The 461,373-nt window shown below is 61.1% G+C and carries 375 protein-coding genes and 11 pseudogenes (2 of these 386 cut by a window edge); 158 read left to right on the top strand and 228 right to left on the bottom strand.

The window, feature by feature from the left end; genetic code table 11:
* The 7 genes from PSAKL28_RS12445 to PSAKL28_RS12415 all read right to left on the bottom strand — a co-directional run.
* Positions 1-589, bottom strand: partial view of a hypothetical protein gene (locus PSAKL28_RS12445; RefSeq protein WP_038610678.1) — the 5' portion only. The gene continues 227 nt to the left of window position 1, outside the view; only the first 589 of its 816 coding nucleotides appear in the window; its start codon is at positions 587-589; the stop codon falls past the left edge of the window.
* A gap of 153 nt (positions 590-742) precedes the next feature.
* On the bottom strand, positions 743-2,047 hold the full coding sequence (locus PSAKL28_RS12440; protein ID WP_038610675.1) for a BatD family protein: 1,305 nt from the start codon (positions 2,045-2,047) through the stop codon (positions 743-745).
* Entirely contained in the window at positions 2,044-3,639 is a 1,596-nt protein-coding gene (locus PSAKL28_RS12435; RefSeq protein ID WP_038610674.1) for a VWA domain-containing protein, read from the bottom strand. The genes PSAKL28_RS12440 and PSAKL28_RS12435 overlap by 4 nt, the downstream gene beginning before the upstream one ends.
* A 1-nt stretch (position 3,640) precedes the next feature.
* Positions 3,641-4,642 (bottom strand): vWA domain-containing protein, encoded by a 1,002-nt coding sequence (locus tag PSAKL28_RS12430; RefSeq protein WP_038610673.1) that lies wholly within the window; start codon positions 4,640-4,642, stop codon positions 3,641-3,643.
* The gene (locus PSAKL28_RS12425) at positions 4,629-5,135 is read right to left on the bottom strand and encodes a DUF4381 domain-containing protein (protein ID WP_038610671.1); all 507 of its coding nucleotides are present in this window, start codon (positions 5,133-5,135) and stop codon (positions 4,629-4,631) included. Before PSAKL28_RS12425 ends, PSAKL28_RS12430 begins: the two co-directional genes overlap by 14 nt.
* Entirely contained in the window at positions 5,132-6,076 is a 945-nt protein-coding gene (locus tag PSAKL28_RS12420; RefSeq protein ID WP_038610669.1) for a DUF58 domain-containing protein, read from the bottom strand. Before PSAKL28_RS12420 ends, PSAKL28_RS12425 begins: the two co-directional genes overlap by 4 nt.
* 4 nt (positions 6,077-6,080) lie before the next feature.
* Positions 6,081-7,055 carry an AAA family ATPase gene (locus PSAKL28_RS12415; protein WP_038610667.1) on the bottom strand — a complete coding sequence of 325 codons (975 nt, stop codon included), beginning with the start codon at positions 7,053-7,055 and terminating at the stop codon, positions 6,081-6,083.
* Between the two features lie 150 nt (positions 7,056-7,205).
* On the opposite strand from PSAKL28_RS12415, the gene PSAKL28_RS12410 reads away from it, so the two are divergent.
* Positions 7,206-8,507 (top strand): OmpP1/FadL family transporter, encoded by a 1,302-nt coding sequence (locus PSAKL28_RS12410; protein WP_038610665.1) that lies wholly within the window; start codon positions 7,206-7,208, stop codon positions 8,505-8,507.
* A gap of 60 nt (positions 8,508-8,567) precedes the next feature.
* Here PSAKL28_RS12410 and PSAKL28_RS12405 read toward each other — a convergent pair whose 3' ends face one another.
* Positions 8,568-10,832 (bottom strand): tetratricopeptide repeat protein, encoded by a 2,265-nt coding sequence (locus PSAKL28_RS12405; protein ID WP_257011885.1) that lies wholly within the window; start codon positions 10,830-10,832, stop codon positions 8,568-8,570.
* A gap of 454 nt (positions 10,833-11,286) precedes the next feature.
* On the opposite strand from PSAKL28_RS12405, the gene PSAKL28_RS12400 reads away from it, so the two are divergent.
* Positions 11,287-11,595 carry a hypothetical protein gene (locus PSAKL28_RS12400; protein ID WP_038610659.1) on the top strand — a complete coding sequence of 103 codons (309 nt, stop codon included), beginning with the start codon at positions 11,287-11,289 and terminating at the stop codon, positions 11,593-11,595.
* 89 nt (positions 11,596-11,684) lie between these two features.
* On the opposite strand, the gene PSAKL28_RS12395 is transcribed toward PSAKL28_RS12400, so the two are convergent.
* Positions 11,685-13,310, bottom strand: a complete 1,626-nt coding sequence (locus PSAKL28_RS12395) for a mechanosensitive ion channel family protein (RefSeq protein ID WP_038610656.1) — start codon at positions 13,308-13,310, stop codon at positions 11,685-11,687.
* A gap of 160 nt (positions 13,311-13,470) precedes the next feature.
* Positions 13,471-15,153 (bottom strand): LuxR C-terminal-related transcriptional regulator, encoded by a 1,683-nt coding sequence (locus PSAKL28_RS26490; RefSeq protein WP_084589103.1) that lies wholly within the window; start codon positions 15,151-15,153, stop codon positions 13,471-13,473.
* Between the two features lie 151 nt (positions 15,154-15,304).
* Between PSAKL28_RS26490 and PSAKL28_RS12385 the strand changes: the two genes are divergently transcribed.
* The 7 genes from PSAKL28_RS12385 to PSAKL28_RS12355 all read left to right on the top strand — a co-directional run bounded on the left by PSAKL28_RS12385 (position 15,305) and on the right by PSAKL28_RS12355 (position 25,263).
* Entirely contained in the window at positions 15,305-19,387 is a 4,083-nt protein-coding gene (locus PSAKL28_RS12385; protein WP_051939330.1) for an autotransporter outer membrane beta-barrel domain-containing protein, read from the top strand.
* Between the two features lie 440 nt (positions 19,388-19,827).
* Positions 19,828-21,018: a glycosyltransferase family 4 protein gene (locus tag PSAKL28_RS12380; protein ID WP_038610653.1), complete on the top strand. Its 1,191-nt coding sequence runs from the start codon at positions 19,828-19,830 to the stop codon at positions 21,016-21,018.
* A gap of 179 nt (positions 21,019-21,197) precedes the next feature.
* Positions 21,198-21,365 carry a periplasmic nitrate reductase, NapE protein gene (gene napE / locus PSAKL28_RS12375; RefSeq protein ID WP_038610650.1) on the top strand — a complete coding sequence of 56 codons (168 nt, stop codon included), beginning with the start codon at positions 21,198-21,200 and terminating at the stop codon, positions 21,363-21,365.
* Positions 21,366-21,398: 33 nt separating this feature from the next.
* The gene (locus PSAKL28_RS12370) at positions 21,399-21,659 is read left to right on the top strand and encodes a chaperone NapD (protein ID WP_038610647.1); all 261 of its coding nucleotides are present in this window, start codon (positions 21,399-21,401) and stop codon (positions 21,657-21,659) included.
* Positions 21,656-24,160, top strand: coding sequence for a nitrate reductase catalytic subunit NapA (gene napA, locus PSAKL28_RS12365; RefSeq protein ID WP_038610645.1), 2,505 nt, complete (start codon positions 21,656-21,658; stop codon positions 24,158-24,160). The genes PSAKL28_RS12370 and napA overlap by 4 nt, the downstream gene beginning before the upstream one ends.
* 11 nt (positions 24,161-24,171) lie before the next feature.
* Complete coding sequence (locus tag PSAKL28_RS12360) at positions 24,172-24,657, top strand: nitrate reductase cytochrome c-type subunit (protein WP_038610644.1); 486 nt, start codon at positions 24,172-24,174, stop codon at positions 24,655-24,657.
* Between the two features lie 9 nt (positions 24,658-24,666).
* Positions 24,667-25,263 carry a cytochrome c3 family protein gene (locus PSAKL28_RS12355; RefSeq protein ID WP_038610642.1) on the top strand — a complete coding sequence of 199 codons (597 nt, stop codon included), beginning with the start codon at positions 24,667-24,669 and terminating at the stop codon, positions 25,261-25,263.
* A gap of 101 nt (positions 25,264-25,364) precedes the next feature.
* On the opposite strand, the gene PSAKL28_RS12350 is transcribed toward PSAKL28_RS12355, so the two are convergent.
* Both PSAKL28_RS12350 and PSAKL28_RS12345 read right to left on the bottom strand, forming a co-directional pair.
* A complete protein-coding gene (locus tag PSAKL28_RS12350; RefSeq protein WP_038610640.1) occupies positions 25,365-25,814 on the bottom strand; it encodes a YMGG-like glycine zipper-containing protein in 450 nt (149 codons plus the stop codon).
* 89 nt (positions 25,815-25,903) lie between these two features.
* Positions 25,904-26,221 (bottom strand): DUF2388 domain-containing protein, encoded by a 318-nt coding sequence (locus tag PSAKL28_RS12345; protein ID WP_038610638.1) that lies wholly within the window; start codon positions 26,219-26,221, stop codon positions 25,904-25,906.
* Between the two features lie 201 nt (positions 26,222-26,422).
* Here PSAKL28_RS12345 and potE point away from each other — a divergent pair, with 201 nt between their 5' ends.
* Both potE and PSAKL28_RS12335 read left to right on the top strand, forming a co-directional pair.
* Positions 26,423-27,766 (top strand): putrescine-ornithine antiporter, encoded by a 1,344-nt coding sequence (gene potE / locus PSAKL28_RS12340; RefSeq protein ID WP_038610636.1) that lies wholly within the window; start codon positions 26,423-26,425, stop codon positions 27,764-27,766.
* Positions 27,756-28,649 (top strand): amino acid ABC transporter substrate-binding protein, encoded by an 894-nt coding sequence (locus PSAKL28_RS12335; RefSeq protein WP_038610634.1) that lies wholly within the window; start codon positions 27,756-27,758, stop codon positions 28,647-28,649. Before potE ends, PSAKL28_RS12335 begins: the two co-directional genes overlap by 11 nt.
* Before the next feature lie 64 nt (positions 28,650-28,713).
* Here the strand turns inward: PSAKL28_RS12335 and PSAKL28_RS12330 are convergent, their stop codons facing one another.
* Positions 28,714-29,997 carry an NTP/NDP exchange transporter gene (locus PSAKL28_RS12330; RefSeq protein ID WP_038610631.1) on the bottom strand — a complete coding sequence of 428 codons (1,284 nt, stop codon included), beginning with the start codon at positions 29,995-29,997 and terminating at the stop codon, positions 28,714-28,716.
* A gap of 6 nt (positions 29,998-30,003) precedes the next feature.
* Positions 30,004-30,921 carry an aldo/keto reductase gene (locus tag PSAKL28_RS12325; RefSeq protein ID WP_038610628.1) on the bottom strand — a complete coding sequence of 306 codons (918 nt, stop codon included), beginning with the start codon at positions 30,919-30,921 and terminating at the stop codon, positions 30,004-30,006.
* Positions 30,922-31,104: 183 nt separating this feature from the next.
* On the opposite strand from PSAKL28_RS12325, the gene PSAKL28_RS12320 reads away from it, so the two are divergent.
* The 5 genes from PSAKL28_RS12320 to PSAKL28_RS12300 are packed head-to-tail and all read left to right on the top strand — an operon-like array spanning position 31,105 to position 35,697.
* Positions 31,105-31,704 carry a paraquat-inducible protein A gene (locus PSAKL28_RS12320; protein ID WP_038610625.1) on the top strand — a complete coding sequence of 200 codons (600 nt, stop codon included), beginning with the start codon at positions 31,105-31,107 and terminating at the stop codon, positions 31,702-31,704.
* Entirely contained in the window at positions 31,701-32,345 is a 645-nt protein-coding gene (locus tag PSAKL28_RS12315) for a paraquat-inducible protein A (RefSeq protein ID WP_038610622.1), read from the top strand. Before PSAKL28_RS12320 ends, PSAKL28_RS12315 begins: the two co-directional genes overlap by 4 nt.
* The gene (locus PSAKL28_RS12310; protein ID WP_038610621.1) at positions 32,326-33,981 is read left to right on the top strand and encodes a PqiB family protein; all 1,656 of its coding nucleotides are present in this window, start codon (positions 32,326-32,328) and stop codon (positions 33,979-33,981) included. Before PSAKL28_RS12315 ends, PSAKL28_RS12310 begins: the two co-directional genes overlap by 20 nt.
* A gap of 17 nt (positions 33,982-33,998) precedes the next feature.
* A complete protein-coding gene (locus PSAKL28_RS12305) occupies positions 33,999-34,562 on the top strand; it encodes a PqiC family protein (protein ID WP_038610618.1) in 564 nt (187 codons plus the stop codon).
* A 25-nt stretch (positions 34,563-34,587) separates the two neighbouring features.
* Complete coding sequence (locus PSAKL28_RS12300) at positions 34,588-35,697, top strand: AI-2E family transporter (protein WP_038610615.1); 1,110 nt, start codon at positions 34,588-34,590, stop codon at positions 35,695-35,697.
* Between the two features lie 82 nt (positions 35,698-35,779).
* On the opposite strand, the gene PSAKL28_RS12295 is transcribed toward PSAKL28_RS12300, so the two are convergent.
* From PSAKL28_RS12295 to ptrR, 3 genes are all read right to left on the bottom strand, one after another.
* The gene (locus tag PSAKL28_RS12295; RefSeq protein WP_038610614.1) at positions 35,780-36,739 is read right to left on the bottom strand and encodes an HlyD family secretion protein; all 960 of its coding nucleotides are present in this window, start codon (positions 36,737-36,739) and stop codon (positions 35,780-35,782) included.
* 3 nt (positions 36,740-36,742) lie between these two features.
* Positions 36,743-37,105: a DUF3302 domain-containing protein gene (locus PSAKL28_RS12290; protein ID WP_038610611.1), complete on the bottom strand. Its 363-nt coding sequence runs from the start codon at positions 37,103-37,105 to the stop codon at positions 36,743-36,745.
* Positions 37,106-37,178: 73 nt separating this feature from the next.
* Entirely contained in the window at positions 37,179-38,063 is an 885-nt protein-coding gene (gene ptrR / locus PSAKL28_RS12285) for a putrescine utilization regulator PtrR (RefSeq protein ID WP_038610608.1), read from the bottom strand.
* A 103-nt stretch (positions 38,064-38,166) separates the two neighbouring features.
* Here ptrR and PSAKL28_RS12280 point away from each other — a divergent pair, with 103 nt between their 5' ends.
* The gene (locus PSAKL28_RS12280) at positions 38,167-39,561 is read left to right on the top strand and encodes an aldehyde dehydrogenase family protein (protein WP_038610605.1); all 1,395 of its coding nucleotides are present in this window, start codon (positions 38,167-38,169) and stop codon (positions 39,559-39,561) included.
* 105 nt (positions 39,562-39,666) lie between these two features.
* The gene (locus PSAKL28_RS12275) at positions 39,667-40,563 is read left to right on the top strand and encodes a universal stress protein (protein WP_038610602.1); all 897 of its coding nucleotides are present in this window, start codon (positions 39,667-39,669) and stop codon (positions 40,561-40,563) included.
* A 3-nt stretch (positions 40,564-40,566) separates the two neighbouring features.
* Here the strand turns inward: PSAKL28_RS12275 and PSAKL28_RS12270 are convergent, their stop codons facing one another.
* From PSAKL28_RS12270 to PSAKL28_RS12255, 4 genes are all read right to left on the bottom strand, one after another.
* Entirely contained in the window at positions 40,567-41,325 is a 759-nt protein-coding gene (locus PSAKL28_RS12270; protein ID WP_038610600.1) for a phytanoyl-CoA dioxygenase family protein, read from the bottom strand.
* Positions 41,326-41,397: 72 nt separating this feature from the next.
* Positions 41,398-42,219, bottom strand: coding sequence for a helix-turn-helix transcriptional regulator (locus tag PSAKL28_RS12265; RefSeq protein ID WP_038610597.1), 822 nt, complete (start codon positions 42,217-42,219; stop codon positions 41,398-41,400).
* Positions 42,220-42,371: 152 nt separating this feature from the next.
* Positions 42,372-43,790, bottom strand: coding sequence for an aminotransferase (locus tag PSAKL28_RS12260; RefSeq protein ID WP_038610594.1), 1,419 nt, complete (start codon positions 43,788-43,790; stop codon positions 42,372-42,374).
* A 33-nt stretch (positions 43,791-43,823) separates the two neighbouring features.
* Positions 43,824-44,927: a polyamine ABC transporter substrate-binding protein gene (locus PSAKL28_RS12255; protein ID WP_038610591.1), complete on the bottom strand. Its 1,104-nt coding sequence runs from the start codon at positions 44,925-44,927 to the stop codon at positions 43,824-43,826.
* A gap of 258 nt (positions 44,928-45,185) precedes the next feature.
* Here PSAKL28_RS12255 and PSAKL28_RS12250 point away from each other — a divergent pair, with 258 nt between their 5' ends.
* Positions 45,186-46,580, top strand: coding sequence for an aminotransferase class I/II-fold pyridoxal phosphate-dependent enzyme (locus PSAKL28_RS12250; RefSeq protein ID WP_084589102.1), 1,395 nt, complete (start codon positions 45,186-45,188; stop codon positions 46,578-46,580).
* A 61-nt stretch (positions 46,581-46,641) separates the two neighbouring features.
* On the opposite strand, the gene PSAKL28_RS12245 is transcribed toward PSAKL28_RS12250, so the two are convergent.
* Genes PSAKL28_RS12245 through PSAKL28_RS12225 form a run of 5 tightly spaced genes read right to left on the bottom strand, consistent with a single transcriptional unit; the run spans position 46,642 to position 52,448 of the window.
* Positions 46,642-47,343: an NAD(P)H-dependent oxidoreductase gene (locus PSAKL28_RS12245; protein WP_038610585.1), complete on the bottom strand. Its 702-nt coding sequence runs from the start codon at positions 47,341-47,343 to the stop codon at positions 46,642-46,644.
* An 11-nt stretch (positions 47,344-47,354) separates the two neighbouring features.
* The gene (locus tag PSAKL28_RS12240) at positions 47,355-49,001 is read right to left on the bottom strand and encodes an ABC transporter ATP-binding protein (protein ID WP_038610582.1); all 1,647 of its coding nucleotides are present in this window, start codon (positions 48,999-49,001) and stop codon (positions 47,355-47,357) included.
* Positions 49,002-49,003: 2 nt separating this feature from the next.
* Positions 49,004-49,831 carry an ABC transporter permease gene (locus tag PSAKL28_RS12235; RefSeq protein WP_038610579.1) on the bottom strand — a complete coding sequence of 276 codons (828 nt, stop codon included), beginning with the start codon at positions 49,829-49,831 and terminating at the stop codon, positions 49,004-49,006.
* A gap of 3 nt (positions 49,832-49,834) precedes the next feature.
* A complete protein-coding gene (locus PSAKL28_RS12230) occupies positions 49,835-50,794 on the bottom strand; it encodes an ABC transporter permease (RefSeq protein WP_038610577.1) in 960 nt (319 codons plus the stop codon).
* A gap of 52 nt (positions 50,795-50,846) precedes the next feature.
* Entirely contained in the window at positions 50,847-52,448 is a 1,602-nt protein-coding gene (locus PSAKL28_RS12225; protein ID WP_038610574.1) for an ABC transporter substrate-binding protein, read from the bottom strand.
* Positions 52,449-52,733: 285 nt separating this feature from the next.
* Here PSAKL28_RS12225 and PSAKL28_RS12220 point away from each other — a divergent pair, with 285 nt between their 5' ends.
* Together PSAKL28_RS12220 and PSAKL28_RS12215 are read left to right on the top strand one after the other, a co-directional pair.
* Positions 52,734-53,171: an Rrf2 family transcriptional regulator gene (locus PSAKL28_RS12220; protein ID WP_038610571.1), complete on the top strand. Its 438-nt coding sequence runs from the start codon at positions 52,734-52,736 to the stop codon at positions 53,169-53,171.
* Positions 53,172-53,286: 115 nt separating this feature from the next.
* Complete coding sequence (locus tag PSAKL28_RS12215) at positions 53,287-53,742, top strand: REP-associated tyrosine transposase (protein WP_038610569.1); 456 nt, start codon at positions 53,287-53,289, stop codon at positions 53,740-53,742.
* Positions 53,743-53,966: 224 nt separating this feature from the next.
* On the opposite strand, the gene PSAKL28_RS12210 is transcribed toward PSAKL28_RS12215, so the two are convergent.
* The 15 genes from PSAKL28_RS12210 to PSAKL28_RS12140 form a co-directional block, all read right to left on the bottom strand.
* Positions 53,967-55,382: an aldehyde dehydrogenase family protein gene (locus PSAKL28_RS12210; RefSeq protein ID WP_038610566.1), complete on the bottom strand. Its 1,416-nt coding sequence runs from the start codon at positions 55,380-55,382 to the stop codon at positions 53,967-53,969.
* The gene (locus PSAKL28_RS12205; protein WP_038610563.1) at positions 55,375-56,565 is read right to left on the bottom strand and encodes a pyridoxal phosphate-dependent aminotransferase; all 1,191 of its coding nucleotides are present in this window, start codon (positions 56,563-56,565) and stop codon (positions 55,375-55,377) included. Before PSAKL28_RS12205 ends, PSAKL28_RS12210 begins: the two co-directional genes overlap by 8 nt.
* Before the next feature lie 27 nt (positions 56,566-56,592).
* A complete protein-coding gene (locus PSAKL28_RS12200) occupies positions 56,593-58,200 on the bottom strand; it encodes a 5-guanidino-2-oxopentanoate decarboxylase (RefSeq protein ID WP_038610560.1) in 1,608 nt (535 codons plus the stop codon).
* Positions 58,201-58,210: 10 nt separating this feature from the next.
* On the bottom strand, positions 58,211-60,310 hold the full coding sequence (locus PSAKL28_RS12195; RefSeq protein ID WP_038610558.1) for an acetate--CoA ligase family protein: 2,100 nt from the start codon (positions 60,308-60,310) through the stop codon (positions 58,211-58,213).
* An 18-nt stretch (positions 60,311-60,328) separates the two neighbouring features.
* Entirely contained in the window at positions 60,329-61,489 is a 1,161-nt protein-coding gene (locus PSAKL28_RS12190) for an acyl-CoA dehydrogenase family protein (protein WP_038610556.1), read from the bottom strand.
* Positions 61,490-61,520: 31 nt separating this feature from the next.
* On the bottom strand, positions 61,521-62,312 hold the full coding sequence (locus PSAKL28_RS12185) for an enoyl-CoA hydratase/isomerase family protein (protein ID WP_038610553.1): 792 nt from the start codon (positions 62,310-62,312) through the stop codon (positions 61,521-61,523).
* Between the two features lie 513 nt (positions 62,313-62,825).
* Complete coding sequence (locus PSAKL28_RS12180) at positions 62,826-63,686, bottom strand: IS3 family transposase (RefSeq protein WP_038609159.1); 861 nt, start codon at positions 63,684-63,686, stop codon at positions 62,826-62,828.
* Positions 63,683-63,976 (bottom strand): transposase, encoded by a 294-nt coding sequence (locus tag PSAKL28_RS12175; RefSeq protein ID WP_038608001.1) that lies wholly within the window; start codon positions 63,974-63,976, stop codon positions 63,683-63,685. The genes PSAKL28_RS12180 and PSAKL28_RS12175 overlap by 4 nt, the downstream gene beginning before the upstream one ends.
* Before the next feature lie 208 nt (positions 63,977-64,184).
* Complete coding sequence (locus tag PSAKL28_RS12170; RefSeq protein WP_038610552.1) at positions 64,185-65,588, bottom strand: amino acid permease; 1,404 nt, start codon at positions 65,586-65,588, stop codon at positions 64,185-64,187.
* Positions 65,589-65,792: 204 nt separating this feature from the next.
* Entirely contained in the window at positions 65,793-68,048 is a 2,256-nt protein-coding gene (locus PSAKL28_RS12165) for a hybrid sensor histidine kinase/response regulator (RefSeq protein ID WP_038610550.1), read from the bottom strand.
* A complete protein-coding gene (locus PSAKL28_RS12160) occupies positions 68,045-68,818 on the bottom strand; it encodes a substrate-binding periplasmic protein (protein ID WP_051939328.1) in 774 nt (257 codons plus the stop codon). Before PSAKL28_RS12160 ends, PSAKL28_RS12165 begins: the two co-directional genes overlap by 4 nt.
* A gap of 5 nt (positions 68,819-68,823) precedes the next feature.
* On the bottom strand, positions 68,824-69,540 hold the full coding sequence (locus PSAKL28_RS12155) for a response regulator (protein ID WP_038610548.1): 717 nt from the start codon (positions 69,538-69,540) through the stop codon (positions 68,824-68,826).
* A gap of 69 nt (positions 69,541-69,609) precedes the next feature.
* Positions 69,610-70,254 (bottom strand): TetR family transcriptional regulator C-terminal domain-containing protein, encoded by a 645-nt coding sequence (locus tag PSAKL28_RS12150; RefSeq protein ID WP_038610546.1) that lies wholly within the window; start codon positions 70,252-70,254, stop codon positions 69,610-69,612.
* A 114-nt stretch (positions 70,255-70,368) separates the two neighbouring features.
* A complete protein-coding gene (locus tag PSAKL28_RS12145) occupies positions 70,369-71,130 on the bottom strand; it encodes a class II aldolase/adducin family protein (RefSeq protein WP_038610544.1) in 762 nt (253 codons plus the stop codon).
* A gap of 72 nt (positions 71,131-71,202) precedes the next feature.
* On the bottom strand, positions 71,203-72,240 hold the full coding sequence (locus tag PSAKL28_RS12140) for an ABC transporter substrate-binding protein (protein ID WP_038610542.1): 1,038 nt from the start codon (positions 72,238-72,240) through the stop codon (positions 71,203-71,205).
* Positions 72,241-72,424: 184 nt separating this feature from the next.
* On the opposite strand from PSAKL28_RS12140, the gene PSAKL28_RS12135 reads away from it, so the two are divergent.
* The 4 genes from PSAKL28_RS12135 to PSAKL28_RS12120 all read left to right on the top strand — a co-directional run bounded on the left by PSAKL28_RS12135 (position 72,425) and on the right by PSAKL28_RS12120 (position 76,668).
* Positions 72,425-74,374: an oxidoreductase gene (locus PSAKL28_RS12135; protein ID WP_038610539.1), complete on the top strand. Its 1,950-nt coding sequence runs from the start codon at positions 72,425-72,427 to the stop codon at positions 74,372-74,374.
* Between the two features lie 65 nt (positions 74,375-74,439).
* Positions 74,440-75,036 carry a cupin domain-containing protein gene (locus PSAKL28_RS12130; protein WP_167335144.1) on the top strand — a complete coding sequence of 199 codons (597 nt, stop codon included), beginning with the start codon at positions 74,440-74,442 and terminating at the stop codon, positions 75,034-75,036.
* Between the two features lie 30 nt (positions 75,037-75,066).
* Positions 75,067-75,813: an enoyl-CoA hydratase gene (locus PSAKL28_RS12125; protein WP_038610532.1), complete on the top strand. Its 747-nt coding sequence runs from the start codon at positions 75,067-75,069 to the stop codon at positions 75,811-75,813.
* 177 nt (positions 75,814-75,990) lie between these two features.
* Positions 75,991-76,668, top strand: coding sequence for a DUF3313 domain-containing protein (locus PSAKL28_RS12120; RefSeq protein ID WP_038610530.1), 678 nt, complete (start codon positions 75,991-75,993; stop codon positions 76,666-76,668).
* On the opposite strand, the gene PSAKL28_RS12115 is transcribed toward PSAKL28_RS12120, so the two are convergent.
* From PSAKL28_RS12115 to PSAKL28_RS12105, 3 genes are all read right to left on the bottom strand, one after another.
* Positions 76,665-77,072 carry an OsmC family protein gene (locus tag PSAKL28_RS12115; RefSeq protein WP_038610527.1) on the bottom strand — a complete coding sequence of 136 codons (408 nt, stop codon included), beginning with the start codon at positions 77,070-77,072 and terminating at the stop codon, positions 76,665-76,667. The genes PSAKL28_RS12120 and PSAKL28_RS12115 overlap by 4 nt on opposite strands.
* Positions 77,073-77,199: 127 nt before the next feature.
* Positions 77,200-78,498: a serine/threonine transporter gene (locus PSAKL28_RS12110; protein WP_038610524.1), complete on the bottom strand. Its 1,299-nt coding sequence runs from the start codon at positions 78,496-78,498 to the stop codon at positions 77,200-77,202.
* A gap of 108 nt (positions 78,499-78,606) precedes the next feature.
* Positions 78,607-79,983 (bottom strand): L-serine ammonia-lyase, encoded by a 1,377-nt coding sequence (locus PSAKL28_RS12105; RefSeq protein WP_038610523.1) that lies wholly within the window; start codon positions 79,981-79,983, stop codon positions 78,607-78,609.
* 146 nt (positions 79,984-80,129) lie between these two features.
* Here PSAKL28_RS12105 and PSAKL28_RS12100 point away from each other — a divergent pair, with 146 nt between their 5' ends.
* Positions 80,130-81,068, top strand: coding sequence for a LysR substrate-binding domain-containing protein (locus PSAKL28_RS12100; RefSeq protein ID WP_038610520.1), 939 nt, complete (start codon positions 80,130-80,132; stop codon positions 81,066-81,068).
* Positions 81,069-81,072: 4 nt separating this feature from the next.
* On the opposite strand, the gene PSAKL28_RS12095 is transcribed toward PSAKL28_RS12100, so the two are convergent.
* The 12 genes and pseudogenes from PSAKL28_RS12095 to PSAKL28_RS12045 form a co-directional block, all read right to left on the bottom strand.
* A complete protein-coding gene (locus tag PSAKL28_RS12095; RefSeq protein ID WP_038610518.1) occupies positions 81,073-82,491 on the bottom strand; it encodes an undecaprenyl-phosphate glucose phosphotransferase in 1,419 nt (472 codons plus the stop codon).
* Between the two features lie 162 nt (positions 82,492-82,653).
* Positions 82,654-83,424 (bottom strand): WecB/TagA/CpsF family glycosyltransferase, encoded by a 771-nt coding sequence (locus PSAKL28_RS12090; protein ID WP_038610516.1) that lies wholly within the window; start codon positions 83,422-83,424, stop codon positions 82,654-82,656.
* Positions 83,424-84,611 (bottom strand): glycosyltransferase family 2 protein, encoded by a 1,188-nt coding sequence (locus tag PSAKL28_RS12085; RefSeq protein ID WP_038610515.1) that lies wholly within the window; start codon positions 84,609-84,611, stop codon positions 83,424-83,426. The genes PSAKL28_RS12090 and PSAKL28_RS12085 overlap by 1 nt, the downstream gene beginning before the upstream one ends.
* Positions 84,608-85,810, bottom strand: a complete 1,203-nt coding sequence (locus tag PSAKL28_RS12080) for a glycosyltransferase (protein ID WP_038610513.1) — start codon at positions 85,808-85,810, stop codon at positions 84,608-84,610. The genes PSAKL28_RS12085 and PSAKL28_RS12080 overlap by 4 nt, the downstream gene beginning before the upstream one ends.
* A 55-nt stretch (positions 85,811-85,865) precedes the next feature.
* Positions 85,866-87,245, bottom strand: coding sequence for a glycosyltransferase family 4 protein (locus tag PSAKL28_RS28395; protein ID WP_306452929.1), 1,380 nt, complete (start codon positions 87,243-87,245; stop codon positions 85,866-85,868).
* Between the two features lie 749 nt (positions 87,246-87,994).
* Positions 87,995-88,877: pseudogene (locus tag PSAKL28_RS28390) on the bottom strand (DUF535 family protein); the annotation flags it as partial.
* Between the two features lie 7 nt (positions 88,878-88,884).
* The gene (locus tag PSAKL28_RS12070) at positions 88,885-89,862 is read right to left on the bottom strand and encodes a glycosyltransferase (RefSeq protein WP_038610509.1); all 978 of its coding nucleotides are present in this window, start codon (positions 89,860-89,862) and stop codon (positions 88,885-88,887) included.
* A gap of 31 nt (positions 89,863-89,893) precedes the next feature.
* Positions 89,894-90,418: a serine O-acetyltransferase gene (locus tag PSAKL28_RS12065; protein WP_038610507.1), complete on the bottom strand. Its 525-nt coding sequence runs from the start codon at positions 90,416-90,418 to the stop codon at positions 89,894-89,896.
* An 8-nt stretch (positions 90,419-90,426) separates the two neighbouring features.
* Positions 90,427-91,383, bottom strand: a complete 957-nt coding sequence (locus tag PSAKL28_RS12060; RefSeq protein ID WP_038610505.1) for a glycosyltransferase family 2 protein — start codon at positions 91,381-91,383, stop codon at positions 90,427-90,429.
* Entirely contained in the window at positions 91,376-91,993 is a 618-nt protein-coding gene (locus PSAKL28_RS12055) for an acyltransferase (protein WP_038616570.1), read from the bottom strand. Before PSAKL28_RS12055 ends, PSAKL28_RS12060 begins: the two co-directional genes overlap by 8 nt.
* Positions 91,994-92,138: 145 nt before the next feature.
* The gene (locus PSAKL28_RS12050) at positions 92,139-93,605 is read right to left on the bottom strand and encodes an FAD-dependent oxidoreductase (protein ID WP_038610503.1); all 1,467 of its coding nucleotides are present in this window, start codon (positions 93,603-93,605) and stop codon (positions 92,139-92,141) included.
* 243 nt (positions 93,606-93,848) lie between these two features.
* Positions 93,849-95,225, bottom strand: coding sequence for an oligosaccharide flippase family protein (locus PSAKL28_RS12045; protein WP_038610501.1), 1,377 nt, complete (start codon positions 95,223-95,225; stop codon positions 93,849-93,851).
* 95 nt (positions 95,226-95,320) lie between these two features.
* Between PSAKL28_RS12045 and PSAKL28_RS12040 the strand changes: the two genes are divergently transcribed.
* The 3 genes and pseudogenes from PSAKL28_RS12040 (at position 95,321) to galE (ending at position 100,471) form a co-directional block, all read left to right on the top strand.
* The gene (locus PSAKL28_RS12040) at positions 95,321-96,847 is read left to right on the top strand and encodes an O-antigen ligase family protein (RefSeq protein WP_038610500.1); all 1,527 of its coding nucleotides are present in this window, start codon (positions 95,321-95,323) and stop codon (positions 96,845-96,847) included.
* Between the two features lie 5 nt (positions 96,848-96,852).
* The gene (locus PSAKL28_RS12035; protein WP_038610497.1) at positions 96,853-99,450 is read left to right on the top strand and encodes a glycoside hydrolase 5 family protein; all 2,598 of its coding nucleotides are present in this window, start codon (positions 96,853-96,855) and stop codon (positions 99,448-99,450) included.
* Between the two features lie 68 nt (positions 99,451-99,518).
* A pseudogene (gene galE / locus PSAKL28_RS12030) lies at positions 99,519-100,471 on the top strand (UDP-glucose 4-epimerase GalE).
* Between the two features lie 115 nt (positions 100,472-100,586).
* Here the strand turns inward: galE and PSAKL28_RS12025 are convergent.
* The 9 genes from PSAKL28_RS12025 to PSAKL28_RS11990 all read right to left on the bottom strand — a co-directional run bounded on the left by PSAKL28_RS12025 (position 100,587) and on the right by PSAKL28_RS11990 (position 108,781).
* A complete protein-coding gene (locus PSAKL28_RS12025) occupies positions 100,587-101,393 on the bottom strand; it encodes a CpsD/CapB family tyrosine-protein kinase (protein WP_038610494.1) in 807 nt (268 codons plus the stop codon).
* A gap of 11 nt (positions 101,394-101,404) precedes the next feature.
* The gene (locus PSAKL28_RS12020) at positions 101,405-102,967 is read right to left on the bottom strand and encodes a GumC family protein (protein ID WP_038610492.1); all 1,563 of its coding nucleotides are present in this window, start codon (positions 102,965-102,967) and stop codon (positions 101,405-101,407) included.
* A gap of 20 nt (positions 102,968-102,987) precedes the next feature.
* Positions 102,988-104,106, bottom strand: coding sequence for a hypothetical protein (locus PSAKL28_RS12015; protein ID WP_038610490.1), 1,119 nt, complete (start codon positions 104,104-104,106; stop codon positions 102,988-102,990).
* 25 nt (positions 104,107-104,131) lie between these two features.
* Positions 104,132-104,677, bottom strand: coding sequence for a polysaccharide biosynthesis/export family protein (locus tag PSAKL28_RS12010; RefSeq protein ID WP_038610487.1), 546 nt, complete (start codon positions 104,675-104,677; stop codon positions 104,132-104,134).
* 256 nt (positions 104,678-104,933) lie between these two features.
* Positions 104,934-105,110, bottom strand: a complete 177-nt coding sequence (gene eppA, locus PSAKL28_RS27860) for an EPS-associated small membrane protein EppA (RefSeq protein ID WP_167335122.1) — start codon at positions 105,108-105,110, stop codon at positions 104,934-104,936.
* Positions 105,111-105,543: 433 nt separating this feature from the next.
* Positions 105,544-106,659: a glycosyltransferase family 61 protein gene (locus PSAKL28_RS12005; RefSeq protein ID WP_038616568.1), complete on the bottom strand. Its 1,116-nt coding sequence runs from the start codon at positions 106,657-106,659 to the stop codon at positions 105,544-105,546.
* Between the two features lie 75 nt (positions 106,660-106,734).
* Positions 106,735-107,892 (bottom strand): GNAT family N-acetyltransferase, encoded by a 1,158-nt coding sequence (locus PSAKL28_RS12000; protein ID WP_038610485.1) that lies wholly within the window; start codon positions 107,890-107,892, stop codon positions 106,735-106,737.
* 182 nt (positions 107,893-108,074) lie between these two features.
* Complete coding sequence (locus tag PSAKL28_RS11995; protein WP_051939326.1) at positions 108,075-108,398, bottom strand: DUF3077 domain-containing protein; 324 nt, start codon at positions 108,396-108,398, stop codon at positions 108,075-108,077.
* A gap of 152 nt (positions 108,399-108,550) precedes the next feature.
* Positions 108,551-108,781 (bottom strand): hypothetical protein, encoded by a 231-nt coding sequence (locus PSAKL28_RS11990; protein ID WP_038610482.1) that lies wholly within the window; start codon positions 108,779-108,781, stop codon positions 108,551-108,553.
* 428 nt (positions 108,782-109,209) lie between these two features.
* Here PSAKL28_RS11990 and PSAKL28_RS11985 point away from each other — a divergent pair, with 428 nt between their 5' ends.
* Positions 109,210-112,812, top strand: a complete 3,603-nt coding sequence (locus PSAKL28_RS11985) for a dermonecrotic toxin domain-containing protein (RefSeq protein ID WP_038610479.1) — start codon at positions 109,210-109,212, stop codon at positions 112,810-112,812.
* Between the two features lies 1 nt (position 112,813).
* On the opposite strand, the gene PSAKL28_RS11980 is transcribed toward PSAKL28_RS11985, so the two are convergent.
* The gene (locus PSAKL28_RS11980) at positions 112,814-115,054 is read right to left on the bottom strand and encodes a putative bifunctional diguanylate cyclase/phosphodiesterase (protein WP_038610476.1); all 2,241 of its coding nucleotides are present in this window, start codon (positions 115,052-115,054) and stop codon (positions 112,814-112,816) included.
* A gap of 139 nt (positions 115,055-115,193) precedes the next feature.
* Here PSAKL28_RS11980 and PSAKL28_RS11975 point away from each other — a divergent pair, with 139 nt between their 5' ends.
* From PSAKL28_RS11975 to PSAKL28_RS11965, 3 genes are all read left to right on the top strand, one after another.
* Positions 115,194-116,813, top strand: a complete 1,620-nt coding sequence (locus PSAKL28_RS11975) for an NADP-dependent glyceraldehyde-3-phosphate dehydrogenase (RefSeq protein ID WP_038610473.1) — start codon at positions 115,194-115,196, stop codon at positions 116,811-116,813.
* Between the two features lie 108 nt (positions 116,814-116,921).
* Positions 116,922-117,389: a VOC family protein gene (locus PSAKL28_RS11970; protein ID WP_038610470.1), complete on the top strand. Its 468-nt coding sequence runs from the start codon at positions 116,922-116,924 to the stop codon at positions 117,387-117,389.
* An 88-nt stretch (positions 117,390-117,477) separates the two neighbouring features.
* The gene (locus tag PSAKL28_RS11965; RefSeq protein ID WP_038610467.1) at positions 117,478-118,671 is read left to right on the top strand and encodes a DUF8534 domain-containing protein; all 1,194 of its coding nucleotides are present in this window, start codon (positions 117,478-117,480) and stop codon (positions 118,669-118,671) included.
* Between the two features lie 156 nt (positions 118,672-118,827).
* Here the strand turns inward: PSAKL28_RS11965 and PSAKL28_RS11960 are convergent, their stop codons facing one another.
* The 5 genes from PSAKL28_RS11960 to PSAKL28_RS11940 form a co-directional block, all read right to left on the bottom strand.
* Positions 118,828-120,258 carry a sigma-54-dependent transcriptional regulator gene (locus PSAKL28_RS11960; RefSeq protein WP_038610466.1) on the bottom strand — a complete coding sequence of 477 codons (1,431 nt, stop codon included), beginning with the start codon at positions 120,256-120,258 and terminating at the stop codon, positions 118,828-118,830.
* The gene (locus tag PSAKL28_RS11955; protein WP_038610463.1) at positions 120,227-121,723 is read right to left on the bottom strand and encodes a sensor histidine kinase; all 1,497 of its coding nucleotides are present in this window, start codon (positions 121,721-121,723) and stop codon (positions 120,227-120,229) included. The genes PSAKL28_RS11960 and PSAKL28_RS11955 overlap by 32 nt, the downstream gene beginning before the upstream one ends.
* A 107-nt stretch (positions 121,724-121,830) precedes the next feature.
* The gene (locus PSAKL28_RS11950) at positions 121,831-122,811 is read right to left on the bottom strand and encodes an SCO family protein (protein ID WP_051939323.1); all 981 of its coding nucleotides are present in this window, start codon (positions 122,809-122,811) and stop codon (positions 121,831-121,833) included.
* A gap of 17 nt (positions 122,812-122,828) precedes the next feature.
* A complete protein-coding gene (locus PSAKL28_RS11945; protein WP_038610460.1) occupies positions 122,829-125,612 on the bottom strand; it encodes a multicopper oxidase domain-containing protein in 2,784 nt (927 codons plus the stop codon).
* Positions 125,613-125,799: 187 nt separating this feature from the next.
* Positions 125,800-127,257 carry a sensor histidine kinase gene (locus PSAKL28_RS11940; RefSeq protein ID WP_038610457.1) on the bottom strand — a complete coding sequence of 486 codons (1,458 nt, stop codon included), beginning with the start codon at positions 127,255-127,257 and terminating at the stop codon, positions 125,800-125,802.
* 238 nt (positions 127,258-127,495) lie between these two features.
* On the opposite strand from PSAKL28_RS11940, the gene PSAKL28_RS11935 reads away from it, so the two are divergent.
* The 7 genes from PSAKL28_RS11935 (at position 127,496) to PSAKL28_RS11905 (ending at position 139,757) form a co-directional block, all read left to right on the top strand.
* Positions 127,496-128,842 (top strand): hypothetical protein, encoded by a 1,347-nt coding sequence (locus PSAKL28_RS11935; RefSeq protein WP_038610454.1) that lies wholly within the window; start codon positions 127,496-127,498, stop codon positions 128,840-128,842.
* A gap of 35 nt (positions 128,843-128,877) precedes the next feature.
* Positions 128,878-131,109: an Ig-like domain-containing protein gene (locus PSAKL28_RS11930; RefSeq protein ID WP_038610451.1), complete on the top strand. Its 2,232-nt coding sequence runs from the start codon at positions 128,878-128,880 to the stop codon at positions 131,107-131,109.
* Between the two features lie 18 nt (positions 131,110-131,127).
* On the top strand, positions 131,128-131,601 hold the full coding sequence (locus tag PSAKL28_RS11925) for a curlin (RefSeq protein ID WP_038610449.1): 474 nt from the start codon (positions 131,128-131,130) through the stop codon (positions 131,599-131,601).
* A gap of 17 nt (positions 131,602-131,618) precedes the next feature.
* The gene (locus PSAKL28_RS11920) at positions 131,619-133,064 is read left to right on the top strand and encodes a curlin (RefSeq protein WP_038610447.1); all 1,446 of its coding nucleotides are present in this window, start codon (positions 131,619-131,621) and stop codon (positions 133,062-133,064) included.
* A gap of 304 nt (positions 133,065-133,368) precedes the next feature.
* Positions 133,369-135,615 (top strand): FepA family TonB-dependent siderophore receptor, encoded by a 2,247-nt coding sequence (locus PSAKL28_RS11915; protein ID WP_038610445.1) that lies wholly within the window; start codon positions 133,369-133,371, stop codon positions 135,613-135,615.
* A 232-nt stretch (positions 135,616-135,847) separates the two neighbouring features.
* Positions 135,848-136,459 carry a response regulator transcription factor gene (locus tag PSAKL28_RS11910; protein WP_038610443.1) on the top strand — a complete coding sequence of 204 codons (612 nt, stop codon included), beginning with the start codon at positions 135,848-135,850 and terminating at the stop codon, positions 136,457-136,459.
* A gap of 7 nt (positions 136,460-136,466) precedes the next feature.
* Positions 136,467-139,757: a transporter substrate-binding domain-containing protein gene (locus PSAKL28_RS11905; RefSeq protein WP_038610441.1), complete on the top strand. Its 3,291-nt coding sequence runs from the start codon at positions 136,467-136,469 to the stop codon at positions 139,755-139,757.
* 87 nt (positions 139,758-139,844) lie between these two features.
* Here PSAKL28_RS11905 and gntR read toward each other — a convergent pair whose 3' ends face one another.
* Positions 139,845-140,864, bottom strand: a complete 1,020-nt coding sequence (gene gntR, locus PSAKL28_RS11900) for an HTH-type transcriptional regulator GntR (protein WP_038610438.1) — start codon at positions 140,862-140,864, stop codon at positions 139,845-139,847.
* 207 nt (positions 140,865-141,071) lie between these two features.
* Between gntR and PSAKL28_RS11895 the strand changes: the two genes are divergently transcribed.
* Positions 141,072-141,611, top strand: coding sequence for a gluconokinase (locus PSAKL28_RS11895; protein ID WP_038610435.1), 540 nt, complete (start codon positions 141,072-141,074; stop codon positions 141,609-141,611).
* A 97-nt stretch (positions 141,612-141,708) separates the two neighbouring features.
* Entirely contained in the window at positions 141,709-143,061 is a 1,353-nt protein-coding gene (locus PSAKL28_RS11890; RefSeq protein ID WP_038610434.1) for a GntP family permease, read from the top strand.
* A gap of 76 nt (positions 143,062-143,137) precedes the next feature.
* On the opposite strand, the gene yiaY is transcribed toward PSAKL28_RS11890, so the two are convergent.
* The 3 genes and pseudogenes from yiaY to PSAKL28_RS11875 form a co-directional block, all read right to left on the bottom strand.
* A complete protein-coding gene (yiaY, locus tag PSAKL28_RS11885) occupies positions 143,138-144,286 on the bottom strand; it encodes an L-threonine dehydrogenase (protein ID WP_038610432.1) in 1,149 nt (382 codons plus the stop codon).
* 82 nt (positions 144,287-144,368) lie between these two features.
* Complete coding sequence (ilvA, locus tag PSAKL28_RS11880) at positions 144,369-145,931, bottom strand: threonine ammonia-lyase, biosynthetic (RefSeq protein WP_038610430.1); 1,563 nt, start codon at positions 145,929-145,931, stop codon at positions 144,369-144,371.
* Positions 145,932-146,109: 178 nt separating this feature from the next.
* Positions 146,110-146,343: pseudogene (locus PSAKL28_RS11875) on the bottom strand (PACE efflux transporter); the annotation flags it as partial.
* Positions 146,344-146,358: 15 nt separating this feature from the next.
* Here PSAKL28_RS11875 and PSAKL28_RS11870 point away from each other — a divergent pair.
* The 3 genes from PSAKL28_RS11870 (at position 146,359) to PSAKL28_RS11860 (ending at position 149,226) form a co-directional block, all read left to right on the top strand.
* Positions 146,359-146,787: a LysR substrate-binding domain-containing protein gene (locus tag PSAKL28_RS11870; RefSeq protein WP_257011884.1), complete on the top strand. Its 429-nt coding sequence runs from the start codon at positions 146,359-146,361 to the stop codon at positions 146,785-146,787.
* 71 nt (positions 146,788-146,858) lie between these two features.
* Positions 146,859-148,013: a non-hydrolyzing UDP-N-acetylglucosamine 2-epimerase gene (wecB, locus tag PSAKL28_RS11865; protein WP_038610428.1), complete on the top strand. Its 1,155-nt coding sequence runs from the start codon at positions 146,859-146,861 to the stop codon at positions 148,011-148,013.
* A 97-nt stretch (positions 148,014-148,110) separates the two neighbouring features.
* A complete protein-coding gene (locus tag PSAKL28_RS11860) occupies positions 148,111-149,226 on the top strand; it encodes a GGDEF domain-containing protein (protein WP_038610426.1) in 1,116 nt (371 codons plus the stop codon).
* Here the strand turns inward: PSAKL28_RS11860 and PSAKL28_RS11855 are convergent.
* Complete coding sequence (locus PSAKL28_RS11855) at positions 149,201-150,499, bottom strand: ATP-binding protein (protein ID WP_038610424.1); 1,299 nt, start codon at positions 150,497-150,499, stop codon at positions 149,201-149,203. The two genes, PSAKL28_RS11860 and PSAKL28_RS11855, sit on opposite strands and share 26 nt — an antisense overlap.
* 7 nt (positions 150,500-150,506) lie before the next feature.
* Positions 150,507-151,208 (bottom strand): response regulator, encoded by a 702-nt coding sequence (locus PSAKL28_RS11850; RefSeq protein WP_038610422.1) that lies wholly within the window; start codon positions 151,206-151,208, stop codon positions 150,507-150,509.
* Between the two features lie 157 nt (positions 151,209-151,365).
* Between PSAKL28_RS11850 and PSAKL28_RS11845 the strand changes: the two genes are divergently transcribed.
* The 3 genes from PSAKL28_RS11845 (at position 151,366) to mobA (ending at position 156,321) form a co-directional block, all read left to right on the top strand.
* A complete protein-coding gene (locus PSAKL28_RS11845; RefSeq protein WP_051939321.1) occupies positions 151,366-152,544 on the top strand; it encodes an efflux RND transporter periplasmic adaptor subunit in 1,179 nt (392 codons plus the stop codon).
* A gap of 11 nt (positions 152,545-152,555) precedes the next feature.
* Positions 152,556-155,684 carry a multidrug efflux RND transporter permease subunit gene (locus tag PSAKL28_RS11840; protein ID WP_038610420.1) on the top strand — a complete coding sequence of 1,043 codons (3,129 nt, stop codon included), beginning with the start codon at positions 152,556-152,558 and terminating at the stop codon, positions 155,682-155,684.
* Positions 155,685-155,745: 61 nt separating this feature from the next.
* Positions 155,746-156,321, top strand: a complete 576-nt coding sequence (mobA, locus tag PSAKL28_RS11835; RefSeq protein WP_038610418.1) for a molybdenum cofactor guanylyltransferase MobA — start codon at positions 155,746-155,748, stop codon at positions 156,319-156,321.
* 97 nt (positions 156,322-156,418) lie between these two features.
* Here the strand turns inward: mobA and PSAKL28_RS11830 are convergent, their stop codons facing one another.
* The 5 genes from PSAKL28_RS11830 to PSAKL28_RS11810 form a co-directional block, all read right to left on the bottom strand.
* Positions 156,419-156,847 carry a MarR family winged helix-turn-helix transcriptional regulator gene (locus tag PSAKL28_RS11830; protein WP_038610416.1) on the bottom strand — a complete coding sequence of 143 codons (429 nt, stop codon included), beginning with the start codon at positions 156,845-156,847 and terminating at the stop codon, positions 156,419-156,421.
* Positions 156,848-156,958: 111 nt separating this feature from the next.
* Positions 156,959-157,642, bottom strand: a complete 684-nt coding sequence (gene rpe / locus PSAKL28_RS11825) for a ribulose-phosphate 3-epimerase (protein ID WP_038610413.1) — start codon at positions 157,640-157,642, stop codon at positions 156,959-156,961.
* A 12-nt stretch (positions 157,643-157,654) separates the two neighbouring features.
* The gene (locus PSAKL28_RS11820; RefSeq protein ID WP_038610410.1) at positions 157,655-158,581 is read right to left on the bottom strand and encodes an alpha/beta fold hydrolase; all 927 of its coding nucleotides are present in this window, start codon (positions 158,579-158,581) and stop codon (positions 157,655-157,657) included.
* A gap of 37 nt (positions 158,582-158,618) precedes the next feature.
* On the bottom strand, positions 158,619-160,196 hold the full coding sequence (locus PSAKL28_RS11815) for a class I adenylate-forming enzyme family protein (RefSeq protein ID WP_051939319.1): 1,578 nt from the start codon (positions 160,194-160,196) through the stop codon (positions 158,619-158,621).
* Positions 160,183-161,784: a phosphopantetheine-binding protein gene (locus PSAKL28_RS11810; RefSeq protein ID WP_038610408.1), complete on the bottom strand. Its 1,602-nt coding sequence runs from the start codon at positions 161,782-161,784 to the stop codon at positions 160,183-160,185. The genes PSAKL28_RS11815 and PSAKL28_RS11810 overlap by 14 nt, the downstream gene beginning before the upstream one ends.
* A 449-nt stretch (positions 161,785-162,233) precedes the next feature.
* Between PSAKL28_RS11810 and ccoN the strand changes: the two genes are divergently transcribed.
* Positions 162,234-163,661, top strand: coding sequence for a cytochrome-c oxidase, cbb3-type subunit I (gene ccoN, locus PSAKL28_RS11805; protein WP_038610405.1), 1,428 nt, complete (start codon positions 162,234-162,236; stop codon positions 163,659-163,661).
* A gap of 11 nt (positions 163,662-163,672) precedes the next feature.
* The gene (locus PSAKL28_RS11800) at positions 163,673-163,885 is read left to right on the top strand and encodes a hypothetical protein (protein ID WP_038610403.1); all 213 of its coding nucleotides are present in this window, start codon (positions 163,673-163,675) and stop codon (positions 163,883-163,885) included.
* A gap of 68 nt (positions 163,886-163,953) precedes the next feature.
* On the opposite strand, the gene PSAKL28_RS11795 is transcribed toward PSAKL28_RS11800, so the two are convergent.
* A complete protein-coding gene (locus PSAKL28_RS11795) occupies positions 163,954-166,419 on the bottom strand; it encodes a UvrD-helicase domain-containing protein (protein WP_038610401.1) in 2,466 nt (821 codons plus the stop codon).
* 221 nt (positions 166,420-166,640) lie between these two features.
* Between PSAKL28_RS11795 and PSAKL28_RS11790 the strand changes: the two genes are divergently transcribed.
* A complete protein-coding gene (locus tag PSAKL28_RS11790) occupies positions 166,641-167,339 on the top strand; it encodes a pirin family protein (protein ID WP_038610399.1) in 699 nt (232 codons plus the stop codon).
* 90 nt (positions 167,340-167,429) lie between these two features.
* On the opposite strand, the gene pgm is transcribed toward PSAKL28_RS11790, so the two are convergent.
* The 6 genes from pgm to PSAKL28_RS11760 all read right to left on the bottom strand — a co-directional run bounded on the left by pgm (position 167,430) and on the right by PSAKL28_RS11760 (position 176,218).
* Complete coding sequence (gene pgm / locus PSAKL28_RS11785) at positions 167,430-169,067, bottom strand: phosphoglucomutase (alpha-D-glucose-1,6-bisphosphate-dependent) (protein WP_038610397.1); 1,638 nt, start codon at positions 169,065-169,067, stop codon at positions 167,430-167,432.
* A 95-nt stretch (positions 169,068-169,162) separates the two neighbouring features.
* Positions 169,163-171,424 carry an ATP-dependent DNA helicase gene (locus PSAKL28_RS11780; protein WP_038610396.1) on the bottom strand — a complete coding sequence of 754 codons (2,262 nt, stop codon included), beginning with the start codon at positions 171,422-171,424 and terminating at the stop codon, positions 169,163-169,165.
* Complete coding sequence (locus PSAKL28_RS11775; protein WP_038616554.1) at positions 171,421-173,076, bottom strand: VRR-NUC domain-containing protein; 1,656 nt, start codon at positions 173,074-173,076, stop codon at positions 171,421-171,423. The genes PSAKL28_RS11780 and PSAKL28_RS11775 overlap by 4 nt, the downstream gene beginning before the upstream one ends.
* Before the next feature lie 137 nt (positions 173,077-173,213).
* Positions 173,214-173,816 (bottom strand): TetR/AcrR family transcriptional regulator, encoded by a 603-nt coding sequence (locus PSAKL28_RS11770; protein ID WP_038610395.1) that lies wholly within the window; start codon positions 173,814-173,816, stop codon positions 173,214-173,216.
* A 151-nt stretch (positions 173,817-173,967) separates the two neighbouring features.
* Entirely contained in the window at positions 173,968-175,176 is a 1,209-nt protein-coding gene (locus PSAKL28_RS11765) for an MFS transporter (RefSeq protein WP_038610394.1), read from the bottom strand.
* Positions 175,177-175,312: 136 nt separating this feature from the next.
* Positions 175,313-176,218, bottom strand: a complete 906-nt coding sequence (locus PSAKL28_RS11760; protein ID WP_038610393.1) for a LysR substrate-binding domain-containing protein — start codon at positions 176,216-176,218, stop codon at positions 175,313-175,315.
* Between the two features lie 178 nt (positions 176,219-176,396).
* On the opposite strand from PSAKL28_RS11760, the gene PSAKL28_RS11755 reads away from it, so the two are divergent.
* Together PSAKL28_RS11755 and PSAKL28_RS11750 are read left to right on the top strand one after the other, a co-directional pair.
* Complete coding sequence (locus PSAKL28_RS11755) at positions 176,397-177,815, top strand: OprD family porin (RefSeq protein WP_038610391.1); 1,419 nt, start codon at positions 176,397-176,399, stop codon at positions 177,813-177,815.
* Between the two features lie 24 nt (positions 177,816-177,839).
* Positions 177,840-178,760, top strand: a complete 921-nt coding sequence (locus PSAKL28_RS11750; protein ID WP_038610388.1) for a SphA family protein — start codon at positions 177,840-177,842, stop codon at positions 178,758-178,760.
* On the opposite strand, the gene PSAKL28_RS11745 is transcribed toward PSAKL28_RS11750, so the two are convergent.
* From PSAKL28_RS11745 to PSAKL28_RS11735, 3 genes are all read right to left on the bottom strand, one after another.
* The gene (locus PSAKL28_RS11745; RefSeq protein ID WP_038610386.1) at positions 178,757-180,145 is read right to left on the bottom strand and encodes an aminotransferase-like domain-containing protein; all 1,389 of its coding nucleotides are present in this window, start codon (positions 180,143-180,145) and stop codon (positions 178,757-178,759) included. The two genes, PSAKL28_RS11750 and PSAKL28_RS11745, sit on opposite strands and share 4 nt — an antisense overlap.
* A complete protein-coding gene (locus PSAKL28_RS11740) occupies positions 180,145-181,617 on the bottom strand; it encodes a hypothetical protein (RefSeq protein WP_157687023.1) in 1,473 nt (490 codons plus the stop codon). The genes PSAKL28_RS11745 and PSAKL28_RS11740 overlap by 1 nt, the downstream gene beginning before the upstream one ends.
* Before the next feature lie 498 nt (positions 181,618-182,115).
* Positions 182,116-183,138: a zinc-dependent alcohol dehydrogenase family protein gene (locus PSAKL28_RS11735; RefSeq protein WP_038610384.1), complete on the bottom strand. Its 1,023-nt coding sequence runs from the start codon at positions 183,136-183,138 to the stop codon at positions 182,116-182,118.
* A 199-nt stretch (positions 183,139-183,337) separates the two neighbouring features.
* Here PSAKL28_RS11735 and PSAKL28_RS11730 point away from each other — a divergent pair, with 199 nt between their 5' ends.
* On the top strand, positions 183,338-184,252 hold the full coding sequence (locus tag PSAKL28_RS11730; RefSeq protein ID WP_038610382.1) for a LysR family transcriptional regulator: 915 nt from the start codon (positions 183,338-183,340) through the stop codon (positions 184,250-184,252).
* 409 nt (positions 184,253-184,661) lie between these two features.
* Entirely contained in the window at positions 184,662-185,324 is a 663-nt protein-coding gene (locus PSAKL28_RS11725; RefSeq protein ID WP_038610380.1) for a hypothetical protein, read from the top strand.
* Between the two features lie 344 nt (positions 185,325-185,668).
* Here PSAKL28_RS11725 and PSAKL28_RS11720 read toward each other — a convergent pair whose 3' ends face one another.
* On the bottom strand, positions 185,669-186,529 hold the full coding sequence (locus tag PSAKL28_RS11720; RefSeq protein ID WP_038610378.1) for a restriction endonuclease: 861 nt from the start codon (positions 186,527-186,529) through the stop codon (positions 185,669-185,671).
* A gap of 128 nt (positions 186,530-186,657) precedes the next feature.
* The gene (locus PSAKL28_RS11715) at positions 186,658-187,200 is read right to left on the bottom strand and encodes a hypothetical protein (RefSeq protein ID WP_038610375.1); all 543 of its coding nucleotides are present in this window, start codon (positions 187,198-187,200) and stop codon (positions 186,658-186,660) included.
* 610 nt (positions 187,201-187,810) lie between these two features.
* Between PSAKL28_RS11715 and PSAKL28_RS11710 the strand changes: the two genes are divergently transcribed.
* Both PSAKL28_RS11710 and PSAKL28_RS11705 read left to right on the top strand, forming a co-directional pair.
* Positions 187,811-188,152 carry a DUF6124 family protein gene (locus PSAKL28_RS11710; protein WP_051939315.1) on the top strand — a complete coding sequence of 114 codons (342 nt, stop codon included), beginning with the start codon at positions 187,811-187,813 and terminating at the stop codon, positions 188,150-188,152.
* A 294-nt stretch (positions 188,153-188,446) separates the two neighbouring features.
* Positions 188,447-190,240, top strand: a complete 1,794-nt coding sequence (locus PSAKL28_RS11705) for an alpha/beta fold hydrolase (RefSeq protein ID WP_038610372.1) — start codon at positions 188,447-188,449, stop codon at positions 190,238-190,240.
* Positions 190,241-190,255: 15 nt separating this feature from the next.
* Here the strand turns inward: PSAKL28_RS11705 and PSAKL28_RS11700 are convergent, their stop codons facing one another.
* Both PSAKL28_RS11700 and PSAKL28_RS11695 read right to left on the bottom strand, forming a co-directional pair.
* Positions 190,256-190,480, bottom strand: coding sequence for a YMGG-like glycine zipper-containing protein (locus PSAKL28_RS11700; RefSeq protein WP_038610370.1), 225 nt, complete (start codon positions 190,478-190,480; stop codon positions 190,256-190,258).
* Between the two features lie 11 nt (positions 190,481-190,491).
* On the bottom strand, positions 190,492-190,872 hold the full coding sequence (locus tag PSAKL28_RS11695; RefSeq protein WP_084589100.1) for a hypothetical protein: 381 nt from the start codon (positions 190,870-190,872) through the stop codon (positions 190,492-190,494).
* Between the two features lie 228 nt (positions 190,873-191,100).
* Here PSAKL28_RS11695 and PSAKL28_RS11690 point away from each other — a divergent pair, with 228 nt between their 5' ends.
* Positions 191,101-191,391 (top strand): hypothetical protein, encoded by a 291-nt coding sequence (locus PSAKL28_RS11690; RefSeq protein ID WP_038610368.1) that lies wholly within the window; start codon positions 191,101-191,103, stop codon positions 191,389-191,391.
* Between the two features lie 96 nt (positions 191,392-191,487).
* Here PSAKL28_RS11690 and PSAKL28_RS11685 read toward each other — a convergent pair whose 3' ends face one another.
* The 11 genes from PSAKL28_RS11685 to PSAKL28_RS11635 all read right to left on the bottom strand — a co-directional run bounded on the left by PSAKL28_RS11685 (position 191,488) and on the right by PSAKL28_RS11635 (position 205,189).
* Complete coding sequence (locus PSAKL28_RS11685) at positions 191,488-192,813, bottom strand: tetratricopeptide repeat protein (RefSeq protein WP_038610366.1); 1,326 nt, start codon at positions 192,811-192,813, stop codon at positions 191,488-191,490.
* A gap of 110 nt (positions 192,814-192,923) precedes the next feature.
* Entirely contained in the window at positions 192,924-194,474 is a 1,551-nt protein-coding gene (locus PSAKL28_RS11680) for a sensor histidine kinase (protein WP_257011882.1), read from the bottom strand.
* 264 nt (positions 194,475-194,738) lie between these two features.
* Positions 194,739-195,746: an acyltransferase family protein gene (locus PSAKL28_RS11675; RefSeq protein WP_038610364.1), complete on the bottom strand. Its 1,008-nt coding sequence runs from the start codon at positions 195,744-195,746 to the stop codon at positions 194,739-194,741.
* Between the two features lie 101 nt (positions 195,747-195,847).
* Positions 195,848-198,715: an HD domain-containing phosphohydrolase gene (locus tag PSAKL28_RS11670; RefSeq protein WP_038610362.1), complete on the bottom strand. Its 2,868-nt coding sequence runs from the start codon at positions 198,713-198,715 to the stop codon at positions 195,848-195,850.
* 199 nt (positions 198,716-198,914) lie between these two features.
* A complete protein-coding gene (locus PSAKL28_RS11665; RefSeq protein ID WP_084589099.1) occupies positions 198,915-199,979 on the bottom strand; it encodes a YeiH family protein in 1,065 nt (354 codons plus the stop codon).
* 185 nt (positions 199,980-200,164) lie between these two features.
* Complete coding sequence (locus PSAKL28_RS11660) at positions 200,165-201,568, bottom strand: DUF1254 domain-containing protein (protein ID WP_038610360.1); 1,404 nt, start codon at positions 201,566-201,568, stop codon at positions 200,165-200,167.
* 20 nt (positions 201,569-201,588) lie between these two features.
* Complete coding sequence (locus tag PSAKL28_RS11655; protein WP_038610356.1) at positions 201,589-202,170, bottom strand: DUF2889 domain-containing protein; 582 nt, start codon at positions 202,168-202,170, stop codon at positions 201,589-201,591.
* A 49-nt stretch (positions 202,171-202,219) separates the two neighbouring features.
* Entirely contained in the window at positions 202,220-203,047 is an 828-nt protein-coding gene (locus PSAKL28_RS11650; RefSeq protein WP_038610353.1) for an SDR family NAD(P)-dependent oxidoreductase, read from the bottom strand.
* Positions 203,048-203,073: 26 nt separating this feature from the next.
* Positions 203,074-203,493 carry a MaoC family dehydratase gene (locus tag PSAKL28_RS11645; RefSeq protein WP_038610350.1) on the bottom strand — a complete coding sequence of 140 codons (420 nt, stop codon included), beginning with the start codon at positions 203,491-203,493 and terminating at the stop codon, positions 203,074-203,076.
* A gap of 10 nt (positions 203,494-203,503) precedes the next feature.
* Positions 203,504-203,944: a MaoC family dehydratase N-terminal domain-containing protein gene (locus PSAKL28_RS11640; protein WP_038610349.1), complete on the bottom strand. Its 441-nt coding sequence runs from the start codon at positions 203,942-203,944 to the stop codon at positions 203,504-203,506.
* A 57-nt stretch (positions 203,945-204,001) separates the two neighbouring features.
* Positions 204,002-205,189 carry a lipid-transfer protein gene (locus PSAKL28_RS11635; protein ID WP_038610348.1) on the bottom strand — a complete coding sequence of 396 codons (1,188 nt, stop codon included), beginning with the start codon at positions 205,187-205,189 and terminating at the stop codon, positions 204,002-204,004.
* A 310-nt stretch (positions 205,190-205,499) separates the two neighbouring features.
* On the opposite strand from PSAKL28_RS11635, the gene PSAKL28_RS11630 reads away from it, so the two are divergent.
* The 7 genes from PSAKL28_RS11630 to PSAKL28_RS11610 all read left to right on the top strand — a co-directional run bounded on the left by PSAKL28_RS11630 (position 205,500) and on the right by PSAKL28_RS11610 (position 213,307).
* Entirely contained in the window at positions 205,500-207,374 is a 1,875-nt protein-coding gene (locus tag PSAKL28_RS11630; protein ID WP_038616542.1) for a DUF1302 domain-containing protein, read from the top strand.
* Between the two features lie 25 nt (positions 207,375-207,399).
* Positions 207,400-208,770 carry a DUF1329 domain-containing protein gene (locus PSAKL28_RS11625; protein WP_038610347.1) on the top strand — a complete coding sequence of 457 codons (1,371 nt, stop codon included), beginning with the start codon at positions 207,400-207,402 and terminating at the stop codon, positions 208,768-208,770.
* 361 nt (positions 208,771-209,131) lie between these two features.
* Positions 209,132-209,542: a cyclic GMP-AMP synthase DncV-like nucleotidyltransferase gene (locus tag PSAKL28_RS27345; RefSeq protein ID WP_051939310.1), complete on the top strand. Its 411-nt coding sequence runs from the start codon at positions 209,132-209,134 to the stop codon at positions 209,540-209,542.
* Between the two features lie 381 nt (positions 209,543-209,923).
* Positions 209,924-210,112 carry a hypothetical protein gene (locus tag PSAKL28_RS27655; protein ID WP_157687022.1) on the top strand — a complete coding sequence of 63 codons (189 nt, stop codon included), beginning with the start codon at positions 209,924-209,926 and terminating at the stop codon, positions 210,110-210,112.
* Positions 210,109-211,734, top strand: coding sequence for a ThiF family adenylyltransferase (locus PSAKL28_RS11615; RefSeq protein ID WP_038610345.1), 1,626 nt, complete (start codon positions 210,109-210,111; stop codon positions 211,732-211,734). Before PSAKL28_RS27655 ends, PSAKL28_RS11615 begins: the two co-directional genes overlap by 4 nt.
* Positions 211,719-212,216, top strand: a complete 498-nt coding sequence (locus PSAKL28_RS26870) for a Mov34/MPN/PAD-1 family protein (RefSeq protein ID WP_084589097.1) — start codon at positions 211,719-211,721, stop codon at positions 212,214-212,216. Before PSAKL28_RS11615 ends, PSAKL28_RS26870 begins: the two co-directional genes overlap by 16 nt.
* The gene (locus tag PSAKL28_RS11610; RefSeq protein WP_306452924.1) at positions 212,213-213,307 is read left to right on the top strand and encodes an SAVED domain-containing protein; all 1,095 of its coding nucleotides are present in this window, start codon (positions 212,213-212,215) and stop codon (positions 213,305-213,307) included. The genes PSAKL28_RS26870 and PSAKL28_RS11610 overlap by 4 nt, the downstream gene beginning before the upstream one ends.
* A gap of 252 nt (positions 213,308-213,559) precedes the next feature.
* On the opposite strand, the gene PSAKL28_RS11605 is transcribed toward PSAKL28_RS11610, so the two are convergent.
* A complete protein-coding gene (locus PSAKL28_RS11605; protein ID WP_038610341.1) occupies positions 213,560-214,537 on the bottom strand; it encodes a phage exclusion protein Lit family protein in 978 nt (325 codons plus the stop codon).
* Positions 214,538-214,971: 434 nt separating this feature from the next.
* Positions 214,972-215,328, bottom strand: a complete 357-nt coding sequence (locus tag PSAKL28_RS11600; protein WP_038610339.1) for a DEAD/DEAH box helicase family protein — start codon at positions 215,326-215,328, stop codon at positions 214,972-214,974.
* Positions 215,329-215,879: 551 nt separating this feature from the next.
* On the opposite strand from PSAKL28_RS11600, the gene PSAKL28_RS11595 reads away from it, so the two are divergent.
* Positions 215,880-216,221: a DUF6124 family protein gene (locus PSAKL28_RS11595; protein WP_038610337.1), complete on the top strand. Its 342-nt coding sequence runs from the start codon at positions 215,880-215,882 to the stop codon at positions 216,219-216,221.
* A gap of 268 nt (positions 216,222-216,489) precedes the next feature.
* Here PSAKL28_RS11595 and PSAKL28_RS11590 read toward each other — a convergent pair whose 3' ends face one another.
* The 3 genes from PSAKL28_RS11590 to PSAKL28_RS11580 are packed head-to-tail and all read right to left on the bottom strand — an operon-like array spanning position 216,490 to position 217,689.
* Positions 216,490-216,855 (bottom strand): hypothetical protein, encoded by a 366-nt coding sequence (locus PSAKL28_RS11590; protein WP_038610335.1) that lies wholly within the window; start codon positions 216,853-216,855, stop codon positions 216,490-216,492.
* A gap of 14 nt (positions 216,856-216,869) precedes the next feature.
* On the bottom strand, positions 216,870-217,295 hold the full coding sequence (locus PSAKL28_RS11585; RefSeq protein ID WP_038610334.1) for a hypothetical protein: 426 nt from the start codon (positions 217,293-217,295) through the stop codon (positions 216,870-216,872).
* A complete protein-coding gene (locus tag PSAKL28_RS11580; RefSeq protein WP_157687021.1) occupies positions 217,288-217,689 on the bottom strand; it encodes a hypothetical protein in 402 nt (133 codons plus the stop codon). Before PSAKL28_RS11580 ends, PSAKL28_RS11585 begins: the two co-directional genes overlap by 8 nt.
* A 567-nt stretch (positions 217,690-218,256) precedes the next feature.
* On the opposite strand from PSAKL28_RS11580, the gene PSAKL28_RS11575 reads away from it, so the two are divergent.
* The gene (locus tag PSAKL28_RS11575) at positions 218,257-218,598 is read left to right on the top strand and encodes a DUF6124 family protein (protein ID WP_038610330.1); all 342 of its coding nucleotides are present in this window, start codon (positions 218,257-218,259) and stop codon (positions 218,596-218,598) included.
* A gap of 213 nt (positions 218,599-218,811) precedes the next feature.
* Here the strand turns inward: PSAKL28_RS11575 and PSAKL28_RS11570 are convergent, their stop codons facing one another.
* Positions 218,812-219,828 (bottom strand): AraC family transcriptional regulator, encoded by a 1,017-nt coding sequence (locus tag PSAKL28_RS11570; RefSeq protein ID WP_038610328.1) that lies wholly within the window; start codon positions 219,826-219,828, stop codon positions 218,812-218,814.
* Between the two features lie 185 nt (positions 219,829-220,013).
* Here PSAKL28_RS11570 and PSAKL28_RS11565 point away from each other — a divergent pair, with 185 nt between their 5' ends.
* The gene (locus tag PSAKL28_RS11565) at positions 220,014-221,030 is read left to right on the top strand and encodes a PNPOx family protein (RefSeq protein WP_038610326.1); all 1,017 of its coding nucleotides are present in this window, start codon (positions 220,014-220,016) and stop codon (positions 221,028-221,030) included.
* A gap of 349 nt (positions 221,031-221,379) precedes the next feature.
* On the opposite strand, the gene PSAKL28_RS11560 is transcribed toward PSAKL28_RS11565, so the two are convergent.
* Together PSAKL28_RS11560 and PSAKL28_RS11555 are read right to left on the bottom strand one after the other, a co-directional pair.
* On the bottom strand, positions 221,380-222,309 hold the full coding sequence (locus tag PSAKL28_RS11560; RefSeq protein ID WP_038610324.1) for a malate dehydrogenase: 930 nt from the start codon (positions 222,307-222,309) through the stop codon (positions 221,380-221,382).
* Positions 222,310-222,427: 118 nt separating this feature from the next.
* Positions 222,428-223,066, bottom strand: coding sequence for a DUF2459 domain-containing protein (locus tag PSAKL28_RS11555; RefSeq protein WP_038610321.1), 639 nt, complete (start codon positions 223,064-223,066; stop codon positions 222,428-222,430).
* A gap of 460 nt (positions 223,067-223,526) precedes the next feature.
* On the opposite strand from PSAKL28_RS11555, the gene PSAKL28_RS11550 reads away from it, so the two are divergent.
* Together PSAKL28_RS11550 and PSAKL28_RS11545 are read left to right on the top strand one after the other, a co-directional pair.
* Positions 223,527-224,105 carry a hypothetical protein gene (locus PSAKL28_RS11550; protein WP_038610319.1) on the top strand — a complete coding sequence of 193 codons (579 nt, stop codon included), beginning with the start codon at positions 223,527-223,529 and terminating at the stop codon, positions 224,103-224,105.
* Complete coding sequence (locus PSAKL28_RS11545; protein ID WP_157687019.1) at positions 224,098-225,858, top strand: hypothetical protein; 1,761 nt, start codon at positions 224,098-224,100, stop codon at positions 225,856-225,858. Before PSAKL28_RS11550 ends, PSAKL28_RS11545 begins: the two co-directional genes overlap by 8 nt.
* 183 nt (positions 225,859-226,041) lie before the next feature.
* Here the strand turns inward: PSAKL28_RS11545 and PSAKL28_RS11540 are convergent, their stop codons facing one another.
* Both PSAKL28_RS11540 and PSAKL28_RS11535 read right to left on the bottom strand, forming a co-directional pair.
* Positions 226,042-226,770 (bottom strand): lytic transglycosylase domain-containing protein, encoded by a 729-nt coding sequence (locus PSAKL28_RS11540; protein ID WP_038610315.1) that lies wholly within the window; start codon positions 226,768-226,770, stop codon positions 226,042-226,044.
* A 175-nt stretch (positions 226,771-226,945) separates the two neighbouring features.
* Positions 226,946-227,806 carry a CAP domain-containing protein gene (locus PSAKL28_RS11535; protein WP_038610313.1) on the bottom strand — a complete coding sequence of 287 codons (861 nt, stop codon included), beginning with the start codon at positions 227,804-227,806 and terminating at the stop codon, positions 226,946-226,948.
* A 221-nt stretch (positions 227,807-228,027) separates the two neighbouring features.
* Here PSAKL28_RS11535 and PSAKL28_RS11530 point away from each other — a divergent pair, with 221 nt between their 5' ends.
* Together PSAKL28_RS11530 and PSAKL28_RS11525 are read left to right on the top strand one after the other, a co-directional pair.
* Positions 228,028-228,900: a GNAT family N-acetyltransferase gene (locus PSAKL28_RS11530; RefSeq protein ID WP_038610311.1), complete on the top strand. Its 873-nt coding sequence runs from the start codon at positions 228,028-228,030 to the stop codon at positions 228,898-228,900.
* Complete coding sequence (locus PSAKL28_RS11525; RefSeq protein ID WP_038610309.1) at positions 228,900-229,793, top strand: polysaccharide deacetylase family protein; 894 nt, start codon at positions 228,900-228,902, stop codon at positions 229,791-229,793. The genes PSAKL28_RS11530 and PSAKL28_RS11525 overlap by 1 nt, the downstream gene beginning before the upstream one ends.
* Positions 229,794-229,860: 67 nt before the next feature.
* Here the strand turns inward: PSAKL28_RS11525 and PSAKL28_RS11520 are convergent, their stop codons facing one another.
* Together PSAKL28_RS11520 and PSAKL28_RS11515 are read right to left on the bottom strand one after the other, a co-directional pair.
* Positions 229,861-230,517 (bottom strand): Bax inhibitor-1 family protein, encoded by a 657-nt coding sequence (locus tag PSAKL28_RS11520; RefSeq protein ID WP_084589094.1) that lies wholly within the window; start codon positions 230,515-230,517, stop codon positions 229,861-229,863.
* A gap of 656 nt (positions 230,518-231,173) precedes the next feature.
* The gene (locus PSAKL28_RS11515) at positions 231,174-231,899 is read right to left on the bottom strand and encodes a tellurite resistance TerB family protein (RefSeq protein WP_038610308.1); all 726 of its coding nucleotides are present in this window, start codon (positions 231,897-231,899) and stop codon (positions 231,174-231,176) included.
* A 164-nt stretch (positions 231,900-232,063) separates the two neighbouring features.
* Here PSAKL28_RS11515 and PSAKL28_RS11510 point away from each other — a divergent pair, with 164 nt between their 5' ends.
* Positions 232,064-232,684 carry a DcrB/PsbP domain-containing protein gene (locus PSAKL28_RS11510; RefSeq protein ID WP_038610305.1) on the top strand — a complete coding sequence of 207 codons (621 nt, stop codon included), beginning with the start codon at positions 232,064-232,066 and terminating at the stop codon, positions 232,682-232,684.
* A 75-nt stretch (positions 232,685-232,759) separates the two neighbouring features.
* On the opposite strand, the gene PSAKL28_RS11505 is transcribed toward PSAKL28_RS11510, so the two are convergent.
* Entirely contained in the window at positions 232,760-233,194 is a 435-nt protein-coding gene (locus PSAKL28_RS11505; protein WP_038610302.1) for a GFA family protein, read from the bottom strand.
* A gap of 71 nt (positions 233,195-233,265) precedes the next feature.
* Entirely contained in the window at positions 233,266-234,207 is a 942-nt protein-coding gene (locus PSAKL28_RS11500; protein ID WP_038610298.1) for a carbon-nitrogen hydrolase family protein, read from the bottom strand.
* Between the two features lie 103 nt (positions 234,208-234,310).
* Here PSAKL28_RS11500 and PSAKL28_RS11495 point away from each other — a divergent pair, with 103 nt between their 5' ends.
* The gene (locus tag PSAKL28_RS11495) at positions 234,311-235,006 is read left to right on the top strand and encodes a winged helix-turn-helix transcriptional regulator (RefSeq protein WP_038610295.1); all 696 of its coding nucleotides are present in this window, start codon (positions 234,311-234,313) and stop codon (positions 235,004-235,006) included.
* A 200-nt stretch (positions 235,007-235,206) separates the two neighbouring features.
* On the opposite strand, the gene PSAKL28_RS11490 is transcribed toward PSAKL28_RS11495, so the two are convergent.
* From PSAKL28_RS11490 to PSAKL28_RS11460, 8 genes and pseudogenes are all read right to left on the bottom strand, one after another.
* Positions 235,207-236,904 (bottom strand): AMP-binding protein, encoded by a 1,698-nt coding sequence (locus PSAKL28_RS11490; protein ID WP_038610292.1) that lies wholly within the window; start codon positions 236,902-236,904, stop codon positions 235,207-235,209.
* Positions 236,905-236,990: 86 nt separating this feature from the next.
* The gene (locus tag PSAKL28_RS11485; RefSeq protein ID WP_038610289.1) at positions 236,991-238,088 is read right to left on the bottom strand and encodes a thiolase C-terminal domain-containing protein; all 1,098 of its coding nucleotides are present in this window, start codon (positions 238,086-238,088) and stop codon (positions 236,991-236,993) included.
* Between the two features lie 62 nt (positions 238,089-238,150).
* The gene (locus tag PSAKL28_RS28720; protein ID WP_425356131.1) at positions 238,151-239,032 is read right to left on the bottom strand and encodes a MaoC/PaaZ C-terminal domain-containing protein; all 882 of its coding nucleotides are present in this window, start codon (positions 239,030-239,032) and stop codon (positions 238,151-238,153) included.
* 24 nt (positions 239,033-239,056) lie between these two features.
* A pseudogene (locus PSAKL28_RS28715) lies at positions 239,057-239,968 on the bottom strand (SDR family oxidoreductase); the annotation flags it as partial.
* 25 nt (positions 239,969-239,993) lie between these two features.
* Positions 239,994-241,133 carry an acyl-CoA dehydrogenase family protein gene (locus PSAKL28_RS11475; protein ID WP_257011901.1) on the bottom strand — a complete coding sequence of 380 codons (1,140 nt, stop codon included), beginning with the start codon at positions 241,131-241,133 and terminating at the stop codon, positions 239,994-239,996.
* A gap of 32 nt (positions 241,134-241,165) precedes the next feature.
* Complete coding sequence (locus PSAKL28_RS11470; RefSeq protein ID WP_038610281.1) at positions 241,166-242,311, bottom strand: acyl-CoA dehydrogenase family protein; 1,146 nt, start codon at positions 242,309-242,311, stop codon at positions 241,166-241,168.
* 260 nt (positions 242,312-242,571) lie between these two features.
* Positions 242,572-245,253 (bottom strand): winged helix-turn-helix domain-containing protein, encoded by a 2,682-nt coding sequence (locus PSAKL28_RS11465; protein WP_038610279.1) that lies wholly within the window; start codon positions 245,251-245,253, stop codon positions 242,572-242,574.
* A 248-nt stretch (positions 245,254-245,501) separates the two neighbouring features.
* Positions 245,502-246,644: an acyl-CoA dehydrogenase family protein gene (locus PSAKL28_RS11460; protein ID WP_038610276.1), complete on the bottom strand. Its 1,143-nt coding sequence runs from the start codon at positions 246,642-246,644 to the stop codon at positions 245,502-245,504.
* Positions 246,645-246,820: 176 nt separating this feature from the next.
* Between PSAKL28_RS11460 and PSAKL28_RS11455 the strand changes: the two genes are divergently transcribed.
* Entirely contained in the window at positions 246,821-248,398 is a 1,578-nt protein-coding gene (locus PSAKL28_RS11455) for an AMP-binding protein (RefSeq protein WP_038610274.1), read from the top strand.
* A 75-nt stretch (positions 248,399-248,473) separates the two neighbouring features.
* Here the strand turns inward: PSAKL28_RS11455 and PSAKL28_RS11450 are convergent, their stop codons facing one another.
* The 8 genes from PSAKL28_RS11450 to PSAKL28_RS11415 form a co-directional block, all read right to left on the bottom strand.
* Entirely contained in the window at positions 248,474-249,826 is a 1,353-nt protein-coding gene (locus tag PSAKL28_RS11450; RefSeq protein WP_038616538.1) for a DUF1329 domain-containing protein, read from the bottom strand.
* A 427-nt stretch (positions 249,827-250,253) separates the two neighbouring features.
* Positions 250,254-250,709 carry a MaoC family dehydratase gene (locus tag PSAKL28_RS11445; RefSeq protein WP_038610271.1) on the bottom strand — a complete coding sequence of 152 codons (456 nt, stop codon included), beginning with the start codon at positions 250,707-250,709 and terminating at the stop codon, positions 250,254-250,256.
* Between the two features lie 36 nt (positions 250,710-250,745).
* On the bottom strand, positions 250,746-251,885 hold the full coding sequence (locus tag PSAKL28_RS11440; RefSeq protein ID WP_038610268.1) for an acyl-CoA dehydrogenase family protein: 1,140 nt from the start codon (positions 251,883-251,885) through the stop codon (positions 250,746-250,748).
* 15 nt (positions 251,886-251,900) lie between these two features.
* Complete coding sequence (locus PSAKL28_RS11435; RefSeq protein WP_038610265.1) at positions 251,901-253,097, bottom strand: acyl-CoA dehydrogenase family protein; 1,197 nt, start codon at positions 253,095-253,097, stop codon at positions 251,901-251,903.
* 13 nt (positions 253,098-253,110) lie between these two features.
* A complete protein-coding gene (locus tag PSAKL28_RS11430) occupies positions 253,111-254,298 on the bottom strand; it encodes a lipid-transfer protein (protein ID WP_038610262.1) in 1,188 nt (395 codons plus the stop codon).
* 130 nt (positions 254,299-254,428) lie between these two features.
* Positions 254,429-255,229, bottom strand: coding sequence for an enoyl-CoA hydratase/isomerase family protein (locus PSAKL28_RS11425; RefSeq protein ID WP_038610260.1), 801 nt, complete (start codon positions 255,227-255,229; stop codon positions 254,429-254,431).
* Between the two features lie 17 nt (positions 255,230-255,246).
* Entirely contained in the window at positions 255,247-256,392 is a 1,146-nt protein-coding gene (locus tag PSAKL28_RS11420) for an acyl-CoA dehydrogenase family protein (RefSeq protein ID WP_038616536.1), read from the bottom strand.
* Positions 256,393-256,506: 114 nt separating this feature from the next.
* Positions 256,507-259,218, bottom strand: coding sequence for a winged helix-turn-helix domain-containing protein (locus tag PSAKL28_RS11415; protein WP_038610257.1), 2,712 nt, complete (start codon positions 259,216-259,218; stop codon positions 256,507-256,509).
* 167 nt (positions 259,219-259,385) lie between these two features.
* Between PSAKL28_RS11415 and PSAKL28_RS11410 the strand changes: the two genes are divergently transcribed.
* From PSAKL28_RS11410 to PSAKL28_RS11395, 4 genes are all read left to right on the top strand, one after another.
* Complete coding sequence (locus tag PSAKL28_RS11410) at positions 259,386-260,159, top strand: enoyl-CoA hydratase/isomerase family protein (protein ID WP_038610254.1); 774 nt, start codon at positions 259,386-259,388, stop codon at positions 260,157-260,159.
* A gap of 48 nt (positions 260,160-260,207) precedes the next feature.
* The gene (locus PSAKL28_RS11405; protein WP_038610251.1) at positions 260,208-261,452 is read left to right on the top strand and encodes a thiolase family protein; all 1,245 of its coding nucleotides are present in this window, start codon (positions 260,208-260,210) and stop codon (positions 261,450-261,452) included.
* A gap of 85 nt (positions 261,453-261,537) precedes the next feature.
* Positions 261,538-262,458 (top strand): SDR family NAD(P)-dependent oxidoreductase, encoded by a 921-nt coding sequence (locus PSAKL28_RS11400; protein WP_038610249.1) that lies wholly within the window; start codon positions 261,538-261,540, stop codon positions 262,456-262,458.
* Between the two features lie 83 nt (positions 262,459-262,541).
* Complete coding sequence (locus PSAKL28_RS11395; protein WP_257011881.1) at positions 262,542-264,113, top strand: AMP-binding protein; 1,572 nt, start codon at positions 262,542-262,544, stop codon at positions 264,111-264,113.
* Positions 264,114-264,351: 238 nt separating this feature from the next.
* On the opposite strand, the gene PSAKL28_RS11390 is transcribed toward PSAKL28_RS11395, so the two are convergent.
* The 9 genes from PSAKL28_RS11390 to PSAKL28_RS11350 form a co-directional block, all read right to left on the bottom strand.
* A complete protein-coding gene (locus tag PSAKL28_RS11390) occupies positions 264,352-266,547 on the bottom strand; it encodes an RHS repeat-associated core domain-containing protein (protein WP_038610243.1) in 2,196 nt (731 codons plus the stop codon).
* On the bottom strand, positions 266,531-268,411 hold the full coding sequence (locus tag PSAKL28_RS11385) for a hypothetical protein (RefSeq protein ID WP_038610241.1): 1,881 nt from the start codon (positions 268,409-268,411) through the stop codon (positions 266,531-266,533). Before PSAKL28_RS11385 ends, PSAKL28_RS11390 begins: the two co-directional genes overlap by 17 nt.
* A 200-nt stretch (positions 268,412-268,611) precedes the next feature.
* Positions 268,612-269,325: a TetR/AcrR family transcriptional regulator gene (locus PSAKL28_RS11380; protein ID WP_038610238.1), complete on the bottom strand. Its 714-nt coding sequence runs from the start codon at positions 269,323-269,325 to the stop codon at positions 268,612-268,614.
* Positions 269,326-269,328: 3 nt separating this feature from the next.
* A complete protein-coding gene (locus PSAKL28_RS11375) occupies positions 269,329-271,302 on the bottom strand; it encodes an alkyl/aryl-sulfatase (protein WP_038610235.1) in 1,974 nt (657 codons plus the stop codon).
* Positions 271,303-271,387: 85 nt separating this feature from the next.
* Positions 271,388-272,074: an acyl-CoA dehydrogenase family protein gene (locus PSAKL28_RS11370; protein WP_051939306.1), complete on the bottom strand. Its 687-nt coding sequence runs from the start codon at positions 272,072-272,074 to the stop codon at positions 271,388-271,390.
* A 230-nt stretch (positions 272,075-272,304) separates the two neighbouring features.
* Positions 272,305-273,453 carry an acyl-CoA dehydrogenase family protein gene (locus tag PSAKL28_RS11365; protein ID WP_038610233.1) on the bottom strand — a complete coding sequence of 383 codons (1,149 nt, stop codon included), beginning with the start codon at positions 273,451-273,453 and terminating at the stop codon, positions 272,305-272,307.
* 46 nt (positions 273,454-273,499) lie between these two features.
* Positions 273,500-275,971: an efflux RND transporter permease subunit gene (locus PSAKL28_RS11360; protein WP_038610231.1), complete on the bottom strand. Its 2,472-nt coding sequence runs from the start codon at positions 275,969-275,971 to the stop codon at positions 273,500-273,502.
* Positions 275,971-277,053: a WD40/YVTN/BNR-like repeat-containing protein gene (locus PSAKL28_RS11355; RefSeq protein WP_038616532.1), complete on the bottom strand. Its 1,083-nt coding sequence runs from the start codon at positions 277,051-277,053 to the stop codon at positions 275,971-275,973. The genes PSAKL28_RS11360 and PSAKL28_RS11355 overlap by 1 nt, the downstream gene beginning before the upstream one ends.
* 102 nt (positions 277,054-277,155) lie before the next feature.
* Positions 277,156-278,850, bottom strand: coding sequence for a DUF1302 domain-containing protein (locus PSAKL28_RS11350; protein ID WP_038610228.1), 1,695 nt, complete (start codon positions 278,848-278,850; stop codon positions 277,156-277,158).
* A gap of 181 nt (positions 278,851-279,031) precedes the next feature.
* Between PSAKL28_RS11350 and PSAKL28_RS11345 the strand changes: the two genes are divergently transcribed.
* Complete coding sequence (locus tag PSAKL28_RS11345) at positions 279,032-280,090, top strand: MBL fold metallo-hydrolase (RefSeq protein ID WP_038610224.1); 1,059 nt, start codon at positions 279,032-279,034, stop codon at positions 280,088-280,090.
* A gap of 100 nt (positions 280,091-280,190) precedes the next feature.
* On the opposite strand, the gene PSAKL28_RS11340 is transcribed toward PSAKL28_RS11345, so the two are convergent.
* Positions 280,191-280,934 carry an SDR family NAD(P)-dependent oxidoreductase gene (locus PSAKL28_RS11340; RefSeq protein WP_038610220.1) on the bottom strand — a complete coding sequence of 248 codons (744 nt, stop codon included), beginning with the start codon at positions 280,932-280,934 and terminating at the stop codon, positions 280,191-280,193.
* A 169-nt stretch (positions 280,935-281,103) separates the two neighbouring features.
* Here PSAKL28_RS11340 and PSAKL28_RS11335 point away from each other — a divergent pair, with 169 nt between their 5' ends.
* From PSAKL28_RS11335 to PSAKL28_RS11285, 10 genes are all read left to right on the top strand, one after another.
* Entirely contained in the window at positions 281,104-283,800 is a 2,697-nt protein-coding gene (locus PSAKL28_RS11335; RefSeq protein ID WP_038610217.1) for a winged helix-turn-helix domain-containing protein, read from the top strand.
* Positions 283,801-283,960: 160 nt separating this feature from the next.
* Complete coding sequence (locus PSAKL28_RS11330) at positions 283,961-285,004, top strand: LacI family DNA-binding transcriptional regulator (protein ID WP_051939305.1); 1,044 nt, start codon at positions 283,961-283,963, stop codon at positions 285,002-285,004.
* Between the two features lie 49 nt (positions 285,005-285,053).
* Positions 285,054-286,358, top strand: a complete 1,305-nt coding sequence (locus tag PSAKL28_RS11325; RefSeq protein ID WP_038610214.1) for an MFS transporter — start codon at positions 285,054-285,056, stop codon at positions 286,356-286,358.
* Between the two features lie 33 nt (positions 286,359-286,391).
* Positions 286,392-287,675: a histidinol dehydrogenase gene (gene hisD, locus PSAKL28_RS11320; RefSeq protein WP_038610211.1), complete on the top strand. Its 1,284-nt coding sequence runs from the start codon at positions 286,392-286,394 to the stop codon at positions 287,673-287,675.
* Between the two features lie 4 nt (positions 287,676-287,679).
* The gene (locus PSAKL28_RS11315; RefSeq protein WP_038610209.1) at positions 287,680-288,141 is read left to right on the top strand and encodes an acyl-CoA thioesterase; all 462 of its coding nucleotides are present in this window, start codon (positions 287,680-287,682) and stop codon (positions 288,139-288,141) included.
* On the top strand, positions 288,138-289,736 hold the full coding sequence (locus PSAKL28_RS11310; protein WP_084589091.1) for an arylsulfatase: 1,599 nt from the start codon (positions 288,138-288,140) through the stop codon (positions 289,734-289,736). The genes PSAKL28_RS11315 and PSAKL28_RS11310 overlap by 4 nt, the downstream gene beginning before the upstream one ends.
* Positions 289,737-289,876: 140 nt before the next feature.
* Complete coding sequence (locus tag PSAKL28_RS11305; RefSeq protein WP_038610206.1) at positions 289,877-291,673, top strand: acyl-CoA dehydrogenase C-terminal domain-containing protein; 1,797 nt, start codon at positions 289,877-289,879, stop codon at positions 291,671-291,673.
* An 800-nt stretch (positions 291,674-292,473) separates the two neighbouring features.
* A complete protein-coding gene (locus PSAKL28_RS11295; protein ID WP_038610202.1) occupies positions 292,474-294,276 on the top strand; it encodes an acyl-CoA dehydrogenase in 1,803 nt (600 codons plus the stop codon).
* A 36-nt stretch (positions 294,277-294,312) separates the two neighbouring features.
* Positions 294,313-296,424, top strand: a complete 2,112-nt coding sequence (locus PSAKL28_RS11290; protein WP_038610199.1) for a 3-hydroxyacyl-CoA dehydrogenase NAD-binding domain-containing protein — start codon at positions 294,313-294,315, stop codon at positions 296,422-296,424.
* Between the two features lie 55 nt (positions 296,425-296,479).
* Positions 296,480-297,262: an SDR family NAD(P)-dependent oxidoreductase gene (locus tag PSAKL28_RS11285; protein WP_038610196.1), complete on the top strand. Its 783-nt coding sequence runs from the start codon at positions 296,480-296,482 to the stop codon at positions 297,260-297,262.
* A gap of 98 nt (positions 297,263-297,360) precedes the next feature.
* Here PSAKL28_RS11285 and PSAKL28_RS11280 read toward each other — a convergent pair whose 3' ends face one another.
* Together PSAKL28_RS11280 and PSAKL28_RS11275 are read right to left on the bottom strand one after the other, a co-directional pair.
* A complete protein-coding gene (locus PSAKL28_RS11280; protein ID WP_084589090.1) occupies positions 297,361-298,398 on the bottom strand; it encodes a DUF1254 domain-containing protein in 1,038 nt (345 codons plus the stop codon).
* A gap of 58 nt (positions 298,399-298,456) precedes the next feature.
* The gene (locus PSAKL28_RS11275; protein ID WP_038610193.1) at positions 298,457-299,812 is read right to left on the bottom strand and encodes a DUF1214 domain-containing protein; all 1,356 of its coding nucleotides are present in this window, start codon (positions 299,810-299,812) and stop codon (positions 298,457-298,459) included.
* A 220-nt stretch (positions 299,813-300,032) separates the two neighbouring features.
* On the opposite strand from PSAKL28_RS11275, the gene PSAKL28_RS11270 reads away from it, so the two are divergent.
* Positions 300,033-301,193, top strand: a complete 1,161-nt coding sequence (locus PSAKL28_RS11270) for a GGDEF domain-containing protein (protein ID WP_038610190.1) — start codon at positions 300,033-300,035, stop codon at positions 301,191-301,193.
* A gap of 65 nt (positions 301,194-301,258) precedes the next feature.
* Here PSAKL28_RS11270 and PSAKL28_RS11265 read toward each other — a convergent pair.
* A pseudogene (locus PSAKL28_RS11265) lies at positions 301,259-302,029 on the bottom strand (phytanoyl-CoA dioxygenase family protein); the annotation flags it as partial.
* 194 nt (positions 302,030-302,223) lie between these two features.
* On the opposite strand from PSAKL28_RS11265, the gene PSAKL28_RS11260 reads away from it, so the two are divergent.
* Together PSAKL28_RS11260 and PSAKL28_RS11255 are read left to right on the top strand one after the other, a co-directional pair.
* A complete protein-coding gene (locus PSAKL28_RS11260; RefSeq protein WP_038610187.1) occupies positions 302,224-303,090 on the top strand; it encodes a sensor domain-containing diguanylate cyclase in 867 nt (288 codons plus the stop codon).
* Positions 303,091-303,184: 94 nt separating this feature from the next.
* Positions 303,185-303,858, top strand: a pseudogene (locus PSAKL28_RS11255) (oxidoreductase); the annotation flags it as partial.
* A 129-nt stretch (positions 303,859-303,987) separates the two neighbouring features.
* Here PSAKL28_RS11255 and PSAKL28_RS11250 read toward each other — a convergent pair.
* From PSAKL28_RS11250 to PSAKL28_RS11230, 4 genes and pseudogenes are all read right to left on the bottom strand, one after another.
* Positions 303,988-304,902, bottom strand: coding sequence for an FAD:protein FMN transferase (locus PSAKL28_RS11250; RefSeq protein WP_038610184.1), 915 nt, complete (start codon positions 304,900-304,902; stop codon positions 303,988-303,990).
* Positions 304,892-307,102 carry a PepSY domain-containing protein gene (locus tag PSAKL28_RS11245; RefSeq protein ID WP_038610181.1) on the bottom strand — a complete coding sequence of 737 codons (2,211 nt, stop codon included), beginning with the start codon at positions 307,100-307,102 and terminating at the stop codon, positions 304,892-304,894. The genes PSAKL28_RS11250 and PSAKL28_RS11245 overlap by 11 nt, the downstream gene beginning before the upstream one ends.
* Before the next feature lie 11 nt (positions 307,103-307,113).
* The gene (locus PSAKL28_RS11240; protein WP_038610179.1) at positions 307,114-307,581 is read right to left on the bottom strand and encodes a DUF2271 domain-containing protein; all 468 of its coding nucleotides are present in this window, start codon (positions 307,579-307,581) and stop codon (positions 307,114-307,116) included.
* Positions 307,582-308,307: 726 nt separating this feature from the next.
* A pseudogene (locus tag PSAKL28_RS11230) lies at positions 308,308-309,407 on the bottom strand (DUF3616 domain-containing protein).
* A 310-nt stretch (positions 309,408-309,717) separates the two neighbouring features.
* Between PSAKL28_RS11230 and PSAKL28_RS11225 the strand changes: the two are divergent.
* From PSAKL28_RS11225 to PSAKL28_RS11210, 5 genes and pseudogenes are all read left to right on the top strand, one after another.
* Entirely contained in the window at positions 309,718-310,650 is a 933-nt protein-coding gene (locus PSAKL28_RS11225; RefSeq protein WP_038610173.1) for a peptidoglycan-binding protein, read from the top strand.
* 222 nt (positions 310,651-310,872) lie between these two features.
* Positions 310,873-311,331 carry a hypothetical protein gene (locus tag PSAKL28_RS26475; RefSeq protein ID WP_051939302.1) on the top strand — a complete coding sequence of 153 codons (459 nt, stop codon included), beginning with the start codon at positions 310,873-310,875 and terminating at the stop codon, positions 311,329-311,331.
* Between the two features lie 202 nt (positions 311,332-311,533).
* Positions 311,534-311,939 (top strand): annotated as a pseudogene (locus PSAKL28_RS26860) (helix-turn-helix domain-containing protein).
* A gap of 86 nt (positions 311,940-312,025) precedes the next feature.
* Positions 312,026-312,595, top strand: coding sequence for an HD domain-containing protein (locus tag PSAKL28_RS11215; RefSeq protein ID WP_038610171.1), 570 nt, complete (start codon positions 312,026-312,028; stop codon positions 312,593-312,595).
* Positions 312,596-312,749: 154 nt separating this feature from the next.
* Positions 312,750-313,151 carry a hypothetical protein gene (locus PSAKL28_RS11210; RefSeq protein WP_038610168.1) on the top strand — a complete coding sequence of 134 codons (402 nt, stop codon included), beginning with the start codon at positions 312,750-312,752 and terminating at the stop codon, positions 313,149-313,151.
* Positions 313,152-313,157: 6 nt separating this feature from the next.
* Here PSAKL28_RS11210 and PSAKL28_RS11205 read toward each other — a convergent pair whose 3' ends face one another.
* The 3 genes from PSAKL28_RS11205 to PSAKL28_RS11195 form a co-directional block, all read right to left on the bottom strand.
* On the bottom strand, positions 313,158-314,258 hold the full coding sequence (locus tag PSAKL28_RS11205) for a DUF3616 domain-containing protein (protein ID WP_038610165.1): 1,101 nt from the start codon (positions 314,256-314,258) through the stop codon (positions 313,158-313,160).
* 134 nt (positions 314,259-314,392) lie between these two features.
* Complete coding sequence (locus PSAKL28_RS11200; protein ID WP_038610162.1) at positions 314,393-315,088, bottom strand: tRNA (adenine(22)-N(1))-methyltransferase; 696 nt, start codon at positions 315,086-315,088, stop codon at positions 314,393-314,395.
* A gap of 180 nt (positions 315,089-315,268) precedes the next feature.
* Complete coding sequence (locus PSAKL28_RS11195; protein ID WP_038610160.1) at positions 315,269-315,679, bottom strand: MerR family transcriptional regulator; 411 nt, start codon at positions 315,677-315,679, stop codon at positions 315,269-315,271.
* A gap of 90 nt (positions 315,680-315,769) precedes the next feature.
* On the opposite strand from PSAKL28_RS11195, the gene PSAKL28_RS11190 reads away from it, so the two are divergent.
* The 7 genes from PSAKL28_RS11190 to PSAKL28_RS11160 all read left to right on the top strand — a co-directional run bounded on the left by PSAKL28_RS11190 (position 315,770) and on the right by PSAKL28_RS11160 (position 326,335).
* Positions 315,770-316,600: an alpha/beta fold hydrolase gene (locus PSAKL28_RS11190; protein ID WP_038610157.1), complete on the top strand. Its 831-nt coding sequence runs from the start codon at positions 315,770-315,772 to the stop codon at positions 316,598-316,600.
* A 117-nt stretch (positions 316,601-316,717) separates the two neighbouring features.
* Positions 316,718-317,956: an NADH:flavin oxidoreductase/NADH oxidase family protein gene (locus PSAKL28_RS11185; protein WP_038610154.1), complete on the top strand. Its 1,239-nt coding sequence runs from the start codon at positions 316,718-316,720 to the stop codon at positions 317,954-317,956.
* Between the two features lie 107 nt (positions 317,957-318,063).
* Entirely contained in the window at positions 318,064-318,360 is a 297-nt protein-coding gene (locus tag PSAKL28_RS11180; RefSeq protein ID WP_038610151.1) for a DUF4189 domain-containing protein, read from the top strand.
* Positions 318,361-318,542: 182 nt separating this feature from the next.
* A complete protein-coding gene (gene mexE / locus PSAKL28_RS11175) occupies positions 318,543-319,784 on the top strand; it encodes a multidrug efflux RND transporter periplasmic adaptor subunit MexE (protein WP_038610148.1) in 1,242 nt (413 codons plus the stop codon).
* A 12-nt stretch (positions 319,785-319,796) separates the two neighbouring features.
* A complete protein-coding gene (locus PSAKL28_RS11170) occupies positions 319,797-322,976 on the top strand; it encodes an efflux RND transporter permease subunit (RefSeq protein ID WP_038610145.1) in 3,180 nt (1,059 codons plus the stop codon).
* Positions 322,973-324,400, top strand: a complete 1,428-nt coding sequence (locus PSAKL28_RS11165) for an efflux transporter outer membrane subunit (protein ID WP_038610142.1) — start codon at positions 322,973-322,975, stop codon at positions 324,398-324,400. Before PSAKL28_RS11170 ends, PSAKL28_RS11165 begins: the two co-directional genes overlap by 4 nt.
* 879 nt (positions 324,401-325,279) lie before the next feature.
* Entirely contained in the window at positions 325,280-326,335 is a 1,056-nt protein-coding gene (locus PSAKL28_RS11160) for a tetratricopeptide repeat protein (RefSeq protein WP_038610139.1), read from the top strand.
* 54 nt (positions 326,336-326,389) lie between these two features.
* Here the strand turns inward: PSAKL28_RS11160 and PSAKL28_RS11155 are convergent, their stop codons facing one another.
* Positions 326,390-326,848, bottom strand: coding sequence for a nucleoside deaminase (locus PSAKL28_RS11155; protein WP_038610136.1), 459 nt, complete (start codon positions 326,846-326,848; stop codon positions 326,390-326,392).
* Positions 326,849-327,001: 153 nt separating this feature from the next.
* On the opposite strand from PSAKL28_RS11155, the gene PSAKL28_RS11150 reads away from it, so the two are divergent.
* Entirely contained in the window at positions 327,002-327,706 is a 705-nt protein-coding gene (locus tag PSAKL28_RS11150) for a type 1 glutamine amidotransferase domain-containing protein (RefSeq protein WP_038610133.1), read from the top strand.
* Positions 327,707-327,814: 108 nt separating this feature from the next.
* Entirely contained in the window at positions 327,815-328,618 is an 804-nt protein-coding gene (locus PSAKL28_RS26470; protein ID WP_051939300.1) for a CSS-motif domain-containing protein, read from the top strand.
* A 61-nt stretch (positions 328,619-328,679) separates the two neighbouring features.
* On the opposite strand, the gene hppD is transcribed toward PSAKL28_RS26470, so the two are convergent.
* Positions 328,680-329,756: a 4-hydroxyphenylpyruvate dioxygenase gene (gene hppD / locus PSAKL28_RS11140; RefSeq protein ID WP_038616518.1), complete on the bottom strand. Its 1,077-nt coding sequence runs from the start codon at positions 329,754-329,756 to the stop codon at positions 328,680-328,682.
* A gap of 310 nt (positions 329,757-330,066) precedes the next feature.
* On the opposite strand from hppD, the gene PSAKL28_RS11135 reads away from it, so the two are divergent.
* Together PSAKL28_RS11135 and rarD are read left to right on the top strand one after the other, a co-directional pair.
* Complete coding sequence (locus tag PSAKL28_RS11135) at positions 330,067-331,647, top strand: EAL domain-containing protein (protein ID WP_051939298.1); 1,581 nt, start codon at positions 330,067-330,069, stop codon at positions 331,645-331,647.
* Positions 331,648-331,679: 32 nt separating this feature from the next.
* Entirely contained in the window at positions 331,680-332,567 is an 888-nt protein-coding gene (gene rarD / locus PSAKL28_RS11130) for an EamA family transporter RarD (protein ID WP_038610130.1), read from the top strand.
* On the opposite strand, the gene PSAKL28_RS11125 is transcribed toward rarD, so the two are convergent.
* Positions 332,530-334,101, bottom strand: a complete 1,572-nt coding sequence (locus PSAKL28_RS11125) for a TerC family protein (RefSeq protein WP_038610127.1) — start codon at positions 334,099-334,101, stop codon at positions 332,530-332,532. The genes rarD and PSAKL28_RS11125 overlap by 38 nt on opposite strands.
* Positions 334,102-334,440: 339 nt before the next feature.
* Between PSAKL28_RS11125 and PSAKL28_RS11120 the strand changes: the two genes are divergently transcribed.
* Positions 334,441-335,028, top strand: a complete 588-nt coding sequence (locus tag PSAKL28_RS11120) for a LysE family translocator (protein WP_038610124.1) — start codon at positions 334,441-334,443, stop codon at positions 335,026-335,028.
* On the opposite strand, the gene PSAKL28_RS11115 is transcribed toward PSAKL28_RS11120, so the two are convergent.
* The gene (locus PSAKL28_RS11115) at positions 335,017-335,802 is read right to left on the bottom strand and encodes an AraC family transcriptional regulator (protein WP_038610121.1); all 786 of its coding nucleotides are present in this window, start codon (positions 335,800-335,802) and stop codon (positions 335,017-335,019) included. The two genes, PSAKL28_RS11120 and PSAKL28_RS11115, sit on opposite strands and share 12 nt — an antisense overlap.
* Positions 335,803-335,807: 5 nt before the next feature.
* Entirely contained in the window at positions 335,808-336,350 is a 543-nt protein-coding gene (locus PSAKL28_RS11110; RefSeq protein WP_038610119.1) for a helix-turn-helix domain-containing protein, read from the bottom strand.
* Positions 336,351-336,509: 159 nt separating this feature from the next.
* On the opposite strand from PSAKL28_RS11110, the gene PSAKL28_RS11105 reads away from it, so the two are divergent.
* Together PSAKL28_RS11105 and PSAKL28_RS11100 are read left to right on the top strand one after the other, a co-directional pair.
* The gene (locus PSAKL28_RS11105; protein WP_038610116.1) at positions 336,510-337,292 is read left to right on the top strand and encodes an aldolase; all 783 of its coding nucleotides are present in this window, start codon (positions 336,510-336,512) and stop codon (positions 337,290-337,292) included.
* Positions 337,293-337,329: 37 nt separating this feature from the next.
* Positions 337,330-338,232 (top strand): dihydrodipicolinate synthase family protein, encoded by a 903-nt coding sequence (locus PSAKL28_RS11100; protein ID WP_038610113.1) that lies wholly within the window; start codon positions 337,330-337,332, stop codon positions 338,230-338,232.
* On the opposite strand, the gene PSAKL28_RS11095 is transcribed toward PSAKL28_RS11100, so the two are convergent.
* Positions 338,209-339,222, bottom strand: a complete 1,014-nt coding sequence (locus PSAKL28_RS11095; protein WP_038610110.1) for an AraC family transcriptional regulator — start codon at positions 339,220-339,222, stop codon at positions 338,209-338,211. The two genes, PSAKL28_RS11100 and PSAKL28_RS11095, sit on opposite strands and share 24 nt — an antisense overlap.
* A gap of 167 nt (positions 339,223-339,389) precedes the next feature.
* Between PSAKL28_RS11095 and PSAKL28_RS11090 the strand changes: the two genes are divergently transcribed.
* Genes PSAKL28_RS11090 through PSAKL28_RS11080 form a run of 3 tightly spaced genes read left to right on the top strand, consistent with a single transcriptional unit; the run spans position 339,390 to position 342,045 of the window.
* On the top strand, positions 339,390-340,574 hold the full coding sequence (locus PSAKL28_RS11090) for an acetyl-CoA C-acyltransferase family protein (RefSeq protein ID WP_038610107.1): 1,185 nt from the start codon (positions 339,390-339,392) through the stop codon (positions 340,572-340,574).
* Between the two features lie 17 nt (positions 340,575-340,591).
* The gene (locus PSAKL28_RS11085; protein ID WP_038610104.1) at positions 340,592-341,440 is read left to right on the top strand and encodes a 3-hydroxybutyryl-CoA dehydrogenase; all 849 of its coding nucleotides are present in this window, start codon (positions 340,592-340,594) and stop codon (positions 341,438-341,440) included.
* An 11-nt stretch (positions 341,441-341,451) separates the two neighbouring features.
* Positions 341,452-342,045 carry a TetR/AcrR family transcriptional regulator gene (locus tag PSAKL28_RS11080; protein WP_038610101.1) on the top strand — a complete coding sequence of 198 codons (594 nt, stop codon included), beginning with the start codon at positions 341,452-341,454 and terminating at the stop codon, positions 342,043-342,045.
* Positions 342,046-342,151: 106 nt separating this feature from the next.
* Here PSAKL28_RS11080 and PSAKL28_RS11075 read toward each other — a convergent pair whose 3' ends face one another.
* Genes PSAKL28_RS11075 through PSAKL28_RS11060 form a run of 4 tightly spaced genes read right to left on the bottom strand, consistent with a single transcriptional unit; the run spans position 342,152 to position 348,211 of the window.
* The gene (locus PSAKL28_RS11075; RefSeq protein ID WP_038610098.1) at positions 342,152-343,333 is read right to left on the bottom strand and encodes a hybrid sensor histidine kinase/response regulator; all 1,182 of its coding nucleotides are present in this window, start codon (positions 343,331-343,333) and stop codon (positions 342,152-342,154) included.
* Positions 343,327-343,902 (bottom strand): chemotaxis protein CheB, encoded by a 576-nt coding sequence (locus PSAKL28_RS11070; protein ID WP_038610096.1) that lies wholly within the window; start codon positions 343,900-343,902, stop codon positions 343,327-343,329. Before PSAKL28_RS11070 ends, PSAKL28_RS11075 begins: the two co-directional genes overlap by 7 nt.
* On the bottom strand, positions 343,899-344,720 hold the full coding sequence (locus tag PSAKL28_RS11065) for a CheR family methyltransferase (protein ID WP_038610093.1): 822 nt from the start codon (positions 344,718-344,720) through the stop codon (positions 343,899-343,901). The genes PSAKL28_RS11070 and PSAKL28_RS11065 overlap by 4 nt, the downstream gene beginning before the upstream one ends.
* Entirely contained in the window at positions 344,717-348,211 is a 3,495-nt protein-coding gene (locus PSAKL28_RS11060) for a response regulator (protein ID WP_038610091.1), read from the bottom strand. The genes PSAKL28_RS11065 and PSAKL28_RS11060 overlap by 4 nt, the downstream gene beginning before the upstream one ends.
* A 276-nt stretch (positions 348,212-348,487) precedes the next feature.
* On the opposite strand from PSAKL28_RS11060, the gene PSAKL28_RS11055 reads away from it, so the two are divergent.
* Complete coding sequence (locus tag PSAKL28_RS11055; protein WP_051939296.1) at positions 348,488-348,892, top strand: response regulator; 405 nt, start codon at positions 348,488-348,490, stop codon at positions 348,890-348,892.
* A gap of 77 nt (positions 348,893-348,969) precedes the next feature.
* The gene (locus PSAKL28_RS11050) at positions 348,970-350,289 is read left to right on the top strand and encodes a glycosyltransferase (protein WP_038610089.1); all 1,320 of its coding nucleotides are present in this window, start codon (positions 348,970-348,972) and stop codon (positions 350,287-350,289) included.
* Here the strand turns inward: PSAKL28_RS11050 and cobF are convergent.
* A complete protein-coding gene (gene cobF, locus PSAKL28_RS11045) occupies positions 350,255-351,004 on the bottom strand; it encodes a precorrin-6A synthase (deacetylating) (RefSeq protein WP_038610086.1) in 750 nt (249 codons plus the stop codon). The genes PSAKL28_RS11050 and cobF overlap by 35 nt on opposite strands.
* Before the next feature lie 68 nt (positions 351,005-351,072).
* Complete coding sequence (locus PSAKL28_RS11040) at positions 351,073-352,362, bottom strand: OprD family porin (protein ID WP_038610084.1); 1,290 nt, start codon at positions 352,360-352,362, stop codon at positions 351,073-351,075.
* A 364-nt stretch (positions 352,363-352,726) separates the two neighbouring features.
* Here PSAKL28_RS11040 and PSAKL28_RS11035 point away from each other — a divergent pair, with 364 nt between their 5' ends.
* The 3 genes from PSAKL28_RS11035 (at position 352,727) to PSAKL28_RS11025 (ending at position 354,259) form a co-directional block, all read left to right on the top strand.
* The gene (locus PSAKL28_RS11035; RefSeq protein ID WP_038610081.1) at positions 352,727-353,086 is read left to right on the top strand and encodes a histone-like nucleoid-structuring protein, MvaT/MvaU family; all 360 of its coding nucleotides are present in this window, start codon (positions 352,727-352,729) and stop codon (positions 353,084-353,086) included.
* Between the two features lie 217 nt (positions 353,087-353,303).
* Positions 353,304-353,825 (top strand): lactoylglutathione lyase, encoded by a 522-nt coding sequence (gloA, locus tag PSAKL28_RS11030; RefSeq protein WP_038610078.1) that lies wholly within the window; start codon positions 353,304-353,306, stop codon positions 353,823-353,825.
* Between the two features lie 185 nt (positions 353,826-354,010).
* Positions 354,011-354,259, top strand: coding sequence for a hypothetical protein (locus PSAKL28_RS11025; protein ID WP_038610076.1), 249 nt, complete (start codon positions 354,011-354,013; stop codon positions 354,257-354,259).
* A 10-nt stretch (positions 354,260-354,269) separates the two neighbouring features.
* Here the strand turns inward: PSAKL28_RS11025 and PSAKL28_RS26855 are convergent, their stop codons facing one another.
* Positions 354,270-354,524 (bottom strand): DUF3079 domain-containing protein, encoded by a 255-nt coding sequence (locus PSAKL28_RS26855; protein ID WP_075226491.1) that lies wholly within the window; start codon positions 354,522-354,524, stop codon positions 354,270-354,272.
* Between the two features lie 176 nt (positions 354,525-354,700).
* Here PSAKL28_RS26855 and PSAKL28_RS11020 point away from each other — a divergent pair, with 176 nt between their 5' ends.
* Genes PSAKL28_RS11020 through PSAKL28_RS11005 form a run of 4 tightly spaced genes read left to right on the top strand, consistent with a single transcriptional unit; the run spans position 354,701 to position 357,815 of the window.
* Positions 354,701-355,231 (top strand): iron transporter, encoded by a 531-nt coding sequence (locus tag PSAKL28_RS11020; protein WP_038610073.1) that lies wholly within the window; start codon positions 354,701-354,703, stop codon positions 355,229-355,231.
* On the top strand, positions 355,232-355,570 hold the full coding sequence (locus PSAKL28_RS11015) for a cupredoxin domain-containing protein (RefSeq protein ID WP_038610070.1): 339 nt from the start codon (positions 355,232-355,234) through the stop codon (positions 355,568-355,570).
* A 23-nt stretch (positions 355,571-355,593) separates the two neighbouring features.
* The gene (locus tag PSAKL28_RS11010; protein WP_038610067.1) at positions 355,594-356,448 is read left to right on the top strand and encodes an FTR1 family iron permease; all 855 of its coding nucleotides are present in this window, start codon (positions 355,594-355,596) and stop codon (positions 356,446-356,448) included.
* On the top strand, positions 356,436-357,815 hold the full coding sequence (locus PSAKL28_RS11005) for a 4Fe-4S binding protein (RefSeq protein WP_038610064.1): 1,380 nt from the start codon (positions 356,436-356,438) through the stop codon (positions 357,813-357,815). Before PSAKL28_RS11010 ends, PSAKL28_RS11005 begins: the two co-directional genes overlap by 13 nt.
* Before the next feature lie 20 nt (positions 357,816-357,835).
* On the opposite strand, the gene PSAKL28_RS11000 is transcribed toward PSAKL28_RS11005, so the two are convergent.
* The 11 genes from PSAKL28_RS11000 to PSAKL28_RS10950 form a co-directional block, all read right to left on the bottom strand.
* On the bottom strand, positions 357,836-358,531 hold the full coding sequence (locus tag PSAKL28_RS11000; protein ID WP_038610062.1) for an anaerobic ribonucleoside-triphosphate reductase activating protein: 696 nt from the start codon (positions 358,529-358,531) through the stop codon (positions 357,836-357,838).
* Positions 358,528-358,695: an anaerobic ribonucleoside-triphosphate reductase gene (nrdD, locus tag PSAKL28_RS10995; RefSeq protein WP_038610059.1), complete on the bottom strand. Its 168-nt coding sequence runs from the start codon at positions 358,693-358,695 to the stop codon at positions 358,528-358,530. The genes PSAKL28_RS11000 and nrdD overlap by 4 nt, the downstream gene beginning before the upstream one ends.
* 32 nt (positions 358,696-358,727) lie before the next feature.
* Positions 358,728-360,740 (bottom strand): ribonucleoside triphosphate reductase, encoded by a 2,013-nt coding sequence (locus tag PSAKL28_RS10990; RefSeq protein ID WP_038610056.1) that lies wholly within the window; start codon positions 360,738-360,740, stop codon positions 358,728-358,730.
* 204 nt (positions 360,741-360,944) lie between these two features.
* Positions 360,945-361,937: a GTP 3',8-cyclase MoaA gene (gene moaA / locus PSAKL28_RS10985; RefSeq protein ID WP_038610053.1), complete on the bottom strand. Its 993-nt coding sequence runs from the start codon at positions 361,935-361,937 to the stop codon at positions 360,945-360,947.
* Between the two features lie 22 nt (positions 361,938-361,959).
* Positions 361,960-362,874, bottom strand: a complete 915-nt coding sequence (locus PSAKL28_RS10980) for a peptidylprolyl isomerase (protein ID WP_038610050.1) — start codon at positions 362,872-362,874, stop codon at positions 361,960-361,962.
* Between the two features lie 10 nt (positions 362,875-362,884).
* Complete coding sequence (gene narI, locus PSAKL28_RS10975) at positions 362,885-363,565, bottom strand: respiratory nitrate reductase subunit gamma (RefSeq protein ID WP_038610047.1); 681 nt, start codon at positions 363,563-363,565, stop codon at positions 362,885-362,887.
* Complete coding sequence (narJ, locus tag PSAKL28_RS10970) at positions 363,558-364,313, bottom strand: nitrate reductase molybdenum cofactor assembly chaperone (protein WP_038610044.1); 756 nt, start codon at positions 364,311-364,313, stop codon at positions 363,558-363,560. Before narJ ends, narI begins: the two co-directional genes overlap by 8 nt.
* A gap of 2 nt (positions 364,314-364,315) precedes the next feature.
* Entirely contained in the window at positions 364,316-365,854 is a 1,539-nt protein-coding gene (gene narH, locus PSAKL28_RS10965) for a nitrate reductase subunit beta (protein ID WP_038610041.1), read from the bottom strand.
* Between the two features lie 11 nt (positions 365,855-365,865).
* Positions 365,866-369,633, bottom strand: coding sequence for a nitrate reductase subunit alpha (locus PSAKL28_RS10960; RefSeq protein ID WP_038610038.1), 3,768 nt, complete (start codon positions 369,631-369,633; stop codon positions 365,866-365,868).
* Positions 369,634-369,702: 69 nt separating this feature from the next.
* Positions 369,703-371,193 (bottom strand): NarK family nitrate/nitrite MFS transporter, encoded by a 1,491-nt coding sequence (locus PSAKL28_RS10955; protein ID WP_084589087.1) that lies wholly within the window; start codon positions 371,191-371,193, stop codon positions 369,703-369,705.
* Positions 371,180-372,475 (bottom strand): MFS transporter, encoded by a 1,296-nt coding sequence (locus tag PSAKL28_RS10950; RefSeq protein ID WP_038610035.1) that lies wholly within the window; start codon positions 372,473-372,475, stop codon positions 371,180-371,182. The genes PSAKL28_RS10955 and PSAKL28_RS10950 overlap by 14 nt, the downstream gene beginning before the upstream one ends.
* Positions 372,476-372,790: 315 nt before the next feature.
* Between PSAKL28_RS10950 and PSAKL28_RS10945 the strand changes: the two genes are divergently transcribed.
* The 11 genes from PSAKL28_RS10945 to PSAKL28_RS10895 all read left to right on the top strand — a co-directional run bounded on the left by PSAKL28_RS10945 (position 372,791) and on the right by PSAKL28_RS10895 (position 386,924).
* Complete coding sequence (locus PSAKL28_RS10945; protein ID WP_038610032.1) at positions 372,791-374,593, top strand: HAMP domain-containing protein; 1,803 nt, start codon at positions 372,791-372,793, stop codon at positions 374,591-374,593.
* Entirely contained in the window at positions 374,590-375,237 is a 648-nt protein-coding gene (narL, locus tag PSAKL28_RS10940) for a two-component system response regulator NarL (RefSeq protein WP_038610029.1), read from the top strand. The genes PSAKL28_RS10945 and narL overlap by 4 nt, the downstream gene beginning before the upstream one ends.
* Positions 375,238-375,316: 79 nt before the next feature.
* Positions 375,317-375,994, top strand: coding sequence for a Crp/Fnr family transcriptional regulator (locus tag PSAKL28_RS10935; RefSeq protein ID WP_038610026.1), 678 nt, complete (start codon positions 375,317-375,319; stop codon positions 375,992-375,994).
* Between the two features lie 24 nt (positions 375,995-376,018).
* Positions 376,019-376,408, top strand: a complete 390-nt coding sequence (locus tag PSAKL28_RS10930) for a putative zinc-binding protein (RefSeq protein ID WP_038610023.1) — start codon at positions 376,019-376,021, stop codon at positions 376,406-376,408.
* 240 nt (positions 376,409-376,648) lie between these two features.
* Positions 376,649-378,688: a type VI secretion system Vgr family protein gene (locus tag PSAKL28_RS10925; protein ID WP_084589086.1), complete on the top strand. Its 2,040-nt coding sequence runs from the start codon at positions 376,649-376,651 to the stop codon at positions 378,686-378,688.
* On the top strand, positions 378,673-379,542 hold the full coding sequence (locus PSAKL28_RS10920) for a DUF4123 domain-containing protein (RefSeq protein WP_051939294.1): 870 nt from the start codon (positions 378,673-378,675) through the stop codon (positions 379,540-379,542). Before PSAKL28_RS10925 ends, PSAKL28_RS10920 begins: the two co-directional genes overlap by 16 nt.
* Positions 379,533-382,925 (top strand): LysM peptidoglycan-binding domain-containing protein, encoded by a 3,393-nt coding sequence (locus PSAKL28_RS10915; protein ID WP_038610021.1) that lies wholly within the window; start codon positions 379,533-379,535, stop codon positions 382,923-382,925. Before PSAKL28_RS10920 ends, PSAKL28_RS10915 begins: the two co-directional genes overlap by 10 nt.
* Complete coding sequence (locus tag PSAKL28_RS10910) at positions 382,925-383,941, top strand: tetratricopeptide repeat protein (protein WP_075226489.1); 1,017 nt, start codon at positions 382,925-382,927, stop codon at positions 383,939-383,941. The genes PSAKL28_RS10915 and PSAKL28_RS10910 overlap by 1 nt, the downstream gene beginning before the upstream one ends.
* A complete protein-coding gene (locus PSAKL28_RS10905) occupies positions 383,942-385,294 on the top strand; it encodes a hypothetical protein (RefSeq protein ID WP_157687018.1) in 1,353 nt (450 codons plus the stop codon).
* Complete coding sequence (locus tag PSAKL28_RS10900; protein WP_051939288.1) at positions 385,291-386,292, top strand: tetratricopeptide repeat protein; 1,002 nt, start codon at positions 385,291-385,293, stop codon at positions 386,290-386,292. Before PSAKL28_RS10905 ends, PSAKL28_RS10900 begins: the two co-directional genes overlap by 4 nt.
* 41 nt (positions 386,293-386,333) lie before the next feature.
* Positions 386,334-386,924 (top strand): hypothetical protein, encoded by a 591-nt coding sequence (locus PSAKL28_RS10895; protein ID WP_038610018.1) that lies wholly within the window; start codon positions 386,334-386,336, stop codon positions 386,922-386,924.
* A gap of 29 nt (positions 386,925-386,953) precedes the next feature.
* Here PSAKL28_RS10895 and ubiT read toward each other — a convergent pair whose 3' ends face one another.
* The 7 genes from ubiT to norR all read right to left on the bottom strand — a co-directional run bounded on the left by ubiT (position 386,954) and on the right by norR (position 393,588).
* Entirely contained in the window at positions 386,954-387,424 is a 471-nt protein-coding gene (ubiT, locus tag PSAKL28_RS10890; protein WP_038610015.1) for a ubiquinone anaerobic biosynthesis accessory factor UbiT, read from the bottom strand.
* Entirely contained in the window at positions 387,418-388,308 is an 891-nt protein-coding gene (locus PSAKL28_RS10885) for a U32 family peptidase (protein ID WP_038610013.1), read from the bottom strand. Before PSAKL28_RS10885 ends, ubiT begins: the two co-directional genes overlap by 7 nt.
* A gap of 10 nt (positions 388,309-388,318) precedes the next feature.
* A complete protein-coding gene (gene ubiU / locus PSAKL28_RS10880; protein WP_038610010.1) occupies positions 388,319-389,314 on the bottom strand; it encodes a ubiquinone anaerobic biosynthesis protein UbiU in 996 nt (331 codons plus the stop codon).
* Between the two features lie 132 nt (positions 389,315-389,446).
* Entirely contained in the window at positions 389,447-390,682 is a 1,236-nt protein-coding gene (locus tag PSAKL28_RS10875) for a molybdopterin molybdotransferase MoeA (RefSeq protein WP_038610007.1), read from the bottom strand.
* Positions 390,679-391,233, bottom strand: a complete 555-nt coding sequence (gene moaB, locus PSAKL28_RS10870) for a molybdenum cofactor biosynthesis protein B (protein ID WP_038610005.1) — start codon at positions 391,231-391,233, stop codon at positions 390,679-390,681. The genes PSAKL28_RS10875 and moaB overlap by 4 nt, the downstream gene beginning before the upstream one ends.
* 96 nt (positions 391,234-391,329) lie before the next feature.
* Entirely contained in the window at positions 391,330-391,977 is a 648-nt protein-coding gene (gene pdxH / locus PSAKL28_RS10865; RefSeq protein ID WP_038610002.1) for a pyridoxamine 5'-phosphate oxidase, read from the bottom strand.
* Between the two features lie 81 nt (positions 391,978-392,058).
* Positions 392,059-393,588: a nitric oxide reductase transcriptional regulator NorR gene (norR, locus tag PSAKL28_RS10860; protein ID WP_038609999.1), complete on the bottom strand. Its 1,530-nt coding sequence runs from the start codon at positions 393,586-393,588 to the stop codon at positions 392,059-392,061.
* A gap of 186 nt (positions 393,589-393,774) precedes the next feature.
* Between norR and PSAKL28_RS10855 the strand changes: the two are divergent.
* Positions 393,775-394,233: pseudogene (locus PSAKL28_RS10855) on the top strand (hemerythrin domain-containing protein); the annotation flags it as partial.
* Positions 394,234-394,314: 81 nt separating this feature from the next.
* Here the strand turns inward: PSAKL28_RS10855 and PSAKL28_RS10850 are convergent.
* Together PSAKL28_RS10850 and PSAKL28_RS10845 are read right to left on the bottom strand one after the other, a co-directional pair.
* A complete protein-coding gene (locus PSAKL28_RS10850) occupies positions 394,315-394,752 on the bottom strand; it encodes a CopD family copper resistance protein (protein ID WP_038609996.1) in 438 nt (145 codons plus the stop codon).
* Between the two features lie 25 nt (positions 394,753-394,777).
* Positions 394,778-395,968 carry an NnrS family protein gene (locus PSAKL28_RS10845; protein WP_038609993.1) on the bottom strand — a complete coding sequence of 397 codons (1,191 nt, stop codon included), beginning with the start codon at positions 395,966-395,968 and terminating at the stop codon, positions 394,778-394,780.
* A gap of 479 nt (positions 395,969-396,447) precedes the next feature.
* Between PSAKL28_RS10845 and PSAKL28_RS10840 the strand changes: the two genes are divergently transcribed.
* The gene (locus PSAKL28_RS10840; protein WP_038609990.1) at positions 396,448-397,131 is read left to right on the top strand and encodes a Crp/Fnr family transcriptional regulator; all 684 of its coding nucleotides are present in this window, start codon (positions 396,448-396,450) and stop codon (positions 397,129-397,131) included.
* Complete coding sequence (locus tag PSAKL28_RS10835; protein ID WP_038609987.1) at positions 397,128-397,319, top strand: hypothetical protein; 192 nt, start codon at positions 397,128-397,130, stop codon at positions 397,317-397,319. Before PSAKL28_RS10840 ends, PSAKL28_RS10835 begins: the two co-directional genes overlap by 4 nt.
* Before the next feature lie 7 nt (positions 397,320-397,326).
* Here the strand turns inward: PSAKL28_RS10835 and PSAKL28_RS10830 are convergent, their stop codons facing one another.
* The 24 genes and pseudogenes from PSAKL28_RS10830 to PSAKL28_RS10720 all read right to left on the bottom strand — a co-directional run bounded on the left by PSAKL28_RS10830 (position 397,327) and on the right by PSAKL28_RS10720 (position 426,019).
* Positions 397,327-399,165, bottom strand: coding sequence for a nitric oxide reductase activation protein NorD (locus PSAKL28_RS10830; protein ID WP_038609984.1), 1,839 nt, complete (start codon positions 399,163-399,165; stop codon positions 397,327-397,329).
* 18 nt (positions 399,166-399,183) lie between these two features.
* Positions 399,184-400,611, bottom strand: a complete 1,428-nt coding sequence (locus PSAKL28_RS10825; protein WP_038609981.1) for a cbb3-type cytochrome c oxidase subunit I — start codon at positions 400,609-400,611, stop codon at positions 399,184-399,186.
* A 3-nt stretch (positions 400,612-400,614) separates the two neighbouring features.
* Positions 400,615-401,055, bottom strand: coding sequence for a c-type cytochrome (locus tag PSAKL28_RS10820; protein WP_038609979.1), 441 nt, complete (start codon positions 401,053-401,055; stop codon positions 400,615-400,617).
* Positions 401,056-401,152: 97 nt separating this feature from the next.
* Positions 401,153-401,401: a cytochrome C oxidase subunit IV family protein gene (locus tag PSAKL28_RS10815; RefSeq protein ID WP_038609975.1), complete on the bottom strand. Its 249-nt coding sequence runs from the start codon at positions 401,399-401,401 to the stop codon at positions 401,153-401,155.
* 10 nt (positions 401,402-401,411) lie between these two features.
* Positions 401,412-401,993 (bottom strand): cytochrome c oxidase subunit 3, encoded by a 582-nt coding sequence (locus PSAKL28_RS10810; protein WP_038609973.1) that lies wholly within the window; start codon positions 401,991-401,993, stop codon positions 401,412-401,414.
* A complete protein-coding gene (locus tag PSAKL28_RS10805; RefSeq protein ID WP_038609971.1) occupies positions 401,977-402,780 on the bottom strand; it encodes a CbbQ/NirQ/NorQ/GpvN family protein in 804 nt (267 codons plus the stop codon). The genes PSAKL28_RS10810 and PSAKL28_RS10805 overlap by 17 nt, the downstream gene beginning before the upstream one ends.
* A 100-nt stretch (positions 402,781-402,880) precedes the next feature.
* Positions 402,881-404,269 carry an oxygen-independent coproporphyrinogen III oxidase gene (hemN, locus tag PSAKL28_RS10800; protein WP_038609969.1) on the bottom strand — a complete coding sequence of 463 codons (1,389 nt, stop codon included), beginning with the start codon at positions 404,267-404,269 and terminating at the stop codon, positions 402,881-402,883.
* Positions 404,253-405,599, bottom strand: a complete 1,347-nt coding sequence (locus tag PSAKL28_RS10795; RefSeq protein ID WP_038609966.1) for an oxygen-independent coproporphyrinogen III oxidase — start codon at positions 405,597-405,599, stop codon at positions 404,253-404,255. Before PSAKL28_RS10795 ends, hemN begins: the two co-directional genes overlap by 17 nt.
* Positions 405,600-405,688: 89 nt before the next feature.
* Positions 405,689-406,132, bottom strand: a complete 444-nt coding sequence (locus tag PSAKL28_RS10790; protein ID WP_038609964.1) for a CopD family copper resistance protein — start codon at positions 406,130-406,132, stop codon at positions 405,689-405,691.
* A gap of 184 nt (positions 406,133-406,316) precedes the next feature.
* Positions 406,317-408,497 (bottom strand): lipase family protein, encoded by a 2,181-nt coding sequence (locus tag PSAKL28_RS10785; RefSeq protein ID WP_038609961.1) that lies wholly within the window; start codon positions 408,495-408,497, stop codon positions 406,317-406,319.
* An 11-nt stretch (positions 408,498-408,508) separates the two neighbouring features.
* Entirely contained in the window at positions 408,509-409,282 is a 774-nt protein-coding gene (locus PSAKL28_RS10780) for a hypothetical protein (protein WP_038609958.1), read from the bottom strand.
* A 9-nt stretch (positions 409,283-409,291) separates the two neighbouring features.
* On the bottom strand, positions 409,292-409,810 hold the full coding sequence (locus tag PSAKL28_RS26465) for a hypothetical protein (protein ID WP_051939282.1): 519 nt from the start codon (positions 409,808-409,810) through the stop codon (positions 409,292-409,294).
* Positions 409,807-410,286, bottom strand: coding sequence for a hypothetical protein (locus PSAKL28_RS10770; protein ID WP_157687017.1), 480 nt, complete (start codon positions 410,284-410,286; stop codon positions 409,807-409,809). Before PSAKL28_RS10770 ends, PSAKL28_RS26465 begins: the two co-directional genes overlap by 4 nt.
* Positions 410,287-410,376: 90 nt before the next feature.
* Positions 410,377-411,333: pseudogene (gene tssF, locus PSAKL28_RS10765) on the bottom strand (type VI secretion system baseplate subunit TssF); the annotation flags it as partial.
* An 87-nt stretch (positions 411,334-411,420) separates the two neighbouring features.
* Complete coding sequence (gene tssE / locus PSAKL28_RS10760) at positions 411,421-411,828, bottom strand: type VI secretion system baseplate subunit TssE (protein ID WP_038609955.1); 408 nt, start codon at positions 411,826-411,828, stop codon at positions 411,421-411,423.
* Positions 411,829-411,840: 12 nt separating this feature from the next.
* Complete coding sequence (tssC, locus tag PSAKL28_RS10755; RefSeq protein ID WP_038609952.1) at positions 411,841-413,316, bottom strand: type VI secretion system contractile sheath large subunit; 1,476 nt, start codon at positions 413,314-413,316, stop codon at positions 411,841-411,843.
* A gap of 22 nt (positions 413,317-413,338) precedes the next feature.
* Entirely contained in the window at positions 413,339-413,842 is a 504-nt protein-coding gene (gene tssB / locus PSAKL28_RS10750; RefSeq protein ID WP_038609950.1) for a type VI secretion system contractile sheath small subunit, read from the bottom strand.
* Positions 413,843-413,875: 33 nt separating this feature from the next.
* Positions 413,876-415,219 carry a type VI secretion system protein TssA gene (tssA, locus tag PSAKL28_RS10745; RefSeq protein WP_167335121.1) on the bottom strand — a complete coding sequence of 448 codons (1,344 nt, stop codon included), beginning with the start codon at positions 415,217-415,219 and terminating at the stop codon, positions 413,876-413,878.
* Positions 415,220-415,249: 30 nt separating this feature from the next.
* Positions 415,250-415,379, bottom strand: a pseudogene (locus tag PSAKL28_RS28540) (hypothetical protein); the annotation flags it as partial.
* Positions 415,380-415,754: 375 nt separating this feature from the next.
* Entirely contained in the window at positions 415,755-417,308 is a 1,554-nt protein-coding gene (locus PSAKL28_RS10740; RefSeq protein WP_157687016.1) for an ankyrin repeat domain-containing protein, read from the bottom strand.
* Between the two features lie 299 nt (positions 417,309-417,607).
* Entirely contained in the window at positions 417,608-418,126 is a 519-nt protein-coding gene (locus tag PSAKL28_RS10735; RefSeq protein WP_038609946.1) for an Hcp family type VI secretion system effector, read from the bottom strand.
* A 332-nt stretch (positions 418,127-418,458) separates the two neighbouring features.
* Positions 418,459-420,669: a 1,4-alpha-glucan branching protein GlgB gene (glgB, locus tag PSAKL28_RS10730; RefSeq protein WP_038609943.1), complete on the bottom strand. Its 2,211-nt coding sequence runs from the start codon at positions 420,667-420,669 to the stop codon at positions 418,459-418,461.
* Entirely contained in the window at positions 420,670-423,981 is a 3,312-nt protein-coding gene (gene treS / locus PSAKL28_RS10725; protein WP_038609940.1) for a maltose alpha-D-glucosyltransferase, read from the bottom strand.
* Positions 423,982-423,994: 13 nt separating this feature from the next.
* The gene (locus PSAKL28_RS10720) at positions 423,995-426,019 is read right to left on the bottom strand and encodes an alpha-1,4-glucan--maltose-1-phosphate maltosyltransferase (RefSeq protein ID WP_038609938.1); all 2,025 of its coding nucleotides are present in this window, start codon (positions 426,017-426,019) and stop codon (positions 423,995-423,997) included.
* Between the two features lie 143 nt (positions 426,020-426,162).
* Between PSAKL28_RS10720 and PSAKL28_RS27855 the strand changes: the two genes are divergently transcribed.
* Positions 426,163-426,318 carry a hypothetical protein gene (locus tag PSAKL28_RS27855; RefSeq protein ID WP_167335120.1) on the top strand — a complete coding sequence of 52 codons (156 nt, stop codon included), beginning with the start codon at positions 426,163-426,165 and terminating at the stop codon, positions 426,316-426,318.
* Between the two features lie 102 nt (positions 426,319-426,420).
* Here the strand turns inward: PSAKL28_RS27855 and PSAKL28_RS10715 are convergent, their stop codons facing one another.
* Positions 426,421-428,094, bottom strand: coding sequence for an AMP-binding protein (locus PSAKL28_RS10715; RefSeq protein WP_038609936.1), 1,674 nt, complete (start codon positions 428,092-428,094; stop codon positions 426,421-426,423).
* Between the two features lie 206 nt (positions 428,095-428,300).
* On the opposite strand from PSAKL28_RS10715, the gene PSAKL28_RS10710 reads away from it, so the two are divergent.
* Genes PSAKL28_RS10710 through PSAKL28_RS10695 form a run of 4 tightly spaced genes read left to right on the top strand, consistent with a single transcriptional unit; the run spans position 428,301 to position 433,864 of the window.
* Positions 428,301-429,464 carry an isovaleryl-CoA dehydrogenase gene (locus PSAKL28_RS10710; protein WP_038609933.1) on the top strand — a complete coding sequence of 388 codons (1,164 nt, stop codon included), beginning with the start codon at positions 428,301-428,303 and terminating at the stop codon, positions 429,462-429,464.
* Between the two features lie 19 nt (positions 429,465-429,483).
* On the top strand, positions 429,484-431,091 hold the full coding sequence (locus PSAKL28_RS10705; protein WP_038609930.1) for a carboxyl transferase domain-containing protein: 1,608 nt from the start codon (positions 429,484-429,486) through the stop codon (positions 431,089-431,091).
* Between the two features lie 2 nt (positions 431,092-431,093).
* The gene (locus PSAKL28_RS10700; protein ID WP_038609927.1) at positions 431,094-431,912 is read left to right on the top strand and encodes a gamma-carboxygeranoyl-CoA hydratase; all 819 of its coding nucleotides are present in this window, start codon (positions 431,094-431,096) and stop codon (positions 431,910-431,912) included.
* Positions 431,909-433,864, top strand: coding sequence for an acetyl/propionyl/methylcrotonyl-CoA carboxylase subunit alpha (locus PSAKL28_RS10695; protein ID WP_038609924.1), 1,956 nt, complete (start codon positions 431,909-431,911; stop codon positions 433,862-433,864). The genes PSAKL28_RS10700 and PSAKL28_RS10695 overlap by 4 nt, the downstream gene beginning before the upstream one ends.
* 109 nt (positions 433,865-433,973) lie before the next feature.
* Here the strand turns inward: PSAKL28_RS10695 and PSAKL28_RS10690 are convergent, their stop codons facing one another.
* Positions 433,974-434,633 carry a LexA family protein gene (locus PSAKL28_RS10690; RefSeq protein ID WP_038609921.1) on the bottom strand — a complete coding sequence of 220 codons (660 nt, stop codon included), beginning with the start codon at positions 434,631-434,633 and terminating at the stop codon, positions 433,974-433,976.
* Between the two features lie 131 nt (positions 434,634-434,764).
* On the opposite strand from PSAKL28_RS10690, the gene PSAKL28_RS10685 reads away from it, so the two are divergent.
* The 3 genes from PSAKL28_RS10685 to PSAKL28_RS10675 all read left to right on the top strand — a co-directional run bounded on the left by PSAKL28_RS10685 (position 434,765) and on the right by PSAKL28_RS10675 (position 437,259).
* Entirely contained in the window at positions 434,765-435,097 is a 333-nt protein-coding gene (locus PSAKL28_RS10685; RefSeq protein ID WP_051939279.1) for a DUF6124 family protein, read from the top strand.
* A gap of 452 nt (positions 435,098-435,549) precedes the next feature.
* Complete coding sequence (locus PSAKL28_RS10680; RefSeq protein ID WP_038609918.1) at positions 435,550-436,062, top strand: DUF4880 domain-containing protein; 513 nt, start codon at positions 435,550-435,552, stop codon at positions 436,060-436,062.
* 48 nt (positions 436,063-436,110) lie between these two features.
* The gene (locus PSAKL28_RS10675; protein ID WP_038609915.1) at positions 436,111-437,259 is read left to right on the top strand and encodes a M14 family metallopeptidase; all 1,149 of its coding nucleotides are present in this window, start codon (positions 436,111-436,113) and stop codon (positions 437,257-437,259) included.
* A gap of 18 nt (positions 437,260-437,277) precedes the next feature.
* Here PSAKL28_RS10675 and PSAKL28_RS10670 read toward each other — a convergent pair whose 3' ends face one another.
* Together PSAKL28_RS10670 and PSAKL28_RS10665 are read right to left on the bottom strand one after the other, a co-directional pair.
* Positions 437,278-437,775: a PaaI family thioesterase gene (locus PSAKL28_RS10670; protein WP_038609912.1), complete on the bottom strand. Its 498-nt coding sequence runs from the start codon at positions 437,773-437,775 to the stop codon at positions 437,278-437,280.
* Positions 437,776-437,923: 148 nt separating this feature from the next.
* Positions 437,924-438,211: a hypothetical protein gene (locus PSAKL28_RS10665; protein ID WP_038609908.1), complete on the bottom strand. Its 288-nt coding sequence runs from the start codon at positions 438,209-438,211 to the stop codon at positions 437,924-437,926.
* Positions 438,212-438,366: 155 nt separating this feature from the next.
* Between PSAKL28_RS10665 and PSAKL28_RS10660 the strand changes: the two genes are divergently transcribed.
* The gene (locus PSAKL28_RS10660) at positions 438,367-438,798 is read left to right on the top strand and encodes a hypothetical protein (RefSeq protein WP_038609905.1); all 432 of its coding nucleotides are present in this window, start codon (positions 438,367-438,369) and stop codon (positions 438,796-438,798) included.
* Positions 438,799-438,852: 54 nt separating this feature from the next.
* Here PSAKL28_RS10660 and PSAKL28_RS10655 read toward each other — a convergent pair whose 3' ends face one another.
* A complete protein-coding gene (locus PSAKL28_RS10655) occupies positions 438,853-439,764 on the bottom strand; it encodes a c-type cytochrome (RefSeq protein ID WP_038609902.1) in 912 nt (303 codons plus the stop codon).
* The gene (locus PSAKL28_RS10650; RefSeq protein ID WP_038609899.1) at positions 439,761-440,411 is read right to left on the bottom strand and encodes a c-type cytochrome; all 651 of its coding nucleotides are present in this window, start codon (positions 440,409-440,411) and stop codon (positions 439,761-439,763) included. Before PSAKL28_RS10650 ends, PSAKL28_RS10655 begins: the two co-directional genes overlap by 4 nt.
* Before the next feature lie 242 nt (positions 440,412-440,653).
* Here PSAKL28_RS10650 and PSAKL28_RS10645 point away from each other — a divergent pair, with 242 nt between their 5' ends.
* On the top strand, positions 440,654-441,385 hold the full coding sequence (locus tag PSAKL28_RS10645; RefSeq protein ID WP_038609896.1) for a DUF899 domain-containing protein: 732 nt from the start codon (positions 440,654-440,656) through the stop codon (positions 441,383-441,385).
* 73 nt (positions 441,386-441,458) lie between these two features.
* Here PSAKL28_RS10645 and PSAKL28_RS10640 read toward each other — a convergent pair whose 3' ends face one another.
* Entirely contained in the window at positions 441,459-442,421 is a 963-nt protein-coding gene (locus PSAKL28_RS10640; RefSeq protein ID WP_038609892.1) for a bile acid:sodium symporter family protein, read from the bottom strand.
* A 79-nt stretch (positions 442,422-442,500) separates the two neighbouring features.
* On the opposite strand from PSAKL28_RS10640, the gene PSAKL28_RS10635 reads away from it, so the two are divergent.
* The 3 genes from PSAKL28_RS10635 to PSAKL28_RS10625 all read left to right on the top strand — a co-directional run bounded on the left by PSAKL28_RS10635 (position 442,501) and on the right by PSAKL28_RS10625 (position 446,388).
* Entirely contained in the window at positions 442,501-443,313 is an 813-nt protein-coding gene (locus tag PSAKL28_RS10635; RefSeq protein WP_038609889.1) for an AraC family transcriptional regulator, read from the top strand.
* An 81-nt stretch (positions 443,314-443,394) separates the two neighbouring features.
* On the top strand, positions 443,395-443,772 hold the full coding sequence (locus tag PSAKL28_RS10630; RefSeq protein ID WP_038609886.1) for a hypothetical protein: 378 nt from the start codon (positions 443,395-443,397) through the stop codon (positions 443,770-443,772).
* Between the two features lie 3 nt (positions 443,773-443,775).
* Complete coding sequence (locus PSAKL28_RS10625; protein WP_038609884.1) at positions 443,776-446,388, top strand: DUF4132 domain-containing protein; 2,613 nt, start codon at positions 443,776-443,778, stop codon at positions 446,386-446,388.
* A gap of 25 nt (positions 446,389-446,413) precedes the next feature.
* On the opposite strand, the gene PSAKL28_RS10620 is transcribed toward PSAKL28_RS10625, so the two are convergent.
* Positions 446,414-447,337: a LysR family transcriptional regulator gene (locus PSAKL28_RS10620; protein ID WP_051939277.1), complete on the bottom strand. Its 924-nt coding sequence runs from the start codon at positions 447,335-447,337 to the stop codon at positions 446,414-446,416.
* Positions 447,338-447,470: 133 nt separating this feature from the next.
* Between PSAKL28_RS10620 and ampC the strand changes: the two genes are divergently transcribed.
* Positions 447,471-448,637: a class C beta-lactamase gene (ampC, locus tag PSAKL28_RS10615; protein ID WP_096335699.1), complete on the top strand. Its 1,167-nt coding sequence runs from the start codon at positions 447,471-447,473 to the stop codon at positions 448,635-448,637.
* Positions 448,638-448,642: 5 nt separating this feature from the next.
* On the opposite strand, the gene PSAKL28_RS10610 is transcribed toward ampC, so the two are convergent.
* Both PSAKL28_RS10610 and PSAKL28_RS10605 read right to left on the bottom strand, forming a co-directional pair.
* Positions 448,643-449,266: a glutathione S-transferase family protein gene (locus PSAKL28_RS10610; RefSeq protein WP_038616482.1), complete on the bottom strand. Its 624-nt coding sequence runs from the start codon at positions 449,264-449,266 to the stop codon at positions 448,643-448,645.
* Positions 449,267-449,269: 3 nt separating this feature from the next.
* A complete protein-coding gene (locus PSAKL28_RS10605) occupies positions 449,270-450,064 on the bottom strand; it encodes a helix-turn-helix transcriptional regulator (RefSeq protein WP_051939275.1) in 795 nt (264 codons plus the stop codon).
* 178 nt (positions 450,065-450,242) lie between these two features.
* Between PSAKL28_RS10605 and PSAKL28_RS10600 the strand changes: the two genes are divergently transcribed.
* The 3 genes from PSAKL28_RS10600 to PSAKL28_RS10590 all read left to right on the top strand — a co-directional run bounded on the left by PSAKL28_RS10600 (position 450,243) and on the right by PSAKL28_RS10590 (position 453,690).
* Positions 450,243-451,364 carry a DmpA family aminopeptidase gene (locus tag PSAKL28_RS10600; RefSeq protein ID WP_038609878.1) on the top strand — a complete coding sequence of 374 codons (1,122 nt, stop codon included), beginning with the start codon at positions 450,243-450,245 and terminating at the stop codon, positions 451,362-451,364.
* A gap of 85 nt (positions 451,365-451,449) precedes the next feature.
* A complete protein-coding gene (gene ppnN / locus PSAKL28_RS10595; protein ID WP_038609875.1) occupies positions 451,450-452,823 on the top strand; it encodes a nucleotide 5'-monophosphate nucleosidase PpnN in 1,374 nt (457 codons plus the stop codon).
* A gap of 180 nt (positions 452,824-453,003) precedes the next feature.
* The gene (locus tag PSAKL28_RS10590) at positions 453,004-453,690 is read left to right on the top strand and encodes a TIGR04211 family SH3 domain-containing protein (RefSeq protein ID WP_075226487.1); all 687 of its coding nucleotides are present in this window, start codon (positions 453,004-453,006) and stop codon (positions 453,688-453,690) included.
* 55 nt (positions 453,691-453,745) lie between these two features.
* On the opposite strand, the gene dsdC is transcribed toward PSAKL28_RS10590, so the two are convergent.
* Both dsdC and dsdA read right to left on the bottom strand, forming a co-directional pair.
* On the bottom strand, positions 453,746-454,723 hold the full coding sequence (gene dsdC / locus PSAKL28_RS10585; protein ID WP_051939273.1) for a DNA-binding transcriptional regulator DsdC: 978 nt from the start codon (positions 454,721-454,723) through the stop codon (positions 453,746-453,748).
* A 2-nt stretch (positions 454,724-454,725) separates the two neighbouring features.
* A complete protein-coding gene (dsdA, locus tag PSAKL28_RS10580; protein ID WP_038609872.1) occupies positions 454,726-456,078 on the bottom strand; it encodes a D-serine ammonia-lyase in 1,353 nt (450 codons plus the stop codon).
* 186 nt (positions 456,079-456,264) lie between these two features.
* Between dsdA and fusA the strand changes: the two genes are divergently transcribed.
* Both fusA and PSAKL28_RS10570 read left to right on the top strand, forming a co-directional pair.
* Positions 456,265-458,370, top strand: coding sequence for an elongation factor G (gene fusA / locus PSAKL28_RS10575; protein WP_038609870.1), 2,106 nt, complete (start codon positions 456,265-456,267; stop codon positions 458,368-458,370).
* Positions 458,371-458,498: 128 nt separating this feature from the next.
* Positions 458,499-459,221: a GNAT family N-acetyltransferase gene (locus tag PSAKL28_RS10570; RefSeq protein WP_038609867.1), complete on the top strand. Its 723-nt coding sequence runs from the start codon at positions 458,499-458,501 to the stop codon at positions 459,219-459,221.
* Here PSAKL28_RS10570 and PSAKL28_RS10565 read toward each other — a convergent pair.
* Positions 459,218-460,111, bottom strand: a complete 894-nt coding sequence (locus PSAKL28_RS10565; protein WP_038609864.1) for a LysR family transcriptional regulator — start codon at positions 460,109-460,111, stop codon at positions 459,218-459,220. The genes PSAKL28_RS10570 and PSAKL28_RS10565 overlap by 4 nt on opposite strands.
* 111 nt (positions 460,112-460,222) lie before the next feature.
* Between PSAKL28_RS10565 and argC the strand changes: the two genes are divergently transcribed.
* Complete coding sequence (argC, locus tag PSAKL28_RS10560) at positions 460,223-461,155, top strand: N-acetyl-gamma-glutamyl-phosphate reductase (protein ID WP_038609861.1); 933 nt, start codon at positions 460,223-460,225, stop codon at positions 461,153-461,155.
* Between the two features lie 90 nt (positions 461,156-461,245).
* Here the strand turns inward: argC and PSAKL28_RS10555 are convergent, their stop codons facing one another.
* Positions 461,246-461,373: the 3' portion of an SH3 domain-containing protein gene (locus tag PSAKL28_RS10555; RefSeq protein ID WP_038609858.1), read on the bottom strand. The gene runs 226 nt beyond the window's last position; only the last 128 of its 354 coding nucleotides appear in the window; the start codon falls outside the window, past its right edge; its stop codon occupies positions 461,246-461,248.

The raw sequence follows: 461,373 nt of genomic DNA, 5'->3' as shown, positions 1-461,373 counted from the left end.
GAAAAAACAAACACCGCATATAAGGATTTTCACAATAATGACTTGCATTATGTAGATTACCAAGAATCCAGATCCAAGCGTTATCATCCAGGCTCACCATCGTACCCGAAACACGAATACCTTTGCCCGCTGTTGGATAGACCTCCGCGGTGTTAACCACCAACTTATTCCCGGAAAATGTGAGACCGGCCCCCGCATCCACACTCACTGCTCTACCATTGGCAGTAGTACCTTTGCCCGCTGTTGGATAGACCTCCGCGGTGTTAACCACCAACTTATTTCCGGAAAATGTGAGACCGGCCCCCGCGTCCACACTCACTGCTCTAGCATTGACAGTAATACCTTTGCCCGCTGTTGGATTAGTCGCCATCGGGTCAACAGCAACTTTTCCACTCGCTATTGTCAGCCCGGCCCCAGGCCCCGCCCCCGGTGCGCCATCAGCAGTTTCCAGCCCTAGTAACTGATGTAGCGTATGTATATAGTCAATCAGAAGTTTGAAATCGTCCTGAGTCGGGACTTCTCCGGTCTTGAAGCGGTCCCGTACCTCCAAACTAAAGCCGTTCAGACGTGCCTTGACATCCTGATTCATGAGAATTTTCCTTTATATGACTGAGGGTAGCGGCTTAAATAAAATCATCGCCCCTCTCAGAAGATCTCAAATACCTCAACGATACAACTGGCATTTTTGTCAGTTGCGCGGAGCTCGGCTGATACTATACTTGCAGCCCCTGTCTCACACTCGTTAGGGGTTCAATGGTTTTAATCTACAGTGCGAACGTTCTACCTTATGTTTCGTCAACTGCCGCTTTGATGACTGCAGTGTTTGAAGCAGTTCCGCTGACACATCAACGCCCTCAGCGGTAGGGGCATAGCAAAATCTCAACAAATCCTGTGAGCGATTAGCAGTTGCGTCGGACGCTTCCCCAGAAAATGCCGACAGCGTCCGTTTACCAGTGCTACGCCGTACCCACAGATAGAGCCCGTCCAATCGCAGTGGGCGGCTGCTTAACTGTTTACGCAATAACTGCCAGGCGTAGCCTGCGGAGGCCAGCCAGGTACGGCGGCGAGTTTCCTTCCAGTGCCGGTACCGCACCAAAGAACCCCTGGCCCATGGGCGCCCGAAGTAGATCAGGCAAGCACCGGCCAGCAACGCCGCCGACAGCAACAACCAATGCCCGGAAAGGCGAACATGTGCCTGCCGCCCGAGCGCGCGCAGGTCGTCATTGATGGAAAACGGCGCGCTGTAATTGCCTTTGCCTGCTTCGAAGCTCACGGCGTCGACCACCGTGCTACGGGCTTCACCGCTGCTGGCATCCCACCAATCGAAGGCAATGGCCGGCAGACTGAGCGGCCCTTCCTGCTCAATCACATAGGTCACGCTGTCTTCACGCACACCACCGGAAACCCCGCCGCGGCCATCACTCAGCGCGCTGACGTTGGGCGTCTGCAGATACCGTTTCAAACCCTGCACCTGAGCAAAGGATGGTGGCGGAATCAGCATGGCCTGGACGCCTTGCGCCTGAATTGTCAGATGCCGGGTAATGCTGTCGCCAACCCGTAAAGGGTCATGCGAGCGCTGCAGCGTTTGTGTGAGGGTGACCGACTTGGCGACCAGGCGATGTTGATCGCTTGCACCCGCCAGGGCTTTGGCGACAAAGGTCAATGGCTGGCTGTTGAGCGTAACGGCGCCACTGCCCTGCCCTGGCTGAACCTGGAAGGTCAGCGCCGGGATGGTGAATGGCTGCGCCACTTGCGGGGTGATCTGGTAGGTGTAGCGCAAGCCGAAGAAGGTCTTGCCGTCCTGCTTTTCGTTCAGGTGTTGTGCTTCGCCACTGGGTGGCGTCACCAAGGCGCCGGGCAGTTCCAGCGCGGGCAGGATTGGCGCTGCGGTGTACCAGGTGTCCACCAGCAGATCCACCTCCATGCTCAGCGTGCCGCCCACCACCACGCCGGTTTCCGGTATCAGGCGGCTCTGTATCCGTACTTCCGGCGCTGCACTGGCAAACACCGGCGCACACGCCAGCAGAACCCACAGCAGGTGTTTCATTGCGTACCTCCAGCAGGCTGTCGGGCTGCGTTCTGGAGCATGAACTTGCGTTTGAGAAACTGCGCAGGCGAAGTCGTCAGGTTGTTCAACCACAGCTGGTCAGAAGCTGCTTGTGGTGTGCTCACCTGCTTTTGCTGCCCACCCTGGCTGGGGGTCTGGTCCTCCACCACCTTGTCGGCTTTTTCATCCGGGGTGCCGGCCTCTTGCTGGTCCTCGTAATCCTTCAGCAAGGCTTGGACCAAGGCCAGGTTGGCTTTGGCCTGGGGGAAATCCGCCTGCTTTTGCAGCGCTTGCTGGTAGGCGCTGATGGCCTGGGGGAACTTGAACAGGCGCACGTAGATATTGCCCAGGTAAAAGTGCGCCGAGGCACTGTCAAGGCGGGCGAAGCTGGCCAGTGCCGCCGGGTAGTCCGCAGCGTTGTAGGCTGCGACACCTTTCCAGAACGGATCGTGGAAGTGCTCTGCGGCCTGTGGAAAATGGCCATGCTCAAAGGCCCAGCGGCCTTGCTGGTCCGGGGTGAAAAAGGCATCGGCCAATGCACCTGCTCGTGCCGGCTCCGAAGGTGCACTGAACATGACTATCAGCAGCAACCCCAGCCAGTTCACCCGCCATCCCCGACGCACACACAACAGTGCAATCAGCGCCAATGGCCAGCACAGCCAATAGCCGGCGTCCTTCCAGTGCACTTGCTGCTCATCGCCTTGAACCGCCTGAAAGTGCTGCTGAGCGTGCAGCGTGATCCAGTCCAGATCATCGTCGTTGAGCGTCAGGCTACCCAGAGGCGCGTCGGCTGCCTGCGCCAATTGCTTGAGTGCCTGGCTATCGAATGTCGCTTGCAAGGGCTGGCCGTCATCGGCAATCCGCGGGCGCCCTTTGGCATCGAGCAACACACCACCGTCCTGGCTGCCAACGGCCAGTACCAGAACTTGCAGATCACTGCCGGACAAGCGCTTGGGAATTTCCTCGAACTGTTCCGGCGCAGCGCCATCGGTGACCAGCAGCAGGGTGCCGGGCATTTTCTCGGCATCGAGCAGTTTGCGCGCCAGCTCGATCACACCGACAACATCCTTGCCAGATTGCCCGATCAGGTCGGTCGAGAGTGCCTGCAGGAATGTATCGAGCAGTTCCGGGTCCTCGGTGGCCGGCAACACCAGGTGCGCGCCACCGGCATAGGCAATCAGCGCCGTGCGCGCGCCGGCACGGCGCTGGATCAGGTCATGCAGTTTGTGCTTGGCCGCAGACAGGCGCGACGGCGGCACGTCATCAGCATCCATCGACGGTGACAGGTCGATGGCCAGTATCAACGGCGCGCGGTTGTCGACGAAATCCGGTGTGTCCTGGGTCCAGGTCGGCCCGGCGACAGCTACCGCGCCCAGCCCCAGCATCAATACCAGCAGATGCACCGGGCGCAGGCGTTGCTGATCGTCCGGGGTAATCAGCAGAGGTTCAACCAGGTGCGGTGCAATCAGGCCCTTGAGCTGACGCCTGAGATCATGGCGGCGCAGCCAGGCCCATGGCAGCAGGAGTGCGGGCACGATCAGCAGCAGCCACAGAGGGCGCAGGAAGTGGAAGGCACTGAAGTCGATATCCATATCAGCGTCCTGACGGCACGGCGGGTTGGCGCTGAGGTGAAAAACGACTGAACAGCGCTGCCAGGGTATGACTCAACACTAACAACAGCAGCGCCGCGCCCAAGGGTAACCAGAACAGGTCCCGTTTGGGCTGGTGGCTCAAGGTTTTCACCTGGTGTGGCGTGATCTGGTCCAGGGTCGCATAGACCGCTTGCAGGGCCTGGCGATCATCGGCGCGGAAGAAGCGCCCGCCGGTGGCCTTGGCGATGCCCTGCAGCGCCGCCAGATCAACCTTGGCCTCGCCACTGGCCTGCGGATCACCGATACCGATGGTGTGCACCACGACGCCCTGCTGCCTGGCCAGTTGCGCGGCATGGGCCGGGGTGATGGCGCTAGCGGTATCATTGCCGTCAGTGAGCAGGATCAGGACTTTTTCCTGCTCCTTGGCCTTTTCGAACAATTTGATGCTCAGGCCTATGGCATCACCCAATGCCGTATTCGGGCCGGCCATGCCGATGCCGACTTCATCCAGCAGCACCTCAAGACTGGCGTGATCCAGGGTAAAGGGTGCCTGAGGATAGGCGCCCGTTCCGAACACGATCAGGCCAATGCGGTCATCCTTGCGCTGTGCGATGAAATCACGCACAACCCCCTTCACCGCGGTCAGACGATCGCTCTGAGCGCCGTTGGCGTCGGTATAATCTTGCGTTTGCATGGACTGGGAGATGTCGATGGCCAGCATCATGTCGCGGATCGGCTGTTCATGTTCTATGGCTTGCTCTACCCAGACCGGCCGCGCACAGGCGGCGATGACCAGCGCCCAGACCAGCAGATTGAGCAGCAACTGCCAACGCCCGCCGCCAGTCCCCGGGCTGCCAGGTTGCTGGCCGATGGCGCGACTCATGGCAGCAAAAAATGGCACCCGCAGTGCACTGCGTGCTTCCCGATAGACGCCCAGGTAGCGGTAAGCCAACCAGGGCAACGGTAAAAGCAATACCACCCAGGGATAGTCAAACTGCCACATGGTGAGCCTCGATCCAGTGCCTGCTGGCGGCAAAAAGCGCCTTGATCTCAGTGTCCGTCATGCCCTGCACTGCGGCGTCCGGCGCATAGGCCAGGGTAAACAGTCGGGCGGCGAAATCATCCGGTAGCGGCGCTCGGCCATGGTCCTGCAAGAAGCGTTGCCATTGCGCACCACTGAGCGCTGCCGCTGTGGCCGAATCACTGAGTGACAGTGCCACCCGTTTGAGCAGTACTGGTAGTTCGCGCAACGCCTGCAAGTGCTGAGGCGGATCGCTCAACCCCTGCTCCAGTCGATCAAGCTGCAGCAGTGCTTCACGCCGGTAGCGATCACGCTGCCAGCGCCGCCAGCGCCAGATGGCCCACCAGCTGGCAAGGGCCACGACGACCAGCAACACCGCCAGCCACCCCCAGGTCTGCGGCAAATAGCTGAATGCAGGTGTCGGCAACGGCAGCTCCTGGAGCTGGTCGATGGACGGTGGCGATGGCCTGCTCATCGTGCCCTGTCCGTCAGGCGCCCCAGCTCACGACGCACTTGCAGCAGCGGATCTTCGCCGGTGCTGAGCATCAGCACCGGCACCTGGCTGCGGTGCAGCATCTGGGCGACATCCTGCAGGCGCCCGGAAAGAAACGCCGCCAATGGCCGGTTGACCTGGCGCTGACCGACTTCCAGCTCCACCTGCAATTGACCCTGGGTCACGGTCAAGCGCCCCTGCTGCGGGAGTTCCAGGGCGAGCGGGTCGTACACCTGCATGGCAATCACATCGTTGTGGGCACTGAGTTGCCGCAGCAGTTGCAGGGTCTGCGCCGAAACCCCGGAGAAGTCGCTGATGATGCACACCAGGCTGTCGTGACCTGCCGTCGCAATGCAGCTGCGCAGCACGGTATCGAGCTGGTGCTCGCTCTCGCTATCGGGCCCGGTGGCCGACAGCTGATGATTGCTGCGTATCACCGCGGCGCACAGTGCTTCAACCCGTGCCCGGCTGCGTAGCGGGCGAATGTGCTGTATTCCTTGGTCGTCAAACACCAGGCCACCGACGCGGTCACCGGCATGAAAGGCTATCCACGCCGACAGGGCTGCCAGTTCAGCGGCGACGACCGATTTGAAACTGCGTTGTGAACCGAAGAACATGCTCATGCGCTGATCGACCAGAATCAGGGTTGGCCGGTCACGCTCTTCGGTGAAGGTGCGCACAAAGGGCTTGCCGTAGCGCAGCAAGGCGCGCCAGTCGAGGTGACGCAGATCGTCACCGGGAATGTAGCGGCGCAATTCATCGAAGCTCAAGCCACGGCCCCGCAGGCGTGAAGCATGATTGCCGGAAAGAATGCTCGACAACGGCTGGCGAGCAAGAAAGCTCAGGCCGCGGACGCGATGCTCCAGTGCCATCAGCTGGCTGAGCGAGGCATAGACGAAGCCATCCGGCTGCAAGTCAGGCATGAGATCAGGCCGGGATCGCGACGCGATCGAGCAGCCGGTCAAGCACTTGATCGGCGCTGACCCCATCGGCGACAGCATCGTAGGTAAGCTGCAGACGATGGCGAAGCACTGGGTGCACAACAGCACGCACATCATCCGGTGAGACGAAATCATTGCCCGACAGCCAGGCATGGGCCCGCGACACCCGGTCCAGGCTGATCCCCCCGCGCGGGCTGGCGCCAATCTTGATCCAGCGGGCCAGGTCCTCATCGTAGTCACCCGGTTTGCGGGTGGCGTTGATCAAGTCGATCAGGTAGCGGTCAATGGCTTCGGCGACATGGATGCCGGCCACTTCGCTACGCGCTGCGAACACGATCTCTTGAGGCAAACGCGCCGGCGCCTGGCTGGCATTGTTCACCTGCTGGTCTTCGCTACGCACCAGGCGCAGCACCAGGGTTTCATCTTCGACCTTGGGGTAATCCAGGTGCAGCTTCATCAGAAAGCGGTCCATCTGCGCTTCCGGCAGCGGGTAAGTGCCTTCCTGCTCGATGGGGTTCTGGGTGGCCAGCACCATGAACAATGCAGACATCGGATAGCTCTGCCCGGCAACCGTGATCTGCCGCTCCTCCATGGCTTCGAGCAAGGCAGCCTGGACCTTGGCCGGTGCGCGGTTGATCTCGTCGGCAAGAATGACATTGCCGAACAACGGCCCCGGCTGGAACTTGATCTGGTTGCCTTCGGCAGTCTGCTGAAGAATCTCCCCGCCGGTGATATCGGAGGGCAGCAGATCAGGGGTGAACTGAATCCGCTGCATCTTTGCGTCCAGGTGAGTCGCCAGGGCTTTGACCGTGCGGGTCTTGGCCAGCCCCGGCAAGCTTTCGAGCAGCACATGACCATTGGCCAACAACCCCAGCAGCACATGCCGAATGGTTTCGGCCTGCCCCAGCACCTGCTGCGCAACGCTCGCCTCCAGCGTGGATATCTGCTCACGTATGCTCACTGTGTCGTTCCCTGATCTGGCCGGTATGGGTAGATCCTAGCAGTGCGTGATGCACGCGCCAGCGACCGGCCAACGTTGCTGGCAATGGCTGAGCGGCTAGGCTGGATTACGTCAACACTTCAGGCGTTCACTGACCATAAAGAGTCTGCCATGACCATTACAGCCAGCCAGCGACTGCGTGCTCTCAAGATTTCCACCCTGTGTTCGGCACTGTGGCTTGTACACGGAACGAGCTGGGCCGGTGGCATCACCATGTATGAAGCAGGCCAGGAAGGCTCCGGTCTGGCTAACGCCGGTGCGGCAGTGCTGGCCACCGACCCCAGCGTGATGATGAACAACCCGGCGGGACTGACTCAGCTGCCGGGCACTCAAGTCAATGCAAACGGCCTGTTGATGCTCGGCCATATCCGTTTTTCACGCGATAGCGGCAACCAGTTCGACGGCAACGAAGGTGGCAACGCGCTGGAGTATCTGCCCGGCACCAGTTTCTTCATCAGCCACCAGTTGGATGAGCGTTCGAGTATCGGCTTTGGCATGTATGGCAACTTCGGGCTGGCCCTGGACTATGACGATGACTGGGCCGGCCGCTACTTCACCCAGGAAGCCGCGATTATCGGCGTATCCCTGCAGCCGACCTATGCCTACAAGTTGACCGATGACCTGTCAGTGGGCATCGGCCCACGGTTGATGTACGCCTATTACCGCACCGAAGCTGCAATCAACAACAACTTGCTGGGGCTGGCAGACAGGCCTGACGGCCAGCTGGAATACAAGGACACCGATGTCGGCACCGGGGTCAACGTCGGCGTGCTTTACCGGCTCAATCCCAAGGTCATGCTCGGCCTTGCCTACACCAGCAAGATCGACCTGCACTTCAAGGACCGGCTGCGCATCGATGATGTCAGCAATCCGTTGCTCAACGTGGCGTTGAACCGCTTGAACATCGATGACCTGAAGCTTGACATGCAAGTGCCGCAGACGGTGCTGGCCAGTGCCTCTTATGACCTGGACGCACAATGGAAGCTGCTCACCAGCCTCGGCTGGCAACAATGGAGCGAGTTCGGCGAGATCGGTGTGGAGGTCGACACCGATAACGCCGGCACCAGCATCACTGCCGACCGCAAGTACAAGGACACCTGGCATGCGTCACTGGGCGCACAATACCAGGCGTCGCCCAAAGTACGCTGGAGCATGGGTGTGGGTTTTGACAGCTCCATGGTCGACGACCGCGATCGTACCGTGGACAACCCGGCCGGCGACACCTGGCGCTTCGCTACCGGGGTGAACTACCAGGTCGACGAAGGGCTCGACCTGCACCTGGCCTATACGCTGATCTGGGTCGGTGATCTGGATGAAGAGCAGAGCAAGGCGCGCTCAGGCACGACGGTGTCGGGCACTTACGAAAATATGGCCTTGCACGTGATTGGCGGTGGTGCGGTGTGGCGGTTTTGAAGGTGCTGACCTGATCAAACCGGCCCCATGCGCATCAGCACAGCTGGGGCCTATGCTCGATCACTGCTGCCAGTAAGGCTCGATCCCCTGCAAACGTGGATCATCGGGGGCGACCTTGCGCATGCGCTGCACATACTCGAAAGCCTCACTGCGCTCACCCGCCAGGGCATGCAGATAGATCAGCGAATACAGCAGGTCTGGATCGTTCGGTGACTGCTCAAGACCACTGCGCAGTGCATTGATGGCGTCATCGCGACGGTTCAGGCGCGACAGCAGCAAGCCCTGGTTGTAGCGAATCCGGGTGTTGTCCGGCAACGCCACGGCCGCGGTTTGCATCCACTCCAGCGCTTGCTCGGCCTTGCCCTGCTCGACCAGCAGCAAGGCGAGCATGTACGCCAGGTTGCCATGGTCAGCCGTCGGCATTTTCTCCAGCGCGAGTCCTTCGCGCAGAACCTGTTCTGCTTGATTCAGCTGCTGCGAGGCGCTGAGCAGGGTTACCAGGTTGACCCGGGCGGGAACGAAATACGGGTCCAGTTTCAAGGCCTGGCGATACTCGTCCATCGCTTCGGCATCGCGCCCCTGGCGGCTCAACAGCACGGCCAGATTGAGGCGGCCACCGGGCAGGTCGGCGTTGCCGCGCAAGCGTTGCTCGTAGTCAGCCAGCAGGGTCTTGAACGACTCGCGCGACTCGGCAGGCAATTGCTCTGCCGGTACATCGGCCAACGCCCTGACAGCTTCATCGCGCACCGCCAGGGTCGGGTCCTTGAGTAGCGGCAACAACGGCTGCAGGCGTTGCGCCGGGGGAACGCTGGCAAAGCCTGAAACGGCATAGGCACGCACCAGCGCACTGCTGTCCTGCAGCGCCCAGCCCAGGCTGATGACCGAGCGGGCACCGAGATCGGCCATCTGCTCAGCGGCCGAAGCCCGGACAATCGCCGGTTTGCCTTTGTCGGCCAATACCGCGTTGAGTTCGCTGAAGGCGATCCCCTCGCCGCTGCGCACTGCGTGGAAGTTCTCGCCATAGTGCGGCGGACGCTGCGGCTGCCCGTACCAGCCTTCGATGGCCTTGGCCGCCCATTGCGGCGTTTGCTGCTGATGGCAGGCCGTACAGGCGTCCGGGCTGCCATCCTTGCTCGCCAGGTCCGGCCGCGGGATACGCAGGCTGTGGTCACGCCGGGGATCGACCACCATGTAGGTTTTCGTCGGCATGTGGCAATTGACGCACTGGGCGCCGGGCGTGCCTGCCGGGTGGTGATGGTGCGCCTCGCTGTCGTAGTCCTTGGCCTGCAGGCTGGGAAAACGGGCGACCGGCGCCTGGCTATTGTGGCACTGCAGGCAGAGGCCATTGCCTTCGACCTTCACTTTGCTGGTGTGCGGGTTATGGCAATCGGTGCAGCCTACCCCCGCTGCATACATCTTGCTCTGGGTAAACGAGCCATATTCGTAGACTTCGCCATCAATCTGGCCATCGGCGTGGTAGAGATCCCTGCGCAAGGTCGCCGGCAGGCTCTGGTCCAGTTGTGGATGCCCGGGCATCTGGCCGACGCCAAGGGTTTGTCGACGGCTGTGGCAAAAAGCACATTGCTCGACCAGCCCCTGGCTACCGAGTGCTTTGTAATCCACCGCCAGCCCTGTTTCGGTTGCTGAGGAATAGGTCTTTTCAGCGGGCTTTGCCGTTTTTGCCCAATCGACATGCGCCTGACCAGGCCCATGGCAGCTTTGGCAACCGACATTCTTTTCCTGCCAGGTACTGGCAAAGCTGTCTTCGCGGTCGTTGTAGTTTTTCATCAGCCGCGTCGAATGGCAGTCGGCGCACATGCCATTCCAGTTCTGGTAACGGCCGGTCCAGTGCAAGGGATCGTTGGGGGCAAAGCGCTGGCCGGGGTACAGCGAGAACCAGCGTTGCCCGCCCTCTTCCTTGCTGCGACTGTCCCAGGCAATGGTCAACGCCTGCAGCCGGCCACGGGGCAAAGCCACCAGGTACTGCTGCAGCGGGTAGTGCCCGAAGGTATAGAGGATTTCGAAATCCGCAGGCTTGCCCTCCTCGCCCTCGGTGTTGACGTAAAAGCGCTTGCCCTTGGAAAAGAACCTGGCGTTGACCCCGGCCTCATCGAACTGCGCGTTCTTGAAGTTGCCCAGTACGTTGGCGGCCGTAGCGTCGCGCATGGCCCAGCCATGGTCGGAGTCTTGCCACTGTTTGGCTTGCTCGGCGTGACAGCCAAGGCAGGTGGCAGTGGCAACATAACCTTGGGCCGAACCGGCCTGTGCGGGCGATCCAGCAGACGTCGGGTTGGCCCAGGCCGGGACCAGCGCCGACAACACCATCAGCATCACACCTGAACGCAATCCGTGCCGAAATCCGGACAGCCAACTGTCCCTAGCCTTGTCGTGCCCCATTCACTGCTCCACGGTCGATTCGATCTCGCCCTGTGCCGGGCGCTTTAGCGTCTGCGGGCTTTAGGCTAGTGCATCTTTGCGCCAGCAGCCGAGCGAAATTCCAAAAAGGCCTAGGATTTATTCCAAAAACAGCAGCTGATTGACGGCGAGGCACCGCGTGCGAGTGGACGAGAAAAGTTCAATAAGTTATGTTCAGCAATAACTTTCGGAAGATATACATCTCGATAGTTACGAGAGTCTGGAGAACTGTAAGAACATTCTTACATTGAACTTTGAATCTCAAACATAAGTTATCAGTGCGTCAACAAGGATGTGTAACGCCTGAGGACGCGCCGGCTATCGCAGCTGGCGTCAAACTCATACGCCACAAGGACCTCGTGCCATGTCCAATCATGACTTTCAACTGACCTACTCCATTCCCGAAACCAACGATGGCAGTTCAACCACTGCGCGTGTAAAGATGCGCGATCATCAAGACTGGGAAACGGTCAGTAATATCGAAACAACCCTGACTGGCCAGCTTCAACTTCAAGGTTTGATCAGCGAGAAACGCAAACAGGCCGAAAAAGAAGTGAAGAAGGTTATTCAGGACCTGCTCAAGCAAAGCCGCAAGCGTGACGATCTGAAACTGCATGCCAGCTTGATGGTGTGTGGCCTCGGTGAGCACATGCGCTTCGATGTCATCGCGTAGTTGAACCCTGCCCTGCGCTGGCATCAGGCGCCCCCATCTCGCCTGATGCCAGCGTGGGGCAGGCCCTATGCTCATCAACCTCTAAACCATCATCGCCCTTCTCCCTTCTCACCGGGCTGCTGCGCCGGTGCCGTGAACCAACGCTCCCTGGGCACACGCTTCTCGTCCTGCGGATCCCCCAGATAGTGTGGCGACATGATCTGCACCCCGTATTCATTGAATACGTCCTGAATATTGGCGTGCAGCATGCTCAACAGCTCTGCCCGTGGCCGAGGTTCGCTGGGCACTGCCTGGGCGACCAGGCGATACTCCGGATAGAAGTCCGACAACGCCGTCTGGAACACTTGAGGACTGGGCGTCTGCAAAATCCCGGAAGTACGCTGCGCAGCTTCCAGCAACATGGCTTCAACCTGGCGCCAGGGCGTGTCGTAGCCGATGGTGACAACGGTATCGACCACATACCCGGCGCCTTGCACCACCCGCGAGTAGTTCTTGGTCACCGCCCCGGTGATCATCGAATTGGGTATGGTCAGGACCTCGCCCAGGCCGGTACGAATACTGGTGGTAAACATCCCAAGCTCGGTCACCGTGCCTTCATGCTCGCCAATGCGTACAAACTCGCCGGGACGCAAGGTGCGGGTGTAGGTCAGGATCAATCCTGCTGCCGCCTGCCCGACCACACTGGAGGCGCCAAGGGAAATCATCAGGCCGACCAGCACCGACAAACCCTTGAATGCATCGGTGCCTGCGCCCGGTAGATAGGGATAGGCCATCGCCAGGGCAAACAGCCAGATGGCCAGCGACGTCAAGCGCGTAGTCGGCTGCAAGGTTTCATGGTTGAGCCAGGTGATGGTCCCGGGCCGGGACAGTCGTTCCAGCACCCGCTTGCTGAAGGCGCTGATCCCGCGCGCGATAAAAAAGATCATCAGGGCGATGACCAGCCCCGGAATCGCGCTGACGATGGCGTCAAGCACGTACCGGAGCAGGTTCAGCAAGTAATGATCAAGGCTTTCACCCCAGGGTCGGGTGTAAGGAAAGCGCTGCAAAACAAAGGTCAGCCACTCGTAGGTGAGCAGCAGCACCACGGTCCAGTACACCAATGCCAGCAGGCGCCTGATCAGCGGAAACAGGTTGCTGGTATCCAGTAGCGGGGTTTCCCCCACTTTGAGCACATCGTGATGACGGCGTATGCGTTTGGGTAACTGTGAGAGCAGTTTGCGATGAACGAAGCCGGCAAGACGCGACAGACCAATGAACAGCAAGGTTGCCACCGCACTCATGCCCCCGGCGGTCAACAGAAAGCGTACGCTGCGGGCCTGTTGCGACTCCTCCACCACTTTTTTCAGGCGTTGCGCGGCTTGTGCGGCGGCGTCGGCAACCGATGTTTCAGGGTCGGTATCCTTGGGCGTGACGATGAACGCACGGCGTTCCCCCAACAGCACCAGGTAGCTGTCCTGAATGGTATCGAGGCGCACGACAGGGTCTTCGGTGCCGTTGAGCATTTCGTTGATCACTGCCTGTGCACGCTGTGCCCGCGCCGCAGGTGCTTCTCCGAGCAGGCTCGCGTGAAAGGTAATAATGCTGCGGTTGGCAACTTTCAGCTCAGCCGGTGGTGCCAGGTTCTCGGCAGTATCCTGCGCGGCATTGACGGGGTAGTGAACAACCGTCCATAGCAGGAACAATACACATAAATAGCGCTTTACCCATTTCCCCATGTCCCTTGCTCCTGCCTGAATCCCTCAGTCAGGGTAGTCGTGGTTCTGCGCTTGTACCTGTTGTTCGGCAAACCGCTGTAGGACGGCTCTTTCAGCTCATCCCTACAGTGATAAAAAAACAACCAGGTTAATTTCTTTCTGAAGGAACTGCCCGCAGCACTCAGGCTGGCAGTGCTGCGGGGCATTCAAGTTCGATCAGAAACGCCGTTTCGCCGTTCTCGTGGACGTCGCGAAAGCTGCCGTCCATCGACTGGGTAAGGTTTCGGCACAGTTGCAAAGCAATGCCTTGACGGTGGGCCAGGGGTTGGCAGAGCGTCACTGCGAGGTTCAGGGTGACCACACCAGTGATCTGCATCCGCGTGGTCAGGCTGATGCGCAGGGGTGTTTGCATGGCCTCCTCGCTCAGGTGGCGGATCAGGCTGTCGAGCAACGTGCCAAGACGCTCGCCATCGATCCACAACTGCCTGGTCGTCACCCCTTCCAGGGCCAGCGTCGAGATTGTCCCACCGGCAGGCAGCTGCGCGTTGAAAGCCGCAAGTCGCGCTTCCACCCACTGAACGATGTCCAGCTGGACCGGCACCAGCGGTGGGCGCAACTGATCCAGAGTGACCAACTGCTCCAGTTGTTGCAGACGCAGGCTCAAACGCTGCAAGGCGACCTGGCCGGAAAGCGCCAATTGCGCGCTGCCAAGACCGGATTGCAGGCGCTGCAGCGGTTCGTTCAGATCCTCATGGACCACCCGGGCAAAACCGGTGACTTCCCGGTACCTGGCCCGGGCTTGTTCGTGGGCATCGCGTAATTGACCCAGGAGGATCTGCCGGTCCGTCAGGTCTTCAAAGCTGCCCACCATGCCTACAACGTTGCCACTGGCATCACGCCAGGGTTCGGCCCAGTACTGCAGAAAATGCGGCTCGCCAAGGAACTCGAAGGTTCTCTGCGAACTGAACGGTTCACCTTTTTCGATGAACGCTTCATACCGCGCCTGGTGGGTACGGCCCTGCTCGGGCGTGAACCAGAAGGCGTCCGTCAGACGCCCACCCAGCACCCGCTCCCGGGAAGTATGGTGCTGCGCCAGAAAGGGCTGATTGCACATCAACAAGTGACCCTCCCGGTCACGCACGAACATCGGATTGGGCGAGGCGTCCAGCATGGCCCGCAACAGTGTTTGTTGCGCCGGCTCATGCAGCATTTCAGCTTGCAGCTCAGGTTCGACCGGCGTCATCACGCCCGACTGGCCAATGCCATTGCGTTGCGCGATGGTCGCCAACGCCAGGCGCGAATCGACCTGGAGCTTTTCCTGCAGTCGGGTTTTGTAGGTGCTGACCGTCTTGTAACTGATCGACAGCTGCTCGGCGATGGCCTGATTAGAGCGCCCTTCGCTGATCAGCTCCAGCACCGTCAGTTCTCGCGCCGATAACGTGTCCAGCTCTTTGCCACCCACCGGGGCTGGTGTATTCAGCGCATCCCGAGGGAAATAGCGGCGCCCGTGCACCACGGCGCTCAATGCCCGTTCCAGCTCGAGCGGCTCATCGTGTTTGCTGACAAACCCGTCCGCCCCGGCCTGCACACACAGCCGGGCGAAATGACTGCTGCTCTGCCCGGTGTACACCAACAGCTGCAACGCCGGGTCGCGCAGCTTCAGGCGGCGGATCAGATCGAGACCGCCGAGGCCGCTGATCGCCAGTTCAAGCACGATTAGCTGCGGGGCATCAGTACGCGCGTGCAGCAGCGCATCCTGGCCGTTATCGGCTTCGGCTACCAGTTGATGCCCCAGGCGTTGCAGCACCTGGCCGATGGCCAGACGCAACAACGGTAGTGGCTCGACGATCATTACCCGACTCATTGGGCGCCTCCTTGCAGGCCAACGCCGGCCTGATCAACAAGCCTAGACCAGCGTGGCCTTCAGTGAAGTTCCTACAAACGGCTAAGGCCACTCCTACAGAGTAAATAGCTGCCTAGGCAGAAACTTCCTCCATACATTTTTGGAGGTTGCCATGAAACACATCAGCGAAAGTGCACTGCCTCTGGACCACCTGGCACACAACCGTCTGGCCCTGGCCATCAGCCTGATCCTCGGCAGTCTGTGCTACCTGCCCATCGAGGATGCGCAAGCAGAAGACGCGGTGATAGCGACCGAACTTCGCGAAGAACCACAACCATCGAACGCCGGCCTGAGCATCGGCCGCGTTGCCCTGATGGGCTTACTCGGTGTGCCTGCACCTATCACCGTCACCGTGGCCAATGGCATCGGTATCAGCAGCGGTGTTGCGGACAGCTCCAGCGTCATACTGAAGGCGGCCAATGCGATCGGGGTGAAAGCCGCTGCTGGCGTGCAGATCAGCTTCGAGCAAGGCAGTGTCGTCAACGGTGCCGTGACCGGTGCTACCGCCAATGGCCAGAAAGGCCTGCTGGCTGAAGCCGGTGGCAAGATCAGCGGCAGCGGTGTACGTATCGAGATGCTCCCGCAGACCGCCCTGGGGGTGCCCTTCACCGCCAGCAACATGACCGGTGTCACCGCGCAAAACGGCGGTGTGATCAGCCTCGCCAACAGCCAGGTCAGCATGGGTAGCGCCACTGGCAGCAACAACGTCGCCCTGCTGGCCAGCGGCACTGGCAGTGCCATCGACTTCAGCGGTGGCGCCATCAGCACCCTGGCCAAAGGCTCGGTAGGCGTGCTGGCCAAGGACGGCGCAAGCATCGCGCTGAGCAAAGGCACCACGGTCACCACCAGCGGCGCAGGTAGCGGCACCAACATCAGCCATGGTCTGAAAGCCGAAGCTGGCAGCCAGATCAGCGCCAATGACATCACCGTCAACACCAGTGGCGCGGCTTCCAGCGGTGCGCGTGCCGAGGGTGGTAGCGAAATCATTCTGAGCGACAGTACCTTCAACTCCACCAGCGCCGCGGGCAGCACCTCGACCACCGCCGTGCTACATGCCCTGGGTGGCTCGAAGATCACCGGCAGCGGCCTGGAGGTGAACGCCAGCGGTGGCTACATGGGCGGTGCGCGCGCCGAAGCCAGCAGCATCTCGCTCAAGGACAGCCACGTCAGCGTCACTGGCGGCGGCGTTGTCACCAACCCTAGCGCAGCCGCCAGGGCCATGGCCGGCGGCAGCCTGGTAATCGACAATAGCGTCCTGGCAGCCCAGGGCACCTATGGCCACGGCGTGTCAGTCGAAGGCGCTGGCAGCACGGCCGTGGTGTCCGACAGCGATATCTCGGTACTCGGCGCCCGCTCGATCGGCCTGAACATCACCGGCGGCGCTCAGGCTCAGGTGAGTCAAAGCAAGATTGCCGTCGACGCTATCAACGCCATCGGCCCTTGGTCGCCTGGCGTGCTGGTAGACGGCGCAGGCTCGACCCTGGTGCTCAGTGACAGCCAGGTCCGCACCTCGCAGAAAACCAGTTATGGCATCAGCGCAGGCGCTGGTGCAGACATCAAGATCAGCAACGGCAGTGTCAGCACCGAAGGCAACTACTCGACCGGGATCAGTGCCGGGAACGCAACGATCACCGCCGACAACGTCAACGTCTATACCTCCGGCAACGACAATGCCATGGGCGTGGTCGCCAACCAGAACGCCACCGTGATCCTCAATGGTGGCACCGTGACCACCTCCGGCGACGGCTCTCCCGTGCAGTCCAACCTGACCTTCCCGCATGCCCTGGCCTCGCGCAATGAAGGCGCCCTGCTGATCGCCAACGGCACCCATCTTCTGACCAAAGGCCAGCAGGCCTACGGCGCCGCCGTGGATGACGGTGGCAGCATGCAACTCAACGGCGTTTCGGTGAAGACTGAAGGCGATCGTTCGATTGGCCTGTACGCCGGCATCGGCGGCCCAAAACCCGGCAACGTCTCGCTTGAAGCCAACAGCGTGACGATCGAAACTCTCGGTGCCAATGCCAGTGGTGCCCGGGTGAGCCGCAACTTCAAGGACGGCCTGAGCGCCACCCTGGAGCTCAAGGACTCCAGCATCCGCACCCACGGCGACAACTCGGCTGCCTTGCAGGCTGAACGCGGCGGCCAGTTACAAGCCGACAACAGCGTTGCCAGCACCAGCGGCGTCGGCGCCCATGGCGTACTGGTCAACAGTGCCCCGAGCTCGGCAATCCTCAAACAGGCCAGCGTCATCACCCAGGGCGCCGACGCCCATGGCATGCTGGTCAAGGACGGCGGCCAGCTCAGCGCCGAGCAGTCGACGGTAAGCGCCGCTGGCAGCAATGCTGCAGCCCTGTACCTGCAAGGCAGCAGTACTGGCGTAAGCCAGGCCGACCTGAGCAGCACAGTGCTGCATAACCAGAACGGCGCGACCGTCGCCGTGTACGGCATCGGTGACATCAACTTCGAGGACGTGATCGCAGGCGGCAGCGGCCAATGGCTGCACGTCGATGCCAATGCAAACCAGGCGGGCCTGGCCACCATCAACCTGGCAAGCTCCCAGGTCAATGGTACCGCCACCACCGCATCGGGCAGCACCTCGAACCTGAGCATGAGTGACACCAGCCTGTGGAAACTCACCGGCAACTCCAACCTCAGCAGCCTGAGCAACGACAACAGCCTGATCGACTTCAGCGCCCCCTCCGGCGGCAGCTACAAGACCCTCACGGCCAATCAATACCAGGGCAACAACGGCACCATCGCCCTCAATACCTACCTGTATGACGATCAATCGCCCTCCGACAAACTGGTCATCGATGGCGGCCAGGCAAGCGGCAGCAGCAACCTGCAGATCAAAAACGCCGGAGGCCCCGGCGCGTTGACTCAAGGCAACGGTATCCAGGTCGTCGATGCGATCAACGGTGGCACCACCCAGGAGCAAGCGTTCAGACTGCTCAGCCGGGTCAAGGCTGGCCCGTACGAGTACACCCTGCACCGCGCCAGTCTGGACGACAGCAATGCCCAGGCCTGGTACCTGCGTTCGACCAAGGATGCCACTCCGGTCGATCCGACACCTGTTGACCCTACCCCGGTTGACCCGACTCCCGTTGATCCTACCCCGGTTGACCCGACTCCTGTTGACCCTGCCCCCGTCGATCCAGCACCGAAGCCCGTCGTCAATCCGACTCAACCTTCACCTCAGGTGCCCAACTACCGCCCGGAAACCTCGCTGTACAGCGCCATCCCCGGCATGACCCTGCGCTACAGCCGCATGCTGGTCGACACCCTGCACGAACGCATGGGCGAAGAAGTACGTAATTCGGTCGAGCCGCTCCCGGCCGAGGCGCAAAGCGACTATGGCCCATCGCTGGGCTGGGGCCGCCTGATCTATGGCCAGGGCGACCAGGACCTGAACAACGGCAGCCGTTATGACTACAGCCAGCAAGCGTTCCAGGTCGGTATCGACCTGTACCACGGTGAAGACACCGATGGCAGTACCGATCAGGCCGGGATCTCGCTGTCCGCCGGCAAGATCGCCGGTGACATCGACCACACCGATGGCAGTGCCGCTGGCGATGCCAAGGTCCGCGCCGTTGGCCTGGGTGGCTACTGGACGCACTTTGGCCCGGCAGGTTGGTACCTGGACGGTGTGCTGCAATTCAATCACTTCGATATCCAGGCCAACCCGCAAGACCTGCCGCGCTTCAAAACCAAGGGCAAAGGCATCACCGCGTCGCTGGAAGCCGGTTATCCGTTCAAACTGAACAAGGACGAATCGCTGAAGATCGAGCCGCAAGCCCAGGTGATTGTCAGCAAGATCAAGATCAATGACAGCCACGACGCCGCCTCCGAGGTGCGCTTCGAAGACGTCGATTCGCTGACAGGCCGTCTGGGGGTACGCATCGACAAAGACATGTTCCGTGAGGACGACAAAGGCAAACTGCACCGCACCAACATCTGGGTACGCCCAAGCATCTGGCACGAGTTCAAAAGCTCACCGAAAACCGAGTTCTCGTCCCATGACGGCTTTGTCCCCTTCACTACTGATCTGGGCGGCACTTGGACTGAGGTAAACCTTGGTGTGGACTACCAAGCCAGCGAGAAGACTACGATCCACGTCTCTGCCGGCTACGAAAAAGGGCTGGATAACGATAGCCACGGCTACGAAGGGATGATCGGGATCAAGGTCAAGTTCTAGCCTCACAGGCTCCCGGTGGGAGCGGGCTTGCCCCGCGATTGCGAACTGTCAGATATATCGCATCGCGGGGCAAGCCTCGCTCCCACCGGGAGCCTGGCAGTACCGTTTAAAAAAAAGCTGACGACCCCTCCCGATTTTGTAGGGCATGGCTATCCTTTCGTTTGTCACGATGACAATTGGACATCATTGTGCTGGCCCGCACACGACACTGGACTGCGTTCCCTGCGCCCACTGTCGGGATGAACACATTTGGCCAAACAGGTGGCGCAGGCTTTCAGGTTTATGGGTAAACAAACGATTGGCTCGTCAACGCGAAACTCAGGTAAATCAGTGTTTATGGCATCTTTGCTGTCCTCGTTGACAGCCTGTTCATCACATGAAGTGGTTGATACCGTAGGGAAGATCACTTGCAGCAGTCAGCAGCTCCATGTGAGGGGAATATGATCAAAAAGCCCTACATCCTGTTCACCAGGATAGTGATAAAGAAAGACAGCCAAGGAAGAATATTTACCGACCCTTTGTGGGCTAAAGACCTGAAACTGCACTTGAACTACATACAAAGCTTCGGCATCTGCTGCCCGGTTGTCAAAAGCAGAAGCCTGGAGGGTCTGCAAGACATTAGCGATCTGGATATAAAGTGGCTTTTCGAGCTGAAGAATGACCGTGGCATTCTATCGGTACTCAAGAATTTCCTGCCAAACTTTGTCACTGTCATCAAGGCCTGCAAGCAAGCAAAAATCGTTCACTCCGATGGTGCCGGCTGGGCGTTCCCCTTGTCGTTTTATTTGTTACTGCTCAAGCCGTTCATGCCCTTTCAATGGATTATCGTCATCGAGTCGTCGTTCTGGATGCTGGGTCAGGGCGAGGCTAAAACCCCTCGAAAAACAATTGAACATTACGCTCACAAAACCCTGTTGAGATGTTGTTTGAGGGCGGCAAATTCGAGAATATTCACCCAATCATTTTACCGGGATTATTTTCTCGGCAACGAGAAACGCCGGACACTTATCAACCCTGCAACCTGGGTGGATAAAAGCAATTTTACAAATCCGGAAGCGGTCACGCGCAGATTCAATGACAAAGCCGATGGCAAACTGAACATACTCTTCCCCTCCCGCCTCGTCGCCGACAAAGGCGTGCTTGTTGTGCTCGCCGCCATCGAGCAATTGAAATCCCACGACGTGAATATAAACATCACCATCATGGGTTCGGGCGATCTGGAAGAAAACTGCCGGCACTTTGCAAGGGAGCCCCATGGCGGCGTCACCGTGAAGTATCAAGACAACGTCAATTACGGAGAAGAATTCTTCAAGGTCGTTTCACACCACGACTGGGTGCTGGTTCCCACGCTAAAGCAGGAACAACCGAGGATCATTTTCGACGCGTTCAGCCAGGGCACCCCGGTCATCGCCTCAGACACTTACGGCATCCTGGATATTACCGACAAGGACACCGCGCTTATCTTCGAAACGGGGAATCCATCCAGTCTGGCAGAGGCTATTCTTCATGCGGCGCGGCATCCGGAACTTGCGCTGAAAATGGGCCTTGCCGGTCTGGAGTATGCCGCAGGAAAAACCCACTTGCAGATGCATCAAGACCGAGAACAATTCCTGAAGACCTGTCTGAAGTAATGCTGTGCGGGCCAGCCAATAAACAATAATTATTCTTAATAGCATTACTGGGGCGTTCGCCAAACTGTCGAAACCCTTGGCCTGCAACAGTAATGCCGCCGGTCTAATTCAGCTGCAATGATTTAGCCACTTCACCGCGGTGATCTACGCTCAACCCAAGTCTGCTTGGAGAGCATCCAATGCCATCGGCTGAAGAACAAAAACCTGTACGGCGCAAGGAAGCCCTGCTGTTCATCTTCCTTGTCGCCTGCCTGTTCCCCCTGCTATCGGTGGCGATCGTCGGTGGCTACGGCTTCATCATCTGGTTTTTACAAATGCTCTACGGCCCGCCCGGGCCGCCCAACTGATAGACCGCCAACGCTATCTAGTGGAGCCACTGCATGGACGAAGCCCGACATATTGCCAGCCTTGTAGTACTTGCCCGCCCGGAACTGTTTGATGCAGTCAAAGCCAACTTGAGCCTGCTCGACGGCCTGGAATTACACCAGGAAAGTAGCGCCGGAAAGTTAGTGGTGGTGCTTGAGGCGGTAGATGAAAACCAGATTTTGCAGCGCATCGACCAGATCAACAATTTGCCGGGCGTACTCAATGCGGCGTTGATCTATCACGAACTCCTCGACCCAGCAGGAGAGATCGAATGAGCATGACCCGCCGTGAATTCGCCAAAGCCCAGGCCGCCGCCATTGCTGCGGCAGCGGCCGGCCTGCCGATCTATACCACCGCCAGTAACCTGATTACCGAAGCGGACATGGTCACCCTGGACTGGAACAAGGCACCCTGCCGCTTCTGCGGCACCGGTTGCAGTGTGATGGTCGCCACCCGCGATAACCGCGTGGTAGCCACCCATGGCGACGTCAAGGCCGAGGTCAATCGCGGCTTGAACTGCGTCAAGGGCTACTTCCTGTCGAAGATCATGTATGGCAACGACCGCCTGACCCAGCCACTGCTGCGCATGAAGAACGGCCAGTACGACAAGCAGGGCGAGTTCCAGCCGGTCAGCTGGGAGAAAGCCTTCGACATCATGGAAGCGAAGTTCAAGGAAGCCTTGAAGAACAAAGGTCCAGGCTCGGTCGGCATGTTTGGCTCAGGGCAATGGACGGTGTGGGAAGGTTACGCCGCCAACAAACTGATGAAGGCCGGCTTTCGCAGCAACAACATCGACCCGAATGCCCGCCATTGCATGGCCTCGGCGGTGATGGGCTTCATGCGCACCTTCGGCATGGATGAGCCGATGGGCTGCTACGACGATATCGAGGCCACCGATGCCTTCGTGCTCTGGGGCTCGAACATGGCCGAGATGCACCCGATTCTCTGGAGCCGGGTCACCGACCGGCGCCTGAGCCAGCCGCAGGTCAAGGTCGCGGTGCTGTCTACCTTCGAGCACCGCAGCTTCGAACTGGCCGACATCCCCATGGTGTTCAAGCCACAGACCGATCTGTTGATCCTCAACTACATCGCCAATCACATCATTGAAAGCGGTGCGGTCAACAAGGACTTCATCAGCAAGCACACCCGCTTCGCCCAGGGCGCCGACGACATCGGCTACGGCCTGCGCCCGGACAATCCGCTGGAGACCCAGGCCAAGAATGCCGACAAGGCCAACACCTGGAGCGACATCAACTTCGAACAGTTCGCCGCCTTCGTCCGCCCCTATACCCTGGAGCGCACCGCCAAGGAATCGGGCGTGCCAGCGGAACGCCTCAAGGCCCTGGCCGAGCTTTATGCCGACCCCAAACGCAAGGTCGTGTCGTTCTGGACCATGGGTTTCAACCAACATACCCGTGGCGTCTGGGCCAACAACCTGATCTACAACATTCACCTGCTTACCGGCAAGATCAGCGAACCGGGCAACAGCCCCTTCTCCCTCACCGGCCAGCCTTCCGCCTGCGGCACCGCCCGTGAAGTCGGGACCTTCTCGCACCGCTTGCCCGCCGACCTGGTGGTGACCAACCCCAAGCACCGTGCCACTGCGGAAAAAATCTGGAAGCTGCCGGCCGGGACCATCGAGGAGAAGGTCGGTTTTCATGCCGTTCAACAAAGCCGCATGCTCAAGGATGGCGTACTCAACGTGTACTGGACCCAGGCCAGCAACAACATGCATGCCGGGCCCAACATCATGCAGGAGGTGCTGCCCGGCTGGCGCAAACCCGAGAACTTCGTGATCGTCTCGGATGTCTACCCCACCGTCTCGGCTCAGGCCGCCGACCTGATCCTGCCCAGCGCGATGTGGGTGGAAAAGGAAGGCGCCTTTGGCAACGCCGAGCGTCGTACCCAGTTCTGGCATCAGTTGGTCACGGCGCCCGGTGATGCCAAGTCGGACTTGTGGCAACTGGTGGAGTTTTCCAAACGTTTCACCACCGATGAAACCTGGCCTGCAGAGCTGTTGGCCAAGGCGCCTGAATACAAGGGCAAAACCTTGTTCGAGGTACTGTTCAAGAACGGTCAGGTCGACCAGTTTCCGGTCGAGCAACTGGAAGCCGGGTACAAGAACGATGAGGCCAAGGCGTTTGGCTTCTACCTGCAAAAAGGCCTGTTCGAAGAGTACGCCCAGTTCGGCCGTGGTCACGGCCACGACCTCGCCCCGTTTGATCGCTACCACAGTGAGCGCGGACTGCGCTGGCCAGTGGTCGACGGCAAGGAGACTCGCTGGCGTTATCGCGAGGGCACTGACCCGTACGTCGAGGCCGGCAGTGGTGTGCAGTTCTATGGCTACCCGGACAAGAAAGCGATCATCTTTGCCCTGCCCTATGAGCCGCCGGCCGAAGCCCCGGATGCCGACTACCCGTTCTGGCTGAGCACCGGCCGGGTGCTTGAGCACTGGCACACCGGGAGCATGACCCAGCGGGTCGAAGAGCTGTACAAAGCGGTACCCGATGCCTTGGTCTACATGCACCCCGACGACGCCAAAGCCCTGAATGCGCGGCGCGGCAGCGAAGTGAAACTGATCAGCCGGCGTGGCGAAATCCGCGCGCGCATCGAAACCCGCGGGCGCAACAAGCCGCCGCAAGGCCTGGTGTTCGTGCCGTTTTTCGATGCCAACAAGCTGATCAACAAGGTCACGCTCGATGCCACCGACCCGATCTCCAAGCAGACCGACTACAAAAAATGCGCCATACGCATCGAGTTGATCAGCGTCGCCTGAGGAGCACCGTCATGACCTTTCGAATCCTGCCGTTGTGCCTGCTCGCTGCGATTGGCGTGGTGATCGCTGCCGAAATCGACTATCCGCTCGATGCCCCCGGCCCGGACGGTCGCCGACCCGGCGGTACCCTGACCCAAAGCATGCCGGCGCCACCGATTGCCAACGATGAAAACAAGGACCTCAAGCGCGAGCGCAACTACCCTGACCAGCCGCCGACCATTCCCCACAGCATTCGCGGCTATCAGATCGACAAGAACGGCAACAAGTGCCTGTCGTGCCACAGCCGTGCCAACAGCGCCCGCAGCCAGGCGACGATGATCAGCATCACCCATTACATGGACCGCGACGGCCAGGCCCTGGCGGCGGTATCGCCGCGCCGCTACTTCTGCAACCAGTGCCATGTGCCGCAGAAAGAGGTGCAGCCGCTGGTGGGCAACAGCTTCGAAACCATCGACAAAATCCTGCAAGACGACGCCAACGCCGCGAAGAAACCTTGAGGAGGCGCCATGAAAGCACTGTTCGCCCTGCTTAAGGAGTACTGGGGCATCCTCTGTCGGCCGAGCGTGTATTTCAGCCTGGGCTTTTTGACCCTTGGCGGCTTTATTGCCGGGATCATTTTCTGGGGCGGCTTCAACACCGCGCTGGAAATGACCAATACCGAGAAGTTCTGCGTGTCGTGCCATGAAATGCGCGACAACGTCTTCATCGAGCTCAAGGAAACCATCCACTACACCAACCGCTCCGGCGTGCGTGCCAGTTGCCCGGATTGTCACGTGCCGCACGAATGGACGCACAAGATCGCGCGCAAGATGCAGGCCTCCAAAGAGGTCTGGGGCAAGATCTTCGGCACCATCGACACCCGCGACAAGTTCGTCGCCCTGCGCCGGGAGCTGGCCGAGCATGAATGGGCCAGGCTCAAGGCCAACGATTCACGCGAATGCCGAAACTGTCACAACTTCGAGTTCATGGACTTCACCCGCCAGAGCAAGCGCGCTGTGGCCATGCACTCCACCTCGCTGGCCAAAGGCGAGGCTACCTGTATCGACTGTCACAAAGGCATCGCTCACAGGTTGCCGGATATGCATGGTGTGAAGGGCTGGTAGCGCCCCCCCCGGTGGGAGCGGGCTTGCCCCGCGATTGCGATCTGTCAGTCACATCGTATCGCGGGGCAAGCCCGCTCCCACCGGGGGAATAAGCTGTGCTTTCAGGGCGAAACCTGATAGCCCCTGCCTTGCAAGCAACTGGTGTAAGCCGAGGCATTGGTCGACTCACTGGTCCGGCGCTGCTCGCGCCGCTCCTGGCGCTGACGCGAACCACCGACCACGGCACCGGCGGCCGCAGTTTCCTTGGCGCGATTCTGCCGATACTCCTGCTTCACATCGTCGTCGACACGGTCATAGACTTCGTCGTGTTGATTACCACGCACCTGGGCCCCTACCGCACCGGCCGCGGCGCCGACCGCCGCGCCTCTGACCCGGCCACCCGTTACAGGCGGCGCGGTCGAAGCGCTATTGGCGACATTGTGACAGTCGTTGATATCCAGCTGGACCTGCTGCGAGCTTTGGCCCTTGAGCGGTACCACGGTTTCGGCCAGTGCCGGCACGCTGAGCAATGACACGGCCAGGCAAAGGCCGAGTGGCGAAAATCTGCACATGATGAACTCCGCAACCTGAACCTGCCTCTGGGGATGAAGCAGACGATTTCAGTTTACATCCCGGGAGCTGGCCTTGTCCCTGATCAGGATCAGCGTGCACTGCCGGGGTCATCCTCAATCAGGATCGCCCGGGCGATGTCTTCGTCGCTGGCCTGCAAGTCGGGGTTGTCCTGGCGAATACGCCGCATCATCGACTCCAGGTAAACACCACGAATAGCGCCGCCACTGGCAATGAACGAGGAGGCATCGTCGCGGGCCGGGATGATGCGTTTGTCGTCCTTGAAGGTGGAGTACAACGAAGCGGAAACCCCCGCCGAAGTGGCCACATCACTGGCGTCCACATCAGCCAGTGCAGCGCCCATGGGCAAACAGAGAACAAGCGAAGAAGCGATCAGTAAACGACGCATGGTAGTGCCTCCGGAAATCGAGTACCTACGTGAACTAGGATGCTCGCAGCAACGCCCAAGTTCCCGGCAACTGCAACCGCGCAATGGTCGTGCCATCCCGGTGAAACGCAAAAAAGCCATTGCACGGCCCTGCCAGCCCTCCGGTCGGCGCACAAATGACCTATACCCAATAAGCCATGGATCACAACATCGGGGGCGGATATGGCGGGCTCAGGCAAGAAAATGACGCTCATCGGGCTGACCACCCTGGTGACGGTCAACATGATGGGGTCCGGCATCATCATGTTGCCGACCAGCATGGCGCAACTGGGGGCGGTATCGTTGCTGTCCTGGGTGGTAACCGCCATCGGCTCGATGGCAATCGCTTACAGCTTCACCCAGTGCGGGGTGTATTGTTCGCGCTCCGGGGGCCTATCGGCCTATACCGAGGAGGCTCATGCCAAATCGGGGTTCTTTCTCTGCTCCTATCTGTATTTTCTCTCGCTGGCGATCGCCAATGTGGCCGTGGCCATTTCTGCCGTGGGCTACATGACCGCCTTCATGCCCTGGCTGGGCAGCAGCGCGATGGCGCTGTGCGTCGGTACCATCGGGCTGATCTGGTTGACCATCGTGGCCAACTTCGGCGGGCCGGCGATTACCGGCAGGATCGGTGCGATCACGGTCTGGGGGGTGATCATCCCGGTAGCCGGATTAAGCGTGATCGGCTGGTTCTGGTTTGATCCTGAGGTGTTCTCCCAGGCGTGGAATCCGAACGGGCTGCCTATCGGGGAAGCCATCGGCAAGACCATTCCCCTGACCCTCTGGGCCTTTCTGGGCATGGAATCGGCGGCACAGGCCTTCGACGCAGTGGAAAACCCCAAGCGCAACGTGCCCCTTGCCTGCCTGTTCGGCACCCTCGGCGCGGCAGTGGTCTATGTGCTGTCGACCACCGTGATCCAGGGCATCGTGCCCAACCTGGAGCTGGCCAATGCCTCGGCGCCGTTCGCTTTGGTCTATGCGAAGATGTTCAACCCGCTGATCGGCACGATCATCATGGTGCTGGCGGTGATGGCGTGTGTCGGCTCGCTCTTGGGTTGGCAATTCACCCTGGCGCAAACGGCGAAAATGACTGCCGACCAAGGCCTGTTCCCGCAACTGTTTTCCAAAGTCAGTGCGCTGAACGCGCCGATTCTCGGCATGCTGGTTTGCGGTGTGCTGCAAACGGCGATGGCGCTGTCGACCATCTCGCCCAATGCCAGTGCCCAGTTCAGCAAGCTGGTGAGCCTGGCTGCGGTGACCAACCTGATCCCCTACGTGACGGCCCTGACCGGGCTGCTGGCGATCATGCACAAGGCCAGGGTCGGCCCGGCGGTGTACAGCCGCAATACCCTGGTGCTGCTGGTGGCGGTGGGTTACTCGCTGTATGCCTTGTATGCATGCGGCATGGAGGCAGTACTCGGTGGCGCGCTGGTGCTGGCTTTCGGTTATCTGCTCTATGGTTTCCTGGCCAAGCGTTTCATCATCGAACAGGCCAGGAGTGAACGGGGGGCTGGCTATGAAGGCTAGCCTGCGGCGAGTTGCCAGCCTGCTCATCCTGCTTCCCGCCCTCGCTCAGGCCACAACGCTGGAGCAAGTGCGGGCCAGCAATACCTTGACCCTCGGTTACCTGCCGGATTTTGCGCCCTTCAGCGTGCAGGACGGCGACCAGGCCAGCGGCTACGCCATCGACCTGTGCCGCAAGGTTGCTGACCAGGTGAAAACGGATTTGGCGTTGCCCGACCTGCAGGTGCGGTTTCAGCCGGTGGCGCTGGCTGATGAGATTGCGGCGGTCAGTTCAGGGCGGGTAAACCTGCTCTGCACGCCTACGGTTGCCAGTCTGGCACGGCGCAAGCAGGTGAGTTTTTCCGTGCCGGTGTATACCGCCGGGGTGACGGCGGTGGTACGCAGGGACGCTCCGGGGGCTTTGCTCAATGTGCTCAACGGCAAGCAGGCGCATAGCGGCCCGACCTGGCGGGCGACGGTCAATCGTGGGCTGGCCAACCAGACCTTTGCGGTGGTCGCCGGTGGGGTGACTGAGCAGTGGGTTCGGCGGCAACTACAGATGCTTGGGGTGATCGCGACGGTGGTGGCGGTTGAGAACAATGATGCGGGGTTCGCGGCGGTTGTCCACGGGCAGGCGGATGCGTTCTTTTCTGAACGCATGCTGTTGAAGAATCTGTTGGCGCGGCATGCTGAAGCGGGGGCGTTGATGCTGGTCGAACGGATTTATGAGTATGCGCCAGTGTCGATGGTGCTACCCCGGGGGGATGAGGATTTTCGCTTGCTGGTGGATTCGGTGATCAGCGGGATGTATCGGTCTGGGGAGATTGAGCAGGCTTATGGGGTTTATCTTGGTGGGGCGAGTGAGGGGGCCAGGCGGTTGTTCAAGTTGTATGCGGTGCCGTTGTAGGTTTTTTGGGGGGCTTTGCGGTTTGTGAGCTTATCCATTGGCGGCGGTGGCGCAATCAAAGGCCTCATCGCGGGGCAAGCCCGCTCCCACCCTCCCGCCTCCGTTGCTCCCGCCCCAACCACAGCCCCGTCAAGGCCCAGACCAACGCAATCCCCGCCCCGATCACCATCGCCAGCCCCGGATGATCCCCTAACAGATCCAGCCCGCGCTTGACCCAGCCACTGAGCGCATCCCCACCGCGATACACCACCGTATCGGTAAAATTCTTCGCCTTGTACTTATGCTCCGGCACCACCACGGTATAGAGCATCTCCCGCCCCGGCCGCACCAGCGCATACTCCCCGACCCTACGCACCACCATCACCACCGCAAACACCGCAAACACCGGCGCCATCACCAGCCAGACAAAACCGACCACCATCACCAACGGCACCGCTACCAGCAATACACCGACACCCAGCTTGCGAGCCAGATGCCCAGTGATGAACACCTGAGTCAGGATCGACAAAAACTGCACCACCGTGTCGATCAACCCGAACACCTGAGTCTGCTCGGTACGGCTGCTGAAATGCTCCGCCACCAACCGCGCCTGCTCGAAATACAGGAACGTACTGACACTGGCCAACAGCACCACAAACACCGCAATCGCCAGCAGATAGGGCGAGCGAAACACCTCACTGGCCCCCGCGAAAGGATTGCCACCCAGCGGCCGCGAGCGTGGCAGTTCGGTGTCTGCCGGCAGCGGATGGCGATCCCGGAAACGCTGCACAAACGCAACGGCAACCACGCTGCCCAACAGGAAGGCCGTGGCCAGCAGCACCAGCCCGGCATGGCCAATCACCCCGACCAGCAAAGCGCCCAACACAGGCCCGAGCAAGCCGCCCAGGCTAGCGCCACTCGCCAACAACCCGAACAGGCGCTTGGCCTGCTCGCTGGAAAACAGATCCGCCAGCACGCTCCAGGCCAGGGAAATGCTCAACAGATTGAACATCGACAACCAGATGTAGAACGCCCGCGCACTCCACAGGTTGTCTGGCTGCAGCGCAAACAGCACCGCAAACACCAGCAGGTTGCTGGCCAGAAAACCATAGGTCCAGGGCAGGATACGTCGACGCTGCACCTTCGACGCCAACCAGCCAAACAACGGCAAAGCGATCAGCGTCAGCACAAAGGTGCCGGTAAACAACCACTGCAGATTCTCGACACCGCCCGCCACACCCATGGTCTCGCGCACCGGGCGCAGCATGAAGTAGCCGGTAAACAGCAGGAAGAACAATGCCAGCCCCGCCACGACGATCGGTGTTTCACCTTCGCGGACATTGAACAGGCGTGTACCGGGAGTGTCCATGGACGTTCAGGCGAACTGCTCGATCAGTTGCTTGCGCTGGGCGTCGCTGAGCAAGGGGCCGCTACCCGCCTTGAGCTGGTCGAGCTGCCGCTCCGGGCGGCTGGTGGCCGGGATCACTGTGGTCACCGCCGGATGGCTGATGGCGAACTTGAGGAACAGTTGTGCCCAACTGCCGATGCCCATCTCTGCTGCCCAAGCGGGCAACGCCTGGTCTTTGACCCTGGCAAACAGCCGGCCATCATCGAAGGCACGGTTGATCAACACCGCCACGCCCTTGTTCTGGGCCAACGGCAAGACTGTGCGCGCCGCTGCGGGCGAATTGACCGAGTAATGGATCTGGATGAAGTCCAGTTGTTCCTGGCGCAAGATGCGTTCAAGTTCGTCCAGGCCACTGTCTACATAGTGGGTGACACCGACATAACGGGTCAGACCCTGAGCCTTGAGCTCGCGGGCATAGGGTAACTGGCGCTGCCAGTCGCGCAGGTTGTGGACCTGCAGCAGATCAACCTTGTCGGTGCGCAGGCTGCGCAGCGTTCCGGCCCATTGCGCCTCGGCGGCAGCGCGGCTGTCAGCGGCGATCTTGGTAGCCAGGAAGGTTTTGCCGCGCCAACCACCCTCCTCCAGCAACTGGCCCAGCACGGCGTCGGCACCGCCGTAATTGGGCGAGGTGTCGATGACTTGTCCGCCGCCGGCGAAGAACACCTTGAGCACCTGCCTCAACTGCTGCAATTGCGGCGAATCGACACCGGTCTCGAAACTGCCTGAGGTTCCCGCCCCAATCACCGCCAGCGCTTCGCCGCTGGACGCAATCGTGCGTGTCAGCATCGCGCCGCTCTGGGCAAACCCGCGGCCCGCCACGCTCAGGCAACCCAGCCCGGCGGCAAGTGTGGCACTGGCCTTAAGCAAGTCACGGCGGATGAGCATAGCTGCGCTCCTGTAATATTGCAGCGGAGTACATTTGTACTCCGCGCACTCCATACGGGTGTGTCGAGCCAGTTAGGTATAGCCGATGTGCATCACCAGACCTTGGATTACCGAAAAATCCGCGAACATCTTCACACGCCGACTATATTGACCTAGTCACCGCCCGCAGCCTGAGCGCGCCCCATGCTGGATACCGATCAGCTGATCATTTGCGAACATTGCGACTGCGTGTACCACAAGGTCTCCCTCGGCAAACACCAGAAGGCCTTGTGCCTGCGCTGCGGCGCCGTGCTGCAACGTTACAACGGTCTTACCCTGCAACATCGCCTGGCCTTGAGCATCACTGCCGGGGTGCTGTGGCTGCTGGCCAATTTCTACCCGGTGATGAGTATCAGCCTGCAGGGCTTTTCCAACAGCGCCACGCTCTGGGACTCGGTACGCGCCCTGGCCAACGGGCCGATTACCTTCATCGCCCTGGTGGCGGCAATCTCGATGATCATCGCCCCGATGTTCCAGCTGCTGTTGCTGATCTGGGTGCTGGGCTTTGCCCTGGCCGGCCAGCGTTCGCCGGCCTTCAGCCTGTGCATGCGCTGGCTGGAAACCTTGCGCCCCTGGAGCATGCTCGAAGTCTGCCTGCTCGGTGCGATGGTCGCGGTATTCAAACTGGCCGGCCTGCTCGATGTGCTGCCCGGTATCGGCCTGGTGGCCCTGGCGGTGCTGAGCCTGTTGATGATCCGCATCGCCGGCCGTGATATCCGCGAGCTATGGGATGCCCTGCCATGAACCGCCCGCCATTGGCCTCGGAACTCAATCTGGTGCTGTGCCATGCTTGCGGCAAAGCCTGCGATGCCCGTGTGGCGGTACACCACTGCGACCGCTGCGGCGCCCCGCTGCATGCGCGCAAACCCGATTCTTTGACCCGCACCTGGGCTTACCTGATCGCCTCGCTGGTGTTCTATGTGCCCGCCAACCTGCTGCCGGTGATGAACACGAAAATGCTCGGCAGTGGCGACGACAGCACGATCATGAGCGGGGTGATCGAATTCTGGTCGCACGGTGCCTGGGACATCGCCCTGATCATCTTTATCGCCAGTATCGCCGTGCCTGCGACCAAATTCGTCGCCCTTGGCCTGCTGCTGGTTACCGTGCAGCGCGGCAGCAACTGGGCGCAGAAAGAGCGCTCCAAGCTCTATCGCTTCGTCGAGTTGATCGGCTACTGGTCGATGCTCGATGTGATCGTCGTGGCCTTGGTCGCAGCCCTGGTCAAGTTCCAGGCCCTGGGTGATATCGAACCGCGCCCGGGCATCCTGTTTTTCGGCCTGGTGGTGGTGTTCACCATGCTCGCCGCCATGAGTTTCGACCCCCGGATGATCTGGGAAAGCCGTCAACCCGAGGAGTGCACGGATGAAGTCAGCAGCCACTGAAGAGCCGCCAGTACCAGGCCCGTCGACGGTCAAGACCCGACGATTCAACGTCTCGCTGGTGTGGATCGTGCCGATTGTCGCCGTGCTGGTGGGCATTTCACTGGTGGTGCACAACTGGTTGCAGCAGGGGCCGACCATCCAGATCACCTTCAAGACCGGCGAAGGCCTGACCGCCAATAAAACCGAGGTCAAGTACCGCAACGTGGTGATCGGCCACGTGACGACGGTGGAATTGAGCCATGACCAGAAAAGCGTGACGGCCACGGTGAACCTGGTCAAACAGGCCGATAACTTCACCCGCGAAGACTCGACCTTCTGGGTGGTGCGCCCGCGCATTGGCGCCGGCGGTATATCCGGCATCGACACCCTGCTTTCCGGCGATTTCATCGGCGCCGATGCCGGACAATCGAATAGCCGCGCCAAAGTTTTCAAAGGGCTGGAGATGCCGCCACCCATTACTTACGGCGAACCCGGCAAGCGTTTTACTCTGCACACCGATGATCTTGGCTCGCTGGGCGTCGGCTCACCGGTGTATTACCGCAAGATTCCAGTGGGCCAGGTGGTGGCTTACGAGCTGTCCAAGGACGGCAAGGGCGTGGACATCGAAGTCTTCGTGCACTCGCCCAACGACGAATTTGTCACCGACAACACCCGTTTCTGGAATGCCAGCGGCATCGACGTCGAAGTCGGCGCCAATGGCTTTGCGGTACGTACCGAGTCGCTGTCGTCCCTGCTGGTGGGCGGCATCGCCTTCCGTGCCCCGCAATTCAACCCCGATGATCAGGTGGCTAGCGAAAACAAGGTGTTCGAGCTGTTCGAAGATGAGAAGACCGCCCTCGCCCCGCCCAGCGGCAAACCCCAGTACCTGGCTTTGCGCTTCGACCAGGCCCTGCGCGGCCTGAGAGTCGGCGCACCGGTGGAGTTTCTCGGGGTGGAAATCGGCCGGGTGGTCTCGGTCAACCTGGACTTCGATGTCGAGCAGCGCTCGTTCCCGGTCAACGTCGGTATCGTCATCTATCCGCAGCGCCTGGGCCGGGCGCACACCAAACTGCTCAAGGCACTCAGGCACAACCCCGACGATGAAAACGCCGCAGCCCAGGTGCTGGGGACCTTTATCGACAATGGCCTGCGCGCCCAGGCCCGCAGCGGCAACCTGCTGACCGGGCAGCTGTACATCGCGCTGGATTTCGACCCGAAAGCACCAAAGGTGGTCTTCGACCCGAACGCACGGCCTATCACCATCCCTACTGTCCCGGGCAGCCTGGAACAGTTGCAGGAACAGTTCCAGGCCATGGTCGAGCGCATCAACCGCCTGCCGATCGAGCGCATCGCCAACAACCTCGATGCCAACCTGGTGGAAATGCGCAAAGGCCTGGCGCAGTTCAACAGCCGCACCTTGCCGGGTGTCCAGGGCACCTTGCAGGAGGTCAGCAAGACCCTGCAATCGGCCAACTCGACCCTGGCCGACGACTCGCCGCAGCGTGAACAGCTGACCCAGACCCTGGACGAGCTGGGGCGTATGTCGCGCTCGTTGCGTGAGTTGGCCGACTACCTGGGCCGCAACCCCGAATCGTTGCTGCGTGGCAGGCCCAAGGATGCACCAGCGGACAACCTCAAACCCTCGTCGCGCAATTGACCGCAGGAGCATCGACTATGGCGCACGCCGCAAAATTCGCACTGCTGGGCCTGGCCTTGCTGCTGACAGCTTGTCGCAGCGATCCGATCCACTACCACACCCTGACGCCGCAACAACCCACACCTGCCAGCACGGTTGATTTGGAGCTGGAGCGGGTCAGCGTACCGCCGCAGGTCGACCGCCCGCAGGTAGTGATCCGCGAGGGCAATAGCGGCCTGGCGATCCTTGAAACCGAATGGTGGGGCGCAAGCCTGGCGGACGAGTTGCACAATGCCCTGATCAATCAGTTCGCCACCGGCAGCACCCAGTCGCACCTGAGCTTGCGGGTTGACGTGCAACGCTTTGACTCGGTGCCCGGGCAGTACGCCTTGTTCGATGCCAGCTGGCGCCTGCGTGCGGTCAATGGCAACGGCAATGGCAAAAACGGCGCGGCACTCAACTGCCGCAGCGTGATCCAGACCCCGGCCGGGCCGAGCATCGATGATCTGGTGCTGGCCCATCAGCAGAACCTCAAGCGCTTCACCGAGCTGGTCAGCCGAACGGCCAGCAGCGGTGCCACGCGTTGTCCATCAGTGCGCTAGCTCATCCACGTACAAGGAATCTGTCATGGCCGACCCTCGACCAATACAGTTTGGAAACGGCAGAGAACTGCTGGATGTGCTGATTCGCGCGGGATTGATCGCCGTGCTGGTGATGTTCTGCTTCGAGATTTTCAAACCCTTTCTGAGCCTGATGTTGTGGGCGGTGATCCTGGCAATCACCCTCTACCCCTTGAACCAGCGCCTGGCCGGCTGGCTCGGCAACCGCCCCGGCTGCTCAGCGGTGCTGTTGGTGATTGTCGGCCTGGCCTGTCTGATCGGCCCTTTGAGCCTGCTCGGCACCTCAGTGGCCGACTCGGTCCGGTTGGGGATCCAGGGCTTCGAGGATCAAGTCATCGAAATCCCCGCGCCGCCGTTGAGTGTCAGCGACTGGCCGATTATCGGCGCTGCGCTTTACAAGATCTGGGCGCATGCCAGCGGCGACCTGAGCTGGGCACTGTCACAAGTAGCTCCACACCTCAAAGGCGTGAGCAAGACCTTGCTGACCCAACTGGCCGGCATTGGTTCGGGCATCCTGGTGTTTGTTCTGGCACTGATCGTCGGCGGCGTGATCATGGCCAAAGGTGAAACCGGCCACCGCACCGGCGTTGCCATCGCTACCCGCATCTCCGGCCCGCAACGTGGCCCGCAACTGGCGGCGCTGTGCACGGCAACCATCCGCGCGGTGGCGCAAGGCGTGGTCGGCATCGCCTTCATCCAGATGCTGCTGGTGGGCATCGGCCTGGTGGTGATGGGCGTACCCGCTGCCGGGGTCCTGGCCTTGCTGGTACTGCTGCTGGGGATCACCCAGTTACCGACCCTGCTGATCACCCTGCCCGTGGTCATCTACGTGTTTGCCCACGACGGCGTCGGTGTCAGCACCATCATCTTTGCGATCTGGACCGTCCTTGCCGGCCTCTCCGACAACGTTCTCAAACCCCTGTTGCTGGGGCGTGGCGTGGCCGTACCGATGCCGGTGGTGTTGATCGGTGCGTTGGGCGGGATGCTCACCAACGGCATCATCGGCCTGTTCATCGGACCGGTGTTGCTGGCGGTGGGATATGAGCTGTTCATGTCCTGGGTGGCGCAGCCATTGGTTGAGGATAATGCTCAGCCGCTTCCAGGGGACGATCGTTGAATGCATCGCGGGGCAAGCCCGCTCCCACTGAACATCATCCTCTGTGGGAGCGGGCTTGCCCCGCGATTGATCTCTGCCTACATCAATGGAACGGGAAGATGTAGTTCATCCAGGCTGCCATGCGCAGGAGGATCTTGCGCATCATGCCGATATGCTCGAAGTGCTTGCTATAGATGGCCGCCTGCCCGTAGGCCCCGCCCGGCACCTGCGCACTGTACTGGGCGTACTCAGGGTCAGTGATTTCGATGATCACCGGCACCCGTCCGGCCGGCGGTGAGCCGGTGTAGCCGATCAAGGTGCCGGAAGGCTGTACCTGACCTTCGGCAATCACCGTAATCACGTTCTTCACCTGGCCCTTGAATACCTTGCCGGGAATACCGTCAAAGGCGACCTCGGCCTCATCACCTGCCACCAGCCGCAGCAAACTGTTCTGGCGCATCCAGGCGGCAAAGTAGTGACCTTCTTCAGGAATGAACACCATCGACGGCCGTAGCGGCAGCTTGCTCGCCATCATGCCTGCGCGCAACGACACATGGGTGACGAAGCCATTGCTGGGGGCACGCACTACGGTGTTGTCCAGCTCGAACTGGGCGTTGTCGATCTGCGCCTGCAGGTCGTCGACGCGGGCGATCGCTGTTTCAAGCTCACGACGGGTGCCGAAGTTGCGTTTGATCAGCTCATTGATCCGGTACAGATCACCCTTTGCCGCCAGATGCTGGGCCTGGAGTGATTTGAGCTTGTACTCAAAGGGTGCCGGGTCGAGGCGGAACAGGACATCGCCCGCCTTCAACGATTCGTTGCCTTTCACCGGCACGTCGATCACCTTTCCGGTGACCACCGGAATCACCGGCACCGAGACGAAATAGGTACGCGCCACCTCTGAATAAGGATGGTTGTAGTTCATGGTGAAGATCAGCGCACCAATCAAAACCACCCCACCCAGTACAGCAGTAGGCACAGTCCACTTGTTCAGCGGAATGCGAAAAATCTTGAAAATGGCAATACAGATGGCGGCGTAGGTCAGGATCAGTAACAAGTCCATGGCTTACACTCCCCCGCCGGAATCAGGTCGCGCAGCACCCGCCTTGGCCCGGTCTTCCTCCAGATGAGCCACCCGTTGCTGCAACTCGAACACCTGGCGCTCGAGATCGCCTATCGCGCTCTTGTCGCCCAATCCGCCAATCCCCCAACCGCGATCCTCGCGATAGAGCATTGCCCAGATCCACAGGAACGGCCACAGCGCGTGCAGGGTGAACAGGCTGACCCAACCGGTGGCATGGATCGCATCCTGATGCGGGTGATTGCGATGAACCGCGATTTCATAGGGAATGTCATGAAGGACGATGATGCCGTAGAACAGCACCAGCCCGGCAAAGATCAACACCCCTAGTGCAAAGTAATCAAGCATGGCTGCTCCAATAAGCGAAATTGCGAGATGTGGTTGTTGAAGTCTAATCAAACATTGCTGTTTCACTGCGAATTTAATCGCTATCAGCACTCGGGATACTGCGCCGGGACTCAAGCAGCGTGACGAAACTCGACAGGCTCTGGGACACGGTGCCGCGCCGCCAGACCAGCCAGGTGTTGAGGTAACGGAAGTCTTCGGACAACGGCCAGACACTCACCGTGGCGCAACCTGGCATGCTCTGCAGCATGCTGCGTGGCATCAACGCCAGGCCTGCGCCGGCACTGACGCAGGCGAGCATGCCGTGATAGGACTCGATCTCGAAGATCTTCCCCGGCACCGCGCCATCGGTGTTGAACCAACGTTCGAAGTGATGACGGTACGAGCAGTTCGACCTGAAGGCGTAAATGTTCTCGCCGTTGACATCCTGGGCACGATTGATCGGTCCATGGTTCAGTGGCGCAATCAGCACCATCTCTTCCTCGAACACCGGCACCCCGTCCAGCGCCGGATGCAGCACCGGGCCGTCGACAAACGCCGCCACCAGCCGCCCGGACAGCACGCCATCGATCATTGCCCCGGACGGTCCGGTGGAAAGGTCCAGTTCGACCTTGCTGTATTGCTGGTTGTAGGCAGCGAGCAAGGCCGGAATACGCACGGCCGCAGTGCTCTCCAGCGACCCCAGGGAAAACGGCCCGCGCGGCTCTTCACCGGCCACGGTCAAGCGTGCTTCTTCGACCAGGCCAAGGATGCGCCAGGTGTAATCGAGGAAGGTCCAGCCTGCCGGTGACAGGCGCAGGCGGCTCTTCTCGCGGATGAACAACTCGACCCCAAGATCGGCTTCCAGTTGCTTGATCCGCGTCGTCAGGTTCGAAGGCACGCGGTGCATATGCTGAGCGGCAACGCTGATACTGCCGTGCTCAGCCACCGCCCTGAATATTTCCAGCTGAACCAGGTCCACATCATTCTCCAATCATGAACGAAAGACTCATTATTATTCAGTTTTCAAAACATGAATAGCCCTCTACGCTGGCGTCGTTCCCTAATTTTTGCAGGACAGTGCCATGACCGCGTTCTCCAGCCATACCCATGCCGTGTCGATCAACCCCGCCAACGGCGAAGCCATTGGTCACTACCCTTACCAGTCCGAGGCTGACCTCGATGCAGCGCTGACGCGGGCTGCAGGCGGTTTCGCGCACTGGCGGCGTACCCCCGTGTCCGAGCGCGCCGGGCTGATCCTTGCCCTGGCCAGCGCCATCCGTGACAACGCAGCGGCCATGGCGCGGATGATCACCCTGGAAATGGGCAAGCCGCTGGCCCAGGCCCGTGGCGAAGTGGAGAAATGCGCGCAACTGTGCGAGTGGTACGCCGCCCAGGGCCCGGGCATGCTCAGCGCCGAATCGACCCTGGTGGAAAACGGCAAGGCGCGCATCGAATACCGGCCACTGGGCCCGATCCTGGCGGTAATGCCGTGGAACTTCCCGGTCTGGCAGGTACTGCGCGGTGCTGTCCCGGCGCTGATCGCCGGCAACACCTATGTCCTCAAGCACGCGCCGAACGTGATGGGCAGCGCCTACCTGCTGCTCGACGTGATCAAGCAGGCCGGTCTGCCTGAGGGCGTGTTCGAAGTCATCAACGTCACCCCGGACGGTGTGTCCCAGGCCATCAAGGACCCGCGCATCGCCGCCGTGACCCTGACCGGCAGCGTGCGCGCCGGTATGGCCATCGGTGCCCAGGCCGGCGCCGCGCTGAAAAAATGCGTGCTGGAGCTGGGCGGTTCCGATCCGTTTATCGTGCTTAACGACGCCAACCTCGATGAAGCGGTCAAGGCCGCGGTAATCGGCCGCTACGCCAACACCGGCCAGGTCTGCGCTGCGGCCAAGCGTCTGATCGTCGAGCAAGGCGTGGTCGACGCCTTTACCGAGAAGTTCGTCGAAGCCACCCGTCAGCTGGTCATGGGCGATCCGCTGTCGGAGCAGACCTATCTGGGCCCGATGGCGCGTTTCGACCTGCGCGACGAGCTCGATGAACAGGTCCAGGCCACCCTGGCTGAAGGCGCGACCCTGCTGCTGGGCGGGCACAAGGCCGAAGGCGCGGGCAATTACTACGCGCCGACCGTACTGGCCGATGTCACCGACCAGATGACCTCGTTCCGCCAGGAGCTGTTCGGCCCGGTGGCCTCGATCATCACCGCCCGCGACGCCCGCCACGCCCTGGAACTGGCCAACGACAGCGAGTTCGGCCTGGCCTCGACGATCTACACCCAGAACCTGGAACTGGCCGCCCAGCTCACCGAGGAGCTGGACACCGGCGGCGTGTTCATCAACGGCTACTGCGCCAGCGACCCGCGCGTCACCTTCGGTGGGGTCAAGAAGAGTGGTTTCGGCCGCGAACTCTCGCACTTCGGCGTGCGTGAGTTCTGCAACGCCCAGACTGTCTGGCTGGACCGCCGCGGCTGAATGACCAGCGGTCGGCTCGCATCGGTACTGGCTCCGGGAGCGTTGCAGGCAATGGGCTAAACTCTAGCTCGGGGGCTGGCAATGCAACGCGACCGGAGGTGCACCATGAGCCAGTACCAACGCCTGTTTTTGATGGTCGGCGACGACATGCGCCACACCCCGGCGCTGGAGCGTGCCGCCGCCCTGGCCCACGCCACCGGGGCCACCCTGCATATCTGCGCGATTGTCGAGGAGCTCGACACCCTCGGCCTGCTCAGCGGCGATGAACACCGCAACCAGACCCGCGTAGAAGACAGCCGCCAGTGGCTCGCCGATGAAGCCACGTTGCTGCATGAAAACGGTATCCGGGTCAGCACCGAGGTGGTCCTGACCCGTGATCTGCTGGGCGCGACCCTGGACCAGGTAGCGGAGATCGAGCCGGACCTGCTAATCAAGGATGTGCTGCACGAACCCGCCTACAAGCGCCTGCTGTTCACCCCGCTGGACTGGCAACTGCTGCGCGAATGCCCGTGCCCGGTGCACCTCGTCTCGGCAGTGCACTGCCCGCTGCCGCGCGTGGTGGTGGCTGCCGTCGACCCGACCCACCCTGAACACCCCCATAACGACCTCAATGAAACAGTGATTCAAGCCGCCAGCGATCTGGCACGCCAGTGCAACGCCGAACTGCACTTACTGCATGTATGCGACAGCGCCCATACCCATATGGCCGACTTCGGTGCTGGCACGATTACCATGCCCGGTTTCGGCAGTGATGTGCGCAAGTCGATCCACAAAGCCTTCGAACACCTGGCCAAACTTCACAACGTACCAGAGGAACGTCTGCACTTCCTGTCGGCACCGATTACCCGCAGCATCGCCGACTTCGTCGCGCACAACCGTACCGACGTGCTGGTGATGGGCAATCATCCTCGCAAACTGCTGGAGCGCCTGACCGGCAGCACCACCGAGCATGTCATCGATCACAACCTGTGCAATGTCCTGGCGGTCAAGGCCGTGGCCTGAGTGTCAGTCGTATTCGGCTTCGGCATGCTCGCCGAGCAGGCGGCGCTGACGTGGCGTCGCAGCGGCGAGCACTTCGGGGTTGAATTGCCAGTGCAGGTACGGCGAGAACTTCTGCGCAACCATGCGCCGGCCATAGTGCACCTGCAGCATCGAGCGCGTGCGATCGGCGCTGCGGTTGTCGCTGCCACCGTGCCAGAGTTCGCTGCGAAACATCAGTGCATCGCCCGCGCGGCAGAGAATGCTCTGCGCTGACTGTCCCTGCCACTGCTGCTCACCCGGCGCAGGCTTGCGCCCTGCCCTGTGGCTACCCGGCAACACTTGGGTCGGGCAGAGCTCGGCGTCGATGTCGTCCAGGTAAAACTGCACGGTACAGATCTGCATGGGCAGCTCGAAAGCGGGGTCGGCCAACAGGGCTGGCGGCAACTCCATCACCAGATAATCCAGGTGCAACGGCATGCCCTGATAGCCGGGATGGCTGCGCCAGGCGGTCTGGCCGATGATGTGGCAATCCTCGCCCAGCGCCGCTTCGGCCAGCTCGATGACCCCTGGCAGGTCGAGATAGGCCAGCCACAACGGGTCGCGGTTGAACACGCATTTGTAGTGTTCCAGCAGGCCGTTGTAGTCCCAGTGCTGGGGCACAAGGCTACTGATCGCGGCTTGCAACTGCACGATCTGTCGCGGTTCAAGCGCGCCGGGCAGCAACAGGTAGCCGTCACGCTGCAAGGCGCTCAAGCCCAGGCCTAGCAATGAGCCTTCGTTCATGCCCGCACTCCGCTTGATTGGCGCCTCTATTATCCTGCGCGTCCCCCAAAGAGGGCCAGGCCTGATTGCGGCTCAGCCCTCGCGCAACCAGTCGATAAAACGCGCAAAAAGCTCCGATTGCGAGTTGATCTGCAGCTTCTGGTAGAGATTCTTGCGGTGCATGCGCACGGTTTCCGGGGAGATCCCCAGCTCGCTGGCCGTGGACTTGGCCGAGTGACCGCGCAAGATCATGTGCGCCACTTCGCGCTCGCGATCGGTGAGCACCTGGCAGCCAAAACTGTCGAACGCTGCCTGGAGACTGTTGTGCCCGCCGGTATTGCCGGTTTGCGCCAGGCCATGACGGGCAAAGCGCGCCAGCAGCTCGCGGACCATCGGCTCGACGGCGCGCAACAGATGGACTTGCTCGCCGCTCAGGCGCGAACCGCTGCAGCCCTGGAACAGGCTCAGGGAAATCTTCCGCGCATCACCGATATCGGCAATGAAATAGCTGTCTTCACTGCAGCCGGTGCCCAGGTAATAGGTTTTGTAATAGTCACTGTCGAAGAAGTGGTCCGGGGCGATGTCTTCAAGATGGTAGAAACCTTGCGCCAGACCGCTCTCCACCGCCAGACAAAAAGGATCGAGCAGGTAGCCTGCGGCGAAGTAGCGATTGAGGATGGCGTCGCGATGCTGCTCGGGAATGCCCTGCTGGTACAGCAACTGCGGCGCCTGGCCCTGGCACTCGAGGCTGATCATCATCGACTCGACCGCCACCAGCTGGCTGATGGCCGCGGCCAGATGCCCAAGGGCATCCGGCGCTTCGCTATGGGCAAAAGCGTTCTGCAGCGCTGCATGCCATTGCTGCAGGGCGCCAAAAGACAGACAGATCGGGGTTTCAGGGGATGCGTGGCTCATGCTCCGCAGTCTAACGGCTGGAGCACGAGCCTGCACCTGTGGGGTTCTGGTGGGTGGGAGCGGGCTTGCCCCGCGATGCAGTGTGACTGACAAACCGCAATCGCGGGGCAAGCCCGCTCCCACCGCAGAGGCTGCTTTCAAGGCACCACGCCTCATGTACCGCTGTACAGCCCTTCGCGGCGCAACTCGGTGGCGGTCTCGACAATGCACTGACGCAGCACCTCGACAATCTCGTCCACCTGCGCATGGGTGATGATCAACGGCGGTGACATCACGTTCAGGTGCATGATCGGCCGCACCAGCAAACCTTTGTCCTGGGCGCGCCGGTGGATGCGCTCGCCGATGTTCACCTCATCGGCGAACAACGCCTTGCTGCGCTTGTCGGCGACGAACTCGACGCAGGCCATCAGCTTCATGCAACGCACGTCGCCCACCAGCGGCAGCTCACGCAGGCTTTGCAGGCGCTGCTCCAGGTAGCCGCCGACATCATTGACGTGGGCCAGCAGGTTTTCCCGCTCGATGATCTCGATATTCTTCAGCGCCGCCGTGCAGCACACCGGGTGGCCACTGTAAGTAAAGCCGTGGGTGAAGCAACGGCCCTTGCCCGGCTCGGCAATCACCTTCCAGATGCGATCGGAGAAGATGCACGCGCCCAGCGGCAGGTAGGCCGAGGTCAGGCCTTTGGCGGTGGTGATGATATCCGGCTGCACCCCGAACAGTTCTTCGCTGGCGAAGAAGGTGCCGAGGCGGCCGAAGGACGTCACCACCTCGTCGGCGACAAAGAGGATGTCGTAGGTCTGGCAGACCTGCCACATGCGCAGGAAGTAATCCTTGGGCGGGATGATCACCCCGCCCGACCCCATGATCGGCTCGGCAAAGAACGCCGCGACATTGTCGGCGCCCAGCGAGAGGATCTTGTCTTCGAACTCGGCCACCAGGAAGTCGAGGAACTCGGCCTCGTCCATGTCATCCGGCGCCCGGTACGGGTTGGGGTTGGAAACGTGGTGGATCAGATCATGGGCGTAATCGAACTCCGGTACACGGTCGGCCGCCTTGTTGCCGATCGACATGGTCAGGGTGGTCGAGCCGTGATAGGCGTTGTAGCGCGCAATGATGTGTTTCTTGTGCGGCTTGCCGCGGCAGTTCTGGTAGTACTGGATCAGGCGGTAGGCGGTGTCGACTGCGGTCGAGCCACCGGTGGTGAGAAACACATGGTCAAGATCACCCGGTGCCAGTTGGGCGAGCTTTTCGCACAGCTCGATGGCAACGCTGTTGGCCATGTCGGAAAACGGGTTGGAATAAGCCAGCTTGCGCACCTGGTCGGCGATGGCCAGGGCCATTTCCTCGCGGCCCAGTCCAATGTTGGTGCACCACATGCCGCCTACCGCATCGAGGAAGCGGTTGCCCTCGGTGTCACGGATATAGGCGCCCTCCCCGGCAACAATGTTCAGCGCACCCTGCTCGCGATGCTCGTCGAACATGTGATAGCCGTGCATGTAGTGAGCCTTGTCGGCCTCCACCAGCGGATCATGGGCAAATGCAGTTGCGACAGCGTTGTTGGACGTAGCCATGGTCTGTTCCTTGGCAATGGGAATTGAGGTTAGTCAGAAACCGGTCTTGACCGTGCTCCAGACCCGGGTGATCGCGCGCATATCGCGGGCGTCCTGGGTTTTCTGGGCAAACAGGCGTTCGCGGGTAGCGTCATCGGGGTAGATCGCCGGATCATTGCGGATGTCCGTCTGCACCAAGGTCGTGGCCGCTGCGTTGCTGTTGGCGTAGCGGATGTAGTTGGTCACCTCGGCCATGGTCTGCGGCTGCAACAGAAACTCGACGAAACGATGGGCGTTGGCGCTGTGCGGGGCATCCTTGGGCAGGTAAAGGTTGTCGAACCAGATCAGCGAGCCTTCCTTGGGGATGAAGAACGACAATTTGATGTCTTTTTTCGCTTCCTCGGCGCGGGCCTGGGCAATGGCGTAGTCACCCGACCAGGTCAAGGCCATGCACACATCGCCGTTGGGCAGGCTGGTGAGGTAGTTCACCGAGTCGAATTTCTTGATATAGGGGCGGATATCCAGCAGCAGCTTTTCGACCGCCTTGAGGTCAGCCGGCGCCGCGCTGCGTGGGTCTTTGCCCAGGTACTTGAGCGCCAGCGGGTTCACCTCGGTGGGTGCGTCCATCAGGGTCACGCCGCAGTCGGCAAAGCGCGAGACGATCTTCGGGTCGAACAGCATGGCCAGCGAACCGATCGGCGCATCGGGCATGCGCGCTTTGATCTTTTCGACGTTGTAGGTCACGCCGTTACTGCCCCAGGTATAGGGCGCCGAGTATTTCAGGCCGGGGTCATAGCCTTGCAGCGCCTGAACCACCTGGGCGTCGAGGTTGTGCCAGCTCGGCAACTGTTGCTTGTCCAGCGGCTGGAACACCCCAGCTTTGATCAGTGGCGGCACCAGGGAGGCGTTGAGCATGACCAGGTCGTAGCCGGAGCGGCCAGTGAGCAGTTTGGTCTGTACGGTTTCGTAGCCATCGAAGGTGTCGTAGATCACCTTGATCCCCGTGGCTTTTTCGAAATCGGCCAGGGTGGTTTCGCCGATGTAGTCCGTCCAGTTGTACAACCTGAGTGTGTTGCCGGTGTCCACTTCAGCGGCCAGGGTGGCCGTGGCAGTGGACGCCAGCAACAGACTGCACATCACCTTCAGTGCCTTGCGCATAGCAACTCCGTCGTGTGACTGCTCAGGGTGAGCCGATGGACTTACTATCAGGTGATTCGCGGGTGGCGACCATAACCCGAATGGGTGGGTGGCTAAAAACATCGCGATCAAACCTGATATTTCTGCCAGTTGCAGATCTCTTTGATGAAGCACTAAATACACTTTGAAGGCTGTCCGGACGACAGACTAAACATCTCGAACCAAGGTGCTAGCAGATAAACAAAAGCGAGTTAGTAGACGCTTAAGACGGAGGTTTCGATGAAACAAGGACCTGAAAAGCGTGCTGGCTCGCGGACAGCAAATAATTTTTTTGCTCGTAGTGCGCGCTGGATGGCAGACAGCACTCAGAGAGCAGCAGACGCGGGGGCAGATTTGTCGCAACTACGGGTCGCTACGATTGGCCCAAAGGGTGCCTGGATCCGACATCTGCCATCACACCGTTTTTCTCTTACTGGTACAACATGTTCCGAGGGAACAGGTGCTATACCGAAACCGGATAACGTGTTTGTGTTATGCGGTTGTGCCTATCTGAGTGCGTCATTCTGGCCGGAAACGATCAAAGCGGCACGTAAAGCCCTTGATACCCATGGCGTCGGTTCGTATGACTCTGCGCCACTTTCCGGCGAGAGCGAGCATCACGAGCAGGTCAAGGATGAGCTGTTGAAGTTGTATCGCCCCGCCGGTGAAGGGGCGGCTTTCCTGACGATAAGCGCAAGCATGGCCAACATGACGGCAGTTCCGATGCTTGTGGGCCGTGGCGACACGATCTTTTCAGACTCGGAAAGTCACATGACACTGTTGCAGGGAGCGGCAATGTCCGAGGCCGAACTGGTGCGTTTTCGCCACAATGACATGGACGACCTCGAGCGAAAGTTGATCACTGCCAATGATCTTGATCCAAAATGCCAGCACCGGCGCCTGATCATGACCGATGGCGTCTTCAGTATGAGTGGTCATGTGTGCAACTTGCCGGGTTTAGTGGCGCTTGCGCAGCGTTTCAAGTGTCTGTTGCTTGTCGATGAGGCCCATGCACTTGGCGCACTGGGGCCACAAGGTCGCGGAACTGCGGACTACTGGGAGATGGATCCCGGCTGTATTGATATTGTGACGGGTACGCTCGCAAAGTCTGTCGGTGCCCAAGGTGGTTACATCGTGTGCAATACATCGTTGGCCGAGAGCGCCAGCTATGAATACACCACCAATCGAGTATTTTCGTCCGGTGTACCGGCATCTATTACCGCCGCCGCCGCTGAGGTGCTTCGACAGATCAATGCTACGGACGAAACACTGCAGTCGGACCGGGCGACTACAAATACTTTTAGGAAAATGTACCAAAGGCAGCGGCGCAATCTGGATATCTTGAGTGGCTACTTACGTAAACTGAAACTCGATGGCATAGAAACCGAGCCGGATGATGCACCAGCCGCAATACGCCGGGTGGTGGTCGGTGATGAGCAGGCGCTATTCGAGATACAGAAGCGTCTTTATCTTCAAGGTGTTTATGTGCTTGGCGTCGTTTATCCGGCTGTGCCAAAAGGTTGTGATCAGTTCCGAATAACCGTCATGCCCTCGATCTCGCAAGCCAAGATGCACGCGTGTGGTAAGGCGCTGGTTAATGTTTGTCGTTCTGTTCTCCTGGGGCAGAGCGGATAAGCGGATCGAGCAGTGCGACGCGGGGCAAGCCCTCTGTGGGAGCGGGCTTGCCCCGCGATAATCAAGCCAACGGATACAGCGCCTCATCAAACTGCGACAAGCGCGGAAACGCCAGCGGCTGGTCATCCGACAAGTGCTGCAGACGCTGCTGGTAACTGTGCAGGAAGTCTTTGCGCGCCTCCTCGCTGATATACGGCACATGCCAGGCCACAAACGGCTCCAGCACGTCAAAGCCGACATACGCCAGAGTGCCACGCAAGATCGGTCGCAGCATATCCTCCAGCGGCCCGTGGATCGCCCCTTCGCCGAACATGTGCTCGCGCCCGCCGAGGGTCACGGTCACCAGGGCTTTTTTGCCGGCCAGGCCGCCCTGGTCGTAGAAGCGCTTACCGCCATAGCAGACACCGGACACCAGCACCCGGTCGATCCAGCCTTTGAGGATGGCCGGGGCCGAGAACCAGAAGATCGGGAAGTTCAGCACCAGCAGATCTGCCCACAACAGCTTGTCCAACTCGCCCTGGATATCCGCGGCAATCGAGCCACTCTTGACCCCCAGGCGCTGCTCCAGGGCATAGACCAGATAATCGGGATTCTCCCGCGTGGCAAAGTCATCGGCACTGGCCACCGGGTTCCAGTTCATCGCATACAGGTCGCTGACCTGCACCTGATGGCCCTGGGCCTGGAAGGTTTCCACAGCTGTGTCACGCAGGGCAGCGGTGAAGGATTGCGGCTCGGGATGAGCGTGAACGATCAATACATTCATCAGGGTTTTCCTTAAACAGATTGCAGCGTAGAAGGAGCGGCGCGGCTGGCCAGCAGGCGATTGAGCCAGTCAGGGTCCATTTCCGGCTCGGAGGAGAACAACAGTCCGGTGTAGTCGCGATACGGCGGGCTGAAGATGGCATCGCGGCTGCCGTGATCCACCACGCGCCCGCGTTGCATCACCAGCACTTCGTCGGCGATGGCGCGCACCGTGGCCACGTCGTGGGTAATGAACAGGTAGGCCACACCCAACTGCTGCTGGATGCGGTTGAGCAGCTTGAGCACGCCTTCGGCCACCAGCTGGTCCAGTGCCGAGGTCACCTCGTCGCAGATGATCAACTGCGGCTCGGCGGCCAGCGCCCGGGCAATGCAGATGCGTTGCTTCTGCCCGCCGGACAGCTCGCGCGGCTGGCGTTCCATGTACAGCGCAGGGTCCAGCTCGATCATCTCCAGCAGTTCGGCCACCCGTTTACGCATGGCCTGGCCCTTGAGCCCGAGGTAGAAGGTCAGCGGCCGGCCGATGATGTCGACGATACGCTGGCGTGGGTTCAGCGCGGTGTCGGGGATCTGGTAGATCATCTGGATCCGTCGCAGTTGCTCCTTGCGGCGCTGGCGGAAATCGGCCGGCAAGGCTTCACCGTCATACAGCACCTGCCCCGCCGTCGGTGGCAGCAGGCCGGTAATCAAGCGCGCCGTGGAGCTCTTGCCGCTGCCGGACTCACCGATCACCGCCAGGGTCTGACCCCGGTGGAGCTTGAGCGAGACATCATGCAGCACCGGCTGCTGGCCGTAACTGGCGCAGGCCTGGCGCACTTCGAGCAATGGCCGTTGCTGCACCGGGCAAGGCTTGGGCTCGGTGCGAAAGCTGCGCACCGCCCACAGCGACTTGGTGTAATCCTGCTGCGGCGCGTCGAGCATGCTGCGGGTGTCGGCCTCCTCCACCAGCTTGCCGTGGCGCAGGACCATGATGCGATCGGCCATCTGCGCCACCACCGCCAGGTCGTGGCTGATGTACAGCGCGGCGCTGCCGTAGGTTTTTACCGCATCGCGAATCGCCGCCAGCACTTCGATCTGGGTGGTTACGTCCAGTGCGGTGGTCGGTTCGTCGAAGATGATCAGGTCCGGATGACACGCCATGGCCATGGCGGTCATCACCCGTTGCAGCTGGCCGCCGGAGACCTGGTGCGGATAACGCTGGCCGATCTGCTCGGGATTGGGCAGGCGCAGCACGCGGTACAGTTCCACCGCTTCGGCCTCGGCCTGGGCGCGGTCGATGCCGCCGTTCTTCACTGCGGTTTCAACATGCTGGTCGATCAGCCGGTGGGCCGGGTTGAACGACGCCGCAGCACTTTGTGCTACATAGGCAATACGCAGGCCGCGCAGCTTGCGCAAGATTTCGGCGCGGGCGCCGACCAGCTCCATGCCGTCGAACCGCACCGAACCGCCGGTGATCCGGCAGCCATCGCGCACATAGCCCATCGACGCCAGGCCCAGCGTCGACTTGCCGGCCCCCGACTCGCCGATCAACCCCAGCACCTCACCGCGTTGCAGGGTAAGGTCGATGCCTTTGATCAACGGATGCCAGGCGTCTTCATAGTGCCCTTCGATACGCAGATCGCGGATTTCCAGCAGCGGCTTCTGATTATTCACTTGGGTCATGCTCAGCACTCCTTGAGGCCACTGGATGCATGCAGCACCCAATCCACGACGAAATTGACGCTGACCGTGATCAACGCCACTGCCAGCGCCGGCAACAGCGGGCTGATATCACCGAAGGTGATCAGTACCGCGTTGTCGCGCACCATGCTGCCCCAATCGGCGGTTGGCGGCTGGATACCCAGGCCGAGGAACGACAGCGCGCTGATGAACAAGAAGACAAAGCAGAAGCGCAAGCCAAACTCGGCGATCAAGGGCGCTGCGGCGTTGGGCAGCACTTCGCGGCTGACCAGCCACCACAGCCCTTCCCCGCGCAACCGCGCCGCTTCGACAAAGTCCTGGACCACCACGGTCATGGCCACCGCCCGTGACAGGCGAAACACCCGCGTGGCATCGAGCAGCGCAATCACCAGCACTAGCGAAGTGGCCGTGGTGCCAACCACGCTGAGGATCAGCAAGGCAAAGATCAGCTGTGGGATGGCCATGAGAATGTCCACCACCCGCGACAGGCCCTGATCGATCCAGCCGCCCTTGATCGCCGCCACCAGCCCGCAAAAGCCGCCCAGAGCAAAGGCCAGGACGGTAGTCAGAAAAGCAATGCCCAGGGTGTTGCGAGCGCCGTAGACCAGGCGGCTGAACATGTCGCGCCCGAGGTTATCGGTGCCCAGCAGGAACTCGCCGCCCCACGGCGCGAAACCCTCGCCAACCACCTGGGTCTCGCCATAGGGCGCCAATACCGGGGCGAACAGCGCCACCAGCACATACAGGGCAATCACCAGCAGGCCGAACTTGGCGCTCAACGGCGCGCGCAGCAGTTGTTTGATCAGGCTCATGGCTTACCCCTTCGGATGCATCAGGCGTGGATTGCTGGCAATCGACAGCACATCGGCCGTGGTATTGAGCAGGATGTAGGTCGCGGCGAAGATCAGGCTGCAGGCCTGCACCACCGGGATGTCACGCTTGGCCACCGAATCGACCAGCAGCTGGCCGAGGCCGGGATACACGAACACCACCTCGACCACCACCACGCCCACCACCAGGTAGGCCAGGTTCAGCGCCACGACGTTGATGATCGGCGCCAGAGCGTTGGGCAAAGCGTGGCGAAAGATAATCCGTGCCGGGCTGATGCCCTTGAGCCGGGCCATTTCGATATAGGGGCTGGCCAGCAGGTTGATCAGCGCCGCGCGGGTCATGCGCATCATCTGCGCGATCACCACCAGGCTCAGAGTCAGCACTGGCAACAGCGAACGCTCCAGCACTTCGGTGAAACTCGCTCCCGGGGCCAGGTTGGAGATGCTCGGCAACCAGTTGAGCTTCACCGCGAACACCAGGATCAGGATGTAGGCGACGAAGAACTCGGGGAACGACACCGCACTCAAGGCACTGGTATTGAGCAGGCGGTCGAACCAGCTGTTGCGGTACAGCGCCGCGAGCATACCCAGCAGCAGCGCCACCGGTACCGAAACCAGCGCCGCCAGCGCGGCAAGGCTGAAGGTGTTGGCCAGACGGCTGCCGATCAGTTCGGCAATCGGCCGCTGGTTGGCCAGCGACAGGCCGAGATCACCGTGCAGCAGTTGCCAGGCCCACTGGCCGAAGCGGGTCAGTGCCGGTACATCCAGGCCCAACTGGGCCCGCAGCGCCGCGACGGTTTCGGGGGTGGCGGCCTGGCCGAGCATGGCCTCGGCAACGTCGCCCGGCAGCATGCCCACGGCCAGAAAGATGATCACCGCCACCGCAAACAGCGACAACAGGCCCAGGGCCAGGCGCTGCACAAGCAGTTTGTAAAGACTATTCACCGGACAGTTCCTCGAACAGACACAACGAAAGGTGGCACTGCGGGTTCAGCCCTCAGGCCTGCCACCAGCGCTCGATCAGGCGCAGACCGTCCAGCTCACCGTACGGCGCAGTCACCCCGCCATGGGTGACGCGCTTGGAGCGGGCAGCCACGGAGCTGGCAAACAGCGGCACGATCGCCCCGCCTTCGTCGCGGCACAGGGCCTGCATTTCGTTGTACATCTCCTGGCGCAGCGGCGCGTTCATCTCGCCACGGGCGGCATTGAGCAGCTGGTTGAAGCGCGGGTTGTCCCAGTGCGTTTCGTTCCACGCCGCGCCTTTGGCGTAACCGATGCTGAACATGCGGTCGGCGGTCAGGCTGCTGTAGAAGAACGAGGTGGTGAAAGGTTGCTTCATCCACACGTTGCTGAAGAAGCCGTCGGCCGGCTCGCGCACCACATCGATGTCGATACCGGCTTGGCGCGCCTGCTCCTTGAACAACACCGAAGCATCCACCGCGCCGGTGTACGCGGCATCGGAGGCTTGCAGACGCACCTTGAGCGAATCGACCCCGGCCTGACGCAGGTAGAAGCGCGCCTTGTCCGGGTCATACGCGCGCTGCTCCAGCGCGCTGTTTATAAAGCGGCTGCCGGGCTGGATCGGGTGATCGTTGCCGATCTGGCCGTAGCCGTAGAGCACCGAGGCGAGCAAGGTTTCGCGGTTGATCGCGTGCTTGAGGGCCAGGCGGATGTTGTTGTCCTGGAACTGCGTGCTGTCGGTCAGCATCGGGAAGGTGTAGTGCTGGGCGCCTTTGGTTTCTTCGATGGCCAGGTTCGGGTTGCGCTTGAGCAAGGCCACGGTTTTCAGGTCGACCTTGTTGATCACATCGACCTGACCGGTGACCAGGGCATTGACCCGCGCGGCGCCATCGGCGATGGCCAGCAGCTCGGCACTGGCGAAATGCGCCCTGCCCGCTTTCCAGTAATCCGGGCTGCGCTCCAGGTCCATGCGCACGCCGGGCTCGAAGCCCTTGAGGCGGTAGCCGCCGGTGCCCACGCCAGACTGCCAGTCGGCGACACCGTCCTTGGCCGGCATGATTGCCAGATGATAGTCGGCGACCACATAGGCGAAGTCGACGTTGCCCGAATGCAGCTCGAAAACCACGGTATCGTTGCCCTCGGCGCGAACCTGGGCGACGTCACCGAGCACGGTCTTGGCTGCCGAGGTGGACTTGTCGCCGAGGTGATGCTGGATCGAAGCGACGACATCGTTGGCATCCAGGGTCTTGCCGTTGTGGAAGGTCACGCCCTTGCGCAGGGTGAAGGTCCAGATCCGTGCATCGGGGCTCAGTTCCCAGCGCTCGGCCAGCTCCGGAATGGCGCTGCCATCCACGGCGATTTCGCTGAGGGTGTTGTACACCGCCGAGAAGCCGACAAAGGTGAAGGTATCGGCCCAGGTGCCCGGATCGCGCGAGTCGGTGGTGCTGCCACCGGCCAGGCCCATGCGCAGCACGCCACCAGCTTTGGGCGTGGCCTCCTCGGCCCAGCCGCGCATCGGCAAGCCAAGGCTGAAGGCGCCAGCCACCGCGGCTGCAGTGGCGCTGTACTTGAGAAAATCGCGACGCGGCAAGCCGCCGTCGTGCATCGCTTGAGTAATTTTGTTGTTGTTATCGCTCATGGCATTGCCCCTGTTGAAGTGCAGAGAAAAGGATTCAGCCGACTTCGCACGCATCGATGCTGCAAATATTTGTATTTGTCATCGTGACAATTACATTAGACTCAATCACACACCGCTGCCAAGCCCCTCCGGGGTGCTTTTTGCGATAGCCTGTGGGAGCGGGCTTGCTGTGGGAGCGGGCTTGCCCCGCGATGCAATCTGACAGGAAGATCGCTATCGCGGGGCAAGCCCGCTCCCACCGGTTAGTTGCCCCTACAAGGAAATTTTCAAAGGATTCTACAGACCATGAGCCAGTCCACCCGCCTGATCACCGCCTCGTACATATTGTCGTTCGTGGCCGCCAACGCCCCGCAGAAGCTGCGCACCGAGACCATCGCCAAATGGGTCAAGACCCACCCTACGCGCGTGCGCAGCCTGGTCTCGCTGATGGTCAAGGCCAACATCCTCAAGTCCTGGCGCGGCGCCCACGGCGGCTTGACCCTGGCCCGCCCGGCCAGCGAAATCACCTTGCGCGAGGTGTATGACGCGGTGCAGGAAAGCTCGTTGATCGCCGAGAAGATCGACAACCCCTTCTCCGGTCTGGAAGACCACTGCAAGGTGTTCGAGGTGTTCACCCGGCTGTTCGCCATGCTTGAGGCCAACATGCGTCTGGACCTTGGTGCGATTACCGCTGACCAGTTGTTCGTGGCCTTCGATACGCCGAAGGAATACGCGAACGTGTAGGAGCGGATTTATCCGCGAAAGGTCGATACCCTCACATCCTGAAAAAGTACTCCACCCCGCCAACAACCCGTCAACGCTAGGCTATCCAGAACATGCCCCTTCCTGGATGCCTCACATGCCCAGCCCAAAAGGTTGCCTGCTCCGTCGCGGTAGGTATTCAGAATCAGGCAGGCTCTACCTGCTGACTACCGCCACTCAACAACGCCGGCCCCTGTTCCTCGATTTCCAGCATGCACGAACGGCGATCAGACACCTGCGTCTGGCTGAGCAAGAAAACAGCTGCCAGTCACTGGCCTGGGTGGTCATGCCTGACCATGTTCATTGGCTGATCGAGTTGAAGGATGTAACGCTGAGTACGTTGATGCGCCGCTTCAAGGCTCGATCCAGCCATGTGTTGCGCAAGGCTGGGGGCGTATCAGCTCCCGTTTGGCAAGCGGGTTATCATGACCGTGCCTTGCGACGGGAAGAAGATGTGGTGAGGGTCGCCAGGTACATCATTGCTAATCCCCTGAGAGCGGGGTTAGTGGACAAGGTGGGTGATTATCCGCATTGGGATGCGGTTTGGGTGTGATGGCCCCTGGTGGCCGACGGAAAATGAGGGCGCCGGTCAAATCGAGCGCCGCCCGCGCGGCGCATCGCGGATAAATCCGCTCCTACATTTGTTGCAACGTGCCACGATCTGTCAGGCCATGGTTGTTCGCCTTTGGTGCCCGGCGATGAATACGGGTGGGCGCCCCCCCCCAGAACGTAGGAGCGGATTCATCCGCGATGCGCCGCGCAAGCGGTGCTATGTCGCTAGATCTGAACGGCCTTGATCTCAACGAACTCCGCCAACCCCTCCTCACCCCACTCCCGGCCGTTGCCCGACTGTTTGTAGCCGCCAAACGGCGCCTGGTAGTTGAAAGCTGCGCCATTGATAAAGCACTGTCCGGCACGCAGTTGCCGGCCCAGTTGCAAGGCGCGCTCTCGGTCAGCGGCCCAGACAGCGCTGGACAAGCCAAAGGGTGAATCGTTGGCAAGGGCAATCGCCTGTGCCTCATCGGCATAAGGAATCAGGCACAGCACCGGGCCGAAGATTTCCTCCTGGGCAATACGCATGCGGTTATCGACGTCGGCGAACAGGGTTGGCTGCACATAGAAACCCCGTTCGAGGCCCGCTGCACTGTCACCGCCACAAAGCAGACGCGCACCCTCCTCCTGGCCGATGCGGATGTAATCCTGCACCGTGCGCCGCTGCGCCGCCGAACACATCGGTCCGAGGAAGCTCTGCGGATCTTGCGGATCACCCATGACCAGTTTGCGGGTTTCATCCAGGGCGATCTCCAGCGCCTCGGCATAGCGGCCGGCAGGCAGCAGCATGCGGGTCAAGGCCGTGCAGGTTTGCCCGGAGTTGATCATTACGTCCTGCACGCCATAGCGCACGGCGGCGTCAAGGTCGGCGTCGGCGGTAATCAGCAACGGCGACTTGCCGCCCAGCTCCAGACACACGCGTTTCACCGTCGGCGCGGCGGCTTGCGCGACACGCACACCGGCGCCAGTGGAACCGGTGAACGACACCATGTCGACCTGCGGATGCCGGGCCAGCGCCTCACCAACTTTCGAGCCGGGCCCGCTGACCAGGTTGAAAACCCCGGCCGGCAAGCCGATGGCTTCGATCATCTCGGCCAGCAAGAAAGCATGCAACGGGGTTTCCTGGCTTGGCTTGACCACCACGGTGCAGCCTGCTGCCAATGCCGGGGCGAGTTTGCCGATCAACTGGTGCAGCGGGTAATTCCACGGGTTGATGAACGCGCAGACACCAACGGCTTCGCGGTACACCAGGGAATTACCTACCTCACGCACTTCATCCATCAGGCCGGCCAGTTCAACGTACTGCTCAAGCCCGGCGATCGGCCCGTCCACCTGAACGCTACGACACCACTGCACCGGCATGCCCAGCTCGGCGGTGATGACACTGGCCATTTCCTCGGCACGTGCCGTCAGTTGCTCGACCAAGGCTCGGATGTAACCTGCGCGTACGCTCGATGGCGTGCGCGACCAGTCGGCAAATGCCCGGCGCGCTGCCGCTACGGCGCGGTTGACATCCTCTTCGTTACCCAGTGGCACGCGACCGGCAACCGTCTCGCTGGCCGGGTCGATCACCTCGGCCATGCCCTGCCCGGACGGCACCTGCCAGGTGCCGTCGATAAACAGCCGGGAGTATTCACGCATGGGCCTTGGCCTCCATCAGCTCTGCCGCACAGCGGGCAATGCGCTGGCAGGCATCGCGCAGCGGCTCATCACCCAGCACCAGGCCCAGGCGGATATGCCCCGCCGCACTCGGGCCGAAGGCTTCACCGGCCAGCACCGACACGCCATGGCGGTCCAGCAAACGGTTTGAGAAGTCCTGAGCGCTGAGGCCGGTTTCGCGGATATCGACCATCACGAACATGCCGCCATCCGGCTTGAGCGCCTTCAGTCCCGGGCTATCGGCCAGGCACTGGCAGACCAGGTCGCGGCGCTGGCGGTAGGCGTCGCGCATCGCCACCAGTTCTGGCAGCTGTTGCTCCAGCGCTACCACAGCAGCGTCCTGAATGAAGTCCGGCGAGCCGTAGAGCATGCACAGCGCCAGATTCTCCAGATGCGTGGCCAGGGCTGTCGAGCCCACCACCCAGCCCACGCGCCAGCCAGTCATGGCATGGGACTTGGACAGGCTGTTCAAGGTCGCCGTGCGCTCGGCCATGCCCGGCAGGCTGCCGGGGCTGATGTGCTCGCCTTCGTACAACAGCTCGCTGTAGACCTCATCGGAAATCAGCCACAAGTCATGGCCGATGCACAGTTCGGCCAGCGCCTCCCAGGTCGAACGCGGCAGGCTTGCGCCCGAGGGGTTGTGCGGGCTGTTCAGGGCCAGGGCACGGGTGCGCGGGGTGATGCGCGCGGCAACCTCTTCGGGGCACACGCGAAAGCCGTTCTCGGAACGCACCGGCACCGGTACCACGGTCGCGCCACAAGCGCCGAACACGGCTTCGTAGGTGACATACATCGGCTCGGCGACAATCACCTCATCACCGGGGTTGAGCACGCACTGGGCGACACAGAACAGCGCGCACTGGGCACCCGCCAGCACCGTCACCTGATCGGCGCTGACCGCCTGGCCGCTGCGCTGCTGGTGACGGCGGGCGATGGCCTGACGCAGGGCCAGTTTGCCGCGTACGTCCGAATAGTGGGTGTGGCCGTTCTGCAGGCTGTCGATAGCGGCCTGGACGATGGGCGCCGGGGTGTCGAAATCCGGGTCGCCGACCGATAGCAGAAGGATGTCCTGGCCTTGCGCCTGCAGTTCGAGGGCACGGTAGTGAATATCCCAGGCGGCAGCGCCGTCACCGGCAATGCGTTGGGTCAGATCGGAAAAGCGCATGGCAATCTTCCTGAATAGGGTTGGACTTCAGCGAGCGCAGGCGTGCTTGAGCTCGATCAGGGTCACGCTGTTGCGGGCAAAGCCGGCACGCAGTTCCTGTTGCAGTTCATCAAGGCTGCCTGGCTGGGCCACGGTGCAGCCAAACGCCCTGCCCAACCCGGCAAAATCCGGATTGCGCGGCAGCACGCCGATGGGCTCGATATCCAGGTTGAGCATGTCGTCGCGGATCTGCCCCAGCGCGTCGTTGTTCCACAACAGCACGACCAGCGGACGGTCCAGCTCTTCGACGGCGGTGGCCAGTTCCTGGGCGGTGTAAAGGAAGCCGCCGTCACCGACCAGCACCAGGCCCGGACGGTCTTCGGTGGCGAACATGCCACCGATACCCGCTGGCAAGCCGTAGCCCAGGGTGCCGTAGCCGGTAGGATGCAACCAGCTGCGCGGCGCCCGGCTGGCGAAGGCGTAGTTGCCGGTGTAGGCCAGTTGGGTCATATCGGTGCTGATAAAGGCGTTGTCCGGCAGCTCGGCCGCAATCCGGTCGAGAATCGCCTGATGGATCGTCTGCAGCGGGCCATGCCCGGCCTTGAGCGCCTGACGCAAGGCAGCGACCGAAGCGATGGCCGCCTCGGGGTCGCGCTTGATGTCTGGCAGGTGTTCCAGCAAGGCGCCTACGGTTAGCCGTGCATCACCCTGCAAGGCCAGCGCACAGGGATAGAAATCGTTGAACTTGCGGGGGTCGATATCCACCCGCAGCAGCTCGCCATTGAGTTCCAGGCGTTCACGCCAGAAGTCGGTGTCGGCCATCTCGGTGCCCACGGCCAGGACCACATCGGCTTCGGCGATCAGTTTCCAGCCCGGCTCGACGCACAGGCTTGCTCCGGCATTGAGCGGTGCTGCCGGGGCTAGCAGGCCTTTACCGGCAACGCTGGTAAACAGCGGCGCCGCCAAGCGGGTACTCAGTTGCTGCAGCGCATCGGCAGCCTGCAACGCGCCGCCACCGGCGATGATCATCGGCCGTTTCGCCGCTGCCAATTTAGCTGCTGCCTGCTCCAGCACACTGCTGGCCGGCAGGCCACGGCTTGGACGGCGGACTACCTCATTGCTCCAGTCACGCTTGACCGGCGCCGACAGCACATCCAGTGGCACGGAAATGTGCACCGGACGTGGCCGCTCACTGTCGAACACCGCATAGGCGCGGGCAATCAGCTCGGGCAAGTCCTCAGCGCTCAAGGCCACGGCGGAAAACGCTGTGATCGGCGCGGTCATGGCGCGCTGGTCCTGGGTCTCGTGCAGGCAGCCCCAGCCCTTGCCCAGGCTGGCCGTGTGGTTGACGCTGGAAATCACCAGCATCGGGATCGAGTCGGCATAGGCCTGGCCAATGGCGGTGGCGGCGTTGGTGACACCTGGACCGGTGATGACAAAGCACACACCAGGTTTGCCGCTGACCCGGGCATAGCCGTCGGCCATAAAGCCTGCGCCCTGCTCATGGCGGGTGAGGACGTGACGGATGCCGCTGCCGGGCAAGCCGCGGTACAGCTCCAGGGTATGCACCCCGGGAATACCGAACACCGTGTCGACGCCGTAGTTGGCCAACAGGCGGACCAGGGCCTGGCCGCCGGTCAAGGGAGTGTTGTGCATGTTGTGCTCCTTACGCCTGGCCGAGGCGAATCAACGCATCGACCGCGGTGGTGCCCTGGGCACCGACCATTAATGGGTTCACATCCAGTTCCAGCAGTTGCCCGGCGTTTTCGCAGGCGTAGTCGGCCACGGCGCGGATTGCCGCGACCAGGGCATCGAGGTCGGCGTGCTCGCGGCCACGGAAGCCCTGCAGCAGACTGGCGCTGCGCAAGCCGAGCACGGCCGCGCGAATGGCGCCGTCGGTGGTCGGCAACAGCAAGGTCTTGCTGTCCTTGAGCAGCTCGACGAGGATGCCGCCCGCACCGATCACCAGGGCCAGGCCGAAGTCGTTTTCACGCTTGATGCCGACAATCAGCTCGGCAAGCGGCGCGCTGGCCATGGGTTCGAGCAGCACCTGGTCAAACGGTACATGCGGCGCATAGGCACCAATCCGTGCGCGCATCTTTTGCACGGCGCTGTCCAGCGCTTGCGCGTCACGCAGGTTGAGCGCCACCGCTCCGGCTTCGGTCTTGTGCGGCAATTGCGCGCTGACGGCCTTGAGCACCAATGGAAAACCCACGGTTTGCGCAGCGTTGACCGCCTGATCGGCTGTACTCAGTACGCCAGCGGGAACCGGCAAGCCGAAGGTCTTCAAGGCCTGCTTGGAGTCCCATTCGTTGAGCAGTTCGCTGTCGCCTCCAAGCGCTTGCGGGCACAGCGGCACCAGCGCCGACTCGCCAAGATCCAGCAAGGCTTGACGGTTGCTCTGATAGGCAGCGATCCGCCCCCAGGCCGCCAGCCCGTCCTCAACCCCCTGCAGCGCCGCGATGCCATGGCCATGCAGACGCTCGCGGGCGCTGGCCGGGAGCAACTCGGGGAACGCCGAGGTGACAAAACCGATCTTGCCGTGACGCTTGAGCGCGGCGCTGTAGAGTTCCAGCAGCAGGTCGCACTCCTTGCGCTCGCCGGTAAACTCGGCCGGATAGTCGAGCACCAGCATGGCCGCATCGGCCTCGCTGCGCAGGGCGCTGTCGAGCATGCGTTCAAGGGCCGCGCCGTCACCCCAGATGGCCGTGGTGAAGTCCAGCGGGTTGACCAGGTTGGCATACGCGGGCAGCACCTGGGCCAATTCGTCGACCTGACCGGCATCGAGTTTCGGCAGGCTCAGTTCGTTGCGTTCGGCGTAGTCGGCGATCAGCCCGGCGTCGCCCCCGGAACAGGCCAGGGCAATCAGGCTGCGGCCTTTGGGCAGGTTGCCGCAGGCGGCAGCCTTGAGGGTTTCGGCAAAACTCACCGGGCCGCTGACGCGGATCACCCCCAGGCGCTGGAACAGGCTGTCGTAGAGTGCATCGGAACCGGACAGCGAGCTGGTATGACTCAGTGCCAGCTCGGCACCGATCTGCGACACCCCGGTTTTCAGGGCAATGATAGGAATGCCCTTTTCCAGCGCTTTGTGTGCGGCGCGGGCAAAGCCCGGAACGTTCTTCAACCCCTCCAGGTGCAGGCCGATGGCGGTCACCCGCGGTTCATCGAGCAGCACATCCATCAACTCGGCAATGCCCAGCTGCGCCTGGTTACCGACCGAGGCCATGTAGGCCACCGGCAAGGAGCGGTCGCTCATGGAAAGGTTGTAGGCGAAGTTGCCGCTCTGGGTCAGGATCGCCACGCCCTTCTCTACCGCCTTGCCGCCGTGCGCGACCGGCCACAGGGCGCTGTTGTGCAAGTAGTCGAGCAGGCCGTAGCAGTTGGGGCCGAGCAAGGCCATGTTGCCGGCGGCCTTGAGCAGTTGCTGTTGCAACGCCAGGCCTTCGGCGCCGGCTTCGGCAAAGCCCGAGGCATAGCAGATCGCCCCGCCGGCATCGATAGCGGCCAGCTCGGCGACACACGTCAGCGTCAGCTCACGGTTAGTGGCGATGAACACCGCGTCCGGGCCGCAGGGCAGCTCGGCAACACTGCGCACACAGGGAATGCCATCGATGCTGTCGTGCTGCGGGTTAACCAGCCACATCTGGCCTTGATAACCGCCTTCGGCACAGCGTTTGAACGCGCGCGCCATGCTGCGTCCACCGACAAAGGCCAGGTGACGCGGCGCCAGCAGGCGTTTGAGGTTGTCACGAATCGACTGCGACATAAGCGTTCTCCAACCCGATCAACGCAACAGAGGGCGCAACAGTTCGCGGGAAATAATGTGTCGCTGGATCTCCGAGGTGCCCTCCCAGATCCGCTCGATCCGCGCATTGCGCCAGATCCGCTCGACCGGGCCTTCATCCATCAGGCCCATACCGCCGAAAATCTGCACGGCTTCGTCGGCGACCTTGCCCAGCACTTCACTGGCAAACAGCTTGGCCATGCCGGCCTCGCCATCGGTCATGCTGCCCTGGTCCATCTTCCAGGCGGTGTGCAGGGTCAAAAGCTCAGCGGCGCGGATCTGCGTGGCCATGTCGGCAAGTTTGAACGACACACCCTGATAGGTACCGATCGGCTGGCCGAACTGCTTGCGGTCGGCGGCCCATTGCAGCGAAACGTCCAGCGCGCGCTGGGCCTGGCCGACGCAGTTGGCGGCGACCATCACCCGCCCGGCAGTCAGCCAGGCGTTGGCCACTTCCCAGCCTTTTCCGACTTCGCCCAGCACTTTGCTGGCCGGCACCCGGCAATCGTCGAAGAACATCTCGTAGGTGTGATAACCGCGGTTGCTCACGCATTTAGGGCCACGGCGGATAGTCATGCCGGGGGTACCACGGTCAACCAGGAACGCAGTGACCGCGTTGCGCTTGCGGCCGTTGTGCTCATAGGTGTCGGTCACGGCGAAGACAATGGCGAAATCGGCGTGCCCGGCGTGACTGATGAAATGCTTGCTGCCATTGAGGACGAAGTCGTCGCCTTCGCGCACCGCGCGGGTCTTGATCGCATTGGCGTCGGAGCCTGCACCCGGCTCGGTCAAGGCGAAGCAGTCGACCTTCTCGCCCTGGATGCACGGCAGCAGGTAATCGTTGATCTGCTCATCCTTGCAGGCCATGAGAATCTTCGACGGACGCGCGACAAACACATGCACCGCCCACGACACCTTGGACAGCTCACGCTCGATCAGCGCCTGGGACAGATAATCGAGACCGCCACCGCCGACTTCCTCGGGCATGTTGAACGCGTAAAAACCTGCAGCGATGGCCTTGCCACGAATCTGTGCAGCCAGTTCCGGCGACACTTCGTCGGCGCGGTCCACGGCCTCCTCATGGGGCAGCAACTCTTTGGCGACGAAACTGCGTACCGCTTCCACCAACATTTCTTGTTCTTGGGTCAGTTGGAAATTCATGGAATGTTCCTGAAGAAGGTCGTGTAAGTATTTATTTGCCAACGAATTTTGCTGCACGCTTCTCAACCGCTGCACGCAAGGCTTCGGCGCCGTCCTCGCTGCGCCCGCACAGCAACCCGGCGGCAAGCTCGGCCTGCAACTGCTCGCCGAGGGTGCGCTGGGCGCCGTCACGGATCAGGGTTTTGGTCTGGGCGAAGGCGAAGGTCGGGCCGTTGGCCAGGCGTCCGGCCAGTTCTGCGGTGACTGCCAGCAACTGGTCATCGGCGCACACCTCACCCACCAGCCCGGCAGCCAGCGCCCGCTCGGCGCCCCAGAGTTCATCGAGGAACAGCAGGCGCTTGGCCTGTTCGCTGCCGATCAGTCGTGGCAGATGCCAGCTGGCACCGGCGTCGGGGCTGTAGGCCATGCTGGTGTAGCCCGCCTTGAAACGCGCCGAGGCGGCGGCCACACGCAGGTCACAGCACAGCGTCAGGTCCATCCCGGCGCCGACGGCGGTGCCGTTGATGGCGGCGATGGTCGGTTTGTCGAGGCTGTGCAGGCGTTGCATCAGAGCGTGGGCGGTCTCGGTCCAGCCATAGCTTTCCAGCGCGCCACGGGCCTCGGCTTCAGCCCATTCGGCCAGATCCGCCCCGGCACAGAAACTGCGCCCGCTACCGGTCAGCACCACCACGCGCACGGTGGGTTCGGCGTTACAGTCATCGAGCAAGGCATGGAGCTGCTTCAGGCTGGGGATGTCCAGCGCGTTGCGCTGCTCGGGACGGTTGAGAGTGATCCAGGCAACGCCGGCTTCGACTTTGCTCAGCACTGACGGGGAGGTAGTCATAGGAGGCCTCGAATTATTGTGGTTGGCGTGAGGGGTAAGACTTGAGGCCATACTAAACGAGTGTTCAACAAGGAGACAATCGGGAGAAAAAGTGATGTAACAGATGAAGTTACACACCTAATAAACTGTATTTATTGAATAAATGCTTTGAGTAAAACGAGGCGATCCGATCGCTGTTACAACTTCGCACAACTGCCAGCCCAGCCGCCGAAAGCAAGAGCGAAGCGAATTGTGCTTTTGATCTTGATCTGCTTTTGATCTTGATCTGCTTTTGATCTTGATCCACCGGCCCCGTTAACCAGTAGGGCTGAGTGGAGGTGTCGTGGAGGGGCTAGCGCGCAGCGCCTTCGGCGTAGCCGAAGTTGCGAAGCGTAGAGTTGCTTGCAACTCGTAGCTCGCAATGCCCCGTAACGACACCGGAGCGAAGGAACCCGAAGCGCAGCGTAGGGCCCCTGGTGGGGCGAGAATTTTGCTGGAACTGTCCCTTGGCAACGGACGCCAAGAAGCTGGGTGTTAAGGATTCCGCCTCAAGCCCTTTGCATAAGCGTTCGGTGAACGATAACCCAACGCCGAATGCAGCCGACTGCTGTTGTAGAAACCATGGATGTAGCTCGCGATTGCCCCATAAGCTAGCCTCTTGCTCTGATAGACCCCGCTTGCTTCTTCCTTCTTAAGCGTAGCGAAAAAGCTTTCAGCGACGGCATTGTCCCAGCAGTTTCCTTTGCGGCTCATGCTCTGCGTAAAGCCTTTTTCGGCCAATGCTTGGCGAAATTTGCTGCTCGTATATTGGCGTCCCTGGTCGGAATGGAACACAACCCCAGAAGGCCCCAAACTGGCGTTCCAAGCGTTGATAAATGCGCGCTCAACCAAATCATCCGGCATCCTGTCCGCCAAGCTGTAGCCCAGCACCTGGCGGGTCTGGATGCTTAAGACCACCGCCAGGTACAGCCAGCCTTCTCGGGTTGAAATGTAGGTGATGTCGCTCACCCAGGCTGGATTGGCGCTCTGTACCGAAAACTGACGGTCAAGCACATTGCGTGCGACAGGCTGGAAGTGGCGACTGTCCGTGGTCTGGGGCCGGAAGCGAGCCTTGGGTTTGCCATGGATACCTTCCTCGTGCATCAGCCGCGTAACCCGTTTGTGGCCGACTCGATGAGGTATCTGACGCAATGCCTCGACCAACCGTGGCCGCCCATAGGTGCTTCGACTGGCGGCATGGATCCTGCGCAGATCAATTCGAATCTGTTTGTCTGGATCTGGGCGAACCGGGCGGTTTAGGTAATCGTAAAATCCTGAAGCTGACACGCCCAACACCCGGCACAACAAACGCACCGGGAACTGAGCCCGCTCTTTAGCGACGAAGGCGTATCTCACCTGGACTCTTTGGCAAAGAATACCGCCGCCTTTTTTAGGATTTCACGCTCCATTTTGAGTTCAGCATTCTCGGCCCGTAATCGCGCCAGCTCGCTGCTCTCCTTGGTAACAGGTTGACGCTCCGGTGAACTCAACGGAAGACCTTTGCGTGACGCATCGACCCAGTTATCCAGCGTCTTAACAGACATCTCTAGCTGACGAGCGGCTTCGGTTCTGCCGACCGTTTCAGCCAGTGCAACAGCTTGGGCCTTGAATTCGTCGGTGTAGCTACGGCGATTTGGTGGGTACATGGGAACCTCCAAGTTAGCGATGTAAGTATCGCTTCTTGGCGTCCGTTGTCATGGGACAGTTCCATGCTTACTTTTTTTCGACTGAAAAAGTAAGCCGCCGTAAGGGCGGAAAGGTGACTCAGCGCCACCTCCGCCAATGGATATGTACTCAAACCCGAGGGCCTCATCGCGGGGCAAGCCCGCTCCCACCGGGTGGGAGCGGGATGCGTTAAACCGACGGCGCCAACACCACCTGCCGCTTGCGATTGATGATGAAGTAAGCCGCATAACACACTGCAATAAAACCAAACCCCCAGTACAACGAAGGCCGCTGCGTCTCATCCAGCGCCAGGAACACAAACAGCGAACTGCACAGGGTGATGCACAGCAGCGGCACCAGCGGATACAACGGTGCGCGGTACTTGAGGTCGGTCAGCTTGCCGCCCTCACGCAAGAACGCCTTACGGAACCGGTACTGCGCCAGGGCAATCACGATCCAGGTCACCGTCCCGGACATCCCGCTCACCGCCATCAACACCATGAACAGCGTGTCGGCAGCAACGAAGCTGGTCATCAACGAAACCAGGGCAAAGCACAGGGTAATGCTCAGCGCCCGCAGTGGCACGCCACGCTTGCTCAGCGGCGACAGGCTCTTGGGCGCCATGCCGGTCTTGGACATCGCCCAGAGAATCCGCGTCGAGGCATACAGCCCGGAGTTGCCCACCGACAGAATCGCCGTGAGGATGACGAAGTTCATCAGGTCCGCCGCATAGGGAATGCCGACCATGTCGAACACCTGCACAAACGGGCTTTCCATCAAGCCGGCCTGCTGCCACGGAACGATGGCCGAGAGCACCACGATCGCCAGCACATAGAAGATCAGCACGCGGAACACCACGTTGCGCACCGCACGCGGGATGCTCTTTTCCGGCTGGTCGGTTTCACCCGCCGCCACGCCCATGATCTCGCAGCCCTGGAAGGCATAGACCACGGTCATCATCACCGCGAACACCGCCGACAAGCCGTTGGGGAACAGCGAGTCGCCAATCAGGTTGCTCATCATCGGCGCCGGTTCGCCGCTGCTCAGCGGGATGGCACCGAAGATCACCAGCACGCCAACAATGATGAAACCGAGGATCGCCGCCACCTTGATCCCCGAGAACCAGTACTCGGCCTCGCCAAAGGCACGGGTGGCCAGGGCGTTGAGGCCGAACAGCACCACCACGAACAGCGCCGACCAGTACCAGATCGGCACTTCGGGGAACCAGCGCACCATCAGCATGCCCGCCGCGGTGAACTCCAGGCCGACGGTGGTGGCCCAGCTCATCCAGTACACCCAGCCGATCATGAAGCCGGTAGCCGGACCGATGTACTTGGTGGCATGGGCCTGGAACGAGCCAGACACAGGCATCTGCACCGACAGCTCGCCCAGGCAGACCATCACCAGGTACATCAGGAAACCGGCCACCAGGTAGGCCAGAATCGCCCCCACCGGCCCGCCCTGGTTGATGGTCACCCCCGAGCCCATGAACAAGCCGGTGCCGATCACGCCGCCCAGCGACAGCATGAAAATATGCCGGCTCTTCAGGGCGCGAGTGAGGTGAATGCCTTTACGTTCGGTAGATTCGCTCATGTCGGCACCTCAACAGTGGCGCAGGGGCGAAAGGGACAGGCGATAGCGCGGGGACGGATCAGCTTTACGGCAGTTCATTATTATTATCTCCAATAAGCTTCGAAGACCGCGTGCAGTGCGGTTAACGTCGATTATTGGAAAGCAATGTAAGGTGCCGTTGTACGTAAAGATCGAAGATGTAAAAAGTCGTAAGATTTTTGTACATCAATGCAGAATCAAGCGTTCCAGCGTTTGCTGCGCCCGTAGCATCTGCACCTGTAAAGCCTCCCGCAAGCCGTCGATGGCGGTCAGGTCGCGCGTCATCGCCGCCTCCTCCAGCGCCCGCAGTACTCGGGCCAGACCACAGAAGCCAAGGGAGTCGCTGCTACCGGCCAAACGATGGGCCAGGTGGACTATCTCAGTGCAGTCATGCGCCGCGATGGCCTCGGCCAAGGCGCTACGGTGCTGGGCAATCAGCGTCTGCAAGACCTCCAGCAACCCTTGCACTTTCTGTTCGCCCAGCAACTGGCGATGGGTGTTCAGCAGTGCGTGGTCCAGGTCCGAGTCATCTGCTGAGTCCTCCGGTAGCGCGCGCTCGGCGGCCAAGGCCTGACGCAGGCTTTCCAGTTTCAAGGGCTTGGCCAGCACCCCGTGCATGCCCGCTTCAAGAAAACTCTGCACCAGTGCCGGCTGGACACTCGCGGTCAACGCCAGAATCCGCGTGTGTTGGTTAAGCCCGGGGCTGTTTCGAATCTGCCGGCACAGCTCAACGCCGCTGATGCCCGGTAAATGCACATCGAGCAGGATCAGGTCGAAACGCCGTTCACTGCACAGCGCCATGCCCTGCCCGGCTTCTTCGGCCAACCAGATCCGGTGACCATCGCGCTTGAGCAGGCCTTGCACCACTTCACGGTTCAACGCCACATCCTCGACCACGAGGATGTCCAGGGCCGCGACCACCGCTGTGGGTGCCGGCGTCAGCGGTTGCTGCTGCCCGGTTGCGAGGCTCAGCTCGAACCAGAAGCAACTGCCCTGCCCCTCGGTACTTTGCAGGCCAATCCGCCCGCCCAGTTTCTCGACCAAATGCTTACTGATCGCCAACCCCAGACCGGTACCGCCATAGCGCCGCGCCACGGCTTCGCTGGCCTGGGTGAAGCGGTCGAAGATTTTCGCCTGCACCGCCTCGGCGATGCCGATGCCGTTGTCGGTGACGCTCACCCGCACCTGCTGCTGGCCGTCCTGCTCGCCCAGCACCTTAACCTCGACACTGACCTGTCCGCCTTCGGTGAACTTGATCGCGTTGGCCAGCAAGTTGCTCAGCACCTGACGCAGAAACTGCTCGGCGCCCTGCTGACGCTCGGCCAACTGCGGATCGATATGGCACGTCAGCGTACTGCCATTGGCCGTCGCCTTGGGTTCGAGCAGGGTGATGACTTCGTCGCACAACTGGCGCAGGGAGAAATCCACGGCTTCGGGATGGGTTTCGCCTTCTTCCAGACGGGCGAAATACAGCACTTCGTTGAGGATGGTCAGCAGCCCTTCACCGGCCTTGTACAAGGCATCCAGACGCTTGCCGTCCTGCGCCTGCAGCCCTGCGCCACGCAACAGTTCGGCCATGCCAAGAATGCCGTTGAGCGGTGTGCGCAGTTCATGGCTCATGGTCGCCAGGAAGCGCGACTTGGCCAGGTTCGCCGCTTCGGCCTCATCCTTGGCACGCATCAGGCTGGCGGTACGCCGTTCGACCATCTTTTGCAGCTCGTCGCGTTTGTCCTGCAAGGCCAGGCGGTCCACTTCGCGCCGCTCGATATCACTAAGAATCGCCCGGCGCATGTCGTCCAGGGCATGGGCCACGGTGTCGATCTCATCCAGACGGGCTGAGCGGCGCTTATGCAGGCGCAGCGGCTCCTGCCAGTCGCCGGCGCCAATGCGCCGGGCGAATTCGGCCATGACCTGCAAATGACGGGTCACCAGGCGATAGAACAGGCCCGACAAGGCCACCGCCAAGCCACAGAGAAACACACTCATCCATAACAGGCTGGTCAGCCCGGTGGCGAACAGACGTCGGTGCACCGCACCCAGATCGATGCTCACCTCAAGCTCACCGAGATGGCGCAACGGCCCCGACGGCGGCTGGAAATCCAGGGGGAAACGCTCAATGCGCAGCGGCCCCGGCGGGTTGGCGTCACCTTGCAACAGGTTGAAGTCGGCGCTGCTCAGACGCACCCGGGCGACATCGGAAAAGTCCACCAGACCGCGCAGCTGTACGCTGATCTGCTCCTGGTTCAGATCCCAGAGACTGCGCTCAAGGCTGGCCAGGTAACCAACCCGGATCAGCGCCATGCGCGCATCGATATCGCGCATTTCCCGGCGGTACTCGAAATACAGCTGCACGGTACTGGCCAGCACCGTGAAGCACAGGCTGAACAACAGAATGAACAGCAACAGGCGGCGCAGCAGGCCATCAGCATGCAGGCGGATCATCGCGCGTCTGCCGGCAGGTTGATCATGTCGCGGTAGGTCACTTCGCTCTGCTGCAGCCAGCGCTCGATCTCACCGCTGTCGGTCATGCGTTGTAATTGTTCATCGATCTGTGCCATGTGCTGACTCAATCTGGAGTGACGCGAAACGGCGACACGCAGGTAATCCACGCTGAGGGCCGCAGGCAACGCCTGGATATCCTCGCCACCGGGCAGGCGTTCAACAAACAGCTGACCGGTGCGCCGCTCCTGAATGACGAAGTCGATACGCCCGCGAATCAGCTTGCCAAAGTTCTGCTGGCTGGACGACACCCATTCGATGTTCTGGTGTTTGGCAACAAACTGGTCGAACGCCGGGCCGTAGCTTTCGCCAAACAGCAGGCCACCGCGATAGCCGGCCAGGTCTTGCAGACGTTCGAACTTCACCGGCCGCTGGCGATTGACGAACACCGCCACTTCTTCGCGCAGCACCGGCACGCTGGAAAAACGCATGCCCTGGTCACGCTGGTCACTGTTGTAGGCCAGCACCACGTCTACCCGGCCTTCGGCGGCGTCGAGCAAACAGCGCTTCCAGTTGCCCAGCACCACCATCTCGACCTCGTAGCCCAAACGCCCGAACAGCTCGCGCACCACGGTTGGCGCCAGGCCGCGCACCTGCTTGCCGTCGCTCCAGGACACCGGCGGGTACACCGGATAGTCGCAATAGCGGATGCGCTCGCCGGCCTGCAGCCACGGGGCCAGCAACAGCATCAGCAGGCCCAGCCAGCGGCCCATGGCGATCAGGCCGCCACGCTGGCGGTAAACAGGTAACCGGCGCCGTGGATGGTGATGATCAGCTGCGGCTCGGCCGGGTCGTCGTGTAGCTTGCGCCGCAGGCGACCGACCAGCACGTCGATGGAGCGGTCGTTGGGCACCCATTCACGGTTGCGGATCTGGTCCATCAACTGGTCGCGGCTCAAGGTGTGGCCACTGTTGCGCAGGAACACACTGAGCAACTGGAATTCGCCATGGGTCAGCAGGGTTTCGCCGCCCTGCGGATCGATCAGGCGCCGGCGGTCGGTGTCCAGCCCCCAGTCGGCGAACTGCTTGAGGGCCTGGGTGTTGCTGGCTACCGGCTTCGAAGCCTGGGCATGGCGCACGCGGCGGATCAGGTTCTTGGCTCGCGACACCAGTTCACGGGGATTGAGCGGTTTGATCACATAGTCGTCGGCGCCACATTCCAGGCCGACGATACGGTCGATGTCGTCGTTGCGGCCGGTGATGAGGATGATGCCGACCTCTGAGCGTACCCGCAGCTCGCGGGTCAGGGTCAGGCCGTCCTTGCCCGGCAGGCGGATGTCGAGCATCACCAGGTCGACGCTGTGATTGGCGAGGAAGCTCTCGGCCTGCTCGGCGGTGTCGGCGCAGTGAACGTCGTAGCCTTCCTGGGACAGGTAGGCGTGCAGCAAGTCGCGAATAAGCGGATCGTCGTCGACGATCAGTACCCGAGGCGTCATTGCGTGTTGTCTCTTATAGTCGTTGTTATGTAACTCGCGACAGCAGCCTACCCATTACTGAACGACCGATCAACAGCCCTCGGTCAGGGTGAAGCGCCGCCGTCCACCGGCTTGCAGGCCGTCGACCCAGGCCTCGCAGATCTGCACGCCCTGCTCGGGGGTGAAAGTGCCAGGGTTGAGCCCCGATTCCAGCCACAAACCGTCGAGCAAGGCGCTGAGGCTAATGGCCGCAAGGTCGGCGTCGAAGGCTTGCCAATCCTCCTCCCGGGCCAGCTCGCTGAGCAGGCGGCCCAGTTCATTGCGGTATTCCCCGTAGGAGTGATCGTGCACCTGGTTGATGGCCTCGGCGGTTTTCACCGCGCCCCAGAACGCCAGCCAGGCATCAAGCAATTGCGGATCGAGCAGTTCAGCGCAGAACGAGGCGCGAAAGAACGCCGACAGGCGCTCGCGGGCATTCGGTGCGGCCTGGGCCATGGCTTCGCGGATCAGGCCCATGACCCGCCCGGTGACCGCCATGTAGGCTTCGGCCACCAGTTCGTCCTTGCCCGAATAGTGGTGGCTGATCAACCCCACCGAGACTCCCGCCTCGGCCGAGATCTTGCGAATCGAGGCACCCTGAAAGCCGTGTCGCTTCAGACACACCAGCGTTGCTTCGACCAGGTTGGCCTTGCGCAACTCGGGGACCATACGGCTGTAACGGGCTTCCTGGCTCATGGATGGTTCTCATTGGGTGGGCTGTCTTTTCGCGGGGCAAGCCCGCTCCCACAGGGAGCTGTGGGAGCGGGCTTGCCCCGCGATGCTATTGAACGACTGTACAGCAACTCCCAATCAGTCGCGATAGTCCGGTGCCACCCGTTCCAGCATCCTCAACAAGGCCTTCCACGCCAGCTGCATCGCGCCGCTATCGGTCAGCTCGCCTTCTTTCAGCTGCCGCGCGTGATCGTTGAACTGGCGCTCGGTATGGGCGCAGACCGCATCCGACGGCAGCACAATCTCACCGGCCGCTTGCGCTGCCAGCTGGATTTCACAGGCTTTTTCCAGGTAATACATGCGCAGGAATGCTTCGCTGACGTTCTCGCCGACGGTCAGCAAACCATGGTTACGCAGCATCAACACCGGCTTGTTGCCAAGGTCAGCCACCAGACGCTGCTGCTCATCCATGTCCAGGGCCACGCCTTCGTAGTCGTGGTAGGCAACCTTGCCGTAGAACTCCATGGAGATCTGGTTGACCGGCAGCAACCCGCACTTGAGCGCGGCCACCGCACAACCGGCCTTGGTATGGGTGTGCAGTACGCACCGGGCATCTTCACGGGCGCCGTGAATGGCGCTGTGGATCACGAAGCCTGCAGGGTTGACCGGATACGGTGACGGCTCGACGGCATTGCCTTGCAGGTCGATCTTGACCAGGTTGGAGGCGGTGATTTCATCGAACATCAAGCCGTAGGGATTGATCAGAAAGTGGTGCTCGGGGCCGGGAATGCGCACCGAAATATGGGTGAAGATCAGGTCGGTCATGCGGAAATGCGCGATCAGCCGGTAACAGGCGGCCAGTTCCTGACGCAGGCGCAGTTCGGTTTCAGTCGGATTCATTGTTGTTGTTCTCAGGCAAATGGCTGGCCAGACAATAGGGCTGGACACCCGGCGGTGTCCAGCCCTCAAGGGTTACTTACTGGCCCAGGCGTTGAAGCGCTCTTCGAGTTCATCGCCGTGGTCGACCCAGAACTCGACGTTCATCGCCAGGGCGCCTTCAAGGTTCTGCTTGGAGGTCGGCACCCAGTTGGCCAGCTTCGGATCAAGCTCCGCAGCCGCCTCGGTGTTGGTTGGCCCGTAAGGAATCGCATTGACGTAGCGCACCTGGGTGTCGGGCTGGTTGGCGAAGGCGATCAGGCGCTTGGCCTGGTCGACATGCTTGGAGCCCTTGATAATCGCCCAGTAGTCCATGCCGTACAGGCTGCCCGGCCAGACCACCGCCAATGAACTACCCTCCTGCGCGGCGACGGCGATCCGGCCGCTGTAGGTCGAGGTCATCACCACGTCGCCGGCGCTTAGCCATTGCGCCGGTTGCGCACCGGCTTCCCACCACTGGATGTAGGGCTTGAGTTCTGTGAGTTTGGCGAAGGCGCGGTCGACGCCTTGCGGGGTCGCCAGCACCTTGTAGACATCTTCGGCTTTGACGCCGTCGGCCATCAGGGCGAACTCCAGGTTGTACACCGCGCGTTTGCGCAGGCCACGCTTGCCGGGGATCTTCTGCACGTCCCAGAAATCCGACCATGACGCCGGCGCCTGGGCCAGTTTGTTCTTGTCGTAGGCAATCGCCACGCTCCACACCAGCACCGCCGAACCACACTCCTGGGCCGCATCGGGAATCAACTGCTCGGCGCGGCCGATCTGGGCCCAGTCGAGGCGTTCATACATGCCCTCCTCGCAGCCGCGCATCAGGTCCGGCGCCTCGATCATGACCAGGTCCCAGTCGACGTTGCCGGTGTCGACCATCACCTTGATCCGGGCCATTTCGCCGTTGTATTCACTCTGGATCAGTTTGCTGCCGTCCTGGGCGCTGAAAGGCTGGAAAATCGCTGCATCCTGGGCTTTCTGACCGGCGCCGCCGTAGGCGACGACCACCATGTCCGGTGCTGCCTGGGCACTGCCAAGGCCAAGGGCAAGCAGCCAGGGCGAGAGTTTGAGCAGGTTCGCTTTCATTCGTGGTTCCTCATGCTGGTACCGCGCCAGGCGCAGTCCGTTTTCTTGTTGTTGTGAGGTGTGCCCCAGGACTCGGGGTGAATCGAAAACTAGTCAATGCCAAGTAAAAAAACAAGTTGATTTTTTACTAGCGGTACACTTCTATAGAAAAATAAAAACAACAACCCGCTGGAGCCTGCACAGCATGTCGACCTTCACGCACCTGTTCGAACCGCTGCAAATCCGGGGCAAACGCCTGAAGAACCGCATCATGTCCAGCGGCCACGACACCTCGATCCCCACCGACAACCTGGTCAACGACCGCCTGATCGCCTACCACAAGGCCCGTGCCGAAGGTGGCGTCGGTCTGATCGTGCTGCAGGTGGCCGGGGTGCACGACAGTGCGCGCTACACCTCGCATGTGCTGATGGCCACCGACGATGCCTGCATCGAGGGTTACCGCCAGCTGGCCGAGACCTGTCATGCCCATGGCACGGTGGTGCTGTCGCAGATTTTTCACCCCGGCCGGGAGATCATGGAGTCCAGCGACGGCTTGCTGGCCGTGGCTTATTCAGCCTCGGCGGTGCCCAATGAACGCTTCCGGGTGATGCCGCGGGCCCTCGACCAGGCGATGATCGACGAGATCGTGCAAGGCTACGCCGATGCTGCCCGGCGCCTGCATCAGGCCGGGATCGATGGCGTCGAAGTGGTCGCCAGCCATGGTTATCTGCCGGCGCAGTTCATCAACCCACGGGTCAACCGCCGCACCGATGGCTACAACGGCGAGCTGGAACAGCGCTTGCGCTTTCTGCGCGAAGTGATTGCGGCGGTACGCGCCGCCACCGCGCCCGATTTCATCATCGGCCTGCGCATCAGCGCCGACGAGCGTGATGCCGAAGGCCTCACTGAAGACGAATCCCTGGCGGCGGTACAACTGCTGCAGTCGGCGCTCGACTATGTGCATATCGTCGCCGGCACCTCGGCCTCGCTCGGCGGCGCGATACATATCGTCCCGCCGATGGCCATCGAAGCGGCATACCTGGCGCGTGAAGCCGGTACCTTCAAGGCCAGCCTGTCGATTCCGCTGTTCGTCACCGGGCGTATCAACCAGCCGCAGGAAGCCGAACTGATCCTGGCCCGTGGCCAGGCCGATGTCTGCGGCATGACTCGCGCGCTGATCTGCGACCCAGAGATGCCGAACAAGACCGACAGCGGCCGCGCCGAGGATGTGCGTGCGTGTATCGCCTGCAACCAGGCCTGCATCGGCCATTTCCATCGCGGCCTGCCGATCTCCTGCATCCAGCACCCGGAAACCGGGCGTGAACAGCAGTTCGGCCAGCTTCAGAAAGCGCCGCAACGCAAGCGCATCATGGTCGCCGGTGGCGGCCCCGCTGGCATGAAGGCTGCCGCAGTGGCGGCAGCACGCGGGCATGAGGTAACCCTGTACGAAGCCAGCGCGCAGCTGGGCGGCCAGGTGCTGCTGGCGCAATTGCTGCCGCGCCGTGCCGAATTCGGCGGCGCCAGCACCAACCTACAGCGCGAAATGCAGCTGGCCGGTGTCGAGGTGGTGCGCAACACCCGGGTCGATCGCGCCCTGGTGGAACGTGAAAAGCCCGACCTGGTGATCGTCGCCACCGGTGCCGAGCCTTACTGGCCGGCCTTCGAGCGTGGGGGTGAACTGCAAGTCGTCGATGCCTGGCAGGTGCTGCGCGATGAGGTCACGCTCGGGCGTTCGGTACTGGTGGTGGACTGGCGCTGCGACTGGATCGGCCCGGGCATCGCCGAACGTCTGGTCCGCGCCGGACACCAGGTGCAGCTGGCGCTCAATGGCACCCACTGCGGCGAAAACCTGCCGTTGTATGTACGCGACCAGCTGGCCGGTGAGCTGCATAAACTCGGCATCCCCATCACCCCCTATGCCCGCCTGTACGGCTGCGATGACAACACCGTGTACCTGCAACACACCGCCAGCGGCGAGCCGATGATCTTCGAGGACATCGACACCCTGGTGTTGTGCCAGGGTCATCAACCGGTCGATACCCTGGTAGACGAGCTCAGCGGCCTGGTGCAAGTGAAGCGGATCGGCGATTGCCTGGCCCCGCGCACCGCCGAAGAAGCCATTTACGAAGGATTGAAGGTCGCCTGGACGCTCTGAGCCTGTTTATACTCCGGGGCTTTGCAGCGTGCGGTTCGGAGCACCCCATGAGCAACAGCAGCAAGATGCCGCCCGCCGGCGCCGTTCCCAGCCAGGAAGGCGCCGCCGCCCCGCAGTTTCTCGGCACGCGTATTCGCGGCCTGCGCAAACGCCGGGGCATGACCCTGGCCGAACTGGCCCAGCAGAGCGAGCTGACCGCTGGCTACATCAGCCAGCTGGAACGCAACCTGTCCTACCCGTCGATTCCGGCGCTGTTCAACATCGCCCGCAGCCTGGGCGTGACCATCCAGTGGTTTTTCGCCAGCGAAGCCAGCACCGATCCTGAAGACAACGGCTACGTGGTACGCAAAAACAGCCGCCTGAGTGTCCACTACGAAGATGGCATCGTTGACCAGCTACTGACTCCGCAGCCGAACCGTGAGCTGGAAATGCTCCACTCGCGCTTCCCCCCAGGCACCTACAGCCAGCAGAGCTACAGCCATGAAGGCGAAGAAGCCGGTTATCTGCTGTCCGGCAGTTTCGAGCTGTGGGTGGGCGATCGCTACTTTCAGTTGAGCGAAGGCGACAGCTTCAGTTTTTCCAGCCAGGAACCGCACCGCTACGGCAACCCTGGCGAGGTCGATGCCGTGGTCATCTGGGTGATCACGCCACCGACCTTCTGAATCCCAAGACAAGAACAATAAAGGCTTGCCATGACCGACCTGATTATCCGTGACCTGAACAACGGCTTGCTGACCCTGACCTTCAACCGGCCAGACAAACTCAACGCCTTGAACAGCGCCATGTACAGCGCGCTTGGCGAGCTGCTGCTGGCGGCCACCGATGACCCGCAGGTCGAGGTCATCGTCATCACCGGCGGCGCCCAGTGCTTCAGCGCCGGTAACGACCTCAAGGATTTTCTCGACAACCCGCCCGTCGACATGGACAGCCCGGTGTTTCGCCTGATGCGTATTGTCATGGCCCTGGACAAGCCGCTGATTGCCGCCGTCTGCGGCGCTGCCATCGGCATCGGCACTACCTTGCTGTTGCACTGCGATCAGGTACTGATGAGCCGCTCGGCCAAACTGCGCATGCCCTTTGTACCGCTGGGCTTGTGCCCGGAGTTTGGCTCCAGCCTGTTGTTGCCACGCTTGCTGGGACACCCCCGGGCGGCCCGGCTGCTGTTGTGCAATGAGCTGCTGACAGGCGAGCAGGCCGTGCAATGGGGTCTGGCCAATGAGCTGCATGAAGATGGCGAACAGTGCCTGCAAGCTGCTTTGCAATTGGCGCAGCGTCTGCAAAGACTGCCTCAGGAGGCGCTGCGGGTCAGCAAACGGCTTCTCAAGGATACGCATCGGTCAGAACTGGAAGCCTGCGTGCGTCGCGAGGGCCTGCTGTTTATCGAGCGTCTGCATACGCCCGAGGCGAAGGCGGCGTTGCGTGCGCTGGTAAAGGATTGACGGTGGGAGCGGGCTTGCCCCGCGATACGATGCTGCTGACAAGCCGCAATCGCGGGGCAAGCCCGCTCCCACCCGGGGAAATCCACAGCAAGCTCTGGCGCGCAAGCCGGGAGCTGCTAGCTTTGTTGAAGTCATCTCACACGCGTCATCGCAACCATTGCCAAGGAACGAAAGCCGATGAAATCTGCACTGCGTTCAACCTTACTCTGCTCCGCACTTATCGTACTGGCCGGATGCGCCAACTCCAGGGTCGACCCCAGTGAATACTCCGGTTTTCTCAAGGACTACAGCCGCCTGAAAGAGGCCGAAAGTATCTCCGGCGCCCCGGTAATGCGCTGGATCTCCCCCAACTTCAAGGCCGCCAACTACAAACAGGTGTACATCGAGCCGAGCCAGTTCTATCCCAAACCGCAGCCCACCGACGTGATCACCCCACAAACGCTGCAGCAGATCACCCACTACTACGACACAGCGCTCAAGCGTGAACTGGGTGCGGTCGTACCGCTGGCCACAGGTCCGGGCCCGAACGTGCTGGTGGTGCGCCCGGCGATTACCGCGGTGGCAACCCACACCGAAGGGCTCAAGCCTTATGAGGTGATCCCGATCGCCCTGGTGACGGCAGCCGTCATGACTGCTGCCGGTGGTCGTGACCAGGATGTCGACATCGCCACCGAAGCGGCAATTCTCGACGGCGGCAATAACACAGTGGTCGCCCAGGTGGTACGCAAAGGCGCCGGCACGGAGCTTGAGAACAAAACCACCAAGCTGACCGTGAAAGACGTCCAGCCGGTACTCGACGGCTGGGCCTCGGACATGCGCCGCAGCTTGGTGAAGTTCAGGAGCGAGGCGCGTTAGTCACTCAACTGACTGTCGATCGCAATGCTGCCGCTGAGCAGCTTGTGCACCGGACAGGCGTTGGCCACGCCCAGCAGGCGCTCACGCTGGGCCGCATCGAGATCACCGTGCAGTTCAATGACACGCTTGATCTCGGTGCTCATCGGTGTGGTTTTCTCTTCCTTGACGATATCCAGCTGCACATGCACATGCTGCAGCGGCCACTCCTTGCGCCGGGCATACATCGACAAGGTGATTGCGGTGCACGCCCCCAACGCCGAGAGCAGCAGCTGGTGAGGATTGGGGCCGGCGTCGCGGCCACCGAGGGCCTGGTTTTCATCCGCCAGCCACTGGTTTACACCGGCGGACAGGTTGACGGTATAGGGGATCTCACCCAGCTCGGCGTGAACGGTCGAATCGGTCATCTGCAGTGGCTTCCTTTGCGAGGGTCAAGCCAAAAGGGCCTGACGCGAGTGCATTCACACTAACGTCAGGCCCCTTGCAAGGGAAGTCACGGCAACGAACCGCAGCGTCCTGTCCCTGGAACGCGACTCAGGCGAAGAACGAGTAAAGAATCGCCGACAGGGTAATCAGGCCGATCAACACCACGAAGACATTCGACAGCTTGCCCGAATATTTGCGCAGCGACGGCACCTTGTGGATGGCGTACATCGGCATCAGGAACAACAGGCAGGCGATAATCGGCCCGCCAAGGTTCTCGATCATCCCCAGGATGCTCGGGTTGAGGGTGGCCACGGCCCAGCAGGTCAACACCATGAACAGTGCGGTCAGTTGTTCCAGGCGCTTGGCTGGCAGTTGCTTGCCGCGGCTGCGCAGGCTTTTCACGATCATGCCCTGGAAGCCTTCGCTGGCACCGATGTAATGACCGAGGAACGATTTGGTGATCGCCACCAGGGCAATCAACGGCGCGACAAAGGCAATGACCGGTGTCTGGAAGTGGTTGGCCAGGTACGAGAGGATCGAGATGTTCTGTTGCTTGGCCGCTGCCAGATCGGCCGGGCTCAGGGCCAGTACGCAGCTGAAGCAGAAGAACATCACCGTCAGCACCATCATCACATGCGCGCTGGCCAGGATGCGGCTGCTCTTGTGGTCGGCCTGTTCGCCGTAGCGGTGCTTCTGGTCAACGGCGAAGGCCGAGATGATCGGCGAATGGTTGAACGAGAAGACCATCACCGGGATCGCCAGCCACAGAGTCTTGAAGAACAGGTCCATCGGCATGCCTTCGGACGCCTGGGCGAAGAACGCGCCGTTCCAGTTGGGGATCAGGCTCAGGGCCAGCAGCAACAGCGCGGCCACAAAGGGGTAGACCAACAGGCTCATGACCTTGACGATGATGCCCTGGCCGCTGCGCACCACGATCATCAGGCCACAGATCAATAGCAAGGCCAGCAAGGCTCGCGGTGGCGGAGTCATGTGCAACTGGTGCTCCATGAAACTGCCCAGGGTATTGGTCAGCGCCACGCTGTAGACCAGCAGGATGGGGAAAATGGCCAGGAAGTACAGCAAGGTGATCAGCTTGCCGGCGCCGACACCAAAGTGCTCTTCTACTACCTCGGTGATGTCTTCGCTGGCGCCGCGCTTGCCGGACAGCACAAAGCGGGTCAGGCCACGGTGAGCGTAGTAGGTCATCGGGAACGCCAGCAGTGCCAGCACCAGCAGCGGCCAGAAGCCCCCTACCCCGGCGTTGATCGGCAGGAACAGGGTACCGGCGCCAATGGCGGTGCCGTACAGACCCAGGACCCAGGTGGTGTCGTGGCGATTCCAGGTTTTGCTTTGCGCCGGCGCAGCCGTGCTCGCACCCAGGTGGGTGGTGGTGTTTACATCAGTCATCGATATTGCCTTGTAGTTGTTTTTGTTGCTTATGAATAACTTGATCGCGGGGCAAGCCCGCTCCCACCGGAGCTGTGGGAGCGGGCTTGCCCCGCGATAGGGCTTAACTCAACACTCGACAAAAGCGACAGCCAGGCCGCCGCGCGAAGTCTCCTTGTAGTTGGCATGCATGTCGGCACCGGTATCGCGCATGGTGCGGATCACGCGGTCCAGGGAAATGAAGTGCTCCCCATCACCGCGCAAGGCCATCTGCACAGCGTTGATGGCCTTGACCGCCGCGATGGCGTTGCGCTCGATGCACGGCACCTGAACCAGACCGCCAACCGGGTCGCAGGTCAGGCCGAGGTTATGTTCAAGGGCGATTTCGGCAGCGTTCTCCAGCTGCATCGGCGTCGCCCCAAGCACTTCGGCGAGCCCTGCCGCAGCCATGGAACACGCCGAGCCCACCTCCCCCTGACACCCCACTTCAGCGCCGGAGATCGAGGCGTTCTTCTTGCACAGGATGCCCACAGCGGCAGCACTGAGCAGGAAATCGACAACATCGTTGTCGCAGGCATCAGGGTTGAACTTCATGTAGTAATGCAGCACCGCCGGAATAATCCCGGCAGCACCGTTGGTGGGTGCGGTGACCATGCGCCCGCCCGCGGCGTTCTCTTCGTTGACCGCCAGGGCGAACAGGTTGACCCATTCCATCGCGCTCAATGTGGAGCCGATCACATTGGGCTTGCCCAGCTCCTGCAAGCTACGGTGCAGCTTGGCGGCGCGGCGTTTGACCTTGAGCCCGCCGGGCAGGATGCCTTCGTTGCGCAGGCCGTTGTCGACGCACTCGCGCATGGCCGCCCACAGCTTGAGCAAGCCACTGCGCACTTCGGCCTCCGGGCGCCAGGCCAGTTCGTTGGCCATCATCAGCTCGCTGACGCGCAACTGGTGCTGTTTGCACAGCGCCAGAAGCTCGGCGGCACTGTCGAAGTCGTAGGGCAACCTGACCTGTTCGCTGCTGTCGCCGGCAGCGCCGATCTGTGCGGCCTCGACAATAAAACCGCCACCGACCGAATAGTAGGTCTGCTGCAGCAACGAACCGCTTGCGCTGCTGGCTTCCAGGGTCATGGCATTGGGGTGGTACGGCAGGCTTTCGTCGAGCAGCAGCAGGTCGCGGCTGCAATCGAAGGCAACGGCATGACGACCATCGAGCTGCAGTACCTGGCTGTCCTGCAACTGTGTGATGAGCGGTTCGATATGCTGTGGATCGATCTGGTCGGGCCATTCGCCCATCAGCCCGAGCAAGGTGGCACGGTCAGTGGCGTGGCCGACACCGGTGGCCGACAGCGAGCCATACAGACGAACCTCTACCCGACTGACTTGCTCCAGCAGGCCCTGCTCACGCAAGGCCTGGGCAAAGGTCGCAGCCGCCCGCATCGGGCCCACGGTGTGGGAGCTGGAGGGCCCGATGCCAATCTTGAAAAGGTCGAAAACACTGATAGCCATGCTAATGCCTGCACGCTCAAGCGACGAATGTCGCCCTGCGGCGTTATGAAAAAATTGAAGGGTTTCGCGAAGTTGCGCGATACTGCCCGGTCACCGTGGCATTGACCAACGAAACTTTCTAAGCAAGCCTTTAGCAGTACTAAACGATGAGACGACAGATGAATGGCCAGATGTATGTCTGGCTGCACGTGTTTTCCTGTGCGGCGCGGCACCTGTCGTTCACCCGCTGCGCCGAAGAACTGCACATCACCCCAGGTGCCGTGAGCCAGCAGATTCGTCAGCTGGAAGAGCGCCTGGGTTTTCGCCTGTTCCTGCGCCGCGCCCGTGGCGTGGAACTGAGCGCCGAAGGCCAGCGCCTGGCACAGACGGTCAGCGAAGCCTACGGCAGCATCGACGCCGAACTGCTGCGCCTGGACGCCGGCGAAATTCGCGGCACCCTGCGCCTGCGTTCGATCCCCTCGTTTCTGGCCAAATGGCTGACCCCGCGCCTGCCCCGCCTGCAGCAACGCTACCCGGACATCCAGCTGCGCCTGGTGGCCGAAGACAGCAGTCAGGCTTTGCATGAAGGCGACTTCGACCTGGCCATCGACCTCAACGACGGCAGCTACCCGGGCATGCACTCAACACCGTTGCTTGATGAACAGATCTTCCCGGTGTGTTCGCCGACCCTGCTGCGGGGCCGCCCGCCCCTGCATGGCCCTGGCGATCTTGCGCACTATCCGTTGCTGCACGACATCACCGCCTGGCGCGGCAGCTCGGAATACGCGGAATGGGAGTTTTATCTGGAAGGGATTGGCGCGAGTGGCCTGGACGTGCGCCGCGGGCACACCTTCAACCGCAACCACCTGACCATTGAAGCGGCAATCGCCGGCATCGGCGTGGCCATCGCCCGACGTACCCTGCTCAATGACGAGCTGGAGCGCGGTACGCTGATCGTGCCGTTCGGTTTGCCGATTGCCAATCACAAGCGCTACGTGCTGCTCTATCCGCCCGGTGGCCTGGCGCATCCGAGCGCCCGGGCGGTGCATGACTGGCTGGTTGAGGAAGCCGAAAGTTTCCGCTCTTTACACGCCCAGGCACAGTGAATCGCTAGTAAGCATGCTTGCCAGTGAAGGCATTGAGCGTGCGCACCAGGATCACGAAATCGAGCCACAGCGACCAGTTGTTGATGTACTCGATGTCAGAGTCGACACGCTGGATCATTTGCTCGATGTCTTTGGTCTCACCCCGGAAACCACGGACCTGCGCCAAGCCGGTCATGCCGGGTTTGATGTTGTGCCGGGCAAAGTAGTCGACGATGTCCTGAGAGTACTGCGTATCGTGTTGCCGGGCGTGCGGGCGCGGCCCCACCAGGGACATTTCGCCCATCAGCACATTGAACAGCTGGGGCAGTTCGTCGAGGCTGGTGCGGCGGATGAAGGCGCCCACCCGGGTCAGCCGCGCATCATTTTTCTGCGCTTGTTTGACCACGCCATCTTCCGGCTCATGAACAACCATGCTTCTGAATTTCCAGATACGGAAGGACTCCCCGGTCCAGCCCATGCGTTCCTGCCTGAAGAACACTGGGCCCTGGCTGTCGAGTTTGATCGCCAGGGCAACAGCCAGCAGCACCGGTGATGCAAACAGCAGGATAAGGGCTGCAAGGACTTTGTCTTCCAGGTTTTTCAGGAACAGACTCGTCCCCGTCAACGGCGTTTCAGACAAGGTAAGCACAGGAATGCCGGAAATTTCACGCACACTGTGATTGATCAAACGCAGGGAAAAGATATCGGGCACCCAGTTAACCGCAATGCACTTGTCGAGCAACTTCAAGTACACGTCATTAATGACCGCAGAACCGCTTAGCGGCGTGACCAGATAGACAGTCCTGATCGCATGCTGGACGACGATTTCATCCAGATCGGAGATATGCCCCAACACTGACAGGCGATTCTTCCCTTCTGCGTAATCGCCGCTGTCGCCCTCACCGGTCAAGACACAGCCAACAATCCGCTCACCGAACCAGGGGTTGTTGCTTATCTTCTGATGCAGAAAATGAGCGAGGTCGCCAGCACCAATAATCAGGGCATTTTCCAGACGATAGGCGTGCGCAAAAAAGCGCTTTTGCACCTCGCGCACGGCAAAGTGCAGGAATAGCTGAACAAAATAGCCGATGACAAACAGCTCCCCCACCAGCATGCGCGAATAACTCTCGCTCTGCTTGGTCAGGAACGCCATGACCACAAGAAAACAAAAGGTGGCCGACCATGCTTTAAACAGTCTGAAGGCCTTGATGGACAGCCCGACATTGCTGCGGTAAATGGCGTAGTGGTCGTAGATGACGGCCAACGCGCCGATCAACAGCAACATCATGATGACGTAATCAGAGGTGATGTAACCGATCTGGTCATTGATCAGGTACCAGGCAACGCCGGTCACCGCAATACCGTCGAGACCCGCCTGAATGGCGTTACTGACACTGCTTCTGCGCTGGAGTAGGGAACGGCTGCTTCTGGGTTCGAAAACCATTACTAGACCTCATCAATTGAGATACCACACGCTTTCCCAATATTTCCCAGCCCTGAAGAAGCTTGTGATATCACTGTAGCAGTACCAAGCCATCACCGCTGACCGAGTCATCCCTGCCGTTGATTTTGGCTGAATCGGACGATCCGCTGGTCAGGGTATTCCCTAGGAAGGCCGGGGTGTGTTCTGCGCATCCCCCACCGCAGCCCTGGTGCAGAAAAGCATCCGCAACAGGAACAAGGGATTGCCCACCACATAGCGCAGAAATAGCCGCTTTGGTTCTCTGAGCAACCTGTAGACCCACTCGCACCCTAGCCTGCGTAGCCACTGTGGCGCCCGCGTTACCTTGCCGCCGAGAAAATCCAGGATCGCCCCACCGCAGATGATCAGGCAGGGCACGCCAACGGCTTTGAGTTGTGCGGCAACGGCTTCCTGCCTGGGCATGCCCATGCCCAGCACAATCAGCTCAGGCTGGGTTTGCCGTACAAGGTCGATGTAGGTCTGCACCTCGGCAAAGCCATGATGAACCGATACCACCTGCACACCGGACAGGGCTTCGCTACGCTGCGCCGCCTGGCTCAGGAACGGCTCTTCAGTCCCCCAGAACGCTACACGACGGCCTTTGAATGTCGCCAGCAGTTGCGGAATGAAGTCCGTACCATTCATGTTCAACCCGGGATCGAGGCCCAGGCGACGGTACAGAAGCGCCATGCCGACACCATCGCGTAACAGCACATCCGCCGCCAACAAAGCCTTGAAGTATTCGCCATCGCCAGCCACCAGGTTCATGGCATGGGCATTGACGAACCCCAGCACGGTCGGTGCTTCGGGTGCGGACAAGGCTTGCAGCAATCCCTGTTTGTCACCTGCGCTGCCGACCACCCGCAATTTGCCGATAATCGTTTTCCATCTTTTCTGCGCGGCGCCTTCATCCATTAGCTGTCATCCCGTTTTGAACGCACCCATTCGACCTGGCGTTTGATTAGAAAACCCAGATACAGCGGTATCTTTTTCGCCGCATAGAACGGTGCATACAGCAGCACGGAAAACCCGATCAGCTCACGGCAGAACCGCTTCCACGCCAACAGCACAGCGGCAACCAACAGGGCCATCGCGCCCGTGGCAATCAACGCCGGCACCCACACACCGAACAGCAAAAATGCCAGCCATGAGGCACTGAACACAGCCAGCAAGGTCAAGCTCAGCAAGGCCAGCGGCGGAACCATCAGATCCACCGTCATCGCCAGCAGGTTCCAATTGCGCTGGGTGATCGATGCTGCCAGCAACTTCGGCGCATCGCCCAGCAGCACCCCCAGATGACCACGCTCCCAACGTGCGCGCTGGCTAGTGAGCCCCTCAGCGCTGCGTGGAAAATAGCTGGTGACCTGTGCATCCGGACAAAACAATGGCGGCTTGCCGTTGCGGCAGAAATCCAGGCCCATTTTCAAGTCTTCGACCAGGTGACCGCTGGCCAGATCGACCAGTGCCAGGTCTCGCCAGTCGATCGCCATTCCCGTTCCCATCAATTGGCAAGGCAACCCCACTCGCGCCCAACCGCGTGGTCGCACCAGGTTCTTGACCCGCCAGGCGAACTCGGCAACCTGGACTTTCAGCCCCGCGCCTGCAGGTGCGCACATCAGATCGAGGGCTTGCACCGGCCGCCCGGCACTGGCACAACTGCGCGCCAGATGCTCAATGCCGCGCTCACTCACCTGACAATCGGCGTCAATGACAATCACCACCTCTGGCGCCGCCCCGGCCAGATGACGCACACCACAATCCAGCGCGTAGCCCTTGCCACGCCGTTGCTCATCCCGACGTTCCACCACTTCTGCGCCAACCGAACGGGCCAGCGCGGCAGTGTCGTCGTTACAGTTGTCGGCAACCACCAACAGCCGGTCACCTTCCAGCAGTTGCGGGAGAATGCTATTGAGCGTCGACACGATGCCCGAGGATTCGTTGTGCGCGGGTACCAACACCGCCACGCGCGGCCGCGCGGCGTTCAGCTGCAACCCAGGTCGCGCAGGCAGGCAGGCCAGCAGCACCTGCGCGAACAGCACCAACACCGGCAGCAGCGTGAGTAGCGCCACTGCTCCCAGCAGCCAAGCCAGTAAAGTAATCATGCGGATGCCTTAAAGTAGCCGGCCAGCCTGGCCGCTTCACTGTCGATATCGTGGCGTTGCAGTACACGTTGATAGGCCGCCTCCCCCATGCGTTGCAAGGTGTCGACAGGTTGCGCAAGGCAGTCGGCCATGGCTGCAGCCAACTCCTCCACCGCCCCGGCAGGAAACAGCCAACCGTTCTCACCCTGGCGAACCAGCTCGGGAATGCCCGCCACATAGGTCGTCAGCACCGGCCGGCGCAAGGCCATGGCCTCCATGATCACCACCGGCAGGCCCTCGGCGAAACTCGGCAGAACCAGGGCGCGGGCGCCAAGGATCTCATCGCGTACCTGGGCACTGCTGATCCAGCCAGTGATGCGCACCTGCGCCTGCAATTCATGCCGGACGATCAGCGCTTCGATATCGGCGCGCATTTCCCCGTCACCGGCCAGCACGATCTCGAACACCACCGACTGGGCGGCCAACAGCCGCGCAGCTTCAAGGAGCAACAGCTGGCCCTTTTGTTCACACAAACGCCCGACGCAAACCAGGCGCGGCACACTGGGGGCCATGACTGCCGGCACTTCATGAAACATGCGCTCCAGGCCGCAATGCACCACCTTGACCTTGGCCCAGTGCTCATGCGCCACCCAGCGAAACAGCTGGCTGCGCCCGTAGGAGCTGACCGCCGCGACGAACGCAGCACGCCGGACTTTCTCGCCCAGATACAGAAATTGCGGTTTGTCGAATTCTTCCGGGCCATGCACGGTAAAACTGTAAGCGGGCCCACCGAGTACGTTGGCCAGCATCACCACCTCGGTTGAATTGGTGCCGAAATGTGCATGCACATGCTCAGCTCCATACGCCTGCAACCACTGCACTACACGGCACGCCTCGGCCAGATAGACCAGATGATAGGGCCACGGGCGATCGGCACGCAGACCCATACGCAGGGCCAGCCACAAGGCCGAACAAAAATGTTGCGGGCGCGCACGCAGCACTTGCAGCAACGGCACCAGCAGGCCCTTGACGCCGTCTTGCAGCACATAGCGGGTTTTATCCCGTTCGGACAGGTCCTCGGCATCCTGCAACTCAGCGTCCCAGCCACGCAAGGCAATGCGTTGAATCTCGATGCCCTGGCGTTCCAGCGCCAGAATTTCGCGGCGAATGAAGCTATGGCTGACCTTGGGATACTGATTGATGAAATAAGCAATGCGCATAGGAGCCCGACTGTTTACCCGCGTTATGAATGATCAAACCTGCTTCGCCAGCCTTCTACCTCAGGCTGGCGATCACCGACGGCTGGCCTGCTGCCGAAGCCTGCGACAGCGAGGCCTGCTTGAGTACGTCTGCATAGATCTCCTGGAGCTCCAGGGCCTGGTCGCTGCACAACTTGATACTGGCTTTGAAGGGGTTGCGATGTTCAAGGAAGCGCTGCTGGTGTTCGAGCACATCGGACAGCGCCTGACGCAAGTACTTTTCATCTGTGCTCAGGGGGATGATGGTGCCATTGACGCCATCGACGATATCTTCAACCGTTCCGCCGCCCTGGGTGCTGATCACCCAGACGTCGCGGGCAAGCGCTTCGCGCACCGACAAGCCGAAGGTTTCTTTCAACTGCGTCGGGAACAGCAGAACATCGATACCGGAATAGAACGCGTCCATGTTGGCCTGGGCATAGCCAGGTATGAAGGTGACGGTCCCGGGAATTTTGATGCTGTCTGGCTTGAATGAACGCAAGCCAAGGTGCAGCTGGCTATCCACCACCTTGAGTTCATAGTCCGAGCGGTTGAGCGAGGCAAAGGCACGGGCCAGCAAGGTCACACCCTTGATCGAGACATTACCGCCGACATAGCCAAACCTGAGGGTCTTGCCCGTTTGCTTACGGTAGTTGGCCGCAGGCGCCAGGATGCCATTGTTGTTGACCCGGATCTTCGTGGCATCGAAGCCGTTGGCGATATACAGGTCCCTGGCAAACTTGCTCGGCGCCAGTAACAGGTCGGCCTTTTTCAGCATGCTTGCCAGCCACTGCTGGCGGTAATCGTTGAGGACCGGATCGTCTACACACTTTGCGCAGACTTCAGTGGAAATCCTGGTTTGCCCGCAGTATTGCCCATGGTTATTGATCATGAACTGACGCCCACAGATCCACCAGGTGTCATGCAACGTCACCACAAAAGGAATGCCCGCCTTGCGGCAACTTTCCGCCAGCTGCGCGCCGAGTCCTTGCACCGAATGCAAGTGCACAAGGTCTGGCGCGACGCTGCTGAGCATGGCCTCGAAGATATCGATTGTCGCGGGGTTCTCAAAATATTCGGAGCGCTCATCGGGTAGCCCCATGCCGATGACCGCAACCTTGTTGACCTCATACCTGAACAAGCCGTAGGGCGCTGCGTTGGCGACTGGCAACGAGGTGAAAACGAAAGGCTGCAGTTGCGATGCCTGCGCCATCAACCGCGTCATCTGCTCCGCAATAATCGTGGCGCCGCCATAACTTCTCGGGGCGAAGAATATGTTTGCCGACAGCACGCGCCTGGCGCGAGTCTTCGCCTGCGCAGGAAAGATCCGGCTCAGCGGTTGCCAACTCTTGCTGTCGGATTCAGCGTCCGGAGTCTGCTCGACCAGCGTCACATGCCTGGCGCCAGCCTCAGTCATTGCCAGGGCCAAGGTGGCCGTCGCAGCGATGGCCCGGTCACACGACAGCAGCGCCTGTTGATACAGCGCCACGGCTGTCAGCAGGTTTGCGATGGTGCCGTCGCCCAAGGAATTCAGATCATTGCCCTGGCGGTACGCCTGCGGATCGAAAATCAAGTCATCGGCGTCCCAGTAGGAGGTGACCTTGAGCCGCCTGGCCTCCTCGATCAACTGCAGTACATCGGCGAAGGCAGGCACCCGAAAGAAGATCACCGCTGAACACATCTGCAGTGCATTCAGACAAGCGCCGTGGTCACGCCAATCCACAACGCGGCATCGGTAACCGAGGCCTTCAAGCGCTTGCTGGATCTGCGCCACCCGGGGTTTTGGGCGTTGCGACAGGTCAGCCTCGCCGATCAACACCACTTTGTTGGCGAACAGATCGCTGGCCGGTACGTCAGGATTACCCAGCGGCAGGCTTTTCTTGGCATCAGGTGCTTTCCACAGCAGGCCCGGCCCCTGCTTCAACAACTCCCGCCAGACTTTCCTGAGGGTTGGATACAACCCGGCTTTCTGCACGTACGCCCGAAAGCGCTGGTCTATCCGTGGCTCGGTTACAAGGTGTCGGAGCAACGCAGCAACCCTTGCCGTCACGGGCGAGACGGTCGGTGCGCTGTGGACTTCCTGTACTGCCAGTGCGGCGCCCAAACGCTGCCGGTGCAGTTGCAGCTGCCGTTGCCCATCAGTGCCTACCAGGGCAGTTTCAATGTGGGCAAAAACATCATCCAGTAACGCCTGGCGTCTGCGGTACATCGCGCGTTTTTTCGCGGCGATGTCATCCGCCGCACGCATTGACTGGGCCAGGGGAATGTTGAAGAAGTCCTCGCGAGCCGAGGGCGTTGCGCCATTTTCCAGCCAGATGACATCGTAGTTAGCCGCCAGATCCTGGGCTTTTTCAGCACCAAAATAAGGATGACGATGGTGCCTGTACGCGTCGCCGACCGCATAAATCCTGGTAGCGCCCACCGTTCTGGCAACGCACTTGATGGCTTCGATCAAAAAACTTCTGGGCCGCAGCCCTTCAAAGTCCTTGGTCAGGTCCCGGTAGATGCTCAAGGACCTTTCACTGTCTATGCCTTTGTGAATGCCCTGGACTGCGCCAATGAACAGACACAGTCCATCCGTGGTGCGGGACAAGGTGAAGGCGATTGATGCCACGCGCAAATCACCTTGGAACACGTTCAGCACCAACTCCCCTTCGCGCTTGAACCAGATCGGCCGGTCCAGGACCAGGGTACAGGCGCTGGAGTAGCTCGACAGGTCGCACAGGGTCAGACGCTCGTCACGCCCCAGCAGCAACAGCGCCGGAAACTGATCGCTGATCGCTTCATAGTGCGAAGCCACCGCAGCAAGTCGTGCCGGGGCATTCCAGCACTTGCTGATGTAGGGCCACTGCACCACGCCAATGCAATCCTCCCCCAGCTTCTCAAAACCGTCATTGCCGAGTGCATTCGACATGCGTGTCATAAACGCGCGCAGGTCTGACCACTGCCGGGTCATCAACAGCATCAACTTGAACTTGTTGTTCAACGCCCGTAAAGAATACCCAGGCTGCAACGTGAGCACACTTTTCAATATCGATCGATAAATCATGGATTTCTCACTTGTATTCGATCAATACCGCTTTGCCGGCACCGAATCTGTTCAATAGGAACTTCACCTGCCCCAGCATCTCGGGAAACTTGCCAAGCACCAGGAACACGGCCTGCAGCCAGTTTTCGCGCGCCGACCTGACACCCCGGCGTGCCAGGCGCACGGCCTGCAGCGGGTAGATCAACAGCAGCAACAGCCCCCAGCCTCCGAACCATGCACTGGCCGCAATGATCGCCAGCGGAATCGCCAACCCCCAGATCCAGATACGACGTGACTCTCGCTGCCAATGCCGCTCCGGCGCAGCCCCATGCAAAAAAGCACCTTCAGCAAAGGCATAGCCGCCACGCAGACTGCGCTGCCACCACTGGCCAAAGCGGGTCATGGCGGCGTCGTGCTGGGTCATTTCCTCAGGCAAACGCCAGATCTTCCAGCCCGCTGCGCGCAGCCGCACACACAATTCAGGCTCTTCTCCGGCAATAAGACTGGCGCGATACCCGGACACGGCGGCAAAGGCATCCGCGCGCATCAGCGCATCACCGCCACAGGCCTTGGCCTCTCCAATCGGCGTGTCCCACTCCAGATCGCACAGCAAGTTGTATACCGAACGTTGTGGAAAACGCTCGCGGCGACGACCACACACCACCGCGACCGCGGGATGCGCATAAAGAAATGCTTGCGCCTTGGGCAACCAGCCAGCGGCCACTTCGCAGTCACCATCGACAAACTGCACATGACGCATCGTCGGCAACAGGCGTTGCAAACGGGCAAAGCCTTCGTTGCGCGCACGTGCTGCCGTGAACGGGCGCGTCATATCCAGCGCCAACACCTCGACGCCACGCTGGCGTGCCATCTGCACCGAACCATCCACCGAACCCGAGTCGACGTAAACGACCTTGTCCGCGCTACCCTCCAGCGAAGCCAGGCAGCGTTCAAGCCGCTGGCCTTCGTTACGACCGATAACCACAACGCCAATGCCTTTCACCATGGGCCTCACTCGCGACGATCAACTGGCTGACTCAGGTGTATTCCATTACTTCAGTGGGCTTTCTCACCTTTATAGTCGCTGGCACGCCAACGGCCAGTGAATTGTCCGGCACATCGATCAATACCACCGCGTTAGAGCCGATAATCACATTGTTGCCAATGCGAATATTGCCCAGCACCTTGGCGCCGGCGCCGATATCCACGTTGTTGCCGATTACCGGTGCGGTGGGTTCATCGACATTCTTCAGGCCGACCACTACGCCGTTGCGAATACGACAGTCATCACCGAATTGCGCATAGCCGCTGATAACGATGCCGCCAAAATGGTCGATAACGAAGTTGCGACCGACCACCACCTCACAGGGCAATTCCACTCCCGTGACGATTTGCACCAGTTTGAACAGCACTTTGTAGACGAAGGAGAACAGCTTGCGCAGCAACGCCGGACGCACGCCGTAGCGCCAACGTCCAAAGCGATACACCAGCATGACCCAGAAGCCCTGGGCGCCCCAATCGCCACGGTATGCACGCAAGTCCGCACGTATGTTTTCGAACATGAATTCACCTACCGTGTCGGTTGGCTAGCGAAGCGGGTAGCGAACAACAGCGACCAGGTGGCACGGGTATGCTGCCAACATGCCCTGATGGCCGCCCGGCCTCGCCCTTTCAACAGCGCCTTGAGTGCCAGCAACAGATCCCCCAGGCACACCAGCAACATATGCAAGGCCAGCCCTGGCACGCCATGATGTTTGCGGAAATACAAGAGCTCGCTTTCGATCTGGTAGTTCGATATCTGGCGGCTGGCCGCCTCCAGTTCGGCAACCGACTTGGAGCTTTCGCCACCAATGTGCACGACCGTGGTATGCGGATAGAACACCACCTTCCAGCCGGCCTCTTTCACGCGTTTACAGTGGTCCACCTCCTCGTAATAGAGGAAGTAACGCGGGTCAAACAGGCCAACCTGGTCGAGCACTTCCCGACGCACCAGATAGAAGCAGCCTGGCAGCCAGTCGCACTCCCGGACCGCATCATGATCCCAGGTCATCTCGTCGACCATTTTCAGCCACGGGAAAAAGCGCCTGAGCCCGGTTCGGGCAACAAACACGTTCAACGGCGTTGGAAAGTAGCGGCAGCTGGGTTGCAGATCGCCCTCGCGCCCTACCAGGCGAACGCCCAGGACACCGCAATCAGGGTGGGCGTCCATGTATTCGATGGTTTTGCCCAGGCTGTCGGCGGCCACAAAGGAGTCGGTATTGAGCAGCAGTGCGTACTTGCCTTGCAGGTGTTCAAGCAATTGATTGTTGGCACGACCAAAGCCGACGTTTTTTTCATTGCTCAGTAACTTCGCCTCAGGGCATACCTTGGCCAGGCACTCCAGCGAGTTGTCGACCGAGGCGTTGTCCACCACCAGATAGCTGGCAAGCTGTTCGCTGTCGGCTTGGCGCAGCGCGTCAAACATCGGCTGCAACAAGCCTGCGGTATTGAAGTTGACCACCAGCACGTCGACGGGCTTGCTAGCCATTGTTTCCGTCCCCGAAAAAGTACTGGCGCCTTGCCGCCGCCAGTGTCGGTTCCAGCTCAGGGTCATAGGCGCCATTGCGCTGTTTGATCAGGTCCATCCACGGATAAGCAGTGCAACGTGCTTCAATCCTGTTGACCAGCTCTTCGGTTGTACAAATGACCTTTGCCGGATTGCCCCCGACCACGGTGCCAGGCGGCACATCTTTAGTGACTACAGCGCCAGCGGCGACAATCGAATCAGGCCCGATGGTCACGCGCGGCATGACAATCGCACCATGCCCGATATAACAATTGTCGCGGATATCGATGTAACCGACCGAGTCGAGATGCTTGCCGTAGCGCGCCTCAATCAAGGCCACCACTGCGTCGTGCCCGAACAGTGAGCAATCCGACAAACCCACATAACTGCCGATACGCACGAGCGTAGGGTCGGTTATGTTGCAGCCGCTACTGATATGTACATGCTGGCCGACAGAATGAAACTTTCCCCATCGGCTTAAATACACGCCCCACTCGCACGCATTCGGGTTGCACAACTTCCTGTAGAGTGGACTGCCACGCCCGGTTGAGTTGACGTAATAGGTTATTGCGCTCCTTATCCATCCAAACATTCTGCGACCCTCGCACGTGAAGCTACTTTGGACTATCCCTGAGTCGAATCCAGTCTCGTTCTTGTTGGTGCTGACCGGATTGCACTCGTCACTTTCAACCACGCTGTTTCTCAACCTTCAGACCTGCAACGCTTTGCTGCCTGATTCAAACAACCTCTCTGCTCGCCACCTTCATCTTGTCATTCAGGTGATCCGCCAGCCGCAAGGCAAACTGCAGCAGTGGCATCGTCGGGTTGGAGGCGCCGCCCTTGGCAAAAATGCTGCTGCCAGCAACATAAAGGTTTTCAGTGCCGAACACCTTGCAGTTGGCATCGACCACACCGGACTCCGCCGAGGCCGCCATCCGCGTGGTCCCCATATGGTGGGCATGCGGTGCTATTTTCAGTGGCACGGCGGTGTCATAGACGTAATCGTTGAGCTTGACGAAACCCAGCCCCGCTTCGGCAAACTGCTTGGCGATTTCACCGCCGATGCACTTGATGGTGTGCCTGTCGTCGGGGCTCAAGGCCCAATTGACATTGACCTTGGCGACACCCAGCGGGTCTTTCTCGTCCAGCAGCGAGATACGACTTTGCACATTGGGAAATTGCTCGAGCATCGTGCTGATGACGCCGTCCCCCGGGCAACTGAACTTGGCAATGAATTCAATTTTGCTGGCGACGCCCATTTCACAGGCGAGGTTTTCAAGAAAGTGTTTGACCTCGGCGGTTCGCCCGTAAGTGCGCACATCCGACAGCACCGACGTGGCGACATTGCCTTTGCCTGAACGGTATTCCGCGACAAAGGCATCGGTGGTGTAATACTCGCGCGGCTCGGTTCCCTGCCCTTCTTTCAATATGAAGGTGCCCATATCGATATTCAGGTGTTCCATGAAACAGCCGCCCACCAGACCGTTGCGGTTGACGATACCCGCCGCCAGCAGCGATTCACTGTTGAGTAATTGCCGGGCATTCTCGATGGCGCCCGTGGCCAGGATGAAATGACCTGCCACCAGTCGCTCACGGTGCAGGTCGTAATCCGACACCAGCGCAGCCACCAGGCGGCCTGAAGCCTGATCAAACTCAAGATCGACACAGTTGCAATTGATAAAGACATCAAGCCCCGGCGTCTCGTTGAGTGCCGCCGCATACTTTTGCGCAAAACGCGTCGGCGGGCTGAGCAGGAAACGGTCAGCATCGAACTCGCCGCCCTGCAAACCGGTGTTGCGCGCCTGAAAGCTTGCCCCTTGCGGAAGGTCGACGATATCCATCGCCGCCGGCAGATAGCGCTCGATTTCTGCGTACGGGATGGGCCAACCGGGCAGGTTGCCAGGTGGCGAGACGGCGAAGTCGGAGGGCTCGAACGGACGGCAGCGCCCTGCCCAGTGATTGGACGTGCCGCCCAGATAGCGCAAGCGCGTTTCCTCGGCGTACATCTCAAGGCCTGTCGATGTGCAGGCGTAGAACGCTTGTGACCGCGGTGAGTACTCGTGCCCTCCGCCCTCGATCAGAACCACGCTCCACCCGGCCCGGGCCAGTTGCAGGGCCAGGGTGATGCCGGCCGGACCGGCGCCGACGATGCAAAAATCGTAGCCGCTGCGCAGTTCTTTTTGCGCCTGGTAGTCCTTGATCATGTCGGCTCTTTCCGGAAGTACTCAGACGGCAACACCCAACCATTGATCACGACAAACCCGGTCTTCTCGGCAGGTTTGCGTGCTGCGACTGCAGCGAAGCCGAACAGCGCCCCGCCAACGCCCAGCACCACACAACTACCCAGAAAGCCCCTGCGTCCTAATAGTGGAGTACAAAACTGCAGCTTCCCCATGATCCCAAGACCTATGTCATTTGTCGTTTTTAGAGAAATAACCGGGCGCGCTTCAAAGCCAGTTGAAAAAGCTCGTTGCCAGCGCACCGCACAACGCTCCGACGGCCACGACCGGGAGCACCGCAAGCTCGCGCTTGAGGTCGAAAATGCCTAGCTTGCGGTTGACGTACACAATCAGTACAAGGGTCGGGAACGTATGCAGGGCCACCCCCCAAATCGCATAGTTCACGCCGCCAATGGCTAACAATAACGGTAGCAGCCCCCATAACGAGACGAGGCGAATAATGTTGTCGATCGCCTGGTATTTCGTCAGTCCCATGGCAAGCCAGACCTGGTGCGCCAAGGTATAACGCAAAACCAGGAACGACAGCGACAATATCGCAAGGATAGTGCCCGCATCGGCATACCGCTCATCGTACATCCAGCCAATGAGCATCGGGCTTGCGGTCAGCAGCACACCGCAGGCAAACAGCGAGACCAGGTCAACCAGCAACTTGAAGCGCATGTACAGCGCCTTCAGGCGTTCACTATCGCCCTCTCTGGCGGCTTCGCTGAAGGCCGGCAGGGCCACGGCGCCGAACAGCTTCATCAGGCCGGTCTGGATCGAACCGAGAATCAGCACGGCAATCGAGTACACGCCCAACTGCGCTGCGGTCATGCTGGCACCGAACCAGATGCGGTCGCCGTACATGGCCAACACACCCACGACCGACGACACCAGGATCCAGCGACCAAAATTGACCAGTTCGGTCAGTGCCGAACGATCCCACTGCAGGCGGTTACGCGGTCCCTGCAGTGCCACATGGCCAAGGACAGTGCTGGCCAGGGACGCCAACACGCTCGCGATCACCAGCGACCAGATCGAGCGGGTGAAATAGCCGATCAGCAACATCACCACCAATCCGACGACCTGCGACGTCAGATCGATCAGCACCACGCGCTTCTGTTGGAAAGTTCGCACAGCGACATCTATCTTTGTCGACTGGAAGCCGAAAATGATTGCCGATATGCCGGTGATCGCCAGCACCAACGGCAGTTCCGGTGCGGCATAAGTGGAGCCCGCAGGCCACAGGTTAGCGAGTTGGGCAAGCCAGGAACCGAGGGCCAGCAGCAGGGTCAGGGAAAAAAGCACAAAGCCGCGGATGATCTGCACCGTCCAGGCGGTATTGAGGAACAGCGGATCGTCGCCTCGCCGGCTCTGGATAATGTTCTGGCGTAAACCGACATCCGATAGCAGGTGCAGGAGTACGGACACCGTGGTGGCAATGACCATCACCCCGAACATTTCCGGTACCAGCAAGCGGGCAATGATCAGGTTGCCGCCCAAGCGAAGGACTTGCGATAGCACCAGCGACAACACGTTCCAGGCTCCGGCCCAGATTGCACGCCTTTTGAGGCTCACCGGTGCTGACACATCAATCGACGGCATGACATCAATCTCTGACTGAATGGCTAGAAGTCACTATAGTTTCAATTAGCCATGATGCTAGCCGTCATCCACCAAGGGACAGGTGCCCATCGCCAATGCCTGAACATTTTCGTGCGCTTATCGTCATTCTGTTTCTGGCTGGCATCGTTTTCATCCTTGCGCGCCGGCCAGCCACAGACCTGATTCCATACCGCGACTTCAAGCGGCGACGTAACCTGTGGTTCGCTGTAACCCTGCTGGCCTTTTTCTCCCATAGCTTCTGGCTGTACGCCGGCGCCATGACGATCATGCTGACGCTCGCAGGACGACGCGAACACAACCCGATGGCGCTGTTCTTCCTGCTGCTTTTCGCTATTCCGCCGGCGTCAGTACAGATTCCCGGCTTCGGGCCAATCAACTATCTGTTCGAACTCAACCACATTCGCATACTGACACTGTCTGTGTTGCTCCCCGCGGCCCTGTACTTGAGCAAACAGGCTGACACCCTGGCCTTCGGCCGCACCTGGTCCGACAAGCTGCTGGCTGCCGGTCTGGTGCTGATGAACCTGCTGTTCCTGCGCGAAACCACCCTCACCGACACCTTGCGCCAGACGCTCTATCTCTACGTCGACGTGTTCCTGCCGTATTACGTCGCCAGCCGGGCACTGAAGGATCTGAGTGATTTCAAGGACGCCCTGCTGGCCTTCGTGCTCGCCGCTTTCGTCCTGGCGATCATTGGCGTCGCCGAGTTCACCCGCCACTGGTTGCTGTACAACGCCCTGACTGACGCCATGGGCGTGCAATGGGGCATGTCCAACTACCTGAGCCGTGGCAACTCACTGCGCGCCAGCGCCACAACCGGCCAGGCCATTGCCCTGGGTTACGTCATCAGCGTGGCGATCGGCTTTTTCCTCTTCGTGCAGGGCTATGTACGCAGCCGCTGGCAGCGTTATCTCGGCGCCCTGCTGCTGTTTGCCGGGCTGATAGCGCCGCTGTCGCGCGGCCCGTGGATTGGCGCGGTGATCATCGTTGCGGCGTTCATCGCTACCGGCAGGGGCGCAGTCAGACGCCTTACCGTGCTTGTCCTCGCGGGTGTGCTGGCGATTCCCTTGCTGACCCTGGCCCCCGGTGGCGACAAGGTCCTCGACCTGCTGCCCTTCGTTGGCAACCTGGAAAAAGAGAACATCACCTACCGCCAGCGCCTGCTCGACAACTCGTGGATCGTCATCCAGCGCAACCCCTTGTTCGGCTCGTTCGATTTTCGCAACACCCCTGAAATGCTTTCGATGATCCAAGGCCAGGGCATCATCGACATCGTCAATACCTACGTGAGCCTGGCGCTGCGCACCGGTCTGGTCGGACTGACGCTTTTCGTGACGTTCTTTCTCAGCGTATTGCTGGGGATCCGCAAGGCAATACGCGCGTTCCCCGACAGGGACGATGAACAGCGACAGCTCGGACGGGCGCTGCTGGCAACGCTGGTCGGAATCCTGGTGATCATCTTTACCGTCAGCAGTATCACCGTGATCCCGGTGGTGTACTGGTCGGTCGCCGGCGTGGGCGCGGCCTATGTCCAGATGGTACGCAGGCTCAGGTATACCCAGAGCGAAAACCTTCTCCGTGCCGGACTTCAACCCAGGTAATGTCAATGACCTCACGTGCTCTGCGCCCCTTCCTGCGGGCTTCGGCATTCGTTTGCCTGGCCATCTTGCCGCTGGCCAGCGGGGCAAGCGACTGGACCGTCAGTGTAGAAGAGCAAAATGGCCTTCCGGTGCTGACCCGCGGCGGTGGTCCGGCGATGGTTTCCAGATTCGACTTCTGGGCCGCCGACTGGGGCTGGACGGGTTTTCCCACTGTGTTCAAGGTCAATGCGCCCTACCGCTATACGCTGTCGGGCAGCAACAAAAGCCTGGACTTCGATCTGCAGGCCGATATCCAGAAGCAGTCGTCGCAGACGTTGACCTGGACCTTCGACCTCAATGCACATAGCCAGAAGTCGAACGTTGAGGGCGGCGGCATCGTTTTTCAATTCGACCCGGAGCTGATTGCCGGGGAAATGGGGGATCCTGTGCTGTTACCCGACAATCGCGGCTGGTCCTGGGGAAAAAGCCAGGGCCGGCGCCTCGAGATGCGCTTCGAACCAGCGCTGGCGAAGGTGTATTTCGAGCAGGGCAACAGTGCCCAAGTACGTGCGTTCTTCTACAAGGGCTCCATCCCTGCCGGTCGCCAGCAGATCAAAGCGGTGTTGAACCTGACTGGTGACATTGCCCTGGGCCAGACCCCGAGTGAACGTTTCGGCCTGACAGACCCCGCCACATGGCCAGACGGCCAGCTCGACTGGCGAACCTCGCCGGTCGATCTGTCATTTCTCAATGCGCCAGAAAAACCGGCCGGCAAGCGCGGCTTCGTCAAAGCCGCCGGCGAACAGCTGCTGTTTGCCGATAACACCCCGGCGCGCTTCTGGGGCACCAACGTGTCGGCCTATGCGATCTTCAATACATCCGACGAAGAGATCAGACAACAGGCCAAACGCCTGTCGGCACTGGGCTTCAATCTCGTGCGCCTGCACCACCATGACTCGCCATGGGTCAGTCCGAACATGTTTGGCAAGGCTGACGCCATCGAGGATACCCAACAGCTGAGCGCTGCATCGCTGAAGAAAATCGACTGGTGGATCAAGTGCCTCAAAGACGAAGGCATTTATGTCTGGCTCGACATGCACGTGGAACGCGCCCTCACTGCCAACGACAACATCTACGCGTTCCAGGAGCTGCCACAGGACCAGGGTAGAGCCGGCCTCAAAGGCTATGCCTATGTGAACATCACGCTCCAGCAGGCCATGAAGCGCTTTGCCGAGGATTACCTGACCCATGTAAACGCTTTCACCGGCCTTGCCTATAAAGACGATCCGGCGATAGCGGCGGTATTGATCACCAACGAAAACGACATCACCCAGCACTTTGGCAATATCCTGTTGCCGGACAAGGATGTACCCAAGCACAGCAAGCTCTACATGGATGAGGCCAGGGCCTTCGCCAACCGCCACAACCTTTCGGCCGGACAAACCTGGCGGGCCTGGGAGTATGGCCCGTCGAAACTGTTTCTCAACGATCTGGAGCGGCGCTTCAACGTCGATATGATCGAGCACCTGCGCAGTATCGGGGTGAAGGTACCCATCGCCACCACCAGCACCTGGGGTGGTAACGGGCTGAGTGCCTTGCCAGCCCTCACTGCAGGCGACGTGATCGACGCCCACAGCTACGGTGGCGCAGGCCAGCTGGAGAAGAACCCGCTGACCAGCGACAGCATGATCAACTGGCTCGCCGCAGGCCAGGTCGTGGGCAAGCCACTGACGGTCACCGAGTGGAACACCGAACCCTTCCCCACCCCCGACCGCCATTCTCTGCCGCTGTATGTTGCCGGTACCGCCAGCCACCAGGGCTGGGATGCGCTGATGCAGTATGCCTACAGCCAGCAAGCCTTCGACGCCGGGTGGATAAGGACGGGCAACTGGAACGCCTACAACGACCCGGCGATGATCGCCACCCTCCCCGCTGCGGCCTTGCTGTACCGTCGCGCCGATGTCCACGAAGCCACCACCCGCTATGTCTTCGCACCGACACCCGACACCCTGTTCAACCAACCGATCACCGCGAACAACTCGGTGCTGCTGCGTACCGCCATCGAGAAAGGCAAACTGCAAATCGCCATGCCCGAAACAACCGAGCTGCCGTGGCTACAGCCAGGCACCAACACCCCACAAGCGCAGGTGTTGCATGACCCGGGTCAGTCGCTACTGGACGTCGGCGCCAGCGAGTCCACCAGCGACACCGGTGAACTCAAGCGCAACTGGCAACAAGGCCTCTACACCATCGACACACCACTGACCCAAGCCGCCACCGGCTGGCTGGGTGGCAACTCGATCAGCCTCGCAGACATTCAGGTCCAGGTGAAAACCGCCTACGCCAGTGTCGTGGTGCAAAGCCTTGATGCGAAGCCGCTCAGCCAATCGCGGGAGCTGCTGATTTCACTGGGCACCCGGGCGGTGCCGAAAGCGGATGACATGACGCCTTTTAATGTCGAACCCCTGGAAGGCAGCCTGAGCATCAAAGCACCTGCTGGCTTGAAACTGTTCGGCTACCAGGCACGCGGGCCCATGAAAGCGCTTACCGCGACCTACCAGGATGGGCGTTACCTGATCACCTTCGACGGCAAGCAAATGTCCAACTGGCTGTTCTTGAAATAGGCCATTTCGCCTTCTACAGTCAAAACTGACCGCACCGTTCGCGCACCAACAGATGCCAGGAGGTTTGGATGAAGTTTTTGGTTGTCGGCGGCGCAGGCTATATCGGTTCGCACATGGTCAAGCACCTTTCAGGTGCCGGTCATGACGTGGTGGTCGCAGACATTTCCCCTGCCGGCCCAGGCATCAAATGGGTCGTACTGAATATCGCGGATGCCCATGCACTGGATGCTCTGTTCGCCGAGTACTCTTTCGATGCGGTCTTCCACTTCGCTTCCTTCATCCAGGTAAGCGAGTCTGTCACTGACCCTGCCAAGTACTACCAGAACAATGTGGCGGCTACCCTGACCCTGCTACAGGCCATGGTCCGTGCCGGGATCAGCACACTGATATTTTCTTCGAGTGCAGCCGTCTATGGCGACCCGCAGTATGTCCCGATCGACGAAGGGCACCCCAAGGCGGCAATCAACCCCTATGGACGCAGCAAGTGGATGGTGGAACAGATACTCGAGGACTTCGACCGCGCATACGGGCTGAAATCAGTCTGCTTACGCTACTTCAATGCCGCCGGAGCAGACCCTGAGGGAGAGTTGGGCGAATGCCATGAACCAGAAACCCACCTGTTGCCTTTGATCTTGCAGGCCGCTTCCGGGCGGCGCAACGATGTCACTGTTTTTGGCCGTGATTACGACACACCCGACGGCACCTGTATTCGTGACTATGTCCACGTCGCCGACCTGGTTTCGGCACACTCGCTGGCCGTGGACTATCTATTGGCCGGCGGCGCAAGCACGGCGTTCAACCTGGGCAATGGTCTGGGGTTTTCTGTACAGCAAGTGATCGATGCCGCCTGTGCCGTGACCGGTCGCCAGATCATCACCCATGACGCCCCGCGCCGCGCTGGGGACCCGTGGCGGATGCCAGCAAGGCCAAGGCTGTGCTGGGCTGGCAGCCGCAATTTGCATCGCTCAAACAGATCGTGAGCCATGCCTGGCACTGGGAACAGCAGTATCCCTGGCACTGACACCGCCTTATACCCCCCCCGGTGGGGAGCGGGCTTGCCCCGCGATTGCGTGCGATCAGTCACATCGCATCGCGGGGCAAGCCCGCTCCCACCGGGTTTAGCTTTTACTTACTAACTAATAGTAAGAGCGCGGTTGCGGCCCCGCCTTGTTCAATACCGTACCGATCAGATTGGCCGTCGCCAGATGGTACATGCAGTCTTCGATCTCTTTCTTGTTGTTCGCACCGTTAGCCACCACCAGCAGCACACAGTCGAACTTGGGCAGTACGTTGATGGCGTCGTCGGAACTCAACAAGGGCGGCAAATCGAAAATGCAGATACGCGAATCGTAGCGCTCGCGCAGCTCGCTGATCAGGTTGCTGACCTTGGGGGATGACAGCAGCTCGGTAGAGAGTGGAATGGGTTCGCGTGTCGGCAGCACCACAAAGCGTGGCAATGTCGGGTTGACCATGACTTCCTCCAACCCGGCCTTGTTGGACAGCAGCTCATTGAGCGACTTTTCCATCGAAAGCCCCAGGCTGGCGCCGACTCTTGGCCGACGCAAGTCAAAGTCCACCAGCAACGCCGTTTTGGTGGTGTGATGGGCAATACTCATTGCCAGGTTGATGGCCAACACCGTCTTGCCCGCTTCCGGCGTTGGCGAGGTAATAGCGAGCGTGCGCCAGCCATTCTCTTCCATCGTCTGCAGCACCTGCGTGCGCAGCAGGTCGAACGACGTACTCAGGTTCGAGTTCTTGTTGTAAGCCACAATCCGATGGCGTTCCAGGTGCTCTGCGCGCAACGGCACGACCCTGGTTTGCACATAATCGAACTGACCGGGTACTTCCGGTTGCCCGGCCAGCGGCGGGGCGTCCGCTGCCGGCGCGGCATCCGGGTTGACCTGATGAATATTCTTTCCAAAAACCGAGGTGATCCTGTCCATCACTGCTTTCCCTATTCAAATCTAGCCATAGCTTTAAATAGCAGAAGATCCAAAGGCATGTAGAACACGTGCACCAACACCAACAGCATAGCCATCAGCACCAGGCCGGCGAGAAGCAGCAGCATTCGCCACTTCTTGCGCTGCGCCAGATCTGCCTGTGTAGGAATGTAGGGAATGGCCACCAGCACGCGCCGGCCCACTACGCTCTCCAGGGCCCCTACACCGCGTACGCGCTGATTCAACAATTCCAGGAGCATCACCAGCGCTGCACCACCTGCTGGCGCCAGTACCAGGCCCAGCGCAGCAATTTTCTTGCGGTTCGGTTTCTCCGGTTTCTCCGGCATCATCGGCGGCTCCAGCAGCACAAAGCGTTCGGCTTTGTTCTCCTGTTCCAGGCTTTCGGTAATCTTCGCCCCCATTTCCTTGGCGCGGATTTCCTCATACTTCTTGCGGGCGTTGTCGTGATCACGCATCAAGGTGACCAGGCCGCGCTCGACTTGCGGCGCTTCAAGAATTTCCGCCTCGTAGCCTTCCATCTTCTTCACCAGTTCGCGCTTTTGCTCGGCCAGTGAAGCGATACGTTCCTGCGCAGCGCCAATCCGGGTACGGACCCGGGCAACGTCCAGGCTTTCCGTAGAAGCCCGAGTGCCACGTACGCCAGAGGCTTCGAGCGCCTGAATCTTGCGTTTGACGGCAACCACATCCGGGTGCGCGTCGGTGTATCGGGTCAACAGCCTGGTGTACTCGGCCTTGAGGCTGGGCAAGTCCTGAAGCTGATCAACAGTGGATTTGGCGCCTTCTGCCTTGGAGGTCAGGCCGGCATTGGCAGCAGACAACTCAAGCTCGAGATAACGCAGCTCTTCCTGCGCCGTTTTGTAGTCGCGGTCGACTTCCCTGAACTCCAGTTCCGAACGTGACAACATCCCCATGCGCAACGCCTGATGCTCGGGCAAGGCGTTGGCATGGGTTTGCTTGAAGTCGGCCAGCTGGTTTTCCAGGCTGGCCAGCTCGGCGCCCAGCTTGTTTGCTTCCTGGGTCAGGAACACGGTGGTTTCGCTGGCACGCTCGGTGCGCTGCTTGATGTTCTCATTGAGAAACAGCGTGACCAGTTCGTTGGCAACCTCTTTGGCAACCTCCGGGCGCTTGTGCTCAAACGACACGTTGAAGGCAACCGTCGCCTCGCCACGCCCTTTGATGAAGGTACTGAGCGTGGCCACAACAATTGAATTGCGCATCAGGTCGATCTTGTCGAACTCGCTGAAGCGCCCGCCCTTGTCGGCAAACAGGTTGTACTTGTCGATGATCCGCAGCAGGTTCTCGCGGGTCATTACCCGCTGGCGAATGACTTCAATACGTTCATCGGCATAACTGTTGTTGTTCGCCGACACCAGCTCCGGGGAAATCTGCTGCGATTCCACCAGAATGGTGCCGGTCGACTGATAGATCGGCGGGACGGTAACCGCGACCACAGCGGTCACCGCAAGAATGACCACGATACTCACCCCCAACAGCAGGGCCCGGTCCTTGATAATGGCTATGTAATCATTGAGGGACAGCTCGTATTCAGATTTCATAGGGGCCACTCTGCCGAAGTTCAGAGGTCGGGAAATCTATAGGTCAGGGTCATACCAATGATCGTGCCTACAGCATCTGGCAAACCGTCTTGCTGGCGTTCCTTGTACATCAACGATAGGCGCAGATCGCAAAAAGGCGAAAGTTCTCGACTCGCCCAGGCGCCGTAAGTTTGCAACGTGTTTGGCGTTTGCCCTTTACTGTCTTGCCAGGCCGCATCAAGGCCGACACGACTGGTCTCGTTGACCGCGTAGCTCCAGCCACCGCGCACCGAATCGACCTCGGTGAAACCACCCTCGGCGCTGGCGACAGTGCTGCGTTCGGCATCGAGACTCAAACCGGTTCGCTCCCCCGTGTAGTAAAGAGAAAGCCCGCCCTCCCCGCGGCGACCACCACCGTCACCGGAAACTTCATTGACGCCCAGGTGTACATCGCCCTGCAGACGCTCGGAGAACTGGTGCTTCAACCCGACTACCGGGGTGTAGCTATTCGAGGCACTCGCCAGGGTTTCATCCTCCGGCTCATAGCGCTTGGCACCAATGCCGGTGTACAGATCGGTACGCTCACTCCAGGCGTAGGTCCAGGTCAGAACCGTCGCAAGCTCTTCATAATCGGTGAGCGTATCGATGTCGTAGCTGGCGCTGGAGTACTTGGTTTCGTTGGACAAGGTGCTGCGCTCAGTCAGCGCGCGATTCCAGTTCCCTGTCAGCACATACAGCTTCTGCGTGCCATCGGTGGTGGTGACCACGCCGGTGTCCTGAACAGCAGAAGACAGTGTCGAACTTTCATTGTATTGCGCCGACAGACCATAACCGCCCGTTTCGGTCTCGCGCTGCCAACCCAGAATCACATTGGGGTCCTCACGGTTATCGACGACATCCGTGTCAGACGAGCGCAGCACCCGCACCCCGAGCCCCAGGCGCAACTGGTCGCGATCGAAGGTGCCGACGAGGCTGTAGTCGGGGGCGATGATCGTACGCGTCACACCCTCCTCCCCAGACGTCAAGAGCAACGGGTTGCTGTCGTATTCGACAGTGGTCGGCAATGCTGCCGAGGACTGCCAGGTGGAGGCTTGGACCATGCCCGAATACGGCAGGATCAAGAATGCTGTGGCTACGCCGGTTATTCGCAATAGAGGCACTGTAATTCTTATTCGGTCAGGCAAGTTAAGGTACGACCAGCGTATCGCCGGCCTGGAGCTGGATATTGGTAGACATATCGCGCCCGGAAATCAAATCTTTATAGTTCACGGGCAATATTTGTTGGCCACGGACCACCTTGATGGCGCTTCTGTCCGCGAACTTGTCCAGCCCCCCTGACATGCTCAGTGCCTGCAATACCGCCGTCGGGCCGGCCATCTGCACCGGACCTGGCTTGATCACCTTGCCTTCTACATAGAGCAGATTGCCGGCCGCGTTTTTGACGACAACACTGACGGTTGGATCGGAGAGGTAATCTTTGAGCTTGGCAGCGACTGTTTTTTCGACGGCAGCGGTATCAAGCCCTTCAACCTCAACGCGCCCTACCAAAGGGAAGGTGATACTGCCATCGGGAAGCACGCTGACCTCCCCTTGCAGTTTTTCATCACCCCAGACGGAAATGGACACCACGTCGCCGGGATTGAGCAGATAAGGGGAATTTTTTTCGATCGCGTTGCCAGCACCCGACCAGACCACCAGCACGCAGAGCACAGACGTCATCAAACGTAGCATGAGGATCCCTCCGGCCAGGCGGCCAAATGAGCACTAATTGAGAACAGCACACAAACTCTCGCTCTCTTCGCAGCCCTACAACCCGCTGCGCTGGCTTCGATCTTCCGCGAAGCCGGTACCGCGTCCTTCGATCAGCGCGCCCGAAGGCGACAGACCAATGGAATATAGCAATGGCTTGCGAATAAACAAGCCGTTAGCAAATGTCGCGGCACTGTATTAATACAATAGTATTAATCGTGATACTCATTAACTTCGCTTACACTTTTCGTCTGTTGGCGACCGCAATAAAGCCAATCACTGCAAACGCAAAAAGCCAGCCCGCCGTGCCGATTGGCACGACACTTGTTTTATTAATATAAGAATCGGCGGCCCCCGCCGCGCCACTCATAAGCACTAACAGGAAAATCGACTTGATCAACAGTGTCGAGCGCATAATCCCCTCCAGAAAGGCCTGGTATAGAAAAAGAAACCAAAAGCGTGCGGCGGGTGAAAGATTGTTGCGTTGTTGAATTGAGCTTATGAGCACAATGACACTACGTCAACGATCCGACACCATAATAAATCTCAATGGGAAGCGCCGTATCGCGTCAAAATGCCGTCAGCGGATTTATTCAGCCTCGGGTGTATTCCGCTGATCGCTCTAGAACGCCATTCTTCAGTGAGTGCTGGGGATAACAGCTGTGTTAACGGGCGAAAAAATCACCCGTCGTACTCCCCAAAATTCGCTTGAGGAAGGCGACAGGTAACCGACGCCAGCACGAACCTGGCGCCGAATGAGAGAGTGTGTGTTTCAACGCTGAGAAATCAAATACGAATATTTCTGCTTCGTAACCTGACGTATTGCCTCGGGATTCAAGTGTGCGCGGCTATAGCGGAAACAGATCCAGCGTGCGCTCAACTTCTTCAATATCAATTTTGAAGCCGTCGCCTTCCGGCGTTCCGACCACAAAGCCGAAGTGCTGATTGTCGCGGTCAGTGAGGAACTTGTAGTAGCTGACAAAACGGTTCGGTGGCTGCAGCACCAACAACGACCCACCCGGCTGCAGTACATTGACACCATGAACCAACTGGCTCCCCTCAACCCCCATCACGACCCTCGCCCCGGCGCAGGTCGCAACAATGGTCGGAACATCCGTTCTCAACGGATCGAGAATGCGAAACCCGCGGGTTTTGTGCAAATGCTCAGCGATCGCGATTTCATTGCGCAATAAACGCAAGTCACCATCGCCGCCGCGAAGAATGAATACGCCAGGGTGAGAGGCGTAGCTCACGTGCGAGAGCAGTTTTTCCCCCATCGCACGGTAGCGTAAATGTCGGCTGCGGTTGTTGCTCAAGTCATCGAACAGCACCAGCTCACGAAAAAACGCACTGCTTAAGCGAACCGGCTTCATGCCGAGCCAGTTCTCATAGGCCGGCGCCTGGGAAAAGATCGGAAACCTGGCGGATGGCGCGGTGGTCACCGGCACCCCTTCGTTGCAGGCCAGTGCGTAGGTCACGCAGTCTTCCATCAACCACGTACCAAACCAGGTATTGCCATTTTGCGTGCAATAAGCGGCCCCACGCTCGATCTCGGTGTCCACAACGATGCGTGGAAGCTTGGTGGGGTTCAGCGACAACCACAGGCTGGCGTTGCCCTTGTACAGGGCTCCATCGATCAGCCAGACGTCCTTTATCAAGTGGCCGCGTGTCGCGCCATGATCCATCCTCAGGCGCCCGTGCATGGTACGGGCAGGATGCTCGAAAGGAAAAAAACGCGCCTCCCAGGCGCTGACACGCTCTAACTGGCCGGGCAGAAAAAAAGCCGGTGGCGAAACCGTTGTTTCACCTGGGGCAATATCCCAGCTTTTCGCCGCCACATTTTTCAGGTTGATTTCTGCTTTGCGCGCAAACAGTTTTCTCGCCATGAATTTATAGGCGGAAAGTGAGATTCTTTTTTGTTTTCCAGCGCTCGACGCACTGAAATTCGAAAGATTACTTTCCATGAAGATCACTCCCCTCAAGGCACGGTCAATCGACAGGCGCACAGCGCCCGCGTTGACCTCGACCCTGAACATTGCTTAGTTGGAAGGAATCCGTTCCATCAATGGCGGGGACTGCAAGTTGGCGTAACGACTTCGCAGCGTTTCCACAAACAGTTCACCCGAACTTTTGCCACCGTAGAGATAAATTTTGTGCAATCCGCCAAACACCATTTCGTGATAACGGTCGGCAACTTCGTCATCACTTGCGCCGTCCGGCAAACCCAGGTGGAGCGTTAATTTGTCACCTTCAACAGCAAATAGCGGTGTGTCCCACAAGAACTTGGCCGTGCCTGTCTTTGGCAACCGCACAAACATATAAGCGTGATTACCCAATGAATCGATATCGCCGCCGCGCCGCCGTTTCCACTTCAACAGCCCGTCATCCGGGCGCGCCAGACAAAGGCCTATGTCGTAATAATCAAAACCATTTTCCACGGCCCACTCCAGGGCCATGTAAGTGTTGATCGAGTTGGCTTCTTTGAGTTTTTTCGCATCTGAAAAAACCGCTTCGCAATAGCCAAAACGCAGGGTGCTCCAGTAGCGTTTTGTACCCCGCGTGATTTCGCAGCCAAGGTGACAGCCAACCACTTCGTCGCCCTGCATGATCAGGTCGAGCCGGCCGACGGTCTTGGCCAGGCGAAACACCGTCTCGGTGGAAAACTGTGCCGCATGCTCACCTTGCCTGGCCGTGGCATAGGCGCGCAGCAGGTGTTTGTCGGCCATTGCAATCTCTTCATCCGACAACGCCTGTTTCATCCAGTACAGCGGTCGGTGCTTGCGGATGCTTCGACGCAGCTCGCTGTCGTAGCGGGCGGTGATTTCTTCCAGGGAGCGCCCCAGCAGCGGTACCACAGCACTCAGATAGTGAGGGACACTCAAGGCCCCGGAGGTCGGCATCTCACTGACCACCACCACATGACTCGATTCGGCCGGTACCGCCTGATCGGGCGCCACAGGCGAATCCCTCAGCGACTTCCCGCCGATGAGCACCTTGGCCACATCCCGGTACTGCTTGCGGCCGACATACAGAATTTCGAACGGGCTTTCCTGCTGTAGCCGGAACCGGGTGATCTCCCAGCGCCAGAAGCACGCGCGCCCGAGGATATCGTGCAACTTGTTTAACGCAGTTCTGATCTCATAACGCATTGCCGGTGATACATGCTTTCGGACAACTGCCACCAAATTCGCTTTCATTTCTTCGTCCTGTGAATTGTTGCCTGGTGGCAGATCAGTAAAGCATCAAGTAGCACCCGAATAGATATTCTTGAACGACAAGAGCCCCATAACGAACGATCTGACTCGCTCACATTCAGTAACAATTAAAGGTGCTGGGTAGCGACTTTGCAAGCCGAATACTTCGGGGCAGCGCACGTATTTTATGGCGCCAATTTTCCTTCGGAATCGGGCGCCCCTGCTGCCATAACATGGGCCACATCCTCAACCAGCGCCTTGGCCATCCCGCTCAGGTAATGTGCCGCCCACACCAGTGTGTAGTCCTGATCGACTGCGGCTTGCAAGGTGAGCTTGTGGACGCAACTCATCAGCACGGTGGATTGCTCCAGCGCATAGTCCAGATCATGACCTGCGGTGGTGCGGAACAAACGGTCATCGATTCGCCCGCCGATGCCTTCACCGAAACTGCCGATGCCCGAAGTTTTGAGCGGCTCGCTTGAGTCCCTCGGCTTTTTCCTGTCAGTCATCTTCACTTCCTCAACATCTATCGTCGCCACGCCCGTTGTAGGAGCGGATTCATCCGCGATGGGGCGCGTAGCGGCCCCAGAAATGGGACTGCTACGCAGTCCATCGCGGATGAATCCGCTCCTACAAGCTCCCATACAGGGAAAGCTTCAACTCAGTGGCGCAACTGCACCTTGCTCAGCGCCAGCTCGACCAGACTGCGAGCGCTGTCGATTTCATGCATGGTCGCCAGCGTCAGAATCTGCCCGGGCGGTTGTGGGTGCAGCAGTACCGTCTGCTGGGCCACGGTCAGTGCGCAGACGAGATACTCCGAGATCTGCACGAGGAGGTCTTCAAGGGAATGGTCATGGGGATGGAGGGGTGGATCGGGGACGATCTTGAGCATATACACCTCTGGAGTTTATGAGGCGGCCACTATCCTGCTGTCAAACAGGAAGGTGGCAGCTATACGCGGGTTGACAGACCGATAACTCCAGAGGACAACTCGGCGCACACGAGGTGCCCCACGTACAGCCGCCATAAAGCGAGCACATGTTCTGAAGGTTAGGTCAGCCTGTCAAAGCCGGTCGTTGAATGCCAACGACCGGCAGAGACTAGGCTGCACTCCAGAGCAGCGCAACGGCTCAAAGGCGTTGCAAGTATCTTTGGGAAATGGACTACAAGGAAGAGGGATAATCTGAAAAGGTGCTGGATAAGTCATTCGTCCTCGATCGCGGGGCAAGCCCGCTCCCACAGTGTCATTAACAACTATTTACCACCCTGGCCGCCCTCGCCTCCCGCCTCCTGAGTGCCCCTTGAACAGGAGCACCGCAGATGCCATCCATAGACCTGGAAAACCCGCACCAACAGCTGATCGAGCGCCAGCTTCCGGCCTGGAGTCAACACGCTTCTCCCGAGCAGTGGCAAACCTTGCACGAAACCCTGCTGCCCGCCCAAGGTCTGCCCGGCGAAGAGGCCGACTGGTTCGCCAATGCCGCACCCGATCTGCGCGAGGCCGTTCAAGCCAGCCAGACACGCCTGGCGCGCTCACAGAACACCCTGGCCCGCGCACTGAAGGGCTTGAAGAACATTGCAGAATTCGCCGAACCCCTGCTTGCACAAGCGCTGGCAACCCACCACCAATTGTCGGTCCCGTTACGCAGCAGCGAACTGATCCACATCCATCACCTGTTTACCTGGCAAACCTACGTCAGCCAGCACGAACGCCGAAGCCTGCTCGACGCCGCCCTGCACAACTTCGAAAACGCGATCGAGTTCAGCCGCGAAAGCGCGCTGGCCCTGGCAGGTGATGCGCAGGTTGAAAAGACCGTGGTGATTGGCAAGACCACACTGGGTGACAGCGAAACACTGGTCGACATCGAGCTGGAATCCGAGGCCTACTCGATCAAGCCTTTAAGGCTGTCCCCGGAAAATTTCGCACGTACCTGCCGATCCCTGGACCTCGGTCAGCGCTACCAGACACACCTGGCATCCGTGTTCGCCTCCGCGCAGGTCGCCACGCTGGCGATCAGGGTTCACCAGGATCGTCTGCGCCTGGCCGCAGACCTCGCCTTCCTCCGTCACCATGTGAACGGCAAGGCACTGGACAAGCTGCAGGCATTGCTCGACGAAGGCACGACACTGACCTGCAGCCAGTTGAGCCTGTTCGGTATCACCTTGCATGAGGTGCTGATCCTAGACCTGGGCGAAACGGGCCTGCTGCTCCACTTGCCGGGTCACGGGATTTCGTTGCGCCAGTTCGCGAACCTGTCCGCATTGCATGAGCATTTGCGCGATGACCTGCGGCAGGCGGACTTCCGGCAACGCTTTCTGGCCTACGTCCCGCGCGATCAGCAGCAAACGTTCCTCAGCCGTTTGCGACAGAACCTTGATGCCAACGGTAACGCGTCGCTGTACCTGGAGTCGGTCGCCATCGAAGGTGAGCTGTTCAGCTTCCTCCACCAGGACCATGTCGCCCGGCTGAAAACCGAGGCCCGTCAGCTCGCGGTGCCGACCGCCGATGCCGACGAGCAGGCGCGCAAACGGCGTCAGGCACTGTACGAGAGCCTTGGTCTGAATGCGCTGATGGTGGCCGGTCTGTTTGTCCCCGGTGTCGGCACGCTGATGACGGCAGTGATGGTCTGTCAGTTGCTCGACGAGGTGTATGAGGGTTACCAGGCCTGGAACGTTGGTGATCGTCAGTTGGCACTGCGCCACCTGGAAGCGGTTGGGCTGAACCTGGCACTGATCTGCGGGCTGCATGTGGCCGGCAAGGTGGTGCCAAAACTGTTCAACAGCCCGCTGATGGAAAGTCTCGAACCCGTTCGCAGCGCCGCAGGTACCCAGCGTCTGTGGCGTCCCGAGCTTGTTTCCTATGCCAGTGACGTTGTGCTGCCCGAACAGCTGCAAGCCAATAGCGCCGGGCAGTTCGAGCACCAAGGCCGCAGCTTCATCCGCTTCGATGGCCATGTCTTTGAGCAGCGCCTGGACCCGGCCCTGGACCGCTGGCGCATCGTCCACCCCAGCAACCCGGAGGCCTATCAGCCGCTGCTGGAGCACAACGGCGAAGGCGCCTGGCGCGCTGAACATGAGCAACCCCATGCGTGGTCTGGCGCGCGCCTGGTGCGACGGTTGAGTCCGGACTATCAGGGATTGGACGATGTCGATCTGATCAGGGCAATGCAAGTAAGCGGCACGAGCGAGGAACTCGTGCTGCAGACCCACCTGGCCAATCAACCCATCCCCGAGCCGCTGGCCTATACCCTTGAAAGCCTGCGCACCGAAGGCTCGTTATCCGCAGCGCTTGAACAACGCGCCAGCCAACTGGCCAGCGACCTGCCGCTGACCCGCGCCGCCCTGGGGTTGTGGCTGCCGCGGCTGGTCAGCGATAACAGCGAACGACTATTGCTGGTGTGCCTGAAGCGCCTGCCCGGCTGGTCGCCAGAGCTGCGCCTGGAGATTCGCGCTGGCAGCCCGCAAGGTACAGTGCTGCACGCCATTGGCGAGGTGCAGGCAAGCGAGCGGGTGGTGGTGGTCAAATCGCTTGATGGTTACGAGGCCTACCTTGGTGAGCGCCCGGCTCCCGGGGTGATCGACCATGACCTGTGTCGCGCGGTCGAGGCGGCACTGCCCAGCCCCAAGCGTCTGGCCATGGGACTTGCGGCCAATGCTGGGGAAGCCTTGCGCGAACGCGTATTGATGATGGTTGCCGATGACCGCAGCGCACTGATTCGAAGCCTGTGGGGTTATCAGCCAAACCGTTGGGGCGAAGGGATGTTGCGCGGCGGCGAACCGCCCCGGGGTTACTCGCGGCAGTTTCTGCACACGCCAGTGGCGGTGCGCTATCGGCGGCTGTTTCCCAGCACGTCCGATCTGGACATTCAGGCGACGATCCAGGGCTGGCGCAATCGCGGCCTGTCGCCAACAGTCGAACTGGACCGACTGGAAGATCGACTGCAGGAACTGCGCCGCGACCTGGTCGACTGGGCAGTGCCGGTACCAAACCGGCGGCGAGCCATCCAGCGCATAGAAAATGCCTGGCGGCGTAACGCTGGGCAGACGCTAATGAACGGCAACGCCCTGCATACCCTGGACCTCTCGGCCCTAAGTCTGAATGACCAGGACCTTATCACGCTGGCGCTGCCCGATGACTTCACTCATATCGGCGAACTGGACCTTTCCGGCAACCCGGGTGTGACGACCTTGCCGGCAGAATTGTACCAGCGCTTCCCCGCCCTGGAGCGCCTGCGGCTGACCCGCTGTGGCGTCAACCAGATGCCCCGCGTGGGCATGCCACAGACACTGGTTTGGCTGGACCTGGAGCACAACCCACTGGTCTGGGACGCCAGCGCCCAGGCAAGGCTCGACAGCCTCGTCAACCTGCGCGTACTCGACCTCTCGCATTGCCCGCTGGGCCGCGCTCCGGACTTCACCGCGCTACCCCATCTGCGCACCGTGTTCCTGACCCGCTGTGGCCTGAGCGAGTTGTCCAACGGCTTGCAGGGGCTGGTCGACCCCCTGTTGCTGGATTTCGCCTACAACCCGCTGGCAAACCTGCCAGCGGTAGACGCCATCCCACACCCTGCGGCGCGGGCATTGCGACTGGAGGGCAACGCCTTAAGTGCGCAGGTATGGGCGCAAATCGACAGCTACTACCAGGCCACCGGTATAGATTTATTGATTCCGGACGTTGACTACGAAGAGCTGCTCGGCGGCGCCAGTGCGGACCAGATGGGCATCTGGGAGCGCCTGCCACTGCAGTATCGCCGCGACCTGCGAGCGCTGGTCGAGAGCAACTGGTACCGCGACACCCTGCCCGACTCGCATGCCGAGGCCTGGCGGCGTCTTACGCGCATGGACCAGGATCAGTACTACCGCAGACGCATGCTGGCGCTGCCTGCAGAACGGCTGCTGGACCTGGAGATTGAACACCGCTGACTCAATCAATCGCCAGGTGTTGGCGCATCTGACGATCAGCCAGCCAGGTCTGTAACGCCTGCGCTGGCATCGGCCGCGCCATCAGGAAACCCTGGCCCTGGTCACAGCCGGCATTGCGCAGAAAGTCATACTGGGCCTGGGTCTCGATGCCTTCGGCGGTGATGTGAAAGCCCAGGGCATGGCCCAGGTCGATGATCGCCCGGGTAATCGCCACCGCGTCATCATCCGCGGGCAAATCCTTGATGAAGGCGCGGTCGATCTTCAGGTGATCGATGGGCAGCGACTTGAGGTAGGCCAGCGACGAGTAACCGGTGCCGAAGTCATCCACCGCGGTTGCCACCCCCATGGCCTGCAGCTGGGCCAATGCCGCACAGGCCTGCTGCTGGCTTTCCATCAACAGGCTTTCGGTGATTTCCACCTCCAGCAGGGTCGGCGGCAGGTCATAACGTTTCAGGCTGCGCGACAGGCTGGCGACATAGTCACTGCGCTCGATCTGCAAGGCTGCAACGTTGATCGCCAACGGGCCCGGCAGGCAGTCGGCAGCGCGCCAGGCGGCGATCTGCTGGCAGGCAAGCTCGAGCACCTTTTCCCCCAGGGGAATGATCAGACCGGTACGCTCGGCCAGCGGAATGAACTGCGCCGGCGATACCAGGCCATAATCGGGATCGCGCCAGCGCAGCAGCGCTTCGGCGCCTTCGACACGCCCACTGAACAGGTCGATCTTCGGTTGGTACCAGAGTTCGAATTCATTGTTCTGCAACGCCCGGCGCAGGTTGCGCTCCAGGCACAGACGCTCCTGCAGGCGCTCGGTCATGTCCGGGTGGTACAGCCGCCAGGCGTTGCGCCCGCTCTCCTTGGCGGCATACATGGCAGTGTCGGCATGGCGCATCAAGCGGTCGCTGCTCTGGCCATGTTCAGGGTGCCAGGCAAGACCGATGCTGCCGGTGACCAAGGCCGCGTTGCCATTGAGGTCGAAGGGTAGCTGCAGGGTTTGCAGCAGGCCTTGAACCCGGTCAATACAGGCGTGCTCAGCGCCAATCAACAAGAACGCGAATTCATCCCCGCCCAGGCGGCAAAGGCCATCCTGAACATCAAGCACTTGCACGAAGCGCGCGGTGGCCTGTTGCAGCAACAGGTCGCCCATCGGATGCCCGAGGCTGTCGTTGACCTGCTTGAAACCGTCGATATCCAGAACCAGTACGGCCAGGTGCTGCTCAGCGTTGATCGCCTCTTGCAGGCGCTGATTGAACAACACCCGGTTAGGCAAACCGGTGATCACGTCATAGTGGGCCAAGCGCTCCAGCTGCGCCTGGGACTGTTTGAGTTCGCGGTTGCGCAGGTTGATCAGGTGGTTGCTGCGGTTGAGCTGGGCGACAAAGACACTGAACAGTCCGGTACAGGTCAACGCAAACAGGAACAAGGGTGAGGCAAACAGGCTCATGGACGGCCAGCCACCCAAGGGGCTCGCCGCCAGTTGCCACAGCCCGCCGGGCACATCGACATTGACCGTTACCGCATGCTCTTCAAACAGCTTGGGGTTACCCCAGATCATCGCACCCGCCGAGCCCTGGCCATCGGCACCGCGCAGGGCCAGTTCATAGCCCGGGTCAAGGTCCAGCCCTGCGGCGCTGAGCAAGCGGTCAATGTCTGCCACGATCGAGACATTGCCCCAGTACAGCTTGACGCCCTTGTGCCCCTTGAGAAATACCGGGCGCCGGTAGATCAGCCCGCGACCGCCCTGGTACAGCTGCACGGGCCCTGCCAGCACCGGGCTGTAGTGGTCGCGCGCGCGTTGCAGCATCGGGTACTGGTCCGGCAGGTGACGGTAGTCGACGCCGATGATGCTCTGGTTGCCCTTGATCGGATAGACATCGTCAATCACATCGCCCGGCGCCACCGAGATATGGCGGATATGCGGAACCGAGGCGATGGCCTGGCGTGCCATGTCATGAAAGTGCTCGGGGCTGATCTGGCCGTCGGCGCTGATCAGTTGGGCAATGCCTTCGGTTTCGCCAAAGGCCGAGCGCAACTGCGCCTCCAGGGCGGCGCGCACCCCGGACAGACGTGCGCCGGCATTGGCCACCAGTTCGCTTTCCTGGCGCTGCACGTCCAGGCGCCCAAGCGCCACCGACAGGCCGATGCCGATCAGCGCAAAGCCGATCGGCAGCAAGCGATTGAGGGTGGTGCCCAGGGTCGCGGGCAGGACCAGTTTGTCATCAAGGGCGAGGATTCTTGTGCTCATAGGTCCGTTGTTCGCGTCGGCATACCGCTTTATCGGCGTGTCGCGCGCAATATTGAGTGAGGCTGGCTTTTTTTAGCGCGCTGGCGTTATGCTCGAACTGAAACGTTTCACCCATTATAGAAAAAGAGGTGCTGCGCCCATGGACCGTCTGCTCGATTCGCTGTTTCCCACCGCCAACGAGATCCCCGAGGCGTACCGCCTGGGTGAACCGCTGGTACAACGTGAGTACCTGGTCAACGGCCAGTTGCAGCGTTGGGACGGGCCGCTGGCCACCGTGCGCAGCCCGGTATGGCTCAAGGAAGGTGATGAAGAGCGCCAGGTAATCCTCGGCAACACGCCACTGCTCGATGCCGACACCGCCCTCACTGCCCTGGACGCCGCCGTGCACGCCTACGACAAAGGCCGCGGTGCCTGGCCAACTATGCGTGTGGCTGAACGTATCCAGCACGTCGAGACTTTCCTGGGCAAGATGCGCGAGCAACGTGAGGCAGTGGTCAAGCTGCTGATGTGGGAGATCGGCAAAAACCTCAAGGACTCGGAGAAAGAGTTCGACCGTACCTGCGACTACATCGTCGACACCATCAATGCCCTCAAGGAGCTGGACCGCCGCTCCAGCCGCTTCGAACTGGAACAGGACACCCTCGGCCAGATCCGTCGCGCGCCGCTGGGCGTGGCACTGTGCATGGGCCCCTACAACTACCCGCTGAACGAAACCTTCACCACCTTGATTCCGGCGCTGATCATGGGTAACACCGTGGTGTTCAAACCGGCCAAGTTCGGCGTGCTGCTGATTCGCCCCCTGCTCGAAGCCTTCCGTGGCAGCTTCCCGGCCGGGGTGATCAACGTTATCTATGGGCGCGGCCGCGAGACCGTCAGCGCGCTGATGGCCAGTGGCAAGGTCGATGTGTTTGCCTTCATCGGCACCAACAAGGCGGCCAGCGACCTGAAAAAGCTCCACCCACGCCCGCATCGTCTGCGCGCCGCTCTGGGCCTGGATGCGAAGAACCCGGGGATCGTGTTGCCCGAGGTCGATCTGGACAATGCCGTCAACGAGGCCGTTACCGGCGCCCTGTCGTTCAACGGCCAGCGCTGCACGGCGCTGAAGATCCTCTTCGTCCATGAGCAGGTAGTCGACAGCTTCCTCGACAAGTTCCAGCGCAAGCTGGCTGCGCTCAAGCCAGGCATGCCCTGGGAACCTGGCGTAGCGCTGACGCCGCTGCCCGAGGCGGGCAAGATCGACTACCTCAACGGCCTGGTGGCCGATGCCGTCGAAAAAGGCGCGCAGGTCATCAACCCAGGAGGCGGCAGCAGCCGTGGCTCGTTCTTCCACCCGGCGCTGCTGTACCCGGTGAATGCCGGAATGCGCGTGTACCAGGAAGAACAGTTCGGCCCGGTGGTGCCAGTGGTGCCCTATCGCGACCTGCAGACCGTGATCGACTATGTGCTCGACTCCGACTTCGGCCAGCAACTGAGCATCTTCGGCACCAACCCGGCTGAAGTCGGGCGCCTGGTCGACACCTTCGCCAACCAGGTCGGGCGGATCAACCTCAACGCCCAGTGCCAGCGTGGCCCGGACACCTACCCGTTCAACGGCCGCAAGAACTCCGCCGAAGGCACCTTGTCGGTACACGATGCGCTGCGCGTTTTCTCGATCCGCACACTGGTGGCGACCAAGTTCCAGGAGAGCAACAAGCAGCTGATCAGCGACATCATCCGTAATCGTGATTCCAGCTTCCTGACCACCGATTACATTTTCTGATTGCCGTCCGTCCAGCGCCGCAGGTTTTGATTTGCCCAATCGCCGAAACTGTACAAATATACAGTTTCGCGCCATCCACCCTGCGGCGCGCAAAGGAGGATTCATAAAATGGCCGTCAAACCAATCCCCGAAGGACAGCACAGCATTACCCCTTACCTGGGCATCAAGGATGCCGGCAAGGCCATCGACTTCTACAAAGCCGCGTTCGGCGCGGTCGAAATGTTCCGCCTGGAAAGCCCGGATGGCCGGATCGGGCATGCGGAGCTGAAGATTGGCGACTCGTCGCTGATGCTCGCCGACCCCTGCGACATGGAGGGTGGCCTGGTCAGCAGCCAGTCGCTCGGTGGCGCAGCGATTGGCCTGCACCTGTATGTCGATGATGTCGATGCGCGCTTTATCCAGGCCCTCAAGGCCGGTGCCACCCAGGTCAGGGCCGTGGAAAATCAGTTCTACGGTGACCGCAGCGGCACCTTGAAAGACCCGTTCGGCAATCTCTGGTTCGTCTCGTCCCACGTTGAGGACGTCTCGGTGGAAGAAATCCGCGCCCGCGCCGCCAAGCTGTTCGGCGGACAGTAATCCCGGTGATTCCCGGCTGGCGAGCCATGGCCGTCAGCCGGGCTTTGCATTAAGGTGGCGGGCACAGGAAGGCTGGCCAGGATTGCTCATGAGAATCATCGAAAAAAACACCGCGCTGGTGCGCACGCTCACCCCTGCCGAAGATGAGCTGCTGCACGGTTTTGTCCAGGGCAACCTGACCGGCCCACGCCTGCTGCAGGCCAATCAGCTGTTGCTCAAGATCCGCGCCGCCGGGCACTGGCTGGCCTGTGACTGCCAACCGCGGGCAATGCCGATTCTCAACGTCAATCTCAACGGCAATACCGGCACCCTGTTTCTCAAGAACAACCCAGGCACCGCCGAGCATGCCTGCGACTGCGCATTCATCAAGGATGAGCGCGAAGCTGCTCGCCCAGAGGATGTCGAGGTAATCCCGGCCGCCTGGTTACCCCCCGACACGCCCTTGCGCCTGATCGGCGATTTTCGCCGCCCCGCCCCTGGTAGCGGTGGCGAGGCTGGCAATGGTGGTGACAAGCGTGAGCAACACCGGCTGCTGTCCTTGCTGCTGACGCTGATCGAAGCCGGTGGCCTGAACGTCTACGCCAGCCACCTGAAAAAAGACCTCAGCGGACAATTTGCCGAGCTGCGCAGCGTCGCCAGCCGTTACCCCTTGATCGAGCGGGTGCCGGCCAGCAACTACCTGGAAACCCGCCTGGACATGAAGCACATGATGATGCTCAAGGCACGCCTGCGCGACTCCAGCGCCTTTGGCAATCATCGTCGCTACGGTTTGATGCTCGATTGCGTCAGCCAGATCAAGGCACGCAAGGTGTACAACGAACGCAGCGAAGACGGCTTCGACTTTCAGGGGCATCACTTGCTGTGGGGCGGCAGCAAGACTCCGGGGCCGTTACTGGCCCTGGCCATCTACTCACCGGCCAGTGCGGGCAGCCATTTTTACGAACTGATTCATGTCGCCAGCGTCCCGGTGCTGTCGCGTGGGCAGCTGTTTCCGGTGTATCGCGATGAAGAGCGCGAGCCGTTGAAGATGCTCATCTCCTTGATCGACTGGATGGCCAGCAAGGGCGTCAGGGTGATCATGCGCCGCCCGGTGATTGGCGGCCAGGGCATGGATGCATTGGTGCTCAGCTCCGATCAGGACCGGGTGCTATCGGTATCGCTGACCGAACAACCGCTGGGGCCGGAGCCTGAAGGCGAAACGTTCAAGCGCTATGCCGACTTCAAGAGCCTGGACACCTTTCGCAAGTATGTCGCGGGCTTCTTCATGCGTGGACGTGAGTAATCGCGGGGCAAATGAGACCGGGTGGGAGCGGGCCTTGCCCCGCGATCTGCCGCAAGGCGGCAGTAAACCCAAGCGGCGCGGTGTACCAGAGGGTCCGCACACTCAGGATTTGCGGCCGTTATGCGCCCGATCGCGGGGCAAGGCCCGCTCCCACCATCACCACTGCCGCTTATCTGGCCGGGTCAGCCCAAGCTTTTCGATCCGGTAACGCAACATATCCCGGCTCAACCCCAGAAGCCGCGCCGATTTGGTGACATTCCAGTCGGTACGATCAAGCATCTTGCGCACCATCTCGCGCTCCACCTCAGGCAGGCTGGTGGAAGCCGGAACCTCAGCACTGCCATTATGGCTGTCATGAAACGCCAGCGCCGGCATCTCAAACGGCTCATCGACCAGACTCATGCAGACATTGAGCTGATGCGGCGCAATCTCCTCGTTAGGTGCAAGCAACACCGTCTGCTCAAGCATATTGCGCAGTTCCCGCACGTTGCCCGGCCAGCTGTAGTTGAGCAGCAGCTCTTCGGCCTCCGGGCTGAAATGCAGGTGCGACTTGCCATAGCGCTTGCCATGCAGGGCGAGGAAGTGCCGGGCCAGCAGCAGGATGTCTTCACCCCGGGCGTACAACCTCGGGACCTTGATCGAAATGATACGCAGGCGAAAGAACAGATCACGGCGAAACTTGCCCTGTTGCACCATCTGCTCCAGGTTGCAGTTGGTAGCACTGATGATGCGCAGATCGACCTTGCGTTCCTTCACCGCACCAATCCGGCGTATCGTCCGGTCTTCCAGCAACTTCAGCAGTTTGGCCTGCAGTATCAGGTCCATTTCCCCGATTTCGTCGAGAAACAGCGTGCCGCCGTCCGCCGCCTCTACCAGGCCGACCCGGCGGTCCTTGGCATCGGTGAACGCGCCCTTCTCATGGCCAAACAGCTCCGCCTCCAGCAGGTTGGCCGGAATCGAGGCGCAGTTGAATTCGATAAACGGCCCCTTGCTGCGTGCACCGTCAAAATGCAGGGCGCGGGCCACCAGTTCCTTGCCCGTGCCGGTCTCGCCTTCCACCAGCACCGGCGGTAAATCACCGCTGGCCATGCGTCGTTCGGCATCGAGCAACTGCGTGAGCGTGTGCTTGAGCCCGAGCATCGCCGGCGACTCGCCGATCAGCGACTGGCCACCGGATTTTTGCGCTTCGCGCTCCTGGTAGAACGACAGCGTACGTTCCAGGCGCTCGGCCGCCAGGGCTTTGTCGAGCATCAGTTTGAGTTCGGCCAGTACCACCGGTTTGGTCAGGTAGTGAAAGGCGCCCTCCTTCATCGCCAGCACGGCATCTTCGACGTTGCCGTAGCCGGTCATCATGATCACCTTGAGCTCCGGCGCGCGCTCGGCCAAGGCTTTGATCAACTCATGACCGTTCATGCCCGGCAACGAATTGTCGGTCAGTACTGCATCGGGTTGACACTTGGGCAGTTGCTCCAGCGCCTCCTCGGCGCTATGACACACCGTGACCTCGAACCCTTTGCGCTCTAGATAGGTCTGGATATTCTCAGCAAGGATTTCATCATCCTCCACCACCAGGATGCTCTGCTCCATGATCCCCTCCCGCTGCAACATTGAAAATCAGGCATACGCGGGTTCCTTCCTCTTCGCGACTGGTCAGGCTGACCGCGCCGCCGAAACGCTCCATTATTCGTTTGACCAACACCAGACCGACGCCCAGGCCGCCCTGTTTGGTGGTGAAAAAAGGTTTGAAAACCATTCGCTCCTGTTGCTGGCTCATGCCTTTGCCAGTATCACTCAAGGTTAGCTGGACCTTCCCTTCGCCGGTCAGCTCAAGCACCTCGAGGGTCAACCGGCCACCGCCTGGCATCGCCTCGAGGGCATTGGAAAACAGGCTGTTGAGGATCTGCGTGAGCAATACCGGCTGGCTCACCACCAACGCCGTCGGCGGCGTGCTGACCTGCAACTGCACCTTGTTGCGCTCGGTCTGCTGGGCAAAAGCGCTGCAGGTGTCTTCAACCGCCGCAATCAGGTCAACGGCTTCGGCATCGTCCTTCAACGGCCGCAACGACACCAGTAGCTCCCGCACCCAACGCGACATACGGTCGACCTGATTGATGATGTCGCCGATATTTTTCTGCGAGCGCTCACTGGCAATTTCCTGAGCCAGTTCAGCACTGGAGCGGATGGTGGCTAACGGATTGCGCAAGCTGTGGGCCACCGCCGAGGACATCTCGCCAAGGGCGACAAAGGTTTCGCTGGCCACCAGTTTGGTCTGTTGCGCATGCAGCAAACTCGCCGCACGGCGCACGATCCAGAACAGGCCGAAGTAGATCAGCGCGCCGCCGAGCAAGGTCGACGTCCAGATCAGCACATAACCACGCTGAATGCGCCGTACCAGGTCCTGCGGCTCCTTGTACACCTCAACCATCGACAGCACCTGAGTACCACTCTCGTCGAACATCGGGATGTAGTTCTCGATGAACAGGTACTCCGGCTCACGCTGGAACTTCTGTTCTTCGCGGTCTTCATCGGCCTTGTGGTAACTGGCCGATACCGGTACTTGCGAATGGAACGACTCGTCGAGGTCGTCATCGCCGACGATCTTCTGACCAATCAGCAACGGGTTGGTGGACCAGACGATGGTCCGGTCCAGGGCATAGACATTGGTCAACAAGGTGTCGGGCAAGTGCTCGACGTGGTCGAGGAACTCGATACGCGTGGACGCTGCCAGGTCGGCGCTGATCCCTGAGTGCTGCTTGTCCATCCGCGGATCGAGCAATTGCGCCATGGTGATGCCCGGCGGAATCCGCGAATGGCGCACCTCGGCCTTGGCCATGGCCTGGATGAACTGCGCGGTGAGCATGGCATCACGCTCGACGCTGTCATTGACCACAAACTGCGTCGAGACATAGCCCAATCCCACCGCCACCGAGGCGATGATCAACAGACTGACCACAGAAAACCAGCGCAACAGGTTGAACTCGCGCAAGGTCCGGTCAGGTGAAGCCTGGTTTGGGTGGCCCTCATCGGCCAGTTTCTTGTTCAGCACCTGCATCGATAGTTCCTGGCGGGCTGTTTTTTTCTTACAACTTATAGCCCAGCCAGGTGAGGGCGTTTGGAATCAATACTAATGGCCAGTCGCCCACTGATAGTATTTTGCCTTTACTGCGCGCTGCCCGCCCCGTCGTTCGCTGCGTGCGCCTGCTTCAGCGTCCCCTGACGCTCGGTTTCCTGCTGAAGAAACTCCAGCAGGTTGTCGGCATCCTGCTGGTTCAGACGCAGGTTGGGCATAGCCACCCGGTTGAACTGCTGATAGAGCATCACCGCCAAAGCATCGCGCTCAGCCAGCATGCGATCAGGCTCGCGGATCCAGCGGCTCAGCCAGGCCCGCTCGCGCCGCTGGGTGACGCCGAGCAGGTCCGGTCCGACGCTGCGCATGCCGATGCCTTGGCCATCTTCCGGGCCCAGGCTGTGACAAGCCGCGCAGCGCGTGCGAAACAGCTCCTCGCCGCTACTGGGTGGGCGAATATCCGGCGCCTGGGCATAGCTTTGCTCGGCACTGGGCGTCTTCCAGTTCTGCAGGCTATTGGCCAACTGGTCGGCGAGGATCCAGGGGTTTTCAAATGGCGAGGCCTTCATCCAGCGCCCGGTTGCCTGGTTGCCGACAATCAGGCTCAGGTTGTGGTCGCGGCTGCGGCCATTGTCGACCCCTTCGATGAACAGGCCCAGGCGTCGACGCAATTGGTCGATCTGATCCTTGTCACCGGTCAGAAAACGCCAGCCCGGTCCGACCTTGAACCGGGCGGCGTAGGCCTTGAGCACTTCAGGGGTGTCACTGAGCGGGTCGATGCTGATCGAATAGAAAAACACATCACGCCCGACCCTATCCCCCAGCAGTTGCTGGACCTGGCGCAAACGCGCGGTTTCCAGCGGACAAGAGTCGCCGCAGCCGGTGAAGATGAAGTTGATCACCACCACCTTGTCCTTGATCAGGTCATCGAAAAAGTGCACCTGTTGACCGTCCTGATCCGTCAGTGGTGTGTTCGGAAAATACCCCGCGCCCCAGGGCGTGGCGTCTTCTGCCAGCACCTGGAAGGTCCAGCACAGCAATGCCGTGCCTAGCCAGATTGATAAACGCCCCATGGCCCTCTCCCCTTCGGCTAGTTGCTGATCTTGACTTGCGGACCCTTGCCATCCCCGCTACGCCAGGTCGGCAGCGCGGCGGAATTGATGTACTTGACGCCGTCCCAGCTGGGCAGTGGCGTGGGCATCAGTTGCAACTGGCCGGGATGCTCGATGTCCCAGCGCAACAGCATCGAGTTGTCCTCATGCTGGGTGTTGTGACAGTGCTCCATGTAGGTCCCGGCGAACTCGCGGAAGTTGATCGCCACTTCGACGTTATCCAGGCCGTCACTTTCACTGCCGATGCGGTAGACGTCCTTGCGCGCCCATTTTTCCCATTCTGGGGGGGCCTTGCCGCCGCGGCTGAGGATGATGCCTTCCTCGAAGTGCACATGCACCGGATGGCTCCAGCCATTGCCGCCGTTCTGGATCTTCCACACTTCCAGGGTGCCGACGCCGGCGTAACCGCCATCCGTTGGCCCGGTGGCCAGTTGTGGCGCGGCGCTGAGCCGGCGCGGGTCCATGTTGTAGCCCAGGCCACCATCGGACTTGATGGTCCACGGCACCTGGTCTGTGCCGTCCGAGCGCCCGAAGACAAAGGTCCGGTGCCGGGCCTGGGCCAGGCGTGCCAGATCGGCCGGGTTATCACGGTGCAGCTTGAGCGGGATCATGATTTTGCCTTCGGCCTTGCCCGGTTTGGCCGGCTCATAGGCCGCCGGGTCCATGGCCAGGTCCTGGCCGCTGTAGGCCTTGACGTTGAGCTGCAGGACCTTGCCCACCGCAGGGTCACCCCTGTCCCATTGCGGGCCCTTGCTGGTCTGTTTGATCACCGCCAGGTACTTCTCCGACAGCACGTCAGCCAAGGGGATGTCCTCTTTCGGTCCTTTGCCGGTTTCATGCGCCTTGAGGTTGACGAAGAACAGTTTGTCGCCCGGTTTGATTCCGTTTTTGGCGAAGTTGACGATGATGTCGAAACGCTCGGCGATCCCCTGGGTCGGCAGAATCGCGTTGTGGTTCTGGCGGTCACCGTCGGCATCCAGGTCCATGCTGCCGTCAAATGGCACTGAGTGTTCCATGATGTTGCCGTCGTTGGCGATCATGTGGAACGGCACCCGCGCATACGACAGGCCCGACCCCTTGGGCCCGGCGAACTCGCCGCCACTGCCCTTGATCTCGCGCACCAGTGCCAGTTTGAAGTAGCGTGATACCGAACCGTTGAGGATCCGCAGGCGGTAACTGCGCGCGCGCACGTCGAGGAACGGTTTGTACTGCCAGTTGACCAGCACCTGGTCACCGAGAAAACCGTCGGTGTTGAACGGGTTGAACCACAGCTGGCCGTCCGCTCCCCAGGCTTTGTCGGCGATCAGCAGGTTGACGTCATAGTCGCGGTTACCCCAGGACAAGGCCGAGCCGCTGGGCAAGCGCAGGTTGACGCCGTCTTCGAAGGCTTCGTTGCCGCGATCCAGGGCGCTGTAATAGTTCATCATCGCCGCGTTGCCCTTGTAGACATTCTGCGCGGTGAAATCGAGCATGTGGTCGTGAAACCAATGGGTGCTCATGGTTTCGCGCCAGTCGCCGCGGATACGGATGCTGCCGTTATCACAGGTTTTAAGGCCCGGCTCGGCGTCGTTGACCCACAGTTTTTCGCCGGGCGTGCACGGAAATGCCGCCCGCGGATCTTCGGCGCGGGTGTTGATGCTGTCGTAACCGGCCAGCTGGATCGGCCAGCGGTAATCGTAATACTGCCCGGGAAAGAAGAAGGCGTTGGCATAGCCGTCGCTTTCCGCCGGTGCGTGACCGTTGTGCTCATGGGTACTGATGGTGTGCAGGCCAAAGCCGTGGTTGGCGGCTGGGTCAATCGGCAAGGCGTTGTAGTGACGCATCAACAGCGGCTGGCCGTAACGCACCATCAGCAGCTTGGCTGGCAGGGTGCCGTCGAAGGTCCATAGCGATTTGTGATCCTGCAAGGGCATATTGGGATGAAAGCGCGTGTCGACGCCCTTGGTCGTACCCAGGGTGTTGGCCTGCCCGGCAGTGTTGTAATACAGGCCACCGGGGCCGAACTCGCCGACGCTGTAGTGGTGCATCTGCATGGCGTCACGCAACCCGCCGTTGATCCGTGCGCCGGCCTGCGCAGTCTTGTAGGCCGCTTGCGGGTAGAACTCGTTCCAGCGCTGGTGCGACCAGCCCTTTCCTGGGGGCCGGCCTTCGGCAGAAGCGCCGATATGACGATTGAGAAACCCCTCGATCTGCGCTTGCCAGGGGTTACGATCGACCACATTGGCATACTGGCTGGGAAACGGGGTCAGCCCAGGTTCTTTGAGAAAGGCATCGAGCAGTGGCCCGTTAGGTGCACTGCGGGACACATTGACAGGGTCCTGCTGCGGCGCGGGCCCGGTGCTGGGCGCGGGAAACACCTGCAGACCAGACGGGGTGGTGGGGTCCAGACGGGTCGGACCGAATTCTTCGAACAGCAACAGCTGTTGACTGAAAGGCTGGGCGCCGAACATCGGGCTCGGGGCGCCGTTGGTGGGGTAGTTGAACGAAGTCTGCAATGCCGGTGGCCGGGCGTTGTCCTGACGCGGCGTATTACGGTCGCCTTCGACACCATCCGGCAGGTCGAAGGCACCGACATTGGCCTCCGGCAGCAGGCGCAGGTTGCTCAAGGCAGTAGCGGGATCGGCGGGCACATCGTTGTAAGCCGACGGATCTCCCGGCTCCGGCGGCTCGACATCGTCAATCGGGCTGGCCGGCACTTCGGCCACCAGCAGCAATGCCAGAGCGGCGCTCAGGCACAGGGGGTAATACACTCGCTTGCTCATGATCTTTCACCCAGTGTTTGCCAACCGGTAATGTCGATTTGCAATTACCCGGCCAAAACTGTTTCAAGATATGTACAAGCTAATTATCAATGGCTTAGCAGCAAAATCTGTCAGTACTCGTTAAAAAAAATGGGGGAAACCTCCCCCAGATTCGGGTTTCAGCACCACCACTATCTTCAGTCCGGCACTACTCCCGGGCCACGCGAAAGCTCAGTTGCACTCCCGTGCCCTCGCCTTCGCGGCTGCTCAGGCGCACCGTACCGCCAAAGCGTTCCATAATCCGTTTGACCAGCACCAGCCCTACGCCCAGGCCACCCTGCTTGGTGGTGTAGAACGGCCTGAAGGCCATGCGCAATTGCTCGTCGGTCATGCCCTTGCCACTGTCACTCAGGCGCAAGGTCAAGGTCTTTCGGCCCTGACGAACCTGTTCGACGCGCAAGGTCCCACCGTCGCTCATGGCTTCCAGGGCATTGGCAATCAGGCTGTTGAAGATCTGCCCGAGCAAGACCACCTGGCTGAGCACCTGGACATTGGCCAGCGGGTCAACCTGGACCTCGACGCCCTGGCGCCTGAGTTGCAGCGAAAACGCCTGCAGGCTGTCCTGCAGCACCCGCTCCAGTTCCACCGCTTGCGCTTCATCATTGAGCGGACGTAACGACTGCAGCAACTGGCGCACCCAGTGCGACATACGATCGACCTGGCTGATGATGTCGCCAATGTTCTTCTGCGCCGGCCCTTCTTCGACCTCCTGAGCCAGTTCGGCACTGGAGCGAATGCTGGCAAGCGGGTTGCGCAGGCTGTGCGCCACCGCCGAAGACATCTCCCCCAGCGCCACAAAGGTTTCGTTGTTGATCAGACGCTTTTGCTGCTGCTGCAGGTGCCGGTTGGCACGGTACATCAGCCAGTACAGACCGCCATAGACCAGCGCAGCCCCTACTGCGACAGCCATCCAGATCATCAACAGGCCGTGCTCGATGCGCCCGATCAGGTCACGGGGTTCCTTGTAGATTTCGACCATGGCGGTGACGTTCTCACCGTCGGCATCGAACAGCGGGATGTAGTTTTCGATGAACAGGCTCTCAGGCGGGGTGATGAATTTCTGTTCGGCGCGCGCCTGATCGACGTTGTGGTAACTGGCCGAGACCCGCACTTTGTTATCGAAGGCGTGATCAAGGTCTTCGTCCGACTCGATCATCCGGCCAACCAACGCCGGGTTACTTGACCAGATCACCGTGCGGTCCGGGGCATAGATGTTGGCCAGGAGCATGTCCGGCAAATGGGCAACATGATCAAGAAACTCGCCACGGGCATTGCGCCGCGCCTCGGGGTTGACCTCGGGAAAGCTCTGGTCCAGCCGTGGATCGAGCAGTTCGCCCATGGTCCGCACATTGGGAATGGACACGTGGCGCACTTCGGCCGATGCAATGGACTGGATGAACTGCGCAGTGAGCAGCGCATCGCGCTCGACGCTTTCATTGATCACGAAGCGGCTGGAAATCAGCCCCAGTCCTACGGCCACCGAGAGGATGATCGCCAGACTGACGAACGCATACCAACGCAACAGGTTGAACGGCCGCTTGGCTGGCGCTGGGTCATGCGCGGCTTCGTGTACGGAGGGTGAATCCAGGCGTGATTGCAAGTCCATCGCGAACTCCTGGCAAATGACTTCTTAGGTTATAGCCCAGTTGCTTGCACTTGCCCCGCAAGCTTGCCCCAATTGCCCCCAACCCTGGGTCATCGCCCCCGCCATTACTTGCTTCCAACAACGCGAAATTCCCTTGCAAGGCGCGTCGTAGAAGGCTTCTAAAAAATTGGTATGGAAGTTGCCGAGCCCTGTGCAGACGACCCAACCTCCATGGGCCCGATTGCAAGAGGGAAGACTCATGCACCGTCCAACGCCCCACCCACTGGCTTTGCTGATCCTGGCTAGCCTGACTCAAGCGCCGGCTCAGGCCGCGCTCTTTGACGTAGACCCCGGCCCTTACCTGCCGGCAACTGGTGGATTCGCCGCTTGGTACCAGGACACCCACGGCCGGGTGCTCGACCTATGCTTGTCCAAGGCTGTCAGTTCGCGGGTGGCCGGCGCTCCCGGCGCGCCCTCGTACATGTGTGTACTGAACCCCGCACCCGGGGTGTTCGACGACACCCAGCCGATCAGCTTTCCCACCAACTACCCCGACGAGACCTTCTGGTTCACTGCCGACGCGGCAATTGTCGACGCAGCACGCGGGATTGACTTGAGCTACGGCACTGCCATCGAGGCCGCCTTCGCCGCCGAAGATGTGGTTGATGGCGACCAGGTCAGTTTCGCCCGGGTTCGGATTCGTGTCGATGTACCGACAGCAGGCACTTACATCGTCACTCACCCCTACGGTGTCGAAGTGTTCGATGTCCCTGCGGGCGGCACGCGGGCGATCAACATGACTCGCGACATCGGCATCGGCTCGCCACAAACCTACACCGGTGCGCTCAAAGGCGATGTCGGCCCGTTCTTGCGCGGTGCCGGCGGCCCTTACACCGAGACCAATCCGCAGACTGGTGCCAGCGAGCTTTACATCGGCGACCCGAACCTCAATGAAACGGTGACCGGCAGCCCGTTCAACACCAACTTCGTACGCATCGAAGGACCCAATGGCCTGGACTTGCGCACCACGCTGTTCTCGGTCTCCGGAAAGCTCTCTGAAGTCGTGCGGCCAACGCCGGTGATTGCCCAGCGCAGCACGTTCTCGCGCCACAGCGAAAACGGCGACCTGCGCGCCCAGCAGGATGTCTTCGTGCAAGCTCCGCCGCCACCCGGCGCCGCCACTCTGATCAGCCAGACTCCGAACCTGAACCTCACCGAAGCCAACTCCACCGGTGCCTGGTATGGCCAGTCGGCCCTCAACCCGACACTGCCATTGAGCCTGCAGGTAACCGCCGACAACCAGTTGGCGATCCCCAGCAGCACCCCGACCACGCTGAGCCTGCCGTTGACCGACCTGGTCGTGATCCAGCGCGCCGAGTACAGCCTGAATGCTGGAGAACTGACCCTGGTCGCCTCGACCAGCGACGAGACCAGTCCACCGTCGCTCACCGCCACTACCGGTAACGGCACGCTCATCGGCACCTTGAGTGGCACTGGCGCGGTCAAGACACTCACCGCCGGACAAACGCCACTGCCACCGGCCACGGTCACGGTGACCAGCGCCTATGGCGGTAGCGACAGCGAAGAAGTGGTGCTCGTGCCATGAACATCATTACGCCACGTCCCGTAGCAGGAGGCAGCATGAATAACTGGCCACGCCTGGCGCTCTGCGCAGCCGGGCTTTCCCTCTCGCTGGCCGGCACTGCCTGGGCCGGCCTCAAAGCGGTCGATCCGGGCCCCTACACCTTGGCCACCGGGCGTTACCCGATGTGGTACCAGGACCACAACGACCTGTCCATGGAACTGTGCCAGTCAAGAGCGGCGAGTTCGCGGGTACCCGTGTCGGTACCACCGGCCTATATGTGTACGCTGCTGCCTGAGCCTGGTGTCTACGATGATGCCCTGCCGCTGGTGTTCCCCGATAACTGGCCACCGGAGATGTTCTGGTACCTGGCTGAAACGGCGATTCCGGCAGTGGGCAACAGCGGCTATGAGCTGGACGTTTATGTCGCCGGTATCGAAGCGGCGTTTGCCAGCGAGAACCCGATCGACGGCGACCAGCAGAGCTTTGCCCGGATCCGCATTCGTGTCTCGGTGCCCCAGGCCGGCACCTATGTGATCACCCACCCCTATGGTGTCGAGACCGTCAACGTCACGACCCCCGGACGGCGCGCGATCAACATTACCCGTGACGTCGGCATCGGTGCCCCGGGCGATTTCAGCGGTGCGCTCAAAGGTGCCTTGGGGCCGTTCCTGCGCGGTGCGGGTGGCCCTTACACCGAGATCAACCCGGATACCAGCGCCAGCGAAACGTTCATCGGCGACCCGAACATCACTGAAGCCGTGATCGGCAGCCCGTTCAACACCAACTATGTGGAGATCAAAGGGCCGGCCGGCACCATCCGCACCGACGTCTTCACCGTGTCCGGCAAGGTGCTCGATGCCCGCGACCAGACCCCTGCAGAGCTTGAACGCGCCAGCTACCGGCGTACTTCAGACGGTACCCGGGTAGAGGTGTTCGCCAAGGCACCGAACAATGCCACCCTGTGCTTCCGCGAAACCCTGGCACTGGTCCCCGGCACCCCGGCTTCGCCTTGCCAGTTCAACCTGCTGCCGGACAACAACGGCCTGTTCTTCGCTCACCGCTTGAGCCCTGGCGCGCCACCACCGGTGATCGTGGTCACCGCCACCGACCCTAGCGGGGCTACCCGCCCCACCGCGCTGTCGCGCAAGCTCAGCGATGTGGTCAAAGTCACCACCGCGCGCTACGACTGGGCCAACAAGCGCCTGCGGATCGAAGCCAGCTCCAGCGACGAAGTACAGGTGCCCGACCTGGTCGCCCAGGGCTATGGCCGCCTTTCCAAGTCCGGCACCGTGCAAAGCCTGACGGTCAATGACCTGGCACAGCCTCCGGCCAGTGTCACGATCAAATCCGCTGCCGGTGGCAGTGATACCGAAGCGGTGGTGGTGGTCGGCAATGCGCCGGTCGAAGCCGAGAACCAGGCGCCGGTAGCCGTTGCGGATCAGGGCAGCACCAGCTTCGGCGTACCGCTGACCTTGAACCTGCTGAACAATGACCGCGACCCGGACAACAACGTGCCACTGACCATTGCTGACCTTACCCAGCCTGGCCCGGGTCAAGGCAGCGTCGCGCCCAGCGGTAGTGCTGCAGTGCTCTACACCCCACCGCCAGTGGTCAACGGGCCGATGACCGCAACCTTCACCTACCGGGCCCAGGACAACAAAGGGCTGAAGTCAGAGGTGAGCACAGTGACCATCAACGTCGCCCCGAACCAGGCGCCGACGGCAAACAACGACACCGCTGCAACCCTGGGTGTCGCCCTGCCGATCAACGTCCTGCTCAACGACAGCGATCCGGAAGGCAACACGCCTCTGGCGGTCAACAGCGTGTCGCAACCTTTGGACGGCCGCGGCTCGGTGAGCACCGACGGCAACCTGGTGACCTACACCCCACCGGCTTCGATCCCAGCGACGTTCACCACCAGCTTCACCTACATCGCCCGCGACAGCCTCGGGGCCCTGTCGACGCCTGCCACCGTAACGGTGCAGGTCTCGCCACGGCCGGCGGCAGAAACCTTCGCCGTCACCACCGCGACCGTCACCGCGCGCTCCAACAACCGCTACAACTGGGACCTCTCCGGCACTTCGTCGGTGACTACCGGTAACACCGTCACCGTGCAGGTCACCACCCCGAGCGGGCTGGTCACCCTGGGCAGTACCACGGTACCGCTGACCGGACGCTGGCGGTTGACGGTGAGCAACAGCACCACGGTGATCCCGACCGCAGCACCGTCGGCGACCATCCGCACCAGCCAGGGCACTGTCCGTACCGTGCCGGTTAACGTGCAGTAGAACGCAGGAGAAATGACCATGGCGCGCCTGACCACCTTGCTGCTGTGCCTGACCTTGCTGGGTCAGGCCGCCCTGGCCGACGACTTGATGGACAACGCCGATCTCGGCCCCGGTGGCGACCTGGGTGAACCGCTGTCGCTGCAACCGCTGCCGGCCAGCACCGGGCAGCAGGCGCAGATCGAGCAGAACGGCCAGGCCAACCGCGCCGCCATCGGCCAGGACGGTCAGGCCCTGCTGGGTCGCATCGTGCAGTCGGGCGGTGCGCAGGAGGCGTACATCCTGCAACAAGGCAACGACCTGATGGCCAGCATCAACCAACAAGGCTATGGCAACAGTGCCTCGATTGCTCAGAGCGGCAGCAACAACCGCGCAAACATCGAGCAATACGGCAACAGCAATAGCGCCAGCATCAAACAGGACGGCACCGGGCTGCAAAGCTCGGTGGTCCAGGCCGGCAACGGCCAGCGTGTGCAAGTCAACCAATACCGTTGAAACCTGGAGGCACCACCATGTTCAAGCTCGCTCCCTTAAGCGCCGCCATCGTACTGTGCCTTGCAGGCCAGGCGATTGCCGATGAAAGCCAGTCGACCCAGAACCAGTCGGGTACCGAGAACATCGCAGAGGTTAAACAGACCGCTGCCCCGTTGAGCATTACCACTCAGGACCAGGTCGGCCTGGGCAACAACCACGCCGCCAAGCAGGAAGGTGGCAACAGCAAGATCCAGCAAAGCACCACCGGTGAATACAACGCCGGTTACGCCGAGCAACTGTTCGAGTTCGGCAGCCAGATCAAACAGCAATCGTCCGGGGCGCTGAACAACACCCATGCCAGCCAGTCCCTGGGTACCGAAAACGAAGCCGAGCAGACCCAGGAAGGCAGCGGTAACTTCTCGTTCGTCTACCAGGACAGTCAGACTGGCAGCACAGGCACCACGATGCAGTACGGTAGCGATAACCGTGCCTTCGTCGAGCAATTGAACGGCGGTGCTGCCAACAACGCCTTGAGCATCCAGTCCGGTACCGACAACTACAGCGCCGCCGAACACATCAACCATACCGACGGCCAGATTGGCATCTATCAGACCGGTGAGAGCAACTGGGCCTATGGCGACCAGCGCGAGGGTCAGGGGGGTACCGTCACCATTACCCAGAACGGCGCGAGCAACTCCACCGAAGTCTGGCAGGACACCCAGGCGGGCAGCCACGCATCGGTAACCCAATATGGCATGACCAACGAAGGTGTGATCGACCAGAGTTTTGGTGAAAACAACATCGCCAGCATTTTCCAGAGCGGCAATCTCAACGCCATCTACGCCGACCAGTACGAATCGACAGGTTCGCTGTCGACCCTGGCCCAGTCAGGTAACGGCAACGTCAGCTTCACCTACCAGACCGGCGACAGCCATGTGCTGGAAGTCAGCTCAAACGGCACGGGCAACAAGGTGCTGGCCAGCAACTGGAAAGGCGATAAATCCGGTGGTCAGTTCGGCTACAGCCAGACGGCAGTGATCAACCAGAACGGCAGCGGCAACAGCGCCAACCTGACCCAGAAGGACGTCGCGCAAATGGCGCGACTGGACCAGTACGGCACCGGCAACACCGCCGAAGTGACCCAGGTCGACACCAACAACGAGCTGTACTTTGAACAGAACGGCACTGACAACCTGCTGATCGCCGATCAACGCGGCACCACCAACTACGCCACCGGCTCCAGCGCTGGCGAGAGCAACGTTGTCAAGCTGGACCAGTCCGGCACTGGCAACCAGAGCTCCACCTGGCAGCTGTACGGTGACCACAACAGCGCCACCATCAAACAGACCGAAGGCGTCAACGTCGCCTACGTGACTCAAGGTGGCTCCTACAACCAGGCCTCGGTCGAGCAGAGCGGCGCGAGCATGAACGCGACCGTCCAGCAGTATGGTTACGGCAACCAGGCCACTGTGTTGCAGCAATAGCATTACCGCCGGCTTGTACCAGCGGCGGTGCAACTTGCGTCACGATGTTGCTCACTGGATTTTCCCGCTTGACCGCAGTTACCGATGGGGGTGACTGCGGTCCTTTTTCCTCTCCCCAGGCCCCTGCTAACCCACTCCTCCCGCCAGAACCCTTGACTCAGAGCCTTCGCTCGCGACCCGTTAATATTTTATTTCTCGCCTGAACGCTTTACATGCTAATGCTAATCCTTATCATTCTCGACGCCTTGAGCAAGGCCCATCAGTCCCGGGCCCTGCTCACCCTTTGTTCAAGGAGACATTTGACATGGCGTCGCGCTTCAACCTCAGCCCCTTGAGTATTGCCTTGCTGGCAACACTGGGCTCCTCGACCCTCACCGCCGCTCCCCTGCAACTGCCCGCCGATGAAGTGCAGATCCAGCCTACCGACCTGCCGGTCGCGGGCACCCGCCAGGCTATAGAGCTGGAAGACACCAAAGTACTGGGCACCGCCGAAGAGGAGCTCAAACAAGCCCCCGGTGTGTCGATCATCACGGCTGAAGACATCAAGAAGCGCCCGCCGGTCAACGACCTCTCCGACATCATCCGCCGCGAACCCGGGGTCAACCTGACCGGCAACAGTAGCAGCGGTGCGCGCGGCAACAACCGCCAGATCGACCTGCGCGGCATGGGCCCGGAAAACACCTTGATCCTCATCGACGGCAAGCCTTCGACCTCGCGCAATGCCGTGCGTTATGGCTGGAGCGGCGACCGCGACACCCGCGGCGAAACCAACTGGGTACCCGCCGAAGAAGTCGAGCGCATCGAAATCCTGCGCGGCCCGGCGGCCGCTCGCTACGGCTCCGGGGCCATGGGCGGTGTGGTGAACATCATCACCAAACGCCCGACCGAGGACCTGCGCGGTTCCATGACCCTCTACACCATGCTTCCCGAGGACGATGCCGAGGGCACTGGCAAGCGTGTCAACTTCAGCCTCAGCGGGCCGCTGACCGACAGCCTGATCTTTCGCGTGTACGGCAACCTGAACAAAACCGACGCCGATGACATGAAAATCAACTCGGCGCACCAGGCCTATGAAGAGTCCTTGATGGCCGGCCGTGAAGGCGTACGCAACAAAGACATCAACGGCATGCTGAGCTGGAAGATCGACCCGGCCAACACCGTCGACCTGGAAGCAAGCTACAGTCGCCAGGGCAATATCTTCGCCGGTGACACCATGCTCAACGCCGGTGGCGAATTCGTCGAAAGCCAGGTCGGCAAGGAAACCAACGTCATGCAACGCTCCAGTTTCGCCGCGACCCATCGCGGCGACTATGACTGGGGCACCTCGACCGCATCGCTGTCCTACGACCTGACCCGTAACGGCCGCCTCAATGAAGGCCTGGCTGGCTGGGGTGAAGGTGCCCCCTCAGGCAGTGCCGGGCGCTTTGAATCGCGCCTGCGCAACACCCGCGCCACCGGCGAGGTCAACCTGCCGCTGAGTATGGGCCTTGAGCAAGTGCTGACCCTGGGTGGCGAATACCTTTACGAGTCGCTCAACGACCCAGGCTCGCTGCGTCCGCAAAGCTATGACCCGGGCGCCGAACTGCCAGGCTTCGACCGTTCCCAGACCAAATCCACTGCACGCAGCTTTGCCCTGTATGCCGAAGACAACATCGAAGTCGGGGCCAACACCATCGTCACCCCCGGCCTGCGCTACGACCATCACGAGGACTTCGGCAGCAACTGGAGCCCAAGCCTCAACGCCTCGCACCAGATCACCGAAGCCTTGAGCGTCAAGGGCGGTATCGCCCGCGCCTACAAGACCCCGAACCTGTACCAGGCCAACCCCAACTACCTGCTCTACAGCCGTGGTGGTGGTTGCAACTCCAGCGAGGTCAACGAAGGCGGCTGCTATTTGCTGGGCAACGCCAACCTCGACCCGGAAACCAGCGTCAACAAAGAGCTGGGCCTGGCTTACGACAAAGGCACCTGGCGCACCAGCGCCACCTACTTCCGTAACGATTACAAGAACAAGATCGAGGCCGGTAACCAGACCTTGTTCCGCCTGCCCAACGGGCGCCGTATTCTGCGCTGGGAGAATACCGGCAAAGCGGTGGTGCAAGGGGTGGAAGGCAACCTGTTCATCGCGCTCACGCCAAGCCTGGACTGGAACACCAACTTCACCTACATGATCGAATCAGAAAACAAGAAAACCGGCGAACCGCTGAGCATCATCCCGGAGTACACGGTCAACTCGACCCTGGACTGGAATGCCACCGACAAACTCTCGTTCCAGCTCAACGGCACCTACTATGGCAAGCAGGAAGCACCCAGCTACAACGCCCGCGCCAATGAAGCGCTGGACCCCAAAGTGCAAAAGGACGTCGACCCTTATGGGCTGGTCGGCATCAGCAGTGGCTATGAATTCAACAAGCACCTGAGTGTGCGGGTCGGGGTCAACAACCTGTTCGACAAGCGCCTGTACCGTGAAGGAAATTCTGACGAAGCCGGTGCATTGACCTACAACGAAGCTGGACGAGCCTACTACGCTTCCTTCACTACTTCGTTCTAAAAACCTACAGGGGCCGCACAACACTGTGCCGCCCCTGACTAGATCGAGCCGGACGAAAACCCTTCACCTGTAGGATTTTTCGTCAACGCTAGCCGATAAATTCAACACAACTATGCCCCCCGTACTATCGTTCCTTGAACCGACGTATCGTTGGCGCCCTTCCGGCCCAGGCCAGAGCCGCCCTCCTGAATGACTCGGGATTTTGCTTACATACTCGACAAGGAGCTGAACTTTGACCTCTGTGTTGATTGTTGACGACCACTCCACCGTGCGCTTGGCCGTTCGCATGCTGCTTGAACGCGAACACTTCACTGTCGTCGGTGAAGCCCACGACGGTGAAACTGCAGCGCAGATGGCACGGGACCTTCGCCCTGGCGTGGTGATTCTCGACATCGGTCTGCCAGGTATTGATGGCCTGAGCGTATTGAAACGCTTGCAGCAACTCGAACCTGCGCCACGTGTGATGGTGCTGACCGGCCAACCCGCCAATCTGTTTGCCCGCCGCTGCCTGGACGCCGGTGCTTCAGCCTTCATTCGCAAGGACGAAGACCTCGAAGCCCTGTTGTCGGCATTGAAAGCCATGATCAAGGGCTACTCGGTTTTTCCCGACCTACCGATGCAGCACGGTCCAATGCTGAGCGAACAACAGCGCTTGAAGAAACTTTCCGATCAGGAGTTAGCCGTACTACGGCTGCTGATAGAAGGACAATCGAACAACGCCATCGCTGAACGCATGCACCTGAGTGCGAAAACCGTCAGCACCTACAAAACCCGGATCCTGGACAAACTGGAGCTGCGATCCTTCGTGGAGCTGATTGAACTGTCGCACCGTCATTCGCTCTGAGCCCGCCATGAACCGGCTCACAGCCTTACTGCTAGGTTGCCTGCTAAGCCTGCAGACACTCCTCGCCTTTGCCATCGATGTCGGTGAACCACGCCAACTACTGGCACGGTCGATCAGCAGCACGACGCTGGCGCTGTCAGCCGAAGACCGAAACTGGCTCAAGCACAAGCATCACTTACTGCTCGGCACCACCAATCCCGACTACCCGCCGTTCGATATCAATGTCAGCAACAGTGACTATGAAGGTTTGACTGCCGACTACGCCGGATTGGTCAGTGAGCTGCTCGGCATTCCGATCGAGGTCCGGCGCTTTGCCGATCGCGCCCAGGCGATTGCCGCGCTGCATGCCGGCAAGATCGACCTGCTGGGCAGTTCCAATGCCTTCGAAGCCGCCGATGCGCAACTGGTACTTAGCCGCGCTTACACCGACGACCAATCGGTGATTGCCATCGGTTCAGGGAAATCCCTGGGGCTCAACGACAAGCTTGCAGGGTTGCGCCTGGCGATGGTCGATCATTATCTGCCAACGCCTGTAGTCACCGCGCTTTACCCGCAGGCGAAACTGCAGCTTTACAGCTCCAACCTGGCAGGCCTGTCGGCCGTATCGCTGGGCAAGGCCGACGCGTTTCTCGGCGACGCGGTCAGCAGTGACTACCTGATCAGCCGCGTCTACCTGGGCAGCGTGCAGATCGATCATTTCATCAAGAATCTGCGCGGCACCTTTGCCTTTGCCGTCTCCCGCAACAACTCTACTGTACTGCGCCTGCTCAATCAGGCACTCGACCACATCGGTGACAACGACCGTTTGAACATTCTGCGCCGCTGGACCAGCGGCAGTACCCGGGTGCTGCTCAACCGCAGCACCCTGAGCCTGAGCGCCGCTGAGCGCAGCTGGATCGAGCAGCATCCACGGGTGCGGGTGGCGATCAACAAGTACTTTGCGCCCATGAGCTTTTACGATGACCGTCATCAGTTTCGCGGCATCACTGCCGATGTCCTTGACCAGATCAGCCTGCGCACCGGTCTGAAGTTCGACATTCAAGTCGTGGATACGGTGGCGCAAATGATCCAGCAGGTCGAACACGGTAACGTCGATATCGCCGGCGTACTACCGCCCACTCCAGGACGTGAAGCCAGCTTGCGCTTCACGCGCCCCTATCTGATTACTCCGCGGGTGCTGGTCACCCGCGCCGACAACAGTGATCTGCACAGTCCCGAGCAACTCAAGGGCTTGCGCCTGGCGTTGATACGCGACTTCTTCCCACTTGAAGCCGAGCTGCGTCTACGCTTCCCGCAAACCACACTGGTAGAGGTCGATGATCCGCTATCGCTGATGGAATCTGTAGCACAGGGCAAGGCCGATGTGGCCTTGAGCTCACAGATCAACGCTGCCTATTTTGTCAGCCGCATGTTCAAAGACCGGCTGCAGATCGCTTCGATATATGGAGACCAGCCCGGCATTGCCTCTTTTGCCGTGGCCCGCAATGCAGCGCTGCTGCACTCGATCCTCGACAAAGCCCTGCTCAGTATCCCTCCCGACGAAATGACCGAACTGACCGGCCGCTGGCGAACCAACGCACTGATCAGCGACAGCCTCTGGTACAACTACCGCGGGCTTATCCTGCAGATCCTGCTCGGTGCCGGGGTACTGATCGCGGCGGTAATTGTCTGGAACCGCTACCTGCGCAAACTGATCCAGCAACGCAGCGCGGCCGAGCAGGCGCTGCAAACGGAGCTGGGCTTCAGCAAGCGCCTGCTTGAAGAGTTACGCCTGGCCAAAGAGCAGGCCGAAGACGCCAGTCGCGCCAAAAGCACCTTCCTGGCGACCATGAGCCATGAGATCCGTACGCCGATGAACGCGGTCATCGGTCTGCTTGAACTCGCCGTCCAGGATGCTGAACAAGGCCGTGCCGACCGCGCGTCGCTACAGGTGGCATTCGAGTCGGCCAATGGCATGCTGGAACTGATCGGCGACATTCTCGACATCGCCCGTATCGAATCCGGGCACATGTCTCTGGCGCCTCAGCCGACCGACCTCAATGCCCTGGTCAGCGCTACCGTGCGGGTATTCGAAGGCAACGCCAGGCTCAAAGGACTGAGACTGGAAAGCGATCTGCAGTCCACGCAGCATCTGGTCCTGGTCGATTCGCTGCGTCTCAAGCAGATCCTCTCGAACCTGGTAAGCAATGCAATCAAATTCACCGATCAGGGCAGCGTCAAGGTCAGCCTTCGGCTTCACCAGCGCGAGGATGGACAATTGCAGGTTGTGCTGGAGGTCATAGACAGCGGCATCGGCATCAGCGGCGAAGATCAGCAGCGCCTGTTCCAGCATTTTGCCCAGGTCGGTGCGCAAACGGCGCGCCAGGGCACTGGGCTGGGCCTGGTCATCAGCCGCAGCCTGTGTGAGCTCATGGGCGGAACGTTGAACCTGCACAGTGCCCTGCACCAGGGCACACGTGTGCAGGTCACACTGAACCTGGCCCTGGTCCTGGCCGAATCTGCCGCTCACACCGATAGCAAACCACAGACCAGCAGCGCTAGCATGCCGACGCAGTCCATTCTGGTGGTGGACGATTACCCCGCCAACCTGATGCTGCTCGAACGCCAGCTCACGGTGCTTGGCCACCGGGTCATTCAGGCCAACGACGCTCAACAGGCGCTGGCGCTATGGCAAGAAAGCGACTTCGATACGGTGATCACCGATTGCCACATGCCAGACATGGACGGGCATCAATTGGCCCGGCAGATCCGCGCGCTGGAGCAGCGGCTGCAGCTACCTGCCTGCCTGATTCTCGGCCTGACCGCCAATGCCCAGGCCGAGGAACGCGAGCGTTGCCTGGCCAGCGGCATGAACGGTTGCCTGTTCAAGCCAATTGGCCTGGCCGAACTGCGCCGTCACCTGCAGGCCGGTACTTCCCAGGTGCCGTTGCCGGAAACTACCGATAATGACGGAAACGCCAGCGGCTTCGACATCGACAACCTCCAGTACCTGACCTTGGGCGACCCAACGCTGATCCGCCGTCTGGTCGGCGAACTGGCACGCAGCAACCATGAAGACCTCAATGCCCTGCGCGCCTTGGGCCCGCAGCCTTCACGCAGCAGCCTGCGTGCCCTGGCCCACCGGATCAAAGGTGGCGCCAAGATGCTCAAAGCACGCGCTCTGGTGCGCAATTGCGAAGCGCTGGAACAGGCCAGTCTCGGTGATGCCACGGATGAACAGCTCAAAGTACTGCTCGATACCCTGGAGCACAGTTTGCTGACCCTGGAAAAGCAACTGGCCCAAACCCTGGTGCTTTGAAAACAGCCTCTACGGTGGGAGCGGGCTTGCCCCGCAATTGCGATCTTTCAATCAAATCGCATCGCGGGGCAAGCCCGCTCCCACGGCTCAGCTGCTCTCGCGGACCACCAGTTCAAAGCCCAGGTCCTGGTTGTGCACAGTGCCACGCTTGCCATCGAGCAAGCCCAGCAAGGCCTGGGCGGCGCACCGGCCAATGGCGGCGCGCGGGGTGCGGATCGAGGTCAGGCGCGGGACCATGTGCGCCGAAGCCGGCAGATCGTTGAAACCGACCATGGCCACTTGTTGCGGCACCTTTACGCCCAGGCGCAGTGCCTCAAGAATCGCCCCTTGGGCCAGGTCGTCGTTGCAAAAGAAAATGCCATCGACATCGCCATGTTCGGCCAGCAACTGCCTGAACAACTCACCGCCCAGACCGATGGATGATGGCTGCGGCGACAGCACCTGCAGCTCACTGGCATAGCGCCCCGCTGCAACCAGGGCCTGGCGAAAACCATCCGCACGCTGCATCACCCGTGGGTCGAGCTGCGCGGCGATGAAGCCCAGGCGCTGACAGCCGCGCTCAAGTAGGTGCTGCGCCGCCGCCGCACCGGCCTGCTGCTGGGAAAAACCCACCGACATGCCCTGCTCCTGCAGCCCCAGCTCCATCATGTGCACACAGGGCACGCCACTGGCGCTGAGCATCTGCTTGGACGCTTCGCTGCGGTCGAAACCGGTGAGCAGCATGCCGCGCGGCTGATAGGCCAGATAGTTGCGAATCAGGTTCTCTTCTTCGGCGATATCGTAGTGATAGTTACCGATCAGCACTTCAAGCCCGCGCGGGCGCATGACCTCGTGGACGGCCTCCAGGGTCTCGATGAACAACTGGTTGGACAGCGACGGAATCAGCACCACGATCGACTCGCTCTGCGCCGAGGCCAACGCCCGGGCCGCCGGGTTGGCGACATAACCGAGGGTGGTTGCTGCCAGCTTGACCTTCTCGACCAGCTCCGGGGCAACGGTACTGACCCCGCGCAGGGCGCGCGAAGCGGTAATCGGGGAAACCCCGGAAAGCCTGGCCACTTCAGCCAGAGTGGGACGACCGGTAGTACGGGAGCCGATGCGGGTCATGGGGAGTTGTATTTTCGACTTGCAAAGAATGGGGAACGGGCACTAAGGTAGCGCTGTCTCACTACACAGGCAATGCATAACTGCAGGTGACCTGAATTGAGCATCCAGACTGCTGAATACAAGATCAATAACATCCGGGAAAGAAGCGCCCGAGGCTAATTCAGTCGCGGCCAAAGATAGCGCTATCTTTCCCTGCAGGAGGTACCGATGAACCCACCCCTATCCGCGATCGTGGTCATGGGCGTAGCTGGCTGCGGCAAGAGCTACGTCGGCGCCGCCATTGCCGGCTTGAGCGGCGGTCGTCTGATCGAAGGCGACGACTTCCACCCTGCTGCCAACATCGAAAAGATGAGTGCCGGCATTCCCCTGGACGATGACGACCGTGCCGGTTGGCTGATCCGTCTGGGTGAAGAGATGCAGGCCACCCTCAAGTCCGGTGAACGCCCGATCCTGACCTGTTCGGCGCTGAAAAAGCGCTATCGCGACGCCTTGCGCCATGCCGTGCCCGACCTGGGTTTCGTGTTTCTCGATCTCACCCCTGCAGAAGCCAGCCGCCGGGTGCTTGCCCGGCCTGGGCACTTCATGCCGGCCAGCCTGATCGACAGCCAGTTCGCCGCTCTTGAACGCCCCAACGGCGAAGCCCTGACCCTGCCCCTGGATGCCACACTGCCGGTGGCACAACTGGCGGTGCAGGTCGACCTGTGGCTAAAGCCTTGCGGTGAGCCGGTGCTGGCGCGAACGGCCTGATCAGGCGGTTTTCCGGCTCACCAAAGATAGCGCTATCTTGATACGTAAACGCTGCAAATGCTCCGCCCACAACAATGACAAAATGAGGCACTGAACCATGTTCGGTTTGGCAACTGATACCTACCTGCTGCTCGATGCAGTGGTCACCATCGTCGGCCTGGTGCTGCTGATCACCCACTTCAAGGTCCACCCCTTTGTCGCCCTGACCCTGGCCGCCGGTTTTCTCGGCCTGACCTCGGGCATGCCGGTGGCCAAGGTCATGAAATCCTTCCAGGACGGTTTTGGTGGCGTGCTTGGCTTTGTCGGTATCGTCCTCGCCCTGGGTACCATGCTCGGCAAGCTGATGGCCGACTCTGGCGGCGCCGACCAGATCGCGCAGACGCTGATCCGGGCCTTCGGCAAACAGAAAGTGCACTGGGCAATGATGTTCGCCGCGTTCCTGGTGGGTATTCCGCTGTTCTTCGAAATCGGCTTTGTGCTGCTGATTCCACTGGTGTTCATCGTCGCCCGGCGTTCCGGGGTGTCGCTGATCAAGATCGGTATTCCGCTGCTCGCCGGGCTGTCGGTGGTGCATGGCCTGGTGCCGCCGCATCCGGGGCCGCTGCTGGCCATCGGCATTTTCAATGCCGATATCGGCAAGACCATTTTCTATGGCCTGATCGTCGCCCTGCCCACCGCGATCATTGCCGGTCCGTTGTACGGCAACTTCATCTCCCGCTACATTCCGGGATCGCCGTCCCAGGAGCTGATGGACCAGATCGCCCGCGAATCCGAGCAAAAGAACCTGCCCAGCTTCACCGTGACCCTGATCACCGTGCTGCTGCCAGTGTTCCTGATGCTGCTGAAGACCTTCGCCGATGTGGTGTTGCCGGCTGAACACATCGTGCGCCAATGGATGGACCTGATCGGCCACCCGATCACCGCCCTGCTCGCCGCGCTGCTGCTGGCGTTCTATACCTTTGGTGCCGCCCGGGGCTTCTCGCGTCAGCAGATCATGAAACTGCTCGACCAGAGCCTGGCGCCCACCGCAGCGATCATATTGATTGTCGGCGCCGGGGGTGGTTTCAAGCAGATGCTGGTGGACACCGGGGTAGGTAATGTCATCGGCCAGATGGCCGTGCAGGCGCAGATTTCTCCGATCATGCTGGCCTGGCTGGTGGCGGCAGTGATTCGCATCGCTACCGGGTCGGCGACAGTGGCGACCATTACCGGTGCCGGAATCGTGGCACCGGTGATCGGCATGATGCCGGGGGTCAACCGTGAGCTGCTGGTGCTGGCTACCGGTGCCGGTTCGTTGATTCTGTCGCACGTCAACGACGCCGGTTTCTGGCTGGTGAAACAGTACTTCAACATGACCGTGGCCGAGACCTTCAAAACCTGGAGCATGATGGAGACCATCCTTTCGGTGGTCGGCATCATCTTTATCATGCTGTTGTCTTTGGTGGTCTGAAGGCCTTATCGCGGGGCAAGCCCGCTCCCACAGGTTTGTGATAAACCTGTGGGAGCGGGCTTGCCCCGCGATGCGCTTAAAAGGCAGCCTTGAAGATACCCTCAATCTCCTCCTGACTGGCCACCCGCGGGTTGGTCAGGCCACAGGCATCTTTCAGCGCATTACTGGCCAGGGTCGGCACATCCGCTTCTTTGGCGCCCAACACCGCCAGACCGACCGGAATATCGATGTCCCGCGACAGGCTCTCAATCGCGGCAATCGCCGCATCACTGCCCTGCTCCGCACTCATGCCCGACACCTCCACGCCCATCGCCTTGGCCACATCACGCAAACGCGCGGCGCTGACCTTGGCATTGAAGCGCTGCACATGCGGCAGCAGCACGGCGTTACACACACCATGCGGCAGGTCGTAGAAACCGCCGAGCTGGTGCGCCATGGCGTGCACATAACCCAACGAGGCGTTGTTGAAGGCCATGCCAGCGAGGAACTGCGCATAGGCCATGTTTTCCCGCGCCTGCAAGTCGCTGCCAACGGCCACGGCCTGGCGCAGGTTCTGGCTGATCAGTTCAATGGCCTTGATGGCACAGGCATCGGTAATCGGTGTAGCGGCCGTGGAGACATAGGCCTCGATGGCGTGGGTCAGCGCATCCATACCGGTCGCTGCGGTCAGGCCCTTGGGCATGGCCGCCATCAATGCCGGGTCGTTGACCGACAGCAAAGGCGTGACGTTGCGGTCGACGATGGCCATTTTCACATGGCGCGCCTCGTCGGTGATGATGCAGAAACGGGTCATTTCACTGGCTGTGCCAGCCGTGGTGTTGATGGCAATCAACGGTAACTGTGGCTTGGCCGAGCGGTCGACCCCCTCATAGTCGCTGATCTTGCCGCCGTTGGTCGCACACAGGGCAATGCCCTTGGCGCAGTCATGGGGCGAGCCACCACCGAGGGAAATCACACAATCGCAGCGCTCGCGCTGCAACTGCGCCAGGCCTTGCTCGACGTTGGCGATGCTGGGGTTGGGTTTGGCGCCGTCGAAAATCGACGAGTCGATGTCACGCATCGCCAGCAGTTCGGCAATACGCTCGGCGACCCCGGCCTTGGCCAGACCGGTGTCAGTGACGATCAGCGCCTTGCGCAATCCGTAACCGGCGATGGCGGCCATCGCTTCGTCGAGGCAGTCGATGCCCATGATGTTGACGGCGGGGATGAAGAACGTGCTGCTCATGGCGAAACCCTCGTGCAATATTCCATTGCCTTCAGGATCCGCCTCTATGCCCCGCTACGTGTTGATCTGGGGCAAGCCTTGCTCAGCCGAGGAACAACCGGTAGGCCGGGTTGTCGGTTTCATCCCAGTAGCGATAACCCATGGCATCGAGGGCCGCAGGCAAACCGGCCTGCTCCTCTTCAGGCACCTCCAGCGCTGCGAACACCCGTGCTTCAGCCGCACCGTGGTTGCGGTAATGAAACAGGCTGATGTTCCAGCGTTTGCCCAGACGCTCCAGAAAGCCCAGCAAAGCGCCTGGGCGTTCCGGGAATTCAAAGCGCATCACCCGCTCGTTCGCCCCCGGCCCGGCATGCCCGCCCACCGTGTGGCGTACGTGCAGCTTGGCCAGTTCGTTATCGGTCAGGTCGAGCACGCTGTAGCCCTGGGCACGCAGGCTGGCCAGCAACTGATCACGCGGATCATGCTGCGGGTGAGTCTGCACGCCGACGAACAGCCGCGCTTCCTTGCCCGGGTAATAGCGGTAGTTGAACTCGGTGATCTGGCGTTTGCCCAAGGCCTGGCAGAAGGCGCGGAAACTGCCGGGCTGCTCCGGGATGGTCACGGCAATGATCGCTTCGCGCTGCTCGCCCAGCTCGGCGCGTTCGGCGACATGGCGCAGGCGGTCGAAGTTGACGTTGGCCCCCGAGTCGATCGCCACCAGGGTCTGACCTTGGGCCTGCTCGCGGGCGACGTACTTCTTGATCCCGGCCACCGCCAGGGCGCCGGACGGTTCGGTGATCGAGCGGGTGTCGTCGTAGATATCCTTGATCGCGGCGCACAGCTCATCGTTGCTGACGGTGATCACCTCGTCCACATAGTGTCGGCACAGCTCGAAGCAATGCGCACCGATCTGCGCCACGGCCACCCCTTCGGCAAAACTGCCGACCTGTGCCAACACCACCCGCTCACCGGCCAGCATCGCGGCCTGCAGGCAGTTGGAGTCCTGGGGTTCGACGCCGATCACCTTCACTTCAGGGCGCAGGTATTTGACGTAGGCGGCGATCCCGGCGATCAAGCCGCCGCCCCCCACGGGAACGAAGATCGCATCCAGCGCGCCCGGCTGCTGACGCAGGATCTCCATGGCCACCGTGCCCTGGCCTGCGATCACGTCCGGATCGTCGAAGGGCGGGACAAAGGTCGCGCCCTCGCTGTCGGCGAGTTTCAGCGCATGGGCCAGGGCATGAGGAAAACTGTCGCCATGCAGGACCACTTCACCACCGCGTGAGCGTACCCCGTTGACCTTCAATTCCGGTGTGGTGGTCGGCATGACGATGGTGGCGCGCATGCCCAGTTCACGGGCCGCCAAGGCCACCCCCTGGGCGTGGTTGCCGGCCGAAGCGGTGATCACTCCACGGGCGCGCTGAGCCGGGCTCAGGCGGCTGAGACGGTTATAGGCGCCGCGGATCTTGAACGAGAAAGTCGGTTGCAGGTCTTCACGCTTGAGCAGCACCTGATTGCCCAGGGCCGCGGACAAGGCTGGCGCCAACTGCAGGGGCGTTTCGATTGCCAGGTCGTACACCGGTGCAGCAAGAGTGCGCCGCACATAGTCGGACAGCAGGTTCAGCGACGCGGACGGTGTGCGAGGGCTAACGGCAAGGCTGGTCATCAGTGACTCCTGGTTTTTTAAAGTGCCCAGGAGAGAGAGAAAGAACCCGCCTCCAGGGCGGGTTCGGTGCAAGTGCCAGCTAGCCCGCCAAAACGATAATGGCGGTAATAATGCTTTGCTGAGGCGACTGCAGGAATGTGTTCATGGCGAGAAAACTAGCGCAGGCCGACAGTCAAAGTCAAGCAGGCTCGCGCGCCGACTCAGGCACATCAAATACCCGGTCGAAACCCCACTGAAAGACAAAGGCATAGACAAAGAAGAACAGGAACAGCGCGAGGTTGGTCAACAGTGCTGCCCACAGGCTGATCTGCAACCAGCCGGCGACCACCGGCAGGAGAATCAGCACCAGGCCGCCTTCGAAACCCAAGGCATGCAGGAAGCGCCGCCATAGCGTACGCCGACGCTGCTGCTGGCAGAGTATTTTTCGGTGTACACCCCGCCCGGCTGGCAGGAGCCGCCTGCAGGCCAGCCCTTGTCGCTGCTTGCGGTGCCGTGGGTATCGGTCAGCGAGGTGATCATCGACTGGCCGCGCTGGTGCGCCCTGGCCGGTTGTGAAGACTGGCTGCAGCGCGCACGCTTTCATCACTATGACGACGAGCATTACGCCTTGCAGGCAGCCGCCGCCGGCTATGGCCTGGTGCTCGCGAGCAACGTGCTGGTGGCCGACAGTGTCAGGCAGGGCCTGCTGCAGCCATGGCGCGAAGACGTGCGCCTGGCGGCGGCGCGGTACAGCGCAGTGTGGCTGCCGGGGCGCGAGCGCGAACCGGCGCTGCGGGCTTTTCTCGATTGGCTGGAAAGCATCGCGGGGCAAGCCCGCTCCCACCAAGCTGGTGGGAGCGGGCTTGCCCCGCGATAAGGCCCGACTGGACATCCCAGCCTACGGCTGCTTGTATCTAAACTCTACAAAACCGGAAAAAGCGCACAACAATGGCCTACAAAGTCATGATGGTGTTCGGTACCCGTCCTGAAGCGATCAAGATGGCCCCCTTGGCGCAAATATTGCGGCTGTGGCCGGACATCGAGCTGAACATCTGCTCCACCGGCCAGCACCGGGAGATGCTTCAGCAGGTGCTTCGGGACTTTGGCCTGAGCGTGGATGAAGACCTGCGGGTAATGGCCCAGAACCAGACCCTCAACAGCCTGTCGCAGCAACTGCTGGCACAGCTGGACGCCACCTACGCCCGGATCCAGCCAGATATCGTCCTGGTCCATGGCAGTACCACCACCAGCTTCATCGCCGCCCTCGCCGCTTTCAACCGGCAGATCCCCATCGGTCATGTCGAAGCCGGATTGCGCTCCGGCAATCTCAAGTCGCCCTGGCCCGAAGAAGGCAACCGGCGCCTGACGTCGGTGCTCGCCGACCTGCACTTCCCGCCCACCGCCCGCGCACGCGACAACCTGGTGCGCGAAGGCGTGGCGCCGGAGCAGATCGAGGTCACCGGCAACACCGTCATCGATGCCTTGCTGTGGATGCGCGAACACTTGATCAAGAGCCGCTGGAAGCCGGGCGCAGGCTCCCCGCTGGCGCAGTTGCGCGATGACCAGCGGCTGGTGCTGATCACCGGCCACCGTCGGGAAAACTTCGGCCCGGGTTTCGAGCGTATCTGCCTGGCCCTGGCGGAACTGGCCCTGCGCTACCCGGACGTACAGTTCGTCTACCCGGTGCACCTCAATCCGCAGGTGCAAAAATCGGTGTACCCGCTGCTCTCGCGCCAGGCGAACATGCTCTTGGTACCCCCTCAGGACTACCAGCATTTCGTCTGGCTGATGGACCGCGCCTACCTGATCCTCAGCGACTCCGGCGGCATCCAGGAAGAGGCACCGGCGCTGGGCAAGCCGCTGCTGGTGCTGCGTAAAGTCACTGAGCGGCACTCGGTGCTCGAAGGCGGCACCGTGAAACTGGTGGGCACCCAGACCGAGCGGATCGTCAAGGAAACCAGCTTGCTGCTCGACGACCCTGAAGCCTACAAGCGGATGAGTCGCGTCTTCCTCCCCTATGGCGATGGCCATGCGAGCGAGCGTATCGCCGAACGACTGAACCGCTGGCTTGAAGAAAACCCTCGCGAACGTCCCGAGACATGAAGTTGGCGTTGGTCGATGTTACTCCTGTGTAGCCGGCCTGCTAACCTTGAGCGGCAATGGAAGCACTACAAGAACTCATCGAATACGCAAGGCCGCCATGTACAAGACCATCGAACAACAGGTGCGCAGGAATATCGCACCGCCCGAGCTGCGCCGGGAGTTTCGCCAGCATGACTTCGAAAGTCTGCACTCGTTCTGCCTGCTGATCTTCGGCATCAGCATCGGCATCTGGCTACTGTTCGACCTGATCGTCAGCTACCTCGGCCAGCAGGACTTCACCTGGAAATCGATGGCCTTCATCACGGTCATGGCGACCCTCAGCATCATCCTGGCGTTCACCCGCAAGGCCGGGCATTTCGACCTCCTCAACCTGGTATTCATCGGCGTCATCACCCTGGCCATGCGCCTGGTGATCGAAGGCCTGCCACAGGAACTGCGCCCGGCCTGGCTGATGCTGGGCGCCTCCAGCGTGCTGTATAGCGTGTCGGTACTGCCGGTGAGGCGTTGGTCGTTTTTCGCTGCGCTGGTCATCACCTGGATCAATCTTCACCCCTTTCAGGTACCCGGCTTGCACCTGCTGGATCTGCGCGGCGTGATGTTCATCTGCTACGCCGTGTTCATCAACGGCCTGATCCTCTATACCTACCTGAAAATGCGCCGCGCCAAGCTGTACAACTTCTACATGTCCAAGGTGCTGCTGGACCAGGCCTATGTCGACGCCCTCACCGAGATCCCCAACCGCCGCTCATTCATGGCCAAGGCTCAGACCCACCTGCAGGAAGACGACGAGCAGAGCCGCTACCTGGCGATGGTTGATATCGACAACTTCAAGAAGGTCAACGACCAGTTCGGCCACGACATCGGCGACGTCGTGCTCAAACGTACCGCGGCCAACATCAAGGCCTCGATGACCGAGTTCGAGTACGCACGCCTGGGAGGTGAAGAGTTTGCCATCTACCTCTGGGGCATCAATCAGGCTGACGCCGAGCAGCGCGTCGATGCGCTGTGCCAGCGGGTCCGCGAAGATGCCGCCGAGCACCCGGTCACCATCAGCATTGGCCTGACCCGGATACGCCGCGAAGATAACCTGAGCAATGCCCTGGTGAAGGCGGATGAAGCCCTGTATCAGGCCAAGCATGGCGGCAAGGATCGGTATGTGTTGTGGCGCGAAGCCACAAATCCTCTGCTCAGCCCCGCGGCAGACGAATCCTGAACTGCGCGCCGCCCAACGCCGACTGGCTCACGGTCAATGTTCCACCCTGCCCTTCGATCGCCCGCCGGCTGATCGCCAGCCCCAGGCCAAAGCCACCGGTGGCGCGATCACGGCTGCGATCCAGGCGGTAGAACGGCTGGAAGATCAACTCACGCTGATCCACCGGGATACCGATGCCGTCATCCTCGACAGTCAGCAGGCAGTGACCCTCGGCATCCAGGCTCAGGCGCAGCAACAATTGCCGGTCGCAGTAGCGCATGGCATTGCGCACCAGGTTCTGCAGAGCCCGGGCAGTGAGGCGCGGGTCGAGGATAAAGCGCGGCAGGTTGTCTTCGGCACGCACCTGCCATTCGATACCGCGGCCATCGAGTTCTTCGGCAAAGCTGCCGAGAATGCTGTCGACCAGCTCCAGCAACGACACCTCGACGCGTTCGCGCGCCTGATCGGCGTTCTGCAAGCGGCTGTAGGACAACAGCTCAAGCACCAGTTCGTCCAGCTCACGCACATGCCCGACCAGTTCCAGCAAGCGCTTGCGGCAATGCGGCGGTACTTCGTCGAACAGCAGCACCAGGCCAAAATCAAGGCGGGTCAGCGGTGTGCGCAGTTCATGGGAGACGGCGTTGAGCAGTTCGCGTTGCTGGGTCAGCAACCGCTCGACATCCTGGGCCATGGTGTCGAACACCTCGGCCAGTTCGCCAATGTTCGAGCGCGCCGGAATCTGCGTACGCTCCGACAAGCGCCCCTGGCCCAGGCTCCGGGCGGTTTCCTTGAGGCGCTCGAGGTCACGCCAGTGCGGCCAGACCCACAGCAGCAGGCAGCCGAGCAAGGCGGCAACGATCAGCACCGTGACGCCCCAGGAAATCAGGTTGATATCCAGTGGGTCCGGGGGATTGCGCAGCTCCACCGCCCAGGTTGCGTCCAGAGGTGCCAGGGCCGACTTGTAATAGCCCCAGTCGCCCAGGCGCACGACATTCTCGCCAGCCGCCAGCCGCGCCCGGTCGGCATGCGCCAGGCCGATCTGGTCCTGGCGCCGCAACTCGATTTCCAGCGGAGCGAAGTCCGCCGCAAGTTCACGTTCCACGGCCGGCCAACGCTCGGCCGGGACCTGTTGAAAACGCTCGACAATGAGCTTTTGCACGCCCTTGGCCTGGTTCAGGTTGTAGGCGATGAAGCGCTCATGAAACGCCCCGACAATGGCGTCGGGAATCAGCAACAGGGCACCGGCGTACGCGGCGATGATCACCAGGTACAGGCGAATCAGGATCTTCAGCATACCGGTGTCAGAACTCCCACTCGAGGCGGCTGAACAGATAGCCCTTGCCCCACACGGTCTTGATCTTGCGTGCTTCGCCAGCGCTGTCGTCGAACTTGCGCCGCAGTTTGGAGATAGCCACGTCCACCGAACGGTCGGTGCCATTGAATTCGATGCCGCGCAGCTGTTGCAGGATGCGGTCGCGGCTGAGCACCACGCCGGCATTGCGCGCCAGTACCACCAGCAGGTTGTACTCACCGCTTGACAGTTCCACCCATTGCTCGCGCCAGAACACATTACGTTCGGCCAGGTCGATGCGCAGGCCGCCGACCACGATCAGATCGGTTTCCAGGCGCGGCTCATTGATGCTGCTGCGGCGCAGCAAGGTCCGCACCCGGGCCAGCAGCACCCGTGGTTCGCAGGGTTTGGTGACGTAGTCGTCAGCGCCCATCTCCAGCCCGAGCACCTGATCATGACTGTCGTCACGGGCGGTGAGCATGAGGATCGGCAACGACTGCGACTCGGCGCGCAGCAGGCGGCAGACCTGCAGGCCATCAAGGCCCGGCAGCATCAGGTCGAGAATCACCAGGTCCGGTTTGATGCGGCGAGCCTCGGCCAGCACGTGATCACCACGGGCAATCACCGTGACGCAGAAATCATTGCGTTGCAGGTAGCTGGCGATCAATTCGGACAAGGCGCAGTCGTCTTCGACCAGAAGGATATTCGGCATGGCTAGTTTGACAGGCTGGGAAAGTCAGGCAAGGATATAGGACCTTGTGCGCAGCCAGCGCAACCCTTCACACTTTTTCACACTCGGCCTACACAGCTTAACAGTTGGACGTTGGCCTCCTGCCTTAGCATTGCCGGGTCATTTATGGAAGATCCGCATGTTCAGTTCAAGCCCCGTCCGTCTGTGCGCCCTGCTACCGCTGTTTGCCATCGTGCTGTCCCTGAGCGCGTGCGATGACAGCGCCGTCGATAGCGAGCAGGCACCACCCAGCACCGTCAGCATCGAGACGGTGAAAATCCAGCCCCTGGCCATCAGCACCGAGCTCAATGGCCGTATCCTCGCCCCGCGCACCGCCGAGGTCCGCGCCCGTGTGGCCGGCGTGGTGCTCAAGCGCGTGTACCGTGAGGGCAGCGACGTCAAACAGGGCGACGTGCTGTTCCGCATCGACCCGGCGCCGTTCCAGGCGGATTACGACAGCGCCCGCGCGACCCTGGCCAAGGCCGAGGCCACCCGCTACCAGGCGCGCCTGCAGGATCAGCGCTACCGCGAACTGATCACCATCAACGCCGTCAGCCGCCAGGACCACGACAACGCCCGCGCCGCGCTGATGCAGGCCGATGCCGCCGTCGCCGAAGCCAAGGCCGCGCTGGAACGGGCGAAGCTGAACCTGGGTTACGCCACCGTCACCGCGCCGATTTCCGGGCGCATCGGCCGCGCCCTGGTAACCGAGGGTGCACTGGTCGGCCAGAACGAGAGCACGCCGCTGGCAACCATCCAGCAACTGGACCCGATCCATGCCGATGTCACCCAGTCGACTCGCGAACTCACTGCTCTGCGCCGTGCCTTGCGTGCCGGTGAGCTGCAACAGGTCGGTCAGGATCAGGCCGGCGCCACCTTGATCCAGGACGACGGCACGCCCTACCCGTTGCCGGGCAAGCTGCTGTTCTCCGACATCAGTGTCGACCCGAGCACCGGGCAGATCACCTTGCGCAGCGAGTTCCCCAACCCCGACCTCGACCTGCTGCCGGGCAGTTTCATTCGCGTACGCCTGGAACAAGCGATCAAACAGCAAGGCATCAGCGTGCCGCAGCGCGCCATCCTGCGGGACAGCGCCGGCAATCCGCGGGTGTTACTGGTCGATGCCCAGCAGCGCATCAGCGAGCGCCCGGTGGTGCTCGGCGGCGTGCAACACGACCGCTGGATCGTCAGCGCCGGCCTGGCCCCCGGTGACCGGGTGGTGGTCGAAGGCCTGCAGCACGTCAATCCAGGCGACCAGGTACAGGTCGACAACGCGGGCAAGGACGCCCCTTCCATCGTTCAGACCACCGGCCAGTGAGGGCCTGATTCATGCCGCAGTTTTTCATTGATCGCCCGGTATTCGCCTGGGTGGTCGCGCTGTTCATCCTGCTGGCCGGTGCCCTGGCGATTCCGCAGTTGCCGGTCGCCCAGTACCCCGACGTGGCGCCACCGCAGGTAGAAATCTATGCCGTCTATCCGGGTGCTTCGGCGCAGACCATCGACGAAAGCGTGGTCAGCCTGATCGAAGAGGAGCTCAACGGCGCCGACAACCTGCTCTACTTCAGCTCGCAAAGCAGCCTGGGCAGCGCCACCATTACCGCCACCTTCGAACCGGGCACCAACCCGGACCTGGCCCAGGTCGATGTGCAGAACCGCCTGAAAGTGGTCGAGTCGCGCCTGCCACGGCCGGTTACCCAGCAGGGCCTGCAGGTGGAAAAGGTGTCCACCGGCTTCCTGTTGCTGGTGACCCTCACCGCCGAGGACGGCAGTCTCGATGAAGTGACCTTGAGCGATTTTCTGGCGCGCAACGTGATGAACGAGATCCGCCGCCTCAAGGGCGTCGGCAAGGCCCAGCTGTATGGCTCGGAACGGGCCATGCGGATCTGGCTCGACCCGCAGAAGCTGATCGGTTTCAACCTCACCCCGGATGATGTCAACGAGGCGATTGCCGCCCAGAACGCCCAGGTCGCGCCAGGCAGCATCGGCGATCTGCCCACCACCGGCAGCCAGGAAATCACCGCCAACGTGGTGATCAAGGGCCAACTGAGTACGGTGCAGGAGTTCGAAGACATTGTCTTGCGTGCCAATCCGGACGGTTCGCGCTTGACCATTGGCGATGTCGCCCGGGTCGAGATCGGCAGCCAGGAGTATCAATACGGTACCCGCCTGAACGGCAAGCCCACCAGTGCCTTCAGCGTGCAACTGTCGCCCGGCGCCAACGCCATGGAAACCGCGACCCTGGTGCAGGGCAAGCTTGCCGAGCTGTCGCGTTACCTGCCAGCGGGCGCCAAGTTTGATATCCCTTATGACACCTCGCCGTTCGTCAAGGTGTCGATCCAGCAAGTGATCACTACTCTGCTCGAAGCCATGGCCCTGGTGTTTGCAGTGATGTTCCTGTTCCTGCAGAACATCCGCTATACCCTGATCCCGACCCTGGTGGTGCCGGTGGCGCTGATGGGCACCTTCGCGGTGATGATGCTGCTGGGCTTCTCGGTCAACGTGCTGACCCTGTTCGGCATGGTCCTGGCCATCGGCATCCTGGTGGACGACGCCATTGTCGTGGTGGAGAACGTCGAGCGGATCATGAGCGAAGAAGGCCTGGCGCCGCGCGAAGCGACGAAAAAAGCCATGGGCCAGATCAGCGGCGCGATTGTCGGCATTACCCTGGTGCTGGTGGCGGTGTTCCTGCCCATGGCCTTCATGAGCGGCTCGGTGGGAGTTATCTACCAGCAGTTTTCGGTGTCGATGGCGGTGTCGATCCTGTTCTCGGCGTTCCTCGCCCTGAGCCTGACCCCGGCCCTGTGCGCCACGCTGCTCAAACCCATCGCCAAGGGCGAGCACCACGAAAAACGCGGGTTCTTTGGCTGGTTCAACCGTCGCTTCGAAAACCTCAGCAATGGCTACCAGCGTTGGGTGATCCTGGCCCTCAAGCGCAGCGGCCGCTATCTGATGGTGTACCTGGTGCTGGTGGCGGGCCTGGTCTACGGCTTCAGCCAGTTGCCCTCCTCGTTCCTGCCCACCGAAGACCAGGGCTATACCATCACCGACATCCAGCTGCCGCCAGGCGCCAGCCGGGCGCGTACCGAAGCGGTGGCGGCGCAGATCGAGGCGCACAACGCCACAGAACCAGGAGTTGGCAACAGCACGCTGATTCTCGGCTTCAGCTTCTCCGGCAACGGTCAGAACGCGGCGCTGGGCTTTACCACGCTCAAGGACTGGTCCGAGCGCGGTGCCGACGACAGTGCCCAGTCGATTGCCGACCGCGCCAATGCGGCCTTCAGCCAGCTCAAGGACGCCATTGCCTATTCCGTGCTACCACCACCGGTGGACGGCCTGGGTACCTCCAGCGGTTTCGAGTTCCGCCTGCAGGACCGTGGCGGCCTCGGCCATGCGGCGCTGATGGCGGCACGCGACCAGCTGCTGGCCAATGCCGAAAAGAGCCCGGTGCTGGTCAACGTGCGTGAAAGCGCCCTGGCCGAAAGCCCGCAGGTTCAGCTCGAAGTCGACCGCAAGCAGGCCAACGCCCTGGGCGTGTCCTTTGCCGATATCGGCAATGTGCTCAATACCGCAGTGGGCTCCAATTACGTCAATGACTTCCCCAACCAGGGGCGCATGCAGCGCGTGGTGGTGCAAGCCGAAGGCGACCAGCGCGCCCAGGTCGAAGATCTGCTGAAGATTCATGTGCGCAACAACAGCGGCAAGATGGTCCCACTGTCCGCCTTTGTCCAGGCCAAGTGGATCACCGGCCCGGTACAACTGACGCGCTACAACGGTTACCCGGCGATTGCGGTGTCGGGTGAACCGGCACCGGGCTTCAGCTCGGGCCAGGCGATGGACGAGATCCAGCGCCTGGTCGATCAGTTGCCGCTGGGAATGGGCCTGGAGTGGACCGGGCTGTCGCTGCAGGAACGCTTGTCTGGCGCCCAGGCGCCGATGCTCATGGCACTGTCGCTGGTGGTGGTGTTCCTGTGCCTGGCGGCGCTGTATGAAAGCTGGTCGATTCCGACCTCGGTACTGCTGGTGGTGCCATTGGGTGTGCTCGGTGCGGTGATAGCCGTAAGCTTGCGCGGCATGCCTAACGACGTGTTCTTCAAAGTCGGCTTGATCACCCTGATCGGCCTGTCGGCAAAGAACGCCATCCTGATCATCGAGTTTGCCAAGAGCCTGGTCGATGACGGCCATGACTTGGTGGAAGCAACGGTACAGGCAGCGCGCCTGCGCCTGCGGCCGATTGTCATGACTTCGCTGGCGTTCATCCTCGGCGTAGTACCGCTGGCGATTGCCAGCGGCGCCAGCTCGGCCAGCCAGCAAGCGATCGGCACCGGGGTGATCGGCGGCATGCTCAGTGCCACGCTGGCGGTGGTGTTCGTGCCGGTGTTCTTCGTCGTGGTCATGCGCCTGACCGGCAAGCGCCGGACGCCGGCACAACAGCCACAGGCCGCGCTCGAAGAGCACTGATCTGGACAGTTGACGGCGTGCATGGGAAGGTAAGCGGCTGACACTGCCAGGAACCCTACCCATGCCCGCCGCCACTCCCCCCTGCTCCATTCTTCTGCTGGCCGGCGGTCGCGGCCAGCGCATGGGCGGCCAGGACAAGGGCCTGCTGCCCTGGCAGGGCAAGCCACTGATTGCCCATATCCAGGCGGTCGTGCGGCCACTGACCGATGACCTGATCATTTCCTGCAACCGCAACCAGGACCAGTACAGGCCCTTTGCCGATCAACTGGTCAGTGACGCCCAGACCGACTTCCCCGGGCCGCTGGCCGGCGTGCTGGCGGGGCTTGCAGTGGCACGCCATCCCTGGATGCTGGTGCTGGCTTGTGATGCCCCATTGATCGACAGCGCGCTGATTGTTGATCTGCTCAGCCAGGCCAATGACCAGGGGCAACCGGCAATGATTCGCCAGGGAGGCTACTGGCAGCCAATGTTCAGCCTGATTCCCTGCACCTTGCGCGATGACCTTGAACAGGCCTGGCAACAGGGGGATCGAGGGATTCAGCGGGCGCTGCTCAAGCATCCGGTGCGGGCGCTGGAATACCCGGAGGATGATCGGCGCTTGAGCAACTTCAATACCCCGGAGTTTCTCCAGGGCTGAATTGGCTCTGTGGGAGCGGGCTTGCCCCGCGATTGTGCTTTACCGGCCCCATCGCATCGCGGGGCAAGCCCGCTCCCACAGGATTAATCATCCTGCGTCAGCGCAACCGCGAACGAATCCGCTGGCACACGCTCAGCACCTGCTGCACTTCGCTCTCCCCAAGGTCGATCTTGCAGGCCATGTTATTGAACACCTGGGCCGCTTCGGCCTTGAGTTCACGGCCCTTGTCCGTCAGCAGCAGGTTGCGCCGACGGCGATCGTTCGGGTCGAGGTACACGGTGATAAAACCGTTATCGGCCAGGCGTTTGACAATAGGCGTCAAGGTACCCAGGTCGAACAGGGTCAATTCACTCAAGGCGCTGATCGACACATCGTCCTTACCCCACAATCCGGCCATCACCAGCAATTGCGGATAGGTAATGCCACGCTTTTTCAATGGCTCGGCATAATCGCGAACCATGGCGTTGGCGGTCGAGTACAGCGAGAAGCACAGCATCTTGTCGAAGTCGAAGGTCGGGTCAAGCATGCCCACCTCCCTTGACCCGACTGAACGCCTGCAAGGTGATTTCGGTATTGTTATGCAAGGACAGGTAACTCATGCTGGATTCGCGAGAATCGTGGGTAAGTCCGCTTATTATCAGGTGCGGTTGGTCACAGCGTCAGCAATCTGGCGACGCAAGGCCGAGATCGTTTCGCGGTAGTCGTGCTGGGCGAAGATTGCCGTGCCGGCGACGAACATGTCCGCGCCTGCCGCGGCAACCTGACCGATGGTCTCCAGATTAACGCCGCCGTCCACTTCCAGGCGGATGTTGCGGCCACTGTCATCAATCAGCTTGCGCGCTGCGGCAATCTTGGGCAACACCTGGGGGATGAAACGCTGGCCGCCAAAGCCCGGGTTGACCGACATCAGCAGGATCAGGTCAAGCCGGTCAAGCACGTACTGGGCAGCGTCCAGGGTACTGGCCGGGTTGAACACCAGGCCCGCCTTGCAACCCAGGTCCTTGATCAGTTGCACGGAACGGTCCAGATGCAGGGTTGCCTCGGGATGAATCGAAATGTAATCGGCGCCTGCATCGGCGAAGGCCTGGATCATGCCGTCCACCGGCGTCACCATCAAGTGCACATCAATCGGCGCGGTAATACCGTGACTGCGCAAGGCCTTGCAGAACTGCGGGCCCATGGTCAGGTTGGGCACATAGTGGTTATCCATGACATCGATATGGATGACATCGGCACCAGCGGCCAGCACCTGCTCGGCCTCCTCTCCCAGCCGGGCGAAATCGGCCGCCAGAATCGACGGAGCAATCCAGAAATCTTTCACACACGTACTCCATTACTCATTGACTAATCGTTGCCGCGGTCCCGAATCACCCAGCCCCAGCGCTGCATTGAGCTGTTCGATCAGCGCAGGCGTGGGGGCATCCAGGTGAAAATGATGACCGCCGTCGTGCCAGTGCACACGGGTATCCGCAGGCATGGCGTTTTTTCGTTTGTCGAAGGCATTACCCGTGAACAGCCCCTGGCGTCCGAGCAGCACATGCAAAGGGCAACTGATCTGCTGCAGGAACTCACAAGCCTGACGTTCGGTCAGTTGCAGCGGTTCGGGGAGCACCAGGCGCGGGTCATGGCGCCAGCGAAAGCCATGCCCCAGATTGAGCAGATCACGCAGGGCCAGCAAGCGTGCCCCTTCGGCACAGAGGCTGCCGTCGATACTGTTACGCCGCTCATTGATGGCGGCCTCCAGGCTGCTGAACTGAGCCTCTTCAGGCCCGCTGAAGCCGTGCAGGCGGGTGCGCAACGCCAACCGCAACAAGCGTTGCGCCTTGCGCATGTGCTCGACGGTGTTGCCGTCGTCCACGGTAAACGGTGCGCCCATGCCATCGATAAACACCATGCTGTCGATACCCCGGCTCATCGCCGCAAGAATCGACGCCACGCCAGTGCCCATGGAATGACCGAGTACCGAAAAACGCTTCCAGCCCAGGCAATCGACCAGGGCGTTCATATCGTCGGCGTGTTCCCACAGGTAGTAACCGCTGTCGGCCCGGCGATGTTGAGAGCGTCCGTGCCCGGCCAGATCCGGGGCAACCACAAAGCAATCGCGCAGCAACGGCGCGATGCGCTCGAAGGAGGCGGCATTGTCCAGCCAGCCGTGCAGGGCAAGCACCGGGTGCCCGCGTTCATTACCCCAGGTACGCAAGGCAAAGTGGTTGCCATTGACGTCCAGCGATTGGTCGCGACCGCTGTGGCCCGGACTCATGGGTGGCTCTCCCTGTGGGGCCGCCGTGTACCGGCTTTCATCCGGCCACCAGCGGCTGTGTAGTGCGTGCCGAGCGCTGTAACTGCAGCAGGTCGATCTTGCCGTTGGCGGTGCGTGGCAGGCTGCTCTCGATGCTGATCGATAACGGCACCTTGTACGCCTCCAGGCCATGACGGCAATGTTCAAGCAGCTGCTCGGCGCTGAGGTTGACACCTTGCCCCAAGGTAATGAACGCACACAGTCCCTCGCCGACCGAGGCGTGTTCGACACCGACCACGGCAGCGGCTTCCACACCGTCGATGGCGTAGAGAAAGCCCTCCACTTCACTGGGGCTGACCTTCATGCCCCGCGACTTGATCATATGGTCCATGCGGCCGCGAAAATACAAATAACCGTCCTCGTCGAGGCTGCAGTAGTCGCCGGTATACAGCACGCTTTCCCCCGGATAGCGCCCAGGCTTGAGCTTGAGCGCGGTGGCTACCGGGTTGCGCCAATAGCCGGCCATGACCGTGGCGCCGCGAATCACCAGTTGTCCGACCTGATGAGGCTGATCGATACGCTGGTCCTGCTCATCCACCAGCCATAACTCGGTGTTGGGAATGGCAATGCCGACACTGCCCGGTTTGCTGTCGATGTCTTCAGGTGGCAGGTAGGTGCAGCGCTTGCACTCGGTCAGGCCATACATCGAGAAAATCAGCGCCTGGGGAAACAGCGCCTTCATCTGGGCGATATGCGGCGCCTTGAGCGCGGCGCCAGTGTTGGTGACCATGCGCACATCGGCAAACACCGCCTCGCGCTTGCGCGCGTACTCATGCAGCAGCGTCAGCATGGTCGGCACGAACGGGATCACCGTCACCTGGTACTGGCGGATCTTCCTGATCAGGAAAATCGGCCAGGTGAATTCCTTTTCCAACACCAGGGTAGACCCGGCACTGATGGCCATGATCATCTGGTACAGGCCGTAGTCGAACGACAGCGGCAGCGAGCAAAGCACCTTGTCGGTGTCGTTGTACCCCAGGTAAGTGTGCAATGAGGTCAGCGCTGCGAGCATGTTGCGATGGGTCAGCATCACGCCTTTGGGCGCACCGGTGGAGCCTGAGGTGTAGATGATTGCCGCCAGGTCGAGGTCGAGGTTGCCACACGGCAACGGCTCGCCGCCGCCCTGCCCGAGCAGGCTTTCAAAGGTCTGGGCCACGGTCGAACCGGCTTCGCCATCGAGCAGTACGATCAGCTTGAGATGCGCGAGGTCGGCGATGCTCGCCGGCAGGCTGGCGATTTTCTCGGTGGTGGTGATCAACACCGAGGCCTCGGCATCGCGAACGATGTAGTCAAGGCAGTCGGCTGCGGTATCCAGGCCGACATTGACCACTACGCCACCGGCCTTGAGGATCCCCCAGAAGGCACATACCGTTTCGACGCGGTTGCCCAGGCACACCACCACCCGCTCCTGGCGCTGCAGGCCATTGACCTGCAAGCCTGCCGCCAGGCGCGCGCTGGCTTCGTCCAGCTGCGCATAGGTGTAGGTTTCATCGGCATAGATGATCGCAGCTTTGTCCGGATGCAAACCGTTGCGGGTTTCCAGCACATCCTGCAGAAGGACTTCACGCACGCTCATGCTGCACCTCGACAACGCCCAGCGGGCGCCCCACCGAGCGGGTCTGTCGATGAGCATCGATGTAACCGGCCAGGGTCGCCACGGTATTGAAATGCCCCGGAACAATGGTGTCCGGGTTGACGAAAAAGCCTTCGATATCGTCCTCCAGGCTGATCAGCAGCTCCATGGAGGTCAATGAGTCCAGCCCCAGGTCATCACGCAAGTGAGAGTCGGCCGTGATGATCGTGCCTTCCGGCAACTTCAGTACCACGCGCAGGATGTCGCTGAGCTGACGCTGGGTAGCAAGCTGGATTTCAGCAGCAGGTTCGGCTGCGGCGGCTGTACCGAGCATCGCTTCAAGCGGCACATCGGCATGACTGTCGCGAATGTCCACGGCCGTCTGCCGAGCCCTGGCGAGAAACAGCTGGTTGTTGCTGACCACCACTTCGGCCGGGTGACCATGACTGTGGAACAGGGTCGGCGAGGCCGAAGGGCCATACGCACCTGAGGCGGTCACGGCCAGAACATCGCCTTCGTGCAGGGTTTCCAGGCGCACATCGCGCCCGAGCAGGTCATCGGGACTACAGAGCGGTCCGGAGATATGGTATTCGCGCAGCGGCGCACCGTTATTGCCGGTGGCCTTGATGATGCGGAAGTTGCGCTTGAGCACCTGACCACTGCCCGCTGCCGCACCATGGCAGTTGGTGCCACCATCGGTGACGGCAAAGGTCTTGCCGTGGTTTTCCTTGATATTGTCGACCGTGACCAGCAAGGCACCGCACTTGCCGGCAATGAAGCGCCCCGACTCAAGGATGATGCGCGTACGCGGGAATTGCTGGTGGAAATCATTGAACAGCGGCGCAAGCAACTGTTTGAGCTGGGTGGTATCGAGCTCTGTTTCGTTTTCGTAGTACTTGATACCCAGGCCGCCACCCACATCGACCATGCGCATGTCCAGTTTGTGGCGTTCAGACAAGGTGCGGAACAAGCCGAGAATGTACGCGGCGTTATCGTAGACCGATTGCGCATCAAGGATCTTGGTGCCGTTATAGACGTGAATACCCTTGATCTTGATGTTGGGCAGCGCCAGGTACTCGGCGAAGTTGGCCACTGCGGTGTCTTCCTGGATACCGAAGTGAGTAGGTCGCCCGCCCATCTTCCAGGGTGAGCCGGCAGCCGAGAAATTCGGATTGATGCGAATCGCAACCGGTGCGTCGCAGCCCAGCTCCCCAGCCAGGGCAGACAACTTGCGCAACTCGCTTTCCGATTCGACGACGATGGCGAACACCCCGACTTCGAGGGCACGGCGATGCTCTTCAGGCTTCTTGTAGGGGCCTAGCAAAATAATGTCCTGCGGTGCCACCCCTGCCTTCAGGGCAATTTCCAGTTCGCCCAGCGAGCAGACCTCAGTGTTACCACCGTATGACCGGATCAGTTTTACCAGGGACAGGTTGGGATTGACCTTCAACGCATAGAAGATATCCACGCAGTCCGGCAATGCGTCACGCAACTCGTTGAAACTGCTGCGCAGCACCGCTTCATCGTAGAGGTAGGTCGGTGTCCCGAACGTCGCTTTTGCCTGGATGACGAGTTCCTTGGAAAGCTTCATCTGTTGCTCCCATCGTTCTTATAGTGTCCCGCTCTGGCGGCGGTGCTGGCCCCGGCGTGTAAGCACCGTCGCACACGCTCGATGGCGGATTGGCTTCATTATTGATTGCGCATCACTGACACGATCTTGCGGTCAAGCTTAAAACTTTGCGCGCAAAGTTTATAGAAATTTTGAGGGCGCCCTGAAGGTGATGTCAAGGTAATTCCACTGGCACAGGTATGCGGTAGAAAGCCACGGTATTCTGGGGATTTTCGTACAGAACAGGGATAAATCGTCGCACCTTGTACATATCAGAGAGGATTATCCCCAGTAAATACGGGGCTTTTATCTGATCCGGTGTTATGCCCAGTTTCTGAGTCTGTTTTGAATATCGGCAGGTTCCTACAGTCTGCGCCGGTGTCCTGCCCTTTTCGGCAGGACGAGCCTTACAGGAACTGTGGAAACTAGCCATGAGCACACATCAACAGGCCCAGGCCTATAACTACAAGGTGGTCCGGCAATTCGTCATCATGACGGTGTTCTGGGGCATCGTCGGCATGGCGATGGGCGTATGGATCGCCTCGCAGCTGGTCTGGCCGGAACTCAATCTTGAACTGCCCTGGACCAGCTTCGGTCGCTTGCGCCCCCTGCACACCAGCCTGGTGATCTTCGGTTTTGCCGGCAGCGCCCAATTTGCCGCCAGTTACTACGCGGTCCAGCGCACCTGCCAGGTGCGCCTGTACAGCGACAAGCTGGCAGCCTTCACCTTCTGGGGCTGGCAGGCGACCATCGTCATCATGCTGATCAGCCTGCCGCTGGGCCTGACCACCACCAAGGAATACGCCGAGATCGAGTTCACCGGTGCAGTGTGGATGGCAATCGTCTGGGTCGCTTATGGCGTCGTGTTCTTTGCCACCCTGTTGCGCCGCAAGGCCAAGCACATCTATGTCGGCAACTGGTTCTTCGGTGCCTTCATCGTGGTGATCGCCATGCTGCACGTGGTCAATCACCTGTCGATTCCGGTCAGCTGGTTCAAGTCCTACCCGGTCTATTCCGGCGCCACCGACGCGATGGTTCAGTGGTGGTACGGCCATAACGCCGTGGGCTTCTTCCTGACCACAGGCTTCCTCGGCATGATGTATTACTTCGTGCCCAAGCAGGTTGGCCGGCCGGTGTACTCCTATCGCCTGTCGATCGTGCACTTCTGGGCGCTGATCACCCTGTACATCTGGGCAGGTCCCCACCACCTGCACTACACCGCCCTGCCCGACTGGGCGCAATCGCTGGGCATGGCCATGTCGCTGATCCTCCTGGCGCCAAGCTGGGGCGGCATGATCAACGGCATGATGACCCTCTCGGGCGCCTGGCATAAGCTGCGCAGCGACCCGATCCTGCGCTTCCTGGTGGTCTCGCTGGCGTTCTACGGCATGTCGACCTTCGAAGGTCCGATGATGGCGATCAAGACCGTCAACGCCTTGTCGCACTACACCGACTGGACCATCGGCCACGTCCATGCCGGCGCCCTGGGCTGGGTGGCGATGATCACCTTCGGATCGCTCTATCACATGATCCCGAAAGTCTTCGGCCGCGAGCAGATGCACAGCATCGGCCTGATCAACGCGCACTTCTGGCTGGCGACCATCGGCACCGTGCTGTACATCGCCTCGATGTGGGTCAACGGTATCGCCCAGGGCCTGATGTGGCGCGCCACCAACGAAGACGGCACCCTCACCTACTCCTTTGTCGAGGCGCTGGTGGCCAGCCATCCGGGCTTCCTGGTGCGCTTCATCGGTGGGGTGCTGTTCCTCACGGGCATGCTGCTGATGGCTTACAACACCTGGCGCACGGTGCGTGTGGCAGATGAAAAGCTGGCGTTGTCCAACGCCCAGATGGTCTGAGGAGAACCCCCATGAACGAGTGGCTGTATGCGCTGTATTGCCTGAACGGGGTAGTGTTCTTCTACCTGGTCACCAGCGTCTGCCTGCGCGGCCATAGCCGCGAGGTGGACGACCAGGTCAGCCTGATGCCATTTGCCGATGACCCGGCCGCCGCACAGCGGGTCGAACAGGCAATCGGCAAGCCGGTGCCGGCGGTCAAGCCGGATGCGGCGCTGAAAGCCTGATCGCGGGGCAAGCCCGCTCCCACAGGGGGAGTTGAATCCCCTGTGGGAGCGGGCTTGCCCCGCGATTCTCACTCCCGACCATCCTCGAAAAACGCCTTGCGCCCATCCACCTGGCTCGATGCCCTTGGCAAGTTGGCCGCCTCACCCGTGGGCTTCTCCACATACCAATAGCAATGCCTGGCCGCACGCGTGATGGCCACATAAGCCAGACGCAACACTTCATCCTTCTGGGCGTTATCGAACGCCAGAGGATCCCCCGCACGCCCCAACCCCGCCTGACGGTACACCTGGTTCTTGTACGGCGAACTGGTCAGGTGCTGGCAATCACCGAGCATGAACACCGCGTCTGCCTGCAGTCCCTTGGCACTGTGATAGGTCAGTTGGCGGAACCGGCGCTGGCTGGCTGGCAGCCCGGCCTCGTGATTTACCAAAGGCTTGATGTGCTCAGATATCAATAACTTATCGCTACTTTTTCGAAACAACATCATCACCGATTCGCCACGTCGGTAATGTTCCATCAACGTTTGCGCCAAGGCCGCTTCGTCACGTTCAAGCACTTTGACCGGCAGCGGATCCTCTGCCGCCGGGCCACAGGCTCTGGCCTTCTTGCCGGTAATCGCCGGTGCCGACTTCACGATATGCTCGGCCGCGTCGATGATGTGTTGGTGGCTACGGTAGTTGTCGGCAAGCATCACCCGGGTATTGCCTGGGGACACGAACTCCTTGCTGAACTCCATGAAGAACTTCGGCGAACTGCCACGCCAGCCGTAGATCGACTGCCAGTCGTCCCCCACACACAGCAGCGAGGAATGCTGGGCCACCCGCCCGACGTTGAGGCTTGGGCCGCGTCTGCGGATCTCGCGCAGGCAGGCCCGCAACCACGAGACGATCTGCGGCGAGACGTCCTGGAACTCGTCAATCATCAGGTGCGCCAGTGGCCGCAACAGCGGGTCAGGCAGCAAGCGCAGGTTCTCCGGGTTGTTCTCGCCGAACAGGGCAAACATGCGGTTGTAGCTCATGATCGGTGGCGACTGAGCGAGCAGGTGCGCCTCCAGGGCCTTCCAGTACAGGCCCAGGGCTTCGAAGAACTGCGCATCGCTGTCGCCTGCGGGAAAGCTCATGGCGCCCACCGCCTGGTTTACTTCAAGGCCAAGGTTCTCGATAAAGCCTGCGGCACCGACAAAGGCATCGAGCAGCGGCACCGCCGACAGCTCACCCTTGACCTTGTAATCGAAGCCCGGCCCGGCCACTGCATCACCCGCCAGGGAGGATGTCAGGCGCTTGGCTGCAGCATAGTTTTCCAACCAAATCAAAGGCTTATCGCAGAAAGCTTGAAACAGGGTGCGTTTGATCACCCACTCCGCCCAGACCGGAAGCTTGGCCCCGGGACGCTTGTACTGCTGGTTTTCACCCGGATCGAAACCGAGCACGACCCAGGCGTCCAGCTCGGCGATATGGCCATGGAAGTGGAACCGGCTGCCGTTGATCTCGACTGTCTCGCGGCTCGGCTCGATACCCTTGATCGGCCAGGCGCCGGCAGAAAACCAGAGGTCTTCGAGGGTGTCGCACAGCTCTTCGTCACGGCTGGCGGACAGCTGGGTGACGGCCACGCGCTTTTGCACATCCGGGTGATCGCGGTCCAGGGCCTTGAGCTGCAGGGCTTCGCGGCGCAGGCTGGCAATCAGCTCGGCAAACCGCGGACTGCTGTTGAGCAGGTCGCGGTAGCACAGGTTGAGTTGCTGGCGCTGGGCGTCGTTGATGCGCAGGTCGAACGGATTGCTCTCGGCATTGGCTTCGCTGCCCCCCGGCATCTCGCTGCCCAGGGTCTCGAACGCACGCACCTGGTTGAAGCCCGGCAGGCTACGCACCAGCGGCAGGATGCGCGAGTGGAAGGTACGCACCAGTTCACGAGCCTGGGCGGGACTCAGCTCAAGCTGCCAGAGGCCGAAGACCTGCACCAGACGGGCAATGAAATCCTTGCGCGACTCACGGGTGAAAGTCACCACGGTCATGGCGTCCAGCTCGTAGCCCAGGTAATGACGCAACAACAGGATGCGCAGTACCAGCGACGTCGACTTGCCAGCCCCGGCACCTGCAATCACGCAGGTAGAAGGTGTATCACTGAAGATCATCTTCCACTGCGCCGCGCTTGGCTGGGCATACGCTGGCAGGCGCAGGGCGACGTCAGCCTTGAAGCGCTTCTTCAACTCGGCCGTCAACGGCAGGCGCCAGTCGTCGAACAGGTGGTCATCCTGCCCCGGCACGCCATGGCCGTCGGGACGCGTATCACGGATCACCAGCACCTGGCGCCCGGCTTCATAGCCGTCTACCCGCCCTTCTTCGTAGCCTTCGCGCAAACCGTCGGCGTGCCCGGTGCGCTGGCCAGTGGCGTGGCCCTGGAACCAGGAATCGCGGTGCTGGGCCTGTAAACGACTCAAGCCCCGGCCCAGCAGACGCGCCGCCAGGCGCCGGATCCAGGGTAGTTGCGCAGGTGGAGTCAACTCCAGGGGTAGCTTGGGACGCTCTTCAGACACACTGACTCCAACAAGAAAAAACCTGCGCTCATGTTCGCTCCATCCGGCAGAAATCACCAGCTGATTGCTTGCAGATCAGTGAATTAGACGATGAAGCGTATAAAGCACCGCAACTATATACATCTACCAAATCGATGGAAATCAGCCGAAATTTACGCTTATTTTCGATCATAGATTCAGCGATGATTCTCCCATCAACCGACTCACCAGGAGAGCCCATCATGCTGCAACTGCGCCCTTTCAAGAGCCTTGGCCATGCCAACCATGGCTGGTTCGACGCCCACCATCATTTTTCCTTTGCCGAGTACTACGACCCACAGCGGATGCACTGGGGCAACCTGCGGGTCTGGAACGACGACCTGATTGCGGCAGGCAGCGGCTTCCCACCGCACCCGCACCGCGACATGGAAATCATCACTTATGTGCGTGAAGGTGCCATCAGCCACCAGGACAACCTGGGCAACAAGGGCCGCACCGAGGCCGGTGATGTGCAGGTGATGAGTGCTGGTACCGGCATCACCCACAGTGAATACAACCTGGAAAAAGTCGATACGCGAATCTTCCAGATCTGGATCGTGCCGGAGCGCGTCGGACAGGCGCCTTCGTGGGGCTCCCGGCCCTTCCCGAAAGGCGAGCGTGGCGAAGGCTTCGTGACCCTGGCCAGCGGTCGTGAAGGAGATGAGGACAGTCTGCGCATTCGCGCCGATGCGCGGCTGGTGGCGGCAACCCTGCAGGCAGGGGAAAGCGCTGAGTATCGCTTTGAAGCCGGACGGCGTGGCTATCTGGTGCCAGCCAAGGGGCTGATCGAGGTGAATGGTGTGCGGGCCGAAGCGCGCGATGGTGTTGCCATTGAGGATGAGCAGGTGCTCAGGGTGACGGCGCTGGAAGACAGCGAGATCGTGCTGGTGGATGTGGCATAGCTTTAGGCCTTATCGCGGGGCAAGCCCGCTCCCACAGGGTGTTGATTCACCCTGTGGGAGCGGGCTTGCCCCGCGATGCATTTCAGGCCATCAAGCGATAGCAGCATCCACTAGCGCCTGGGCTTCAGCCACCAGGCGTTGCAGGTGCTCTTCGCTAACAAAGCTTTCCGCGTAGATCTTGTAGATATCCTCGGTACCCGACGGCCGTGCGGCGAACCAGCCGTTGGCGGTCATCACCTTCAGACCGCCAATGGCCTGGTTGTTACCCGGGGCATGGCTGAGGATCTGTTCGATCGGCTCACCAGCAAGCTCGGTCGACTTGACCTGCTCCGGTGCCAGCTTGCTCAGCAGCGCCTTTTGCTGCGCATTGGCCTTGGCCTCAACGCGAGTGGCAAAGGGTTCGCCCAGCTCAGCAGTCAGCTCGGCATAAGCCTGGCTCGGGTCACGACCGGTACGGGCGGTGATCTCCGCCGCCAGCAGCGCCGGAATCAAGCCGTCCTTGTCAGTCGTCCAGACGCTGCCATCCTTGCGCAGGAACGAAGCACCGGCGCTTTCCTCACCACCAAAGCCCAGGCTGCCATCGAACAGACCATCAGCGAAGAACTTGAACCCTACCGGCACTTCATACAAGCGGCGGCCCAGACGTGCCGTGACGCGGTCGATCAGGCCACTGCTGACCACGGTCTTGCCGACTGCAGCATCCTGACGCCACTGCGGACGGTGCTTGAACAGGTAATCGATGGCCACGGCCAGGTAGTTGTTCGGGGCCAGCAAGCCGTTCTTGGTGACGATGCCGTGACGGTCGTGGTCCGGGTCGCAGGCAAAGGCCACGTCGAAACGCTCGCGCAGGCCAATCAGGCCCTGCATGGCGTAGGGTGAGGACGGGTCCATGCGGATCTGGCCATCCCAGTCGACCGACATGAAACGGAACGTCGGGTCGACCTCGGTGTTGACCACTTCCAGATTCAGCTTGTAATGCTCGGCAATCGCCGACCAGTAACGCACACCCGCCCCACCCAGCGGATCAACGCCCAGACGCAGGTTAGCGCTGCGGATGACGTCAAAATCAATGACGTTTTCCAGGTCGGCGACATAGCTGGCCACATAGTCATGGCGGTGAGTGGTGCTGGCCTGCAGCGCCTGCTCGTGATCCATGCATTTGATGTCTTTGAGACCGCCGGCCAGCAGCTCGTTGGCTTTGGCTTCGATCCACTTGGTCACATCGCTGTCGGCCGGGCCGCCATTGGGCGGGTTGTACTTGAAGCCACCGCTTTGCGGCGGGTTATGCGAAGGCGTGATGACGATGCCATCGGCCAGGCCGCTGCTGCGCCCACGGTTGTAGCAAATGATGGCGTGCGACACCGCCGGCGTCGGCGTGTACTCGTCATCTTTGGACAACATGACTTCAACGCCATTGGCCGCCAGCACCTGCAAGGCACTGGCTGCAGCCGGTGTCGACAGCGCATGGGTATCGGCGCCAACGAACAGCGGACCGTCGATGCCCTTGGCCTGACGGTACAGGCAGATCGCCTGGCTGATGGCCAGGACATGATTTTCGTTGAAGCTCAGGTCCAGCGAGCTGCCGCGGTGCCCGGAAGTGCCGAACGCGACACGCTGGCTGGCAATGCTGGCATCGGGCTGGCCGGTATAGTAGGCGGTCAACAGGCGCGGAATATCCACCAGCACGGAGGCTGGAGCCGGTTTGCCTGCCAAAGGACTGAGCTTCATGCAAAACCTCAAGAAAGGATGTTCAGGGTAATGAAAACACGGAGTTTACTGGCACTTTGACAAGCACGCGATGCCAATGCTCCCCGGCGCCGTGATTATTTCTGCTGCGACGCCCACCAGGCCGGAAACATGCCCTGCACCCGCGGCTCGGCAAAGCGATCGTCGATCAGCATGACCATGCCCCTGTCGTCTGTGCCGCGAATCACCCGCCCAGCCGCCTGGATGACCTTCTGCACCCCGGGATACAGGTAGGTGTAGTCGAACCCGGCGCCGAACAGCTGGGCCATGCGTTGCTTGATCTGCTCGTTCACCGGGTCGACCTGCGGCAGCCCCAGGGTGGCGACAAAGGCGCCGATCAAGCGTGTGCCCGGCAGATCGACGCCCTCGGCAAAGGCCCCACCCAGCACGGCAAAGCCAACACCACGCCCCTGGGGCTCGAAGCGCTGCAAAAATCCCTGGCGCTGCGTCTCGTCCATCCCCGGCGCCTGGCACCACTGGACGATGTGCGGATGGCTTGCGGCCAGCATTGCAGCCACCTGTTGCAGGTACTCGAAACTGCTGAAGAACGCCAGATAGTTACCGGGCGCTTCGGCAAACTGCGCAGCAATCAGCTCGGCGATCGGCGCCACCGAGGCGGCTCGATGCTGATAACGGGTCGAGACATGGCTGACCACCTGCACGCGCAATTGCTCGGCGGCAAAGGGTGAAGCCACTTCGAGCCAGGCGGTGTCGGCCGGCATCCCGAGCAAGTCGGCGTAGTAGTGCCTTGGGCTCAGGGTCGCGGAAAACAACGTGACGCTACGGGCGCTCGCCATCCGCGGGCCGATCTGTGCCGCCGGTACCACATTGCGCAGGCACAAGGTCGACAGACTGCGTTTGCCCGGCCCCTCGCGCTTGCTGATATCGAAGAGATAATGGGCGTCGAACAGCTCACTGACGCGGATGAACTGCAACGCATCGAAGAAAAACTGCAACAGCGCCGGATCAAGCCCGGTGGGTTGCTGGTTGAGTTGCTCCTGGATCAGACCGACACACTGCTGCAACGCCTTGAGGAACGCCTCCGGTAACGCCTCGATCACCTGATAAGGCGCCACCTGCGCCTTGTGCAGGGTATTCCACTGACGGTTCAGGCGATCCAGCGCACTGCCCATGCCTGCCGGCTTGCTCCGGCGCAAGGCCTGCAACTGCCATTGATCGAGGCTGGCGCTGTACATCTGCCGTGCCCGCTCCACCAGGTTGTGCGCCTCATCCACCAACACTGCCACCCGCCACTGGTTGACCTGGGCCAGACCATAGAGCAAAGCACTCTGGTCGAAATAGTAGTTGTAGTCGGCCACCAGCACATCGACCCAACGCGCCATCTCCTGCCCCAGGTAATAAGGGCAGACCTGATGAGCCAGGGCAACCTCGCGCAATGCGGCCTTGTCGAGGATGGTCAGCGCCTGGGCCGCCTGGCGAGCAGCGGGCAGACGGTCGTAGAAGCCTCTGGCCAAGGGGCAGGCCTCACCATGGCACGCCGTGCCGGGGTACTCGCAGGCTTTGTCGCGGGCCACCAGTTCCAGGCTGCGCAGGGCAAGCTTGGGAGCACTGTCGTGGAGCTGATGCAGGGCTTCCAGGGCCAGGGCACGGCCGGGTGTCTTGGCGGTGAGAAAGAAGATTTTGTCCAGCTGCTGCGGGACCATGGCCTTGAGCAACGGGAACAGGGTGCCGAGGGTCTTGCCAATACCGGTGGTGGCCTGGGTCATCAGGCAGCGCCCGGTACTCACCGCCTTGTACACAGTCTCGGCAAGATCGCGCTGACCACGGCGCATCTGACCATAGGGAAAGGCCAGTGCCTGCAGTCCACCGTCGCGCAAGGCCACCCGCTGTACTTGCTGTTCGGCCCAGTGCAGGAAGATCGCGCACTGGCTGTTGAAGTACTGCTCAAGCTCCAGCGCACTGCAGCGCTGTTCGATCAGGGTCTGGCTATCGCTGTCGACATCCAGGTACACCAGGGCCAGAGTGATTTCGCTGAGCTGACGTTGCTGGCAGAGCAACCAGCCATAGACTCTGGCCTGGGCCCAGTGCAACTGCCGATGATTGTCCGGCTGACGCGCCAGGTCGCCGCGGTAGGTCTTGATCTCCTCCAGGCGATTGAGTTGCGGGTCATAGCCATCGGCCCGGCCGCGCACCTGCAAGTTCCCAAACTGCCCCTCCAGGCTGATCTCGGCCTCGAATTCCGGCCCACGCCTGGCCACCACCCGCTGATGGCCGCTGATGCCCTCCTGGGCGGTGGGCGACGGAGTGAAGCGCAAGTCCAGATCGCCAACCTTGGCGCTGAACTCGCACAATGCCCGCACTGCCACGCGATAACTCATGGTGTCGGCGTTATCCAGCGCACATGGCACACCTCGACCGGCAGGCCGTGCTCGCTACAGAAATCGATCCAGCGCAGCTGGTTATCCTGCAGGCGGTCACCCGGCCCCTTGACCTCGATCATTCGGTAATGCTGCTGTTCGGGCCAGAACTGGATCAGGTCGGGCATGCCGGCGCGGTTGCTCTGGATGTCTTCGAGCAAACGCTCGAAGCAGTGTTTGAGGTGCAGCGCTGGCAGGCAGGCCAGAGCCTGTTCGAGCAGCGTTTCGTCGAGCACCTGCCAATAGACAAAGGGCGACTGCAGGCCCTGTTTGCTGACGAAGTGCCGGCGGATGGTCTGTCGGTAGCGACCATCCTCCAGTTGCGCCAGACAGTCGGCGAACAAGGCACTGCGCCGCGCCTGAAACTCTGGATCGTGCAGGTCTTGCGGGGCGCTCTGGAACGGGTGAAAGAACGCGCCCGGCAACGGCGCGAAAATGGCTTCCCAACACAACAGGCCAAACAGACTGTTGAACAGGGTGTTCTCCACGTAATGCACCTGACTGCCCTGCTCTTGCAGGTGCAGCTGCGCCGCCTGCTCCACCCCCAGCGCCGCCTGCTCCAGCGGCAATTGCAGTTCGATCAGGCCAGTCTGTGTTTTCACCCGTCGTCGTCGTTGCGGCGGCCCACCCAGCTTGCGCTGCAGGCGTGGCAGGATCCGCGTCAGCGCCTGGACTTCGATGGGACTGGCGGGTTGTGCGGCAACTTCCGTAGCCAGGGCATGGGCCTGGTCCCACTGCTCACTGCGTTCGAGCACCCGAATCCGCCGAATCCGTGCTTGCGGGTGCTGGCTGCGCGGGTAGATCCGCAGCGCCAGGTCCCAGTCACCCAGGCGTTCGCTATGCTGACCAAGCTGGTACAGCAGGCGCGAGCGACGGCGTAGCAGCCAGGGATTATCGCTGTCCAGTGACTCGACCTGCTCCAGCACCTGCGACAGCGGCGCGCCCAGCTCGAGCAACTCGGTGCAATGGTGCAGCGCCAGGGCCAGGTCAACATCGCTACGTTGACGCAGCGCCCGCGATTCTTCACTGAACGCCACCTGCTCGTAGCGCAGCAGGCCGAGGTCTGCCAGGACGAATTCCGACCAGTCCTGATACAGGTTGCCGAAGAACAGCAGGCGAAAGCGATCACACAGTGCTTGCAGCTGCAAGGTAATGATCGGTTCGGCGAAGCCTGGCAACCAGTCTTGCAAGGGCCGAGGCGGCAGTTCGAGCGCTTGCAACTGGGCGAAAAGCTCGGCCTTGGCCGCCCTCGGACGCGTCAGTTGCGGCGCAAAACCACTGGCGATTTCTTCCTTGCGCAGCACCTGAAACAGCTGTTCGAGACTCAAGTGGCTAGCGTCGGTGACCCAGCCCCGCGCCAGCAAAGGCTGCAAGGCTGACAGCGGCGGCCCGATTTCTTCATAGACCAGCTTGCTGGGGCGAAACAGCTCGCCTTTGCGCATCACCATGCGCACCAGCAACGCCCGGGCAGCGTGCGGTTGCTCAGGGAACTGGGCAATGAAGGCGCGCTCGCTGTCATCCAGCAGATCGGCATAGCGCAGCGCAATCCACTGCAGCACTTGCTCGAAGTTGTGCAGGTAATAGAACGGGTCGTCGACAGAGTGGGCAATCACGGCAAGGCTACTGGCAGGCATTGATGGCACTGTTTATACATACAGACCTGTAGCATTGGCAACCTGCATACGGACCGCCGGTCAGCAGCCGATAAATACGCTTTATCAAAAACCCGAGCCAGCAAAGACGCCTTCGCTCATTCCTCCTCACCCTGCCGTTTAACCAGAATCCCACGCAGTAGCAAATCCAGCGCAGCAACACCTTGTGCCAGCCGCGCATTGCCGTCCTCTGCATTTGCAATCCAGAACGCAACTTCAGCAAGGCTGCCATAAATCAAGGATGCCAGGGCCTGTGAATTGACATTGGCAACGATGCCTTGCTGTATCAAGTCGTCGATCAGCAGTTGCATCGACTCCACACAGTGACGTTGCCCATCCAGCGAGCCGCCCCCCAGCACTGCCCTGGCATCGCGCAAGACAATGCGCTGAATTTGAGGCTCCAGCGCCATCTCCAGATAGGCACGACAGCGATCGCGAAAGCCTTCCCATGCATCCTCGGCAGTGTCAGTGATGGCCTGCAGACGCTGATCCATCTCGGCGTCCAGTTGCGCCACTACTGCCGACAACAACCCCTGTTTGTCACCAAAGTGATGATAGAGCGCACCACGGGTCAACCCCACCAGCGCGGTAAGGTCATCCATCGAAGTGTCCGCATACCCGCGCTCGGTAAAAAGCTTGCGTGCGGTCGCCAACAACGTGGCACGGGTTTCTTCCATTTCGGCGCGGGTACGGCGAGCCATCCGGTTATTCCTGTTCTAAGCAGCCAGAGGTAGGCATAGGCGTATTTATTCATACAGTGCGTATCTATTGTCATGACCGAGTGATGGGATGACAAGCCCCGCGATTCAGAAGCCCACCGCTTACGGCCAACGCACCATGAAGGCCGCTCAATTAAACGGAACAAGGAACCTGTTCGACCCGATCACGCATGCGCTGATACCCCCAAAGCGCTACCAGCAACACCGCAACGCCGGCACAAAGTGCTACGTTGAATCCGGCCTTGGCGCCCAGCAGATCGACAACCTGGCCCGATGCCGCAGCTCCGGTAGCGACACCAATATTCAGCCCGGCCAGCAACCAGGTCATTCCTTCGGTCAGCTTGCTGTGCGGTACGATGCGCTCTACCAGAGACATCGCCACAATCATGGTGGGCGCGAAGAACAGCCCTGCCACCAGCACCGCAACCGACAGGCCAAAAATGTTCTCTGCGAACAACAGTGGCAAAGTGGTCGCTGCCGTCGCAACACTACCCAGCAGGAGCAACTTGTGCAGCGGTGTCTTTAGCTTCAGCGCACCGAAAACCAGCCCGGCAACGCATGAGCCAATGGCGTAGCACGATAAAACCACGCTCGCTGCAGCCGCAGAGCCCACCTGTTCGGCGAAGGCTACGCTGACGATGTCCACTGTGCCGACGATCACGCCCATGACGATCATCAGCAACGTCAGCAAACGCACGCCCGCAAGACGGAAGACTGACACTTCGTGTTGTCCAGCCCCGGCAGCGCCTTCCACTGGCGGCTCGGTGCTCACCTGAGCGACCAGGGCAAACACGCCTATGGCCAACAGCACTGCGGCGGCCAGCGGTCCCGCCTGCGGCAACACCGCCACGCTCAACCCCACCGAAATCGGCGGGCCGGCGATGAAGGTCACTTCGTCGAGCACTGTTTCCAGCGAATAGGCCGTCTGCAGTTGTGCCTTGCCACGGTAGATGGCGGTCCAGCGGGCACGCACCATCGCCGACATGCTGGGCATGAAGCCGGCCAGCCCGGCGCCGACAAACAACGTCCAGTCCGCTGCCTGCCAATAGGTACAGGCAAGCAGCAGCAAGATTCCCACGACGCTAAGACCGGCAGCCGCCGGCAACACCCGGCGTTGGCCGTAACGATCCACCAGGCGTGAGACCTGGGGTGACATCAGGGCATACGTAAGCACGAAAGTGGCCGATACAGCGCCGGCCAGGCCATAGCTGCCACGCAGTTGCGACAGCATGGTGATGATGCCGATTGCGGTCATCGGCAACGGGATGCGGGCCAGCAGGCCGGCCAAGGCAAAACCCTTGGTGCCCTGAGCCTGGAATAACGCGCGGTATAGATTGAACATGCTCGACTCTCCCTATCGAAAAACTCCGTTCGCCAGCGCTCACGTGACAATATACATACACATCGTATGATTAAACCTTATTATCATACGCACTGAATGTAAATTGCCACTTCAAGGGATTTGCCAACCTGCCGGTTCAGCGCTGCCCCCAGGCCTGCCGGAAAGCCTCGTCAAGGTAGTCGATCAGTGCCCGCACCGAAGGCAGCAGCCCGCGCCGTGACGCAAACATCGCCACCACTACGCCCTCGGCCGGGGCCCATGCGGGTAATACCTGCACCAGCTGCCCTTGCTGCAGTTCGCTGGCCACCAGAAAGTGCGGCACACAGCCAACCCCTACGCCGTCGAGCAGCGCCTGCTTGAAGGTAGCGATGTCGTCGCTGATCAGCCGGGGTCGATGGCGAACTTCAACCACTTGCTCGCCATCGCTCAGTTGCCAGGTATTGCTGGCACGGGTGCGCTCCCATTCGACACTGGGCAACTCGCCCAGCTGCAGTGGAAACTGCGGCAGCACATGGCGTGCCAGCAATTGCGGGCTACCCACCAGCACCTGGGGGCAGCGAGCCAGTGGCTTCATCACCAGGTCGCTGTTCTCCAGCGGCAGAAAGGCCAGGCTCAGGGAGAGGTCGAAGCCCTCACTGATCACATCGACTTTGCGGTTGAAGGATTTGACATAGAGTTCGACCCGCGGGTGCTGGCTCATGAAGCTGGCCAACATCGGCGCCAGGGCGAAATTCAGCAGCAGCGTGGTGCAACTGATGCGGATCGTCCCGCAGGGTTCGGCGCGGTTGCGCTGCACCACACTCTCCGCCGCCTCCACCTCGGCCATCATCGCCTGGCAATGGCGATAGTAGTCCTGGCCGATTTCAGTGACTTGGAAATAGCGGGTCGAACGCTGGATCAAACGAAAGCCCAAACGCTCTTCCAGGCTGCCGACCTTGCGGCTGACGGTCGACTTGGGCATGCCCAACTGGCGAGCGGCAGCGGCAAAGCCACCCTGCTCGACTACCTTCAAGTACACGAACAACTCATTCAGATCAATCATGCATGGACTCTCGATCGTTCCATAAATGGGACTTAGAAGTCCGAACATGTGGATTACGCGACCACCATAAACCCACTAAAGTCACAAGTTATTCGATTCAGGTGGTCGATGGCGACACATTTTGACTGAATAACGTACCACCACTAGAACAACGACAGCATTTGGGGGCACCGCACTGATGAACCGGGTAAACCCAAGTCGATCACCGTTGCTGGCCCTGAGTCTGGTGTGCGCCTCCACGGCCAGCCAGGCCGACAACTCCCTCGGGCAACGCGACAACATCAACATCGACCTGACCCAGCGCCAGCACGCGGAACTAGCCATCGCCCCCGGATTGATCAGCGGCTCGAGCCTCAACGGCCTGCTGCGCAATTACTACTTCGCCCGCGACAACCACCACACCCCGGCACGGCGCGATCAACGCGAGTGGGCGCAAGGCGTGCTGTTGTCATTTCGCTCCGGCTACACCGACACCCTGGTCGGCATCGGCCTGGATGTGCACGGTTTCAGCGCCTTGAAGCTGGACGGCGGTGGCGGCAGTGGCGGTGCCGGCCTGATGCCGCTGGACAGCCAGGGCCGACCGCAAGACGAGTTTTCCGCTGCCGGTGCGGCGTTGAAATTTCGTGCCTTCGACAGCCTGCTCAAAGTCGGTGACCAGTTGCTGGAAAACCCGCTGATCGCCAGTGGCAGCAGTCGCCTGTTCCCGCAGAGCTATCGAGGGGTGACGGTAAAAAACTTCAGCATCGATCAGCTCATGTTCGATGCCGGCTGGGTCGAGTCGACCCGCCTGCGCAACCAGAGTGGCCACAGCAACCTGCAAAGCGCCTACGGCAATGGCAACCGGGCGGGGGTCGCCCCTGACCGCGAAAGCGCGCACATGACCTGGCTTGGCGCGACCTACAACGTCGTCCAGGCTTTGAACCTGACTTGGTACAGCGGCCGCCTCGAAGACCTGTGGGACCAGCACTACCTGGGTGTGAGCCAGACCTTCGCGCTGAGTCCCACCCTGCGTCTGACGCCCTACCTGCACTACTACAAGACGCGTGACCAGGGCCGCAGCCAGCTGGGGCCGATCGACAACGATGCCTACAGTGCCGGCCTGACCCTGGCGCAGGGTGCGCAGTCGCTGACCTTCGGGTTGCAGAAGATCGATGGCGACACCCCGTTCGACTTTCTCGCCCAGAACGACCGGACGTTCCTCTACCTGAACAACGCCATGCAGTACGCCGACTTCAACGGCCCCGGCGAAAAGTCCTGGAAACTGCAGTACCAGACCAGCCTGCAAGCCCTGCGCGCGCCGAACCTGCAGTTGAGTGTCGGCTACACCCGCGGCGAAGCCGACCTCACCCGTGTCGATCCGGCAAGCCCCGGCTATGGCTACATCTACAACCCCGACGGCAAGCATGCCAAACACTGGGAGCGCGATATCGCCTTGCGCTACGCCGTGCCCGATGGCCCGGCCAAGGGCCTGAACCTGACCCTGCGCTGGGCCAGTCATCGTCCCGGTGACGGCTACACCGCCCCAGGCAATACCCGCGGCAACGCCAGCGCCGACGAATACCGGGTGATCCTCGATTACCCCTTCAACCTGCTTTGATCAAACCTGACAAGAGACTCTTGCATGCGTGCAGCCCACCTGCCCACCCTTGGCCTGCTCTGGCCGTTAATGTGCCTGGAAGCCCAAGCCGACAGCGTCAGCCTGCCTCCCCTGCCCCTGGGCAACACCAGCTTTCTGGATGGTATTACCCAACCCGGCATGCTCTTCGAGCTGCCAGTCCAGTACAACCGCAGCAACCAGAGCGTCGATGCCGGCGGCCACTCGGTACCGGGGCGCCAGCGGGTACGCAGCGCCACTGTGTTGCCGCACTTCGCCTACATCAGCGAGCAGCGCATCGCAGGCGCCTATTACGGTGCCGAAGTGCTGTTGCCACTGGTGCACCTGGACCTTGATATCGACGGCGGCCCGCAAGGCACCCGTACCCGTCAGGGCGACCTGGTGGTCAGCCCGTTGTTGCTGCAGTGGGACCCGGTCACCTTGTTCGGCCGCCCCTTCTGGCAGCGCCTGAACTTCGTCTTCACCCTGCCCACCGGTGATTACGACAAGAACGCGCAGATCAATACCGGCAGCAATGTCTGGACCTTCAGCCCGCACTACGCCTTCACCTGGCTGGCCAGCGAGCGCCTGGAGTTCAGCGGTCGCCTGCACTACGCCTGGAACAGCCGCAACGACAGCCCGGCCGAACGCCTGCAAGCCAGTGACATCCAGCCCGGTGAAGCCGTGCACAGCAACTTTGCCGCCTCCTACGCCCTGGACGATCATTGGCGTGTGGGCCTGGCCGGTTACCACCTCAAACAGATCAGTGCCGACCGCATCGACGGCCATCGTCAGCAGGACTCCAAAGAGCAGGTGTTCGGCTTCGGGCCCGGGGTGCGTTACAGCACCGGCGGGCACAGCGTGTTCGTCAACTACTACAGCGAATCCGGGGCACGCAATCGCGCCGAAGGTGACCAGTTGACCTTGCGTTACCTGCTGGCCTTCTAGAGCCGCTGCAACACCTCACGCAACACACTCAACCCACCCTGCAGATCATCGTGTGGCGTTGGTGGCCAGCCCAGACGCATATGCTGACAATAATCCCCCTGCAGGCTGAACAGCTCACCCGGCGCGATCACCAGCCCCTGATCCAGCATGCGATGAAACAGGGCGCGGATGTCCAGCGGCGTCCGCGCTTGCGCCCAGATCGTTGCCCCTCCCGCCGGCATCTGAAAGTGCAAATGAGCGCCCAGTTGCACCTGCATCTGCCGATACAGGTGGGTGACGCGCTCATGCAGGCGCAAGCGTGCCTGCTCCAGATGGAGGTCGATGCGCCCCTTGGCATACAGCCGGGCCACTGCCTGTTGACGCAAAGGCGGCAAGCGAAAGCCCCGGGCCAGAAATTGATGCTGCAGTTGCCGCGGGCAATGGCGCGACAACAGGTAGGCATACGGCGCTTCGGCCCCCACCGTGCGCTCCAGTGACGAGAACACCAGCAATCGCTGCGGGTCGACCATTTCGCGCAGGCAGCGCTGTGGCGGTGCGGCAAAGCAGTACTCGGACTCCAGGTCGTTTTCCAGCAGCCACACCCCGTGCTCAGCCAGCAACTGGGCAATCGCCTGATGCTGTGCCAGCGGCACCAGGCTGCCATGAGGGCTGTTCAGGCGCGAGGCGAGCATGACCATGCGCACCGGCTCGCGCTGCAGCACCCTGGCAAAACGCTCAAGGTCCAGCGCCCCGTCACTGCCCAACGGCAACTCGATGACCCGTAACCCGCTGACCCGCAAGATCCTCAGCAAACGCCAGGAACACGGCGCAGTCACCACAATCGTGCAGCCTTGCAGCTCCAGGGCTGCCAGCATCGTCTCGAACAGCGAGCGAAGGTCCAGCGCCAGATAAACATCTTCGGCATTCCAGTACAGCTGCACGGAACGGGTATAGCGCGCCGCCAGCGCGGTGCGCAGCTCGAGCTCGCCACACGGATGTACAAGCCCGGCAGGCCGTGGACTCTGGCGCAACAGCTGGCGCTCGACCGCCAGTAAGTTCGACTCCAGTGAAGGCAGGGATTGCACGCCACTAAACTCCAGCAGCTGCGGGCTGCCGGCATGCTGCTGCAGATCCTGCAACAAGTGCTCATCAGCCAGTGCCTGCACCGCCAGCGCACCGCCCCTGGCAAAATAGCCGGACTTGGGCACCGACTGTACGCGCCCTTCGTGCTCAAGCAACGAGTAGGCGTACTGGATGGTCGAGATCGAAACATTCAAACGCTGCGACAGATCCCGTAGCGAAGGCAGCTTGTTGTAGCTGCCCGGCGCCATCTGGGCAATCAGTTCAACCAGGTAGCGATACACCGCCTGATAGGCAAACACGCTGGTTTTGGTCGCTCGCTTCATCAAGGGCTGCCAACCTGATCACCCCTGTGCCGCATGCCGTTCGCACGGTCAGCCTGCAGATGACGCAGATCGGCACCCCGCACTCGCAAACGGTTCAACAGGCAGTCGGCGGGACGTTCGGCCAATGGCTCGCGGGCATAGAGCTGTTGCAGCATGACCAGCGGCAAGCCGCTGGTATCCACCAACCACTGCACCACCGGTTCCGGCGCCGGTTGCCTGCGCAACGCCTTGTGCAAATATGGGACGGCAACCAGCATGCCGGAGTGGCAGCGGCGCAGAAAAGCTTCCAGCTTCAGGCCCTGCCCGACAAAAGGACTGAACAACTGGCAAACCAGTTGCGCTTCGCGCAGGCCATACGCTTGCAGGGCGAAATCATTCGCCTCGCTACGCCGCAGTTCCAGTACCCCCGGTTGCCAGTGATTGAGCACCCGGGTCTGCACAGATTGCGCTAGCGCGTTGCGCTGCATTACCTGACGGGTTTGCTGCAGGTAGCGCTCGATACCGTCACGATAGTGCGTGTCATCGATGAATTCCGCCTGCAGCCCTTGCAGGTGGGCCAACAGCAAGGGATTGGCACCCCCCGAGCGTTCACAGGGAAAGGCCTGCTCGTCGAAACGATGGCCCAGAAAGCGACTCAGCCGTTCACCCTGGTGGGAATCACGATCAGACACCAGGTCATCGATGGCGATAAAGCGCAACGCCGGCCGACAGTCCGCATCAGGGCCAGGCAGCACCGCAGGCGCAGGCTCGCGCCCCTGCAACAGGTTCCAATAGCGGGCGCGCAGTTCACTCATCCCTTCCAGCAACGAGATGGCACAGCTGTGGATCGGACGTACCCCGAGCAACTCCGCATCACGCAATGAGCGCCGGCTCCAGGCCAGGTAGCGCTTGCGATCAGCGAGCGACTCGGTACTGATAATGGCATCCACACCGCCCTTGCAGCGCATTGCCTGCAGGGCTAGTTCAGCCAGATGCAGATAGCCATGGCTGGCAAAGTTCGCCAGCAACGGCCCGTCACTCGACAGATGCCCGCACAGCAACCATTCCTGCCGCTCTGCCTGCTGCTGGTCGCTGGACGGTACTCGACGGCTGTCGTAAGGCAACAGTTCGCCGGCATCGAGCACCAGCAAATCGACGCGCGGATCATCATGCATAAACAACCTGGAGAACGTGCTATCGATGTTTGCCAGGGCGGTTGTGCTCATCCCGGCTTGCCAGGCAGTGGCAATACGCAGATGGAACGTCGCCGGGGATCGTGCGGCAATACTCAGCTGCGCCGCGCGTAAACAGGCAAGGGCCTGGGCGCTGGACAAGCTGGCATCGAGCACGAACATCAAGCGCAATCCCTTGATACGCTCGACCCCGCCGGCGGCCACAATCAGCCGCTGAATCAATAGCTGCAGCGAGGCCTTTTGCGCCTGCGACAAATGCTCAAGCAATCGTTGCAATACTTGCTGATATATATACTGCATGGCCTGATCGTGAATACTGCCCATAACGCCCACCTGAATTTCAGTTACGACCGCCTGAAAGAAATCGCTCCTGCGAAATCATTCAATCAGCAGAAATAAAGACCCGTCTAATATCCTAGGAAACTTCCCACAAGTTCCTACAGAAACTTGCTGACCTGCCAATTCAACCAGGCGAACTCACCCACACCAAAGCCACCGACAGCCTGAACAACCGGACCTTGCTTCATCACAACTCACTCCTTGAGTGCACAAACGACAGGTTATTATCGGGTGTTGGCTGATGAATAAAAGATACAGAACCCGGTAAAAAATCCGTTCAGATTCAAACAGCTTTCTGCTTGCTTTCAGCCAGCGACGGTAGATTTTCCGACAAATTTGAACATAGCGAACTTATCTGCATTGCGCAGGCAATGTACTTGATTGAAATATCCGAAACTCACATAGGAAAAAGGCACAAAAAAGCCCGAGCACAGCCCGGGCTTGTTTCTACCTGCAACTTCAGGCGCTGGCTATTTCCAGCACCAGACGTCCACCGCATGGGCATTCGTCCATGTAGCGATGCGCTTCGACCACACGTTCGAAGGGGTAAGTCTTGATAATTTGCGGGGTCAGCAGCTTGTCGGCGGTGAACTGGTTGATGTCACGCAGTGCTCGTTGCAACGCCACCTGGTCCTGGCTGATACCCAGCTCCGGTTTGCCGGTGAAGTTGCCAATGCAATGCACGAAGAACTGGATGTTCTTCTGAAACGCCGCGCACGCCGGGAACGGTGTCTGGTTGCCACCCTGCAGGCCATACAGCACCAGGCTGCCGCGCGGCGCCAGCACATCGCCGAGCAACGACATCTGCGGACCGCCCAGGCCATCGAGAACCATATCGACGCCACGGTTGCCGGTGTACTTGTTGACCTGCATGAGCAGGTCCTGTTCCTCGGTGACGATAACCTTCTCGGCGCCGAGCGAAAGCAGGTAGTCACGCTCTTCGGCTTCCTTGGTCGCGGCGAAAACCTTCAGGCCCAACGCCTTGCCCATCTGCACGAAGGCCGGCCCCGCACAGTGGCTGGCATCGGTGACCAGGGCTGTCTGCCCGGCCTTGGCCCGGGCCAGGTCGACATAGGCGAAGTAGGCCATCAGCAACGGCGTGTAATGCACGCTGGCTTCGACCGGGGTGAGGTGTTCCGGGTAGCGGGTCACGGCGTTGCGCGGCAACACGATGACCTCGCCGTACACCGGATAGTCGTTGGCGCTGGCAGCCGGAAAGCTGGCCACCTTGTCACCGACTTGCAGGTCGTCGACACCCTCGCCTACCGCGCTGACCACGCCCGCCATTTCATGACCCATGCCGGCTGGCAAGCGTGCCTGGGACGGCGCCAGGTTCTGGCGCCAGAGCACGTCGTACCAACTGATGCCGATCGCTTCAACGCGGATCTGCACCTCGCCGGCAGCCGGCTGCGGCGCGGCCTGCTCTTCGATCTTGAGCACCTCGGCCGGGCCAAACTTGTGGAAACGGATCATGCGGGACATCGCAAACCTCGCCTAGTGAAACTCTAATACCCTGAACTCTATCCGGGCTTTTACCGTTAGACCATCTGTGGCCATTAATAGTCAACATGCCTGTCATTGATTGCTGGTAATACCGCTGCCAGCAAATTATGCGGTGCAGGGTAGCAGCCTTTACCCTTAAGATTCACCCCTGCCCCAAACGTCCAGTGAAACCGAGCCGATGAACCGTAACGACTTGCGTCGCGTCGACCTGAACCTGCTGATCGTCTTCGAGACGTTGATGCACGAACGCAGCGTGACCCGCGCCGCCGAAAAACTGTTTCTCGGCCAGCCGGCGATCAGCGCCGCGTTGTCGCGCCTGCGCAGCCTGTTTGACGACCCGTTGTTCGTGCGTACCGGGCGCAGCATGGAGCCCTCGGCGCGCGCCGTGGAAATCTTCGCCCTGCTGTCCCCGGCCCTGGACTCGATCTCCACCGCAGTCAGCCGCGCCGCCGACTTCGACCCGGCCACCAGCACCACCGTGTTTCGCATCGGCCTGTCGGACGACGCCGAATTCGCCTTGTTGCCGCAATTGCTCAAGCGCATACGCGCCGAAGCACCGGGCGTGGTCCTGGTGGTGCGGCGGGTCAACTACCTGTTGATGCCGGCCTTGCTGGCCAGCGGCGAGATCTCGGTCGGTGTCAGCTGGACCAGCGACCTGCCCGCCAACGCCAAGCGCAAAGTGCTGCGCCGCAGCAAACCCAAAGTGCTGCGCGCCGACAGCATGCCGGGCAGCCTGAGCCTCGACGACTTCTGCGCCCGGCCGCATGCGCTGGTGTCCTTTGCGGGCGACCTGGGTGGGTTTATGGATGAAGTTCTGGAAAAGCTTGGGCGAAAGCGACATGTGGTTTTGGCGGTGCCGCAGTTCAATGGGCTGGGTAGCTTGCTGACGGGTACCGATATTCTCGCCACTGTGCCTGACTATACGGCCGAAGTGCTGACAGCGGCTGGTGGTTTGCGAGCCGACGATCCACCGGTTGAGGTGCAGAGTTTTGAACTGCACATGGCCTGGCGTGGGTCGCAGGACAATGATCCGGGGGAGCGCTGGTTGCGGTCGCGGATTCAGATGTTTTTTGGGGATCCGGATAGTCTTTGATGCGTGGTGAGTTTGGTTGTCCTCTTTCTGCCAATGTTGGTTTGGACTGGTAGATTTATCAAAATGGAAGGTGGCCGCGATTGCGTGCCATTGGTAGTCATCTTTCACTAGTCGGTGACGAACGGCCACTATTGACCCTTAGCTGCCGTTCGTGGAGGGCAGCAAACGGCCAAAAACTGCCGGTGGACGGAGCGATGGCAAATGAGTAGCTATACCTGGCTTGCTGCTGGAATTGATCGAGCAGAATGGGCTTTCCTTCCATGGCGTATACCCCCCTTCAGCGATCACCCGACTGCCACAATTCCCGGCCTAGTCAGGGGTTAGACGAGAAAACAAGGAATGTCATCCACCAAGCCCGTGAAGGCGTAATCACCCCACTGGGGATCTATTTAGAGTTAGGGCTATAACCATGAAACCATCGGATCATGCTCTCATCGCCATTAAAGCAGCGCTAAACGCTCTACCCATAGTTGGCGGTAGCATTGCCAGTCTCATTGGTGACTACGTTCCTATCTCGACTCAGCGTTCGATTGAGAAGGCAACGGAATTGTTGCAAAACAAGCTGATTTCTCTTGAGGGAAGGATTGATGCTGATGCAGTAAACAAAGATGAATTTTCCGAGTTGTTTAAGTCCTGCTATCTTGTGGTGATCCGAACTACGCACGAGTCGAAATTACGTGCCGCTTCCGCAATCCTTGCCAACATTTTATTAAAGCCTGGTGATAGCGAAAAACTTTCATACGTCGAGCTTGATCATTTTGTAAGATGCCTTGATGGTTTGTCGACTGGCGCTATTACAGCTCTAGGCACTACACGAAAACTTGCCGCACAAAATAACATCCAGCCCGACCAAGACGGTAACCAAACACTATCTTTTGAAATGCTGAGTAATGAGCTAGAAACGATTGAGCCCTCCTTGATACTAGGCTTAGCCGGAGAACTGAATGCGTTCAATCTGATTCATATACACGGACGACCGGCTATACCAACGACCCAATATGGGAATTACCCCCTTTCTCTTACACCGTTAGGTAAGAGGTTTGTCGAATGGTTTCTAGAGAAACAGCCCTAACTAGCGGTTCAAATCGTTCGCTTCGCTTACTGGGACGGGTTAAAGTTCGCTCCTTAACCTGAATGTTAGGCGTCATGGGAAATAATGGAGCCACCTCAAACCCGGCACACGTATGCCCCAAGCTATCATTGCAGCAACGCCATCAGTGGCGTAACGCCTCGATAAGCTTCATTTCCTCATGGGCATCGCGCCGCGCACGACGCCAGAAATACCTCGCTATGGCACAGGGCAAAGTTCTCTCTAGTGGCTCTTGGTGCTTAATTTTGTGCTAGCCGGCGAGCCAAAGCGCAGCTGTTGGCTGTCCAGTGAACGAAGTGAGCGGCAGTTGAGCGAATTGTTATATTTTATTTCCAATCTTTAATGATCCTGTCTTTAAAAATTGCAGTTGAAGACCCTTTGTGTAGGTATTCAATTACGCCGACAAGTTCTTTTGAAAAATCAATATTGATAGGATTGGTGATGGTTTTTTGTCGAAAAAAATCAACCTCATAAGAAAGCATTTTAAGTCTCAAGCCATTATTGACGAGATACGCCTCTTCAAATGCCTCTGTATAGCTCAAGTCGCCGTATTCGCCATTGGCTTTTGAGTCCAGCCTATATGCAAGATCATATAGTGAGTAGGTATCATTATTTGCGGTGTCTTCGATGAATATTTGATTATTCATTCCGGACGAAATTATCTGGGTGTCAGTATTTAGATCTGTATTTTCTTTGGCCCACTTGCCGTCTATGCGAGGTCGGAAATTGGTTATTCTTGGGCAAGGCATGACCTGAATTTTAATGTTGACTTCTCGAATTAATGGATTTCCATCCTTATCTTTCCAGTCATCATCGCGCTGCTCGCGAACAATTAGAAGATCTATTCGGTTGAATTTTGCCTTTTTCTCGGCACCACTTTGGTAGCCAGTTTTGGTGGCAAATACTGGCTTTAAATCTGGAATGTCGCGTACCTTACCAATAAGTGCATCAATCTTTTCAATTGAGACGCGTGAGGCATAGTCCTTACATTCAATTACTGTTTTGTATGTTACGCCCGCTAGCTCATACTCCCAGTACAGGTCAAATTCACGCTCAATGCCGAAGTTATCAACTATTTTCTTGTTTACTTCGATTTCAATGTTCTTCTGTTCGGAGAATTTTTCTGAATCCAAAAGTGCTTGCTGAAGACTTTTGACGAACTTCTCGTAATCTTTTCCGTCAGACATTGCAAAAATTCCTTTGAATATAATACCCTAGTTACCCGGCGCCGGAGCACGAAGTGCAGAGGGTACCGCGGCAGGCCAGGAGAATGCCGAAGGCATGGCCTTCCGTGGCGTCCGCGTTGATCGACCAGTTAGGCGCCCGGGGTGTATGAGCGGACATGTGAGAACGCATCCATAAACAATTCCTGTAGGTGCGCAGGTGGTACAGACAAAAAGGCACAAGCGACTGCGGCAAAGGCCTCAATCGCCTCAACCTGTGATGCGAATTTTGCATCCGGGCGTGCGTGCCGGAGAGCTTCGTAGACCGCACTCAGTTCGTGGCCCTCAACTGGTTGGTTGATGCGGTGACCAAACTTATTGCGGATAGTGTTCAGTTGGATGATTCCAGGACGAACAAATGCGGCGCTCGATTGACGAGAAGGTAGCAGCTTCACCTTTTGAGCGAAGGACAAGCGCAGATCTTCTATGTCTTCGATGCCATAGAAGTTACTGAGAAACGAGTCTAGAAAATTCTCAATAACGAGATGGGCGCGCAGCACTCGACCGATTGGTTCGTGGTCAACGCCAAGTAATTCGAGAAAGCGTTGATTTTGGCGGTCGAAGTCAGCCTCGATTTCTTCCCAATGTGGTTTCAAAACGGCGAGAGCCTGCTCCATGCCTTCAATGTCTTTCATACGGTTTCTCTGGTTTGGGGCCTAACTATAAGTAGGCGACACAAATGGCGTAAAAATTGCGCCACTTTTGTCGCATAACCTTCCTTGTTCATGCGTAATCCCTTGAAACAATTGATTGCCGCGCTAGAAACGCGACAAGAGGCAAGGAGAAAAAGCGCAATGACCTACACGCAGGTTACGAAGTCGTTGGCAGTGTGTCCATGGTCGGCTTTGGGTTGATCGCTCCCGTCCGCGAACGTCCGCTGATGGCCGATTGCCGACAACTGAGACAGGCAACCATGATGAAAAATAGTAGGCCCCATCGGACAACTTTCGAAAGCAACCATAAAGCCCCCCTTGAATCCCCACCCCAACCCCGTTACCCTCCTGCACGTCGCTGTAAATCCAGCGACCGGGTTTGGTAGCCCGACTTCTCCAAGACGTGCAAGCGTCCCATCCGTCTCGGCAGGCGCTTTTTTTGTGTCTGTCGTTTCGTGTCATGGCGGCTGTGCGCAGGGCGCATTCGTGCGCGCTGGGTTTCTTGGAGTCCCGGTCTACCAACCTGTGTACAGCCGTCACCAATCGTTTGGTAGCGAACGGTGAATGGCTCCACTACTCCAGGAGCTCCACCATGACAAAACCCGTTCCTGATCCACCCTTAACCACCCAAACCAGCACCACCTTCGGCTCCTGCAACGGCAGCCACGACCCACTCTTCGCTGTTCGTGCCGGTGTCTCATCCGAAGACGCCTTGGTCCACGCCTCCGTTCTGCTCAAAAGCGCCTACCAGACCAACGCCCACGCCTGTGAGATGGTCAATGAAGAAGTACGCGGCTTACTCTGGGCCACTGAGCAATCGATAGAGATGAGCCTCGCACTGGTTGAGGCGTTGCTGGACGAAGTCGAAGCACGCTCGGAAACGGCCGCGTTGTTACGCCGCTCGATGCAAGCAGGCCAATCGGCGGCGGAGTGATCGCCAGCGATTGTCCTGGGCCGCCGATGCGGCCCTCTCACCTCAGAGTGTATTCCCTGTCGCTAGACACAAGCGGGCTTGCCCCGAGATTGCAGGCTGTCAGTTACATCGTATCGCGGGGCAAGCCCGCTCCCACCGCAGAGACCGCTTTCAAAACACCCACTCAGCTCGTCGGCCCCCTACCCCCTTGTCATGAGATGAAAATTCGCTGTCGTGCGATGCGAGGTGGCCGCTGCCGCTCCTGCTCTAGAGTCAGTGCACAACAATACTGCGCCCCGAAACACGAGAGCCGCCATGAGCAGATCCACCCGCACGACCGAGACCGCAACCCCTACCCGCCGCCCCCCGGCGACCGGCCGAAAGCGTCGCCCTCGCAAGAATGTCGATCTCCCGGACAGCACCCAGCAACAAGAGCTGATCGGCACGGCTGCCAACCAGACCCTGGCCGGCAATCCGCTGGTCAGCGTGCGTGCGGCAGACCTGGCCAGCTCGGCCGGTTACCTGCTCAAGGCCGTGGGCACTTCGCCGCTCAAGGTCGGCGCTCATCTAGGCGGCTACCTGAAGGCGATGCGCGGCATCATCGGCGGCAATTCCAGCATCGCGCCGGATCCGAAGGACAAGCGCTTCACCGATCCGGCCTGGCAGTCCAACGCCTTTCTGCGCGCACTGCTGCAAAGCTACCTGGCCGGACAGAATGAGCTGACCCGCTTCATCGAGTCCACCGACCTGGCCCCGCAGGAAAAGAGCCGGGCCCGCTTCGTCGCAGCGCTGCTGGCCGATGCAATGGCACCGAGCAACTCGCCGCTGACCAATCCGGCGGCGCTGCGCAAGCTGGTGGACACCGGTGGCATGAGCCTGGCCAGGGGCCTGCGCCAGTTCGGCGACGATATGCTGAACAACCGCGGGCTGCCGAAACAGGTCGACAGCACGCCGTTCAAGGTTGGCGAAAACATCGCCACGGCCAAGGGCCAGGTGGTGTTTCGCAACGAGATGTTCGAGCTGCTGCAGTTCGCACCCACCACCGAAAACGTCTATGCCCGGCCTTTGGTGATGTCGCCACCGCAAATCAACAAGTACTACGCCATCGACCTGTCGCCGGAGAAAAGCCTGATCAAGTGGATTCAGGACAGCGGCGTCAACCTCTTCGTCATCAGCTGGCGCAATCCCACCCGCGAACACCGCGACTGGGGCTTGTCCGATTACGCGCTGTGCCTCGACCAAGCGGTGGACGTGGCGCGCAGGATCACCGGCAGCCCGGATGTGAACATGTGGGGCTCCTGCTCCGGCGGTATCACTCTGGCGGCTTACCTGGGCTGGCTGGCGGCCCGTGGCGAAGGTCACAAGGTGGCCAACACCAGCTGGGCGGTGTGCGTGCTCGACATGCCCTCGGCGCTGGGCGACACCACCCTGGGGCTGTTCACCACCCCGTCCGCCCTGCGCGCGGCCAAGGCCAGCTCCCGGCGCAAGGGGGTGCTGAGCGGCCAGGGCATGGCCAGCATGTTCGCCTGGATGCGGCCCAACGATCTGATCTGGAACTACTGGGTCAACAATTACCTGCTGGGCAACAAGCCGCCGGCCTTCGATATCCTGGCCTGGAACAACGACACCACGCGGTTACCCGCGCAACTGCACGCGGACTACCTCGACCTGATCCAGCAAAACCCCTACAGCAATCCGGGCACCCTGGAGATCGCCGGCGAGTCGATCGACATGAACCAGGTGCAGGTGGGCGCCTATGTGGTGGGCGGCACCACCGACCACATCACGCCCTGGCAGGGCTGCTACGGCACCGCCCGGCTGTTTGGCGAAGACACAACCTACGTGCTGTCCAACGCCGGGCACCTGCAGAGCCTGGTGAATCCGCCGGGCAACCCCAAGTCGTTCTACTACGCGGCGCCTGCCGCCGCCGAAACCCCGGACACCTGGCTGCAGAACGCCGGGGAGCGCCAGCAAGGCAGCTGGTGGCCGCATTGGCGCGAATGGATCGGGCAGCGCTCGGGTGACAGCCTGCCAGCGCCGAAGAAGCTCGGCTCGCGCAAGTACCCGCCCCTCTGCCCGGCACCTGGCACTTATGTCATGGAGCGTTGAGGCGGATTGGCGCAGCTACTTCTGCTGTCTGCCTCTGATGTTGCCGGCAACCCCGCCGGCAACGGCGCCAAGCGCAGCGCCAGTCCACCCACTGCCGCCGGAGATCGCGGCAATGCCGGCGCCAGCTGCAGCACCGATGGCGGCGCCGCTCACCGTCCCCTGCTGCTGAGCGGACATCGAGGTGCAGCCGATCACACTCACCGCCGTGAGGGCTGCGGCAAACAATAAGGACCTGTTCATGCTCACCTCCGCTACTTGTTCTGCTTCAGGCCGGGTACGACCATCTCGAACCAGAGGGTCTCGATGACGGGCCGTTTCACCTGGTCGGGATTGGCTGCGTACCACTGGTTGAGCCCTTCGCGCACGGTATCGAGCGTCTGGCCCTTCAAGCCCCTGCCGAAACGTGGAATCAGGCTGTGCTCATCAGAAGGCGGCTTCGCCTTGTAGTAGGCCGCCTCCACCTCGTAGGCATTGGCGATGCCGATGAGATAGACCTTCTTGAGCTCCTCCGACGACTGCATCCATTGCTCGCCGGTGATCAAGGCAACCCCTTCGGCGTGGGCAATACCCGAAGCCGTCAGCAGGGTCACCCATGCCGTAAATACCAACGTGCCCATTCGCAATGCACTCATCGTCTTCGCTCCTCGCCAGTCAGCCGGTAACCCCGGGCTTACAGACAAGTTTAGATACCTGAGTGCTTTTGGCGCAGTTCTGTGGACGACCAGAAGCCGCCGATGGTCGTTGCATTTCACTGGTCGTCGGCGTGTAGCTAAGCTTAATGAATCGGGGAGAATTGCAACCTGGGAGATAGCGGCCTCAGTAGATCCGGATTGGAGGCGGTGCTCCCAAAGGAGACGAACATGTACGCGGTGATAAGAACCTACCTGGGTACTGGAGCAAAGCAGCTTTTCGAGCTTCTGGAAGAGCGCAGTGCCGACGTCGACGCTACCCTGCGGACAGTGCCCGGCTTGGTAAGCTACACACTGCTCAATACCGGTGATGGCGGTACGGCGGTGACGGTCTGCACGGACAAGGCCGGTAGCGATGCGAGCTTGAAAGTCGCACGTGACTGGATTCAGAAAAATGCAGCGCATATCCACGCGGACCCGCCGATCGTGACGGAAGGTCCGGTGATTGTGCAGATCAAATAATCACGGTGGGAGCAACTGTCTTTGTGGGAGCGGGCTTGCCCCGCGATACGATTTAGCTGATAGACCGCAATCGCGGGGCAAGCCCGCTCCCACCGGTTACTGCAATTGAACCGCGCGCATTTTCCAGGCGCGGTTGATCGGGCTCTCAGGCTTCAAGGCAAGGCGCTCGGCAACCAGTGCCTCGGCAAGTGCGCGGTTGCCAAGGCGAATAGCGGCTTCGGTCAGCGTCCATGAGAAGACATCCCGCTGCGCGTGACTACCGCCGAAGCGGTTGGCTTTGGCGCGCAGCGGCATCAACGACGCTATCGTCTGGGCGTAATCGCCACGGCCAAACGCCAGCAACCCTTCGCACGCTGGCACACCAATCTCTCTACTCATCATGGCGTTGGTACCACTGCCTGCAGCGGCCCGTTTCAGGGCAGCCAATTGCTGAGCTTGGGCGCGACTGTTGCCAGCACCTACGAATGACATCATCGCGTTCACGTCGTTAAAGGCGTAGAAGCCGTCTTCACAACGGGACTGCCATTTTTCGGCCAGTCCTTTCCAGCGATCGCCAACGTCATGACCCAGCAGGGACAGTCTCCAGAGCAGCGCGGATCCATCAAGCAGCTCAAGCGCTTGAGCAAATCCACCCGCTGAAATGTCCTCGTCAAAGAGACGAAGCGCGCCAGCCACGTCATTGGCCTCAATGAGGAATAGTGCGTTGTGCCACCACAAATGGAAGGCAAACATGCTGTTGGGCGCCCAGGCATCGGCGCTGGATGTAAGGTACTTGGCCCCCTCCTCGCTACGACCCTGCATTTCCATGACATGCGTGACAGCATGCACTGCCCAGCCATCCTGCGGGTTCAAGGCAACCGCCTCGCGCCCCTGCTCTTCGGCCTGGCGGTAATCCCCTGACTCTTCCAGGCCAAAGGCATACATCCCTTTCACAAAGCCAAAGCCGGGAACGTCATTATCCCAGCGCGGCATCACCCGCGCTATGCGGTCACGCAGCATGTGCGAGTAGCCCAGATAGAAGTCGCCCAGATGGGCGAACTGCAGTGCCAGCAGATCGCGGGGGTAGTCGATCGAAGCACGCCCCCAGATGTCGATTGCCCGCTCCCAGTCGCCGTCGAACCAGGCGCGTACTGCATGGATATGCTGGCGCTCACGCTCGTTCGCGTTGGCTGCCAACCGTTCTGCCGCGTCCAGGCTCTTGAACAGCTCCGGGTCAAACGCTTTGTCGGTCGCAGTCGCTATCGCGCCAGCGCGGAAGGCGTAGGCCAGGGCAAAATCCGGGTGCTGCGCGATAATATTGTCAGCTGCAGCCAGGGGATCGGCCTGGTAGGCATGCAACAAGTCGCAGGCGCTATCCAGAGCATCGATTGCCTCCTGCGAGCCATAGGAAACAGGATTGCCACGCTTGTCGCGTTTGCTCATGGCCTCCTCCTGACCACGCCCTGAGGGCATACATGATCGAGATATGAAGATCGCTCTCGATTGTCCCTCCGAATCTGGCTCAGAGACACTTTTCCGACGAAGCGTGAACACTAGCCACTGCTTGTGCTTGCCATCCGAAAGCACAAGTTGACGGTGGTGCCTTTGCTTTTGCTACTGGTCAGGCTAGCGTGACCGCCAAAGCGTTTCATTATCAGTTTCACCAACATTAACCCGATACCAAGCCCTCCGTGTTTGACGGAACAACGAGGCCGAAACAACGCTTTCTGCTGGGCGGTGGTCATGCCTTTGCCAGTGTCACGAAGCACTATGTTCAAGCGCCTGAATGAACTCTGGTTTATTTCTATGTACAGACTCCCCCCGTCTGGCATCGCATCAATGGCATTGGATACCAGACTGTCCAACATTTGAACAAGCAGCGGGTGATGACCTGTTACCGGCGGCGTGCTGGTTGCTGAAAATTCCACATGCACATTGGCATTGCATAATGGCAGTTCAAAATTTCGTAAGGTCTCAAGTACGGCCTCTACCGGATCGACCTTGCCGATTTCCCCCTTCAGGGATGTGGACGCAACATGTAGTTCTTTGATCCATTTCGACATGCGATCGACTTGGCTGATGATATCCCCGATGTTTTTGCAGGCAGCCTGGCTCCCGACCTCCAGGGCCAGTTCGGCACTGGAGCGAACAACGGCGAGCGGATTGCGTAAGTTATGAGCCACGACGGTAGACACTTCGTTAAGTAAGGCCGCCATTTCGCTGTCAATGTTTTGCTGGATCCTTGAAGGTAATACGCCGCCACGCTTGTCAATAAAGGAGAGAAGGCCTAGATAAATCAAAGCTGCGCCAATCGAGCAGGCTAACCATACCAGCAGATAACCCGATCGAGTATTGACGAGCCAGCTGGGTGGTTCTGTATAGAACTCAACAACTGAAGGCACCTTCCCCGCTGAATTTACCAGCGGAATGTAATGCTCCACAAATATGTTACTTGGTTTTCGAACGAACTGCTGTTCCTCTCGGCTTTGTTTTACTTCGTGGTAGCTGGTAACAACTCCGTCTTTGGTAAGTGCAGCACCATCAAGCTCCTCGTCGTTAGGGAAGCGCTGACCGATCAGTTTTTGGTTGCTCGACCAAACAATGACATTGTCGGGCGCATAAACGTTGATCAATAACGCATCTGACTGATTGGCAATACTATTGAGACTCTCAAAGAATACGTGCCGCGACTTCTGGCGATTAACCTGGACTTCCGCAGACAGGCCACTGTCTTCGCGCGAGTCAAGTACGTCGCTAGTCTGATACCCGGCCAGGCCCATGCTGCTCACCTCCACGGCCCCCAAGGCCTGGATAAATCTGGCGGTGAGCACTGTATTTCTCTGGGTACTTTCACTGACGATAAAGATGGTAGCAACAAGCCCAAGGAAACTTGCGACAAAAATTGTACTTAGCCCGGTAAGCAACGAGTATCTTCGGGCTGTTTTTAGTTCCGTCAAACGCGAGGTAATGCTTTTGATAGGCCACAAGTTGAGAGTCCATGGCACACAACTTTTAAAGGAATCTCTAATTATTTGCATTTTATGGTCCAATCCATCTTTTGAGAGAAGAATTGCAATTTCCATTATTGAATAAGCACGCTTCATGCCAAGCCCGATAGCCCCACGACTCCTGAGCGCAGACCCAGTCGCGCTCAATTCGTGCCCCAGAAAATCCCCTCATTTGGGTGTGTTTGGGTTTATTTACCACCCGGTCGGAGTGACCACTCTGGTGTATACGCAAGACCAAGTGGGAGCGGGCTTGCCCCGCGAGAGGGTCATGGCAGCATGACAGACAATCCCCATAGCCAGCATCGCGGGGCTAGCCCGCTCCCACCGAGCCTCCAGGCGCCGCTGGTGCTGTGTACCGGTTTAGCTGGTAACAGACTGGCTAACCACTTTCCGGGAAAATGTCTTGCCAAACGCAATCCACCATTTTTCATAGTAGAAAGTCGAAATATGCGCAGTGATAAAAACTGCAGCAAACAACAGAGGCCGCTTCAAATATTTGACCAGGGTATCCCCGCTCCCCAACCAGGTCTGCTCCAGCAGCGGGTGAACAACGTAGAGTGCATACGAGATAGTGGCGATATAAAACAGAATGCGCGTATTCAGAAGCTGGGCAACCAGCGTCCGCCCATTGTATAACGTGCTGCCCACCATTGCCGCAGCAAAATAGGGGCGCAAGTAGTTCATGAAGCCCGCTTCGGGGTGACTGGACACAACAAACAGCAGCGCTAGAACTATTTGCGCAATCCACATTTGTTTCGCATAGTGCATCAGGCTGTCGCCCAGCTTGCCGTTGTATACCAGTGCCAGTATGCACCCTGCCAATATTTCATCAATGCGGTAATAGGTATTGATGGCGACATGGACTTCATTGATGACGCGGTACATCGTCACGGCGATGCAGAAAAAAGGGATCAGCAGCATCCACTTGTTTCTCATCAGCACCACCAGCAACGCGATGGCCAGATAAAACTGGACCTCCATGCACAAACTCCAGAGGTGACCATTTGCACTGCCAAGCCACATCGGCGGCCAGTTGGCAACGAACAGGAAGTTTGTAATGTAGAATTCCGGAGGACTGTTCATGACAAACAAAGCAATGGCCATGTACAACCAGGCGAGCGGCACAATCCGGAAGATCCTGCGAATTAAAAAATCAACGACGCTGCTGTTGTTGAGCAGAAAACTTGTGATCAGAAATCCCGACAGGGTAAAGAATATCGCCATGCCCATCACGCCTGCGGCGGAATTCATTTGCCATGGCTTTGGCCCGAGTGGCAGCAAGTGACACGCCAGCACCAGCAAAATGCTAATGCCGCGCCATCCGTCAAGTACGCTTAATCGAGAGCCCGCTGCGGAACTACCATTCATATGTGCACTCACTCTTTGAGCAATCGCAGCGGTAAAATTTTTATCAGGTCAATCCCTTTAAGCCTGAAGTCTAGGACACCTTTTGCGCTTTACCCTTCAGGTCACGAAAAAATCGTGCCCTGTAGCTGCGCCAACCAATAGTCCACATCCACCTCATCGATCTGCTCGGCACGCAGGAACCGCTCACCGTACTGGCGATACACGCCGCTGCTCAGGAACAGCTGCAGCAGTTGCCCATCGATGTGGTTATCGCGGGCCATGAAGACCAGGATCTTCACCGACTCGGACAAAGCTTTCGGCGCCTTGTACGGCCGGTCGGCGGCCGTCAACGCTTCGAAGATGTCGGCGATTGCCATCACCCGCTCGGCGATGCTCAGCTCATCCTTGCCCAGCCGACGCGGATAACCGCTGCCGTCCATTTTCTCGTGATGGTTGCCGGCGATCGCCGGGACGCGCCTGAGCTGGCGCGGAAACGGCAGGGACGAGAGCATGATGATGGTCTGCACGATATGTTCGTTGATCTTGAATCGTTCCTCGTCGTTCAGCGTGCCGCGGCGGATCGACAAGTTGTACAGCTCGCCGTAGTTGCTGGCATTGGCCGGCAGGCGCATGTCGAAGCCCCAGACGTTGCGCGGATCGTCCCTGGCCACCGGTGGCTTGCGCGGGCCCCAGGGCACCCGGTGCTCGCTGCGGTCGGCCAGTAGCGGTTCATCCACTGGCAACTGCACCTGCGGTACACCGGCAAAGCGCTCTTCTTCGTCACGCGAAATGCCCAGCCGGTTGTCGAAGTGCCGCTGCCAGCGGCGCTGGCCGATCCGCTGTAAACGCTCGACGTCGTCATCCTGCATGAACTCACCACCGATATTGGTTTTGGCGACGAAGGCGAACTCCTCCTGCAGTTGAGCCTGGCAGCGCTCCAGCGTCCGTTGCAGCGCCTGCTGATCGGCGCCGCTGGCCAGGCCTTGCCAGTAAGCCAGCTCGGCATCGCGCCAGAGCACCTCAAAACGCATGCGTACCTCATGGATGCGGTTGTACAGAGTCTCCAGCTTGGTCGCCTTGTCCACCACATATTCGGGGCTGGTGACCTTGCCGCAATCGTGAAGCCAGGCCGCCACCCGGAACTCGTAGCGCTCGGCCTCGCTCATGCTGAAGTCGGCATAGGGGCCGCTGTCGGCCTGCACGGCCTTGTCCAGCAGCATCTGCGCCAGTTGCGGTACGCGTTCGCAATGGCCACCGGTGTAGGGACTCTTGGCGTCGATGGCATCGGCCAGCAGTTTGATCATGGCATCCAGCAAGCGTTGCTGGGCTTCGATCAACTGGCGTGTCTCGATGGCCACGGCGGCAGCGCCGGACAACTCCTCGACAAAGCGCCGGAACGGTTCGTGCACTTCATCGCGCGCCTGCTCATTCTCCAGCTGCAAGACCAGAATGCCGAGCAGCGCCTGACTTCGGTCATTGAGCACCACCGCGAGGCTGTGCCCCTGTAGCGCCATCGCTTGTGTCACGGCGGCTGGCAGATCCTCGTGATCGCGTTCGCCGATCCTTAGCTCCTCAGGGTAACCCTCGCCCCGGCAGGAGGCGGCCAGGCGCAGCAGCGCATGCTCGGCATCGAACAGGTACACCGCGCCAGCACTGACGCCAGCGGCGTCCACCAGATGGCTGAGTACCCCGTCGAGCATGCGCTCCAGCTGGCTCTCACGGCTGAGCGTGAGGGTGATCGCCTGGAAGTTGCGGATGGTTCCCGACATGCGGCTCAGCACCCGGCTCAGTTCACGCACCTCGGACACCCGCGACGTGACGCCCACCTCGCGGCTGAAATCGAAACCGGCCAGGGCTCGCACCTGATCGGCCAGCAAACGCAGCGGGCGGCCGATACGTCGACCGAGCAGGCCGCCGAGCAGCAGTAACACGCCCATCAGCACCGCCGTCCACAGCAGTTGCTCGAACAGCACCTTGCGCGCACCGGCCAGCAGCTCGTGGGCCGGCACGGCAATCAGTACCTGCAGATCCTGTCCGGCCAGGGTCGTAAGCTGCGTGCGCATGCCGTACCAGGTTTGCCCCTGCACCTGATAAGGCTGCAGCGCAGTGCCCTGGGGCAGGTCGGCGTAGATACGCTCCAGGCTGGGAATACCCAGCTCGCTGATACGCGACAGTCGCACAGCCTGCCCCTCATGCACGATGACCCGCTGCAGGTCCGGATAGGCCACCACACTGCCTTGATCGTCAACCACGGCGATCTCGGTGCCAGCGGTCATGCGCAGGTCCCGGCTCTCACTGGCCAGATCGTCGACCGAGACATCCATGCCGATCACCGCCGCGCCGTCGACGCTGCGCTGCGCCATGGTCAGGCCGATCTCGCGGGTGGTGAAAAACACATAGGGGCGGGTCAGTACGGTGGTCGAGCGTGCGGAGGCTTCGACGAACCAGGGGCGCTGGCGTGGGTCGAAGTGATACTCCGGCTTGACCTCGGTTTTGAGCAGGGTCAGCGCCTGGTCGTAGAAACGCCATTCGCCCAGCATCGCACCGTCGGCGCCTGCGCTGATGCTCTGCACCAGGAACGCAGCACCTGGCGGCGCGGCGAAGCGCTGCTGCAGTTGCGGATCCCGGAGCCTGCGGACCAGGAGGAACTCGCCATTGGGATAACCAACGTAAACGGCGCTGAGCATCTTGTTGGCGTTCAGGCTCTCGACCAGTTGCGCAAGCCGCTCCAGGCGCTGCGTCAGGTTGCCGGCAGTCGGGTTGAAAGCCAGCAGCCGGATACTGCTCTGCGCCGGATCGACCAAGCGCCGGGCGCGTTCGTCAATCGTCTTGCCCAGCTGCTGGGCGGCATCGCCAGTGGCCGCCACCAACGTCTGCTGTATCCCGCGATAGCCCTGCCAGGCCAGGCCGACGCCGAGCAGCAACATGCCCAGCATGATCGCCAGCGCCACCAGCCATTGCAGCGAGATGCCCCGTCCCTGGCTGCTCATGGCTGACGGCCCCAGCCCTGCGAAACCTCGACGGCGCGAACCGACAACGCCAGGCTCGCCAACAGGCGGCCCTCCAGCCAAGCAGCATGACCAATCAGCACGCAGCCCATTCCAGGTACTCGATGTGTGGCGGTTTCAACAGTGTAATCGGCCAAATCGATCGTGCCGGGCCGATTTCAACTGCTGACTGCTACACGATTTACAGCAGGGTCAAGGCACCTCCCACAATCATCAGTTGCAGCGTCAACGCCGCAGCCAGAATCAACGGTTTAAGCCCCGCCTTGCGCAAATCGATCAAGCGCGTACTGAATCCCAGGGCCGCCATGGCTGCGGCCAGCAACAGGTCATCGAAGCTGACCAGGGCCTGATGCACACTCTGATCCAGCGCCAGCCACGAGTTGATCAGCATGCAGGCGATAAAGCCGAGGACAAAAAGCGGCACTTTTACCGCAGCAGTGCGCTGCCCACCCTCGGACTTGCGGCTCAACCACACGCCCAGGCCAAGCACGAAAGGCGCCAGCAGCAACACCTGGATCAGTTTCGCGACCACCGCTGCCTCGGCCGCCTGCGGGTCCATGGCCTGGCCTGCGGCAACCACCTGGGCCACTTCATGCAGGGTCGCGCCGGTAAAGATGCCGAAGCCATGGCTATCGCCGAACAGGGTCGGCATCAGGGTGAACAACCAGGGATAGAGCAGCATGCCAAGGGTGCCGAACAGCACCACGCAAGCAATCGCCACCTGGTCATTGCGCGCCCTGACCACCCCGGCACTGGCCAGGATCGCCGCAGCGCCACAGATCGCATGACCGGCGCCGATCAGTACGGCGGTGCCACGCTCCATGCCCAGCACCCGGGTGCCCAGCCAGATGGCCAGGCTGATGGTCGAGAGAATCAGCAGTGCATCGGTGACGAACGCCTGTACACCGAGGGCCTGCACCTGTTGCACGGTCAGCCGGAAGCCATACAGCGCCACGCCCAGGCGCAGCACAGGCTGCTTGCACAGCTGAACACCGGCCGCAGCCGCACGGTGCACCGTGCCCGGCACCAGGTTGCCGACCGCCAATCCCAGCAGCATGGCCAGGGTCAGCGTGCCGATCCCGCTACCGTGCAGCAGCGGCGAAGACGACAGCCACAGGGCCAGCGCTGCCAACGCCAGGCTGCCGGTGACGCCGGTAAGCAGGCTGTAGGGAAGCTGGGTACGCGAGTGATGGTGCGCGGCGAACTTGCCCTGGGCCTGTTGTGCACCCTGTACCGGGTGGTCCACAAGGACAAGCAGCCGACCCGCGGCCTGGCGCGATTTCTGGAGTTCTGCCAGAGCCCGGTGGGGTGAAGGCTATGGTTGTTTTTGGGTGCCCCCCCCCGGTGGGAGCGGGCTTGCCCCGCGATTGCGGTGTGTCAGCTACATTGCTTCGCGGGGCAAGCCCGCTCCCACAGACAGTATTGTTCCCACTAGTACCGTTCGACTTTCGGCGCTTGCCAGCGCCCGTCAAGCGCCTCGGCCTTGGGCCAGTAAAGCCGGCCGGCCAGGTAGAACGGGCCATCGGGCGCCGGTAACCAGTTGGCCAACTGCTCGGCGGCCGGCTGCTGATGCTGGATGTACAGGGTCAATCCTCCATCGGCATCGCGCTTGAGGTTGCCCAGCATCGGCGAGTTGATCAGGTAGCGGTTCAACGGGTTGGCGACCAGCAAGCGCTTGGCGTCATACAGGGTCAGCGACCAGAAGGCATTCACCGGTGGCAGCTGCCCCGGCGCAAAGCGCAAGGTGTAGCGATGGCGCGAAGCGTCGAGTTTCTGCCCCTGGGCATCGAGGTAGAACGGTGGATAGAGCGTCTCTTCGCGGTCGTTGCCATACAGGCCGGTGACGGTTGCCCGCATGCGGTACAGGTAGTTGTTGGCAAGAAACTCGCGGCTGCCGAGAAAGCGCGAAGTCGATATCTCGCCACGCGCAACCTGCTGCCCGAGCGCCTCGAAGTCCTGCCAGGCATCTGCAATACCGGCGCGGATCGCCTCGCGAATCTCCACCGGCAATGCCTGCTCATCAAAGCTCAGCCCAGGACCAATGCCCAGTTTTGCAAAGCGCTGCATCAGGCTTTGTTCCGAAGGATGGATCGGCGAAAGCCCGAGGACAAAGTTCAACTGTTTGAAGAACGCCAGGTCGCTGCGCTCGGCTTCGGCGCTGAGCGGTGGCGGAAAGTTGATCGCAGGGGCCGCTGCCGGCGCGGGCTGACCAAGGAACGCCGAGAGCGTTTGTACCTTGTAGCCGGCCTGGACCTTTTTCACATTCTCCAGGTCGTCGGCGCCGCGTAGCTGGGTGCGGTAGAAGACAAAAGCGAAGCGGGTTTCAGAGCGCAGCACGCGATCGATACCCGGCGGCACGCTGCCTTGCCAGTCCGGGCCAACGAGCAGAAAGGTACCCCCGCCGTTGCCGGTAGTACGGCTGCCGACATATCCGAAGTTATGGGTGTAGGCATCGACGAACTGCGCCGAATAATAGCGCCCGTCTTCGACCACGGGCATGGTCAGCACCAGCGGTTCGCTGCCCAGGTCTGCGCCAAGCTGGGAGTATGGCGTGTCGGCATTGGGCGTCGGATAGGCCTTGTCGTCCGGCGTGTAAATGCGCGCCGTGTTATGCAGTGTATTCCACGGCGCTTTGAACTCTGGGTGTTGCCGGTCGTGGAAATAGGTGTACTGGACGCGGTAGTGATCCACCAACGGAAACCCATAGGTATAGGCCTGCTTGGCGATGCTACGTGCCTCGCTCGGCGTCAGGGCCTCGGCGACGGACAGTTGCGCATGGCTGAACAGCGCCAGGGCGGCCAGTAAAACGAAGCGTTTTATTGTAATTGTGTTCACCGGGTACTCCTTGTGAGGGTTCAGCGCGGCGCTGGATCAGCGATCGGTTGCCATTCATTGGCACGTCGGGCGGCATCGCCATCAGGGTGATAGGCATGGCAGGTGCCGATCACCCAATGCTGTGGCAGCTGATAATCGCTATCCAGCGCGGCGCGCTGACGCTGACGCAGGTGCAGCAGCGGCGCCAGGGTCTGGATCGCGGTGGTTGCCATGGGCCCGAGCAATTCGGTCAGGTGGGTGCAACCCTTCACGCCCCCTACCCGCTCGGCAACCCGTTTGCGAAAGCCCGGACCGATGCTCACCCCCACCAATGCCGCATAGGCGCGGTTGATCTGGCTGCACACCGGTGTCGGCGCCTGCTCGGAAACGGCTTTTATCTGCTGGATCACCAGCGCGCGGTCGATGGTCATGACGATGCGCATGTAATGCAGTACGCCATTGGCCGGGATGGTGCCGTAGGGGAAGTCGGTATCAACGCCTTTGGTGTCGAGCAGGCGGCCCTCGATATCCAACAGGCCGTCATCGCGCTCAAAGCCGGTGCAGACAACCTGGCGGCTATGGAGCAGTCGGCGCTTCGGCTGACCGCCAATAGACTGTGTCATCGCTATGCACTCCCGTGTTGCGGAGCGCCGCAGCGCCCCGCAACCGTTCTCAGACGTTGCCCAGGCCGCCACCGCACACCAGCACCTGGCCGCTGACGTAATCGGACTCCGGAATGCAGAACAGGTACACCGCGCCCGCCGCTTCCTCGGTGTTGCCAGGACGGCCCAGCGGAATCAGGCTTTTCGACTGCTCGACGATGGCCGGGCTGATGCCCACCTTGATCTCACGGCCTTCGATGTTGATGAAGTTCGGGTCGCCTTCCACCGGCTGGGTCTGGCGGGTTTCGATATGGCCGAAAGCAACGGCGTTGACGTTGACCTTCATCCGCCCCCATTCCTTGGCCAGGCACTTGGTCATGCCCAGCACTCCGGCTTTGGCGGTTGAGTAGTTGACCTGCCCCGGGTTGCCGCTGGCCGATACCGACGAGACGTTCACCACTTTGCGATTGACCACACGGCCTTCGGCGGCCTCTTGCTTGGCCATGGCGCTGATGATCGGCTGCGCGGCGCGCAGAATGCGAAACGGCGCGGTGATATGGCAGTCGAGGATGGCGTACCACTGCTCATCGCTCATTTTCTGGATCACGTTGTCCCAGGTGTAGCCGGCGTTGTTGACGATGATGTCGATGCCGCCGTAGTTGTCGACGGCGGTCTTGACGAAGCGATCGGCGAAATCGACAGCGGTGACACTGCCGACGCAGGCCACGGCTTCGCCGCCAGCGGCGCGGATCTCGGCAACCACTTCTTCAGCCGGGCCGGCATCCAGGTCATTGACCACCACGCGCGCGCCATCGGCGGCCAGTTTCAAGGCCACGCTACGGCCAATGCCACGGCCGGAGCCGGTTACCAGGGCGACTTTGCCTGTGAGTTTGCTCATCGGGATATTCCTTGTTTTTAGAGGGTTCAGGTCAGCGCCACGACGGCTTCGCCAACCAGTTTGTCGTCGCCGTATTGATTGGCGCAGCGGATCGCCAGGCGCACACGCTGTTCACCCGCGGCCTCGAAACGCTCGATGACCCTGGCGCTGCAGGTAGGCACATGCCCCAACTGGGTAATGCCGGTGAAGCGCACCGACAAGCTGCGGATCTGCGCTTGCGCCACCCACGCCGTGAGCAGGCGGCCAAGGTAGGCCACCGAAAGCATGCCGTGGGCGAACACATCGGGCTGGCGCGCCTTGCGGGCGAAGTCCAGGTCGATGTGCACCTGGTTATGGTCGCCGGAGGCACCGGCGTACAGCGCCAGTGTGGTGCGATTGACCGCTGGCAAAGTCAGCGATGGCAACTCGAAGCCGACCTGCACATCGCGCCATTGAATAGGGTTCATTGCCGGCTCCTCAGCGCTGGACCAGGGATGAATGGATGTCGGCGATGTGCTGGCCATCCTGATTGCTCACGCGGGTCTGTTGCACCACGAAGGTCAGCGCCCCGCCTTTTTTCTGGTAAACGTCCAGCACCCGGGTATCGAAGGTCAGCACGTCGCCGGCGTAAGCCATGCCGTGATAGTCGAAACCCTGTTCAGCATGGAGGATGCGCCCCAGGTCAAAGCCAAAAACCTCCTGGACGATGTGATCGGTGTCGCGCCCTTCGGCTTCCAGACACATCAGGAAGCTGGGCGGCACCGGCAGCGACCGGTGTCCGGCTTGCCGGGCAAGCGCTTCGTCGGTGTAAACCGGGTCGGTCTCGCCAATCGCCTTGGCAAAAAAACGCAGGCGGCCCTTTTCAACTTCACAGGTGGTCACACCCAGTGAACGGCCGATCAGACTCGTGTCTGCCATCTCAGGTATTCCTGTCAGTCAGTGCAAACGCGCGCCCATGACGGGCGCGCAGTATCGTCAGGCGCGACCGAACAGGGTCACGATGCCGGCGCCGCCCAGGCCCAGGTTGTGCTGCAGGGCGTGCTGCAGGTTGGCCACCTGGCGCTTGTCGGCAGTGCCGCGCAGCTGATGGGTCAGCTCGTAGCACTGGGCCAGGCCCGTGGCGCCCAGCGGATGACCTTTGGACAGCAGGCCACCGGACGGATTGATCACCACCTGGCCGCCATACGTGTTGTCGCCATCCATCACGAAGCGCTCGGCGCCACCTTCCGGACAGAAACCCAGGCCTTCGTAAGTCAGCAGTTCGTTGTGGGCGAAGCAGTCGTGCAGCTCGCAAACGCGGATGTCTTCCGGGCCGACACCGGCTTTCTCGTACACCTCGGTAGCGGCCTGGCGGGTCATGCCGACGCCGACAATGCTGATCAGCGACGGCGGCTCGAAGGCCTCAGGCTGATCGGTCACCAGCGCCTGGGCAAGGATGCACACGTCGGTACGCAGACCGTGCTGCTTGGCGAAGCGCTCGGAAACCACGATCGCGGCGGCACCACCGCAGGTCGGCGGGCAAGCCATCAAACGGGTCATGACGCCGGGGAAAATCACCTGGTCGGCCATCACTTCTTCGGTGGTCACGACCTTCTTGAACACCGACAACGGGTTGTTGGCGGCATGGCGGCTGGCCTTGGCGCGGATCGCCGCGAAGGTTTCCATTCGGGTGCCGTACTTTTCCATATGCTCGCGACCGGCGCCGCCGAAGAACTTCAGCGCATCCGGCATATCGCGGCCTTCGGGGAAGATCGCGTCGGCCACTTCATGGCCCTTGCCGTAGGTGATCGGACGGTCGAGCCAGTGCGACTTCAGGGCACCGGGCTGCATCTGTTCGAAACCGAAGGCCAGCGCGCAATCCACCGCACCGCTTTCCACCGCCTGGCGCGCCAGGTAGAGGGCGGTAGAGCCGCTGCCGCAGTTGTTGTTGACGTTGATCACCGGGATACCGGTCAGGCCCACCTCATACAGCGCCGACTGGCCGCTGGTGGAGTCGCCGTACACATACCCGGCATACGCCTGTTGGACCTTGCGGTAATCCACGCCGGCATCCTGCAAGGCCTGGCGGATGGCTTGCGCGCCCATTTCGATGTAGGTCCCGCTCTGGCCAGGCTTGGCAAATGGAATCATGCCGACACCGGCGACAAATACTTTCTGCGACATCATGTTCTCCAAGGTCAGTTATCAAGGCCTGTGCCATGCGCCCCTGCCTGGCGGCGATCGCGGCAAACCGTCTAACGATGGTCACGTAATGATGAGCAGCGCCGCCCCCCCGGGTGGAGGGGGCGCGGCGGCCAGGGTGCTGAGGGTTGGTCAAAGGCGATGCTCCCCCCCCACTTGAGGGGGAAGGGTAAAACGCACCGGGGTTAGCGTTTGCGGGCAGTCACCTGAACAACAACAAGATCACAGGGGTATCCTAGACGTGACTTTCGCCCTACACCCAAGCGCGCATCGCCAGTGGCCCGCCACCACGCTGCACAAAGAGTTCCGCCCTCACCTGCTGGCGCTTGCCGTTGGCCTTGGCACGTGCACCAGCGCCAATGCCATCGACTTCCAGATCGGTGAAATCGAAGGCCAGTTCGACTCGTCGCTGTCGATCGGCTCCAGCTGGGCCGTGCGCGGACCGGATCCGAAATTCATCAACGCCGCCAACACCATGGGCTTGCGCGGCGAGTCGGCCACCCGCACCGCCGATGACAACCGTCAGAACTTCAAGAAGGGCGAGACCTTTTCGAAGATTTTCAAAGGCGTGCATGACCTTGAACTCAAGTACGGCGACAGCGGTGTCTTCGTGCGCGGCAAGTACTGGTACGACTTCGAACTCAAGGACGAGCACCGCCCGTTCTACGACATCGACGACCGCGGGCGCGACGACCTGGCCAAGGCCTCTGGTGCCGAGTTCCTCGACGCCTTCATCTACCACAACTACAACCTGGGTGAACTGCCCGGCAACGTGCGCCTTGGCAAACAGGTCGTAAGCTGGGGCGAAAGTACCTTCATCGGCAACTCGATCAACAGCATCAACCCGATCGACGTCGCCGCCCTGCGCCGCCCGGGAGCCGAGGTCAAAGAAGGCCTGGTGCCGGTGAACATGTTCTACCTCTCGCAGGGCCTGAGCGAGAACCTCAACGCCGAAGCCTTCTACCAGCTGGAATGGGACAACTCGGTCGTCGACAACTGCGGCACCTTCTTCGGCTCCGACCCGCTGCCCCAGGGCTGCAACGACCGCCTGGTCTTCGCCGGCCCGGACTTGGCCCCGGGTGTAGCGAAAAACACCGCGACCGCCGCGCAGATCCTGCGTGACACGGTCGTGGACAACGTCTACATGCCGCGCCTGGAAGACAACGACCCGCGCGACAGTGGCCAGTACGGCGTGGCCTTGCGCTGGTTCGTCCCGGAGCTGCACGACACCGAATTCGGCTTCTACGCCATGAACTACCACAGCCGCACGCCGTTCCTGAGCTTCAAGCAGACCACCACGGCACCGATCACCGCCGACCAGCTGGGCGCCCTGCCCGCCGCGGCCAGGCAACTTGCCGCGGTTCAGAACCAGTTCGACCGGGTGCGTTCATCCCGCTACTTCGTCGACTATCCAGAGGATATCCGCCTGTACGGGGTGAGCTTCCAGACCACCCTGGGCGCGACCTCGGTCGGTGGCGAAGTCAGCTTCCGGCCGAACATGCCGCTGCAGATAAACACCGCCGATCTCAACCTGGCAGCGCTGCAGTCCACCGATACCGACTTCAAAACCCAGACCTCGCCAGTGTTCACCAGCGGTGAAACCGCCCAGGCACTGGGCGGCGACCTGCCCGGCTACAAACGCATGCCGGTGATGCAGGCACAGGTCACCGCCACCCACTTTGTCGACCAGATCTGGGGGGCCAGCCGCCTGACCCTGATCGGCGAGGTCGGCTACAACCGCATCAACGGCCTGGGCGATGCCGATGGCACCGATGTCCGCTTCGGCCGCAGCCCGGTGTTTGGCCCTGGTGCCTTCCCCGGCAACCAGAACACCACCGTTTGCGCGACCGCCACCAACCCGCAAAAGGAGTGCAACAGCCACGGCTTTTACACCACCGATTCGTGGGGTTACCGGGTGCGCACCAAGCTGGACTACCCCAACGTCATTGCCGGCATCAACCTGTCGCCGAACCTTGCCTGGTCCCATGACGTGGATGGCTGGGGCCCGAACTTCGAGGAAGGCGCCAAAGCCATCAGTGTCGGACTGGATGCCGACTACATGAACAACTACACCGCGAGCCTGAGTTACACCGACTTCTTCGGCGGTCGCTACAACACCAACACCGACCGCGACTACGTCTCGCTCAGCTTCGGCGTCAACTTCTGAGTCGCAATCGACAGAGGGTACATCCATGAAAGCAAGCATGATCAACACCGTCGGCGCGCTGGCGCTCACCCTGCTGGCCAGCAACGTCCTGGCCGCCGTCAGCGAACAGGAAGCGGCGCAGCTGGGCACCACCCTGACGCCCCTGGGCGCGCAGAAAGAAGGCAACGCCGACGGCAGCATTCCGGCCTGGAACGGTGGCCTTAAAGCCGGTGCGGCAGCCGTGGACAGCCGGGGTTTTCTCGCGGATCCGTTCGCCAGTGAAAAACCGCTGTTCACCATCACCGCCGCCAACGCCGAGCAGTACAAAGACAAACTCACACCCGGCCAGCTGGCGATGTTCAAACGCTACCCGGATACCTACAAGATTCCCGTCTACCCGAGCCACCGTACCGCTCAGGTCGCCCCGGAGATCTATGCCGCCGCGAAAAAGAGCGCGGTCAATGTGCAGCTGGTCAATGACGGCACCGGCCTGAGCAACTTCGCCGGCTCGCGCTACTACGCCTTCCCGATCCCCAAGAGCGGTGTCGAGGTGTACTGGAACTTTGTCACCCGCTATCGCGGCGACAACGTCGAGCGCTGGTCGGTGCAGGCCTCGCCACAGGTCGACGGCGCCTACTCGATCGTCGAAACCCATGACCAGAACAGCTTCCCGCAGTACATGGATGGCGTGAACCCGGAAGAAGCGAAGAACATCCTTTACTACTACATTTTCGCGGTCAACGCCCCGGCGCGCCTGGCCGGTACCGTATCGATGGCGCATGAAACCATCGACCAAGTCACCGAACCACGCAAAGCCTGGACCTACAACGCCGGACAGCGTCGGGTCCGCCGTGCGCCACAGCTGGCCTACGATGCACCGGGCCTGGTCTCTGACGGCCTGCGTACCTCCGACAACGCCGACATGATGAACGGCTCGCCGGACCGCTACGACTGGAAGCTGGTGGGCAAGAAGGAAATGTACATTCCCTACAACAACTACAAGCTGCAGTCGCCGAGCCTGAAGTACGCCGACATCATCAAACCCGGGCACATCAACCAGGACCTGACCCGCTACGAGCTGCACCGCGTGTGGCATGTGCAGGCAACGCTGAAGTCCGGGCAACGGCATATCTATGCCAAGCGCGACATGTACTTTGATGAGGACACCTGGGTGCTGGCCGAGGTGGATCACTATGATGGTCGCGGGCAGCTGTGGCGGGTGGGTGAGAACTACACCTACAACAACTATGACAAGGGTCTGAATGCTCCGGCGGCCCAGGGGTTCTATGACATTCTGGCGGGTCGTTATGTGGTGGCAACGATGAGCAACGAGTCGAAGCTGGCGCCGCAGTATGGGGGACGGACCAAGCTTGCGGACTTTACGCCAGCGGCGTTGCGGAATGCGGGGATTCGCTGAGGTTTGAAGGTTGTTTTGTGAAAAACGCCCTGCGATTGCGGGGCGTTTTTTTCGGGCGCAAATGAAACTGTCCATAACACCTGTGGGAGCTGGCCTTGCCAGCGATACAGCCACCGCGTACTAGCTGACGCCTCATCGATCCCATCGCAGGCAAAGCCGGCTCCACACTGAGTACTGGCTGCTACCGGCCAGAAGCAGTCGTTGGTTGAGTTCCTCGTATTAGGATGGCATTGAGCTGAACAGCCTCAAGGAAAGATGGGGCGATTCACTGAGCCTGGATGGCTAGAGAAGAACGCATGCTGTCCCTTGAAATCAAAACGCCATACCCCCATATGCGAGTAATCCCCTAGGAGGACAGCACATGGCTCGCGCGCAAACTCAGTTTGAAAGCTTTCATCGGACGATTCTTTTCGGTTACGACAGCAGTCAGGATCTTCGTGACAGAAGGGATACCCTGCTTGCCGACCTGAAGAAAAACATCAGTGCGGATGCGCCTCCTTATACAACCTTCACTCAGGGTAGCTATGCGCTGGACACAGGTATCCATCCGCTGGATGGCAATCCTGATATGGATATAGGCGTCCTCTTTGAATGCTCGCCCAACGACTACCCCGATCCTCTGGTTTTGAAAAAGTACGTTCGCGATGCATTAGAGCGGCACAACCGCACTGTTAACATTCGCCGCCCTTGTGTAACCGTCACCTATTACAAGGACGAATCTCCTGTCCATCATATCGACCTTGCCGTTTATTGCTCGAACGCCGCTGGATAAACTCAAATCGCCTGGTGCAGAGAAAGCACCCCACTAGCTGACAGGGAGTGGAAGCCGTCCGAAGCCCAGGAGCTTACAGAGAAAATCACCAATCAGTTCTCTGGTAGCGACCGTGACCAGTTTCGTCGATGTGTCCGAGCACTCAAGCGGTGGCGAGATGAAAAAATCGGCCACAAAAACACCCCGAGCATCGGTCTGACGGTGGCGGCCTACAACTGGCTCGTACCTCGCTATGACAGCATCGATGGCAAACCCATAGACCTGATTGCACTACGGGACCTCGTAGATGCAATGCTGGTAAGGTGGTCGGGCTCGCGCCTACAGATCCATCTTCCGGTTGCCCCATACAGCGATCTCTTCGAGCGGATGACAGACATCCAAATGACCGACCTCAAGAGCCGACTTGAGGAACTGCGTGATGCCTTAAACGAAGCGGATGCACAGGCCGACACCCATGAGGCCTGCAAAATACTCCGTAAGAAATTTGGCGAAGACTTCCCTGTGCCAGAGAAGTCCGACACTACCAAGCAAACCTCTGCGGGGGTGAGCACTTCTGGTCGCTCCGCTTGACCGAGGTCCAAAAAGCTTTTATCGCCAAGGTTGAACTAGCACTACGAGAGCTTGGCGCAGAAATCGTTGCGTTCGATAAAAAGCTTCAAGTGCCTGCGTGGGACATCACCCTTGATAGAGAGGGGCACATATGGCCCTTGCGACTAGTCACAGTCGGCTGGAACGTTGATGAACTTCCTGTCGTCTATTGGCGCAGGCCAACACCAATTTGGGGATGGCCTCACGTCAGCTGCACAGGCGATGTATGCGTAAGTGATCGTGAGGGATTGGAGTACGACCCAGAGGATGTGCCTGGAGTAATCGAATGGTTACTCCAAGAGGCAACCAGATTGCTCGCCCACAGCTCTGCCATGACAGAGGATGAGCGCCAGCTTGCTTTTGCCGATGAGCTGGAAGGCTATTTGCGCAATGACGGCTCATCGCCAGTAATCCTCGACGAGAAGCTCGATATCACCAAGTCCCTTTATGCCGAAGTCGCCTTCATGAGCAGAGGCAGAAGCGGCTCCATCACGCCAAAGGTGTGCCGAGTTAATCAAGGAACAACAAAGCTATCCGCCTGCCATCAAGAGCGTTTAGGGCTCCTTGATGTCACCATCCATCAGGTCTATGGGCTTTTGAGTAAGTGGGGACATGACTGGTGGGACGCATTCCTTAGCAGGCTGTCACCCTCTCAGCGCGCTATTGCCATCGCGCCAAAAAACCGGGGCGTAGTTCTGCGTGTACCTAGCAGCTTTGGGCACTCATTACTGCTGATCTATTGGGGACTGCGCCCAGCAAAGATGAGATCCACGTATTTCCTACAGCGGCAGGATCATGAGTACTTGGTCCAACGTACTGGCGGAGAACCAGTCATGCGACACGTCATTGTTGCCGGCTGTGGCTCTATAGGCTCCCGCGTGGCCGAACATCTTGCCCTGGCGGGGGTTAGCAAAATCACCCTGGTGGACAATGACAAATTCAGCCCTGACAACCTGGGCAGGCATGTGCTTGGGAAACAATCGATCTCCAAGCCCAAGGTTGATGAGCTGGCGACCTTTCTGAAAGAGCGGATGCCTGATATTCAGATCGAAGCCAGAGCGACTAGCGTTCAAACAGTGCTAGCTAAAGGAGAGCTAGCCGGGGCTGACGCTATCGTGCTTGCAACCGGCAACTCGACTCTTGAACGCTCCATCGCTCGAAGAGCATTCAGAGAGAAGTGGCCATCATTGATCATATCCACAAGTGTTGAAGCAGCTGGCTTGGGCGGGCACGCAATTGCTATGCGCCCAGGTACTCCAGGATGCCTGGACTGCCTGTACATAGATCCGGACACTCAGCGCTTCCTCCCTATTATGCGTACCGCCCTCATGGCACCCGGTCAAAAAGTAACTCGCCAGTTGACGGGCTGTGGCGCCTTCACACCTTATTCGGCGCTAGACGCGACCCGGACAGCGATCCTGGCTGCTGAGCGTGTGTTAACCGATGTTCCTCTGTACTCACGCTGGGCGGGGGAGGCGGTTCTCGCCAAAGCAGAAGGGATACAGCCCTCTGCTACGTACGACGCCCTGCGCACTCGACGCATCGCCTCGGACATCACGCCGTCCGAATTCGCCCAGCCGAGGTGTCCATGTTGCAGCGTTTAACTAGTGGGCATGTCGTTTGGGAGGTAAAAGAAGGCGCCTGCGGATCTTTATCGCCGAACGTGATAAAGAAGCTTTTCAGCTGGTCGCAAAAGCGCTTCTACTCGAAAGAGGCAGGCGGCTTGATTCTGGGGTTTGTCGATAGCGATACGAATGGCTTACTGGCCGAGGAGCTTACAGTCCCTGGACCGGGAGACCAACGTTCTAGGGCAAGCTTTTTCAGAAGTGATAGGCATCAACGAGAAGCCGAACTCTGGAACATGCAAACAAATGGCAGAGGCACTCAGCTAGGCCTTTGGCATACTCACCCTGAAGCTAATCCAACACCTTCTGGCACCGATCTCAATGATTGCGAGCGCGTATTAAGAGATGGCAGATTTGACTGCAATGGCCTCCTTTATCTAATTGTAGGTACACAAACTATCGGCTGCTGGCATGCGCGCGCAGGTCAGCCACTCACTCTTCTAGGGCACTTTAAGCTATGAACTCCGCTCGATTGATGGATCGCATATTTGATCTGGCTAACTTATATTTTCGAAGGAGTCCCGCAGGCCTACTTCTCAGCGCTGGAGTTTCCTTGATGCTGGGCGGACCATGGCTCGCTGCAAAGTTAATTTTCCGCAAAGAGTCCGCTGATGGCAGTTATATTGTAGGCGAAATAAATACGACCGAAGCAGAGTGGTGGGTCAATGCCTCATGTTTAGGTGTCGGAGCACTGCTCATAGCAGTCGGCTTATATTTCGCCTGGATCACATTTCAAGAGCAGCGCCGAAAATTAGTGATCGCCCTAGAGCTGCGCGGACTGAGCCAAACCGCAGATAGCCCACTTCAAAGTGCGATTCCCTCTCTCACTCTCGGCCGAAGAGAATCCATATTCATTGATGTACGCCAGTTGGTTCAAGGCACAACAGCACAAAAGCAAGAAGCTGTAAGCGCCGTCAATCTAATTCCCATCCGTCTCAAACAACTCAAAGATGGTAGAGATCGCGATGATCTGAGCGTCTACGCTGGAGGGCTAGCGCCTGTTCCACTCTTGTTCCTCACAGGAAATCTGCTAGCAGCAGAAAGCAAAATTCACTGGTTTGACTGGAATAGAAAGACATCGATGTGGGTATCGCCGAATGAGGGCGCCGATCTGACCGACTCTTTACCTATAAACTATGAGCCTGCATACCAAGACGTGGTATTAGCTTTTTCGGTCTCATACCCCATTGACCGCCTAGAACTCGCGGTCGCATTCCCTGGTGCTAATATTGTTGAACTCAAGATAGAAAATCCCGTTCCCGGCCTAGTGATCAGCGAGACATCTATTCAGAGGCTCATGCAAGACTTCATGAACAGCATAGCCACCCTGAAGTCCAAAGGCACAAAGAGAGTACATCTTATCCTAGCCGCACCAAGTATTCTCTCCATTAGACTTGGCTCATGTTATGCAGGTCGCAACATGCCTGAATTAATAGTCTACCAATATCAGCAGGCTCAAAAAGAAAATCCGTACCCCTGGGGAGTCCGTATGCCAAATTCAGAAAGCAACCATGGTGAACTGATAACTCAGCAAGCAACAAATCATGCATAAAACTTTATTTTTATAAATTGAATTTCCCCGAAAACCGTAGACGCCGAAAGGCGTCTCCTTTTGGCCGGTAGCTGCCAGCCGCATAGGGCAGCTTTGGGTCGAAAGTTGCCGGTCGTGAGCGGCTGCGATTGCCCCAAAGCTGCCGTCGATGCATCGCAGCTATCGGCTAATTTCAGACACTAATGCCGAGGCGTGCAACAGATTATTCGCGAAGTAATATGCCGTAGTTCAATAATACTGCCAAGGTACTGCTTACGCTTGCAGAATATGCTGAAAACGTCTAATCCCCGTCTCTTTAATCACATCATCGACAAAGCCAAGAGACAAAGCGCTATTAATTACCACCGCCATATCATCACCATCAATCAAGCCCATCTTGCTAGCTGCTTTGATCATTGAAACTGTGGCATGCTTTTGGATGCGATCCATCTCTTCAGGTCTATGTATTTTCATGTACCCAGAGATAGCCGAAACAATTATGTATTGTCGCTCATTTGGCAGTGGATGAACGACCCCCTTACGCTGACTAAGCTGCTGAATAAGAACAAAAGCCAAGCTCACGCAATATACGTAAAACTCATATGCATGTCGTCGACTGGGAAATGTGATGTGCTCTCCCAGTCCACTTTCACCTAAAGACGAATCAAAAAATCCGGCCAAGTACTCTCCGGCCTGTCTATCAGCCTCTGCTTCGAATGCGCGCCGTATTCTGATCTGTTCTTGGCTCATAGTTTTTTGCTCATCTTGGAATTCATCCAGTGAGTCAAACCCCATGACATCTTTGACGTAATCGCAATGGCCCAAAACAACATGAGATATCTCATGCAGCAAGACCATATAAGTAGATATGTGGTATGCATAATCAGCCAAAATCTCTCGCCGCCCACGTTTCCTCTGGGTACTATCCTTAATTTTGCACTGTGCTATCCATGGCAAATAGTTTGCATCAGAAGCGAGAGCTCTAGAGGCGAGCCAGAGGTGATAAGAAAGTCCAGCTGTCATTTTTATTTCATACTCTTGAGTGCTACCAACTCTTTTTGCATAGGCTCTAATCTGATCGTGAGTAGCGGCCTCAACATTGAGCCTAATCTCCACAGGTTGGCCTTGGGGAGTTGAAATTTTTAGCCTAGACAGTAACTCATCGAAATGCTCTTGTATTCCATCGATTAGTGGTAAGAAGCGCTCGTACGAGTAGCCAGGTCCGCCAATATATAAAACTGGGCGCTTCATTTGTGCCTCGATCTCTTTTCAAGGTGGATTATAGTTTGTGATTGCAATTTCGTTAACTGCCTCGCAAGGATGTCGCCAGTTGATCAGACAATTAATTTTCAGGGCTTTCAGAGACGGCTATTAGTCGAGTACTCGAGATACCGCTGCTTACCCCCTTACTAACCAGTAAGCCTTTGTTACACCAATTTGTATGAAATAAGAGATGCCGAATGACATTAGGTCTGCGAGGCGTGCATCGACTTTGGCGTTGCTTACTCCTGGGTGCATGCCCTCCACGGAGAACCAAAGTTTAGTTGCACGAGTGGCATTAAGCCTCTTCTTGAGTGCCTGCAGGTCACCAACTAAAAATCTAAATAGTGACTTAAAGCGTCGATCCACTCTATCTGTCATGTACGTAAGCAGCACAGATACATCGCAACAAAATACGAATTTCACTAGCAGACTCCAAGCGCTTGATGCATTGAATCCAATGCTCTGGCTGCCTCGATCATTGCTGTCCTCACAAAGAGGCGATGATCATGTCCTGCAGCTAAGTCCTGATGCAGTTGGTTCACAGCCATTTCTGCAATGACCTGATCGATGTGATAGTCATAGAGTATGTTCTGAATAACTACCGATGTCTTACCGTACCCCGTTGGAAGGCAGATGATCGCCGGATCGGTATCGACCGAGTAATGCGCCATCGCAGCATGCATAACACCGAGTTGACCCGCGCGAAAGCCTTGATTGGGAACTAACTTCTGAGCGGCCAGGTTCAGAAAACCATTCGAATCCCTGAAATAATTAGGCATCCTACCCTCGGTTGGCTGATGCAGTTTCAATGTACAAAACTGCTCTTTACTGGAGCTTCGGAAGCGTCGCGGAAAGCAGTTTCGCTACCAATTCTGCCGTACGCTAACGCATAAAATGGCTTAATGCCACTACTTGGCGCTCGCCAGTCTCGTATTCAAGGTAGCCTTCAGATCTGGATTTGAGCTCGAGAACCTAGAAAACTGGCCGAACGTCTGCGATTGGTCATTAGCCATGAAGGGCTGTTCTGGGTCGAAAACAGCCACAAAGAACTCCCCCCTTGAATCCCCACCCCAACCCCGTTAACCTCCCCCAGTCGCTGCAAATTCAGCGACTCGGGCTTGGCGGCCCGACACGAAGGCGCAAAGCGCCCCAATCTCACCATCGCAGGCGCTTTTTTTGTGCCCGCGATGATGCTTTATGGCGGGCTGCGCATGGACTTCTTCGGAAGTGCCGGGTTCCTTCGTACCGGTCCGCCAACCTTGCGTAGTCCGTCACCCTTCCCTGCTTGGCGGCAGTCGGTGGCGGATCCTTTCTACGAAGGAGTACCACCATGACCAAACCCGTTCCCGATCCACCCTTAACCACCCAAACCAGCACCACCTTCGGCTCCTGTAACGGCAGCCACGACCCACTCTTCGCTGTCCGCGCCGGTGTCTCATCCGAAGACGCCCTAGTCCATGCCTCCGTCCTGCTAAAAAGCGCCTACCAGACCAACGCCCACGCCTGTGAGATGGTCAATGCCGAGGTGCGCGGTTTGCTTTGGGCGACTGAGCAATCTCTGGAGATGAGCCTCGCACTGGTCGAGGCGTTGCTGGACGAGGTCGAAGCGCGCTCGGAAACGGCAGCGTTGTTGCGTCGCTCGATGCAAGCAGGGCAATCGGCGGTGGAGTGATCGCCAGCGATTGGCCTGGGCCGCCGATGCGGCCCCCCCAACTACCGTCATTCGCGTTCTCAGCTCTTCGTGACAGGCAGAGTTCGGCCAGAAGCAGACGATGATATCCGCGACATCGTGTACATCGCCGCCCTCGGCATTCTGGATCCGCCTCAAATTTCCGTTGGTTATTTTGCTGTTCGAGGACGAATGGTGAGGTTCTAGCGTGGAGTCCAATCATGTGAAAGGCAGAATACGGCCGTGCCTTCCACCAATACGTTGCACTATTTTAAACCGGAAGCGTACATCCGAGCACCTGCAACAAAAATCCTGTAGCAACCAGTGACATCCCAACTAAATAAGAAATGGCATCTATCCAGGAAAATCGTACGTATGTCACTACCTGAGCTTTTCCGATTTTGACCTGAATGGACTTAAGCACTGGATCGTCGGTCTTTTGAATTGCGGCCTTATGAAACACCCAGTTTTCCAGCATCACCCTTACCGGGGGGATTATCATTATTAAAGAACCAAAAAATGCGAGCAAATTTCCTTGCTGAGCTGCTCCAACCCATCGCAGACTGAAATACATTACCAATAGGAAAACGAGGAAGACGAGGCTTTTCAAAATAACTCTGCGGAGCTTAATCTTCACAGGGGAGCTCATTATTATTTGTAGCGATAATAATTTATGCCGAATTCATCAACGACGTGACTAGGCTTCTTAACGTAGCTGGCAGCCTCGAGAATCGACATGGACTTGGGCGCAAAGCTGAAGCCAAATCGGTATCCCAGAGCAGATGCGATGACCGCTAAGGTTACAATCGACGTCCTACCCTCAGTACTGGCTGTGAGGATATCTTGGAGCTCTAGGATAGATACTCCTGACTTGCTTGCGATTTCTTCAAGATCTTCGACTGAATGACCAGAAGCTTCAATAATTTCGGCTACCGCTGCGGCAACCTCGAGCGCCGCGCGTTCCTGTCGCAACGCCTGCTCGACAGCAGGAAAGCGTTTGGCCGCAGTAGCAATTTTTGCGGCAATCCGGTCCTCAGGTGACTCTAGGGGTGATTTAGGTGGGATATTTTTAGCCATGATATACCCCTGCACGCAATGCGGCAGTCATCTTATTGTGACGATCTTTGCTATCCGTTGCACTTTCGCTGGAGGGGCTCGGTTCCGCAAGCGCTTTAAGAATTCGTACCTCTCCATATTGCGCCATTGGTCGCTTGATGAAAGTTAAATACAAGTGATGCCCCCTAGTGTTACGAGCATGTAGGATTGCTTCTGGCGTGAAACTTGAACATTTGATCAGATCCATAGGTAATGGCTTTGCATAGCAGCGACCGTCCACTTTCATTTTGTTCATCGCGGTAAAGAACCGTGCTGCAGCCACCACAGCATCTTCGTCAGAGCTGTCAGCGAGCCGTTCTATTTCCGACCAAGCATTGTCGGCTCCAAACGTGTCATCGTAGATGCGGTACTCCACCTTCTCCCCTCCGTTACCACGACCAAACATAGTGCTTCTGATAGCGTAGACCGAGCAGGGAAACTCACCAACCATTTCTGGTCCGTTCGTGACATTCAATTCGCACGTTTGTCGGCTTGAGTAGATGCCATCGAGGCTGATTCGAGTCCAGCTTCAGCACTGCGCCGACAGTCAGTAATTTGCTGTGGCTTCAGCCGATTGATGCAACACATTGACTGATATCGGATTACCAAAAGCTTTCATGTGGCCCTGCCTCTTTGATCGCAATCATCCCTCTGCCCCGATAGCCCCTTGCCCTACCCCACCCACCACGTTACTCTCCCCCAGTCGCTGCCAATTCAGCGACCGGGTTTAGCAGCCTGTCCAATGATCAAGGTGCAAACAGCGCCCCTTCTCGATCAATCGGCGCTTTTTTTATGCCGGTTGTCTCGCGTTATGGCGGCTGTGCGCGGGGCGCCTTCGTGCGCGCCGGGTTCCTTGATCCCTGGTCTGCTAACCCGCGTACAGCTGCCACCCTTATCGTTTAGCAGCGATGCGTGGCAGTTCCACTGATCAAGGAGCTCCACAATGACAAAACCCGTTCCAGATCCACCCTTAACCACCCAAACCAGCACCACCTTCGGCTCCTGCAACGGCAGCCACGACCCACTCTTCGCTGTCCGCTCCGGTGTCTCATCCGAAGACGCCCTGGTCCACGCCTCCGTCCTCCTCAAAAGCGCCTACCAGACCAACGCCCACGCCTGTGCGATGGTCAATGCCGAGGTGCGCGGTTTGCTTTGGGCGACTGAGCAATCGCTGGAGATGAGCCTCGCACTGGTCGAGGCGTTGCTGGACGAGGTCGAAGCGCGCTCGGCAACGGCAGCGTTGTTGCGTCGCACGATGCAAGCAGGCCAATCGGCGGCGGAGTGATCGCCTGCGATTGGCCTGGGCCGCCGATGCGGCCCAATCAACTACTGTCGTTCGCGTTTTCAGCTCTTTGTGACAGGCAGAATTCGGCCAGAAGCGGACTGATTCGCAACAGGCCAGTCTCCTGCATTGAGGTTCGCAGGTACCTACCTTTTCAGGGGCAATTCAATCGCCTCGCTTAACGCGCCATTGACGCCGAAAGCGGCAAGCCCATTGCTAGTCTCGAAAGGCTCCCGGAGGGCGGTCGAACCAGCGCTTGAAGGCACGGTGGAAAGTGCTGGTATCCCTGAACCCCAGCCGCTCGCTGACCGTCGCCACGGGCAGCCCCTGGCGAATCAGCTCCGCGGACAACTCGCGACGTACCTCCGCCACCAGCGCGCTGAAACTGGTGCCCTCTTCCTTCAAGCGTCGGTAGAGCGTGGTGCGACTGACGTGCAACGCCTGGCAGATTGGCTCGATGCTCATGCCTTCGGGTAGGCTTGCGAGAATCAAGCGACGCACCGTGCCGGCAAGCGTATCTGCGTCTTGCAGCTGCGCGAGTGTCGCCCTTGCACGAGACTCCAGCATCTGTCGCAGGTAGTCGCTGGCGCCGAGAATGGGATGCTGCAGGAAGTCGCGCGGCAGGTGGAGGCTGTTTCTCTCGCTGTCGAAGCGCAGCTCGCTGCCGAACAGCTCGACATAGTGCGCATGGTAGGCCGGGGATGGGAAAGCGAACTCGCAGGCCAGAGGCCGCAGCTCTACGCCGGTCATCTCCCGGCTCCAGCGCAGCACTGCACTCATGCTGCGTTCGATGGCGGCCTGCGGGTAGGTTTTGCCGGGGGCGAAGGTGATCTCCAGCACCAGAGCATCTGCCGTTTCACTGTACTGCCAGCTCTCCGAAGGGTTCATCAGCGCGATATGCCGCTGGAATACTTCCAGCACCTCGCTCACCCGACTGCATTGGCACAACCAACTAGCCAGCACGCCATGCGTGGCGGGGTTGAAGGTCTGCCCGATCAGCAGGCCGATATGCGGCAATTGCGTGTTGTTCGCGGCGAACTGCCACAGCGCCAGTAACTGGGTCTCGTCGACACGCTGCTCCTGGATCGGCGATGCCGCAGCCCCCTGGTCGAGAAGTTTGGCACCCTCCACCCCGGCCTCCCGCAACTGGGTTGCAGTGACCACGCCGAGATTCAGCAACTGGTCGTGCAGATCCAGCACTGCGACGGCCGATACGGTGGTACTTCTGACCATCGGGCTTGCTCTTGGTAGTTGCTTGGGTAACGACTCTAACGCACGGTGCAGAGCGGCGGCCAGCCGTCGGCCGTGCAAGTGCAGGTTGCAACCAAAAGCCATGCAGGTTGAACCGCAGAGCCATGGCCAGCCGTCATCGGACTGCCTAGCATCGACGACACGACCATGGCACAGGAAGACCTGCTATGCCCGAGCACAGAATCGAATCGTTAAGCGCCTTACGCGCACTGATTCCGCCACCACCGGCGATAATGCACAAACGCCTGCAGCGCAGGTTGGATGAGCACTGCCTGCTGATGATCCGCCAAGCGACGGTTTGCGCCGTCGGCTTCGCCGACCCGCGGTTAGATATCGAGTACCTCGATTTGCGCCACCATCCAGTGTTACGGGCCGAGGGCCAGGACATCCTGCTGCCCTGGCCGGCAGACAAAGCGATCTCACAGCAGCCGATAGAGGAAATGGCCTGCAGTCTGTATTTCATCCTGCCCGGCGTGGGGTTCAGCCTGCGCGCCAATGGCCGGGGCTCTCTGCGGGCCGGAAAGCTGTTGGAGTTTCGCGCCGAGGCGCTGTTCCTGCACTGTTCGCGAGCCAAGGTACGCGCCGATTTCTGGCGGGCCAGAGAGTACACCACGCCCTTTTTAGCTGACACAGGGCAGGCCTTGTCCGAGCCAGCGCAGGCCTTTATCGCCGCCTCGCCCTACCTGCTGATGCTCACGCAGCGCCAGGCCGACGCCACCGAGATGTCGCCACGAGGTGACCCGGCTGGTTTCGTCCAGGTACTGGATCGCCACACTCTGCTGATACCGGAACGCCCCGGCAACAAGGTTGCCTGCAGCCTGAGCAACATCCTCGTCGATGGCGCCTTGCGCCTGTCCTTCCTTCAGCCCGGCGCCGACACGGTTTTATCCGTGGCCGGGCGCGCCTGGTTGAACAACGACTCGAACTTGCTCGCCCCACTGGCAATCAACGGCAAGCCACCTCGGGTCGCTACCGTCGTGAACGTCGAGCGCTATCGCTTCCAGCACTGCCCAGAACTGCTGGCCGCGGGCTTGTGGGATCGCGCAACACACCTGGACGAAAGGCAGATTCCAGCCTTTTCCAAGATGCTGTCCGAGCACATGAACGGTACGGGCCTGTTGGGCAAGGCCACCAGCCTGGTGGTCGATGCGGTGGTCAAGCATGACCTGCGCCATCTCTACTGAGATGACGGGGTAGGCGACGGCTTAAGTGCCCTTCTGTACCTTGCCCAGCCGGATGCTTATTGCTGTCCGTCAGCATCCGAATCCGCTGCGCTTTCTAGCGAGGTTCTGCTCTAGCCGGTCATGTAAGCATGCGACTGGCTGGTATTGGCCGGTTCAGGTCATCCACGAACGGCCGCAAAGGGTCGAAAGCTACCGGTCGCGAATGGCTGCTATCGACCCATAGCTGCCCTTCGTTCGGGGCAGCAATCGGCCACAAGCAGCCATCGAATGTCCGTTGATTCAGGGGCGACTCACACACCGTGGCGATCATCGTCATACCACGCTGTTGCGCCCCCTCTTACAGTCCTGCTTACAGCGCTTTCATTTCAGCAATATCACGCACCACCTGATCGGCAGAGTGGTCGAACATCGCCTGCTCCTGCGCATCCAGCGGCAACTCGATCACCCGCGCAAGTCCCAGCTCTCCCAGCACACAGGGGACACCCATGGCGATACCTGTGCGCCCGTACTCGCCCTCAAGAATCGCGACCGTCGGCAAAATGCGGTTTCGCCCATTAGCGATAGCATCGACCATCTCTGCAATGGCCACGCCCGGCGCATCGCAGGCGCTCCCGACCTTCTTCAAACCCAGAATCTCGCCGCCACCCTGACGTGTACGCTGCACAATCCGCTCTATCTGCTCATTGGACAGAAAGTGCGACAGCGGCACCGAACCGACCGCACAGTAGCGCATCAGCGGCACCATGCTATCGCCATGCCCGCCGAGCACCAGCGCAGTGATATCCCGGGCAGAAAACCCTGTTTCCTCGGCAATGAAACACTTCATGCGCGCGGTATCCAGCACCCCCGCCTGGCCGAACACCCTGTTGCGGCCCAGCCCACTGAGACTGCAAGCCCGGTAGGTCAGCACGTCGACCGGGTTCGACACCACCAGCACCGTCGCCGCCGGGGCATGCCGATTGATATCGCGCATGATGCCATCGAGAATTGGCAGATTGATGCTCAACACATCCTGACGCGACTGACCAGGCTTGCGCGGCACCCCCGCGGTAATCACCACCAGGTCAGAATCCTGCAGCAATTCGCCACTGGAGCCGCCGTAAACCCTGGTATCAGAACCTGACTCAACTGCCGCCTGCCAGACATCCAGCGCCTTGCCCTTGGCCAAATCACCCTGCACATCTATCAACATCAACTCACGACAGTACTCTTCACGGGCGATGATCTGCGCCGCCGCCTCACCCACTATTCCGGCACCCACAATTGATAGTTTGTTCACCTCATACCTCCCTGCGGGTCGCGCCATCAGCAACATGCCCGCGTGTACAGGGAAGTATTACCCGCAAATGCCAAAAGACCACCCGCGGGTGGCCTGTATTTGCCATCGTCAGCGCGGGTTAGCGGGTAACCAGGCAGGATGCACCCACCGCTGTCGCCCGGCGTAACTGCGACATGACGTTCCCCGCCGTAATCGCCGCTACAGGCGACATCGGGCAGCCGCTCGTGGCCAACGCCTCTGCGACCCAGGTATTGCAGGTATAAAACAGCGAATAGCTACCCTCGGCCTGGTAGAACCGGCTTTCTCCATACAGGCCAGGCCCGAGCTCTGCCAAGGCGCCCGTCGCTGTATGGGTGAAGGTCGCGGCCACGAACGCGAGCAGTCGCCGGTAGCCGTCCTCGGTCACCCGCACCTCGATGACCTCGCTTGCGGCGAAGCGCCGCCTGGGGTCCCCGTTAATCTTGACTGCATGCAGCACGGTGGCCGTCGACCCGAACAAGGCGCGCAGGGCGAGGCCCAAGGTGGCCTGTGTGGCTCGGTAAAAGTCTTCATCACCCCAGCCGAACTCAACGAAGTCGCCGTCGCCGAACGTTTCGGCCAGTGCGGGAAGCACCTGAAGCAGATCGGGGCGCGCAATTGCCAATCCGGTATGCAGGCCGTGATTCACTACATAGAAGGACCGCCAATCGCCGCCCTCGCCCCTTGGCGGGTCCGACGCGGTAGCGCAGCCGAACAGCGTCAGGATCAAGGCCAGCACTACAATGCGCATGCACAAGAGAATGGAGGCTCGCTAACGAACGTGGAAAACCCCGGCAAGGGTGGTTGCTATGTACAAGCATAGAAGCTGGCTCGCACCATCAAGCAGGCATTCACGGGTAACCGCAGCAGGCAGAAATCGGCCAAAAGCAGCCCTTCATTTCACACACATTCCAAAGCATAACTGACACCAAGAGTACGTGTCTGCCGCACAACTCACCTCCTCCAAACCCAAAGCCTCACCGAATACAAAGCAAGCAAAGCCAACCTGCCGATGGCTGGTAAGACCGATTTCGATGGGCAGCTTTCGACACTAACAATGCATTTTTTTGTGCTCGCTGCTTTAGGCTAGCACAAACCAAATTCTATTCTATTCTCTACATAAGCCAAAATCTAAAATCAAGCATGTATTTTTAATCAGCACCCTGATGATAGATCACATACATCATAAGGAGCTTAAAATGAGCGAAGTCGATACAGAAAGCGAAGAGCTTGCCACCGATGTTGTTTCCGAGCTTTTAAAACCATACTTTCATGATATCGCCGATAGTGACATTTCCGCACTCTCGCACGCATTACTGCCGCTTTGGCTAAAACCTAATAAAACATGTAAATCCGATAGTAGCATGGACGCTAGCATCTCGACGTTTCGGTACGTAATCCGTGACGAAGACTTAAAACTTCTTGACTCAATCTTAAGTGGTGTATCCGCGGCGGCTGCCGCCAACTTCATGCTGTCGGCATTTACACCTACTATTACGGTAGGACTCGTATCAAGCTTTCTAAAGGTACTGTACAACTTAAAAAACAAGGGTGTATTTTTGGACCAACAGAGCTATGCCGTGCTCTCTGCCTTATGGCCCCACAAAGAAGGACTTACTTGCCATCAAATTGTTTATGAGCTTGCAGTAAAGGGTATAGAAATGACGCCTGATACTACTCTCGACAAGCTAAACAGCCTTATTGACGTACCTTGCGGCAGTGGCAAGGTTTCGCTGGTCTGGACTAAAAATGACATCTGGAGAGCTAATGGTGTATAGTTCACTTCATGCCCCTCTATATACCGGCGAACTTTCCGGTCATATCCTCGCGCGACGCTGCAATACAGACCTAATTTCTAACGCAGTCACGAATACCACTGTCGATCCGCTTAAAATTCAGAATGCGCTTGCAACTGGATGCCTCTCGAAAGAACTTCTTCATCCAGTCATGCACGAGACCACGCACTATTCCACCTTCCTAACCCCGGTCGGGACTATGATGGGGGCATTGATAGTAAGGCCTTCGGCAAACCTTCTAGATTTTCTTCTGGACCAAGATAGTGTTAAGGGGCCTGCGCAAGCGGCGATCATTGCTGAGGTTTTCTCTTTGTATCTTAAACCTCTTATTGAGGGACTTGCCCTGTTTGCTGAGTTCGATGCACTTCCTGGCCAGTCACCGATTATCACTACCACATCGTCAGCCGTTCGCAAGCTATATTCTGGCCATTGGAAGACGGACACATTCGCCCCCCGCACCTTATCTTATGAGGAATATATTGAGCACTTAGTCATAAAAACTCGCGCTAGCGATAAAGGTTACTATCGAAAAAAGCTACTATTTAGTCGCCCACTTGACATCAAAGATGGATACCTACTAGGTTATTTATATGTTAAACGGCTTTGGTGCCTGCTAGCGAGCAGATGTCCAATACTGGAGGACTCTGATTTATTTCTTGCATTTCTTATCGATTTCTTTTTCGGAGATTTTCAGCTCGCCGAAATTGCTGCAGGGACAATATTAACAGGATTCCAGCCAGGGGATCTTGAGAAGTTAACCGAGGCGATAGGAAGCTATATTTTTGACAAGCGCGTTAATGATCTTATCGACCACATAGATATATACGTACCACAGTATCTGTCACACGCAATAAAATTTAGGCCGGGGCATATTTCCGCCACGCCAGAAACAGGACACCCCGCCTACCATAATTACAATTCCGAAAGAGCTACGCTCGTGCAACTTTCCCTCAACATATCCAGCCGGCACTCTAGAAGCATTATTTGGCCAAACTTTATGGCCGGCCGACATATTCTGCGACTCTTTGGATGCCCTGCCAATGTGATAATAAATGAAACGGGGAGCTTTAGTGCCGTATCAATCGAGAGTGGTGAAATAATCGAAGGGCCTGCGCTCGAACAAGCCCGACCATTCGGAGGCGGAGCAGTTTCCGGTGTCGGTACAATAGAAGCTTTGATGCTTACTCGTGAGTGGCGCGTGGTGATTGCAGTGTTTCTAGGAAATGAACTTGTAGCATTGCGCGACCCGAAGTCAACCAAGTTTAATGACAGCGATGCTGTTAAGGAGTGCGACAAACTAGCCCCATACCTTGCACTTGAAGCAGTGTGCAAGCATATTGCCAATGAAACAAAGTTCAGTGAAAACACCCGCGGGGTGGTTCTTTTTGAAACATGCCGCCGTAAAGCTGCCGACCTCGCGTATTCTTACTATACCGATGAGGCGCTGCAAAGTGACCTGGGTCTACCAGCGTCTGAATCTGCTCTCGAGTCCATGAACCTTGGGGGGTTGACGAATCTCTTTAAGGAAGAGCCGGATATTTTGGCTTGGTTGACTCGCTTCTCACTATCCTGCGGTGGACGGCAAGCGTCTTTCTCTGAGACCGCCGAACATTGGCAGGTCGACATCCCATCCGTAATACATTGGCTGGATAAGGTGAACGAAGTCAGTTTACATATGACTGGAAAACAACCGTTCAACATAAGCGACAATACCTTTGGGGTCTCCTCATTTTAGTGGTCGTCAGCTATCGGCTGTGGATTCAACCGGTCTGCGTGAACGCTCAGTTGAGCCAATCCCCGCCCGGCGTATTAATCGAGCGCGAAACCTGATTGCTTTCGTAGGGCGGATAACGCGCCAACGTTACTCGCCGTGGAAGGGCCGGCGTATTACCGATTCCGGGTTATGCGCCCTACGCTACTAGCGATGGTTGCGATAGCGTTCGGTCAAGGACTGCACGCGGGTGACGTAGGTTTGCGTCTCGGCGTAGGGAGGCACCCCGTTGTACTCGACCACGGACGCTTCGCCGGCGTTGTACCCTGCCAACGCCAGCATCTGGTTGCCGTTGAAGCGCTTGAGCAGCCAGGCCAGGTAGCGCACGCCGCCACGAATGTTCTGTCGTGCGTCGAACGGATCGTTCACGGCGAAGCGCGCGGCGGTGGCGGGCATCAACTGCATCAGCCCCTGGGCGCCGGCTACGGAAATGACGTTGGGGCGAAACGCCGATTCGGCATGTATCACGGCGCGGACCAGCGCCCTGTCGACGCCATATTGACCCGCAGCGGCTTCGATCTCGCGCCGATAGGATTGGGTGTCCAGGCGCAGTGAGGCGACCTTGAAATCCTTCGGCGCCATGCACAGATAGCAGCCCTTGATGTAATAGAGTTCAAGAACATCGACCCGCGCGGAGATCCCGACGGGGCGCCGGCTCACATACTGACGAACACCCCGGTGGACGAAGGTGAACACCCGAACCCGCACCGCGCCTGGGTCGTCGCCCCGCACAACCCGTGGCTGGGCCATTGCCTTGGTGCCGGCGCTGGCTTGGCACGTGAACATGGCGCTGGCGCACAGTGGCGTGACCAGCAAGGCCAGCTGGATGCAGCCAAGCAGGCTCTTGCGAGCCCATCGCCATGCTCTGAAACTCATCACATCGCTCCACGCCGCAGGCGCCGGTCAGGCCTGGAGCGCCTGGCCCGGGCGCTGCCTTTGGAGGGCCTATCCTATTGTGGGTGACCCGCCTTTTGTTCTGGTAGTTATACCCCTTGTAACACCCCTTGTAACCGGCCATGGAACTTGCGTTGACGTACGGGCTCGCGCCCTCTCAAGGCGCGCCGAACAGCATCGTCCAATACACGCCCTCATCGCTGCGCGAGTTCGCGGCATAGGCCGCACCCACCTGGGTAAACATCGGATTCATCAGATTGGCGCAATGCCCGGGACTGGCCAGCCAGCCGGCCATCGCCTTGCTCGCGGAGCCCTGTCCGGCGGCGATGTTCTCGCCGATCTGGCGGCCACGGTAGCCGGCGTCCCTCGCCCGGTCTGCCGGCATATCACCGTCGGGGTCACGGTGCGCGAAGTAATTGCTGTTGGCCATCGTCCGGCTGTGTTTCTGCGCCGCCGCCCCCAGGGCGGTATTCCAGCTCAACGGGCGTGCCGCAGCGAAGCGCTGGCGACCACACAGGCGCGGCTTCGCCCGTGCTGCGTTGACCTGCGCCAGCAATGCTTTGCTTGCGGATCGCCCATCGCCGAGCTGAGCATCGAGCAAGGGCCGCGCCAGCACCACCCGCCACTCGTTCCGGGCGCGGCTGACGCCGATATCGGCAAATTGAGTATCGAGCAGGGCTGTGCAGTAGTCGCTCTGGAGCATGTCAAAGGCCTCCTCGGCGTCTTGCGCGCCGACCAGACGGATGCTGCGCACCGCCACCGCCTGATAGCCGGCAGCTTTCAACCTTTCCCGTAAAGCGCCGCCATAGCCGACCGGCAACGCCAGGTTCGACTTCAACACCAGCGGCGTCGAGACCCGAACCACACGTCTCTCGCAGCGCTGGGGCTCGGCGCGGTAGTCGTTGATGGCCTCCACCAGTTGCCGTTCCCCGCCGGCATGGACGGGGCTGGCAAACAGGGGGAACAAAGGAATGAGGCAGAGCGAGACAAAGCGGGAGCAGCGGACGGCTTGGCGCATGGGGTGAACAGCTCTGATGGGATGACGGCGGTAATGCCGAAAAAAAGGGCTCGGCTAAGACTGCGTTCCTCATCACAAGGTTCACGAGCAAAGGGGACAAATTTATTGTTGGAGCAAGTTGACGTGACGGCCTGGATCACTACTCGGATTGAAGCTATACCGAAAGGGTTCAGAGTGGTGATGGAGCACATGCTTGATTAGCAACTGAGGAGAGCCTCGCGGTGTCGAATCAGCTGGTCATACGCAACATGACCCGTCCCGAGCTGGACGAGCTCGTCGATTGGGCTGCCCGTGAGGGGTGGAATCCCGGCCTTCACGATGCCGAGTTGTTCTGGGCTACGGACCCTGCCGCCTTCATCGCGGCGTCCCGCGGTGGCGAGTTGATCGGCGGCGGCGCGATCACCTCCTACAATGGCGAATTCGGTTTCATGGGTTTTTTCATCGTCCGGCCTGAATATCGCGGTCAAGGTCTGGGCAATACCCTCTGGCACGCACGCCGCGAGCGACTCCTCGCTCGCCTGCGCCCAGGCTCGAGCATCGGCATGGACGGCGTCTTCGCGATGCAGGACTACTACGCCAAGGGTGGTTTCGTCTTCTCCCATCGCAACATGCGTTTTCGTGCCGAGATCACCAAGCGCACGGCGCCCTCACAGGTAGACGATCAGGACATCGTCCCAGTGGCCAGCTTCCCGTTCGCTGAGCTTGTCGATTACGACCGCAGCTGCTTCCCCGCCGCGCGTGAAACCTTCCTGAGCGGGTGGATTGCCCAAGCCGACGCACTCGCCGTGGGTTGCCAGCGCGCGAGCAGGCTAAGCGGCTATGGTGTAGTAAGGCGTTGCCGGGAAGGCTACAAGATCGGCCCCTTGTTCGCCGATGACGCCCTGGCAGCCAATGCCCTTTACGCGCGCCTGGCGGAATTTGCGCAGGGTGGCCCGCTGTTTCTCGATGCCCCGGAGAATAACCCCGCCGCGATGGCGCTCGTGCGTCAACAGGGCATGACCGAGGTTTTCGGCTGCGCACGCATGTACCTCGGCCCGCCTCCGGCGATCGCGCACGAACGGGTGTTCGGCGTCACGACCTTCGAGCTGGGCTGATGTCCGCTCGCGACCTCATCGGTTATGGCAGCTGCCCACCCCACCCGCGATGGCCTGGTGAAGCCCGCGTCGCGGTCCAGTTCGTACTCAACATCGAAGAAGGCGCGGAATCCTGCATTACCAATGGCGATGCACAGTCGGAGGCCTGGCTTCATGAGCTACCGGGCCGCCCGCCGCGTGTGGGGGAATCGGACTTGAGCGTCGAGGGCATGTACGAATATGGATCGCGCGCTGGTGTGTGGCGCATTCTGGAGCTGTTCAGCATCCGAGGCTTGCCGCTGACCGCCTTCGCTGTCGGTCGAGCACTGGAACTCACCCCGGCGATTGGCCATGCGCTCTGCGCTGCCGGGCATGAGATTGCCGGGCATGGCTACCGTTGGCTGGACTATCGCGACATACCTGAAGACCAGGAGCGGCGCCATATCCGCCTCACCCTCGACGTGATCGAGCAGATCTGCGGTAAACGCCCGGTAGGTTGGTACACCGGAAGGGTCAGCCAGAACACCCGCCGCCTGTTACGTGAGGACGGCGGGTTTCTCTATAGCTCGGACGCCTACAACGATGACCTGCCCTATTGGCTCCCAGGCTCGCCCGCCCACCTGGTAATCCCTTACACACTGGTCAACAACGACGTCCGTTATTTGCTGCCGAATGGTTTTGCCTGCGGTGAAGACTTCTACCGGCTGCTCAAGGATGCTTTCGACCTACTGTGGCAGGAGGGCGCGCAACACCCGAAGATGATGAGCGTCGGTCTGCATGGGCGGATCAGTGGCCATCCTGGTCGCGCGCTGGCGCTGGCACGCTTTCTCGATTACGTGCAAGGCCACGACGCGGTGTGGATCTGCCGGCGCGAAGACATTGCCAGGCACTGGATAACCCAATTCCCCGCGTGAGCGGCCAGTGGTTCGAAACGGCCCGAGTCACGCTGGCTGGGATTTTGTGCCGTAGCCGCTGCGCAACTCACTTCCTGGACATGATCCGCAAGATCCGCAGGAACAGATTGATGATGTCCAGATACAGCGCTGCGGCGCTGTCGATCGCATTGTCCACGCTACGCTCGATCTGGTTCGCACGTCCCCAGTCCACCCCGATATAGCCACAGAAGATCGCTGCAACGATCCAATCCATCGCCGCCAGACGGGTGCCGAACAACCAGGCTTGCCCCAACTCGACGACTATCGCAACCACCAGGGCGATAAACAGCGACGCTTCGATGCGTTTGAAGAAGCCGGGAAACGCAGTACCCAGCAGCATCATGCCCACGGTCAGCAAGGCGGTCGTTTGCACGGCTTTAATGATGTTTTGATGCGAATAGTCCGGGAGCACAATGACCAGCAGCAAGCCGATCGGAACCACGATCAGGTTGTAGCCGAGAAAGCTGTACAGCGGTTTCTCAGACTTGAATATGATGGCGACACCCGTCAGCGTAGTGATCATGTAACCGACCAAGAAGAGCAGCATGGGGATGGCCTTAATAATGTCGGCCGGCACAGTGCTTACCAGATACCAGTTGACGGCAAAGCCCCACAGCAGCACTGCACCGAGGATCAGATTGTAGACGTTGGCCGAAATCTGATGGTTGGTTCCGACCCGGTTGAAAGTTTGGTTTTCCAGCATGTCCTTTATGTTCCCTGGATACTGTCTCTGTGAATGCTGCCCGCAATGACGGGCGTTCAATGCCTCCTGGCTGAGCCGCTACTGTTACTCGAGATCGAGGTCCCACGCGGGAGCCGCCAGCGTAACCGCGAGTTCGATGGTTCGGAGCGTGGTGATATTACGATGCCAGGCACGCTCCGACAGCAAACGTGATGGTAACCGTAATCACCTGCGAAAAGGACTAAGAAATGGCACTTCGACTTAGGCCGTAAAATTTCAGCGCTTGAGGGATGAGGTGACGATTGGGCTGCTGGGGATTTCGTACAGAGCCTGGCAAGGAACACCTGAACTTCTGGCTCCAGGCTTTTTTCGCCACTCTATATTGGCCAGAAGCGACCTGAACCCGCCGATGGCGACAGGCATATATCCGCCCCATAGATGCCCGTCGCAATAGGCAGCTATCGGCCAGGAGCTGCCATCCAATGCGTGCAGGACATCAGCAACGGTTCACAACCCCGCACGTCTTGTCCCAAATGAGCCTTTAGACGCTTATTTGCTTGGCTATACCTACACAGCTGTTGCTTGCTGAAAACGTCTCATCGAAAGTGAAACGGATACACCTGGGCCTTGCCTGCGCTGGTTTCAGATTGATGAAAAGCGCAGGCATCTCAGCCCGGTCAGGCGGCTCCCCTGGCCTGCTGTTCCAGGTGCGCCTGCAATGCCGGATCGATTTGCAGTGCGCCGGCCAGTTCGTCAAGGTAGGCCCGCTCTGCGTCCTGCTGGTCATCCACCAGCATCACGCTGGCCAGGTACATTTCCGCGGCCATGGCCGGGTCCTGGGCCGACTGAGCCACCTCGGCAGCATCGAGTGGCTTGCTGACTTCCTCATCCAGCCATTGTTGCAGTTGCGGGTCGCTGGTTTGACGTTTGATTTCAGCGTAGATCAACTGTTCTTCTTGCTTGTCGATGCGACCGTCAGCCTTGGCTGCCGCAATCAGCGCGCGCAAGATGGCATGGCTGTGATCCTCGGCCTCGGGGCCGGACAATTGATCGACAGTACGCACCGCCTGTTGCGGGGCGGTCGCCTGGCTGCGCTGCCAGCTTTGATAGGCCTGGAACGCCATCATGCCCAACGACGCCAGGGCCGCGTAATTGGTGCCACCCGCGGAGCGCCCCTGGGTATAGCCGCCAGCGTTGCCGCCACCACCGCCACCCAACAGGCCGCCGAGTAGACCACCAAGGCCAGCACCGCCACCTGTCGCACTGCCGCCGCCAAGCAGTCCGCCCAGCAAGCCGCCCAAACCGCCCAGGCCGTCTTGCGATGACATGCCGCCGCTCCCTTGTTGCGCTTGCGAGCCCTGCCCGGCCCGCAGTAACTGTTCGAGTAAATCACTGGTGTTCATGGCTCCGCCCTCGGTCGGTAGTCGTTGCCCAGACAAGCAACGATAGCCCCCTCAAGGCGATCCGCCATGACCGTCTGGCCGACGGGAAACCCGGGGCTTACCGAGCAGGCAGGTTTATGTGAGCATAACCACCCTGCCATGCCCCCTGCCCCATGAGAGGCTGTATGTCGATTTTCAATAAAAGAACCCTGACGCTGACCCTGGCCGTCGTCGGCCTGTTGGGTCTGTCGAATCTGCATGCCGCCGGCAAACCCAGCACCAAGCCGACACCTGAAGTAAACGTCACGGTGCTCGGCGGCAAGTTCAGCTTCAACCTGCCGGCAGGCTTCAACGCCAGCCCTCTGAGCGCCGATGAACAGAGCAGCGAAGGCGCCGACGCCGTGGGTACCCTGTATGCCAATGCGCAGGAAAAACGCGTGGTCATGGTGGTCGAGAAACCGCTCCCCGAAGCGTCTCGCCCCGGCGACAACGACGATGCCTTCCTCGACGGCGCCGTCAGTGGTTTCGTCGACCGCCAGAGCGCCGGGCTGCCGGACTTTCGACAAACCGGCGAGTCACGCCTTAACCGCAACGGCCTGGGTGTGCGACAAGTCGACAGTACGGCGACCCTGGGCGGCGGCAAAACGTTGAACAGCACCTTTATCGCAGGCTCCGGCGATCGCATGGCAGTCATCCAGGTCATTTCCCGCGGCGACGATGCCAGCGGTCATGCTGCACTGGTCAAGCGAATCTCGGGTGAATCCTCGATGCCGATTTCAGAATCTTCCAAAAATCACGGTAAATAGCAGGCAAGCCTCATAGGGCTTGCAACGCTTTGTCGGTGCCCAGAAACTGGAGCGCTGAACGCTACCGTACTGGCGCTATTCGTCCACGCTGACGCCCGATCCCCCTAACTCACCAGGGACATCCTTGAGCTTGGGCAACCCGTCTTTGATGCGCAGCCTGGTCTCCTGATAGTGGACGTGGACCTCTGGCGAATACGCAAGATCCGGGATGACTGCGGCATACACGTCGATGAGCCCCATCCCCGGGTGTTCGGTGAAAATATGTCCGCCGCAACGCTTGCACCATTTGCGCAAACTCTGCGGTGTCTTGTTGTAGCTGCCAATGTTCTCAGCCCCCCGAGTGACCTGCAGCGCCTCGGGTTTCCACAGCGTGAAGGCATTGACCGGTGCTGCTGACCAACGTCGACACGACTCGCAATGGCAATAGCCCATTGCGGCTGGCTCACCGCTGACGGTGAACTCGACTGCGCCGCAAAAACAACTGCCTTTGTAAGACCTTTGAGTGCTCATGGAATGACTCCTTTATCAGTTGTGACACACATCACCGAAACTGGAATGGATCGCCTGAGGGGCGGTTAGCTTTATTCGTCGATGAAACGCACCGCTGTCGCCGGTGTGCGTCGCACCTGCAATTCGAAAATATCAGGGCGCGCATAGTGCCCGGTGACGTCAAGCGCCCGCCGCGCCGGCGCCACGAGTGACACGTCGATGTCTGCATACAGGATGCCTGCCTCTCGGTGTAATGGACCGGCCACGATCCGCCCTTGAGGGTTGACCACCACCGAGTCGCCGTCGTTGATCCACTCTTGCGGATCGGGAAACAGTTGCAGGCGAGCCGGAAAGTCCTCGGGAATGTCGCTGCCGCGCAGCGCAGTGCCACTGCCGAGCACCCAGCATCGACCTTCGAGTGCAATGTGACGCATCGTGCTGATCCAGCCCTCGCCGGTGTCGTAGGTGGGGGCGACGTAGATTTCCACGCCCTGGACATACAATGAATAGCGCGCCAAGGGCATGTAGTTTTCCCAGCAGATGAGCGTACCAATGCGCCCGACGGGGGTATCGACCGTACGCAGCCCGGACGCATCACCGAAACCATGGACCATGCGTTCGGGGTTGGTTGGCATCAGCTTGCGATGCCGGTTGAGCACTTCGCCGTTCGCACCGATAACGACTACGCTGTTGTAGAGCGTGCCGCCGCCATTACGCCGCTCGCATTCATTGATACCGCATACGATTGTCACGGCGTGAGCGCTGGCGGCCTCGCACAGTTCGTTGAGGTCACCGTTTGCGATATCAACGGCGTTGGCCAGCAGACGCGTGTGCAACTGGCCCATTACCGCCCCGTCTTTTCCCGCCGCCAGCCGCCAGATCCACGACGGATAACCTGGAATGAACGATTCGGGCAAAACGATCAGCGCGGCGCCGGCCGCCGCGGCCTCAGCGACCGATTGCACGGCCCGGGCGATCGTCGCGCTGCGATCGAGCAGCACGGGTGGCCGCTGAATGATGGCTATCGTGGTCATGGCGTTCTCCTGAGGCGTTGGCTTTCGGAGGTTTCAGCGTGCGCGCGGCGCAGTCGCAAGGCTAGTTCAGAATCTGAAGCGTTGTAGTTTTGGAGTACAGGCGATGGATGAAAGCTACGGTCAGTTCTGCACGGTCGCGCGCGGCGCTGAAGCCCTGTGCGAGCGCTGGACGCCGTTGGTCGTGCGCGAGCTGCTATGCGGCAGTAAGCGCTTCAATGAACTGCACCGCGGCGTGCCACGGATGTCCACCAGCTTGCTGGCACAGCGGCTGCGCCACCTGGAAGAAATCGGTGTCGTACATCGCACAGCCACAGGCAAAGTCTGGGAATACAGCCTGACCGAGGCCGGCGAAGAATTGCGCCCCATCATAATGGCGCTAGGCCATTGGGGCGCGCGCTGGATAGGCAGTCGCCTTCGCGATAGCGAACTCGACGCGGGCCTGCTCATGTGGGACGTGCGCCGGTTCGCGCGCATCGAGATGTTCCCGCCCCGCTTGGTGGTCATTCATTTCAGGTTCCGCGACGCGCGGTCCGGCGAGCAAGCGTGGTGGCTTGTGGTCGAACATGGTGTGGCAGATCTGTGCCGCGACGACCCCGGACGCGAACTCACGCTCGTCGTGGACTCCAGCGTGCGGGCATTGACCGAGGTGTGGACGGGCGACCGCACACCCAGGGAGGTGCTTCAGTCGCAAGAGCTGCGTGTAGATGGTGCGGTGCAAGATGCGGAAAACTTGTGGCGCTGGCTTGGCACCAGTGCGTTCGCCGGTACCCGGAGCGCTGCAATCCAGCCGGTGCAATAGCCATCGAGAAAAGTAAACGTTCGACCGTGCGCTTCTGGCCGGTAGCAGACCTTCCCGGCAGGCAGTTATCAATCCAGGACAGGGGAAACTTCTGGACCTGGTGCTTTGAAAGCAGCCTTTGCGGTGGGAGCGGGCTTGCCCCGCGATTCGATGTATCTGATAGACCGCAATCGCGGGGCAAGCCCGCTCCCACCGACAGCTTACTCAAACACAACCTTGCAACGACTACCGCCCCACCCTTCGATCTGGTTGTGATAACGCTCTTCAATCTGGCTACGGCGAATCTTCAAGGTCGGCGTCAGCAACGCATTGGCAATAGACCAGGGCTCATTGACCACCACCAGACATGCCAGTTGCTCGTGCGCCTCGAACCGGGCGTTGACCTCTGCCAGGAACACCTCAAGCTCGGTGGCGACCTTGTCACGCCCTTCGGCAGTGGCCAGGGCCGCACGGGTCTCGGCAGACACGTTAAGCAACGCCAACGGCTGCGCCAGCCCTACACCGGTAACGCATGACGCCTCAACCCGCGGATGGTTACCCAGCTTGGCCTCAATAGGCACCGGTGCGACGTATTTACCCTTGGCGGTCTTGAACAGTTCCTTGACCCGCCCGGTGATGCGCAGGCGCCCCTGCTCGTCCAGTTCGCCCCGGTCACCGGTGCGGAACAGGCCGTCCTCGGTGTAGCTCTGGGTCGTCAGTTCAGGCAGTTTGTAGTAGCCGAGCATCTGCGCCGGGCTCTTCACCAGGATTTCGTTGTCCGCCCCGATACGGCACTCGACACCCGGAATCACCGCCCCCACATAACCAACGCGCACCTGCCCCGGCAGGCTGAAGTGTGAGGTGCCGAAGTTCTCCGACATGCCATAACCTTCCAGCAATTCAAGCCCCAGCTGGCGGTACCACTCCATGACTTTGACCGGCAACGGTGCCGAGCCGGAAAGCCCGGTATGCACCTGGTCAAGCCCCAGTGCCGAGAGGATTTGCGCCTTCATCAGCTTGCCTTCCACCGGGTTGGCGAACACGGCCGCCTGAGTGGCTGGGTCGATGCGTTCGTTGATGCCCTGGTAGAACTTGGTCCACAAGCGCGGCATCGACAAAAAGATCGTCGGCCGTGCCCGGCGCAGGTCTTCACTGAAAGTTTCCAGGCCCAGGCTGAAGAACACCTGGCAGCCACTGAACAACGATACTGCCTCCACCACCGCGCGCTCGGCGGTATGCGCCAGCGGCAGGTACGACAGCAGCCGGTCACTGCTGCTGGTGCCCTGGCCGTTGGCGTACATGCAGCCGGTCACTGCGGGCGCGGCATACATGGCGGCGAAACTGTGCATCACGCCCTTGGGGTCGCCGGTGCTGCCGGAGGTGTAGATGATCGTGGCCAGTTCTTCGGGGCCCGGCAGGTGCACCGATTGCAATGGCTCGGTCGTGGCGATGATGTGTTGCCAAGACGTGCCTTTGCCACAACTGGACATCGGCAGGTCAATCAACGGCAAGCTGTCCGGGATCGAGGCGCACACCGCATTCCATCCGGCCGCCTCACCTTCCAGGCGGCCAACGAACAGCAGGCGCACCTCGGCGTGTTCCAGCACATAGCGTACGGTGTCGGCATTGGCGGTGGTGTACAGCGGCACACTGACGTGCCCGGCCATCCAGATCGCCAGGTCGGCGATGATCCAGTGGGCGGTGTTTTTCGCGAACAGGCCGATCGAGGACTTGGCCGGCAAATCGAGCGAACGCAGGTGCGCGGCCATGCGCCGCGCCTGGTCGCCGACTTCGCGCCAGCTGTAGTCCTGCACACTGCCATCCGCCAAGGGTTGGGTCAGGTAGATCGTATCGGGGGTACTGCTCTCCCAGTGGAGGAAACGATGCAACAGCGTAGTCTGATTATTGTTGTTGTACATGGCAGATCCTGCGTCTGAAGGGTGGTGTTCCACCTATTGAAATTGTTCTGTTTCGAGCCGGTCCTGGTGCGCGTTGGCGCAATGCTTCAACTGCGCTGATAAAGTGTGGTGATCACCGTCCCCGTAGCGCCGACGTGGTGCTGCAGGGCAATGCGGGCGTTGGCGACCTGACGCCGGCCGGCGCTGCCACGCAACTGGTGGGTCAATTCGATGCATTGTGCCAGAGCACTGAGCGATTGCGCCTGACCGAGCGACAACAGGCCACCACTGGGATTGACGACCAGGTTGCCACCGTAGGTATTGTCACCCTCCTCGACCAGTTTCTCGGCGCTGCCCTCCAGGCAGAAGCCCAGCGCTTCGTACAGCAGTAACTCGTTAAGGGTGCTGCTGTCATGCAGCTCGCACACTTCCACTTCCTGTGGCCCCCTACCCGCTTGTTCATACAGCTCGCGGGCGGCAGCCACGTTGATGTCGTAGCCAACTTCGGCAAACGTCGATCCCAGCGTGGCACCGGCCACCTGCACGGGTGCAACGCAGGCCTGGGCCAGGGTGCGGATCACCGGGCCGTTGCAGTAGCGGCTGGCGAACTCGCTGGAGCACAGCAGCAGCGCCGCCGCGCCCGCAGCGGGCCAGGCAAATTGGGGCTGAGTGAGTGGTTCGGCCAGCATGCTCGCGCCCAGTACCTGATCCAGACTGAGGGTCTGCCTGAAGGCCGCCAGGGGATTGAGCGCCGCATGCTGACGGGCTTTGACGGCGATCATCGCAAAGGTTTCCCGCCGTGCCTGATAGCGTGCCATATACTCGCGCGCCGTACTGCCCAGGCGTTCGAGCATGCCGTTCATGTCGGCAAAAACGGTGGGGGCACTTTGGACGCCCAACACCAGAATGCTTTCAGCCTGCCCCTGCGCGATGGCCTGGCAAGCCTCAGAGAACAAGTCGCTTCCCTGCCCAACGTGGCGCAATGGCACCCGCCCCACCCCGACCTGCTCGAGGCCATGCTGCAATGCCGCAGCGTGGTGAACATCCGCAGCGGCATAAACCGAGCCAAGGCTGCTGGCGGGCACCCCGGCATCGACCAGCGCCTGACGCGCCGTATGGCCAATCAAGGCCACTATGTCCGGGCTCAATGCCGCCGAGCTGAAGGGGGACATACCTACGCCAATCACATTGACGCAACGTTGCATCGTGCTCTCCTGAAATACAAAGCTGCCGCTACCGGTCCAGGCTAGCGGCAGGTGGCCATGAGTCAGGCCGGCACGGACTCGAACAGTTCGACCGCACCATTTTTCAGCACCAGGACGTCTCGCTCCACCGCACGCATCTCAACGATGATGCGCGTAGCAGACTCACGCCACATGCGCGTTTCCAGGGTGTCACCGGGCATCACGATCGAGGCAAAACGCGCGCGCACGCTCTTGAACAAGCGCGAATCGTTGTCGCAGAACGCCTTGATCACATGACGACCGAGATAGCCGAAGGTGCACAGGCCATGCAGGAACGGCTTCTCGTAACCGGCCTTGGCGGCATAGTCCGGGTCGACGTGCATCGGGTTCCAGTCGCCGCACAGGCGATACAGCAGCGCCTGGTTGACCTCGGTGGCATCGGCCAGGACGGCGTCGGGTGCGCGGTCCGGCGCGACGTTGATCTCTTCACTGGCGACACGCTCCAGCCCGGCCCCCGGAACCCCCGGGTAGAAGCCGGTGACCTCGTTGTAGAACAGCGGCGTGCCGTGCTCGTCGGTGGTCTCGATGGCGAGGATGCTGACCGAGCTCTTGCCTTTATCGATGGCGGCTTTCAGGCGCATGGTGTGCTTGAGCTTGGCCTTGGGCGGCAGCGGACGGTACATCACGGTGTACTGCTCGCCATGCAGGCCCTTGGCGAACGGCAGGTTCAGGCCTTCGAGCTGTGGCTCGCCGGACTTGGCCGCACGCAGGAACACTTCGGTCGCTGGCAGCACGGCCATGGTCGGCAGCACGCGGAAATCGTCGCCGGCGAACTCGTTGACGTAGAGCAGCTCGGTACGGTCCAGCGGGTCCTTGGCGGCGCCGACCGCCAGCGCATACAGTGCGGCATCGTTCTGGTCGTACTCGGTTTCCAGGTAGGACACCGCATTGGCCGCCACTTCCATATCGACGAAGGCGTTGCCGCCTTTGGCCGGGGACTCCATGCGGGCAAAAAACTCTTTGAAGCTTTCGCCGCCGTTGGCGTGATAAACGCTGTGCTCATCGAAACGGGTGATGCGTTCCCAGTTGTCGCGCACCAGCTCCGGGCTCAGGGTGTTGCTGTGCAGGAACCGGCCCTGGGAACGTTCCCAGCGATACTTGGCATGGAAACCACCGCCAACTTCGAACAGCCCGCCGCTGTCCTGGCACTGCTCGCTGCACAGCCAGCCCACCAATGGCGCAACGTCTTCCACTTTCAGCTTGTCGTGCAGCTCCTCCGGGAACAGTCCGCTGGCGATCACCATGCGTGAAGCGGCAATCGGCGCAATGGTGTTGACGCGGATGTTCTTGCTCGCGCCTTCGATGGCCAGCGAGTTGGCAAAACCGATCAGCCCGGACTTGGCGGTGGAATAGTTACACTGGCCAAAGTTGCCGAAGATACCGGCACCGGAGGCGGTCATGACGATGCGGCCGTAGCCCTTGTCGCGCATGATCGGCCATACCGCGTGAGTCAGGCGGAAAGCCCCTTTGACGTGGACGTCCTGGATCAGGTCCCACTGCTCTTCGGTCATCTTGTGGAACGAGGTGTCGCGCAGGATGCCGGCGTTGTTGATGAGGATATCGACGGTGCCGAATGCCTCCAGCGCGGTGGCGACGATCTTCTCGCCCTCGGTTACCGAATGATGGTCGGCGACCGCTTCGCCACCCATGGCACGAATTTCAGCGACCACGGCGTCGGCCGCCGCGCTTGAGCTGCCGCGACCATCGGTGCTGACCCCAAGGTCATTGACTACAACCTTGGCGCCGCGCGAACCCAGCAGCAAGGCGTGGGCACGGCCCAGACCGTTACCAGCGCCAGTGACGATTGCGACTTTGCCGTCAAAACGGATTTCTTCAGACACGTGTGCACTCCTATTGTTATCGCGCTCACAAGGTGCGAGCGATGATTTCCTTCATGATTTCGTTGGTGCCGCCCCAGATGCGGTTGCCGCGGGTGTCCAGGTACAGCCTGGCGATCGGGTATTCGGTCATGTAGCCGTTGCCGCCATGCAGTTGCAGGCAGGCATCGACCACCCGGCTGCTGAGTTCGGCGGTCCAGTACTTGGCCACCGCTGCGGTCTCTGCGCTCAGCTCACCGCGCAGTAAAAGTTCCATGCAGCTGTCGACCCAGGAACGGCCGATCTGGATTTCGGTCTTCAGTTGCGCCAGGGTGAAACGCGAATTCTGAAAATCGAGCACCGGCTTGCCGAATACGATGCGCGTGCGGGTGTAGTCGAGGGTGTGTTCCAGCGCGGCTTCGGCCTGGGCCTGGAAGCCCACGGCGCCGATGATTCGTTCCCACGCCAGGTCGTGCATCAGCTGGTAGAAGCCCTGCCCTTGCTCGCCACCGAGCACGTTCTCGGCGGGCACGCGGCAGTCGTCGAAGAACAGCATGCTGGTGTCCTGGGCGTGCAGGCCGATCTTTTCCAGCGGCTGCGAACGGCTGAAACCGGCCCGCTCCTTCTCGACGATGACCAGCGAGATGTCCTTGGCGCTGCCACTGTTGCCGGTTTTGCACACCACCAGGGCGAGGTCGCAGGAGGCGCCGTTGGAGATGAAGGTTTTCGAGCCGTTGAGAATCAGCTGGTCGCCCTCCAGCGTGGCGCGAGTGCGCACCGCTTGCAGGTCCGAGCCGGTGTTGGGCTCGGTCATGGCGATGGCGCCCACCGCCTCACCGGCAATCATCTTCGGCAACCAGGCCTGCTTTTGCGCCTCGGTGCCATAGTTGAGGATGTAGAACGCCACCAGGCCATGCACGCCGAAGCCGATCAGGCCGGTGGCGCCGACACGCATGAATTCTTCGGCGAAGACCATATCGAACAGGCGGTCGGCACCCGGGCCGCCATATTCTTCGGGCATCGAAGGCAGCAACATGCCCAGCTCGCCGGCCATGCGCCACACGTCACGGGGGACGCACTTGTCCTTCTCCCACTGGGCGTGGAAAGGCGCGACTTGCTCTTCCATGAAGCGGCGGCAGGCGCGGCGGAACTCGTCGTGTTCGGTGCTGAACAGTGTACGGGGGATCAGGTATTGCATTGGGTAGTCCTCAGCGGCCCGGCTCAGAGTGTGCGTCCGACCAGATCTTTCATGATGTCGTTGGCGCCACCGGCGATGCGCAGCACGCGGTGATCGAGGTAATGACGGGCTACCGGGTACTCGAGCATGTAGCCGTTGCCGCCGTGCAGCTGCACGCACTCGTCCACCACCTTGGTGTAGAGGTCCGAGCACCACAATTTGGCCGCTGCGGCCGCTTCGGGGCTGAGGGTGCCGGCCAGGCACTGCTCCATGCAGCGGTCGACGTAGTTCTGCGATACCGCCAGCTGCATCTTCAGGTCGGCCAATTTGAAGCGGGTGTTCTGGAAGGCAAAAATGGGTTTGCCAAACACGTTGCGGCCCTTGGTGTACTCCAGGGTGCTTTCCAGTACCGCCAGGGCGCCGGCAACACTGCTGATGGCGATGGACAAGCGCTCCCAGGCCAGTTCCTTCATCAACTGGAAGAAGCCCTGACCGGGCACGCCACCGAGCAGGTTCTCCTTGGGTACGCGCACGTCTTCGAAGAACAGCATGGTGGTGTCCTGCGCATGCAGGCCCACCTTGCGCAACGGTTGCGAGCGGCTGAAACCGGCGCGATCGGCCTCGACCAGAATCAGCGAAGTGTCCTGGGCGCCCTTGCCGGTGTTGCCGGTCTTGGCCACCACCACGACGATGTCGCAGTTGCTGCCGTTGGAAATAAAGGTCTTGGCACCGTTGATGACATACTCATCGCCATCCAGTACCGCACGGGTCTTGACCGCCTGCAGGTCGGAACCGGTATCCGGTTCGGTCATGGCCACCGCACCGATGGCCTGGCCTGCCGCCATTCTCGGCAGCCACTGGTGCTTTTGCGCTTCGCTGCCGAAATTCACCAGGTAGCCAGCGACGATGTCATGCACACCGAAGCCGATCAGGCCGGACGCAAGGCCGGCACGGTAGATCTCTTCAGTGGCGACCATCGAGAAACGCCGATCCAGCTCCAGCCCGCCATAGGCCGCCGGTGTGGTTGCGTTGAGCATGCCCAGCTCGCCGGCGCGCATCCAGATGTCCCGGGGTACCCGATGATCGGCTTCCCACTGCTCCTGACTGGGGGCACACTCCTGCGCGAGGAAGCGCCGCACGCTGTTGCGAAACTCCTCGTGCTCATGATCAAACAGGCTACGCGGAATCATTGAAGGTTCTCTCCTCGGCTCATCGTTCTGCCGCCTTTGCAGGTGGCGCTGAATCGATCATAGGAGGAGCTGTCGGTGACCCCGCCCCCTCACTGCGGGGGGGATTTGCGAGAGCGTTGAGTATCACTTGGATGCCCCCCCGACCGGGGTTGGGCAAGCGGCGGCCAAGGGGCCTAGGCTAGGTCGGCGAAACACCGGTGCAGGCGGCGATGGGTACGTCCACGCAACGTCCCCAGCCGTCCTGCACGGGTGATTCGTGCCTACTCGATCAAGCCGTGTTTGCGCGCCCAGGACACAGCGTCATAGCGGCTGGAGACGCCAAGCTTGGCGTAGATGTTCTTGAGGTTCCACTTCACTGTTTCCAGGGAAATGTTCAGCGTCAGGGCGACCCGTTTGTTGGCCATTGCCTGGCTGATCAATTGCAGGATCGCCAGCTCACGCGGGGTCAGCATCGACGGTGCGCCAGTGGCCGAAGCATCATTGCTGCGCCCTGCACCGCCTTGACCGAAACGCTCCAGTAGCAGCGTCAGGTAGCTTTCGTCTGGCGCCGTCAGCGACAGGTTGGTCAGCGTCGAGAGCAGCTTGCGCAGCACCTCGCCCTCATCCAGGAAGGTGCGCACCAAGCCCAGTTGGCGCCCCTGGGACAAGGCGGCCAGCAAGTGCTCCTGCGCCTGCTGCGGTTGCAGCAGGTCGGCTCGGGCGCATGCCGTCAACAGCTGGCCGGTGACCTGCAACTGCCCACGGCGATATTGGCTGGCGTAGCGATCGAGTGTTTCCAGTTCGAGCAGGGCTTTGTCCGGGTAGTTGGTGGCCAGCAACAGGCGAGCACGGGCCAAGGCCGCCATCGCCACGATGTCGGCCTGAAAACCCTGCGCGCCCTGGTAGGGAACGATCAGTGCCTGCAGTTTGGTGACTTGCTCGGTGGCGTGTGCCTTGTCATTTTCGAGCAAGGCGATCCGCACTTGCTCGGCCAGGCAGTGAACCAGCGCACGATCCTGGCCAATGGTACGGAAGTGACGCTCCTGGCGTTCCAGAAACGCCATGGCCACCGGGGCGCAATCTTGCAGCAGGTCCAGGCGTGCGCGACAGATCGTGGCGCGCAGCATGGTGTCGGGCATGGCCCATTGCAGCAAACCGCTGCGGTTGGCGAGGATTTCCCGCGCTTCGTCGGTTCTGTCCAGCTCGCGATACACCTCAGCCAGGGTCGCTGCGCCCAGGTAGGCACTGGCGGACCGATGACCGTGAACCGACACGGCGCGCGCCAGCTGTGCCGAGCCAACGCGCTCGGCCTCAAGGATGCGCCCTTCCTGCAAGTAGCACAGGGTCCGCGCGCCCTGGGCGACCAGGGCCATTTCCGCATCCTGCTCGGATTCCGGAATCGGGTTGTCATCCAGGCAGCGCATCGCCTCCTCCATCCTTCCCGCCGCCAGGTAGGCAATGGCCAGCAACGCAGGAGCACCGTAGCGGGTCACCGAGTAGTCATCGGGCAAGGGCTGGAAGTCATTCAGCAAATCAATGATCGGCTCGGTGCGATCACGCTGTAGTTCGATGGTGGCCTGCACCAGCGGCAATCGATAGGCGACGTCGTCCTGGTGGGCCGCACCGCTGTGACGGAACTGCTCGAGCCAGGCCTCGGCTTTGGCCGGGCGTGCGGTCAGGGCATAGGCCAGACAGCCAAGGAAGAACAGCCGCGGCCGGGAGAACAGGATGTCCTGCGGCAGGCGGTCCAGCAGTCGCAGCAACGGGCTCAGCTGCCCCAGGCTCCAGGTCGCCGGTGCGGCCCGCTCGATCACCTCGGCGGCAAACCCCAGGTCGCCGGCCTGGGTGGCATGGCGGACGGCTTCGGCGAGCAGTTTGCGCTCGGCGAACCAGTGCGCCGCGCGGCAATGCAGTTCGGTTTGCGAGGTGCTGTCGCGGCGTTCCAGGCGCGTGGCGAGGAAGTCGCCGAACAGCGCATGAAAGCGATACCAGGGCTGGCGGTCATCGGCCTCGACGCGAAAGATCAGCAGATTGTCTTCGTCCAGGCGCTTCAACATGGCCTGCGCCGAGTCACTGCCGGTCACCGCTTGCGCCAGCGAGGCATTGAAGCGCCGGCAGATGCTGATGCTTTCCATGAAGGTCGCAAGCTCGGCGGGCAAATGGGCCATGACGTTTTCAGCCAGGTAGCTCTGCAAGTCGTCGGAGCGCCAGCCCATTTCGCGCAACGTGCCACGCGAATCCGGGTCGCTACGCAGGAGGATGATCACCAGTTGCAGGGTGGCCGGCCAGCCGCTGGTGAGCTCGTGGATCTGGTGCAGTTCCTCCGGGCTGAGCTTTAACGTAGCCAGGCTCTGTTCAAGAAACAGGCGCGACTCGGTCAGGTCGAAAGGCAGCGCGGCACAGTCGATCTCCACCAACTGCCCGCTCAGGCGCAGGCGACTGAAGCTCAGTGGCGGGCCGACCCGCGATGAAATGACGAAGTGCAGGTTGTCGGGGCTGTGATCCAGCAACTTCTGCATGAGTTGGTGGGCGCGCGGGTCCACCACATGCTGGTAGTCGTCGACGACCAGGAACAACTCTTTGTTGATCGCGGCGGCGCCTTCGACAATCGAGGCGACGACTTCATCGATCAGTTCCTGGCGGGCGCCCTCAAGCGGGATGCCGCTGTCCAGCACGATGCCCAGGCGTTGCAAGGCGCCGCGCAAATAAGCGAAGAAGATCGACAGGTGCTTGTCATCGGCGCTCAGCGACAACCAGGCCACCTCGGCGCCAGAGCGCATCATCACTTGCCGCCACTGGGCCAGCAGTGTGGTCTTGCCGAACCCGGGACTGCCGGTAATCAGGCCCACGCGACACTGTGACATGCCGCGCAGGTCCTCCAGCAGGCGTTCACGAACGATCGTCTGGGTACCGATGCGCGGTGGAGCGAATTTCGTCGAAACGAGCAGTTTGTCGGTATGCATGTGCTGACTGGTCTCCGATCCTGCCGAATGCACCGGGACAGCGCCTTTGGCACTGCACGATCGGCAAGGTGTGGCCACGTTCTGGCGTTTTCGGAATATTCACCCGAATACCGTCAAAAGTCAGCACGTATCGATACCACGCCCTGGCTTGCGGCAACTTCGGGGATCCGCCTGGCACAGATGGTGGCGGGGAACCGAGACAAACCACCCCCTACAAGTGAGGGGGCTGGCGAAATCGATGCCGGGACTCAGAGCGTGCGGGCCACCAGTTCGCGCATGATGTCGTTGGCACCACCGTAGATGCGGTTGACCCGGCTATCCAGGTAATGCCGCGCCACCGGATACTCCAGCATGTAACCGTTGCCACCGTGCAGCTGCACACACTGATCGACCACCTTCGAATACAGCTCGGTGCACCAGAGTTTGGCCGCTGCGGCCGCCTCCGGGCTCAGCTGATGCTGCAGAATCAGCTCCATGCAGCGATCGACATAGGTCTGCCCGAGGACGATCTCGGTCTTGAGTTCGGCCAGTTTGAAGCGTGAGTTCTGGAACTCGATGATCGGCTTGCCAAAAGCCTTGCGCTCGCGGGTGTAGGCAACGGTCTGCTCGAGCACCGCCTGACTCGCGGCAATCGCCAGGATGCCAATGCTCAGGCGCTCCCAGGCCAGCTCCTTCATCAGTTGGTAGAAACCCTGGCCCGGCTCGCCACCAAGGATGTTGGCCTTGGGCACGCGCACATCCTGGAAAAACACCATGGTGGTGTCCTGGGCGTGCAACCCGACCTTGCGCAACGGTTTCGACTTGCTGACGCCCGCCCGGTCGGCTTCCACCAGGATCAACGAGATGTCCCGCGAGCCCTTGCCACTGTTGCCGGTCTTGGCAATCACCACAATGATGTCGCTGTTGGTGCCGTTGGAGATGAACGTCTTGGCACCGTTGATCACATAGTCGTCGCCGTCCAGCACCGCGCGGGTTTTCACCGCCTGCAGGTCGGATCCGGTATCCGGTTCGGTCATGGCCACGGCGGCGATGGCTTCACCGCTGGCCATTTGCGGCAACCACTGCTGCTTTTGCGCCTCGGTGCCGAAGTTGATCAGGTAACCGGCGCAGATGTCATGGACATTGAAACCGCTCAGGCCCGAAAGCCCGGCACGGGCCACCTCCTCGACCGCGATCATGGAAAAGCGCCGGTCCAGGCCCAGGCCGCCATAGGCCTCCGGGGTGGTGGCGTTGAGCATGCCCAGCTCACCGGCCCGCGCCCACACCTGGCGCGGCACCCGGTGATCCTCCTCCCACTGCTCATGGAAGGGTGAGCAGTGCTCGGCGAGGAAACGCCGGACAGTGCTGCGGAACGCTTCATGCTCATGATCGAAAAGGGTACGCGGAATCATCGTTTGACCTCGGGAGACGGTGGCTGCTTTGCGTCACCTTAGGGCTGCGCGCCGAGGTTGCGCCCCCTCGAAGCGGGTAGGCGCGGGCGCGCCCCTCTCCTGGAGGGAGGGGTTGTGCCCGGCGGTGCTTCCTAGAATGCGTTCTCCACTGACGACAACAACAAACGGAGATCGCGATGAAGATGAATTTTTCCCGCGTCATGGCCCAGGTTGCCCAGCGCTATGCCGCTCAGGAAGCGCTGGTCAACGTCGAGCGCAACCGGCGGTATCGTTTCGATGAACTGCACCGCTTGACCAACCAGATCGCCAATCTGCTGCGCACCCGGTTCAAGCTGCAGCGCGGCGATACCGCGCTGTGCATTCTGGAAAACGACAACCTGTCGCTGCTGCACGCCTGGACCGCGTTCAAGGGCGAAGTGGCGATTGCCCATACCAACATCCGCGACTCCCTGGAGGAACACCGCTGGCAGGTGGCGTTCATCGAACCGAAAGTGATTTTCATCGAAACCGCACTGTTGCCGCAGTACAGCGACATGCTCCGCGCCAGTGGTGCCGCCGTGGTGTGCATGGATGCCCCGCCCGCCGATTGCACCTTCGCCCTGCACTTCTGGGCGCTGCTCGACGGCGTTTGCGCGCAGGAGCCCGAGGTCGAGTCCGATGTGTACCGGGACACCCTGATCTACCGCTTTACCGGCGGCACCACCGGCAAGAGCAAATGTGCCCGCTACACCATCGACAACTGGCTGGCGGCGCGCGATTCGATGTACGCCGACAGCGAACAGGCTCAGGCCTTCAACGAAAACACCCGCTATCTGCACATCGCACCGATTAGCCATGGGTCGGGACTGTCGCTGCTGCCGACGCTGTTCCGTGGCGGTTGCACCGTGACCCAGAACGCCGCCGACCTCAAGGCCTGGTGCCGCAACGTCGAAGCGGAACGCATCACCACCGCGCTGATGGTGCCGACCCTGGTGGGTTGGTTGCTTGAACTGCCGCAAGCCTCAGAATCCGATCTGTCCAGCCTGCAAACACTGTTCTACGGCGCTGCGCCGATGAGCCCGGCCAAGCTCAAACAGTCTCAGGAGCGCTTCGGCAACATCTTTTTCCAGCTCTACGGCGCCACCGAATGTGCCCAGGCGGTCTGCACGCTGACCAAGGCCGATCACCTGAACGCCGTGGAGACCGGTCGGCTGGCCTCTGCCGGGCGGCCGGTAACCGGCATCGAACTGAAGATTGTCGATGAAGCGGGGAATCGCGTTGCAACCGGCAGCACCGGGGAAATCTGGCTGCGTGGGCGCGGCACGATCAGCGGCTATCACAACAACCCGCAAGGCACCGCCGCCGAGTTCAGCGATGGCTTCTGGAAGTCCGGCGACCTGGGCTATGTCGATGAGGCTGGCTATGTGTTCATCGTCGATCGCAAGAAAGACGTGATCATCACCGGCGGCTTCAATGTCTACGCGGTTGAGGTGGAAGCCACGCTCAATGCCCATCCGACCGTTTCGCTGTCGGCGGTGGTGGGTATTCCGGATGACAAATGGGGTGAAGCGGTGCATGCCGAAGTGGTGCTCAAGCCAGGGATGTCCGTCAGCGAAGAAGAACTGATTGCCCTGGTCAAGGAGCGTCTGGGCCGTTTCAAGGCGCCGAAATCCGTCAAGCTGGTCGATGCCCTGCCGTTGAGCGCCGTCGGCAAGGTGCTGCGGCGTCAGGTAAGGGAACGCTATTGGTCTGATCAGGCGCGCCGGGTGTCCTGAACGACATCGCGGCGCAAGGCCGCTCCCACTCAGTCTGTGGGAGCGGCCTTGCGCCGCGATAGGCGTGGAGCAGGATCAGCGAACCCCAGCACCCGCCAGGCTGTCGGAAGTCCAGCCATTGTCAGGGCTGAGCTTGTCCATGACCTTCACCCCGCCCTTGCCTGGCCAGACGTTGATGTAATACGTGCCGGCGATCAGGTCGTAGTGGCCGCCCGGCGAGTTGTTGATCGCGCCGACGTCATACATCTGGGTCATGTAGCTGAAGCCTGGACGCCACAGCTGGCCACGGCCGTCATACTGATCCACAGCCAGTGCGGTCCAGCTGTCCTCGTCGATGTAGAAGGTACGCTTGGAGTAGATATGGCGCTTGCCTTCCTTGAGGGTCGCTTCCACCACCCACACGCGGTGACGTTCCCAGCGCACCAGGTCCGGGTTGATGAACTTGGGCCCGAACACGCTCTTCGGATCCTCGGCGTAGGTGAAGCGATAGGTGTTGTAAGGAACGTACATTTCCTTCTTGCCGATCAGCTTCCAGTCGAAGCGGTCCAGCCTGCCGTTGAACAGGTAGATGTCATCAACGGTGGACATGCCCGAGGTACTGGCGTTCGGCGTGTCGTAGGCCAGATCAGGCGCCAGGCGCACACGACGTTGGCCCGGCAGGTACTGATAGGCACGGCGACCCTTTTCGGTATCGATGTTGTCAAAGGTCATCACCGCTTCGCCAGCGCGGCGGGCGGGGCCGGTGTAGTTGGCACGGGCGCGGGTAATGATCGTTGGCGCCTCGGCCTTGCTGGTGTCGTAGTACGGCATCTCGTAGGTCCAGCGGCCCTCGGTCGAGACCACCAGCTTGCCGGCGGCATCGACGTTGTACGCGCCGTACTTGGGCGCAAGGTAGGCCACCCCCTGGTAGCGCGTCAGGTGGTTGAACATCACCTCGATACCGCGCTTGGGAATCGGGAACGGCACGCCGGCGCGCGCACCTTGCAGGGTTTGATCGTCGTTGGTCAGCTGCGCCTGGATGGCGTTCTTGCGAGTGTTGTCCAGCACGAACTGCGGGTAGCCGACGGTGCGGTGCGTCGGATAGACATCGACGCGGAAACCCGGCCGGGCCTTGATCAACGCCTTGGTGCCTTCGGTCAGTTTGTCCGCATAGGTATCAACGTTCGAGGCATCGATAGTGAACTGCGGTTTTTCGTTGGCAAACGGATCAGGGCGAATGCCCGTGGTCTTGTCGAAGCCTGCAGGCGGGGTCAGCAGCCCGCCGGTATAGGCAGGGATGGTGCCATCGGCGTTACCGGCCATCTCGGCACCCAGGGGTGTCAAGGTGCTGCCCAGTTGCTTGGCTTCCTGCTCGGTTACTGCTGCATGGAGCACGCCTGCATGTGCAGCCAGCAACGCGGCTGCAATCAGGGTTTTTGTCAGTTTAATCATGTCTCCAACCTCTAGGATTGTGGTTTGAGCGTCTGCTAAAGCGCGCCCGGCCCCTCAGGAAATGCGGTTTCTCTTCCCGTCCTGGCCTTATGTTTTTAACCAACCACCCTCTCCTTTCGCCCCCCCCTTATTGGCGCGGCATGGGGGGGTGCATACCAGCCATCAGCAAAAACACAAACGCCACGCAACAGAGCTCTGCGCATGGCGTTTTGACCACAAAATCATCTTCCCGATAGGCAACTGTCTTAGCCTGCAGCGTCGATAGCAGCCACGACCCGCCATCCGGTGGGAGCGGGCCTTGTCCCGCGATCGGGCGCGTAGCGGCCGCAAATCCTGAGTTTGCGGTACCCCTGTTACACCGTGTCGCTTGGTTTTACTGCCGCTTTGCGCCCGATCGCGGGACAAGGCCCGCTCCCACCATGGGTCAAGCGAAAACGCGCAGGATAGTTTCCGCCACGCAGGCAGGTTTGCTCACGCCCTCGATCTCAACGGTCATCTCATAGGTCACCTGGGCACCGTTACCGTCCAGCGGTTCCCAGGACTGCACCTTGAAATGCGCACGCAACCGGCTGTCCACCGGCACCGGCTGCACAAAGCGCACTTTGTTCATGCCGTAGTTCACGCCCATCTTCACATCGCGCACCTCGAAGGCGTTGGTCATGAAGGTCGGCAGCAGGCTCAAGGTCAGAAAGCCATGCGCGATCGGCTTGCCAAACGGCCCTGTGGCGGCGCGCTCAGGGTCGACGTGGATCCACTGGTGATCGCCGGTGGCTTCGGCAAAGGTATTGATGCGTTGCTGATCGATGCTGACCCAGTCACTGGTGCCGACGACTTCGCCGACCAGGCCTTGCAGTTCGGCCAGGGTTTCATAGCTTTTCATTGTTGTTGTGCTCTCGATGGTCTGTCTGTTGGCGGATCAGGCGCGCAGCTCGGCCTGCAAGGCGGCGGCATAGGCGGCTTCGTGGCTGTCACTGCTGCCCAGCAGCACCTCGGCGACAACGGCCCGCTTGTAGTAGTGCCCGACCAGGTACTCCTCGGTCATGCCAATCCCGCCGTGCAACTGGATGCCCTGACCGCAGACGAACCTGGCAGCGCGGCAGATGAGCATCTTTGCGCCTGACACGGTCTTGTCGCGGGTCACCTGGTCATCGTTGGCCATCGAGGCCAGGGCAACGTGCAGGCTCGAGCGCGCCAGTTCCAGCTCCGCAGCCATGTCCGCCAGGCGGTGCTGCAAGACCTGGAACGAACCGATGGGCACGCCGAACTGCTGGCGAACCTTGAGGTAGTCGGCGGTGACTTCAATGGTTTTCTCCATGCCACCGATCAGCTCGGCACACAGGGCGACAATGCCGTTGGCCAGGCCCTGGCGCAGCCCGGGCAAACCCTGCCCGGCTTCACCCAGCAAGGCATCGGCGCCGACTTCAACGCCGTCGAAGTGCAGTTCCTGAACCCAGGTGCCATCGTGCAACGGCAGCGTCTGGGCTGTCAGTCCGGAACAATCCGCTTCTACCAGCAGCAGGCTGATACCTGGCGTATCCGGTATCTGCGAGGAAACGACGAACGCTTGCGCGCCCGGGGCCCCGAGCACCAGGCTTTTGCGCCCGGACAGGCGAAAACCGTCGCCCTTGCGCTCGGCCTGCAGCGTTACCGGCTCCGGCATACCACGCGAACCCGCTTCGCTGTAGGCCAGCGCTACGCGGTAGCTGCCATCGGCCATCTGCGGCAGCAGCTGAGCCTTTTGCGCCTCGCTAGCGGCGGCGAGCACGGTCTGGGCAGCCAGCACGCCACAGCCCAGGAAAGGCTCCAGCACCAGGCTGCGGCCCAGTTCCTGGGCAATAATCACCGTATCCACCAGCGAACCGCCAAGCCCGCCATAGGCCTCCGGCAGCGCCGCCATCAGCCAGCCGTTGGCGGCGAAGATGCCCCAATTGTCCGCACTACCGTTCTTGCCCGCTTTGAGCAGGGCGGTACGCGCCTCGAAACTGTAGGCCTTGTCTACATAACGTCGCAGGCTGTCCTGCAACAGTTGTTGTTCCGAAGTGAATTCGAAATCCATAGCGGTTTCCTGATATCAGAGTTGGAACAGCATCTTGGCGATAATGCCGCGCTGCACTTCGCTGGTGCCGCCGTAGATGGTCGATGCCCGGCGCAGGAACATATCGTTGCAAATACCCCGGGCCAGCGCTTGCTGCGGGAATGGCTGTTCGGGATCGGCCTCATGCGGATGCGCATAGGCGATTGCACCGTAGTCCCCCAGCGCCTCGATCTGCGCCTCGGTCATGCGTTGCTGCAATTCGGTGGCGCGGATCTTGAGCATCGAACCCAGCGTGTGTGACGCCGGGTTGTGCTGTTCATCCAGACGCGCGACGCGCTGCACCAGCATTTCGATGGCCTGCAGTTCCGCCTCCAGGCGCGCCAGCTTGAGGGCGAACTCCGGGCGTTCGAACAGCGGCTGGCCGGCCACCTGCAGCGTGGAGCCGATCAAGCGCAGTTCCCGCAGGTAGCGTTTCAGCTCAGGCAAGTCAGCGGTGGTGGCATGTTCGTTGTTGAGCAGGAATTTGGTGATGCTCCAGCCCTGCCCTTCACTGCCAATCAGGTTGCCTACCGGCACCCGCACATTGTCGAAGAAGGTTTCGTTCAGGTGATGGGCATCGTCGATGCTGCGGATCGGCCGTACGGTGATACCGGGCGTGCGCATGTCCACCAGCAGGAAGCTGATACCGGCCTGCTTCTTCACCTGCGCATCGGTGCGCACCAGCAGGAAGATCCAGTCGGCGTGGTGGGCATAGCTGGTCCAGATTTTCTGGCCGTTGACCACATAGTGGTCACCGTCACGCTCGGCGCGGGTGCGCAACGACGCCAGGTCGGAGCCGGCGCCAGGCTCGGAAAAGCCCTGGCACCACAGGCGCTCGCCATTGAACACCGCCGGCAGGTGCTCGGCCTTTTGCTCAGGCGTGGCAAAGGCATTGAGCACCGGCCCGAGCATCTTGTGCACGAAGCCATCCTGGGTGGGGGTACCGGCCAGGCTGCACTCGTCATCGAACACCAGGATCTGCGGTACTGACCAGCCCGTGCCGCCGTGCTCCTTGGGCCAGTACGGCGCTCCCCAGCCGCGCTGGTTGAGGAGCTTTTGCCAGCGCATGATCTGCTCGCGCGGCGAGCGGGTGCAGCGCTGTTGCCCTTTCAGGTCCGCCGGGACCTGGTCGCGAAGGAACTGACGGACCTCCTCGCGGAATGCCTCCAGGCTGGTATCAGGTCGAAAATCCATGGTGTTTCCCCTGTCAGTCTTTACGGTACAGGGTGACGACGCAGGCGCCACCAATGCCGATGTTGTGTTGCAGGGCAATGCGCGCACCCTCTACCTGGCGCTGCTCGGCGCGGCCACGCAGTTGCAGGACCAGCTCGGTGCATTGCGCCAGGCCCGTTGCGCCAATCGGGTGGCCTTTGGAAAGCAGGCCGCCGGACGGGTTGACCACGTACTGGCCGCCATAGGTGTTGTCGCCATCGTCGACAAACTTCTGCGCCCCGCCTTCCGGGCACAGGCCCAGGGATTCATAGGTCAGCAGCTCGTTCTGGGCGAAGCAGTCGTGCAGTTCGACCACGTGCACGTCCTCGGCACCGATACCGGCCATTTCATAGGCTTGCCGGGCCGCGGCGCGCGACATCGAGTAACCGGCCACGTCGCGCATGTCGCCGGACTTGAAGGTTTCCGCGCCATCGGTGGTCAGCGCCTGGCCGGCAATCGACACACTGCGGTCCAGGCCATGCTTCAACGCATAGGCCTCGCTGCACAGCACCACCGCGGCAGCACCGCAGGTCGGTGGGCAGGCCATCAGCCGGGTCATGACTTCAGGCCAGACCACCTGATCGGCCATGACTTCTTCGGTGGTGATCACCTTACGGAACACCGCCTTGGGGTTGTTGGCCGCGTGACGGCTGGCCTTGGCGCGAATCTTGGCGAAGGTTTCCAGCGGCGTGCCGAAGCGCTTCATGTGCTCCACCCCGGCGCTGCCGAAGATGCGCAACGCTGCCGGGATTTCGGAGGCACCAGGAATGGCTTCGTCGCATTGATCGAGGAACAGCTCCAGCGGGCTCGGACGATCCGGGAAGGCGCTACCGATGGCACCGGGAATCATTTGCTCGAAACCGAAGGCCAGGACGATATCGACCATGCCGCTGGCAATCGCCTGATTGGCCAGGAACAGCGCGGTAGAGCCGCTGGCGCAGTTGTTGTTGACGTTGATCACCGGGATACCAGTCATGCCGACGTTGTAGAGCACGCGCTGACCACAGGTGGAGTCGCCGAACACATAGCTGGCAAAGGCCTGCTGGACCGACTCGTAACCGACCCCGGCATCGGCCAGGGCCAGGCGCACGGCCTGCTCGCCCATGACTGCATAGGTTTCGCTCTGGCCAGGCTTGACGAAGGGAATCATACCGACACCCGCGATGACGACTTTCTGCCTCATGTCTTACTCCTCAGCGTTGGATACCCTGCCGGCCCTTGCGGGCTTGTACGCCGGGTTGTACCGGGCGGCAGGCTTTGAGTCTCAAGGATAGGCGCGCGCTCAAGCACACGGCCCCTCCCTATTTGGAGGTTTACGGCGCTGGCAACACCGCGCCACGGTAGGGCAAGCCTTCTTTGCCGAGGAAGCGCCGTACGGCTTCGGCATGGTAATGGCTGGCCCCGCACAAGGACTGGGCACAGGCTTCGAACTCGGTCATCGCCGGGCGATCGGTTTCGAAGGAGCGGTTAAGCAGTGTCTTGCTCAATCCTAATGCATCCGCGGGTGCATCATCGAACTGCCGGGCGAACTGCAGGGCGCTGTCGAGCAGTTGCTCCTGATCGATGATCGCCTGCGCCAGGCCGAGCGCCAAGGCTTGCTGCGCATCGAGGGCACGGGCGCAAAAGATCAGCTCCTTGGCCTTGGCCAGGCCGACCAGGCGCGGCAGTACATAAAGCATCGACAGGTCCGGCACCAGTCCCAGGCTCAGGAACGTCGGCAACAGCCGCACGCGTGGCGTGACAAACATGAAGTCGGCGGCCAGGGCCAGGGAAAAGCCTGCGCCCACCGCCGCGCCATCGACCGCGGCAATCACCGGCTTGGGCATGTCGGCAAGGCCGGTGAACCACTCTTGAAAGCCCAGCACCAGCTTGCGTCCGGCAAACGTCGCATCCTCACCCGCATCCAGGCTGCCAAGGTCGAAACCGGAACAAAAGGCGCCGCCAGCGCCGGTCAGCACGATCGAACGCACCGAACGATCATCGCGCGCCGCCTTCAGGGCAACCGGCAAGGCCTCGTTGATGGCCGCCTCGAAGGCGTTCTTCTTCTGCGGCCGGTTCAGGGTGATCAGCGCTGTCTTGCCGATCCGTTCATACAGCACCGCACTGTCAGTCATGTCCCTTCCCTCCTCACTTACAAGTTGCGCGCGATAATCACCTTCTGGATATGGCTGGTTCCCTCATAGATCTTGGTCACCCGCACATCACGGCAATAGCGCTCCACCGGGAAATCGCTGAGGTAGCCGTAGCCGCCATGGATCTGCAGCGCTTCAGAGCAGACCTTCTCGGCCATTTCGCTGGCGAACAGCTTGGCGATCGAGGCTTCCTTGGCGCAGGGCACACCGGCGTAATGCAGGCGCGCGGCGTGCAGCATGTAGTTCTGCGCGACCTCGAACTGGGTAGCCATGTCGGCCAGGTCGAACGCCACCCCTTGCAAGTTGATGATCGGTGCGCCGTAGGCTTCACGCTCTTGCGCATACTTCACTGCGGCCTCCAGCGCAGCACGGGCGCCACCCACGGCGACGGCGGCGATGCCGATGCGCCCTTCAGACAGGGTCGCCATCAAACGCTTGTACGCGGTGCCCTCTTCGGCCAGCAGGTTGTGCGCCGGTACCCGGCAGTTGTCCAGCTGAATCGCGGCGACGTGAGCGGAGCGCTGGCCCATCTTGCTTTCCACACGGGTAACGATGTAGCCAGGCTCACGTGGATCGATGATGAACATGCTCGGACCTTTGCGGCCCTCCGCAGTCTCGGTGCTTGCGGCAATGGCAAAGGCGATCCCGGCTTCGTTACCGTTGGAGATGAACTGCTTGCTGCCGTTGAGCACGTAATGGTCGCCATCACGCCGCGCCGTGGTGCGAAACGCCGCGGTGTCGGAACCGGCCTGCGGTTCGGTGAGCAAACCGGCAGCGATCAGTTCGCCGCTGATCATGCCCGCCAGGTACTTGGCCTTCTGCGCCTCGGTACCGAAGCGGTGGAGCATGTCGGCCATGCCGTTGTGTACATGCAGGATAGTGGCGAAACCGGCGTCTGCCGCCGCGAACTCCTCGATGCACAGGCAGTATTCGGGAAACGACATGCCGGCGCCGCCGGACTCCTCGGGAATGTGCATGCCCAGAAAGCCCAGTTCGGCCACCGCTTTCAGCTCGGCGTGTGGCCAGGCACCGGTACGGTCGCGTTCGGCGGCGGTGGCACCCACCACTTCTTGCGCCACCTTGCGGGCGGCGTCACGGATCATGATTTCCTGCTCGCTCAGGAATGCTGCAGATGTATCGCTCATGGTCTTCCTCTTGAACCGGGTCGGATAGTCGTAGCTGACCTGAGCATGCGGGCTGGCCCCGGCCATGCGCGCCTATCCTCTCGGGAGGGCGCAGCGGCCGCCGCCAGCGTCCAGTCACTTGAGCACGCCCTGCTGGCGCGCCAGGGTAATCGCCGCATAGCGGCTCGAGACGCCGAGTTTGGCGAGGATGTTTTTCACGTTCCACTTCACCGTGCCGAAGGTGATGTTGAGCGTCAGGGCGATACGTTTGTTCGACATCGCCTGGGCCACCAGCCCGAGGATTTCCAGCTCGCGGGGGGTCAGGCTGGCCCGTGGCGAATCGACCGTGTTCCTTGCCGCACAGGCCAGCGGCGATGGCGCCTGCACAGGCGTTTCGCGACTCAACAGGGCTTGCACGTACTCGGCAACAGCCGGCTCCCAGGCGATCGCATCCTGGTGCCTGGCAAGCAAGCCAAGCACGCCCTGGCCTTCATCGAGCACGGTGCGCACCAGGCCCATCCGCGCGCCGGCTTCCAACGCCTGCTGCAGGCTCACCAGCAGCGCATCCGTCTGCCCCAGCAACGCATGCACCTGAACGCTGAGCAGGTGCGCCCTGACCCAACTGCGGCCACGTGTCGCCTGTTCGACGTAGGCATGGATAGCCGGCAGCGCCTCCAGTGCCGACTGCCCGTCATGCCCGGCCAGCGCCAGACGCACGCGGGACAACGCCACCAGGTAGTCGATTTCGCCACGTGCTTCGGCATGCGGGCGCTGCGCCGCCGCCAGGTTGGCCAGACGTCCTGCCACCTCGGCGGCACGGCGGCTTTCGCCTTGCAGCACCAGCACCCGCACCTGCTCGGCCAGGATCAATGCCAGCAGCCGGTCCAGCCCCAGTACCTGAAAATGCGCGCCTTGGGTGTCGAGGAAGCTCAGCGCCGCCTGAGGCGAGTCTTGTTGCAGGATGATGCGCGCGCGGCAAATCGAAGCCCGGCCCATCACATCAGGCATGGATGAACGCAAAATGCCGCTGCGGTTGGCCAGCACGCGCAGGGCGTCATCGAGGCGGTCCAGTTCGTAATAGGCGTCGCACAGCGTGGCGGCGCACAGGTTGGCAGACACCGACCCGCGCCCATAGGCCTCCTCGGCCCGGGCGATAACGCTTTCGCCAATGCTCAGGGCCTGGCGGGCATTGCCTTCCTTGAGGCGGGCCAGCGCCTGCGTGCTTTCAAACACCATGGCCATGTCGTTGGCACGGTCTTGAAGGTCGATCGGATACTGTTCATGCAGCTTGCGCGCATCTGCCGCACGTCCGACGGAAAGGTAGGCGGTGGCCAAACCGGAGAAGCTGATGTAGCGCAACGAGCGGTTTTCCAGAGGCGCCTGATGGGCCGCCTCCAGCAAGCTGATGACCCGCCGTGGCTGGTCGAGCTGCAGAGCGATTGCCGCGTCGGCGAGCACCAGTTTCGAGGAGATCGCCGGATTGCGCGCGGCCTCGCTGCGGCGCATCTGCTCCAGCCAGCGCTGGGCCTTTTCCGGGCGGGCGGTGAAGGCGTAGGTCAGGCAGCCGGTGATGAACAGCTGGGGATGCGAAAACAGGGTGTCCTGCGGCAGCCGCTCAAGCAGGCTCAGCATCGGGCTGATATAGGCCATGCTCCAGGTGCTGGACGCGGCCTCCTCCATTGCCTTGATCGCATAGTCGCGATCGCCGCCGAGGTTGGCGTGGCGTACCGCTTCGACCAGATACTCCTGTTCGGCGAACCACTGGCTCGCACGGCGATGCAGCGCCTGAACCGCACCCTCCCCACGGGCCGCCAGGCGCTGGGTGAGAAATTCGCCGAACAAGGGATGGAATCGGTACCACGGCGTGCTGTCATCCGATTCGATACGGTAGATCAGCAGGTTCTCGTCCTCGGCACGCTTGATCATCTCCGGGGCATGGCGGTTGGCGCTGACGAACGCCCCGAGGTCGGCGTTGAAACGCCGCAATATCGAGACTTTCTCCATGAACTCCAGCAACTCCGGCGACAGGCACACCAGCACATCCTCGGCCAGGTAGGCCTGCAGGTCAGCCGAGTTGCGCAGGATCGAGCGCAGGTGCGCACGTTTGCTCGGACGCACCCGCAACATGGTGGCAATCGGCTGCAGGCTGGCCGGCCAACCGCTGGTGAGGTCATGAATCAGCCGCTCTTCGTCGGCGCTGAGTACCAGGGTGCTGAGGTTCTGCTTGAAAAAGTCGCGGGTTTCGTCGGTATCGAAGGGCAACTCGACGGTATCGATCTCGACCACGTGGCCCTGCATGCGCAAACGTCCCAGGCTCAGCGCTGGCGTGGAGCGCGAGGCAATGGTGATATGCAGGTTGGCCGGGCAATGATCCAGCAGCTTCTGCATCAAGCGGTGGGCGGCTGGCGACTCCACATGATGAAAGTCATCCATCAACAGATGCAGTTCTTTGTCGATGCCGTGTGCGGCGTGGGTAACGATGGCGATCAGGGTGTTGATCGACTGCTCGCTGCCATCGCTGTGCAGCCAGTCCTGTTCGATGGCAATCCCCAGACGCTGCAACGCTTCGAGCAAATACGAGAGGAAGCTGCCGAACTGCCGGTCGTCGAGGCTGAACGAGATCCAGGCCACGTCCAGCCCGGCCTTCATCAGTTCCAGACGCCATTGCGCGAGCAGGATGGTCTTGCCAAAGCCTGCCCCCCCGGTAATCAGCGTTGCGCTGCACGGCTGCGACTCGCGCAGGCGGCCCAGCAGCTGGCTACGGACAATGTGCCGAGCGTTCAGGCGCGGTGGCGAGAACTTGGTGGCGACCAGCAGATCGCCGGCGTTGATGACATTTGTATGCATTATTAGAGTCTCCGCCCGTGGCAGTGTTGCCTGGATGTCGCCCGCATCCTGCAACAGACACCAGGGTGGGCGCCCCCGTCCGCAAGGGGGGGGGTGAGGCCCTGAGGCACTCGCGTAAGTTCCAATTCAGACAGAAACGTCAATTGCAGCGTGATTGAGGATTGGAGATGAGCGAGTCCGTTTCTTTTGAAATCAAGGGCCAGGTGGGCTGGATCACCTTGACCCGGCCCAAGGCCATGAATGCCCTGAACCGTGAAATGCTGGAGGCCATGACCGCCCGCCTGCACGCCTGGGAAAACGACAACCAGGTCCGCGTGGTGGTGCTGACCGCCACCGGCACGGCGTTCTGCGCCGGCGCCGACCTCAAGGCCGGTGGCACCCCGCTGCCAGGCGAGAAAGACCTGCTGGACACTATCGTCACCTTCTTCGATACCTTGCGGGTGTTCCCCAAGCCGGTCATCGCCGCCGTCAACGGCCTGGCCCTGGCCGGTGGCCTGGAAACCGTACTGTGCTGCGACCTAGTCATCGCCGCCCAGAGCGCGCGCTTCGGCGATGCCCACTCCAACTTCGGGGTGTTCCCTGGCGGTGGTGGCGCGGCGGTACTGCCACGCAAGATCCCGGAGAACATCGCCAAGTACATGCTGTTCACCGGTGACGCCCTACCCGCCCAGGACATGAAGACCTACGGCCTGGTCTGCGAAGTGGTCGCCGATGCCGAGCTGGTCGAACGCGTTCAGGCCCTGGGCGACAAACTGGCGCAGAAGAGCCCGTTGGTACTGCGCAAGATGAAAAAGGTCGCCGACGAAGCCGGTGACAAGTCGCGTGCCGATGCCCTGCGCCAGGAACTGCTGGAGCTGCGCAACCACCAGCGCTCCTACGACATGGCCGAAGGCGTGCGCGCCTTTGCCGAGAAGCGCAAGCCTGATTTCAAGGGCTACTGAGCCGGGCGCCCTGCCCCCCCCCTTACTTCTGAACAATTCGAGGCAACGATGGAAAACGTATACATCGTCGGCGTTGGCATGACCGCCTTTGGCCGGCACATCGACAAGTCCGTCAAGCAACTCACCGCCTGGGCGGTGGAAGACGCGCTCAAAGACGCCGGTTGCGAGCGCAAGTGGATCCAGGTCGGCTTCTTCGGCAACTGCACCCAGGGCCATTTCGATGGCCAGCACATGATCCGTGGCCAGGTGGCGCTGCTGCCGCTGGGCCTGGACGGTATCCCGATCTTCAACATCGAAGGCGCCTGTGCCTCGTCGAGCCATGCCTTCAATCTGGCGGTGACCCAGCTGCAGGCAGGCGCTGCCGAGGTGGCCCTGGCGGTCGGCGCGGAAAAGATGTTCTACAGCGACAAGGCAAAAATGTTCTCCGCCTTCGAATCGGCCTGGGACATTGAAACCTTCGAAGAGAACAAGCACTACCTGGCCGCCATGGGCCAAGGCGTGGTGCCGCCTGCCGGTTCGCAATCGGAGAAGCCCTACAGCCCGTTCATGGACGTCTACGCGGCCCTCGGCCGTGGCGGCCTGATGGAGCGTTATGGCGTGACGCAACGCCAGCTGGCCGCCGTCGCCTCGAAGAACCACGGTCATTCGGTGCACAACCAGCGCTCGCAGTACCGCAACGCCATGAGCATCGAGGAAATCCTCGCCGCGCCGCCGATCACCTACCCGATCACCCTGCCGATGTGCTCGCCGATCTCCGATGGCGCCGCTGCGGCGATCCTGTGCACCGAGTCGGCGCTGAAAAAATACGGCTTCGACAAAAACCGTGCGATCAAGGTCCTGGCCAGTGTGGTGCGTTCCGCCTCAGCCCGCGCTGCCGACGACTACGAAAACGGCTGTACCCACCTGGCCGGCAAGGCCGCATTCGAACAAGCCGGTATTGCTCCGCAGGACGTCGATGTGGCCGAAGTGCATGACGCCACCGCCATCGGCGAGCTGCTCGCCATCGAGGCGCTGGGCCTATGCGAACCGGGCATGAGCGGGGTCATGGCCGAACGCGGCGACAGCGCCCTCGGCGGCCGCTTGCCGGTCAACCCGTCCGGTGGCCTGGAGTCGAAAGGCCATCCGATCGGCGCCACCGGCATCGGGCAGATTTTCGAGCTGGTCGAGCAACTGCGTGGCAACTGCGGCCCGCGTCAGGTAGAAGGTGCGCGCATTGCCCTGCAAGGCAACGGCGGCGGCCTCTGGCGCGTGGAAGAGTCCACCGAGCATGTCGGTATTTTCAGCCGCGCCTGACCTTTATGGGGAACGGCGACTCAGGGGAAACCACGCACTTCCTCCGCCGTTCGCCACCTATTATCAATAACAAGAGGAAAACACCATGACCATTCGCTTCGATGACCGTGTAGCCATCGTCACCGGCGCCGGCAACGGCCTGGGCCGCGTTCACGCCCTGAACCTGGCCGCCCGTGGCGCCAAGGTGGTGATCAACGACTTCGGCGGTAGCCGCGACGGCTCCGGCAGCTCTTCCGACGCGGCCCTGGCTGTGGTCGAAGAAATCCGCCAGGCCGGTGGCACTGCCATCGCCAACGGTGCCAACGTGGCCGACTACGAGCAGGTCCAGGCCATGGTCAAACAGGCGGTAGAAGCCTTCGGTCGCGTCGACATCCTGATCAACAACGCCGGCATCCTGCGCGACAAGTCGTTCGCCAAGATGGAGATGGCCGACATTCAGGCGGTGATCAATGTCCACCTGATGGGCTCGATGAACTGCAGCAAAGCGGTGTGGGAGCTGATGCGCGAGCAGAACTACGGGCGCATCCTGATGACCACCTCGGCGGCCGGCCTGTTCGGCAACTTCGGCCAGGCCAACTATGGCGCGGCGAAAATGGCCGTGGTCGGCCTGATGAACATGCTTGCCATCGAAGGCCGCAAGAACAACATTCTGGTCAATACCCTGGCGCCGATGGCCGCCACCCGCATGACCGAAGACGTCATGCCGGCCGAACTGCTGGCCGCCAGCCGTCCTGAGCAGGTCACCCCGGGCGCGCTGTTCCTGGTCAGTGAAAACGCACCGACCAAGCTGATCCTCGGCGCCGGTGCCGGCGTGTTCAGCGCCGTGCGCATGGAAGAGACCGCGCCGGTGTACATCGGCAACGACGAGCTGTCGCCAGAGGCCATCGAGGCGCACCTGGAGCAGATCACCGACTGGAGTAGCGCCGTGCCCCGCGATGACGCCAACCAGCAGGTGAAGGTCTTCATCGACACCGCCCTGCAGGCCATCAAGGCTCAGCAGGCCTGAGCTTGCGCGGGACAGGGCTCGAGATAAACGTGCGATGATGATCGCAACGGGCGTGCAGCCACACGCCCGGACGGAGAATAACCATGACAATAATGAACTTCGCACACACGGTCGGTAACCTGGCCGTGCGTTTCGGCGACCGGGAAGCCCTGGTCAACATCGAGCGCAATCGACGCTATACCTTCCGTGAGCTGCACGCGCTGACCAATCGCATTGTCAACATGCTGCGCGAGCGTCTTGAACTGCGCCGCGGCGATGTCTACCTGTGCATTCTGCAAAACGACAACATCTCGCTGTTCCATGCCTGGACCGCGCTCAAGGGTGATGCATCGGCAGCCTACACCAACTATCGCGACGCCTTCGAAGAGCATCGTTGGCAGGTGGAGTTTCTGCGGCCGAAAGTGGTGTTTATCGAGAACGCCCTGATCGATCGCTATTTCGACCTGCTGCATGGCCAAGGCATCAAGGTTGTCTGCATGGACCCTCCCGCCACCCCGCGCGAGGGTCTGTGGTATTTCTGGGACCTGCTTGAAGGCGTCCCGGATCACAACCCCGGCATCGACAACGACGTACAGCAAGACGCGCTGGTCTATCGCTTCACCGGTGGCACCACCGGCCAGAGCAAATGCGCTGCCTACACCATCGACAACTGGATGGCGCTGCGCGATTCGATGTACCTGGAGGCTGAACAGCCTTACCAGCCCGACACCCGTTTCCTGCACATGGCGCCCATCAGCCACGGCTCCGGCCTGGGACTGTTGCCAACCTTGTTCCGTGGTGGTTGCACCCTGACCCAGAACATCCCGGACCTGGCGCAACTGTGCCGCAACATCGAAGCAGAAAAGGCCACCATGACCCTGCTGGTGCCGACCATGATCTACCGTCTGCTGGAATTGCCCGAAGCCAGGGACTACGACCTGTCCTCGCTGCAGACCATGGCCTACGGTGCCGCACCGATGAGCCCGACAAAACTGCGTCAGGCCCAGGAGCGTTTCGGCAATATTTTCATGCAGATCTACGGCGCCACCGAAAGCCTGCATGCCGTTGCCCTGCTGAGCAAGGCCGATCACCTGACCGAGAACGAAAAGCAGCTGTCTTCGGCCGGGCGCATCGCCGTCGGCGCGGAGATCCTGATTGTCGACGACAACGGCCAGGAAGTGCCGCTGGGCACCACCGGCGAGCTGTGGGTGCGTTCTCGCGGGACGATTGCCGGTTACTACAAGAATCCTGAAGGCACGGCCACGGAGTTTCACAACGGCTACTGGAAATCCGGCGACATGGGTTACATCGACCCACAGGGCTTCCTGTTCCTGGTTGATCGCAAGAAAGACATGATCATCACCGGTGGTTTCAACGTCTACGCCATCGAGGTGGAAGCAGCGCTCAATGCCCACCCGGCGGTGTCCAATTCGGCGGTGGTCGGCATTCCCCATGAAGAATGGGGCGAGGCGGTGCATGCCGAAGTGGTGCTCAAAGCCGGTGAAAGCGTTTCAGCCCAGGCGTTGATCGAGCATGTGAAAGGCCGCCTGGGGCGGTTCAAGGTGCCCAAGTCGATTCTGTTTGTCGACGCGCTGCCGGTCAGTGTGGTGGGCAAGGTGTTGCGTCGCCAGGTGCGGGAAAAGTACTGGAAAGACAAGGCGCGTTGCGTGTCCTGACGCGCCTTGGTTCGTTAAGAAACCCCTTCGTTTTGTGCCCTGATGTCCCCTTCCGTCCTTGGTCAGGCGGGGACATCGGAGCTTTTTTTTCTACGAAATGTGCCCGCGCAACGATCCTGTTGCGTTGAAAACAGGCGCGGATGCTCATTGACAACCCGTCAAGTCGAGTTCGACGCCGGGCATGCCTCACCTGTTTTCACCTGGCCTGATCGCCGCTCGGCGACATTTCGTAGCAACCCTAAGCCGGCAAAAACCCAAGACCGACTTCCTTAGCGCCCCCATGAACGACGTACTTAGTAACGCCCGTATCAACCGCTTCAAAAAACCACTTCGCAGACTCTGGCATGTGCGTGACCGAAGCTTGCACCTTGGCCTTCCAGCCGGTCAGCACCTGGAGTTTCTTTCCTGTTAGCATTTTTTGCAGCCCGTCACTCTCAACGACGGTGAGCTTATGGGAGACCAAGTCGCCCAGGACATCCGTCACCTTGGCCTGTTTAGCCGCGGTCAGGGCTTTTGCACTCGCCTGGGAGGCTTTGGCGGCCTTGCTTGCGGCACGCACATAACGACCTGTTCGCACAAACCCGTTGCTGCCCCATACCAGCAGCGTTTTCCAAGCAGAGCGCAGGGCATTTCTGGCCATACGCGCTGCCACCGTGACCGCGGTGCGCAACACCGAGGCGGCTTGCTTGAAGGCGCCGACAAAGTTGCCGATGGACAACACCCCCACCACCACCGAGGCAGTCGACAGTTTCTTCGACAGCTCAGGGTTGCTGTCCTCCAGCATTATCGAGGCAACCTCCAGCCCCAGCGACACGACACTCAGTGCAGTGAGCGCGGCAAACACCAGCATCGATGCCGTGCCGCCAGTAAGAACCGAAGCCGCGATGCCAACCACCGCAATTACGGCGGAGGTGCCAATGCGCCGCCAGCGATCGCCTACCGGGAAAGGTTGGGTATCGCGCAGGCTTTGCTCAAGGCTGGCGAGCATCTGCGACTGGCCCCAGCGGCTGATCATGATCGCACCGCTGGGGTCGTGCAGGTTGACCGGGTCCGGGCAATGCACGTAGTCGTTGATCCCGCCCTCGCCGAACGGGCTCAGCCAGTCCGGCTGGGCGTGACGGTACAGGCACGGGTCATAGCAGCGGTAGCCGTTGCCGGCGTGATAGCTGCCAGTCACCGGGTCTCGACGCATGCCGTTGTAGCCCAAACTGATGCCAGTCGTGGCCTTGCCCGCACCGAAAGGCAGCAGCGGGGTCAGCTGCAACCCCGCGTCGCTGTACTGCCCGGCAACCCCGCACTGCGGGTCGTCGATCAGCCAGCTCACGGTGTTGTCTTCATATTCGGCCAGGCCCGGGCTGATGCTGCGTTGGCGGCTTAATGCGCCATCGGCATCGAACCAGTCTTCGCCGATCAGCGTGTCACCGGCATAGCGCAACTCACAGGTACTCTTGTCCTTGGCCACGTACTGCGCGGCCAGGCGCTGGTAGCCATCGTAGGCGTAACGCGCCAGCACGCTGCCGCCAGTGTCGCTGACCTGGGTCAGTTGCCCGCCGGCATTGTAAGTGAGCTTGCGGGTTTTGCCATCCTCGGTCAGGTAGCCGTTGCCGTTGTGTTTCACCTCCACCACCTGTTTATCGGCGGTGACGCTCTTCAGGCGCGTGGGGTTGCTGGCATCGTAGGCAAACGTCTGGGTGCGCGTTTTGTCGTCACTGTAGGTGGTGATGCAGGTTTGCAGGTTGCTCAGTGCATCCCAGGTGAAACGCTGCGCCTTGACCGCTTTACCCTGGTCATCACAGGGGCGGTGCCGGGCATCGGCGGCGGTGCAGGTGTAGCCAGTCAAGCGGTCGAGTGCATCGTAAGTAAACTGCTCGCTGCGCACCAGGGCACCCGACTCACGGCTGTGTTTGGCAAGTAACTGACCATCACCGCGCCACTCCAGCTGTTGGGCGAACACTGCCTGGCCGTTGTGGCTGAAGGTGCGCAGAGTTTCCTGGCCGAACACGTCGTGCTCGCTGCTCACCTGCCACTGCGCGCCCGAGCGCTTGGCGTGTACCCGGCGCTCCACCAGCCGGCCCTGATCGTCATGGCGGTACAGCACGTCCTCATGGTCATGCCAGCTGCGCAGCGGGCGGTCTTGATGGTCTGAGAACACGCGCTGCCAGTGCCCGTCAGCGCGCAGCGTGGCTACCGTCTGGCCGCGCAGCGTTTGCCAGATGCGGCCGCTGTTGGTACTGCGCGGCGTGGTCTCGTCCAGCCGTTGCTGACCCGGCAGCAGGCTGGCGGTCAGGCGGTGCTGCCAGAGCCCGGCCTTGAACTCCGTACCCTGCGCCGCGCCGGCGTCGCTGGCCAGGGTGGTGACCGAGCCGCTGCGGCTGAAGCTCGACAGGGTCTGGGTTCCGGCCTGGTACTTGCCACCGTCACCGGTTTCGGACAAATCCAGCAGGGTGTTGTCCGGGAGGGTCGCGGGCGGCGGGCGGCGTGAATTTGACCTCGGTCAGGTTTTGCCACAGGTAGCGGTCGTCCAGATAGCCCACATGGCCGACCGTCAGTTGCTGGGCATCTCGACAGGCATCCGGATAGTCCAGCACCAACTTGAATTCACGGTGCCCACGCCCCTTGCCCCAGATAACCGTGTCACTGCTGACCGTTTTCACCGCGATGTTGCTGTCATAACGTATGCCTGGCTTCGGATAGCAGTCCACCACCCGATAGCCTTTAGCCCGCGCTTGATCGCTGAGGCGAAAAACCAGTTCATCCTCAGAATGTCTGATTTCCAGCAATACTGAGCCCTCAGGCTGGGTATAGGCGTACATCTTGACCTCGGACCGCCCCCACACACCCTCAGTAGAAGAACTGTCGGGCAACTCGTCCGTAGCCAGCAGGTACTTGCCCAGCCGATCAGCCGTCCACTTGCTACTGTCGCCAAGGTTCTGCAGTTCGAGCAACAGCCCGGCAAACCGTGGCTGCCACAAGCGCCAGGCGCCCTGCCCTTGCCCGGCGCGGTCCAGGCTGGCGTCAGCGCCTTCACGCCCCGCCAGCATCTCTGGCCATTTATCGCCAATGGCTGTGGCCAGCGCCGCCTCCCACGCGCTCTGGTCGCTCAGCTCTGTGGGCTGAAACACCTCATGCCCCAGCAACTGCTGACTGTACGGATGACGCACCGTCACCAGCACCGCATCGTTGACGCTGCCCCAGACCGAATCCAGACGTGGCCCGGCCACCCAGTTATCACCCGCCGGCAGCGAGGTGAACAGGCGCACGCCCTCGCCGCGTTGCCACAGGGTCAGCTGCGTGGCGTTGGTTACCCCCGTCGCGGCGGGCGTCGGTAGCGCCGCGCTGGCGAGCAACCAGCTACCCAATGGGGAGGCATTGAGCGCCGCTGCCCAGGCGCCCAGCCATTTGCCCGCCGAGCATTGCGCCGCTGTCGGGGTCCAGCTGAAGCTGTCCAGCAAGCGATGTGAGTACGCATCATAGGCCCACGCCTGCACGGCCTGCCCGGCTGTCAGCGCCTGCGCGCCTTGTACCACCTGGCCCCCCCACCACTGCACCTCGGCCAAGGTCACGCTCAACCCGGCGCATTGCGCCACCCAGAACGCATTGCCCTTGGCGGCGGGCGTCACGGTGCCGGCCTCGGCATTCAACACCCCGGCCCGCAGCAATCGGCTCTTGAGGTTGAGCTGCGTGCACAGCGCTTCGGACCAGGCCTTGCCGGTCTGGCCGCTGCCGGGGGTGAAGATGTGCTGTTCGTACAAGTGCTGGGTGGCGAGGTCGCGGACCTGCAGGCACAGGCTCTGCCCGCTTGCCAAAACGTAGTCGTCATCGCAGGCCAGCGCCTGCACCTGGTTGTTGGCAAACGGCGCAGTGCTGAAGGCACGGTAGGCGTTGCGGCACCACAAGCGCAGTTGCACCGCGCCCTCGCAGGTCAGCGCGCCTTGGTCGTTCCAGCCGCCAGCGCTGAGGCCCCTACCGTGCTCGACGATGTACTGCGCGAAGGCTTGCGGCCATTGGTTGGCCTTGAGTGCGCCCTTGGTGGCCGTATAGTCGACGCGCACCATCTCGCCGTCGCGCTCGCGGACCTGGCAGGCACTGATCACCTCGCCTTCGACCAGGTCACGCCCCGCACGAATCGGGCAGAGGCTGTGCCAGCCTCTGTCCAGCGAGCCCAGACGCTGCAGCTCGAAGCCGTCCATGTCCGGTACGTAGCCGTCGGGCTGGGTGGTGATCTTGAAGGGGACGGCGGTGGGCGGGATGTGCTTCAGAGCAAGGGTAGAAGCGGAAGCCGTGCTTGCAGTGGCCATGGCGAATCTCCTTGAGGGCGCTGGAAGGAGGGCCGGTGGCACATGCAAGCAGCATCCCTGCAAACGTCTGGCCCTTCCGATGGCCTATCAAACGTCCAATTCGCACAGTCGACAACTGACAGAAATATCAGGTTCTGGATGAAAACCGTGGAAACGTTCCATAGCGTTCTCGCCTTTCAGGCGAAGATTTGCGCAACGGGTCATTCCGGATCTTGCGTAGTCAACAACGCATGAATCATCCGCGCCAGCATGCGCACGGTGCCATCCTCGATCAGGTAATGCGGCTTCTCGATCAACAACGCACGGGGCAAAGCGGTTACCGCCTGATAGGCAAGAAATCCCGCTTTCTCGCGATCACCCACCAGCACCTGATTGGAAAAGCGTTGCACCAGCGCCGGAATCACCATCGAAATCCAGAAACGCTCCGGCTTGACGATTTCCAGGCGCACCAGCTCGCCATAGTAGGCGGTCTTGATGCTCTGCTCAGAGTCGATCTGCAACCAGCGATGCAAGGCTGAAAGACCGGTGCGCAAGATGATTTCGATACCGTCATACAGGGTCGCCGACGCCGGTAGTGCATCGATACTGGCAATCACTTGCAGGCGGGCATCGGCACGATAATCCTCGAAAATAGCGCCGATCAGCGACTCGATGGTGGGGAAATACTCGTAGATCGAACTGATGGCCACCCCGGAGTAATCGGAAAGACGATAGATCGACAGTGCCTCGCGCCCTTCCCCTTCGAGGATTTCCCGCCCGGCGGTTTTCAAGGCCTCGACCAGGGCGACCGAGCGTGCCTGCTTCGGTTGCTTGCGCGGCCTGGCCGGCAGCTCCACCACGACATTGTCATGGCTGCCCTGGCCACGAGAGCCTGTCCCCTCGTGGCGTGGCGCCGTGTCTGGACGACGGCCCATGGGTCAGGGCGTCACGACGTTGAACGTCGGCTGGAAGCTGGCCAGCATGCCGAGCATTGCCTTGAAGCGCTCAGCATCGCCTTCGAGCTTGATATCACCCTGCTTGATCGCCGTCGGGAAATCGAGCTGGCGCAGGCTGATCTGGTCCAGTACGGCTTTGCTCATTTTCACCGTGGCGTCCGCCTGGGCATGGCTGCTGTGCTCGCGATAGGTCAGTACGCCGTTGCGCAAGGTCAGGGCGAAGTGCTGGTCAAGATCGTCGAAGTCCCAGTTCAGGGTCATGTCATGGCCCTGGGCCTTGTCGGAGTCCATGCGTACCGAGAGGATGTCCATGAACATCGTCGGTGTCGCCGCGCGCACCAGATCGGCACTGCCACGCGCCCCCTGTTGCGGTGCGAGCTGGCGCAGCTCCTGGACGGCGGTCAGGTACATGTTGCGCCAGATCGCCGATTCGCTGCGGTAACCCAACTGCTCAAGCGCGTCAGCCTGGGCTTCACGGGCGGCTTTGTTGTCAGGCTCGGCGAAGACCAGGTGATTACCCAGCTGCGCGGCCCAGCGGTAGTCGCCCTGTTGCATCGCCGTGCGCATCAGCTCCAGCACTTTCCCGGCGCCACCCATGGCCTGCACATAGTGCTTGCCGGACTCGACCGGCGGCAACGGGTCAAGGTTGGCCGGGTTGCCATCGTAAAAGCCCAGGTAACGCTGGTACACCGCACGGGTGTTGAAGCTCAAGGTGCCGTAGTAGCCCCTGGCGTACCATTTATGATCGAGTTCGCCAGGCAGCTTCTTCACCGCGTCAGCAATCTCCAGCGGGGTCATGCCCTGGTTGAGCAGGTGCAAGGTGCGGTTGTTGATGAAGGCGTACATGTCGCGCTGGTCGGCGAGCATGCTGCGGATGCCCTCGCCGCCCCAGGTCGGCCAGTTGTGCTGGGCAAACATGACCTGGGCCTTGTCGCCATAGCGCACCAGGCTGTCATCGATGAATTTCGACCAGGCCTTGGCGTCACGCACTTCAGCACCGCGTGGGGTGAGTACGTTGTGCATCGACATCACCGCGTTTTCGGACATGCTCAGTGCCTTGAGCTGCGGCAAATACACGTTCATCTCCGACGGTGCCTCGGTGCCAGGCGTCAGCTGGAACTCGAACTGCACGCCGGCAATGTCATGGCTCTCCAGCGGCTGGACAATCAGATCGGTCGGCGCGATCAGGCTGATGGTGCCACCTATCGGCGCGCCCTTGCCGATCCCGGTATCGACCTGGCCACGCTCTGTCCTGGGCACCGCACCGCCACTCTGGTACATGCCGCGGCGGAACATCGCCGTGCCGGCCAGCACGTTCTCCTGGATCGCGTGCTCCATGAAGCCGTCCGGGGCATAGATACGGACTTTGCCGGCTTTGACGTCGGCCTCATCGACCACGCCGCGCACGCCACCGAAGTGGTCGATGTGGCTATGGCTGTAGATCACCGCCACCACCGGCTTGCGCGGGCGGTTCTGGTAGTACAGTTCGAGGCCGGCCTTGGCCGTCTCGGTCACATACAGCGGGTCGATGATGATCAACCCGTCGTCACCTTCGATGATGGTCATGTTGGCCAGATCGATGCCGCGAATCTGGTAGACCTTGTCGGTGACCTGGAACAGGCCGGCATTGGCATTGAGCTGGGCGATACGCCACAGGCTGGGGTTCACCGAGTCCGGCGCCTGGGCCTGCTTGAGAAAATCATACTGGTGGGTATCCCACACAGGCTTGCCATCAGCATTTTTCACCTGCCCTTCAAAGGCGGCCACCAGGCCCTTGCGCGCGGCGTCATAGTCGGCGCGATCCTCGAACGGCAACGCCTTGAGCACCGCCTGGTTGACCGCGGCCGTCGTCGGGCTGGCAGCCTTGGCCGGGTTGGTGGAGGCCACCTCTGCCGCCCAGGAGGGGGCGCTGGACAACGCAATGGCAGTGGCAAGTGCAGCAAGTGAATAGCGCATATGGATTCCTTAAGCGTGGATCGTGTCCACCGTTATTATTCTGGCTGGCCACACTCTGACAGCCTTCCTTGAAGCAGTAAAACCATCAGCCCTGCGCGCTGATCCCTGTGAGCACATGAGCGATAGACAGTTTCTGAGCGTCACTGAGGTCGGCCGACAAACGTACGTTGCTGAATGTCAGCTGTGCCGGGACCGGGGCGCCGTTGGGCGATACATGGCCATGTTGCTCACGCTCCACCACTACGTAACAACAGGCACCCTCCTCGGTAGGCAACGGGGTGACGAGGACATCCGCGAACTGGCCATGGCAAACCCACTGGTGATTAGCGTTGATCAGCCAGCCATCATCTGTCGGCCTGGCACTGACGCCTTCTGCCTGTTCCAGAAAGAAGCCGCCGATACTGCGCCCGGCCAGTAACTCCGGCAGGTAGCGCGTGCGTAACGCGTCCCGGCCCGCTGGCAAATTTGCCAACGCCGACGCTACCAGCAGGTTGCCGAGGACACACTCGGCGATCACGCTGGAGACCGCACTGAGCTCCTCGAACAACATGGCCTCGGTCAGCGCCGACAGGCCCATGCCACCGTGAGCTTGAGCGATACTGGCGCCGGGCAGGCCAAACTCGGCAATGCCCTGGGTGAGTTCGCGCATTTTCTGTGCAGGTATGCTCCGTCCCTCGAACAGGCGGGCCACCGGCGCTACCTCGGACGCAAGGAAGGTGCGGAAGCTTTCCACTGCCAGTCGCTGCACATCGGTGGTGATCGGTATCGTCATGGTTCTGGTTCCCTGCTCAAATCCGCGCGCCGTTCGCAGCAGGTTATGCCTGTGACTGACCGGTTGCCCCCCCCTCAATGAGGAGGGGGTAGGCGAAATTAGCAGCAACTGCCTGTGGGTACGGGCTTCGGTGGGAGCGGGCTTGCCCCGCGATACGATGTAGCTGACAGATCGCAATCGCGGGGCAAGCCCGCTCCCACAGCAAGCCCGCTCCCACAGCAAGCCCGCTCCTACACCAGGCCGCGGGCGATGATCAGCTTCTGAATATGGCTGGTGCCTTCGTAGATCTTGGTTACCCGCACATCCCGGCAATAACGCTCTACCGGAAAGTCATTCAGGTAGCCGTAGCCGCCGTGAATCTGCAGCGCGTCGGAGCAGACCTTTTCCGCCATTTCGCTGGCAAACAGCTTGGCCACCGAGGCTTCCTTGGCACAGGCCACACCGGCCTCGCACAGCCGCGCGGCATGCACCATGTAGTGGTGGGCAACCTCAACCTGGGCGGCCATGTCGGCCAGGTCGAACGCCACCCCTTGCAGGTTGATGATCGGCGCACCATAGGCCTCGCGCTCCTTGGCATAGCCAACCGCGGCATCCAGTGCCGCGCGCGCGGTGCCGGTGGCGACTGCGGCAATCGCCACCCGCCCTTCCGACAGCGAGCCCATCACATTACGGTAGCCCTCCCCTTCGCCCCCCAGCAGGTTGGCAACCGGTACGCGACATTGATCGAGCTGGATCTGGGCAACGTGGGCCGAACGCTGGCCCATCTTGTGTTCGACAGCGGCCACTACGTAGCCCGGGTTATCCTGCGGGTCGACCATCAACAGGCTGCTGCCTTTCTTACCGGCAGCCTTGTCGGTTACCGCCAGCACCAGGCCCAGGCCGGCTTCGTTGCCGTTGGAGATGAACTGCTTGCTGCCGTTAAGTACGTAATGGTCGCCTTCAAGGCGCGCCTGGGTGCGGAACGCCGCCGTGTCGGAGCCGGCCTGCGGCTCGCTGAGCAGAAAGGCACCGATGCGCTTGCCACTGGCCAGGTCCGCCAGGTAGTTGCGTTTCTGCGCCTCGTTGCCCAGGCGGGCCACGGCCAGGCCCACCGAGTTGTGCACGTGGATCAAGGTGGCGAAACCGGTATCGGCGGCCGCGAACTCCTCAATGGCCAGGCAATACTCAACGAAACTGGCACCGGCACCGCCGTACGCTTCGGGTATCAGCATGCCGAGAAAGCCCAGCTCGGCAACGGCGCGCAGTTCGCTGCGCGGCCAGGCGGCGCTGCGGTCTCGCTCGGCAGCCGTGGGAGCAACGACTTCGGCGGCGACCTTGCGTGCCGAGTCGCGGATCATGATTTCCTGTTCGCTGAGGAAGGTTGCACAGGTGTCGCTCATGGTGATTCCTTATGAATTCGGGGCTAAAGACAGGTTCAGGTTGGCGTTACACACACTGCACAGTCCGGGCTTGCGGTTCGGCGGCCGCCTCGGTCTCACGCACCACCGGGGTGACCAGCGCCGAGCCGCTGGCACGCACGTCCTTGAGCAGAAAGTGCGACAGCGCCGGGATCAGGGCCAATGCACCGAGCATGTTCCAGAGGAACATGAAGGTCAGCAGGATGCCCATGTCGGCCTGGAACTTGATGGGCGAGAACGCCCAGGTGATGACCCCGGCGGCCAGGGTCACACCGACCAGGGCGACGACCTTGCCGGTGAAACGCAAGGCATGCCGGTAGGCCTCGGCCAGGCTCGCACCGGCGCGCTGGCGGGCCAGCTGAATGCTCAGCAGGTACAGCGCATAGTCGACACCGATGCCCACGCCCAGGGCGATCACCGGCAAGGTCGCCACCTTGACGCCCATGCCCAGGGCGACCATCAGCGCTTCACAGAGAATCGAGGTGATCACCAGCGGCACCACGGCGACCACCACCGCACGCCAGCTGCGGAAGGTGATGAAGCACAGCACGATCACCGCCGCATACACGTACATCAGCATGGTCAGGTTGGCTTTCTTGACCACGATATTGGTCGCCGCTTCAATTCCGGCACTGCCGGCGGCCAGCAGGAACTGCCGCTCCGCTGTGCTGTTCGCGGTGGCGAAGGCTTCGGCGGCCTGCACCACCTGGTCCAGGGTCTGCGCCTTGTGGTCGGTCAGGTAGGCAACCACCGGCATCACCGAGCAATCGTTGTTGAACAGCTCCGGGTTGCTGGTGCTGGCGGTGCGGGCGGCGTAGTTGAGCACGTCCTGGTTCGGCGAAATCGACATCCATTTCGGGCTGCCCTCGTAGGAGCCGGCGGTAATCTTGCGTACCGCGTCGGCCAGCGACACCGTGCTCTGCACCCCCGGAACCTGCTGCAGGGCCCAGCCCAGGCGGTCGGCATCCACCAGCGTCTGGTACTCAAGGCAGCCTTCGGCTTTAGTCTTGACGATGACCGCGAACTGGTCGGACGACAGCGAGTACTTGCTGTTGATGTAGGCGTTGTCGAGGTTGTAGCGCGAATCGGGGCGTAGCTCCGAGGCCCCGGCATCCAGGTCGCCGATTTTCAGCTGGGTGCTGACGATAAAGCCCGCCACCGCGAGGATCGCCGACACCACCAGCAGCGCCGTCGCCCAACGGCGTTCGGTGAAACGCTCGAGCAGCAACCACAGGCCACCGGCAGGCTTTTGCTCCGCGCGCAGGCTGCGCGCAGCAGCCTTGGGACTGACGCCGGTATAGGAGAGCATCACCGGCAGCAGGATCAGGTTGGTGAACACCAGCAGGGCGACGCCGATCGAGGCGGTGATGGCCAGGTCCTGGATCACCGGGATGTCGATCAGCATCAGCACCCCGAAGCCCACGGCGTCGGCGACCAGCGCAGTGACCCCGGCGAGGAACAGGCGGCGGAAGGTGTACCGCGCAGCCACCAGTTTATGGGTGCCGCGGGCCACGTCCTGCATGATGCCGTTCATCTTCTGCGCGCCATGGGACACGCCAATCGCAAACACCAGAAACGGCACGAGGATCGAGTATGGGTCGAGCTCGTAACCCAGGCGGGCAATCAGCCCGAGCTGCCAGAGCACGGCGATGCAGGAACAGCCGAGCACCAGCGCGGTGCTGCGCACACAGCGGGTCCAGGCAAAAATGATCAGCGCCGCGATCAAGGCCGCCACGGCGAAGTAGATGACCATTTGCTGCAGGCCATCGAGCAGGTCGCCGACCACCTTGGAGAAGCCGACGATGCGGATATCCAGGTCGGCGCCGCCCTGATCGCCGGAGTACTGGGCGCGAATGCTTTCCAGGCGCTTGGACAGTTCCCAGTAGTCCAGCGCTTCACCGCTGTTGCTGTCCTTGTCGAGCAGCGGCAGGAAGATCATGCTCGAACGAAAATCGGTACCCACCAGGTTGCCGAGCAACTGGGCGCGGCTGATGTTCTGGCGCAGGGCATCGATGCTGGCTTGCGAGCCGGTGTAGTTGTCGGGCATCACCGGGCCGCCGGCGAAGCCCTCTTCGGTGACCTCGTTCCAGCGCACCACCGGCATCCACAACGATTTGACGTTGGCCCGGTCGACGCCTGGGGTCAGGAACAGCGCGTCGTTGATGTGCTTGAGGGCTTGCAGGTAGGCAGGCTCGAAAATATCGCCCGAGCGGTTCTCGACCACCACGCGCACGGCATTGCCCAGGCCCTTGAGCTCGTCACGGTTGTCAAGGAAGTTGCGGATGTAAGGCTGGTTCTGCGGGATGGTTTTCTCGAACGCGGCGTTGAGCGTCAAGCGGGTCGAATCCCACCCCAGTATCACCGTCACCACCGCACAGAAGAGGATGACCAGCAAGCGATTGTTGAAGATCAGGCGCTCCAGGCGACTGCCTGAGCGGTGATTGAAATCCTTCAGGTTGCTAATGGTCTGCAGGTTGTCGCTGGCATTGTGGATACCCATCAGAGCTCTCCGGCGTTCTTGTTCAGTTGCAGGCTCTGCACACGCACGCCACCGAGCCCGGCCAGGGCGACGGCCCCGTCGGCAACGGCTGCCACTGCAAAGTTGGGGGCCACGCGATCTAGCGCCACGCGGCTGAAGGTCGCCCCACGGTCAGTGGAGCGCAGCAGCTGCCCGGTCTGGCTGGCGAGCACGATCGTGCCGTCAGCGGCGATCAGGCCGCTGGTGATACCGGCTTCTATGCCGGTATCGACCTTGCTCCAGTTGGCGCCACCATCAAGGCTGCGCAAGGCGTTGCCGCGCAGGCCATAAACCAGCACCAGTTGGTCATCGCCGAGCACACCGAACAGGGTGCCCTCGTAAGGCAGTTGCACTTTGACGAAGCGCTGGCTGGCAGCATCGAGCTTCAGCACCAGCCCTTGCTCGGCGACCATGAACAGCGTGCCGGCCGCCGGGCGCAGGCCATACAGATGCATGCTGCGCGGGTTGTCGACGCGATCCTGCCAGGGCGTCCAGCTTTGCCCGCCATCTTCGGTGTGCAGGATCAGATTGAAGGCACCGGTGACGAAACCGCTGCGCTCGTCTGTGAACCACACATCCAGCAACGGCTTGTCGGCGCCCTGCTGGGCAAACAGCTCGGCATCCTGTTTCAGGCGTTGCGCTTCAGGGTCATCGGGGTTGGCCGGGTTGCCGTAGTGCTTGAGCAACAGCGCCGCGATCTGCCGGCCGTCGAGCTGCTTGCGCCAGGTCTTGCCCGCGTCGCTGCTGTGCAGGACCACGCCTTCATGGCCCACAGCCCAGCCCTGGCTGGCACTGGGAAACATCAATGCGGTCAGGTCGGAACTGACCGGCACCTGGGCCTGAACCCAGGTCGTGCTGTCGTCGGAAAACAGAATATGGCCGCGCTGACCGGCGGCAATCAGCCGGCCACCGGCCTGCGCCAAGGCGTTGAGTGGCGCATGGATCGCCTGGCTGCTCTGCGCCGCGGGCATATCCAGGGGCGAGACAAATGCCGGTTGCGCGAGCGCCTGGCCCGCCAGTAGCGCAGTCAGGATCAGTGATAGTCGTAAACGTTGTTTGAACACCGTGTTCACCTCACATCAGTTGCGCGCGAGCGCGCATTGCACCGGCACTGGTCCCGCAAACGGGAGTAGCGCCGGGAAGCTTGCAGCAGTGGCAAGCGCGGCTCAGAGCGTGGTCTTGAAGGTGAAGTACACCGCGCCACGGTCTTCCAGCAGCGCCTGGCTCCCGCTTGGGGTCAGAGCTGCACCAGTGACCGGGTTGGTCGAGTAATCACCGAAGTAGTCCACATACTTGAGGTCGAAGCGGTAACGGCTGTAGACATCCAGCGCCAGGCCGACGGCGTAGCTGCCGGCATCTTCGTTACCCCCCGAGCCCACGGCCGAGTTGCCGTTGATGCCCTGGGAGAAGCTCAGTGGCATCGACAGGTCGCCACCGGGGAACACCTGGTACCAGGTCGGCGTGAAGTTGACGGCCAGCCCATAGGCATCGCGGGTCACGGCGTCGATATTGGTGGGTACCGCTTTGTAGGCAGACGAGCCCTTGAACAGGTTCAGCGGGTCGGAGTTGACCGACAGCCAGCGGCTCCAGGTCAGCTCGGCCGACCAGCTGGCACCATCGTAGAGCGGCGTCGGGCTGAGCGAGCCGATGGCGTTGAGGACGCCATGCAAGGTGTCACCACGGGCACCGAGAATGTCGCCGTCATCCGGCAACTGCGCCGCAGAGGTCACCCGCGCCGCCGAGCTCACCAGCGGCATGTTGCGCCGGTAGTTGAGGTCGGCACCGACGCTGATGCCGCCGATTTCCTTCGACAGGCTGATGCCGTACATGTCGATCTTGTCGGCGTAGTTGAGGAAGTACTGCGGCCGTGCGTTAGCCAGCAGGATCACCTGTGGCAGGGTGTCGGAGAACTGGCGCGCGTAGAACCCCAGGGTGCCGTCCAGCCATTCCGGGCTCCAGCGCGCCATCACGCCCCAGTCACCGGCGTTGTCCGGCTCGATGTCATCGCCATGCAGGGCGCGCAGCCTGGGGCTGAGGATGAACGACTCGCCGCCTTGCTGGTAGATATCGGCAAAGCCCAGGTAGCTGCCAGACTCAGGCACCCGCGATGGCCGCCACTCGAAGAAATACTGCGCGGCAAAGGACAGCGCGGGGTTGACCTGCAACTGGGTGGAGAACTGATTGCGCGGCAGGTACAGCTCTTTGGCCTCGATCCCCGGCAGCGCCAGGGCCTTGCCCTGGTCCAGGGGCGCCTGGCCGTAGGAGATGCCATGAATGGCGCCGGCACCCAGCAGCGACTCGCCCCAGTTCACGGTGTGACGACCCAGACGGGCCTTGAGCGGCATCTCGCCAAGGTTGTACTCGCCAAAAACGAAGGCGTCCATCCACTCGGCGGACGGACCCTCGTAGTAACGGTTGGTATAGCGGCTCAAGCCCGTGGCCGGACGCCCGCCAGCGCCCAGGTGGTTGGACGTGGCGACGCTGTCGTTGTCCAGGTCACCGGCATAGGCGGCGTCGTACCACAACGCGGCACTGACGCGCGCGCCGTACTTGCCTTTGTAGACGATGTCCGACTCACTGAGGATGTCCAGGCGATTGTTGACCAGGCGGTGCTTGTCGAAGTTGCGGTCGCCGTCATCGTTGTTCGGGTTCGTCAGGATGGCCTTGTCCTGCCCCTCGACACGCATGCCCAGGTTGTAGCGCAGGGTGTTGTCCCAGCGCAGCTGGATATCTTCATTACCGGTGTCGATCTCGACGGCCACGGCATTGGCGCAGGCCAGCGTGCACAAGGTCACGACCGTTGCCCGGACTGCATGGTTACTGGTGGGACGACGTGGATTCGATTTTTTCTTGTTATTCATCTGGGTGTCTCCTCCCCTGGGTTGAACCTGGACCTCCAGGTTCGCAAGCCGCTCAATCAGTGATCGAGTGCCCGGAAGGGTGCCAGCGTCGTGCAACTGTCCTCCCCCCCCTTTCTGAAAGGGAGGTGCCCCCTACCCCCCCCTGCTGTAGCGTCTGGCACATCCACAGGAGAACAGAACGATGGACGGCATTTCGCTCAGCTCAGACGCGCAACTGCGCTACCCCTACGCCACGCCGCCCGCACCTGGCGTGCCACAACAGATTGCTGCGGGCGTGCACTGGCTCAGGTTGCCACTGCCGGTTTCGCTGGGAACCATCAATGTCTGGCTGCTGGCTGACGGCGCTGGGACGACGCTGGTCGACACCGGCATCCACGATGAGCAGACGCTGGCTCTTTGGCGCGCACTGCTCGATGGCGCATTGCGCGACAGGCCACTGACCCGGATCATCGCCACCCACCTGCACCCCGACCATGTCGGCATGGCCGGCTGGCTCAGCCGGCATTGCGCCTGCCGCCTGTGGATGACCCGCCTGGAATACCTGCACTGTCGAATGCAAGCCAGCGACAGCCGCCGCGCGGCACCCGAAGAGACGCTAGGGTTCTATCAACGCGCTGGCTGGGACGAACAGGCGCTGCAGCGCTATCGCACGCGCTTCGGCGGTTTCGGCCGCATGCTCTCGGCCCTGCCGGACAGCTATCGGCGCATCGAAGACGGCGAGCAGCTCGACATTGACGGCCATCGCTGGCAAGTGCTGGTCGGCGCTGGTCATTCGCCGGAGCACGCCTGCCTTTACGACGCGCAGCGAAAGCTGCTGATATCGGGCGATCAGGTGTTGCCGCGCATCTCCTCCAACGTCTCGGTGCAGCCGACAGAACCGGACGCCGATCCAATGAGCGAGTGGCTTGATTCGTTGAGCAAGCTGCGCCGGTGCGTGCCGGATGATGTGCTGGTGCTGCCGGCGCATAACAAACCCTTCTATGGGCTGCATGCGCGCATCGAGCAATTACAGGCGGATGCCGATGACGCGCTGGAGCGTCTGCGCGAAGGCCTGGACCAGCCCAGGCGGGTGGTCGACCTGTTCGCGCTGCTGTTCCGCGCCACAGTGCGTAGCGAAGACAGCACGCGATACACCCTGGCGACCGGTGAGGCCCTCGCCTGCCTGAACTATCTGTTACACCGTGGCGAGATCAGCGTCAGCCTCGACGACCAAGGCGTGGCCTGGTACCAACGCCTGTAATCGTCAGGCTGTGTCAGCCCCCCACCCGGTGGGAGCGGGCTTGCCCCGCGATTGCGCTGTGTCAGACACATCGTATCGCGGGGCAAGCCCGCGCCGACCATCAGCGGGTGCCGCACTGGATATCGAGGGTCAGCGCGTTCAGGTAGGCATTCTCCACCACATGCTGCACCAACGCCGCGAACTCGTGGGCATAGCCCATGCGACGGGGGAACAGCAAGCCGTTGACGATGGTTTCCGAGACTTTCAGCGGCATGCCCGCCGACATCCCCGACTCGAACAACCCCGGTGCCAGGCTCACCACACGGATGCCATGTTCAGCCAGGTCGCGGGCGATGGGCAGGGTCATGCCGATCACCGCGGCCTTGCTGGCGCTGTACGCCGCCTGGCCCATCTGCCCTTCGCGCGCAGCGCCCGAGGCGGTGTTGATGATCACCCCGCGCTCGCCGGTATCTTCGGCATCGTTGCCCGACATGGCCAGGGCGGCGTGACGAATGACGTTGAAGGTACCGGTGAGGTTGACCGCCAATACCCGGTTCCACAACTCGGTTGGAAACACCTGGCCCTTGGAAAGGGTCTTGCACGGCCCCAGCACCCCGGCGCAGTTCACCGCCACATGCACTGCCCCATACTTTTGCACCACGGCATCGATACCGCGCTTGACGCTGGCTTCGTCGGCAACGTCTACGGCGATCCCGGCAATACCTTCAAGCGCCGCGTCGAGCCGCTGCTGATCCAGATCGAAACCCACCACCCTGGCCCCGGCTGCCGCCAGCGCCTTGCAGGTGGCCAGGCCCAGCCCCGAGGCCGCCCCCGTGACAACGGCTACTTTATTATCCAGTTTCATCGTGATTCCTTGGTTAGCACCCTGAATGGGGACCTGACGGATCTTAGAAAACAACGTCGCCCTCCCGTCCCTCCCTTTGCGGGCGGTCAGCGGCTGTCCGCGCAAGGCTTGACCTGTCTGGACAGCTTGGCTAGCTTCGTTCGAACCAATAAGAATCGTGGAAAACACATTGCCCAAGAATCCTGCCAGGCACTTGGTCTCGACCAAGTTTTCGCCCCCGCGCATCGGTACCCGGCATGTCGCCCGGGCCGCGCTGCTGGCGCAGCTCAAACGCATGCATCATTGCCGGCTGGTATTGGTCACCGGTGCTGCGGGTTATGGCAAGACCACTCTGCTGGCGCAGTGGCGCCACGACCGGCTCAAAGCCGGTGCGGAAGTGGCCTGGGTTTCCCTGACTGCCGATGACAAGGGTTACTCCGCGTTCTGCACCGCCTTTCTGGAGGGCTTGCGGCGCCTGGGCATCGATATCGACATCAACCTGCAGCGCGAAGACAACACCCTCTCGGCCATAGACGGCACGGTCGCGATCATCGTCAACGCGGCGGCGATGCTGAGCAAGGAGCTGTTCCTGGTGGTCGATGACTACCACCATGTCGAAGCCCCGCATGCCCACAAGCTGATCCAGAAACTGCTCGACCAGAGCCCCAGCAACCTGCACCTGGTGCTTGCCTCACGGGTCAATCCGCCCTTGAGCCTGTCACGGCTGCGGGTCATGGACCTGGTGGTGGAGATTGAAAGTGCCGAGCTGCCGTTCGACCTGGCCGAAACCCGCACCTTCATCGAAGAAAACCTCGGCCCCGACAAGCTCAACGCCGATGAACTCAGCCTGATCCACGACCTGACCAGCGGCTGGCCCTCCTGCCTGCAGTTGATCGCGATCATGCTGAAGAACCGCCCCAATCCCCGTTCGATCCTCGATGACCTGGTGTGGCGCTCCAACGACCTGCAGACCTACCTCAGCGAGGAAGTGGTGGCGCACTTGCCGAGCGAGCTGGTGGAGGTGGCGGAAGCGCTGTCGATCTTCCGGCGTTTCAACGCAGCCCTGGCCATTACCGTGACCGGCAACGCCGAAGCCGGCGAACTGATCAAGCGCATGGAAGACGAGAACCTGTTGATCTATCGGGTCGACTCCGACGACCGCATCGTCTGGTATCGCTTCCACCCCTTGTTCGGCGAGTTTCTCAGCGCCCGCCTGCAACGCCGCGAGCACGACTTGCGGCCCCTGCACCGCCTCGGCGCCCACTGGTTCGCCGGGCACAACTGCCTGACCGAAGCGGTCCGCCACGCCAGCCTCGCTGACGACACCGATTTTGCCGTCCAGGTCATTGAACAGACCACGCCGGCGACCTGGAGCCTGGATTACCTGGCACCGACCTTGCGCCTGCTCGAACGTTTGCCCGAAGACGTGTTGTTTCGCCATCAACGCCTGCTGTTCCTGGCCTGCCTCACGGTGTCGCTGACCTCGCGTCCGGGGCGGGCGAAAGCCTGGCTCAGCCGCTTGCAGGCCTGCAACCTGAACGCCCACCCTGAACTTGCCAGTGGCCTGCCGCTGATCCATGCCGCGGTGGCCATCCAGGAAGACGACAGCGAACTGACCATACGCCTGCTGGAACCGGTGCGCGACGCACCGATGGACAACCCCTTTCTGCGCTATGTACTGCTCGCCGCCCTGACGGTTGCCTATGCCACCGCAGGGCGCTATGCCGATGCCCGGCGCCTGTTCGACACCCATCCGATCCCCCCCGAGGATCGCAGCAATGACATGGCCCTGGTGGCAGAGTCCGCACGCTTGACCACCTATTTGCTGGCCGGCGACATCGTCGAGGCCGAAGTACTGGCGTCCGAACTGCTGGAACGCTCCACCCGCGAAGGCGGACACCGTTCAATCTGCGCCAACCTCTGCGCCAGCCTGCTGGCCGACGCGTTCTATGAACTGGACCGGATCGATGACGCCCGTGAGCTGATCGCCAATCGCTTCGGCCTGCTGCACTCCTCGGTACCCGATGTCATCGTGCGCACCAACCTGAGCCGCAGCCGTCTTGATCTGTTGCAGAAAGGCCCGGACGCGGCCCTGAGCTTCTTGCGCCAGCAGATTGCCCACTTGCGCAGCCTGGGGCAGATGCGCCCGGTCGCTCACCTGCTGGGCGAGCAGATCCGCGTGTGCCTGATCAAGGGCCAGCGCAATCACGCCATCGAACTGCTGCACGCCCTGCAAGCGCTGGCACACGAGCACGGCAAGGACCAGGGCGGCCGGGCGGAGCTGCCGGCCCTCGCCGCCCTGGCGCACGCGCGCATACTGGTCAGTGAGGATTCACACGCTGCGCTGCAGGCGCTGGACAGGGTCAAGGACTTTGCCGAGCGCTTCCACCGCGGACGCCTGGGCGTGCTCGTCGACCTGTTGTCGGCGGAGGTACTGGAAGACCTCAAGCGTCATGATCAAGCGCTGCTGCGCCTGCGCCAGGCCGTCGAAGCCGGTCAGCGCCTGGGCCTGGTGCGCACCTTGCTGGACGAAGGTGCGCTGAGTGAAAAGCTGCTGTGTGCGCTGGCCAGCACTGAGCTGCAAGACCCGCTACGCCAGTATGTGAACGAACTGATCGACAAACTCACCGGCCCCTGCTCACCAAACCTTGCAACGCCACACGCACGGCGCACCACCCCACCCGGGCAGCAGCCATTACTGACCCCGCGCGAGCGCGAAATCCTCAGTCTGGTGGCCCAGGCCATGTCGAGCAAACGCATCGCCCACACCCTGGATATCACCCTGGAAACGGTGAAGTGGAACCTGCGCAATATCTTCGCCAAGCTCGGCGTTTCCAGCCGTTACGACGCCATGGTCCAGGCCCGCAACCAGAAGCTGATCGACTGACATCGGCCCGCCTGCCCCCGCTGCGGGGCAACGAAAAGCCATTTCTCGACAAACCTGCCGATCGGTTCCCCCCTCCATTGGGGAGGGGTGCGTGACGAGCAACGTGGATAGCATCCGGGTCATCAGTGCACACGATTGCACAACCGCCTGAGGAACTGGCATGCCACACGAGCGCGGCGCCACGGAGTCACCCGCCCACCCCAGCCAGCTGGCCGTCAGCCGGATCACCGCCCGGGATCTGGCCCTGCGCCTGGGGGTCGCTACTTCGACGGTCACCCGTGCCTTCGACGCCCAGTCGCGGATCTCCGCCGCAGTGCGCGCACGCATCCTGGCCATGGCCGATGAGCTGGGCTATCGGCCCAATGCCATCGCCCGCTCGCTGAACCGGCGGCGTACCGGCATCGTTGCCCTGGTGATGGGCGACATGAGCAATCCGTTCTACCCCGCAGTGCTTGAGGCGTTCTCCCTGCAACTGCGCGAGTCCGGCCAGCAATTGCTGCTGTTCGTGGTCCCGGCCGGCGGTGATGCCGACGCGCTGATGCCCCAGCTGCTGCAGTACCAGGTCGATGGCATTGTGGTCACCGCGGCCAGGCTGTCTTCGCACATGTCCGAGCTGTGCGCTCGCCAGGGGGTTGCCGTGGTGTTTCTCAACCGCCGCGTCGAAGACCCGACCGTCTGGTCGGTGTGCTGCGACAACCAGCGCATGGCCGCCGGGGTGGCCGAATACCTGGTTGGGCAAAAACGCCGCGCCTGCGCCTTCGTTTCCGGTGACCCGGACGTCTCCACTACCGCCGACCGCCTGCTCGGCTTCGAACAGGGCCTGGCGGTGCATGGTCAGGCGGTGGTTGCCCGCATCCACGGCGGGTACAGCTACGAAGGCGGACGCGCCGCAGCCGCCCACCTGTTCAGCGCCGGGCAGCCGGCCATCGACGCGGTGTTCTGTGCCAACGACGTCATGGCCCTTGGGGTGCTGAGTCACCTGCGCATGAACACTAGCCTGCGGGTGCCCGAAGACGTCGCCGTGGTCGGCTTCGATGACATCCTCGCCGCCGGCTATCCGGAGCATGGCCTCACCACCGTGCACCAGCCGGTCAGCCAGATGATCGCCTGCGCCATCCGCTTGCTGGGCGCAGGCCGCCCTGCTGGCAGCACCCCGGCGCTGTACGAAGTACCCGGGCACCTGGTGCGGCGCTCCACGGCTTAGCGCCACGCCCTTGCAGGTCAATAACAACAAGAACCATCAGGAGACAGGCATGAACCGCAGCGAAACCGCAGACGACCGCAAGCTCTATCGAAAAATCGGCTGGCGCATCATGCCGCTGCTGATGGCCGCCTACGTCGTGGCATTTCTTGATCGCATCAACGTCGGTTACGCGCAGTTGCAGATGAAAGAGACGCTGGCGTTCAGCGACGCCGTCTATGCGCTGGGCGCGGGTATCTTCTTCATCGGCTACCTGCTGTTCGAGGTGCCCAGCAACCTGATGCTTGAGAAGATCGGCGTGCGCAAGACGCTGCTGCGCATCATGGTCTGCTGGGGCGTGGTCGCCATGGCGATGATGTTCGTGCAGACCCCCACGCAGTTCTATGTGCTGCGCTTTCTGCTGGGCGCCTTCGAAGCCGGCTTCACCCCCGGGGCATTGCTCTACCTGACCTTCTGGTACCCGCCGGCACGGCGTGCGGGGATGATCGCGGTGTTCCTGCTCGGGGCTATCTTCGCCAGCCTGATCGCCGGGCCGCTGTCGGGTGCGATCATGAAATTCCTGGACGGTTTCAATGGTTGGCACGGCTGGCAGTGGCTGTTTCTGGTGCAAGGCCTGCCCGCCCCGCTGCTGGGCCTGGTGGCCTGGCGCGTACTGGTCGACCGTCCTGAACAGGCCCCCTGGCTAAGCGCCGAAGAGAAAGCCCGCCTGCGCGCACAACTGGACGCCGAGCAGCAGTCAGCGCTCAAGGCCAGCCATGCGTCGCTGCGCGACCTGCTCGGCGATACCCGGTTCTGGGCGTTGTCGCTGGTTTACGTACTCATGGTTGCGGGCACTTATGCCATGGCCTTCTGGACCCCCACGCTGATTCGCGGCTGGGGCGTCTCCGACCTGATGGAAATCGGCATCTACGCCACCCTGCCGCAGTTATGCGCGGTGGCCGGGGTGCTCTTGCTCAGCCGCAGTTCGGACCGCCTTCGCGAGCGGCGCTGGCATTTTTCCAGCGGCGCACTGGTGGCCGCCTGCGGCCTGGCGATCATCGTCCTGGCCCAGGGGCAACTGGGCGTCTCGCTGCTCGGCCTGTGCCTGGCCATGCTGGGCATCGCCTCGGTACCGCCGGTGTTCTTCGCCCTGGTCTCGGAATACCTGCCGCGCCCCTCGGTAGCGGTGGGCATTGCCCTGGTCAGCAGCATCGGCAACCTCGGCGGAGCGGTCATTCCTTCGCTCACCAGTGCCCTGAATACCGCCAGCGGCGGCACCACCTACAGCCTGTTCCTGGTCATGGGCCTGTACCTGCTCGCCAGTGCCATTGTGCTGCGGGTCGCCCGGCCTGCAGTGCCGACCTACCAATCCGCCTGAGGCGCGACCTCTGAAACCTGAAGGAGATCTACCGTGATTCAACACCTCAAAAAGGGGCAATCGGCCCAGGCCAAGGCCAGCGACCAGGCCCAGGTGCGCGCCACCGTCGAGGGCATCCTCAGCGATATCGAGCAGCGCGGCGATACGGCGGTACGCGAGTACTCGGCGAAATTCGACAACTGGACGCCGCAAAGCCTGCGTTTGAGCCAGGAACAGATCGACGCCTGCATCGCCAGCCTGCCGAAGCAGACACTCGATGACATCCTGTTTGCCCAGGCACAGATCCGCCGTTTCGCCCAGGTGCAGAAAGACTCGATGCACGATGTCGAAGTCGAGACCCTGCCCGGCGTAGTCCTTGGTCATCGCAACATCCCGGTCAACTCGGTGGGCTGCTACATTCCTGGCGGCAAGTACCCGTTGATCGCCAGCGCGCACATGAGCGTACTGACCGCCAAGGTCGCCGGGGTCAAGCGGGTGATTGCCAGTGCGCCGCCCTTCGAAGGCAAGCCCTGCGCGGAAATCGTCGCCGCCATGCACCTGGCCGGCGCCGATGAAATCTACTGCCTGGGCGGCGTCCAGGCCGTGGCGGCGATGGCGCTTGGCACCGAAAGCATCGCGGCGGTCGACATGATCGTCGGCCCGGGCAACGCCTATGTCGCCGAAGCCAAGCGTCAGCTGTATGGCCGCGTCGGTATTGACCTGTTTGCCGGCCCCACCGAAACAATGGTGATCTGTGACGACACGGTGGACGCCGAACTGGTTGCCGTCGACCTGCTCGGCCAGGCCGAGCATGGCCCCACCTCCCCGGCCTATTGCGTGACCACCAGTAAAACCATCGCCGAACAGCTCCCGGCCGCTATCGAGCAGGTGCTTTCACGCCTGGATACAGCACCGGTCGCCAGCGTCGCCTGGCGCGACTTCGGCGAGATCTACCTGTGCGACAGCGACGAAGAGGCGCTGGAAGTCGCCGAGCGCCTGTGCTCCGAGCATGTGCAGGTGATGACCCGCGACCCGGACTGGTACCACCAGCGCATGACCCGCTACGGCGCGCTGTTCCTCGGCCACCGCACCAATGTCAGCTATGGCGACAAGGTCATCGGCACCAACCACACCCTGCCGACCATGGGCGCCGGTCGCTACACCGGCGGGTTGTGGGTCGGCAAGTTCATCAAGACCCACACCTACCAGCGCGTGCTGACCGACGCCGCAAGCGTAATGATCGGCCAGTACTGCTCGCGGCTGTGCAGCTATGAACATATGTCGGGGCACAAAGAGCAGGCGGACATCCGTGTGCGCCGCCTGCAGCAGGAGGCTTGAAGCCATGAACAAACCCGTAGCGCAAGCGCGCAGCGCCTACCCCTACCTGCGTGACATCACCACACGCTGGATGGACAACGACGTCTATGGTCACGTCAACAACGTCATCTACTACAGCTGGTTCGACACCGTGGTCAACGGCTGGCTGCTGGAACAGAAGCTGCTGGACTTCGATCAGTGCCCGACCGTGGGCCTGGTGGTCGATACCCATTGCAGCTACTTCTCCTCGATTGCCTTCCCCGACCTGGTACGCGCCGGTTTGCGCGTGGCACGCCTGGGCAGTTCAAGCGTGTGCTACGAGGTCGGGCTGTTCGCCAACGACAACACCGAGGCCTCGGCCCAGGGCCACTTCGTGCATGTCTACGTCGACCGCGTGAGCCGCCGGCCGGTGCCGCTGCCAGCGGCGCTGCGCGATGCGCTGGAGACGCTGCAGGTTTTACCGGCGGATAAAGGAGAGCGCCGATGATCAGCTACCTGAAGCGGTTGCTGGCCGTACCCTGTCTAACCTGCCTGGCACTGGCCGCCCCGCTTGCCCATGCGCAGACAGCCAGGCCCAATATCCTGGTGATCTGGGGTGACGACATCGGTTGGCAGAATGTCAGCGCCTATGGCATGGGCACCATGGGCTACAGCACGCCGAACATCGACAGCATCGGCATGCAGGGCATCCGCTTTACCGACCACTACGCACAGCCCTCCTGCACCGCAGGCCGGGCCGCCTTCATCACCGGCCAATACCCGATCCGCTCGGGCATGACCACCGTCGGCCAACCGGGTGACAAACTCGGCCTGCAGGCCGCCTCGCCAAGCCTTGCCCAGGTGCTGAAAAGCGCCGGCTACAACACCGGGCAGTTCGGCAAGAACCATCTGGGCGACAACAACCCCAACCTGCCGACGGTGCATGGCTTCGATGAGTTTTTTGGCAACCTGTACCACCTCAACACCGAAGAACAGCACCAGTACACCGACTACCAGTACTACGCCAAAGACTATCCCGGCGGGCCGCAGGCCTATGCGAAGAAATTCCAGACCCGGGGCGTGCTGCATACCTTCGCCAGTGACCAGGACGACACCACTGTCGACCCCCGCTTCGGGCCGGTCGGCAAGCAGACCATCGAAGACACCGGGCCATTGACGATGCAGCGCATGGAAGACTTCGATGGCGCCGAAGTGATCCCCAAAGCCCTGGACTTCATGCGCAAGGCGCACGATCAGGACAAGCCCTTCTTCGTCTGGCTCAACACCAGCCGCATGCACCTCTACACCCACCTCAACGACAAATGGCGCCACGCCGCCGCGCAGTACACCCACGAAGACGATACCCAGGGCAGCGGCATGCTCCAGCATGACCATGACATTGCCCAGGTGCTCGCCTTCCTCAAGGATCAGGGCCTGGAGGACAACACCATCGTCTGGTACTCCACCGACAATGGTCCGGAGCATTCGTCGTGGCCCCATGGTGCAACCACGCCGTTTCGCGGCGAGAAGATGACCACCTACGAAGGCGGCGTGCGCGTGCCCTCGATGCTGCGCTGGCCGGGCGTGATCCAGCCGGGCCAGATCAAGAACGGCATCCAGGCGCATCAGGACATGTTCACCACCCTGGCGACCGCGGCCGGAGTGGCGGATGTCGCGGAGCGGATCCGCACCGAGAAAAAGCAGTACATCGACGGCATCAACAACCTCGAGTACTGGACCGGCAAGTCGCCGGTGAGCAAGCGCACCAGCATCCTTTACTACATCGAAAGCAAACTGACCGCGGTGCGCATGGGCCCCTGGAAGCTGCATTTCTCCACCAAGGAGGACTACTACGCGCAACTGGTACCGCGCTTCGCACCGTTGATGTTCAACCTGCGCAGCGACCCGTTCGAGAGCTACGACAGCAAGGACTCCTATGGCCAGCTGATTCAGAAATCCTCCTGGATTTCGGGGCCGATGGGCGAGCTGATCGGCGCGCACCTCAAGACCCTGGCCGAGTACCCACCGGTGCAACAGGCCAAGTCGTTTGACCGCTCGAACCTGGTACAGGACTTTTTGCAGAGCCAGAAGAAAACGCCCTGATCCCCGCACGGCAACGCCCACCCTACAGGGGTGGGCACTTCGTCCAGCCAATCTGTTGAACTTCGCGTCAGTGCTTGTGCACACAAGCTCCCTGTTCGCAGTCTTCATGAGCCTCAATAAAATCGGCCAAGGATCCAGTCATGAGTGAATACCACGCGCCCCTGCGCGACATGCAGTTTGTTCTCAATGAATTAGGCTACCTGGACCAGGTGCGGGAACTACCCGGCTGTAATCAGCTCGATACCGAGCTTGTCGAAGCCATTCTCGGCGAAGCCGGCAAGTTCGCCCACGGCGTGCTGTCGCCGCTGAACACACAAGGTGACCGCGAAGGCGCACGCTGGTGCGACGGCGAAGTGAGCACGGTCAAAGGCTGGCGTGAGGCCTACCAGCGCTTCATCGATGGCGGCTGGAACGCACTCTCCTGCAACCCCGAGTTCGACGGACAGGGGCTGCCACGGGTGGTGTCGGCGCTGGTGGAAGAGATGTGGAACGGCGCCAACCTGTCTTTCGGTCTATGCCCGATGCTCACCCGTGGCGCTATCGAGGCCATCGAGTTGCGCGGCTCGGCCTACCTGAAACAAACCTACCTGGCGAAGATGATCAGCGGTGAATGGACCGGCACCATGAACCTCACCGAGCCTCAGGCCGGTTCCGACCTGGCTGCGGTGCGCACACGCGCCGAGCCGGTGGGCGATGGCACCTACCGTATCAAGGGCCAGAAAATCTTCATCACCTATGGCGAACATGACCTCACCGAAAACATCGTCCACCTGGTGCTGGCCCGTACACCGGACGCGCCGGCCGGGGTAAAAGGTATCTCGCTGTTTGTCGTGCCGAAATTCCTGGTGCACAGCGACGGCAGCCTAGGCGCGCGCAACGATGTGCGCTGCGCATCCATCGAGCACAAGCTGGGTATCCACGCCAGCCCGACTGCCGTGCTGGCTTTCGGTGACCATGAAGGCGCCCTGGGCTGGTTGGTGGGCGAGGAAAACCGTGGCCTGGAATACATGTTCATCATGATGAACGCGGCCCGTTTCAGCGTCGGTGTGGAAGGCGTGGGCTTAAGCGAACGCGCCTACCAACGGGCGCGCGCCTATGCCCGCGAGCGGATCCAGGGCAGCGAGATCGGCGCAGTTGAGCGCAGCAACGTCGCGATCATCCGCCACCCGGATGTGCGGCGCATGCTGTTGTCGATGAAGTCGCGCACCGAGGCCATGCGCGCCCTCGCCTGCGCCGTCGCGGCAGCAATGGACTGCGCCGAGCGCCATCTGGACCCGGCGGTGCGTCAGGAATCCCAAGCGCTGGTCGACCTGATGATCCCGGTGGTCAAGGGCTGGAGCACCGAGAACGCCGTGGACATCGCCTCGCTGGGTATCCAGATCCATGGCGGCATGGGCTTTATCGAGGAAACCGGTGCAGCCCAGCACCTGCGCGATGCGCGGATCACCACGCTGTATGAAGGCACCACCGGTATCCAGGCTGCCGACTTGATCGGCCGCAAGGTCGCCCGTGATGGCGGCAAGGCCATCGGCCAGTTGAGCAAGCAGATTTACCGGGTGATGGAAGAGCTGGCCTGGACCGACGATCCGCAACTGCAGGCCAACGCCAGCGCATTGGCCCGGGCGCTGGTGGCGCTGAACGCCAGTGTCGAGTTCATCGTCAGCCACTTTGCCACGCAACCGGCCCGTGTCGCGGCCGGTGCCGTGCCGTTTCTGGAGCTGCTCGGTATCGTCGCCGGTGGCTGGCAGATGGCCCGCTCGGCGCTGGTCGCCCACCGCCAGCTCAAGGCCGGCAGCGACGATCAGGATTTCTATCGCGGCAAACTGCTTACCGCCCGGTTCTACGCGGATCAGCTGTTGGCCCAGGTCGAAAGTCTGTCTCGGGTCGTGGTTCAGGGGGCGGATGCTGTCTTGCAGATGGACGATCAGCAGTTCTGAACCCTGCCCGACCTGACAGAGGCGGGGTGTTTGGGTGTTGGGGTTGTTAGCTTATCCATTTTGTGTGGCGACGCTGGCGGCCCCTTCCGCCCTTACGGCGGGTCCCTTTTGTCATGGGACAGTTCCACCAAAACCGCTGGCTCCTGCATACGGCCCTACGCTGCGGTGCCTCCTGAAGTCGCAAAGTTACGGGTGGCGTCTGCACTGGCGCATCTTCGAAACCAGGCACTGGCGTAGCCATACTGATGCCATCGCGGGGCAAGCCCGCTCCCACCGGGTTAATTGGTCGCCCGGTGGGAGCGGGCTTGCCCCGCGATTGCGGACTGTCAGCCACATCGCATCGCGGGAAAATCCCGCTTCAACATGTTGATCTTGATCTTCATACACGCAAGTTCAGGCGCCGCGGACTGCGACTTCAGGAGGCCGAGCGGAGGTGCCTGTAGGGGCCGGTGCGCAGCACCTTCGGCGTAGCCGAAGAACGCGAGCCGTAGACTTGGCGAAGCAAGTCGTAGGCCGCGTGGCCCGAGTCGAGCGCTAGCGAAGGGACCCGGAGCGCAGCGTAGGGCCGGATGCAGGAGCGAGCGGTTTTGGTTCTTTTTGCCAAGACAAAAGGGACCCGCCGTAAGGGCGGAAGGGGCCACCAGCATCGCCACAAAAAATGGATAAGCCCACAGCCTCAACATCAACAACCTCTTGTCCCACCCCTTTGGGGGGGCGCACCACTCCCGGCAATTGGCTCTACTGATAGCGATCACAAACCGCTGGCCACCTAGGCGCCAGGACCTGTGCGAGAGACCACGATGACCGATGCACTGCTCAACGAACGCGAACTGAGTTTCCAACTCTATGAACTGCTCGACACCGAGGCGCTGCTGCAGCGTCCACGTTATGCCGAGCACGACCGTGCGGTATTTGACGCCACCTTAGAAACCGCTCGCGGCATCGCCGCCGAATATTTCGCCCCGCACAACCAGAAAGGCGACGCCCAGGAGCCCACCTTCGACGGTGAAAAAATCACCCTGATTCCAGAAACCAAGGTTGCCTGGGACGCCTTCGCCCAAGCCGGTTTCCTCGCCGCCCACCATGATGCCGACGACGGTGGCCTGCAGCTGCCGGAAGTCATCCTGCGCGCCAGCATGGCTTATTTCAATGCCGCCAATATCGCCACCGTGGCCTACTCGTTCCTGACCATCGGTGCTGCCAACCTGGTCAAGAGTTTTGCCAGCGACACCCTGCGCGAACGCTTTCTGCCAGCGATGCTCGATGGCCGCTTCAGCGGCACCATGGCCTTGACCGAACCGGGCCAGGGCTCGGCCCTTGGCGATCTGCGCACCCTCGCCCGCCCGGCCGACGATGGCAGCTACCGCCTGTTCGGGCAGAAGATGTTCATTTCCGGTGGTGACCACGAGCTGACCGACAACATCGTGCACATGGTGCTGGCGCGGATCGAAGGAGCTCCTGCCGGCACCCGTGGCATCTCGTTGTTTCTGGTGCCCAAGTACCTGGTCAACAGCAACGGTCAACGCGGCGAGCGCAACGACGTGGCCCTGGCCGGGCTGCTGCACAAGTTGGGCTACCGCAACACCACCTCGACCGTGCTGAACTTCGGTGAACAGGCGGGTGCGGTCGGTTACCTGGTGGGCGAGGCCAACAAGGGCCTGTCGTACATGTTCCAGATGATGAACGAAGCGCGTATCGGCGTGGCCCTGGGCGCTTCGGCGCTGGCCTACCAAAGCTTCATTCATGCCCTGGACTACGCCCGCGAACGCCCGCAGGGCCGCCTGCCAGGCGCCAAGGATCCGTTGTCGGCACAGGTGCGTATCGTCGAACACGCCGATGTGCGGCGCATGTTGCTGCAGCAGAAGACCTACGCCGAAGGCAGCCTGGCGCTGTGTCTGTATGCCAGCAGCCTGTACGAAGACGCCCATACCGCAGCCGAGGAGCAAACGCGCCGCGATGCCGGCGAACTGCTCGACCTGCTGATTCCGATGGTCAAGTCCTACCCGTCGAAGTACGGCGTTATCGCCTCGGACATCGGCGTACAGATCCTCGGCGGCTCCGGCTACATCCGCGAGTACCCGCTGGAGCAGTACTACCGGGACAATCGCCTGAACCCCATCCATGAAGGCACCGAAGGTATTCACGGCCTTGATTTGCTCGGGCGCAAGCTGCAACAGAACGGCGGCACAGGTTACCGTCTGTTCTGCGAGCGGGTCCGCCGCACCCTCGACGAAGCCGGGCGCGACGAGCGCTGCGCCGCCCTTGCCTACCTGTTGAGCGGCGCCGTGGATCGCTTGCAGGATGTCACCGAAAGCCTGCTGGCCCAGGTTGCCGCCGACGCCAATCGCGGCCTGTCCAACGCCACTGCGTACCTGGACCTGTTCGGCCGCGTGCTGGTGGGCTGGCTCTGGTTGCGCATGGCACTGGTCGCCAGCCGCGCCTTGGGTGCCGGGGCAGTAAATAGCGAAGCCGACTTCTATAACGGCAAATTGCAGGCGGCACGTTACTTCATGGATTGGGAACTGGCCGGCATCGATGCCCAGGCCCGCCTGCTCGCCAGTGCCAACCGCACCAGCGTTGACATGCAGGACCAGTGGTTCTGAGCCCGTCCCCCTCATTAGCGCTACAAAGGAGTCACCATGAATTCTCTGGTTACCTATCAGGTGGAAGACAACCTGGCCCTGATCGGCCTCGCCCGTCCGCCGGTCAACGCCCTCGGCCAGCCGCTGCGCGCCGCCCTGCTGCAGGCATGCGAACAGGCCAACAGCGATCCTTCGGTGCGTGCCATCGTCATCTTCGGCGCCTCGGGGCTGTTCTGCGCCGGCGCCGATATCACTGAATTCGGCAGCCCGGCATCCTTTGCCACACCGAATCTGCCCGACGTCCTGCTGCGCCTGACCCGGCTCGACAAGCCTCTGGTTGCTGCCATTGGCAAACTCGCCCTGGGTGGCGGTCTTGAGCTGGCCCTGGCCTGTGGTTATCGCATCGGCGAACCGCAGACCCGCGTCGGCTTGCCGGAAATCAACCTCGGCCTGCTGCCCGGTGCCGGTGGAACCCAGCGCCTGCCGCGGCTGATCGGGGTACAAGCGGCACTGGAGATGATGATCAGTGGCGCCCAGGTCCCGGCCAAACGCGCCCTGGAGCTGGGGATTGTCGACCGCCTCGCCGACAGCGCCGAACAGCTGCTTGCCAGCGCCTGTGCCTATGCCCGCGAACTGATCGCCAACGGCGCTCCGGCCCGCCCGAGCGAGCCTTTTGCCGATCCGGCCAAGGGTGTGGCTGCAGACTTCTTCGAACGTTACTGCGTCGAGCAGGAGCCGCGCTGGAAAAGCCGGCTGGCGCCGCGCCTGGTGTTCTCGGCGGTGCAAGCCGCCTGTTTGCTGCCGCTGGAGCAAGGCCTGGCACGCGAACTGGCGCTGTTCAAGCAGGCTGAAGCCTCGCGCCAGTCCGAGGCCCTGCGCCATGTATTCTTTGCTGAACGCGAGGCCGGCAAGGTGCCCGGAATCGACGCCAGCACACCGTTGCGCCCGATTGCCAAGGTCGCCGTGATCGGCGCCGGCACCATGGGTGGCGGCATCGCCATGAACTTCGCCAATGTCGGTATTCCGGTAATCCTCCTGGAACGCCAGGGCGATGCCCTGGACCGCGGCCTGACCCAGATCCGCCAGACCTACGGCATCAGCGTCAAGCGCGGCAAGCTCAGCGAGGCCCAGCTGGAGCAGCGCATGGCACTGCTGAGCGGCACCCTGGATTATGCCGACCTGGCCGACGCCGACCTGGTGATCGAGGCGGTGTTCGAAAAACTGCAGATCAAGCAGGAGGTGTTCCGCACCCTCGACCGCGTGTGCAAGCCGGGCGCGATTCTCGCCACCAATACCTCGTCGCTGGACGTCGACCAGATCGCCGCCGTGACCTCGCGCCCGCAGGACGTGATCGGCCTGCACTTCTTCAGCCCGGCCAATGTCATGCGCCTGCTGGAAGTGGTCAACGCCCGGGAAACCGCCGCCGATGTGCTGGCCACCACACTCAAGATGGGCCGCAGCATCGGCAAGATCCCGGTGGTTTCCGGTGTCTGCTTCGGCTTTATCGGCAACCGCATGCTTGAGCCCTACGCCCGTGAAGCCCACCGCCTGGTGCTCGAAGGCGCCACCCCGGCGCAAGTGGATGGCGTGCTCACCGGGGTGGACCTGAACATGGGTGTGTTCAGCATGCTTGACCTGGCCGGCATCGACGTCAACTTTCTGGTACGCGATGCCAACCGCGCTGCCATCGCCCACGACGAGAGTTACTGCCGTGTCGGTGATGAGCTCTACGCGCTTGGTCGCTACGGCCAGAAAACCGGGCGCGGTTTCTACCAGTATGAAGGTCGCGAACGCCACAATGACTACGAAGTGGTCGCGCTCGCCGAGCGCCTGGCCGGTGAGCTGCATGTCACCCGCCGCCCCGTCGACGATGGGGAAATCCATGCCCGTTGCCTGTTCATGTTGATCAACGAAGGCATCCAGTTGCTCGATGAGGGTATCGCCTTGCGCTCGGGGGATATCGACCTAGTGTGGATCAACGGCTATGGCTTCCCGGCCCATCTTGGTGGCCCGATGCACTACGCCGAGCAGTACGGCCTGGACAAAGTGCTGGCCGGCATCCGCCACTATCGCGATTCGCTGGGTGACTATGGCCGGATGTGGTTTACCCCGGCGCCATTGCTCGAACGCCTGGTGGCCGCCGGCAAAACCACCATCGAACGCATCTGATGCATCAGGTAGGCGCCACGCTGGCGCCTGCCCCTCGCACAAACAGGATTAGCCCATGCAAGAAGACATCACCTCTCCCTTCTCCCTGAGTGGCCGAACCGTGCTGGTCACCGGCGCGTCCAGTGGTATCGGCGCCCACCTCGCCCGCGTTGCCAGCCGTGCCGGTGCGCGGGTGGTTCTGGCCGCACGCCGCGTGGAACGCCTGCACGAACTGGCCGAAGCGCTGCGCCAGGACGGTGGCCAAGCCCTGGCAGTGGCCATGGACGTCACCGATCGGGCCAGCGTCGAAGCCGCCTTCGACGCTGCCGAAGCCGCGTTCGGCGTTGTCGACGTGGTGCTCAACAATGCTGGTGTCGGCAATGGCCAGCGCGTGCTTGAAGTCAGCGAGCAGGACTGGAGCCACATGCTGTCGACCAACCTCGACGGCGTCTGGCGCGTGGCCCAGTGTGCAGCGCAACGTCTGGCGCGCGCCAAGCAGGGCGGCAGCATCGTCAACATCGCCTCCATGCTCGGCCTGCGCGTTGGTACCGGCTACAGCCATTACTGCACGGCGAAGGCCGGCGTGGTGCAACTGACCAAGTCGCTGGCGCTGGAGCTGGCCCGTTATGACATTCGGGTCAATGCCATTGCACCGGGCTACTTCATCACCGAAATGACCGACGGTTACTTCGACAGCGAACAGGGTCAGGCGTACATCCGCAACGCCGTGCCGATGCGCCGCCTTGGACGCCTGGAGGAGCTTGAAGGACCGTTTTTGCTGTTGGCCAGCCAGGCCGGGGCCTATATGTCAGGGTCGGTATTGGCGGTGGATGGCGGCCAATTGGTGGGGAGTTTGTAAGGCTGCTTCCCGGTGGGAGCGGGCTTGCCCCGCGATTGCGGTTTGTCCGTCACACCGCATCGCGGGGCAAGCCCGCTCCCACAGAATGCCCACTCACCTCAAAAGGCGGGATGTGCCTCAGGCAACTTCCACGAGCCATCCAGCACCGCCTTGGCCGGCTGATAGAAGCGCACCATGTAGTTCCAGCCCGGCATGATCGGCAAGCAGTTGGCAACCGTCGCCTCGCATCCGCCAAAGCGAACCAACACCTTACCGTCCTCACCTTTGCGTGCAGTGAGGTTGTTCAGTGCGTAGGCTTCCTGGGCATTCTTCTGGAATTGCCCCTGCGCGTTGTAAACACTGATGGACCAGAAAGCCCCTGCAGGCACATTGGAAACATCCAGCTGGTACGGGGTCTTGCCATCATTAAGCTGCGGCGTGACAACCTGGTAGTAAGCATCCTTCTCCGGGTTACCACCCCAGGCCATGGCACTGCCGATCAGGTGGCGTACCGGGTCAACGTCTTCACGCTTGCCGAACATGCCGCGCGAGTCTTCAAGGGTCGAGCCCAGCGCCAACAACGCCTTGCGTATGTGCGCGCGGCTGGCTTCGTCCCAGTTCGGCACCTGGAACTGCCCAGGCCCGCCGTCCTGCCTGGCGACGATGGCATCCTGCAAGGCGGCAATCTTGGTCAGGTCCTGCGGGTCGGCGGGGTTGATCAGGGTCCGTACGCCGAACATGACATAGCGGGTGGACACATCCGCGCGGTTGAGGCGGTACTCCCCTGCCCCATAGTGAACGCCGATGACCTGGTGATCCTCGTCGATCATCACCAGCGACATGAAGCGCCCGCCGGCGTCTGGCAGGGTCACGCTGACAGGGCCGGCGTCCATATCGAACACCGCGGTTGAATACAGCGTGTCGCGGTTCGGCCGGATCACGGTCGGGCGGTCCACCGGAATCAGGTTGCGCCAATGGGAAAACGTGCCAAAACCGCCGCGTTTGGCGGTCAGGCCGAAGTAACGGTCGGTCTCGGCGCGGGCGAAGTTGTCGACGGTGACCGGCACCGCCGCCGTTTGCAACGCATCGCTATGCGCTACCGGCAGGTAGGCGCCGTACAAGGCGATAGCCGCCACCAGTGCTTTCAATTCATTCATTGTTGTTGTCCTTATGATTGCAATGACCGCGGCGCGCTGGCCGCGGTCTTGACGCCTCTCAGAGCCTGACCAGCGCCGGAGGGAAATAGTCGCCAGCGGCTACCACACCCTTGGCGCCGTAATAGCGCAGGATCAGCCTGAACGGCTGGCCCGCAGCGGTAGGCAGCCAATTGCCCTGGCTCGCGCCTGCCGGCTGTTGCGGACCGAAATAGAGGGTCAGCGAACCGTCGGCGTTGTATTTCAGGTCGGATTGGTTGTTGAGCAGAAAGCGCCCTAGCGCGTTAGGCAACACGCGGAAGTTTTTCGCATCGGTGGCGGTGATCGACCAGAAGTAGCGGGCAAAATTTTGCGGCAACTGGTCAGCCGGAATCGTCAGCGAATAGCTTTGGCCACCGTCAAGCACCTCGCCGCTGCCCGCTGCGGCCGCACGGAAGTAGTGAACCTCCTGCTGGGTGTTGGCCCAGATGCCGCCATAGTCGACCAGGGTCCGGGTCAGGAAGTCGCTGCCGTAGGCGCCGGAGACTGCCGGGCGCACCCAGCCATTGCGTACGGTTCCCGGCCCGATCGTAGCCGCCGACCTGGCCAGTGCAGGATAGGTACGGGTTTTGATCTGCTGATCGATACGTGCGCGCGTGGCCGGATCTGCAACCTGCGCGGCGATTGCCCGGACCCTGGCCTGCACGGCTTGCATGCCGGGGTTCAGGTCCGGCTCCTGCAGGGCAGCTTCAGCCTTGTCGAATGCCTCGACGCCAGGCAGCTTGTTCAGCTCGAACATCAGCGCCTCGGGGACCGCCGGAAGCGTTGGCGTGCCGGTAGGACGCAAGGTGAACTGCTGCTGCAGCTGCTCGGCTTGCCTGGCATCGGCGCCCAGCTCCACCCGCGACAGCACGCGGGCGGTGCGCACCAGCAGATCGATACGTTTGACGCCAGCGGGCAGCGTCACCTTTGCGTCCTTCAGGCAGACCGCAAAGTCGCCAAAAGGATGATCGGGCTGACTGCGCTCATTGATATTGGCCAGTGTCTCGCCCCAGCCATTGAGGAACTGCACTGTGTAGTAGCGATCGACGATTTTCGGCACCGAGATCTGCGCGCAACTGCGCTCGTCCAGGGCTAGCCAAGCTTCCGAGTACGCGACATCAAGGTTGGGATTGGGCCAGTCCACGGCTCCTGGCTTGCGGTGCACAAGCTGGTTCCACTGCATCCCTTGCTGAAAGTCCAGCTGCTGTTGGCGCAGCACCAGCAGGCGACCCAGCAAATAGATATAGGCGTCACTGACCTCCTGGTCCGAGAACGCCTGCGTTTGTGGCGCAGTGACGGTTTCACTGGCGTGGACAAAAGATGACTGCAACGCGGCCGTCAGGCAGGAAACTGCAAAAACGCCTCCGGCAAGCGCCAGTCGCGATGATCGTTTCATTATTATTCTCCGTGGTAATCCATTATCTGCAGCACCCGCAGCTTATGCATGAGACAGACGGGTTCCACACCTCTCCTTTGGGGTGGGCACCAGGATGCAAGGGTATCTTGCAGCCGCAGCGCTCCAGCGTTCGGGCTGTGGCAGGTCGGGACGCGGGAAAAATCGACGCAAACGCTTACAATTGATTGCATTTCTGCCCATCAGACAGACCCCTCAGGCTATGGCTCTCGACCCTCCCACGCTGTTGATCCTTTCTATCGCCCTCGCCGCGGCGGCCGCCCTGTATCTGGCGGTCGAATGGCGCAGCATTCGCGAATCCTCGCTGCTGTTCTGGAGCGCAGGCTTTGCCACCATCAGCGTCGGCTCGACCCTCGCCCTGCTGCGTATCAGTGGCCTGCTGCTGATCGGCATCTGGTTCGCCAACGGCCTGCTGGTGCTGGCCCATTGGCTATTTCTGATGGGCGTCGCGCGCGTCACCCAAACTCGTCTGTCACGCGGTTGGTACCTGGTCTTCGTCACCTGGCTGGCGCTGCTGCTACTGCCGAGCGAGCCATGGTGGTCGAAGGTCATGTTGATGGCCAACTCGCTGCTGGTTGCCGTGCTGGCGCTCAGAGCCAGCTTGCTTCTGCGCCCCCATGGCAAGTCATTGAGCGTTGGCGCCGTGCAATTGCGCTATGTATTGCTGATCCACGGCCTGTTCTATCTGGCCAAGGCCCTGACCGCAGTGATTCCCGGCACACTGATCGATCTGGCGGCGTTTCATGGCGAGATCATCCAGATTTCGCTGGTCGAAGGCGCGATGGCGATCATGTTGATCGCACTGTCGATGACCGGTACCGAGCGCCACCGCCGTGAAGCGCGCATAGCGCGGCTGGCCGCACGCGACCCGCTGACCTCCCTGTACAACCGCCGCGCCCTTGAAGTGCGGGCGCCACGCTTGCTCGAAGGTGTTTCGGCCACGCGCCCAGGCGCCTTGATGCTGATCGACATCGACAACTTCAAAGGCGTCAACGACCTGCACGGCCATCTGGCCGGCGACCGCCTGCTCATCGCCCTGAGCGAGATGATTCGTTCGCACCTGCCCGAAGGCGCGCTGGCCGCCAGACTGGGCGGTGACGAGTTCGTCATTGTCCTGAGCAATACCTCACCGCAGCGCATTGTCGAGCTGGGCAATACCTTGCGCGAGCGCTTTCAGCAGACGGCCTCAGCCTCGTTCGTCACTCCCGATGCCGTGACCCTGAGCATCGGCGCCACCTTGTTCGACCAGCCGCCGGCAAGCCTGGCGGCATTGATCGAGCAAGGTGATGCGGCGCTCTACGAATCCAAGCGCGGTGGGCGCGACAGTGTTCGTCTGGTGGAGCGTACGGTGGCGGGTGTTTGAAACTATTCCCGGTGGGAGCGGGCCTTGCCCCGCGATCGGGCGCGAAGCGGCCGTAAAACCTGAACTCACGGTACAACTGTCACACCGGGCCGGCTGGGTTCGCTGCCGCTTTGCGGCAGATCGCGGGACAAGGCCCGCTCCCACAGCTCCTCTCGTGTCGATAGCGCCAACATTTCGGCTGCCGTGCAGCGTAGCACTGAAGATCGCAAGCCGAACTGGAGGACGATCACATCGCGCTCCAGCCCGCTACGGTTGGCTGTCCCCCCGTGCAACGTGGCTGAATGTAGTGCCAGGCAACTACCGACGGGCACGTCCGGGCATAGCGCTGTGTCGGTCACGGTATCGGTAGTCAGATGAGAACCCGGCACCACTGCGGTACCGCCATTTAGGGCTGACATGAACTGCAGCGGGATCAGCAGACGTACGGTGCGACCATCTTCACTGGCGAAGTAGGTGTTGCCCCCATCTCGATGCCAGCCTATGGCAGGCCCTGTTTCACCGGGTTTGCGGGTCAGGTTGGCAAAGTGAAAGAGCAGATCGCAAGGCGCGCAGTCGAACAGCTCGGCAACACGGTCCCAGATCGATTGCTGTGAGATAAACCGCGCAAAGCGGGGCTCAAGGCCGATAAGGTCACTGATGATGAACGGCTCATGCGTGCACGCTTCAAGCTCGATGCCCGGGTTGCGCTGCGGATGGCGACGCCCCGCATCACCGATGCTCAACCCCGCCGACAACACCATCTCTTCACCTTGCCTGTACCGGTCTATCAGACCGTCGACGAGGTCACGAGCCAGCGCCAGCTCGTTGTCACAAACAATTGAAGGGATTACCGCATAGCCTTGCGAGGCAAATCACTGTCCTTGTGTTCAATCCAATCCCGCTTGCAAGATCCGTTTGTCAGGTGGCGCGAGACTAGCCTTGAATGGCACGCAAGTCCATTTACAGGCGCAGCGCAAGTCTGCAGGATTGCTTGCCGCCGCCCTGCGCGGTCAGGCTATGATCAAGCAATTTGAACCGGACCTCCTGGCCTATGCCCGTTGACCTACAAGCGCTCTACCCCAAACTGATCCACCTGATGCTAGACACGGTGTTCGTGGTCGATCGGGACAACCAGATTGTCTTTGTCAGTGATGCCTGCGAAACCCTGCTCGGTTACCGGGCCGTCGAGCTGATCGGCACCCCGATCACCGACTACATCCACCCTGACGACCTGTCGGTGACACGGGCCTCCATCATCCGGGTCATGAACGGGCATTCCCACGTCGATTTCCGCAACCGTTACATCCGCAAGGATGGCGGTGTCGTGCACATTCTCTGGGCGGCCTTCTGGTCCGATGAGGTGGAGGCGCGGATCGGTGTCGCGCGGGACGTGACCGCCCTCCGCCAGGCCGAGGAAGAATTGCGCTTCATGGCCCATCACGATCCGCTGACCGCGCTGACCAACCGCTCGCTGTTCAATGACCGGCTGGACTCGGCCCTGCGCGCCGCACATCGCCACAACAACATGCTGGCGTTGCTGTTCCTGGATATCAATGACTTCAAGGGCATTAACGATGTGCATGGGCATGCAATGGGCGATCAGGTGCTGTGCATGGTTGCACGACGGCTGCAAGCCTGCGTCCGTGAGACGGACACCGTGGCGCGGATGGGCGGCGATGAGTTCACCGTGCTGTTGACGGATATCCAGTCGCAGGAAGCCGTTGCCGAGAAGGTGGCGCAGATTCTCGCGACCATGGCCGAGCCGCTGGGTGCTGAGTTTGGCGCGATCAACATGCCGTCCTGCAGTATCGGCGTGGCCTTTTATCCTGCGGATGGGGAAGATGCCGATACGCTGCTCAGCCATGCCGATGGCGAGATGTACCGGATTAAAAGGCAGCGTTCGTCGGCGGCTGGGTAGCGAGCCTGCTGGATACCGTTGGCAATGCACGGTGGGATTGAGTCTGTTGGCAAGGTCCGCTATCGGTTTCGGCCCCTCGCCAACGGCAGCATTGGTGATCGAAGAGGTCATTCTGCGCTTTGCGCGCAACGCACGCCTCGGCGAACAAGCCGGTTTCACCGGCGTGGAAATCCACGCCGCCCATGGCTATTTATTGAGTCAGTTCCTTTCGCCGCTGACTAATCAAAGAACGGATGAGTGGGGCTGCCCCCTAAGGTGGTTGAACGGCTCAACGATCTGGGTGTGGATTTGGTGGAGTTATCAGGTGGCAGTTACGAAGTACCCGCCATGCAGGGTGAGGCGCGCGATGCTCGCACCCTGGCTCGCGAGGCCTATTTCGTTGGGTTTGCCCGTGACATCCGGACCGTCGCCAGGATGCCCGTGATGGTCACCGCAGGCGTACGTCGACGTCCCGTTGCTGAAATGGTTGTCCAGAGTGGTGTGGACATGGTGGGTATCGGAACGGCGTTGGCCATCGATCCTCACCTACCTCGTGATTGGCTCCAAGGTAAAGACAATGCCCCTCAATTGCCGCCGATCACCTGGAAAAACAAAGCCGTCGCGTCCTTGACCAACATGGCGCTCGTCAAGTTCCAACTGCGCAAACTCAGTGAACTTAAAAAGACTGATCCACGCGTGTCACTGTTACGCGCACTGATCTTGCAACAGCTCGCCACGGCATGTCGCACCCGTCAATATCGGCGGTGGGTAGCAAAACGTTCGACGTGACTCGATACCCATTTCAATCTCAACGATCCAAGGGTGCTTTGAACCGGAAATCAGGTTTCACCGAATAACCAAAGGTGCCACGCATGGAGCACGCTTGCGCTGGCTTGGCACCGATGGCCAACTGACGATTCAGAGCCCGACGGCCACCTCGCGCAACTCATTGCCCTCGCGCAGCACGAAGATGGCGCCTAAGCCCTGGTGTTCGGCCAGCACCCGGCCGCGTTCCAGCCCAAGCACCATCAGCGCCGTGGCCCAGGCATCGGCGTACATGCAGCTGGTGCATAGCACCGAGACCGAGGCCAGGTTGCTCTGCAGGGGCTCGCCGACTGCCGGGTCGATGGTGTGCGAGTAGGTCTTTCCGTCCTGCTCGCGCCAGTGCCGGTAATCGCCGGAGGTGGCGATGGCGATGTCGGACAGGTCGAGCGCGCCCAGCACCTCACGCCGTCCCCTGACCGGCCGCTCCAGTGCCACCCTCCAGTCACTACCGTCGGCCTTCACGCCACGGGCGCGCATTTCGCCGTCGATACCCACCAGGTAGGCGTCGATGCCGTGCGCCTCCAGGCAGCGCGCCATCTCGTCCACTGCAAAGCCCTTGGCGATGCCGTTCAGGTCCAGAGTCAACGGGGAATGCTTGCGCACGCGCTTGAGCGCGGGGTCGATTTCCAGTGCCTCGCTGGCGCGCACAAGTCGGCCTGGAGTGCGGCCACTGGACCGCTGCGGACCGAAGCCATAGGCCTTGATCAGTTCGCCGACCGAAATCTCGAAGGCCCCCCCGGAGGCGGCGCTCACCTGCAGTGCGCTGACGAGCACCCAGAGCAGTTCGTCGGGCACTGCCAGCAACTGCCCGCAGGGCGCGGCGTTCAGGCGCATCAGGTCGGAGTCCGGCTTCCAGATCGACATCTGCCGGTCGACACTATCCACCGCCGCCTGAAGCGCGGTGCCGATGGCGGCGGTATCGAGCCCGTCCGGAGCCTGCAGCACGGCACTGAAGCGCGTGCCCATGGTGGCTCCGCTCAGGTTGTAGCGCAGCTGTTCAGTAGACATCCTCGCGATACCTCCCCTGTAGACGGAACTGTTCGACACTACTGCCCTGCCCCTGTAGCAACGGTTCGATCACCTCGCGGACGCCAGCCGCCATCTCCCGCGAGCCGCAGACCAGCACCTGGGCGCCCTGCTGAAACAGTATGGCCAGACGCTGTGCGTCCTCGCGCAGGCGATCCTGCACATAGCGCGGCTGCGGCCCCTGGGAAAAGGCCAGGCTAAGCCCGGTCAGGCGGCCATCGGCCAGGTATGCTTCCAGCTCACGTTCGTAGAGGAAGTCCGACTGCGGATGGCGTCCGCCCCAGTACAGGTGAATCGAGCGCTGGTTGGCGTTCTTGCGCACGAAGCCGATCAGCGGGGCAAGCCCGGTGCCGGCACCGACCAGGATCACCGGGTGCCGACCCGCTGCGGGGCGAAAGTCCGGGTGCGCCTGAATGAAGCCCTCAAGGCAGTCGCCCGGCCGCAGTTCGTGCAGGCGACTGGAACAGAGCCCGCCCGGCTGCCTGCGCACACAGATTTCCACGGCCTCGTCCTCGTCGCTGCTGGCGATCGAGTAAAAACGCGGCGCATGACCATCGCCCGGGCGGATCGCCAACAGGTCGCCTGGCATGAAACGGGCACGACGCTGCCAGAGACGCGCCAGGCCACGCGGGCGCGGCTCGGGCTGCTGCGCAAAGCGCAGGATGGCCGCCGGCGACTCGCTCTGCTCGCCATAGAGCTCCCGGCTGAGCAACTGCAGGCGCTGCAGGGCCACATGCGGCTGCGCCGGAACGAGCTGCAGCGCGCAACCCAGCCACTCGCCCAGGTTCTGCGCCAGTTTCTGAAGCGCCGCCGGCTCAGCACGATCGATGCACTGCAGCGCCAGCGAAGACGCAAAACCTTGCCGTTCAAGCTGCTGCTCCACCTGCTGGGCAAAGCCGCAAAAATGCTGGAAACGCGAGTCGCCAAAGCCCACCAGGGCGGTTTCCAGATCTTTCGACGGCCGGCTGCGCTTGAGCCGCTCGAGAAACTCGCTGGCCGACTCGGGCGCCTGGCCGTCGCCATAGGTCGAGGCCAGTAACAGCAGGTGACTGGCCTGCGGATAGTGAGGCTGCAACTGATTCATGCTGGCGACGTGCACCCGTTGACCGGCCGCCTGCAGCTGCGCATGCAGCTGGCGGGCGTAGTGCCAGGTGCTCCCGCCTTGGCTGCCGACCAGCAGGATGACCTGCGCCTGATCGGCAGGGGCATTACCGTGCAGATCGCCGATCAGCCGCTTGCGCCGCCACCAGGCCTGCAGGCCCGAGCCGGTGAGAAACAGCAGCGCCACACTGCTGGCCGCGAGCACCAGCGACCAGAACACCGAACTGGCGCCGGTGTGTAGCGTGTAAGCGGTTTCATACAGACGCTGGGGCAGGCCGTAACGCTGATAGCTGATCCACTGGCCACTGGCGGCATTGACGAAGCCCTCACCGGTCGCCGTGCGCAGGCTGTAGTAGTTGCCCTCCTGGCTGTCGCGGGGAAAGTCCAGTTCACGCAGTTCTTCCAGCGCCAGATGGCGCAGCACCGGCAGGCTGCCCAGGGCGGTGGCCAGCGCCGAATAGGCGGCCTCGGGGTAGTCCGGACCGACCTCTTCATCGCCACCGATCAGCGCCAGACTGCTAGCCGACAGGTACAGCCCGCTCAGCGCCAGAAGCGCCAGGACCGGTAGCGTCCAACGCGCCACCACCGTGTGCCAGTGCGACAGGCCCCTGCCCGGTGCAATCGGCAGCAGCAGCCGGCGCCAGCCACCCAAGCGGCGGGCCAACAGCCAGGCCCCGCTCAGGCTGAGCAGCAGCAGGCCCAGCACGGCCAGGCCGCTCAGCCAGCGTCCGGCCGCGCCAAGCAGCAGCTCGCGGTGCAGGTCGCGGATCCAGTCCATCAGGGCGGAAGATTCATAGGGACCAATCACCGCGCCGCTGGCCGGATCGACCCGCAGCACGCCGCTGTTTTCGGCCGTGCTGTATCTCACGTGCAGTTCGCCACTGGGCACGCGTTCGATGCGCTCGATGCCCCGCACGGTTGCAGCGATGCGCTCGGCAATCTGCGCCACGCTGTCAGGGGACGTCGGTGCCTGCAGCTGTTTGAGCAACTGGCTGCTGGCAAGGCCAAGGCCGGTCACGGCCGAGATCAGAAGGAGAAGCCCCAGCGCGAGGCTGGCAACCAGATGGATGCGCTGCGACATGACCAGCCTCCTCAGAACCGATAGCCGAAGCGGTCGACATAGCCCTGCGCACTGCCTTCCACCGAGCTGGCCTGTGCGGTCAGCGGCAGCCTGATCTCGGCGCGGTTGTCGCGCTTGTCCTCGACGGCGCTGTCGATACGGATCTCGTATCCTGCGTCGATCAAGGCATCTTCGAGCTCGACAGCTACCTCCAGCGTTTCGCCGCTGCCGACGCTGGCGCCGGTGAGGCCGTCGTATTCAGAGCGCTGGTTGCCTGAACGCACCCAGCCCGGCAAATGCTTGTAGTACTTGGCCTTCTTGCCGGCCACCCAGAGAGTGCGCTGATAATGGCCCTGGGCATCGGTGATGTAGATGGCCAGATAGGCTTCGTTGCCCCGGTATTCCTTGAGGGTGGTCTGCAGGGTGATTTCACGGGCTTGGGCGGCGACCGGCAGCGCGGTGGCGCCAGCCAGTGCGAGGGTGATGGCGGTCTTGTGCATGGTGAACCTCTCCAGAAAGGATGGTTCGAGCTTAACCGGCCAACCTGAAACCAACCTGAATGGCCCGACCCACGTGGTTAAGATCGTCTTAAGGCGCGTCAGCTAGGCGAAAATGCCACTGAGAGAAATCCGCTATACCTCGGGCCGTCCTAGCGACGTCTGCTACCGCCGTTCTGGGCTAGAGGTGAATGTTAAAAAACCGTTGGCTATTTTTGCGTTGGCTAACCCGAGCTTTCCCCTGTTTATCGGTCTATCTGGATAAGCCCATAGCCCGGTAAGCGCGACACGAAGGATTCCCGCCGCCAGATGGCCACACATCCATTGTCCCTCAGCGGTTGTCTTCGCTCATGAAACTCCATGTCCCACGGATGGTGCTCTTCGGCCTGCTCGCGTTTGCGGCAGTGGGCGCGGCATCAGCAACACAAAGGAAGACCGCAACCCCTGCTTTCGCCAGCGGTCCGAGCGCCGGCCGAGGCTGCCGGTAACCCTTAGCCGAGTTTGGCCAGTATCGCCGACAAGCAACCAGGGCCGTTGCTTGCCCATGACGACCGTTACTGGCACGACCGTAGAGACGATTGGCGTCGGGATGATTGGCGCAGAGACAACTGACGCAGAGAGTAAGCCCGCCGGGAAGCCGAACGCCGTCGTGATTGGGAACGCCATCATGATCGGGCGATGCGCCACCGCTGCGAGAACGATCACCGCTACTACCGTCGCTAGTGCAAGCTAGCCTGGCGGATTGAGGACAAACAGGTCCCCTCCCACACTCAGATCACCGCGTCTACGGCTCTGCGCCGCCGAGTCGTAGACGATCAGCAGTAGCTCCCTACCCTGCTCACCGCTATCGAACAGGCACATACCCTCAGCATGATCGTCGCCTTGCCCGAACGGCACTTGCAGCACGGTTTCCAATTGATCGGTAAACACCTCGCTTTCCTCGCCGAACGCAAAGCCGCCACGCCAGCGAAAGACCGTTACCAGACCGTCGAGGTTCATGGTTGGGCCGGCGAGGATCAGCAGATCGTCGCCAATGATGCACAGGTCACGCACACCCAGGCCGTTCAGGGCGAAGAAGTGTTTGCGGTAGCGGCGTCCATCCGGGCCGATCTTCTTGAGCACCAGCGTGTCAGTCGAGCCGTCCTTCAGCTCGGGCTCGATCTCCAGCAGCACGACCCAACCGCGAAGGACTGGACCGCGCAAACCCAAAAACAGGCGCGGGCCGATTACCGCCAACCCTTCGACATCGAAACCGTTGTCTTTGCCCGGAATGCGCAAGAAGTCGCGCAGTTGATCATCTTCTGCAATTTCCGCTGTCAGGCCGTTACCGAGCTTGTTGCCATGCAGCTGCGCCGCCGTGCGTCCATCGGCAGCTACCTTCCCGGCAAGGACATAGCTGCCGTTCTCTTGTACCACAGGAATGCGCGCCAACAGAAAGCGATGCCGTCCGCCTCTACTGTCGATAGCCGCTTGATGTTCTTCTGTGCAGGCTTGTCGGCTTCGGCCTTTTTGCGCTTGAGGCTATGCGAGCCAACTACCCAGAGGTAGCCACTGTCAGGGTCATAGGCCAATCCCTCGATATCGATCTCGGCGTCTGGCTCCGGTATGGGCAGGTCCAGGTACATCATGAGCGGGAACGATTGGTGCTGATCGCAGATCACCCTTTCTCCAGGTGCAGCGTCCTGGATTGTCAGGCGCTCCAGGCTCGTGGTTTCGTCGTTGGCCAGCCAGAGTGAGTCGCCAATGCGCTGAACGACCGAAAGGCCATCGCGCAACGACGCAAGCGCCGGATCAAAGCGCAGCATCGCAATATTGCTTCGCTCGCTCATGAACGCTCTCCTTTGTTGATGGCGTTTAACAAGAAACTGTTGTCGAGGCTAGTGGCTGCCCGACGACGTTAAAGCCCCTTCGCTGGTCTGTTTTTTCACAGCCGATAGAGCGCTGGAGAATAGCCTGAGCGTTTGCGCGACATCCACAGGCGCCCCGGCAAACACCTTCCGTCGTGCGACCGCGCATGCGGGTAGACGCGTATAAAACTCTCGGCTAACCCTATTAACTAGTGCCGATGAACAGATGTAGCTCTGCGACCAAGAGCAGGAGGTTGCTCCTCGTCACTCGCTGAACGCGAGGAGAACAGCCATGCTGACGCCACTACAGAAACGAACCGCCCAGGCCATCGTCAACATCTTCGAAACCGGGAGCGTCCTCGGTGACTATGGCAATGTCACCTTGATCAAGGGTGATTCCGGGCACCTGACCTTCGGTCGATCGCAAACCACCCTGGCCACCGGCAACCTGCATATCCTGATCGAGCGCTATTGCCAGAATCCCGGTGCGCGATTCAGTGCACGTCTCAGCCCCTTCCTGGCTCGTCTGGCAGCGTGTGACACCGCCCTCGACCATGCCGGGCACCTGCACAACATCCTGCGCGCCACCGCCGACGACCCGGTCATGCGCGAGACCCAGGACCAATTCTTCGATCAGACCTATTGGCAGCCCGCGGAAAAATCCGCCAACAGCCTGCACATCACCACGCCGCTTGGCCTGGCGGTGGTCTACGACAGCACGGTGCACGGTTCCTGGAAGCTTATCCGCGACCGTGTCACCAACGACAAGGGAAGCCCCGACGCCGCAGGCGAACGCGAGTGGATCACGGCCTATGTCGAGGCGCGCGAAGAGTGGCTCGCCAACCACGACAACAAAGTGCTGCACGCCACGGTCTATCGCACTCAGGCTTTCAGCCGGCTGATCGAGCTGGGGCACTGGGGACTGGACCTGCCGCTGGTGGTTCGCGGCCTGGAAATTTCCACCGCCACTCTAAATGCAACACCACCGGGCTGCTACGTCGGGCCCCAGCCCGGCAGCCGCCAGCTGGCCTTGCAGACGCCCATGGCGCGAGGCCTGGACGTGCGCCTGGTGCAGTTGGGGCTCTCCGCCCATGGTGCGAACATCAAAGCCGACGGCCTGTTCGGCCAGACCAGCAGCTTACGGCTCAAGGACTACCAGAACGCCAACGGTTTACCGGCCACCGGAGTGGCTGATGCGGCGCTGATCATGCAGTTGCTGGAGTGAAGGCAAACCACTGTTCTGATTGCCCCCTATGCAATCAGAACAGCAGCCGGAGCATATCGGCTAACCCGCTTGACCATGCATTAGATCGTCGATACATATGAACCTAACCTTCAAAGTTCCAAGTAACTCTGTGTTCGCTTCGTCGTGGCAAACGTTGCATGTGCCCTCCTGCTAACGGCGGGTGTCCGTTTTCTCCGAAAGCTTGCGCACAGAATTAGCCCCTTGAATCCCCACCCCAACACCGTTAACCTCCCCCAGTCGCTGCCAATTCAGCGACCGGGCGTCGCGGCCCGCAAGGCAAGAGGCGCTACAGCGCCACACCACCACAATTGCAGGCGCTTTTTTTGTGTCCGCTTTCTGTGCAATGGCGGCTGTGCGTGGGAGACCTTCGGGGCTGCCGGGTTTCCTTTTGCCTCGGTCCGCGAACCCGCGCACAGCTGCCACCCTATTCAAGACGCCCTGGTCCACGCCTCCGTCCTGCTCAAAAGCGCCTACCAGACCAACGCCCACGCTTGTGAAATGGTCAATACCGAGGTGCGCGGGTTGCTTTGGGCGACTGAGCAATCGATAGAGATGAGCCTCGCACTGGTCGAGGCGTTGCTGGACGAGGTCGAAGCGCGCTCGGCAACGACCGCGTTGTTGCGTCGCTCGATGCAAGCAGGGCAATCGGCGGAGGAGTGATAGCCTGCGATTGGCCTGGGCCGTCGATGCGGCCCAATCAACTACTGCCATTCGCGTTTTCAGTTCTTTGTGACAGGCCGAATTCGGCCGCAAGCGCTCTTGCGCCGAGGGGAGCCAACTGTATCCATTTATCCAAGCAATTTGCAGGGTGGACTTACATAAACCAAACTAGCCAACCCGCCCGCCTCTCCAGGAAACCGAAATGCCTGACATGTTGCTAAAGCCAGCCTTGCCTGGCGTTGCGCTCAGGCGATGGCGTCTGCTGCACCGCGTCAAACAAAACCATGCCGCAGAGTTGTTCAACGTCACCCAATCGACCATTTCTCGCTGGGAAAGTGGCGTACAGGCAATGGACCAGGCAGCAGTTCACCCTGCCGGTCAGCGAGCTGCTGGGGCGTTCGCTATAGCGTTTTGCAACACCGGAGATCATTGGCAAAGAGCTCGCTCTGGATGAGTCCGGCTGGCGGGAAACCTGCGCCCCACCCGCGCTGGAGTTCACAACCGGCAACAACCACTCTGCCCTCGTGCCCATCAGCCAGAGCCACTGTCGCTGGACCCGTATCCCCCTCTCGGACGGCACTGCAGCACGCTTGGTAGAGACGCTCTGACCTGCCCCGCGCATATTTTATGCGTGGACGCTGAACAGTGCTGCGCCTAGTCTGGCACCCACAGCGATTGAGTCAGCAGGGGATGTATGGACATCGAAAAAATCAAAGGCCGTCTCGAGTTTCTGCGCCAGGCGGAAAAGCTCAAGGATGTACTCAGAAGCGCGCATACCTCTTGCGGGCGCACCGAAAGCACGGCAGAACATAGCTGGCGCCTGTGTCTGATGGCCATCGTTTTCGAGGATCAACTGCCCCGTCTCGATGTACTGAAAATGCTCAAGATGTGCGTCATTCACGACCTGGGAGATGCAATCAATGGCGATATTCCCGCCGTCAGCAAAGCGGCGTTTCCCAACAAGAGCGAGCAAGAGCGAAACGATCTTCTGCTGCTGACCAGCGCACTGGATGAACCGTTGAAAGCCGAGATCCTGGCGCTCTGGGATGACTACGAAAATGCGCGGTCTGCCGAGGCAAAAGCAGTCAAGGCGCTAGACAAGCTGGAGACAATCCTTCAGCACAATCAGGGCAACAATCCTCCTGACTTCGACTACCAGTTCAATCTGGCCTACGGCAAAAAATACACCGATGCCGATCCGCTGTTTGAATCACTTCGGAGCCTCCTCGACGAGGACACCAAAGAAAAGATAATCAAGGCGTAAGGCACAGACGCCCGCCTGAATGATTGGCTACGTAGAACTTTTCCCCTTTTAAAGGTCTATCTGCATAAGCCCATCAGCTCGTTAAGCGCGACACGCAGGTTCGCGCAGCCCGATGGCCACACGTCCAATTGTCATTCAGAGGTTGTCTTCGCTCATGAAATTCCATGTCCCACGGATGGTGCTCTTCGGCCTGTTCGCGTTCGCGGCAATGGGCTCGGCATCAGCAACGCAAATGAAGGCCTCAACCCCTGTTTTCGCAAGCGAAGCCCCAGCCGTTCAGGCTCCGGCCGCGGCGGCCGGCAACCCTTGGCCAAGCCTGGCCAGTATGGCCGACAAGCAACTGGGGCCGTTGCTGGCCCATGACGACCGCTACTGGCACGACCACCGCTGGGACGACCGTAGAGACGATTGGCGTAGAGATAACTGGCGCAGAGAGCAAGCCCGCCGGGAAGCCGAACGCCGTCGTGACTGGGAACGACGCCGTGATTGGGAACGCCATCATGACCGGGCGATGCGCCACCGTTACGAAAACGATCACCGCTACTATCGTCGCTAATGCACGCTAGTCTGGCGGATTGACGACAAACAGGTCCCCTTCCACACTCAGATCACCGTGTCTACGGCTCTGCGCCGCCGAGTCGTAGACGATCAACAATAGCTCCCTACCCTGCTCATCCGCATCGAACAGGCACATGCCCTCGGCATGATCGTCGCCTTGCCCGAACGGCACATCCAGCACGGTCTCCAACTGGTCCGCGAACACCACGCTTTCCTCGCCAGAGACGAAACCGCCGCGCCAGCGAAAAACCGTTACCGGGCCGTCCAGGTCCATGGTCGGGCCCGCCAGTATCAGCAGATCGTCGCCGCTGATGCACAGGTCACGCACCCCCAGGCCGTTCAGCGCGAAGAAGTGTTTGCGATAGCGGCGCCCATCCGGGCCGATCTTCTTGAGCGCCAGCGTATCGTTCGAACCGTCTTTCAGTTCGGGCTCGATCTCCAGCAGCACCGTCCAACCGCGAAGGACCGGCCCCCGCAAGCCCAACAACAGGCGCGAGCCGATGATCGCCAATCCTTCGATATCGAAACCGTTGTCTTTGCCCGGAATGCGCAGAAAGTCGCGTAACTGCTCGTCTTCGGCAATTTGTGCGGTCAAGTCGTTACCGACCTTGTTGCCGCGCAACTGCGCCGCCGTACGTCCATCGGCATCCACCTTCTTGGCGAGCACATAGGTGCCGTTCTGCTGGGCCACAGGAATGCGCGCCAACAGAAAGCGATTACCGTCCGCCTCTAGCGTCGATAGCCGCTTGATATTTTTCTGCGCAGTTTTGTCGGACTCGGCCTTCTTGCGCTTCAGACTGTGCGAGCCGACCACCCAGAGGTAGCCATTGTCCGGGGCATAGGCCAACCCTTCGATATCGATCTCGACGTCTGGCTCCGGTATGGGCAGGTCGAGATAGTTCATGAGCGCGAACGACTGGTGCTCATCGCACATCACCACGTCGCCGGGCGTAGCGTCTTGAATGTGCAGGCGTTCCAGGCTCGTGGTTTCGTCGTTGGCGACCCAGAGTGTGTCGCCGATCTGCTGAGCGACCGAAAGACCGTCGCGCAACTGCGCAAACGCCGGATCAAAGCGCAGTATCGCAGTATTGCTTCGCTCGCTCATGAGCGCTCTCCTGTCTTGATCGCGTTGAAACGAGAAGCTGTTGTCGAGGCTAGTGGCTACCCGACGACAATCAAGACAAAAGCTAGTCCGTTTTTTCACAGGCGATAGAGCGCTGGTGAATAACCGCTTCGAGCTCAAGCCAGCAGTTCGGTAATCCAGCGGACCTGCCGTGCGGTGTCCTGCACCTTCTCCTCGGGCACAGCATGCCGCGCCCGGGCGAAGTTGTTCAGAGTCTTTTGCTTGAGGCGCAGTTTGCGCTGCCACTTGGCCAGGAACGCCGGGCTGCGGACCTGCATCTGCAGCGGGCCGAAGTACAGCTCTTCGGCGGTGTACATCACCTTACCGGTGCGCTCGGCGACGATGATTTCGTAGTCGAAGCGGTTTTCCCGCAGCACTTCCTCATGGAGGATGCAGTAGCCATTTTCCATCAGCCACTGGCGCAGTGGCTGCTCGCCGCCGTTGGGCTGCAGGATCAGACGCTCCTGGCCGTTCAACTGGGCTTTGCCGCTGGCGAGGATGTCGCGGATCGTCTCACCGCCCATGCCGCAGATGCTGATCGCGGTGATGCCGTCGCCCGGCTCGATCGCCGCCAGGCCGTTGGCCAGGCGCACAGTAATGAACTGCTGCAGACCGTTCTCGCGCACGCTGCGCTCGGCCGCCTGGAACGGCGTCAATGCCACCTCGCCAGCCACCGCCGTGGTGATGGCGCCACGGCGCATCAGTGCCACCGGCAAATAGCCGTGATCCGAGCCGATATCGGCCAGGCGCGCACCGGCCGGCACTTGCGCCGCCACGCGCTCCAGGCGCATGGACAATGTCTGTTGGTTCAACCGCTACCCCTACTCACCACTGATCGGGGCGCGATTCTGTCGAGCAATGCTGTGCATTTCAAGTTTATGCGACCAAGGCCATGCTCGGTAGGAGCGGGCTTGCCCCGCGATTGCGATCTGTCAGTCACATCGCATCGCGGGGCAAGCCCGCTCCCACCGAGGGTATTTCCTTCAGCCTGTTCAGGTCGCCTGCTGTTCCAGCAAACGCTCCATCAGCATTCTGGCGTTGTCGGTGCAAGCCCGGTCCTCGGGGCGGTTTTCGATGCTGTCGATGGCCACCAGCAACTGAGCACGGTTCTGTTCCAGCTGCTTTTGCAGCACCTCAATTTCGGCGACCTTGCGCTTGAGCCCGGCGAGCAACTGCTCATGCTGCCAGCCCTCGGGGCTCGCCGGCAGCAACTGGCGGATCTCGTCGAGGCTGAAACCGGCACCCTGGGCGCTGGTGATGATCTGCAGAGTCCATAGCGCCTGCGCCGCGTAGTCGCGGTAACCATTGGCCTTGCGCGCCGATGTAATCAGGCCGCTGGCTTCATAAAAGCGAATACGCGAAGCACTCAGGCCGCTGCGTTTCGCCAGTTCTCCTATTCTCATAGCTCGCCTTCAGTATGGCATTGACCTTGAACCTTACTTAAACCCTGGCGTCGACTCACGCAACAAGCACATCTCAGAGGAGCAGCGAACATGGCATTCGTCACAACCAAAGATGGTGTTGAAATCTTCTACAAAGACTGGGGCCCGCGCGACGCCCAGGTGATCTTCTTCCACCACGGCTGGCCACTGAGCGCCGACGACTGGGACGCGCAGATGCTGTTTTTCCTGGCCCAGGGCTACCGCGTGATTGCCCACGACCGCCGCGGCCACGGGCGCTCCAGCCAGGTCTGGGACGGCCATGACATGGACCACTACGCCGATGACGTGGCGGCGGTGGTCGATCATCTGGGCGTCCGCGGCGCGGTGCATGTCGGCCACTCCACCGGCGGCGGCGAAGTAGTGCACTACCTCGCCCGCCACGGTCAGGAACGCGCCAGCAAAGCGGCGATCCTCGGCGCCGTGCCGCCATTGATGGTGCAGACCGCCAGCAACCCCGGCGGCCTGCCCAAGTCGGTGTTCGACGACCTGCAGGCGCAGCTTGCGGCCAACCGTGCGCAGTTCTATTACGACATTCCGGCCGGGCCGTTCTACGGCTACAACCGCCCGGGAGCGGCGCCGTCGCAGGGAGTGATCTGGAACTGGTGGCGCCAGGGCATGATGGGCTGCGCCAAGGCCCACTATGACGGCATCGTCGCCTTCTCGCAGACCGACTTCACCGAGGACTTGAAGCGCCTCAGCCTGCCGGTGCTGGTGATGCACGGCGATGACGATCAGATCGTGCCCTACGAAAACTCGGGACTGCTGTCGGCCAAGTTGCTCAGCAACAGCACCCTGAAAACCTACAAGGGCTTCCCCCACGGCATGCCCACTACCCACGCCGAGACCATCAACGCCGACCTGCTGGCCTTCGTGCGCAGCTGATGCACGGGTGCCGGAGGTAATGCCTCCGGCACCCGCCCTTGCCAACTGAAAACAGCTGTTGACATTAAAGTTAACTTTAAAGTTATGGTTTGAACACGATCAATCGAGGTAGCCCCCATGAACGTGTTCGACAAGCTGACGCTGCCCAACGGCAGCGAGATCCCCAATCGTTTGGCCAAGGCGGCGATGGAAGAGAACATGGCCGACGCCGAGCAAGCGCCGTCCGAGGCGCTGATGCGCCTGTACCAGGCCTGGGCCGAGGGTGGTGCCGGCCTGTTGATCAGCGGCAACGTGATGGTCGACCGCCGTGCCATGACCGGCCCCGGCGGCGTGGTGCTGGAAGACGACCGGCAACTGGCCAGCTTCCAGCGCTGGGCCCGCGTCGGGCGCGCCCAGGGCGCGCAGTTCTGGCTGCAGATCAACCACCCCGGGCGGCAGATGCCGGCCGACCTCGGCCAGCAGACCTGGGCGCCTTCGGCGATCGCGCTGGAGCTGGGCACGATGTCCCGGCACTTCAGTCCCCCGCAGGCAATGACGCAAGCCATGATCGGCGAAGTGATCGAGCGCTTCGCCCGTAGCGCGCAACTGGCCGAGCAGGCCGGCTTTACCGGGGTACAGATTCACGCCGCGCATGGCTATCTGTTGAGCCAGTTCCTCTCGCCGTTGAGCAACACGCGCACGGATGCCTGGGGCGGCTCACTGGAGAACCGTGCGCGCTTGCTGTTGGAGATTGTCAAAGCCGTCCGCGCCGTGGTGACGCCGCAGTTTGCCGTGGCGGTCAAGCTCAACTCCGCCGACTTCCAGCGCGGCGGCTTCAGTGCCGACGATGCGCGCCAGGTTGTGAGGCTGCTCAACACCCTGGACGTCGATCTGGTCGAACTCTCCGGTGGCAGCTACGAAGCGCCGGCCATGCAGGGCGAGGCCCGCGACGGACGCACCCTGGCGCGTGAAGCCTACTTCCTGGAATTCGCCCGCGATGTACACAAGGTGGCGCGCATGCCGCTGATGGTGACCGGCGGCATCCGCCGTCTGCCGGTGGCCGAGCAGGTGATCGACAGTGGCGTGGCCATGGTCGGCATCGGTACCGCACTGGCCATCGAGCCCAACCTGCCGCGCGCCTGGCAGCAGGGCAAGAACAGCGCGCCGGTATTGCCGCCGATCACCTGGAAAAACAAGGCGCTGGCGTCGCTGGCGAACATGGCGCTGGTCAAGTTCCAACTGCGCAAGCTTAGCTTGGGCAAGGCGCCCAGGCCGCAGGTTTCACCGTTGCGCGCACTGCTTGAGCAGCAACTGGCGAACACGCTGCGCGCCCGCCAGTACCGGCGTTGGATGGCACAGCGTTCAGTCCAGCAATGACAGCGCCCGCCGATTCCGACCAGCAGTGCCGATCGTGCGTAATTGACAGCTACGATTGGTGTATCGACCGTTTTGACCGCAGTCGGACTTAGTAGAGGGGAAACGCGATGACCGGCAAATCAACGTTCAACTGCGTATCACTGCTGGTCCCTTCGCTCCTCGCCATCAGTCTGGCGCTGGCGGCCGGCTGCACAAGCAAACCGACGAAAACCACCTACTCCAGCTCACAAACAGGCTCCAGCTGTTACGCCAAAGCCCTGCCCACTGCTGGCGAAGGCGGCCTGGCCTGGGGCGCGACCCTGCAAATGGCGCGGCAAAAATCCTTGAACAACTGCATACGCTACGCCGGCCGCTCCGGGGGGACGCCCGATACCTGCAGGGTGGTGTTGGCCGAGTGCAAGTAGCTGGCCTCCTCCGGTGGGAGCGGGCTTGCCCCGCGATGCGATGCAACTGACCAATGACAATCGCGGGGCAAGCCCGCTCCTACCATCATTCCGAATGATAGTTACCTTCGGCCCGTTCGATTCGTTGTTAATAGTTACAAATCGCAGAATCCGCCCATTCTTAATACATTGGCGGATTCTCCATGGAACAGTCACTCAAACCTTTGCGTTACCCCCTGGCTCTATTGGCAGTACTGGTGATGAGTGCCTGCGGTCGCACCCCGGAGGCCGTACAGGCCCCCGCGGCGGCCAAGGTCAGCGTCGCCAAGGTGCTGGAGCAACCGATCAATGAATGGGACGAGTTCACCGGCCGCCTCGAAGCGCCTGAGACGGTAGAAGTCCGACCACGTGTTTCCGGCCAGATCGATCAGGTGGCCTTCACCGAAGGCGCTCAGGTCAAGCAGGGCGACCTGTTGTTCCAGATCGACCCGCGGCCGTTCCAGGCCGAAGTGCGCCGTCTCGAAGCCCAGCTGCAGCAAGCCCGCGCCACCGCCATCCGCAGTGAAAACGAAGCCCGCCGTGGCGAGCGCCTGCGCAGCAGCAATGCCATTTCCGCGGAACTGGCCGAGTCGCGCAGCAGTGCTGCTGCCGAGGCCCGCGCCGGTGTCGCCGCGATCCAGGCGCAACTGGACCTGGCGCGCCTGAACCTGAGCTTCACCCGGGTCACCGCACCGATCAGTGGCCGGGTCAGCCGTGCCCAGTTCACTGCCGGCAACATCGTCAGCGCCGATGTCACTCCGCTGACCAGCGTGGTCTCAACCGACAAGGTGTATGCCTACTTCGACGCCGACGAACGCGTGTACCTCAAATACACGCAACTGGCCCGCAACGGTCAGCGCGGCCAGAGCACCCCGGTATACCTGGGCCTGTCCAACGAAACCGGCAACCCGCACCTGGGCCAGATGAACTTCGTCGACAACCAGGTCAACCCCAAGACCGGCACCATCCGTGGCCGGGCCGTGTTCGATAACAGTGACGGGCAATTCACCCCGGGTCTGTATGCGCGCCTGAAGCTGGTCGGCAGCGCCACCTATTCAGCGGTGCTGATCAATGACGAAGCGGTGGGCACCGACCTTGGCAAGAAGTTCGTGCTGGTCATGGACAAGGACAACAAGGCCGCTTACCGCGCCGTGGAACTGGGCCCGAAACTTGAAGGCCTGCGCATCGTGCGCAGTGGCCTGAGCAAGGAAGACCGCATTGTGGTCAAGGGCCTGCAGCGAGTGCGTCCCGGCTCGCCGGTCGACCCGCAGGACACGCCGATGGCCAGCGACGCGACCATTGCCGCCCTCGCCCAACAACGCCAAGCGCTGGAAGCCAGCACCCAGGGCAAGCCTGCCGCCACTGCCACCGTCAAGCTCGCCAGTGCCTCGGCACCGCGCGGTTAAGGAACCGGTCCGATGAATTTTTCCAAGTTCTTTATCACCCGGCCGATTTTCGCCGCCGTGCTATCGCTGCTGATCCTGATTGCCGGCAGCATCTCGCTGTTCCAGCTGCCGATCAGTGAATACCCTGAAGTCGTGCCGCCCACCGTGGTGGTGCGTGCCAACTTCCCCGGGGCCAACCCGAAAGTGATCGGCGAAACCGTTGCCGCCCCCCTGGAGCAGGCAATTACCGGCGTCGAGAACATGCTCTACATGTCCTCGCAGTCCACCGCCGACGGCAAGCTGACCCTGACCATTACCTTCGCCCTCGGTACCGACCTGGACAACGCCCAGGTGCAGGTGCAGAACCGGGTGACCCGGACCCAGCCCAAGCTGCCCGAGGAAGTGACCCGCATCGGTATCACCGTCGACAAGGCCTCGCCCGACCTGACCATGGTCGTGCACCTGACCTCGCCGGATAACCGCTACGACATGCTCTACCTGTCCAACTACGCCATCCTCAACATCAAGGATGAGCTGGCGCGCCTGGGCGGTGTCGGCGATGTGCAGCTGTTCGGCATGGGCGACTACTCCCTGCGGGTGTGGCTGGACCCGAACAAGACTGCTTCGCGCAATCTTACCGCCAGTGATGTGGTTGCCGCCATTCGCGAGCAGAACCGTCAGGTTGCCGCCGGCCAGCTGGGTGCGCCACCCGCACCGGGCAGCACCAGCTTCCAGCTGTCGGTCAACACCCAGGGCCGTCTGGTCAGCGAGGAAGAGTTCGAGAACATCATCATTCGCTCCGGCGCCGATGGTGAAATCACTCGCCTCAAGGACATCGCCCGGGTCGAGCTGGGTTCCAGCCAGTACGCCCTGCGCTCGCTGCTGAACAACCAGCCGGCGGTAGCCATTCCGATCTTCCAGCGCCCTGGCTCCAACGCCATCGAGATCTCCGATGAAGTGCGCTCGAAAATGGCCGAGCTGAAGAAAGACTTCCCCGAAGGCATGGACTACAGCATCGTCTACGACCCGACCGTGTTCGTGCGCGGCTCCATCGAGGCCGTGGTGCATACCCTGTTCGAGGCCCTGATTCTGGTGGTCCTGGTGGTGATCCTGTTCCTGCAGACCTGGCGTGCCTCGATCATTCCACTGGTGGCGGTGCCGGTTTCCTTGATCGGTACCTTTGCGGTGATGCACCTGTTCGGCTTCTCGCTCAATGCGCTATCGCTGTTCGGCCTGGTGCTGGCCATCGGTATCGTGGTGGACGACGCCATCGTCGTGGTGGAAAACGTCGAACGTAACATCGGCCTGGGCCTGAAACCGCTGGAAGCCACACAAAAAGCCATGGGTGAAGTGACCGGTCCGATCATTGCCACCGCCCTGGTGCTGTGCGCCGTGTTCGTGCCTGCGGCATTCATCTCCGGCCTTACCGGGCAGTTCTACAAGCAGTTCGCCCTGACCATTGCCATCTCCACGGTAATCTCGGCGTTCAACTCGCTGACCCTCTCGCCAGCGCTGGCAGCGGTACTGCTCAAGGAGCACCACGCGCCTAAGGACCGTTTCTCGAAAGTGCTTGAGCGCCTGTTCGGTGGCTGGTTGTTCAACCCGTTCAACCGTTTCTTCGACCGTGCCAGCCACAGCTACGTCGGCGCCGTCGGCCGGGTCATCCGCAGCAGCGGCATTGCCCTGTTCGTCTATGGCGGCCTGATCGTCATGACCTGGCTGGGCTTCTCCTCGACTCCGACCGGCTTTGTGCCAGCGCAGGACAAGCAGTACCTGGTGGCCTTCGCGCAATTGCCGGACGCGGCCAGCCTGGACCGCACCGAGGCGGTGATCAAGAAGATGAGTGAAATCGCCCTCAAGCAACCGGGCGTAGCCGACTCCGTGGCCTTCCCGGGCCTGTCGATCAACGGCTTCACCAACAGCCCGAACAGCGGCATCGTCTTTACCCCACTCAAGCCGTTCGATGAGCGCAAGGACCCTAGCCAGTCGGCTGCCGCCATTGCCGCCGCACTGAACGCGCAGTTCGCCGATATCGAAGACGCCTACATCGCGATCTTCCCGCCGCCACCGGTACAGGGGCTGGGCACCATCGGCGGTTTCCGTCTGCAGATCGAGGACCGTGGCAACCTGGGTTACGAGGCGCTGTACAAGGAAACCCAGAACATCATCGCCAAGAGCCATAACGTGCCGGAGCTGGCCGGGCTGTTCACCAGCTATCAGGTCAACGTGCCGCAGGTCGATGCCGCCATCGACCGGGAAAAGGCCAAGACCCACGGCGTGGCCATCAGCGACATCTTCGATACCCTGCAGATCTACCTGGGCTCGCTGTATGCCAACGACTTCAACCGTTTTGGCCGTACCTATCAGGTCAACGTCCAGGCTGAACAGCAGTTCCGTCTCGAAGCCGAGCAGATCGGCCAGCTCAAGGTGCGCAATAACCAAGGCGAGATGATCCCGCTGGCGACCTTCATCAAGGTCAGTGACACCTCCGGGCCTGACCGCGTGATGCACTACAACGGCTTCATCACTGCCGAGATCAACGGTGCCGCGGCCCCTGGCTACAGCTCCGGTCAGGCCGAACAAGCGATCGAGAAACTGCTCAAGGAAGAACTGCCCAACGGCATGACCTTCGAATGGACCGATCTGACCTTCCAGCAGATTCTTTCCGGCAATACCGCGCTGTTCGTCTTCCCGCTCTGCGTATTGCTGGCCTTCCTGGTGCTGGCTGCCCAGTACGAAAGCTGGAGCCTGCCATTGGCGGTGATCCTGATCGTGCCGATGACCCTGCTCTCGGCGATCACCGGGGTGATCCTGTCGGGTGGCGACAACAACATCTTCACCCAGATCGGCTTGATCGTACTGGTGGGCCTGGCGTGCAAGAACGCGATCCTGATCGTCGAGTTCGCCAAGGACAAACAGGCTGAAGGGCTCGACCCGCTGGCCGCGGTACTGGAAGCCTGCCGCCTGCGTCTGCGGCCGATCCTGATGACCTCGATCGCTTTCATCATGGGTGTGGTGCCGCTGGTGTTCTCCTCCGGTGCCGGTGCGGAAATGCGTCATGCCATGGGTGTGGCGGTGTTCTCCGGGATGATCGGGGTGACCTTCTTCGGCCTGCTGCTGACGCCGGTGTTCTTTGTCCTGATCCGCCGTTATGTCGAACGCAGCCAGGCCCGCAAGGCGGAACGTGCGCTGAAGCTGGAGACTCAAGCATGAACAGCCGTCTGAAAGTTTTTATGCCGAGCCTGCTGGTGCTGGCCCTGGCCGCCTGTGCGGTGGGCCCGGACTACAAGGCCCCGGACACCGCAGCGGCGCAACTGAGCGCCGCCAATGACCCGGCGGCCAAAGCTGAATTTGACCGTAGCCGTTTCGAAAGCATCTGGTGGAAGCAGTTCGACGATCCGGTACTCAACCAGCTGGTCAGCCAGTCGCTGCAAGGCAACCGCGAACTGCGCGTGGCCTTCGCCCGGCTCAAGGCGGCACGGGCGATTCGCGACGACGTCAGCAACGATGCCCTGCCGACCGTGACCAGCCGTGTCAGCAGCGACTTGGGCAAGGGGCAAGTTCCGGGACAGACCGACGATCGGGTCAACAGCGAGCGCTACGACCTGGGCCTGGACATGGCCTGGGAGCTGGACCTGTTCGGCCGCATCCAGCGCCAGCTGGAAGCCAGCGAGGCCCAGCAGGACGTGGCCCAGGCCGACCTGCAACAGCTGCAGGTCAGCCTGATCGCCGAACTGGTCGATGCCTATGGCCAGCTGCGCGGTGCGCAGTTGCGCGAGAAGATCGCCCTGGCCAACCTCAAGACCCAGCAAGACTCGCGCGGTATCACTGAAACCCTGCGCGATGCCGGGGTCGGTAATGACCTCGATGTCGTCCGTGCCGATGCGCGGCTGGCGCAGGTAGAGGCCACCGTACCGCAGCTGCAGGCTGAACAGGTACGTGCACGCAATCGCATCGCCACCTTGCTCGGCCAGCGTCCGGATGCATTGAGCGTCGACCTCTCGCCAGCGCAACTGCCGGCCATTGCCAAGGCGCTTCCGGTCGGTGATCCAGGTGAACTGCTCAAGCGGCGTCCGGACGTGCGCAGTGCCGAACGGCAATTGGCAGCGGCAACGGCCACTATTGGCGTGGCGACGGCCGACCTGTTCCCACGGGTCAGCCTCAGCGGTTTCCTGGGCTTTACCGCCGGTCGCGGCTCACAACTGGGCTCATCGGCGGCGCAAGCCTGGGCGCTGGGCCCGAGCATCACCTGGGCGGCGTTCGACCTCGGTAGCGTGCGGGCGCGCCTGCGCGGTGCCAATGCCGATGCCGAAGGGGCTCTGGCCAACTACGAACAGCAGGTTTTGCTGGCGCTGGAAGAGTCGGAAAACGCTTTCAGTGACTACAGCAAGCGTCAGCAACGTTTGCTTGCCCTGCTGCGTCAGAGTGAAGCCAGCCGCAAGGCCGCCGACCTCGCTTCGATCCGCTATCGCGAAGGGACTGTCGACTATCTGATTTTGCTCGACGCTGAACGCGAACGCCTGAGCGCTGAAGACGCTCAGGCTCAGGGTGAGGTTGACCTGTACCGTGGCATCGTGGCGATTTACAAAGCCCTGGGCGGTGGCTGGCAGGCCGAGAGTGTTGCCGCGGCGAACTGATTCAACGACTCCTTTGGTTGGTTTCTGACCGGCCCTTTGCCCCGCCTGCTCTCGCTCGCGGGGCTTTTTTGTGGTTTTTCTTGCAGTCCTGGGGTTGGGTTGTTGAGGCTGCGAGCTTATCCATTGGGTGTGGCGACGCTGACGGCCCCTTCCGCCTTTACGGCGGCCTACTTTCCTGTTGGGGAAAGTAGGCAAAGCCGCCTGCTCCTGCATACGGCCCTACGCTGCGCTCCGGGTCCCTTCGCTACGGTGTCCTCCTGAAGTTGCAAAGTTACGGGCGGCGCCTGTGCTGACGTATCTTCGAAATCTGATTCTGGCGGAGCCAGGATGTCATCGCGGGGCAAGCCCGCTCCCACCGGGTCAATTGGTCTCCGGTGGGAGCGGGCTTGCCCCGCGATATAGACCTGCCAGTTACATCGCATCGCGGGAAAATCCCGCTTCAAAGTGTTGATCTTGGCCTTCATGCACGCAAATTCAGGCGCCGCGGACTGCGACTTCATGAGGCTGAGTGGAGGTGCCTGTAGGGGCCAGTGCGCAGCACCTTCGGCATAGCCGAAGAACGCGAGCCGTAGACTTGGCGAAGCAAGTCGTAGGCCGCGTGGCCCCGGAAGGTGCCGGAGCGAAGGGACCCGGAGCGCAGCGTAGGGCCGGATGCAGGAGCGAGCGGTTTTGCCTACTTTTTCCAAGAAAAAAGTAGGCCGCCGTAAAGGCGGAAGGGGCCGGCAGCGTCGCCACACAAAATGGATAAGCCCACAGCCCCAACACCACAACACCGCAATCCAAAGGTCAGCGCCCCACACCAAGACCTACAGCATTTGACGCAGACACCTACCTGTCACAAGCTGATACCCTTGCCTGCCGCGTGTCCCGGATCCACCCATGTCGAAACAGCGCCAATACACCCTGATCAGCCTGATCCTGCTTATCGTCCTGGGCCTTGGCGGGTACTTCTGGCGTGACGACAGCCCCGCGCCGGCGCCGGCACTCAAGCACACCTATGCCAAGGCCCTGGCCATGGCCCACAACGGCCAGCCCGGCGCGGCCAGGGTGCTGTATCAACAGCTGGGCCGCACCGATCTTTCCGCCATCCGCCGTGCCGGCCTGTACGCCGAACTGCCCAACTACCCCTCGCCGCTGGCGCTGAAACTGGCCAACCGCGACTTGCAGCACGATGACCCACTGGTTCGCCGTGCCGCCATCGCCAGCATTCAAGCCATGCTGCCCGGTGCCCAGCGCAGCCTGGCCCTCGGACCGTTGCTCGACGATGAAGAGCAAAGCGTGCGCTTCGCCGTGGTCGATGCCTTGCTGGGGCTGGGGCCTGACGATATCGGCCTGTATTTCGGGCCCTTGCAGCACACCCTGGAGCAGTATCAGCAGGTACTCGCGCAGCAGACCGACGACCCTGCCGCGCAGTTGCATCTGGCCCAGCTTTACCTGCACGAAAACAGTCTCAAGCAAGCCGCCGCGGCCCTCGACAAAACCCTGCAACTGGACCCGGACAACCTTCAGGCCCTGGCCGTGAAGGTACAACTGCTGGAGCGCCAGGAACAGACCGATGCCTCGCGTAAGGTACTGGCCGATGCCTTGCAGCAACGCCCGGACTCGGCCTTCCTGCAGCACGAACTGGGACACTGGCTGCTGCGCCACGGCCAGGATGAATATGCCCTGCTGGCGTTTGCCCGCGCCCTGGAGCTCGAGCCGGATAACAACGAGTACCGCTACACCCTGGCGACCACGCTACACCAGCTTGAACAGGTGGAACCGGCGCAGAAGCAGCTCGAAGCACTGGTATCCCGTGACCCGGCCAACCGCAAGGCCAGGGTGTTGTTGATCGAGTACTGGAAAGAAACCGGGCAGATGCAGAATGTGCAGGTGCTGCTGGCCCAGCTCGAACAGTTGAACCCCGACGATCCGCTGGTGCAGCAAGGTCTCTAGGCGCGGACCATGGTCTATCTGCTATTGGAGCACCTGCACCGCTGCCAGTCGCTCCTAGCGACCGATATCCTCGTTCCACAGCTCTGGCCGGGCTTTGATGAAATCCTTCATCATGCCGATGCAGGCGTCATTGTGTTGAACCTCAAGTGCCACACCGCGGGACTTGAGCAACGCCTCTTCACCGAGGAAGGTCTGGTTTTCGCCGACGATCACCCGCTTGATCCCGTACAACAGGATCGCGCCACTGCACATCGCACAGGGAGACAAGGTGGTGTACAGCGTCGACTCGGCATACACCCTGGCCGACTGTCGCCCGGCATTCTCCAGTGCGTCCATTTCGCCATGCAGGATTGCGCTGCCGGACTGCACCCGCCGATTGTGCCCGCGACCGATGATCTTGCCCTTGTGCACCAGCACCGAACCGATCGGAATGCCGCCCTCCTCCAGCCCCTGGCGCGCCTCGTCGATGGCGGCCTGCATGAATTCGTCCGTTTGCGCTGTCGTGTTGCTCATGAGGCTGTTGACTCCAGTGTCAGATTCGAGGCTCCAGCAAGGCTAGCACACAGCCAGCAAGGAATGGCAACCTGGCCAGGCACTACTATGCTGTAGGGGTTTACCTTGGTGATCCGGGCGAACCGGGTCCGATCCAGTGAAGGGAGTCTGGTGATGAGCAAAAAGATTCTGGTGGTCCTGACCAATACGGCCAAATACCCGACGCTCAAACGTGCCACCGGGCTCTGGCTGGGTGAGGCGGTGCATTTTGTCGAGCACGTCGAGAAGGCAGGCTACAAGGTCGATTACCTCAGCCCGGCGGGTGGCTATGTGCCGATCGACCCTCACAGCCTGAGCATGGCCCAGGACATTGACTGGGAGTGGTACAACAACAAAGCCTTCATGAATCGCCTGGGCAGCACCTTGAGCCCTGGCCAGGTCAAGGCTCAGGACTACGCAGCGATCTACTATGCCGGCGGACACGGGGTTATCTGGGACTTCCCGGACAATGCCGGGCTGCAGGACCTGGCGCGACGCATTTTCGAGGCCGGGGGGGTGGTCGCTTCAGTCTGTCATGGTGCCGTGGGGCTGCTCAATATCAAGCTCAGCGACAACACGCTGCTGGTCAAGGACCGTGAAGTGACGGGGTTCTCCAATATCGAAGAACAATTGGCCGAACTGGACAAAGTGGTACCCTACCTGACCGAGACCGAACTGAGTGCCCGGGGCGGGATCTATCGCAAGGCAGAAGATCCCTGGAAAGAATTTGCCATCGCCGACCAGAAAGAAGGCCGATTGATCACCGGCCAGAATCCGGCATCCGGGGCAGCGGTAGCCAGGTTGGTTGTGAAGTCCCTGGCTGCAGGCAAGGCCACTTGAACCTGACGTCAAGTTGAAGAGTACTACAGCCGCTAGCAATGACGCCTACAGGCGACCCGGGTGCGCTTCTCTATGCTGACCCTCCGTTCAGCATAGAGGCACCCAACCATGGTTCCACACTCCCACGCCGGGCGTAGCCTGATCGAGTTTCTTGTCACCCTTCTGATCGGGCTGGCACCTGTCACCTGTGGCCTGCTGGTACTTGTGTTGCAGGTCGACCGTAAGCAAGAAGAAACCATTGAGGTGACCGCTCGCGAAGCCGTGTACGCCATCGACAGGGTTATCCAGTCCCTGCACGACACCAGTCAGCAAGCCATAAAACTGCTTGATAAGCCCTGTGAAGCGGTTTTGTCTGACTTGCGCATGGAAATGGTCAAACAACCGAACGTACGCTCATTGGCACTGAAAAAGGACAATCGAATTTATTGCAGTACGCTGTATGGTTCGACAGATATCACCCTTGATCTGGGCAGTTATGTTGAAGGGCGTCTGCGCGTGTACCCAAGCAACATTGCAACCCCGGGCTCGGACATCCTGCTGTATCGGCTGCAGGAGGGCCGTTCCGCGATAATTACTGCCGCCAACCTCAAGGTCCTGCAGGCAGAGTTGCTCGGTTTCCAGAACTCTGTGGTGTTGAGTCTGCAATTCGGTGGCCAGTATGTCTGGGAAACCGGCAACGGCGAGTACTACAAGGTACCCAATCATGCAGAAAACACCCTGAAGCTCACATCAGAACAGTATGGGTACACCGTACACGCCGGTTATCCGGACGGCGAATCCTGGCAGGTGATTCGCCAGGCGATGCGCAGTGCCTTACCGTCACTGCTGCTGGTCGGCATCATGACCTCGGCAGCCGGATACTGGGGGATGTTCAGAAGAACGAGAAATCGTTCAACGCCTGCGCAGCCCTGACAGCACAAACAAAAAAGGCCATTGAGAACCCTCAATGGCCTTTTACTGTCATGGCGCTCGATTACTCGGCGTTCAGCACACCGCGGCGTACCTGATCGCGCTCGATGGATTCGAACAGTGCCTTGAAGTTACCTTCACCAAAGCCGTCATCGCCCTTGCGCTGGATGAACTCGAAGAACACCGGCCCCATCAGGGTTTCCGAGAAGATCTGCAACAGCAGACGCTTGTCGTCGGGCTGCGAAGAGCCATCGAGCAGGATGCCGCGGGCCTGCAGTTCGTCGACTGGCTCGCCGTGACCTGGCAAACGACCTTCGAGCATTTCGTAGTAGGTTTGCGGCGGCGCAGTCATGAAGCGCATGCCCAGTTTCTTCAGCGCATCCCAGCTCTTGAGCAGGTCATCGGTGAGGAAGGCCACATGCTGAATGCCTTCGCCGTTGAACTGCATCAGGAACTCTTCGATCTGCCCGGCGCCCTTGGACGACTCTTCGTTCAACGGGATACGGATCATGCCATCGGGCGCGGTCATGGCCTTGGAGGTCAGGCCGGTGTACTCGCCTTTGATGTCGAAGTAACGGATTTCGCGGAAGTTGAACAGTTTCTCGTAAAACGCCGCCCAATAGGCCATGCGTCCACGGTAAACGTTATGGGTCAGGTGATCGATGATCTTCAGGCCGGCACCGACCGGGTGACGGTCGACACCTTCAATGAAATTGAAGTCGATGTCGTAGATCGAGCTGCCTTCTTCGAAACGGTCGATCAGGTACAGCGGCGCACCGCCGATGCCTTTGATCGCCGGCAGGCGCAGCTCCATCGGACCGGTTTCGATTTCTACCGGCTGAGCCCCCAGTTCCAGGGCACGGGCGTAGGCCTCATGGGCGTTGCGCACGCGAAAAGCCATGCCGCACACCGACGGACCGTGCTCGGCCGCGAAGTACGAAGCGATGCTTTTCGGTTCGTTGTTGAGGATCAGGTTGATGTCACCCTGGCGGTACAGGTGCACATCCTTGGAACGGTGGGTCGCCACCTTGGTGAAGCCCATGATCTGGAAGATCGGCTCCAGGACGCCTGGGGTCGGCGAAGCGAACTCGATGAATTCGAAGCCCATCAGGCCCATCGGGTTTTCAAAAATGTCGGCCATGCTCATTACCTCATCATCAAAGCGCTAAAAACGGTGATTACTTGCTATCGATGTCGAGCGAAGATGGCGGCGCGCAGGAGATGCCCCTCACACTGCGTGCGAGGTAGTCACCATAGATCAGCTTGAACCCATGACACTTCATATGGACCCATTCTCGGCGGGTTGATTCCTCGAGTGGCGAGGAACCTTATTATTGTATGCGTAAGATGATTCTACAGTGCGTAATCCAATTTGTCGCACTTTAAGTTCAGACACGATTCCGACGTACGGCTATCCTCTGCGCAGTTCTGTATTTTTCAGGTTAGTCCCTATGCCCTTTTCGGTAAAACACCGCCCTTTACGCCTTTGGCGCACACTCTTGCCCTGGCTGGTCGGTGCCTTGCCCATGGTGTGCGGACTGCTGATCATGCACTGGCAAGCCGGCCGGGAGCTGCAGAACCGCAGCGAAGCCAGTGCACAACGGGTAGGTGGCCAGATTGAACGGATCCTCGACAGTGCCTCCCGCGCCGCCAGTGAACTGCTGCCGCTGGCCGGTCATCCGTGCGTTGAAGAAAAACTGGCCCTGCGTGATCAAGTCACCCGGCGCGCCTTTGTTCGCTCCACCAACCTCGAGTACCGCGGCGAACTGTATTGCAACTCACTGTTCGGGCCTTACAGCGAGCCGGTCAACGTCGATAACTATGTTCAAGGCAAACTGTGGCTGATGGATGGCAATTCGGTAACCCCCGGGCATCCATTGCTGGTGTACCGGGTGTCTGAAGGCGAACGGGGCGCTATCACCACAGTCGATGGCGATCATCTGATCGGGGCCCTCTACCTGCTCGGCACCGACAATCAGTTAATCCTGCAAGTGGGGCAAAACTGGATAGACCGCAGTGGTCAGGTCCACAAAGGCCTTGCCCCAACATCTGAGGTGGCCGCCAGCGAGTATGTTTCGACGCGCTATCCCTTCTCTATTCACAGCGGTTACACCCAGGGCAAGGTTGGCGAACAAATGCGCAGCGAGTATCCGGCCCTGTTCGGTCTGCTGGTAATGCTCGGCGCCATGGCGGCCGTTACCTGCTACTGGCAACTGCGCCGGGCCAGCTCGCCACGGGTGGAACTGCAGCGGGCCATCGAGGCCAACGAGTTCATCCCCTACTTCCAGCCCGTGGTACGCCATGGCGACTACCGCTGGGCCGGTGTCGAGGTGCTGATGCGCTGGCAGCATCCACGCGAAGGCCTGGTCCGTCCTGACCTGTTCATCCCCTATGCCGAACACAGCGGCCAGATCGTGCCCATGACCCGCCAGCTGATGGCCCGTACCGTCGAGGTATTGGCCCCGCATGCCGCGCGCATGGCGGATGGCTTTCACATCGGTATCAACATCACCGCCGATCATTGCCAGGATCTGGCCCTGCTCGATGACTGCCATGCGTTCCTCGCAGCCTTTCCCAAGGGCCGCGTGCGCCTGACCCTGGAATTGACCGAGCGCAAACTCATTTCCCCGAGCGAGGTCACCCATGCGTTGTTTGCCGGGCTTCACGACCTGGGAGTGATGATTGCTGTGGACGACTTCGGTACCGGACAATCGAGCCTGGCTTATTTGCGGCAGTTCCAGGTCGACTATCTGAAGATCGACCAGAGCTTCGTGTCGATGATTGGCGGTGATGCGCTGTCGTTGCATATCCTCGACAGTATCATCGAGCTTTCGAGCAAGCTGGGCCTGGGTATCGTTGCCGAAGGGGTGGAAACCGAGGCACAACGTGACTACCTGGCCCGGCACAACGTCGATTTCCAGCAAGGCTACCTGTTTGCCCGGCCAATGTCGGCCGAGGCATTCATTCAGGCCCTGGAGGCACAAGGCCTGGCGTCAACCACTGACAACCAGGTCCTGACCCAGGGTGGCTGAGCGCCCTTCTTTTTCCTGCTACAGAGGCCCTCGTGTCCAAAGGCATCGTTTCATCAGTCATGGCGTCGTGCTTGTTCGCCGTGATGTATTTCTACACCTCGCTGTTAACACCGCTTGACGGTGAGGAAGTCTTTGGCTGGCGTACCCTGCTGACCCTGCCCTGCCTGACCCTGTTCATGCTGCTGAGCAAGGACTGGCCGCTGATTACCGGCCTGCTCAAACGGATCCGGCACAAGCCGATACTGCTGCTGGGGTTGATCGGCACCTCATCGCTGATGGGTGTGCAGCTCTGGCTGTTCCTCTGGGCGCCGTTGCACGGGCGCAGCCTGGAGGTGTCGCTGGGGTATTTTCTGCTGCCGCTGACCATGGTTCTGACCGGGCGCGTGGTCTACGGTGAACGCCTGTCACGCCTGCAGAAACTGGCGGTGGCCTGTGCCGCAACCGGCGTTGCCCACGAGCTGTACCAGCACGGCAGTTTCGCCTGGGAAACCCTGCTGGTCGCCATCGGCTATCCGCTGTACTTCATCCTGCGGCGCAAATGCCGCACCGACCACCTCGGTGGCCTGTGGGCCGACATGTGCCTGCTGCTGCCGACGGCGCTGTACTTTGTCATCCAGGGCCCGTTGAGCGCCCAGGACCTGGTCGAACACCCGGCCCTGTACGGCCTGATTCCGTTGCTGGGGGTGATCAGCGCGCTGGCGCTGATCTGCTACGTACTGGCAAGCCGCCTGCTGGCGTTCAGCCTGTTCGGCCTGCTCAGTTATGTCGAGCCGGTGCTGCTGGTGGCTGTGGCCCTGCTACTGGGCGAGACCATCGGTCCCGACCAGTGGCTGACCTACCTGCCGATCTGGCTGGCAGTCGTGGTGCTGATCCTTGAAGGCGTCAAGCACCTGCTGCGCCATCAGCGGCGCTCGGTCTGAGGCGTACCTCGCGGACCCGACGTTCCTCCACCGCAACCACAGTCATCTGCCAACCATTCCACTGCAGGCAGTCGCCGACCACCGGCAAGCGATCAAGCAGGCTCATGACCAGACCGGCGAGGGTCTGGTAATCCTCGGTCGGTTTGGCGGCAAAGCCGGTGCGCGCCTGGATCTGGCTCAGGTTCAAGGCACCGCTGACGACAAAGCCCTGCTCGTCCTCGACGATCCCCGGCCCCTCGACCTCGCTGGCATCAGGCAATTCACCGGCGATGGACTCGAGGATGTCGGTCATGGTCAGGATGCCGGTGAAGTCACCGAACTCGTTGACCACAAAAGCGATGTGCGTCGACTGGTTGCGCATCTGTTCCAGGGCGTTGAGGATGCTGAAGCTCTCCAGCAGGTTCAGCGGCGCGCGAACCAGGCTTTCCAGGTCTGGCTCGTTACCGGCCAGCAGCTCCTTGAGCAACTCCTTCTTGTGCACAAAGCCCAGTGGTTCTTCGATACGACCGTTGCGGATCAGTGGCAAGCGCGAGTAGGACGAATGCATCAACGCCGTACGAATGGCGTGCGGAGTTTGCGCCAGGTCGATGGCATCGACCTGGGCCCGCACGGTCATCAGCGTCTTGATCGGACGTTCGGCAAGGTTCAGCACACCGCTGATCATCACCCGCTCGCGCCGATCGAACAGCACATGCTCCTCGCCGCCCTCGACCAGGTCGGCAATTTCCTCACCAACCTCGTCCGCCTCGATACGCCGCCCGCCCAACAGACGCAGCACCGCATGGGCCGTGCGTTCACGCAACGGCCGGTGTTGCTGCAGGCTGCGCTTGCGTCGGGCACGGGCCACCTGGTTGAACAGTTCGACCACAATGGCGAAACCGATAGCCGTGTACAGATAGCCCTTGGGAATATGGAAGCCCAGCCCTTCCGCAGTCAGGACGAAGCCGATCATCATCAAGAAGCCCAGGCACAGCATGATCACCGTCGGGTGGCTGTTGACGAAACGTGTCAACGGCTTGCTGGCGACGATCATGATACCGATCGAGAAAATCACCGCGATCATCATCACCGACAACTGCTCGACCATGCCCACGGCAGTGATCACCGCGTCCAGCGAGAACACCGCGTCGAGCACCACGATCTGCGCGACGATAGGCAAGAACGCGGCATGACGGGTGCTGCCACCGGACTGCGCGACATGGCCCTCCAGGCGTTCGTGCAGTTCCATGGTGGCCTTGAACAGCAGGAACACACCACCGAAGAGCATGATCAGGTCACGGCCGGAGAAGCTCTTGCCGAGCACCTCGAACAACGGTTCGGTCAGGGTCACCATCCAGGAAATACTGGCCAGCAAGCCCAGGCGCATGATCAACGCCAGGGACAAACCGATCACCCGCGCACGGTCGCGCTGATGCGGTGGCAGCTTGTCGGCAAGGATGGCGATGAACACCAGGTTGTCGATACCCAGCACCAGTTCCAGAACAATCAGCGTGGCAAGGCCCAGCCAGGCCGTGGGGTCGGCTAGCCATTCCATGGGCGGGTACTCATCTGGGCGAACAGCGGGGAAACGTCACAGGGACGGGAGAATGGCCAGGACGGCCAGGTACTGGGGGGCTCCGAGAACGAAGTCATAACAACCTGATATCAATTGGGGGTGAGATCCTACAATTGCAGCAGGGATTTCTTACAGCGCAAAACTATTTCAAATTCTGTATCAGAACGGTGGGAGCGGGCTTGCCCCGCGATGCGGTATGGCAGGTACACCGCGATCGCGGGGCAAGCCCGCTCCCACCGGTTGCAGGGCAATTTCCTTCAATACCTGCTCCAGCCAAACCAGCAGACTGAGTTCACCTTTCTTACAGGATGAACACCAATGAGTCTGACCCTGTCCATGGCCGCCTTTGCGCTGGCCGCCTCCATCTCCCCCGGTCCGGTCAACATCGTCGCCTTGGGCAGCGGTGCCCGTTATGGCTTGCGTGCCAGCCTCAGGCATGTCACCGGTGCCACCCTGGGCTTCAGCCTGCTGCTGTTGCTGATCGGCCTGGGGCTGCACGAATTGCTGCGTTACTGGCCAGCCATGACCCAGGTCCTGCATGCCGGCGGCGTGGCATTTTTGCTGTACATGGCCTGGAAACTGGCCAGCGACCGCGGTGAACTGGCCAACAGCAGCGCCCCGGCAGCCCCCTCGATGCTCGCCGGGGCAACCCTGCAATGGCTCAACCCCAAGGCCTGGCTGGCCTGCGTGGCCGGTGTCGGCGCTTATGTCGGCGAAGGCGAAACCACCCTGCTCTGGCAGTTCACCGGCATCTACTTTGTCATCTGCTACCTGTCCATCGCCAGCTGGGCCTGGGCGGGAAGTGTCATCAGCCAGTACCTGGGTAACCCGTACCGCGTACGTGTGTTCAACCGCGCGCTGGCGGCGCTGCTGGTGGCTAGCGCCCTGTACCTGTTACTGGCCTGATCGATAGTGGCCGGGGGTCGCCGCCAGGTGACGCTTGAACGCCCGCTGCAGGTGGGCCTGGTCGGCAAACCCGGCTTCCAGCGCCACCTCGGCGATCAGCGCGCCGCGGCGCAGGCGGGCGCGGGCAAACTGCACCCGTTGATCCAACAGGTAGCCATGGGGCGTCAGACCGAACTGTTGCTTGAAGGCGCGGATCAGGTATGAGGTAGACAGCCCCGCCGCCGCGCCAATGTCTTGCAGGCGCAACGGCTGGGTGCAGTGCTCGCGGATGAAGGCGGCAGCGGCCAGCAAGCGCGGATTGACCCGCCCCGCTGCCGGCACGCCGGAGGGCAACTGCTGGATCAGTTCACTGAAAAAAATGCATAACGCAGCGTGCTTGCTGGCGATGCTGAACTGATCATCCACCAGCAGGGCATGCAGGTGGCACAGGTCCTGGTAGAGGGACGGCGAAGCGCTGCTGAGCGCCTCGAACGGCTGGAACCCCAGCGCCTGCAACCAGGGCAGGTCCACGTACAGCATGAGGTACGACCAGGGTTCACCCTCGATCGGGTTGCAGGTATGCACCACGCCGGGGTTCATCAGCACCACGGTACCGGCGCTCACCTGCTGGTGGCTGTCACCGCTCACATAAGTACTGCGGCCAGCGGTGATCGCGCCGATGGAAAAGCTCTCGTGGGAATGCGCTGCATAGCAGACTTTGCGCCCATCCTCGACGCTGCGCGCCTCGATGAACGGCAGCGCCGGGTCACGCCAGAATCGAGAGTAGCCGTCCATCGACTTCAGCCTTCGGCGTCATGCACCACCACCAGCAATTGCGCCTGCACCTCGCCCAGCGAGCGCAGACGATGCGGCGTCTGGGCGTTGAAGTACAGCGCATCACCACGTTCGAGGATGACCCGCTCACTCATGAAGTCCACTTCCACCTGGCCTTCGTGAACAAACAGAAACTCCTCGCCCAGGTGCTCCTTGAAGGTCGAGTCGCTGAAATCGGCGGGTGGGCTGATGATGAACGGCAGCAAGCTGCGGCTGCCGATATGGTTGGCCAACACCGCATAGCCCGGGCCCTGAGCGCTCCCGGAAAGTGCCTGGCGCTCACCGCTGCGTACCAGGCTAAAGCGGGCCTGGCCGGGCGCATCTTCGGCAAACAGCTCTTCGACATTGACACTCAGCGCCCGCGCCAGCTTCAGCGCAGCGGCAATCGACGGCGTGTTCAGGCCACGCTCGACCTTGGAAAGATAACTCTTGGTCATGCCGGACTTCTCGGCCAGCACCTCCAAGGTAATCCCCAGTTTTTTTCTCAGCAATTTCAATCGGATAGACATGTGGTGCAATTTTCCCAGTGCCACGGGCAAGCTTTTTCTTGCTAATGACACATTGTGTCATTTATCCTTTTTTGTGTCATTTGCTTAACCGCCCCTTCACCTTCCAAGTAACCGGGGCGGGCCAGCCTGACATTTCTCTACACCATCGAGGATATCCCCATGGCCAAGACTCTGGCATTGCCCAAGGACCAACTGATCAAGCAGGCCCTTACACAGATGCAAGGCTCGCTTGCCGATAATACGTGGACTGCACGGGAAAAGCTGGCCCTGACCTGTCGAATTCTCTTCGACAATGGCCACGACTCGGGCCTGGCCGGGCAAATCAGTACCCGCGGGCCACAACCGGGCACCTTCTACACCCAACAACTGGGGCTGGGCTTCGACGAAATCACCGCCAGCAACCTGTTGCTGGTCAATGAAGACCTCGAAGTGCTCGAAGGCCAGGGCATGCCCAACCCGGCCAACCGCTTCCACAGCTGGGTGTACCGGGCACGCCCGGATGTGAACTGCATCATCCACACCCACCCTACCCATGTCGCCGCGCTGTCGATGCTGGAAGTGCCGCTGCAGGTTTCGCACATGGACCTGTGCCCACTGTATGAAGACTGCGCCTTTCTTGAAGCCTGGCCCGGGGTGCCGGTCGGCAACGAAGAAGGTGAAATCATCAGCGCAGCGCTAGGCGACAAACGCGCCATCCTGCTCTCGCACCATGGCCAGTTGTCCACCGGCACCAGCATCGAGGAAGCCTGTGTCATCGCCCAGTTGATCGAGCGTGCGGCCAAGCTGCAGTTGCTGGCGATGGCCGCAGGCGAAGTCAAACCGATCGAGCCGGCGCTGGGCCGCGAAGCCCACGACTGGATCTCCCGGCCAAAACGCCACAGCGCCGCCTTCAACTACTATGCGCGGCAGTGCCTGCGGGTGCATGCCGACTGCCTGAACTGATTGTTCGCCCTTTTGCCTTACTTGCGGAGTACGTTTCATGACCACGAAATTCCACGGCATCATCGGCTACACCATCACCCCGTTCAGCAGCGACGGCCAGCACCTTGACCTGCCTGCCCTGGGCCAGTCCATCGACCGCCTGATCGCCGGTGGCGTGCATGCCATCGCCCCGCTGGGCAGCACCGGTGAAGGCGCCTACCTGAGTGATCGGGAATGGGACCAGGCCACCGAGTTCAGCCTCGCCCACATCGCAGGCCGAGTGCCAACCATCGTCAGTGTCTCGGACCTGACCACTGCCGGCGCCATCCGCCGTGCACGCTTTGCCCAGGCCCATGGCGCCGATGCGGTGATGGTCTTGCCAACGGCGTACTGGAAACTCAGCGAAGCAGAAATCTTCGAGCACTACCGTGCTATCGGCGCCAGCATCGACGTGCCGATCATGCTCTACAACAACCCCGCCACCAGCGGCACCGACATGTCGGTGGAACTGATCCTGCGCATCGTGCGCGAGGTTGAAAACGTCACCATGGTCAAGGAGAGCACCGGCGACATTCAACGCATGCACAAGCTGCAACTGCTCGGTGAAGGCAAGGTGCCGTTCTACAACGGTTGCAACCCGCTGGCCCTGGAAGCGTTCATCGCCGGTGCCAGTGGCTGGTGCACCGCGGCGGCGAACCTGATTCCCGAACTCAACCAGGCCCTGTACAAGGCCATCGTCTGCAACGACCTGAAAACCGCCAAGTCGGTGTTCTACCGTCAGTTGCCGCTGCTTGACTTCATCCTCAAGGCAGGCCTGCCTGCTACGGTCAAAGCCGGCCTGGCCATACGCGGCTTGCCAGTAGGCGAGCCTCGGCGGCCGGTATTCGCCCTGAACCAGGCTGGACAGGATCATCTGCGCGCATTGCTGGACGACCTGCTAACGCCGGGTAGCCATGCGTAACCGATAACCACCCGGACTTTCGCCGGTCCACTTCTTGAACGCGCGGTGGAACGCGCTGGGTTCCTGGAACCCGGTGCGTTCAGCGATCTCGGCAATGCTCATGTCGGTTTCGCGCAGGCATTCGAAGGCTGTGGCGCGGCGTACTTCATCCTTGATCTGCTGGAACGAGCGGCCTTCACGTTCCAGCTGCCGGCGGAAACTGCTGGCACTCAGGCCCTGGCGCTTGGCCATAGCCACCAGCGTTGGCCATTGGCCCTGATCACGCTCACGCAGGTAGCGGTATATCTGGGCCACCTGGCCGCTGTGATTGCGGTAGCGAATCACCAGCCATTGCGGGGCACTGCGTAGAAACGTCTTGAGCCCGGCGAGGTCCTGGATCACCGGCAAACGCAGATAGTCAGCGGCAAATTCAATCTCGCTCACGCCCGCCCCCAACTGCAGATTGGGGCCCCAGAGCAGCGGATCATCGTCCTGCGCCGGGCGCATATCCGTCAGCGCGGTGCGATCGATGACCAGGCGTTGCCCGCCCAGCCAGCACAACAGGCTGATCACCAAGGCCAGAAAAGTCTCATCGGCATACACCCGGGTCACTGGATCTTCGATTCGTGACTGCACGCTGATCACCGCCCGCGCGCCCTTGATCGACAAGCTGGCATGAATGTCACGCAAGAACAGACCGAAATAGCTCAGGCACTGGCGCAGGGCTTTTTCCAGGGTCGGTTCCTGAATCAGACCACGGCAGATCAGGGCAAAACTGCCGGTCGGCATGCCATGGCTGTCGAGATTGAAGAATTCGTCGTCCAGGTCCTGGATCAGGATCAACCAGAGCCGGGTAAAGGCGGTGGCCGGCACCCGGGCCCCCACGGTCCCGAGCACTGCCGGATCGATACCGGCCTCGCGCAACAAAGCCTGCGCCCGCTGCGGCTGGTCGCGCAGGGCGTGCAACATGCTATGGACGAAGTAAACCGCGACTGTATCGTTTTCCCGCATGGCGGATTCCGCAAGGTATGGCAAAAAATACCAGACTCAGTGAACAGTTATGGCATAGGCCCGGCGAAAGGCTTTGCCTAGACTCGATGACAACCTGAACTGGCTTGGCGTGCATTCTCTCAGAGCCTGCCCCCGCCCCGCCATGCTTTCGCACACTGGAGTCGATCATGAGCACCCCGGAAATCTACGTAATCAGCGCCGTCCGTTCGGCTATTGGCACCTTTGGCGGCACCCTCAAGGACCTGCCTCTGGCTGACCTGGCCACGGCAGTGACCCGCGCCGCCATCGAGCGCGCCGGTGTGGCGCCTGAGCAGATCGGCCATATGGTCATGGGTAACGTGATCCCAACCGAAGCCCGCGATGCCTACCTGTCGCGTGTGGCCGCCATGAATGCCGGTATCCCCAAGGAAACCCCCGCCTTCAACGTCAACCGCCTCTGCGGTTCGGGCCTGCAGGCCATTGTTTCCGCCGCCCAGAGCCTGCTGCTGGGTGATGCCGAGGTGGTTGTAGCCGCCGGTGCCGAATCCATGAGCCGTGGTCCTTATCTGCTGCCGCAAGCCCGCTGGGGTGCGCGCATGGGTGATCTGCAAGGCGTGGACTACATGCTCGGCGCCCTGCACGACCCGTTCGCCGGTTTCCACATGGGTATCACCGCCGAAAACGTTGCCGAGCGCAATGGCATCACCCGTCAGATGCAGGACGAACTGGCCCTGGTCAGCCAGCAGCGCGCCGCCCGCGCGATTGCCGAAGGCCGTTTCAACAGCCAGATCGTGCCGATCGATATCCCAAGCCGCAAAGGTACCGTGCGCTTTGAAATCGACGAGCACGTGCGTGGCGCAGTCACCACCGAACAACTGGCCGGCATGAAACCCGCCTTCAAGAAAGACGGCACCGTCACCGCCGGCAATGCCAGCGGCCTGAACGACGGCGCTGGCGCTCTGGTGCTGGCCACCGGTGACTTCGTCAAACGCCATGGCCTCAAGCCGTTGGCACGCCTGGTGGCCTACGCCCATGCGGGCGTCGAGCCTGAGCTGATGGGTCTGGGCCCGGTCCCGGCCACCCGCAAGGCTCTGGAAAAGGCTGGCCTGACTGTCGCCGATCTGGACGTCATCGAGTCCAACGAAGCCTTCGCCGCCCAGGCCTGCGCCGTCGCCGCTGAACTGGGCTTTGATCCGGAGAAGGTCAACCCCAACGGTTCGGGTATTTCCCTCGGCCACCCGGTCGGTGCTACCGGCGCAATCATCGCCACCAAGGCCATCCACGAGCTGCAGCGTATTGAAGGCCGCTACGCACTGGCGACCATGTGCATCGGCGGCGGCCAAGGCATCGCCGTGGTCTTCGAGCGCGTCTGAACCCAGGAGTTTTCAAGGTGAGTATTCAAAACATTGCAGTCATCGGCGCAGGCACCATGGGCAACGGCATTGCCCAGGTGTGTGCAGTGGCCGGTTACCAGGTCACTCTGATCGATGTGTCCGACGCCGCGCTGGAGCGCGGCCTGGCCACCTTGCGCAAGAACCTGGAGCGTCAGGTCAGCAAACAGACTCTGACCGCCGAAGCTGCCGAAGCCGCGGTGGCGCGCATCCGCACCAGCACCGACTACGCCCAGCTGCAACAGGCGCAACTGGTGATCGAGGCTGCTACTGAAAACCTCGAACTCAAACTGCGCATCCTCCAGCAGATCGCTGCCAGCGTCAGTAGCGACTGCGTGATCGCCACCAACACCTCGTCGCTGTCGATCACGCAATTGGGTGCGGCGGTCAGCCAGCCTGAGCGCTTTATTGGTGTGCACTTCTTCAACCCGGTGCCGATGATGGCCCTGGTCGAGATCATTCGCGGCCTGCAAACCAGCGATGCCACCTACGCCAAGGCCCTGGCCCTGACCGAGCAGGTTGGCAAAACGCCGATCAGCGCCGGCAACCGCCCGGGCTTTGTGGTCAATCGCATCCTGGTGCCGATGATCAACGAAGCGATCTTCGTGTTCCAGGAAGGCCTGGCCAGTGCCGAAGACATCGACACCGGCATGCGTCTTGGCTGCAACCAGCCGATCGGCCCGCTGGCCCTGGCCGACCTGATTGGCCTGGATACCCTGCTGGCCATCATGGAGGCCTTCCACGAAGGCTATAACGACAGCAAATACCGCCCTGCCCCCCTGCTCAAGGAAATGGTTGCCGCCGGCTACCTGGGTCGCAAGAGCGGTCGCGGTTTCTTCACCTACTGAGGAGCGACCCGATGGACGCCGCTTTGCGTTGTGCGAACTTTGAAGAGCGGCGTGACAGGGCCCTGGCGCTGTTTGCCGAAAAGGGCTTTGGCCAGGTCAGCATGCGCGAGCTGGCCAGCCATCTGGGTTTGACGGCGGGGGCGTTGTATCACCACTTCCCCAGCAAGCAGGACCTGTTGTACGACCTGATCGAAGAGGTCTACGAAGAACTGCTTGCCACCCTCAACCAGGGCCGCCGCGTTCACCAGCAAACCCTGACTGAAGTGATTGCCGCACACTGGGCGTTGCATGCCGAGCGCCCGTTGCAGTTCCGTCTGGCCAAGCGCGATCTCTGCTGCCTGACCCCTGACCAGCAGGCGCGAATCGGTCAATTGCGCCAACAGTACGAAGCGTCGCTGCTGCGTCTGATCGTGCCCAAGTCGACCTTGCGCGGCCAGGCCCTGGCCGCTACTGCCCATGTGATTGCCAACCTGCTCAACAGCCTGCCCAGCTGGCTGCAGGCATCGCAGTTGCCTCAGGCCCAAGGCCTGGCGCTGATGGAAAGCATGTTGATGGGCGGGATCGAACGGACCTTGCGCGGCGAAAGCCTTAATACCATGGTGTGATCGAAACCAGCCCCCCGGTGGGAGCGGGCTTGCCCCGCGATCGGATGTGACTGGCAGCCCGCAATCGCGGGGCAAGCCCGCTCCCACCCTGGGCAGTCGCTCCCCGTTACAGAGGCAGACGCACCGTAAACGTCGCCCCCTGCCCCTCGATACTCTCTACATCAATGCTGCCGCCGTGGGCCAGGACAATCTGCTCCGAGATGTACAACCCCAGCCCCAGCCCTGCATTCCCCGGATTCGACGCCACCCGCTCGAACTGCTGAAAAATGCGTTGCTGATTCTGCGCACTGATACCAATGCCCTGATCGCGAACCTCGATACACGCCAACCCCTGCAGCTCAAAGGCACGCACCCGGACCGGATGCCTGGCCCCATAACGCAGCGCATTGGTCAGCAGATTGGCCACCACCTGTTCAATACGAAACTCATCCCACACCCCCATCAATGGCGCCTCGGCCTTGAACTCGATCAGCGAGCCCGCCGCCGCAGCCTGGGCGGCGAAGTTCTCGACCAGCCCAGCGACCAGCTGCGTCAGGTCGAACTGACTGGGACGGATCGACAACTTGCCGGTGCGGATCCGCGACACATCGAGCATGTCTTCGATCAGACGGATCAGGCTGTTGATCTGACGTTCATCGCGCTCGACCATCGCGCGCATCTTGTCCAGGGTGAAGGCATCAGCGTTGTCCTGGGCCAGATGCAACTTGCGCAGCTGGGTTTCCAGGATCAGGCCGTTGAGCGGCGTGCGCACCTCATGGGAGACAATCGACATGAAATCGTCGCGCATGCGCACCGCGTGTTCCAGCTCACGACGGGTGACCTGCAGTTGGGTCAGCAACTGCTCCTGTTCTTCCCGGCTGCGCTCCAGCGCCTGCAGTTGCTGATCAAGGGCCTTGCGCTGGCGGAACAGGTCGACAAACACCGCCACTTTGCTTTTCACCGCCTGGTTGTCCAGCGGCTTGTGCAAAAAGTCCACCGCACCACTTTCATAGCCTTTGAAGGCATAGTTCATCTCACGCCCGGCAGCGCTGACAAAGACGATCGGGATGTTCTTGGTCTTCTCTGTGCCGCGCATCAGCTCGGCCAGCTCGAAACCGTTCATGCCCGGCATCTGCACATCGAGAATGGCCAGGGCGAACTCATGTTCAAGCAGCAGTGACAGCGCCTGGTCGGCGGACTGTGCCTGATACACCTCGCGGTCGCTGCCCTTGACCAGCGCCTGCAGCGCCAGCAGGTTTTCCGGCAGGTCGTCGACGATCAGCAGTTTGGCTTGGATGTGGCTTAGCATTCAGTGAATTCCAGCTTGGCGAGCAATTGCCCGATGCCGTGCAACGGCAGTATGTAGTCTGGGTGGTGCAGGGCCAGCGCCGCTTTCGGCATAGTGGCGACCTGCGCCTCGCGCGGGTCCTGAACGATGGTGTGGCCGCCGGACTGCTTGATCTGCGCCAGGCCATCGGCACCGTCTTCGTTGGCCCCGGTCAACAGCACACCGAGCAACGCCGGGCCATAGGCATCGGCGGCGGATGCGAACAGGATGTCGATTGAAGGCCGGGAGAAATACACCCGCTCCTCCTGGCTCAAGGAAAAGCTGCGGTCGCGTTCCACCGACAGGTGATAACCGGGCCCGGCGAAATAGATCATCCCGGGGGCTACCTCCTGTTTGTCCCGTGCCTCCGTCACCGGGCGCCCCAATCTACGGCTGAATACCTCGGCCAGCTGGCTGTGACGGTCATCCGGCAAGTGCAGTACACACACCAGCGGAATCCGGAAATCCAGCGGCAAGGCATGAAACAGGTTGAGCAAGGCACTGACGCCACCGGCCGAGGCGCCCAAGGTGATCGCCTGAATGCCGTTCATGATTTACGGTAGATCCGTTCTGGCTTGACCAGGGCCTGGAACTGCCCGGCATAGGCGGAAAAGTCCAGGGTTTCCTTGCTGCCCAGGACCAGGAAGCCGCGGTGACAAAGCGATTCGTGAAACAGCCCGAACGCACGATCCTGCAAGGTCTTGTTGAAGTAGATCAGCACATTGCGGCAGGAGATCAGCTGGGTTTCGGAAAATACGCTGTCGGTGGCCAGGCTGTGATCGGCGAAGGTCACGTTGTCGCGCAGGCTGCTGTCGACAATGGCGTTGCCGTAGGCGCAGGTGTAGTACTCGCTGAAGTCGCGCTGGCCACCGGCTTTGCGGTAGTTCTCGGCGTAGCCGCGCATGTTCTGCATCGAGTAGATGCCCTGTTTGGCCTTGTCCAGGGAACTGGGGTTGATGTCGGTGGCATAGATGATGGTGCGCTCCAGCAAGCCCTCTTCGCGCAGCAGGATGGCCAGCGAGTAAACCTCCTCGCCGGTGCTGCAACCGGCAACCCAGACCTTCAGCGACGGCCAGGTACGCAGCAGCGGCACCACCTCCCGGCGCAGCGCCAGAAAGTGCTCCGGGTCGCGAAACATCTCGCTGACCGGGATGGTCAGGAACTGCAGCAACTGCATGAACATGCCCGGATCGTGCAGGACCCGCTCCTGCAGCGCCGAGACCGTGTTGCACTCGAACTGGCGCACGGCATGCAGGATCCGGCGCTTGATCGAAGCACCGGAGTAGTCCCGAAAGTCATAGCTGTATTTGAGGTAGATCGCCTCGATCAACAGCCGTATTTCGATGTCGGTATTACGCTCGATGGTCAAATTCGCTCCAGTTGCGGCAGCCAGACACGGATCAGCGAGAACAGACGGTCAAGGTCAATGGGCTTGGCCAGGTAATCATTGGCGCCGGCCTGCAGGCAACGCTGCTGGTCATCCTTCATGGCCTTGGCCGTCACCGCGATGATCGGCAGTTTGCGCCAGCGCGGTTGCTGGCGGATCAGCCGGGTGGCTTCATAGCCATCCATCTCCGGCATCATCACGTCCATCAGCACCAGGTCGATATCGACGTGCTGTTCCAGCCGTTCGATGGCCTCGCGGCCATTGCGGGCGATTTCGACGATCGCGCCTTTGTGCTCGAGCGCACTGGTCAGGGCGAAAATGTTCCGTACATCGTCGTCGACCAGGAGCAGTTTGCGCCCTTCGAAGACCTTGTCGCGACTGCGTGCGGTCTTGAGCATGCGCTGACGTTCATGAGACAGCGTCGACTCGACTTTGTGCAGAAACAGTGTCACCTCATCCAGCAGCCGCTCCGGCGAGCGCGCGCCCTTGATGATGATCGAGCGCGAGTACTTGAGCAGGTCGGCCTCTTCATCGCGGGTCAGGTTGCGCCCGGTATAGATGATCACCGGCGGGAAGGCGCGGATATCCTCGGACGACATGCGTTTGAGCAGCTCGTTGCCGAGCATGTCCGGCAGTTTCAGGTCGATGATCATGCAGTCGTAGACGTTCTCGCGCAGCAGGTCCAGGGCTTCCTGGGCCAGGCCGACAGCGGTGATCTCGATGTCATCGTCGCCAATCAGCCGGGCAATGCTCTCACGCTGCAGATCATCGTCTTCGACCAGCAGAATGTGCTTGAGCTTCTGGGTCAGCTTGGCCTCCAGGCGCGCAAACACGGCCTTGAGTTCTTCACGGCTGGTGGGTTTCACCGCATAGCCGACGGCGCCCATGTGCATGGCCGCCTCCACCCGGTCTTCGACAGAAATGATATGCACCGGAATGTGGCGGGTGCCGGCCTGCTCCTTGAGCCGTTGCAGCACGGTCAGGCCGGAGTGATCCGGCAGGCGCATGTCGAGCAGGATGGCGTCGGGAATGAACCCTGCGGCCAGCTCGAAACCTTCGTCGGCGGCCTGGGCGACCAGGCAGCTGTAACCCAGTTCATGGGCAAGATCAAAGAGAATGCGGGCGAAATTCGGTTCATCCTCGATCACCAGAATGCAGCGGTTGCTGAACGGTGCCAGCGCCCGGTCATCGGCAAACGCCGGTGTGCTGCGCGCAGGCATGGCAACGTCGACCGGCGCCTCGGGTTCTGCTGCAACGACTGTGGCCAGGGGCTGATTGACGATCAGTGCCGGCCCTTGGCTGTCGACCGGCTCATAGCGCTCCGGCAGGATCAGGCTGAACACACTGCCCTTGCCCAGGCTGCTGTCGACACTGATCTGCCCCCCGAGCAGTTGCGCCAGATCGCGGGAGATCGACAAGCCCAGGCCGGTGCCACCATAACGTCGGTTGCTGGTGCCATCGGCCTGGTGAAAGGCTTCGAAAATACGCTGTTGCTGATCGGCCGCGATGCCGATACCGCTGTCGCGCACAGCGAACACAATGCCGGTACCCGGCTGCAGGCTGACGGTGAGGCTGACCTGGCCTTTCTCGGTGAATTTCACGGCATTGGACAGCAGGTTCTTGAGGATCTGTTCCAGACGCTGGCGGTCGGTGTACAACGTGCTCGGTACCTCGGGTTCGATGACCACGCTAAAGCTCAACTGCTTGTCGCTGGCCAGCGGTTCGAACAGCGATTGCAGGCCTTCGGTCAAACGCACCAGCTGGGTGGCCTCCGGGCGTACTTCAAGCTTGCCGGCTTCGACCTTGGCGATGTCGAGAATGTCGTTGATCAGGTTGAGCAGGTCGTTACCCGCCGAGTAGATCGACTCGGCAAACTTGACCTGCTCTTCGCTGAGATTCTCCTGAGCGTTCTCCGCCAGCAATTTGGCCAGGATCAGCGAGCTGTTCAGCGGTGTACGCAGCTCATGAGACATGTTGGCGAGAAACTCAGACTTGTACTTGCTGGAGCGCTGCAGCTCCTCGGCGCGCGTCTGCAGCTCGGCCTGGGCCTGGTTCAGTTCGCTGTTCTTGCGGTTCAGCGCATCGCGCTGCTCGGCCAGGGCCTGGGTGCGTTCGGCCAGTTGCTCATTGGTCTGTTCCAGTTCGGCTTGCTGGGTCTCCAGATGGGCCTGGGACTCCTTGAGCACCCGCGACTGTTCTTCGAGTTCCTCGTTGGCGGATTTCAGCTCTTCCTGCTGCACCTGCAACTCTTCGTTGAGCTGCTGGGTTTCGGCCAGCACGTCCTGCAGGCGTTGACGATAGCGGGCACTTTCAATGGAGGTGCCGAGGTTGTCAGCGACCAGCTCGAGCAGTTCGATATCGCGATCAGTCAGCGGCCGCAGGAAACCCAGCTCGACCACCCCGTTGATCTGCCCGTCGTTGCTGGTCGGCACCATCAGCACACTGCGCGGCAACCCTTCACCCAAGCCGGAGTTGACCTTGAAGTAGTCCTCAGGCACGTCATCAAGACGCAGCAGGCGCCCCTGGCTCACCGCCTGGGCGAGCAGGCCTTGCTGATGGCCGATCAGCTGTTCACGGGCTTCCTGCTCGGCAGAAAAGCCGTAGCTTGCCACCCGCCGCAAAGCACCCTGGTCATCACGCACGTAAAGCGCCGCCACCACACTGCCCAGGTAGGTGGCGAAAAAGCGCAGGATATTGTTGCCCAGCATCGGCAGCGTCAGTTGCCCGAGCACCTGCCCGGCCAGTTGCGTCTGCCCGCTGCGTAACCAGGCTTGCTGTTCCAGGCGCTGGGTCGAACGTTGCTGGGCTTGCAGGTTGCTGGTGTAGCTGGAGGACAACGCCAACAGATCGCGGCGCCCGAGGAACGCCAACAAAGCACTGAGCAGGATGATGAACACCAGGTACACGGAAATCGCCACCCGCGTCAGGGTGCTGACCTGCTCGTTACGGGCGACCCGCAGCTGTTGTTCCATGCCGATGAAGGTAGCGAATTCCTTGCGGATTTCGTCGGTGATGCGCTTGCCGCGACCGGCCCGGATCGGTTCCTGGTAGTCACTGTCCTGACGGCGCAGACTGATCACCTGACTGGCAAAGGTATTCCACTCTTGCTGCAGCGCCATCAAGCGCTCCAGCCGGTCGACCTGCTGCGGATTGTCGGTCACCATCGTCTGCAGGCTCATCAGGCCGGACAGCACTTGTGGCTTGGCCACCTCGTAAGGTTCGAGAAAGCGCTCGTCAGCGGTGATCAGGAAGCCGCGCATGCCGGTTTCCATATCGATCGACAGCTTGACCGCCTCGTTGGCGTTGTTGATCACCCGGTCGGTATGTTCCACCCACTGAATGGCCGACAACAGGTAATTGATCATGGCTATGAACACTACAGCGCTGAGCAGGCCGACGCCCAGAGGCAGGCCGATGTTGCGGCTCAGCAACTTGCGAAAGCTTTGCTGATCTATCGAGGCTGGTTGAATCATCACATACATCCAAGCAAGTGAATCAAACAAAAGAAGTGTGGCGGATTTTCGAGTAATTGTTCTATTTTTCGCTGCGAAGGCGATCCCTGCGGCCTTCTGACCCTGAGTCTAACCAGCTTTGCCGGTGCTGACAGGGCATTTAGCCAGCATTTGAGGTCAACAGACGCCAATCGTTCCCTGCGGGTGTGCACATCGCTATCCTGCACAGGCAGCAGGGAACTTCAGGCCACACCTGGCTTACAGAATATGAACAGACATTAGTACAGGACCTTTGCCATGCCCTCATCTGCCCCCGCCCTTCTGGTTGTCGAAGATGACGCGATTGTGCGCATGCTGATCGTCGAAGTGCTGGAAGCGCTGGGCTATACGGTCGTCGAGGCCCAGGACGCTGAGAACGCCCTGAAGATCCTCGAGGATCCTGAGCAGACACTGGCGCTGATGATGACCGATATCGGCCTGCCGGACATGGACGGCAAGGCGCTGGCGGTCAAGGCGCAAGAGGCAAGGCCGTTGCTACCGATACTGTTTGCCAGTGGCTATGGTGACAACCTCGACGTACCCGAGGGCACACACCTGATCGGCAAGCCGTTCAGCATCGATCAATTGCGCGACAAGGTGCAAAGCATACTGTCGGTGGGAGCGGCGGTGCGGCGACCCGACTTGCCCCGCGATTCAATGTAACTGGCACAACACAAATCGCGGGGCAAGCCCGCTCCCACCCTGTAGAATAGGCACTTTTTCCAAGGCCTCTTCCCCTCATGCTCAAGCCCGCCCTCAACGTCCTGGTCATCGGCTACGTCTGGCCCGAACCGCGCTCCTCGGCCGCCGGCGGGCATGTGGTACAGATCCTCGAGAGTTTCGTCCAACGTGGCTGGCGCGTAACCTTCAGCAGCCCGGCGACGGTCGGGGAGCACAAGGCAGATCTTGCCGAGCTGGGCATTGCCGAACAGGCCATTACCCTCAATGACAGCAGTTTCGACCAGTTCGTCAGTGAACTGGCCCCGGATGTGGTGCTGTTCGACCGTTTCATGATGGAAGAGCAATTCGGCTGGCGCGTGGAAAAACACTGCCCCAACGCCTTGCGCGTACTGGAAACCTCGGACCTGCAAAGCCTGCGCGACGCCCGTCAACAACTGCTGCGCCGCCGCCTGATCGAAGGGCTGGACCCCAACGACTTCCGCGCGCTGTTCGCCACCTCCGGCCCCGAGCTGTATCGGCAGATGGCCTCGGCCGACCAGACCCTGCGCGAACTGGCGGCCATCTACCGCAGCGACCTGAGCCTGATGATCTCGGACGTCGAGATCGACCTGCTGATCAACGGCTTCGGCGTGCCCGAGCACCTGCTGCACTGGTGCCCGCTGATGGTCGATGTGCCCGGCGCAGCGTTCAAGCCTTACGACGAGCGTGCGCACTTCCTCAGCATCGGCAACTTCCGCCACGCCCCGAACTGGGATGCCGTGTTGTGGATGAAGAATACGCTGTGGCCGATCATCCGCCGCCGCCTGCCCCAGGCGCAGTTGCACATCTACGGCGCCTACACGCCACCGAAGGCCACGGCGCTGCACAAGCCTGCCGAAGGCTTCCACATCATGAACTGGGCCGAGGATGCCCTGGAGGTGATGAGCAATGCGCGCATTTGCCTGGCACCGCTGCGCTTCGGCGCCGGGATCAAGGGCAAGCTGACCGACGCCATGCTCTGCGGCACCCCCAGCGTGACCACGCCAATCGGCGCCGAAGCCATGCACGGCGCCCTGCCCTGGCCGGGCGCGGTGGCCAGCACCGGCGAAGCGCTGGCCGAAGCTGCGGTGCAGCTGTACAACGACCCGGCACGCTGGCAGCAAGCGCAACAACAGGGTTTGCAGCTGCTTGCCGCGCGCTATGACCGACGCCAGCACAGCACTGCGCTGGTCGAACGCATCGAGTACGCACTGGGCGATCTGGACCAGCACCGCTTGTTCAACTTCACCGGGGCCATGCTGCGTCACCACCAGCACAAGAGCACCCAGTACATGGCGCAATGGATCGAAGCGAAAAACCGCCTGGCTACAGCGGCCGGCGCAGCAGATACGTGTCCATGATCCAGCCCTTGCGCGCACGGGCCTGCTCGCGCTGCTGAAGAATCTGTTGGCGCACCGCCTGCAACGGCCCGGCGATGAGGATCTCGTCGGCGGTACCGAGGTAGGCGCCCCAGTAAATCAGCAGCTCGGGGTCGTCGAGCGCGGCGAACGCGCATTGACCGTCGAGCATCACCACCAGGTTGTCGATCCGTGACTGTTCGGCCAGGCGCCGGCCTGGCAGGACGGTCAGTGGCTCACCAATACGGTTCAAGGGAATCCGGTGGCGGGCCGCCAGGGCCTGTACGCTGCTGATACCGGGAATGACTTCAAGCGCGATGCCGACGCCAGCGGCCTGCACCAGATCGAGGATGCGCAGGGTGCTGTCATACAGGGTTGGCTCGCCCCACAGCAGAAAGGCGCCGCACTCGCCCTCGGCCAGTTCGCTTTCGATCAAGCGGGCATAGAGCGTGGCACGCTTGTGGTGCCAGTCATGCACGGCACCGACATAGTCGCTGGCTGCACCCTCACGCTGCGGATCCTCGACCTGCACCAGGCGATAGCCCGGCTGCTGGATATAGCGTTCGAGAATGTCCTTGCGCAGTTGCAGCAGCTCATCCTTGACCGCGCCTTTATCGAGGACGAAGAACACCTGGGCACGGTTCAGCGCATCGATGGCCTCAAGGGTGATCTGGCGCGGATTGCCCGGCCCGATACCGATCAACAACAGCTGTTTCATTGCAGTTCATTCCACGGCTCGGCCAGCCGCCATTGTCGGCCGGCCGAGGGGCAGTGGCAATGCGCTGCTTACCAGATCGAGAAGTTGTAGCTGACGATTACCCGCGTTTCGTCCATGTCCCGCGCCCACTTCTCGTAGTTGCTGCGGTAGGTGGAGTTACGCAGGCGTACGCTGACGTCCTTGAAGGTGCCGCTCTGGACCTGGTACTTGAGCTCGCTGTCGCGCTCCCACTCCTTGCCCTCGGCCAGGCTGCCGGGGACCTTGATATGGTCACCGTTGATATAGCGGGTGAAGAAGCTCAAGCCCGGCACGCCGAGGGCCTTGAAGTCGTAGTCGTAGCGCAACTGCCAGGAGCGCTCCTGGGCGGCGGCGAAGTCGTTGACCTGGGCGTAGTTGACCAGGTACGGATTGCTGCCATCAAGGTACGGCATGGAATTTTCACCGTACATGCGTTGCCAGCCGGCGCTGACCTTGTGCCCACCCAGGCTGTAGCCGAGCATGCCGCTGAACGCGCGGTGGTCGATATCACCGGCACGGGCGTTGCCGATGTCATCGCTCTTGATCAGGCGCAGGTCGGCCGACAGGCTACCGACGCTCAGCGGCTGGCTGGCTACCACACCGAGGAAGTGCTGGCGGTAGATGTTTTCCAGCTTGGCCACCTGGTATTGGGCGCTCAGGCGTTCATTGAACTTGTAATCGACACCAGCCATGTCGAAATGATCGGCGGTGATATTGCAGGCATAGCGCTTGTTCTTGCAGTGCACGCGAATGTCCTGGCGATCGGTGGAATCGCGCGCGGTGTACTTGTCCAGACGGGCAACGCTGAACTTGAGGTTATTGATTTCCTCGGACGTGAGCATCGCCCCCTGGAACATCGTCGGCAGCAGGCGGCCGTCGTTGTATTTGAGCAGCGGCATGTCCGGCAGCATCGAGCCGTACTTGAGCACGGTCTTCGAATAGCGCATTTTCGCGGTCAGGCCGAGCTTGGCATATTGGTCCACCGACTCCCGCGGGTCATGCCCGCTGGACGGCATCAAACCGCTGTTGCTATCAGCCGGACTGGAGTCGAGCTTGATCCCGAGCATGCCCAGGGCATCGACGCCAAAGCCTACAGGGCCCTGGGTATAACCGGACTGCACATTGAGAATGAATCCCTGAGCCCATTCTTCGCGTTTCGAAGCGCCCTGACTGGAACTGACATGGCCATCACGAAAATCGCGATTGAAATAGACATTGCGTGCTTCGACTTTGGCACTGCTGTCTTCAAGAAAACCGGCAGCCTGAGTCGAAGCGGCAGTGAACATCGCGAGCAGGCCGGCAAGGCCGCGCCCGGGCGCGAGGGGGTATGGGGCAAACATCAGAAGCACAATCCGAAAGAGTGACAAAAAACAACCGGCAGCCGTCCAGGCACCGGCAATGCATCCAGCGCCAATAAAGCTCGAGGCTGACCGAAAATTATCTCGAAACCGCTCTATATCGGGCCATTGGACCTTGGTCTAAGGCGTTTGGCAGGCAATCGACTAGTTGTTTCGTATTAACGCGCAGACAAGTAAGAAAGTTCCATTGCAGCAAAGTTAAATTTCATATGTTTACCCGCCGCCCGGGGACTACTACACTCTTTATTAGTGCGATGTTGTGCCCAACCCAGTGCTCGCTGCGTTATTCAGGTTACTCCTCGTTTTACGCGTGCCGGGCCACTGCAGACATAAAGGAGTGATGACAGTGTCCAGACTTGCAGAGTTTCGTGCTGCCGAAAAAGCGCTTCAAGAACAGATGGCGCAACTGGAGGCGCTGAAAAAGGACGCCGGCCTCAAGCGCGAAATCGAGTTCGAACGCAAACTTGTCGAGCTGATGAACAGCTATGGCAAGAATCTGCGCGATATCATTTCCATTCTCGACCCCAAAGCCGTGGCCAAAGGTGCGGTGAGCGCACCGAAAACCCGCCGCGCACGGGTGGTCAAAGTGTATGAAAACCCTCACACCGGTGAGCTGATTGAAACCAAAGGTGGCAACCACCGTGGCCTCAAAGCCTGGAAAGAACAGTACGGGGCGAAAACAGTCGACAGCTGGTTGCGTTCGTGAAAGTGTCCTTCACACTTTTTTCACATCCTCTCAATCAGGATGAAGATCGCTAACGGAATAGCGCCCCATACGCCCGCCTCGGCGGGCTTCTAATTCTTGCGCCCCGCCCTTCACAGGCGGGGCGCAATTCGTTTGCGCAATTGTTTCAGTTCCGTATCATGTGGCCCTGACTGTCTTGCTGGCATTGCTGTTGCCAGCCTCTTCAAGCGGAGTGCCCATGAGCCTGAACCATCTCGACACCCTCCCTGGTGTCACCGCGCAACCGGATGCCGCGACCCAGAACTTTGTCTTCAACCACACCATGCTGCGGGTCAAGGACGTTGCCAAGTCGCTGGACTTCTACACCCGTGTCCTGGGTTTCAGCCTGGTGGAAAAGCGCGACTTCCCTGAAGCCGAGTTCAGCCTGTATTTCCTCGCCCTGGTCGACAAGGCGCAGATTCCGGCCGATGCCGCCAAGCGCACCGAGTGGATGAAATCGATCCCCGGCATCCTCGAGCTGACCCACAACCACGGCACTGAAAACGACGCGGATTTTGCCTACCACAACGGCAACACCGACCCGCGTGGTTTTGGCCATATCTGCATTTCGGTACCGGATATTCGCGCTGCCTGCGAGCGCTTTGAGCAACTGGGCGTGACTTTCCAGAAGCGCCTGAGCGACGGCCGGATGAAGCACCTGGCCTTCATCAAGGACCCGGACGATTACTGGGTTGAGATCATCCAGCCTACCGAGTTCTAAGCCCCCGGTGGGAGCGGGCTTGCCCCGCGATAGCGATCGCGGGACAAGTCGGGCCGCCGCACCGCCGCTCCCACCCGTCGGCCCGGGTCACTCCGGGCCACTGCTGTGGTATACCCGAAAAAGCACCTTAGCGAGGAGCTTCAACAACAGCGAGCCATCGATACCCCAGCAGCGAGGTCAGGACGATGAAAACCCTTCAATGTGTGCATCGCAACTACACCATCACCGCCAGTGTCGAAACCCATGACGGCGTCCCTACGCCGTTTGCCGGCGGGTGCCTGATCACAGATCCTGAAGGCCACACCAGCCGGCGTCTGCCGCTGCCATTGAAGATGGCCTTTCTGGCCGACCTGGAAAATGCCCAACACGTGTCGCTTGCGCATGGCAAGTGGCTGGTCGATCAGCAGCTGGACAAGCGTCAGCACCTGTTCTGAGCATTTAGATCTATCGCGGGGCAAGCCCGCTCCCACAGGGTGTATCAGAACTTGGTGGGAGCGGGCTTGCCCCGCGATCATGGCTGTCAGGCAACCCCAGGCCATAGTCCCCCGGCACATTCCAGTCCTCACCGAACACCTCTACCGGGTGCATGGTCCGGTCGGCGCCATTGCCGCAGGCCAGGGCATTCGCCGCGCAATAACGATCGCAACCCCAGCAGATACGTTCAGGGTGTTTCGGGCTGACGGGAAAGGGCTTGGCCATGATATTCCCCAGGCAGGCTATGGGCGAGCTTCCACCTTATTGCCTCGCTACGGCTTTGCCCTTGATGCAGATCAAGGGCGCTGACGGATCGACGGTAAAATTGATAATAATCATTATTATTCACACAAAAGCTTCCTAGACTCGGGCTCCCACTCGTCAGCACCCAGGAAGTCGTCATGCGTACCCCCTTTTCGCTGTCACTCGCCTTGCTCCTGATCACCCCGCCGGCACTGGCCAAGGAATACCCCATCGGCAAGCCGCAACTGTGCCCGGGGCTGGAGGTCGGCGCGGTGTACCTGCAGCCGATTGAAATGGCCCCGGCCGGCATGATGCGCGCCACTGCCGACTCGGACATCCATCTGGAAGCCGATATCCGCGCCACCGCCGACAATCGCCAGGGCTTTCAGGAAGGCAGTTTCGTGCCCTACCTGAATGTCGCCTTCAGCCTGCAAAAGCAAGGCAGCGACACACCCATCAGCGGTGACTTCCATGCCATGGTCGCCAACGACGGCCCGCACTATGGCGATAACGTCAAACTGCAGGGGCCGGGCAAATACCAGCTGACCTTCACCCTCCTGCCGCCAGGCGGTCACGGTTCGCTGGGGCGCCACACCGACAAGGAAACCGGGGTGGAACCCTGGTTCGAGCGCTGCGAACTGCACTACACCTTCGTCTACGCCGGGATTGGCAAGAAAGGCGGCTACTGAATGAACGCCCGCCTCCACCAGCGCCTGGCCTGGTTGATTCTGGCCGGTGCAGCCACGCCCCTGAGCGCCGCGCCACTGCCCAGCTACGAGCTGATCCTGCGTGACGGACACTTCACCCCCGCGGTGCTGGAAGTTCCCGCCGGGCAACGCTTCAAGATCGTCCTGAAGAATCAGGGCGAAGGCCCGGCAGAATTCGAAAGTACACCCTTGCGGGTAGAGAAAGTGCTGTCGCCGGGCGTGACGACCTTTGTCGTCATCCACCCGCTCCGGCCCGGCCGCTATCCGTTCTTCGACGAATTCAATCCGCAACTGCCCGAGGGCGCCATCCTCGCGCAGTAGCCGTGGGTGTGCAGGGAGTCTTGATGAATCAAGCACTGTTTATCGTCTGGCGCGAAAGCGTCGAAGCGCTGCTGGTGATCGGCATTCTCCAGGCCTGGGTCAGCCAGCAAGCTCGCGGCCAGCGACTGCTGAAATATCTGTGGAGCGGCGTCGCCCTGGGCTTGCTGCTTTCGGCCATGCTGGCGCTGCTGATCCTGTTTGCCGGCGAGGCCATGAGCGGCACTGCCAGCGAATGGTTCCAGGCCGCCCTGGCGTTACTGGCCAGTATGCTGATGGTGCAGATGGTCGGCTGGATGCACCGCCACGCACGCTCGCTCAAGGACGATCTGCGGCGCCACGCCGAGCAGCAACTCGCGCGCCAGGGCGGTGTCGGATTGTTGCTGCTGGCCATGCTTGCAGTCAGCCGCGAAGGGAGTGAAACCGTGGTCTTTCTCTATGGCGCCGGTGCACGCCTGCAAGGCCTGGCGCTGGCGCAATTTTTCATCGGCGCCATCGCCGGACTGCTGCTGTCAGGGCTGACCATTGCCCTGTTGCACAGCAGTCGACGGTTCATTTCATGGCAACATTTCTTTGGCCTGAGTGAAGCGCTGTTGCTGCTGCTCGCGGCAGCCTTGCTGGTCAGCGCGACCGAGCGAGTCGGCGGTCAACTGCTGGCCATGGAGTTGCCGGAGATGGCCTATACCCTGGTTGGCGATGCGCTCTGGGACAGCAGCACAGTGCTCAGCGACAGCCAGGGCCTGGGCGCTTTTCTCGCCGGGTTCGCCGGTTACCGCGCCACGCCCAGCGCCCTGACCCTGCTGGTGCTCAGCGGCTACTGGCTGAGCGTCGGGTGCTGGCTGCTGCAGCGCAAAACAGGCAGCGCCGCATGTCCAGCCTGAGCGTGCACAATCGCCTATTGCAGCGTTTGGGTAACGGCATGCGCCGCCATGCCGGGGTGATTCGCACCCTGCAGTGGACGGTGGTGCTGTTCTACGCCGCGCTGCTGGTAGTACCGGCATTGCTGCCGTTGCCCGGCAGCCAGGCGCGGATGCTGGACAACCTGACCCTGTTCGCCCAGTTCCTGTTCTGGGGCCTCTGGTGGCCGTTCGTGTTGCTGTCGATCGTACTGTTCGGCCGGCTCTGGTGCGGCGTACTGTGTCCTGAAGGCTCGCTGAGCGAATGGGCCAGCCGGTATGGCCGGGGCATGGGCGTGCCACGCTGGATGCGCTGGGGTGGCTGGCCAACCCTGGCATTCTGCCTGACCACCCTTTATGGCCAGCTGATCAGCGTCTACGACTACGCCCAGGCGGCACTGCTGATTCTCGGCGGTTCGACGCTGGCGGCGATCGCCATCGGTTTGCTGTTCGCCCGCGGCAAGCGGGTCTGGTGCCGCTACCTGTGCCCGGTCAGCGGCGTCTTTGCCCTGCTCGCGCGCCTCGCCCCGGTACACTTCCAGGTCGATGAACAGCGCTGGAAAGAAAACGCCACACCGCGCCTGCCACCGCCCAACTGCGCACCGCTGCTGGACATCCGTCGCCTGCAGGGCGCCAGCGACTGTCACGCCTGCGGCCGCTGCAGCGGGCAACGCGGCGCGGTGCAACTGATTGCCCGCTCCAGCAACGAAGAGATCCTGCAGGCGGCCACGCGCGCACCATCAGCCTGGGATAGTCGCCTGCTGCTGTTCGGCGTCATCGGCCTGGCCATGGGCGCCTTCCAGTGGACCGTCAGCCCCTGGTTCATCGCCCTCAAACAGCACCTGGCGCAGTGGCTGGTGGAGCACGATGTGCTCTGGCCCTTGCACGACAACGCCCCTTGGTGGCTGCTGACCCATTACCCGCAGCTCAACGACAGTTTCAGCTGGCTGGACGGTTTCAGTATCGTCCTGTACCTGAGCACCAGCGCCCTGTTACTGGGCGGCAGTTTGCTGGTTTTGTTGCGCCTGGCAGCACGGCTGACGGGCAAGCCTGATCTGTATGGAGCCTTGAGCCTGACCCTTACACCTCTGGGCGGCGCCGGGCTGTTTCTCGGCTTGTCGGCAACCACGGTGAAGCTGCTGCGCTATGAAGGCTTGTTGCTGGAGTGGGTTCAACCGGCCAGGGCCTTGCTGTTGATCGCAGCCATGGCCTGGAGCGCCTGGTTGGGCTGGAAGCTGCTGGTACGCCAGGACATTGCCCTGCCCCGGCGCTGCGCCGCTAGTGTTTGCCTGCTGGCAGCCATTGTCGCGGTAGGCTATGGCTGGTGGTTGCAGTTTTGGGGATGGCTCTAGCGACTAAAGGGCGCGGCGATCTAGCCGCGCACTTCAAACTCCGGAAACAGATCGCCAAGCGCATCCCACAGCACCGGCAACGCAGTGTGCATCGATACCTTTGGCAAACTTGCATCGAGCATCTGCGTGGTACGTACCATCTGTACCACGAAACGTATGACCCCGCGTTCACTCAAACGCCGTGCCAGCGTAAGCAGGCGCTCCGGGTCGATCAGATGCCAATGTACCGTAGTACGGCATTCATACTCCACACCACTGGCCAACAACAATTCCAGGCTGCGCCAGTTGGCCACCCCGCTGCCCTTTACCCGAGTAATCAGCGCACACTCCTCGGCCAGAGCCTTGACGTCGAAGCCGACCCAATCGGCCCCCGGCAACACTCGGGCGAACGCCTCAGGTTTGATGCCGGCACTGTGCAGGCCAACAGCAAAGCCCATCTGCCGGACCTCGGCCATCGCCGCCGGCAAGCTGTCCTGCAGGGTTGCTTCGCCGCCACTGAACACCACCGCGTCGAGCAGGCCCTGGCGGCGCTGGAGGAATGCCAGCACCTGGTTCCAATCAAGCTCCTGACTGCCGCGCGGCGGGATCAATTGCGGGTTGTGACAGTAACGGCAACGCCAGGCGCAACCCTGGCAAAACAACACACAGGCCAGCTTGCCCGGATAGTCGAGGGTGGTCAGGGGCACCATGCCCCCGACCCGTAGTGCTCGACTCATGGATGCCCGGCCGCTGCCGCACCCTCAGTGAAATGCTGGCGCTCGCGGTGCTCGGACTGTTTGCCCGGGTTGAACGCCGACACCGGCCGGTGATAGCCCATCACCCGGGTCCAGACTTCGCAGCGTTGGCGTTGCGCCACAGGCAGGGTTTGCAGTGCAGTCATGATGAAGCTCCTTGCGGTTGGGTAATTCGAAATCAGTGAACAGCGCCGACCTGCTGCGCCAGCAACAGGGCTTCGTCGCATTTCGGGCAGAACTCGTGTTCGCCATCCAGATAGCCATGTACCGGGCAGATGGAAAAGGTCGGGGTGATGGTCAGGTAAGGCAGGCGGAAGCGTCCCAGGGCCTTGCGCACCAGTTGCTTGCAGGCCTGGGCCGAAGAAATCCGCTCTGCCATGTACAGGTGCAGCACCGTACCGCCGGTGTACTTGCACTGCAGTTCGTCCTGCAACTCCAGCGCCTCGAAGGGGTCATCGGTGTAACCCACCGGCAGTTGCGAGGAGTTGGTGTAGTACGGCGCCTGCGCGCAGCCGGCCTGGAGAATGTCGGGATAGCGCTTGAGGTCTTCCTTGGCGAAGCGGTAGGTGGTGCCTTCAGCCGGTGTCGCCTCGAGGTTGTAGAGGTGCCCGGTATCTTCCTGGAAGCGCACCAGGGTGGCACGCACATGGTCCAGCAGGTTCAAGGCAAAGCGTCGCCCCTGCTCGGTGTGCAGGCCCATCTGGTCATCACTGAAGTTGCGCAACATTTCATGCAGGCCATTAACGCCAATGGTGGAGAAGTGATTGCGCAAGGTGCCCAGGTAGCGTTTGGTGTAGGGGTACAAACCGGCGTCCATGTGGTGCTGGATCACCTTGCGCTTGACCTCCAGACTCTCCATGGCCAGTTCCATCAAGGTATCCAGGCGCTGCAGCAGACCGCTGGTGTCACCTTTGAACAGATAGCCCAGGCGTGCGCAGTTGATGGTCACCACACCGAGCGAGCCCGTCTGCTCCGCCGAACCGAACAGACCGCCACCGCGCTTGAGCAGTTCGCGCACATCCAGCTGTAGGCGGCAGCACATCGAGCGCACCTGGTTGGGCAGCATGTCGGAGTTGAGGAAGTTCTGGAAATACGGCAGGCCATAGCGCGCAGTCATCTCGAACAGGCGCTCGGCGTTGTCGCTGTCCCAGGGGAAATCGTGGGTGATGTTGTAGGTCGGGATCGGGAAGGTGAACACCCGGCCCTTGGCATCGCCGGCCTGCATCACTTCGATGTAGGCGCGGTTGAGCAGGTCCATTTCGGCCTGCAGCTCACCATAGGCGAAGGGCATTTCCTCTCCACCGATCACCGGGATCTGCTCGCGCAGATCTTCCGGGCAGACCCAGTCGAAGGTCAGGTTGGTAAAGGGTGTCTGGGTGCCCCAGCGCGACGGCACGTTGAGGTTGTAGATGAACTCCTGGATGGCCTGGCGGACCTCTTCGTAGGGCAGCCGGTCCTTGCGCACATAGGGCGCCAGGTAGGTGTCGAAGGAACTGAAGGCCTGGGCCCCGGCCCACTCGTTCTGCAACGTGCCAAGGAAATTGACCATCTGCCCCAGGGCGCTGCTCAGGTGTTTGGGTGGCCCGGCCTCGACCCGTCCGGGTACGCCATTGAGGCCTTCGTGCAGCAGGGTGCGCAGCGACCAGCCGGCACAGTAGCCGGCGAGCATATCCAGGTCATGCACATGCAGGTCGGCTTCGCGGTGGGCGCGGCCAATGGCTTCGCTGTAGACCTCATCGAGCCAATAGTTGGCGGTGACTTTGCCGGAGACATTGAGCACCAGCCCACCCAGCGAGTAACCCTGGTTGGCGTTGGCCTGAACCCGCCAGTCTTCGCGGTTGAGGTACTCGTTCATCGAGGTCGCCACTTCGACCAACGTCTTGCGGTCGCGGCGCAAACGCCCGTGCTGTTCGCGGTAGACGATATAGGCGCGTAGCGAAAGGAAATGCCCGGCGTCCATCAGCACCCGCTCGACCCGGTCCTGGATCTGTTCGACGTGCAGCTGCGAATAGCCCTCCAAGTGCGCCAGCACCGCTGCCAGCAACCCTTCGGCCTCGGCCTCGGCGTACTCCCCGGTGGCCTTGCCGGCAGCGATCAACGCCTGGCGGATCTTGTCGGCATCGAAAGCGACCAGACTGCCGTCGCGCTTGTGTAGCTGGTTGTGCCCTACCCTGATCAGCGTGCTGTGCATCTTGCCCCCAAAACACTACATATAGTTATTTATGAAATTCAAAACACAATATGCAGTAGAGGTTACGACTGAAGGCGCTGGAGAAAATTGATTGATATCAAGAATGGCAGGATGGACCCGGTGGGAGCGAGCTTGCCCCGCGAATCGATGTGACTGACAGCCCGTAATCGCGGGGCAAGCCCGCTCCCACCGGCGGCATAAAGATCACCCTCCACTCATATTCATGAAGCGCAGAATCTGCACCTCTCCCCCGGCATCGAAATCATGCCGCAGCGGTTTACCCCGCAAGGCCTGCTGCACCGCACTGACAATCGGCTGGTCATCCAGCGGATAACGCCGCAACAACCCGCGCAAGTCCAGCGAATCCTCCTGCCCCAGGCACAACAGCAAACGCCCTTCCACGGTCATCCGTACCCGGTTACAGCTGGCACAGAAGTTATGACTGTTGGGCGAAATAAACCCGATACGCGTCTGCGGATGCTGCGCCAGGCGCACATAGCGCGCCGGCCCACCGCTGTTCTCGGCGCTGTCGAGCAAGGCATGGCGGCTGGCAATCAGCGCCCGCACCTCGTCACTGGAACAGAACGACTCGCCACGCGAGCGCCCTACTTCACCCAGCGGCATCTCTTCAATGAAAGTGATGTCGATGCCCAGGTCGATGGCGTACTGCACCAGCGCCAGCACCTCATCGAAGTTGCGCCCCTTCATCACCACACAGTTGAGTTTGATCCGATCGAAACCGGCAGCGCTTGCCGCTTCGACGCCCCGCAGCACCTGATCGAGATCGCCATTGCGGGTAATCGCGCGAAAGCGCTCACTGTCCAGGCTGTCGAGGCTGATGTTCATGCGCTTGACGCCGGCATCCACCAGCGGCCGCGCCAGGCGCTGCAACTGCGAGCCATTGCTGGTCATCACCAGTTCGCGCAAGCCCGGCAAGGCGGCAATGTGACGGCACAGATCGACAATCCCCGGGCGGATCAACGGCTCCCCGCCGGTCAGGCGGATCTTGCGCACCCCCTGGCCAACGAACAGCGTTGCCAGACGCTGCAGTTCCTCAAGGGTGAGTACCTGCTGACGCGGCAGGAAGGTCATGTTCTTGGCCATGCAGTACACACAGCGAAAATCACAACGATCGGTCACCGACATGCGCAGATAATCGATCTGCCGCCCGAATCCATCCTGCATCACCGTGCTCATCACATTCCCCTTGCTTACCTGGTTACTGCACCAGCGGCGAATCAGCGCCCTGTAGCTGGATACCGCGAATATCCGCAGCACCGATCAGGGTCTGCAGGTACTGAACCACCGCCTTCTGCCACACGCCCTGTTGCAGCTGGGTGCGGATCGCCGTAGCGACCGCCTCATACGGCAGTTGCTGGCCTTCGATGCGTTGGTCGACGCTGATGACATGCCAGCCATAGCGGCTTTCCAGCGGTTTGTCGGCCAGCCCCGGGGCCAGGGTGAACAGCTGCCGTTCCAGCTCCGGCACCGTCTGGCCCTTGCTGATCTGCCCCAGTTCCCCGCCCTGCGCTTTCGACGGGCAAGCCGAGTGCTTCAACGCAAGCTCGGCAAACTGCTCGGGGAATTGCGCCAGACGTTGCTGCAGGATCTCGGCCTGAACCAGTGCCTGGCTGCGCGCCTCGGCATCGTCCGGGGCACATTCGAGCAGAATGTGCCGTACCGCCAGCAGCGGCGCGCTGTGAAAGCGCCCGCGGTTGCTGTCGTAGTAACGCAGGCAGGTGGCCTCGTCACACTCGGGCACCTGCACCTCGCGCTCCAGCAGCAAACGTGTGGCCGCTTCCTCTTCGTTCTCCCCCGCGCCGACCTGCAGCGACAGGCCCAGTTCGGCGATCCGCTGTTGCAACAGCTCGCGGATCACCAGGGCGCGGGCGGCCATGAATACTGCCTCCTCACGGTCCGCTGCCGGGTGATATTGCAGCTCCTGGGCCATGGCCTGAGGGCTGATCGGCAGCGCATTGACGCTGATGATCGGCCACTCCTGTTCGCTGCTGGCAATCAACTGCGCTGGTGCTGCGATTTCCACCGCCTCTACCGCCAGCTCGGGTTCAACGACTGTTGAAGAGGCGCAACCACCGCCGCCATTACCACCGCCACATCCACATCCGCTTGACATGACAACCTCCTCAGATTTTCTGCCGAACGATTTGATAGCGCCGTCCCAGGTACCAGACCGGTGCACTGACGATGTGTACCAGGCGGGTGAAGGGGAACAGCACGAACAGGGTCAGGCCCAGGAACACGTGCAGCTTGTACACCAGGCTGACCGGGGCAATGGCGGCCGCGGCCTCTACCGGACGCAACAGCACGGTGTTCTGCGCCCACTCGGCAAGCATCACCATCACCGAGCCGTCCATGTGTCCGGTGGAGGCGACGATGGTCAGCAAACCGAGCACCAACTGCGCCAACAGCACCAGCAGGATCAGGATGTCCGACGTGTTGGAGGTGGCGCGAACCCGTGGATCGGTCAGGCGCCGGTGGATCAGCATGATCAAGCCGATCAGGCACAGCAGGCCGAAAAAGCCGCCCGAGACCATCGCCAGCAGTTGCTTGTTTTCAGTGCTGATCACATGGTGATAGACCGAAGCCGGGGTCAGCAGGCCGACAAAGTGCCCGGCCAGGACGAACAGCACGCCAACGTGAAACAGGTTGCTCGCTGCGCGCATGCCGCGCCCGGAGAGCATCTGGCTGGAGCTGGCCTTCCAGGTGTACTGCGACAGGTCGAAACGCGCCCAGCTGCCCAGCAGGCAGATCGCCAGAGCAATATAGGGATACACCCCGAACGCCAACAGATTCCATTTAGACATTGCCCACCTCCGTAGCCTGCGCGCTGGCAGGCCCTTGATGCTGAAAATCAACCCAGTGCAGCGGTACCGCGCTTTCTTCGCGGGCCTTGCCCGGCGCACTTGGCATGGCGCTGCAACGCTCTTGCTGCTCGGCCTTGAGAAAATCCACCGCCTCCTCTTCCCAGATCTTGTCCAGGGCTTCGAGGGAGTCGTCGCGCTGCTCGGCGGCGACCTGTTCACGCAGGTCGGCCACGGCCTGGTGCGGTTCGGCACCGGCGATCTGCAACAGCGCGCGGAAGCAACTGGCGTAGGCGCTCTCGCGCTCCTCCAGACGCGCGGCGAGTAAGGCCAGCAGGTGCGCGACATCGGCCAGGCCCTCGCGGGCCTCGAGGTCGTCGCGGGTCGAGAGGTATTCCAGGTACAACGGGATATAGTCCGGCAGCTCCTTGACGCCGATGGCAAAGCCCGCCTCTTCATACTGCGCGAGCATGTCGACCATGGCCTGGCCACGGTCGCGCGACTCGCCATGCACATGCTCGAACAGCAGCAGCGACAGCGCCCGGCCTCGGCCGAACAGCGCACCGTAGTGCTCCTGGCCATCCATCAGGTCGTTGTTGCAGATCAGCTCCAGCAGTTCGAACAGCGCACCGCGCTGACGCGGGCTGATTTCCCGCGCCTGAAGGATCGCCTGTTCCAGTTCATCACGGCCGGCGACCAGGGTCTCGGTCGGGTAATCGAGCAGCAGCGAAATCACTTTAAGGATGCGCATGCTCAGTCCTCCCACAACTGTACGGTTTTGAGGATGTCGCGGCGGTTGGCCTTCTTCGCCCCGAACATGTTGGTGTCGGAGCTACCGCTGCAGCCGCTGCCAAAGCTGAAGCCGCACCCGGAACGTTCGGCGAAGGCGTCGCTCATGGCCTCTTCACGGTGCGCGCTCGGCACCACGTAGCGGTCCTCGTAGTTGGCGATGGCCAGGTAGCGGTACATCTCCTCGACCTGGTTCACGCTCAAGCCAACGTCTTTCAACACCTGCAGGTCCTGCACACCTTCAACCTGTTCGGCACGTTTGTAGGCGCGCATGGCCAGCAGGCGTTTGAGCGCACGCTTGACCGGTTTCTCGTCACCGGCGGTGAGCAGGTTGGCCAGGTAGCGCAGCGGAATGCGCAGGCTGTCGACATCCGGGATCACCCCGTTCATGCCCACGGTGCCCGCAGCGGCCGCGTTCTGGATCGGCGACAGTGGCGGTACGTACCAGACCATCGGCAAGGTGCGGTACTCAGGGTGCAGCGGCAGCGCCAGCTTCCAGTCAACGGCCATCTTGTACACCGGCGAGCGTTGCGCGGCGTCGATCACCGACTGCGGCACGCCATCTTTCAGGGCCTGGCGAATCACTGCCGGATCGTTCGGATCGAGGAAGATCTCCAGCTGCTTCTCGTACAGATCATGCTCGTTGGCCGTGCTGGCCACTTCGCTGATGCGGTCGGCGTCGTACAGCAGCACACCGAGGTAACGGATACGTCCGACACAGGTTTCGGCACAGACCGTAGGCATGCCGGCTTCGATCCGTGGGTAGCAGAAGATGCACTTCTCGGACTTGCCGCTTTTCCAGTTGAAGTAGATCTTCTTGTACGGGCAGCCGCTGATGCACATGCGCCAGCCGCGGCACTTCTCCTGGTCGATCAGGACAATGCCGTCTTCCTCACGCTTGTAGATCGCCCCGCTCGGGCACGATGCCGCACAGGCCGGGTTCAGACAGTGCTCGCACAGGCGCGGCAGGTACATCATGAAGGTGTTTTCGTACTCACCGTAGATGTCGGCCTGGATCTGGTCGAAGTTCTTGTCCTTGCGGCGCTTGGCGAACTCGGTGCCGAGGATTTCTTCCCAGTTCGGACCCCACTCGATCTTTTCCATGCGCTTGCCCGACACCAGCGAGCGCGGCCGCGCCGTCGGTTGATGCTCGCCCAAAGGCGCGGTATGCAGGTGCTGGTAATCGAAGTCGAACGGCTCGTAGTAATCGTCAAGGCCTGGCAGGTCAGGGTTGGCGAAGATGTTCGCCAGCACCCGGAACTTGCCGCCGATGCGCGGGTTGATGCTGCCGTTGCTGTTGCGGACCCAGCCGCCCTTCCACTTGTCCTGGTTCTCCCACTCTTTCGGGTAACCGACCCCAGGCTTGGTTTCGACGTTGTTGAACCAGGCGTATTCCATGCCTTCACGGCTGGTCCAGACGTTCTTGCAGGTGATCGAACAGGTGTGACAGCCGATGCATTTGTCCAGGTTCAGGACCATGCCAACTTGTGAACGAATCTTCATGACAGCACTCCTTATTCCATCTCGGTCGGCAGCGGACGTGGCAGCTCATCGCCGCGCGATCCGTCGAGCCAGTCGACCTTGGCCATCTTGCGTACCACGACGAATTCGTCGCGGTTGCAACCGACCGTGCCGTAATAGTTGAACCCATAGGCCTGCTGGGCATAGCCGCCGATCATGTGGGTCGGTTTGAGCACCACGCGGGTCACCGAGTTGTGGTGGCCGCCGCGGGTCTTGGTGGTTTCCGAGCCGGGTACGTTCACGATCCGTTCCTGGGCGTGGTACATCATCACCATGCCTTCCTTGACCCGCTGGCTGACCACCGCGCGGGCGGTCAGCGCACCGTTGGCGTTGAAGCACTCGATCCAGTCGTTGTCCTCGATACCGGCGCGCTGTGCGTCGATTTCCGAAAGCCAGACAATCGGCCCGCCACGGCTGAGGGTGAGCATCAGCAGGTTGTCGCTGTAGGTGCTGTGGATGCCCCACTTCTGGTGCGGGGTGATCCAGTTCAGGACGATTTCGGTGTGGCCGTTGCTGCGCTTGCCTTTCACCGCGGCGATGGTCTGGGTGTTGACCGGTGGCCGGTAGCTCATCAGCTGCTCACCGAAAGCCTGCATCCACGGGTGATCCTGGTAGAACTGCTGGCGGCCGGTGATGGTGCGCCACGGGATGTTCTCGTGGACGTTGGTGTAGCCGGCGTTGTAGCTGACATGATCGTCCTCGAGCCCCGACCAGGTCGGGCTGGAGATGATCTTGCGCGGCTGCGCCTGGATATCGCGGAAGCGAATCGCCTCGTGCGCCTTGGACAGCGCCAGGTGGCTGTGGTCGATGCCGGTGAACTCGGACAATGCCGCCCAGGCCTTGACCGCCACATGGCCGTTGGTTTCCGGGGCCAGCGAGAGGATGACTTCCGCCGCATCGATCGCGGTATCGATCTTCGGCCGGCCCTGGCTGATGCCCGCGTCGTTCTCGCGGTAGTTCAGCTCACCGAGGAATTTCACTTCCTCATCGGTGTTCCAGTTGATGCCCTTGCCGCCGTTGCCGAGTTTTTCCAGCAGCGGGCCGAGCGAGGTGAACTGCTTGTAGATGTTCGGGTAGTTGCGCTCGACCACCTGGATGTTCGGCGCGTTCTTGCCGGGCTGCGGCGCGACGCCCGCGGTTTTCCAGTCGGTGCCGCCGAACGGCTGGGCCAGTTCGCCGACGCTGTCGTGCATCAGCGGTACGGTGACCAGGTCCTGTTCGATGCCCAGATGCCCCTCGGCCATCTTCGAAAAAGCCTTGGCGATGCCCTTGTAGATTTCCCAGTCGGAACGCGATTCCCAGGCCGGATCGATAGCCGCCGACAGCGGGTGGATGAAGGGGTGCATGTCCGAGGTGTTCATGTCGTCCTTCTCGTACCAGGTCGCGGTCGGCAGGACAATGTCGGAATACACGCAGGTCGAAGACATGCGGAAGTCCAGGGTGGTGACCAGGTCGAGCTTGCCGATGGCGCCCTCGTCGACCCATTCGGCTTCCTGCGGCTTGCAGTCGCCGACCTGGCCGATGTCTTCGTTCATCACGCCGTTGCGGGTGCCGAGCAGGTACTTGAGCATGTACTCGTGGCCCTTGCCCGAGGAGCCGAGCAGGTTGGAGCGCCAGATGAACATGTTGCGCGGAAAGTTCACCGGGTTGTCCGGCTGTTCGCAAGCAAAACGCAGGCTGCCGTCCTGCCAGCCCTTGACCACGTAGTCTTTCGGCGCCATGCCAGCGGCGGCGGCATCGCGGCAGATGTCCAGCGGGTTACGGTTGAGCTGTGGCGCGCTGGGCAGCCAGCCGGCGCGTTCGGCGCGGATGTTGTAGTCCAGGGCGTGCTCGGGGAACTGACTCTTGTCGGCCAGCGGCGAGAGCACGTCGTGCATGTTCATCTTCTCGTGGCGCCACTGCGAGCTATGGGCATAGAAGAAGCTGGTGCCGTTCATCTGCCGTGGCGGACGGTTCCAGTCCAGGCCGAAGGCCAGTGGCAGCCAGCCGCACTGCGGACGCAGTTTTTCCTGGCCGACATAGTGGGCCCAGCCGCCACCGGTCTGGCCGACGCAACCGCAGAGCATGAGCATGTTGATCAGCCCGCGGTAGTTCATGTCCATGTGGTACCAGTGGTTCATCGCCGCACCGACGATGATCATCGAGCGGCCACGGGTCTTGTCGGCGTTGTCGGCAAATTCGCGGGCGATCTGGATGGCTTTTTCGCGGCTGACGCCAGTGATCTGCTCCTGCCAGGCCGGGGTGCCGGGCACACTGGCGTCGTCATAATCGCGGGCGACGTTGGCGCCACCCAGGCCGCGGTCGATGGCCAGGTTAGCTGCCGACAGGTCGAACACGGTGGCGACCTTGACCTGGCTACCGTCGGCCAGGGTCAGGCTGCGCACCGGTACGCGGCGGTATTGCACGGCATCACCGGCGACATGCTGGAAGTGCTCGTGGGATTCGCCGGCGAAGTACGGGAAGGCCACTTCGGCGACGTCGCCACCGATCAGGCTCAGGGTCAGGTCGATCTCGCGACCGGCGCCGCCTTCACGCGGCAGGATGTTCCACTTGCCCTGCTCGCCCCAGCGATAGCCGATCGAACCTTGCGGTGAGACCAGCTCGCCGTCGGCATCGAGAGCGATGGTTTTCCACTCGGGGTTGTTTTCCTGACCAAGGTTGTCGGCCAGGTCCGAGGCCCGCAGGAAGCGGTCCGGCTGATACCCAGCGCCCGGTGCGGTGCCCAGCATGGGCTTGAGCAGCACCAGCACTGGCAGGTCGGTGTAACGCTTGGCGTATTCGGTGAAATAGGCGCTTGGCTGGTCGAGGTGGAATTCTTTGAAGATTACATGGTTGAACGCCTGGGCCAGGGCCGCGTCGGTGCCCTGCTTGGGGTTGAGCCACAGGTCGGTGAGCTTGGCCACTTCCGAGTAGTCGGGGGTGATGGCCACGGTCTTGGTGCCCTTGTAGCGCACCTCGGTGAAGAAGTGCGCATCCGGGGTACGGGTCTGCGGGACGTTGGAGCCCCAGGCAATGATGTAGTTGGAGTTGTACCAGTCGGCCGATTCCGGCACGTCGGTCTGCTCGCCCCAGACCATCGGCGAAGCCGGTGGCAGGTCGCAGTACCAGTCGTAGAAGCTCAGGCAGGTGCCGCCGATCAGCGACAGGTAACGGGCACCGGCGGCGTAGCTGACCATCGACATTGCCGGGATCGGCGAGAAGCCCACCACCCGGTCAGGGCCGTACTGCTTGACGGTATAGACGTTGGCTGCAGCGATGATCTCGGTGACTTCATCCCAGCTGGAGCGGATAAAGCCGCCCATGCCGCGCTTGCTCTTGTACGAATCGGCCTTGGCCTTGTTCTCGACAATGCTCGCCCAGGCCTCGACCGGTGCCATGCTCTGGCGCGCTTCACGCCACAATTTAAGCAGCGGCTTGCGGATCTTCGGGTACTTCAGACGGTTGGCGCTGTAGATGTACCAGCTGTAGCTGGCGCCCCGCGGGCAGCCGCGCGGTTCGTGGTTGGGCAGGTCGTTGCGGGTCCGCGGGTAGTCGGTCTGCTGGGTTTCCCAGGTGATCAGGCCGTTCTTCACGTAGATTTTCCACGAGCAGGAGCCGGTGCAGTTCACCCCGTGGGTGGAGCGCACGATCTTGTCGTACTGCCAGCGTGAACGGTAGACGTTCTCCCAGTCGCGCGACTCTTTGCGAGTCTCGCCGTGACCGTCGGAAAACTCGTTTTGCTTGCGGTTGAAGAACCGCAATTGATCGAGCAGATGACTCATGATGCTTTCCTCTCAGGCTTGCTGCGGGGTTCTGTGCCCCACCCACGCAAAAGTTGAATTCGGGTCCTGTCAGCAGGGTGCTTCGGCGCCTTTGCGCGCGTACCACCACCAGGTCACGACAATGCAGCTCAGGTAAAAACCGACGAACATGTAGAAAGCCAGCGCCGGGCTACCGGTCATGGCCATCGAACTGCCGAACGTCTTGGGAATGAAGAAGGCGCCAAAGGCCCCCATGGCCGAACTGAAACCGAGCACCGCAGCGGATTCCTTGCCGGCGTTTTTCAGCGCCTGATCGTGGCCCTTCGCGCCTTTGCCGGCGGCGGCCTTTTCATGCAGGGTGCGGAAGATCACCGGGATCATGCGGAAGGTCGAACCGTTGCCGATGCCGGTGGTGAAGAACAGCAGCATGAACATGCCGAGGAAGCCGTAGAAGTTGCCGGCTGCGCCCTGCTGCGGGATGAAGTGCAGCACACCGAAGACCATCACGATCATCAGCACGAAGTTCCACAGGGTCACCCGGGCGCCGCCGAACTTGTCGGCCACCCAGCCGCCCAAGGGGCGTACCAGGGCACCAACCAGCGGGCCGAGGAAGGCGAAAGCCAGGGCGTTGACCTCGGGGAACGAGGTCTTGATCAGCATCGGGAAGGCCGCGGAGAAGCCGATGAACGAACCGAAGGTGGCCAGGTACAGCCAGCACATCAGCCAGTTGTGCTTGCGCTTGAAAATCACCGCCTGCTCGCTGAACGAGGCCTTGGCGCTGGACAAATCGTTCATGCCGAACCAGGCCAGCAAGGTCACGGCGATGATGAACGGCACCCACAGGAAGCCGGCGTTCTGCAGCCACAACTGGCTGCCGTCGGCCAGCACCTGGGGTTGCCCGCCGAGTACACCGAACACACCGAAGGTGATCACCAGCGGCACGGCGAACTGCATCACCGAGACGCCGAGGTTACCCAGCCCGGCATTCAGGCCCAGTGCCGTGCCTTGCTGCGACTTGGGATAGAAGAAGCTGATGTTGGACATGCTCGAGGCGAAGTTGCCGCCGCCAAAGCCGCACAGCAGGGCAATCATCACGAACACACTGTAGGGGGTGCTCGGGTCTTGTACGGCAAAGCCCATCCACAGCGTCGGCAGCAGCAGCGAGGCGGTGCTCAGGGCGGTCCAGCGGCGGCCGCCGAAGATCGGCACCATGAACGAGTAGAACACCCGCAAGGTAGCGCCAGACAGCCCCGGCAAGGCTGCCAGCCAGAACAGCTGGTCGGTGCTGAAGGTGAAGCCGATGGCGTTCAGGCGCACGATCACCGTGCTCCAGACCATCCACACGGCAAAGGCCAGCAGCAGTGCGGGAATCGAAATCCACAGGTTGCGGGTGGCGGTTTTCTTGCCGCTACGCCCCCAGAATGCGGGATCTTCAGGGCGCCAGTCGTATATGACCGGGCCGGTGGGAGCGGGCTTGCCCCGCGATTGCGTTTTTTCAAACACATCGCTTCGCGAGGCAAGCTCGCTCCCACCCAGGCGCACGACATCAGCGCCTGGTTCAGGCTGTTTAAGAACCGACATGGTCTTCTCCTTGGGCAATGCTGGAAAACGGGCTTGAGGTCGCCTGCGGCTGTTTGCCGAGCAGCGGGCGTTTGCGGATTTCGCTGAAGTACATCCAGATGAGCGACACCCAGACCACGCCGTACATCAGCATGAAGGCCGAGGAGCGCACGCCGGTCAGGTCCACCAGGGCGCCGAACATGATCGGCAGGATGAAGCCGCCCAGGCCGCCCGCCAGGCCGACGATGCCGGACACGGCGCCCATGTTTTGCGGGTAGTCGTTGGCGATGTACTTGAACACCGAGGCTTTGCCGAAGGCGAAGGCAATGCCGATGATGAACAGCAGTGCGGTGAACAGCACCGGGTTCAGGCCGATGTGGAAGTCCAGCGGACCATTGAGGGTTTGCACCTGCAGCTGGGTCTGCGGGTAGGACAGCAGGAACAGGCAGATCCAGCTGACCCACAGCACCCACCAGGTCACGCTCTGCGCGCCCCAGCGGTCCGACATCCAGCCACCGACGGCGCGCAGCACGCCACCGGGCAAGGAAAAACAGGCGGCCAGCAGCGCTGCGCTTTGCAGGCTGAAACCGTATTCGGCGACGTAGTACTTGGTCATCCACAGCGCCAGGGCCACATAGCCGCCGAAGACAATCGAGTAGTACTGGCAGTAGCGCCACACCGCAGGATCTTTCAGGGCCTTGAGCTGCTCGCCGAGGTTGGCGCCCTTGGCGCTGCGGTGGGCCTTGTTGTCGGCACTGAGAAACCAGAACAGCAGCGCGGTGATGAACAGGATTGCACTGAAGACTTTCGGCACCAGCTGCCAGCTGCCCGCGGCAATCAGCGCCGGGGCGAGAAACTTGGTCACTGCCGAGCCGGCGTTACCGGCACCGAACACGCCCATGGCAAAGCCCTGGTTGTCCTTGTCGAACCATTTGGCGACGTAGGCGATACCGACCGAGAACGAGCCTCCGGCCAGGCCGACAAACAACCCCAGCACCAGGAACTGCCAGTAGGCGGTGGCGTGGCTGATCAGGTACAGCGGCAGCACACAGGCGAGCATCAGCAGGAAGAACACGCTGCGTCCGCCAAAACGGTCGGTCAACAGCCCCAGCGGCAGGCGCACCAGCGAGCCGGTCAGCACCGGGGTGGCGGCCAGCAGGCCGAACTGGGTTTCGTTGAGCTGGAGCAGTTCCTTGATCGGGACGCCGAGCACGGCAAACATCATCCAGACCATGAAACAGACGGTGAAGGCCAGCGTGCTCATGCCCAGTACCAGGCCTTGTCGTACACGCGGTGGGGTCATGTTGGGTCTCCAGTCAGTTCGCTATGGCCGCAGACTAGAGAGGCAAACCCCGGAAAAACTTGACCCGGATCAAAGAAGCCTGGACGCCTCCAGGCCTATGCTTGTACTGCCTACCTCCAACGAGGTAGGTCCGAAAAACCACTAAACCCTTTGTTTATCAGTGTCTTGCCGGTTTCATACAGGATATTCGGGCGAAGCCTTCGGATAAGAACTCTTTAGAGGTAGAGCGCCAGGGACCGGTCGCCAAACCATCGGCAGCCCCCCAATGGAGCCCTGCATGTGCACTTTCCCCCTCCTGCGCTCAGGCCTGCGGCCATGACCCGCTGGCTACGTAGCTCGCTGCCCGCGCGTGCGGGCGTGGCGGTGATCCTGATCGCGGTGCTGGCGCTGGCCAGCTCGCTGAGCGCCGGCCTGATCGCCTGGTTCAGCCAGGGCGATGCGGCAGCGATCAACACCGCAGGCTCGGTGCGCATGGAGACCTACCGCCTGAGCTGGAACCTGGCCTCCGGCGCCGGTCGCGAAGAAATCAACCGCATCAGCCAAAGCCTGCAACAGCGGCTCAACAGCCAGACGCTCAAGAGTGTGCTGGAAGACGGTAGCAACGAGGCGCTCAATGGCAGCTACCAACAGCTGCAGGACTACTGGCAGAACACCCTCGGCCCGGCTCTTGAGCGTGGCGATGCCATAGCGTTCCAGGCCAGCACCCTGCCCTTCATCGAGCAGCTCAACCAGTTCGTCAACCTGCTGCAGCGCCAGAGCGAACACAAGCAATCCTGGCAACAGATCATTCAAGGCGTGGCACTGTTCATCACCATGATCGTCCTGCTGGTTGGCCTCTACGAACTGCAAAGCAGCGTGATCAGCCCGCTGCAGGAACTGGTCGACGCCACCCAGCGCTTTCGCCGCGGCGAGTACCAGGCGCGGGTCAACCATCAATCCGAGGATGAGTTGGGCCAGCTGGCCACCAGCTTCAACGCCATGGCCGAGACCATCGAGCAATCCCACCGCACCCTCGAAACCCAGGTCCGGCAAAAAACCCTGAACCTGCAGCAGGCCAACGCCGCCCTCGAACTGCTGTATCAAAGCAGCCGCAGCCTGGCCACGCGCCTGGCCAACGCCGAGGGGCTGGATGAGTTGATCCGCCGTTTTCAGCAACGCCTGCCCGGCCTGCGTCTGTCGCTGTGCCTGCAAGGTCAACTACAGGCCCCGGCCCAGCAATTGCTCGCTCTGGACGGCGCCGACAGCCGCAAGGTCTGCGCCAGCAGCGATTGCGCCACCTGCCAGCGCCATGAGCAACTGAATCCGCACATCTACAGCATCAGCAACCAGGGCAGCTCGCTGGGTGAACTGAAGGCGCACTTTATCGATGGCCATGCACCGCAGGCCTGGGAAACCCAGCTTATCCAGGCCCTGGCCAACCTGATCGGCACCTCGCTGTCACTCAAGCGCCAACGCGAGCAGGACCATCGCCTGCTGCTGCTCGAAGAGCGCGCCATCATTGCCCGCGAGCTGCATGACTCACTGGCCCAGGCGCTGTCTTACATGAAGCTGCAGGTCAGCCGCATGCAGACCCTGATGCGCCGCGGCGAGCCGGTAGAGACCCTGGAAGGCGTCACCGCCGAGCTGCGTGAAGGCTTGAACAACGCCTACCGCCAGCTGCGCGAACTGCTCACCACCTTTCGCCTGCAGATTCACGACGCCGGCCTGATGCAGGGTCTCAAGGACACTGCGAAGGAGTTCAGCCGCCGTGGTGATTTCCAGGTTCACCTGCACGTCGACAACCTGGCCTTCGAACTGTCGGCCAGCGAACAGATCCACATCCTGCAGATCACCCGCGAGGCACTCTCCAACTGCCTGCGCCACGCCCATGCGCAAAACGCCTGGCTGCAGCTGCGCCAGGACGGTGAAACCGTGCGTCTGTCGATCGAAGACGACGGGCGCGGCTTTATCGGCAGTCGCGACCCGCGCGAACATCACGGTCTGAACATCATGGATGAGCGCTCGCGCAGCCTGCACGGCCAGTTGCAGATTCTTTCCAGGGAGCCGCAAGGCACCCTCGTCCAGATGGAGTTCCGCCCGGAATTCCTCGGCCGCCATCCCCAAGGAAATGTCACATGAATAGCCCTGCGCGTTGCCGCATCCTCCTGGTCGACGACCATCCCATGATGCGTCGTGGCATCCGCCAGATGCTCGAACTGGAAGACGATTTCGAGATCGTCGGCGAAGCCAATCACGGCGAAGAAGCCCTGGCCATGATCGAGCCGCTGCAACCGGACCTGGTACTGCTCGACAACAACATGCCGCAGATGAATGGCATCGAAACCCTGCGCCACCTGCGCAGCCTGGCCTTTGGCGGCAAAGTCCTGCTGTTCACCGTTTCCGATGCCGAAGACGATATCCGCGACGCCCTGCGCCTGGACGCCGATGGCTATCTGCTCAAGGACATGGAGCCGGAGTTGCTGATCCAGTACATCCGCGATGCCATGAACGGCGCGCTGGTGATCAGCCCCGGCCTCACCCAGGTCATGGCCCAGGCCCTGCGCTCACCGCCCCGGCATGCCGAAGTGGAGCTGACCGAACGCGAGCGCCAGGTGCTCAAGACCATCGCCAGCGGCTACAGCAACAAGGTCATCGGCCACAAGCTGGGGATTACCGAAGGCACGGTCAAAGTCCACGTAAAGAACCTGCTGCACAAGCTTGGCTTGCGCTCACGGGTCGAGGCGGCTGTCTGGGCCATGGAGCATCTGCGTCAACACGGCTGACTGCCCCTTTGGAGGTAGACCTGCGGAGGCATAGGCCGCAGGTGCCGGGCGTTCTACCATGGCCGGCAGGAGGTACGCCATGCTGACCCACCCTTCCCTCGTACTGTTCTTGCGCCGCCATCACCTGTTCAGCCACTTGCCCGAACGCATTTTTGAACAGGTCTGCGGCCTGGCCATGCAACGCCGCCTCGGTTGTCACGACACCCTCATGCACCAGGGCGACCCGGCCAAACGCTTCTTCTTGCTGGTCAGTGGCCAGATCAAGCTGTACCGCATCACCGCCCAGGGCCAGGAAAACCTGGTAGAGATCATCCAGCCCGGGCAGTCCTTCGCCGAAGCCCTGCTGTTCAGCCAGACCCGCTACTACCCGGTGAGCGCCACCGCGCTCAAGGACAGCGTGGTGGTCAGCATCGAGGGCGGCCACTACCGCAATGCCCTGGAAGACCAGCCGCAAGTGTGCCTGGCGATCCTCGCGAGCATGAGCATCCACCTGCACCAACGGCTCAAGGACATCGACACCCTGACCCTGGCCAGCGCCAGCCAGCGGGTGATCAGCTTCCTTCTGCAGGAGCAGGACCCCGAGGACGGCCGCGTTGTGCTGCAGGTGTCCAAACGCCTGGTGGCGTCGAAACTGGGGATCCAGCCGGAAACCTTTTCACGCATCCTTCATCGTCTGGTGGAGAGCGGCCTGATTGCCATGGAGCGCCGCGACATCCGCATTCTGGCGACCGAGGCACTGGTCGATTATCAAGCCTGACGGGCCTGTCACTGGAGAGTCTTCATGCCCCGCACTGCCCTGCCCTTGGTCTACGCCTGCTCCGGTTGCTCCAACGTTGCGCAACTGGCCAACAATGTCGCACTGCGCCTCGACCGTGAAGGCCTGGCGCAGATGTCGTGCATCGCCGGGGTCGGCGGGCAGGTGCCGGCGCTGGTCAATCTGGCCTGCTCGGGACGCTGGATTCTGGCGCTGGATGGCTGCCCGCTGCAGTGTGTCGCCGGTTGCCTGCGCCAGCACGGCCTGCAGGCCGACAAACACCTGATCCTCAGCCAGCAGGGCTTGCGCAAGCGTTATGGCGAGGATTGCAGCGCGGCGCAGGCCGATGAGTTGTTTGCCGAGGTGAGTCAGCTACTGGCTACATTTGCCGGGTGTATGGACCGGACACATCGCTGAGGCATGTGCGGGGACATGGTTGACACATTATCGATTGCCATCCGGGGTGCTGAAATCGGTGGTACTCGCCGTGGTGATAAGCAACTAACGCCTGAGGAAGCGTACCTAGAAGCAAAACCGTACGAATTTGGGAACCGTCCTACATCAATTTTTTGTAGTCCTTATTAACGTGCCTGTAGGTATGGCGTTTCCCCGGCGTGGGCATCGCTTTAGCCACTTTCATTGCTTAAGGACTAGCTTATGTTCGCGCCGGCCAATACCGCGCAGTTCGAACTTTTGATCCCCACAGTTCGTCACGACTTCAAGGTCCTGGCGTTTGACGGCACGGAAGCCATCAGCGCCTTGTACGCGATTCATATTGAACTGGTCAGCGAGTACCCCGACTTCGACCTGGAAAGCCTGCTCAGTCAGCCGGCTTTCCTTCAGTTCGGCCTGAATGGCGAAGGTATCCACGGGCGTATCGAAGATGTCAGGGGCGGCGAGCCCGGCACACGCCTGACCCGTTATCACCTGACTCTGGTCCCGGCCCTGCATTACTTGCAGTTCAGCCACAACCAGCGAATTTTCCAGCAGCTGACGGTGCCGCAGATTATCGCCCAGGTGCTCCAGGGCCATGGCATTCAAGCCGATGCTTATAGCTTCCATGTTCGCGACAGTCCCGTGCGCGAATACTGCACGCAGTATGGGGAGGATGACCTCAGCTTCATCATGAGGCTGTGCAGTGAAGAAGGCATTGCCTGGCATCACCAGCACAGCCCGGACGGTCATCGGCTGGTGTTCACCGACGATCAGGTCTTTTTTCCCAAACTGGGGGCAACCCCCTATCAGCAAGGCGCCGGTCTGGTGGCCGATCACCCGGTCATCAGTCAGTTTTCCCAGCGTTTCAGCACGCGGACCAGTACCGTCACCCGGCGAGGCTACGACCTCAAACGCCCAAGTCGGTTAGTGGAAGACTGCTTCACCGCCGAGTTCACTCCGGTACTTGAAGATTACCGCTACCCCACGCTGATCGACACCGAAGAGCGCGGCAGGCAGCTTGCCCGCCGGGTTCTGGAGCGGCACCGCAGCGACCACCGGTTGGCCGAAGGCAAAAGCGATCAGCCGAGCCTGCGCAGCGGTCACTTCTTCGACCTGCGCGAGCACCCGCGTAAAGCCTGCAACGACTTGTGGCTATTGCTCCGTGTGACCCACGAAGGCAAGCAGCCGCAGGTGCTGGAGGAGTCGGCCAGCAGCGAAAAACCGCCCAAAGACGGCTTCAGCCAAGGCTACCGCAACAGCTTCAGCGCCATTCCTTGGGACGTGTTCTACCGGCCACCGCTGGTCACCCGAAAATCGGTGCTGGTCAGCCAGACCGCACGGGTCACCGGGCCTGAGGGCGAAGAAATCTTCTGCGATGAACACGGCCGGGTCAAAGTCGAGTTCCATTGGGACCGCGCCGAGCTGAACAGCGACAAGAGCAGTTGCTGGCTGCGGGTTTCATCCAGCTGGGCTGGCGAGGGCTTCGGCGCGGTGACCATCCCGCGTATCGGCATGGAAGTGGTGGTGACCTTCCTGGAAGGTGACCCCGACCAGCCGTTGGTTACCGGCTGTGTGCCCAATACCCGCACGGCGGTGCCGTACCCGTTGCCAGCAAACAAAACCAAAACAGTGTTGCGCAGCCGCAGTTCGCCCGCCAATGGCGGCTATAACGAACTGTCGATTGAAGACCGGGCCGGGCAGGAAAAAATCTACCTGCGTGCCCAGCGCGATATGGAGCAGAAGATCGAGAACGACAGCCAGCTGGAAGTTGGTCACGAACGCCGGGAAACCATCAAGGGCAACAGCATTGCGGTGCTGGAGGCCGAAGACCAGCTCACCGTGACGGCGGATCGCAAGGTCGAGCTCAAGGCCAACGACAACCTGCAGGTCGCCAGCAGCAGCCACACGCGGGTCGGGCAAGCACTGGTAGTTGAAGCAGGACAGCAAGTGCACCTCAAGGCAGGCGCTCATCTGATCCTCGATGCCGGCGCCAGCATCACCTTGAAAGGCGGCGGCCAGCACATCGTCATTGGTCCAGGCGGTATTTTCAGCAGTAGCAAGATTCAAATCGGGGGCGCACCTGCTGCGGGAACCGCGGCTGCTCCAGTATTACCCGGCATGCTCGAAGGCCTGCCATCACCCGAGGCGTTGCCGCCAGGTATCGGGTTATACGGCCCCATCAAACCCGGCATCCACAAACTCTGTGGCAAGCAAAGCAATGGCGCCTGTAGTCGAGGAGACTGTGCATGCAAGAAGGATTGATCGATTTCATCAACCTGCCTCGACAGAGCTTAGCGGCAACGTCACAGCCGCTGCATTTCATTCTGGATCAGGCGTTGTATCCCGATTTGTTAAAGGAACTCAGCGCACATCAAGGGTACGCATTCGACTACCTGCTCATCGGTACTGACTTTGCTTCACGGGCGAGTTCAGGGCCGATCTGGCTCAGCGCGCAATCTGGTAGCGCCATAGCCGAGTGGTGCATGAACCTTTGTCAGCACCGCCATGCCGGTATCGCGATTGTGGCGACCAACAGTGAACTGGCACTCAAGCACGCGCGTTGGCTACTGAAGGTCAATGACGGCTCCGGCGGTCAGAGTTGGGTGACCTACTATCAGCCCGCCTTGTGCGCCGCCCTGCTCGGGACTACCCAAGCGTCGTCGATGAGCCAGTTGCTAGGCCCCTGGTCTGCGGTTTATGCCCCCTCCCCGCGTCATATCCAGGGCCTGCTGCCTGGCTGGTTGCGCTGGCAAACAAACCATCCCGTCCAGGTGCCGACAACTCCCCTCTTCAACTTGCCACCGTGCACGGAGCCGACCTACGTCACGCTGCGTTGGGTGTATTGGCTTGACCAACAGTACGCAGCCTTTCACCAACCGGATGTCGGGCAACTCTCCCCTTTGATCGACAACCTGAATCTAGTGCTCGAACACCAGATCTACGAAAGCGCTCATTTACTTCAGTTGGCAGAGTTGATGGTGCGCACCGACCTGGCCACTCAACCTGCCGTCATGACTATTTTGCGCGGTGCTGATCAAGCCTTTTCCAAGGTTGAACAACTGCAAGCGCTCATGGATTTGCCTGACTCGAGGAAGAAACAAAGCACATGGAATTGATCAACCACACCGTCAAAGCAGGCGATACGCTCCATGACATTTCAGAGCGATATGGTTGTAGCGTTGCGCAGCTGCGTCAGTTAAATCCATTCATCATCGATATTATCCATCCGGGCTGGACCCTCAGTGTTCCTGTTCAAGGTGGTGGAACCGCGCAGATCAGCGCAACACCTCCCTCCACAACCTACACCGAGCCTGAAAACCCGCCTGCGCCAGCGCCGCCCGCCAAGCCCCTCGAGCTGGACCCGCAGACCAAGCCCAAACCCTCCGCGAGCATCTGTTTTGCCCCACAGGAAAAGCTCGCCTGCTCTCCTGTATACGCCGACATCATTTACGCCACTCAAGAGAAAACCTTCTGGCTGCTGTCGGCTGAGGCAGCCAGCGCACTCAAGGAAGCCGCCAGCAAGCTGGATAACCTGATTGCCCCGGGCAAAAGCCCGGAGGAGCGCCAGAAAGGTCTGTACGCCTGCGATCTGCTGGACTATTTTCTCGAGCCCAAACTGGCCAACTTCCTCGAGGGTGAGCAGCAGGCGCGGATGCTCGCAATCGAGGCTGAGGAACCCCTGATTGCAGATCCTCGTTATGCCATGCAGGTCAGGACAGCGGCTGAAGACAAACAGCGTGATATCGCCGCCAAAAGTGCTGGGGCCGTTGATCCATACGCGCGCGACACAGCGTGGGAAGACAACGAGCGGATGCTCGATAACCACAAGAAATACCAGACTCTGAGAAAGCTTCACCAGGAATGGAAACACCTGGCCACCATCGCCCAGGCGCAAGCAAAGCGTCAGGGCTACGTGATCGAAGGCGGCTCACTGTTTACCCCTGAAGCCCTCAAGGCCCGCGATATTGTTCAGGTTTACCTGAGCGAGCGCGCCAAATTGCTGGACGACAAAGGGCAACTCAGCACCTTCTCGACCGATGAGGTGGCCAGGGTCCTGCAAGCCGCCAGCGAACACCGAAATCGCCTGGAAAGCTGCTTGCTCCAATGTGAAGCAGAGCTGGTGACCTACTACGCCTTGCAGACCCAGGAAGCGGCAAAATTCGCCTACCCGAAGTACCTCGAAGCGATTCTCAACGCGGCCGACTATGGCATTGCCCTGCCAGAACTGGCGTTGTGCCAGGGCGCGGATCTGGATGCGGGGGTGCAAGCACTCAAGCACTACCTAGCGCTTCAACTGCAACAAACCCAGATCAAGCAACGTCTGTCCGACAAGTACGAGACCTGGATCAAGGCCAGCGGTGAAAACACCAAAGCGCCTGACAGCCTGGTGGCAGGCGAACGTAGCGCCTGGGTCGATCTGCAAACCCAGCTGGAGGCCATCCACCAGCAGGCGCAAAGCAATGTCCTGTCGACCGTGCCCCGGCGACATTTGCTCTGGGAGCCCGAACAGTTCAAGCCCACGCCGGTAGAACGCCTGGTCAAACCTGACTTCCCGTTGCGAGAAATCAGCTGGCCTGCCAGCAGCTCACCGGTGCGCCATATCAGCTTGACGGTACTCAAAGCGCTGAAGGAGCAAAGCGCGGTCAAATGGGGCGCAAACAGTGCGGGGAAGTCCGCGAAAGACCGGGCCCACAGCGACTTTCATGACTGGCTCAAGTCCATGGGGGGCGTACCCATTGCCGACCAGGGTGAGTGGTTCGACAACGAGGGTTGTTTCGATGTCGAGCAGTTCCACAGCCAACTGACCGAACAAGGCTACGAGGTCAAAACCTTGGCCAGTGCCGACCAGCGCAACGCCTGGGGTGAGCAACTGCGGCAAATGCTGTTCATGGCCGGGGCGCAGCGCGAACTGCGCTTGTTCGACAGCAGCCCGCAAGCCCAGTTGATACGTTGCCTGACCCCAAAGATTGCCAATGTGCAACAAACCGTCAGTGCCAGCAGCCGTTTCTCCCCCAACGGCATAGGCGCCTCGGCACAGCTACAGGTTGAGGTGAACCTGGCCAAGGGTGAAGTCGAACTGTTCAAGCTTGACTGGCCGGAGCGCGGTGTGGCCCAGGACATCAACATTCAGTACCAGCGCTACGATGGCCAAGGCGTAGCCGAGATGAACATCGGGCGTTTTTCTTTCAACGTCGCTGCGCATGCCTGGGGCTTTGCCGGCGCGGCCATGCTGGCCTCAACCAGTATCGCTCTAACCCCCAGCAACACCCGCTACGGCGCCGGGCTTAGCGCCTTGCAGGATGCCCAGGCGCCGGCAGGCGTCCTCTCTGCTGCGCATACCCAGAAAAGCGCACCGGTACTCACCGGCAAGGCGGCCAATGTACAGATCAACGACGGCGCCACTGCCGCCTTTAACCTGTTTGCCGGTGTGCAGGCAGGCATTCGCCTGACCGGCGTACTGAACTGGGCGCCGCCGAAAGATCTGGTTGCGCTGCGCACCGTTTCATTGCAATCAACGACCTCACAACGCGCCCAACACATGGGCAATCAATGGCTCAGCCTGGCACGCCTGGAAGGTGAAGTCGCCGCTGCTGCGGGGGTCGGTGCGTCCGCAGCGTTCAGCCTATCTGCCGATAAAGGACGGCTGATCCTGCGCCTCAAAGCCGCCTTGATCTTTGGCCCCGGCGCCAAGGGCACGTTTGCCTTTGAGGTGGGATACGACGCCATCTATGAACTGTTGAACCTGTTCCGACGCGAACTGCGCAAAAACTACGGCCAGCCACTGGACTGGGTGGATGGCAGCGCGATGGACCTGTTCAGCAAAATGAACTTGCTGGGGATGGCAGGCCTGGATCCGGGCATGCTTTACCTGATGGGCTTCGACAAGATTGCTGAACTTTTTGAGGCGCTTACTTCTGCGGGTAAGGGTGGGCCGATAGCGCACACCATTATGAACTACGGCTACCCCGCTGAGTTGGAGCAATGGACCGTGGACGCCATCCCGGAAGCCTTGGGTCCGATGTTGATGACGTTGATCAGTGAGGCGAAAGCGTTTGATGTCGTTTCTTATGAAGTCGATCCTCTAACCGGACTGTCGGCAGAAGTCAAAACCCACTACACCCAATCACAGGCGTGGATGCTACAGCAGAAAGCAATCGACCGGCTGTTGAATTGGATCGTTAGCAACGCACAGAAAAAAGGCAATCTGGCCAAAGCTCAACTGCAGTTTGAAGAAACGTTTATGCGAATGAGCCGCTTTGGCACCAAATCGAAAACACCCGGCCAGTCCTATTGTGAGAACAGATTCAAAATGGATAATTTTATGGCTGAAGGAGTTCAGCGACTTTTCGACCCGGACGCTGACTTCATCCGCGCAAACTACAAGAAAAATGCAGCACTACTTGGAAGCGAAAAAGATATTTTCTGTGCTCGCCGAGGGTATTACGGAAAGGACTACCTCCCAGGTGGCGTCGCAAAATATACAGGGGAGGGACAGTAATGCGAGCTTGGATATTCAATGCCTTGCCATTAAAAAACCCCACACTCTTCCTAAGCCTGTGTTTACTTTACTCAGCAGACTCCCTTGCGGCACTAACATCTGCCCAACAGGTGGCAAAAGAGCGCGGCATCATGTTGTACAACCAGTACAAGCCTGCCGAGATCGAGCTACGTGTTGCCGCTGAAGCGGGAGACTCTGAGGCTCAGTTTTATTTAGGAGAGGAACTTCGTCACAAGCATCGCCACATGACCGCAGAAGCCAGAAACTTTCTTGAGGCCTCTGCAAATCAAGGAAACCTCTATGCAATGATTCGTCTGGGCAATAGCGGAAGTGGGCTGTGCAATATATTAGGGAATTGCCCGAGAGGTTTTAAAAGCCAAGAAGATTGGCTTAGGGAAGCATGGCGAACATCCAAAATACTGGCCGAAAAAGGAGACCCTGAAGGGCTATATATATTTTATCGAGTTACAGGAGATTTTGACTCGCTAATCAAGTCCGCCGAAGCAGGGTTCGCCTTTGCGCAGTATTGGTTAGCGCAAAGGTACCGTAACGGGGATAGTTTTTTTTGGCTTCCTTGGCAGCGCAATCAGCAAATTGAACACTGGTTTAAAGCGGCCGCTGAAAATGGCAACCCACAAGCCATGGTTGAGTATGCTGTTATTGTTTATGAGAATGGCGGTGACATGGCTGTAGCACGTCACTGGATTGAAGAGTCTGCAAAAACCGGTTTTCAAATCGGCGTAGCGCATCTAGCTACTGAGCACGCGCACCTGCGGACCTACTTTGGCTTTCCGCCCGACTTGGTCAAAGGATACGGTCTAATGTCACTTTTATTAGTGCTTGACGTTGGTGGAGGCACACTGGATAGCACAAAACACAACTTAACCGAAATGATAAAAATGATGCCCCCCGAACAAATAGAACAAGGTAAAGCCTTTGCATTGGAATGGCAGGCAGCCAACCCTCGGCCTGTTTCATTCTTCCCCATGATGCTTGACCCGTTGGATTCGTTTTAATTGCCATCTGACATGAGGATTATAAAAGTTCAAGAAATAATCCTAGCCAAGGGTGATGTCTGGGGCTTTGCCAGCGCAGCCATGCTCGCCTCAACCAGTATCGCCCTGACGCCCAGCAATACCCGCTACGGCGCCGGGCTCAGCGCCCTGCAGGATGCCCAGGCGCCGGCAGGCGTCCTCTCTGCTGCGCATACCCAGAAAAGCGCACCGGTACTCACCGGCAAGGCGGCCAATGTACAGATCGACGACGGCGCCACTGCTGCCTTTAACCTGTTTGCCGGTGTGCAGGCAGGCATTCGCCTGACCGGCGCACTGAACTGGGCGCCGCCGAAAGATCTGGTTGCACTGCGCACCGTTTCTTTGCAATCAACGCCCTCACAACGCGCCCAACACATGGGCAGCCAATGGCTCAGCCTGGCACACCTGGAAGGCGAAGTCGCCGCCGCTGCGGGAGTCGGTGCGTCCGCAGCGTTCAGCCTATCTGCCGATAAAGGACGGCTGATCCTGCGCCTCAAAGCCGCCTTGATCTTTGGCCCCGGCGCCAAGGGCACGTTTGCCTTTGAGGTGGGATACGACGCCATCTATGAACTGTTGAACCTGTTCCGACGCGAACTGCGCAAAAACTACGGCCAGCCACTGGACTGGGTGGATGGCAGCGCGATGGACCTGTTCAGCAAAATGAACTTGCTGGGGATGGCAGGCCTGGATCCGGGCATGCTTTACCTGATGGGCTTCGACAAGATTGCTGAACTTTTTGAGGCGCTTACTTCTGCGGGTAAGGGTGGGCCGATAGCGCACACCATTATGAACTACGGCTACCCCGCTGAGTTGGAGCAATGGACCGTGGACGCCATCCCGGAAGCCTTGGGTCCGATGTTGATGACGTTGATTAGTGAGGCGAAAGCGTTTGATATCGTTTCTTATGAGATCGATCCTCTGACCGGAATGTCGATAGAAGTAAAAACCCACTACACCCAATCACAGGCCTGGATGCTTCAGCAGAAAGCAATCAACCAGCTATTGGAGTGGATCGTTATTAATGCACAAAAAAAAGGCAAACTGGACACCGCTCAACTGCAGTTTGAAGAAGCGTGCATGCGAATGAGCCGCTTTGGCACCAAGTCATACACCCCGGGCCAGTCCTACTGTGAAAATAGGTTGAGACTGGATAACTTTATGGCTGAAGGGGTACAAAGATTATTTGATCGACTGGCCGATCAAACTCGTGCCGAATACAGGGTCAATTCTGCGTTACTCGGCGCCAATAAAGACAATTACTGTGAGCGCCGTGAATACTACGGCAGGGACTACATTCCGGGTGGCGTCGCAAAATACATAGGGGCAGGGCAATGAGAAACTTTAGTTTGCCACTAATAACGGCAGTCCTTGGTCTGTGTACAGTTTTTTCAGCATATTCATTTGCGACATTGTCGCCTGCTCAGCAGGCGGCGAAAGAGCGCGGCATCATGCTGTACAACCAATATAAACCCGCCGAGAACGAGTTACGCATTGCCGCTGAAGCTGGGGATGCGGAAGCGCAGTTTTATTTAGGCGAAAACCTTCGCCATAAAAATCGCCACATGACAGCAGAAGCCAGAAATTTTCTGGAGGCCTCTGCAACCCAAGGCAACCTCTATGCAATGATTCGCCTGGGCAATAGCGGCAGTGGGCTGTGTAATATATTAGGAAATTGCCCGTCAGGCTTTAAAACTCAAGAAGAGTGGCTCCGGGAAGCCTGGAAAATATCAAAAGAGCAAGCAGCGCAAGGAGACCCTGAGGGACTGTATATACTCTTTCGAGTTACAGGTGATTTTGACTCATTGATTAAATCTGCCGAATTAGGATTTCCCTTTGCCCAGTATTGGTTGGCGCAAAGATACCGCAACGGCGATGGTTTTTTTTGGCTACCTTGGCGGCGCAATCAGGAAATTGAACGCTGGTTCAAAGCTGCCGCTGAAAATGGCCACCCGCAAGCCATGGTTGAGTACGCCGTCATTGTTTATGAAGATCGCGGTGACATGGCGGTGGTGCGTCACTGGATAGAAGAAGCCGCAAAAACAGGTTATCAAAATGGCGTAGCGCACTTGGCGGGGGAATACGCGCACTCACCTAGCCACTTCAACTTTCCACTTGACTTAGTCAAAGCTTATGGGTTGACGTCATTGTTATTGGTACTTGATGGCGGCGGCGGCACATTAAGATTCACAGAAAGAGATCTTGTCAAAATATCCGCCCAGATGACCCCCGAACAAATCGAGCGAGGCAAAGCCTTTGCATTGGAATGGCAGGCAGCCCACCCGCGACCTATTTCATTCTTCCCGATGATGCTTGATCCATTGGATTCGTTTTGATTGTTATAAGTCATTTGAGGGTTATAGACCCTCAAGGAATTATGACGCCCGGTACTACACACTACGGCGCCGGGCTCAGCGCCCTGCAGGACGCCCAGGCGCCGGCAGGTGTCCTCTCTGCTGCGCATACCCAGAAAAGCGCACCGGTACTCACTGGCAAGGCGGCCAATGTACAGATCGACGACGGCGCCACTGCCGCCTTCAACCTGTTTGCCGGTGTGCAGGCAGGCATTCGCCTGACCGGCGCACTGAACTGGGCGCCGCCTAAAGACCTGGTTGCGCTGCGCACCGTTTCATTGCAATCAACGACCTCACAACGCGCCCAACACATGGGCAATCAATGGCTCAGCCTGGCACGCCTGGAAGGCGAAGTCGCCGCCGCTGCGGGAGTCGGTGCGTCCGCAGCGTTCAGCCTATCTGCCGATAAAGGACGGCTGATCCTGCGCCTTAAAGCCGCCTTGATCTTTGGCCCCGGCGCCAAGGGCACGTTTGCCTTTGAGGTGGGGTACGACGCCGTCTATGAACTGTTGAACCCGTTTCGACGCGAGTTGCATTCCAAATCCGGCATTCAGCGACCGCAATCGCGGGGCAAGCCCGCTCCCACCAGGGGGTGGGGGCACCGTGGTTGGTAGGAGCTGACAGCAAGGGAAAACACAGCAGTTCAGCCTGTTGCCAAGCCCTTCCCTGCCCGCTCCAGATTTCGCCACAGCCATACCGGCAACACCTCCGGGTCGAGGCTGTCGATCAGGTTCTTCAGGGTCAAGCCCAGTTCGGTATCGCCTTCAATCACCAGCCGTCGCCGGAAGAACAAGGTATCCGGATCTTCCTGACGGCTGGCCAGCAGCAGGAACTCGCGCCAGTTGCCACGAATGGTGACATCCGCCTTGGCCTTTTCGGCAATCTGCAAGCCGTAAAGGCTACGGGTCAGGTACCAGGTCAGGTCCAGGTCGGGAATCCGCAGGCACAGCCAGCGCCCGCGCAGCAAATCGAACTCGCCGTCCTTCAGTGGCTCAGCCAGGCAGCGGTTGAGCGCTTGTTGCAGCGCGACACGTTGCAGCACGAACGGCACCCGCCGGATCAGCGGGAGCAAGCGGTCGGCACCGCGCAGCAGCCATTTTTTCTGGTTCAGCACAGGCCCACCTCCTCGACACGCAACATTCCCGCCTGGCCATGCCAATAACCGTTGCAACCCTCGACGTGCAAGGGCGGCGCTGCACCTTCACGCACCCGCTGGAACGCCGCGATCACCTCGGCCATGCCCTGCGCGCGCGGGCTCAAGCGCAGCAAATCGGCACCGCTGGCGGCAAGGCCGGAATAGTCGGCCAACAAGTTAGTGACCTCGGCCGACATCGTCTGGATACCGTTGAGGGTGAACAGCGGCTGGCCTTCCTGACTGCTCAGCGCCAGGCCATCGGGGTAGTTGAGGCAGCAGAACTGGCAATCATCCTTGGGCCGGTTTTCGGCGCGGGCGGTGAAGCAGCGCGCCGAATAGGCCAGCGGCAGGTGCCCATAGGCGAAGACTTCGACCTCGGGCAGCTCACGGCCCAACGCCTTGAGCTGGTCGAGAATCGAACGGATCAACGCCGCCGAACATTCCACCGGCGGCACCCAACGGATCATCCCGCAGTCTTGCAGTTGCGCCAGGGCATGGCCGTTGTACAGGTTGAGTGCCGGGCCAGCGACGAAGGGCAGCTTGCGTTCGGCCAGAAACTGCACCGCGCCCATGTCGTTGGCTTCCACCAGAAACTGGCCGTTGTCGCACAAGCGCCGCAGGCTGGAGAGTTCGGAAGCGGCTTCGACCAGGGTCAGGCTCGACAGTACGATCTGCGCCTGCGTGCACTCCTGCAGCTCGCGGCCGAGGCCCAGCCAATGCTCCAGGTTCATCGCCCGGCGTTTCGAGCAGACGGTTTCGCCAAGGTAAATCACATCCAGCGGCAAGGCGGCCATCTCGGAATAGAAACGCCCCAATTGCTCCTTGTCCCAGTAATACAGAACGGGTCCCAGGCTGAGTTTCATCTGCAGTCCCTCATTGCCATGATCGATGGTAAGCACCCAGGGTGGTCTGGCTGCCTTCGGACAAACCGGCCAGCACCTGGCGCCACTGGTCTTTGACCGCGAAGCGCTCGGGCGCCAGGCGGTGGGCATCGAGTGCGGCGCGCCAGACCTGGGTGACCTGCTCGACATACGCCGGGCTGCGCTGACGCCCTTCGATCTTCACCGCTTCGACGCCCATGGCGGCCAGCTCCGGCAACAGGTCCAGGGTGTCGAGGCTGGTAGGTTCTTCGAGGGCATGAAAGCGCTTGCCGCCGACCAGGAAGCGCCCCTTGCACAAGGTCGGGTAACCGGCCGGCTCATCGGCGCTGTAGCGATCGATCAGCACCTCGCTCAGGCGTGCGCTCAAACCTTCGGCATCTTCACTCCAGCGCACTGCCTTGGCCGGAGAACACACGCCACACAGGTTCGGCGACTCGCCGGTGATGTAGGACGACAGGTGGCAACGTCCTTCGGCCATGATGCACAAACTGCCGAAGGCGAAGACTTCGATAGGCACCGTGCTGTTGGCCGCGACCTGGCGCACCTGGGCCAGCGACAGCACCCGTGGCAGCACCGCGCGGCGGATGTTGTAGTGCTGGGCATAGAACGCCAGGGCGCTGGCATTGGTCGCCGAGCCCTGTACCGACAGGTGCAGGGTCAGTTGCGGATGGCGCTGACTGGCATAGCCGAGCACACCGGGGTCGGCGGCGATCAGGGCATCGACGCCATGGTCGGCGGCGCGGTCCACCGCTCGTTGCCAGCGCTCCCAGCCCTGGGGCTGCGGGTAGGTGTTGACCGCGACATAGAGCTTGCGTTGATGTTGGCGGATATGGGCGACAGCGGCGTCGAACTGCTTGTCGTCCATGTTCAGGCCGGCAAAGTGCCGGGCATTGGTGTCATCGCGAAAACCGACGTAGACGGCATCGGCGCCTTGGCGCACCGCCGCTTTGAGCGCAGGCAGGTTTCCTGCCGGGCAGACCAGTTGCATGGGCATTCCTCATGAAAGAACGTGTCTCGACCCCGCCTCCGATGCGTAACGCGAGCAGGCCCGGTGCAATCGAAAATGCGCCGCCAGTCTAGCCAGACCGCCAGCGCAGACCTTGACGGCAATCAAGGCCGGTCACTGCATGAGTTCGGCGAACGACAGGAAGGTCACGCTGTCATGCTTGTGCAGCTGATGCTCGCACTCCACCACCGCCAGGCCATCGGCCCAGCACGCGGCCGCGAGCATTGCCGAGCTTTGCTGCGGGTGCAGCTGCACGCTCACCTGGCCATCGCCACCCGCGGTCAATCTGGCGCGCAGGTACTGGCGGCGCTTGTTGCGCTGCAACCAGTCGAAGCCTGCCGGCAACGCCATCGGCCGCGGCAATACATCGCGCACGCCCTGGGCCCTGAGCAGGAACGGACGCACCACCACCAGGGCGGTGATCAGCGCCGCCGCAGGATTGCCCGGCATGCCGATCCACGGCTTGCCGGCCACCTCGCCAAACGCCAGCGGCTTGCCCGGCTGGATCGCCAGACGCCACAAATCCAGACTGCCCAGCGCTTCGATGGCATGTTTGAGGTGGTCTTCTTCACCCACCGAAACGCCACCGGAAGTCAGCAGCAGATCGCATTCAGAGGCCGCCAGTCTCAAGGCATGCTGGCTGGCCGCCAGATCATCGGCCATCACCCCATAGTCATGCACTTCAACGCCCCAGCCCTGCAGCAGCGCCGCCAGGCAATAGCGGTTGCTGTTGTAGATCTGCCCCGGCGCCAGGGGTTGGCCAGGCTCGCGCAGTTCGTCACCGCTGCTCAGCAGGCACACCCGCAACGGTCGATAGACCTCGACCCAGCAGACCCCGGCAGCGGCCAGCAAGCCCAGTTCCTGGGCGCGCAGTCGCTTGCCGGCCTGGAGCAGCAGATGGCCCTTGCGCACCTCTTCTCCAGCTTTGCGTACATGATCGCCAAGGCTGGCTGGCGGCAACCAGACCTGCTCGCCCTCGACCCGGCAGAGCTCCTGCGGCACCACCGTGTCGGCGCCCGGTGGCAGCGGCGCGCCGGTAAAGATGCGCACCGCCTGCCCGGCCAGCAGCGGCGTGGTGGCGGCCTGCCCGGCAGCGATGCGACCGGCCAGGTTCAGACAACCACCGGCTGCGGGAAGGTCCGCGGCGCGCAAGGCGAAACCGTCCATGGCGCTGTTGTCCCAGCCCGGCAGGTCCAGCGGCGAATGAATGTCCTGCGCCAGCACCCGGCCCAGGGCCTTTTCCAGCAACACCGTTTGCGCCGCCGGCGGTGGCGGCGCCTGGTCGAGCAGATGGCGGATGGCCTGGTCGACCGGTATCAGCTTGCCGCTGTCACACACCTGGCGGCTCATGAGCGTTCTCCACAGGCCTCGATTGCCTGCTCGGCCTGGGCCTTGAGATGCGGCGCGAAATTGCACGGGCCGGTGCGGCTGTCCAGTTGCCCGAGAAGGATCTGGTTCCAGGCGGTGCGACAGGCTCCAGGCGAACCCGGCACACAACACACCAGCACACCATTGCTCATCCCGGCCAGCGCCCGCGACTGCAGGCTGGACATGCCGATCTCCGCCAGCGAGACCTGGCGGAACAGTTCACCAAAGCCCTCCACATGCTTGTCCAGCAACGGCAGGACGGCTTGCGGAGTATTGTCGCGCACGGTGAACCCGGTGCCGCCGGTGGTCAGCACCACCTGCACCCGGGGGTCGGCGATCCAGCGTGAGAGCGTGGCGCGGATCTGGTAGATGTCGTCCTTGACCAGGTCACGGTCGATCAGTCGATGCCCGGCCGCCTGGAGCAAATCGCACAGGGTCTGCCCCGAGGTGTCGGTGTCGAAGCTGCGGGTGTCGCTGATGGTCAGTACGGCAATGTTCAGCGGTTCAAAGGTACGTTGCGCCAGATGGGCCATGTGCGGACCCTCCCATGATGTGAATGCGCCCAAGCCTGAACCGAAACAGCAGCCGAACCTATTCCTCCAAGGAGGTACCTCGACGGAGCACACGGCTCACGGCGCCAGGCGACTGCGTGTCCACTGCCCGTCCTGCAAGCGATAGTCCAGACGGTCATGCAGACGGTCGGCGCGGCCCTGCCAGAACTCCATGCGTTCAGGTTCCAGGCAGTAGCCGCCCCAGTGTTCCGGACGACGCAGCGGCTGATCGACGAAGCGGCGGATAGTCTGCGCCAGCAAGGCTTCCAGGGCTGCGCGATCGGCCAGCACCCGGCTTTGCGGCGAGGCCCAGGCCCCCAGGCGACTGGCCAGCGGACGGCTGTCGAAGTAGTCATCGCTGAGCTGCGGATCGAGCCGGCGCACCTGCCCTTCGATGCGCACCTGACGTTCAAGCGCCGGCCAGAAGAAGGTCATGGCCGCCCACGGATTGGCCTCCAGCTCCTGGCCCTTGGCACTCAGGTAATTACCGAAAAAGGTAAAGCCCGCCTCGCTCACACCCTTGAGCAGCAACACCCGGCCATGGGGCCGGCCCTGACGGTCGACCGTCGCCAGGTGCATGCTGTTGGCCTCCACCGGCGCGCTCTCGGTTTCCCGCGCCTGCTGCAGCCACTGGTTGAACATCAGCAAAGGGTCGTGCGGTGCGGCCTCTTCCTGCAGGCCACCCAGGGTGTAATTGCGGCGCATCTGAGCCAGGGACAGGGGCATGACAGTGATCTCCGGTGGATGGAACTCACAGTCTGTTGACTCGCTGCCCTCGCCACCTTGACCGCCATCAACATCACACGCTTACTTCAGGCGCAAACGCCTGGCCAGCTTGTGCAAGTTGCTCGGATCGACCTGCAGCAAGCGCGCAGCGCTGGCCCAATTGTCGCCGCACAGTTCCAGCGCCCGGACAATGGCCTGGCGCTGGCAGGCGTCGACCGTTTCGCTCAACGACAGCAGCGGCGATGACTGCGCAACCACCTCCGGCGGCCGTTCGATGGCGGCGGCGCTGTGCCCGCTGCTGTCCAGGTCCAGCACTTCCGGCTCCAGGGTAATGATCAGGTTGCGGCTGCCACCGCGGCTGAGCTGTTTGAGCGCGGCACGACTGACCACATGTTCCAGTTCGCGCACGTTGCCCGGCCAGTGGTAGGCCAGCAGCGCGCGCTCGGCCGCCGCCGACAGGCGCAAACCGCGCAGGCCCAGGCGGGTACGGTTGAGTTCGAGAAATTGCCCGGCCAGGATCAGCACGTCATTGCCGCGTTCGCGCAGCGGCGGAATCGGCACCGGATAGACCGACAGGCGATGGTACAGATCGGCGCGGAACAGGCCTTCGCGAATGCTGTCAGGCAGGTGGCGGTTGGTGGCGGCAATGATGCGCACATCCACATGCAACGGCTTGTCCGCCCCCAGGCGCTGGATCTCGCCGTTTTGCAGGGTGCGCAGCAGTTTGGCCTGCACGCTCAAGGGCAGCTCGCCGACTTCGTCGAGAAACAGCGTGCCGCCATTGGCCGCATCGAAACGCCCGGCGCGGTCACTGTTGGCCCCCGAAAAGGCACCTTTGACGTGGCCGAACAACTCGCTTTCGGCCAGTGATTCCGGCAATGCGGCGCAGTTGACCTGTACCAGCGGCTTGTGGCGGCGCCGCGAAAGACTGTGCAAACGCCGGGCAAACAACTCCTTGCCCACCCCCGTCTCGCCCAGCAGCAGCACCGGCAGTTCGGAATCGGCCAGCACGTCCAGCTCTGTCAGCAACTGGTGCAGCACCGGGCTCTGGCCGAGGATCTCGCTCTCCTGCACCGGCATCCGCAGGTCCTGAGGGTCGCTGCGGGCCAGGCGCAGGCTGCGGTTTTCCTGCTCCAGCCGGGTAACCCGCAGCGCCGCTTCGATCTGCAGGGTGCAGCGCTTGAGCTCATCGCGCGCCGCACTGTCGAAGGTGCCGGCCTGCAGCGCGTCAAGGGTGATCGCGCCCCAGACCTGGCCTTGCACATAGAGGCTCACGCCCATGCAATCGTGCACGGCCAGCGGCTCGTTGAGCGGGGTGTCGAGCAAGCCGTCGTATGGATCGGGCAGACGGCTGTCGGGCTCGAACCAGGTGGGCTCGCGCGAGGCCATGATCGCCGCCAGGCGCGGATGCTGGGCAATCACAAAGCGCCGCCCGAGGGCTTCGTGGACCAGCCCCACCGTCGCCACCGGGCGCAGGCTGTCGTCATCCAGGTGCAGCAAACCGACCGCGCCGCAGTTGAAGTATTCGCGCAGGGTCTGCACCAGGCGTTGCAACCGTACGGCATTGGGCAACTCGACAATCAGATCGGCCGCCAGGCTTTCACGCAGCATGGTAGTTATCACCTTTAAGGGTTGCATCTACCCTGACGCATCAGGGTGATTTTCACCACAACAAAATACAACGCCTTGAATCTCAAGCGGTTGAACATGGCATGCGCGATGCAATCGCTACAGGGACCTTTGCAACCACACCAAGGAACCCTGATGAGCCAGACACTTCTCGACACCCCTGACGCCTGGCACGAGGTGCCTCAGGCCGAACTCATTGCACACATTCTCTCGCGCTATCACGATCGCCACCGCCAGCAACTGCCGGAACTGATCCGCCTGGCCCGGCGCGTGGAGCAGGTACACGGTGCCCGCAGCAGCTGCCCCAATGGCCTGGCCAACCACCTTGAAGACATGCAGCAGGAACTCGAAGGGCACATGCTCAAGGAAGAACAGGTGCTGTTCCCGATGCTGCAACAGGGCATGGGCCGCCAGGCAACGCCACCGATCCGGGTGCTGCGCCTGGAACATGATCAACACGGCGAAGCGTTGGAGATCCTGCTGACGCTGACCCACAACATCATCCCGCCGGAGGATGCCTGCAACACCTGGCGCGCCTTGTATCGCGGCCTGGCGGAATTTCGTGATGACCTGATGCAGCACATTCACCTGGAGAACAACGTGCTGTTCGTCAAAGCGCTTGCTTGATAGACCTTATCGCGGGGCAAGCCCGCTCCCACCGGGTCAATGCAGGCCACCCGGTGGGAGCGGGCTTGCCCCGCGATTCTGTCAATGCCAATAAAACATCGCCTTGGCCAGAATCACGATCAGCAGCATGTGCCCGAGGATGCTGCAGCGGATCCAGCGCGCCCGCGTCTCGCTCAAGCGTCCGCGCTGCAGCCAGTAAGCCAGCAGCAGGTAATGGCCGATAATGCTCAGGGCCAGGATGATCTTCAGGCTCAACAAGCTGGCGAAACTGCTGGCCAGCGGCTGACTGAGGGCGCCGCGATGGTGCCAGGCCAGGCCGATACCGGCGCCATACAACACCAGCACCACCGCATGCAGCACCTTGCGCGAACGCGTGGCGATCGCCTGATCCGCCGCAGCCTGCGCAGCATCCGGCACTTGCCGACGCGCCGAATACCAGATGAACACCTCGAAGAACAAGGTGCCGATAAAGGCAATGGCCGCGAGTAAATGGATAACCAGTAAATAGGGATACAACATCGCCTGCCTCCTGCTTGTGTGCCGATTATCCGGGATGTCCGTCCACCCGGGCGCGCAGCAACATCGGTGCGTACCGCCAGGCGTACAGGGCAAACGCGCCGACCCAGCACACCGCGGCCAGCCACAACCCCGCCAATGGCAACCACAGCACCAGCAGCACCCGGCTCACACCCGCGAGATTAAGCAGGATGAACGCCAGGGTCATCCCCGCTGGCGGCTGCAAGGGCCGCCCGGTATGGCCCAGGCTGACCCGCGCGATCATCGCCAGAATCAACCCGGCCATGGCCCCGATGGTCAGGCAGTGCACCGCAAGGCTGGGGTTCAACGGGACGCCGAAGTGCCACAGGGCCATGCCCAGGCATGCCAGCGCCAACCAGCCATAGGCCAGGTGCAACGACCACAGCAGCGGCACACGCCACAAGCCACGGTCATGCCAGCGCCACAGACGCACCCCGTGCCCCAGTGTCAGCGCGGCAAACAACAAACCGATCCAGACATTGGCCGCCAGCGCAGGGCCAGCGGCATACAACACTGCCACCAGCGCGGCACCTGCCAGCAGCAACCAGTCGAGCCAGGGCCAGGGCGCAACGCCTTCGACCCGGCCCAGGCCACGTTGGGTAAAGAATGGAATCACCCGGCCACCGATCAGGCCCATCATCGCCGCCACCAGCCAGATGGCGCTGAGCACGCCCTGGCGTTGCCAGCCATCATGGCCCTGGAGCAGCCCGTAGACCGACACCGCATCGGCGGCCGTCAGCAACAGCAACACCAGCACCACCGGATAATTACGCTTCTGCCGGACGCGCCAGAGCATGGCGCCCATCAACAGCGCCACGATCAGCGGGAAGGCCAGTTCCAGCAGCGCCAGCAGCGGCCACGGCAGGTTGGCCAGCCAGGCAATTCGCGCGGCCAGCCACAGCAGCGCCAACGCTGCCAGCGGCGTACCGCTCAGGCCCGGTTGGCCGGTCCAGGTCTGTCCTGCAGTGAGCAGAAAACCGGCGATGATCGCCAGGCCGAAGCCGAACACCAACTCGTGGCGATGCCAGGCCAGCCAGCCACCGGCGGGCTGCCAGTCGCCCAGCGAACCATTCAATGCGGCCAGCCACAGCGGCACGGCGAGCAACGCCAGGCCGCAACCGGCGAGGAAAAAGGGACGGAACGCCAGCCGTAACAACGGCACGATGGCCAGCGCTTTACGGCGATCAAGTACTTGCATGGAACCACTCCTTAACCCGATTGCCGGGCGCCATCATCTGCGATTTACCGATCCTTGCCCTTGTCGCACGTCAACGCCCGTTTGCGACAACTGCGTAAGCTGCAAGGGCCATGCCGCCACCCCGGCAGAACCCGGTGGGAGCGGGCTTGCCCCGCGATGCAATGCGTCTGACAGCTTGCAATCGCGGGGCAAGCCCGCTCCCACCGGGTAGAAAAAACCCTACAGGGGTATTTATTACCCTAATGCCAAGGGTTGTTTTAACCATAGCACTGGACACAGCAAGTAAATCCGCGGCCCTGGCGCCTGGCCCGAGTCTTGCTGAACAGGCCTATCCGTCATTCCATTGGAGTTCACATGAGAAACATCATCCAGCCGCTGGCGTGGTTTGCCGCTTTGAGTTCGTTCATTGCTGTCGCCAGCCGCGTCGCCCTCAGTCTTGTCTGAGGCGCCCTTCCCCTCCAGCCTGAGGATGAACTCCCATGGTCCTGCATCGCGTCCATCACCAGATTCTGCGCAGCCATCACCTGTTCGAGCCGTTGAATGACGAACAACTGGATGAGCTGATGGCGTCCAGCCACTTGCTCAATGTCGACAAGGGCGAACCGTTGTTCCACCAGGGCGAACCCGCCGAGGCGTTCTACTTCGTGATTGCCGGCGCGGTGAAGATCTACCGCCTGACCCCCGACGGCCAGGAAAAGGTCTTTGAAGTGGTCGGCCCACGGCAAACCTTCGCCGAAGCGATGATGCTGATGGACACCCCGAACTATGTGGCCTCGGCCGAAGCGATTGGCCCTTCGCAGCTCTATCGTTTGTCGACCCACACCTACATGCACCTGCTGCAGAACAATAGCCGCCTGACCTTCGCCCTGCTCGGTAAGCTGTGCGTGCGCCTGCATCAGCGGGTCAACGAAATCGAGACGCTGTCGCTGAAGAACGCCACCCACCGGGTGGTGCGCTATCTGCTGACGCAACTGATGCAGGCCCAGCCGGTCGAGCGCCAGTTCGAACTGCCGATGGCCAAGCAGCTGATCGCCGGCCATCTGTCGATCCAGCCGGAAACCTTCTCGCGGATCATCCGCCGTCTGATCGATGAACAGATCATCACCCAGGACGGGCGGCACATCGTCATTCTCGACCGCCCACGGCTGGAGCAATTCGAATGAAGGCCCTGCCCGTGTGCCTGTACTGCCAACACAGCAATCCGCCCCAGGGCGTCACCTGCGAGCAATGCGGCATGCCGCTGCCGGCCTCCCAGGCGCACGCCGCGGCCCGGCGGCAATTGCGCTTTCTGTGGTTCTGCATCGGCCTGACGCTGTTCTGCGTGGTGATGGTGTTCTGGTTGCCGCGCTAGCCGCGGCTCAAGGCTGGGTCAACTGGCGATACAGTTGCGGCAGGCGCAGCGGCAACTGTTCAGGCTGGCGAATCAGGCTGTAGCCATTGCTGCCGAACATGTACGGCAGGTAGTCAGCCGCCTTGCGGTCGATGGTGATACAGAACGGGATCAGCCCCTGCCGCCGCGCTTCACGTACCGCCTCGCGGGTGTCTTCGACACCATAGCGCCCCTCATACAGATCCAGGTCATTGGGCTTGCCATCGGTCAGCAACAGCAACAGCTTGCGCCGCCGTTTGCTGCTGCCAAGCAGGCGCGTGGCCTGGCGAATCGCGGCGCCCATGCGCGTGTAGTAACCCGGCGTCAGCCCCTGAATCTTGCCGCGCGTGCTGTCGTCGTAACGCTGGGTGAAGGTCTTGAGTTCCTGCAGGCGCACTTGCTGGCGACGCAATGAAGAAAACCCGTACAAGGCAAAGTCATCCCCCAGGGTCGAGAGGGTTTCGCCAAACAGCAACAGGCTGTCGCGGATCACCTCGATCACCCGGTGTTCATCGTTGAGGTGAGCATCGGTGGACATCGACACATCGGCCAGCAGCAGACAGGCCAGGTCGCGATGGGTCTGCCGTTGCGCCATGAACAGGCCGCGCTCGGCACACTGGCCATGGCTGCGCTCGACATGAAAATCCAGCCAGGCCTTCAAATCCAGCTCGCTGCCCTGAGGCTGCTGACGTAACCATTGGCGGTCATTGCGCAGCTGCTCGAACTGACGGCGCAGACGCCGCGCCGCCGGTTGCAGGCGAGCCGGCAAGGGCTGCGCCTGGCAATCACGTGGCTCGAACAGCTGCAGGTTGACGAAGTTCGCCTGCAAACGCCCTGTGCGATAGTCCCATTCCGGCAGTTTGATGCCCTCGCCCAAGGGAATGTCGTCGACCTCTGCGGGTGGCAAATCCAGGTGCAGTTTGAGGCCGCCGCCCTTGCGCAAGCGCGTGCGCGACAAGGTCAACTGATCAAGATCGTCGGCGACTCGCGCGGCATCCGGATCTTCGCTATCGTCGCTCCAGCGGTCCAGGTCGACATGTTCGGTCCAGCTGAACAGGTTCTCCAGGCGCACCACCAGCAGCCCGCCCTCACGACGATTTTCATCGATGCGGGTAGCGCGTTTACGGCCGCTACGCTGCTCGCCGGGCGCTGTTGCCAGGTGTTCGCTGGAGTCCTCCAGGTCCCCGGCCGGAGCACCTGGCTGATGCAATGGCGGGTACAGCCACAGCGGCAAAGGCCAGGCTGCCCGTTCACTGCGGGGAAACTCGCTGACGCTGCCCGGCTCGCGCAAGGCCTGGCGCAGCGCGCGCTCCAGGGCCGCTTCGGCAGGACTCATCGCGGCCGGGTCCGGCCGCAGTTGCAGGTGGGCGTCGACCAGCCGCTGGTAACGGCTCGCCAGCGCCGGGTAGCGCTGCAACAAGCGCTGGGTCCAGCGCTGGTTGTCCCGCCCCCAGTGCCGCATCGGCCCTGCGTGTGCCGCCAACAAGGCCAGCCAACGATAGAGTTCCTCGTTCAACCCGGCCTCGGGAAACACCGCAAGGTGGCTGGGCAAGCGCAGATTGCGCCCGTCACACCAGGCCAGCGGCACCTGCTTGCAGGTACCGGCGATCTGCTGCAACAGCGTGCGGCGCAGCAGCAGATCGCGCTCGCTGGCCGCCTCCACACCCTGGTTGCCAGCCCCGCCCATGGCCCGAAACAACAGGGCCAGGGCGCGCTGACGCGGGGCAAGGTCAATGCCCGCCTGAGGAAAATCCGGGCTGGCGCGGCGGGTGATAAAGCGATGCCAGACACTGCCAACCCACTCTTCCAGTTCAAGGCTGAACGCCATGTTGCCTCCTGCCACGATTTATGACGGCACTACCCGGGCCGGCGCGCGCAACGCTGCGCGGCCGCGCTGGCGGAAGCTCAGCAGGTAGCACAGCAGCCCCGCCATAAAGCCCAGGCCACTGACCAGACGTGCCCAGAACAGCCCGCGCAGATGCTCGGTGGTGGACATGAACGGCAAGGCACTGCCGTCTTCGGCCCAGCGTTGCAGCAGGACCTGGACCACACCGGCCGCGGTCAGCAACAGGGTGATCATCACCATCGACAAGGTCATCAGCCAGAAGCCCCAGACCTCAAGGTTCTGCGAGCGCTCATCGGCGGCCTCACCCAGCCCGCGCAGACGTGGCATGGCATAGCTGATCAGGGTCATGACGATCATCGCGTAGGCGCCATAGAACGCCAGGTGGCCGTGGGCCGCGGTCAATTGTGTACCGTGGGTGTAGAAGTTCACCGGCGCCAGGGTATGCAGGAAGCCCCACACGCCAGCCCCGAAGAACGCCGTCACCGTGGTGCCCTTGGCCCACAACGTGGCGGCGCGGTTGGGATGTTGCCGGCGACGGTTGCGGACCATGCTGAAGGCAAACAGCACCATGGCCAGGAACGGCAGTGGCTCCAGCGCCGAGAAGATCGAGCCGACCCACAACCAGACCTCGGGCGCACCGATCCAGAAGAAATGGTGCCCGGTGCCGATAATGCCGGTGATCAGCGCCATGGCGATAATCACGTACAGCCACTTCTCCACCACTTCGCGGTCGACGCCGGTGATCTTGATCAGCACGAACGCCAGCATCGAGCCCATGATCAGTTCCCACACCCCTTCGACCCACAGGTGCACCACCCACCACCAGTAGAACTTGTCGCGGGCCAGGTTGCCGGGGTTGTAGAAGGAGAACAGGAAGAACACCGCCAGGCCGATCAGCCCGGTCATCATCACCATGCTGACCGTGGTCTTGCGGCCTTTGAGCAAGGTCATGCCGATGTTGTAGAGAAAGCCCAGGCACACCACGACGATGCCCATCTTGGTGATGGTCGGCTGTTCGAGGAACTCGCGGCCCATGGTCGGCAGCAGTTCGTTGTGGGTCAGCCTGGCAAGCCCGGCATAGGGCACCAGCAGGTAGCCGAGGATGGTCAGCACACCGGCGGCAGCGAACACCCAGAACAGCAGGATCGCCAGTTTCGGGCTGTGCAGCTCGCGGTCCGCCTCTTCCGGCACCAGGTAGTAGGCCGCGCCCATGAAGCCGAACAGCAGCCAGACAATCAGCAGGTTGGTGTGCACCATGCGCGCGACGTTGAAGGGAATGGCCGGGAACAGGAAGTCACCGACCACGTACTGCAGGCCCATGATCAAACCGAACAGCACCTGGCCGAGAAACAGCATCAGGGCAAACACGAAGTAAGGTTTGGCCACGGCTTGCGAAGCGAATTTCAGATGGGGATTGGCACTGCTCATCACTCAGCCCTCCTTGTTGGGCGGCCAGCCGTTGGTATTGATTTTCGAACTCCACTTGAGGAATTCGGCGATGTCGTCGACTTCCTGCTCGCTCAGGTTGAACTGCGGCATGGCCCGGCGCCCCGGCACGCCCAAAGGCTGCATCTTCATCCAGGCGTGCATGAAGGGCTTGAAGCCTTCCTCGCCGCCACGGCGCTGGAACACGTTGCCCAGCTCCGGCGCGAAATACGCGCCCTCGCCCAGCAACGTGTGGCAGCCGATACAGTTGTTCTGCTCCCAGACCGTCTTGCCACGTACCACGGCGTCGCTCAATTGCGCGGCATTGCTGCGTTCGGGAAAGGTCTGCTCGGTGTGATAGGTCAAGGCCAGGAATATCAGGAAGAAAAACACACTCCCCCCGAAATAGATGTTCCTGGCCATGCCCTTGGTGAAGGTCTCTGACATGGTCACTTCCTCATGGCTTGGCCTGGCCATGATAGGAAGCGAGGGCTGGAAATCTGCTTGATGGCAATCAAGAAACGCCGATGGTTTTACTCGGGTATTAACCACGCAGGTTGAGGCTGATGCCCACTACCAGCGCCAGTACGCCAGCCCATGCCAGCAGCAGGACGCGCCAGCGCCACGGGCCGTGACGCAGCTCCATGAAGCCGTCGCTGATCAACCAGGCCTTGAGTACCGCCAGCACCAGGAGCGCGCCACTGCTCACTGCGCCCTGTGCCAGCCCCACGGTGGCCAGGCTGAGCACGGCCAGAGCCAGCCAGCAGCCCAGCAAGAACCTCGAAACGAGCATGCGCACCTCCTCAGCCCAGCAGGTAGACCAGCGGAAAAAGCACCACCCAGACCAGGTCGACCATGTGCCAGTAGAGCACCCCGGATTCGAACCCGCTGCAGTTGCCCGGCCCGTAGCGACGACGGCGACACCCCTCGGCCAGCCAGGCCAGGATCAGCATGCCGAGCAGCACATGGAGGAAATGGAAGCCGGTGAGAATCCAGTACAGGGTGAAAAAGGTGTTGTGCTCAAGGCCCAGCCCCAGGCTCAGCAAGTGTCGATACTCACCGAGCTTGAGCCCCAGATAGCCGCAGGCAACCAGTAACGCCAGCAGCAATAACAGCGCGGCCTGCCCTGGCCGTGCCTGGCGCACCCGCTGTTGCGCCAGCGCTGCCAGCAGCCCGGCGCTGAGCAGGCTCAGAGTCATCGCCAGCCCCGTGGAGGTGTCGAGCAACTGGCGGCTGGCGGCGAACAGTTGCGGCTTGAGGGCCTGGGTGACCGCAAATGCCAGGATCAACAGAGCGAACACCGACAGCTCGGCGAGGATGAACAGCCACATCGCCAGATCCCCCGGCAAGCGCCGGGTTGCAACGGTCTCAACTGAAATGGACATCGACCACGTCCATCAACGCTGCCACCGTCACCGGATCATCACTCAAGGGTTCGGCCAGGCAGGCCAGACAGGCCTCGCGCGGGTTCATTCCGGCGCCGATCATGCGGGCGGTGAAAATCAGCAGCCGGGTCGAAGCGACCTCTTCCAGGTCATGCTGCTCCAGACGGCGCAAGGCCTGCCCCAGCCTGACCACCTGAGCGGCCAGGGCAGCGTCTACTCCGGCCTCGCGGCGTACGATATGGGCTTCTTCGGCGGCAGGCGGGTAGTCGAAGCGCATGGCCACGAAGCGCTGGCGCGTGCTCGGTTTCATGCCCTTGAGCAGGTTCTGGTAGCCGGGGTTGTAGGACACCACCAACATGAACGAAGGCGGCGCCTGCAACACTTCGCCGGTGCGTTCCAGGAACAGCTCGCGGCGGTCATCGGCCAGCGGGTGCAGGACCACCACAGTGTCCTGGCGCGCTTCGACCACTTCGTCGAGGTAGCAGATGCCACCTTCGCGCACCGCACGGGTCAACGGCCCGTCCTGCCACCAGGTGCCCTGGGCGCCGATCAGGTGACGGCCGACCAGGTCCGCTGCGCTCAGGTCATCGTGGCAGGCCACGGTGTGCAGCGGCAGGTTCAGGCGCTGGGCCATGTGCTGGACGAAGCGGGTCTTGCCACAGCCGGTGGGGCCTTTGATCAGCACCGGCAGGCCATGGCGCCAGGCTTGTTCAAACAGCACCAGCTCATTGCGCTGTGCTTGGTAGAAAAGTTCGGATCGGGGTTCACAAACTGGCTTGAGGCTCATGTGGCACCTGGCTCGGCAGCGGGTTTGCAGACCACGCTAAAGAGCCAGGCACCGTGCGACAAGCGCTGCGCGGGGCAAACTTGATCGCCGTCAAGCAGCCTCAGACCGTGCGCGAAAATTGGCCCTTGCGCCCGCCGCCAAGGTAGGCGTCGAAGGCCATGGCGGTGTTGCGCATCATCAGCTGACCCTGAGGCAATAGCTGCAGTGCACCGGGCTCCAGTGCCAGCAAGTGGTCATCCACCTGTTCGGCCAGTTGCTCAAGTGCCTCGGCGAAGTAGTCATGGAAACGGATGCCGTGGCTGGCTTCGAAGGTGCCGAAGTCGATCCGGCCGTGACACATCAGCGCGTTGATCACTTCGCGTCGCAGCAGGTCATCCGGATTCAGGCGGTAACCGCGCTGCACCGGCAACATGCCTTGATCCAGCCGCGCGTAATACTGCGACAGCAGCTTCACACTCTGGCTATAGCTATCCCCCACCTTGCCGATCGCCGACACGCCGAGGCCGATCAGGTCGCAGTCGGCATGGGTCGAGTAGCCCTGAAAGTTGCGCTGCAGCGTGCCATTGGCCCGTGCCAGGGCCAGCTCGTCATCCGGCAAGGCGAAATGGTCCATGCCGATGTACACGTAACCGGCTTCGGTCAGGCGGCGGATGGTCAGCTCCAGCAACTCCAGCTTGCGCTCCGGCGGTGGCATGTCCTCGGGGCGGATCATCCGCTGTGCGCGCACCAGCTCGGGAAGATGGGCGTAGCTGTAGGCGGCAATACGGTCCGGGCGCAAGGCGATGATCTTGCTCAGGGTGACGTCGAAGCTCTGCACAGTCTGCAGCGGCAGGCCGTAGATCAGGTCGACGCTGACCGATTTGAACTGCGCCTGACGCGCCGCCGCAACCAGGGCATAGATCTGTTCTTCGCTTTGCTGGCGATTGACCGCCGCCTGCACATCCGGATCGAAATCCTGCACACCGAAACTCAAGCGGTTGAAACCCAGGCCGCGTAGCAGCTGGATCTGTTCGGTACTGATGGTGCGTGGGTCGACCTCGATGGAGAACTCGTGGTTGTCGCTATCGTCGAGGTTGAACGCCTGGCGCAGGCTGTCCATCAGTTCGGCCAGTTGCTCGCCGGTCAGGTAGGTCGGCGTGCCGCCACCCAGGTGCAACTGGGTGAGCTTGCGACCGCGATCGAACAACGCCCCTTGCATGGCGATTTCACGCTTCAGGTACGCCAGGTACTCGGTCGCGCGATGGGTCTTGCGGGTGATGATCTTGTTGCAGGCACAGTAGTAGCAAAGGCTCTGGCAGAACGGAATGTGAATGTAGGCCGACAACGGCTTGGGGCTCGCCGCCTGATTGCTGGCATGCGCCGCCTGCAGGTAATCATCGACGGCGAAGGCCTCATGGAACTGCGGCGCGGTGGGATAGGAGGTATAGCGTGGCCCCGGCCGGTCGTACTTCTTGACCAGGGCGCGGTTGAAATCAAAGGCAGGCATCATGATCGATCCACTCGTGTCGGGACGAAAGCGCCGAATTGTTCACGTCCTGTTCGAACAGCTGGCAGATTGCATCAATTTCCAGGCGGCCGGCGGGCAGGATGCTGATCAAGCCCTCGCTCAGTTCAACCAGCCCTGCGTGGCTCATGGCCTCCAGCCGCCGCCATGCCGTCGGGAAGTACTGCTGAAAATTCAGGCCGTAGCGGGTTTCAATGGCGCGGATATCCAGTTGCAGGTCACAGGCCAGACGCTCCATGACCCGCTGCCTGACCTGGTCGCTGTCTTCGCAGCGCCAGCCGCGCGCAGTGGCCAGCTGGCCCTGTTGCAGGTGTTCCAGGTAATCACCCGGCACTTCGGTATTTTGCGCATACAGCGCATCGAGCTGGCTGATCGCGCCCAGGCCGAAGCCGACATGATCGCAATAGCCATAACGGGTAAAGCCCTGGCAGTTGCGGCGCAGACGACCACGTTCCTGGGCAATCGCCAGGTCGTCATCCGGGCGGACGAACTGCCCCAGGCCGATGTGCTGGTACCCTGCCGCAAGCAACAGTTCGAAGCAGATGCGTCGCATCATCGCCTTGTCCTGCTCGCTACTGGCGGCGCGCTGGGCGCATCGGGCATAGCGCAGCGGCGGATGAGCGTAGTCGAACACCTGCAGGCGGTCGGGCTCCAGCTCAATCAGGGTAGTCAGTTTCAGGGCGAAGCTTGCCGGGGTCTGCCAGGCGTGGCCGTAGCCCAGGTCGACACTCACCGAGCGGTAGTCAAAGGTGCGTGCAGCATCGATCAGCGAATTGATCGGCGCCGGGTTCTGGTAGCAGTCCTGCGACAGTTCGCTGCCCTCACCGATATCCGGTACGCCGATGCTGACATGATTGAAACCCTGATCGCGCAACAACCCCATGGTCGCCCATGTGGTGTGGTGTAGATCGACATCGACGCTGTAGTCGCCGCTCTCATGGGTGAGAAAGTTGAAGCGCTTGTGCAACTGGGCCATCAGCCGCTGCAGTTGCTCGGGGGCAGGCGTGCTACCGCCCAGGTGAAATTGCTCGACCCGTTGTTGCGTGCCCAGGTGGCACCCCACCAGGTCGATCTCCCGGGCCAGGGCTTGCAGATAGGCTTCGACGGATTGACTGTCCGTGCGCAAGCAGGTCGGCACCTGCACATTCAACGATAACGGCCGCTGCTGCTGGCGGCTGCTGCGCAGCGCGCGCAGCACATCCAGCGAACCGACACCGCCATGAAACCTGCGGACATCGACATAACTGTTGGGATCGAGCACGCCTTGATCGCGTCTAACGACCTGCTCGTTACGGGGGTGAAGGACATCGAGCATGACGGGAGCTCCGAGACGGGCTGCGGAGTTTCAGTGTCTGCCGATAACGCCCTGAGCGCCTTGATTTGCATCAAGCGCCGGTGGCATGCCTACCAGCTCAGGTAGAACATGCCTTTGGCCAGCAACACGATCAGCACCAGGTGGGTAAATACACTGGCATGAATGAACTTCACCCAGCGGGCTGTCATGCGCTCGGTCTTGAACAGCAGCATGGCGCCGAGAAAATGCACCAGTACGCTGGCGGCGAGCACAATCTTGGCCAGCAACAAGGTGCCGAATGATGAACTTGATGGCGCTTCGAGCAACGGCAGATAGCGTAGCCAGACCATCCCTGCCCCGGCACCGAACAGCACCAGCAACACCCAGGGCATCAGCTGCCGGGCGCGTTGGCCAACGGCCTGTTCGAGCAGCAGCATGAGTTTGGCGGGCAGCTGTTTACGGATGTGCTCCAGGAACAGCACTTCGAAGAACACCGTGCCGATGAAAATCAAGGCGGCGAACAGGTGCAGGGTCAACAGCAATGGGTAGGTCATTGGACCCTCTCGGCTCGCGTTCTATACCTGGATCTGAGCCTACAGCGTTGGGGAGTGAGTGCGGTTGATGGTGATCAAGAAAGCCAACGGGGGTGAGCAGTGCCCCCCCACCTGTTCTTCAACACCTAACGGTGTGAGAAGGTCTCGGCAACGCCCGACTCGCCACGCTCATTTGAACTGATCGTTAACTGATTGAGTCTATGTCCAGGGTGTACGGCTTGCCGGGGGTGTCTTCCCCAATCAACGCCAACAGGCTTTCATCCGTATCATCGACAGGCGCCATGGCCAGCTGTTCAGCCACTCTGTTTTCCAGGTGGGCATTCCAGCGCAACAGGCTCTCGGCCAATCGCTCAGGGTGTGCAGACACCGAACCATAGACGTCTTTCTCGTCCTTGCTGTAGATGCTCAGGAGGTACAAGCGCTCTCGGGTAGTGCGCAACGCATTGATCTCGCGCCAGAGCGCATTGATGGCTAACTGCTGACTGCGGGCATACACACTGCCGTTGTCGAGCTGCTTACGCTTTATGCGCAGCTGAGCGTCTATTTTTTCCATTGCCCCGTCGACCAGTTTGAGCTCTTCGTCGGTCACTAAAGAACGCTGTTGCTCCTGTGCTTCTTGCCAGCGCCGGAATGTCGCCCAGCACGCTGGAATGTAACCGCCCACCATCGAGTGATTACCCGCGTTGAAGATTTGCGTCAGCAACCCAGGCCGTATTGGCAATCCGTCGACCTGCTTGATCGCCAGGCTACAGGCCGCGTGTTGGGCAATGGTGTCGCACCCGGGCTGCCAGAGGATCGCTGACGTCCTGTTGCCGCCAAATTCCACCGGCATGAAGTGCTGCAATGTGCCGTGGTGTTCGTAAGGCTCACCGTTCAGGTTGGTGATGCCAGCGACAAACACCGAAAGCCCCAGCGGCACGTTGACGAAGGTAAGCGCCGCGCCGGGCAGGTACACCTTGGGTTTGGTGTTCATCCAGGTAGCGGGCACGCTGGGTACCGGGTCGTTGTGATTGACCATGCGGTGGTGGACGAGAGCGGCAGCTTCTTTGACAAAGGTTGCGTCTGCTGCTCGGGGGGCGCCGTAGGTGTAGAGCACGATGTCGTAGAGTTCAGGCCTACGGCGCAGCATTTCTGATAACAGCAGAGTGATTGCACCACCCAGGCTGTGACCGCAGATCACCAGCTTTTGCCCGGCGTAGAACTTGTCAAGATATCTAATTGCAAAATCATACACATTCTTAGCCGCGTCATAGAAACCACGGTGCACCTTGGCATCGCCCTGCTCAAAAGGCACTTGAAGCGCATCGGCATCTCGAAGGCCATCGGCAATCTTCTCATTGGTGCCGCGTACGGCGATCAAAATCAACTCGTCGTTATGCGTGATAAAAGCTTGTGAGTCGGTATCGCTCTCCTTGCCCCTGTCATCGAAAAAGTGGATGTTGGCCGGGTGCTCTTGGCGAGCCTCCAGCGCCGGGTTATTTGCCGGGTATAGCGCGGGATCAAAGGGTACGATCTCCAAGCGCTTGGAATAGGCCACATCCTCGTACAAGGGGTAATACGCCTTGAGTTGCTCCTCACCGACTTTCCAGAGTTCGACGAACTTGGCCAGGGCATCGCCAAACCAGTTGCCACTGCTGGGCTGTAACGTGAAACTGACTTTCTCTGCTGTGACGGGCTGCTCGTCTGGTTTCTGCCCGAAGGGGCAATAGCTCAAGGTTGCCATCAGTGCGAGCTGGTACAAGTTCAGCACGCAGAACGCCGAGTCAGTGGAGAGCAGTGGGCGCAGCGCCCGCAACGGGCGGACCTCCAGCACGTTGTGCTTATTGGAGCACAAGCACACGCCCTGTTTGCCATGCTCACGCATAAGCCGGGAAGCCCCGCTGCTGACCGGGAAGTGGCAATCAACCATAGGCGGGAGGTGTGCGGCATGCTGGACCAACTGGCGGACCTCGACCTGGTAGAAGGCATCGGCCTCCGTTTGTGCAGGATTGCTCCGCGTTCGCGAGCCGAAGTGGTTCTGGTAGCGCGTCTGTTCGGCCCGCACCTGTAGCTCGGTGATTTCGAGTGGATAATGTTCTCTTGTTTGTAAAAACGAATAAACCTGTTCATGTCCTTGATACTTCTGATCCAGGATCAGGGCAATCGGTCCGGCGTAATGGTTGTCCACCCTGCCGCTGCCGGTGGCGTCCAGCCTGCCGCTGTATTTAAAGCCCTCCGTGTCGGTTACTTCATATGCCAGGCCGGCATAAGGCTCCCCCGAACCAGTCTCGTCGACTAATTGAAAACTAGTCCATTTACCCTGTACGGGACACGTAAGCATGCGACTATTTAACGGGTACTTTAACTCTTCATTCAAAGTATTCATGCATGATTTCCTTATTCGGTGCAGCCGGGGTAAATAGTGCATTGTCTTCCATCAACCATCTGGAAGGTACTGAAGTCCTTATTGTTGCCATAGCAAAATGCATACTGATCTTCAAAGTTATTTCCCATACAACGCTTCCAGCCGCCAGGCACCTTGACCCAGGTATCTCTGATAGAGGGCCGTTCCTCGTCAGCCAGTTTAATTTTCATCCGCACGGTTTTACCCGGCAGTTGATCGGGGGTATAAGCCGCTGCCGGACGGTAGCGACTCAGGTTGCCCTGTGCGTCCATACCTTTGCAGTCGAGGAGTTTTCTGAGAACTCTAGGTTTACCTGATGTGCGAAACATCCACTGACACTGACCGGAGAACTCGCTCTCCCCAGCTTCGTTGAAAGTCCCTTTGTACTGTTCGTCTATCTCGTAACGAATTCCAACCCCAGCATTGTCACTGCCGAAATCTCCACGACCCTCACCATAAGTAGCATTGATCTCTAGTTCGATATGGTTGATCACCAGTGGGCAGCCATTACGAGTCCGATAGATGGCAATCTCAGCGTCAGGCTTATAGTCTTCCCGCCATTTGTAATTGAACACTGGTGCCTTGTTATCAGCTGTCGGCACCGTACAGGTTTCGCCTTTGGCGGGTACGTAATAAACCGCCGCAACATACACAAAGTTCGGTGGCAAATCAGCGGTAAAGGTAAAGGTATTAGATCTGCCGATAGCGCAGCTTCCCAACACGAGAAAACAGCAAAACAGACCCAAACGCCGAATAATAAACCTCATACGATCTCCCTATGCACTAAACTTTCCACACAAGGCGTTCCCACTATAGCTATGCACCAGGGGTCCCAAAAACATAAAAGGACCACACGCATAAAATGGAGTCGTTAACTTCTGGCCCGGCTTAAGGCTACAAACTGGAAGCTTCAAAGGAATGGGCACAACCACAACTACTAGTGTCACCCCACACCACACATTGGAAGTTGCGTCACTCTCTGTATATCGCTCGGCCATATATTGACTTTCCTTCTCAGGAACTGACACCGACACCCCGAAACACCCGCCAAGCATGGCGACCACCACCACCAAAGAAATAATTTTTACACCAGACACCTTACTCATGACAGCCCCAAACCTAAAACACCTAAAAATCCGTACAACAAGAAAATTCTTAATCATTCGACTCATCACCAGGCACTCAAAAATAACTTTCAGCAACACACTTGAATTTTTAGAGAGAACCAAAACCAAGACATAAGAAGCCACTTCTAAAAGCACACTACCTGCTAACAAAACAATGCGCCGTTTCATGGCGGACCGTCTCCTTGCCAAAACTTTGCTTCCTGCTGCACCCGTTCGAAGTGCGCGGCGGGAATTTCATCAGGATTTGGCTGCCAGCGCTCAGCCGGTATACAGCCCGGTACTGTTAAACGCTGCGAAAACAGAAACGCCAACTGCGTCGGTGCTGCCCAGCCCCATGCTTCAGCCAGGGCCAGTTGTTCGTCCAGCCACGCTTCGGGATCTTGCTGCTCGGCCAGTGCCAGATAGGCCTGCAGATGCTGGTCCAACAGATAGCGGTGGGCATTGGTTTTGCGTGTATCCGCTACCTGCGTGGCCGGCGCAGGGATCCGCAGCCAGGCCGGATCCTCAGGAAGCGCATAGTGACCTGGAGCAGGATTTGCGCTGACCTGCCACCCCTCACCCTGCCAAAAGCACACACTGATCGCGGGCCCCAGGTAAGCGGGCAGCAGGTCCTCAGGTAAATGCTTCAGCGCCCGGCTCAGCACGCGGTTGTCATGAAAGCGGTACAGCGCCTGATGCGGTCGATCAAACGCTGGCGCCAATGCTTGAGCAGCTCAAGCGGTTCGCCTTCAGGTCGGCAGAGCATCGTGCTTGAACAGGTTGACGATTGGTGTGCAATACAACTTGACGTTTTCCAGGGTCGGGCGCAGGCGCTGGATGCCGCTCTTGCGAATGTCGAAGCGTATTTCCAGGCCGTTTATCTGCTTGAGGGTGTCCTCGGGCAGCGACGTGAGCAGCTCCAGGCCGTCCACATCGACGAACAGGAACTTGTCCTGAAACGCGAAGTACTCCTGCAGGTAGCGATAACCGCGAAAAGTATTCAGCGGATACGGGATCAATGCCTCTTCTTCGGCAAAGCCCACCGGCTGCACACGATTGCCTGACATCCTGAGCGACATGGCAGTGCCGCCCTCCTCCGCGAACGGTTTGCCGTCGATGTCCAGCGGCACCAGTTCGATGCCTTCGAGGTTGCGCAGCAGGCTCAGGTAGAGCATCTGGCTGATGTAGCGCTCGCCTGCCAGGTGCAGGCGCAGACGGCTCAGGTTCACCTCGCCGAGATGGCCGTCGCAGCTCATTTCCAGGCGCAGGCTGAGCAGCGCGCCATCGCCTGTCACCGAGTAATTCAGCGCAGTCAGGTTCAGCGGCAGGACGTCGGTCGGGTAACAGGTGCGAAAACCACAGCTCACGCCATCGATGGGCTTGCTCTGCACCGGTGTATCCCGCGCCACACGCAGGGCCGGTCCGGCCTGCTCGAGCGGGTCGAACTGGAGAATGCTGAACGCCGGCAGCGGTCGCATGTAGTTCGGCCACAGCAGATGCATCAGCGAGTGGCTCAACTCCGGCAGTTCATCATCGAGCTTCTGTCGCAGTCGCCCGGTGAGAAAGGCAAACCCTTCGAGCAGGCGTTCCACATCCGGGTCCCGCCCAGCCTCGCCAAGAAATGGCGCCAACGCCGGACTACGCTCGGCGAAACGGCGACCTAGCTGGCGCAGCGCGGTGAGTTCGCTCTGGTAGTAGTGGTTGAAGGACACTTCGGGCTCCCTGCGTTTCGTGCTCGTTAACGTTGTAAGGTCAGTAGCATTGGCAAAAACTTGCTTTTGGCTTACATCGCCGTCGGCTCAACTGACCTTGACCTTTCCGCTGCCATCCAGGCGCGCGGTAAAACGGACCTGGCGCTTGAAACCATCGACCTCCAGCAGACCTTCAATGTTGAAGGACAGGCGAAGCTGATCGTGATCACGCGGCAGGGAAACGACACGCACCTTGCTTAGGCGCGGCTCATAGGCTTCGATGAAATTTTCGATGGCCTGGCGAGCCTGGCTCAGGGCGTCGTGCAGACTCAGGCGCATGTCGTTGAGATCAGGCAGCCCGTAATCGGACAGCGTCTGCACGCTGCCCGCACGGGTGCTGAGCATCTTGTCCAGATGGGCAGCCACCGACGCCATGGCGCAAACCTCGCGGCTCGAGCCGACACGTTTGCCGGCTTCGCCACTCAGGCGTTCGAAAAGGCTGCCGTATCCGGTCATGACCTGGCTCCTTTACTCTTTGTCCAGCTTGCCAACCAGCGACAAGGTGAAATCGGCCCCCATGTACTTGAAGTGCGGACGCACGTTCAGGCTGACGCGGTACCAGCCCGGCTCACCTTCCACATCGCTGACGATGATCTGCGCGGCGCGCAGCGGACGACGGCCACGCACTTCTGCGCTCGGGTTTTCTTGGTCGGCCACGTACTGACGGATCCACTTGTTGAGTTCCTGTTCGAGGTCGGTGCGTTCTTTCCACGAACCCAGTTGCTCGCGCTGCAGCACTTTCAAGTAGTGGGCAAGGCGGTTGACGATCATCATGTACGGCAGCTGGGTGCCGAGCTTGTAGTTCAACTCGGCGTTCTTGCCTTCGGCACTGATGCCGAAGAACTTCGGCTTCTGCACCGAGCTGGCGGAGAAGAACGCCGCGTTGTCACTACCTTTGCGCATGGTCAGGGAGATGAAACCTTCCTCGGCCAGCTCGTATTCACGACGGTCGCTGACCAGGACTTCGGTTGGAATCTTGGTTTCGATTTCGCCCATGCTTTCGAAGTGATGCAGCGGCAGGTCTTCCACCGCGCCACCGCTCTGCGGGCCGATAATGTTCGGGCACCAGCGGAACTTGGCGAAGCTGTCAGTCAGCTTGGTACCGAAGGCGTACGCCGTGTTGCCCCACAGGTAATGCTCGTGGCTGTTGGCAACGGTTTCCTTGTAGACAAAGGATTTGACCGGGTTCTCTTCTGGGTCGTACGGGTTGCGCAACAGGAAGCGTGGCAAGGTCAGGCCGATATAGCGCGAGTCTTCCGACTGGCGGAAACTCTGCCATTTGGCGAATTGCGGGCCTTCGAAGTGATCTTTCAGATCTTTGAGGTCCGGCAGGCCGGTGAAGCTTTCCAGGCCGAAGAACTTCGGACCGGCCGCAGCGATAAATGGCGCGTGGGACATGCACGCAACGCTGGACACGTACTGCATCAACTTCACGTCAGGGGAGCTGGGCGACATGAAGTAGTTGGCGATGATCGCGCCGACCGGCTGGCCACCGAACTGACCGTATTCAGCGGTGTAGATGTGCTTGTACAGGCCGGCCTGCATTACTTCCGGCGAATCTTCGAAATCGTCCAGCAGGTCCTGCTTGGAGACGTTGAGGATCTCGATCTTGATGTTTTCGCGAAAGTTGGTGCGCTCCACCAGCAATTGCAGACCACGCCAAGCCGACTCCAGGGACTGGAAGTCTTCGTGGTGAAGGATTTCGTCCATCTGGCGGCTGAGCTTGGCATCGATCTCGGCGATCATGCGATCAACCATGGCCTTCTTGACCGGCTCACCGTCATTCTGCGGCTTCAGCAGTTCTTCGATAAAAGCCGAGACACCACGTTTGGCGATGTCATAGGCTTCATCGTCCGGCGTCAGGCGGGTTTCGGCGATAATGCTGTCGAGAATGCTGTACTCGCCGTTGTCGTTACTTTTCTGTTGTGCTGCACTGGTACTCATGGTGTTGGCTTCCTTGACTGATTCAGGCTTTCGGGGCTTCGGCGTTCAGGCCCAGCTCACCGAGCACACGACCGCGCGATTCGTCGTCGGCGAGTACACCTTCGATGGCTTTTCGGAATGCAGGGGCGTTACCCAACGGACCTTTTAGCGCCACCAGCGCGTCGCGCAGTTCCATCAGTTTTTTCAGCTCAGGCACTTGCTCGACCAAGCTGGCTGGGTTGAAGTCCTTCATCGAGTTGACACGCAGCTGAACCGCCAGCTCTTCGCTGTCGCTGTCGTCCTGAAGGCGGTTAGGTACGCTCAGCGTCAGGCTCAGCTCCTGCTTGGCCAGGACTTCGTCGAAGGTCATTTTGTCGATGCTGATCGGCTTGCGATCCTCCACCTTGCGCTCGTCCAGGCGCTGCGTGTAATCGCCGATTGCCAGTAGCTTCAACGGCAGTTCAATTTCTTCCTGAGCCCCACCGGTGGCGGGTTTGAAGGTGACGTTGATGCGTTCCTTGGGGGCTACCGAGCCTTCTTTGGCCATGGCTTTTCTCCTTGCGGTTGTTGGCCCTGAGGCCTATTCGAGTACCACTTCAAGATCGAGGTGGCACAGCCTGCGATAAATCTCTTCTTTGCGTTCTCGCACCGCATGGTTCTGCGGCAACAACTCACAGCAGCTATGCAGCAGGTGCAGCACTTCCAGGCCAAGATCCGGCTCCCAGGCGTGCAGGCCCGAGTGCTGCAGTTCTTGATCGAGGGCTTCGAGCTGGGTTTTGACCAGTTCATATTTCTTGGCCATGAAACACAGACGCGCCAGGCTGAATTGCCAGAAAAACCGCGCCCGCCCGCCGTGGGCGTGTTGCAGGCCTTGCTTGAGGATCTGCACGGCAGCCTTGAGGCCGTCCTTGTGCAGGATCGGCACTACCTGCTCGAGGGCTTCTTCCCAGGCCGGCAGGCCGGCGGTTGTTTCGACCTTGCGCGGCGCGCTGGCGTCTTGCAGATGAGGCATGACATGGGCGCTGATCCAGCTGCGGGTGGCCGGGTCGGCGAACGGTGTGCCGTCGTGGAAGCGCAGCTCTATTACGCCGGGCAAGCGCTGGAGCAGGAGCGCGAAGTGAAACTCCACTTCGCGCATGGCCTGATCGGCGTGCAACGCCTGCAAGCATTCCCAGGTCAGGCGCTGGCCGTCGAACCAGAACGGCGCCCGCGCCAGACTGGCTTCGACCTCTACCAGCAGATCGGCGTACTGCCCATTGGCGTAGCGCTCCTGGTAGGTCTTCAACTTGTCGACCGGCAGTCCGCGCAGCGCAGTGATCTGCTCGGAATTGCGCTCGGGAACGGTATCAATGGACAGCCACAGCATGGTGCGATTCAAGCGTAACGCGCGCGTATCGATGGCTTTCTGCTTGAGCCACCAGGCGCACAGTGGACGGGCGCTTTCCTGCAGCGCACGCAGGGCCTTCTGGGCTTCCTTCTCGTTGTCGACCGGGGCGCCGGGGGTGAACAGCTGGGCGGCCGCCTGCTGGACTTGTGCCGCTACCGCGCGGGCAATACCAAGCTCCGGCTGATTGTCCGCGGCACGCTGGACCATGGTTTTCAATCGCCGGCACAGTGGCAACAGCAAAGGCGCGTCATCCGCCAGATGCGCTGTGAGCAAGGCATCCAGGCCTTCCAGATGCTCGACCACCCGAACGTCTTCGATGCGGCCATGCAGCCCTTCACCGTTCAAACCGAAGCGCAGAAACGCTGGCTGGCTGAGCAGGCTCTCAAGATCGAAGTCGGGGGACTCGCTGACCAGTTCAATATGAATCGCGTACAAGGCGCTGATGGCTTCCGTGCCGTCAAACGCCAGGACCTTGAAGTCGTGACGAACCGTGGGGATCAAAAGTTCGAACTGCACGCTATTGGCCGGTGCAAACATAGGCTTGTCCTTAAGGTGATTAGTGGTGATTAGCCGACTCAGTCTCCAACGCCTTAAACTCACTCGAAAACCGGACGTCCTCACCTGCAAAATTTTGTTTGCAAAAAGCGGATTTCGCGAGCTCATGACAATGAGCTGATAGTTTGCTTGAGCAAGACATTTATTAATTTTTAATTGAAGTTTGGAAATGCAACATTTTTTGCTTTAATTTGCGCCGTACTTGAACAAAACACCCAATCCAGCATGCGCCCCAACGACTATTCCCCAGCACAAGCTAACCCCCCTTTCAAACCGTATAACCTGACAGCGGAAGTCAACCCTCAAGATACGCAGGTCTGGCAATATTCCCCATGAGATAATTCTCAGCGGAATGTAGGACGCTTCCCAAAGCCGCACTCAGAACCCTCCTTCATCCAGCAGAGGTTAGAAATAGTGTGGCAACGGAGCGCGAGCCCAAACAGCTAGTTAAAGCTAAGCTAAACCGTCAAACCTGCTGCTATCTACATTCGACATGAGTTCTGGAGATGAGCAAATCTTAAATCAAATTTGGCTTAAGCCCCTTTTGCTCAAAAAAATCAATCAACTTGGAACTACCAATGTGGACTGCAAGATCCATCAAATTACTACGCTGGTCCGGCTCGCAGCTATACCTGACGGAAAAGTTGCAGAAAGTCTCATCCAGACTCATACCTCGTTCTATCAGAATTGGTAATATATCGCTCACCCCATCAGGATATCCTGGCCTGTACCTCTGATAAGAAAGCTGAGATAACAAATATTGCATGAGATCACTCCCGGACTCCGGCAGGATCAGATGCCTGGTGATTGCTCGTCGTGCGTCCTGGCTTTCTGTTCGCAAGGCGGCGCTTAGCGCATCCAGATCGGGGTAACTCGTATTGTTGTAGTAAGAGAGGTCGGCACCTGAGGCCACCAACAAGTCAATGGTTTGCGCATCCGCCCCTTCCATCACGGCGTAGATCAGTGGGCGCATGTAGGGCTCTCGCAGCTCATCAACCGGCGCCCCCTCGTCAATCAGCCACTTAATGGTCTCGGCGGAGTTATGGGCTTTGATCGCCTTTGTCAGCAGCGAAGGTCCATGGACGCCGCCCAGACCAGGCATATGGGGGAGTTGATTACGCAATGCTTGCATTACCGGTAGAGAGGCTTTGTTTTCCAGTGCCACATGAAATGCCGTAGTTTCAGAGAAGCCGTCATAGACCAATAAATAAGCATCACCAAACATTGTTAGCACTTGATCCAGATCCGCAAGTGTGGCGAATCGCCAAAAACTGCCATACCGCAGTACGTGACGATTATTGAAGTCTGAGCTATGCCTGTAGATACAATGATTTAACGTCATACTGGTCGCGCCAGGAATATATTTATTCGTCTTCACAGACGCCGTTTCAGGGCTCATACTTGCACTGATCGCAGCAATGACCCCTCGAGGGTCATGAGAAGTATCCATTTCCCAACCTTCATCTTCCTCCGTTGCGTAGAAGCGCATCTTCACCGGGAGCGATTTGCTCGCCGCCCCTTCCCACGCATTTGAAAGCGCGGAGAAGTAAGTCTCAGGCAGCAACTGCTGCCCAACTGCAAGCGGCGTCCACGATGGAATTTCTGGCACTTGGCATGAAAGGTAAACCTCGACTCTCTGTGACTCGCCTTGCCAACAGACATCCAATGTTTTGCTGCCTGTGACTCGACATTCAACTTTCCGTATCGCCCGCACTTGTGCCCGGGCAAAAGGTACTAGTTGTTTATGTAGGTCGTCGGAAAGCCTCGGTGTTTTGGTGATGGCAGCCTTGGTGAAATTCACCAGGTTCTCCATCGCTTCTTTGAGAGCACTACGCTCAGCCATGGAGTTCAAATAGTTTTGATATTTGGCGAATTCTTCTTTATCAGTGGGTGTTGTGCTCAGCTGGGAAAGGCCCGCATAGTCACCGTTGATCAAGGCATTTACAAAAATTTGCGAACGTTCTTCAGGCGGAAAAACACGCTTGTTATTTTCGGCGGCTTCAACTTCTACAAACACTTGGTTAACCAAAAACGCTGACGCCACCCAAATCCAAGTGAAACGCCGGCTCATCGTGTCGACCTCGGCGTTAAACTCTGTGTATTGATGCCCCATTGGCAGATCAGCAATAGCGTTGGAGAAACACAGCGGAGAGAGTAGGAAGACCGGTGGATACGAGTGTGATGACTCAAGCGGAATATCTCCTTCATCCGTATGGCGATGATCAATCTCATTGTCAGAGCCCCATTAGAAATTTGACGTTGCGGACTAGATGCTCTGAACAGAGGAGGGACAGCTGTCGGTGCCACAAGCGGTGAGTACAGGCATGGCCAGCACCAGGCTGGTCCATGCACTGTAACGAGGGTCAGGCCTTAGCCGGCGACCGGCGTACGCCAGTCATCGGAACCGGAAGTACCGGAAACCTCGTGGGTCCAGGTGATTTTGCGGTAGGTGAAGTGCACGTCTTCCAGGTGGGTGAAGTGCGAGTTCGATGGGTCCTGGCAGTTGTGCATGTAGTCCTTGATATCGACGATGATCGCGTCTTCCAGGGTGGTGGTGTAGTAATGCTCCTGGGTGCCAGCCGCCGAGGTGCGGTACCACTGGATTTCGATCTTGGTCAGGCGCTCGCCGGAGGTCAGCGCCGCCAGCAGCAGCGGCGAGGCCTTGTCGAAGACCTTGGTGATGACCACAGGCTTGTGTACGCGCTGGCCGGTAGGTTGGCCGGACTGCGGGTCACGCGGGATGATCACTTCGTGCTGGAAACCCTGGACCATGACCTGGTCTTCATGACCTTCCTGATAGGTGTTGCCAACCGAATCGGCGGTGAACGCGCCGGCGGTGATCAAGCCTTGTTTGGTGCCGGTTACGGACATGTATGCGGGGGTAGCCATGAATGCTCCTTGCTGAAAATAGAGAAGTGCCCGGCGGGTAAAATCACCCACTGGGTCCCTATACCCAATACAAGAGGCATGCCATAAGTTGCTCAAGCCTTATAAACCGGGGCTTGTAGCCGTTCTCGGCATGACTGGAGCGAATTTCAGCAGGAAAAGCCGATTAAAAGTGCGCAACTTCTTGCGCAGTACTGTGCAAGAAGTTGCGCACTCGGCTACAGGCCACGTGGGCCGTGGCCTGTAGCGATAAAAAGGGAGTAAAACGGGGGATTATGCAAATTTGAGTGCGCAAGAAGTTGCGCACTCGAGCAATCGCCAAAAATGCCGACCGTTCACCGTGGCCGCAAAATCAACACCCCCAACGGCGGCAGATTCAACCCCAGCGACAACGGCTGCCCATGACTGGCCACCGCCTCACTCGCCACCTCCCCGAGGTTGCCGTAGTTGGACCCGGCATACCCTTCGGCATCGCTGTTGAGCACTTCGACCCAACGCTCCCCGAACGGCACTCCGATGCGATAGCCCTCCCGCGGCACGGGGGTGAAGTTGGCCACCACCAGCAACGGTTCGCCACTGGCACTCCAGCGCAACCAGGCATACACGCTATTGTGCGCATCGTCGCCAATCAGCCACTGGAAGCCTTGGGGCAGGCAGTCCTGTTCATGCAAGGAGCGCTCTTCGCGGTACAGCCGGTTGAGGTCGCCCACCAAGCGCTGAACCCCCAGGTGCTCGGGATACTTGAGCAGGTACCAGTCCAGCTCACTGTCATGGTTCCACTCGCGCCACTGGCCGAACTCGCAGCCCATGAACAGCAGTTTCTTGCCCGGATGCGCCCACATGAAGGTCAGGTAGGCGCGCAGGTTGGCGAACTTCTGCCAGCGGTCTCCGGGCATTTTGTCGATCAGCGAATGCTTGCCATGCACCACTTCATCGTGGGAGATCGGCAGGATGAAGTGCTCGGAATACGCATAGATCAAGCCGAAGCTCATTTCGTTGTGGTGGTAGGTACGGTGGATCGGGTCGTTCTGGATGTAGTGCAGGGTGTCGTGCATCCAGCCCATGTTCCACTTGTAGTTAAAACCCAGGCCGCCCTGCTGGGTCGGCTGGCTGACGCCGGGCCAAGCGGTGGATTCCTCGGCGATCATCAGCGCACCCGGCGCTTCGATGGCAACGACGTCGTTGAGGTGGCGGAGAAAATCGATGGCTTCCAGGTTCTCACGCCCACCATGGCGGTTGGGCACCCATTCGCCTGCCTTGCGCGAGTAGTCGCGGTAAAGCATTGAGGCCACGGCATCGACGCGCAGGCCGTCGATATGAAAGTGTTTCAACCAATGCAACGCCGAGGCCAGCATGAAGCCGTGCACTTCGGTACGCCCGAGGTTGTAGATCAGGGTGTCCCAGTCCTGGTGAAAGCCTTCAAGCGGGTTCTCGTATTCATACAAAGCGGTGCCATCGAAACGCGCCAGGCCATGGCTGTCGGTGGGGAAATGCGCTGGCACCCAGTCGAGGATCACGCCGATTTCAGCCTGGTGGCAGGCATCAATGAAGGCGGCGAAGTCTTCGGCCGAGCCATAACGCGCGGTGGGCGCGAACAGCGACAGCGGCTGATAACCCCAGGAACCGCCGAAGGGGTGTTCCATGATCGGCATCAGCTCGATATGGGTGAAGCCGGTTTTCTGGATATAGGGCACCAGGCGTTCGGCCAGTTCGCGCCAGTTGAAAAAGCGCGCCACTTCGCCGGTGTCGTCCAGTTCGCACTGCCAGGAGCCGGCGTGCAGTTCGTAGATCGACAGCGGCGCAGTGGTGGCCTGGCGGTCTCCACGCTCCTGCATCCACTGCTGGTCCTGCCAGTCATAGGCCAGCGGACCGGCGACCTTTGACGCCGTGCTCGGCGGCAACTCGGTGGCCCGCGCCAGGGGATCGGCTTTGAGCGGCAGGATGCCTTCGCGGCCCAGTACTTCGTACTTGTAGGCTTCACCGGCCTGCAGGCGCGGTACGAACAGCTCCCACACACCTGAGGCATGACGCAGGCGCATAGGGTGCCGCCGGCCGTCCCAGTTGTTGAAGTCGCCGACCACCGACACCCGCCGGGCGTTGGGTGCCCACACGGAAAAACGCACCCCCTCGATACCGTCGATCAGCAGCAGCTGCGCGCCCATGCTGGCGGCGAGGTCACGGTGATTGCCCTCGGCAAACAGGTACAGGTCCATGTCCCCCAGCAGCGGGCCGAAGCTATAGGTGTCTTCGGTGATCTGCTCACCGCTGGCCCACTGAATCCGCAGCACATAGGGCTGCTGCTCAGACAGATGGGCAATGAACAGGCCCGGCACCGGTTGCTGCTCCAGCTCACCCAGCAGCCGCCCATCGTCACGGCTCAGGGCCTGCACGCTCAAGGCATTGGGCAAATAGGCGCGGACAAACTGGCCGCCTGCACCATCAGGGTGCGGGCCAAGCACAGCGAACGGGTCAGCATGCTCGGCCCTGACCAGGGCATCGATGTCACGTTGATCCAGCCCGCCTTCCTCGCGCTTGCGTTGATTCATTCAGCTTTCTCCCCAGGTACTTGTCAGGCCATACAGGCCATGCAAAGGCACGGCCAACCAACTTGGGCGGTTTTCGGCTTCATACAGAATTTCGTAGGCAGCCTTTTCCAGGCTGAACAGTTCCAGTGCCGCACGCTCGCCGTCGGCATGTTCCCAGGCATGAGGCATGGCCGCAGTGGCCAGCCCGTAGGCCTCGACAAAGGCATGTCGGGCCTGGTGCAGATAACGCCTGGCGACTCGCTGACGGGCCTGGCGGGCACTGTCCGAGAGGTCGACACTGGAGGCACTGCGCAGCACCATGGCAGCAGCATAGTCGAAGGATCGCAACACGCCGCTGACATCCTTGTATGGACTGTGTCTGGCACGCCGCTCTTCCAGCGGCCGGGCCGGTTCACCTTCGAAGTCGATCAGGTAGGCATCACCCTGCACTACCAGCACCTGACCCAGGTGCAGGTCACCGTGCACGCGCATCAACAGCCCGCCCTGGGCCTGGGTGCTCAAGGTGGCGACAGTGGCCAGCAGGTCCTGACGTTGCTGCACAAGCTCGTCGACTAGCGCCTGGCTGTCGCTGTCCAGCTCCGCCCGATGCGCCTGCAACAGCTCCAGGGCGCGGCTCAGCTGGGCGCCGATGTGTTTGCCCCAGGCCTGGCAGTCACGCGCGGTGCTGGGCCGCGCCCGGAACGCCGGGGCTTTGCTCGGCGCTGCCAGCAACAGGTGCATCTCACCCAGACGCTGGCCGAGCATGGCGGCAAAGCCGGTCAGGTCCTGCAAGGCATTGGTGTGGCCTTCCTGCGTCGAGCTTCCAGGCTCCAGTTCGTCACGAATGGCGCGCTCAAGGTTGTTCTGGGTCCAGTCCCAGGCATCGCCCTGGTTGCTCAGATAGCCCTGGGCGATCATCAGCAAATGCGCTTGCTGCTGGCTGTCCACCCGGCTCACCCAGCCCAGCAACGGCGAGATATTGCCGAACCCGGCAGCGGTCAGGTAGGCGCTCATCTCCAGTTCCGGGTGTACCCCGGGGTTGATTCGGCGAATCAATTTGAGCACCAGACTGCCACCGACCACCACCGAGCTGTTGGACTGTTCGGCAGAGAGGTAGCGCACCTGGGCATCGTCGGCCAGGTTCAGGGCTGCCAATTGTTCGGTGGCGTGAAAGCGCAGTTCACCTTCAGCGCACGGCAGGCGGACAGCATCCCGGCAAGCCTGCAGCACGGCATGGATAAAGCTTTCGAGGACGAAGCCATCGGTGATCAGCCCCACCTGGCGTCCACGCCGGACCCGTGCCAGGGCCAGTTGCTGCGGGGGGGCGCTGGTGATCTGATCCTCACCGACAAAGCCGAAGGGCAATTGGTAACGGCTGTTCTGGCCGGCGCTGGTGACTTCAATCTCACTCAGTAATACGGGGTACGTGGCGGTACCAAAGCGCACACCGTAAGCAATCTGCACGTGCTCGATACCGGCTTCCTTGCCAGCGAACCAGCGGCGCTTGGGCAGGTACTGGGGCAGGATGCTGTCTTGCAAGGTACTGCGCGCAGGCGCTTCGAGCAGCTCTTCCATGCGTTTTTTCAGTACCAGGGTGGTGAACTCCGGCAGGCTCTGCGCCGGTTCCACGTGCCAGCTGGGCATCTGGTCCTTGGCGGCCAGCAGGAACCAGTAAAAGCCATAGGGCGCCAAGGTCAGCAGAAACGGCAACTGACCGATTGGCGGGAAGGCACTGCCGCCGAGCATCTCCACCGGCACGCTGTCAGCGTACTGCGACAGGTCGAGTTCGGCGGCTTGCGCCGCACGCGAGACATTGGCCACGCAGAGGATGATCTCGCGCTTGCCGTCCGGGCCGGTGTACTCACGCAGGTAGGCCAGAATCCGTCGGTTGCTCGGCGAGAGCATGCGCAGGCTGCCGCGCCCAAAGGCCTTTTGCTGTTTGCGCACCGCCAGCAGGCGGCGGTTCCAGTTCAACAGCGAATGCGGGTCGTGCGCCTGGGCTTCGACATTGACCGAGGCAAAGCCGTACAGCGGGTCCATGATCGGTGGCAGTACCAGGCGCGCCGGGTCGGCGCGGGAGAAGCCGCCGTTGCGGTCGATCGACCACTGCATCGGCGTGCGTACGCCATCGCGGTCGCCCAGGTAGATGTTGTCGCCCATGCCGATCTCGTCGCCGTAGTACAGGGTCGGCGTGCCGGGCATCGACAGCAGCAGACTGCTGAGCAGTTCCACCCGCCGCCGGTCGCGTTGCAACAGCGGCGCCAGGCGCCGGCGAATCCCCAGGTTGATGCGGGCCCGGCGGTCTTCGGCGTAATAGTTCCACAGGTAGTCGCGCTCGCGGTCGGTGACCATCTCCAGGGTCAGTTCATCGTGGTTGCGCAGGAAGATCGCCCATTGGCAGTTGGCCGGGATCTCCGGGGTCTGGCGCAGAATGTCGGTGATCGGAAAGCGGTCTTCCTGGGCCACGGCCATGTACATGCGCGGCATCAGCGGGAAGTGAAAGGCCATATGGCACTCGTCGCCCTGCCCTTCGCCGAAATACAGCTGGGTGTCTTCCGGCCACTGGTTGGCTTCGGCCAGGAGCATGCGGTCGGGGTAGTTGGCGTCGATCTCGGCACGAATCTGCTTGAGCACCTGATGGGTCTCGGGCAGGTTTTCGTTGTTGGTGCCGTCGCGCTCGATCAGGTACGGAATGGCATCCAGGCGCAGGCCGTCGATCCCCAGATCGAGCCAGTAGCGCATCACCTCGATCACCGCCTTGAGCACCTGCGGATTGTCGAAATTGAGGTCTGGCTGGTGCGAATAGAAACGGTGCCAGAAGTACTGGCCGGCCACCGGGTCCCAGGTCCAGTTGGACTTTTCCGTGTCGAGAAAGATGATCCGCGTGCCGTCGTACTTCTGGTCAGTGTCGGACCACACGTAGAAATCCCGGGCCTTGCTGCCGGGCTTGGCGCGCCTGGCCCTCTGGAACCAGGGATGCTGGTCGGAGGTGTGGTTGATGACCAGCTCGGTGATCACCCGCAGGCCGCGTTTGTGCGCCTCGGCGATAAAGCGCTTCACATCGGCCAGGGTGCCGTAGTCCGGGTGCACGGCCTTGTACTCGGCGATGTCGTAGCCATCGTCGCGGCGTGGCGAGGGGTAGAACGGCAACAACCAGAGGGTATTGACCCCAAGCTCGGCGATGTAGTCGAGCTTGGCGATCAGCCCGGGAAAATCACCGATGCCGTCGTTGTTCGAATCGAAGAAGGATTTGACGTGCACCTGGTAGATGATCGCGTCCTTGTACCACAGCGGGTCGTCGATAAAAGCTGCCGGGCGGTTTCGCTTGGCCATGTTCGACTCCTTTCTAGAGGGCTTTTTCGATACGCCAGATCGCAAACGGCAAGTGCCAGGGCTCGATGCGCATCCATTGGGTCTTGCCGTGCCAGGTCCAGCGGTGGCCGGTCATCAGGTCTTCACCGAAGGTGTCGGCGTTGTCATCCAGGCCCAGCTCCCACAGCGGCAATTCAAAATGCGCTTCCTGGGCGTTGTGCGGGTCGAGGCTGACGGCAATCAGGATGAAGTTGTCGCGTGCGGCGGTGCGCTTGCCGAAGTACAGGATGTTGTCGTTCCAGGCGTTGTAGAAGGCCACGCCCAGGTGCGTCTGCAACGCCGGGTTCTGGCGGCGGATGCGGTTGAGCTGGGCAATCTCGGCGATGATGTTGCCAGGCTGGCTGAAGTCCCGCGGGCGGATCTGGTACTTCTCCGAATCCAGGTACTCCTCCTTGCCCGGGATCGGTGTCGCCTCGCACAGTTCAAAGCCTGAATACATACCCCATAACCCCGAGCCCATGGCCGCCAGGGCGGCGCGGATGAGAAAACCGGCGCGGCCGGATTCATGCAGGAAAAACGGATTGATGTCCGGGGTGTTGACGAAGAAGTTCGGCCGGTAGCAGTAGCACCACGGCGGCTGGTTGAGTGCTTCGAAGTAGCTTTGCAGTTCGGCCTTGGTGTTGCGCCAGGTGAAATAGCTATAGCTCTGGGAGTAACCGACCTTGCCCAGGCGCGCCATCATTGCAGGTTTAGTAAAGGCCTCGGCGAGGAAAATCACCTCGGGGTGCCGGCTGCGGATGTTGGCGATCATCCAGTGCCAGAACGGCAGCGGCTTGGTGTGCGGGTTGTCGACCCGGAACATCTTCACCCCTTCCTGCACCCAGCCCAGCACCACATCGCGCAGGGCCAGCCACAACGATGGCACGGCTTCTGCGGCATAGAAGTCGACATTGACGATGTCCTGGTACTTTTTCGGCGGGTTTTCCGCGTAGCGAATGCTGCCGTCCGGACGCCAGGAGAACCACCCCGGATGCTCCTTGAGCCAGGGGTGGTCCTGGGAGCACTGGATGGCAAAGTCCAGGGCTATCTCCAGGCCGTGCTCGGCAGCGGCGGCGACCAGCCGGCGAAAATCCTCGCGACTGCCCAGCTGCGGATGGATCGCCTCATGCCCACCCTCTTCGCTGCCGATCGCATAAGGGCTGCCCGGGTCATCCGGCTCGGCCTCCAGGGCATTGTTGCGGCCCTTGCGGTAGCGCATGCCAATGGGATGGATCGGCGGGAAATACAGCACGTCAAAGCCCATGTCGCGGAGCATCGGCAAGCGTTCATGGACATCGTTGAAGGTGCCATGGCGTTCAGGATCGTCGGTGACCGAGCGGGGAAACAGCTCATACCAGCTGGCAAACACGGCCTGCTGGCGCTCCACATCCACCGGGTATTCGGGGCTGTGGCTCAAATAGGTGCGATGGTCGGCCTCGCTCATCAATACGGCGGTGTCAGGGTGCAGCAGCCGGGTCACCTGTTCTTCGGCTGGCAGGCCCGGCAACGCCTGGTGCAGTGCCTGCAACTGTTCCCGCAGCGGGCCATGACTGCGCTGGATATTCTGCTCGAGCAATACCAAGCCTTCCTGCAGCTCCAGCGGCACGGCCAGGCCGGCGTTGAATTTCTTTTCCAGATCGTGGCAATAGGTGGCGAAGGGATCGATCCAGGCTTCGATACTGAACAGGTGCCGCCCCTGCTCGCTCACGCTGAACCGTGCCTGCCACAGGTCATTGACAACAAAGTTCATCGGGACGCAATGCCAGCGTCGGCTGTGGGCCTGGCGCCAGTTGAGCCTGACCGCCAGCACGTCATGACCGTCGGCATAGACCTTGCCGCTCACCTCGATCGTCTCGCCGACCACCGCCTTGACCGCAAACAGCCCGCCATCGAGCACCGGCTGGGTGTTCTCGATCACGATGCGCGGTTCCAGCAGCGCCTGGGACAGGCTGATGGCCTGCTCGGGTTGATCGTTTGCCGGGGCCAAGCGGTCGGTTTCGAAGGGCTCATCGCGGGTCATCGAACGTCGCTCCATTACCAGATGGCGGTAAGAGTTCAGAGCCGGTGGCGAGCGTGGGGTTCAAAAAAAATGAGCGATTGGGGCTGCCTGTAGTCGAAAACCACTGAACCCGATCATTTCCAGCCCCGTTGCGAGGTCAGGCCATGAACATTCCCATCCCGGCAGAAACGCCCGATCCGAATATAGACGACCCGACATTACCGCCTGTGGTGCCGGATGAAGAACCCGATGAATTGCCGGTCAAGCCCACCGTGGGCGCCCCGCCAAGCGACGAGCCGCCGGTGGAAGCGAAAGCATAGCCTGTATCGCGGTTGGGGCTGTGGGAGCGGGCTTGCCCCGCGATTGCAATCTGTCAGCCACATCGCCTCGCGGGGCAAGCCCGCTCCCACCTGATGCCGATTTCAGCGACTACTAAGCTCTTCGATACTGATTTCGCGCATGCGGAACTTCTGCACCTTGCCGGTCACCGTCATCGGAAACTCATCGACAAAGCGGAAGTGACGCGGGGTCTTGAAGTGGGCAATGCGGCTCTTGCACCACTGCTGCAGTTCGATCTCGCTGGCGCTGTGGCCGGGGTGAAACTTGATCCAGGCCACGATCTCCTCGCCATAGCGCTCATCCGGAATGCCGATCACCTGCACATCCGCCACAGCCGGGTGGGTGAAGAAAAACTCCTCCAGCTCACGCGGATAGATGTTCTCGCCGCCGCGAATGATCATGTCCTTGTTGCGCCCGGCAATGCACACGTAACCCGCTTCATCCATGGTCGCCAGGTCGCCGGTGTGCATCCAGCCGGCCGGGTCGATGGACTCGTGGGTGGCCTCCGGGTTGCCCCAGTAACCAAGCATCACGCTGTAACCGCGCGTGCACAGTTCACCCATCTGCCCACGCGGGACGATGCAGCCGTGTTCGTCGACGATCTTGCTCTCCAGCTGCGGCTGGGTGCGGCCGACCGTGGTCACCCGCAGTTCCAGCTCGTCATCGGCGCCGGTTTGCAAAGACACCGGGCTGGTTTCGGTCATGCCGTAGGCAATCTGCACCTCGCTCATGTGCATCTGGTCGATGACCCGGCGCATTACTTCGATCGGACAAGTGGCGCCGGCCATGATCCCGGTGCGCAAGCTCGACAGGTCGAAATCGCCGCGCTGGGGATGGTCGAGCATGGCGATGAACATGGTCGGCACGCCATACAGCGCGGTGGCCTGTTCTTCCGCGACCGTGCCAAGGGTGAGCAAGGGGTCGAAGGCGTCATTGGGATAGATCATGGTGCTGCCATGGGTGACGCAGCCCAGGTTGCCCATGACCATGCCGAAGCAGTGGTACAACGGCACCGGGATCACCATGCGGTCCTGCTCGCTCAGGCCCAGGCTTTCCCCGACCATGTAGCCATTGTTGAGGATGTTGTAATGGCTGAGGGTCGCGCCCTTGGGAAAGCCGGTGGTGCCGGAGGTGTACTGGATATTCACCGGCTGATCGAACTGCAGGCTTTGCTGGCGGGCCTGGTAGTCGGCCAAAGTGGTCTGCCCGGCCAGTGCCGCCAACCCGTTCCAGGGCAAAAAGCCCACAGGCGGCGCGGCATCCAGGCTGATCAGCCCGCGCAGCTCCGGCAACCGTTCGCAGTTCAGTTGCCCAGGCTGTTGCCCGTCAAGGTCGGGCAGCAGCTCAGCGAGCATGGCGTGGTAGTCGGAGGTTTTGAATGCCCCGGCGCAGATCAGCCACTGGCAACCTGACTGTTTGAGCACATACTCAAGTTCGCTGGTGCGGTAGGCCGGGTTGATGTTGACCAGGATCACGCCGATCTTCGCTGTGGCGAACTGGGCAATGCACCACTGCGCGCAGTTCGGTGCCCAGATCCCCAGGCGATCGCCGCTCTTCAGGCCCAGGGCCATCAGTGCCCGGGCGTGATGGTCAACGCTGTCAGCCAATTGCTGCCAGCTGTAGCGCAGCTGCTGGTGGCGTACCACCAGGGCTTCGCGATCAGCGAAACGTGACACGGTATTGTCAAACGCCTGGCCGATAGTCATGGCCAGCAAGGGCTTGTCCTGACGACCCTGGGTATAGCTCGGTTGATTCATGGCGATCCCTTGTTGTGGTTGTTCTGGGAGCTGATTCAAGCGGGTCTTACTCTGGCGCATATTTACGTTAACGTAAAGGTCATGGTGAGATTGACAGTCGCACGGCTCAGGTTTACGTTAACGTAAAGGTGATTGCTGATCGCGGGGCAAGCCCGCTCCCACAGCCCCGCGATGAACTCCAACAATAAACAACAGAAGGTGCCCGCATGCATTATCCAACCCTGAACTTCGCCCTGGGCGAAACCATCGACATGCTGCGCGACCAGGTGCAGTCCTTCGTTGCGGCAGAGCTGGCACCGCGCGCGGCGCAGATCGACCAGGACAACCTGTTCCCCGCCGACATGTGGCGCAAGTTCGGTGACATGGGCCTGCTCGGCATCACCGTCAGCGAAGAATACGGCGGCGCCGGCCTGGGCTACCTGGCCCACGTGGTGGCCATGGAAGAAATCAGCCGCGGCTCGGCCTCGGTCGCCCTCTCCTACGGCGCCCACTCCAACCTCTGCGTCAACCAGATCAACCGCAACGGCAATGCCGAACAGAAGGCCAAGTACCTGCCCAAGCTGATCAGCGGCGAGCACATCGGCGCCCTGGCCATGAGCGAACCGAATGCCGGCTCCGACGTGGTGTCGATGAAGCTGCGCGCCGAAGAGCGCGGCGACCATTTCGTCCTCAACGGCAGCAAGACCTGGATCACCAACGGCCCCGACGCCAACACCTATGTGATCTACGCCAAGACCGACCTGGACAAAGGCCCGCACGGCATCACCGCCTTTATTGTCGAGCGTGACTGGAAAGGCTTCAGCCGCAGCAACAAGTTTGACAAGCTGGGCATGCGCGGCTCCAACACCTGCGAGCTGTTCTTCGACAACGTCGAAGTGCCGAAGGAGAACATCCTTGGTGTGCTCAACGGCGGCGTGAAGGTGCTGATGAGCGGCCTGGACTACGAGCGCGTGGTGCTCTCCGGCGGCCCGACCGGGATCATGCAGGCCTGTATGGACCTGGTGGTGCCGTACATTCATGACCGCAAACAGTTCGGCCAAAGCATCGGCGAGTTCCAGCTGATCCAGGGCAAGATCGCCGACATGTACACCCAGCTCAATGCCAGCCGCGCCTACCTGTATGCCGTGGCCCAGGCCTGCGATCGCGCCGAAACCACGCGCAAGGACGCCGCCGGGGTGATTCTCTACACCGCCGAACGCGCCACCCAGATGGCCCTCGAAGCGATCCAGATCCTCGGTGGCAACGGCTACATCAACGAGTTCCCGGCCGGTCGCCTGCTGCGCGACGCCAAGCTCTACGAGATCGGCGCCGGCACCAGCGAAATCCGCCGGATGCTGATCGGGCGCGAACTGTTCAACGAAACCCGCTGAGCACAAGGACAACGCGCCCATGGCTACCCTGCACACCCAGATCAACCCGCGTTCGGCCGAGTTTGCCACCAATAGCGCGGCCATGCTTGAACAGGTCCAGGCTCTGCGCACCTTGCTGGCCAAGGTCCACGAGGGCGGCGGCCACAAGGCCCAGGAGCGCCACACCTCGCGGGGCAAACTGCTGCCGCGCGAGCGCATTGACCGCCTGCTCGACCCCGGTTCACCGTTCCTCGAGATCGGCCAGCTGGCGGCGCATGCGGTGTACGGCGAAGACGTTCCGGCCGCTGGCGTGATCGCCGGGATCGGCCGGGTCGAAGGTGTCGAATGCATGATCGTGGCCAACGACGCCACGGTCAAAGGCGGCTCCTACTACCCGCTGACCGTGAAAAAACACCTGCGCGCCCAGGCCATTGCCCTGCAGAACCGCCTGCCCTGCCTGTACCTGGTGGATTCCGGCGGCGCCAACCTGCCGCGCCAGGATGAAGTATTCCCGGACCGCGAGCACTTCGGGCGGATCTTCTTCAACCAGGCCAATATGAGTGCCCTGGGGATCCCGCAGATTGCCGTGGTCATGGGCTCGTGCACCGCGGGCGGCGCCTATGTGCCGGCCATGGCCGACGAGGCGATCATGGTCCGCCAGCAGGCGACGATCTTTCTCGCCGGCCCACCACTGGTCAAAGCGGCGACCGGTGAAGTGGTCAGCGCCGAAGACCTCGGTGGCGCCGACGTGCACTGCAAGACCAGTGGCGTTGCCGACCACTATGCCGACAACGACGAGCATGCCCTGGCCATCGCCCGGCGCTGTGTGGCCAACCTCAACTGGCACAAGCTGGGCAAACTGACACAGCAGGCGCCGATTGCACCGCTGTACGACGCTCAGGAGCTGTACGGCGTGGTACCGGCCGACGCCAAGCAGCCGTTCGACGTGCGTGAAGTGATTGCCCGCCTGGTCGACGGCTCGGTGTTCGATGAGTTCAAGGCGTTGTTCGGCACCACCCTGGTGTGTGGCTTTGCGCACCTGCACGGCTATCCGGTAGCGATCCTCGCCAACAACGGCATTCTGTTCGCCGAAGCTGCGCAAAAAGGCGCGCACTTCATTGAACTGGCCTGCCAGCGCGGCATTCCGCTGCTGTTCCTGCAGAACATCACCGGCTTCATGGTCGGGCAGAAATACGAAGCCGGCGGCATCGCCAAGCACGGCGCCAAGCTGGTGACCGCAGTGGCCTGCGCCCAGGTGCCGAAGTTCACCGTGATCATCGGCGGCAGTTTCGGTGCGGGCAACTACGGCATGTGCGGCCGCGCCTACGATCCACGCTTCCTGTGGATGTGGCCGAACGCGCGCATCGGCGTGATGGGTGCCGAACAGGCGGCCGGCGTGCTGGCCCAGGTCAAGCGCGAACAGAGCGAACGCAGTGGCCATCCGTTCAGCGCCGAGGACGAAGCACGGCTCAAGCAGCCGATCCTCGACCAGTACGAGCACCAGGGCCACCCCTACTACTCCAGCGCCCGCTTGTGGGACGACGGTGTCATTGACCCGGCGCAAACCCGCGAGATTCTTGGCCTGGCGTTGTCCGCCGCCCTCAACGCACCGATCGAACAAAGCCGTTTCGGCATTTTCCGGATGTGACCATGAGCGACTTCACTACCCTTGAACTGATCAAGGACCCCCGTGGTTTCGCCACCCTGTGGCTAAGCCGGGAAGACAAGAACAACGCCTTCAATGCGCAAATGATCCGCGAGCTGATCCTGGCCATCGACCAGCTCGGCACCGACGCCAGCCTGCGCTTCGTCCTGCTGCGCGGCCGTGGCCGGCACTTCAGTGCCGGTGCCGACCTGGCCTGGATGCAGCAGTCGGCGGCGCTGGACTACAGCACCAACCTCGACGATGCCCGCGAGCTGGCCGAACTGATGTACAACCTGGCCAAGCTCAAGGTGCCGACCCTGGCCGTGGTCCAGGGTGCCGCCTTCGGCGGTGCGCTGGGCCTGATCAGTTGCTGCGACATGGCCATCGGCGCCGTTGACGCGCAACTGTGCCTGTCGGAAGTACGCATCGGCCTGGCGCCTGCGGTGATCAGCCCGTTCGTGGTGCAGGCCATGGGTGAACGTGCCGCGCGCCGTTATGCCCTGACCGCCGAGCGCTTCAGTGGTGAGCGCGCCCGTGAACTGGGCCTGCTGGCCGAAGCCTATCCTGCTGCCGAGCTTGAACAGGCGGTCGAACAATGGATCGACAACCTGCTGCTCAACAGCCCGCAGGCCATGCGCGCCAGCAAAGAGCTGCTGCGTGAAGTCGGCCATGGCCAACTGACCCCGGCCCTGCGCCGCTACTGCGAGAACGCCATCGCCCGTATCCGGGTCAGCCCCGAGGGGCAGGAAGGCTTGCGCGCCTTCCTGGAAAAACGCAGCCCGGCCTGGCAGGCCGAATCGTCGAACAAGGAACCGCGCCCATGACCCGTACGCCGTTGACCACCCTGCTGGTTGCCAACCGTGGCGAAATCGCCTGCCGGGTGATGCGCACCGCCAAGGCCCTGGGCCTGACCACCGTCGCCGTGCACAGTGCCATTGACCGCGATGCCCGGCACAGCCGCGATGCCGATATCCGCGTTGACCTGGGCGGCGCCAAAGCCGCTGAAAGCTACCTGGACATCGACAAACTTATCGCCGCCGCCAAAGCCAGCGGCGCCCAGGCGATTCACCCGGGCTACGGCTTCCTGTCCGAGAACGCCGGCTTTGCCCGCGCCATCGAACAGGCCGGGTTGATCTTCCTCGGCCCACCGGCCAGCGCCATCGACGCCATGGGCAGCAAGTCAGCGGCCAAGGCCCTGATGGAACAAGCCGGTGTGCCGCTGGTGCCGGGCTATCACGGCGAAGCCCAGGACTTGGAAACCTTCCGCGCCGCTGCCGAGAAAATCGGCTATCCGGTGCTGCTCAAAGCCACCGCCGGCGGTGGCGGCAAGGGCATGAAAGTCGTCGAGAGCGAAAGCCAGCTCGGCGAAGCCCTGGCCTCCGCCAAACGTGAAGCACAGTCTTCGTTCGGCGACGCGCGCATGCTGGTGGAGAAATACGTACTCAAGCCACGTCACGTCGAGATCCAGGTGTTTGCCGACCAGCACGGCAACTGCCTGTACCTCAACGAGCGCGACTGCTCGATCCAGCGCCGCCACCAGAAAGTCGTCGAAGAAGCCCCGGCCCCGGGCTTGAGCAACGCCCAGCGCCAGGCCATGGGCGAGGCTGCGGTCAAGGCCGCGCAGGCCATCGGCTATGTCGGTGCGGGCACCGTCGAGTTTCTGCTCGATGCGCGTGGCGAGTTCTTCTTCATGGAGATGAACACCCGCCTGCAGGTCGAGCACCCGGTCACCGAGGCCATCACCGGTCTCGACCTGGTCGCCTGGCAGATCCGTGTGGCCTGCGGCGAACCGTTGCCGATCACCCAGGATCAGGTGCCGCTGAACGGCCATGCCATCGAAGTGCGGCTGTATGCCGAAGACCCGGCCAACGACTTCCTGCCGGCCACCGGACACCTGGCGCTGTACCGCGAGTCGGCACCCGGCGAAGGCCGTCGGGTCGACAGTGGCGTCAGCGAGGGCGACAGCATTTCGCCGTTCTACGACCCGATGCTGGGCAAGCTGATTGCCTGGGGCCAGACCCGCGAACAGGCGCGCCTGCGCTTGCTGGCGATGCTCGACGAGTTTGCCATCGGCGGCCTGAAGACCAACATCGCCTTCCTGCGGCGTATTCTGGCCCACCCGGCGTTTGCCAGCGCCGAACTGGATACCGGCTTCATCCCGCGCTATCAGGAACAACTGCTGCCGGCACCGCAGCCCTTGCCGGCACTGTTCTGGCAAGCGGCGGGCGAAGCCTACATCCAGAGCCAGCCTCTGGCACCGCGCCTGGACGATCGCCATTCGCCGTGGGCGGTCAACAGCGGTTTCCGTGCCGGGGTACCGGCGCAGATCAGCCTGCACCTGAACAGCAATGGCCAGAGCCAGGCGTTGAGCCTCACCCACGCCGCGGCACCGGCCCTGAAGCTTGCAGGCGAGCAGTTGCTCATCGACGACAACGGAGTGCGCCGTCAGCACCTGGCGATCCGCCGTGGCGCCACCCTGTACCTGCAGTGGGACGGCGAACTGCACGCAGTGACGCCCTTCGATCCGATTGCCGAGGCCGATGCCAGCCACAGCCACCAGGGCGGCCTCAGCGCGCCCATGAACGGCAGTATCGTGCGGGTGCTGGTGGAGGTCGGTCAGGCGGTAGAGGCCGGTACCCAGCTGGTGGTGCTGGAAGCGATGAAAATGGAACACAGCATCCGTGCGCCGCAGGCCGGGACGGTCAAAGCGCTGTTTTGCCAGGAAGGCGAGATGGTCAGTGAAGGGGCTGTGCTGGTGGAGCTGGAAGAGGCCTGATGGCTTTGCTGTGATACTGCCGGTGGGAGCGGGCTTGCCCCGCGATTACGGTCTGTCAGCCAGATCGCATCGCGGGGCAAGCCCGCTCCCACCGTAGTTGTTTCTACCTTCAGAACTTAATCAGTGCCTGTACCACCACACCCAGCACTTGCGTCTGCTCGGTAAACAGCGCCTTGGGGTAGGTCGGGTTGAGCGGCTTCAGATAGCGCTGACCACCCTCCTCGATCAACTGGCGAAACACCGTCGCCGTGCTGTCCGCTGAGCGGGCGATCAACAGCTTGCCGGGCTCGGCGGCAATACCGCTGTCGACCAGGATCAACATGCCTTGCGGCACGCTCAAGCCCATCGGCGCGGTCATCGCATCACCTTCGACACGTAACCAGTACCCGCGCCCTTGCGCCGCATAGTCGCTCGCCTGGCGCTCAGCGCCCTCCGGCACCTCGGTCAGGTCCACATCGTCCCAACTCAGCAGCGGATAGCGAAAATACAATTCGTGCCGTTGGCCGTCGGCACCGGTCACGGCCAGCGGGAACGCGTTGGCTTCATAAACACCGCTGTTTTCCCGCAACTGGTGGGGATACACCATCTGCAGCGGCGGGAACCCCACCTCCACCAGAATCTGGTTGATCATCTGCAGTTTCGGCTGGCGTCTCTCGCACAGCCAATGGCCCACGGCGCCTTGCGTGTAGCCGAGGCGCTCGGCGAGTTTTTCCTGCGTGAGGTTGATGTCACGCATCCTGGCTTTAACCAGATCAGTCCAATTATCCATCGCTGGCACGATACGGACTGCCCCATGGCGCTCAATACACAAATTGTAGTATTTAAAGATTAGTAGCAACTACAAAACGTATTACTCTTTGCCGTGTCCGATCATTGTTCATTCACAAGGCAGGCTGCCGCATGAAACAGACACTTTCTGAAAAGGATCTCACCCTGGACAACGAGTCCCTGAGCAACAGCGATGCCGCCCGGCGTGCACTGGATTTCTACCTGAACCCGAGCCCACCCGCCGAATCGGCACAAACCAGTTGGCTGGTGCCGCGCGAGGGCCTCGACCAAACCCGGACCGCCGAGCATGCGACCCAGCTACTGCGCTGGGCAGCAGCCACGGCACACGAGTCGGCCAATGGCCTGCAGGGCACACAGCGGGATCAGGTGTTGGCGGTGGCACACATGGTCAATACGGCCAGGACTGTGTTCGAACATCTGTCGATCACGAGCGCAGGGAGGTAGTGGGAGCGGGCTTGCCCCGCGATGAGATGTGACTGAAGAATCGCTATCGCGGGGCAAGCCCGCTCCCACCGGAGCACATTCGGTAAAAGATTTTTACGGAATGATAGAAAATTCATTTGACTTGCAAATGATAACGATTATTATTGCTCGCAACTGGTCGCGAGACTGGTTGGATAACCTGAAAGCCCTTAGGTCGGACTCTCAGATTATCTCCTCATCAGGCTAATCACGGTTTTTGACCCGGCTTTTTGCCGGGTCTTTTTTTTGGCTCTTCAGGCTAATGAAGGCGGGTGTTGCTTGAATGGCCGCGATGATAGCAAATGAATGTCGCGTGGTGAAGCGTGTAACAGCGCTTTGCAGAATTAGCACTTGAGAATCAATCTCGTTACGACTAAGCTGTTATCGCGTCACGGAGGACGCCCCCTCCCCCTTATTCAGCAAGGAGCTTGTACATGACCCGTCTGTTGCTGCCCCTTGAGCATCACCCCCACTCCCAGGACCTGACTGACGATACCCTGCTGCAGCAATTGAAGAAGTTGCCGCGTCGCGTCCAGCAGGTCTTTCTGCTCAGCCGCCTCGACCAGCTGAGTTTTGCCGCCATCGCCGAGCGCCTGGACCTGCCTGCGCTGACGGTGGAGCGCCACATGAACCAGGCCCTGCAAAGCGTACGCCCGCAGCGTGACGTGCTGGCGAGCATGGCCGGCCAATGGTACGTGCGCCTGCAAAGCCCGCAGGTCACCGCCAGTGAACGCATCGATTTTCGCCGCTGGCTCGACGCCGCTCCCGAACACCGCGAAGCCTTCCACGCCACCGAACTGCGCTGGCGCACCCTGCTGGCCCCGGCGCGGCAACTGGGCCATGACGCCTGGTATCGTCAACCGCGCGCGGCGCTGTCGATCGGCGGCTGCTCGGTGGCCATCGGCCTTGCCTTGGCGGCATTGGCAGCGATTGGTTTCTGGTCCTGATCCAGGCGTGTAGAGTGGGCATCACAACAACGCTACTGGAGCCTGGTGATGACTGTGACGCTGCCCCCTCTGCACATCGACTGCGATTTTGATTCCGGCAATATCCTGATCAACGATGCCAGTGACCCGCGCCGTGTGCGCCTGGCGATTCGTCCTGACACCAACAGCGATCACTTCCAGTGGTTCCATTTCAAAGCCAGTGGCCTGACGCCAGGCCAGGCGCACACCTTTATCCTGGAGAACGCCGGGCAGTCTTCCTACAACGAAGCCTGGACGGGTTATCAGGCGGTAGCGTCCTATGATCAGCAGAGCTGGTTCCGGGTGCCTACCCAGTTTGATGGCAAAGCCCTGAGCTTCGCGCTCAACGCCGAGCACGCGCAAGCCTGGTTCGCCTATTTCGAACCCTATCCCCGTGCCCGCCACAATCAATTGATCGAACGCGCGACCAGCCTGCCTGGCGTCGAACTGCTGGCCACCGGGCGTAGTGTCGAAGGGCGTGACATTCAACTGCTGCGCGCAGGCGACGGTGCCAGCGGCAAACGCAAGATCTGGATCATTGCCCAGCAGCACCCGGGCGAACACATGGCCGAGTGGTTCATGGAAGGCGTGATCGACCGCCTGCAACACAACGACCCGACCCTGCAGGCCCTGCTGCAGCAAGCCGACCTGTACCTGATTGCCAACATGAACCCGGACGGCGCGCTGCGCGGCCATCTGCGCACCAATGCCGCCGGCCAGGACCTCAACCGCGCCTGGCAGAACGCAAGCATCGACAAGAGCCCGGAAGTGCTGTTCGCCCAGGTGCAGATGAAGCAGCACGGCGTCGACATGTTCCTCGACGTACATGGCGATGAGGAAATCCCGCATGTCTTCACCGCCGGCTGCGAAGGCAATCCCGGCTTCACGCCGCGTATCGAAGCACTGGAAAAAGCCTTCCGCGACGGCCTGTGCAAACGTACGGTCGACTTCCAGCAGGTCCACGGTTACCCGCGTTCGGCACCGGGCCAGGCCAACCTGACCCTGGGCGCCAACAGCGTTGGCCAGGCTTATGATTGCCTGTCGCTGACCCTGGAGATGCCGTTCAAGGACCACGACGATGCGCCGAATGCGCAAACCGGCTGGAACGGCCAACGCTCAAAAGCGCTGGCCAACGCTGTGCTGGACGTACTCGGGCAAATGGTCAGCACCCTGCGCTGAGGCGCGCCAGGCGCTGCCTCAAGCCTGACCGTGAGCCTTGTGCTTGAGCTTCTCGGTGTCGACCCGGACGAACACCGAGTCGGCGCTCACGGTCAGCACATCGTCGGCCCAGACTTCGCAGATCACCCGGCTCTTGCGCCCTACCTCGCCTTCGACCCGCGCCTTGAGCAGCAGCTCGACGCCCATGGGCGTGGGCTTGAGGTAGGTCAGGTTGAGCTGGCCGGTGACGCAGTCGATCCGTGGCAGGCTACCCGGCTCGCGCCCTTCGGCGCGGTAGTGGTAAGCCATGGCAGTCCAGTTCGAATGGCAATCGACCAGCATGGCGAGCAGGCCGCCATACACCAGGCCGGGCCAGCCGAGGAAAGTGCTGTCGGGCGAGTGCCGGCTGATCAGATGGATACCGTCATCGTGCCAATGGCTTTTGAGGTGCAAACCACTTGGATGGGAACAGCCGCAGCCATAGCAGACGCCCTCGGGCGCAGCCAGTTCCTGAACGGATAACAGAGCGTTGTTCATAAGCTTCCTTGTTGTCTGTTTTGTAGGAAAAGCAATGCAAAGGTGGGAATCGGGCTTGCTGTGGGAGCGGGCTTGCCCCGCGATTGCAATCAGTCAGTCACATCACATCGCGGGGCAAGTCGAGTCGTCGCACCGCCGCTCCCACCGCTTACAGGCCCAGTTCCTGCGGGGTGAGCATGTCGCATTCGAAAGCGATCCAGCCACCTTCCAGTTCAGCGTGGCCATTGACGATCGGGCCGTAGTAGCTCAGGCCGTTGTCCAGGGTCACGCAGATGTGCGTGGCTTTGTCGGGTGCTGCCAGGGTGCCGACAAAATGCACTTTTTTCAGGGTTTCAGTCACCGCCTCAAGACCGACCCGGATCGCGACGTTCTCCACCGCTTCGACGTCATCATGCAGATCGTCGCTAACGGTCACGGTGGCTGTGTAGTTGTACATGCTTGAACTCCAACGACGGATAGATCGGCGTCTGCTGACGCACTCGGGCGCCTAGGGTAATGGAGTGTCACGGAAAAATCCCGTTCGCTTCGACATCCGGCAACGCCAAACACTGGTATTGTGCGCCCCCGCCAAGACTATTCAGGGAAAATACATTGACCGCTGAACAACACCTGACCTCGGACCTGTTCGAAGTCGACAAGCGCCTGGGCCTCAAGCCCGTGGTGGATTTCAACACTTACCTGGAAAAGGCCTTCGGCGACGGTCCCTGCCGTTGCAGCCGCTGCCTGGCCGCTGCCGGCGATGAGTCGGGCTACGAGCACGCCCACAGCTTCGAGCTGGCCGGGCAAAAACTGCATCGGCGCTTTGCCACCACCGCGGGCAGCGACGTGCTGATGGTGCTGAAAAAAGCCTGGCTGTCGTACACCAAGGCCGAGCTGCCGGCGCTGGGCAATCTTGACCTCGATACCTTGCGCGCCTTCGTCGAGCCGCAGTTGCACAAGCGCCTGGTGCCGTTGCTGCTAGCAAGTGGCCTGGCCAGGGACGTTGACGGGCAACTGGTATTGCAGGCGCAAGCGGGCGATTGATGGTCATGGCGGTGGAGGTCCGCGACGTTGCGGACCGCTCCACCGCGCAAACCTCTACAAGACGCCTTTACCGATCAGCACACCCTCAACCTTCTGCCCATACAGGTTGACGCCATCATTGGCGTGGTATTTGACCCGCGTCTTCTCGATCGAACCCTCCACCAGCCGCGGGTCCTGCGGCCGTTCATGACGGTTGATGAAGGCGGCGACATCCCAGGCCTGCTGATCGCTCAGACTGCCAGGCTTGCCCAGCGGCATGTTGTATTTGATAAAAGACGCCGCGGTGTTGATCCGGTGCATGCCCGCGCCCCAGTTGTACGAATCCTTGCCCCAGAGCGGCGGCATCACGTAGTCCTGCGCGACTTTCTGGCCCTGCCCTTCGGGGCCGTGACAGATCGCACACTGCTGCTGATACACCTGCTCGCCACGCTTGAAGTCGTACCCCTGCGCCGGCTGCGCCACCTCGGGATAACCACGCCCCGGGGTTTCCACACCAATCGGCGCCTTGCTCGCCAACCAGTAGGCATACACCGATAACGCCGTCATTTGTGCGCTGTCCGCGGCCGGCGGCGTACCGTTCATGCTGAACTGGAAGCAGCCCTGGATACGCTCGGCAAAGGTGTTGACCTTGTCGTTTTTCTTGCGATACGCCGGGTACATGGGATACGCGCCCCATAGCGGCGCCGAGTTGCCCAAACGCCCCTGATCCAGGTGACAGTTACTGCAATTGAGGCCATTACCGACCTTGTCCGGCATCAGGCGCTTGGTGTCGACGAACAGCGCATGGCCTTCGCGAACCATCTTGCCGAAGGCGTTGTCCGGCAATTCGCTTTCCGCCGGTGGCACAAAACCGGAGGCGCTGCCTGCCGCTGGCACCTTGAGCTGCGACTGGTCTTCCATGGCAATCGGTGCGGCGTGGGCGTTCCCCAGGGCCAAGGCCAGGGCTGCGAACATAAGGGGCTTCATGGCTTGACCTCCTGGCTGGCGGCACCGGCAAAGTAATCGGCCACCGCCTTGATTTCCTCATCGTTCATGGCCTTGGCGACGCCAACCATCAGCTGGTTAGGGTCGTTGCTGCGACTGCCATCGCGCCAGGCATTGAGTTGCGCCACCAGGTAGGCAGCGGGCTGATGGGCCAACGGCGGAAAATGCTCGCCCACCCCGACACCGCCAGGGCCATGGCATTGCACACAGCCCGGGATCTGACGACTCCAGTCGCCGTACAGGGCCAGCTTCTGTGTGCTGTCAGCGGCCATCTGTTGCCTGCGGGTGTCTGCCACCGGCTCGCTTGGCATGGCTGCCAGGGTGCTGGTCACGGCCTGGATTTCCTCATCGCTGAGGGCTTTGGCCAGTGGCTCCATGATCGGGTTCTTGCGACTGCCACTGCGAAAATCATGCAGTTGCTTGCTCAGGTAAGCCGCCGGCAACCCGGCAAGGCGCGGGAAACCGGCCGCGGCCATGCCCTTGCCGTCGGCACCATGACAGCCCAGACAGGCCATTGCGGCAGGGTTCTGCCCACCCTGACTGAAGATTTTCTGACCGTCTGCAGCGTTGACGGCGGTGACTGAAAACAGCAGCAGGCTACTCATCAGGATTCGATCCAGTGGGATCATCACGGACTCCATTCTTTTATTATAAGCTTAGGCTTATTTTTCATAAGCACATGGATAGTAGGCCTATCTGCCGTCAGCGACAACGCTGAAGCGGCTGAGAAAATGGCAAATCGCCAGCTGAATCGATTAGCGCGCACCGCCAGGGTTACCGCTCATCAGTCAGGCACACCGGTTGCGCCAAGCCTGTCGAATCCGCCCTCGCCCGGACGACCATGAATACATTCCCCCGCAGGAGCGTAACCATGGACAACTACCGCAACCCGCAAGTGGTTTCCCGCAGCGAATGGCTCAGTGCCCGCCGACAGTTGCTGCTGCATGAAAAGGCCCTGACCCATCAGCGTGACGAACTCAGCAGGGCCCGCCGCGCCCTGCCCTGGGTACGGATCGAGCAGCCCTACAGCTTCGAAGGCCCGCATGGGCACCTGAGCCTCGCTGACCTGTTCGCCGGCCGCAGTCAGCTGCTGGTCTATCACTTCATGTTCGACGAGGGCTGGAACGAAGGCTGCAGCGGTTGCTCGTTCCTGGCCGACCACTTCGATGGCGCCAACTTGCACCTGGCCCACCACGATGTCTCGCTGGTGGCGGTGTCGCGGGCGCCCTTCGCCCGGTTCCAGGCGTTCAAGCAACGCATGGGCTGGAAGTTTCCCTGGGTTTCGTCGCACGGCAGCCCCTTCAACCGGGAGTTCGGCGTCAGCGTCAGCGACGACGGCAGCAGCCAGTACAACTACGAACCCTACTCGGGTAGCGAAACCGAACTGCCCGGCTTGAGCGTGTTCTATCGCGATGCCGACGGCACAATCTTCCACACCTACTCAAGCTATGCCCGAGGCCTGGACATCCTCGTCGGCGCGTACAACTTCCTCGACCTGATGCCCAAGGGTCGCAATGAAGAAGGCACCATGGATTGGGTGCGCCATCACGACCGCTATGCGCAGGCGCACGCCGAACAGTCTTCATGCTGCCACGAGCGCTGAATCGCGGGGCAAGCCCGCTCCCACCGTGTGATCAAAAACCTGTGGGAGCGGGCTTGCCCCGCGAATAGTCCCCTCAATTACGCGCTGCATAACGCTGCGCCAGCACCGCACACACCATCAACTGGATCTGATGAAAGATCATCAACGGCAAAATCATCGCGCCGATGCCGCCACCGACGAACAGCACCTGGGCCATCGGCACGCCGGTGGCCATGCTCTTTTTCGAACCGGCAAACAGGATGGTGATGCGGTCTTCCAGGTTAAAGCCCAGCCACCGCCCCAATGCACTGGTGCACCACAGCACCACGGCCAGCAACAGGCAACAGACCAACACCAGCCCGGCCAAGCGCAACGGCGCCACCGCATGCCACAGGCCGCTGACCACCGCATCACTGAAGGCGGTGTAGACCACCAGCAGGATCGAGCCCTGATCGACGCTCTTCAGCCAGCGCGCATTGCGGGCCACCCACGGGCCGATCCAGCGCCGCGCCAGTTGCCCGGCAACAAAGGGCACCAGCAACTGCAGGACAATTTTCAGCACCGCCTCCAGGCCCGAACCGCTGTCGCCTTCCACGCCCATCAGCAACACCACCAGCAACGGCGTCAGGGCGATGCCCAGCAAACTCGACGCTGCTGCGCTGCAGATCGCCGCCGGGACGTTGCCGCGGGCCAGCGAGGTGAATGCGATCGCCGATTGCACCGTCGCCGGCAACGCACACAGATAGAGCACGCCCAGGTACAGTTCATCGCCCACCAGCGGCAGCAGCAACGGCTTGAGCGCCATGCCCAGCAGCGGAAACATCACGAAGGTGCAGGCGAACACCAGCAGGTGCAGGCGCCAGTGCCCGGCACCGGCCGCCACCGCTTCACGCGACAGCTTGGCCCCGTGCAGAAAGAACAGCAGGCCGATGGCCAGGTTGGTCAGCCAACCGAACAGCACCGCCCCATCGCCTTCGCAGGGCAGCAAGGTGGCCAGCAGAATCACCCCGAGCAGGGCCAGGGTGAAATTGTCGAACAGCATCCGCAGGTACTTCATGGTCGATCCTGACTTGTTATTGTGGCGCGCCAGACGATAAGGTCTTTGCACCTACTTCACTAACGCCAGAACCCCTGCAGTGTCGCCAAACGGACAACCCAGCCTGCCCGAACCGCAGCGCCTCGAACACCTGACCCGGCTGCCACGCCCGGTCTACGGTCACGTCCAGGCGTTGCCCAACATCGTCCTCGGCTACCGCCATGCGCATCCCTGGGGGCAGTTGTCCTACGCTATTGGCGGCGTGCTGCAAGTGCATACCGACCGGGGTTTCTACCTGGTGCCACCGCAACGCGCCGTGTGGGTCCCGGCGCAGGTCCAGCACCGGGTCAGCTGCCAGGGCAACACCTGCCTGCGCAGCCTCTACCTGGAGCATGCACCCGCCGGGTGGTCGGCCAGCCAATGCCGGGTGATCGCTATCAACCCGTTATTGCGCGAGTTGATCCGTACCTTCAGCGAGTTACCGGTGCACTACGATCCGCAGGGTGCCGATGGGCGCCTGGTACAGGTGCTGCTCGATCAGCTGACAATGACGGGCGAACAGCAGTTGATGCTGCCGCTGCCCCAGGACCAGCGCCTGCGGGCATTGTGCAGCCACCTGCAGGCGCAACCTGACGCGGCAACCAGCCTGGGTGAATGGGCGGCACAGGCGGCGGTGTCGGAAAAGACCCTGAGCCGGCTGTTCCAGCGCGAAACCGGATTGAGCTTCAGGCTCTGGCGCCAGCGCATGCGCCTGTTGAACGCACTGCCGGCACTGGAGCGAGGTGAGCGGGTCACCGATGTCGCCCTGGCCTGCGGCTATGATTCGCTGTCGGCGTTCATCGCCGCGTTCGGCAAACAGTTCGGCGCGCCGCCGGGGGCATTCTTCCGAACACGGCAGAGCAGCGTGTTGTAAACACAGAACCTTCGATCCGCTTGCCCAACCTGCTACCCTTTTGCCCGCCTGCCAAGCCTCATGCCAGAAAAAGGAGTTTCCATGGCAACGCTCACCGTGCGCGACGAAACCGTCTCGGGGGAAGTCTTTGAAGCTTTCACCCTGCACTTCCCCAACGCCACCATCACCGTGCGCCAGCTGATCCGCGAACGGGTCCACCAGGAGGTCTTGCTGCATACCCGGCAGCGTCTGGTGGTTCCCACTGCACTGGAGGCCAGCCTCAACAGTGCGCGTCAGGCCACTGAACAGCCACCGGTGGACTGGCGCAAACAGGTCGACATCGCCTGTCAGGCCTTCGAACGCAACGGCTTCGTCATCCTCCTCGATGAACACCAGGCCGAGCACCTCGAGGATATCCTGACCATCCGCCATGACAGCGTGGCCAGCTTCATCAAACTCACTCCTTTGGTAGGCGGCTGATCCATGGCTCTCGAACAACTCCAGGCTTTTGTCCACGATTTCCCGCAAACCGACCTCGGCACCGTCGAGCACCTCGCGCCGGATGGCTATCCGTTGCTGGCCAGCAGCGAGCTGCGCCACGAACACCAGTTGATCAGCACCCTGCTGCCGCTGCTGCAAACCATTGACGGCCGTCCCGAGGCGATCTACCAGGCGCTAGGCGAACTGCCCGCCGTGCAGACCCTGGCGCAGCCGCAACAACGCGTGCGTCTGGTGCTGGCACTGATCGAACGGATCGTGGCCTACGATGGCGGCCTGAGCAGCGCAGCGCTCAACTATGAGTTCACCCATAGTTTCGACAAGGGGATCATGCCGGCGCTGGTCAGCCTGTTGATGCAAACCGACGAGGTGCTCGAACAGGTGGCCGTGCCGGTATTGCAATGGATTACCGGCTACCGTTTTGCCTATGACCACGTCGTGCCGATGCTCACGGTAGTCAACTGGGCCGTTGCCAGGCAGCACCTGCCAATGCCCGACGCGCTACGCCAGCTGCTCAGGCTGCTGCGCAGCCAATGCACCGATAGCGACCATTACGGCAACGCGGTCAGGTACGGCAACATCGCCGAACATCTACAGGCAAAGCTCGACCCACTGCTGGGCAACGGCGTCTGGCAATTACTGGTGCCCTGCGAACACTGGACGCAGCTGGCCGTCAATGAACTGCAAGCGTTGCCTGCCGATCGCTGCGAGCCCTGGCTGGCGTTGCTCCGTCAGGCCAGCACCGCCACCACAGCGCGGCCTTCGGCAAAGTGGCTCAAACACGCCCGCGCGCTGGTGACGGACGTCGGTGAAGCGCCGCTGCGCGCTGCCCTGTTGCGCTGGTTCGCCCACATCGATAGCGGACGCACCGGGGCGCTGCTGTGCGACCGCTGGAACGAGATCGATGATCGCGCGCGCATGAGCGAAAGCAACGCCACGATCCTGCGTGGTCTGCTGTGGATGACACCGATGCTGGCCGACAGCGAGCTGACCCGGGCACTCGCCCGGGTGGCCTTGAGCGCCTACCGCAAAGTCCGCGGCATCGGTGCCCGGGCGCCCAAGGTCGGCAACACCGCGGTGTATGCCTTGGCGTCGATTGCGACGACCGAGGCCGTTGGCCAGCTGGCCTTGCTCAAGGCCCAGGTCAGGCTCAACAGCGCCCAGAAAGAGCTGGAAAAAGCCTTCACCAGCGCCGCCGAAACGCTCGCCCTGCCCCGTGACCAGATCGAAGAGCTCAGCGTACCCAGCTACGGTCTGGAGCAAGTTGGCCTGCGCCGCGAACAGCTGGCCGACGGTGCTTACCTGGCCGAGCTGCGCGTCGACGGCAAGACGGTGAGCCTGAACTGGTTTCACGCCGACGGTACGCCACAGAAATCGGTGCCAGCCAAGGTCAAGGCCGAATGCCCTGAAGCCCTCAAGGAACTGCAAGCCGCGGCCAAAGACATCGCGCTCATGCTCACCACCCAGGCGGTGCGCCTGGACACCCTGTTCCTGCTGGAAAAGCACTGGCCGCTCGAACAATGGCAGCAGCGCTACCTCGATCACCCGCTGGTCGGCACCCTGGCCCGGCGACTGATCTGGGAGATCCGCGAAGACGGCCAGTGCCTTGCGGTGTTGTTCGCCGATGGCTGCCTGCAGACCCTGGACAGCCGCAACGTCAGTTTTTCCAGCGCGGCTGAAGTGCGTCTCTGGCACCCCATCGAGCGAACGCTGGAAGAGGTCCTCGCCTGGCGCGAGCGCATCGAAGCCCTGCAGATCACCCAACCGTTCAAGCAGGCGCACCGGGAGGTCTACCTGCTGACCGAGGCCGAGCGCCGCACTGCGACCTACTCCAACCGCTTCGCCGCGCACATTCTGCGTCAGCACCAGTTCCATGCCCTGGCCACTGGCCGCGGCTGGCGCAACACCCTGCGCCTGCTGGTCGACGACAGCTACCCGCCGGCCATTCGCGAGCTGCCGGCCTATGGCCTGCGCGCCGAGTTCCAGGTCGATGGCATGGGCGACAACTTCGGCGTCGACACCAATGAATCCGGCACCTTCCTGCACCTGGGCACAGACCAGGTGCGCTTCTACGCCCGCGAAGGCGAAGATACCGCGCTGGCGCTGGACCAGGTGCCGCCACTGGTGTTGAGTGAGGTCATGCGCGACATCGACCTGTTTGTCGGTGTCGCTTCGCTGGCCAACGATCCGCAATGGGTCGACAGCGGGCCTGATGTCCGCTTGCGTGATTACTGGCAGCAGCATTCATTCGGTGAACTGGGTGCCACCGCCCAGACCCGCAAGCAGCTTCTGGAAAAACTGCTGCCGCGCATAACCCGCCTCAAGGGCAAATGGGCCCTGCACGGGCGTTTCCTCGAAGTCACCGGCAAACTGCGCAGCTACAAGATTCACCTGGGCTCAAGCAACATTCTGATGCTGCCAAATGATCAGTACTTGTGCATCGTCCCCGATGCCAAAGCGCGTACTCAGTCCACGCCACAGTACTTGCCCTTCGAGGGCGATGCCATGCTGTCGATTATCCTGTCCAAGGCCCTGCTGCTGATCGATGATGACAAGATCAGTGACCCGGCCATCACCCGCCAGCTGGCGCTTGACTGATCCGGGAATGCCCATCAGCGCTCGCCTACTGACCTGCGCCAGCGCTGCCAGGGTCCTGTTGCCGAGCACGCTGCCCGGCCATCGCGGTGCTGGCTAACCAGGCTTTGAACGCCAGCATCGCCACGCTCTCGGCGCGCGACTGCAAGCGCGTCAACCAGTAGCTGCCGGTGTTGATGCTCACGTTAAACGGCTGCTGGATTACGCCACTGGCCAACAGCCGTTCAAACATCGAGGGCGGTGCCAGGGCCACGCCAACACCTTGTTGTGCCGCCTCCATCATGCCCAGTGAAGAGTCGAAGACCACCGTGCGCGTGGGTCGGCTGGTACCGGGCATTCCTGCGGCCAGGAACCACTCATTCCACTCCTCGGCCCGGTAGGAGCGCAGCAACGTCTGCTGCAGCAGGTCTGCCGGCGAGCGCAACTGCGCCGCAATCTGCGGCGTACACAGCACCGACAACGGCGCATCGAACAGCGGCATGGCCTCGATACCGTGCCAGGCCCCACTGCCGAAACGGATGGCGTAGTCGAGCCCTTCGGCGGCGACATCCACGCGATTATTGTTGGTGGACAGGCGCAGGTCGATGTAGGGATAGCGCGCCTGAAAGTCAGCCAGGCGTGGCAACAGCCAGCCAACGGCGAAGGTACCCACCGCCCCCACCGTCAGCACCTCACGGTAGTGTCCCCCTTCGAAACGGTCCAGGACCTGGGCGATGCGGTCAAAACTTTCGCATAACACCGGCAACAGGGTTTCCCCCTCGCTGGTGAGCATCAGGCCACGGGGCAGGCGCTTGAACAGCGTGACCTTGAGCTGGGCTTCGAGGCTTTTGACCTGATGGCTGACGGCCGCCTGGGTCACACACAGCTCGATCGCTGCACGGGTAAAGCTCAAGTGCCGCGCCGAGGCCTCAAAGGCACGTAACGCATTGAGAGGTAAATGCGGCCGAATCACTTGCTCACCTTAATTTTTCTAATACCTGCTGCGAAATATCATTGTTTGTCGTGCAAGCACAAAGCGCCTAGATTGGCGGTCCCTGCTGCAGCCGGGCCATCCTCTATCAACCCACATGGAACCGTGTCCGATGATGCATTACAAAACCAGGCTCAAGCCAGGGATTCTGTTAGCTGTAACACTTTGTATCGCTGCTGGCCAGAGTATCGCAAGCCCCCTTTGCGAAGCACAACTGGAGTCGACGGTAAGCACTGCAATCCAGCCGCTGATGCAGCAACAGGCCATCCCGGGCATGGCCGTCGCCATCAGCGTCAACGGCAAGCAGCATTACTTTAACTACGGGGAAGCGTCAAAACACAGCGGCCAGCCCGTCAGTGCCGAGACGCTGTTCGAGATCGGCTCGGTGAGCAAAACCTTCACCGCCACCCTCGCAGCCTACGCCGAGGCCAGCGGCAAGCTGTCGCTCAGCGATCCGGCCAGCAAGCACTGGCCTGAACTGAAAGGCAGCGCCTTCGATGGCATCACCCTGCTCAACCTCGGCACCTACAGCGCTGGCGGCTTGCCGTTGCAGTTCCCCGAACAGGTCAAGGACCAGGCCTCGCTGCTCGGCTACTACCGCCACTGGAAAGCCGACTATGCCCCCGGCACGCACCGGCTGTACTCCAACCCGAGCCTGGGCCTGTTCGGTTACCTGGCCGCGAAAAGCATGGACACCCCGTTTGCTGAGCTGATGCAAAAGCAGCTGCTCCCGCAACTGGGCCTGCTGCACACGTATGTTCAGGTGCCTGCGACACAAATGGGCCACTACGCCCAGGGCTATGACAAGGACAATCAAGCCGTGCGGGTCGGCCCGGGACCGCTGGATGCCGAAGCCTACGGGCTGAAAACCACGTCCGCCGATTTACTGCGTTTTGTCGAGGCGAACCTGCAGCCGCAAAGCCTCAGCGCGCCGTTGCAACGGGCCATCGCCACAACCCAGACCGGCTATTACCGCGTAGGCGAAATGACCCAGGGCCTGGGCTGGGAGCAGTACCGCTACCCAGTCAGCCTGGATCAGTTGCTGGCGGGGAACTCCACTGCGATGACCCTTGAGCCGCAGCGGGTAACCTGGCTGAAACCGGCCCGGCCGCTGCAGGACGACATGCTGCTGAACAAGACCGGCTCAACCAACGGCTTTGGCGCGTACGTGCTGTTCGTACCGTCGAAACACATCGGTATCGTGCTGCTGGCGAACAAGAACTACCCGAATGCCGAGCGGGTCAAAGTGGCCCATGCGATTCTCACCGCACTGGACCACTGACAAGCTCAAGGCGTGCCGTTACGCCCATACCGGCGATAGCCCTCGCGCTCGTTCAAGCGATCGTAATAGGCCTGCACCGCTGGCAGCGCAGGACGCTCCAGCGGGGTCTGGAACCAGCGGTTGACCGACAGGCCGATGGGAATGTCGGCCAGGGAAAACGCCTCGCCACTGACGTAGGCGCCGGTACGCTGCAACTGTTGCTCAAGGATGGTCATGTTGCGCGCCCAGTTACGACACGCCGCTGCCAAGGCCTCGGGATCCTGGTGCGCAGGTGACTTGCGCACCAGCGACATGAAGGCATAGCTCCAGGCCCCGTTGAGGTCGGTCGCCTGCCAGTCCATCCACTGGTCGACCCGCGCACGCAATCGCGGCGCCGTCGGATACAGCTGCTCGCCGCCATACTGGTTGACCAGGTAGCGCAGGATGCTGTTGGACTCCCACAAGACGAAATCGCCGTCTTCGATCACCGGCACCATGGCGTTGGGGTTGAGCGCCAGAAAGTCCTCGCTGAGGGTCGACTGAAAGCCCGAGCCCCAGTCTTCGCGTTCGAATGCCAGCCCCAGTTCGGCACAGGTCCACAACACTTTGCGCACGTTGATCGATGAAGCCTTACCGAGTATTCGCAGCATCATTCACTCCTGTGGTTGCGGTTGCGTCAGCCGTTGCAGAAACAGGCTGAACAGTTCCGATTGGGATGAAACACCCAGCTTGGCGTACAGATTGCGGCGGTGCACTTTCACCGTTTCCTGGGAAATGGTCAGACGCTTGGCAATCGCTTTGCTGGAGTTGCCACGCAGCACCAGACGGGCGATTTCCAGCTCGCGGGCCGACAGGGTATCGCTGCCGAAATGCTCCAGCGCGCGCTCCACCGGGGTCACCTGAGGGTCATGCTCCTGGGTCGGGTTCTGCAGTTGCCAGTGCTGGCGCAACAGCGCCAGCAGCCAGGGCGCATACAGGGTCATCTGGCCCAGGTGTGCGGTTTCAAAACGCTGGCTGGCGCCAAGGGAAATCGCCAACCGCTGCCCTGGCGCCAGGTTAAGAATCAACTGTAGCTCGTCCTCGCCGATGGCCGAGCGAAAATAGTTCTGGAAATAGTCGCTCTGGCGAAATTCGTCCGGCGCCACCTCTTCCATGCGGTAGACGCCGTCAGCCAGGCCGTCCTGCATGGCCTGGTTGAACGGGTCGAGCAGGTACAGGCCACTGAGGTACAGCGGCATAGGCGACGGTGCATCGCTGAAACCGCGGTCGAACTCGGCCAGCACCACCGGCGCGCAGTCGTTCTCGGCGAAGATCACCAGGCCGTTGTCGAACGGCAACATCTGGTTCAGCAGCATCAGGGTCTGTTGCCAGAACCCCGGCCGCCCCAACTGTCCGATCACCTTGGCCAGCCCATGATGATGGGCTGCTGCTTCGAATAGCGTCTGCACCGATAACTCCTGGGGGGTAACGATTGGGGGTAATCGCCAACGGCGGTCCGAGTTCCTAGACTCTGCATACCGGCACGCAGTATTGCGGTTGTCCGCCCCGTTTGTCATGCCCGCCATGATCGCGGGGCAAACAGCGCAGCGAGCGGCCTTCGAATCTTCCCGATGGAGCAGTGAAGCAATGCGTATTCGTGACCTGGGCATTCGTATCGGCATGGGCAAACCCGGCGTCTTCAACGCCATCACCGATGTCCCTGGCGTGCGCGTCGGCCATCACACGATCCACCGCGAAAACGGCGAACAATCGGTACACACCGGCGTCACCGTGATCGAGCCGCGGCCACAACCGGCGCACCTGCAACCGTGCTTCGCCGGCGTGCATGTGCTCAACGGCAACGGCGATGCCAGCGGCCTTGAGTGGATTCGCGAGGCCGGTCTGCTGACCACCCCGATCGCCTACACCAACACCCACAGTGTCGGCGTGGTCCGCGATGCACTGGTGGCGGCCGAGCGTGAACTGGGCAAGCAACGCACCTACTGGTGCATGCCGACGGTGCTGGAAACCTACGACGGCGTGCTCAATGACATCTGGGGCCAGCATGTCACTGCCGAACACGTCCATGCCGCGCTGGCCGATGCCCGCAGCGGAGCGGTGGCCGAAGGCTGCGTGGGCGGCGGCACCGGGATGATCTGCCACGAGTTCAAGGGCGGCATCGGCACCTCGTCGCGGGTACTGAGCGCTGAGGCCGGTGGCTGGACCGTCGGTGCCCTGGTGCAGGCCAACTATGGTGTACGTGAAGCCCTGCGGGTCGGCGGTTATCCGGTCGGCCAGGTGCTGGGCGAGCTGCCCTCGCCGTTTCGTGGCAGCGAAAACATCGGTGAGGCCGGTATGGGCTCGATTGTCGTGACCCTGGCTACCGATGCCCCGCTGCTGCCCCACCAGTGCACCCGTCTGGCCCAGCGTGCCAGTGTCGGCCTGGCGCGGGTCGGTGGCGGTACCGAGGACACCAGCGGCGACATCTTCGTGGCCTTCTCGGTGGGCAACAGCGATCTGCCGGTGACCAATGTCGGCCGTCCGGGCGTACCGACCACCACGGTGCAGATGGTCAACAACGACCATATCTCGGCCCTGTTCAGCGCCGCTGCCGACGCTGTCGAAGAGGCCATTCTCAACGCGATGCTGGCCGCTACCGACCTGCAAGCCAATGGCCAGCAAGCGCTGGCGCTGAAACCCGAACAACTGCTTGAGGCCCTGCACGCCGTCGGCTGGAAAGCCGATCCGCGCGCCGCAGAGCGCTCCTGACTGACAAGACACTCGTTGCTGCGACAATTTGTCGGTATGGTGGTATTCAGAAGATGGACGTTTACCCGCTCACAGGAAACCCAGAATGCCCCAACGTGAAGTTATCAATGCATCTGTCAGCCCAAAAGGCAGCCTGGAAACACTGTCTCAACGAGAAGTACAGCAACTGAGTGAAGCCGGTTCCGGCAGCCTGTACACCCTGTTCCGCCAGTGCGCGCTGGCAATCCTCAACACCGGCGCGCACGTCGATAACGCCAAGACCATCCTCGAAGCCTACAAGGACTTCGAGGTGCGCATTCACCAGCAGGATCGCGGCGTGCGCCTGGAGCTGCTCAATGCCCCGGCCGATGCCTTTGTCGATGGCGAGATGATCGCCAGCACCCGCGAGATGCTCTTCAGCGCCCTGCGCGACATCGTCTACACCGAAAGCGAGCTGGCCAGCCAGCGCATCGACCTGGAAAGCTCCCAGGGCATCACCGACTACGTCTTCCACCTGCTGCGCAACGCCCGCACCCTGCGTCCGGGCGTGGAGCCGAAAATGGTGGTGTGCTGGGGCGGTCACTCGATCAGCACTGAGGAATACCAGTACACCAAGAAGGTCGGCCACGAGCTCGGCCTGCGCAAGCTGGATGTCTGCACCGGCTGCGGCCCCGGCGTGATGAAAGGCCCGATGAAGGGCGCAACCATTGCCCATGCCAAGCAGCGCATGAGCAGCAGCCGCTACCTGGGCCTGACCGAGCCGGGCATCATCGCCGCCGAAGCGCCCAACCCGATCGTCAACGAGCTGGTGATCCTGCCGGACATCGAAAAGCGTCTTGAAGCCTTCGTGCGCGTCGGCCACGGCATCATCATCTTCCCCGGTGGCGCCGGGACTGCCGAAGAGTTCCTCTACCTGCTCGGCATCCTCATGCACCCGGACAACCGCGACCTGCCGTTCCCGGTCATCCTCACCGGGCCGAAAAGCGCCGAGCCGTACCTGCAGCAGCTGCACGCCTTCGTCCAGGCCACCCTCGGCGACGAGGCCGGCAACTACTACCAGATCATCATCGACAACCCGGCCGAAGTGGCCCGACAGATGGTCGAGGGCCTCAAGGAGGTCAAGCAGTTCCGCCGCGAGCGCAACGATGCGTTCCATTTCAACTGGCTGCTGAAGATCGAAGAAAGCTTCCAGCGCCCCTTCGACCCGACCCATGAGAACATGGCCGGCCTCAAGCTCAGCCGCGACCTGCCACCTCACGAACTGGCCGCCAACCTGCGCCGGGCGTTCTCCGGGATTGTTGCCGGGAACGTCAAGGACAAGGGTATCCGCCTGATCGAAGAGCAAGGCCCTTACGAAATCAAGGGTGAGAGCGCCGTGCTGGAGCCCCTTGGCCACCTGCTGCAAGCCTTCGTCGACCAGCACCGGATGAAGCTGCCGGGCGGTGCCGAGTACGTGCCCTGCTACCGCGTCGTGACCTGATCCCTGCCCTTCCCTGAGTTGCGGGCACAGCCTGTGCCCGCAACATTTGCTACCATTTTCCTACCCCCTTCAGTGAACCTGCCTGCAGAAACGTGGTCTTTCAGCTGGCGGCTTGCGTGCTCGCCCGTGTTCACCGGCCCAATCATCGGGCTATATTTTTTATTTCACGCGAAGACCATCATGCCTATCTCTCGTCCTGTTCCTGCGGCGCATGCCCCTGTTTTCACTTCTTCCCTGCGCCCGCGCAACAGACTTGCCATCGGCCTGATCGGCGCCCTGATTGCCCTGAGCGCCACTGCGCAGGCCGAAGAAGCGCCCACCAGCAACGAACGCTGGGTCAGCGACAGCCTGACCACCTACGTGCGCAGCGGGCCAACCAACGGCCACCGGATCGTCGGTAACCTCAAGTCCGGGCAGAAAGTCACCCTGCTCGACACCCAGGGCAACTACAGCCAGGTGCGTGGCGAGTCCGGCGATATCGTCTGGATCACCAGCAGCGACCTGCAGGCGGTTCCCGGCCAGGCCGAACGCCTGCCGCAGCTGACCGAACAGGTCGGCCAGTTGAGCGCGCAGCTCAAGACCATCGACGACAGCTGGAAGACCCGCGTGCAGGGCATGCAGGAAACCCTCGACTCGCGCAAAGCCCTGATCGATGAACTGGAAGCCCGTAACAAGGCGCTCAATAGCGAATTGAGCGACACCCAGTCGGAACTGCGCAGCACCCAGGCACGCCTGGGCGATGAGAACAAACAGGTATTGATGCGCTATATGGTCTATGGCGGAGGCATCGCCGGTGCCGGCTTGCTCGCCGGCCTGATCCTTCCGGCCCTGAGCCGGGGGCGCAAGCGCAACGACCGCTGGTTCTGAAAAGTGGGCGGGTGACGGGTGGGAGCGGGCTTGCCCCGCGATTACAATCTGTCAGTCACATCGCATCGCGGGGCAAGTCGGGTCGCCGCACCGCCGCTCCCACCGAGGCACACTCACGCAACCACTCGATCATCACCCGTACCCGCACCGGCACCGGTTCGCGCGGCGGATGCACGAGGTAATAACCCTGCCCGGCCGCCGCTTCGAAATCGCCAAACGGCAAGATCAACTGCCCCTGATCGATCAAGGGTTGCACCAGGTGCCGACGGCCCATGGCGACGCCCACATGATTGCTCGCAGCCAGCGCACACAGATCAGCACGATCGAAGGTCAGACCGCCACTTGGCAGATACGCCAGGGCATCATGCCGACGCGCCCAGCGCTGCCATTCGGCATCGAACGCCGCGTGATCCCAGGCCAATGCATCATGCAAGAGTGTGCACTGCTGCAAGCGCGGCGGCGCATCGATCAGGCCATGACGCTCGGCATACTGGCGACTGCACACCGGTGCTACCTGTTCGCTCATCAATAGCTCGCTGGCAAGGCCGGGAAAATCGCCATCACCGTAGAGCAACGCCAGGTCGATATGCCGGGCGCGAAAATCCACCGCCTCGTTGCCAGTGCGGATATCCAGGCTGATCTGCGGATAGCGCTGCTGGAAGTCCGCCAGCCGCGGCACCAGCCAGCACTGGGTGATGGACGGCCGGGCGTAGAGGGTCAACGCACCGCTGACGGTGGCCGTCGCGTCAGGTTGCAGGGCTTCTTCCAGGTCCTCCAGCAATCCCTGCACAAGTTGGTACAGGCGCTCGCCTTCGGCGGTCAGGCGTATCCGCCGGGTCAGACGCTCGAACAGACGCTGCTCCAGCGCCTGTTCGAGCCGGGCGATGCGGTGGCTGACGGCGCTCGGGGTCAGGCACAACTCCTCGGCCGCCAGGGTAAAACTCAAGTGCCGCGCGGCCACGGCGAAGGTGTGCAGGTTGGCAAACTGTGCCCCGGTCAGACGGGCGCCAAGGCGCGGCGGCAGGTTGAGCATGGTTACTGTCCGGCCAGTTCGACGCGGCCCTTGGCCAGGTAGGCGTCCATTTCCTCACGCGGCACCATGCTGCCACCCGTGCCCCAGACCAGATGGGTCGCCCGTGTCATGCGCTCTTCAGTAAGGCCCAGGCGCTGGCGATAGCCCTGTTGCTCCTGCAGCACCCGGACCATACCCGACACACCGGCCAGCGCCGAGGGCTCCAGCTCATGGCCTTCACTCGCCTGCATTTGCGCCAGCTGGCGGTACAAGGTGGCGTCGTCAACGGTGTAGTAACCGTCGATCAAGCGTTGCATCGCCCGCCCGACAAAGCCCGAAGGCCGGCCCACCGCCAGGCCGTCGGCTGCGGTCTGGTTGTCGATGCCGAAGTCATACACCGAAACCTCATCGTGCAGCCCGGTATACACACCGAGGAACATGCACGGCGAATGGGTCGGCTCGGCGAACAGGCAATGCACCGCATCGCCGAACACCAGCTTCAGACCGAACGCCACGCCACCAGGACCACCGCCCACACCGCAGGGCAGGTAGACAAACAACGGATGCTCGGCATCCACCGTAATGCCCTGCTCACCCAACTGGCGCTGCAGGCGCTCGGCGGCCACGGCATAACCGAGGAACAGGTTGCGCGAGTTCTCATCGTCGACGAAATGGCAAAGCGGGTCGGCCTCGGCCTCGCGCCGCCCCTGCTCCACCGCAACGCTGTAATCGGCGCTGTATTCGCGGACTTCGACGCCATGGGCGCGCAAGCGATCCTTCTTCCACTGGCGGGCGTCCGCCGACATGTGCACCGTAGCCTTGAAGCCCAGGCGCGCACTGATGATGCCAATCGACAGGCCGAGGTTGCCGGTAGAGCCCACGGCAATGCTGTACTGGCCAAAGAAGGCCCGCGCCTCGTCGCTGTCGAGCCTGGCGTAGTCATCGCCCGGCTGCAGCAGCCCGGCCGCCAGGGCCAGGTCTTCGGCGTGCTTGAGCACCTCATAGATGCCGCCGCGGGCCTTGATCGAGCCGGAAATCGGCAACAGGTTGTCAGCCTTGAGCCACAGCGCACCGCCTTCAGGCAACTGATATTCGGCGCGCAGCACGCCCTGTAGCGCCGGCAACGGCAACAGGGGCGACTCGATAATGCCGGCGCTGGCCGCTGTTTGCGCAAACGCCGACTGGATAAACGGCGCGAAACGCTGCAAACGCTCACTGGCCTCACGCACGTCCTGCCTGCTCAGCGGCACATCCCCCAGGGCCTGCGCGCTTGGCGCAAGCTGCGGGTTGAACCAGCTGGTCGGGCGCAACGCCACCAGCTCGGCGATCAGCGGATGAGTCTGGCACCAGACGTTTACAGGTTGTTGCAGCGGCATTGTCATGCTCCATCGGCAAGCGGATAGAACGATTAAGCGTCAGACGCCGGGTGCATTACAACCGATGGTTACTCAGGCCATGGATGATCCCGGTTCAACCATGCAGCGCCGTGCAAGCCGGCTCACTTCTGCTACCTTGGGAATACCCTCTTTATTGTCTGACGCATCACGTACAGGTGACCCATCATGGCGCGCACCACCCCCATCGAGCTGTACCGCAACATCGGCATCGTTGCCCATGTTGACGCTGGCAAGACCACCACCACCGAACGCATCCTGTTCTACACCGGGGTCAACCACAAAATGGGCGAAGTGCACGACGGTGCCGCGACCATGGACTGGATGGCCCAGGAACAGGAACGCGGAATCACCATTACCTCCGCCGCCACCACGGCGTTCTGGCAAGGTTCGACCAAGCAATTTCCCGACAAGTACCGCTTCAACATCATCGACACCCCCGGCCACGTCGACTTCACCATCGAGGTGGAGCGCTCGTTGCGCGTGCTCGACGGTGCAGTGGTGGTGTTCAGTGGCGCCGATGGCGTCGAGCCGCAGTCGGAGACGGTCTGGCGCCAGGCCAACAAGTACCACGTGCCGCGCATGGCCTACGTCAACAAGATGGACCGCCAGGGCGCCGACTTCCTGCGCGTGGTCAAGCAGATCGACAAACGTCTGGGCCACCATCCGGTGCCGATCCAGTTGTCCATTGGCGCCGAGGAAAACTTCAAAGGCCAGATCGACCTGGTGAAAATGAAGGCGATTTACTGGAACGAAGACGACCAGGGCACCACCTACCGCGAAGAAGAAATTCCGGCCGACATGCTCGACCTGGCCAATGAATGGCGCGCACACATGATCGAAGCCGCTGCCGACGCCAGTGACGAGCTAACAGAGCTGTACCTCAACGGCCAGGAACTGAGTAACGAACAGATCAAGGCCGGCCTGCGTAAACGCACCCTGGCCAATGAGATTGTCCCGGCCATCTGCGGCTCGTCTTTCAAGAACAAGGGCGTGCCGCTGATGCTCGACGCGGTGATCGATTATCTGCCCGCCCCCTCGGAAATCCCGGCGATCAAGGGCACCGACCCGGATCACGAAGATAAACACCTGGAACGCCATGCCGACGACAACGAACCGTTCTCGGCGCTGGCGTTCAAGATCGCCACCGACCCCTTCGTCGGCACCCTGACCTTCGCCCGGGTCTACTCCGGCGTGCTCAGCTCCGGCAACGCCGTGCTCAACTCGGTCAAGGGCAAGAAGGAACGCATCGGCCGCATGGTGCAGATGCACGCCAACCAGCGCGCCGAGATCAAGGACGTGTGCGCCGGTGACATCGCCGCGCTGATCGGCATGAAGGACGTCACCACCGGCGACACCCTGTGCGACATCGACAAGCCGATCGTCCTCGAACGCATGGACTTCCCTGACCCGGTGATCTCGGTGGCGGTAGAACCCAAGACCAAGGCCGACCAGGAGAAAATGGGCGTCGCCCTGAGCAAGCTGGCCCAGGAAGACCCGTCATTCCGCGTGCGTACCGATGAAGAAACCGCGCAAACCATCATCTCCGGCATGGGCGAGCTGCATCTGGACATCATCGTCGACCGCATGAAGCGCGAATTCGGGGTCGAGGCCAATATCGGCAAGCCGCAGGTGGCCTATCGCGAGAAAATCCGCAACACCTGCGAGATCGAAGGCAAGTTCGTCCGCCAGTCCGGTGGCCGTGGCCAATACGGCCACTGCTGGATTCGCTTCGCACCGGCCGAAGAAGGCAAGGAAGGCCTGGAGTTCGTCAACGAAGTGGTCGGTGGCGTGGTGCCTCGCGAGTACATCCCGGCGATCCAGAAAGGCATCGAAGAACAGATGAAGAACGGGGTACTGGCCGGTTATCCGCTGATCGGCCTGAAGGCCACGGTGTTCGATGGTTCGTACCACGATGTCGACTCCAACGAGATGGCCTTCAAGGTCGCCGCCTCGATGGCCACCAAGCAACTGGCGCAAAAAGGCGGCGCGGTGCTGCTGGAGCCGGTGATGAAAGTCGAGGTGGTGACACCCGAAGAGTACCAGGGCGATATCCTCGGCGACCTGAGCCGCCGCCGCGGATTGATCCAGGAAGGTGAGGACAGCCCATCCGGCAAGGTGGTTCGCGCCGAGGTGCCACTCGGGGAGATGTTCGGCTACTCCACACAGATGCGCTCCATGACCCAGGGCCGGGCCAGTTACACCATGGAGTTCACCAAATACGCCGAGGCGCCGGCGAGCATTGCCGATGTGATCATCAAGAAACAGGGTTGAAGACCTTTCGCGGGGCAAGCCCGCTCCCACAGTTGATCTGTGGGAGCGGGCTTGCCCCGCGATAACCTGCACCCACGACGCCAGACCTGTAGACTTGCCCCAAGCTTTTTCGTTTGGAGTTTGCCTTCATGTTCGCCCTCACCCACTTTGTCGCCCCGCCTGAGGAGTCGATCAAGAGCCAGATCCTGCAGATGGTGGTCGATAACCTGACCGACATCAGCGCTGTCGCCATCCCCCCGAGCAACCCGCTGTACAACCTCTACCAGTACGCCATCGGCTTTGAAGTGCACCAGTACCTGGAGGCCATGGGCGGCCCAGGCGAGTTGTGCGTCGAACTGATCGTCGCTACCGACCCGCGAGATCCACACACCGTCACCGGCTTTCTCCTGTACCTGCCGCTGCAGGACGATCCACAAGCCTGCAGCGTGGCTTACCTGGCCGTGCACAACCAGTACCGCCGCCAGGGCATCGCCCGGGCCATGCTCGCGCAGATGAGCGAACGCTACCCCCATGCGGAGCTGGCCTGCGCGGTGAACAAGGTGGCGTACTTCGAGGCCATGGGTTTTGCCGTGATTGCCGCACGCGGCCCTCAGGTGCTGATGAACACCCGCGAATATGCCAGCGATGGCGTGGTCGCGATGCTCGATGTCGCGCCGATCTACCGCACGGTCGAAGTGCAGCAGATCCATAGCTACTTGCTCAAGCAGCATGGCAAGCGGGCCATGGTCGATGCCGAGAAGCAACGCGACCGCCACCTCGACCAGCTGGAGCGCAAGGCCCTGGCGTTTGTCCAGGAACGTCTGGGCGAGCGCGCCGGGCAGCAGCGCGGCAGCCGGATTCGCCTGGTCTAGCGGCTGTCCTGCGCCGCCAGCTCGAGCAACACCTGCAGCACATAGGCGCTGCTCTGCTCGACCTGCCCCTGGCGGCTGGCAATTCCCAGATGTCGCCACAAACCCGGACGCAGCGGGCGCATGCACAAGCGTGAGTCGGGCTCCGGTGCGCGGGCTTCATGGGGCAGCAAGGTGGCACCGTAACCGGCCGCCACCAGGCTCTTGATCGCGTCGTTGTAGTTGAGCTGGATCCGCGCATCCGGTTGTAGGCCCGCCGTGGCAAACCACTCGCTGGTCACCCGTGACAACTGTGTGGTGCTGTCATTGAGGATCAATGCGCGACTGGCCAGCCAGGCCGGTGTGATGCGCGCCGGCGGCGCCCAGCTGAGCGGAATGAAGGCCATGATCGGGTCGCGGCGCCAGGGCTGGATCTGCACGCCTTTGACCGCCGCTTGCGGCAGTGCCACCAACCCCAGGTCCAGGGTGCCATCCTGCAGGCGGCCCACCGACTCACGCGACGTCAGCACCTGCACCTGCACATCGATGCCGGGGTGGCGCACGCCAAGAATATCCAGTGCTTGCGGCAGCAGATGGGCGATGGCACCAGTCGACGCGCCCAGGCGCACGCGGCCGCTCAGGCCCTGAACCTGACGTTGCACCTCATCCAGTGCCTGCTCGGCATCGGCCAACAGCCGGCGCGCGCGTTCAAGCAACGTCTGGCCAATGGTCGTCGGATGGACCTGCCCGCGCTTGCGCGTCAGCAGCGGCGCACCGATGCGCGCTTCGAGGTCGGCAATGTGCAGGCTGACAGTGGGCGGCGCCAGGTTGAGGACGCGCGCGGCCTGGGCAAAGGAGCCGAGGTCGGCAATCACCACCAGGGTGCGCAAGCGGTCGAGGCTGATTTCACGCATGGGCTTTAATCATTCAGTATTTATGAATGTCAGCATCATGATATTCAAATTTTCTTTCGTCCAGATCGGCGCGAGCATAGGCACTCCCTGTACTGATTGTTTGAGAGCACCATGCACCAGCCTCTAGTCTTTATCGATGGCGACCAAGGCACCACCGGCCTGCTCATCCACGCCCGCCTGCACGGTCGTGATGACCTGCGTTTGCTGACCCTGCCCGACAGCGAGCGCAAAGACCCACAACGCCGCGCCGAGGCGATCAACAGTGCCGATGTGGCGATTCTGTGCCTGCCCGACGACGCCGCACGCCAGGCGGTGGCGGCGATCGCCAACCCGCAGGTCCGGGTGATCGATGCCAGCTCCGCGCACCGCACCACGGCAGGCTGGGTGTATGGCTTGCCTGAACTGGACGAGCAGCAGGCCGAACGAATCGCCCAGGCCAAGCGGGTCAGCAACCCTGGTTGCTATCCCACCGGCGCGATTGCCTTGTTGCGACCATTGGTGGCCGCAGGGTTGGTGCCAGCTGATTACCCACTGACCGTCAATGCCGTCTCGGGGTATTCCGGTGGTGGCCGTGCAGCGGTCGAGCGCCACGAAACACCGGGGGTGCAAGCGCCGCAAGAGGTGCTGGTGTATGGCCTGAACCTGGATCACAAGCATGTGCCGGAGATCCAGCAGCATGCCGGTCTGTCGCAGCGGCCGGTGTTCGTGCCCAGCTATGGCAGCTACCGTCAGGGCATCGCCCTGACCATTGCCTTGCAGACGCGCCTGCTGCCGCCCGGGGTGAGTGCTGCTCGCCTGCATGACTGCCTGCGTCAGCACTATCATGGCTCGCGCTATGTACAGGTGGCGGCACTGGAACATGGCGAGGCAGCGCCAATGCTCGATCCACAGGCGGTGAATGACAGCAACGATCTGCGTCTGGCGGTGTTTGCCAACGAGGCTCACGGCCAGGTGCTGCTGACGGCGGTGTTCGACAACCTCGGCAAGGGCGCTTCGGGGGCGGCGGTGCAGAACCTGGAGCTGATGCTGGCGGCGATGGCCTGATCCGGAGACGCTTCGCGGGGCAAGCCCGCTCCCACCGGGGCTGTGCAATCCCTGTGGGAGCGGGCTTGCCCCGCGATAGCGCCCATCAGGTCAAAAAGCCGGGCGCAATACCGCCAAAGGCACCCACCCCGTTGCAGCATCAGAGTCCTTGTGACACCACACCCAACCATTCAACTGCCGACCGCCCACCAGGCTATCGCCCGGATCAACATCCAGCT

This window comes from Pseudomonas alkylphenolica, assembly GCF_000746525.1.
Taxonomy (GTDB): domain Bacteria; phylum Pseudomonadota; class Gammaproteobacteria; order Pseudomonadales; family Pseudomonadaceae; genus Aquipseudomonas; species Aquipseudomonas alkylphenolica.
Note: the sequence above shows the minus strand (reverse complement) of the source record. Positions and strands in the feature narration are given on the sequence as shown.

What these genes read in the sequence shown, in the direction of transcription:
- PSAKL28_RS12035 (WP_038610497.1), top strand. Translation starts at nt 96,853, where the DNA reads ATGACCTCACGTGCTCTGCGCCCCTTCCTGCGGGCTTCGGCATTCGTT.
- PSAKL28_RS12040 (WP_038610500.1), top strand. Translation starts at nt 95,321, where the DNA reads ATGCCTGAACATTTTCGTGCGCTTATCGTCATTCTGTTTCTGGCTGGC.
- PSAKL28_RS10665 (WP_038609908.1), bottom strand. Translation starts at nt 438,211, where the DNA reads ATGTACAACTACACAGCCACCGTGACCGTTAGCGACGATCTGCATGAT.
- mobA (WP_038610418.1), top strand. Translation starts at nt 155,746, where the DNA reads ATGCCCGCCGCCACTCCCCCCTGCTCCATTCTTCTGCTGGCCGGCGGT.
- PSAKL28_RS12020 (WP_038610492.1), bottom strand. Translation starts at nt 102,967, where the DNA reads ATGAAATCTGAATACGAGCTGTCCCTCAATGATTACATAGCCATTATC.
- PSAKL28_RS12330 (WP_038610631.1), bottom strand. Translation starts at nt 29,997, where the DNA reads ATGGACACTCCCGGTACACGCCTGTTCAATGTCCGCGAAGGTGAAACA.
- PSAKL28_RS10850 (WP_038609996.1), bottom strand. Translation starts at nt 394,752, where the DNA reads ATGTTGTATCCCTATTTACTGGTTATCCATTTACTCGCGGCCATTGCC.
- PSAKL28_RS12220 (WP_038610571.1), top strand. Translation starts at nt 52,734, where the DNA reads ATGAGCCAGTCCACCCGCCTGATCACCGCCTCGTACATATTGTCGTTC.
- PSAKL28_RS11735 (WP_038610384.1), bottom strand. Translation starts at nt 183,138, where the DNA reads ATGTCCCGCATGATCCGTTTCCACAAGTTTGGCCCGGCCGAGGTGCTC.
- PSAKL28_RS11385 (WP_038610241.1), bottom strand. Translation starts at nt 268,411, where the DNA reads ATGGCCACTGCAAGCACGGCTTCCGCTTCTACCCTTGCTCTGAAGCAC.
- PSAKL28_RS11600 (WP_038610339.1), bottom strand. Translation starts at nt 215,328, where the DNA reads ATGCCTAATTATTTCAGGGATTCGAATGGTTTTCTGAACCTGGCCGCT.
- PSAKL28_RS12080 (WP_038610513.1), bottom strand. Translation starts at nt 85,810, where the DNA reads ATGCGCATTGCTTATTTCATCAATCAGTATCCCAAGGTCAGCCATAGC.
- PSAKL28_RS10845 (WP_038609993.1), bottom strand. Translation starts at nt 395,968, where the DNA reads ATGCAAGTACTTGATCGCCGTAAAGCGCTGGCCATCGTGCCGTTGTTA.
- narJ (WP_038610044.1), bottom strand. Translation starts at nt 364,313, where the DNA reads ATGCGCATCCTTAAAGTGATTTCGCTGCTGCTCGATTACCCGACCGAG.
- PSAKL28_RS11410 (WP_038610254.1), top strand. Translation starts at nt 259,386, where the DNA reads ATGAGCGAGTCCGTTTCTTTTGAAATCAAGGGCCAGGTGGGCTGGATC.
- PSAKL28_RS11680 (WP_257011882.1), bottom strand. Translation starts at nt 194,474, where the DNA reads ATGAAGCGTGCTTATTCAATAATGGAAATTGCAATTCTTCTCTCAAAA.
- PSAKL28_RS11760 (WP_038610393.1), bottom strand. Translation starts at nt 176,218, where the DNA reads ATGATTGATCTGAATGAGTTGTTCGTGTACTTGAAGGTAGTCGAGCAG.
- PSAKL28_RS12125 (WP_038610532.1), top strand. Translation starts at nt 75,067, where the DNA reads ATGACCGACCTGATTATCCGTGACCTGAACAACGGCTTGCTGACCCTG.
- PSAKL28_RS11635 (WP_038610348.1), bottom strand. Translation starts at nt 205,189, where the DNA reads ATGTCGCAGAAAGTATTTGTCGCCGGTGTCGGCATGATTCCATTTGCC.
- PSAKL28_RS11720 (WP_038610378.1), bottom strand. Translation starts at nt 186,529, where the DNA reads ATGTCTGACGGAAAAGATTACGAGAAGTTCGTCAAAAGTCTTCAGCAA.
- PSAKL28_RS12325 (WP_038610628.1), bottom strand. Translation starts at nt 30,921, where the DNA reads ATGCTCATCCGCCGTGACTTGCTTAAGGCCAGTGCCACACTTGCCGCC.
- PSAKL28_RS11010 (WP_038610067.1), top strand. Translation starts at nt 355,594, where the DNA reads ATGAATCAAGCACTGTTTATCGTCTGGCGCGAAAGCGTCGAAGCGCTG.
- PSAKL28_RS12430 (WP_038610673.1), bottom strand. Translation starts at nt 4,642, where the DNA reads ATGTGGCAGTTTGACTATCCCTGGGTGGTATTGCTTTTACCGTTGCCC.
- PSAKL28_RS10930 (WP_038610023.1), top strand. Translation starts at nt 376,019, where the DNA reads ATGCCCCGCACTGCCCTGCCCTTGGTCTACGCCTGCTCCGGTTGCTCC.
- PSAKL28_RS10815 (WP_038609975.1), bottom strand. Translation starts at nt 401,401, where the DNA reads ATGCTCGTTTCGAGGTTCTTGCTGGGCTGCTGGCTGGCTCTGGCCGTG.
- PSAKL28_RS11215 (WP_038610171.1), top strand. Translation starts at nt 312,026, where the DNA reads ATGGACATCGAAAAAATCAAAGGCCGTCTCGAGTTTCTGCGCCAGGCG.
- PSAKL28_RS10565 (WP_038609864.1), bottom strand. Translation starts at nt 460,111, where the DNA reads ATGCGTGAAATCAGCCTCGACCGCTTGCGCACCCTGGTGGTGATTGCC.
- PSAKL28_RS11705 (WP_038610372.1), top strand. Translation starts at nt 188,447, where the DNA reads ATGAGCAGATCCACCCGCACGACCGAGACCGCAACCCCTACCCGCCGC.
- PSAKL28_RS10835 (WP_038609987.1), top strand. Translation starts at nt 397,128, where the DNA reads ATGAAGGCCCTGCCCGTGTGCCTGTACTGCCAACACAGCAATCCGCCC.
- PSAKL28_RS11025 (WP_038610076.1), top strand. Translation starts at nt 354,011, where the DNA reads ATGAAAACCCTTCAATGTGTGCATCGCAACTACACCATCACCGCCAGT.
- PSAKL28_RS11565 (WP_038610326.1), top strand. Translation starts at nt 220,014, where the DNA reads ATGCCCGAGCACAGAATCGAATCGTTAAGCGCCTTACGCGCACTGATT.
- PSAKL28_RS10590 (WP_075226487.1), top strand. Translation starts at nt 453,004, where the DNA reads ATGCCTATCTCTCGTCCTGTTCCTGCGGCGCATGCCCCTGTTTTCACT.
- PSAKL28_RS11925 (WP_038610449.1), top strand. Translation starts at nt 131,128, where the DNA reads ATGGCGCGCCTGACCACCTTGCTGCTGTGCCTGACCTTGCTGGGTCAG.
- PSAKL28_RS11645 (WP_038610350.1), bottom strand. Translation starts at nt 203,493, where the DNA reads ATGAACCCTATTCAATGGCGCGATGTGCAGGTCGGCTTCGAGTTGCCA.
- tssE (WP_038609955.1), bottom strand. Translation starts at nt 411,828, where the DNA reads ATGACCGGATACGGCAGCCTTTTCGAACGCCTGAGTGGCGAAGCCGGC.
- PSAKL28_RS11005 (WP_038610064.1), top strand. Translation starts at nt 356,436, where the DNA reads ATGTCCAGCCTGAGCGTGCACAATCGCCTATTGCAGCGTTTGGGTAAC.
- PSAKL28_RS11960 (WP_038610466.1), bottom strand. Translation starts at nt 120,258, where the DNA reads ATGGAGCAGAGCATCCTGGTGGTGGAGGATGATGAAATCCTTGCTGAG.
- PSAKL28_RS12440 (WP_038610675.1), bottom strand. Translation starts at nt 2,047, where the DNA reads ATGAAACACCTGCTGTGGGTTCTGCTGGCGTGTGCGCCGGTGTTTGCC.
- PSAKL28_RS12310 (WP_038610621.1), top strand. Translation starts at nt 32,326, where the DNA reads ATGAAGTCAGCAGCCACTGAAGAGCCGCCAGTACCAGGCCCGTCGACG.
- PSAKL28_RS10925 (WP_084589086.1), top strand. Translation starts at nt 376,649, where the DNA reads ATGTTCGCGCCGGCCAATACCGCGCAGTTCGAACTTTTGATCCCCACA.
- PSAKL28_RS11905 (WP_038610441.1), top strand. Translation starts at nt 136,467, where the DNA reads ATGAACCGGCTCACAGCCTTACTGCTAGGTTGCCTGCTAAGCCTGCAG.
- hemN (WP_038609969.1), bottom strand. Translation starts at nt 404,269, where the DNA reads ATGATGCCTGCCTTTGATTTCAACCGCGCCCTGGTCAAGAAGTACGAC.
- PSAKL28_RS11150 (WP_038610133.1), top strand. Translation starts at nt 327,002, where the DNA reads ATGAGCAAAAAGATTCTGGTGGTCCTGACCAATACGGCCAAATACCCG.
- PSAKL28_RS11460 (WP_038610276.1), bottom strand. Translation starts at nt 246,644, where the DNA reads ATGATTCCGCGTACCCTTTTCGATCATGAGCATGAAGCGTTCCGCAGC.
- PSAKL28_RS10900 (WP_051939288.1), top strand. Translation starts at nt 385,291, where the DNA reads ATGAGAAACTTTAGTTTGCCACTAATAACGGCAGTCCTTGGTCTGTGT.
- PSAKL28_RS11310 (WP_084589091.1), top strand. Translation starts at nt 288,138, where the DNA reads ATGATCAGCTACCTGAAGCGGTTGCTGGCCGTACCCTGTCTAACCTGC.
- napA (WP_038610645.1), top strand. Translation starts at nt 21,656, where the DNA reads ATGAGCATGACCCGCCGTGAATTCGCCAAAGCCCAGGCCGCCGCCATT.
- PSAKL28_RS10690 (WP_038609921.1), bottom strand. Translation starts at nt 434,633, where the DNA reads ATGGATAATTGGACTGATCTGGTTAAAGCCAGGATGCGTGACATCAAC.
- PSAKL28_RS11715 (WP_038610375.1), bottom strand. Translation starts at nt 187,200, where the DNA reads ATGAAAGACATTGAAGGCATGGAGCAGGCTCTCGCCGTTTTGAAACCA.
- PSAKL28_RS11275 (WP_038610193.1), bottom strand. Translation starts at nt 299,812, where the DNA reads ATGAAACGATCATCGCGACTGGCGCTTGCCGGAGGCGTTTTTGCAGTT.
- PSAKL28_RS12425 (WP_038610671.1), bottom strand. Translation starts at nt 5,135, where the DNA reads ATGAGCAGGCCATCGCCACCGTCCATCGACCAGCTCCAGGAGCTGCCG.
- PSAKL28_RS11895 (WP_038610435.1), top strand. Translation starts at nt 141,072, where the DNA reads ATGAACCCACCCCTATCCGCGATCGTGGTCATGGGCGTAGCTGGCTGC.
- PSAKL28_RS11075 (WP_038610098.1), bottom strand. Translation starts at nt 343,333, where the DNA reads ATGCTAAGCCACATCCAAGCCAAACTGCTGATCGTCGACGACCTGCCG.
- PSAKL28_RS12045 (WP_038610501.1), bottom strand. Translation starts at nt 95,225, where the DNA reads ATGCCGTCGATTGATGTGTCAGCACCGGTGAGCCTCAAAAGGCGTGCA.
- PSAKL28_RS11165 (WP_038610142.1), top strand. Translation starts at nt 322,973, where the DNA reads ATGAACAGCCGTCTGAAAGTTTTTATGCCGAGCCTGCTGGTGCTGGCC.
- glgB (WP_038609943.1), bottom strand. Translation starts at nt 420,669, where the DNA reads ATGAATCAACGCAAGCGCGAGGAAGGCGGGCTGGATCAACGTGACATC.
- PSAKL28_RS10915 (WP_038610021.1), top strand. Translation starts at nt 379,533, where the DNA reads ATGGAATTGATCAACCACACCGTCAAAGCAGGCGATACGCTCCATGAC.
- PSAKL28_RS11290 (WP_038610199.1), top strand. Translation starts at nt 294,313, where the DNA reads ATGAATTCTCTGGTTACCTATCAGGTGGAAGACAACCTGGCCCTGATC.
- PSAKL28_RS10980 (WP_038610050.1), bottom strand. Translation starts at nt 362,874, where the DNA reads ATGTCAAGCGGATGTGGATGTGGCGGTGGTAATGGCGGCGGTGGTTGC.
- PSAKL28_RS11000 (WP_038610062.1), bottom strand. Translation starts at nt 358,531, where the DNA reads ATGAGTCGAGCACTACGGGTCGGGGGCATGGTGCCCCTGACCACCCTC.
- PSAKL28_RS11180 (WP_038610151.1), top strand. Translation starts at nt 318,064, where the DNA reads ATGACCGGCAAATCAACGTTCAACTGCGTATCACTGCTGGTCCCTTCG.
- ilvA (WP_038610430.1), bottom strand. Translation starts at nt 145,931, where the DNA reads ATGACCAGCCTTGCCGTTAGCCCTCGCACACCGTCCGCGTCGCTGAAC.
- dsdA (WP_038609872.1), bottom strand. Translation starts at nt 456,078, where the DNA reads ATGCCGCTGCAACAACCTGTAAACGTCTGGTGCCAGACTCATCCGCTG.
- ubiU (WP_038610010.1), bottom strand. Translation starts at nt 389,314, where the DNA reads ATGCAACTGGTCTGCCCGGCAGGAAACCTGCCTGCGCTCAAAGCGGCG.
- PSAKL28_RS12095 (WP_038610518.1), bottom strand. Translation starts at nt 82,491, where the DNA reads ATGGTTTTCGAACCCAGAAGCAGCCGTTCCCTACTCCAGCGCAGAAGC.
- PSAKL28_RS28395 (WP_306452929.1), bottom strand. Translation starts at nt 87,245, where the DNA reads ATGACTGAGGCTGGCGCCAGGCATGTGACGCTGGTCGAGCAGACTCCG.
- PSAKL28_RS11815 (WP_051939319.1), bottom strand. Translation starts at nt 160,196, where the DNA reads ATGAGCGTGCGTGAAGTCCTTCTGCAGGATGTGCTGGAAACCCGCAAC.
- PSAKL28_RS11710 (WP_051939315.1), top strand. Translation starts at nt 187,811, where the DNA reads ATGACAAAACCCGTTCCTGATCCACCCTTAACCACCCAAACCAGCACC.
- PSAKL28_RS11930 (WP_038610451.1), top strand. Translation starts at nt 128,878, where the DNA reads ATGAATAACTGGCCACGCCTGGCGCTCTGCGCAGCCGGGCTTTCCCTC.
- PSAKL28_RS10650 (WP_038609899.1), bottom strand. Translation starts at nt 440,411, where the DNA reads ATGATCCCACTGGATCGAATCCTGATGAGTAGCCTGCTGCTGTTTTCA.
- PSAKL28_RS10895 (WP_038610018.1), top strand. Translation starts at nt 386,334, where the DNA reads ATGACGCCCGGTACTACACACTACGGCGCCGGGCTCAGCGCCCTGCAG.
- PSAKL28_RS11535 (WP_038610313.1), bottom strand. Translation starts at nt 227,806, where the DNA reads ATGCGCCAAGCCGTCCGCTGCTCCCGCTTTGTCTCGCTCTGCCTCATT.
- PSAKL28_RS10840 (WP_038609990.1), top strand. Translation starts at nt 396,448, where the DNA reads ATGGTCCTGCATCGCGTCCATCACCAGATTCTGCGCAGCCATCACCTG.
- PSAKL28_RS11330 (WP_051939305.1), top strand. Translation starts at nt 283,961, where the DNA reads ATGCCACACGAGCGCGGCGCCACGGAGTCACCCGCCCACCCCAGCCAG.
- PSAKL28_RS27345 (WP_051939310.1), top strand. Translation starts at nt 209,132, where the DNA reads ATGGCTCGCGCGCAAACTCAGTTTGAAAGCTTTCATCGGACGATTCTT.
- wecB (WP_038610428.1), top strand. Translation starts at nt 146,859, where the DNA reads ATGGCCTACAAAGTCATGATGGTGTTCGGTACCCGTCCTGAAGCGATC.
- PSAKL28_RS10960 (WP_038610038.1), bottom strand. Translation starts at nt 369,633, where the DNA reads ATGAGTCATCTGCTCGATCAATTGCGGTTCTTCAACCGCAAGCAAAAC.
- potE (WP_038610636.1), top strand. Translation starts at nt 26,423, where the DNA reads ATGGCGGGCTCAGGCAAGAAAATGACGCTCATCGGGCTGACCACCCTG.
- PSAKL28_RS11540 (WP_038610315.1), bottom strand. Translation starts at nt 226,770, where the DNA reads ATGAGTTTCAGAGCATGGCGATGGGCTCGCAAGAGCCTGCTTGGCTGC.
- PSAKL28_RS12235 (WP_038610579.1), bottom strand. Translation starts at nt 49,831, where the DNA reads ATGAGCCTGATCAAACAACTGCTGCGCGCGCCGTTGAGCGCCAAGTTC.
- PSAKL28_RS11350 (WP_038610228.1), bottom strand. Translation starts at nt 278,850, where the DNA reads ATGAATAACAAGAAAAAATCGAATCCACGTCGTCCCACCAGTAACCAT.
- PSAKL28_RS10600 (WP_038609878.1), top strand. Translation starts at nt 450,243, where the DNA reads ATGCGTATTCGTGACCTGGGCATTCGTATCGGCATGGGCAAACCCGGC.
- PSAKL28_RS12300 (WP_038610615.1), top strand. Translation starts at nt 34,588, where the DNA reads ATGGCCGACCCTCGACCAATACAGTTTGGAAACGGCAGAGAACTGCTG.
- PSAKL28_RS10830 (WP_038609984.1), bottom strand. Translation starts at nt 399,165, where the DNA reads ATGGCGTTCAGCCTTGAACTGGAAGAGTGGGTTGGCAGTGTCTGGCAT.
- PSAKL28_RS12305 (WP_038610618.1), top strand. Translation starts at nt 33,999, where the DNA reads ATGGCGCACGCCGCAAAATTCGCACTGCTGGGCCTGGCCTTGCTGCTG.
- PSAKL28_RS12050 (WP_038610503.1), bottom strand. Translation starts at nt 93,605, where the DNA reads ATGATCAAGGACTACCAGGCGCAAAAAGAACTGCGCAGCGGCTACGAT.
- hppD (WP_038616518.1), bottom strand. Translation starts at nt 329,756, where the DNA reads ATGGCCGACATTTTTGAAAACCCGATGGGCCTGATGGGCTTCGAATTC.
- fusA (WP_038609870.1), top strand. Translation starts at nt 456,265, where the DNA reads ATGGCGCGCACCACCCCCATCGAGCTGTACCGCAACATCGGCATCGTT.
- PSAKL28_RS11955 (WP_038610463.1), bottom strand. Translation starts at nt 121,723, where the DNA reads ATGCAGGTGCTGAACAAGAAACTGGCCGATGAGGGCCACCCAAACCAG.
- PSAKL28_RS10945 (WP_038610032.1), top strand. Translation starts at nt 372,791, where the DNA reads ATGACCCGCTGGCTACGTAGCTCGCTGCCCGCGCGTGCGGGCGTGGCG.
- PSAKL28_RS11050 (WP_038610089.1), top strand. Translation starts at nt 348,970, where the DNA reads ATGCTCAAGCCCGCCCTCAACGTCCTGGTCATCGGCTACGTCTGGCCC.
- PSAKL28_RS10820 (WP_038609979.1), bottom strand. Translation starts at nt 401,055, where the DNA reads ATGTCAGAGACCTTCACCAAGGGCATGGCCAGGAACATCTATTTCGGG.
- PSAKL28_RS11750 (WP_038610388.1), top strand. Translation starts at nt 177,840, where the DNA reads ATGCGTGCAGCCCACCTGCCCACCCTTGGCCTGCTCTGGCCGTTAATG.
- PSAKL28_RS12280 (WP_038610605.1), top strand. Translation starts at nt 38,167, where the DNA reads ATGACCGCGTTCTCCAGCCATACCCATGCCGTGTCGATCAACCCCGCC.
- PSAKL28_RS12025 (WP_038610494.1), bottom strand. Translation starts at nt 101,393, where the DNA reads ATGGACAGGATCACCTCGGTTTTTGGAAAGAATATTCATCAGGTCAAC.
- PSAKL28_RS11940 (WP_038610457.1), bottom strand. Translation starts at nt 127,257, where the DNA reads ATGGACTTGCAATCACGCCTGGATTCACCCTCCGTACACGAAGCCGCG.
- PSAKL28_RS11675 (WP_038610364.1), bottom strand. Translation starts at nt 195,746, where the DNA reads ATGAATGGTAGTTCCGCAGCGGGCTCTCGATTAAGCGTACTTGACGGA.
- PSAKL28_RS10920 (WP_051939294.1), top strand. Translation starts at nt 378,673, where the DNA reads ATGCAAGAAGGATTGATCGATTTCATCAACCTGCCTCGACAGAGCTTA.
- PSAKL28_RS11015 (WP_038610070.1), top strand. Translation starts at nt 355,232, where the DNA reads ATGAACGCCCGCCTCCACCAGCGCCTGGCCTGGTTGATTCTGGCCGGT.
- PSAKL28_RS11190 (WP_038610157.1), top strand. Translation starts at nt 315,770, where the DNA reads ATGGCATTCGTCACAACCAAAGATGGTGTTGAAATCTTCTACAAAGAC.
- PSAKL28_RS11850 (WP_038610422.1), bottom strand. Translation starts at nt 151,208, where the DNA reads ATGCCGAATATCCTTCTGGTCGAAGACGACTGCGCCTTGTCCGAATTG.
- PSAKL28_RS11420 (WP_038616536.1), bottom strand. Translation starts at nt 256,392, where the DNA reads ATGAGCGATACATCTGCAGCATTCCTGAGCGAGCAGGAAATCATGATC.
- PSAKL28_RS11845 (WP_051939321.1), top strand. Translation starts at nt 151,366, where the DNA reads ATGTTCAGTTCAAGCCCCGTCCGTCTGTGCGCCCTGCTACCGCTGTTT.
- PSAKL28_RS10715 (WP_038609936.1), bottom strand. Translation starts at nt 428,094, where the DNA reads ATGAATCAACCGAGCTATACCCAGGGTCGTCAGGACAAGCCCTTGCTG.
- nrdD (WP_038610059.1), bottom strand. Translation starts at nt 358,695, where the DNA reads ATGACTGCACTGCAAACCCTGCCTGTGGCGCAACGCCAACGCTGCGAA.
- PSAKL28_RS10795 (WP_038609966.1), bottom strand. Translation starts at nt 405,599, where the DNA reads ATGCTCGATGTCCTTCACCCCCGTAACGAGCAGGTCGTTAGACGCGAT.
- PSAKL28_RS11465 (WP_038610279.1), bottom strand. Translation starts at nt 245,253, where the DNA reads ATGCATACCGACAAACTGCTCGTTTCGACGAAATTCGCTCCACCGCGC.
- narI (WP_038610047.1), bottom strand. Translation starts at nt 363,565, where the DNA reads ATGTCTAAATGGAATCTGTTGGCGTTCGGGGTGTATCCCTATATTGCT.
- narH (WP_038610041.1), bottom strand. Translation starts at nt 365,854, where the DNA reads ATGAAGATTCGTTCACAAGTTGGCATGGTCCTGAACCTGGACAAATGC.
- PSAKL28_RS12260 (WP_038610594.1), bottom strand. Translation starts at nt 43,790, where the DNA reads ATGGCTACGTCCAACAACGCTGTCGCAACTGCATTTGCCCATGATCCG.
- PSAKL28_RS11625 (WP_038610347.1), top strand. Translation starts at nt 207,400, where the DNA reads ATGAAAGCAAGCATGATCAACACCGTCGGCGCGCTGGCGCTCACCCTG.
- PSAKL28_RS11810 (WP_038610408.1), bottom strand. Translation starts at nt 161,784, where the DNA reads ATGAAGCTTTCCAAGGAACTCGTCATCCAGGCAAAAGCGACGTTCGGG.
- PSAKL28_RS11575 (WP_038610330.1), top strand. Translation starts at nt 218,257, where the DNA reads ATGACAAAACCCGTTCCAGATCCACCCTTAACCACCCAAACCAGCACC.
- PSAKL28_RS11690 (WP_038610368.1), top strand. Translation starts at nt 191,101, where the DNA reads ATGTACGCGGTGATAAGAACCTACCTGGGTACTGGAGCAAAGCAGCTT.
- PSAKL28_RS11525 (WP_038610309.1), top strand. Translation starts at nt 228,900, where the DNA reads ATGTCCGCTCGCGACCTCATCGGTTATGGCAGCTGCCCACCCCACCCG.
- PSAKL28_RS12105 (WP_038610523.1), bottom strand. Translation starts at nt 79,983, where the DNA reads ATGGCTATCAGTGTTTTCGACCTTTTCAAGATTGGCATCGGGCCCTCC.
- PSAKL28_RS12250 (WP_084589102.1), top strand. Translation starts at nt 45,186, where the DNA reads ATGAAACAAGGACCTGAAAAGCGTGCTGGCTCGCGGACAGCAAATAAT.
- tssC (WP_038609952.1), bottom strand. Translation starts at nt 413,316, where the DNA reads ATGAGTACCAGTGCAGCACAACAGAAAAGTAACGACAACGGCGAGTAC.
- PSAKL28_RS12295 (WP_038610614.1), bottom strand. Translation starts at nt 36,739, where the DNA reads ATGGACTTGTTACTGATCCTGACCTACGCCGCCATCTGTATTGCCATT.
- PSAKL28_RS12270 (WP_038610600.1), bottom strand. Translation starts at nt 41,325, where the DNA reads ATGAACGAAGGCTCATTGCTAGGCCTGGGCTTGAGCGCCTTGCAGCGT.
- PSAKL28_RS10680 (WP_038609918.1), top strand. Translation starts at nt 435,550, where the DNA reads ATGACCCGTCTGTTGCTGCCCCTTGAGCATCACCCCCACTCCCAGGAC.
- PSAKL28_RS11020 (WP_038610073.1), top strand. Translation starts at nt 354,701, where the DNA reads ATGCGTACCCCCTTTTCGCTGTCACTCGCCTTGCTCCTGATCACCCCG.
- eppA (WP_167335122.1), bottom strand. Translation starts at nt 105,110, where the DNA reads ATGCGCTCGACACTGTTGATCAAGTCGATTTTCCTGTTAGTGCTTATG.
- PSAKL28_RS10685 (WP_051939279.1), top strand. Translation starts at nt 434,765, where the DNA reads ATGAAACAGACACTTTCTGAAAAGGATCTCACCCTGGACAACGAGTCC.
- PSAKL28_RS10935 (WP_038610026.1), top strand. Translation starts at nt 375,317, where the DNA reads ATGCTGACCCACCCTTCCCTCGTACTGTTCTTGCGCCGCCATCACCTG.
- PSAKL28_RS11155 (WP_038610136.1), bottom strand. Translation starts at nt 326,848, where the DNA reads ATGAGCAACACGACAGCGCAAACGGACGAATTCATGCAGGCCGCCATC.
- PSAKL28_RS11260 (WP_038610187.1), top strand. Translation starts at nt 302,224, where the DNA reads ATGCCCGTTGACCTACAAGCGCTCTACCCCAAACTGATCCACCTGATG.
- ccoN (WP_038610405.1), top strand. Translation starts at nt 162,234, where the DNA reads ATGAGCACACATCAACAGGCCCAGGCCTATAACTACAAGGTGGTCCGG.
- PSAKL28_RS26490 (WP_084589103.1), bottom strand. Translation starts at nt 15,153, where the DNA reads ATGAGTCGGGTAATGATCGTCGAGCCACTACCGTTGTTGCGTCTGGCC.
- PSAKL28_RS11365 (WP_038610233.1), bottom strand. Translation starts at nt 273,453, where the DNA reads ATGAGCGACACCTGTGCAACCTTCCTCAGCGAACAGGAAATCATGATC.
- PSAKL28_RS12155 (WP_038610548.1), bottom strand. Translation starts at nt 69,540, where the DNA reads ATGACGCCTCGGGTACTGATCGTCGACGACGATCCGCTTATTCGCGAC.
- PSAKL28_RS10695 (WP_038609924.1), top strand. Translation starts at nt 431,909, where the DNA reads ATGACCCGTACGCCGTTGACCACCCTGCTGGTTGCCAACCGTGGCGAA.
- ppnN (WP_038609875.1), top strand. Translation starts at nt 451,450, where the DNA reads ATGCCCCAACGTGAAGTTATCAATGCATCTGTCAGCCCAAAAGGCAGC.
- PSAKL28_RS12255 (WP_038610591.1), bottom strand. Translation starts at nt 44,927, where the DNA reads ATGCGCAAGGCACTGAAGGTGATGTGCAGTCTGTTGCTGGCGTCCACT.
- PSAKL28_RS11730 (WP_038610382.1), top strand. Translation starts at nt 183,338, where the DNA reads ATGAACCGTAACGACTTGCGTCGCGTCGACCTGAACCTGCTGATCGTC.
- PSAKL28_RS11185 (WP_038610154.1), top strand. Translation starts at nt 316,718, where the DNA reads ATGAACGTGTTCGACAAGCTGACGCTGCCCAACGGCAGCGAGATCCCC.
- PSAKL28_RS11360 (WP_038610231.1), bottom strand. Translation starts at nt 275,971, where the DNA reads ATGGGTATCCACAATGCCAGCGACAACCTGCAGACCATTAGCAACCTG.
- PSAKL28_RS12005 (WP_038616568.1), bottom strand. Translation starts at nt 106,659, where the DNA reads ATGGAAAGTAATCTTTCGAATTTCAGTGCGTCGAGCGCTGGAAAACAA.
- PSAKL28_RS11210 (WP_038610168.1), top strand. Translation starts at nt 312,750, where the DNA reads ATGAAATTCCATGTCCCACGGATGGTGCTCTTCGGCCTGTTCGCGTTC.
- PSAKL28_RS12115 (WP_038610527.1), bottom strand. Translation starts at nt 77,072, where the DNA reads ATGACCGATTCGACCGTTCACGCCGAGCTGGGTGAGATCCCCTATACC.
- PSAKL28_RS11860 (WP_038610426.1), top strand. Translation starts at nt 148,111, where the DNA reads ATGTACAAGACCATCGAACAACAGGTGCGCAGGAATATCGCACCGCCC.
- PSAKL28_RS11655 (WP_038610356.1), bottom strand. Translation starts at nt 202,170, where the DNA reads ATGACACAGTCTATTGGCGGTCAGCCGAAGCGCCGACTGCTCCATAGC.
- PSAKL28_RS12395 (WP_038610656.1), bottom strand. Translation starts at nt 13,310, where the DNA reads ATGGGGAAATGGGTAAAGCGCTATTTATGTGTATTGTTCCTGCTATGG.
- PSAKL28_RS11060 (WP_038610091.1), bottom strand. Translation starts at nt 348,211, where the DNA reads ATGATTCAACCAGCCTCGATAGATCAGCAAAGCTTTCGCAAGTTGCTG.
- yiaY (WP_038610432.1), bottom strand. Translation starts at nt 144,286, where the DNA reads ATGAGCAGCACGTTCTTCATCCCCGCCGTCAACATCATGGGCATCGAC.
- PSAKL28_RS11415 (WP_038610257.1), bottom strand. Translation starts at nt 259,218, where the DNA reads ATGCATACAAATGTCATCAACGCCGGCGATCTGCTGGTCGCCACCAAG.
- PSAKL28_RS12290 (WP_038610611.1), bottom strand. Translation starts at nt 37,105, where the DNA reads ATGCTTGATTACTTTGCACTAGGGGTGTTGATCTTTGCCGGGCTGGTG.
- PSAKL28_RS11295 (WP_038610202.1), top strand. Translation starts at nt 292,474, where the DNA reads ATGACCGATGCACTGCTCAACGAACGCGAACTGAGTTTCCAACTCTAT.
- PSAKL28_RS11105 (WP_038610116.1), top strand. Translation starts at nt 336,510, where the DNA reads ATGGCCAAGACTCTGGCATTGCCCAAGGACCAACTGATCAAGCAGGCC.
- gloA (WP_038610078.1), top strand. Translation starts at nt 353,304, where the DNA reads ATGAGCCTGAACCATCTCGACACCCTCCCTGGTGTCACCGCGCAACCG.
- PSAKL28_RS10735 (WP_038609946.1), bottom strand. Translation starts at nt 418,126, where the DNA reads ATGGCTACCCCCGCATACATGTCCGTAACCGGCACCAAACAAGGCTTG.
- PSAKL28_RS10825 (WP_038609981.1), bottom strand. Translation starts at nt 400,611, where the DNA reads ATGAGCAGTGCCAATCCCCATCTGAAATTCGCTTCGCAAGCCGTGGCC.
- PSAKL28_RS11440 (WP_038610268.1), bottom strand. Translation starts at nt 251,885, where the DNA reads ATGGATTTCGAATTCACTTCGGAACAACAACTGTTGCAGGACAGCCTG.
- PSAKL28_RS10950 (WP_038610035.1), bottom strand. Translation starts at nt 372,475, where the DNA reads ATGACCCCACCGCGTGTACGACAAGGCCTGGTACTGGGCATGAGCACG.
- PSAKL28_RS26470 (WP_051939300.1), top strand. Translation starts at nt 327,815, where the DNA reads ATGGTTCCACACTCCCACGCCGGGCGTAGCCTGATCGAGTTTCTTGTC.
- PSAKL28_RS11095 (WP_038610110.1), bottom strand. Translation starts at nt 339,222, where the DNA reads ATGCGGGAAAACGATACAGTCGCGGTTTACTTCGTCCATAGCATGTTG.
- PSAKL28_RS11245 (WP_038610181.1), bottom strand. Translation starts at nt 307,102, where the DNA reads ATGTCGCAGCGCATCCATCTGGTTGCCAGCCTCGCGCTGGGGCTTCTC.
- PSAKL28_RS11830 (WP_038610416.1), bottom strand. Translation starts at nt 156,847, where the DNA reads ATGCTTGACCCGACCTTCGACTTCGACAAGATGCTGTGCTTCTCGCTG.
- narL (WP_038610029.1), top strand. Translation starts at nt 374,590, where the DNA reads ATGAATAGCCCTGCGCGTTGCCGCATCCTCCTGGTCGACGACCATCCC.
- cobF (WP_038610086.1), bottom strand. Translation starts at nt 351,004, where the DNA reads ATGAAACAGCTGTTGTTGATCGGTATCGGGCCGGGCAATCCGCGCCAG.
- PSAKL28_RS11650 (WP_038610353.1), bottom strand. Translation starts at nt 203,047, where the DNA reads ATGAGCAAACTCACAGGCAAAGTCGCCCTGGTAACCGGCTCCGGCCGT.
- treS (WP_038609940.1), bottom strand. Translation starts at nt 423,981, where the DNA reads ATGGCCAAGCGAAACCGCCCGGCAGCTTTTATCGACGACCCGCTGTGG.
- PSAKL28_RS11685 (WP_038610366.1), bottom strand. Translation starts at nt 192,813, where the DNA reads ATGAGCAAACGCGACAAGCGTGGCAATCCTGTTTCCTATGGCTCGCAG.
- PSAKL28_RS11740 (WP_157687023.1), bottom strand. Translation starts at nt 181,617, where the DNA reads ATGCAGTATATATATCAGCAAGTATTGCAACGATTGCTTGAGCATTTG.
- PSAKL28_RS11445 (WP_038610271.1), bottom strand. Translation starts at nt 250,709, where the DNA reads ATGAAAAGCTATGAAACCCTGGCCGAACTGCAAGGCCTGGTCGGCGAA.
- PSAKL28_RS10805 (WP_038609971.1), bottom strand. Translation starts at nt 402,780, where the DNA reads ATGAGCCTCAAGCCAGTTTGTGAACCCCGATCCGAACTTTTCTACCAA.
- PSAKL28_RS11765 (WP_038610394.1), bottom strand. Translation starts at nt 175,176, where the DNA reads ATGTTCAATCTATACCGCGCGTTATTCCAGGCTCAGGGCACCAAGGGT.
- PSAKL28_RS11595 (WP_038610337.1), top strand. Translation starts at nt 215,880, where the DNA reads ATGACCAAACCCGTTCCCGATCCACCCTTAACCACCCAAACCAGCACC.
- PSAKL28_RS12055 (WP_038616570.1), bottom strand. Translation starts at nt 91,993, where the DNA reads ATGTTTGGATGGATAAGGAGCGCAATAACCTATTACGTCAACTCAACC.
- PSAKL28_RS11110 (WP_038610119.1), bottom strand. Translation starts at nt 336,350, where the DNA reads ATGTCTATCCGATTGAAATTGCTGAGAAAAAAACTGGGGATTACCTTG.
- PSAKL28_RS11585 (WP_038610334.1), bottom strand. Translation starts at nt 217,295, where the DNA reads ATGGCTAAAAATATCCCACCTAAATCACCCCTAGAGTCACCTGAGGAC.
- PSAKL28_RS12245 (WP_038610585.1), bottom strand. Translation starts at nt 47,343, where the DNA reads ATGAATGTATTGATCGTTCACGCTCATCCCGAGCCGCAATCCTTCACC.
- PSAKL28_RS12420 (WP_038610669.1), bottom strand. Translation starts at nt 6,076, where the DNA reads ATGCCTGACTTGCAGCCGGATGGCTTCGTCTATGCCTCGCTCAGCCAG.
- PSAKL28_RS11695 (WP_084589100.1), bottom strand. Translation starts at nt 190,872, where the DNA reads ATGAGTGCATTGCGAATGGGCACGTTGGTATTTACGGCATGGGTGACC.
- PSAKL28_RS11970 (WP_038610470.1), top strand. Translation starts at nt 116,922, where the DNA reads ATGGCCGTCAAACCAATCCCCGAAGGACAGCACAGCATTACCCCTTAC.
- PSAKL28_RS12175 (WP_038608001.1), bottom strand. Translation starts at nt 63,976, where the DNA reads ATGTACCCACCAAATCGCCGTAGCTACACCGACGAATTCAAGGCCCAA.
- PSAKL28_RS27655 (WP_157687022.1), top strand. Translation starts at nt 209,924, where the DNA reads ATGACCGACCTCAAGAGCCGACTTGAGGAACTGCGTGATGCCTTAAAC.
- PSAKL28_RS11485 (WP_038610289.1), bottom strand. Translation starts at nt 238,088, where the DNA reads ATGCAACGTTGCGTCAATGTGATTGGCGTAGGTATGTCCCCCTTCAGC.
- PSAKL28_RS10810 (WP_038609973.1), bottom strand. Translation starts at nt 401,993, where the DNA reads ATGTCCATTTCAGTTGAGACCGTTGCAACCCGGCGCTTGCCGGGGGAT.
- PSAKL28_RS11515 (WP_038610308.1), bottom strand. Translation starts at nt 231,899, where the DNA reads ATGAACACCAGTGATTTACTCGAACAGTTACTGCGGGCCGGGCAGGGC.
- PSAKL28_RS12185 (WP_038610553.1), bottom strand. Translation starts at nt 62,312, where the DNA reads ATGACTACCTCCCCGTCAGTGCTGAGCAAAGTCGAAGCCGGCGTTGCC.
- PSAKL28_RS11090 (WP_038610107.1), top strand. Translation starts at nt 339,390, where the DNA reads ATGAGCACCCCGGAAATCTACGTAATCAGCGCCGTCCGTTCGGCTATT.
- PSAKL28_RS11400 (WP_038610249.1), top strand. Translation starts at nt 261,538, where the DNA reads ATGACCATTCGCTTCGATGACCGTGTAGCCATCGTCACCGGCGCCGGC.
- PSAKL28_RS12085 (WP_038610515.1), bottom strand. Translation starts at nt 84,611, where the DNA reads ATGATTACTTTACTGGCTTGGCTGCTGGGAGCAGTGGCGCTACTCACG.
- PSAKL28_RS10630 (WP_038609886.1), top strand. Translation starts at nt 443,395, where the DNA reads ATGGCAACGCTCACCGTGCGCGACGAAACCGTCTCGGGGGAAGTCTTT.
- PSAKL28_RS11495 (WP_038610295.1), top strand. Translation starts at nt 234,311, where the DNA reads ATGGATGAAAGCTACGGTCAGTTCTGCACGGTCGCGCGCGGCGCTGAA.
- PSAKL28_RS10740 (WP_157687016.1), bottom strand. Translation starts at nt 417,308, where the DNA reads ATGAGCCGGCGTTTCACTTGGATTTGGGTGGCGTCAGCGTTTTTGGTT.
- PSAKL28_RS11080 (WP_038610101.1), top strand. Translation starts at nt 341,452, where the DNA reads ATGGACGCCGCTTTGCGTTGTGCGAACTTTGAAGAGCGGCGTGACAGG.
- PSAKL28_RS12320 (WP_038610625.1), top strand. Translation starts at nt 31,105, where the DNA reads ATGCTGGATACCGATCAGCTGATCATTTGCGAACATTGCGACTGCGTG.
- PSAKL28_RS10885 (WP_038610013.1), bottom strand. Translation starts at nt 388,308, where the DNA reads ATGAAACTCAGCCTGGGACCCGTTCTGTATTACTGGGACAAGGAGCAA.
- PSAKL28_RS11980 (WP_038610476.1), bottom strand. Translation starts at nt 115,054, where the DNA reads ATGAGCACAAGAATCCTCGCCCTTGATGACAAACTGGTCCTGCCCGCG.
- PSAKL28_RS12200 (WP_038610560.1), bottom strand. Translation starts at nt 58,200, where the DNA reads ATGCACAACACTCCCTTGACCGGCGGCCAGGCCCTGGTCCGCCTGTTG.
- PSAKL28_RS11125 (WP_038610127.1), bottom strand. Translation starts at nt 334,101, where the DNA reads ATGGAATGGCTAGCCGACCCCACGGCCTGGCTGGGCCTTGCCACGCTG.
- PSAKL28_RS10625 (WP_038609884.1), top strand. Translation starts at nt 443,776, where the DNA reads ATGGCTCTCGAACAACTCCAGGCTTTTGTCCACGATTTCCCGCAAACC.
- PSAKL28_RS10875 (WP_038610007.1), bottom strand. Translation starts at nt 390,682, where the DNA reads ATGAGCCGCCAGGTGTGTGACAGCGGCAAGCTGATACCGGTCGACCAG.
- PSAKL28_RS11505 (WP_038610302.1), bottom strand. Translation starts at nt 233,194, where the DNA reads ATGAGCACTCAAAGGTCTTACAAAGGCAGTTGTTTTTGCGGCGCAGTC.
- PSAKL28_RS11920 (WP_038610447.1), top strand. Translation starts at nt 131,619, where the DNA reads ATGTTCAAGCTCGCTCCCTTAAGCGCCGCCATCGTACTGTGCCTTGCA.
- PSAKL28_RS11160 (WP_038610139.1), top strand. Translation starts at nt 325,280, where the DNA reads ATGTCGAAACAGCGCCAATACACCCTGATCAGCCTGATCCTGCTTATC.
- PSAKL28_RS10910 (WP_075226489.1), top strand. Translation starts at nt 382,925, where the DNA reads ATGCGAGCTTGGATATTCAATGCCTTGCCATTAAAAAACCCCACACTC.
- PSAKL28_RS12210 (WP_038610566.1), bottom strand. Translation starts at nt 55,382, where the DNA reads ATGCGTGAATACTCCCGGCTGTTTATCGACGGCACCTGGCAGGTGCCG.
- PSAKL28_RS11470 (WP_038610281.1), bottom strand. Translation starts at nt 242,311, where the DNA reads ATGATTCCGCGTAGCCTGTTTGATCATGAGCACGAGGAGTTTCGCAAC.
- pgm (WP_038610397.1), bottom strand. Translation starts at nt 169,067, where the DNA reads ATGAAGCTCAGTCCTTTGGCAGGCAAACCGGCTCCAGCCTCCGTGCTG.
- PSAKL28_RS12355 (WP_038610642.1), top strand. Translation starts at nt 24,667, where the DNA reads ATGAAAGCACTGTTCGCCCTGCTTAAGGAGTACTGGGGCATCCTCTGT.
- dsdC (WP_051939273.1), bottom strand. Translation starts at nt 454,723, where the DNA reads ATGCTCAACCTGCCGCCGCGCCTTGGCGCCCGTCTGACCGGGGCACAG.
- PSAKL28_RS12060 (WP_038610505.1), bottom strand. Translation starts at nt 91,383, where the DNA reads ATGGCTAGCAAGCCCGTCGACGTGCTGGTGGTCAACTTCAATACCGCA.
- PSAKL28_RS12265 (WP_038610597.1), bottom strand. Translation starts at nt 42,219, where the DNA reads ATGAGCCACGCATCCCCTGAAACCCCGATCTGTCTGTCTTTTGGCGCC.
- PSAKL28_RS11950 (WP_051939323.1), bottom strand. Translation starts at nt 122,811, where the DNA reads ATGGGGCGTTTATCAATCTGGCTAGGCACGGCATTGCTGTGCTGGACC.
- PSAKL28_RS12215 (WP_038610569.1), top strand. Translation starts at nt 53,287, where the DNA reads ATGCCCAGCCCAAAAGGTTGCCTGCTCCGTCGCGGTAGGTATTCAGAA.
- PSAKL28_RS11455 (WP_038610274.1), top strand. Translation starts at nt 246,821, where the DNA reads ATGAAGATGAATTTTTCCCGCGTCATGGCCCAGGTTGCCCAGCGCTAT.
- PSAKL28_RS11270 (WP_038610190.1), top strand. Translation starts at nt 300,033, where the DNA reads ATGGCTCTCGACCCTCCCACGCTGTTGATCCTTTCTATCGCCCTCGCC.
- PSAKL28_RS11380 (WP_038610238.1), bottom strand. Translation starts at nt 269,325, where the DNA reads ATGGGCCGTCGTCCAGACACGGCGCCACGCCACGAGGGGACAGGCTCT.
- PSAKL28_RS11395 (WP_257011881.1), top strand. Translation starts at nt 262,542, where the DNA reads ATGACAATAATGAACTTCGCACACACGGTCGGTAACCTGGCCGTGCGT.
- PSAKL28_RS12130 (WP_167335144.1), top strand. Translation starts at nt 74,440, where the DNA reads ATGCCGCCCGCCGGCGCCGTTCCCAGCCAGGAAGGCGCCGCCGCCCCG.
- PSAKL28_RS10705 (WP_038609930.1), top strand. Translation starts at nt 429,484, where the DNA reads ATGGCTACCCTGCACACCCAGATCAACCCGCGTTCGGCCGAGTTTGCC.
- PSAKL28_RS12315 (WP_038610622.1), top strand. Translation starts at nt 31,701, where the DNA reads ATGAACCGCCCGCCATTGGCCTCGGAACTCAATCTGGTGCTGTGCCAT.
- PSAKL28_RS10955 (WP_084589087.1), bottom strand. Translation starts at nt 371,193, where the DNA reads ATGTCGGTTCTTAAACAGCCTGAACCAGGCGCTGATGTCGTGCGCCTG.
- PSAKL28_RS12385 (WP_051939330.1), top strand. Translation starts at nt 15,305, where the DNA reads ATGAAACACATCAGCGAAAGTGCACTGCCTCTGGACCACCTGGCACAC.
- norR (WP_038609999.1), bottom strand. Translation starts at nt 393,588, where the DNA reads ATGCTGCGTGAAAGCCTGGCGGCCGATCTGATTGTCGAGTTGCCCAAT.
- PSAKL28_RS12400 (WP_038610659.1), top strand. Translation starts at nt 11,287, where the DNA reads ATGTCCAATCATGACTTTCAACTGACCTACTCCATTCCCGAAACCAAC.
- PSAKL28_RS11570 (WP_038610328.1), bottom strand. Translation starts at nt 219,828, where the DNA reads ATGGTCAGAAGTACCACCGTATCGGCCGTCGCAGTGCTGGATCTGCAC.
- PSAKL28_RS12360 (WP_038610644.1), top strand. Translation starts at nt 24,172, where the DNA reads ATGACCTTTCGAATCCTGCCGTTGTGCCTGCTCGCTGCGATTGGCGTG.
- PSAKL28_RS12435 (WP_038610674.1), bottom strand. Translation starts at nt 3,639, where the DNA reads ATGGATATCGACTTCAGTGCCTTCCACTTCCTGCGCCCTCTGTGGCTG.
- PSAKL28_RS11315 (WP_038610209.1), top strand. Translation starts at nt 287,680, where the DNA reads ATGAACAAACCCGTAGCGCAAGCGCGCAGCGCCTACCCCTACCTGCGT.
- PSAKL28_RS11975 (WP_038610473.1), top strand. Translation starts at nt 115,194, where the DNA reads ATGGACCGTCTGCTCGATTCGCTGTTTCCCACCGCCAACGAGATCCCC.
- PSAKL28_RS12140 (WP_038610542.1), bottom strand. Translation starts at nt 72,240, where the DNA reads ATGAAAGCGAACCTGCTCAAACTCTCGCCCTGGCTGCTTGCCCTTGGC.
- PSAKL28_RS11725 (WP_038610380.1), top strand. Translation starts at nt 184,662, where the DNA reads ATGAAACCATCGGATCATGCTCTCATCGCCATTAAAGCAGCGCTAAAC.
- PSAKL28_RS12065 (WP_038610507.1), bottom strand. Translation starts at nt 90,418, where the DNA reads ATGTTCGAAAACATACGTGCGGACTTGCGTGCATACCGTGGCGATTGG.
- PSAKL28_RS11550 (WP_038610319.1), top strand. Translation starts at nt 223,527, where the DNA reads ATGAGCGAAGTCGATACAGAAAGCGAAGAGCTTGCCACCGATGTTGTT.
- PSAKL28_RS11425 (WP_038610260.1), bottom strand. Translation starts at nt 255,229, where the DNA reads ATGACTGACAGTGCGGTGCTGTATGAACGGATCGGCAAGACAGCGCTG.
- PSAKL28_RS11890 (WP_038610434.1), top strand. Translation starts at nt 141,709, where the DNA reads ATGTTCGGTTTGGCAACTGATACCTACCTGCTGCTCGATGCAGTGGTC.
- PSAKL28_RS11780 (WP_038610396.1), bottom strand. Translation starts at nt 171,424, where the DNA reads ATGAGTTATCGCGTGGCAGTGCGGGCATTGTGCGAGTTCAGCGCCAAG.
- gntR (WP_038610438.1), bottom strand. Translation starts at nt 140,864, where the DNA reads ATGACCCGCATCGGCTCCCGTACTACCGGTCGTCCCACTCTGGCTGAA.
- PSAKL28_RS10780 (WP_038609958.1), bottom strand. Translation starts at nt 409,282, where the DNA reads ATGAGGTTTATTATTCGGCGTTTGGGTCTGTTTTGCTGTTTTCTCGTG.
- PSAKL28_RS12410 (WP_038610665.1), top strand. Translation starts at nt 7,206, where the DNA reads ATGACCATTACAGCCAGCCAGCGACTGCGTGCTCTCAAGATTTCCACC.
- PSAKL28_RS11610 (WP_306452924.1), top strand. Translation starts at nt 212,213, where the DNA reads ATGAACTCCGCTCGATTGATGGATCGCATATTTGATCTGGCTAACTTA.
- PSAKL28_RS11135 (WP_051939298.1), top strand. Translation starts at nt 330,067, where the DNA reads ATGCCCTTTTCGGTAAAACACCGCCCTTTACGCCTTTGGCGCACACTC.
- PSAKL28_RS11435 (WP_038610265.1), bottom strand. Translation starts at nt 253,097, where the DNA reads ATGGATTTTCGACCTGATACCAGCCTGGAGGCATTCCGCGAGGAGGTC.
- PSAKL28_RS11325 (WP_038610214.1), top strand. Translation starts at nt 285,054, where the DNA reads ATGAACCGCAGCGAAACCGCAGACGACCGCAAGCTCTATCGAAAAATC.
- PSAKL28_RS11935 (WP_038610454.1), top strand. Translation starts at nt 127,496, where the DNA reads ATGCACCGTCCAACGCCCCACCCACTGGCTTTGCTGATCCTGGCTAGC.
- PSAKL28_RS12345 (WP_038610638.1), bottom strand. Translation starts at nt 26,221, where the DNA reads ATGCGTCGTTTACTGATCGCTTCTTCGCTTGTTCTCTGTTTGCCCATG.
- PSAKL28_RS12160 (WP_051939328.1), bottom strand. Translation starts at nt 68,818, where the DNA reads ATGGGCCGCTGGCTGGGCCTGCTGATGCTGTTGCTGGCCCCGTGGCTG.
- PSAKL28_RS10570 (WP_038609867.1), top strand. Translation starts at nt 458,499, where the DNA reads ATGTTCGCCCTCACCCACTTTGTCGCCCCGCCTGAGGAGTCGATCAAG.
- PSAKL28_RS10700 (WP_038609927.1), top strand. Translation starts at nt 431,094, where the DNA reads ATGAGCGACTTCACTACCCTTGAACTGATCAAGGACCCCCGTGGTTTC.
- PSAKL28_RS10720 (WP_038609938.1), bottom strand. Translation starts at nt 426,019, where the DNA reads ATGACCCGCGATGAGCCCTTCGAAACCGACCGCTTGGCCCCGGCAAAC.
- PSAKL28_RS11225 (WP_038610173.1), top strand. Translation starts at nt 309,718, where the DNA reads ATGCTGACGCCACTACAGAAACGAACCGCCCAGGCCATCGTCAACATC.
- PSAKL28_RS12090 (WP_038610516.1), bottom strand. Translation starts at nt 83,424, where the DNA reads ATGGATGAAGGCGCCGCGCAGAAAAGATGGAAAACGATTATCGGCAAA.
- PSAKL28_RS12100 (WP_038610520.1), top strand. Translation starts at nt 80,130, where the DNA reads ATGAGACGACAGATGAATGGCCAGATGTATGTCTGGCTGCACGTGTTT.
- tssB (WP_038609950.1), bottom strand. Translation starts at nt 413,842, where the DNA reads ATGGCCAAAGAAGGCTCGGTAGCCCCCAAGGAACGCATCAACGTCACC.
- PSAKL28_RS26465 (WP_051939282.1), bottom strand. Translation starts at nt 409,810, where the DNA reads ATGAAACGGCGCATTGTTTTGTTAGCAGGTAGTGTGCTTTTAGAAGTG.
- PSAKL28_RS11700 (WP_038610370.1), bottom strand. Translation starts at nt 190,480, where the DNA reads ATGAACAGGTCCTTATTGTTTGCCGCAGCCCTCACGGCGGTGAGTGTG.
- PSAKL28_RS12195 (WP_038610558.1), bottom strand. Translation starts at nt 60,310, where the DNA reads ATGTCGCAGTCGATTCGTGACAACCTCAAACGCCTGCTGGCGCCGCGT.
- PSAKL28_RS10790 (WP_038609964.1), bottom strand. Translation starts at nt 406,132, where the DNA reads ATGACCTACCCATTGCTGTTGACCCTGCACCTGTTCGCCGCCTTGATT.
- PSAKL28_RS11100 (WP_038610113.1), top strand. Translation starts at nt 337,330, where the DNA reads ATGACCACGAAATTCCACGGCATCATCGGCTACACCATCACCCCGTTC.
- PSAKL28_RS12370 (WP_038610647.1), top strand. Translation starts at nt 21,399, where the DNA reads ATGGACGAAGCCCGACATATTGCCAGCCTTGTAGTACTTGCCCGCCCG.
- PSAKL28_RS11520 (WP_084589094.1), bottom strand. Translation starts at nt 230,517, where the DNA reads ATGCTGGAAAACCAAACTTTCAACCGGGTCGGAACCAACCATCAGATT.
- PSAKL28_RS11250 (WP_038610184.1), bottom strand. Translation starts at nt 304,902, where the DNA reads ATGTCTACTGAACAGCTGCGCTACAACCTGAGCGGAGCCACCATGGGC.
- PSAKL28_RS11510 (WP_038610305.1), top strand. Translation starts at nt 232,064, where the DNA reads ATGTCGATTTTCAATAAAAGAACCCTGACGCTGACCCTGGCCGTCGTC.
- PSAKL28_RS11605 (WP_038610341.1), bottom strand. Translation starts at nt 214,537, where the DNA reads ATGAAGCGCCCAGTTTTATATATTGGCGGACCTGGCTACTCGTACGAG.
- moaB (WP_038610005.1), bottom strand. Translation starts at nt 391,233, where the DNA reads ATGGCCCATCTGGCGCAACGTACCTTTGAACCGCTGAACATTGCCGTA.
- PSAKL28_RS11195 (WP_038610160.1), bottom strand. Translation starts at nt 315,679, where the DNA reads ATGAGAATAGGAGAACTGGCGAAACGCAGCGGCCTGAGTGCTTCGCGT.
- PSAKL28_RS12275 (WP_038610602.1), top strand. Translation starts at nt 39,667, where the DNA reads ATGAGCCAGTACCAACGCCTGTTTTTGATGGTCGGCGACGACATGCGC.
- PSAKL28_RS12135 (WP_038610539.1), top strand. Translation starts at nt 72,425, where the DNA reads ATGTCGACCTTCACGCACCTGTTCGAACCGCTGCAAATCCGGGGCAAA.
- PSAKL28_RS10785 (WP_038609961.1), bottom strand. Translation starts at nt 408,497, where the DNA reads ATGAATACTTTGAATGAAGAGTTAAAGTACCCGTTAAATAGTCGCATG.
- PSAKL28_RS26855 (WP_075226491.1), bottom strand. Translation starts at nt 354,524, where the DNA reads ATGGCCAAGCCCTTTCCCGTCAGCCCGAAACACCCTGAACGTATCTGC.
- PSAKL28_RS11115 (WP_038610121.1), bottom strand. Translation starts at nt 335,802, where the DNA reads ATGGACGGCTACTCTCGATTCTGGCGTGACCCGGCGCTGCCGTTCATC.
- PSAKL28_RS11915 (WP_038610445.1), top strand. Translation starts at nt 133,369, where the DNA reads ATGGCGTCGCGCTTCAACCTCAGCCCCTTGAGTATTGCCTTGCTGGCA.
- PSAKL28_RS10670 (WP_038609912.1), bottom strand. Translation starts at nt 437,775, where the DNA reads ATGAACAACGCTCTGTTATCCGTTCAGGAACTGGCTGCGCCCGAGGGC.
- PSAKL28_RS11770 (WP_038610395.1), bottom strand. Translation starts at nt 173,816, where the DNA reads ATGGCTCGCCGTACCCGCGCCGAAATGGAAGAAACCCGTGCCACGTTG.
- PSAKL28_RS11345 (WP_038610224.1), top strand. Translation starts at nt 279,032, where the DNA reads ATGGACGGCATTTCGCTCAGCTCAGACGCGCAACTGCGCTACCCCTAC.
- PSAKL28_RS11990 (WP_038610482.1), bottom strand. Translation starts at nt 108,781, where the DNA reads ATGCTCAAGATCGTCCCCGATCCACCCCTCCATCCCCATGACCATTCC.
- PSAKL28_RS11800 (WP_038610403.1), top strand. Translation starts at nt 163,673, where the DNA reads ATGAACGAGTGGCTGTATGCGCTGTATTGCCTGAACGGGGTAGTGTTC.
- PSAKL28_RS12165 (WP_038610550.1), bottom strand. Translation starts at nt 68,048, where the DNA reads ATGATCCGCCTGCATGCTGATGGCCTGCTGCGCCGCCTGTTGCTGTTC.
- PSAKL28_RS10710 (WP_038609933.1), top strand. Translation starts at nt 428,301, where the DNA reads ATGCATTATCCAACCCTGAACTTCGCCCTGGGCGAAACCATCGACATG.
- PSAKL28_RS11430 (WP_038610262.1), bottom strand. Translation starts at nt 254,298, where the DNA reads ATGAGGCAGAAAGTCGTCATCGCGGGTGTCGGTATGATTCCCTTCGTC.
- PSAKL28_RS10645 (WP_038609896.1), top strand. Translation starts at nt 440,654, where the DNA reads ATGGACAACTACCGCAACCCGCAAGTGGTTTCCCGCAGCGAATGGCTC.
- PSAKL28_RS11855 (WP_038610424.1), bottom strand. Translation starts at nt 150,499, where the DNA reads ATGCTGAAGATCCTGATTCGCCTGTACCTGGTGATCATCGCCGCGTAC.
- PSAKL28_RS11745 (WP_038610386.1), bottom strand. Translation starts at nt 180,145, where the DNA reads ATGAAGCGAGCGACCAAAACCAGCGTGTTTGCCTATCAGGCGGTGTAT.
- PSAKL28_RS11305 (WP_038610206.1), top strand. Translation starts at nt 289,877, where the DNA reads ATGAGTGAATACCACGCGCCCCTGCGCGACATGCAGTTTGTTCTCAAT.
- moaA (WP_038610053.1), bottom strand. Translation starts at nt 361,937, where the DNA reads ATGAGCACGGTGATGCAGGATGGATTCGGGCGGCAGATCGATTATCTG.
- pdxH (WP_038610002.1), bottom strand. Translation starts at nt 391,977, where the DNA reads ATGCCCCTGTCCCTGGCTCAGATGCGCCGCAATTACACCCTGGGTGGC.
- PSAKL28_RS11670 (WP_038610362.1), bottom strand. Translation starts at nt 198,715, where the DNA reads ATGAGCAGCCAGGGACGGGGCATCTCGCTGCAATGGCTGGTGGCGCTG.
- PSAKL28_RS11490 (WP_038610292.1), bottom strand. Translation starts at nt 236,904, where the DNA reads ATGTACAACAACAATAATCAGACTACGCTGTTGCATCGTTTCCTCCAC.
- PSAKL28_RS12240 (WP_038610582.1), bottom strand. Translation starts at nt 49,001, where the DNA reads ATGACCCAAGTGAATAATCAGAAGCCGCTGCTGGAAATCCGCGATCTG.
- PSAKL28_RS12225 (WP_038610574.1), bottom strand. Translation starts at nt 52,448, where the DNA reads ATGAGCGATAACAACAACAAAATTACTCAAGCGATGCACGACGGCGGC.
- PSAKL28_RS11055 (WP_051939296.1), top strand. Translation starts at nt 348,488, where the DNA reads ATGCCCTCATCTGCCCCCGCCCTTCTGGTTGTCGAAGATGACGCGATT.
- tssA (WP_167335121.1), bottom strand. Translation starts at nt 415,219, where the DNA reads ATGTTTGCACCGGCCAATAGCGTGCAGTTCGAACTTTTGATCCCCACG.
- PSAKL28_RS12110 (WP_038610524.1), bottom strand. Translation starts at nt 78,498, where the DNA reads ATGACTGATGTAAACACCACCACCCACCTGGGTGCGAGCACGGCTGCG.
- PSAKL28_RS11285 (WP_038610196.1), top strand. Translation starts at nt 296,480, where the DNA reads ATGCAAGAAGACATCACCTCTCCCTTCTCCCTGAGTGGCCGAACCGTG.
- PSAKL28_RS11240 (WP_038610179.1), bottom strand. Translation starts at nt 307,581, where the DNA reads ATGCACAAGACCGCCATCACCCTCGCACTGGCTGGCGCCACCGCGCTG.
- PSAKL28_RS12070 (WP_038610509.1), bottom strand. Translation starts at nt 89,862, where the DNA reads ATGGTGAAAGGCATTGGCGTTGTGGTTATCGGTCGTAACGAAGGCCAG.
- PSAKL28_RS10675 (WP_038609915.1), top strand. Translation starts at nt 436,111, where the DNA reads ATGACTGTGACGCTGCCCCCTCTGCACATCGACTGCGATTTTGATTCC.
- PSAKL28_RS11040 (WP_038610084.1), bottom strand. Translation starts at nt 352,362, where the DNA reads ATGTTTGCCCCATACCCCCTCGCGCCCGGGCGCGGCCTTGCCGGCCTG.
- PSAKL28_RS11755 (WP_038610391.1), top strand. Translation starts at nt 176,397, where the DNA reads ATGAACCGGGTAAACCCAAGTCGATCACCGTTGCTGGCCCTGAGTCTG.
- PSAKL28_RS11820 (WP_038610410.1), bottom strand. Translation starts at nt 158,581, where the DNA reads ATGAGTCCGGGCCACAGCGGTCGCGACCAATCGCTGGACGTCAATGGC.
- PSAKL28_RS10610 (WP_038616482.1), bottom strand. Translation starts at nt 449,266, where the DNA reads ATGCTGCGAATACTCGGTAAGGCTTCATCGATCAACGTGCGCAAAGTG.
- PSAKL28_RS11985 (WP_038610479.1), top strand. Translation starts at nt 109,210, where the DNA reads ATGCCATCCATAGACCTGGAAAACCCGCACCAACAGCTGATCGAGCGC.
- PSAKL28_RS11790 (WP_038610399.1), top strand. Translation starts at nt 166,641, where the DNA reads ATGCTGCAACTGCGCCCTTTCAAGAGCCTTGGCCATGCCAACCATGGC.
- PSAKL28_RS12170 (WP_038610552.1), bottom strand. Translation starts at nt 65,588, where the DNA reads ATGAGCGAATCTACCGAACGTAAAGGCATTCACCTCACTCGCGCCCTG.
- PSAKL28_RS12150 (WP_038610546.1), bottom strand. Translation starts at nt 70,254, where the DNA reads ATGAGCCAGGAAGCCCGTTACAGCCGTATGGTCCCCGAGTTGCGCAAG.
- argC (WP_038609861.1), top strand. Translation starts at nt 460,223, where the DNA reads ATGCACCAGCCTCTAGTCTTTATCGATGGCGACCAAGGCACCACCGGC.
- PSAKL28_RS12010 (WP_038610487.1), bottom strand. Translation starts at nt 104,677, where the DNA reads ATGCTACGTTTGATGACGTCTGTGCTCTGCGTGCTGGTGGTCTGGTCG.
- PSAKL28_RS11170 (WP_038610145.1), top strand. Translation starts at nt 319,797, where the DNA reads ATGAATTTTTCCAAGTTCTTTATCACCCGGCCGATTTTCGCCGCCGTG.
- PSAKL28_RS12405 (WP_257011885.1), bottom strand. Translation starts at nt 10,832, where the DNA reads ATGGTGTTGTCGGCGCTGGTCCCGGCCTGGGCCAACCCGACGTCTGCT.
- PSAKL28_RS11840 (WP_038610420.1), top strand. Translation starts at nt 152,556, where the DNA reads ATGCCGCAGTTTTTCATTGATCGCCCGGTATTCGCCTGGGTGGTCGCG.
- PSAKL28_RS11370 (WP_051939306.1), bottom strand. Translation starts at nt 272,074, where the DNA reads ATGACGATACCGATCACCACCGATGTGCAGCGACTGGCAGTGGAAAGC.
- PSAKL28_RS26870 (WP_084589097.1), top strand. Translation starts at nt 211,719, where the DNA reads ATGTTGCAGCGTTTAACTAGTGGGCATGTCGTTTGGGAGGTAAAAGAA.
- PSAKL28_RS11340 (WP_038610220.1), bottom strand. Translation starts at nt 280,934, where the DNA reads ATGAAACTGGATAATAAAGTAGCCGTTGTCACGGGGGCGGCCTCGGGG.
- PSAKL28_RS28720 (WP_425356131.1), bottom strand. Translation starts at nt 239,032, where the DNA reads ATGGAAGTGGCGGCCAATGCGGTGTCCTACCTGGAAACCGAGTACGAC.
- PSAKL28_RS10655 (WP_038609902.1), bottom strand. Translation starts at nt 439,764, where the DNA reads ATGAAGCCCCTTATGTTCGCAGCCCTGGCCTTGGCCCTGGGGAACGCC.
- napE (WP_038610650.1), top strand. Translation starts at nt 21,198, where the DNA reads ATGCCATCGGCTGAAGAACAAAAACCTGTACGGCGCAAGGAAGCCCTG.
- PSAKL28_RS11965 (WP_038610467.1), top strand. Translation starts at nt 117,478, where the DNA reads ATGAGAATCATCGAAAAAAACACCGCGCTGGTGCGCACGCTCACCCCT.
- PSAKL28_RS12205 (WP_038610563.1), bottom strand. Translation starts at nt 56,565, where the DNA reads ATGCGCTTTTCCGATCTGACCCAACGCATTGCCGGTGACGGCGCTGCC.
- PSAKL28_RS10640 (WP_038609892.1), bottom strand. Translation starts at nt 442,421, where the DNA reads ATGAAGTACCTGCGGATGCTGTTCGACAATTTCACCCTGGCCCTGCTC.
- PSAKL28_RS12380 (WP_038610653.1), top strand. Translation starts at nt 19,828, where the DNA reads ATGATCAAAAAGCCCTACATCCTGTTCACCAGGATAGTGATAAAGAAA.
- PSAKL28_RS11120 (WP_038610124.1), top strand. Translation starts at nt 334,441, where the DNA reads ATGAGTCTGACCCTGTCCATGGCCGCCTTTGCGCTGGCCGCCTCCATC.
- PSAKL28_RS11405 (WP_038610251.1), top strand. Translation starts at nt 260,208, where the DNA reads ATGGAAAACGTATACATCGTCGGCGTTGGCATGACCGCCTTTGGCCGG.
- PSAKL28_RS12335 (WP_038610634.1), top strand. Translation starts at nt 27,756, where the DNA reads ATGAAGGCTAGCCTGCGGCGAGTTGCCAGCCTGCTCATCCTGCTTCCC.
- PSAKL28_RS12190 (WP_038610556.1), bottom strand. Translation starts at nt 61,489, where the DNA reads ATGAATTTCCAACTGACCCAAGAACAAGAAATGTTGGTGGAAGCGGTA.
- PSAKL28_RS11375 (WP_038610235.1), bottom strand. Translation starts at nt 271,302, where the DNA reads ATGCGCTATTCACTTGCTGCACTTGCCACTGCCATTGCGTTGTCCAGC.
- PSAKL28_RS12350 (WP_038610640.1), bottom strand. Translation starts at nt 25,814, where the DNA reads ATGTGCAGATTTTCGCCACTCGGCCTTTGCCTGGCCGTGTCATTGCTC.
- PSAKL28_RS11500 (WP_038610298.1), bottom strand. Translation starts at nt 234,207, where the DNA reads ATGACCACGATAGCCATCATTCAGCGGCCACCCGTGCTGCTCGATCGC.
- PSAKL28_RS10990 (WP_038610056.1), bottom strand. Translation starts at nt 360,740, where the DNA reads ATGCACAGCACGCTGATCAGGGTAGGGCACAACCAGCTACACAAGCGC.
- PSAKL28_RS11205 (WP_038610165.1), bottom strand. Translation starts at nt 314,258, where the DNA reads ATGAGCGAGCGAAGCAATACTGCGATACTGCGCTTTGATCCGGCGTTT.
- PSAKL28_RS11995 (WP_051939326.1), bottom strand. Translation starts at nt 108,398, where the DNA reads ATGACTGACAGGAAAAAGCCGAGGGACTCAAGCGAGCCGCTCAAAACT.
- PSAKL28_RS11945 (WP_038610460.1), bottom strand. Translation starts at nt 125,612, where the DNA reads ATGAGCAAGCGAGTGTATTACCCCCTGTGCCTGAGCGCCGCTCTGGCA.
- PSAKL28_RS12000 (WP_038610485.1), bottom strand. Translation starts at nt 107,892, where the DNA reads ATGAAAGCGAATTTGGTGGCAGTTGTCCGAAAGCATGTATCACCGGCA.
- PSAKL28_RS11280 (WP_084589090.1), bottom strand. Translation starts at nt 298,398, where the DNA reads ATGAATGAATTGAAAGCACTGGTGGCGGCTATCGCCTTGTACGGCGCC.
- PSAKL28_RS11640 (WP_038610349.1), bottom strand. Translation starts at nt 203,944, where the DNA reads ATGGCAGACACGAGTCTGATCGGCCGTTCACTGGGTGTGACCACCTGT.
- PSAKL28_RS12120 (WP_038610530.1), top strand. Translation starts at nt 75,991, where the DNA reads ATGAAATCTGCACTGCGTTCAACCTTACTCTGCTCCGCACTTATCGTA.
- PSAKL28_RS12145 (WP_038610544.1), bottom strand. Translation starts at nt 71,130, where the DNA reads ATGAATCCGACTGAAACCGAACTGCGCCTGCGTCAGGAACTGGCCGCC.
- ampC (WP_096335699.1), top strand. Translation starts at nt 447,471, where the DNA reads ATGCATTACAAAACCAGGCTCAAGCCAGGGATTCTGTTAGCTGTAACA.
- mexE (WP_038610148.1), top strand. Translation starts at nt 318,543, where the DNA reads ATGGAACAGTCACTCAAACCTTTGCGTTACCCCCTGGCTCTATTGGCA.
- PSAKL28_RS27855 (WP_167335120.1), top strand. Translation starts at nt 426,163, where the DNA reads ATGAACATTCCCATCCCGGCAGAAACGCCCGATCCGAATATAGACGAC.
- PSAKL28_RS11070 (WP_038610096.1), bottom strand. Translation starts at nt 343,902, where the DNA reads ATGAACGGCATTCAGGCGATCACCTTGGGCGCCTCGGCCGGTGGCGTC.